This window comes from Sulfitobacter sp. M05 (assembly GCF_029285175.1).
Classification (GTDB): Bacteria; Pseudomonadota; Alphaproteobacteria; order Rhodobacterales; family Rhodobacteraceae; genus Sulfitobacter.
This window is the reverse complement of record NZ_JABEDH010000002.1, coordinates 565,100-1,024,055: the sequence shown is the minus strand read 5'-3', so window position 1 is coordinate 1,024,055 and position 458,956 is coordinate 565,100. Positions and strand designations below refer to the sequence as shown.

Annotated in this window: 448 protein-coding genes, 3 pseudogenes and 2 riboswitches (2 of these 453 cut by a window edge); of the genes and pseudogenes, 207 read left to right on the top strand and 244 right to left on the bottom strand. The window is 57.5% G+C overall.

What is annotated here, in order from left to right:
- The 4 genes from HKX44_RS13140 to HKX44_RS13125 form a co-directional block, all read right to left on the bottom strand.
- Positions 1-210, bottom strand: the start of a protein-coding gene (locus HKX44_RS13140) for a bifunctional allantoicase/(S)-ureidoglycine aminohydrolase (RefSeq protein ID WP_276151779.1). The gene continues 600 nt to the left of window position 1, outside the view; only the first 210 of its 810 coding nucleotides appear in the window; it begins with the start codon at positions 208-210; its stop codon lies off the left edge, out of view.
- Positions 207-1,622: an allantoinase PuuE gene (puuE, locus tag HKX44_RS13135; protein ID WP_276151778.1), complete on the bottom strand. Its 1,416-nt coding sequence runs from the start codon at positions 1,620-1,622 to the stop codon at positions 207-209. The genes HKX44_RS13140 and puuE overlap by 4 nt, the downstream gene beginning before the upstream one ends.
- Positions 1,623-1,760: 138 nt before the next feature.
- Complete coding sequence (locus HKX44_RS13130) at positions 1,761-2,678, bottom strand: hypothetical protein (protein ID WP_276151777.1); 918 nt, start codon at positions 2,676-2,678, stop codon at positions 1,761-1,763.
- Between the two features lies 1 nt (position 2,679).
- Positions 2,680-3,300, bottom strand: coding sequence for a rhodanese-like domain-containing protein (locus tag HKX44_RS13125; protein ID WP_276151776.1), 621 nt, complete (start codon positions 3,298-3,300; stop codon positions 2,680-2,682).
- A 246-nt stretch (positions 3,301-3,546) separates the two neighbouring features.
- On the opposite strand from HKX44_RS13125, the gene uraH reads away from it, so the two are divergent.
- From uraH to HKX44_RS13110, 3 genes are all read left to right on the top strand, one after another.
- Complete coding sequence (gene uraH, locus HKX44_RS13120) at positions 3,547-3,906, top strand: hydroxyisourate hydrolase (RefSeq protein WP_276151775.1); 360 nt, start codon at positions 3,547-3,549, stop codon at positions 3,904-3,906.
- Between the two features lie 97 nt (positions 3,907-4,003).
- Positions 4,004-5,011: a deoxyribose-phosphate aldolase gene (gene deoC, locus HKX44_RS13115; RefSeq protein WP_276151774.1), complete on the top strand. Its 1,008-nt coding sequence runs from the start codon at positions 4,004-4,006 to the stop codon at positions 5,009-5,011.
- A gap of 10 nt (positions 5,012-5,021) precedes the next feature.
- Positions 5,022-7,364: an aldehyde dehydrogenase family protein gene (locus tag HKX44_RS13110; RefSeq protein ID WP_276151773.1), complete on the top strand. Its 2,343-nt coding sequence runs from the start codon at positions 5,022-5,024 to the stop codon at positions 7,362-7,364.
- A gap of 88 nt (positions 7,365-7,452) precedes the next feature.
- Here the strand turns inward: HKX44_RS13110 and HKX44_RS13105 are convergent, their stop codons facing one another.
- The 6 genes from HKX44_RS13105 to HKX44_RS13080 form a co-directional block, all read right to left on the bottom strand.
- Positions 7,453-8,769, bottom strand: coding sequence for a pitrilysin family protein (locus HKX44_RS13105; RefSeq protein WP_276151772.1), 1,317 nt, complete (start codon positions 8,767-8,769; stop codon positions 7,453-7,455).
- Positions 8,766-10,112: a pitrilysin family protein gene (locus tag HKX44_RS13100; RefSeq protein ID WP_276151771.1), complete on the bottom strand. Its 1,347-nt coding sequence runs from the start codon at positions 10,110-10,112 to the stop codon at positions 8,766-8,768. The genes HKX44_RS13105 and HKX44_RS13100 overlap by 4 nt, the downstream gene beginning before the upstream one ends.
- Before the next feature lie 111 nt (positions 10,113-10,223).
- A complete protein-coding gene (locus tag HKX44_RS13095; RefSeq protein ID WP_276151770.1) occupies positions 10,224-10,727 on the bottom strand; it encodes a DUF3035 domain-containing protein in 504 nt (167 codons plus the stop codon).
- 51 nt (positions 10,728-10,778) lie between these two features.
- A complete protein-coding gene (gene lspA, locus HKX44_RS13090) occupies positions 10,779-11,288 on the bottom strand; it encodes a signal peptidase II (protein ID WP_276151769.1) in 510 nt (169 codons plus the stop codon).
- A 17-nt stretch (positions 11,289-11,305) separates the two neighbouring features.
- A complete protein-coding gene (gene purH / locus HKX44_RS13085) occupies positions 11,306-12,892 on the bottom strand; it encodes a bifunctional phosphoribosylaminoimidazolecarboxamide formyltransferase/IMP cyclohydrolase (RefSeq protein ID WP_276151768.1) in 1,587 nt (528 codons plus the stop codon).
- A 15-nt stretch (positions 12,893-12,907) separates the two neighbouring features.
- Positions 12,908-14,656, bottom strand: a complete 1,749-nt coding sequence (locus HKX44_RS13080; RefSeq protein WP_276151767.1) for a heparinase II/III family protein — start codon at positions 14,654-14,656, stop codon at positions 12,908-12,910.
- Between the two features lie 172 nt (positions 14,657-14,828).
- Here HKX44_RS13080 and HKX44_RS13075 point away from each other — a divergent pair, with 172 nt between their 5' ends.
- Positions 14,829-15,572 (top strand): PhnD/SsuA/transferrin family substrate-binding protein, encoded by a 744-nt coding sequence (locus HKX44_RS13075; RefSeq protein WP_276151766.1) that lies wholly within the window; start codon positions 14,829-14,831, stop codon positions 15,570-15,572.
- Here HKX44_RS13075 and HKX44_RS13070 read toward each other — a convergent pair.
- Positions 15,569-16,849 carry a transcription antitermination factor NusB gene (locus tag HKX44_RS13070; protein ID WP_276151765.1) on the bottom strand — a complete coding sequence of 427 codons (1,281 nt, stop codon included), beginning with the start codon at positions 16,847-16,849 and terminating at the stop codon, positions 15,569-15,571. The genes HKX44_RS13075 and HKX44_RS13070 overlap by 4 nt on opposite strands.
- 229 nt (positions 16,850-17,078) lie before the next feature.
- On the opposite strand from HKX44_RS13070, the gene HKX44_RS13065 reads away from it, so the two are divergent.
- Entirely contained in the window at positions 17,079-17,273 is a 195-nt protein-coding gene (locus tag HKX44_RS13065; RefSeq protein WP_276151915.1) for a DUF1674 domain-containing protein, read from the top strand.
- A gap of 2 nt (positions 17,274-17,275) precedes the next feature.
- On the opposite strand, the gene HKX44_RS13060 is transcribed toward HKX44_RS13065, so the two are convergent.
- Complete coding sequence (locus HKX44_RS13060; RefSeq protein WP_276151764.1) at positions 17,276-17,638, bottom strand: dihydrodipicolinate reductase; 363 nt, start codon at positions 17,636-17,638, stop codon at positions 17,276-17,278.
- Between the two features lie 73 nt (positions 17,639-17,711).
- Positions 17,712-18,527, bottom strand: a complete 816-nt coding sequence (gene dapB, locus HKX44_RS13055; protein ID WP_276151763.1) for a 4-hydroxy-tetrahydrodipicolinate reductase — start codon at positions 18,525-18,527, stop codon at positions 17,712-17,714.
- An 87-nt stretch (positions 18,528-18,614) separates the two neighbouring features.
- Here dapB and rbfA point away from each other — a divergent pair, with 87 nt between their 5' ends.
- The 7 genes from rbfA to rpsO all read left to right on the top strand — a co-directional run bounded on the left by rbfA (position 18,615) and on the right by rpsO (position 23,424).
- Complete coding sequence (gene rbfA / locus HKX44_RS13050; protein WP_276151762.1) at positions 18,615-19,043, top strand: 30S ribosome-binding factor RbfA; 429 nt, start codon at positions 18,615-18,617, stop codon at positions 19,041-19,043.
- A complete protein-coding gene (locus HKX44_RS13045) occupies positions 19,040-19,780 on the top strand; it encodes a phosphodiester glycosidase family protein (RefSeq protein WP_276151761.1) in 741 nt (246 codons plus the stop codon). The genes rbfA and HKX44_RS13045 overlap by 4 nt, the downstream gene beginning before the upstream one ends.
- A gap of 67 nt (positions 19,781-19,847) precedes the next feature.
- Positions 19,848-20,753 (top strand): tRNA pseudouridine(55) synthase TruB, encoded by a 906-nt coding sequence (truB, locus tag HKX44_RS13040; RefSeq protein ID WP_276151760.1) that lies wholly within the window; start codon positions 19,848-19,850, stop codon positions 20,751-20,753.
- A gap of 37 nt (positions 20,754-20,790) precedes the next feature.
- Positions 20,791-21,300 (top strand): GNAT family N-acetyltransferase, encoded by a 510-nt coding sequence (locus tag HKX44_RS13035; RefSeq protein WP_276151759.1) that lies wholly within the window; start codon positions 20,791-20,793, stop codon positions 21,298-21,300.
- A gap of 97 nt (positions 21,301-21,397) precedes the next feature.
- Positions 21,398-21,904 (top strand): DUF1643 domain-containing protein, encoded by a 507-nt coding sequence (locus tag HKX44_RS13030; protein ID WP_276151758.1) that lies wholly within the window; start codon positions 21,398-21,400, stop codon positions 21,902-21,904.
- 123 nt (positions 21,905-22,027) lie between these two features.
- Positions 22,028-22,996: a calcium-binding protein gene (locus HKX44_RS13025; protein WP_276151757.1), complete on the top strand. Its 969-nt coding sequence runs from the start codon at positions 22,028-22,030 to the stop codon at positions 22,994-22,996.
- A gap of 158 nt (positions 22,997-23,154) precedes the next feature.
- The gene (gene rpsO / locus HKX44_RS13020; protein WP_276151756.1) at positions 23,155-23,424 is read left to right on the top strand and encodes a 30S ribosomal protein S15; all 270 of its coding nucleotides are present in this window, start codon (positions 23,155-23,157) and stop codon (positions 23,422-23,424) included.
- Positions 23,425-23,510: 86 nt separating this feature from the next.
- Here rpsO and HKX44_RS13015 read toward each other — a convergent pair whose 3' ends face one another.
- Positions 23,511-24,905: an amidase family protein gene (locus HKX44_RS13015; RefSeq protein ID WP_276151755.1), complete on the bottom strand. Its 1,395-nt coding sequence runs from the start codon at positions 24,903-24,905 to the stop codon at positions 23,511-23,513.
- Positions 24,906-25,007: 102 nt separating this feature from the next.
- Between HKX44_RS13015 and HKX44_RS13010 the strand changes: the two genes are divergently transcribed.
- Complete coding sequence (locus tag HKX44_RS13010) at positions 25,008-26,123, top strand: serine/threonine protein kinase (RefSeq protein WP_276151754.1); 1,116 nt, start codon at positions 25,008-25,010, stop codon at positions 26,121-26,123.
- 55 nt (positions 26,124-26,178) lie between these two features.
- On the opposite strand, the gene HKX44_RS13005 is transcribed toward HKX44_RS13010, so the two are convergent.
- On the bottom strand, positions 26,179-26,394 hold the full coding sequence (locus HKX44_RS13005; protein WP_276151753.1) for a hypothetical protein: 216 nt from the start codon (positions 26,392-26,394) through the stop codon (positions 26,179-26,181).
- Positions 26,395-26,592: 198 nt separating this feature from the next.
- A complete protein-coding gene (locus HKX44_RS13000) occupies positions 26,593-27,009 on the bottom strand; it encodes a VOC family protein (protein WP_276151752.1) in 417 nt (138 codons plus the stop codon).
- Positions 27,010-27,386: 377 nt separating this feature from the next.
- Here HKX44_RS13000 and pnp point away from each other — a divergent pair, with 377 nt between their 5' ends.
- Both pnp and HKX44_RS12990 read left to right on the top strand, forming a co-directional pair.
- Positions 27,387-29,522: a polyribonucleotide nucleotidyltransferase gene (pnp, locus tag HKX44_RS12995; RefSeq protein WP_276151751.1), complete on the top strand. Its 2,136-nt coding sequence runs from the start codon at positions 27,387-27,389 to the stop codon at positions 29,520-29,522.
- A gap of 223 nt (positions 29,523-29,745) precedes the next feature.
- A complete protein-coding gene (locus tag HKX44_RS12990; protein ID WP_276151750.1) occupies positions 29,746-30,534 on the top strand; it encodes an FkbM family methyltransferase in 789 nt (262 codons plus the stop codon).
- Between the two features lie 165 nt (positions 30,535-30,699).
- On the opposite strand, the gene HKX44_RS12985 is transcribed toward HKX44_RS12990, so the two are convergent.
- Positions 30,700-31,353 (bottom strand): peroxiredoxin, encoded by a 654-nt coding sequence (locus tag HKX44_RS12985; RefSeq protein WP_276151914.1) that lies wholly within the window; start codon positions 31,351-31,353, stop codon positions 30,700-30,702.
- 154 nt (positions 31,354-31,507) lie between these two features.
- Between HKX44_RS12985 and HKX44_RS12980 the strand changes: the two genes are divergently transcribed.
- The gene (locus HKX44_RS12980) at positions 31,508-32,935 is read left to right on the top strand and encodes an aldehyde dehydrogenase family protein (protein ID WP_276151749.1); all 1,428 of its coding nucleotides are present in this window, start codon (positions 31,508-31,510) and stop codon (positions 32,933-32,935) included.
- Between the two features lie 277 nt (positions 32,936-33,212).
- On the opposite strand, the gene HKX44_RS12975 is transcribed toward HKX44_RS12980, so the two are convergent.
- On the bottom strand, positions 33,213-33,860 hold the full coding sequence (locus HKX44_RS12975) for an RluA family pseudouridine synthase (protein WP_276151748.1): 648 nt from the start codon (positions 33,858-33,860) through the stop codon (positions 33,213-33,215).
- 77 nt (positions 33,861-33,937) lie between these two features.
- Between HKX44_RS12975 and HKX44_RS12970 the strand changes: the two genes are divergently transcribed.
- A complete protein-coding gene (locus HKX44_RS12970; protein WP_276151747.1) occupies positions 33,938-34,348 on the top strand; it encodes a nuclear transport factor 2 family protein in 411 nt (136 codons plus the stop codon).
- Positions 34,349-34,500: 152 nt separating this feature from the next.
- Here the strand turns inward: HKX44_RS12970 and rarD are convergent, their stop codons facing one another.
- From rarD to HKX44_RS12930, 8 genes are all read right to left on the bottom strand, one after another.
- The gene (rarD, locus tag HKX44_RS12965) at positions 34,501-35,427 is read right to left on the bottom strand and encodes an EamA family transporter RarD (protein ID WP_276151746.1); all 927 of its coding nucleotides are present in this window, start codon (positions 35,425-35,427) and stop codon (positions 34,501-34,503) included.
- Positions 35,428-35,495: 68 nt separating this feature from the next.
- Positions 35,496-37,940: an FAD-dependent oxidoreductase gene (locus HKX44_RS12960; RefSeq protein WP_276151745.1), complete on the bottom strand. Its 2,445-nt coding sequence runs from the start codon at positions 37,938-37,940 to the stop codon at positions 35,496-35,498.
- 12 nt (positions 37,941-37,952) lie between these two features.
- Entirely contained in the window at positions 37,953-38,834 is an 882-nt protein-coding gene (locus HKX44_RS12955; RefSeq protein ID WP_276151744.1) for a homocysteine S-methyltransferase family protein, read from the bottom strand.
- The gene (locus HKX44_RS12950) at positions 38,831-41,278 is read right to left on the bottom strand and encodes an FAD-dependent oxidoreductase (RefSeq protein ID WP_276151743.1); all 2,448 of its coding nucleotides are present in this window, start codon (positions 41,276-41,278) and stop codon (positions 38,831-38,833) included. The genes HKX44_RS12955 and HKX44_RS12950 overlap by 4 nt, the downstream gene beginning before the upstream one ends.
- Positions 41,279-41,290: 12 nt before the next feature.
- Complete coding sequence (locus HKX44_RS12945) at positions 41,291-41,674, bottom strand: GFA family protein (protein ID WP_276151742.1); 384 nt, start codon at positions 41,672-41,674, stop codon at positions 41,291-41,293.
- Positions 41,675-41,740: 66 nt separating this feature from the next.
- On the bottom strand, positions 41,741-42,313 hold the full coding sequence (locus HKX44_RS12940; RefSeq protein ID WP_276151741.1) for an XRE family transcriptional regulator: 573 nt from the start codon (positions 42,311-42,313) through the stop codon (positions 41,741-41,743).
- Between the two features lie 97 nt (positions 42,314-42,410).
- Entirely contained in the window at positions 42,411-42,869 is a 459-nt protein-coding gene (locus HKX44_RS12935) for a GAF domain-containing protein (RefSeq protein ID WP_276151740.1), read from the bottom strand.
- A gap of 53 nt (positions 42,870-42,922) precedes the next feature.
- Positions 42,923-44,095 carry an acetyl-CoA C-acyltransferase gene (locus HKX44_RS12930; protein ID WP_276151739.1) on the bottom strand — a complete coding sequence of 391 codons (1,173 nt, stop codon included), beginning with the start codon at positions 44,093-44,095 and terminating at the stop codon, positions 42,923-42,925.
- 88 nt (positions 44,096-44,183) lie between these two features.
- Here HKX44_RS12930 and HKX44_RS12925 point away from each other — a divergent pair, with 88 nt between their 5' ends.
- Together HKX44_RS12925 and HKX44_RS12920 are read left to right on the top strand one after the other, a co-directional pair.
- Positions 44,184-44,522, top strand: coding sequence for an STAS domain-containing protein (locus HKX44_RS12925; RefSeq protein ID WP_276151913.1), 339 nt, complete (start codon positions 44,184-44,186; stop codon positions 44,520-44,522).
- Complete coding sequence (locus HKX44_RS12920) at positions 44,506-44,997, top strand: ATP-binding protein (RefSeq protein ID WP_276153227.1); 492 nt, start codon at positions 44,506-44,508, stop codon at positions 44,995-44,997. The genes HKX44_RS12925 and HKX44_RS12920 overlap by 17 nt, the downstream gene beginning before the upstream one ends.
- A 784-nt stretch (positions 44,998-45,781) precedes the next feature.
- On the opposite strand, the gene hspQ is transcribed toward HKX44_RS12920, so the two are convergent.
- On the bottom strand, positions 45,782-46,108 hold the full coding sequence (hspQ, locus tag HKX44_RS12915; RefSeq protein WP_276151737.1) for a heat shock protein HspQ: 327 nt from the start codon (positions 46,106-46,108) through the stop codon (positions 45,782-45,784).
- A gap of 84 nt (positions 46,109-46,192) precedes the next feature.
- On the opposite strand from hspQ, the gene HKX44_RS12910 reads away from it, so the two are divergent.
- Together HKX44_RS12910 and HKX44_RS12905 are read left to right on the top strand one after the other, a co-directional pair.
- Positions 46,193-47,074 (top strand): AEC family transporter, encoded by an 882-nt coding sequence (locus HKX44_RS12910; protein WP_276151736.1) that lies wholly within the window; start codon positions 46,193-46,195, stop codon positions 47,072-47,074.
- Between the two features lie 73 nt (positions 47,075-47,147).
- The gene (locus HKX44_RS12905) at positions 47,148-47,732 is read left to right on the top strand and encodes a transglycosylase SLT domain-containing protein (RefSeq protein ID WP_276151735.1); all 585 of its coding nucleotides are present in this window, start codon (positions 47,148-47,150) and stop codon (positions 47,730-47,732) included.
- A 98-nt stretch (positions 47,733-47,830) separates the two neighbouring features.
- Here HKX44_RS12905 and HKX44_RS12900 read toward each other — a convergent pair whose 3' ends face one another.
- The 5 genes from HKX44_RS12900 to HKX44_RS12880 all read right to left on the bottom strand — a co-directional run bounded on the left by HKX44_RS12900 (position 47,831) and on the right by HKX44_RS12880 (position 55,038).
- Complete coding sequence (locus HKX44_RS12900) at positions 47,831-48,436, bottom strand: outer membrane lipoprotein carrier protein LolA (RefSeq protein WP_276151734.1); 606 nt, start codon at positions 48,434-48,436, stop codon at positions 47,831-47,833.
- Positions 48,437-48,542: 106 nt separating this feature from the next.
- On the bottom strand, positions 48,543-49,160 hold the full coding sequence (locus tag HKX44_RS12895) for a hypothetical protein (RefSeq protein WP_276151733.1): 618 nt from the start codon (positions 49,158-49,160) through the stop codon (positions 48,543-48,545).
- A 320-nt stretch (positions 49,161-49,480) separates the two neighbouring features.
- Complete coding sequence (locus HKX44_RS12890) at positions 49,481-52,390, bottom strand: DNA translocase FtsK (protein ID WP_276151732.1); 2,910 nt, start codon at positions 52,388-52,390, stop codon at positions 49,481-49,483.
- 16 nt (positions 52,391-52,406) lie between these two features.
- Complete coding sequence (locus HKX44_RS12885) at positions 52,407-53,591, bottom strand: aminotransferase class I/II-fold pyridoxal phosphate-dependent enzyme (RefSeq protein ID WP_276151731.1); 1,185 nt, start codon at positions 53,589-53,591, stop codon at positions 52,407-52,409.
- Positions 53,592-53,709: 118 nt separating this feature from the next.
- Positions 53,710-55,038: an amidase family protein gene (locus HKX44_RS12880; RefSeq protein WP_276151730.1), complete on the bottom strand. Its 1,329-nt coding sequence runs from the start codon at positions 55,036-55,038 to the stop codon at positions 53,710-53,712.
- An 88-nt stretch (positions 55,039-55,126) separates the two neighbouring features.
- Here HKX44_RS12880 and HKX44_RS12875 point away from each other — a divergent pair, with 88 nt between their 5' ends.
- Complete coding sequence (locus HKX44_RS12875; protein ID WP_276151729.1) at positions 55,127-56,353, top strand: FAD-dependent oxidoreductase; 1,227 nt, start codon at positions 55,127-55,129, stop codon at positions 56,351-56,353.
- Positions 56,354-56,363: 10 nt separating this feature from the next.
- Here the strand turns inward: HKX44_RS12875 and HKX44_RS12870 are convergent, their stop codons facing one another.
- The 5 genes from HKX44_RS12870 to HKX44_RS12850 form a co-directional block, all read right to left on the bottom strand.
- Complete coding sequence (locus HKX44_RS12870; RefSeq protein ID WP_276151728.1) at positions 56,364-56,549, bottom strand: Trm112 family protein; 186 nt, start codon at positions 56,547-56,549, stop codon at positions 56,364-56,366.
- A complete protein-coding gene (locus HKX44_RS12865; protein WP_276151727.1) occupies positions 56,546-57,190 on the bottom strand; it encodes an LON peptidase substrate-binding domain-containing protein in 645 nt (214 codons plus the stop codon). The genes HKX44_RS12870 and HKX44_RS12865 overlap by 4 nt, the downstream gene beginning before the upstream one ends.
- Before the next feature lie 27 nt (positions 57,191-57,217).
- On the bottom strand, positions 57,218-58,129 hold the full coding sequence (locus HKX44_RS12860) for a co-chaperone YbbN (RefSeq protein WP_276151726.1): 912 nt from the start codon (positions 58,127-58,129) through the stop codon (positions 57,218-57,220).
- Positions 58,130-58,194: 65 nt separating this feature from the next.
- On the bottom strand, positions 58,195-58,983 hold the full coding sequence (locus tag HKX44_RS12855; protein WP_276151725.1) for an exodeoxyribonuclease III: 789 nt from the start codon (positions 58,981-58,983) through the stop codon (positions 58,195-58,197).
- Positions 58,984-59,249: 266 nt separating this feature from the next.
- Positions 59,250-59,936 carry a response regulator transcription factor gene (locus HKX44_RS12850; protein WP_276151724.1) on the bottom strand — a complete coding sequence of 229 codons (687 nt, stop codon included), beginning with the start codon at positions 59,934-59,936 and terminating at the stop codon, positions 59,250-59,252.
- A 167-nt stretch (positions 59,937-60,103) separates the two neighbouring features.
- Here HKX44_RS12850 and ribA point away from each other — a divergent pair, with 167 nt between their 5' ends.
- Entirely contained in the window at positions 60,104-61,192 is a 1,089-nt protein-coding gene (ribA, locus tag HKX44_RS12845) for a GTP cyclohydrolase II (protein ID WP_276151723.1), read from the top strand.
- A 23-nt stretch (positions 61,193-61,215) separates the two neighbouring features.
- Positions 61,216-61,695, top strand: a complete 480-nt coding sequence (locus tag HKX44_RS12840; RefSeq protein ID WP_276153226.1) for a L,D-transpeptidase family protein — start codon at positions 61,216-61,218, stop codon at positions 61,693-61,695.
- Positions 61,696-61,703: 8 nt separating this feature from the next.
- Here HKX44_RS12840 and HKX44_RS12835 read toward each other — a convergent pair whose 3' ends face one another.
- Together HKX44_RS12835 and HKX44_RS12830 are read right to left on the bottom strand one after the other, a co-directional pair.
- A complete protein-coding gene (locus HKX44_RS12835; RefSeq protein WP_276151721.1) occupies positions 61,704-62,357 on the bottom strand; it encodes a YggS family pyridoxal phosphate-dependent enzyme in 654 nt (217 codons plus the stop codon).
- 205 nt (positions 62,358-62,562) lie between these two features.
- Positions 62,563-63,456: a porin gene (locus HKX44_RS12830; RefSeq protein ID WP_276151720.1), complete on the bottom strand. Its 894-nt coding sequence runs from the start codon at positions 63,454-63,456 to the stop codon at positions 62,563-62,565.
- A 288-nt stretch (positions 63,457-63,744) separates the two neighbouring features.
- Between HKX44_RS12830 and HKX44_RS12825 the strand changes: the two genes are divergently transcribed.
- From HKX44_RS12825 to HKX44_RS12805, 5 genes are all read left to right on the top strand, one after another.
- On the top strand, positions 63,745-64,245 hold the full coding sequence (locus HKX44_RS12825) for a DUF3576 domain-containing protein (RefSeq protein ID WP_276151719.1): 501 nt from the start codon (positions 63,745-63,747) through the stop codon (positions 64,243-64,245).
- An 84-nt stretch (positions 64,246-64,329) separates the two neighbouring features.
- The gene (gene leuS / locus HKX44_RS12820; RefSeq protein WP_276151718.1) at positions 64,330-66,891 is read left to right on the top strand and encodes a leucine--tRNA ligase; all 2,562 of its coding nucleotides are present in this window, start codon (positions 64,330-64,332) and stop codon (positions 66,889-66,891) included.
- Positions 66,878-67,360, top strand: coding sequence for an LPS assembly lipoprotein LptE (gene lptE, locus HKX44_RS12815; RefSeq protein WP_276151717.1), 483 nt, complete (start codon positions 66,878-66,880; stop codon positions 67,358-67,360). Before leuS ends, lptE begins: the two co-directional genes overlap by 14 nt.
- Positions 67,357-68,361 carry a DNA polymerase III subunit delta gene (gene holA, locus HKX44_RS12810; RefSeq protein WP_276151716.1) on the top strand — a complete coding sequence of 335 codons (1,005 nt, stop codon included), beginning with the start codon at positions 67,357-67,359 and terminating at the stop codon, positions 68,359-68,361. Before lptE ends, holA begins: the two co-directional genes overlap by 4 nt.
- 11 nt (positions 68,362-68,372) lie before the next feature.
- Complete coding sequence (locus HKX44_RS12805) at positions 68,373-68,957, top strand: glutathione S-transferase family protein (protein ID WP_276151715.1); 585 nt, start codon at positions 68,373-68,375, stop codon at positions 68,955-68,957.
- A gap of 18 nt (positions 68,958-68,975) precedes the next feature.
- Here the strand turns inward: HKX44_RS12805 and HKX44_RS12800 are convergent, their stop codons facing one another.
- The 4 genes from HKX44_RS12800 to HKX44_RS12785 all read right to left on the bottom strand — a co-directional run bounded on the left by HKX44_RS12800 (position 68,976) and on the right by HKX44_RS12785 (position 73,044).
- Positions 68,976-70,160, bottom strand: coding sequence for a TIGR03862 family flavoprotein (locus HKX44_RS12800; protein ID WP_276151714.1), 1,185 nt, complete (start codon positions 70,158-70,160; stop codon positions 68,976-68,978).
- On the bottom strand, positions 70,157-71,488 hold the full coding sequence (locus HKX44_RS12795) for a mechanosensitive ion channel domain-containing protein (RefSeq protein ID WP_276151713.1): 1,332 nt from the start codon (positions 71,486-71,488) through the stop codon (positions 70,157-70,159). Before HKX44_RS12795 ends, HKX44_RS12800 begins: the two co-directional genes overlap by 4 nt.
- A 198-nt stretch (positions 71,489-71,686) precedes the next feature.
- Positions 71,687-72,298 carry an enoyl-CoA hydratase/isomerase family protein gene (locus HKX44_RS12790; RefSeq protein WP_276151712.1) on the bottom strand — a complete coding sequence of 204 codons (612 nt, stop codon included), beginning with the start codon at positions 72,296-72,298 and terminating at the stop codon, positions 71,687-71,689.
- Positions 72,295-73,044: an SDR family oxidoreductase gene (locus HKX44_RS12785; RefSeq protein WP_276151711.1), complete on the bottom strand. Its 750-nt coding sequence runs from the start codon at positions 73,042-73,044 to the stop codon at positions 72,295-72,297. Before HKX44_RS12785 ends, HKX44_RS12790 begins: the two co-directional genes overlap by 4 nt.
- 157 nt (positions 73,045-73,201) lie before the next feature.
- Between HKX44_RS12785 and HKX44_RS12780 the strand changes: the two genes are divergently transcribed.
- The 6 genes from HKX44_RS12780 (at position 73,202) to lpxK (ending at position 79,521) form a co-directional block, all read left to right on the top strand.
- Positions 73,202-74,734 carry a DUF2125 domain-containing protein gene (locus HKX44_RS12780; RefSeq protein ID WP_276151710.1) on the top strand — a complete coding sequence of 511 codons (1,533 nt, stop codon included), beginning with the start codon at positions 73,202-73,204 and terminating at the stop codon, positions 74,732-74,734.
- A 137-nt stretch (positions 74,735-74,871) separates the two neighbouring features.
- Positions 74,872-76,218 (top strand): TldD/PmbA family protein, encoded by a 1,347-nt coding sequence (locus HKX44_RS12775; protein ID WP_276151709.1) that lies wholly within the window; start codon positions 74,872-74,874, stop codon positions 76,216-76,218.
- Positions 76,205-76,981, top strand: coding sequence for a 3'(2'),5'-bisphosphate nucleotidase CysQ (locus HKX44_RS12770; protein WP_276151708.1), 777 nt, complete (start codon positions 76,205-76,207; stop codon positions 76,979-76,981). Before HKX44_RS12775 ends, HKX44_RS12770 begins: the two co-directional genes overlap by 14 nt.
- Positions 76,982-77,038: 57 nt before the next feature.
- Positions 77,039-77,281: a DUF4170 domain-containing protein gene (locus HKX44_RS12765; protein ID WP_276151707.1), complete on the top strand. Its 243-nt coding sequence runs from the start codon at positions 77,039-77,041 to the stop codon at positions 77,279-77,281.
- Between the two features lie 6 nt (positions 77,282-77,287).
- Positions 77,288-78,529, top strand: a complete 1,242-nt coding sequence (locus HKX44_RS12760; RefSeq protein WP_276151706.1) for a glycosyltransferase N-terminal domain-containing protein — start codon at positions 77,288-77,290, stop codon at positions 78,527-78,529.
- A complete protein-coding gene (gene lpxK, locus HKX44_RS12755; protein WP_276151705.1) occupies positions 78,526-79,521 on the top strand; it encodes a tetraacyldisaccharide 4'-kinase in 996 nt (331 codons plus the stop codon). Before HKX44_RS12760 ends, lpxK begins: the two co-directional genes overlap by 4 nt.
- Positions 79,522-79,553: 32 nt before the next feature.
- Here lpxK and HKX44_RS12750 read toward each other — a convergent pair whose 3' ends face one another.
- The 3 genes from HKX44_RS12750 to HKX44_RS12740 are packed head-to-tail and all read right to left on the bottom strand — an operon-like array spanning position 79,554 to position 81,890.
- On the bottom strand, positions 79,554-80,678 hold the full coding sequence (locus HKX44_RS12750; protein ID WP_276151704.1) for a CaiB/BaiF CoA-transferase family protein: 1,125 nt from the start codon (positions 80,676-80,678) through the stop codon (positions 79,554-79,556).
- A complete protein-coding gene (locus tag HKX44_RS12745; RefSeq protein ID WP_276151703.1) occupies positions 80,678-81,361 on the bottom strand; it encodes a DsbA family protein in 684 nt (227 codons plus the stop codon). The genes HKX44_RS12750 and HKX44_RS12745 overlap by 1 nt, the downstream gene beginning before the upstream one ends.
- Before the next feature lie 22 nt (positions 81,362-81,383).
- A complete protein-coding gene (locus tag HKX44_RS12740; protein ID WP_276151702.1) occupies positions 81,384-81,890 on the bottom strand; it encodes a DciA family protein in 507 nt (168 codons plus the stop codon).
- Between the two features lie 93 nt (positions 81,891-81,983).
- Here HKX44_RS12740 and mutY point away from each other — a divergent pair, with 93 nt between their 5' ends.
- From mutY to HKX44_RS12725, 3 genes are all read left to right on the top strand, one after another.
- Positions 81,984-83,033 (top strand): A/G-specific adenine glycosylase, encoded by a 1,050-nt coding sequence (gene mutY / locus HKX44_RS12735; RefSeq protein WP_276151912.1) that lies wholly within the window; start codon positions 81,984-81,986, stop codon positions 83,031-83,033.
- An 87-nt stretch (positions 83,034-83,120) separates the two neighbouring features.
- Entirely contained in the window at positions 83,121-84,272 is a 1,152-nt protein-coding gene (locus HKX44_RS12730; protein ID WP_276151701.1) for an alkane 1-monooxygenase, read from the top strand.
- 62 nt (positions 84,273-84,334) lie between these two features.
- Positions 84,335-84,757 (top strand): response regulator, encoded by a 423-nt coding sequence (locus HKX44_RS12725; protein WP_276151700.1) that lies wholly within the window; start codon positions 84,335-84,337, stop codon positions 84,755-84,757.
- Between the two features lie 178 nt (positions 84,758-84,935).
- Here the strand turns inward: HKX44_RS12725 and HKX44_RS12720 are convergent, their stop codons facing one another.
- The 4 genes from HKX44_RS12720 to HKX44_RS12705 all read right to left on the bottom strand — a co-directional run bounded on the left by HKX44_RS12720 (position 84,936) and on the right by HKX44_RS12705 (position 88,070).
- A complete protein-coding gene (locus HKX44_RS12720) occupies positions 84,936-85,319 on the bottom strand; it encodes a hypothetical protein (RefSeq protein ID WP_276151699.1) in 384 nt (127 codons plus the stop codon).
- A gap of 288 nt (positions 85,320-85,607) precedes the next feature.
- Complete coding sequence (locus tag HKX44_RS12715; RefSeq protein ID WP_276151698.1) at positions 85,608-86,708, bottom strand: site-specific DNA-methyltransferase; 1,101 nt, start codon at positions 86,706-86,708, stop codon at positions 85,608-85,610.
- Positions 86,709-86,825: 117 nt separating this feature from the next.
- On the bottom strand, positions 86,826-87,431 hold the full coding sequence (locus HKX44_RS12710) for a ribonuclease HII (protein ID WP_276151697.1): 606 nt from the start codon (positions 87,429-87,431) through the stop codon (positions 86,826-86,828).
- A 111-nt stretch (positions 87,432-87,542) separates the two neighbouring features.
- Complete coding sequence (locus tag HKX44_RS12705) at positions 87,543-88,070, bottom strand: hypothetical protein (protein ID WP_276151696.1); 528 nt, start codon at positions 88,068-88,070, stop codon at positions 87,543-87,545.
- A gap of 168 nt (positions 88,071-88,238) precedes the next feature.
- On the opposite strand from HKX44_RS12705, the gene HKX44_RS12700 reads away from it, so the two are divergent.
- From HKX44_RS12700 to HKX44_RS12685, 4 genes are all read left to right on the top strand, one after another.
- The gene (locus HKX44_RS12700) at positions 88,239-88,529 is read left to right on the top strand and encodes a hypothetical protein (protein WP_276151695.1); all 291 of its coding nucleotides are present in this window, start codon (positions 88,239-88,241) and stop codon (positions 88,527-88,529) included.
- Positions 88,501-89,193 (top strand): hypothetical protein, encoded by a 693-nt coding sequence (locus HKX44_RS12695; RefSeq protein WP_276151694.1) that lies wholly within the window; start codon positions 88,501-88,503, stop codon positions 89,191-89,193. The genes HKX44_RS12700 and HKX44_RS12695 overlap by 29 nt, the downstream gene beginning before the upstream one ends.
- 71 nt (positions 89,194-89,264) lie before the next feature.
- A complete protein-coding gene (locus HKX44_RS12690; RefSeq protein ID WP_276151693.1) occupies positions 89,265-90,038 on the top strand; it encodes an HpcH/HpaI aldolase/citrate lyase family protein in 774 nt (257 codons plus the stop codon).
- Position 90,039: 1 nt separating this feature from the next.
- Positions 90,040-91,215 (top strand): MFS transporter, encoded by a 1,176-nt coding sequence (locus HKX44_RS12685; RefSeq protein WP_276151692.1) that lies wholly within the window; start codon positions 90,040-90,042, stop codon positions 91,213-91,215.
- A 264-nt stretch (positions 91,216-91,479) separates the two neighbouring features.
- On the opposite strand, the gene HKX44_RS12680 is transcribed toward HKX44_RS12685, so the two are convergent.
- Positions 91,480-92,649 carry a DUF3095 domain-containing protein gene (locus HKX44_RS12680; protein WP_276151691.1) on the bottom strand — a complete coding sequence of 390 codons (1,170 nt, stop codon included), beginning with the start codon at positions 92,647-92,649 and terminating at the stop codon, positions 91,480-91,482.
- A gap of 110 nt (positions 92,650-92,759) precedes the next feature.
- Between HKX44_RS12680 and HKX44_RS12675 the strand changes: the two genes are divergently transcribed.
- Positions 92,760-93,782, top strand: coding sequence for an aspartate-semialdehyde dehydrogenase (locus tag HKX44_RS12675; protein WP_276151690.1), 1,023 nt, complete (start codon positions 92,760-92,762; stop codon positions 93,780-93,782).
- Between the two features lie 101 nt (positions 93,783-93,883).
- Positions 93,884-95,509, top strand: coding sequence for a mucoidy inhibitor MuiA family protein (locus HKX44_RS12670; protein WP_276151689.1), 1,626 nt, complete (start codon positions 93,884-93,886; stop codon positions 95,507-95,509).
- On the opposite strand, the gene HKX44_RS12665 is transcribed toward HKX44_RS12670, so the two are convergent.
- The 3 genes from HKX44_RS12665 to HKX44_RS12655 are packed head-to-tail and all read right to left on the bottom strand — an operon-like array spanning position 95,510 to position 97,470.
- Entirely contained in the window at positions 95,510-95,821 is a 312-nt protein-coding gene (locus tag HKX44_RS12665; RefSeq protein ID WP_276151688.1) for a transcriptional regulator, read from the bottom strand.
- A 3-nt stretch (positions 95,822-95,824) separates the two neighbouring features.
- The gene (locus HKX44_RS12660) at positions 95,825-96,808 is read right to left on the bottom strand and encodes a sodium-dependent bicarbonate transport family permease (RefSeq protein ID WP_276151687.1); all 984 of its coding nucleotides are present in this window, start codon (positions 96,806-96,808) and stop codon (positions 95,825-95,827) included.
- Between the two features lie 11 nt (positions 96,809-96,819).
- The gene (locus HKX44_RS12655) at positions 96,820-97,470 is read right to left on the bottom strand and encodes a carbonic anhydrase (protein WP_276151911.1); all 651 of its coding nucleotides are present in this window, start codon (positions 97,468-97,470) and stop codon (positions 96,820-96,822) included.
- A 149-nt stretch (positions 97,471-97,619) separates the two neighbouring features.
- Between HKX44_RS12655 and HKX44_RS12650 the strand changes: the two genes are divergently transcribed.
- The 3 genes from HKX44_RS12650 (at position 97,620) to HKX44_RS12640 (ending at position 100,247) form a co-directional block, all read left to right on the top strand.
- Positions 97,620-97,997, top strand: a complete 378-nt coding sequence (locus HKX44_RS12650) for a hypothetical protein (RefSeq protein ID WP_276151686.1) — start codon at positions 97,620-97,622, stop codon at positions 97,995-97,997.
- Positions 97,998-98,082: 85 nt separating this feature from the next.
- The gene (locus HKX44_RS12645; RefSeq protein WP_276151685.1) at positions 98,083-99,465 is read left to right on the top strand and encodes a leucyl aminopeptidase family protein; all 1,383 of its coding nucleotides are present in this window, start codon (positions 98,083-98,085) and stop codon (positions 99,463-99,465) included.
- Positions 99,462-100,247: an NlpC/P60 family protein gene (locus HKX44_RS12640; protein ID WP_276151684.1), complete on the top strand. Its 786-nt coding sequence runs from the start codon at positions 99,462-99,464 to the stop codon at positions 100,245-100,247. Before HKX44_RS12645 ends, HKX44_RS12640 begins: the two co-directional genes overlap by 4 nt.
- Positions 100,248-100,349: 102 nt before the next feature.
- On the opposite strand, the gene HKX44_RS12635 is transcribed toward HKX44_RS12640, so the two are convergent.
- Positions 100,350-100,703 carry a DUF2794 domain-containing protein gene (locus HKX44_RS12635; protein WP_276151683.1) on the bottom strand — a complete coding sequence of 118 codons (354 nt, stop codon included), beginning with the start codon at positions 100,701-100,703 and terminating at the stop codon, positions 100,350-100,352.
- 117 nt (positions 100,704-100,820) lie between these two features.
- Between HKX44_RS12635 and paaI the strand changes: the two genes are divergently transcribed.
- Together paaI and paaK are read left to right on the top strand one after the other, a co-directional pair.
- Positions 100,821-101,261 carry a hydroxyphenylacetyl-CoA thioesterase PaaI gene (gene paaI / locus HKX44_RS12630; RefSeq protein WP_276151682.1) on the top strand — a complete coding sequence of 147 codons (441 nt, stop codon included), beginning with the start codon at positions 100,821-100,823 and terminating at the stop codon, positions 101,259-101,261.
- The gene (gene paaK, locus HKX44_RS12625) at positions 101,258-102,568 is read left to right on the top strand and encodes a phenylacetate--CoA ligase PaaK (RefSeq protein WP_276151681.1); all 1,311 of its coding nucleotides are present in this window, start codon (positions 101,258-101,260) and stop codon (positions 102,566-102,568) included. Before paaI ends, paaK begins: the two co-directional genes overlap by 4 nt.
- Here the strand turns inward: paaK and HKX44_RS12620 are convergent.
- A complete protein-coding gene (locus HKX44_RS12620; protein ID WP_276151680.1) occupies positions 102,565-102,858 on the bottom strand; it encodes an I78 family peptidase inhibitor in 294 nt (97 codons plus the stop codon). The genes paaK and HKX44_RS12620 overlap by 4 nt on opposite strands.
- A 16-nt stretch (positions 102,859-102,874) precedes the next feature.
- Positions 102,875-103,492, bottom strand: a complete 618-nt coding sequence (locus HKX44_RS12615) for a TetR/AcrR family transcriptional regulator (RefSeq protein WP_276151679.1) — start codon at positions 103,490-103,492, stop codon at positions 102,875-102,877.
- Between the two features lie 129 nt (positions 103,493-103,621).
- Between HKX44_RS12615 and mbfA the strand changes: the two genes are divergently transcribed.
- The 6 genes from mbfA to HKX44_RS12585 all read left to right on the top strand — a co-directional run bounded on the left by mbfA (position 103,622) and on the right by HKX44_RS12585 (position 108,498).
- Complete coding sequence (gene mbfA, locus HKX44_RS12610) at positions 103,622-104,596, top strand: iron exporter MbfA (protein WP_276151678.1); 975 nt, start codon at positions 103,622-103,624, stop codon at positions 104,594-104,596.
- Positions 104,597-104,651: 55 nt separating this feature from the next.
- Positions 104,652-105,581: an AEC family transporter gene (locus HKX44_RS12605; protein WP_276151910.1), complete on the top strand. Its 930-nt coding sequence runs from the start codon at positions 104,652-104,654 to the stop codon at positions 105,579-105,581.
- A 26-nt stretch (positions 105,582-105,607) separates the two neighbouring features.
- Positions 105,608-106,441: an S-formylglutathione hydrolase gene (fghA, locus tag HKX44_RS12600; protein WP_276151677.1), complete on the top strand. Its 834-nt coding sequence runs from the start codon at positions 105,608-105,610 to the stop codon at positions 106,439-106,441.
- Positions 106,442-106,444: 3 nt separating this feature from the next.
- Positions 106,445-106,897 carry a YaiI/YqxD family protein gene (locus tag HKX44_RS12595; protein ID WP_276151676.1) on the top strand — a complete coding sequence of 151 codons (453 nt, stop codon included), beginning with the start codon at positions 106,445-106,447 and terminating at the stop codon, positions 106,895-106,897.
- Between the two features lie 66 nt (positions 106,898-106,963).
- On the top strand, positions 106,964-107,584 hold the full coding sequence (locus HKX44_RS12590) for an HAD family phosphatase (RefSeq protein WP_276151675.1): 621 nt from the start codon (positions 106,964-106,966) through the stop codon (positions 107,582-107,584).
- Positions 107,581-108,498: an ornithine cyclodeaminase gene (locus tag HKX44_RS12585; RefSeq protein ID WP_276151674.1), complete on the top strand. Its 918-nt coding sequence runs from the start codon at positions 107,581-107,583 to the stop codon at positions 108,496-108,498. Before HKX44_RS12590 ends, HKX44_RS12585 begins: the two co-directional genes overlap by 4 nt.
- A gap of 1 nt (position 108,499) precedes the next feature.
- Here the strand turns inward: HKX44_RS12585 and HKX44_RS12580 are convergent, their stop codons facing one another.
- Positions 108,500-109,741, bottom strand: a complete 1,242-nt coding sequence (locus HKX44_RS12580) for an MFS transporter (protein ID WP_276151673.1) — start codon at positions 109,739-109,741, stop codon at positions 108,500-108,502.
- Positions 109,742-109,876: 135 nt separating this feature from the next.
- Between HKX44_RS12580 and zapE the strand changes: the two genes are divergently transcribed.
- Complete coding sequence (gene zapE, locus HKX44_RS12575) at positions 109,877-110,935, top strand: cell division protein ZapE (protein ID WP_276151672.1); 1,059 nt, start codon at positions 109,877-109,879, stop codon at positions 110,933-110,935.
- A gap of 104 nt (positions 110,936-111,039) precedes the next feature.
- Here zapE and HKX44_RS12570 read toward each other — a convergent pair whose 3' ends face one another.
- The 5 genes from HKX44_RS12570 to HKX44_RS12550 form a co-directional block, all read right to left on the bottom strand.
- Positions 111,040-111,249: a hypothetical protein gene (locus tag HKX44_RS12570; protein WP_276151671.1), complete on the bottom strand. Its 210-nt coding sequence runs from the start codon at positions 111,247-111,249 to the stop codon at positions 111,040-111,042.
- Positions 111,250-111,354: 105 nt separating this feature from the next.
- On the bottom strand, positions 111,355-112,629 hold the full coding sequence (locus HKX44_RS12565; protein ID WP_276151670.1) for a folylpolyglutamate synthase/dihydrofolate synthase family protein: 1,275 nt from the start codon (positions 112,627-112,629) through the stop codon (positions 111,355-111,357).
- A complete protein-coding gene (gene accD / locus HKX44_RS12560; RefSeq protein WP_276151669.1) occupies positions 112,626-113,573 on the bottom strand; it encodes an acetyl-CoA carboxylase, carboxyltransferase subunit beta in 948 nt (315 codons plus the stop codon). Before accD ends, HKX44_RS12565 begins: the two co-directional genes overlap by 4 nt.
- Before the next feature lie 59 nt (positions 113,574-113,632).
- A complete protein-coding gene (locus HKX44_RS12555) occupies positions 113,633-114,520 on the bottom strand; it encodes a CPBP family intramembrane glutamic endopeptidase (protein WP_276151668.1) in 888 nt (295 codons plus the stop codon).
- Entirely contained in the window at positions 114,520-117,621 is a 3,102-nt protein-coding gene (locus HKX44_RS12550; RefSeq protein ID WP_276151667.1) for an ABC transporter transmembrane domain-containing protein, read from the bottom strand. Before HKX44_RS12550 ends, HKX44_RS12555 begins: the two co-directional genes overlap by 1 nt.
- Before the next feature lie 129 nt (positions 117,622-117,750).
- Here HKX44_RS12550 and ilvD point away from each other — a divergent pair, with 129 nt between their 5' ends.
- The 4 genes from ilvD to HKX44_RS12530 all read left to right on the top strand — a co-directional run bounded on the left by ilvD (position 117,751) and on the right by HKX44_RS12530 (position 121,383).
- Positions 117,751-119,517: a dihydroxy-acid dehydratase gene (gene ilvD, locus HKX44_RS12545; protein WP_276151666.1), complete on the top strand. Its 1,767-nt coding sequence runs from the start codon at positions 117,751-117,753 to the stop codon at positions 119,515-119,517.
- Positions 119,498-120,076: a hypothetical protein gene (locus HKX44_RS12540; protein WP_276151665.1), complete on the top strand. Its 579-nt coding sequence runs from the start codon at positions 119,498-119,500 to the stop codon at positions 120,074-120,076. Before ilvD ends, HKX44_RS12540 begins: the two co-directional genes overlap by 20 nt.
- 143 nt (positions 120,077-120,219) lie before the next feature.
- Positions 120,220-120,993: a DUF6478 family protein gene (locus HKX44_RS12535; RefSeq protein WP_276151664.1), complete on the top strand. Its 774-nt coding sequence runs from the start codon at positions 120,220-120,222 to the stop codon at positions 120,991-120,993.
- 15 nt (positions 120,994-121,008) lie between these two features.
- On the top strand, positions 121,009-121,383 hold the full coding sequence (locus tag HKX44_RS12530; protein ID WP_276151663.1) for a hypothetical protein: 375 nt from the start codon (positions 121,009-121,011) through the stop codon (positions 121,381-121,383).
- A 10-nt stretch (positions 121,384-121,393) separates the two neighbouring features.
- Here HKX44_RS12530 and HKX44_RS12525 read toward each other — a convergent pair whose 3' ends face one another.
- Positions 121,394-122,407 (bottom strand): AraC family transcriptional regulator, encoded by a 1,014-nt coding sequence (locus tag HKX44_RS12525; RefSeq protein ID WP_276151662.1) that lies wholly within the window; start codon positions 122,405-122,407, stop codon positions 121,394-121,396.
- Positions 122,408-122,548: 141 nt separating this feature from the next.
- On the opposite strand from HKX44_RS12525, the gene HKX44_RS12520 reads away from it, so the two are divergent.
- Positions 122,549-123,607: a dienelactone hydrolase family protein gene (locus tag HKX44_RS12520; RefSeq protein WP_276151661.1), complete on the top strand. Its 1,059-nt coding sequence runs from the start codon at positions 122,549-122,551 to the stop codon at positions 123,605-123,607.
- 80 nt (positions 123,608-123,687) lie between these two features.
- Here the strand turns inward: HKX44_RS12520 and HKX44_RS12515 are convergent, their stop codons facing one another.
- Genes HKX44_RS12515 through gpmI form a run of 3 tightly spaced genes read right to left on the bottom strand, consistent with a single transcriptional unit; the run spans position 123,688 to position 127,674 of the window.
- Positions 123,688-125,025: a S41 family peptidase gene (locus HKX44_RS12515; protein WP_276151660.1), complete on the bottom strand. Its 1,338-nt coding sequence runs from the start codon at positions 125,023-125,025 to the stop codon at positions 123,688-123,690.
- 4 nt (positions 125,026-125,029) lie between these two features.
- Positions 125,030-126,157 carry a peptidoglycan DD-metalloendopeptidase family protein gene (locus HKX44_RS12510; RefSeq protein ID WP_276151659.1) on the bottom strand — a complete coding sequence of 376 codons (1,128 nt, stop codon included), beginning with the start codon at positions 126,155-126,157 and terminating at the stop codon, positions 125,030-125,032.
- A complete protein-coding gene (gene gpmI / locus HKX44_RS12505) occupies positions 126,154-127,674 on the bottom strand; it encodes a 2,3-bisphosphoglycerate-independent phosphoglycerate mutase (protein WP_276151658.1) in 1,521 nt (506 codons plus the stop codon). Before gpmI ends, HKX44_RS12510 begins: the two co-directional genes overlap by 4 nt.
- Positions 127,675-127,816: 142 nt before the next feature.
- Between gpmI and HKX44_RS12500 the strand changes: the two genes are divergently transcribed.
- From HKX44_RS12500 to HKX44_RS12485, 4 genes are all read left to right on the top strand, one after another.
- Positions 127,817-128,281, top strand: coding sequence for a DUF1203 domain-containing protein (locus tag HKX44_RS12500; protein ID WP_276151657.1), 465 nt, complete (start codon positions 127,817-127,819; stop codon positions 128,279-128,281).
- A gap of 72 nt (positions 128,282-128,353) precedes the next feature.
- Positions 128,354-128,533: a zinc-finger domain-containing protein gene (locus tag HKX44_RS12495; protein WP_276151656.1), complete on the top strand. Its 180-nt coding sequence runs from the start codon at positions 128,354-128,356 to the stop codon at positions 128,531-128,533.
- A gap of 134 nt (positions 128,534-128,667) precedes the next feature.
- On the top strand, positions 128,668-131,466 hold the full coding sequence (polA, locus tag HKX44_RS12490) for a DNA polymerase I (protein WP_276151655.1): 2,799 nt from the start codon (positions 128,668-128,670) through the stop codon (positions 131,464-131,466).
- Between the two features lie 5 nt (positions 131,467-131,471).
- The gene (locus HKX44_RS12485; RefSeq protein ID WP_276151909.1) at positions 131,472-132,092 is read left to right on the top strand and encodes a glutathione S-transferase; all 621 of its coding nucleotides are present in this window, start codon (positions 131,472-131,474) and stop codon (positions 132,090-132,092) included.
- A gap of 183 nt (positions 132,093-132,275) precedes the next feature.
- On the opposite strand, the gene HKX44_RS12480 is transcribed toward HKX44_RS12485, so the two are convergent.
- Together HKX44_RS12480 and HKX44_RS12475 are read right to left on the bottom strand one after the other, a co-directional pair.
- Positions 132,276-133,043, bottom strand: a complete 768-nt coding sequence (locus tag HKX44_RS12480; protein ID WP_276151654.1) for a TIM barrel protein — start codon at positions 133,041-133,043, stop codon at positions 132,276-132,278.
- Positions 133,044-133,628 (bottom strand): DUF1285 domain-containing protein, encoded by a 585-nt coding sequence (locus HKX44_RS12475; RefSeq protein WP_276151653.1) that lies wholly within the window; start codon positions 133,626-133,628, stop codon positions 133,044-133,046. It lies immediately after the preceding gene.
- Positions 133,629-133,697: 69 nt separating this feature from the next.
- On the opposite strand from HKX44_RS12475, the gene HKX44_RS12470 reads away from it, so the two are divergent.
- From HKX44_RS12470 to HKX44_RS12455, 4 genes are read left to right on the top strand one after another with little or no spacing between them, the layout of a single operon-like run.
- Positions 133,698-134,705: a MoxR family ATPase gene (locus tag HKX44_RS12470; RefSeq protein ID WP_276151652.1), complete on the top strand. Its 1,008-nt coding sequence runs from the start codon at positions 133,698-133,700 to the stop codon at positions 134,703-134,705.
- Positions 134,702-135,586, top strand: coding sequence for a DUF58 domain-containing protein (locus HKX44_RS12465; RefSeq protein ID WP_276151651.1), 885 nt, complete (start codon positions 134,702-134,704; stop codon positions 135,584-135,586). Before HKX44_RS12470 ends, HKX44_RS12465 begins: the two co-directional genes overlap by 4 nt.
- Positions 135,583-138,354: a DUF4159 domain-containing protein gene (locus tag HKX44_RS12460; RefSeq protein ID WP_276151650.1), complete on the top strand. Its 2,772-nt coding sequence runs from the start codon at positions 135,583-135,585 to the stop codon at positions 138,352-138,354. The genes HKX44_RS12465 and HKX44_RS12460 overlap by 4 nt, the downstream gene beginning before the upstream one ends.
- Positions 138,351-140,393 carry a hypothetical protein gene (locus tag HKX44_RS12455; RefSeq protein ID WP_276151649.1) on the top strand — a complete coding sequence of 681 codons (2,043 nt, stop codon included), beginning with the start codon at positions 138,351-138,353 and terminating at the stop codon, positions 140,391-140,393. The genes HKX44_RS12460 and HKX44_RS12455 overlap by 4 nt, the downstream gene beginning before the upstream one ends.
- A gap of 118 nt (positions 140,394-140,511) precedes the next feature.
- Here HKX44_RS12455 and HKX44_RS12450 read toward each other — a convergent pair whose 3' ends face one another.
- Genes HKX44_RS12450 through HKX44_RS12435 form a run of 4 tightly spaced genes read right to left on the bottom strand, consistent with a single transcriptional unit; the run spans position 140,512 to position 149,579 of the window.
- Complete coding sequence (locus tag HKX44_RS12450; RefSeq protein ID WP_276151648.1) at positions 140,512-141,456, bottom strand: hypothetical protein; 945 nt, start codon at positions 141,454-141,456, stop codon at positions 140,512-140,514.
- Complete coding sequence (locus HKX44_RS12445; RefSeq protein WP_276151647.1) at positions 141,441-142,082, bottom strand: DUF1007 family protein; 642 nt, start codon at positions 142,080-142,082, stop codon at positions 141,441-141,443. Before HKX44_RS12445 ends, HKX44_RS12450 begins: the two co-directional genes overlap by 16 nt.
- Positions 142,083-142,128: 46 nt before the next feature.
- On the bottom strand, positions 142,129-144,147 hold the full coding sequence (pbpC, locus tag HKX44_RS12440; protein ID WP_276151646.1) for a penicillin-binding protein 1C: 2,019 nt from the start codon (positions 144,145-144,147) through the stop codon (positions 142,129-142,131).
- Positions 144,144-149,579, bottom strand: a complete 5,436-nt coding sequence (locus HKX44_RS12435; RefSeq protein WP_276151645.1) for an alpha-2-macroglobulin family protein — start codon at positions 149,577-149,579, stop codon at positions 144,144-144,146. Before HKX44_RS12435 ends, pbpC begins: the two co-directional genes overlap by 4 nt.
- A 137-nt stretch (positions 149,580-149,716) precedes the next feature.
- Between HKX44_RS12435 and HKX44_RS12430 the strand changes: the two genes are divergently transcribed.
- Positions 149,717-151,861, top strand: a complete 2,145-nt coding sequence (locus tag HKX44_RS12430) for a response regulator (protein WP_276151644.1) — start codon at positions 149,717-149,719, stop codon at positions 151,859-151,861.
- Here HKX44_RS12430 and yaaA read toward each other — a convergent pair.
- The 3 genes from yaaA to HKX44_RS12415 all read right to left on the bottom strand — a co-directional run bounded on the left by yaaA (position 151,846) and on the right by HKX44_RS12415 (position 155,206).
- Complete coding sequence (yaaA, locus tag HKX44_RS12425; protein ID WP_276151643.1) at positions 151,846-152,625, bottom strand: peroxide stress protein YaaA; 780 nt, start codon at positions 152,623-152,625, stop codon at positions 151,846-151,848. The genes HKX44_RS12430 and yaaA overlap by 16 nt on opposite strands.
- Before the next feature lie 61 nt (positions 152,626-152,686).
- Positions 152,687-154,732: a DNA helicase RecQ gene (recQ, locus tag HKX44_RS12420; protein WP_276151642.1), complete on the bottom strand. Its 2,046-nt coding sequence runs from the start codon at positions 154,730-154,732 to the stop codon at positions 152,687-152,689.
- 186 nt (positions 154,733-154,918) lie between these two features.
- Positions 154,919-155,206, bottom strand: a complete 288-nt coding sequence (locus tag HKX44_RS12415) for a YggT family protein (RefSeq protein ID WP_276151908.1) — start codon at positions 155,204-155,206, stop codon at positions 154,919-154,921.
- A gap of 176 nt (positions 155,207-155,382) precedes the next feature.
- Here HKX44_RS12415 and HKX44_RS12410 point away from each other — a divergent pair, with 176 nt between their 5' ends.
- The 5 genes from HKX44_RS12410 (at position 155,383) to arfB (ending at position 160,033) form a co-directional block, all read left to right on the top strand.
- Entirely contained in the window at positions 155,383-156,750 is a 1,368-nt protein-coding gene (locus HKX44_RS12410) for an MFS transporter (protein WP_276151641.1), read from the top strand.
- A complete protein-coding gene (gene mepA / locus HKX44_RS12405) occupies positions 156,747-157,685 on the top strand; it encodes a penicillin-insensitive murein endopeptidase (RefSeq protein ID WP_276151640.1) in 939 nt (312 codons plus the stop codon). Before HKX44_RS12410 ends, mepA begins: the two co-directional genes overlap by 4 nt.
- A gap of 20 nt (positions 157,686-157,705) precedes the next feature.
- On the top strand, positions 157,706-158,557 hold the full coding sequence (locus HKX44_RS12400) for an esterase-like activity of phytase family protein (RefSeq protein WP_276151639.1): 852 nt from the start codon (positions 157,706-157,708) through the stop codon (positions 158,555-158,557).
- Positions 158,558-158,649: 92 nt separating this feature from the next.
- On the top strand, positions 158,650-159,270 hold the full coding sequence (locus tag HKX44_RS12395; protein WP_276151638.1) for a queuosine precursor transporter: 621 nt from the start codon (positions 158,650-158,652) through the stop codon (positions 159,268-159,270).
- Between the two features lie 340 nt (positions 159,271-159,610).
- On the top strand, positions 159,611-160,033 hold the full coding sequence (gene arfB, locus HKX44_RS12390; protein WP_276151637.1) for an alternative ribosome rescue aminoacyl-tRNA hydrolase ArfB: 423 nt from the start codon (positions 159,611-159,613) through the stop codon (positions 160,031-160,033).
- 21 nt (positions 160,034-160,054) lie between these two features.
- Here arfB and cobF read toward each other — a convergent pair whose 3' ends face one another.
- From cobF to cbiE, 7 genes are read right to left on the bottom strand one after another with little or no spacing between them, the layout of a single operon-like run.
- Positions 160,055-160,795, bottom strand: coding sequence for a precorrin-6A synthase (deacetylating) (cobF, locus tag HKX44_RS12385; RefSeq protein WP_276151907.1), 741 nt, complete (start codon positions 160,793-160,795; stop codon positions 160,055-160,057).
- A gap of 1 nt (position 160,796) precedes the next feature.
- Positions 160,797-161,099 (bottom strand): DUF1636 domain-containing protein, encoded by a 303-nt coding sequence (locus HKX44_RS12380; protein WP_276151636.1) that lies wholly within the window; start codon positions 161,097-161,099, stop codon positions 160,797-160,799.
- Positions 161,096-161,821 (bottom strand): uroporphyrinogen-III C-methyltransferase, encoded by a 726-nt coding sequence (gene cobA / locus HKX44_RS12375; protein ID WP_276151635.1) that lies wholly within the window; start codon positions 161,819-161,821, stop codon positions 161,096-161,098. The genes HKX44_RS12380 and cobA overlap by 4 nt, the downstream gene beginning before the upstream one ends.
- Positions 161,818-163,143 (bottom strand): cobyrinate a,c-diamide synthase, encoded by a 1,326-nt coding sequence (locus HKX44_RS12370; RefSeq protein WP_276151634.1) that lies wholly within the window; start codon positions 163,141-163,143, stop codon positions 161,818-161,820. The genes cobA and HKX44_RS12370 overlap by 4 nt, the downstream gene beginning before the upstream one ends.
- Positions 163,140-163,925 (bottom strand): precorrin-4 C(11)-methyltransferase, encoded by a 786-nt coding sequence (gene cobM / locus HKX44_RS12365; RefSeq protein WP_276151633.1) that lies wholly within the window; start codon positions 163,923-163,925, stop codon positions 163,140-163,142. The genes HKX44_RS12370 and cobM overlap by 4 nt, the downstream gene beginning before the upstream one ends.
- On the bottom strand, positions 163,922-164,308 hold the full coding sequence (locus tag HKX44_RS12360; protein ID WP_276151632.1) for a cobalamin biosynthesis protein: 387 nt from the start codon (positions 164,306-164,308) through the stop codon (positions 163,922-163,924). Before HKX44_RS12360 ends, cobM begins: the two co-directional genes overlap by 4 nt.
- A complete protein-coding gene (gene cbiE, locus HKX44_RS12355; RefSeq protein ID WP_276151906.1) occupies positions 164,305-165,486 on the bottom strand; it encodes a precorrin-6y C5,15-methyltransferase (decarboxylating) subunit CbiE in 1,182 nt (393 codons plus the stop codon). The genes HKX44_RS12360 and cbiE overlap by 4 nt, the downstream gene beginning before the upstream one ends.
- A gap of 1 nt (position 165,487) precedes the next feature.
- Here cbiE and HKX44_RS12350 point away from each other — a divergent pair, with 1 nt between their 5' ends.
- Entirely contained in the window at positions 165,488-166,234 is a 747-nt protein-coding gene (locus HKX44_RS12350; RefSeq protein WP_276151631.1) for a cobalt-precorrin-6A reductase, read from the top strand.
- Here the strand turns inward: HKX44_RS12350 and cobJ are convergent.
- The 11 genes from cobJ to pncB form a co-directional block, all read right to left on the bottom strand.
- Positions 166,210-166,944: a precorrin-3B C(17)-methyltransferase gene (gene cobJ, locus HKX44_RS12345; protein ID WP_276151630.1), complete on the bottom strand. Its 735-nt coding sequence runs from the start codon at positions 166,942-166,944 to the stop codon at positions 166,210-166,212. The genes HKX44_RS12350 and cobJ overlap by 25 nt on opposite strands.
- A complete protein-coding gene (cobI, locus tag HKX44_RS12340; protein WP_276151629.1) occupies positions 166,941-167,672 on the bottom strand; it encodes a precorrin-2 C(20)-methyltransferase in 732 nt (243 codons plus the stop codon). The genes cobJ and cobI overlap by 4 nt, the downstream gene beginning before the upstream one ends.
- A gap of 1 nt (position 167,673) precedes the next feature.
- Complete coding sequence (locus HKX44_RS12335) at positions 167,674-168,303, bottom strand: precorrin-8X methylmutase (protein ID WP_276151628.1); 630 nt, start codon at positions 168,301-168,303, stop codon at positions 167,674-167,676.
- Entirely contained in the window at positions 168,304-169,425 is a 1,122-nt protein-coding gene (locus tag HKX44_RS12330; protein ID WP_276151627.1) for a precorrin-3B synthase, read from the bottom strand.
- Positions 169,422-172,676: a cobaltochelatase subunit CobN gene (gene cobN, locus HKX44_RS12325; protein WP_276151626.1), complete on the bottom strand. Its 3,255-nt coding sequence runs from the start codon at positions 172,674-172,676 to the stop codon at positions 169,422-169,424. Before cobN ends, HKX44_RS12330 begins: the two co-directional genes overlap by 4 nt.
- A 4-nt stretch (positions 172,677-172,680) precedes the next feature.
- Positions 172,681-173,715, bottom strand: coding sequence for a cobalamin biosynthesis protein CobW (gene cobW / locus HKX44_RS12320; protein ID WP_276151625.1), 1,035 nt, complete (start codon positions 173,713-173,715; stop codon positions 172,681-172,683).
- Positions 173,712-174,086: a DUF1636 domain-containing protein gene (locus HKX44_RS12315; RefSeq protein WP_276151624.1), complete on the bottom strand. Its 375-nt coding sequence runs from the start codon at positions 174,084-174,086 to the stop codon at positions 173,712-173,714. Before HKX44_RS12315 ends, cobW begins: the two co-directional genes overlap by 4 nt.
- Positions 174,087-174,096: 10 nt before the next feature.
- Positions 174,097-174,594 (bottom strand): hypothetical protein, encoded by a 498-nt coding sequence (locus HKX44_RS12310; protein ID WP_276151623.1) that lies wholly within the window; start codon positions 174,592-174,594, stop codon positions 174,097-174,099.
- Positions 174,591-175,295: a CbtA family protein gene (locus HKX44_RS12305; RefSeq protein WP_276151622.1), complete on the bottom strand. Its 705-nt coding sequence runs from the start codon at positions 175,293-175,295 to the stop codon at positions 174,591-174,593. Before HKX44_RS12305 ends, HKX44_RS12310 begins: the two co-directional genes overlap by 4 nt.
- 182 nt (positions 175,296-175,477) lie before the next feature.
- Positions 175,478-175,642 carry a CbtB domain-containing protein gene (locus HKX44_RS12300; RefSeq protein ID WP_276151621.1) on the bottom strand — a complete coding sequence of 55 codons (165 nt, stop codon included), beginning with the start codon at positions 175,640-175,642 and terminating at the stop codon, positions 175,478-175,480.
- Between the two features lie 32 nt (positions 175,643-175,674).
- A riboswitch (cobalamin riboswitch) is annotated at positions 175,675-175,902 on the bottom strand.
- A gap of 167 nt (positions 175,903-176,069) precedes the next feature.
- The gene (gene pncB, locus HKX44_RS12295) at positions 176,070-177,362 is read right to left on the bottom strand and encodes a nicotinate phosphoribosyltransferase (protein WP_276151620.1); all 1,293 of its coding nucleotides are present in this window, start codon (positions 177,360-177,362) and stop codon (positions 176,070-176,072) included.
- Positions 177,363-177,488: 126 nt separating this feature from the next.
- Between pncB and HKX44_RS12290 the strand changes: the two genes are divergently transcribed.
- Complete coding sequence (locus HKX44_RS12290) at positions 177,489-178,151, top strand: hypothetical protein (protein ID WP_276153223.1); 663 nt, start codon at positions 177,489-177,491, stop codon at positions 178,149-178,151.
- Positions 178,152-178,227: 76 nt separating this feature from the next.
- Positions 178,228-178,827, top strand: coding sequence for a hypothetical protein (locus HKX44_RS12285; RefSeq protein ID WP_276151618.1), 600 nt, complete (start codon positions 178,228-178,230; stop codon positions 178,825-178,827).
- Positions 178,828-178,830: 3 nt separating this feature from the next.
- Here HKX44_RS12285 and pncA read toward each other — a convergent pair whose 3' ends face one another.
- Entirely contained in the window at positions 178,831-179,424 is a 594-nt protein-coding gene (gene pncA / locus HKX44_RS12280; protein WP_276151617.1) for a bifunctional nicotinamidase/pyrazinamidase, read from the bottom strand.
- 88 nt (positions 179,425-179,512) lie between these two features.
- On the opposite strand from pncA, the gene HKX44_RS12275 reads away from it, so the two are divergent.
- The 6 genes from HKX44_RS12275 to HKX44_RS12250 all read left to right on the top strand — a co-directional run bounded on the left by HKX44_RS12275 (position 179,513) and on the right by HKX44_RS12250 (position 186,541).
- The gene (locus tag HKX44_RS12275; protein ID WP_276151616.1) at positions 179,513-180,403 is read left to right on the top strand and encodes a rhodanese-related sulfurtransferase; all 891 of its coding nucleotides are present in this window, start codon (positions 179,513-179,515) and stop codon (positions 180,401-180,403) included.
- A 288-nt stretch (positions 180,404-180,691) separates the two neighbouring features.
- Positions 180,692-181,513, top strand: a complete 822-nt coding sequence (locus HKX44_RS12270) for a flagellar motor protein MotB (protein WP_276151615.1) — start codon at positions 180,692-180,694, stop codon at positions 181,511-181,513.
- Between the two features lie 123 nt (positions 181,514-181,636).
- Positions 181,637-182,944 (top strand): flagellar hook-basal body complex protein, encoded by a 1,308-nt coding sequence (locus tag HKX44_RS12265; RefSeq protein WP_276151614.1) that lies wholly within the window; start codon positions 181,637-181,639, stop codon positions 182,942-182,944.
- Between the two features lie 33 nt (positions 182,945-182,977).
- Positions 182,978-184,432 carry a flagellar hook-associated protein FlgK gene (gene flgK, locus HKX44_RS12260; protein WP_276151613.1) on the top strand — a complete coding sequence of 485 codons (1,455 nt, stop codon included), beginning with the start codon at positions 182,978-182,980 and terminating at the stop codon, positions 184,430-184,432.
- Positions 184,433-184,436: 4 nt separating this feature from the next.
- Entirely contained in the window at positions 184,437-185,441 is a 1,005-nt protein-coding gene (locus HKX44_RS12255; RefSeq protein ID WP_276151612.1) for a flagellin, read from the top strand.
- A 2-nt stretch (positions 185,442-185,443) separates the two neighbouring features.
- Positions 185,444-186,541, top strand: coding sequence for a flagellar basal body P-ring protein FlgI (locus HKX44_RS12250; RefSeq protein WP_276151611.1), 1,098 nt, complete (start codon positions 185,444-185,446; stop codon positions 186,539-186,541).
- A 116-nt stretch (positions 186,542-186,657) separates the two neighbouring features.
- Here HKX44_RS12250 and HKX44_RS12245 read toward each other — a convergent pair whose 3' ends face one another.
- The 5 genes from HKX44_RS12245 to fliF form a co-directional block, all read right to left on the bottom strand.
- Positions 186,658-187,812 carry a hypothetical protein gene (locus HKX44_RS12245; protein ID WP_276151610.1) on the bottom strand — a complete coding sequence of 385 codons (1,155 nt, stop codon included), beginning with the start codon at positions 187,810-187,812 and terminating at the stop codon, positions 186,658-186,660.
- A 140-nt stretch (positions 187,813-187,952) separates the two neighbouring features.
- Positions 187,953-188,639, bottom strand: coding sequence for a flagellar type III secretion system pore protein FliP (gene fliP, locus HKX44_RS12240; protein WP_276151609.1), 687 nt, complete (start codon positions 188,637-188,639; stop codon positions 187,953-187,955).
- 53 nt (positions 188,640-188,692) lie between these two features.
- Entirely contained in the window at positions 188,693-188,986 is a 294-nt protein-coding gene (locus HKX44_RS12235) for a FliM/FliN family flagellar motor C-terminal domain-containing protein (RefSeq protein ID WP_276151608.1), read from the bottom strand.
- Positions 188,979-189,578 carry an ABC transporter ATP-binding protein gene (locus HKX44_RS12230; RefSeq protein ID WP_276151607.1) on the bottom strand — a complete coding sequence of 200 codons (600 nt, stop codon included), beginning with the start codon at positions 189,576-189,578 and terminating at the stop codon, positions 188,979-188,981. Before HKX44_RS12230 ends, HKX44_RS12235 begins: the two co-directional genes overlap by 8 nt.
- On the bottom strand, positions 189,578-191,215 hold the full coding sequence (fliF, locus tag HKX44_RS12225) for a flagellar basal-body MS-ring/collar protein FliF (RefSeq protein WP_276151606.1): 1,638 nt from the start codon (positions 191,213-191,215) through the stop codon (positions 189,578-189,580). Before fliF ends, HKX44_RS12230 begins: the two co-directional genes overlap by 1 nt.
- A gap of 120 nt (positions 191,216-191,335) precedes the next feature.
- Here fliF and HKX44_RS12220 point away from each other — a divergent pair, with 120 nt between their 5' ends.
- The 9 genes from HKX44_RS12220 to HKX44_RS12180 all read left to right on the top strand — a co-directional run bounded on the left by HKX44_RS12220 (position 191,336) and on the right by HKX44_RS12180 (position 200,705).
- On the top strand, positions 191,336-191,827 hold the full coding sequence (locus HKX44_RS12220; RefSeq protein WP_276151605.1) for a flagellar basal body-associated FliL family protein: 492 nt from the start codon (positions 191,336-191,338) through the stop codon (positions 191,825-191,827).
- A 10-nt stretch (positions 191,828-191,837) separates the two neighbouring features.
- Entirely contained in the window at positions 191,838-192,230 is a 393-nt protein-coding gene (locus HKX44_RS12215; protein WP_276151604.1) for a hypothetical protein, read from the top strand.
- A 48-nt stretch (positions 192,231-192,278) separates the two neighbouring features.
- Positions 192,279-192,899 (top strand): hypothetical protein, encoded by a 621-nt coding sequence (locus HKX44_RS12210; protein WP_276151603.1) that lies wholly within the window; start codon positions 192,279-192,281, stop codon positions 192,897-192,899.
- A 69-nt stretch (positions 192,900-192,968) separates the two neighbouring features.
- Positions 192,969-193,838: a flagellar motor stator protein MotA gene (motA, locus tag HKX44_RS12205; protein WP_276151602.1), complete on the top strand. Its 870-nt coding sequence runs from the start codon at positions 192,969-192,971 to the stop codon at positions 193,836-193,838.
- Positions 193,835-196,132, top strand: coding sequence for a hypothetical protein (locus HKX44_RS12200; protein WP_276151601.1), 2,298 nt, complete (start codon positions 193,835-193,837; stop codon positions 196,130-196,132). Before motA ends, HKX44_RS12200 begins: the two co-directional genes overlap by 4 nt.
- 226 nt (positions 196,133-196,358) lie before the next feature.
- Positions 196,359-198,443: a flagellar biosynthesis protein FlhA gene (gene flhA, locus HKX44_RS12195; RefSeq protein WP_276151600.1), complete on the top strand. Its 2,085-nt coding sequence runs from the start codon at positions 196,359-196,361 to the stop codon at positions 198,441-198,443.
- A complete protein-coding gene (locus HKX44_RS12190; protein WP_276151599.1) occupies positions 198,440-199,213 on the top strand; it encodes a flagellar biosynthetic protein FliR in 774 nt (257 codons plus the stop codon). The genes flhA and HKX44_RS12190 overlap by 4 nt, the downstream gene beginning before the upstream one ends.
- The gene (locus HKX44_RS12185) at positions 199,210-200,295 is read left to right on the top strand and encodes a flagellar type III secretion system protein FlhB (RefSeq protein ID WP_276151598.1); all 1,086 of its coding nucleotides are present in this window, start codon (positions 199,210-199,212) and stop codon (positions 200,293-200,295) included. The genes HKX44_RS12190 and HKX44_RS12185 overlap by 4 nt, the downstream gene beginning before the upstream one ends.
- Complete coding sequence (locus tag HKX44_RS12180; protein ID WP_276151597.1) at positions 200,292-200,705, top strand: hypothetical protein; 414 nt, start codon at positions 200,292-200,294, stop codon at positions 200,703-200,705. The genes HKX44_RS12185 and HKX44_RS12180 overlap by 4 nt, the downstream gene beginning before the upstream one ends.
- A gap of 2 nt (positions 200,706-200,707) precedes the next feature.
- Here the strand turns inward: HKX44_RS12180 and HKX44_RS12175 are convergent, their stop codons facing one another.
- From HKX44_RS12175 to HKX44_RS12135, 9 genes are read right to left on the bottom strand one after another with little or no spacing between them, the layout of a single operon-like run.
- The gene (locus HKX44_RS12175; RefSeq protein WP_276151596.1) at positions 200,708-201,199 is read right to left on the bottom strand and encodes a flagellar basal body-associated protein FliL; all 492 of its coding nucleotides are present in this window, start codon (positions 201,197-201,199) and stop codon (positions 200,708-200,710) included.
- 10 nt (positions 201,200-201,209) lie between these two features.
- The gene (flgH, locus tag HKX44_RS12170; RefSeq protein WP_276151595.1) at positions 201,210-201,971 is read right to left on the bottom strand and encodes a flagellar basal body L-ring protein FlgH; all 762 of its coding nucleotides are present in this window, start codon (positions 201,969-201,971) and stop codon (positions 201,210-201,212) included.
- Positions 201,946-202,362 (bottom strand): flagellar basal body P-ring formation chaperone FlgA, encoded by a 417-nt coding sequence (gene flgA, locus HKX44_RS12165; RefSeq protein ID WP_276151594.1) that lies wholly within the window; start codon positions 202,360-202,362, stop codon positions 201,946-201,948. The genes flgH and flgA overlap by 26 nt, the downstream gene beginning before the upstream one ends.
- On the bottom strand, positions 202,362-203,147 hold the full coding sequence (gene flgG / locus HKX44_RS12160) for a flagellar basal-body rod protein FlgG (RefSeq protein ID WP_276151593.1): 786 nt from the start codon (positions 203,145-203,147) through the stop codon (positions 202,362-202,364). Before flgG ends, flgA begins: the two co-directional genes overlap by 1 nt.
- A gap of 19 nt (positions 203,148-203,166) precedes the next feature.
- A complete protein-coding gene (locus HKX44_RS12155; protein WP_276151592.1) occupies positions 203,167-203,877 on the bottom strand; it encodes a flagellar hook-basal body complex protein in 711 nt (236 codons plus the stop codon).
- 1 nt (position 203,878) lies between these two features.
- Positions 203,879-204,148 carry a flagellar biosynthetic protein FliQ gene (locus HKX44_RS12150; RefSeq protein ID WP_276151591.1) on the bottom strand — a complete coding sequence of 90 codons (270 nt, stop codon included), beginning with the start codon at positions 204,146-204,148 and terminating at the stop codon, positions 203,879-203,881.
- Entirely contained in the window at positions 204,148-204,435 is a 288-nt protein-coding gene (gene fliE / locus HKX44_RS12145; protein WP_276151590.1) for a flagellar hook-basal body complex protein FliE, read from the bottom strand. The genes HKX44_RS12150 and fliE overlap by 1 nt, the downstream gene beginning before the upstream one ends.
- 40 nt (positions 204,436-204,475) lie before the next feature.
- Positions 204,476-204,868 carry a flagellar basal body rod protein FlgC gene (gene flgC, locus HKX44_RS12140; protein ID WP_276151589.1) on the bottom strand — a complete coding sequence of 131 codons (393 nt, stop codon included), beginning with the start codon at positions 204,866-204,868 and terminating at the stop codon, positions 204,476-204,478.
- Positions 204,869-204,881: 13 nt separating this feature from the next.
- Entirely contained in the window at positions 204,882-205,271 is a 390-nt protein-coding gene (locus tag HKX44_RS12135; protein WP_276151588.1) for a FlgB family protein, read from the bottom strand.
- 82 nt (positions 205,272-205,353) lie between these two features.
- Between HKX44_RS12135 and HKX44_RS12130 the strand changes: the two genes are divergently transcribed.
- Positions 205,354-206,727 carry a FliI/YscN family ATPase gene (locus tag HKX44_RS12130; RefSeq protein WP_276151587.1) on the top strand — a complete coding sequence of 458 codons (1,374 nt, stop codon included), beginning with the start codon at positions 205,354-205,356 and terminating at the stop codon, positions 206,725-206,727.
- Positions 206,728-206,729: 2 nt separating this feature from the next.
- On the opposite strand, the gene HKX44_RS12125 is transcribed toward HKX44_RS12130, so the two are convergent.
- From HKX44_RS12125 to HKX44_RS12100, 6 genes are all read right to left on the bottom strand, one after another.
- Positions 206,730-207,521, bottom strand: a complete 792-nt coding sequence (locus tag HKX44_RS12125) for a DUF1217 domain-containing protein (protein WP_276154235.1) — start codon at positions 207,519-207,521, stop codon at positions 206,730-206,732.
- Positions 207,521-207,925 (bottom strand): flagellar biosynthesis repressor FlbT, encoded by a 405-nt coding sequence (gene flbT / locus HKX44_RS12120; protein ID WP_276151585.1) that lies wholly within the window; start codon positions 207,923-207,925, stop codon positions 207,521-207,523. Before flbT ends, HKX44_RS12125 begins: the two co-directional genes overlap by 1 nt.
- The gene (flaF, locus tag HKX44_RS12115) at positions 207,922-208,293 is read right to left on the bottom strand and encodes a flagellar biosynthesis regulator FlaF (RefSeq protein WP_276151584.1); all 372 of its coding nucleotides are present in this window, start codon (positions 208,291-208,293) and stop codon (positions 207,922-207,924) included. Before flaF ends, flbT begins: the two co-directional genes overlap by 4 nt.
- 72 nt (positions 208,294-208,365) lie before the next feature.
- Complete coding sequence (locus HKX44_RS12110; RefSeq protein ID WP_276151583.1) at positions 208,366-209,193, bottom strand: flagellin; 828 nt, start codon at positions 209,191-209,193, stop codon at positions 208,366-208,368.
- Between the two features lie 203 nt (positions 209,194-209,396).
- The gene (locus tag HKX44_RS12105; protein WP_276151582.1) at positions 209,397-209,756 is read right to left on the bottom strand and encodes a flagellar biosynthesis protein FlgN; all 360 of its coding nucleotides are present in this window, start codon (positions 209,754-209,756) and stop codon (positions 209,397-209,399) included.
- The gene (locus HKX44_RS12100; RefSeq protein ID WP_276151581.1) at positions 209,740-210,024 is read right to left on the bottom strand and encodes a rod-binding protein; all 285 of its coding nucleotides are present in this window, start codon (positions 210,022-210,024) and stop codon (positions 209,740-209,742) included. The genes HKX44_RS12105 and HKX44_RS12100 overlap by 17 nt, the downstream gene beginning before the upstream one ends.
- A 203-nt stretch (positions 210,025-210,227) precedes the next feature.
- Between HKX44_RS12100 and HKX44_RS12095 the strand changes: the two genes are divergently transcribed.
- Positions 210,228-211,670, top strand: coding sequence for a flagellar hook-length control protein FliK (locus HKX44_RS12095; RefSeq protein WP_276151905.1), 1,443 nt, complete (start codon positions 210,228-210,230; stop codon positions 211,668-211,670).
- A 10-nt stretch (positions 211,671-211,680) separates the two neighbouring features.
- Positions 211,681-212,349, top strand: a complete 669-nt coding sequence (locus HKX44_RS12090) for a flagellar hook capping FlgD N-terminal domain-containing protein (RefSeq protein WP_276151580.1) — start codon at positions 211,681-211,683, stop codon at positions 212,347-212,349.
- 104 nt (positions 212,350-212,453) lie between these two features.
- On the opposite strand, the gene HKX44_RS12085 is transcribed toward HKX44_RS12090, so the two are convergent.
- The 5 genes from HKX44_RS12085 to HKX44_RS12065 form a co-directional block, all read right to left on the bottom strand.
- On the bottom strand, positions 212,454-213,782 hold the full coding sequence (locus HKX44_RS12085) for an FAD-binding oxidoreductase (RefSeq protein WP_276151579.1): 1,329 nt from the start codon (positions 213,780-213,782) through the stop codon (positions 212,454-212,456).
- On the bottom strand, positions 213,782-214,603 hold the full coding sequence (locus HKX44_RS12080) for an ABC transporter permease subunit (protein WP_276151578.1): 822 nt from the start codon (positions 214,601-214,603) through the stop codon (positions 213,782-213,784). Before HKX44_RS12080 ends, HKX44_RS12085 begins: the two co-directional genes overlap by 1 nt.
- The gene (locus HKX44_RS12075) at positions 214,600-215,475 is read right to left on the bottom strand and encodes an ABC transporter permease subunit (protein WP_276151577.1); all 876 of its coding nucleotides are present in this window, start codon (positions 215,473-215,475) and stop codon (positions 214,600-214,602) included. Before HKX44_RS12075 ends, HKX44_RS12080 begins: the two co-directional genes overlap by 4 nt.
- Positions 215,476-215,567: 92 nt before the next feature.
- Positions 215,568-216,695 (bottom strand): ABC transporter ATP-binding protein, encoded by a 1,128-nt coding sequence (locus HKX44_RS12070; protein ID WP_276151576.1) that lies wholly within the window; start codon positions 216,693-216,695, stop codon positions 215,568-215,570.
- Between the two features lie 69 nt (positions 216,696-216,764).
- Entirely contained in the window at positions 216,765-217,850 is a 1,086-nt protein-coding gene (locus HKX44_RS12065) for a polyamine ABC transporter substrate-binding protein (protein WP_276151575.1), read from the bottom strand.
- A 146-nt stretch (positions 217,851-217,996) separates the two neighbouring features.
- Here HKX44_RS12065 and HKX44_RS12060 point away from each other — a divergent pair, with 146 nt between their 5' ends.
- Entirely contained in the window at positions 217,997-218,707 is a 711-nt protein-coding gene (locus tag HKX44_RS12060) for a GntR family transcriptional regulator (protein WP_276151574.1), read from the top strand.
- 63 nt (positions 218,708-218,770) lie between these two features.
- On the top strand, positions 218,771-220,168 hold the full coding sequence (locus HKX44_RS12055) for an aspartate aminotransferase family protein (RefSeq protein ID WP_276151573.1): 1,398 nt from the start codon (positions 218,771-218,773) through the stop codon (positions 220,166-220,168).
- Here HKX44_RS12055 and HKX44_RS12050 read toward each other — a convergent pair.
- A complete protein-coding gene (locus tag HKX44_RS12050; RefSeq protein WP_276151572.1) occupies positions 220,163-221,419 on the bottom strand; it encodes a lytic murein transglycosylase in 1,257 nt (418 codons plus the stop codon). The genes HKX44_RS12055 and HKX44_RS12050 overlap by 6 nt on opposite strands.
- A 67-nt stretch (positions 221,420-221,486) precedes the next feature.
- Entirely contained in the window at positions 221,487-222,203 is a 717-nt protein-coding gene (locus tag HKX44_RS12045; protein WP_276151571.1) for a YafY family protein, read from the bottom strand.
- Between the two features lie 79 nt (positions 222,204-222,282).
- Here HKX44_RS12045 and HKX44_RS12040 point away from each other — a divergent pair, with 79 nt between their 5' ends.
- Positions 222,283-223,011 (top strand): glutathione S-transferase family protein, encoded by a 729-nt coding sequence (locus HKX44_RS12040; RefSeq protein WP_276151570.1) that lies wholly within the window; start codon positions 222,283-222,285, stop codon positions 223,009-223,011.
- Here the strand turns inward: HKX44_RS12040 and rnr are convergent.
- The 4 genes from rnr to dapE are packed head-to-tail and all read right to left on the bottom strand — an operon-like array spanning position 222,980 to position 227,395.
- Complete coding sequence (gene rnr / locus HKX44_RS12035) at positions 222,980-225,235, bottom strand: ribonuclease R (protein ID WP_276151569.1); 2,256 nt, start codon at positions 225,233-225,235, stop codon at positions 222,980-222,982. The genes HKX44_RS12040 and rnr overlap by 32 nt on opposite strands.
- A 32-nt stretch (positions 225,236-225,267) precedes the next feature.
- Entirely contained in the window at positions 225,268-225,840 is a 573-nt protein-coding gene (locus HKX44_RS12030; RefSeq protein ID WP_276151568.1) for a TIGR04282 family arsenosugar biosynthesis glycosyltransferase, read from the bottom strand.
- Entirely contained in the window at positions 225,837-226,253 is a 417-nt protein-coding gene (locus tag HKX44_RS12025) for a GNAT family N-acetyltransferase (protein ID WP_276151567.1), read from the bottom strand. Before HKX44_RS12025 ends, HKX44_RS12030 begins: the two co-directional genes overlap by 4 nt.
- Positions 226,250-227,395, bottom strand: coding sequence for a succinyl-diaminopimelate desuccinylase (gene dapE, locus HKX44_RS12020; protein WP_276151566.1), 1,146 nt, complete (start codon positions 227,393-227,395; stop codon positions 226,250-226,252). The genes HKX44_RS12025 and dapE overlap by 4 nt, the downstream gene beginning before the upstream one ends.
- Before the next feature lie 304 nt (positions 227,396-227,699).
- Between dapE and HKX44_RS12015 the strand changes: the two genes are divergently transcribed.
- Both HKX44_RS12015 and HKX44_RS12010 read left to right on the top strand, forming a co-directional pair.
- On the top strand, positions 227,700-229,280 hold the full coding sequence (locus HKX44_RS12015; protein WP_276151565.1) for a Hint domain-containing protein: 1,581 nt from the start codon (positions 227,700-227,702) through the stop codon (positions 229,278-229,280).
- A 1-nt stretch (position 229,281) separates the two neighbouring features.
- A complete protein-coding gene (locus HKX44_RS12010; RefSeq protein WP_276151564.1) occupies positions 229,282-230,376 on the top strand; it encodes a Hint domain-containing protein in 1,095 nt (364 codons plus the stop codon).
- Positions 230,377-230,457: 81 nt separating this feature from the next.
- On the opposite strand, the gene HKX44_RS12005 is transcribed toward HKX44_RS12010, so the two are convergent.
- The 3 genes from HKX44_RS12005 to dapD all read right to left on the bottom strand — a co-directional run bounded on the left by HKX44_RS12005 (position 230,458) and on the right by dapD (position 232,028).
- Positions 230,458-230,811 carry a hypothetical protein gene (locus tag HKX44_RS12005; RefSeq protein WP_276151563.1) on the bottom strand — a complete coding sequence of 118 codons (354 nt, stop codon included), beginning with the start codon at positions 230,809-230,811 and terminating at the stop codon, positions 230,458-230,460.
- A 68-nt stretch (positions 230,812-230,879) separates the two neighbouring features.
- The gene (locus HKX44_RS12000; protein WP_276151562.1) at positions 230,880-231,134 is read right to left on the bottom strand and encodes a GlsB/YeaQ/YmgE family stress response membrane protein; all 255 of its coding nucleotides are present in this window, start codon (positions 231,132-231,134) and stop codon (positions 230,880-230,882) included.
- 66 nt (positions 231,135-231,200) lie between these two features.
- Complete coding sequence (gene dapD / locus HKX44_RS11995) at positions 231,201-232,028, bottom strand: 2,3,4,5-tetrahydropyridine-2,6-dicarboxylate N-succinyltransferase (RefSeq protein WP_276151561.1); 828 nt, start codon at positions 232,026-232,028, stop codon at positions 231,201-231,203.
- Positions 232,029-232,180: 152 nt separating this feature from the next.
- Between dapD and HKX44_RS11990 the strand changes: the two genes are divergently transcribed.
- Complete coding sequence (locus HKX44_RS11990) at positions 232,181-233,026, top strand: TIGR00730 family Rossman fold protein (protein ID WP_276151560.1); 846 nt, start codon at positions 232,181-232,183, stop codon at positions 233,024-233,026.
- Positions 233,027-233,048: 22 nt separating this feature from the next.
- Here HKX44_RS11990 and HKX44_RS11985 read toward each other — a convergent pair whose 3' ends face one another.
- The 4 genes from HKX44_RS11985 to HKX44_RS11970 all read right to left on the bottom strand — a co-directional run bounded on the left by HKX44_RS11985 (position 233,049) and on the right by HKX44_RS11970 (position 235,904).
- On the bottom strand, positions 233,049-233,261 hold the full coding sequence (locus HKX44_RS11985) for a hypothetical protein (protein WP_276151559.1): 213 nt from the start codon (positions 233,259-233,261) through the stop codon (positions 233,049-233,051).
- Between the two features lie 148 nt (positions 233,262-233,409).
- On the bottom strand, positions 233,410-233,856 hold the full coding sequence (locus HKX44_RS11980; protein ID WP_276151558.1) for a protein-tyrosine phosphatase family protein: 447 nt from the start codon (positions 233,854-233,856) through the stop codon (positions 233,410-233,412).
- Positions 233,857-233,988: 132 nt separating this feature from the next.
- Positions 233,989-235,188 (bottom strand): 23S rRNA (adenine(2503)-C(2))-methyltransferase RlmN, encoded by a 1,200-nt coding sequence (gene rlmN / locus HKX44_RS11975; RefSeq protein ID WP_276151557.1) that lies wholly within the window; start codon positions 235,186-235,188, stop codon positions 233,989-233,991.
- 191 nt (positions 235,189-235,379) lie between these two features.
- Positions 235,380-235,904, bottom strand: a complete 525-nt coding sequence (locus HKX44_RS11970) for an invasion associated locus B family protein (protein ID WP_276151556.1) — start codon at positions 235,902-235,904, stop codon at positions 235,380-235,382.
- A gap of 183 nt (positions 235,905-236,087) precedes the next feature.
- Between HKX44_RS11970 and HKX44_RS11965 the strand changes: the two genes are divergently transcribed.
- Positions 236,088-237,068, top strand: a complete 981-nt coding sequence (locus tag HKX44_RS11965) for an asparaginase (RefSeq protein ID WP_276151555.1) — start codon at positions 236,088-236,090, stop codon at positions 237,066-237,068.
- Positions 237,069-237,157: 89 nt separating this feature from the next.
- On the opposite strand, the gene serB is transcribed toward HKX44_RS11965, so the two are convergent.
- On the bottom strand, positions 237,158-238,033 hold the full coding sequence (gene serB, locus HKX44_RS11960; protein WP_276151554.1) for a phosphoserine phosphatase SerB: 876 nt from the start codon (positions 238,031-238,033) through the stop codon (positions 237,158-237,160).
- 157 nt (positions 238,034-238,190) lie between these two features.
- Here serB and HKX44_RS11955 point away from each other — a divergent pair, with 157 nt between their 5' ends.
- The 3 genes from HKX44_RS11955 (at position 238,191) to HKX44_RS11945 (ending at position 241,820) form a co-directional block, all read left to right on the top strand.
- On the top strand, positions 238,191-239,330 hold the full coding sequence (locus tag HKX44_RS11955) for a phosphoserine transaminase (RefSeq protein ID WP_276151553.1): 1,140 nt from the start codon (positions 238,191-238,193) through the stop codon (positions 239,328-239,330).
- Positions 239,331-239,418: 88 nt separating this feature from the next.
- Entirely contained in the window at positions 239,419-241,014 is a 1,596-nt protein-coding gene (serA, locus tag HKX44_RS11950; protein ID WP_276151552.1) for a phosphoglycerate dehydrogenase, read from the top strand.
- 71 nt (positions 241,015-241,085) lie between these two features.
- Positions 241,086-241,820 carry a metallophosphoesterase family protein gene (locus HKX44_RS11945; protein WP_276151551.1) on the top strand — a complete coding sequence of 245 codons (735 nt, stop codon included), beginning with the start codon at positions 241,086-241,088 and terminating at the stop codon, positions 241,818-241,820.
- 266 nt (positions 241,821-242,086) lie between these two features.
- Here the strand turns inward: HKX44_RS11945 and gyrB are convergent, their stop codons facing one another.
- From gyrB to mutM, 8 genes are all read right to left on the bottom strand, one after another.
- Positions 242,087-244,501 (bottom strand): DNA topoisomerase (ATP-hydrolyzing) subunit B, encoded by a 2,415-nt coding sequence (gene gyrB / locus HKX44_RS11940; protein WP_276151550.1) that lies wholly within the window; start codon positions 244,499-244,501, stop codon positions 242,087-242,089.
- Positions 244,502-244,597: 96 nt separating this feature from the next.
- On the bottom strand, positions 244,598-245,692 hold the full coding sequence (recF, locus tag HKX44_RS11935) for a DNA replication/repair protein RecF (protein ID WP_276151549.1): 1,095 nt from the start codon (positions 245,690-245,692) through the stop codon (positions 244,598-244,600).
- 59 nt (positions 245,693-245,751) lie between these two features.
- Positions 245,752-246,870 (bottom strand): DNA polymerase III subunit beta, encoded by a 1,119-nt coding sequence (dnaN, locus tag HKX44_RS11930; protein WP_276151548.1) that lies wholly within the window; start codon positions 246,868-246,870, stop codon positions 245,752-245,754.
- A 140-nt stretch (positions 246,871-247,010) separates the two neighbouring features.
- Positions 247,011-248,378, bottom strand: a complete 1,368-nt coding sequence (dnaA, locus tag HKX44_RS11925; RefSeq protein WP_276151904.1) for a chromosomal replication initiator protein DnaA — start codon at positions 248,376-248,378, stop codon at positions 247,011-247,013.
- Positions 248,379-248,894: 516 nt separating this feature from the next.
- Positions 248,895-249,158 carry a 30S ribosomal protein S20 gene (rpsT, locus tag HKX44_RS11920; RefSeq protein ID WP_276151903.1) on the bottom strand — a complete coding sequence of 88 codons (264 nt, stop codon included), beginning with the start codon at positions 249,156-249,158 and terminating at the stop codon, positions 248,895-248,897.
- 198 nt (positions 249,159-249,356) lie between these two features.
- Complete coding sequence (locus HKX44_RS11915) at positions 249,357-249,857, bottom strand: metal-dependent hydrolase (protein WP_276151547.1); 501 nt, start codon at positions 249,855-249,857, stop codon at positions 249,357-249,359.
- 50 nt (positions 249,858-249,907) lie between these two features.
- A complete protein-coding gene (locus tag HKX44_RS11910; RefSeq protein ID WP_276151546.1) occupies positions 249,908-250,684 on the bottom strand; it encodes an enoyl-CoA hydratase in 777 nt (258 codons plus the stop codon).
- A 65-nt stretch (positions 250,685-250,749) separates the two neighbouring features.
- Complete coding sequence (gene mutM / locus HKX44_RS11905; RefSeq protein WP_276151545.1) at positions 250,750-251,601, bottom strand: bifunctional DNA-formamidopyrimidine glycosylase/DNA-(apurinic or apyrimidinic site) lyase; 852 nt, start codon at positions 251,599-251,601, stop codon at positions 250,750-250,752.
- A 92-nt stretch (positions 251,602-251,693) separates the two neighbouring features.
- Here mutM and ubiE point away from each other — a divergent pair, with 92 nt between their 5' ends.
- The gene (ubiE, locus tag HKX44_RS11900; protein WP_276151544.1) at positions 251,694-252,437 is read left to right on the top strand and encodes a bifunctional demethylmenaquinone methyltransferase/2-methoxy-6-polyprenyl-1,4-benzoquinol methylase UbiE; all 744 of its coding nucleotides are present in this window, start codon (positions 251,694-251,696) and stop codon (positions 252,435-252,437) included.
- Complete coding sequence (gene ubiB / locus HKX44_RS11895) at positions 252,434-253,966, top strand: 2-polyprenylphenol 6-hydroxylase (protein ID WP_276151543.1); 1,533 nt, start codon at positions 252,434-252,436, stop codon at positions 253,964-253,966. Before ubiE ends, ubiB begins: the two co-directional genes overlap by 4 nt.
- 661 nt (positions 253,967-254,627) lie before the next feature.
- On the opposite strand, the gene HKX44_RS11890 is transcribed toward ubiB, so the two are convergent.
- From HKX44_RS11890 to HKX44_RS11870, 5 genes are read right to left on the bottom strand one after another with little or no spacing between them, the layout of a single operon-like run.
- Positions 254,628-255,191: an ABC-type transport auxiliary lipoprotein family protein gene (locus tag HKX44_RS11890; RefSeq protein ID WP_276151542.1), complete on the bottom strand. Its 564-nt coding sequence runs from the start codon at positions 255,189-255,191 to the stop codon at positions 254,628-254,630.
- A 2-nt stretch (positions 255,192-255,193) separates the two neighbouring features.
- Complete coding sequence (locus HKX44_RS11885; RefSeq protein ID WP_276151541.1) at positions 255,194-257,668, bottom strand: MlaD family protein; 2,475 nt, start codon at positions 257,666-257,668, stop codon at positions 255,194-255,196.
- A complete protein-coding gene (locus tag HKX44_RS11880) occupies positions 257,661-258,224 on the bottom strand; it encodes a paraquat-inducible protein A (RefSeq protein ID WP_276151540.1) in 564 nt (187 codons plus the stop codon). The genes HKX44_RS11885 and HKX44_RS11880 overlap by 8 nt, the downstream gene beginning before the upstream one ends.
- Positions 258,225-258,277: 53 nt before the next feature.
- The gene (locus HKX44_RS11875) at positions 258,278-258,925 is read right to left on the bottom strand and encodes a paraquat-inducible protein A (RefSeq protein WP_276151539.1); all 648 of its coding nucleotides are present in this window, start codon (positions 258,923-258,925) and stop codon (positions 258,278-258,280) included.
- A 37-nt stretch (positions 258,926-258,962) separates the two neighbouring features.
- Positions 258,963-259,982 carry a CaiB/BaiF CoA-transferase family protein gene (locus HKX44_RS11870; RefSeq protein ID WP_276151538.1) on the bottom strand — a complete coding sequence of 340 codons (1,020 nt, stop codon included), beginning with the start codon at positions 259,980-259,982 and terminating at the stop codon, positions 258,963-258,965.
- A gap of 117 nt (positions 259,983-260,099) precedes the next feature.
- On the opposite strand from HKX44_RS11870, the gene HKX44_RS11865 reads away from it, so the two are divergent.
- Entirely contained in the window at positions 260,100-261,722 is a 1,623-nt protein-coding gene (locus HKX44_RS11865) for an FMN-binding glutamate synthase family protein (RefSeq protein ID WP_276151537.1), read from the top strand.
- Here HKX44_RS11865 and HKX44_RS11860 read toward each other — a convergent pair.
- Positions 261,719-262,594 (bottom strand): YihY/virulence factor BrkB family protein, encoded by an 876-nt coding sequence (locus tag HKX44_RS11860; protein ID WP_276151536.1) that lies wholly within the window; start codon positions 262,592-262,594, stop codon positions 261,719-261,721. The two genes, HKX44_RS11865 and HKX44_RS11860, sit on opposite strands and share 4 nt — an antisense overlap.
- 151 nt (positions 262,595-262,745) lie before the next feature.
- On the opposite strand from HKX44_RS11860, the gene HKX44_RS11855 reads away from it, so the two are divergent.
- Both HKX44_RS11855 and HKX44_RS11850 read left to right on the top strand, forming a co-directional pair.
- Positions 262,746-263,999, top strand: coding sequence for an aminotransferase class V-fold PLP-dependent enzyme (locus HKX44_RS11855; RefSeq protein WP_276151535.1), 1,254 nt, complete (start codon positions 262,746-262,748; stop codon positions 263,997-263,999).
- A gap of 39 nt (positions 264,000-264,038) precedes the next feature.
- Positions 264,039-265,319, top strand: a complete 1,281-nt coding sequence (locus tag HKX44_RS11850; RefSeq protein ID WP_276151534.1) for an acetylornithine deacetylase/succinyl-diaminopimelate desuccinylase family protein — start codon at positions 264,039-264,041, stop codon at positions 265,317-265,319.
- Here HKX44_RS11850 and HKX44_RS11845 read toward each other — a convergent pair.
- Complete coding sequence (locus HKX44_RS11845) at positions 265,302-266,552, bottom strand: Hsp70 family protein (protein WP_276151533.1); 1,251 nt, start codon at positions 266,550-266,552, stop codon at positions 265,302-265,304. The genes HKX44_RS11850 and HKX44_RS11845 overlap by 18 nt on opposite strands.
- 260 nt (positions 266,553-266,812) lie before the next feature.
- Between HKX44_RS11845 and HKX44_RS11840 the strand changes: the two genes are divergently transcribed.
- Both HKX44_RS11840 and HKX44_RS11835 read left to right on the top strand, forming a co-directional pair.
- Entirely contained in the window at positions 266,813-268,291 is a 1,479-nt protein-coding gene (locus HKX44_RS11840; RefSeq protein ID WP_276151532.1) for an ABC transporter substrate-binding protein, read from the top strand.
- Positions 268,292-268,355: 64 nt separating this feature from the next.
- Positions 268,356-268,574: a DUF6500 family protein gene (locus HKX44_RS11835; RefSeq protein ID WP_276151531.1), complete on the top strand. Its 219-nt coding sequence runs from the start codon at positions 268,356-268,358 to the stop codon at positions 268,572-268,574.
- A gap of 51 nt (positions 268,575-268,625) precedes the next feature.
- Here HKX44_RS11835 and HKX44_RS11830 read toward each other — a convergent pair whose 3' ends face one another.
- Positions 268,626-269,768, bottom strand: a complete 1,143-nt coding sequence (locus HKX44_RS11830) for an alpha-D-ribose 1-methylphosphonate 5-triphosphate diphosphatase (RefSeq protein ID WP_276151530.1) — start codon at positions 269,766-269,768, stop codon at positions 268,626-268,628.
- Between the two features lie 49 nt (positions 269,769-269,817).
- Here HKX44_RS11830 and HKX44_RS11825 point away from each other — a divergent pair, with 49 nt between their 5' ends.
- Entirely contained in the window at positions 269,818-270,489 is a 672-nt protein-coding gene (locus HKX44_RS11825) for a DUF1045 domain-containing protein (protein WP_276151529.1), read from the top strand.
- On the opposite strand, the gene phnN is transcribed toward HKX44_RS11825, so the two are convergent.
- From phnN to phnG, 7 genes are all read right to left on the bottom strand, one after another.
- On the bottom strand, positions 270,471-271,016 hold the full coding sequence (gene phnN / locus HKX44_RS11820) for a phosphonate metabolism protein/1,5-bisphosphokinase (PRPP-forming) PhnN (RefSeq protein ID WP_276151528.1): 546 nt from the start codon (positions 271,014-271,016) through the stop codon (positions 270,471-270,473). The genes HKX44_RS11825 and phnN overlap by 19 nt on opposite strands.
- Positions 271,013-271,696, bottom strand: coding sequence for a phosphonate C-P lyase system protein PhnL (gene phnL, locus HKX44_RS11815; protein WP_276151527.1), 684 nt, complete (start codon positions 271,694-271,696; stop codon positions 271,013-271,015). The genes phnN and phnL overlap by 4 nt, the downstream gene beginning before the upstream one ends.
- Before the next feature lie 3 nt (positions 271,697-271,699).
- Positions 271,700-272,470, bottom strand: a complete 771-nt coding sequence (gene phnK, locus HKX44_RS11810; protein ID WP_276151526.1) for a phosphonate C-P lyase system protein PhnK — start codon at positions 272,468-272,470, stop codon at positions 271,700-271,702.
- Positions 272,467-273,360 carry an alpha-D-ribose 1-methylphosphonate 5-phosphate C-P-lyase PhnJ gene (locus HKX44_RS11805; RefSeq protein ID WP_276151525.1) on the bottom strand — a complete coding sequence of 298 codons (894 nt, stop codon included), beginning with the start codon at positions 273,358-273,360 and terminating at the stop codon, positions 272,467-272,469. The genes phnK and HKX44_RS11805 overlap by 4 nt, the downstream gene beginning before the upstream one ends.
- Positions 273,361-273,460: 100 nt before the next feature.
- Entirely contained in the window at positions 273,461-274,549 is a 1,089-nt protein-coding gene (locus HKX44_RS11800) for a carbon-phosphorus lyase complex subunit PhnI (RefSeq protein WP_276151524.1), read from the bottom strand.
- On the bottom strand, positions 274,549-275,112 hold the full coding sequence (phnH, locus tag HKX44_RS11795) for a phosphonate C-P lyase system protein PhnH (RefSeq protein WP_276151523.1): 564 nt from the start codon (positions 275,110-275,112) through the stop codon (positions 274,549-274,551). Before phnH ends, HKX44_RS11800 begins: the two co-directional genes overlap by 1 nt.
- Complete coding sequence (gene phnG, locus HKX44_RS11790; RefSeq protein ID WP_276151522.1) at positions 275,112-275,567, bottom strand: phosphonate C-P lyase system protein PhnG; 456 nt, start codon at positions 275,565-275,567, stop codon at positions 275,112-275,114. Before phnG ends, phnH begins: the two co-directional genes overlap by 1 nt.
- Before the next feature lie 81 nt (positions 275,568-275,648).
- On the opposite strand from phnG, the gene phnF reads away from it, so the two are divergent.
- Positions 275,649-276,368 (top strand): phosphonate metabolism transcriptional regulator PhnF, encoded by a 720-nt coding sequence (gene phnF, locus HKX44_RS11785; protein WP_276151521.1) that lies wholly within the window; start codon positions 275,649-275,651, stop codon positions 276,366-276,368.
- On the opposite strand, the gene HKX44_RS11780 is transcribed toward phnF, so the two are convergent.
- The 5 genes from HKX44_RS11780 to phnC all read right to left on the bottom strand — a co-directional run bounded on the left by HKX44_RS11780 (position 276,365) and on the right by phnC (position 281,056).
- Positions 276,365-276,982: a DapH/DapD/GlmU-related protein gene (locus tag HKX44_RS11780; RefSeq protein WP_276151520.1), complete on the bottom strand. Its 618-nt coding sequence runs from the start codon at positions 276,980-276,982 to the stop codon at positions 276,365-276,367. The two genes, phnF and HKX44_RS11780, sit on opposite strands and share 4 nt — an antisense overlap.
- Positions 276,982-278,295, bottom strand: coding sequence for a phosphonate ABC transporter, permease protein PhnE (gene phnE / locus HKX44_RS11775; protein ID WP_276151519.1), 1,314 nt, complete (start codon positions 278,293-278,295; stop codon positions 276,982-276,984). Before phnE (HKX44_RS11775) ends, HKX44_RS11780 begins: the two co-directional genes overlap by 1 nt.
- Positions 278,292-279,167 (bottom strand): phosphonate ABC transporter, permease protein PhnE, encoded by an 876-nt coding sequence (gene phnE, locus HKX44_RS11770; protein ID WP_276151518.1) that lies wholly within the window; start codon positions 279,165-279,167, stop codon positions 278,292-278,294. Before phnE (HKX44_RS11770) ends, phnE (HKX44_RS11775) begins: the two co-directional genes overlap by 4 nt.
- A 67-nt stretch (positions 279,168-279,234) precedes the next feature.
- Complete coding sequence (gene phnD, locus HKX44_RS11765; protein ID WP_276151517.1) at positions 279,235-280,146, bottom strand: phosphonate ABC transporter substrate-binding protein; 912 nt, start codon at positions 280,144-280,146, stop codon at positions 279,235-279,237.
- A 94-nt stretch (positions 280,147-280,240) separates the two neighbouring features.
- Positions 280,241-281,056, bottom strand: coding sequence for a phosphonate ABC transporter ATP-binding protein (gene phnC / locus HKX44_RS11760; RefSeq protein ID WP_276151516.1), 816 nt, complete (start codon positions 281,054-281,056; stop codon positions 280,241-280,243).
- 215 nt (positions 281,057-281,271) lie between these two features.
- Here phnC and HKX44_RS11755 point away from each other — a divergent pair, with 215 nt between their 5' ends.
- Together HKX44_RS11755 and HKX44_RS11750 are read left to right on the top strand one after the other, a co-directional pair.
- Positions 281,272-281,565, top strand: coding sequence for a hypothetical protein (locus HKX44_RS11755; RefSeq protein WP_276151515.1), 294 nt, complete (start codon positions 281,272-281,274; stop codon positions 281,563-281,565).
- 169 nt (positions 281,566-281,734) lie between these two features.
- Positions 281,735-282,700: an alpha/beta hydrolase gene (locus HKX44_RS11750; RefSeq protein ID WP_276151514.1), complete on the top strand. Its 966-nt coding sequence runs from the start codon at positions 281,735-281,737 to the stop codon at positions 282,698-282,700.
- Between the two features lie 84 nt (positions 282,701-282,784).
- On the opposite strand, the gene HKX44_RS11745 is transcribed toward HKX44_RS11750, so the two are convergent.
- Together HKX44_RS11745 and HKX44_RS11740 are read right to left on the bottom strand one after the other, a co-directional pair.
- A complete protein-coding gene (locus HKX44_RS11745) occupies positions 282,785-283,276 on the bottom strand; it encodes a flavin reductase family protein (RefSeq protein WP_276153719.1) in 492 nt (163 codons plus the stop codon).
- A 5-nt stretch (positions 283,277-283,281) separates the two neighbouring features.
- Positions 283,282-284,373 carry an LLM class flavin-dependent oxidoreductase gene (locus HKX44_RS11740; RefSeq protein ID WP_276151512.1) on the bottom strand — a complete coding sequence of 364 codons (1,092 nt, stop codon included), beginning with the start codon at positions 284,371-284,373 and terminating at the stop codon, positions 283,282-283,284.
- A 122-nt stretch (positions 284,374-284,495) separates the two neighbouring features.
- On the opposite strand from HKX44_RS11740, the gene HKX44_RS11735 reads away from it, so the two are divergent.
- Positions 284,496-285,026, top strand: coding sequence for a winged helix DNA-binding protein (locus tag HKX44_RS11735; protein ID WP_276151511.1), 531 nt, complete (start codon positions 284,496-284,498; stop codon positions 285,024-285,026).
- A 14-nt stretch (positions 285,027-285,040) separates the two neighbouring features.
- Here the strand turns inward: HKX44_RS11735 and HKX44_RS11730 are convergent, their stop codons facing one another.
- Positions 285,041-285,469, bottom strand: a complete 429-nt coding sequence (locus tag HKX44_RS11730) for a MarR family winged helix-turn-helix transcriptional regulator (RefSeq protein WP_276151510.1) — start codon at positions 285,467-285,469, stop codon at positions 285,041-285,043.
- Positions 285,470-285,546: 77 nt separating this feature from the next.
- Here HKX44_RS11730 and HKX44_RS11725 point away from each other — a divergent pair, with 77 nt between their 5' ends.
- Both HKX44_RS11725 and HKX44_RS11720 read left to right on the top strand, forming a co-directional pair.
- The gene (locus tag HKX44_RS11725) at positions 285,547-285,915 is read left to right on the top strand and encodes an antibiotic biosynthesis monooxygenase family protein (protein ID WP_276151509.1); all 369 of its coding nucleotides are present in this window, start codon (positions 285,547-285,549) and stop codon (positions 285,913-285,915) included.
- 11 nt (positions 285,916-285,926) lie between these two features.
- Complete coding sequence (locus HKX44_RS11720; RefSeq protein ID WP_276151508.1) at positions 285,927-286,376, top strand: hypothetical protein; 450 nt, start codon at positions 285,927-285,929, stop codon at positions 286,374-286,376.
- A gap of 19 nt (positions 286,377-286,395) precedes the next feature.
- Here HKX44_RS11720 and HKX44_RS11715 read toward each other — a convergent pair whose 3' ends face one another.
- Positions 286,396-286,983: a TetR/AcrR family transcriptional regulator gene (locus HKX44_RS11715; RefSeq protein ID WP_276151507.1), complete on the bottom strand. Its 588-nt coding sequence runs from the start codon at positions 286,981-286,983 to the stop codon at positions 286,396-286,398.
- 85 nt (positions 286,984-287,068) lie between these two features.
- Here HKX44_RS11715 and HKX44_RS11710 point away from each other — a divergent pair, with 85 nt between their 5' ends.
- From HKX44_RS11710 to HKX44_RS11700, 3 genes are read left to right on the top strand one after another with little or no spacing between them, the layout of a single operon-like run.
- Positions 287,069-287,254: a hypothetical protein gene (locus HKX44_RS11710; protein WP_276151506.1), complete on the top strand. Its 186-nt coding sequence runs from the start codon at positions 287,069-287,071 to the stop codon at positions 287,252-287,254.
- 38 nt (positions 287,255-287,292) lie between these two features.
- A complete protein-coding gene (locus tag HKX44_RS11705) occupies positions 287,293-288,222 on the top strand; it encodes a sterol desaturase family protein (RefSeq protein ID WP_276151505.1) in 930 nt (309 codons plus the stop codon).
- Entirely contained in the window at positions 288,219-289,274 is a 1,056-nt protein-coding gene (locus HKX44_RS11700; protein WP_276151504.1) for a DUF418 domain-containing protein, read from the top strand. Before HKX44_RS11705 ends, HKX44_RS11700 begins: the two co-directional genes overlap by 4 nt.
- A 65-nt stretch (positions 289,275-289,339) precedes the next feature.
- On the opposite strand, the gene HKX44_RS11695 is transcribed toward HKX44_RS11700, so the two are convergent.
- The 4 genes from HKX44_RS11695 to HKX44_RS11680 all read right to left on the bottom strand — a co-directional run bounded on the left by HKX44_RS11695 (position 289,340) and on the right by HKX44_RS11680 (position 294,682).
- Positions 289,340-290,347 carry an iron ABC transporter permease gene (locus tag HKX44_RS11695; protein ID WP_276151503.1) on the bottom strand — a complete coding sequence of 336 codons (1,008 nt, stop codon included), beginning with the start codon at positions 290,345-290,347 and terminating at the stop codon, positions 289,340-289,342.
- 4 nt (positions 290,348-290,351) lie between these two features.
- Positions 290,352-291,299 (bottom strand): ABC transporter substrate-binding protein, encoded by a 948-nt coding sequence (locus HKX44_RS11690; RefSeq protein ID WP_276151502.1) that lies wholly within the window; start codon positions 291,297-291,299, stop codon positions 290,352-290,354.
- The gene (locus tag HKX44_RS11685) at positions 291,296-292,102 is read right to left on the bottom strand and encodes an ABC transporter ATP-binding protein (RefSeq protein ID WP_276151501.1); all 807 of its coding nucleotides are present in this window, start codon (positions 292,100-292,102) and stop codon (positions 291,296-291,298) included. The genes HKX44_RS11690 and HKX44_RS11685 overlap by 4 nt, the downstream gene beginning before the upstream one ends.
- 184 nt (positions 292,103-292,286) lie before the next feature.
- A riboswitch (cobalamin riboswitch) is annotated at positions 292,287-292,495 on the bottom strand.
- Positions 292,496-292,666: 171 nt separating this feature from the next.
- Entirely contained in the window at positions 292,667-294,682 is a 2,016-nt protein-coding gene (locus tag HKX44_RS11680) for a TonB-dependent receptor (protein ID WP_276151500.1), read from the bottom strand.
- A 210-nt stretch (positions 294,683-294,892) separates the two neighbouring features.
- On the opposite strand from HKX44_RS11680, the gene HKX44_RS11675 reads away from it, so the two are divergent.
- The 4 genes from HKX44_RS11675 to HKX44_RS11660 are packed head-to-tail and all read left to right on the top strand — an operon-like array spanning position 294,893 to position 298,684.
- On the top strand, positions 294,893-295,942 hold the full coding sequence (locus tag HKX44_RS11675) for a ChuX/HutX family heme-like substrate-binding protein (RefSeq protein ID WP_276151499.1): 1,050 nt from the start codon (positions 294,893-294,895) through the stop codon (positions 295,940-295,942).
- Positions 295,939-296,829, top strand: coding sequence for an ABC transporter substrate-binding protein (locus HKX44_RS11670; RefSeq protein ID WP_276151498.1), 891 nt, complete (start codon positions 295,939-295,941; stop codon positions 296,827-296,829). The genes HKX44_RS11675 and HKX44_RS11670 overlap by 4 nt, the downstream gene beginning before the upstream one ends.
- Complete coding sequence (locus tag HKX44_RS11665; RefSeq protein WP_276151497.1) at positions 296,829-297,896, top strand: iron ABC transporter permease; 1,068 nt, start codon at positions 296,829-296,831, stop codon at positions 297,894-297,896. Before HKX44_RS11670 ends, HKX44_RS11665 begins: the two co-directional genes overlap by 1 nt.
- Positions 297,893-298,684 carry a heme ABC transporter ATP-binding protein gene (locus HKX44_RS11660; RefSeq protein WP_276151496.1) on the top strand — a complete coding sequence of 264 codons (792 nt, stop codon included), beginning with the start codon at positions 297,893-297,895 and terminating at the stop codon, positions 298,682-298,684. Before HKX44_RS11665 ends, HKX44_RS11660 begins: the two co-directional genes overlap by 4 nt.
- Before the next feature lie 15 nt (positions 298,685-298,699).
- Here the strand turns inward: HKX44_RS11660 and HKX44_RS11655 are convergent, their stop codons facing one another.
- The 9 genes from HKX44_RS11655 to HKX44_RS11615 all read right to left on the bottom strand — a co-directional run bounded on the left by HKX44_RS11655 (position 298,700) and on the right by HKX44_RS11615 (position 305,392).
- Positions 298,700-299,683, bottom strand: a complete 984-nt coding sequence (locus HKX44_RS11655; RefSeq protein ID WP_276151495.1) for a TonB family protein — start codon at positions 299,681-299,683, stop codon at positions 298,700-298,702.
- Complete coding sequence (locus HKX44_RS11650) at positions 299,680-300,069, bottom strand: biopolymer transporter ExbD (RefSeq protein WP_276151494.1); 390 nt, start codon at positions 300,067-300,069, stop codon at positions 299,680-299,682. Before HKX44_RS11650 ends, HKX44_RS11655 begins: the two co-directional genes overlap by 4 nt.
- Before the next feature lie 3 nt (positions 300,070-300,072).
- Complete coding sequence (locus HKX44_RS11645) at positions 300,073-300,450, bottom strand: biopolymer transporter ExbD (protein WP_346348182.1); 378 nt, start codon at positions 300,448-300,450, stop codon at positions 300,073-300,075.
- Positions 300,443-301,096 carry a MotA/TolQ/ExbB proton channel family protein gene (locus tag HKX44_RS11640; protein ID WP_276151493.1) on the bottom strand — a complete coding sequence of 218 codons (654 nt, stop codon included), beginning with the start codon at positions 301,094-301,096 and terminating at the stop codon, positions 300,443-300,445. The genes HKX44_RS11645 and HKX44_RS11640 overlap by 8 nt, the downstream gene beginning before the upstream one ends.
- Positions 301,093-301,521, bottom strand: coding sequence for a hypothetical protein (locus tag HKX44_RS11635; RefSeq protein WP_276151492.1), 429 nt, complete (start codon positions 301,519-301,521; stop codon positions 301,093-301,095). The genes HKX44_RS11640 and HKX44_RS11635 overlap by 4 nt, the downstream gene beginning before the upstream one ends.
- A 359-nt stretch (positions 301,522-301,880) precedes the next feature.
- Positions 301,881-302,633 carry an ATP-binding cassette domain-containing protein gene (locus tag HKX44_RS11630; RefSeq protein ID WP_276151491.1) on the bottom strand — a complete coding sequence of 251 codons (753 nt, stop codon included), beginning with the start codon at positions 302,631-302,633 and terminating at the stop codon, positions 301,881-301,883.
- Positions 302,630-303,577, bottom strand: coding sequence for an iron chelate uptake ABC transporter family permease subunit (locus HKX44_RS11625; protein ID WP_276151490.1), 948 nt, complete (start codon positions 303,575-303,577; stop codon positions 302,630-302,632). The genes HKX44_RS11630 and HKX44_RS11625 overlap by 4 nt, the downstream gene beginning before the upstream one ends.
- Positions 303,564-304,502 carry an iron chelate uptake ABC transporter family permease subunit gene (locus HKX44_RS11620; protein WP_276151489.1) on the bottom strand — a complete coding sequence of 313 codons (939 nt, stop codon included), beginning with the start codon at positions 304,500-304,502 and terminating at the stop codon, positions 303,564-303,566. Before HKX44_RS11620 ends, HKX44_RS11625 begins: the two co-directional genes overlap by 14 nt.
- Positions 304,503-304,507: 5 nt before the next feature.
- The gene (locus HKX44_RS11615; RefSeq protein WP_276151488.1) at positions 304,508-305,392 is read right to left on the bottom strand and encodes a siderophore ABC transporter substrate-binding protein; all 885 of its coding nucleotides are present in this window, start codon (positions 305,390-305,392) and stop codon (positions 304,508-304,510) included.
- Between the two features lie 124 nt (positions 305,393-305,516).
- On the opposite strand from HKX44_RS11615, the gene HKX44_RS11610 reads away from it, so the two are divergent.
- A complete protein-coding gene (locus tag HKX44_RS11610) occupies positions 305,517-305,798 on the top strand; it encodes a DUF2218 domain-containing protein (RefSeq protein ID WP_276151487.1) in 282 nt (93 codons plus the stop codon).
- Between the two features lie 49 nt (positions 305,799-305,847).
- Here the strand turns inward: HKX44_RS11610 and HKX44_RS11605 are convergent, their stop codons facing one another.
- From HKX44_RS11605 to HKX44_RS11595, 3 genes are all read right to left on the bottom strand, one after another.
- On the bottom strand, positions 305,848-307,797 hold the full coding sequence (locus HKX44_RS11605; RefSeq protein WP_276151486.1) for a TonB-dependent receptor: 1,950 nt from the start codon (positions 307,795-307,797) through the stop codon (positions 305,848-305,850).
- A 262-nt stretch (positions 307,798-308,059) separates the two neighbouring features.
- Entirely contained in the window at positions 308,060-308,446 is a 387-nt protein-coding gene (locus HKX44_RS11600) for a carboxymuconolactone decarboxylase family protein (RefSeq protein WP_276151485.1), read from the bottom strand.
- Between the two features lie 32 nt (positions 308,447-308,478).
- A complete protein-coding gene (locus HKX44_RS11595; RefSeq protein WP_276151483.1) occupies positions 308,479-309,450 on the bottom strand; it encodes a LysR family transcriptional regulator in 972 nt (323 codons plus the stop codon).
- A 361-nt stretch (positions 309,451-309,811) separates the two neighbouring features.
- Between HKX44_RS11595 and HKX44_RS11590 the strand changes: the two genes are divergently transcribed.
- Entirely contained in the window at positions 309,812-310,384 is a 573-nt protein-coding gene (locus HKX44_RS11590; protein ID WP_276151482.1) for a GNAT family N-acetyltransferase, read from the top strand.
- Between the two features lie 45 nt (positions 310,385-310,429).
- Here HKX44_RS11590 and HKX44_RS11585 read toward each other — a convergent pair whose 3' ends face one another.
- Together HKX44_RS11585 and HKX44_RS11580 are read right to left on the bottom strand one after the other, a co-directional pair.
- Positions 310,430-311,101, bottom strand: coding sequence for a Crp/Fnr family transcriptional regulator (locus HKX44_RS11585; RefSeq protein ID WP_276151481.1), 672 nt, complete (start codon positions 311,099-311,101; stop codon positions 310,430-310,432).
- Positions 311,098-311,562 carry an Rrf2 family transcriptional regulator gene (locus HKX44_RS11580; RefSeq protein ID WP_276151480.1) on the bottom strand — a complete coding sequence of 155 codons (465 nt, stop codon included), beginning with the start codon at positions 311,560-311,562 and terminating at the stop codon, positions 311,098-311,100. Before HKX44_RS11580 ends, HKX44_RS11585 begins: the two co-directional genes overlap by 4 nt.
- A 281-nt stretch (positions 311,563-311,843) precedes the next feature.
- Between HKX44_RS11580 and HKX44_RS11575 the strand changes: the two genes are divergently transcribed.
- Genes HKX44_RS11575 through HKX44_RS11565 form a run of 3 tightly spaced genes read left to right on the top strand, consistent with a single transcriptional unit; the run spans position 311,844 to position 314,376 of the window.
- Positions 311,844-313,253, top strand: coding sequence for a cytochrome ubiquinol oxidase subunit I (locus HKX44_RS11575; RefSeq protein ID WP_276151479.1), 1,410 nt, complete (start codon positions 311,844-311,846; stop codon positions 313,251-313,253).
- Between the two features lie 11 nt (positions 313,254-313,264).
- The gene (gene cydB / locus HKX44_RS11570; protein WP_276151478.1) at positions 313,265-314,266 is read left to right on the top strand and encodes a cytochrome d ubiquinol oxidase subunit II; all 1,002 of its coding nucleotides are present in this window, start codon (positions 313,265-313,267) and stop codon (positions 314,264-314,266) included.
- Complete coding sequence (locus HKX44_RS11565) at positions 314,266-314,376, top strand: DUF2474 family protein (RefSeq protein WP_276151477.1); 111 nt, start codon at positions 314,266-314,268, stop codon at positions 314,374-314,376. Before cydB ends, HKX44_RS11565 begins: the two co-directional genes overlap by 1 nt.
- A gap of 69 nt (positions 314,377-314,445) precedes the next feature.
- Here the strand turns inward: HKX44_RS11565 and HKX44_RS11560 are convergent, their stop codons facing one another.
- The 12 genes from HKX44_RS11560 to HKX44_RS11505 all read right to left on the bottom strand — a co-directional run bounded on the left by HKX44_RS11560 (position 314,446) and on the right by HKX44_RS11505 (position 329,909).
- Positions 314,446-315,837, bottom strand: a complete 1,392-nt coding sequence (locus tag HKX44_RS11560; RefSeq protein ID WP_276153219.1) for a 3'-5' exonuclease — start codon at positions 315,835-315,837, stop codon at positions 314,446-314,448.
- A gap of 1 nt (position 315,838) precedes the next feature.
- Entirely contained in the window at positions 315,839-316,360 is a 522-nt protein-coding gene (locus tag HKX44_RS11555) for a hypothetical protein (RefSeq protein ID WP_276151475.1), read from the bottom strand.
- A 17-nt stretch (positions 316,361-316,377) separates the two neighbouring features.
- The gene (locus HKX44_RS11550) at positions 316,378-318,147 is read right to left on the bottom strand and encodes a DUF294 nucleotidyltransferase-like domain-containing protein (protein ID WP_276151901.1); all 1,770 of its coding nucleotides are present in this window, start codon (positions 318,145-318,147) and stop codon (positions 316,378-316,380) included.
- 106 nt (positions 318,148-318,253) lie between these two features.
- A complete protein-coding gene (locus HKX44_RS11545; protein WP_276151474.1) occupies positions 318,254-320,056 on the bottom strand; it encodes a sodium:solute symporter family protein in 1,803 nt (600 codons plus the stop codon).
- 4 nt (positions 320,057-320,060) lie between these two features.
- On the bottom strand, positions 320,061-320,318 hold the full coding sequence (locus HKX44_RS11540; RefSeq protein WP_276151473.1) for a DUF4212 domain-containing protein: 258 nt from the start codon (positions 320,316-320,318) through the stop codon (positions 320,061-320,063).
- A complete protein-coding gene (locus HKX44_RS11535) occupies positions 320,318-321,055 on the bottom strand; it encodes an adenylate kinase (protein ID WP_276151472.1) in 738 nt (245 codons plus the stop codon). The genes HKX44_RS11540 and HKX44_RS11535 overlap by 1 nt, the downstream gene beginning before the upstream one ends.
- Before the next feature lie 3 nt (positions 321,056-321,058).
- Positions 321,059-323,020 carry an acetate--CoA ligase gene (gene acs, locus HKX44_RS11530; protein WP_276151471.1) on the bottom strand — a complete coding sequence of 654 codons (1,962 nt, stop codon included), beginning with the start codon at positions 323,018-323,020 and terminating at the stop codon, positions 321,059-321,061.
- An 85-nt stretch (positions 323,021-323,105) separates the two neighbouring features.
- The gene (locus HKX44_RS11525; protein WP_276151470.1) at positions 323,106-323,978 is read right to left on the bottom strand and encodes a hypothetical protein; all 873 of its coding nucleotides are present in this window, start codon (positions 323,976-323,978) and stop codon (positions 323,106-323,108) included.
- 24 nt (positions 323,979-324,002) lie between these two features.
- Positions 324,003-325,832: a class I poly(R)-hydroxyalkanoic acid synthase gene (gene phaC / locus HKX44_RS11520; protein WP_276151469.1), complete on the bottom strand. Its 1,830-nt coding sequence runs from the start codon at positions 325,830-325,832 to the stop codon at positions 324,003-324,005.
- Positions 325,833-325,869: 37 nt separating this feature from the next.
- Positions 325,870-326,592, bottom strand: coding sequence for an acetoacetyl-CoA reductase (gene phbB, locus HKX44_RS11515; protein ID WP_276151468.1), 723 nt, complete (start codon positions 326,590-326,592; stop codon positions 325,870-325,872).
- 208 nt (positions 326,593-326,800) lie between these two features.
- Positions 326,801-327,985 carry an acetyl-CoA C-acyltransferase family protein gene (locus HKX44_RS11510; RefSeq protein WP_276151467.1) on the bottom strand — a complete coding sequence of 395 codons (1,185 nt, stop codon included), beginning with the start codon at positions 327,983-327,985 and terminating at the stop codon, positions 326,801-326,803.
- Positions 327,978-329,909 (bottom strand): propionyl-CoA synthetase, encoded by a 1,932-nt coding sequence (locus HKX44_RS11505; RefSeq protein WP_276151466.1) that lies wholly within the window; start codon positions 329,907-329,909, stop codon positions 327,978-327,980. The genes HKX44_RS11510 and HKX44_RS11505 overlap by 8 nt, the downstream gene beginning before the upstream one ends.
- 266 nt (positions 329,910-330,175) lie before the next feature.
- On the opposite strand from HKX44_RS11505, the gene HKX44_RS11500 reads away from it, so the two are divergent.
- On the top strand, positions 330,176-331,600 hold the full coding sequence (locus HKX44_RS11500) for a helix-turn-helix transcriptional regulator (RefSeq protein ID WP_276151465.1): 1,425 nt from the start codon (positions 330,176-330,178) through the stop codon (positions 331,598-331,600).
- A gap of 50 nt (positions 331,601-331,650) precedes the next feature.
- On the opposite strand, the gene HKX44_RS11495 is transcribed toward HKX44_RS11500, so the two are convergent.
- On the bottom strand, positions 331,651-332,472 hold the full coding sequence (locus HKX44_RS11495; RefSeq protein ID WP_276153718.1) for a LysR family transcriptional regulator: 822 nt from the start codon (positions 332,470-332,472) through the stop codon (positions 331,651-331,653).
- A gap of 90 nt (positions 332,473-332,562) precedes the next feature.
- Here HKX44_RS11495 and HKX44_RS11490 point away from each other — a divergent pair, with 90 nt between their 5' ends.
- Positions 332,563-332,970: a hypothetical protein gene (locus HKX44_RS11490; protein ID WP_276151463.1), complete on the top strand. Its 408-nt coding sequence runs from the start codon at positions 332,563-332,565 to the stop codon at positions 332,968-332,970.
- Positions 332,971-333,031: 61 nt separating this feature from the next.
- On the opposite strand, the gene HKX44_RS11485 is transcribed toward HKX44_RS11490, so the two are convergent.
- Complete coding sequence (locus HKX44_RS11485; RefSeq protein ID WP_276151462.1) at positions 333,032-333,451, bottom strand: HdeA/HdeB family chaperone; 420 nt, start codon at positions 333,449-333,451, stop codon at positions 333,032-333,034.
- Positions 333,452-333,724: 273 nt separating this feature from the next.
- On the opposite strand from HKX44_RS11485, the gene HKX44_RS11480 reads away from it, so the two are divergent.
- The 5 genes from HKX44_RS11480 to HKX44_RS11460 all read left to right on the top strand — a co-directional run bounded on the left by HKX44_RS11480 (position 333,725) and on the right by HKX44_RS11460 (position 338,998).
- Complete coding sequence (locus HKX44_RS11480) at positions 333,725-334,672, top strand: ABC transporter permease (protein WP_276151461.1); 948 nt, start codon at positions 333,725-333,727, stop codon at positions 334,670-334,672.
- Positions 334,669-335,484: an ABC transporter permease gene (locus HKX44_RS11475; protein WP_276151460.1), complete on the top strand. Its 816-nt coding sequence runs from the start codon at positions 334,669-334,671 to the stop codon at positions 335,482-335,484. The genes HKX44_RS11480 and HKX44_RS11475 overlap by 4 nt, the downstream gene beginning before the upstream one ends.
- The gene (locus HKX44_RS11470; protein WP_276151459.1) at positions 335,481-337,082 is read left to right on the top strand and encodes a dipeptide ABC transporter ATP-binding protein; all 1,602 of its coding nucleotides are present in this window, start codon (positions 335,481-335,483) and stop codon (positions 337,080-337,082) included. The genes HKX44_RS11475 and HKX44_RS11470 overlap by 4 nt, the downstream gene beginning before the upstream one ends.
- A gap of 130 nt (positions 337,083-337,212) precedes the next feature.
- Positions 337,213-338,202: a P1 family peptidase gene (locus HKX44_RS11465; RefSeq protein ID WP_276151458.1), complete on the top strand. Its 990-nt coding sequence runs from the start codon at positions 337,213-337,215 to the stop codon at positions 338,200-338,202.
- Positions 338,195-338,998 (top strand): alpha/beta hydrolase, encoded by an 804-nt coding sequence (locus HKX44_RS11460; RefSeq protein WP_276151457.1) that lies wholly within the window; start codon positions 338,195-338,197, stop codon positions 338,996-338,998. The genes HKX44_RS11465 and HKX44_RS11460 overlap by 8 nt, the downstream gene beginning before the upstream one ends.
- Here the strand turns inward: HKX44_RS11460 and maiA are convergent.
- From maiA to HKX44_RS11440, 4 genes are all read right to left on the bottom strand, one after another.
- Positions 338,995-339,642, bottom strand: coding sequence for a maleylacetoacetate isomerase (gene maiA / locus HKX44_RS11455; RefSeq protein ID WP_276151456.1), 648 nt, complete (start codon positions 339,640-339,642; stop codon positions 338,995-338,997). The two genes, HKX44_RS11460 and maiA, sit on opposite strands and share 4 nt — an antisense overlap.
- The gene (locus HKX44_RS11450; RefSeq protein WP_276151455.1) at positions 339,639-340,331 is read right to left on the bottom strand and encodes a fumarylacetoacetate hydrolase family protein; all 693 of its coding nucleotides are present in this window, start codon (positions 340,329-340,331) and stop codon (positions 339,639-339,641) included. Before HKX44_RS11450 ends, maiA begins: the two co-directional genes overlap by 4 nt.
- Positions 340,332-340,405: 74 nt before the next feature.
- Positions 340,406-340,816: a Cu(I)-responsive transcriptional regulator gene (gene cueR / locus HKX44_RS11445; RefSeq protein ID WP_276151454.1), complete on the bottom strand. Its 411-nt coding sequence runs from the start codon at positions 340,814-340,816 to the stop codon at positions 340,406-340,408.
- 1 nt (position 340,817) lies between these two features.
- A complete protein-coding gene (locus HKX44_RS11440) occupies positions 340,818-343,259 on the bottom strand; it encodes a heavy metal translocating P-type ATPase (RefSeq protein WP_276153717.1) in 2,442 nt (813 codons plus the stop codon).
- 333 nt (positions 343,260-343,592) lie between these two features.
- On the opposite strand from HKX44_RS11440, the gene HKX44_RS11435 reads away from it, so the two are divergent.
- Entirely contained in the window at positions 343,593-345,047 is a 1,455-nt protein-coding gene (locus HKX44_RS11435) for a mannose-1-phosphate guanylyltransferase/mannose-6-phosphate isomerase (protein ID WP_276151452.1), read from the top strand.
- Between the two features lie 4 nt (positions 345,048-345,051).
- Here HKX44_RS11435 and rfbA read toward each other — a convergent pair whose 3' ends face one another.
- The 6 genes from rfbA to HKX44_RS11405 all read right to left on the bottom strand — a co-directional run bounded on the left by rfbA (position 345,052) and on the right by HKX44_RS11405 (position 349,618).
- A complete protein-coding gene (gene rfbA, locus HKX44_RS11430; protein WP_276151451.1) occupies positions 345,052-345,924 on the bottom strand; it encodes a glucose-1-phosphate thymidylyltransferase RfbA in 873 nt (290 codons plus the stop codon).
- Complete coding sequence (rfbD, locus tag HKX44_RS11425; RefSeq protein ID WP_276151450.1) at positions 345,921-346,772, bottom strand: dTDP-4-dehydrorhamnose reductase; 852 nt, start codon at positions 346,770-346,772, stop codon at positions 345,921-345,923. The genes rfbA and rfbD overlap by 4 nt, the downstream gene beginning before the upstream one ends.
- Positions 346,769-347,809 (bottom strand): dTDP-glucose 4,6-dehydratase, encoded by a 1,041-nt coding sequence (gene rfbB, locus HKX44_RS11420; protein ID WP_276151449.1) that lies wholly within the window; start codon positions 347,807-347,809, stop codon positions 346,769-346,771. Before rfbB ends, rfbD begins: the two co-directional genes overlap by 4 nt.
- Positions 347,806-348,375 carry a dTDP-4-dehydrorhamnose 3,5-epimerase gene (gene rfbC / locus HKX44_RS11415; protein WP_276151448.1) on the bottom strand — a complete coding sequence of 190 codons (570 nt, stop codon included), beginning with the start codon at positions 348,373-348,375 and terminating at the stop codon, positions 347,806-347,808. Before rfbC ends, rfbB begins: the two co-directional genes overlap by 4 nt.
- 72 nt (positions 348,376-348,447) lie before the next feature.
- Complete coding sequence (locus HKX44_RS11410) at positions 348,448-348,618, bottom strand: hypothetical protein (protein ID WP_276151447.1); 171 nt, start codon at positions 348,616-348,618, stop codon at positions 348,448-348,450.
- A gap of 1 nt (position 348,619) precedes the next feature.
- Complete coding sequence (locus HKX44_RS11405; protein WP_276151446.1) at positions 348,620-349,618, bottom strand: DUF2793 domain-containing protein; 999 nt, start codon at positions 349,616-349,618, stop codon at positions 348,620-348,622.
- A gap of 216 nt (positions 349,619-349,834) precedes the next feature.
- Between HKX44_RS11405 and HKX44_RS11400 the strand changes: the two genes are divergently transcribed.
- Together HKX44_RS11400 and HKX44_RS11395 are read left to right on the top strand one after the other, a co-directional pair.
- A complete protein-coding gene (locus HKX44_RS11400) occupies positions 349,835-352,555 on the top strand; it encodes a hypothetical protein (RefSeq protein WP_276151445.1) in 2,721 nt (906 codons plus the stop codon).
- 57 nt (positions 352,556-352,612) lie between these two features.
- Positions 352,613-353,555, top strand: a pseudogene (locus tag HKX44_RS11395) (integrase core domain-containing protein).
- Between the two features lie 2 nt (positions 353,556-353,557).
- Here the strand turns inward: HKX44_RS11395 and HKX44_RS11390 are convergent.
- Positions 353,558-354,787, bottom strand: coding sequence for a glycosyltransferase (locus HKX44_RS11390; RefSeq protein WP_276151444.1), 1,230 nt, complete (start codon positions 354,785-354,787; stop codon positions 353,558-353,560).
- On the bottom strand, positions 354,784-356,097 hold the full coding sequence (locus tag HKX44_RS11385) for a glycosyltransferase (RefSeq protein WP_276151443.1): 1,314 nt from the start codon (positions 356,095-356,097) through the stop codon (positions 354,784-354,786). Before HKX44_RS11385 ends, HKX44_RS11390 begins: the two co-directional genes overlap by 4 nt.
- Positions 356,098-356,185: 88 nt before the next feature.
- Between HKX44_RS11385 and HKX44_RS11380 the strand changes: the two genes are divergently transcribed.
- Positions 356,186-357,136, top strand: a complete 951-nt coding sequence (locus tag HKX44_RS11380; protein ID WP_276151442.1) for a glycosyltransferase — start codon at positions 356,186-356,188, stop codon at positions 357,134-357,136.
- Positions 357,137-357,158: 22 nt separating this feature from the next.
- Positions 357,159-358,130 (top strand): annotated as a pseudogene (locus HKX44_RS11375) (glycosyltransferase); the annotation flags it as partial.
- A 136-nt stretch (positions 358,131-358,266) separates the two neighbouring features.
- On the opposite strand, the gene HKX44_RS11370 reads toward HKX44_RS11375, so the two are convergent.
- Both HKX44_RS11370 and HKX44_RS11365 read right to left on the bottom strand, forming a co-directional pair.
- Positions 358,267-358,935, bottom strand: coding sequence for an ABC transporter ATP-binding protein (locus tag HKX44_RS11370; protein ID WP_276151441.1), 669 nt, complete (start codon positions 358,933-358,935; stop codon positions 358,267-358,269).
- Between the two features lie 4 nt (positions 358,936-358,939).
- Positions 358,940-360,247: a capsule biosynthesis protein gene (locus HKX44_RS11365; protein WP_276151440.1), complete on the bottom strand. Its 1,308-nt coding sequence runs from the start codon at positions 360,245-360,247 to the stop codon at positions 358,940-358,942.
- Between the two features lie 86 nt (positions 360,248-360,333).
- Here HKX44_RS11365 and HKX44_RS11360 point away from each other — a divergent pair, with 86 nt between their 5' ends.
- From HKX44_RS11360 to HKX44_RS11350, 3 genes are all read left to right on the top strand, one after another.
- On the top strand, positions 360,334-361,143 hold the full coding sequence (locus tag HKX44_RS11360; protein ID WP_276151439.1) for an ABC transporter permease: 810 nt from the start codon (positions 360,334-360,336) through the stop codon (positions 361,141-361,143).
- Positions 361,144-361,259: 116 nt separating this feature from the next.
- Positions 361,260-364,460: a glycosyltransferase gene (locus HKX44_RS11355; protein ID WP_276153716.1), complete on the top strand. Its 3,201-nt coding sequence runs from the start codon at positions 361,260-361,262 to the stop codon at positions 364,458-364,460.
- A gap of 6 nt (positions 364,461-364,466) precedes the next feature.
- Complete coding sequence (locus HKX44_RS11350; RefSeq protein WP_276151900.1) at positions 364,467-365,219, top strand: sulfotransferase family 2 domain-containing protein; 753 nt, start codon at positions 364,467-364,469, stop codon at positions 365,217-365,219.
- Here HKX44_RS11350 and HKX44_RS11345 read toward each other — a convergent pair.
- Together HKX44_RS11345 and HKX44_RS11340 are read right to left on the bottom strand one after the other, a co-directional pair.
- Positions 365,171-366,052: a sulfotransferase gene (locus tag HKX44_RS11345; RefSeq protein ID WP_276151437.1), complete on the bottom strand. Its 882-nt coding sequence runs from the start codon at positions 366,050-366,052 to the stop codon at positions 365,171-365,173. The genes HKX44_RS11350 and HKX44_RS11345 overlap by 49 nt on opposite strands.
- Entirely contained in the window at positions 366,045-367,844 is a 1,800-nt protein-coding gene (locus tag HKX44_RS11340) for a hypothetical protein (protein ID WP_276151436.1), read from the bottom strand. Before HKX44_RS11340 ends, HKX44_RS11345 begins: the two co-directional genes overlap by 8 nt.
- Before the next feature lie 285 nt (positions 367,845-368,129).
- Here HKX44_RS11340 and HKX44_RS11335 point away from each other — a divergent pair, with 285 nt between their 5' ends.
- From HKX44_RS11335 to HKX44_RS11325, 3 genes are read left to right on the top strand one after another with little or no spacing between them, the layout of a single operon-like run.
- The gene (locus HKX44_RS11335) at positions 368,130-369,290 is read left to right on the top strand and encodes an acyl-CoA dehydrogenase family protein (protein WP_276151435.1); all 1,161 of its coding nucleotides are present in this window, start codon (positions 368,130-368,132) and stop codon (positions 369,288-369,290) included.
- Complete coding sequence (locus tag HKX44_RS11330; protein ID WP_276151434.1) at positions 369,291-371,318, top strand: acetate--CoA ligase family protein; 2,028 nt, start codon at positions 369,291-369,293, stop codon at positions 371,316-371,318.
- Between the two features lie 12 nt (positions 371,319-371,330).
- Positions 371,331-372,116, top strand: a complete 786-nt coding sequence (locus HKX44_RS11325; RefSeq protein WP_276151433.1) for a carnitinyl-CoA dehydratase — start codon at positions 371,331-371,333, stop codon at positions 372,114-372,116.
- A 12-nt stretch (positions 372,117-372,128) separates the two neighbouring features.
- On the opposite strand, the gene HKX44_RS11320 is transcribed toward HKX44_RS11325, so the two are convergent.
- The 3 genes from HKX44_RS11320 to HKX44_RS11310 form a co-directional block, all read right to left on the bottom strand.
- Complete coding sequence (locus tag HKX44_RS11320) at positions 372,129-373,622, bottom strand: heme biosynthesis HemY N-terminal domain-containing protein (protein WP_276151432.1); 1,494 nt, start codon at positions 373,620-373,622, stop codon at positions 372,129-372,131.
- Positions 373,623-373,635: 13 nt separating this feature from the next.
- Positions 373,636-374,973, bottom strand: a complete 1,338-nt coding sequence (locus HKX44_RS11315) for a hypothetical protein (protein WP_276153136.1) — start codon at positions 374,971-374,973, stop codon at positions 373,636-373,638.
- Between the two features lie 88 nt (positions 374,974-375,061).
- The gene (locus tag HKX44_RS11310; protein WP_276151430.1) at positions 375,062-375,766 is read right to left on the bottom strand and encodes a uroporphyrinogen-III synthase; all 705 of its coding nucleotides are present in this window, start codon (positions 375,764-375,766) and stop codon (positions 375,062-375,064) included.
- 74 nt (positions 375,767-375,840) lie between these two features.
- Here HKX44_RS11310 and tsaD point away from each other — a divergent pair, with 74 nt between their 5' ends.
- From tsaD to HKX44_RS11285, 5 genes are read left to right on the top strand one after another with little or no spacing between them, the layout of a single operon-like run.
- The gene (gene tsaD / locus HKX44_RS11305; protein WP_276151429.1) at positions 375,841-376,932 is read left to right on the top strand and encodes a tRNA (adenosine(37)-N6)-threonylcarbamoyltransferase complex transferase subunit TsaD; all 1,092 of its coding nucleotides are present in this window, start codon (positions 375,841-375,843) and stop codon (positions 376,930-376,932) included.
- The gene (locus HKX44_RS11300) at positions 376,929-377,882 is read left to right on the top strand and encodes an NAD(P)H-dependent glycerol-3-phosphate dehydrogenase (protein WP_276151428.1); all 954 of its coding nucleotides are present in this window, start codon (positions 376,929-376,931) and stop codon (positions 377,880-377,882) included. The genes tsaD and HKX44_RS11300 overlap by 4 nt, the downstream gene beginning before the upstream one ends.
- A 1-nt stretch (position 377,883) precedes the next feature.
- Positions 377,884-378,156 carry a YciI family protein gene (locus HKX44_RS11295; RefSeq protein ID WP_276151427.1) on the top strand — a complete coding sequence of 91 codons (273 nt, stop codon included), beginning with the start codon at positions 377,884-377,886 and terminating at the stop codon, positions 378,154-378,156.
- Entirely contained in the window at positions 378,156-378,575 is a 420-nt protein-coding gene (locus HKX44_RS11290; RefSeq protein WP_276151899.1) for an EVE domain-containing protein, read from the top strand. Before HKX44_RS11295 ends, HKX44_RS11290 begins: the two co-directional genes overlap by 1 nt.
- Positions 378,576-378,629: 54 nt before the next feature.
- Positions 378,630-379,022, top strand: a complete 393-nt coding sequence (locus HKX44_RS11285) for a DUF1761 domain-containing protein (RefSeq protein ID WP_276151426.1) — start codon at positions 378,630-378,632, stop codon at positions 379,020-379,022.
- A 348-nt stretch (positions 379,023-379,370) separates the two neighbouring features.
- Here the strand turns inward: HKX44_RS11285 and HKX44_RS11280 are convergent, their stop codons facing one another.
- The 3 genes from HKX44_RS11280 to HKX44_RS11270 all read right to left on the bottom strand — a co-directional run bounded on the left by HKX44_RS11280 (position 379,371) and on the right by HKX44_RS11270 (position 381,920).
- A complete protein-coding gene (locus tag HKX44_RS11280; RefSeq protein WP_276151425.1) occupies positions 379,371-379,712 on the bottom strand; it encodes a DUF2853 family protein in 342 nt (113 codons plus the stop codon).
- 428 nt (positions 379,713-380,140) lie between these two features.
- On the bottom strand, positions 380,141-381,529 hold the full coding sequence (gene ahcY, locus HKX44_RS11275) for an adenosylhomocysteinase (protein WP_276151424.1): 1,389 nt from the start codon (positions 381,527-381,529) through the stop codon (positions 380,141-380,143).
- Positions 381,530-381,617: 88 nt separating this feature from the next.
- Entirely contained in the window at positions 381,618-381,920 is a 303-nt protein-coding gene (locus HKX44_RS11270; protein WP_276151423.1) for an S-adenosyl-L-homocysteine hydrolase, read from the bottom strand.
- 77 nt (positions 381,921-381,997) lie between these two features.
- Here HKX44_RS11270 and HKX44_RS11265 point away from each other — a divergent pair, with 77 nt between their 5' ends.
- Together HKX44_RS11265 and HKX44_RS11260 are read left to right on the top strand one after the other, a co-directional pair.
- On the top strand, positions 381,998-382,594 hold the full coding sequence (locus HKX44_RS11265) for an HD family hydrolase (RefSeq protein WP_276151422.1): 597 nt from the start codon (positions 381,998-382,000) through the stop codon (positions 382,592-382,594).
- Entirely contained in the window at positions 382,591-383,076 is a 486-nt protein-coding gene (locus HKX44_RS11260) for a GNAT family N-acetyltransferase (RefSeq protein WP_276151421.1), read from the top strand. The genes HKX44_RS11265 and HKX44_RS11260 overlap by 4 nt, the downstream gene beginning before the upstream one ends.
- A gap of 78 nt (positions 383,077-383,154) precedes the next feature.
- On the opposite strand, the gene HKX44_RS11255 is transcribed toward HKX44_RS11260, so the two are convergent.
- Together HKX44_RS11255 and HKX44_RS11250 are read right to left on the bottom strand one after the other, a co-directional pair.
- Positions 383,155-383,700: an ActR/PrrA/RegA family redox response regulator transcription factor gene (locus tag HKX44_RS11255; RefSeq protein WP_276151420.1), complete on the bottom strand. Its 546-nt coding sequence runs from the start codon at positions 383,698-383,700 to the stop codon at positions 383,155-383,157.
- 94 nt (positions 383,701-383,794) lie between these two features.
- Entirely contained in the window at positions 383,795-384,409 is a 615-nt protein-coding gene (locus HKX44_RS11250; RefSeq protein ID WP_276151419.1) for an SCO family protein, read from the bottom strand.
- Between the two features lie 99 nt (positions 384,410-384,508).
- On the opposite strand from HKX44_RS11250, the gene HKX44_RS11245 reads away from it, so the two are divergent.
- The 11 genes from HKX44_RS11245 to HKX44_RS11195 all read left to right on the top strand — a co-directional run bounded on the left by HKX44_RS11245 (position 384,509) and on the right by HKX44_RS11195 (position 399,637).
- Complete coding sequence (locus tag HKX44_RS11245) at positions 384,509-385,894, top strand: ActS/PrrB/RegB family redox-sensitive histidine kinase (protein WP_276151418.1); 1,386 nt, start codon at positions 384,509-384,511, stop codon at positions 385,892-385,894.
- Positions 385,895-386,006: 112 nt separating this feature from the next.
- The gene (locus HKX44_RS11240; RefSeq protein ID WP_276151417.1) at positions 386,007-387,506 is read left to right on the top strand and encodes a PAS-domain containing protein; all 1,500 of its coding nucleotides are present in this window, start codon (positions 386,007-386,009) and stop codon (positions 387,504-387,506) included.
- A gap of 72 nt (positions 387,507-387,578) precedes the next feature.
- Entirely contained in the window at positions 387,579-388,052 is a 474-nt protein-coding gene (tsaE, locus tag HKX44_RS11235) for a tRNA (adenosine(37)-N6)-threonylcarbamoyltransferase complex ATPase subunit type 1 TsaE (protein ID WP_276151416.1), read from the top strand.
- Positions 388,019-389,047: a phosphotransferase gene (locus HKX44_RS11230; RefSeq protein ID WP_276151415.1), complete on the top strand. Its 1,029-nt coding sequence runs from the start codon at positions 388,019-388,021 to the stop codon at positions 389,045-389,047. The genes tsaE and HKX44_RS11230 overlap by 34 nt, the downstream gene beginning before the upstream one ends.
- Entirely contained in the window at positions 389,035-389,727 is a 693-nt protein-coding gene (locus HKX44_RS11225) for a nucleotidyltransferase family protein (protein ID WP_276151414.1), read from the top strand. Before HKX44_RS11230 ends, HKX44_RS11225 begins: the two co-directional genes overlap by 13 nt.
- Positions 389,720-392,683 (top strand): double-strand break repair protein AddB, encoded by a 2,964-nt coding sequence (gene addB, locus HKX44_RS11220; RefSeq protein WP_276151413.1) that lies wholly within the window; start codon positions 389,720-389,722, stop codon positions 392,681-392,683. The genes HKX44_RS11225 and addB overlap by 8 nt, the downstream gene beginning before the upstream one ends.
- On the top strand, positions 392,680-396,060 hold the full coding sequence (gene addA, locus HKX44_RS11215) for a double-strand break repair helicase AddA (protein WP_276151412.1): 3,381 nt from the start codon (positions 392,680-392,682) through the stop codon (positions 396,058-396,060). The genes addB and addA overlap by 4 nt, the downstream gene beginning before the upstream one ends.
- A 35-nt stretch (positions 396,061-396,095) precedes the next feature.
- Entirely contained in the window at positions 396,096-396,416 is a 321-nt protein-coding gene (gene trxA / locus HKX44_RS11210; RefSeq protein WP_276151411.1) for a thioredoxin, read from the top strand.
- A 103-nt stretch (positions 396,417-396,519) separates the two neighbouring features.
- Positions 396,520-397,077 (top strand): ATP-dependent protease subunit HslV, encoded by a 558-nt coding sequence (hslV, locus tag HKX44_RS11205; RefSeq protein WP_276151410.1) that lies wholly within the window; start codon positions 396,520-396,522, stop codon positions 397,075-397,077.
- Positions 397,074-398,381, top strand: coding sequence for an ATP-dependent protease ATPase subunit HslU (hslU, locus tag HKX44_RS11200; RefSeq protein ID WP_276151409.1), 1,308 nt, complete (start codon positions 397,074-397,076; stop codon positions 398,379-398,381). The genes hslV and hslU overlap by 4 nt, the downstream gene beginning before the upstream one ends.
- A gap of 38 nt (positions 398,382-398,419) precedes the next feature.
- The gene (locus HKX44_RS11195) at positions 398,420-399,637 is read left to right on the top strand and encodes an MFS transporter (RefSeq protein ID WP_276151408.1); all 1,218 of its coding nucleotides are present in this window, start codon (positions 398,420-398,422) and stop codon (positions 399,635-399,637) included.
- Here HKX44_RS11195 and HKX44_RS11190 read toward each other — a convergent pair.
- Genes HKX44_RS11190 through HKX44_RS11180 form a run of 3 tightly spaced genes read right to left on the bottom strand, consistent with a single transcriptional unit; the run spans position 399,634 to position 401,911 of the window.
- Positions 399,634-400,224, bottom strand: a complete 591-nt coding sequence (locus HKX44_RS11190; RefSeq protein WP_276151407.1) for a Smr/MutS family protein — start codon at positions 400,222-400,224, stop codon at positions 399,634-399,636. The two genes, HKX44_RS11195 and HKX44_RS11190, sit on opposite strands and share 4 nt — an antisense overlap.
- Positions 400,224-401,207, bottom strand: a complete 984-nt coding sequence (locus HKX44_RS11185; RefSeq protein ID WP_276151406.1) for an MltA domain-containing protein — start codon at positions 401,205-401,207, stop codon at positions 400,224-400,226. The genes HKX44_RS11190 and HKX44_RS11185 overlap by 1 nt, the downstream gene beginning before the upstream one ends.
- 41 nt (positions 401,208-401,248) lie before the next feature.
- Positions 401,249-401,911: a Tim44/TimA family putative adaptor protein gene (locus tag HKX44_RS11180; protein ID WP_276151405.1), complete on the bottom strand. Its 663-nt coding sequence runs from the start codon at positions 401,909-401,911 to the stop codon at positions 401,249-401,251.
- Between the two features lie 104 nt (positions 401,912-402,015).
- Between HKX44_RS11180 and HKX44_RS11175 the strand changes: the two genes are divergently transcribed.
- Positions 402,016-402,510 carry an FxsA family protein gene (locus HKX44_RS11175; protein ID WP_276151404.1) on the top strand — a complete coding sequence of 165 codons (495 nt, stop codon included), beginning with the start codon at positions 402,016-402,018 and terminating at the stop codon, positions 402,508-402,510.
- 77 nt (positions 402,511-402,587) lie between these two features.
- Positions 402,588-403,073, top strand: a complete 486-nt coding sequence (secB, locus tag HKX44_RS11170; RefSeq protein ID WP_276151403.1) for a protein-export chaperone SecB — start codon at positions 402,588-402,590, stop codon at positions 403,071-403,073.
- Here secB and dnaQ read toward each other — a convergent pair.
- The 4 genes from dnaQ to HKX44_RS11150 are packed head-to-tail and all read right to left on the bottom strand — an operon-like array spanning position 403,070 to position 405,768.
- Positions 403,070-403,756, bottom strand: a complete 687-nt coding sequence (gene dnaQ / locus HKX44_RS11165) for a DNA polymerase III subunit epsilon (protein ID WP_276151402.1) — start codon at positions 403,754-403,756, stop codon at positions 403,070-403,072. The genes secB and dnaQ overlap by 4 nt on opposite strands.
- Positions 403,749-404,339: a dephospho-CoA kinase gene (coaE, locus tag HKX44_RS11160; RefSeq protein ID WP_276151401.1), complete on the bottom strand. Its 591-nt coding sequence runs from the start codon at positions 404,337-404,339 to the stop codon at positions 403,749-403,751. Before coaE ends, dnaQ begins: the two co-directional genes overlap by 8 nt.
- The gene (locus HKX44_RS11155; RefSeq protein ID WP_276151400.1) at positions 404,339-405,172 is read right to left on the bottom strand and encodes a shikimate dehydrogenase; all 834 of its coding nucleotides are present in this window, start codon (positions 405,170-405,172) and stop codon (positions 404,339-404,341) included. The genes coaE and HKX44_RS11155 overlap by 1 nt, the downstream gene beginning before the upstream one ends.
- The gene (locus tag HKX44_RS11150) at positions 405,169-405,768 is read right to left on the bottom strand and encodes a Maf family nucleotide pyrophosphatase (protein ID WP_276151399.1); all 600 of its coding nucleotides are present in this window, start codon (positions 405,766-405,768) and stop codon (positions 405,169-405,171) included. Before HKX44_RS11150 ends, HKX44_RS11155 begins: the two co-directional genes overlap by 4 nt.
- A gap of 400 nt (positions 405,769-406,168) precedes the next feature.
- Between HKX44_RS11150 and HKX44_RS11145 the strand changes: the two genes are divergently transcribed.
- The 7 genes from HKX44_RS11145 (at position 406,169) to HKX44_RS11115 (ending at position 413,512) form a co-directional block, all read left to right on the top strand.
- Positions 406,169-406,618 carry a CopD family protein gene (locus HKX44_RS11145; protein ID WP_276151398.1) on the top strand — a complete coding sequence of 150 codons (450 nt, stop codon included), beginning with the start codon at positions 406,169-406,171 and terminating at the stop codon, positions 406,616-406,618.
- A gap of 126 nt (positions 406,619-406,744) precedes the next feature.
- Complete coding sequence (rho, locus tag HKX44_RS11140; RefSeq protein ID WP_025042926.1) at positions 406,745-408,016, top strand: transcription termination factor Rho; 1,272 nt, start codon at positions 406,745-406,747, stop codon at positions 408,014-408,016.
- Between the two features lie 31 nt (positions 408,017-408,047).
- Positions 408,048-409,334 carry a tRNA uridine-5-carboxymethylaminomethyl(34) synthesis GTPase MnmE gene (gene mnmE / locus HKX44_RS11135; protein WP_276151397.1) on the top strand — a complete coding sequence of 429 codons (1,287 nt, stop codon included), beginning with the start codon at positions 408,048-408,050 and terminating at the stop codon, positions 409,332-409,334.
- Between the two features lie 15 nt (positions 409,335-409,349).
- Positions 409,350-411,212: a tRNA uridine-5-carboxymethylaminomethyl(34) synthesis enzyme MnmG gene (mnmG, locus tag HKX44_RS11130; RefSeq protein ID WP_276151396.1), complete on the top strand. Its 1,863-nt coding sequence runs from the start codon at positions 409,350-409,352 to the stop codon at positions 411,210-411,212.
- Positions 411,212-411,817 (top strand): 16S rRNA (guanine(527)-N(7))-methyltransferase RsmG, encoded by a 606-nt coding sequence (gene rsmG / locus HKX44_RS11125; protein WP_276151395.1) that lies wholly within the window; start codon positions 411,212-411,214, stop codon positions 411,815-411,817. Before mnmG ends, rsmG begins: the two co-directional genes overlap by 1 nt.
- Positions 411,810-412,610 carry a ParA family protein gene (locus HKX44_RS11120; RefSeq protein ID WP_276151394.1) on the top strand — a complete coding sequence of 267 codons (801 nt, stop codon included), beginning with the start codon at positions 411,810-411,812 and terminating at the stop codon, positions 412,608-412,610. The genes rsmG and HKX44_RS11120 overlap by 8 nt, the downstream gene beginning before the upstream one ends.
- Before the next feature lie 11 nt (positions 412,611-412,621).
- The gene (locus HKX44_RS11115) at positions 412,622-413,512 is read left to right on the top strand and encodes a ParB/RepB/Spo0J family partition protein (RefSeq protein WP_276151393.1); all 891 of its coding nucleotides are present in this window, start codon (positions 412,622-412,624) and stop codon (positions 413,510-413,512) included.
- On the opposite strand, the gene hemW is transcribed toward HKX44_RS11115, so the two are convergent.
- Genes hemW through rph form a run of 3 tightly spaced genes read right to left on the bottom strand, consistent with a single transcriptional unit; the run spans position 413,509 to position 415,980 of the window.
- Complete coding sequence (gene hemW / locus HKX44_RS11110; protein ID WP_276151392.1) at positions 413,509-414,666, bottom strand: radical SAM family heme chaperone HemW; 1,158 nt, start codon at positions 414,664-414,666, stop codon at positions 413,509-413,511. The two genes, HKX44_RS11115 and hemW, sit on opposite strands and share 4 nt — an antisense overlap.
- Positions 414,659-415,270 carry an RdgB/HAM1 family non-canonical purine NTP pyrophosphatase gene (gene rdgB / locus HKX44_RS11105; protein WP_276151391.1) on the bottom strand — a complete coding sequence of 204 codons (612 nt, stop codon included), beginning with the start codon at positions 415,268-415,270 and terminating at the stop codon, positions 414,659-414,661. The genes hemW and rdgB overlap by 8 nt, the downstream gene beginning before the upstream one ends.
- Positions 415,267-415,980 carry a ribonuclease PH gene (gene rph, locus HKX44_RS11100; protein ID WP_276151390.1) on the bottom strand — a complete coding sequence of 238 codons (714 nt, stop codon included), beginning with the start codon at positions 415,978-415,980 and terminating at the stop codon, positions 415,267-415,269. Before rph ends, rdgB begins: the two co-directional genes overlap by 4 nt.
- A gap of 142 nt (positions 415,981-416,122) precedes the next feature.
- Here rph and hrcA point away from each other — a divergent pair, with 142 nt between their 5' ends.
- From hrcA to HKX44_RS11060, 8 genes are all read left to right on the top strand, one after another.
- Positions 416,123-417,157: a heat-inducible transcriptional repressor HrcA gene (hrcA, locus tag HKX44_RS11095; RefSeq protein ID WP_276151898.1), complete on the top strand. Its 1,035-nt coding sequence runs from the start codon at positions 416,123-416,125 to the stop codon at positions 417,155-417,157.
- 9 nt (positions 417,158-417,166) lie between these two features.
- Positions 417,167-417,730 carry a nucleotide exchange factor GrpE gene (locus tag HKX44_RS11090; RefSeq protein WP_276151389.1) on the top strand — a complete coding sequence of 188 codons (564 nt, stop codon included), beginning with the start codon at positions 417,167-417,169 and terminating at the stop codon, positions 417,728-417,730.
- Positions 417,731-418,243: 513 nt separating this feature from the next.
- The gene (locus HKX44_RS11085; RefSeq protein WP_276151388.1) at positions 418,244-418,432 is read left to right on the top strand and encodes a hypothetical protein; all 189 of its coding nucleotides are present in this window, start codon (positions 418,244-418,246) and stop codon (positions 418,430-418,432) included.
- Between the two features lie 53 nt (positions 418,433-418,485).
- Positions 418,486-418,608: a hemin uptake protein HemP gene (locus tag HKX44_RS11080; RefSeq protein ID WP_276151897.1), complete on the top strand. Its 123-nt coding sequence runs from the start codon at positions 418,486-418,488 to the stop codon at positions 418,606-418,608.
- Entirely contained in the window at positions 418,605-419,087 is a 483-nt protein-coding gene (locus HKX44_RS11075; protein WP_276151387.1) for a hypothetical protein, read from the top strand. Before HKX44_RS11080 ends, HKX44_RS11075 begins: the two co-directional genes overlap by 4 nt.
- Positions 419,088-419,113: 26 nt before the next feature.
- Entirely contained in the window at positions 419,114-420,373 is a 1,260-nt protein-coding gene (locus HKX44_RS11070; protein ID WP_276151386.1) for an imelysin family protein, read from the top strand.
- Between the two features lie 59 nt (positions 420,374-420,432).
- Complete coding sequence (locus HKX44_RS11065; RefSeq protein WP_276151385.1) at positions 420,433-421,437, top strand: hypothetical protein; 1,005 nt, start codon at positions 420,433-420,435, stop codon at positions 421,435-421,437.
- A gap of 92 nt (positions 421,438-421,529) precedes the next feature.
- On the top strand, positions 421,530-421,775 hold the full coding sequence (locus HKX44_RS11060) for a DUF1289 domain-containing protein (RefSeq protein ID WP_276151384.1): 246 nt from the start codon (positions 421,530-421,532) through the stop codon (positions 421,773-421,775).
- A gap of 31 nt (positions 421,776-421,806) precedes the next feature.
- On the opposite strand, the gene HKX44_RS11055 is transcribed toward HKX44_RS11060, so the two are convergent.
- Both HKX44_RS11055 and HKX44_RS11050 read right to left on the bottom strand, forming a co-directional pair.
- Positions 421,807-422,280 (bottom strand): DNA starvation/stationary phase protection protein, encoded by a 474-nt coding sequence (locus tag HKX44_RS11055; RefSeq protein ID WP_276151383.1) that lies wholly within the window; start codon positions 422,278-422,280, stop codon positions 421,807-421,809.
- A gap of 108 nt (positions 422,281-422,388) precedes the next feature.
- Positions 422,389-422,829, bottom strand: coding sequence for a hypothetical protein (locus HKX44_RS11050; RefSeq protein WP_276153217.1), 441 nt, complete (start codon positions 422,827-422,829; stop codon positions 422,389-422,391).
- Between the two features lie 96 nt (positions 422,830-422,925).
- Here HKX44_RS11050 and HKX44_RS11045 point away from each other — a divergent pair, with 96 nt between their 5' ends.
- The 3 genes from HKX44_RS11045 to HKX44_RS11035 are packed head-to-tail and all read left to right on the top strand — an operon-like array spanning position 422,926 to position 426,502.
- On the top strand, positions 422,926-424,446 hold the full coding sequence (locus tag HKX44_RS11045; RefSeq protein WP_276151381.1) for a di-heme oxidoredictase family protein: 1,521 nt from the start codon (positions 422,926-422,928) through the stop codon (positions 424,444-424,446).
- Positions 424,443-425,420 carry an imelysin family protein gene (locus HKX44_RS11040; RefSeq protein ID WP_276151380.1) on the top strand — a complete coding sequence of 326 codons (978 nt, stop codon included), beginning with the start codon at positions 424,443-424,445 and terminating at the stop codon, positions 425,418-425,420. The genes HKX44_RS11045 and HKX44_RS11040 overlap by 4 nt, the downstream gene beginning before the upstream one ends.
- Before the next feature lie 23 nt (positions 425,421-425,443).
- Positions 425,444-426,502: a DUF1513 domain-containing protein gene (locus HKX44_RS11035; protein WP_276151379.1), complete on the top strand. Its 1,059-nt coding sequence runs from the start codon at positions 425,444-425,446 to the stop codon at positions 426,500-426,502.
- A gap of 79 nt (positions 426,503-426,581) precedes the next feature.
- On the opposite strand, the gene HKX44_RS11030 is transcribed toward HKX44_RS11035, so the two are convergent.
- Complete coding sequence (locus tag HKX44_RS11030; protein WP_276151378.1) at positions 426,582-429,017, bottom strand: FAD-dependent oxidoreductase; 2,436 nt, start codon at positions 429,015-429,017, stop codon at positions 426,582-426,584.
- Between the two features lie 161 nt (positions 429,018-429,178).
- Positions 429,179-431,791 carry a DNA mismatch repair protein MutS gene (mutS, locus tag HKX44_RS11025; protein ID WP_276151896.1) on the bottom strand — a complete coding sequence of 871 codons (2,613 nt, stop codon included), beginning with the start codon at positions 431,789-431,791 and terminating at the stop codon, positions 429,179-429,181.
- Positions 431,792-431,955: 164 nt separating this feature from the next.
- Here mutS and HKX44_RS11020 point away from each other — a divergent pair, with 164 nt between their 5' ends.
- From HKX44_RS11020 to HKX44_RS11010, 3 genes are all read left to right on the top strand, one after another.
- Positions 431,956-433,686: a glycosyltransferase family 61 protein gene (locus HKX44_RS11020; protein WP_276151377.1), complete on the top strand. Its 1,731-nt coding sequence runs from the start codon at positions 431,956-431,958 to the stop codon at positions 433,684-433,686.
- An 82-nt stretch (positions 433,687-433,768) separates the two neighbouring features.
- Positions 433,769-436,024, top strand: a complete 2,256-nt coding sequence (locus HKX44_RS11015) for an NADP-dependent malic enzyme (RefSeq protein WP_276151376.1) — start codon at positions 433,769-433,771, stop codon at positions 436,022-436,024.
- Complete coding sequence (locus HKX44_RS11010) at positions 436,024-436,896, top strand: ribokinase (protein ID WP_276151375.1); 873 nt, start codon at positions 436,024-436,026, stop codon at positions 436,894-436,896. The genes HKX44_RS11015 and HKX44_RS11010 overlap by 1 nt, the downstream gene beginning before the upstream one ends.
- Here HKX44_RS11010 and msrA read toward each other — a convergent pair.
- The gene (msrA, locus tag HKX44_RS11005) at positions 436,893-437,558 is read right to left on the bottom strand and encodes a peptide-methionine (S)-S-oxide reductase MsrA (protein WP_276151374.1); all 666 of its coding nucleotides are present in this window, start codon (positions 437,556-437,558) and stop codon (positions 436,893-436,895) included. The two genes, HKX44_RS11010 and msrA, sit on opposite strands and share 4 nt — an antisense overlap.
- Before the next feature lie 142 nt (positions 437,559-437,700).
- On the opposite strand from msrA, the gene HKX44_RS11000 reads away from it, so the two are divergent.
- Positions 437,701-438,399 (top strand): HAD family hydrolase, encoded by a 699-nt coding sequence (locus HKX44_RS11000; protein ID WP_276151373.1) that lies wholly within the window; start codon positions 437,701-437,703, stop codon positions 438,397-438,399.
- Between the two features lie 212 nt (positions 438,400-438,611).
- Here HKX44_RS11000 and HKX44_RS10995 read toward each other — a convergent pair whose 3' ends face one another.
- Positions 438,612-439,829, bottom strand: coding sequence for an argininosuccinate synthase (locus HKX44_RS10995; protein WP_276151372.1), 1,218 nt, complete (start codon positions 439,827-439,829; stop codon positions 438,612-438,614).
- Between the two features lie 145 nt (positions 439,830-439,974).
- Here HKX44_RS10995 and ilvA point away from each other — a divergent pair, with 145 nt between their 5' ends.
- Both ilvA and HKX44_RS10985 read left to right on the top strand, forming a co-directional pair.
- On the top strand, positions 439,975-441,186 hold the full coding sequence (gene ilvA, locus HKX44_RS10990) for a threonine ammonia-lyase IlvA (protein ID WP_276151895.1): 1,212 nt from the start codon (positions 439,975-439,977) through the stop codon (positions 441,184-441,186).
- 10 nt (positions 441,187-441,196) lie between these two features.
- On the top strand, positions 441,197-442,009 hold the full coding sequence (locus HKX44_RS10985) for an SDR family oxidoreductase (RefSeq protein WP_276151371.1): 813 nt from the start codon (positions 441,197-441,199) through the stop codon (positions 442,007-442,009).
- Positions 442,010-442,142: 133 nt separating this feature from the next.
- Here the strand turns inward: HKX44_RS10985 and HKX44_RS10980 are convergent, their stop codons facing one another.
- Positions 442,143-442,475 (bottom strand): Hpt domain-containing protein, encoded by a 333-nt coding sequence (locus tag HKX44_RS10980; RefSeq protein WP_276151370.1) that lies wholly within the window; start codon positions 442,473-442,475, stop codon positions 442,143-442,145.
- Positions 442,476-442,623: 148 nt separating this feature from the next.
- On the opposite strand from HKX44_RS10980, the gene HKX44_RS10975 reads away from it, so the two are divergent.
- A complete protein-coding gene (locus HKX44_RS10975) occupies positions 442,624-443,904 on the top strand; it encodes a SpoIIE family protein phosphatase (protein WP_276151369.1) in 1,281 nt (426 codons plus the stop codon).
- On the opposite strand, the gene HKX44_RS10970 is transcribed toward HKX44_RS10975, so the two are convergent.
- Entirely contained in the window at positions 443,894-444,334 is a 441-nt protein-coding gene (locus tag HKX44_RS10970; RefSeq protein WP_276151368.1) for an NUDIX hydrolase, read from the bottom strand. The genes HKX44_RS10975 and HKX44_RS10970 overlap by 11 nt on opposite strands.
- 79 nt (positions 444,335-444,413) lie before the next feature.
- Here HKX44_RS10970 and HKX44_RS10965 point away from each other — a divergent pair, with 79 nt between their 5' ends.
- The 7 genes from HKX44_RS10965 (at position 444,414) to HKX44_RS10935 (ending at position 452,870) form a co-directional block, all read left to right on the top strand.
- The gene (locus tag HKX44_RS10965) at positions 444,414-445,412 is read left to right on the top strand and encodes an Hsp33 family molecular chaperone HslO (RefSeq protein ID WP_276151367.1); all 999 of its coding nucleotides are present in this window, start codon (positions 444,414-444,416) and stop codon (positions 445,410-445,412) included.
- On the top strand, positions 445,408-446,001 hold the full coding sequence (locus HKX44_RS10960) for a CoA pyrophosphatase (RefSeq protein ID WP_276151894.1): 594 nt from the start codon (positions 445,408-445,410) through the stop codon (positions 445,999-446,001). Before HKX44_RS10965 ends, HKX44_RS10960 begins: the two co-directional genes overlap by 5 nt.
- Positions 445,977-447,155, top strand: a complete 1,179-nt coding sequence (locus HKX44_RS10955) for a CCA tRNA nucleotidyltransferase (protein WP_276151366.1) — start codon at positions 445,977-445,979, stop codon at positions 447,153-447,155. The genes HKX44_RS10960 and HKX44_RS10955 overlap by 25 nt, the downstream gene beginning before the upstream one ends.
- A gap of 167 nt (positions 447,156-447,322) precedes the next feature.
- Positions 447,323-449,167 carry an ABC transporter ATP-binding protein gene (locus tag HKX44_RS10950; RefSeq protein WP_276151365.1) on the top strand — a complete coding sequence of 615 codons (1,845 nt, stop codon included), beginning with the start codon at positions 447,323-447,325 and terminating at the stop codon, positions 449,165-449,167.
- A gap of 4 nt (positions 449,168-449,171) precedes the next feature.
- Positions 449,172-451,004 (top strand): ABC transporter ATP-binding protein, encoded by a 1,833-nt coding sequence (locus HKX44_RS10945; protein WP_276151893.1) that lies wholly within the window; start codon positions 449,172-449,174, stop codon positions 451,002-451,004.
- A 37-nt stretch (positions 451,005-451,041) separates the two neighbouring features.
- Positions 451,042-452,295, top strand: a complete 1,254-nt coding sequence (locus tag HKX44_RS10940) for an RsmD family RNA methyltransferase (protein ID WP_276151364.1) — start codon at positions 451,042-451,044, stop codon at positions 452,293-452,295.
- A gap of 74 nt (positions 452,296-452,369) precedes the next feature.
- Positions 452,370-452,870, top strand: a complete 501-nt coding sequence (locus HKX44_RS10935) for a L,D-transpeptidase family protein (protein WP_276151363.1) — start codon at positions 452,370-452,372, stop codon at positions 452,868-452,870.
- 15 nt (positions 452,871-452,885) lie between these two features.
- On the opposite strand, the gene HKX44_RS10930 is transcribed toward HKX44_RS10935, so the two are convergent.
- Positions 452,886-453,395, bottom strand: a complete 510-nt coding sequence (locus tag HKX44_RS10930) for a CAP domain-containing protein (protein ID WP_276151362.1) — start codon at positions 453,393-453,395, stop codon at positions 452,886-452,888.
- Between the two features lie 163 nt (positions 453,396-453,558).
- On the opposite strand from HKX44_RS10930, the gene HKX44_RS10925 reads away from it, so the two are divergent.
- Positions 453,559-454,170: a L,D-transpeptidase gene (locus HKX44_RS10925; protein WP_276151361.1), complete on the top strand. Its 612-nt coding sequence runs from the start codon at positions 453,559-453,561 to the stop codon at positions 454,168-454,170.
- Positions 454,171-454,311: 141 nt separating this feature from the next.
- Positions 454,312-454,494, top strand: a complete 183-nt coding sequence (locus HKX44_RS10920) for a hypothetical protein (protein WP_025042959.1) — start codon at positions 454,312-454,314, stop codon at positions 454,492-454,494.
- 253 nt (positions 454,495-454,747) lie between these two features.
- Here the strand turns inward: HKX44_RS10920 and HKX44_RS10915 are convergent, their stop codons facing one another.
- Positions 454,748-455,596, bottom strand: a complete 849-nt coding sequence (locus tag HKX44_RS10915) for a fumarylacetoacetate hydrolase family protein (RefSeq protein WP_276151360.1) — start codon at positions 455,594-455,596, stop codon at positions 454,748-454,750.
- A gap of 212 nt (positions 455,597-455,808) precedes the next feature.
- Between HKX44_RS10915 and HKX44_RS10910 the strand changes: the two genes are divergently transcribed.
- Positions 455,809-456,693: an NAD(P)-dependent oxidoreductase gene (locus HKX44_RS10910; protein ID WP_276151359.1), complete on the top strand. Its 885-nt coding sequence runs from the start codon at positions 455,809-455,811 to the stop codon at positions 456,691-456,693.
- 18 nt (positions 456,694-456,711) lie between these two features.
- Here the strand turns inward: HKX44_RS10910 and hemH are convergent, their stop codons facing one another.
- Together hemH and HKX44_RS10900 are read right to left on the bottom strand one after the other, a co-directional pair.
- On the bottom strand, positions 456,712-457,758 hold the full coding sequence (gene hemH, locus HKX44_RS10905) for a ferrochelatase (RefSeq protein WP_276151358.1): 1,047 nt from the start codon (positions 457,756-457,758) through the stop codon (positions 456,712-456,714).
- A 53-nt stretch (positions 457,759-457,811) separates the two neighbouring features.
- Complete coding sequence (locus HKX44_RS10900; protein ID WP_276151357.1) at positions 457,812-458,630, bottom strand: methyltransferase domain-containing protein; 819 nt, start codon at positions 458,628-458,630, stop codon at positions 457,812-457,814.
- An 11-nt stretch (positions 458,631-458,641) separates the two neighbouring features.
- On the opposite strand from HKX44_RS10900, the pseudogene HKX44_RS20010 reads away from it, so the two are divergent.
- Together HKX44_RS20010 and HKX44_RS10895 are read left to right on the top strand one after the other, a co-directional pair.
- Positions 458,642-458,839: pseudogene (locus tag HKX44_RS20010) on the top strand (double zinc ribbon domain-containing protein); the annotation flags it as partial.
- A 48-nt stretch (positions 458,840-458,887) separates the two neighbouring features.
- Positions 458,888-458,956, top strand: partial view of a ComF family protein gene (locus HKX44_RS10895; protein ID WP_346348184.1) — the 5' end (the start) only. 420 nt of this gene lie beyond the right edge of the window; the window shows 69 of its 489 coding nt (coding positions 1-69); its start codon is at positions 458,888-458,890; the stop codon falls past the right edge of the window.

Here is a 458,956-nt window from a genome sequence, read left to right as displayed (position 1 = left end):
CACCGCGTATTGTGAAAACGTCTCGGCAAAACCGCTGAGCGGGCGCGCCAGTACCCACATCCGCATCCCTTTCCAGCCGGGAAGGAAGCTGGTTACGATATCGCGCTGGGTATTGGCAGGGATCACCGCATAGGCAGGCGTGAACACGGCGCTGCCTTCGGGATTGACCGATTGATCCGGCAGACCGCCGGGGGGGAAAGCGTAGCTCAAAACATATCCTCCAGCCGCAGACGCGCAATGCGTTCGACCTGTTTGCATGCGGTGGTGAATTCCACCGGCGTTTCATTGGCAATGCGCTGCTCAAAGGCGCGCAGGATGCCCGCCTTATCGTGATCCTTAACCGCGATGATAAAGGGGAAGCCGTGTTTGGCGACATAGGCCGCGTTCATCTCCGAAAACTGCGCGCGTTCTGCATCGGTCAGCGCATCAAGGCCGGCGCTGGCCTGTTCGGCGGTGCTTTCTGCCGTCAGCCGTTTCGCCGCCGCCAGCTTGCCCGCCAGATCAGGGTGGGCATTCAGTACGCCCAAGCGTTCGCGGCGTGATGCGGACCGGAACATCCGGCACAGCGCATTATGCAGACCGGCCGCGCAGTCATGTGCAGGGCCCAGTTCCAGATCAAAGGCCCGCTCGGCAATCCATGGCGAATGCTCAAAGATGCCCCCGAATTGTTCGACAAACGCCGGCTTTGCCATTCGGCTGGGGCGCAGGCCGCGTTCTGCGGGCGGATGCACAGCCCGCCAGTGGTCGGCAATCTCGATCCGGCGGGGTGTCCAGACGCCCTCGAACCCCTGAATATATTCCACAAACCGCTTGAGCGCCTGTATCCGCCCGGGCCGCCCAACCAACCGGCAATGCAGCCCCACCGACATCATCTTGGCCGCGCCATCCACGCCCTCGGCATAAAGCGCGTCAAACGTATCGCGCAGATAGGCAAAAAACTGGTCGCCCGAATTGAACCCCTGCGGCGTGGCAAAACGCATATCGTTGCAATCCAGCGTATAGGGGACGATCAACTGGTCGCGCCCATCCGCATCCAGCCAATAAGGCAGATCATCATCATAAGTGTCTGAGATATAATCGAACGCTTGAGTTTCCGCGGCCAAGGCCACCGTGTTTACAGAGGTGCGCCCGCAGTACCAGCCGCGCGGGGCCTCGCCGACAACCTCGGTGTGCAAGCGGATCGCCTCCGCCATATCGGCGGTTTCGGCCCGGGCGTCGTGATCCTTGTAGTCAATCCACTTTAACCCGTGGCTGGCGATCTCCCAACCGGCGTCTTTCATCGCTTCGACCTGTTCAGGAGCGCGGGCCAGCGCCGAGGCGACCCCGTAAACCGTTACCGGAATATCGGCCCCTGTGAACAAGCGGTGCAACCGCCAGAACCCCGCCCGTGCGCCGTAGTCATAGATTGATTCCATGTTCCAATGGCGTTGCCCCGGCCATGGTGCAGCCCCGACAATCTCTGACAGGAAGGCTTCGGATGCGCCATCTCCGTGCAAGATACAATTCTCGCCCCCCTCTTCATAATTCACCACAAATTGCACCGCGATACGGGCGTTGTCTGGCCATGCGGCATCGGCGGGCGCGGCACCGTGGCCGCGGAAATCTCTGGGGTAGCGGTTCATCTGGGTTGTCCTGCAATTGATGCGATCACGTTGCACAAAAACCTTTCCCTGCGCAATCCACCCTCCCCAAACGGCAAGCGGGCCGCCCCTAAAAGGACGGCCCGCTGCCAGACTGGCTGCTCCAACTTGTTTTTTTGTTTATTCTGGAATTATGAGTTGTTGGCCTGTCCGTATACCGTCCGCTGACCTTAGCAGGGTCTCATTGGCCACGGTGATAAGATGATGCTGATTCGGGTGGCCGTAAAACTGCAATGCCAGATAGGCAAGGCTGTCATCGGCACGCACGGCATAGCGCCGCACGCCCTCTGCGATTTCTGTTCGGGCATCTGAAGCGGCAAAGACCCGGCGGTTCATGTCCCGTGCCGCCTTGACCGCTTCGGCGGAACCGTCCGCAGTCAACGACGACTGGATCAGGTCGAACAGCACCATATCAACATCGCTGCCACCTGTTGCGGTCTTCAGATAGCCCGGAACTTCAACCGCACCGTCTGCGATAGCCGCGCGCAGTTTTGCGCCCAACGCTTGCCGCGCCTCTTCGGCATCGGCATCCGACAGAACCAACCGGCGCGGGCCATCTGCGCCCTGTTTGGCAATGGCGTAATCTCCGGCCAGAACCGCGCTGCGCAACATCTGCTCTGTTTCCGGCGCAAGCATGGCACGGGCCGATGTTCTGGCCTCGGCCATCCCGTCTTGCAACAAGAACGCCGCCGCCTGCGCGGTCGCTGGTGCGGCTGGCGCGATTGTCGATATCAGATCAAGGCCCTGTTGCCGTGTGACATCTGATTGCACCTCTTGCACCTGCGCCACCATCGCCGGCGGTGACGGGCGCACAAACTTTAACGTGCCCATCACCCCAAGAACAAATGACAGCACGGCGATGCTGCCGATCGCGAGGACCATACCGGAAACCGACATCCCCAACCGGGGCGGCGGTGCCATTGAACGGACCTGCGGCATCACCGGCGTCTGCACTTGGGTTTTGCGCTGCACAGACTGCGGCACGACATAGCTGTCAAACGTGACGTGCGGGGTTACGGGATCATCCGGTTTCTGCATCTCAGGACTGCCCCGTTTCCATGTTGAAACCCAAGGACGACCAGACCTGCATACCGCCACGGTAGTACCGGATCAGCTCAGCCGGATATCCAACCTGAAGCAAATGCGCGACCAGCAGCCCCGCGTCGTTGCTGACCGGCCCGTTGTCATAGATCAACAACAGCCGGGCATCGGAAAAGTTGAATACATCCTCATAGCTGCGCCCGCCCAATGCCAAGAGGATTTCCTTGCGATACGCATTTTCCGGCAAAAGCGTGGTGTGCGGCAGACTGACGGTGCCCGGAATATAACCTTTGGCCCGTTCCGCGGGAACACGCGCATCCACCATAAGGCCGCGCCCCGTGGCAACCTGAGTGACCAGAAAATCCAGCACCTCGGCCTCACCCAGCGTTTCAACACCCTGCGCGACCTGCATCGGCGCAATACAGGCATCACCACAGTCTGCGTCCGGTGTCACAAATGTCTGCGCATGTTGTCCGGCCTCGGCCACATCCCGCGAGATTGTAACCTGCGCACCATTGAAAGCAAATGACGCACCATCCTGTGTCAGGCGGTCTTGGGCCTGAGCCGCGCAAGCAGCAAAGATCAAGGCGGTGGCGCCCCGCACTGTCCGCAATGGCATATCATTCCCCCAAAAGAATACCGGATTTGGTGTGTTATCTATGGGACAAACACGTATTCTTGTTGTCTGAGCCATATATGCAAAGGTTAAACGGCGCAGTCAAAGCAAAAACGAATCACCTGCGGAAATTTCGCGAATCGGGGCCGCACTCCGGGGCTGCACCCCCGTTATTCCCGTCAAGCGTGCATTGACCTTGCCGCAAGGAGGGTTAGACCATGGGGGTGTTCATACAAAAGGAAGCGCACCATGGCTGGCGGATACCTGACAACTCATGTTCTGGATACGGCGCGCGGGTTGCCCGCTGACGGTCTGGAAATCACACTGTACCGGATCGACGATACTGCGCGGGTCGAACTGAAGCGGATGGTGACCAACGCGGACGGGCGCACCGACAGCCCGATTTTGCCAAGAGATGAGTTTATACCCGGCACATACGAGCTGGTTTTTGCGGCAGGCGCATACCTTGACCGCATCGCAACTCCGCCCGAAACGCCACGGTTTCTTGACCTCATCCCGATCCGGTTTGGCATTTCCGATGGCGCGGCGCATTACCACGTGCCGCTTTTGCTTTCGCCATTCGGCTATTCCACCTATCGCGGTTCCTGAGCCGGATATGATGACCGCGTGATCCCCTGCGCCCGCTGCCTTGCCAACACCTGTGGCCCCGTGGCACCTTGGCGCTCTGACTGGACCGGAGACCCCTATGGCTGCCGCTTTGACACCAACGCCTGATGCAACAACCGCACACCCCCAACTGCCGCAAGTCACTGAACTGCGCAATCCGGGAATGCCGCTAGATCTGAACTGGGTGCTGGGCGCGCAGGCCAATACATCGGCGATTGAACGGCGGGCCGGCACCATCGGCGCACGCCGGTCGGTCAAAAAGGCGCATCAGGCCGCGTGGCTTTTGCGCGCTGTAACCTGCATCGACCTGACCACCCTGTCCGGTGACGATACCGACCGGCGTGTGGCCCGACTCTGTGCCAAGGCACGCCAGCCTGTGGCGCCTGCTCTGCTCGATACACTGGGCATGGCCCCCATCACCACAGGGGCCGTTTGTGTCTATCACGAAATGATCCCCGCCGCCGTTGAGGCGCTTCAGGGCACCAACATTCCTGTGGCCGCGGTCTCCACCGGTTTTCCGGCGGGTCTGTCGCCATTTGAACTGCGCCTGCGCGAGATCGAAATGAGCGTGGCAGCCGGTGCAACCGAAATCGACATCGTTATTTCGCGCCGCCACGTTCTGTCCGGCAACTGGCAGGCGCTTTATGATGAAATGCAAGCCATGCGCGCGGCCTGCGGCGAGGCCCATGTCAAAGCGATCCTTGCCACCGGCGAGCTGGGTTCGCTGCGCAACGTCGCGCGCGCCTCGCTGGTCTGCATGATGGCCGGGGCCGATTTCATCAAGACCTCGACCGGCAAGGAAAGCGTCAATGCAACCCTGCCTGTATCGCTGGTGATGATCCGCGCGATCCGCGACTATTACGATCACACTGGCATCCGCGTCGGGTACAAACCAGCGGGCGGCATTTCCAAGGCCAAGGACGCGGTGACCTATCTTGCCCTGATCAAGGAAGAGCTGGGCGACCGCTGGCTGCGCCCCGATCTGTTCCGCTTTGGCGCGTCATCGCTGTTGAACGACATCGAACGCCAGTTGGAACATTACGTGACGGGCAATTATTCGGCGGGCTACCGTCATGCGACAAGTTGAGGGTAAAACGATGAGCGTCTCGGAAATTTTCGAAACCATGGACTATGGCGTAGCCCCGGAATCCGCCGCCGAAGCGCTGGCGTGGCTGGTCGATCAAGGCAGCCGCTTTGGCCATTTTATCGACGGTTCCTTTACCGCCCCCAGTGACGGGTTCGACAGCAAGAACCCCGCCACCGGCGAGGTGCTGGCGACCCTCAGTCAAGCCACCCAATCCGATGTTGATGCCGCTGTCAAAGCGGCCCGCAAGGCGCAAAATGGCTGGGCCAATTTGGGCGGACATGGCCGGGCAAAGTACCTTTATGCTTTGGCACGTTTGTTGCAGAAACACGCGCGGCTTTTTGCGGTGCTTGAGGTGCTGGACAATGGCAAACCGATCCGCGAAGCCCGCGATATCGACGTGCCTCTGGCGCAACGCCATTTCTATTATCACGCGGGCATGGCGCAGCTGATGGAAAGCGAGCTGCCCAATGCCGAAGCCTTGGGCGTTTGCGGACAGATCATTCCATGGAACTTCCCGCTGCTGATGCTGGCATGGAAAATCGCGCCGGCGCTGGCGATGGGGAATACCGTGGTGCTGAAACCTGCGGAATATACATCCCTGACCGCGCTGTTGTTTGCTGACATTTGTCAGCAGGCCGGCCTGCCCAAGGGGGTTGTGAACATCGTGACCGGTGACGGTGCCGTTGGTGAAATGATCGTTGCCGCCGAGGTCGATAAAATTGCCTTTACCGGGTCCACTGCGGTGGGCCGCCACATCCGCGAAGCAACAGCGGGCAGCGGCAAAGCGTTAAGTTTGGAGCTGGGCGGTAAATCCCCCTACATCGTATTCGACGACGCCGATCTTGATTCCGCAGTTGAAGGATTGGTTGATGCGATCTGGTTCAATCAGGGGCAGGTTTGCTGCGCCGGGTCGCGGCTCTTGGTGCATGAACCTGTGGCTGATCTGTTTTACGCCAAGCTGCGCGCGCGTATGGACAAGCTGCGCATCGGCTCGCCCTTGGATAAATCCATCGACGTCGGCGCGCTGGTCGATCCTGTTCAGTTGCAACGCGTTACCGCGATGGTTGACGCAAACACCAGCGGGCAAACCCATGTGGCAGCTTGCGCGGTCCCTGATCAGGGATGTTTCTATCCGCCCACTTTGGTCACCGGATTGAACCCCGCCGATACCCTGATGCAGGAAGAAATCTTTGCGCCCGTCTTGGTCTCGACCACATTCCGCACCCCGGCAGAGGCGGTGCAACTGGCGAATAACACCCGCTACGGCTTGGCAGCGACTGTTTGGTCCGAAAACATCAATCTCGCGCTCGACATTGCACCAAAACTGGCCGCGGGCATTGTTTGGGTGAATGGCACCAATCTGATGGATGCGGCGGCCGGTTTCGGCGGCGTGCGCGAAAGTGGTTTTGGCCGCGAGGGCGGTTGGGAAGGTCTGGCGGGATACACACAGCCCAAGACAAAATCCAAACCGCTGAAAGAGATTGCGGCGTTTTCTGGCGATGGGGGTCCGGCAGATGGCGTGGACCGGACAGCAAAGCTATATATTGGCGGCAAACAGGCGCGCCCGGATGGCGGGTATTCCACGCCGATCTATGGCAAGTCGGGCGGCCTGCTGGGGCATGCCAGCAACGCAAACCGCAAAGATGTGCGCAACGCGGTTGAGGCGGCGCAGGCCGCCAAAGGCTGGTCCAAGACAACCGGCCATCTGAGGGCACAAATTCTGTATTATATTGCTGAGAATCTGGATGCGCGGGCCGACGAATTTGCCGCGCGACTGGATGCAATGCAAGGCAGCAAGGGCGGTGCAAAAGAAGTCGCGGCAAGCGTGAAACGGCTGTTCACCTATGCGGCATGGGCCGACAAATACGACGGGCAGGTCCACGGTGTGCCGATCCGCGGTGTCGCATTAGCAATGAAGGAGCCGGTGGGCGTTATCGGGGCGCTGTGCCCTGCCGAGGCACCACTGCTGGGCTTGGTTTCCTGCATGGCACCAGCCATTGCCATGGGCAACCGGGTGGTGCTTTCTGCCAGCGCGCCCTTCCCCTTGGCGGCAACTGATTTTGTACAGGTCCTGGAAACCTCCGATGTGCCGGCAGGTGTGGTGAATATCCTGACCGGCCCGCAGGCCGATCTGGCCGAGCCGTTGGCACGGCACCTGGATGTGGACGCGGTCTGGAGTTTTGGCTCGGCTGACCTTAGCGGCGTGATCGAAAAGGCATCCGCCGGCAACCTCAAGCGCACCTGGGTGAACAACGGTTTGGCGCGAGACTGGGCCGGCGCGGACGGTGAAGGCCGCGCCTTCCTACAAGCCGCAACCGAGGTCAAAAACGTCTGGGTGCCTTACGGCGAATGACGCCGGCATCATACAAAAAGGGCTGTCCCTATGGGGACAGCCCGTGAATACCAAACCGCATCAGCTGGTTAACTGACCGGTTTACCCTTTATTTACTGTCGCTTGTCTCCAAACCTTCTGGCTGCCCCACCACAACAAAGTGCAGGTTTTCGGGGTCAAGCAACTCTGCCGCAACCCGTTTTACATCGGCCAGTGTCACCACCTCGACCTTGTCATTGCGGGTCGGGATGTAATCAATTGGCAGGCCCAGCATCTGCATACCAACAAGGATGTTGGCAATCGGTCCGTTGCCATCAAACCGCAGCGGGTAGGCACCTGTGACATAGGTTTTGGCGGCGTCCAGTTCTTCCTGTGTGACACCGGTTTCTGCCGCTTTGTGCCATTCGTCACGGATCACCTGAATGGCTTCGGCGATGCGGTCATTCGAAGAACTGACCGACCCCATATAGACATCCGCCAAATCACGCGAAGCGAGATAGGAATAGACACCATAGGTCAGCCCGCGTTTCTCGCGCACCTCGTTCATCAGGCGGCTTTCAAATGATCCGCCACCCAGCACTTGGTTGAGGATCAGCGCGGCAAAGAAATCATCATCGTTTTGCGAGATACCGGCATGGCCGAAAACAGCAACCGACTGTGGTGTCGGGAAATCCACCACGGTCACGCCGGCAGGGATGTTGACGTCGGCGCGCACCGGCTTTGGCGCGCCGGACTGCGGCAATCCACCCAGCAGATCATCCAGCAGGGTTCCGAGAACCTCGGGGGTAATATCGCCCACGGCCCCGACATAAATCCGGTCCAGCGAGAATACAGCCTGATGCGCGGCAACGATATCATCACGGGTAAGCGCGGTAACGCTCTCGGTCGTCCCGTTCAACGGATGGGCATAGGGATGATCACCATAAGCGATTTGCGCAAAGGTTTCGCTGGCGATGGTATCGGGGTCTTTCTTGTCGGATTCGATGATCGACAACACCTGTCCACGCACCCGGTCAATTGCATCCTGATCAAACCGTGGTGTGTGAAGGGCAGCGCGCAGCAAGGCGACCGTGGCGTCGCGGTTTTCTGTTAGGAACCGTGCCGAGATTGCGACCGAATCGCGTGAGACGTTGAACCCAAGGCTGGATGCCAGTTCTTCCTGCGCACGGCTGAAGGCCCGCGCGTCCAAGTCGCCCGCCCCCTCTTCCAACAAGCCGGTCATCAGGTTAACTGCACCGCGCTTTTCCGGGTCATCCAGAGATGCGCCACCGCGAAACCGGATTTCCAGCGCGACAAACGGGATTGATGGTTCTTCGACCAGCCAGGCGGTGATGCCACCGGGGCTGGTGACGGATTTAATGTCAACTTCGGCGCGGGCGGGCAAGGCCGCAATCAGCGTCAGGGCAAGGGCGTAAATCAGTCTCATTGCGCGGCCTCCTCTTTCATAAGCCAGCCGGTGACAGACGCCCGCCGGTCGAACAGTTTTTCAGCCGCCTGCATGATGTCCTCAGCGGTGACCGCCTCCAGCACATCAGGCCAATTCTGCACATCCTCGACAGTCAGCCCGATGGCCAGCGCCGAACCGTAACGGTTGGCAACCCCTTCGGCATTGTCGCGGGCATAAATTTGTTCCGCGCGAATTTGCAGTTTGATCCGGTCAAGCTGTGCTGCATCCACGCCGGTCTCCATAAAGCTGGACAGCGCGGCGTCCATCGCATCTTCGGCCTCTTGCAAGGTCACGCCAGCGGCGGGCACCACAACCAGATCGAAGGCCGTGTCGTCCAGTGTTGATCCGCGATAAAAGGCACCGGTGTAGGTGGCGATCTGTTCGTCAAATTGCAGCTTTTCGGCCAGAACCGAAGTTGTGCCCCCGCCCAGAATTTCCGCCAGAATGGTCAGCGCTGCGGCCGCTTCCTGTGCGCCCGGATCCCGTTCCGGCGCAAGGTAGGCGCGGCTGACATAGGGTTGTGCCACGCGGCCATCACGAAAGATCAGACGGCGTTCGGCAGTTTGCGGCGGTTCCTGCGTGCGCAGACGTTCGGGCAGGTCGGGGTTGGCGGGGATCACGCCATAATACTTCTCGGCCAACATGCGCACCTTTTCAGGGTCCACATCCCCCGACACCACAAGGATCGCGTTGTTTGGTGAATAATAGAGTTCGTAAAACGCCAGCGCGTCGTCCAGATCAAGGGTTTCCATCTCGTGCCGCCAGCCAATCACCGGCGTGCCATAGCGATGGTTCAGATATTGCGCGGCGTTCATTTGTTCACTGAACAGGGCACTGGGGTTGCTGTCAGTGCGCTGGTTACGTTCTTCTAAAATCACATCGCGTTCGGTGCGGATATTTTCCGGCGTCAGTCGGATGTTCTTCATCCGGTCGCTTTCCATCTGCATCATCAGTTCCAGACGGTCGGCGGCAACCCGTTGGAAATAAGCCGTGTAATCATAGCTGGTAAAAGCATTGTCGCGCCCGCCATTGGCCGCAACCGTAGCCGAAAACTCGCCTGATTCCATCTTGTCCGTCGCTTTGAACAACAGGTGTTCAAGGAAATGCGCCACACCGGACGATCCCTTGGGTTCATCCGCAGATCCGGCGCGATACCAGACCATTTGCTGAACAGCGGGGGCGCGGTGATCTTCGACCACGACGACATCCATGCCGTTATCCAGTGTGAAAAATGTCACCGCCTCATTTTCAGCGGCTTGCGCCATGATCGGAGAAACAGCGAATGCAAGGAGGGCTGCAAGCGTCGGCAAGCGGAACATCATCAGTCCTTTGATAGATTCATCTGCTCAACACCTACGCCAAGAACGCGCAGATTCAAGCTGGATGACAAATTTGTAATGCACGAAAGGACCGAACCGCCCCTCTGCTGCCGGTTATTGGTCAGCGGCGTAAGATGGGGTGCGCGCACCGGCACGACGCCAGCGGCTGGCCTCGCCTTGGGCATCCAGTGTCTGACGACGATAGGCCTGATTATAGCGGTCCACTTTCACAAGCCGGAACTGGGTGAAACGCGCCTTGCGTTTACGGAACTGCGCATCACTTTGCGCCAGATCGTCACGGATGTTCGCGGCCACGCCAAGGCGCGAGGCATGTTGTACCAATGCACCATCGCTGGCCGGGATACCGGCATCCGCCGCTTCGGGACGGCCCCCAAAGGCGGTGATGCCTTCGTTCAGCGCAGAGCGGTCAGTCAAGTTGGCCTGCCCCGGTGTGGGGGTCGGCAATTCACGATAACTGGCGGGTGATTCCAGCGGCTTGGCCGGTTGCAACATGAATTCGTTCGGCCCCTCGGACACGTTCTGCAAATCGCGCAGGCCCTTGTTGGCGCAGGCCCCGAGGGCCAGCGGGATCAAAACAAGTAAAGCGATACGGCGCATCAGTCGTCTCCTATCGGGTGCCCTGTTCATACCGTGGTCGGGCAGGCAATGTCACTTGGCTTTTTTACCGGTCTTCGCACCGGCCTTGCCTGACGTTTTACGACCGTCTTCACCAAACAGGATCAGGCCAATCGCACCGGCAAAGATAAAGACATCCGCGATGTTGTAAACAAAGGGGTTGTTCCAATTCGGCAGAGAGTTGTTGAGGAAATCCAGAACATAGCCGTAAACCAGACGATCCACCACATTTGCCAGCGCCCCGCCGATCAGCAAACCAGCGCAAAAGCGTTCCTTAGTGCCGAATTTGCCCCGCCCGATCCAGACCACCACAGCCAGACAGATCGTCAGGGCCAGACCGATCAGAATGTAACGGCTGGCATCAGAGCCATCGCCAAACAGGCCGAAATTGATCCCACGGTTTTCGCCGTAGCGAAAGTTGAGATAGGGCGGCAGCACGTCGATTTCGCGCACCCTCCACAGTTCCCACAAATGGACCACCAGATACTTGCTGGCCTGATCTATCAGGAATGCCGCGAAGGCTGACCAAAAGAGGATGCGCATATGCTGTCTGCCCCGCCTTAGTGTCGGAAATGGCGCATGTTGGTAAAGACCATGGCAAGGCCCGCCTCATCCGCCGCTGCAATCACTTCATCGTCCCGCATGGAGCCGCCCGGCTGGATCAGCGCGGTTGCCCCGGCTTCGGCGGCGGTGATCAAACCGTCGGCAAAGGGAAAGAAGGCATCGGAGGCCACAACCGATCCTTGGGTTAGTGGCGCGGGCAGGCCCATGGCCTCGGCCATGTCTTGCGCTTTGCGCGCGGCGATACGGGTTGAGTCAACGCGGCTCATCTGGCCGGCACCGACGCCAACGGTTGCGCCGTCTTTGACATAGATAATGGCGTTGGATTTCACATGTTTGGCAACCGTCCATGCAAACAGGAGATCGCTCAGTTCCTGTTCCGATGGCGTGCGTTTGGTCACCACCTTCAGATCATCCCGGGTGATCCGGCCCACGTCCTTGTCCTGCACCAGCCAGCCGCCAGAGACCTGCCGCGCTGTCAGTTGCGCGGTGTCGGGGGTGGCCAGACCATTGGTGGTCAAAAGGCGCAGGTTCTTTTTCTTGGCAAAGATCGCCAGCGCATCGGCGTCTGCATCCGGCGCGATGACCACTTCGGTAAAGATGCCGCTGATCGCTTCGGCGGTGGCCCCGTCCAGGGTTTGGTTCAGGGCGATGATGCCCCCGAAAGCGCTCGTGCGGTCACAATCAAAGGCGCGGGTATAGGCTTCGATCATTGTTTCGCCAGTGCCCACGCCACAGGGGTTGGCATGTTTGATGATGGCGCAGGCCGGACCCTGTGCGGGATCAAATTCACTGACCAGCTCAAAGGCCGCATCGGTATCGTTGATGTTGTTATAGGACAGTTCCTTGCCCTGATGCTGTTTGGCAGTCGCCACGCCGGGGCGGTTCGAACCATCAGTATAGAATGCCGCCTGCTGGTGCGGGTTTTCGCCATAGCGCAGGGTCTGGGCAAGCGTGCCGCCGAATGTGCGACGGCGCGGTGTTTCGCCAACTTGCGCCGCCATCCATGTGCTGACGGCGGTGTCATAGGCCGCCGTGCGGGCATAGGCGGTCTGGGCCAGACGCTGGCGCAAGGCATAAGTCGTCGCGCCCTTGTTCGCGTCCAGCTCAGCGAGCACGGCGGCGTAATCTTCGGTATCGACAATAACATTCACAAAGCCATGGTTCTTGGCCGCAGAGCGGATCATCGCGGGGCCGCCGATGTCGATGTTCTCGATCACCTCGGCATATTCCGCGCCCTTGGCCACGGTTTCCTCAAACGGGTACAGGTTCACCACCACCAGATCGATGCCGCCGATGTTATGCGCATCCATTGCAGCAACATGTTCGTCATTATCGCGCAGCGCCAGCAAACCACCATGTACAACCGGATGCAGGGTTTTCACACGACCATCCATCATCTCGGGGAACCCCGTGACCTCGGCCACATCTTTCACGTCCAACCCCGCCTCGCGCAGCGCCTTTGCAGTGCCGCCTGTGGACAGCAACTCGACCCCGTGCCCCGCCAAAGCCTTGCCCAGCTCGACCAATCCGGTCTTGTCGGAAACAGAAAGCAGGGCGCGTTTAACGGGGTATAGATCAGTCATCGGTTGGTCCTTTGGTCAGTCTTCGTTCAGATACGGCTCGTCCATCGACAAGTCTCGCACGCCAATCGCAGTTTCCTGCGCTTTGGACAAGGACCAGCGGACACGCGTGGCATAGGTAAAGGCACTGCCAGACAGCACGATTTGCAAGGCCGCGCGCGGTTTCAGACGGGTGGTTTCCAGATAAGCGCCCGGTTCAAGAGACAGATTATGCGTGCCGTCGTGGCGAAAAACCCATATTTCTCCGCTCTTTAGCGCCATCGACACCGCTGCGCCACCAAGGTCGAGCGTGGCATCCACATCCGGATGCAGGTGAAAGCGGATGTCGAACCGCAGCCCTTTCAGCTTGCCCGAGTCTAATGCCGCGTCAAATCGGCGCTTCTCGATATCTTCCAGCGCCAGCAGCATATCCTCACCCGCAAGGCCGCGCCCGTCAAAGGTGAGCTCTAGTGTGCGGGCATGGGTCAGCCCGTGCGACGCGACATAACCGTCATGCCCGCCCTGAAATTTAATCCCATCCGATTGCGGCGACATTTCAACCGGCACATGGGTCGGACCACCAATCAAAGCCTCAAAGCCGGTAGCCGTGTCGGGATTCGCCAGACGGGCGCTGGAATAACCGCCAAGGCAGAGGGTGGAATGCGACGGGGTCGCGCGCCCTGCACGCCGCCAATCCAGCCCGAAGGAGGCACCAGACCCGCAGCTGACAACCAGCGGACGCCGCCCCGAGGTCAGCTCGAACCCCAGTGTCGAGGCATGGGCGTTGTTGCTGGCCGCCCCTTTTGGCGGGGTTGCCGCATCAATCACGATGCTGGTGCGCCCGCCGGACAGCCGGGCATAGCCCATGGCCAGCCCATCGGGCTGTGCGGTTTTGACCCGACTTGCGGCCAGTGCATGATCAAGCCAGCCTTCGGTGCCGCGCCCCCCGCCGTGAAACCGCGCCAACCCACCGTCAGTATGGCGCAGGGACCGCAGCGTCGGGGCAATCCGTTCGATCGCAGCAAGGTGATCTGCGGGACAGGCCCGCCCTGCATCCTCCAGCGCTGCGGCGGCCCATGTCAAAAGGGTGAATACGGCCAGCAGTTCTTCGGGGTTGCGGGTCGGCAAACCGCCCTGATCGTCAATTTGGGCGACACATTCGCGCGCCAGCGCCTTGATTGCCGGATCGGCCAGCGCCTCTTGCCCCTCAAGCGAAAGTCCGGCGTAAATCAGACCGGTCAGCGCCTCGAAACGCGGCAAGCCGGGGGCCGCACCGCGCCAACGGCGGGAAAGGAATTGGGTCTGCTGCACCAGTGAACGGTAAAATGCGCGGCTTTGATCCGGTTCCTGACCGCGCAGCACAAACAGCGCATGGTTGATCCAACGGATCAGACGCCGCCCTGTTAAATCAGGTGTCCAGCCAGGGCCGCGGCCCTTGCCAAACCGGTCAATCCAACCCCAAAGCCAGCTTTGGGCGGCGTCCCGTGCGCGCGCATCCCCCACAGCGGCCAGATCATCAAGCCAGGCAAAACCTTGCAAATCAGCCGCATAATTTGCGTCCGGCGCGGCAATGTCCCAGAGCGAATGACCCGGCGCATTGATCAACGTACCGGCAAATAGGTAGTTGCCCGCAACCAGTTGACGGCCCCGGGCAAAAGACCCGATCGTGCGCGGCTCGGGTGAGGAAACAAAGCCTTTGACACTGGCCGTTGTGCGCGTTGCCAAAGCGGCATGCACTGCATTCAAAAGCCGCGCCTGACGCGCTTTCAGTGAGGTTAGGTTGAACATATTCTGACTGCCCTTGACGCTCTGATGGCGTTTGGCGGCAGCATAGACCGGCAGTTACAAGGTGTCACCGTTTTTCGGCCAGCGCCCGCCAATCGGCGGGTTCGGGCAGTTTGCGTCTGTCACCAGGACGGGCCCTGCGCTAGGAAAGTACTATGCAAAAATGGAGTGCGCGATGACTGCCAGCCTGATGATGTATGCCCGCCCAGAACTGGAGGCGGCAAACAACGCCTATTGGGCGGCGCTGCGCGAAGCATTGAGTGCAAGAGGGATCGACACACCGGCAAAGCTGGACAATGCGAGGGACACCTACGATCTGTGGCTCTCACCTGATCTGGTGTTCAGCCAGACCTGCGGAATGCCCTACCGGACACGGCTGGCGGATCATGTGACATTGATCGGCACGCCGGATTTTGCGCTGGAGGGGTGCCCCGCCGGATTTTACAACAGCGTCGTTGTGGTGCGTGCAAATGATTCCCGTGAAACGCCAGAGGCCTTTGCGGATGCGCGGTTTGTGTTCAATCAGGCCTGTTCGCAATCGGGGTTTGCCGCCGCTTACTTCTGGGCGCGCGAACACGGGTTCTGGTTCAACAACCGTCGCGCCAGCGGCGGACATGTGCAATCGGCACGCATGGTGGCCGATGGGGCCGGCGACATCGCAGTTCTGGATGCCCAGACATGGCGGCTGATTCAGAGGTTTGACCGTTTTGCCAAGGCGTTGCGGGTCATCGACACGACAGCGCCCACGCCGGGCCTGCCCTATATCGCGGCCAAGGACGCGGACCAGCAGGTGATGTTTAACGCGGTGAGCGAGGCCATCGCCCAGCTGGATAGCGCCCACCGCACGGCCCTTGACCTGAAGGGGCTGATCGCCATTCCCCAAACCGCTTATCTGGCGGTTGAAAACCCGCCGGTTTAGGCCGCGCCGGCTTTGCGCAGACAGACGATATAGAACCCGTCCATGCCGCCCAGTTCGGACCAGTAATCAGGACGCAGGCGCAACCCGCCTTCGGTGGTGATCCACTCGGGTTGGACACCGGGCACCATCAGCGCCTCCGTGTCCGCATGCATGTCCTCGTGGCGTTCCAGCGCCTCGTCAACCTGCACCTCGCCTTCGTCGGGCAACAGGCTACAGGTGCAAAACACCATCCGTCCGCCCGGTTTCAGCAGGGACCATGCGTGGTCGATGAAATCACCTTGCAGCCCGATCAAATCACCAAAGTCAGAGCCGTCCTTGGCATAGGGCAAATCCGCGTGACGGCGAATAGTGCCGGTGGCGGAACAGGGGGCGTCCAGCAAAATGGCGTCAAACGTCCCTTTGATCGCCCGCACATCTTTGGTCAGGGTTTTGGCCTTGAGACCGACACGAGCAAGGTTTTCGCTGACCCGCTGCATACGGGGGGACGAATCGTCCACCGCGGTGACATCCGCACCGGCCGCAGCGATTTGCATGGTTTTGCCGCCCGGTGCGGCGCAGAGATCAAGGATCGCCTCGCCCGCCTGCGGTTTCAGGATTTGCACGGGAATGGCAGCGGCGGCGTCCTGCACCCACCAGTCACCCGTGGCAAACCCGGCCATGGTCGACACCTGACCGGGGTTGGTGATGCGCACCGATCCGGTGGGCAGCAGCGTGCCACCGGTCGCCTCGGCCACCGCTGCGGCGTCTGTTTTGGCGGTCAGATCCAGCGGCGCACCGGCGAAATGGGCGATTTCCATTGCCGCCATTGCATCAGGCCCCCATGCCTCTGACAGGGGCCCACGCAGCCATTTAGGCAAGCGGGGCGCGCGCAGAGCATCCCATGCAGCAGGGCCTTCGGCGGCGATTTTTCGCAAGACAGCGTTGGTCAACCCTTTGAGATGGCTCAGCTTATTATGCTGGCCAACCAGATTGACCATGGCATTCACGACACCATGCGCCGCGCCGCCCTGACAAAGCTCCACGGTGCCGACGCGCAACACATTCTGGATCGTCAGGACCGGCGGTTTTTTCAAATGTTTCTGCAACAGGCGGTCGGCCCGTTCCAAACCGCGCAGGGTTTCCGTGGCCAATCTCTGGGCGCGGGCGCGATCATCGGGCGAGAGCTTGTCAAGCACCCCGCTGGCCAGCAATTCCGACATCAGCCGCGGCTCTTCGCCCAGAATTTGGTCCAGCAGATACACAGCACTGCGACGGGCTTGGACTCCGGTGTTTGACATCTGCTTGGTTCCTATCGGGCTGTTCTGAGCGATCCGGATAAAATCTGCTGTCCGGCCTATCTGGCCGATCGAGCTTGTCCGCAATGAATTGCGACGTATATCAAAGGCAGGCTTGCCTCAAGAGGATGATATGACAGACCCTTTGACACCGAACACCAAAGCCAGTGACCCGGCTGCGCGCCCGATCCCGGACACGCCAACACCCCCGACGCCCACACCGGGGCCGGATTTGCCCCCCGGCCCGAACCCGACGCCCGCGCCAAAGCCCATTCCACCCGCGGCCCAGCGCGCATTGGCCGAGGCCGAAGAGCGGCGCAAGAAGGCGGCCGAACTGGCGCTGCCGCCGGAGTTGGGCGGGCGTGACGGACCAGAGCCCGTGCGCTATGGCGATTGGGAGAAAAAAGGGCTGGCGGTCGATTTCTAAGCTCAGCGCAGGTTGAACTCGGCGGAATCGCCACTGCCCCGATCGGAGGTAAAGCGCATCCGACTGCCGTCAGATTTGATTTCCTGACAATTGTAGCCCAGATCATCCCCGCCCCAGTTCAGGCTGCGGCAGAGGTAGCCATCTTTCCATACCCATTTACCGCTGATTTTCCATGTCGCGCCTTTGCCGGTGATCTGGCCGTTTGGCAGCACCTGAAGCCGAACCAAAGGCCGCGTAAGGGTTTTGCCATCGACAAGCGCGACAAAAGCATCCCGTGATGTGACCTTTTGCAGGTCGGCCAATGCAGGGGACGCAAGGCCGGCCAAAGTGGCGCAAACTGAAACTGTCAGGGCAAAAGCCTTCATTGGGGTTCTCCATCGAGACGTTGTCCTAAAACAAACGTCCGCAACCGCGAAAAAGTTTCAAAAGCCTGTGGATTTAGTCGGACAGCCCCAAAACATCCAACATATCATATTGCCCCGCCGCCCGGCCATGGCCCCAAAGTGCGGCCTTGAGCGCGCCACGGGCAAAGACGCTGCGATCAGAAGCAACATGGCGCAGAATGATGCGTTCACCAGCAGCAGCAAACATCACGTCATGTTCGCCGATGATGTCGCCACCGCGAATGGCGGTAAAGCCGATGTCGCCGGGTTTGCGCGCACCGGTAATGCCGTCGCGCCCACGATCCGACACATCGGACAATGCCACGCCACGCCCCTCGGCGGCGGCTTCGCCCAACATCAGGGCCGTGCCGGAGGGGGCGTCGACCTTTTGGTTGTGGTGCGCTTCGATGATTTCAATGTCGTAATCCGTATCCAGCGCGGCAGCGACCCGCTTTGTCAGCTGGGTCAACAGGTTAACGCCAAGGCTCATATTGCCGGCGCGGATGATCGTGGCCCTGTCGGCATAGGGAGCAAGGGCAGCGATTTCATCTTCGGTCATGCCCGTGGTGCCGATGACATGCACGATCCCGGCCTGTGCTGCCAATGCTGCAAAAGCGATCGTCGCCTGCGGCGCGGTGAAGTCAATTACGGCATCTGCCGACGCCAAGGCCGCCGCAGCGTCATCGGTCACAACCACGCCCAGCGCCGCACCGCCCATCATTTCGCCCACATCCTGCCCGACCCAAGCATGGCCAGACCGTTCAATCGCGCCGCTTAGGTCCATTTTGTCAGAAGCGTTAACCAGCCCGATCAGGGTCTGCCCCATGCGGCCAGAGGCACCGGTGATTGCCACGGAAAGGGTCTGGGTCATACTGTGCGCTCCTGCATGTAAATTAAGCCTCGTTTAGCGTGACCGCAGCCGCTTGGCAAAGACAATGGGAAGCCTTAGGTAGGGCTTATGGGTAAGAACAACACATATGAGGGCCGCGGCCCGACACAACGCCAACTGCGGGTCGGTGAAACGATCCGTCGGGCACTGTCCGAGGTTCTGGCGCGGGGCGATGTCCACGATCCGGAACTGAACCGTCTGTCGATCACAGTGGGCGAGGTGCGTTCTTCCTCCGACCTCAAGGTCGCGACGGCCTATGTGTTGCCCTTGGGCGGCGAAGGCCAGGATGAAGTTTTGAAACTGCTCGCGCGCAACAAACACGAGATTCGCAAACAGGTTTCAAAGAAACTGACGCTGAAGTTTTCACCCGACCTGCGGTTCCAGCTGGATCAGACGTTCGATCAGATGGACGAAACCCGCCGGATGCTGTCGGACGCCAAGGTGCGGCGCGATGCGGATGCCCCTGACGACGTGCCCGACGCGGCCTCCGAGGGATGAAACCCCTTGCGGCAGTGCTGTGGCTGATGCTGCTGGCCCTGCCCGCAGACGCCGCGCAGTGCCGCAACGAGACCCATCGCGACAACACCTATGTCATCTGCGAAGTTGATCTGACCACCGAGCGGCTTGAGCTGTTTTTGGCCGACGACAACGGGGATGTGTATGGCCATTTCGGCACGCTGGACGCCACACTAAAACAACAGGGGCTGTCGCTGGGCTTTGCCACAAATGCGGGCATGTATCATGAAGACCGCCACCCGGTCGGCCATTATGTTGAAAACGGGGTCGAGGTGCAGCGGGTGATCCCGAATGCGGGACCGGGGAATTTCGGGTTGCTGCCCAATGGGGTGTTGTGCCTGCGCGACGGGCGCGCCGATGTGATTGAAACCCTGCGGTTTCTTGAACAGGCACCCGACTGTCGTTCGGCAACGCAATCGGGGCCGATGCTGGTGATCGACGGGGCATTACATCCGCGATTTCTGCCCGACAGCACCTCGCGCTATATCCGCAACGGGGTCGGCACCACGCAAGACGGCAAACGCGCGGTGTTTGCGATTTCGGACACGGTGGTGACTTTTCATGAATTCGGCACCTTGTTTCGGGATCATCTGAAACTACCCAACGCCTTGTATTTCGACGGCAATATTTCTCGGATGCGGGCCCCTGATCTGGGCCGCAGCGGTACGGGGTTTACCACCCTCGGCCCGATCATCGGTGTTGTGGAAACTGCACAGTAGAATTCCCTCTGGGAAGTTGCGCATCCACACAGTATAGCGCGGGCCTGATTTGAACAAAGAGGGCATCATGGGACGCACACGCAAGGGACGCGATATTTCGGGCTGGCTGGTGGTGGATAAACCGGCGGGGCCAACGTCGACGGCGGTGGTCAACAAGGTGCGCTGGGCGCTTGAGGCGAAAAAGGCGGGCCATGCCGGCACGCTTGATCCCGATGCCACCGGCGTGCTGGCGATTGCGCTGGGCGAGGCGACCAAAACGGTACCCTATATCACTGATGCGCTGAAAGCATATGAATTCACGGTGCGCCTTGGGGTATCGACCAACACCGACGATGCCGAAGGCGAGGTTCTGAAGACCTCCGATCTGCGCCCTGACGACGAAGCCATCAAAGAGGCGCTGGCCGCTTTCATCGGTGATATCGAACAGGTCCCGCCACAGTTTTCCGCCGTCAAGATAGACGGGGAACGCGCCTATAAGCGCGCCCGCGACGGCGAGGAAATGGAGCTGGCTGCGCGTCCGTTGTTTGTGGAAAGCCTGTTGCTGACAGACCGTCCCGACGCGGATCATGTGACGCTTGAAATGGTCTGCGGCAAAGGCGGGTATGTACGCTCTATCGCGCGGGATCTGGGGGCGACTTTGGGCTGTTATGGTCATGTGCGCGAATTGCGCCGGATCTGGTCGGGGCCGTTTGACGCGGGCGACGGGCTGACCATTGAACAGATCGAAGCGATGGCGCGCACCCCCGAACTGGACACCCATCTGTTGCCTTTGGAACAGGGGTTGGCAGACCTGCCCGAGGTAAAAGCCACAGCCGAGGGCGCGGTGAAGCTGCGCAACGGCAACCCCGGCATGGTGATTGCCCATGATGTTGAATACGGGGATGAATGCTGGGCCTCGTTTGATGGGGTGGCCGTGGCTGTCGGGCGGTTTAAAGCGGGTGAATTGCACCCCAGTCGCGTGTTTAACACGTAACTTAGACCTGAAGGATTCACAGGGAGAGCCCCGCAAAATGACACTTAGATCGCCGCAGCTTTCGGATGCCTCAAGCATTGCGGCGATTTCGATCGAGGTCTGGCTTGGCACTTACCTGAAGCGCGGGGTCACTGCGTTTTTCGCTGACTATGCGTTGCAGGAATTCACAACTCGAAAGACAGAGGCGCTGATTTCTGACCCTGACCAGTTTATTCTGGTGTCCCAAAACGACGAGGGAATTGACGGCTTTATTCGCGTCACCTCTAATGCCCAGCCCCCCGTTGAGGGATGTTCAACGACAGAAATCGCGACGCTTTATGTGCAGCCGCGCCACCACGGCAAAGGCATTGGCAAGCGCCTGTTGCACACTGCGCTTCGGCATTGTCGTGATCAGGGCAAGGATGCTGTTTGGCTGACAACCAATGCCGAAAACGCACCGGCAATCGCCTTTTACCGCGCGCAAGGTTTTGAACACGTTGGAGAGACCTATTTTCGTGTTCAAGATCAAGGCTATCTGAACAACGTCTATTCTTACCGGTTTACCTGAACCTCGGGTCTCTCGCGCTGAGGGCACGTGATGAATGTCCACAGGCCCTAGTCGGTTTCCATTTGCGCCGCAGCCGTCGCCCTGTCAGAACCACCTCATGATCACCCGCAGCCATACCAAAGGCGACGCGCCCTCGACCGCAGTCTATTCGGATTGCGAAAGGTATCGCTATAGCTTGACGCGGGTGTGGGATAGGACGCAGCCCAAGGTGCTGTTCGTGATGCTCAACCCCTCGACCGCCACCGAGGTGCAAAACGATCCGACGGTCGAACGCTGTGAACGGCGGGCGCGGCATCTGGGCTTTGGCGGATTTCGCGTCACCAATATCTTTGCATGGCGCGCCACCGATCCACGCGACATGCGCGCCGCAGAGGATCCGGTGGGGCCGCAAAATGACGCCACCCTGCGCGACGGCACCGCATGGGCAGATCAGATCATCGCCGCATGGGGTGTGCATGGCGCGCATCGCGGGCGTGGCCCAGAGGTGGCGGAACTGCTGCACGGGTTGGACCGCCCGCTATTTCATCTGGGATTGTCCAAGGAGAGGCACCCCAAGCACCCCTTGTACCTGCCCTATGCGCAGCAGCCGATCGAATGGCATTAACACCCTGTAAAAGAACATAAATCCTTAACCAGTTAACGCGATACCCTTTGACGTAAGCCTGATGATGTGGATTGTATCAAGCTGCGGCATTGGGCCGTTTTTCGCATTGGGCGGGGTGTTGGCATGTTATGGTTGGCTGGTTTGATGGGTCTGATGGCAGTCAGTGCCGCCGCCTTTGTCGATATTAGCGACGATGTTGAAAGCGAAGAAGAGGTGGTTCCCCACCCCGAGGACACCGGTGAACAGGTGAACCTGATCCTTGGATCGGAACAGGCCGAAAACATACAGGGCAGCGACGCCGATGACCGGATCAGTGCCGGTGACGGTCAAGACCTTGTGTCCGGCGGGGACGGCGATGACGAATTGCACGGGGACGGCGGCGATGACACCCTGGTTGGTGACGCCGGCAACGACAGCCTGATCGGCGCGGCGGGGGATGATGACCTTTATGGCGGATCACTGGACGACACATTGGTCGGGCAGGATGACGATGACGTCCTGGCGGGGGGCGATGGTAATGATGCGTTGAACGGTTCGGACGGCGATGACCATTTGTCCGGCGGCGCGGGGGATGACGCGGTATCGGGGGGATTGGGCGATGATGTGCTGCGCGGGGATGGCGGTGAGGACACCCTGTTCGGTGGGGCGGGCAATGACACGCTAAGCGGCACTGCCGGCAACCTCGACAGTACAGCAGATGACGCCGGCGAGCTGGACACCGATGGGATGGATTTCCTGAACGGTGGCGGCGGCGATGATGTGATCATCGCAGGTCACGGTGATGTGCTTCACGGTGGTGACGGCAGTGACCTGTTTGCGCTGGGTGAGTGGGCCAGCGATGGCGCACAGGCCCAGATCATCGATTTCGAACCACGAGACGATACACTTTTGTTCATCTGGGACGACAGCGATGTAGAGACCGATGTGCCAGAGGTGACGGTTCAGCCTGATCCTGACAATGACGGACAGCTGCAAGTGCGAATGGGGGATCAGGTGGTTGCGCAGGTCAGCGGCCAAGCCGCCTTGTCCGTAGCTGAAATTTCACTGATCCCGCTCAGCTCGGCTGTGGCGATGAACCTGACCGGGGCGTGACGCTGGCCCCGCTTGCAAAATTACTTTGCCATCGGCCCCAATCTTTCCTATACGCCACCGGCGCCTGTTGATTCCTTCAACGGGCAACACCTCCATGGGCCTGTGCTGGACGACATCCCGGCCTGCGCCATAACCCTAAACTCTGAAAGGAGACCCCGATGTCGATTACAGCTGAAGAAAAAGCACGCATCATGAAGGAATTCGCCACCACAGAGGGCGACACCGGTTCCCCCGAGGTACAGGTTGCGGTTCTGAGCTCGCGCATTGCGACACTGACTGAACACTTCAAGACCCACAAAAAAGACAACCACGGCCGCCGTGGTTTGCTTAAAATGGTTGCGACACGCCGTAAGCTTCTGGATTACACCAAGAGCAAAGACGAAGCGCGCTATCAGGATCTGATCAAGCGTCTGGGCCTGCGCCGCTAAGCGCCAGCCCGACCGTTAGGTTACAGAAAACCGCGTCTGCTTCAGGCGCGGTTTTTTTGTCTGCTAGGGCAACTCTCGTCGATGCATCAGGCTGGTGTCACAACCGCAATTTTCGGGCTGCGCTGTTCAATCGCCTCTGCCGCATCCAGCAGGATATCCTCACGGTAGCGCCCGCCGATCAACTGCGCGCCCATCGGGGTGTGGCCGGCCTCACCCTCGGCAAAGCCGGTGAAGACCGACATGCCCGGCAACCCCATTAACGGCAGGCCAACCTGTGTCAGCTGCGCCTCAAGACAGCGCGGGAAATCGGCAAGGTCGAGCAGGTCAGGAAACGGCGGTTCGGCGGAAACCGGGCAGATCAACACCGGGTATTGCGCCAGAAACATCTCCCAGTCGCGCAGGAAACCCAAACGGGCCTGAAGCGCATCCAACACCTGATTCATATCTGGCAAGGCGGTGATCTTGTGCATTTCTGCCAGCACATGCAGCGCGTCCGGATCGGCCTCTTGTGCAAACATGGTTTTGGCTCCGCGCTCCATTTCCGCCAGCCATAATTGTGCCTGCAAACGCGCGGGCGCGCGGAACGGCGGGCTGTCCACCTCGGTCACCTCCCACCCGGCATCCGTCAGACGCGCCGCCGCCTCGCGCAGTGACTGTTCCACCAGAGGGTGCGTGTTCAATCCTTCGGGGGCGACACAAAGCGCGGCGCGGCGGGGATATTCGGCACCTGTCATAGGGGCCGGCATATGCCAGGGGTCTTGCACATCCGGCTGGGCCATGACCGTCAGGGCCTGACGTAAATCCGCGACAGATCTTGCATGAGGGCCGGACACCGCCATCAGCTGCGCGCCAATGTGGCGGTCCGGTGCGCTGGCGTTGCGGGCGGCAACACGGCCAAGGGTCGGGCGGATGCCCTGCAAGCCACAGGCATAGGCCGGATAACGGATCGATCCGCCGATATCTGTGCCGTGGCCCATCGCACCAATACCCGCCGCCGTGGCAGCAGCGGCCCCACCGGAAGAACCACCGGGCGTGATGGCCGCATTATGCGGGTTCTTGGTATGCCCGTGCAGGGAATTCCGGGTGAACCAGCGCAGTGAAAATGCCGGCGTGTTGGTCCGCCCTACAATTACCGCCCCTGCCCGGCGCAGGCTGGCAACCACAGGGTTGTCACTGCTGGCGATCAGGTCTTTCTGAAGCCGCAAACCGTTGGTGGTGGCAAAGCCGGTTTGATCGACGTTTTCCTTGGTTGTCACCGGCACACCTGCCATCGGGCCAAGGGGATCGCCCGCCGCGCGGGCACGGTCCACCGCATCCGCCGCTTGCAGCGCTTCGTCATCATTGCGCGCCACAACGGCGTTCAACGCCGGGTTCACCGCATCCATGCGCGTGATGACCGATTGCGTCACCTCGCGCGCAGTCGCTGCGCCGGTTGCAACAAGTTTGGCGATTTCGGTCGCACTGCGTTCAAACAGTTCCATAAGCCCCCCAATTTTTCGCCAGACTGGCATGAACACCCGGACTTGCACAGGTGCATCTTTGCTTTTACGCCTTTTGCAAACCAGACGCTTGGGAGGGCGCAAATGCAAAAGACCGTGGTGAACAGCTGGAACGAATGGGACCCGTTGAAACATGTGATTGTGGGGCGCGCCGATGATTGCCACATCCCGCCGGAAGAACCCGCGCTGGACGCCAAAGTCCCCGAAGACAGCGATATGCGCGGCCAATGGGGGCGACGCCCGCAAGAGACGATTGACCGGGCGAATGAGTTGCTGGATGGGTTCGCCTCGATGCTTGAGAAACGCGGCGTGCGGGTGGATCGGCCCACGTCGATTGATCACTCCGTACCCGCGACAACGCCCGACTTTCATACCGAAAGCCAGTTTGGCTGTATGCCACCGCGCGACGTGCTGCTGACGGTCGGATCAGAGATGCTTGAGGCAACAATGTCTTATCGCTGTCGCTGGTTTGAGTATCTGAACTATCGCCCCTTGATGCAGCGGTATTTTGACGAAGACCCAAATTTCCGCCATGAGAGCGCGCCCAAGCCACGGCTGACCGATGCGGATTATCATCCTGATTATCTGAGCGAAAAGATTGGCGATGCCAAGCGGTTGGAATGGGCCGCACAAAAATTCTTTGTCACGACAGAGGAAGAGCCACTGTTTGATGCTGCTGACGTGTTGCGTTTTGGGCGTGATTTGGTGGTGCAGCACGGGTTCACAACGAACCTTAAAGGCATCGAATGGCTGCGCCGGCACTTTCCTGATCACCGCGTGCATACGGTGAATTTCCCCGGTGATCCCTATCCGATTCACATTGATGCGACGTTTACCCCACTGCGGCCCGGTTTGATCCTGAACAATCCGCAGCGCCGCTTGCCCGAAGAGCAGCGCGGCATGTTTGAGGCCAACGGTTGGGAGATTGTGGACGCCGCCCAGCCCGCGCATAACACGCCGCCACCGCTGTGTTATTCTTCAACATGGCTGAGCATGAACGTGCTGGTGCTGGACCCGAAAACCGTCTGCGTTGAGAAATCAGAGGTCTATCAGGCAGAGCAGATGGACAAGCTGGGGATGAACGTGATCGAGGTCGAATTGCGCGATGCCTATGCCTTTGGCGGCGGGCTGCATTGTTGCACGGCGGATGTGTACCGCGAGGGCGATTGCGAAGACTACTTCCCAAGCCTATCGGCGTAAGCGTTAGGAGGCCGTCTTCGGCGCGAGCGAATTGCGTGCGCAGAAGACGGCCCATTTAGACAGGCATGTTGTCGAACATGTCGTCAAAGGCTTCCTGCTCCAGCACTTTTTGGATGCTCTGTAAGCGGCGCGGGATCGGTTGGTGCCGCGCGCCCAGCCGGCAGGTGATCTGTTGAACATGAGGGGCAAGTTTCAGCCGCTCTCGTGTGGAAGCCGCGTCAAGCGCACGCTCCAACTGCTCCATCTGGTGCTCCAAATCATGATTTTTCATCTTGGCATCCTCCCAGTTGCGATTCCCTTAATGGTAGCACTTTTTCACCTGAAAAGAGTTAATGCTTGGTTAAAATGACCGTATCGGCCAAATGTTGCTTTTGGTTAGGATCACCCTGCACAAAATCAAGGCGGAACGGTCATTCATTGGGGAATCTGGCCACGCATAAGTACCAATTCGAGCGATTTCCTGTGTGGCCTACCCGTCCCGCCCTGCTTCATTCGGGTTACTGGAAAACAAGGCGATTTTGTTGCCCTGAGGGTCGCGAAGGTAACCGACATAGAAACGCGGGCCATATGAGGGGCGAAAACCCGGCTGGCCCTCGTCCTGCCCGCCAGCGACAAGGGCGGCGGCATGTAGATCACGCACCTGCTGTTGATCACGGGCCTCAAAGGCGACCATGGCCCCATTCCCTGCCGTGGCCGGCATGCCGTTAAATGTTGGTTTTACATAGAAATCCGGATGAACCGGCGATTGTCCCAGCGCGACCGGCAAAGCAAAGCTCAGCCCCTCTGGCCCTTCTTTCAGGTCATAGCCAAGGGCGGGCAGAAACGCGGAATAGAACCCTTTTGCCCGAACGATATCATCTGCACCAACAGTGACGTAAGCAATCATTTTGTAAGCTCCTTTCGTGAAATTGGGCACCGGGCCGATTCACAATCTGCGGCAACAGTCTGCAGTGCGCGTGGGGAACTTGGAACCACAAACTCATCCCCCAGCCTGCGTTTTGCCGCCCCTTTCGCATCAATGGCCCCGCCATACGCCCACGCCGCAACTGGCCCCAAATCCCGCAGTCCGATATGCGCGTGCAGCGCCATTTTGCCAAAGAACCACCCCCGCACCACAACTCTTTCCCTCGACCGCAATCTGATGTACACGCGCGACATCTGAAAGCCGGCGCCCGGACTCCAGCGCCGACCAAATAAGATACCGGAGTCAGAGGCAATTCGGCCTCTATGCAAATGGCCAACTGGCCAACACAGGAAACGTAGATGTTTAACGTAACGAAAAAATCCATCGAGTGGGGCGAAGAGACGCTGACACTCGAAACCGGCAAGGTCGCCCGTCAGGCGGACGGTTCTGTCATTGCCACGCTGGGCGAAACCAGCGTCATGGCGAACGTGACCTTCGCGCGCCAGCAAAAGCCGGGTCAGGACTTCTTTCCCCTGACCGTTCATTACAACGAAAAATACTATGCCGCGGGTAAAATCCCCGGTGGCTTCTTCAAGCGCGAGGCGCGTCCGACCGAGAAAGAGACGCTGACCAGCCGCTTGATCGACCGTCCAATCCGCCCGCTGTTCGTGCCCGGATTCAAAAACGAAGTTCTGGTGATGTGTACTGTTCTGTCGCATGATCTGGTCAATGATCCGGACATGGTTGCGATGATCGCCGCCTCTGCCGCGCTGACCATTTCCGGCGCGCCGTTCATGGGCCCGATTGCGGCATGCCGCGTGGGTTTTGAGGGTGGCGAATACATCCTGAACCCTGAAATCGACGACATGCAGAACCTGCGCATGAACCCCGATCAGCGTTTGGATCTGGTTGTTGCCGGCACCAAAGACGCCGTGATGATGGTTGAATCCGAAGCCTATGAGCTGAGCGAAGAAGAAATGCTCGGCGCGGTCAAGTTTGCGCATGACAGCATTCAGCCAGTCATCGACCTGATCATTGATCTGGCCGAAGATGCGGCGAAAGAGCCGTTTGATTTCCAGCCGGTTGATTACTCTGAATTGTCTGCGGCTGTGGCCAAAGCGGGCGAAAACGAGATGCGCGCGGCCTTTGCGATTGCAGACAAGCAAGAGCGCACAACAGCTGTTGCCGAAGCACGTGAGTTGATCAAGTCCAAGCTGTCTGAGGACGAGCTGGCCGATGCCAACCTTGGTTCCGCGATGAAGGGCCTTGAGGCGTCAATCCTGCGTGGCGACGTGGTCAAGACGGGCAAGCGGATCGACGGACGTAAAACGGACGAAATCCGTGACATCGTTTCCGAGACTGGCGTTCTGCCACGGACCCACGGTTCGGCGCTGTTCACCCGCGGTGAAACGCAAGGTTTGGTTGTGACCACACTCGGCACCGGCGACGACGAACAGTTCATCGACGCGCTGCACGGCAACTTCAAATCCAACTTCTTGCTGCACTATAACTTCCCTCCCTATTCGGTTGGTGAAGTAGGTCGCGTGGGCCCTCCCGGCCGTCGTGAAATCGGTCATGGTAAGCTGGCATGGCGTGCGCTTCAGGCGGTTCTGCCTGCGCCAACTGATTTCCCATACACCGTACGCGTTGTATCCGAGATCACTGAATCCAACGGCTCGTCCTCCATGGCGTCCGTCTGTGGTGGTTCCCTGTCCATGATGGACGCGGGTGTTCCGTTGAAAGCGGCCGTGGCCGGTGTTGCGATGGGTCTGATCATGGAAGACGACGGATCATATGCGATCCTGTCAGACATCCTTGGTGACGAAGACCACCTTGGCGACATGGACTTCAAAGTGGCCGGTACCGAAGCAGGTATCACGTCACTGCAGATGGACATCAAGATCGCGGGCATCACCCCAGAGATCATGGAAAAGGCATTGGCGCAGGCCAAAGAAGGCCGCATCCATATCCTTGGCGAAATGAACAAGGCCATCACTGGCGCGGCTGAATTCTCAGAGCATGCACCGCGAATTGAAACCATGCAGATCCCAACGGATAAAATCCGCGAAGTGATCGGTTCCGGCGGTAAAGTCATCCGCGAGATCGTCGAAGTGTCCGGCGCGAAGGTCGACATCAACGACGAAGGCATCATCAAGATTGCGTCGCCCAACGGCGAAGCGATCAAGAAAGCCTACGACATGATCCACTCGATTGTAGCTGAGCCGGAAGAAGGCATGGTTTACACGGGGACGGTTGTGAAAATCGTCGACTTCGGTGCTTTCGTGAACTTCTTTGGCAAGCGCGACGGTCTGGTACACGTCTCCCAGATCGAAAACCGCCGCCTGAACCACCCTTCCGACGTTCTGAAGGAAGGTCAGGAAGTTAAGGTTAAGCTGCTGGGCTTTGACGACCGCGGCAAGGTGCGCCTGTCGATGAAAGTTGTCGATCAGGAAACTGGCGAAGAAGTGAAACCGGAAGAAAAAGCCGAAGGGTAACCCTACGGTTTTGCAAACATACGAAAGCCCCGGTGGAAACGCCGGGGCTTTTGCGTTGCGGATGCTGGTTTGCGAGACAGCACAAATTTTTGGCAGAATGCCGATGCCGCAAATGTGTTCACTTTGTTTTTACGCCACAAAACAAAGTGAAACCCGCCCTTCACCAAGTCACATCGCTGCCTTGCCACTTGCCAAGGGCATTTACGCTGCTTAACCAGTCGCCATGCGTCAAATTTATCGCGCCCTGTTCAAACAGCTGATGCAGTCAGCAGCGCGGTCACATCGGTCGGCCGGTCGCCCGCCATTGGCAGGCTATGCCTTTGACCACATCACCCTGAAATTGCACATCGACGGGCGGTTTGCCTATCGGGAACTGGACGCGTTGGAACACCAGCTGTTCCCGAAGCTTGATCGCGACAGCATCTGTCTGGATATCGGGGCGAATATCGGCAACCACGCGGTTAATTTCGCCGACCATTTTAGCCATGTTCACGCCTTCGAGCCGAACCGCAAGGCGTTGGACCTGTTGCAGATCAATGCCCGCCTGCGCCCCAACATCACGGTGCATCCCGTGGGCCTGTCTGATCACAGCCACACGCTGACCGCAATCCAGCCAGAGGGCAACCTTGGTGGCACGGGGGCAAGCGCCACAGGGCACCCGGCGGATCAACGGGTCGACCTGCCCCTTGTGGCACTCGACGGGATTGACCTTGGCCTGAACGGACGGGCCGTGTCCTTTGTCAAAATTGACGTTGAAGGGCTTGAGGCCGAGGTGATTAGAGGGGCCTCAAAAACGCTGGCGACGCACAGGCCGGTTATCGGGATGGAAGTTGACCGCCGTTCCGTCACCGGTGGTACAAGCCCCGCCTTGGCAGCGGCAGGCGCGCTTGGGTATCGTCACATGTATGCGATGCGTCGTGCCCGCAGGACGCGGTTTCGTGCGATCAGCAATGCGGTTGGGCGGAACCATTCAATGTTGTTGTTGTCGATGGATCCGCTTGATCTGAGCTAAGCTCACGCCCCAAGACAGAAGAGGCCGCGCCCAGGCCATTGACCGGGACGCGACGTTTTCAACAATTAAAGCGCCCCGCCTTAAACATGAATCACTTTCGCTGCCTCTCCCTTTGGTCGAACGCGAAAAGCGATACATGATGGCTCAGGTTAAAGGCCGGATGGTTTAGTTGGGCGCTTTGGTTTTGCGCAGATAGGGCAAGACGGTCTCGAACTCACCGAATTTCGCCTTGGCGTCTGCATCCGAAACGCTTGGTGGAATGATCACATCCTCGCCGACATTCCAATTCGCAGGCGTCGCCACACCGTTGTTGGTGGACATCTGCAAACCGTCCAGCGCCCGCAGAACCTCAGCAAAATTGCGCCCGACAGTCATGGGATAGGTCATCGACAGCTTCAGCTGTTTGTCAGGGCCGATGATGAACACGGAACGCACGGTTGCGCTGTCCGCAGGTGTGCGGCCATCCGGCATATAGGCCTCAGCGGGCAACATGTCGAAAGCTTTGGAGACCTCAAGACCGGTATCGGCGATGATCGGGAAACCGGCCGTGGCCCCTGCGACGTGCTCGATGTCGCCTTTCCATTTTTTGTGATCCTCGACTCCGTCAACACTTACGCCGATCACCTTGGTGCCGCGCTTTTCCCATTCATCCGCCAGTTGCGCAACGGCACCGAATTCGGTTGTGCAAACCGGTGTGAAATCTTTGGGGTGCGAGAACAGAATGGCCCAGCTGTCGCCTACAAAGTCGTGCAGCGAAATCGTGCCCTTATCCGTTTCTACCGTCAAATCCGGAATTGTGTCGTTGATGCGCAAGCCCATGGTTTCCTCCTGTGGGAATGTGAATATCCTGTCCCTATGTAGTGATTTATCCTTCGCAAACCAGCCCCTTGCGGCGGCTGCGGCGGGGTGACACAGTGGCGCGGAAACCGGCACAGCCCGCAAGGGGTGCCCCATCTTCAAGAGGAGTTCCACCATGTTGGAAAAACGTGATTTCTATATCAATGGCGCATGGGTTTCCCCCGCCAAGGCAAATGATTTTGCCGTGACCGACCCGTCCACCGAAGAACAATGTGCGGTGATTTCTCTGGGTGACAAAGCCGATACCGACGCGGCCGTTGCTGCGGCCCGCACCGCATTTGACAGCTGGTCGCAGACTTCGCGCGAAGAGCGCATGGCGCTGTTGGAAAAACTGGCCGGCATCTATGATGCACGTCAGGAAGAGATGGCACAGGCCATGTCGTTGGAAATGGGTGCCCCGATTGATCTGAGCCGTGCCCAGCAGGTTGGCGCAGGCAGCTGGCATATCGGCGGCTTCCTCAAGGCATTCAAGGATTTCTCTTTCGAGAAAGATTTTACCGCCACCGAGAAAACACTGCTTGAGCCGATTGGTGTCTGTGCCCTGATCACGCCATGGAACTGGCCGATGAACCAGATCATCCTCAAGGCGATCCCGGCCATTGCAACGGGCTGTACCGTGATCCTGAAACCTTCCGAAGTTTCGCCACTCTCCGGCCACCTGTTTGCGGAGTTCATGCACGAAGCAGGCTTTCCCGCTGGCGTGTTCAACATGCTGCACGGTGACGGGCCCGGTGTTGGTTCGCAACTGTCTTCCCACCCAGATGTGGACATGGTCAGCTTTACCGGCTCGACCCGCGCCGGCATCGCGATCTCCAAAGCTGCGGCTGATACGCTCAAGCGCGTGTCGCTTGAGCTGGGCGGAAAAGGCGCGAACATCATCTTTGAGGATGCCGATGCCAAAGCGGCCAAGGCCGGCGCAATCCGCTGTTTCCGCAACTCCGGCCAGTCGTGCAACGCTCCGACCCGGATGCTGGTGCATAAATCCCGCTATAATGAAGCGGTTGAAATGGCGGCGGATGTGGCCAAGAACACCCATGTCGGCCCCGCCTCAGAAGAAGGCAAACATATCGGTCCGGTTGTGTCCGAGGTCCAATTCAACAAAATTCAGGGCCTGATCGAAACAGGCATGGCCGAAGCACGGCTCGTCGCCGGTGGCTTGGGCCGTCCGGACGGTTTGAACCGCGGCTATTTCGTCAAACCGACAGTTTTTGCCGATGTGACCAACGACATGACCGTCGCCCAAGAAGAGATCTTTGGTCCGGTCTTGTCGATCATCCCGTTCGAAACCGAAGAAGAAGCCATCGCAATTGCCAATGACACGCCATACGGGCTGACCAACTATATCCAGACCCAAGACGACGAGCTGCGCCGCCGCGTTGCCCGCCGCTTGCGCTCCGGTATGGTCGAAACAAACGGTGTCGGTTTTGCGCAGGGTTCACCCTTTGGTGGCTATAAGCAGTCCGGTAATGGCCGCGAAGGCGGTGTCTTTGGTCTGGAAGAGTTCCTTGAAGTCAAAGCCGTGTCCGGTTGGGCAGCAGAGTAACATTTACTATGTGTTAATGTAAGAAGGGCTGCTTTCGGGCGGCCCTTTTGCATGCCCAGCGATGGCAAATGTAGAACGGGCGGAATTGAGTTTATAGGCAAGATGAAGGGGAGCGGTCGCGCTTCATCATTTCTTTACCATTATTGGCAAAGGTTGATCCACGCGGATAGCTGGAGAGCGATCCCGCGTGCAAGGTGAAGCCCTGTCCTCGTGCGTATAAGCTCGGGGCAGGGTGACTCCCCCCCTTCATCTTGCTTTTAAACTCAAATCCGAGCGCTCAAAAAGGTGCCTTGGCCCGGATTTTCACGGAACGCCCGCCTTGGGGATGGTTAAACCGCAACTCTTCGGAATGCAGCATCAGCCGGGGGAAATCCAACGCGGGTCCCGTTGCATAAAACGGGTCCCCCAGAATTGGGTGTCCAAGGGCCAACATATGCACCCGTAGTTGATGGCTGCGCCCCGTTTTAGGATGCAGGCGAATGCGCGCGGTCACGCCGTCATCTTTGATCCGTTTCCATTCAGTTTGTGCTGGTTTGCCGGTTTCATGACAGACCATTTGTAACGGGCGGTTGGGCCAGTCCACGATCAACGGCAAATCAATCTCGCCGGATTTTTCCTGCGGCACGCCCCAGACCCGCGCCACATAGGTTTTGCGCGTCATGCGTTTTTCAAATTGAAGGCCGAGATGGCGCTGCGCATAGGGCGTCATGGCAAAGATCATCACCCCGGACGTATCGCGGTCCAACCGATGCACCAGCAGTGCCTGCGGGAAGGCGGCCTGAACCCGGCTGATCAGGCAGTCAGCCAGATGTGCGCCCTTGCCCGGCACGCTGAGCAGGCCGGCGGGTTTGTCGACCAGCAGGACCTCTGCATCTTCATGGAGAATGACCAGCGGGTCCTGAGGTGGTGAATACGTTGCGTCCATAGCGCCTCTGCTTCCAGATGTAGGGTGGGATTACAACCCATCGCATGCAAGTCTTGATGCAAATTTAGGAGACTGACATGCACCCGACCATCCAGAAATTCCACGATCTTGTCCTTGCAAACCAGCATGACGGTGTTCCCGAGTTGATGGCCGCCGACATCCGGTTCAGCCCGCCGACCTATTGGGCAACATGGACAGGCCGCGAGGCAGTCGCCGCCGTTTTGGGCCATGTGAACGAGGTATTCACCGATTTCGAATACCGGCGCGTCATGGGTACCGGCAATGACTGGGCATTGGAATTCCAATGCAAGGTTGAAGGGCTTGATTGCGTGGGCGTTGATCTGATCACACTGAACGACGCTGGCGAGATGCAAGAGTTTGAAGTTGTGATGCGGCCTTATAAGACCATCGGTGCGCTTCGTGCGGCGATGAACGAGCGTGTCAAAACCGATGCCCGTTTCATTAAATTCCGTGAGGCGCTGTCCTAAAGCTCATCGTGTTTAACATGAAACATTACGCATTGCCTTTCGCATTCGACGAAAGCGAGAGGCCACGCACAAGCGATACAGGTTTTGCTTGAAACGCTATTAGGCAGCGTAACAAAGCCTGATCTACAGAGCATCCCTAAGGCGCTGAAAGCTCAGCTGTTTGCGGCCTTGGGTTTGCGCATCTGGCGCAACATGGAGGTTGAATAGATCACCAGAGCCAGCCAAATCATCGGGAATGCGATCATGCGGGCGGTGCCAAAGGGCTCATCAAAGACAAAGACCGCAACCAGAAAAATCATCGTCGGGGCGATGTATTGCAACACCCCGATGGTCGACAAGCGCAGCAGTTTTGCACCATTGGCATAGATCATCAGCGGCACAGCGGTGACGAGGCCACAGCCGATCAACAGCAGGGTGTCACGGTCAAAATCGAGCGAAAAGTGCGATTGGCCGGTGGCCGTCAGATAGCCAAAATAGCCAAACGCGGGGAACAGCAGGATCAGCACCTCAAGCAGAAACCCCTGGTTCGGCCCGATCGGCAGGCTTTTCTTGGCGAGGGCATAAAACCCCCATGAGATTGTCAGCGCCAGTGCAACCCATGGCACCTGCCCCGCTTCGATGGCAATCACAAGGACCGCAAGCGCGGCGAGGACGATTGCAGCCATCTGTGCGCGGCTGGGCCGTTCGCCCAGGAAAACCGCCGCCAAAAACACGCTGAACAGCGGGTTAATGTAATACCCCAACGAGGCGGCCAGCGCGTTGCCCGATGCAATGGCATAAACGTAGATACCCCAGTTGACCGATATCAGGGCTGCGGTGACACAGGCCATGATCAGCATCCGCGGCGTGCGCAGCGCCTCGCGCAAAGCGTCGGTGCGGCGTAGAACAATCAACACTCCCGCCGCCACCGGCAGGGACCACAGAATGCGATGCACCACGACCTCGGCCGGGGAAACATGCGACAGCAATTTCATGTAGAGCGGCAGAAACCCCCACAACACATAAGCGGTCACAGCAAAGGCCAACCCTTGGGGCGTATCTTCGTTGGCCTTGGGCGGCAGGCTGTCTGGATTGCGCATGGGGGACTCCGTTTTTTCCCAAGGGGTAGGTCAAAGCGGCGTCCCCCGAAAGGGCTAGATTGTACCCGTTACACTTTCACCCGTTCGGATTTGGGATCATACATCGGCTTCAGGGACGCCTCGGCGGCGAAACGTGTTCCCATGACGTCGATTTCATAGCTTGAGGCCAGCACATCCGCCGCAGTTTCCCCTTTGCACGGGACATAGCCAAGGCCCATGGCCCCACCCAGCGCGTGACCATAGCCGCCCGATGACAGATACCCGACGATCTCGCCGTTTCTGACAATCGGTTCGTTGTGATAGAGCAATGGCGCGGGGTCGGAGAGTTTGAATTGAACCATACGGGCATTCAGGCCGGTCTCTTGTTTCTCAAGAACAGCCTCGCGGCCAATGAAGTTCGGCTTGTCCTTTTTCACCGCAAAGCCAAGCCCCGCTTCCATCACGTGATCCTCGGCGGTGATGTCATGGCCGAAATGGCGAAAGCCTTTTTCGATCCGACAGGTATCCATCATGTGCATCCCGCAGAGTTTAAGATCCATATCCTGCCCGGCCTCTGACAACATTTCGAAAACATGGCCGCACATGTCTGACGATATGTAAATTTCCCAACCCAGTTCCCCCACATAGGTGACACGGTGGGCACGGGCGATCCCCATGCCGATCTCGATCTCGTGTGCCGTGCCGAAAGGGTTTGTGGCGTTGGAAAAGTCATTGGGCGAAACACGGTTCAACAAGTCGCGCGAACGCGGTCCCATAATCGCCAGCACGCCCTCGCCGGCAGTCACATCGGTGATAACCACGTTGAAATTGCCCTTGTGGCGCATCATCCATGTCTGATCCGCCAGCCGCGTGGCCGCAGGGGTCACCACCAGATATGCAGTCTCGGACAGGCGGGTCACGGTCACATCCGCCTCGATCCCGCCGCGCGTGTTCAGAAACTGGGTGTAGACGATTTTGCCCACCGGCACGGAATAGTCGCCACCGCCGACATAGTTCAGAAAAGCCTCGGCGTCGGGCCCTTCGACGCGAATTTTGCCAAAAGAGGTCATATCATACATGCCGACGTTTTCCCGCACGGCCATATGTTCGGCGCGGACATTGTCAAAGAAGTTCTGGCGCTGCCAGCTGTAGCGGTATTCCTTTTCCTGCCCGTCCCGCGCGAACCAGTTGGCGCGCTCCCAGCCGGCAATCTCGCCCATCACCGCCCCCCGTTCGCTTAGGTGGTGATGGAACGGCGTGCGCCGGATACCGCGGGCCGTGGCCTTTTGGCGGTAGGGGAAGTGGTCGGCATAAAGCAGGCCCAGCGTTTCCTTTGAGCGTTCCGCGAGGTAGGTTTTGTTACCCTGAAACGGCTGCATACGGCCAATGTCCACATCGCCCAGATCAAAGGGTTTCTCGCCGTCCTGCATCCATTGGGCCAGTGCCATGCCTGCCCCCCCTGCGGATTGAATACCGATAGAGTTGAACCCCGCAGCAACCCAAACGTTATCCATCTCGGGCGCGAGGCCAAGGTGGTAGGCATCATCGGGGGTAAAACTTTCCGGGCCATTAAAGAAGGTGTGAATACCCGCCTCGGCCAGCATCGGCATACGGGCACAGGCATTTTCAAGGATCGGTTCGAAATGGTCAAAATCTTCTGGCAATTGGTCGAATTCGAAATCTGCCGGAATGCCGTCCAACGCCCAGGGTTTTGACACAGGTTCAAACGCCCCGAGCAACATCTTGCCGGCGTCTTCCTTGTAATAAGCGCATTCATCCGGCACCCGCAGAACCGGCAATTGTTGCAGGCCCGCAATGGCCTCGGTCACGATATAAAAATGCTCACAGGCTTGCAGCGGAACGTTGGTGTTCAACATCCGGCCAACCTCGTGACCCCACATGCCGCCACAGTTTACCACCATGTCACAAGTGATATGCCCGCTTTCCTCACCGCTTTGCCAGTCCACGCCAGTGATGCGGCGGCCCTCACGGGTGACACCGGTGGCCTTTGTGCGTTCAATCACCTTTGCCCCACCCTGCCGCGCGCCCTTTGCCAGCGCCAGCGCGATATTGGCCGGATCACCCTGCCCGTCTTTGTCGAGGTAGACCGCGCCGGTCACCCCTTCGATGTTCAGGTGTTCGTATTTCGCCAGCACCTCCTGCGGGCTGATCTCTTCGACATCAACGCCAAAAGCACGGGCCATGGCCGCCTGCCGATAGATTTCTTCGCGCCGCTCTTCGGTCAGAGCGACAGTGATTGAACCACAGCGTTTAAACCCTGTTGCGACACCTGTTTCGGCTTCCAGGCTGCCATAGAGTTCTTGGGAATACTTGGCCAATTTGGTCATGTTCGCCGTCGCACGCAGCTGGGCAATCAGACCTGCGGCATGCCATGTCGTGCCCGAGGTCAGTTGTTTGCGCTCAAGCAACACAACATCTTTCCAGCCCAGCTTGGTCAGGTGATAGGCGACAGAACACCCGATGACGCCGCCACCGATGATGACGACGCGGGCGTGAGACGGAACGTTGGACATCTTTGGTTTCCTCTAGATTATGGTGTGTCCCGCAGCCGTCAGACGGCGGGCAATTTCAGCGATATGCGCCGGAGAAACTTCACAGCATCCCCCGATGATGGTGGCCCCCTGATCAACCCAGCCCATCGCGTGATCGGCATAAGCTTCTGGGGTGAAATCACTGCGCCGGGTCAGCGCATCGACCGTTGGTTTGGCCTGTAAAAACCCTTCGGTGATCTGTTCGAATCCGTTTGCATAGGCCCCGAAGGGCAGGCCGGCCTGTGCCAGAATGTCCAGCGCCGCAGGGATCGCTTCGGGGGCCGAACAATTGACCAGCACCGCTGCGGCCCCGGATTTGACAGCACGCAGAACCGCAGACAGGGGCTCGCCCGAGCGCAGTTTGCTGCCGTCACGATCATCGACACTGACCGCCAGCCACACCGGTTTGCCCCCCTCCACCGCACCGCGCAGCACGCTTTCGGCATGGGTGACAGAGACCACGGTTTCACAGATCAGCATGTCACAGGACGGGCCGATGATGCGAGCAATCTCGCCATAGAGTGCGGCCCCGGTTTCGATGTCCGGATGCAGGTCAGGACGGTAAGACGCCGCAATTGGCCCAATGGCACCGGCAATACGCGCCGCGCCACTGTTGCGCACCTCGGCAATTGCCAGTGTCAGCAGTTCGGCAAAGCGCGCCTCGATCCCTGCATCAACCAGCCGATCACGGTGGATTGCATAGGTATTGGTGGTCGCAACCGTTGCCCCGGCGCGGGCGAAATCACGATGGACTTCACCGACCAGACCGGGGTGTTCGATCATCACCTGTGTGGACCAAAGCGGCGTCGGGCGGTCCCCTGCACGGTGAACCAATTCCTGCCCCATGCCGCCATCAAGTAGGGTGATTTTGCTCATGCGCGGATGCGCTCGTTTTCAGGGTCCCACAGGGGTTGATCCGGCTGCACTGTCGCTTTGCACATCTTGCCAAAGATGTTGATCTCAAGCTCGGTTCCCGGCGCTGCCAGATCGGCGCGGATCGTCCCAAGAGCGACCGATTTGCCAATCCGGTAGCCCCAGTCGCCGCTGGTGGTTTCCCCCACAACTTCGCCCTGATGCCAGACGGTCGACATATAGGGCGCGTCCTGCGCCCCGGCATCGACGGTCAATGTGACAAAGCGCTTTTTGATGCCCGCCTGTTTCTCGGCCTGCAAGGCCGCCTTGCCCGGGAAATCCTGCGGTTTGTCGAATTTGATGAACCGGTCCAGCCCCGCCTCAAGCAGGGAGTAATCCGTGGACAAATCCCCTTTCCACGCGCGATAGCCTTTTTCGATGCGCATGGAGTTCAGCGCGAACATGCCAAAGGGTTTCGCCCCTACCCCGACAACCGCGTCATAAAGGGCCGGCATATCGGCGTTGGCCGCGTGAATTTCCCACCCAAGTTCTCCAGCAAAGGACACCCGCGCCAAGGCGCATTCTTTCCCTGCCACTTTGGCCGGTTGGATCGACAGCCAGGAGGCGGCAAGATCGGCGTCGGTATCCAACGCCTCAAACAAAGCGCGTGATTTCGGGCCGGTAACGATCAACGTGTCAAATTCGGTTGTATGATCCGTCAAGCTAAGCCCCTGCGGCAGGTTCTTTTGCAGCAGTTCAAAGTCATGCCACTGTGCCAAGGCGGCGGTGATCAGGGTGAACTGGTCCTCGCCATGGCGCATAACCGACATCTCGGTCAGGAGACGGCCACGGCTGTCCGAGAAATAGGCAAGGTTCATGCGGCCCACCTTGGGCAGTGCCCCCGCAACCCTGCCGCGCAGCCATTCGGCGGCCCCTTCTCCGGTCAGGTTGAAACGCGAGAAACCCGGCAGGTCCAGCACGCCAACGCCGTCGCGCACCGCTTCGACTTCTTCCTGCACGCGGATCGCCCAAGGACCTGCACGGTCCCATGTCTGTGTTGATTCCTCGGAGGTGTCATCGCCCTCCAGTGCGAACCAATTGGCGCGTTCCCAGCCGTTAAAGGCTCCCATTTGCCCGCCCGCAGCAAGAATGCGGTCATGTACCGGCGACAGTTTCCTGTCACGCCCCGCAGGCCATGCGTGATGCGGGAAGTGCATGGCATATTCGTGCCCGTAGGTCTCAAGCGCCTTGGCCAGACAATGATCATGGTCGGTGTAATCCGTGTAGCGGCGCGGATCGACGGCCCACATGTCCAGCTCGGTTTCGCCATGCATGATCCATTCCGACAGCACCTTGCCGGCACCGCCGCCCTGCGCGATCCCAAAGGTAAAGCTGTGCCCTTCGAAGGCATTCTTGACGCCGGGCATCGGGCCAACCATCGGCAGGCCGTCGGGCGCATAGGGGATCGGGCCGTTGATGTTTCGCCCCACACCTGCGGTACCAAGGATCGGCATCCGCGCCATGGCGTCCTCAATGTAATATTCCAACCGCTCCAGATCATCGGGATAAAGCTGGAAACTGAAATCCTCGGGCATCGGATCGTCGGGCGTGACCCACGCCGCCTTACAATTGCGCTCGTAAGGGCCAAGGTTCAGCCCGTTCTTGTCCTGACGCAGATAGTAAGACGTATCGACATCCCGCACCAGCGGGACCTTGTGGCCTTTTTCCTTGGTCCATGCTTCCAGCTCTGCGATTGGCTCGGTCAGGAAATACTGGTGTGACATCACAACCATCGGCACGGTACGCCCACCAAAGGGTTTGAACATCTCACCCACCCGCTGGGCATAATAGCCGGCACAGTTGGCAACGTATTCGCAGCGGATGTCACCCTTGTCTGTCTTTACGATCCATTCATCGCCGTCACGCTCAATGCCGGTAACCGGGCAGAACCGTTCGATCCTTCCGCCTGCGTCACGCGCGCCTTTGGCCAACGCCTGTGTCAGCTGGGCCGGGTCGATGTCACCATCCAACGGATCCCAAAGGCCGCCGGCAAGGTCATGGGTTTCAAGGAACGGATGCATTTCCTTGAGTTCAGCAGGCGAGAGAATACCCATATCAAGCCCCTGATAGCGCCCCATGGATGCGACGCGCTCGAACTCCTGCATACGTTCCTTGGAATGGCCCAGACGCAGCGATCCGGTGACGTGGTAATTCATCGGATAGTCAACATCGTCAGCCAATGTGCGGTACATCGCCAGCGAATCCCGCTGCATGTTCATCACAGCCCAGGATCCGGCGAAATTCGGGCAATTGCCCGCAGCGTGCCATGTGGAACCGGCAGTCAGTTCGTTTTTCTCCAGCAGAACGCAGTCTGTCCAGCCCGCCTTGGCCAGATGATACAGGGTCGAGGTGCCGACGACACCGCCGCCAATGATGACGACGCGGGCAGTTGTTGGGAAATCAGCCATGGGAATGCTCCGTTATTGATCGTGTTGCGGCAGGTCGTCCGCGATGTCGTAATAGTCACCCTTGTCAGCGACAAAGATGTGTTTCTCGGTGGCAATGCCGGTGGCACCATCCAGCGTGCCGGACATCACAGAGGTGGCCCCGCCATCATCTGCGTGACGCCAGAACAGGGATGATCCGCAGCGGGTGCAGAACCCGCGCTGTGCCTTGGGCGAGGACTGATACCAGCCCAAAGTGTCCTCTGCAGTGATCCGAAGCTGGTCAGGCCCGACTTGGGTGGCGGAAACATAGTGGCCGCTGGTCTTGCGGCACTGCACACAGTGGCACGCGACCGAATTGCGCAGGCGGCCGGTCAGTTCGAATGTGACGCCGCCGCAGAGGCAGCTTCCTTTCACCATGTTAGGCACTCCGTTGTTGGGGCCGGTAGAAGCCGGCGGTGTGGAGACATATTTTTCAATGCGCGTTCAATAGACTGGCGGGGCAATCACCCAGATCGCGACGGCCGGCTCGGCAAAGGGATTTGCCCAACGGAAGGCCTCGCCACGAATGCGAAAGCTGTCGCCGGGATTGATCAGATGGGTCACGCCGGCGATTTCGACCTCAAGCTGGCCGGACAGCACATATCCGACTTCTTGGGTGGGGCGTGTCACCGGTTCTTTGATGCGGCTGTGCGGGGCAAAGGTGGAATGCACCATTTCAAAATCATCGGTCAGATCAGGGGACAGAAGTTCCTCGACCAATCCTGCGACCTGCGACCCAATCGTCCGGCGCGCCCCACGTCGCACCACATAGCCCGCCTCATGCGCAGGGGCGGCGGCATGGCGGAACAACATGGAGACCGACACCTCAAGCTTGGCGGCGATGTCGCGCAGATCGGTAATCGAAGGCTCCGAGATGTCGCGTTCGACCTGGCTGAGCCAGCCCACCGAACGGCCCAGCATATCCGCCAGATCGGCCAGCGTCAGGCCGCGGGATTTGCGCAGGGCGCGCAGGTCAGCGCCAAGCGTATCCGGTGTGTCAGGCAAACTGTGCTGCATCGCAACCCCGTGAAAAATCATCCGTGAATTTCACGTAACAACAGGTTCGTGAAAAAATCCAGAATTATTTCACAAGGTGCGCGTTTTTTGGTGGCGGCTATTTCACCTGAGAAAATACCGCGCGCAGCATGTCCGCCAATGCATCGGCGTCATCTGAGCCGAAGGCGTCCGGCTGATTGCTGTCGATGTCAAACACAGCAAGCAGCCGGCCCGCCCCGTCGAATACCGGCAGCACCAGTTCCGACCGGGTGGACGAGGCACAGGCGATGTGACCGGGAAAAGCATCCACATCTGCAACCAGCTGGACCTCGCCTGTGCGCGCCGCAGCGCCGCAAACCCCGCGTGAGAACGGGATCACCAGACAGCCATGGCCGCCCTGATACGGTCCGATCTTGAGCAGTTCAGGCGCAACCACACGGTAAAACCCGGTCCAATCGAAACGGTTGTCGGCGTGATGCACTTCGCACGCCACCGTTGCCATAAGCGCCACAGCATCGGTTTCACCCTCGGTCAGGGAGCGGATCGAGTTGGCAAGACTTGGGTAATCCACTTTCATCGGAGGGTTCCCTGTGGCTGAGTGCGGACAGTATTTAAGGCCAAAAAGAGAAGCTAGACGCGTTCAATCGCGATGGCCGTCCCTTCGCCGCCGCCGATGCAGATCGCTGCGACGCCGCGTTTCAAACCGCGTTTTTCCAATGCATTCAGCAAGGTAACCATGATGCGGGTACCGGATGCGCCGATCGGGTGGCCCAGCGCGCAAGCCCCGCCGTTGACGTTGACGATGGCGTGATCCAGCCCCATTTCATGCATGAAGGCCATGGGGACAACCGCAAAGGCCTCGTTCACTTCCCATAGATCGACGTCGTCTTTACGCCAGCCGATTTGGTCCAACAGCTTTTGCGCAGCAGGCACAGGGGCCGTGGTGAACAGGCCCGGGGCCTGTGCGTGGCTGGCGTGGCCAAGGATGCGGGCGCGGATGTTGAGGCCTTGCGCGTTTGCGGCTTCTTCAGAGGCGAGGACCAGAGCGGCGGCACCATCGGAAATCGACGATGAATTCGCCGCCGTCACAGTGCCGCCTTCGCGGAAGGCCGGTTTCAACTGTGGAATTTTGTCAGGCCGGGCATTGGCCGGTTGTTCATCGGTGTTCACCGTTATGCTGCCCTTGCGGGTTTTCAATTCAACGCTGGCAATCTCGTCGGCAAAGGCACCGCTTTCTTGTGCCTCAAGGGCGCGAGAAAGGGAGGCCAATGCATAGTCATCCTGTTTTTCGCGGGTGAACTGAAATGTTTCGGCGCAATCTTCGGCGAAGGTGCCCATCAGGCGGCCCTTGTCATAGGCATCTTCCAATCCGTCGAGAAACATGTGATCCACCACGGCCGCGTGGCCCAAACGCGCCCCGCCGCGCATTTTTGGCAGGACGTAGGGGGCGTTGCTCATGCTTTCCATGCCGCCGGCCACCATCACATCAGTGTGACCCAACGCAATCTGGTCGAACCCGATCATCGCCGCTTTCATGCCAGAACCACACATTTTGTTCAGCGTTGTTGCGGGCACATCTTCGCCCAGACCCGCGGCGAACCCAGCCTGGCGAGCCGGTGCCTGCCCCTGTCCGGCGGGCAGAACACAGCCCATCAGCACCTCTTGCACTGTCGTGGTCTTGGCATTGTCCAATGCCGCCTTGATCGCATGGCCGCCAAGCGCAGAAGCGCTGAGCCCTTCGAATGCGCCCTGAAAGCCCCCCATCGGTGTGCGGGCGGCCCCGGCAATAACGACGTTCTTCATTTCGCTCTCCTTTGGTGCATTTGCTCATCAGTTGGTAAGATTTTGAGCTTAGGTCTGTTGCTATGGAGCAGGTATGCGGGATTTTTCCATGGAACTACAGATCAAATCAGAAGCAGGAGTTTGCATCGTCAGCGTGTGTGAAACCCGGATTGATGCCGCCAGCGCACTGGATTTCAAAGAAGCCGTCCGGCAAGGCACGCAGGATGCGCCCGCCGAGGTGGTGATGGACCTGACACAGGTCAGCTTTATTGATTCAAGTGGGCTGGGCGCGATTGTCGCAACGATGAAACATCTTGCCCCCGACCGGCGGTTGATTCTGGCGGGGCTGACCCCGCCGGTGGAAAAAGTGTTCCGCCTGACGCGAATGGATTCGGTTTTCCGGATACATCTGACCCTTGAAGAAGCCCTGCGTGCGCAGTGTGAGTGATGCCTCGCATATGTCACCGGACGTTACGACAGCCGGTTTTTTGCCCCCTTTCGAAGTGCGAGTCATCTGTGGCCCGCTTGCGGTGCGCAGGGCCTTGGATATGGTTTTTGACCGGCTGACACCGCTGGCGCTTGACGTTGAAGAGAAAAGCACCGTCGAGTTGGTGCTGGCAGAGGCCTTGAATAACATTGTGGAACACGCCTATCCGCCCCCCGACACAACCGGCCCGATTCAGGTATCCATTCGGCATTGCAAGGACGGGTTACATGTGCGGCTGCGCGACCGGGGACGTGCGATGCCAGATGACAAACGGCAAAGCGGCAAGCCTGATCCCTGTGAAATTGACCTCGCCGACCTGCCCGAAGGTGGCTTTGGCTGGTTCCTGATTCAGGATCTGTCCAGAGATGTGGAATATGCCCGCATCGATGGGCAGAACCACCTAAGCCTGCGGATCGCCGTGGCATTCCGGCAGTAATTTCGCCCTTATCATCTGCGCAGCCCCGTAATGCAGTGTTGCATTGCGCCGCCGCCAGTGAGGCGGCCAAGCTTGAGCCTGATACCTCTGGTATTACTAATTTCCGAAGAACGCGGAGCATCGCCGAATATGGGAGTTCCACCTCTAAGGCGTCACGCCTTTAACCTGAGCAATCATATGTCGCTTTTCGCGTTCGCCCAAAGGGAAAGGCAGCAAACAAGCGCTTCATGTTTAAGGCGGGACGTTCTAAAGACAGGCGCGATAGCGAAAATTTTCGCCAAATTGCCGGTGCCGCAATACTGCCGTGAACTGTCCCGAAATTGCCCTGATCAGATCATAAAGAGGCCACGCTCAACTGAGATATCTGTGTCTGTAGCTGCATATGGCTTCCCTTGGTACCGCGTTTAATAGCCCCCACCCAGTACGCGGTGCCAAGGATCTTCCTTTCCCAGAAAAATTGATTCCAAGAATTCCCGCGAAAGGCCACCCGCGCCTTTGGGACTGGCACAATAATGCGCCGTGAAACGCGTCACACCCAGACACGCAAGAAGTGAACTTTCCGACGTGTCGTGTGATCATCTTGAACTCAGGCGCTGGTCGAAAGCATGTTTGGCACCCGACCTTAGGGTCAGGAACCTGGGGCATTCGGATGGGAAATGTCTCTGGTGAAACGTCGAATGCTTTAAAGCGTCCCGCCCTTAACCAGAGCCATCATATATCCCTTCTCGCGTTCGACCGAAGGGAGAGGCAGCGAACTAGCGACTCATGTTTAAGGCGGGACGCTCTAGTTCAGCTGGAAATGCAGCGGATAGGCACCATCGGTGAAAGGGCCGAACAGATCCGGGATGTCGGGATGTTCAACCGGTTCGCCAGAGTAATCCGCAACCAGGTTTTGCTCTGATACATAAGCCACATAATAGCTTTGATCGTTTTCGGCCAAAAGATGGTAAAATGGCTGATCCTTGACCGGACGGCTTTCCTCGGGGATCGCCTCGTACCATTCATCTGTATTGGAAAACTCGGGATCAACGTCAAAAATCACCCCGCGAAAAGGGTGTTTCTTGTGCCTGACGATCTGGCCCAGATGATATTTTGCGCGTGTGCGTAGCATAACTTGCAGCCCCTACCTTTCGTTAGTAACGGGTTCAAGGGGCTTTTGTCCAATCACCTGCTACAATTTAAAGGAAACAAACTGTTGACCCTCATTTTCACCGTGCTGGAAATTGTCGCACCTGTGTTCCTTTTGGCTGGTATCGGGTTCGGCTGGGTCAAACTGGGATTTGAATACCGGCTGGAGTTTGTGACCCGATTGGCGATGACGCTGGCAGTCCCCTGTTTGATCTTCACAGCACTGGTCAACACCACACTTGATCCGGCGGCGCTGACCACGCTGACCTTGGCCAGTCTGGTGTCCTATGCGGCGGTTTCAGCCACGGTTCTGCTGCTGACGCGGGCTTTTCGCCTGAACCAAAGCACCTTTGCCGCACCGCTGATTTTTGGCAACACCGGAAACCTTGGCCTGCCCTTGGCCCTGTTCGCCTTTGGCGAGGTTGGGTTGGAATATGCCGTGGTTGTTTTCGCGGTTATGGCCATTCTTTCATTCACCTTCGGCATCTGGCTGGTCGCCGGCGCGGGGTCTTTTGGCAAAGTTTTGAAAGAACCGCTGGTCTGGGCAACCGTCGCGGGTGCGGTGTTCCTGTGGCAAGGCTGGCATCTGCCGCGGTTCGTCGACAATACGATGGGGTTGATTGGTCAGATGGCGATTCCGCTGATGTTGATTACCCTTGGCGTTGCGGTGGCCCGTCTGTCGCCCAGCGGCATTGGCCGCGCGGTTGTTCTGTCAGCGATCAAATTAGTGATCTGTGTCGGCTGCGCATGGCTAGCCGCCGATTTCTTTGCGCTGGAAAATGCCGCTTTCGGTATCCTTGTTTTGCAGATTGCCACACCCGTTGCGGTGACATCCTATATGCTGGCAGCGAAATACGGGGCGGATGCCGATGCGGTTGCCGGGCTTGTTGTTGTGTCGACCCTAATGTCGATCGGCGCCTTGCCGCTGCTTTTGGCCGTATTGTTGTGAAAATTGTGATGTCACGCGGCTGAAAAATCGGCTAAACTGGTGCAAAACATAAAAGACGAAAAGCGAGAGGCAAATGAGCAGAACCCTTCGCGCCCTGATACTTGTGTTGCTGGTTGGATCCTGCGGCGGTGGACAGTCGTCTGCGCCGCATAATCTGGACAATGCCTGCAGCCTTCTCAGAGAGCGCCCACAGTACCTGAGAGCGTTCCGTAAAGTGGAACGCAAATGGGGCGTCCCGATGCATGTGATGATGGCGACGATCCATCAGGAAAGCAAATTCGTGGCTGACGCGCGCACGCCGTTTCGCTATGTTGCGGGGGTGATCCCGATGGGGCGTCAGTCCAGCGCTTACGGCTATTCACAGGCCTTAGATGCAACATGGGATGAATACCGCGAAGACCAGAACCGCTGGTCGGCCAAGCGGAACCGGATCAAGGACGCCACGGATTTCATGGGCTGGTATATGAACCAGACACGGGATCGTAACGGTGTGTCGCTGTCTGATGCCCGCAACCAGTATCTGGCCTATCACGAGGGGCATACCGGGTTCCGCAAACAGACCTATAACCGCAAGTCTTGGTTGGTCGGGGTCGCGGGCAAAGTTGATGCCCGCTCGCAGATGTATCGCGCGCAATTGGCCGGCTGCCGCCTGCGCTAGAGCGTCCCGAGTAAAACTTGCACCCCTTGTTCGCGGCCTCTCCCTCTGGTCGAACGCGGCAAGGGATGCGTGACATCTCTCGTTAAACGCGAAAAGCTTTAGCGGTTGGCCGTGCTGCCCGGACTGCCGACGTTGAACAGGCGGTTGGGCAGGGTGCCGCCCTTTTGCAGGTCCCCCAGAATTACGGTGGTCTGCGACCCGTTGCCGTCGTTGATCACCCATTGGCGCAGCTCAACCGGGTTGGCGGTGAATTTCAACTGGATGTTGCCGTATTGCGGGTTCTCGGGGTCTTGTGCCTTGACCACTGTTGCGGTGCCATCAAAGCTGTGGCCGGTCACCATATTTGCCTTACCCAGATCAACCTTACGGGCCAGAATGATCGACAAGGGCGTGCGCGCCAAAGGGTAGGTTTCAGCGGGCTGGTTCGACTTCTTGTCAAAGATCACAACCGTGTTGCTGCCAGCGATAACCAATGCGGTTTCGGGCGGGTTATACTCGAACCGTACCTTACCGGGCCTTTTGATATAAATGGTGCCGGTGCTGATCGACCCGTCGTCATTGATCTGGGTGAACTCCCCTTTGGCGGTCTGCAACTTGTTAAGATAAGCCGAGATATCATTAAGCGGCAGCTTTTGCGCCGCAGCCACAAGCGGCAGTGCAAGGGCCATCCCAATAGAAAGAACGGCGGTTGAGAGAATACGCATAGTGTTCACCTGTTTGTCTGTGTTGCATCAGACATAGGGCGTCAGGCGCTGTTATGCGATATCACAAGGCGGCTTATTGCTTATGACGGTCGGTTTTTCAAAGCGTTCAGGCCGGAAGCTTCAGTTTCATCACTTGCTTGCGCAAAAGCTGAGCCTCTTTCACCTCCTTCTTCATTTCTTTCCAGACCTTTTTCAGCATCCCCTGCGCTTTGGCGGTGCCATCCTTTGCGCCGGTCACTTCGGTGATCCAGGAGAAGATCATCCGCAGGACGCTTTGAAACGTGCCGATCACAGAAAAGACCGTACCAAGAATATCCAGCTCTTGGATCAGGTTGGTGATAAAGACGAATATCTGGATCAGCATCCGCACATACCGCGCAAACAACTTTTTCAAGGCCACGATAACCGCTTTGGGGTCTGCCGCTTTCTTGATAACCGCGATGATCCTTTTGCCCAGTAGCAGCGTCGCTTTCAACAGGATGGGTATGGCCGTAATCATGGCCTCAACCGTTTGCCCGGCACGCACCACCTTGTCGACAACGGATTTCCCGACAGTTGCTGCCAGTTCCTTGGCCACAGTCACAACCTGCCGGATGAAGGATACCATTGATCGCAAATGCGAAGAGACTTTTTTGAAAACCACTTTCCAAAGTTTGTGCAAGCGTTCCTGAAATTTCTCCGTCGCCTCCATGTACTTTCTGGTCGGATCATCGGCTTCAGCCATGTGAATTTCCTTTCAAGGCAGCCAGCCGGATCTTGAATATGCTGCACGATACCGGGGCGAAATGCCGCCCATATCGCAGTAAATGCAGAAAAATTCGGCCGTCTGGCAAATGGGATTATGCTTAAATATTGTGCTAATCAGCCCGGGAAATAGGGGCCAGCAAGGCGATGCTACACGATCTGGCGCGGATCGGTCCAGAAATTTGCAAATTTTCGCGCCGGTGAACAACAACGGCGCAATCGCCGACCCAACGAAAAACACCGCCGGGCATATAAACCCGGCGGTGATTGGTGTGCTAACAGGTCGTAAAGAGGTAAGCCTTAGCCCTGTTCCGGCACGAGTATTTCGCGTTTGCCCACGTGGTTGGCCGGAGACACAAGACCTTGGTCTTCCATCTGTTCAACCAGCCGCGCAGCTTTGTTGTATCCAATCGCCAGTTTGCGCTGGATATAGGAGGTCGAGCATTTGCGATCTTTGATCACAATCGCAACCGCAGTGTCATAAAGCGCATCTTCGCTGTCGGTGTTGCCACCCAGCCCCAGCACCGCATCAATGCTGGCCTCGTTATCATCGCTGGGTCCGTCAACAACCCCACCGACATAGTCCGGTTCACCAAACTGTTTGAGGTGGTTAACGATTTCCTCAACCTCTTCATCACTGACAAACGGGCCGTGACAGCGGGTGATTTTCGCGCCCCCCGCCATATACAACATGTCACCCATGCCCAACAGTTGCTCGGCACCCATTTCACCCAGAATGGTACGGCTGTCGATTTTCGATGTGACCTGAAACGATATCCGTGTGGGGAAGTTCGCCTTGATGGTACCGGTGATCACGTCCACCGATGGACGCTGTGTTGCCATGATCAGGTGAATACCCGAGGCCCGCGCCATCTGTGCCAGACGCTGAATGCAGGCTTCGATCTCTTTGCCCGCAACCATCATCAGATCGGCCATTTCGTCAACAATCACGACGATATAGGGCAGCGCCTCTGGTGTGTTCTCTTCCGTCTCGAAAATCGGTTCGCCGGTATCCTCGTCAAATCCGGTCTGCACCGTGCGGCTGAACATCTCGCCCTTGTCCAAGGCATCACGCACCCGACCATTATAGCCTTCGATGTTGCGCACGCCCATCTTGGACATCTTACGATAGCGCTCTTCCATCTCGCCAACGGTCCATTTCAGGGCCACAACCGCCTTTTTCGGGTCGGTCACAACAGGCGAGAGCAGATGCGGAATCCCGTCATAAACCGACAGTTCCAACATTTTGGGGTCGATCATGATCAGGCGGCATTCCTGTGGCGTCAGCTTGTATAGCAGCGACAGGATCATCGTGTTAATGGCCACGGATTTACCAGACCCGGTCGTACCGGCAATCAGCAGGTGCGGCATCTTGGCAAGGTTGGCAACCACAGGGTCGCCGCCAATATCCTTGCCCAGTGCCAACGGCAAACGCATGTTGCTGTCGCCAAAATCACGCGCCGCAAGAATCTCGCGCAGAACAACTTTTTCGCGGTTCTCGTTGGGCAATTCGATGCCAATCACACTGCGGCCCGGTACGGTAGACACACGGGCCGACAGCGCAGCCATCGAACGCGCGATGTCATCCGCCAGACCGATGACGCGGCTGGCCTTAAGGCCCGGGGCCGGCTCAAGTTCATACATCGTGACCACAGGACCGGGGCGCACGGCGACGATTTCGCCCTTCACGCCATAGTCATCCAGCACGCTTTCCAACATCCGGGCGTTTTCTTCCAATGCCTCATCGGACAGGTGAAGGCGCTGCACCTCTTCGGGGTTTTCCAACAGGTTCAGCGGTGGCAGCTCGAAACCCGGATGGGTATCGTCAAAGCTCAGCGCGGGCTGCGCCTCTGCGATGGCCTGTTTGGACGGCGGTGTTGGTTTGCGGACCGGTTGCTGAACAACCTTGCGCGGCTCTGCCACCGGAATCGGGGGCACTGCAGGGGCCGGTGCCTCCTGAAGCGGCAAGGGTTCTACCACAGGCTCGACAACCTCGACCTCTTGCTGCGCTGCGGGCATAGGGGCCACGGGAATCGGCGCGGAGGGGGCAACCGTGCTGATCGACAGGCGCGGCTCGGCTTGGGCGGCTGGCGCGGTCAAGGGCGGTTCTGGTGGCAATTGTGTGCGCGGGGTTGTGTCCAGCAACAATGCGTCCGGTCCGCGACCGCGCCCTTTGGTCAGCGGGGCAGTAACCGGCGTATGCACAGCCGTTGCGGTCCGCACGCGGTTCTTGATCACACTCGCGATTTTGGACTTGATACGGTCCTCGCCCGGGGCCTCGTCAACAACCGCCTCGCTATAGGTTTCAACCAGTTCCGGTTCCGGCATCGGCTCAGGGCGTTTGATCAGCCCGGGCATACGTGCCAGCAAACCGGTCTTGGCCTCTGGTGTTTCATCCGCATAAACCGCCTCGGCGGCTACTTCGGGGGCCGGAGGTGCAGAGAACGCCGGCTGGTTGGCCTGCCATTCGGCAAGCTCCTCGGCTTCGATCCGGCGCTGTTCGCGGCGCTCTGACTGGCGCGCCTGCATGTTTTGTGCCGCATGGATGGCACCGCTGGCCCCGCGCCCGATCAGGTTCATGAACATCGCATAAGCCATGATCACCCCCACCAGCATGAAACGCGCCAGACGTTGCAATTCAACCTTGGTAAAGCCCAGAACAAATGCCCCAAGTGCAAGGATGCCGATCCCCATCAGCAGCGACATCAGCTTGACCGTAAAGGTCGAGCCGATCGGCAGGATCGTCAGGATCGCCCCCATCACAGTATCGCCAAACAGCCCGCCCAAACCGAAACTATGGGTTTGCAACCATTCCGGCCCCGGGGCCAGCGTAGCGGCATAGATGGCACCCAAGGCCACCGCAATCGGAGCAAAGATCAACCGACCGACCGCGCGGTCCTGCCCCCAATGCAGAGCGAACCGTGCGCCCCAGAAAATTAGAACAATCGCCACGCCCCATGCGCCCCAGCCCACAATCATGAACAACGGTGCCGCAATCGACGCCCCGATCCGGCCCATCCAGTTTTGCACCGGTGCATCGGTGGAGACCATCCAGTTCGGATCGTCGGGCGTATAGCTAAGGATCATCATGGCGGACATGACGCCAAACAGGATCAGCACCAGCCCCAGCAATTCCTTGCCACGTTTCTCGATGGCTTCGGCCATGTTGCTGTCCAGCAATGGGTCGCGTCCGCGTGTCTGATAGGCCATGCTTCGTTCCTCGTTCTTAGTCGGCATAGAGACAATCGCGGATCAATTTCAGCCCGCGTTCTGTCTCGTCCTTGGGCGCGACAAGCGCCACCCGAATATACTTGTTACCGGGGTTCTCCCCGTTGGTGTCCTGGGCCAGATAGCCCCCCGGCAGCACCTTGACGCCGGTTTCACGCCACAGTTTCACCGCGGCGGCCTCGTCATTCTCCACCGGCAACCATAGGAAAAATCCCGCCTCGGGGCTGGCATATCCGGCGACGTTGCCAAAGATGCGGTCGGCAATGTCGAATTTCTCCTGATAAAGTGCGCGGCTTTCGATCACATGGGCCTCGTCATTCCACACGGCGGCGGCGGCCTGCTGCAAGGGCAGCGGCAAAGGCGCACCGGCATAATTCCGCAACTGTTTGATCTCGCGCATTGTGTCCGGACCAGAGGCGGCAAAGCCCGAGCGCAGCCCCGGCAGATTTGATCGTTTGCTCAGCGAATGGAACATGACGATGCGGTTGCGGTCGGTGCCCAATTCGTCCGCCACCTGCATTGCACCGACGGGCGGTGTATCGCGGTAAATCTCGGAATAACATTCGTCGGCAAAAATCTTGAAATCGTATTTTTCCGCCAGCGCTATCAACTGCGTCCAATAGGCCCGGTCCGCCACCGCGCCCTGCGGGTTGGCCGGTGAACAGATATAGGCCGCCGTGGTGCGTTTCAGCGTTTCTTCGGGGACCGCGCTGAAATCCGGCAAGTGGCCGGTTTCAAGGGTCGCGTTCACCATGACCGGATCAGAGGCACCGGAAATCGCGCCAATCATATAGACTTGGTAAAACGGGTTCGGCATCAGGATCGCCGGCTTCTGCCCGTTTTTGGTTTCAGGGCAAATTGCAACAACCGCGTTGTACAGCCCTTCGCGCGTGCCGTTCAGCGCCATCACTTCGGTTTCGCCGTCCATGTCGATACCATAACGCCGCTTGATCCAGCCGGCGATGGCCGCTTTGAGTTCGGGAGAGCCGTCATTGGGCGGATAGCGGTTAAATCCGGCGGCATTTTCTGTGATCACATCGGTGACCCAAGCCGGAAACGCATGTTTCGGCTCGCCTATGGTCATCTGGATCAGGGGTCCGCCACCTTCATGCACGTCCAAAAGGGCGCGCAGGCGCGGCCACACGTGAGCCGGAAGGTTCGAAAACCGCTCGGGATAAAACATCTACAACTGCCTCGGTTCGGGATCATTGGCGCCCCGTTACGGTCAAAGTACCGAAGCCCCCCCGCCCCGTCCAGAAAAACCGGACCGCCAACAGGGGGTTGTGGCATTTAGGCCAATGTCAGCGCAGCGCCTCTTCGATCGCCGCGCCCAGTCTGAGCAGTAATTCTTCCATATTTGGTGGGCAGGATACCATCAAACCACAAGAAGCCGTGTCTGTGGGCAGGGTGAGGCTGCTTAGCCCCATCAGGTTGCCAATTCGCGTGTTGCGCAGGGCCAACAGGTTTTCGGAAAGATAATAGTCGTGATCGGCCTCAAGCCTTGCCAAATTCGGCGGCAGCGATGGGGCGCTTGGGGTCAGGACCGCGTCAAACCCGGCCACCGCCGCGTCATATCCGGCCCGCAGGGCATCCAGCTTTGCACAGGCCGCGATATAGTCGGCACCTGAATGCCCGCCACCCAGACGAAACCGTTCCAGAATTTCGTGATACATGGCACCGGGGTTCGCTTCGATCACCTCACGCCACAACCCATAAGCCTCTGTTGTGTATAGACAACCTGAAAGCTCCATCGCTTCGGCAACCTCGGGCACTGTAACGGTGGTGATGCGCGCACCTGCCACGCGCAATTGATCCAATGCCGCCTCGAACGCGGCGCGCGGGGCATCGCGCAAATCGTCCATCGCAACGGTCTCAAGCACCGCGAAATGCCGCCCTTCCAACCCGGCGTGACGTAAATCTGCCGCTGCCCCTCCTTCAAGCGCAGCAAGCAGCAGACCGGCATCCTCAACCGATCGGCACAGCGGCCCGATCGTATCAAACTTCATCGCCAAAGGCACAACCCCCTCAAGTGTCAGGCGGCCCGATGTGGTTTTCAACCCGACCAGATCGTTCCACGCCGCTGGAATGCGCACGGAGCCACCGGTGTCAGACCCAATCGCCGCCGCCGCCAGATTGAACGCGACCGACGCCGCGGCACCCGATGATGATCCGCCCGAAACCGCCTCGGCATCATTCACACAAGGCGGTGTGGCGGTGCTGGGATTATGCCCCAGACCGGAAAAGGCCAGTTCGCTCATGTGGGTCTTGCCCAGACAGACCAGACCGGCAGCGGTGGCATTGACCAGCACAACCGCATCCCTATCCGGCACCCGCCCCGCCAACAGCTTCGACCCCGCTTCTGTTACGGTTCCTGCGCTATCAAAGAGGTCTTTCCATGACACAGGGACACCATCCAGGAGGGACAGGCGGTGGCCGGAGGACGCGCGTTCTGCCGCGGCTGCGGCCTCTGCCAATGCCCGTTCGGCGGTGACCCGTGCATAGATACGATCGCGTAAGGGATGAGCGTCAATTGCGTCCAGATAGGTCTGAGTCAGGGCCACCGGATCAATTTCGCCCGCGCCAATTCCGCGACCCAAATCCGCCGCCGTCATTGTCAGCCAATCCTGCATGGCACATCCCCTTTTTGTTGTGTTTGACGCGAAGGTAGCGACGCTTGCGCACATGGACAATCCCCGGCGACACACCATATTGAGCGGTATGGATTTTGATACAGATATCGCGATTATCGGCGGCGGGCTGAATGGCACAACGCTTGCCTTGGCACTGGCACAGACGGGGCAACGGGTTGCGTTGATTGACGCGCAAAAGGCTGCTGTGCGTGACGACCCGGAATTCGACGGGCGCTCTTACGCCCTGGCGCTGACCTCGACCCGATTGCTGGACGCGGTGGGCATCTGGAAAGACGTAGCGCAAAACGCCCAAGCAATGTTGGAGATCAAAGTCACCGACGGGCGGGCCGGTGATGGCCCTTCGCCCATGTTCATGCATTTCGATCATGCTGAGATCGAAGAAGGCCCGATGGGGTTCATGCTCGAAGACAGGTATCTGCGGCAAGCCTTGCAAGCCGCAGTCGCCAAGACCGAGGCAATCACGCTTCTGGACGGCAAAACGGTTGTGGCTCAGGCCGCAGATGTCAGCGGCATCACCCTGACGCTGGGTTCGGGCAAAACTGTTCGGGCGCGGTTGGCTGTCGGCGCAGACGGACGCAACACCGGCACCGGTGAGCGCGCGGGGATCAAACGGATCGGCTGGAGCTATGGCCAGACGGCTTTGGTTTGCGCCATCGAACATGACCTGCCGCACAAGGGTATTGCCCATCAGTTCTTTATGCCCCCCGGACCGCTGGCAATCCTGCCCCTGACCGGCAACCGTTCGTCAATTGTCTGGAGTGAAACGGATCAGAATGCCAAAGCCATTCAGGCCCTGACGGATGAAGAGTATCTTGATGTCCTACGGCCCCGTTTCGGCAGTTTTCTGGGCGAGGTAAAGCTGGCTGGCAAACGCTATTGTTATCCGTTGGGCCTGTCGCTGGCACATGAAATGATCGCACCACGGATTGCCTTGGTAGGCGATGCGGCACACGGCGTGCATCCAATTGCCGGACAGGGTCTGAACGCGGGCTTGCGTGACATCGCTGCACTGGCAGAGGTCATCGCGGATGCCGCCCGACGCGGCGAGGACATCGGATCAGACGCCGCGCTGGCCCGTTATCAGGAATGGCGCAGGTTCGACAACACCACATTGGCACTTGCGACAGACAGCTTTAACCGACTGTTCTCAAACGACAATCCATTGGTACGCATGGCGCGTGACATCGGGATGGCAGCGGTGAATGCCCTGCCCGGCCTGCGACGTGGATTTATCCGCGAAGCGGCGGGGTTGACCGGTGATCTGCCGCGCCTGATGCAGGGAAAGCCGCTTTAGGGTCCTGACCCTAGTCCAGCACCCGCGCTTCGTCGATCAGCATCACGGGGATACCGTTGCGGATCGGATAGGCCAGACCGGCGGTTTTCGAAACCAGTTCCTGACGCTCGGCATCATAACTTAACGTGGTCTGACTGCGCGGGCAAATCAGCGCCTCCAGCATCCGGCGGTCAAAATTGACACTTGTGTCACTCATTGCATGAATCCTTCGTCCATTCCGCCCCTAAGCGAAAATTCGATCAGTGTTATCAAAGTCTCGCGCCGGGTCTCCAGCGAGGGAGCCTCAAGCAGCGCCTGCTTCCCTTCCAGATCAAGGTCAAGCATCATTGAAAGCGAGTTGATCAGCAGCTCGTCGTCGGCTTCCTTCATCGTGTCCCAATCCGCAGACAGGCCCTGCGCGTCAAAGTACCGGTTCAACAGGGCAAGAAAGCTCTCGCGGTCGAAACCGCTGTCCTGTTCGTCATTGCCAAGGTCCCGTTCAAACCCGTCCCAGCTGACATCGCATTTGCGATAGGGGCTGAACCCTTCCACCTCTTTGACAACCCGAAAGCGCGACATGCCACCAAGGGTGATCATGTACCGCCCGTCTTCGGTTTCGGAAAACTGGGTGATACGACCGGCGCATCCGATGCATTGCAACCCATTGCCCTTACGGCCCGGGGCCTCGTTCGGCTGAATCATCCCGATCAGCCGTTCGTCGGTTTTCAGCGCATCCTCGATCATCTGAAGGTAACGCGGTTCGAAAATATGCAAAGGCAATCGGGCACGCGGCAAAAGCAGCGCGCCCCCCAATGGGAAAATCGCAATCGTATTCGGCAGGTCTGCGTTCTTGTTCATACCAAGGGACCTAGCGCGGCTGCCGCATCAGGCAAATATCAACGAGCTAAGCTTGCGTCTGCCGTTCAGCACAACCGCATCATCCGGCTTGAGCGCATCGAAAATCGTGAACAGCTGGGTTTTTGCCGCCCCGTCGTTCCATTCGCGATCCCGCTTGAACAGGTCCAGCAGGTGATCCACCGCGCCCTGTGCGTCCCCATTGGCAAATAGCGCCTGCGCCAGATCGAACCGCGCTTGCAGATCATCAGGGGCCGCTTCAACCGCCGCGGTCAGCTCTGCCACCGGCCCGGCATCCGCCGCCTGGCGCGCCAGTTGCAGCTGCGCATGAGCCGCTTCCAGTTCGGGGGCTTTGGATATCTCGATCGGGGCACCGTTCAACAGGGCCTCGGCCTGATCCAGATCACCCAGCGCAATCAAGGCACGCACCTGTCCACCAAAAGCCTTGGCGTTGTTGGGGTCTTCCCCCAGCACGGCGGCAAAGGTCTGGAATGCATCCTCGGCAGCGCCTTCGGCCAGCATTTCCTCGGCGGCCTCAATCGCGGCATCCAGCCCGTCGTCGGCCACTTCACCGCCAGACGCTTTGATCACACGGTCGATGAAATCTTTGATCTCGGACGGCGGCACCGCCCCTTGGAAGCCGTCAATCGGCTGGCCTTTGAAAAACGCATAGACAGTCGGCAAGGACTGAATCTGCAGCTGCCCCATGATCATCTGGGCCTCGTCCGCATTCACCTTGACCATTTTAACCGCGCCTTTAGCGGCTTTCACAGCCTCTTCCAGCTGCGGGCCAAGGGTTCTGCACGGGCCACACCAAGGGGCCCAGAAATCAACGATGATCGGGGTATGTTGCGATGCATCGACAACGTCGCTCATAAAGCTGGCTTCGTCGCCGTCTTTGATCAGATCGTCGTCGGTCACACCGGTTAGGTTCAATTCCATGTCTTCATCCTCGCTTGGTCGCGTTTGCGGTATATGGGCGCTTTGGCCGCAGAATCAAAGGCCAATCAAAGATCGAACGTGGCAAAGACCGGCGCGTGGTCGCTGGGTTGTTCCCAGCCACGTACCGCGCGCCCGATATGGCTGGAATGCGCCGCATTCGAGATGTCCGGCGTGGCCCAGATATGATCAAGCCTGCGTCCCTTGTCGGCCTCGTCCCAATCGCGGGCACGATAAGACCACCAAGAATACAATTTACCCTCGGGGATGTCCTGCCGTGTGACATCGACCCATTTGCCAGCGTCCTGCGTCGCGCCAAAGGCCTCGACCTCGACAGGGGTGTGGCTGACCACCTTTAGCAGTTTCTTGTGGTCCCAAACGTCATCCTCGCGCGGGGCGATATTCAGATCACCCACAAGGATGGATTTCTCCGGCTTATCCGCATGGAACCAATCGCGCATCTCGGCGAGGTAGTCCATTTTCTGGCCAAACTTTTCATTGATTGCGCGGTCAGGTTTGTCACCGCCAGCGGGCACATAAAAATTATGGATCGTTGTGCCGTTCTCCAGCTGTGCCGCCACATGGCGGGCGTGGCCCAATTGCGCAAAATCCTTGTCGCCCATATCTTGCAGCGGCAGCTTTGACAGGATCGCAACCCCGTTGTACCCCTTTTGGCCGCGCGCAACCATGTGGGTGTAGCCCGCCGCGTGAAACCCCTCCAGGGGGATTTTGTCGACCGGGCTTTTGCACTCCTGTAAGCACAGAACATCCGGCCCGTGTTCGGCCAACAGGCGCAAAACCAAAGGCTCGCGCAGGCGGACAGAATTGATGTTCCAAGTGGCAAGCGTAAAGGGCATTGGGTTCTCCGAAATTGATTTAAGGAACCTTACCTTGTGGCCGCCGCCGCCGCCATGCGGAAAGCTGCGCGTTCGCCAGCCATTTGGAGGTGAGCGCCAAAGACAGTATTTTAAGAAAAAAAATGGCCGGACACGGTGGTCCGGCCAAGGCCTACAGGCAGGTATGTGTCTTTACCCGGACACAAATGTCGGGGGTTCAGGGCGCGGAAACTCATGAAAAAGGCGCTCTGACAGACAAACCCGATCCTAGCGAATTGGTTCCAGTCTCAGACCATTAATCTGTAGCCACCCGATTCGGTGACCAGCAGCTGCGCATTTGACGGATCCGGTTCGATTTTCTGACGCAACCGGTAGATATGGGTTTCCAGCGTATGTGTGGTGACACCCGCGTTGTACCCCCAGACCTCATGCAGCAGCACATCCCGCGGCACCACACCATCCGTCGAGCGATACAAGAACTTGAGGATGTTGGTTTCCTTTTCGGTCAGGCGAACCTTTTTATCATCCTCGGTGATCAGCATCTTCATGGAGGGTTTGAACGTATAGGGCCCCAATTGGAAAATCGCATCTTCGGATTGTTCATGTTGACGCAGTTGCGCCCGGATACGGGCCAGCAGCACCGGAAATTTGAACGGCTTGGCAACATAATCATTCGCACCAGCATCAAGGCCCAGAATGGTATCAGCATCCCCGTCATGGCCGGTCAGCATCATGATCGGGCTTTTCACACCCTGTTTGCGCATCAGCCGGCACAGTTCACGCCCGTCTGTATCGGGCAGGCCCACGTCTAGAATCACCAAATCGTACAGGGCTTCCTTGGCGCGGGTCATGGCATCGCCGCCATTTGCGGCCTCGAATACGTCAAAGTCCTCAGTCATGACCAATTGCTCGCTCAGCGCTTCGCGCAGGTCGTCGTCGTCATCCACCAGCAGAATTTTCTTGAGCTGTGCCATTGTCGGGCTCCTTTTGCGTTACCCTAGAGATGTAGTCAGACAGGCCGCAGGACAAGGTTTCGCGTTGCGGTTTCACGCACGCGTGTGCGAAACCTGTTGAAATGTTTCATTTCCGGCCTCACTGACTAAGATATCCGGAAATCGAGTAACAGAGTTGTAACACCTCCATGAGCCTTGCACCCGACATCACCGAACAACTTGCACGGGCGCGTGCCGATCTTCGTATGGGCGTTCCGGTGGTTATGACAGGCACCGCACCCGCCCTTGTGATGGCCGCCGAAACCCTGTCTGCACAGCGTTTGGCAGATATCCTTGCCCTGCCGGGCGCGCCGGTTCTGGCGATCACCGCACGACGGGCAGAGACGTTAAAGGCGCGTGTCTATGACGACGATCTGGCGCGAATCGCCCTGCCAAATGACGCGAGCCACGCCTGGATACAGAGCATCGCAGATCCCGCAGGCGACTTGCAGACCCCGATGAAAGGGCCTTTTGCATGTTTGCGCACCGGAGATGCGGCGTTACATCGCACGGCCCTGATACTGGCAAAAACCGCGCGTCTCTTGCCGGCTGTTGTTGTGCTGGAGATGGCAAACGCTGTCGAATTTGGCCGCGAAAACGCGCTGACCGAGATTAATCTGGCCAGAGCCACAGCCGAACTTTCGACCCGCAGCGTTTTGCACCCCGTGGTGCAGGCCCGCCTGCCGATGGATGTCTCGGAAGCGGGCAAGCTGCATGTTTTCCGGCCTGAAAACGGCGGCGAGGAACATTACGCCATCGAGGTCGGGCGCCCCGACCGCAACAAACCGGTTCTGGCGCGGCTGCATTCCGCCTGTTTCACCGGTGACGTGATGGGCAGTTTGAAATGTGACTGCGGCCCGCAATTGCGCAGCGCCATGTTGCAGATGGGCACAGAAGGTCAAGGGGTGCTGTTGTATCTCAGCCAAGAAGGGCGCGGCATCGGGCTGGCCAACAAGATGCGGGCATATTCCCTTCAGGATCAGGGGTTTGATACCGTTGAAGCCAATCACAGATTGGGCTTTGAGGATGACGAGCGTGATTTCAGGATCGGATCGGATATCCTGAAATCAATGGGTTTTTCTGCTGTGCGCTTGCTCACCAACAACCCGCGCAAAGTCGCAATGATGGAGGCCAGCGGGGTTAAAGTCACCGAACGTGTGCCGCTGCATGTGGGGGAAAACGCCCATAACACCGGATATCTGGCGACCAAGGCCGCGAAATCGGGGCATCTTTTTTAATGCGATGGGTTCGGGCCGGCGACATGGTTGTAACCCCGATGGGGCTGCGATTTGGTGGGCGGCACTACCCCTGTAGCATCGGTAAAGGCGGCATAAGCAACAGCAAGCAAGAGGGCGACGGCGCGACACCGCGCGGTGCCCACCGGATTGTTGGTATGCTCTACCGGCCAGACCGGATGCCATGTCCAAACGACTGGGCCCGCCCGATCGGCCCCGGTGATCTGTGGTCCGACGATTCGGGCGCAACGGATTATAACCGCCAGGTGCGTGCGCCCTACCCTTACAGTCACGAGGTACTGCGCCGCGCCGATCCGCTCTATGATCTTGTTCTGCTCACCGATTGGAATTGGCCAGATGCCATTGCGGGGCGGGGGTCAGCGATTTTCATGCACCAATGGCGTCGCCCCGGCTACCCGACCGAAGGCTGTGTCGCGCTCAGTCGCTCTGATTTACATGCCATTGCACGTAGACTCACCCGCGAGACCCGCCTGATCGTACCCTAGGGCGGGGCTCAGCCCACCACGCGTTCACCAAAAATTGCCGAACCGACACGCACATGTGTCGCCCCCAAGGCAATCGCGCGGGTAAAATCACTGCTCATCCCCATCGACAGACCTGACAAACCATTGCGGGCGGCGATTTTTGCAAGCAGGGCAAAATGTAGGCTGGGTTCCTCATTTACCGGCGGGATACACATCAGGCCTTTGACTGGCAGGTCCATCGCAAGACACTCAGCGATGAAAGCATCTGCATCACTTGGCATGATTCCTGCTTTTTGCTCTTCTTCACCCGTGTTCACCTGCACGAAAAGCTCGGGGCACCGCCCCTCTTCCTGCGCAAGCCGGGCAAGGGTCTTGGCCAGTTTCGGACGGTCAACAGAGTGGATGGCATCAAACAATCCTACAGCCTGCCGCGCCTTATTGGTTTGCAACGGTCCGATGAGGTGCAAATCAACCGGGCCAAAGGTGTCGCGGAATGCCGGCCATTTTCCGGCGGCTTCCTGCACCTTGTTTTCACCAAAACAGCGGTGACCCTCAGTCAATACCGCACTGACTCGCGCATCCGGCTGCACCTTGCTGACAGCAATAAGATTAACGGATCCGGCAGCGCGTCCGGCGTCCGCTTCGGCTTTGGCAATGGCTGTTTGAATATCGTGCAGGCTCATGCGTTCTGTCCCCTGATGTTAGGGCATTTCGGCGAAAACCTGTTTCACAGAGCATCACTCAATGTGTTGAAATCTTTGATTTCAGGCAGCGCTAGGTGTTTCAAGTCTGTCGCGAAGTGCGGTCACTGCGGAATAACACCGGCATGGCGCAAAAGAAAAGGGGCAGGCCAAAGGCCCACCCCAAATCGTTTGGTTGTTGTTCAACTTAGAAGTTGAAGCGAACACCCAGATCGGCGCGTGTGTCGCCGTTCAAACGCTTCGCAACACCACCGCGCAGGGATGTACCGCCGCCCAGGTCGTGGTTGAAGTCGATGCCGTAGCCTGTGTCGGAACCGGAGTCCGCGTCGGCAACGTAAACTTCTACGTCTGTTGCTGCGCCTACGTCAAATTTACCGGCCAGAACGATGTGATCGCCTGCTGTGCCGTTGTCTGCGTATGCCAGAGTAACTTTGGCTGGGCCGATGGAACCGCCAACAGATGCTGCGAACTCAGTGTCAGCAGCGTTGTCGGAGTCCTGTGCACCCAGAGCAACTGTCCAACCGGAGAAGGTGTACGCAACGTGTGCTGCGATACGGTCGGATGTGTCAGAAGCAGAAACGTGTACGGACAGGTCGCCTGCGGAGTACAGTACTTCAACACCGTTGGCGTTTGCTGAACCGTTGCCACCGGAAGAGTACGCGTCTGCGCCGCCTGTGCCGTAAGCTGTGTAGTCATAGCCCAGACCGGTCAGACCCAGGTCGATTGGGTACATGCCAGGCATGAATTCCAGAGCGCCGAAGATGTTACCAACACCGACTTCCAGACCACCGGAACGTGCGAAGAAGCGAACGCCGTTGATGCCCTGTGCGTTGCCTGCGGCTGCGTTGTCGTCACCAGCGTTACGCTGGATACGTGCACGTGCACCGAAAGTTACACCAGCGTCAGACTCGGCTGTTGCGTCGATCTGCAGACGGAAACGGTGCGTGATGTCTGTGGAGTCACCAGCGGCTGTGTCGTTGTAAATGATACCAAAGCGACCGTAGCCGCCGAAAGTAACGTCTGCTGCTGCAACGCCGGCGGTCGCAACCAGAGCTGTTGTAGCGAAGAGAACTTTTTTCATGAGTTTACCCTCGGTTTATAATTCATATGCCCAAGCCGGGGAATCCGGAAAGGGTATGCAGGGTGTTTGCCCTTGATGCCCCTTGGTTGGCAAGAAGCCTGAAACGCTTCCCGCCATTGCCGCGCTCAATGGTGCAGCTTTGCCACAGTTTTGACATCCGCCCCGCACAGCACCTCCCTGAAATCGCCCCGAACAAGGGGTTTTGCGGGAAATCCCCTCTATACATATGCCTTGCTCAGCCGGCAGAGCTTGGGTAGACCATTGCAAAACAGGCAAAGGATCGCAGGCATGGCCCGTCTAACCGTATGCAGAATCGCCCTTATTACTGCGCTGGCAGCAGCGCTTGGCGGCTGTGGTGCCCTGCGCAGCCTCGGCGGCGGCGACGGGCAACCGTCTGCCAGCGTGAATAATCCGAATATTCCCAGCAATATCGAAACCAACGCTGACAACACCATTTGGTCTATCTTCAATACAAAGACCGGCGATAACACAATTGCCGTCAATAAATACCTGTGGACGGCCTCGCTTGAGGTTCTGTCCTTCCTGCCGGTGCAATCGGTAGACCCTTTCACGGGCGTGATCGTTACCGGATATGGCACCCCGCCCGGCGGCGGCAGGGCTTACCGCGCAACGGTGCTGGTTGATGATCCCGCGCTTGATGCACGCTCCCTGAATGTCGCGCTGCAAACCCGTGGCGGGCGCGCTGTCAGCAAGGCCACCGCTCGTGCTGTCGAAGATGCCATTCTGAGCCGCGCCCGCGAATTGCGCATCGCTGATAACAAATTCTGAGCCCACTCTACGCTTTCACACACTTCCACGCCGGGCCCTGTCGATAAAACAGCCCGGCGTTTTCCATTGTTAAAGGTCCATACGATGTCCCGTTACACCCCTGCCGAGATCGAAACCCGTTGGCAGCAAGCCTGGGAAAAAGACGAAATCTTCAAGGCGGTCCGCTCTGCCGACAAGCCTAAGTATTATGTGCTTGAGATGTTTCCCTATCCTTCGGGCCGCATCCATATGGGCCACGTGCGCAACTATACGATGGGCGACGTCATTGCGCGCTACAAGCTGGCGACTGGCCATAACGTGCTGCATCCGATGGGCTGGGACGCCTTTGGAATGCCTGCAGAAAACGCCGCGATGGCGATTGGCGGCCACCCCAAGGATTGGACCTACGGCAATATTGCCGAGATGAAGAAACAGATGAAGCCGCTGGGTCTGTCCATCGACTGGACCCGCGAATTTGCTACCTGTGATCCCGAATATTACGGCCAGCAACAGGCGCTGTTCATTGATTTCCTTGCCGAAGGCCTTGTGTATCGCAAGAACGCCATCGTGAATTGGGATCCGGTTGATATGACCGTGCTGGCCAATGAGCAGGTCGAGGCCGGGCGCGGCTGGCGCTCTGGTGCGTTGGTAGAGCGACGCGAACTGACACAATGGTTCTTTAAAATCTCCGAACATTCTGAAGAGCTGCTCGACGCACTTGATTCGCTCGATAACTGGCCAGCCAAGGTCAAGCTGATGCAAGCCAATTGGATCGGCAAGTCACGCGGTCTTCAGTTTGCGTTCTCCACTGTGGATGCCCCCGAAGGTCACGACCGCATTGATGTTTACACAACCCGCCCCGACACCCTGCTGGGCGCGTCTTTTGTTGGCATCTCACCGGATCATCCGTTGGCCAAACTGCTTGAGAAAGACAATCCAGAACTTGCAGCCTTCTGCGCTGAATGCCGCAAAGGCGGCACCACGGAAGAAGCCATCGAAACCGCAGAAAAACTGGGCTTCGACACTGGCATCACCGTACGCCATCCCTTTGACACAGCACATGAATTGCCGGTCTATATCGCCAACTTCATCCTGATGGATTACGGCACCGGCGCGATTTTCGGCTGTCCGGCGCATGATCCGCGCGACTTTGAATTCGCGACAAAGTACGACCTGCCGATCATCTCGACTTATCTGCCCAGCGAAGAGAGCGACGAGATTCTGGCCGAAGCCTTTGTGCCCGCCAAAACCGACAAGGTGTTCTACAATCGAGGATTCGCCGGTGAGCAATGGCAAACCGGAAACGAAGCAATTGATGCGGCAATCGCCTTCTGTGAGGAAAACGGCGTCGGCCAAGGCGTCACTAAATTCCGCCTGCGCGATTGGGGTCTGTCACGCCAACGCTATTGGGGTTGTCCGATTCCCGTTGTGCATTGTGATGCCTGTGGCGTGGTGCCGGAAAAGAAAGAGAATCTGCCCATCGAGCTGCCTTATGACGTGAATTTTGACACGCCCGGCAACCCGCTTGACCGGCATCCCACATGGCGCGACTGTGCCTGCCCGGCTTGCGGCAAGCCAGCCAAGCGCGAAACCGACACGATGGACACATTTGTCGATTCGTCATGGTATTTCGCTCGTTTCACCGCGCCCGACGCCAAAACACCGACAAATATGGAAGACGCCAAATATTGGATGAACGTCGACCAATACATTGGCGGCATTGAACACGCGATTCTCCACCTGCTTTATTCACGCTTCTTCGCCCGCGCGATGCAGATCACCGGACATTTGCCAGAATCGGCCATCGAACCCTTTGATGCATTGTTCACCCAAGGCATGGTAACCCACGCGATCTATCAGACACCGAAAGAGGATGGGCGGCCTATATACCACTACCCCGAAGCGGTCGATTTGCGAGATGGTAAGGCGTACCTCAAGGAGACCGACAGCGAAGTCGAGATTATTCCCTCTGCCAAGATGTCCAAATCCAAGAACAATGTGGTCGACCCGCTGAGCATCATTTCAAACTATGGGGCGGACACCGCCCGCTGGTTTGTCCTGTCCGATTCGCCCCCCGAACGGGATGTGGAGTGGACAGCCTCAGGTGCTGAGGCCGCGTTTAAACACCTGAACCGCGTCTGGAACATCTGCGACCGGATCGGCGCAATGGACAAAGATGCCACCGGCACAGGTGACAAAGAGCTGCTGCGCGCCATGCATAAAACCATCCATGATGTGACCATGGGTGTGGAATCCTTCGGCTTCAACGCTGCCATCGCCAAGCTTTATGCTTTCACCGCAACCTTGCAAAAGTCCAAGGCCGGCCACAGCGCACAGCGCGCGGCAGTGATGACATTGGCACAATTGATGTCGCCAATGACCCCGCATCTGGCAGAAGACATCTGGGCCCATCAGGGCGGTGAGGGTCTGATTGTCACAGCCCCATGGCCACAGGCCGACGAATCCATGCTGGTGGATGATACAGTCACCTTGCCGATCCAGATCAACGGCAAACGACGCGCCGAAATCAACGTACCGGCGGATATGTCAAAAGAAGAGGTTGAAAAAATCGCCCTCGCCCATGAAGCTGTGGTTCGAACCCTTGATGGTGCGACGCCCAAAAAGGTGATCGTCGTGCCCGGACGGATTGTGAATGTTGTCGCTTAATCGCCGCTTTTTCCTTCTTGCCCCGCTGGCCCTTGCGGCCTGCGGGTTTGAACCGGTTTATGCGCCGGGTGGCGCGGGGGCGGTTTTGCAAAACCGCGTGGCCGTCGATCCGCCCGGCAGTCAGGACAGCTATCTTCTGGTGCGCGAACTGGAAAACCGTCTGGGACGCAGCAATGATCCGGCATTTGCCTTGTCACTGGTGATCAGCACCTCCGAAGCGCAGCTGGCAATTGACCGCGAAGGTGACACCGGACGGTTCAACCGTCTGGCCAGTGTCCGCTACAGCCTGCGCAATCTGGCAAACGGACAGATCGTGACCTCGGGCATGGTCGAGAACTTTGTTGGCTATTCCGCCACCGGCACCACGGTTGAAACGCTCGCCGGCGAACAAAACTCTCAGGAACGCCTGATGACGATCATCGCCGATCAAATCGTCAGCCGTCTATATGCCACTGAAATCAACGCATGAAGCTTAGCCCGCGTGACGCCACGCCCTATTTCAAAAAACCGGACAAGGATAAAACCGGCCTGCTGATCTTTGGCGGGGACGCCATGCGTGTGGCACTGAAACGACAGGAATTCCTCAAGGCGCTGTTGGGCCCGAATGCCGAGGAGGAAATGCGCCTGACACGGATTCCCGCAGGCGAGCTGCGTCGCGAACCCGCGATGTTGCTGGATGCGATCAAGGCCATCGGTTTTTTCCCCGGTCCGCGCGCCGCGCTGGTGGAGGATGCCAACGACAATATTGCCAAGATATTGTTGGATACCTTGAAGGACTGGCAAATCGGTGACGCGCAGATTGTCGTAACCGGCGGCGATCTCAAGAAAACCTCGAAGGTGCGTAAGGCGTTTGAGGCACATCCGAACGCCTATGCGCTGGCGATCTATGACAATCCGCCTGACCGCGCTGAAATCGAACGGATGCTGGCCGAGGCCAAGCTGACGCCGGATGGCGATGCCATGGCGGCCCTTTCGGATCTGGCGCGGGTGATTGATCCAGGCGATTTCCGCCAGACGCTGGAAAAGCTGTCGCTGTACAAATTGAATGACGCTTCGACGCTGAGTACCGATGACGTTGCCGCCTGCGCGCCCACCTCGACCGAGGCGGATGTGGATGACATCCTGCATGTGGTGGCCGAGGCCCGCGCCCGTGACATCGGCCCGGTGATGAGCAAACTGCAAGCTCAGGGGGTGACTGCTGTGACTCTGACCATTATGGCCACCCGCCATTTTCGCACGCTCTACCGTATTGCGGCCAATCCCGGCGCGCCGGTCTATGGGGTGCGCGACCGTGAACGCGTGACCCGCCAGTCCAAAAACTGGGGTGCGGCCAAGTTGGAAACCGCCCTATCGGTGCTGACCGATACCGATCTGACCCTGCGTTCAGCGGGCCAGAACGCGCCCGCGATTGCGCTGGTTGAACGTGCATTTATCCGCCTTGCGATGCTGGGCGGCCAAAGAAACCGCTAGAAGGAAACCCCATGTATACTGTTATCGGCGCTACAAAATCCCGCGCATTGCGCGTCATGTGGATGCTTGAGGAACTGGGCGAGGAATATGCACATATCGGTGCTGGCCCCCGCACCCCCGAGGCGTTGAAGTACAATCCGTCGGGCAAAATTCCCGCCTTGCTCGACGGTGATGCGGTCTTGACCGACAGTGTCGCCATCATGACCTATCTGGGCGATAAACATGGCAAGTTGACCGCCCCCGCTGGCACAATCGCCCGCGCTCAGCAGGACGCAATGACATTCTGGCTGATCGACGAATTCGATGCGATTCTTTGGGCCGCCGCGAAACACAGTTTCGTCTTTCCAGAAGAGCAGCGTATGCCCGAGATCAAGGACAGCCTGAAAGGCGAATTCGCCCGCGCCGCCGATCTGCTTAGCGAACGCCTTGAAGGGCCGTTTCTGATGGGAGATCAGATGACCCATGCCGACATTCTGGCGGTACAATGCATCAACTGGTCGATTGGCGCGGGGTTTCCACGGGTGAGTGACAAATTGGGGCAATGGGCCGCAACCATGCGCCAGCGCGACGCCTTCAAAGCCGCCCAAGCCAGATAAATCAGCGCAAGGCGGGGATTACCCCGCCGACAACGCCCACTCCGCCGCATGTTGTCCGGCCCAACGGCCCGTCGCAAGACAGGCCGTGATCAGGTAACCGCCTGTTGGTGCTTCCCAATCCAGCATTTCACCGGCGGCAAACACGCCGGGCAGACCGCGCAGCATCAACCCCTCGTCCATCGCTGCGAACCGGATACCGCCAGCGGTTGAAATTGCTTCATCCATCGGGCGCAGCCCTGCATTCTTGATCGGTAGCGCCTTTAACAGCCGCGCCGTTGCCCGCAGTTTATCAGGCAAGGGGCGCGACATTTCCTGTACCAGCGCAATTTGCGCAGGTGTCAGCCGCAATGTTTTACGCAGGTGATTTGACAGGCTGGCCTTGCCCCGCGGCGCTTGCAGTTTGCTGGTGATCTGCGGCACCGTCATATCGGGCAACAGATCAAGGAACAGCGCGTGCCCTTCGCGCACCCCACGGGAAACCGAATAGATGCCGCCGCCTTCCAACCCTTGCGCAGACAAGGTGGCCTCGCCCCGTGAATGGTAAGGTCCGGCTTGCCATGCCACGCCTTTCAGCGGTGTGCCCAAATGTTTCGTCATATGTTCCGACCATGCGACTTGGACCCCAGCATTTGAGCCGGCAAAGGGGGCCAATGCCACCTCTTTTGCGGCCAGTGTCTCTGCCCAACTGCCCGTCGCGCCCAAACGTGACCAGCTGGCACCGCCCAGCGCCAGAACCGTCACATCCGCGGCCAGTTCCTGCACCCCCTCCGGTGTCTGGAAGCTCAAGGCGTCACCGTTCCAGCCCTGCCATAACCAGCGTGTATTTACGCGCACGCCCAGATCACCCAGACGGCCCATCCATGCCCGCAACAAAGGCGATGCTTTCATTGCTTTGGGGAACACCCGGCCCGTCGTGCCGGTAAAAACCGCCTGCCCCAAGCCCCGCGCCCAATCTTGCACCGCCTCCGAGCCAAAGCTTTCGATCATCGGGGACAGCGGACTGCGGGCTTCGGCAAAAACTTCCATGAAGGGCACAGGGGCCTCGTCCTTGGTCAGGTTCAGACCGGATTTCCCCGCCATCAGAAACTTGCGCCCGACCGAGGGCTTCCCCTCGCAGATCGTCACCCGCAGCCCAGCTTGGGCCATCACTTCGGCAGCCATCAACCCCGCAGGGCCCGCGCCAATCACCACCGCATGTTTCATGCGTCCCCTTTCGGAAATCCACCCTTTATCTCGACAACACGTTGCGGATAGGGAATTTCGATACCGGCGTCTTTCAAGGCGTTCCAGATCAGGAACAGCACGTCGGATGTGTATTTGTTCGGCCCGTCGTCCAACCCGTTGACCCAGAATTCTACCGCGAAATCAATGCCGTTGTCGCCAAAGCCGCGTAATTCGCAATCGGGGGGGTAAGGCAGATCCAACACTTCCGGATGGGTGGCAACCGCCGCTTCAATCAGAGGCGGCACAAGGTTAATATCTGTGTCGTAGCTGACCGAAAACGGTGCCTCGTAGCGGTTGGCAGAGCCACTGTCGGAATAATTGACCACCCGTGTGGTGATGAAATCCTCGTTTGGGACAACGATCCAACGCCCGTCAAAGGTTTCAAGGATTGCAGCACGGGCCATCATCTTGACGATCTTACCCTGCTCGCCGCCATCCAGTTCAACGTAATCCCCGACAGTTGCCTGCCCTTCAACCAGCAGGATCACCCCTGAAATAAAGTTCGATGCAATCTTTTGCAGGCCAAACCCAAGACCAACACCAATGGCCCCGCCCAGCACGGCAAGGGCGCTTAGGTTGATGCCCATGATGTTCATCAGCAACAGGAATGCGATGGCAAAGATCGAAAACTCCGCAGTCTTGATCAGCAATTGCCGGATCGACGGGCGCATTTTTTCGTTTTTGGTAATCAGCGCCGTGGTTTGCGAATTCGACCATTGCCCCAGCCAGAACAACAGCGACCCCGCAATCAGGCCACGCACCAATGTCATCAACGAAAAGCTGATGTTGCCAACCCCGACGACGGTGTCGGTCAGGGTCGCATTGGCGACGTCCAGCAGACCCAGCGCATAAACCGCCATGATCGGCAGCAGGATGTAGCGGCCCAACAGTTTGAGGAACGGATCACTGATGATATCGCGCACCAACGCACGCGCCGCCATAAACAGAAACAGACGTTTGCCAAAGGCAATGACCGCACCGGAATCAAACAAGGACCTTACAATGCCCTCACCAATGCCCGTCAACGCATAGGCAAGCACTGGGGAAATCAGCGCAAGAAACGGCAAGACAAAGCGGCGCGCCGGGGTAAAAACATTGTCGGTTTCGCCCGGATCAATCAACCGATGTAACGCGGGCTTCATCCGCCGCGCGATCATCCCGGCAAAGAACCACGCCAATACCAGCAGCGCAAACTGCGACCATGCGGCGGGACTTAACAGCCAGCTTAGTGCCAGTTCCCACCCCTGCACCGCATAGCCATAGGCCTGTTGCACAATTTCCGGCTGAGAAGAGAGGTCAAATTGCATGGTATCGCCTTGTTTTACGCACCTGTTGCGCCATGCTCTTGCCTGCCTTGGCCGCAAGGTTCAAGGTTTTTGCGCCGCAGCCCCCGTTTTGCCGGACAATTCTCGGGGCCTGTGGCCGGTCGGAGCCTTGACAGTGCGCAGGGGTATATTAACGGTTGCGCAAAACCACACGAGGCACCAATGCGCGTTTTCCTGACCCTAGGGCGCGCACATCCGTTTGATTTCGGCGGCGATCTCCGGTTTGGCAGCGACGGTCAGGGCGCATATTTCCTGCGCCTGTGTCAACAACTCCTCCGCTTCGACAATCCGGTCAATCAGGCCAAAGTTCACGGCCTCGGTTGCGGTGATCTTTTGACCGCCCATCAGGATCAGCTTGGTCCGTGCGGGGCCGATCAACGCAGCCATCCGCGCTGGATCAGAGGGTTGCGGTAGAAAGCCGAGCTTCATCACCGGATAGAAAAACTTGGCCGTTGGCACCGCGAGGCGCAAATCACAGGCCAGCGCCATGCCCATCGCGCCCCCCGCCAGCGTGCCATTCAGCGCAGCGATGGTCAGCCCCGGCAAGGCAGCAATCGCCCCCGACAGACGCTCCCAGACATCCGAGGTTGCCAGACCCGCGCGGGCTTCGTCCAGATCGGCACCGGCACTAAAGACCTTGCCGCGTCCGGTCAGGACCACGGCGCGGGCTTCCCCCGCCCCTTCCATGATCTCGGCCAGTTCGGTCAGCATGGCATGGGTCAGTGAATTTGCCTTGTCAGTCCGGTTCAATGTGACCGTCCAAATGTCCGCATCCTTGTGCAGCGCGATCATGTCAGGCCCACCGCACGGCGAATGCCCTCGTCACGCAGCGAGATTTCCTCGCCCGCGAAACCGTCCGCCTCGGGGCTACACATCCACAACAGACATTTGGCAGGCCAATCTGCCGGCACATGGTCTTCCCACGCAAGTTTACTCACCGGATTGATGCCCGATGCCTTGATCTCGCGCTGCATCTGGGTGGCGACCGTACCGGGTGACAGGCCAATGGCGCGGATGCCCTGTGCGGCCTCTTCCAGATGTACGCATTTGGTCAGCATGTGAACCGCCGCTTTCGAGGCGCAGTAGTGGCTCCATGCCTCGACCGGCCCATGCGCCGCGCCAGATGAAATGGTCAGGATCGAACCGCCACCATTGCCCTTCATCACCGGCAAGGCAGCCCGCATCCCGTTGAACACCCCCTTGAGGTTGATGTCGATCACCTGCCCCCATGCCTCTGCATCAGCCTCTGCCAGATGGGCAACCGGTTCGATGACACCTGCGTTATTGATCAGGACGTCCAGCCCGCCAAAGGCCTGCACGGTTTTCTCAACCGCAGACGCCATATCGCCGTAGTTTGCCACATCACAGGGGATCGCGATGGCCGCCTCGCCGATCTCGGCAACCAACCCGTCAAGTGCGTCTTGCGACCTTGCCAGTAAGGCAACATTCGCCCCGGCACCGGCGAATACCCGCGCGGCTTCTGCGCCGATCCCCCGACTTGCACCTGTGATCATGACGGTCTTGTTTTGCATGTCCATACCGCAGCTTTCCCCCTGTACTATATCGCATTTTTTGCATTCTACCTTAGGCATGTGGTAATGTTTCGCCGATCATTGGTCCACCCCCGACCAGACTGCTTGACCTTGTCTGGCCTTTAACAGACTTTGCGCAAAAATCGCCAAAAAGGAATTTTACATGTCCCGTTTCACGCCGCTTGCAGTTGGCCTTGCCCTGCCATTTTCCCTTGCCACACAGGCCGCGTGGGCGGACCTGACACCACAGGATGTCTGGGGGGACTGGCGCAACTATCTTGAGGGCATGGGGTATGAGATCACAGCGACCGAGACCGTCAGCGGTGACGACCTGACTGTCAGCGACCTGCGTTTCAGCTTTTCCATGCCTGAAACCGATGGCGTAATGTCGTTGTCATTGGAAACGCTGGGCTTTGTCCAGAACCGCGATGGCAGTGTCGCGATCGTCATGCCTGATGATATGCCCATGACCATGACGGGCACGGACGAGGCCGGCAGCGGGGAACCGTTTACGCTGACCTTGAATTTCTCCCAGACCGGCCATGCAATCACGGCCAGCGGCGACCCCGACGCGATGACCTATCTGTACACCGCAGAGCAGTTTGCGATGGACATGACCCAGATGCAGGTGGGTGACAAAGAGATGTCCGGCACCGATGCGCGGATCAACGTCACCGGCACCAACCTGAACAGCACGACAACCATGACCGTTGGAGAGATGCGCAGCTATGACCAAAGCGGCAGCATCAGCGCGGTCGCTTTCGACGTCTTTGTTAACGACCCGGAAGGTGAAAATGCTCAAGGTGCCATCAAAGGCGCGATGAACGGTCTCACCTTTACAGGTCAGGGTGAAATGCCCCGTGAAATGGCCAAGGACGCTGATATGGCCACGCTGCTTTCCAGCGGTTTTGATATGGCCGGCACCTTGGGTTATGCCTCTGGGAGTTCAGAGTTTGACATCAAAGACCCCGAGAACGGCAACTATGTGATGACCACCACCTCACAGGGTGGCGATTTCGGGTTCAAGATGGGGCCGGACGGGTTGCTCTATGATGTGGCCCAGCGTGATTTAAACGTAAACGTCACAGCAGAAATGATGCCTCTGCCCTTCGAGATCAAAATGGCGGAAAGCGGTTTCAAACTTGCCATGCCCGTCAGCAAATCCGACGAGGAACAGGATTTCTCCTTTGGTCTGAAGATGGCCGATTTCACCATGTCCGATTTCATCTGGAGCATGTTCGACCCGTCAGCCCAATTGCCGCGTGATCCGGCAACCGTTGTGCTGGACCTGACCGGCAAGGCCAAGCTGTTGGTCGACTGGATGAACCCCGAGGCAACAGCCGCCCTGACAGGGGCTCCCGGTGAAGTGAAACAAGTCAGCCTTGGCACATTGCTGGTTGATGCGGCTGGTGCCAAACTGGAAGGTGCGGGTGACGTTACCTTTGACGGGGCCGCTGGTGGGCTGGTGCCCGGTGCCGGCAACCCGGTAGGGGATGTGAACCTTGCGCTGTCCGGTGGCAACGCGTTGCTGGACAAGCTGGTTGCAATCGGATTGCTGCCACAGGATCAGGCGATGGGTGCGCGGATGATGATGGGCCTGTTCGCAGTGCCCGGCGACGCACCCGACACGCTGAAATCCAAAATCGAGTTCACCCCGGACGGGCAGGTTTTGGCAAACGGCCAGCGCCTGCGTTAACCGGCACGGATGCTGCAAAACTTTGCATTCGATACAGGGGCGCGGCAAATGCTGCGCCCTTTGCCCATGCGTCCCTTGTCCTTTGAGGGGGCGCAGGTTACCTCCTTAGGCTCAGACCCAAACCGGAGTTCCCCCCCATGTCACAACCCTTGGATGCGCTGACCAAATCGCTTTTGCAGGCGGCCACCAAAGCAGGTGCCGACAGTGCCGAGGCCAAGGCGGTGCAGGCGACATCGGTTTCTGTTGATGTGCGCGGTGGCACCTTGGAACAGGCCGAACGCGCAGAAGGTGTCGACATCGGCCTGCGGGTTTTTGTCGGCCAGCGTGCGGCGACGGTCTCGGCCTCCGACACCTCTGGCCGGACCATCGAAGAGATGGCGGTGCGGGCTGTCGCCATGGCGCGCGAAGCCCCCGAAGACCCCTATGCTGGTCTCGCCACCCCCGAGCAGCTGGCACAGTCATGGGACGTTGACGCGCTAGAGCTTTATGACCCAACGCCGGAACCTTCCCCAGAAGTGCTGCAAGACGACGCCGCCCGCGCCGAGGCTGCCGCGCTTGCCGTCAAGGGGGTGACACAGGTGCAATCCGCCAGCGCTGGCTATGGTGCGCAGGAGGTTTTCACTGCCATGACCAACGGGTTTGAAGGCGGGTATTCCCGCACGGATCGCGGTTTGTCTTGTGTGGCGATTGCCGGCACCGGCGCGGGGATGGAACGCGATTATGATGGTGACGGGCGGATATTCCAAAGCGACCTGCGCAGCGCCAAGGACATCGGTCAATCCGCAGGCAACCGCGCGGTGGAACGGCTGGAGGCTCGCAAACCGCCGACCGGTGCCTATCCCGTGCTGTTTGACGAACGGATTTCTTCAAGCCTGATCGGCCATCTGCTCTCTGCCGTAAACGGCAGCGCCGTAGCGCGGGGGGCTTCTTTTCTGCGGGATGCCATGGGCGAGGCGGTTCTGCCCGATACCCTGTCTTTGATCGAAGACCCGCACCGCCCGCGCACCAGCGGTTCGCGCCCTTTTGATGCCGAAGGTCTGCCAACGCGCAAAAGGTTGATCGTCGAAAACGGCGTGCTGCAAGCTTGGACGCTGGATCTGGCCAATGCCCGCAAGCTGGGGTTGGACCCAACGGGTAACGCGGCACGCGGCACCTCTTCCGCGCCCGCGCCAACGAACTGGAATGTGGCGCTGACGCAGGGTACGAAAACCCGCGCCGAGCTGCTGCGCGAGATGGGCACCGGCCTGCTGGTCACCTCGATGATCGGATCGACCATCAACCCCAACACCGGCGATTATTCGCGCGGGGCAGCCGGTTTCTGGGTCGAGAACGGGGAAGTCACCCATACGATCAACGAATGCACCATCGCCGGAAATCTGCGCGAGATGTTGCGCAGAATGATCCCGGCCAATGACGCCCGCACCCATCTCAGCCGTGTTGTGCCATCACTGCTTGTCGAGGGGATGACACTTGCCGGCGCGTGACCTGCCCCTATTGATCGACGCTGCCCGTATCGCCGGACGGGTCGCCACCAGCTATGCCGGGCCAACGGCGCGGCGCTGGGACAAGGCGGATGGCGCAGGGCCCGTGACAGAGGCCGATCTGGCGGTCAATGCGCAGCTGTGTTCGACATTGCGGCTGGCGCGGCCCGACTATGGCTGGCTGTCCGAAGAAACCGAGGACAATGCCGACCGCCTGTCCCGGGACCGGGTGTTCATCATTGATCCGATTGACGGCACCCGCAGTTTTCTTGAAGGCTCTGACACTTGGGCGCATTCAATCGCAATCGCCGAGCAAGGGGAAATCACGGCGGCAGTCGTTTACCTTCCCTTGCGAAACAAGCTTTATGCAGCGGCGAAAGGCATGGGGGCAACCTGCAACGGGGTGCCGATCGCCGCGTCGGGCCAGACGCAACTGGCCCAGTCTTCTGTGCTGGTGGCCAAACCGGCGATGCAGGGAGATGTCTGGAAAGCCGGGGCCTGCCCCGCCTTCAAACGCAGCTTCCGCCCATCTCTGGCCTATCGCCTTGCGCTGGTCGCTGAAGGCCGGTTCGAAGCGATGCTGACCCTGCGCAAAAGCTGGGAATGGGACATTGCCGCCGGCGCGCTGATTGTGGCCGAAGCAGGTGGCATTGCCCATGACCGGACCGGCATCGCGTTGCGGTTCAACAATCCCGATCCACGCCTGAACGGTGTGGTTGCCGGAGCGGCGTCAATTTCAACGGCCCTGATCGACGCCCTTGCGTGACACTTCCCATCTGGGTACGCAGCACATAGGCTTGCCCGCATCAACAAGGATCCTGACATGACCCAACGCCTGCACCTCGTCTTTGGTGGCGAACTGGTAACCCCCAGCGAGAACACCTTCAAGAACGTCGATGACATTCACGTTGTTGGTATTTTCCCAGATTATGCCAGCGCCTTTGACGCCTGGAAAAACGAAGCACAGCGCACCGTCGACAATGCACATATGCGCTATTTCATTGCCCATCTGCACCGGTTGCGGGACGAAGAAACCGCGGCCTCGTCCACCGAAGAGCTGGGCTAACCCCCCATGGCGCGGTCGTCTCTGGGGCTGACGGCCTACCGTGCTTTGACACGGCACACCACATTGGCACCCGAGACAACCCCGCCGCGCCAGCGCCCCGAAGGCGAGCTGGTCTGGATACACGCCGGAGAACCGTCCAACCTGCTGGCGGTGCAGGATTTCGCCATGCGACTGGTCGCAGCGCGCGAGGGGCTGAGTGTGCTGATCACCTTGCCCGACCAGGACGGCAGCTACCGTCCGGTGCCGCTTAAACCCGGGTGCCCGCTGATCCAATGTGCGGTGCCCAGCGAACACCCCGCGGCGGTCAGCGCCTTCCTTGATCATTGGCAACCGGATAGCTGTATCTGGGTCTGGGGCAATCTGCGGGCCAATCTTGTTCTTGAAACCGCGGATCGCGGCTGTCCCATGTTCCTGATAGATGCCGATGCGCGCGGGTTTGACGGCCGGCGCGACCGTTGGTTGCCGGCTTTGGCGCGCCGGCTGCTGTCAACATTCGATGCAGTCTTTGCCCGGTCAACCCGCGATTTCAAACGGCTTAGCCGACTGGACCTGCCATCAAAATCCCTCGGCGGGACCGGCGCACTTCTGGCCGGTGGACGGGTTCTGCCCTGTGTCGAAAGCGATTTGACTGATCTTTGTGCCGCAGTGGGCGGGCGCCCCACATGGTTTGCCGCCGGGGTCTCGAACAAAGAAATCAGGATCATCCTTGGGGCACATAAGCAGGCCCTGCGTCTTTCGCACCGTTTGTTATTGATCATCCAGCCCGAGGTATCTGCGTTGGTGGGCGATGTTCTGGAACAGGCCGCAAGCCGCAATATTACAATCGCGCAATGGGATGACGGCCAATTTCCCGATGACACCACGCAATTGCTGGTGTCCGCGGATGCCGCCGAACGCGGGCTGTTTTTCCGGCTGGCACCGGTGTCTTTTCTGGGCGGCACCCTATCGCGGGGCCATGGCGATGGCTGTGACCCCTTGGAAGCTGCGGCTTTGGGGTCTGCCATCCTTTATGGTCCGCGGCTGCGTCACTTTATGCCGTCCTATTCGCGCCTTGCCGCTGCCGGTGCGGCGCGGATCGTCAATGATGTGGACGCTTTGGGCACCGCCGTGTCACGGCTGATCGCCCCCGATCAGGCCGCCGCGATGGCGCACGCTGGCTGGGACGTGATCAGTCAGGGGGCCGAGTTGACCGACAGAATTATCGATCTTGTACAAGACGCGCTGGACAAGGAGTTGAGCCGCTCATGATCCGCCCCCCTGTCTTTTGGCACCTGCCTAGCCCTGACTGGCGTGCAACCGCCTTGCGCCCCTTGGGTGCCCTCTATGCCGCCGCGACGGCACGGCGATTGGCGCAGGGAGACAGACATCGCATGGCGGTTCCGGTGGTTTGTGTCGGCAATATCAATGCTGGCGGCACCGGCAAGACCCCCACTGTGATGGCGGTGGTCGAACATCTGCGCGGGTTGTTTCACGAACCGCACATCGTTTCGCGCGGCTATGGCGGCACGTTGGAAGGGCCGGTACGGGTTGATCCGGCGCGCCACAAGGCTGCGGATGTCGGGGACGAACCATTGCTACTGTCTGCATTTGCCGAGGTCTGGGTGGCCAAGGATCGCGCGGCAGGGGCGCAGGCGGCGCAGGCGGCAGGGGCCAGCGTAATTGTGCTGGATGACGGGTTTCAGAACCCTGCATTGGCCTATGATCTGTCCGTGGTAGTCGTGGATGCAGCGCGTGGGTTTGGCAACGGCCTGTGTCTGCCCGCGGGGCCACTGCGTGAACCGGCAAACACAGGTCTGGCGCGCGCCGATATCCTGCTTTCCATCGGGGACAACACCGCGCAGGAAAACTTTGCCAACAGCACATCCCTTCCTGCCGATCTGGCGCGGGTAGCGGCCCGGCTTGAGCCGCTGAAAACAGGAATGGACTGGAGTGACAGCCGCGTTCTGGCCTTTGCCGGGATCGGCCACCCGGAAAAGTTCTTTGCCACTCTGCGTGGTTTGGGCGCTGAAATTATCCATGCCGAAGGCCTGGACGACCACCAACCCCTGACCAATGCCCTGATGGCCCGATTGGAAGCGGATGCAGCCGCCCGTGGTGCCCAACTTGTCACCACTGAAAAAGATGCCGTGCGCCTGCCTGCCAGTTTCCGCAGCAAAGTCATCACCCTACCGGTGCGGCTTACATTGGCAGAAGGCAACGCATTGTTCCAAGCACTGGATGCCTTGCCAAAGTCGGCCTGACGCGGACACTTCCAACGAAAGCAATCCTCGCTTCAGTTGTCCTCGCCCAGTTTCGGGGCCGGACGGTGCAGCGCAAGCTCCGCATCCGAGAACCGGAAGGGCGAACGCAAACCCGGCACACCGTCCAGTTCGATCTGCATACCCCGGGCAACCACTTGGGGATCAGCCATCACGTCATCCAGATTGTTGATCGGACCAGCAGGCACGTTATGCGCCTCACAGGCGGCCAGCAAATCGTCGCGGGTGCGCTGTGACGTGGCCCCCTCGATCCGGCGGTTCATCTCGGGGCGGTTCGCCACACGGCCGGCGTTCTTGGCATACTCGGGTGCAATCGCCATATCGTCCAGCCCAAGCAAACGACACAGGCGCTGGAACTGCCCGTCATTGCCGGTGGCGATGATGATATGCCCGTCCGAGGTATTAAACACCTCGTAGGGGGTCAGATTGGGGTGGGCATTGCCCATCCGCGTCGGCGCAACGCCGGTCGTCATGTAATTCATCGCCTGATTGCCGGTGATCGCAACCGCACAATCCAGCAGGGCCATGTCAATGTGTTGGCCGCGTCCCGTCTTGCCGCGCTGATGAACCGCGGCAAGAATGGCAGTGGTCGCATAAACACCAGTGAAAACATCGGTGATCGCCATACCGGACTTTTGCGGCTGGCGGTCGGGTTCGCCGGTGATCGACATCAGACCCGACATGCCCTGAATGATAAAATCATATCCCGCGCGGTGGGCATAAGGCCCGGTGTGGCCAAAACCAGTGATAGAGCAATAGATCAAACGCGGGAACTCGGCGTGCAGGCTATCATAATCCAGCCCGTATTTCGCAAGACCGCCGGTCTTGAAGTTCTCGATCACGATATCCGCATCGCGCAGCAGGTCTTTCAGCCGCGCTTGACCTTCCTCTGTGCGAAAATCAATGGTCACGCTGGCCTTGCCGCGATTCGTGGAATGGAAATAGGACGCCGAAACATCGTCATCCCGTTCCACAAACGGCGGGCCCCATTGGCGCGTATCATCGCCGGCCGGGCTTTCTACCTTGATGACATCACAGCCCAGATCCGACAGGGTCTGACCGGCCCATGGCCCCGCCAGAACCCGGGCCATTTCAACAACCTTGAGACCGGCCAGCGGGCCGCGGTTTTCCTCGTTCATCAGCTGCCCAGTTCGGCTTCGATCAGTTTTTTCATCTCGGCGTAGGGCATGTTCGAATGTTTGGCACCATTGATCAGGAAACTGGGCGTTGAGGTGATGTTGTCGCGGTCCTTGTTTTCTTCGAACCATGCCACCAGCGTCTGAGCCTTATCGCCATCCTGCAAACAGGCGTCGATGGTTTCGTTGTCCATACCGGCCAGACGCGCAATCTTGCGCAGCTCTTCGACAATAGCGGCAGGTTCGCCGGCACGCGCCCAAGTGGACAGCCCCTTGAAAATCAGATCGACGATACCGAAAAATTTATCTTGTCCGCCGCAGCGCGCAATCATCGATGCCCACAGGCCCGGACGATCAAAATAGACTTCGCGGTAGATAAATTTGATTTTGCCGGTGTCGATGAAATCAGCCTTCAGTTGTTTGAAGGCCCCGCTGTGAAAATCTGCGCAATGCGGGCAGGTAAAGGAAGCGTATTCGATCACAGTCACTGCCGCATCGGGGTTCCCAAGCACCATTTCCTGAATGCTGGAGGTGTCGAAGTCACCCGTTGTGGTCTGCGCATTTGCAGCACCGGCCATATTTGTGATCTCTGTCGACCCGCTTTTGCCGCCCAGATTGCTGGTCAATGCCCAGCCGCCAAGGCCAAGCACGGCAAAGCCACCAAGTATCATGTTTCTGCGTTGCATCATGTCGTTCCTTTGCTGCTGTTCAGCGGTTGTTCTTGTTCAATATGTTCTCACCCAGACGCGCAAGGGCCGCACGCAGGCCATCATCGCAAACAGGTTGCGCAGCCGCCGCCGCCATTTGTCGCAGCGCCGGGTCAGGGGTGGGCTTGGCCTCTGGCTTCTTGTGCCCGAATGAAACCTTGCCGTCGGCAAAACCTGTCGATGCCGTCTGCGTGATCCGCACACGGGCAATCGCATTATAGCCATAGACCGCATTCACTTTCGCCCGCAGCTGTTCTTTCTGCATTTCCAGCATAGGCGCATTTGCCCCGTTGGTCAGCAAGGTCAGCGTCGCGCCCATACCCCCGCGATTGTATCCGATTTCAACAGGTTGGGCGATTGCCGCGATATCCTGACCGGCGATTTCGCTCCATTGGGTCAACAAGCGCGATTGGGCAAAACCGCGCGTTTCTGACGCGCGACGTATCTGCCCCGACAACAAGCTGTCGGTGCGTTTGAACCCTTTTGTGCTGGTGCGCCGTGGCGGCATGGCTGTGTTTCCTTTCAGCGCTTTCTATATGATAGTTTATCGGCGCTCCAGCACCAACCAATGCCGGCCAGAGGGACATAAAAATTGCGTGATATGCCAGATACCATCGCCCTGCCGCGCATTTTGCTGGATTGGTACGATATTCATGCCCGTGAAATGCCTTGGCGTGTGGGGCCGGCGCAACGCAAGGCCGGTGTGCAACCCGATCCTTACCGCATCTGGATGAGCGAAATCATGTTGCAACAAACCACCGTTGCAACGGTGCGCGACTATTTCCAGCGTTTCGTGACGCGATGGCCGACAGTTGGCGATCTGGCTGCGGCACAAGATGCCGATGTGATGGCCGAATGGGCCGGATTGGGATATTACGCCCGCGCCCGCAACCTGTTGAAATGCGCGCGCGCTGTCGTGGATGAACATGCCGGCGAGTTTCCAGCCGATCATGCCGCGCTGCTGAAGCTGCCCGGCATCGGGCCTTATACTGCCGCCGCCGTCTCCTCGATTGCATTTGATCTGCGCCACACGGTGCTGGACGGCAATGTCGAACGGGTGATGGCGCGGCTTTATGATGTCCACACACCGCTGCCGGCGGTGAAACCGGTGTTAATGGAACGTGCCGAAGCCCTGACACCCGCCAAGCGCCCCGGGGATTATGCCCAGGCAGTGATGGATCTGGGCGCAACCATCTGTTCCCCCAAATCGCCAGCCTGCGGCATATGCCCATGGCGCGATCCCTGCGCCGCCCGCGCCATGGGCACCCAAAACGAGCTGCCCAAAAAAACGCCGAAAAAGCCCAAACCGGTGCGTCATGGTACGGTTTATCTGGCGCAGCGCACCGATGGGGCGTGGTTGCTGGAAACCCGCCCCGAAAAAGGGTTGCTGGGCGGGATGCTGGGCTGGCCCGGTTCAGATTGGGTCGACACCAGCGCGCCCTTGCCCAAAGGTACGCCCCCGGTCGCCGCCGACTGGCAGGCCCTCGCTGGCGAGGTCCGCCACACGTTCACCCATTTCCACCTGATCTTAACGGTTCAGCTGGCAAAGGTACCCAATGACACCCCCGGCGACTTTGTCCCGCGCACCCGGTTCCGCCCATCGGATTTGCCCACGGTCATGCGCAAGGCTTACGATTTGGCGCAGGGGTAATAACTCCTGCCGCTCACCTCCGTCGCCGGTTTGCCCGCCTGACAATCTGCGGTAACATGGGTCAATTCCTACCCCAGAGGCCCCGCCATGTCCCGACACACCACGCCAATTCCCCGCAGTGACCTGCGCCGCCTGTCGCGCGCCCTGCCATTTTGGATGTCACTGGGCCTTATTCCGCTGGCTTGGGTCTGTGCCCTGACTGGCGGCTGGAGCATTGCCCTGCTGCCGCTGGTCACATGGTTCCTGTTCTCATTGCTGGACGCTGTGCTGGGGCTCAATCTGGACAATGCCGACCTAGAGGCCAACGACGACGACCTGTATTGGTATCGCCTGGTCACGCTGATCTGGGTGCCGGCGCAGCTGCTGACGGTATTCGGGCTGATCTGGTATGTGCCGCAGGCGGAACATCTGGGCCTGTTCGAACGCATTGCGCTGTTCTTTGGCGTCGGCGTGATCACCGGGACCATCGGGATCAACTATAGTCACGAGTTAATGCACCAGAAAAACCGGCTTGAGCGGTTTCTGGCAGACGTCTTGCTGGCGATGGTACTTTACTCGCATTTCCGTTCCGAACACCTTCTGGTGCATCACCGCTATGTTGCCACGCCACGCGATCCGGTGACGGCCCGATACAACGAAGGGTTTCACCGGTTCTATCCGCGGGTCTTGCGCCAGTGCCTGCATTCCGCCTTCAAGGCCGAGGCCAATATGCTGGCCCGCAAAAATCTGCCTTGGCACAACCGCAGCAATCCGTTCTGGAAATACTGGGGCTTGCAAATCGCCTTTATCAGCCTTGCCTTGATCCTTGGCGGCTGGTCCGGGCTGATGCTGTTTTTTGTGCAGGCCGGTATCGCGATCTGGCAACTAGAGCTGGTCAATTACATCGAACATTACGGGCTGACCCGCAAACATCTGGGGGATGGCAAATATGAACACGTCAAACCGCATCATTCATGGAATGCCGCACATAAGGCATCGAATTGGCTGTTGATCAACCTGCAACGCCATTCCGATCATCACTATAAACCCGACCGCCGGTTTCCCGTGTTGCAGAACTATGGAGCGGACGAGGCACCACAACTGCCTTTCGGGTATCCGGTGATGACCATGGCCGCAATGATCCCGCCCCTGTGGCGACGCGTTATGAACCCGCGGGTGCGCGCATGGCGGCGCAGCTATTACCCCGAGATTTCAGACTGGGGAGATTATAATAAACAGCAAACGCCGATGCCGCGCTGAAACTCACCTAATCTTAATGCTTTCATGGCACCCCTTTGGCTGCATTATGAGAGGGGTCACACATGCAGCCGGATCGCATCCAAACCGCAAAACCTCGGCCCCACCAGACCTGTCTGATTGTGGAGGACAGCGATTTTGATCGGGAAAAACTGACCCGGATTATGCAAAAATCCAATCATCCATTTCATATCGAGGCGGCGACCACCCTGAAACTGGCCCGTCGCGTCATGGAAAAAGCGCCCGTGTCACTGATCCTGCTGGATAACAACCTGCCCGATGGGCTGGGTGCTGATTTCGCCCTCGAATTGGCCCGTGATGCAAATTACGCCGACATCCCCGTGATCATCATAAGTGACTGGCCCTCTCCCTTTATGTGGGAAAAGGCATCCTCGGCTGGTGTCGCCTTTGTGCTGAGCAAGACAGAATTTGACCGCCGATACGTTCACGCGGTTTTTCAAAAGGACCCGTCAAATCTGGTGAACTAAAGTGTCCGGCCTTTAACCTGAGGCATTTCGTATCTCCGATGCCCAAGAACGCGCAGCGTGGCAAGGTATTGGGGATTCATGTTTAAGGTTGGGTGCCATAGGGTCTGTGGATTTTCATCGCCTGCCTTCAGCGCGATGAATGTCCACTGGTCCTAGAGCGCTTTGAGTAAAACTTGAATCACTTGCTCGCGGCCTCTCCCCTTGGTCGACCGCGAAAAAACAGCCCCGCAATCCCCCATTCAGCCAGAATAGCGATCCAGATACCGGCACCGACCGTGCCCTGCCAAAATTCGTAAGTTCCAAGAAGTGCCATAGCGACCATTGCGGTGATGACAGTCACCGACACCAGCTGCTTCACCTCGTCCAGCATGGTATCCCGCGCCATAAAACAAAGCGTTGCAAACCCCAGAAACAACATAGCCGCGCGTTTGGCAAGGACATCGCCCACCTGCGCCTGTTCAAGGGCAAACATCCAGTAGATCAATTCGGGCAGCACCATGAGGATCAGGCAAAGCGCGCCAAAGACTGCGGTGGCCACACAGCTTAACATTTTGAAATCCATCGGTTCGTACTCCTCTGACTTTCCAACCATCCCGCCGCTGTTGCATCGGGTCGATGTGGCGTTTGCACGCAGTGCGACTTGCAGGGAAGCATCAAATAAAAAGGCCCCGCCACAAGGGCGGGGCTAAGGTGAGTGCCTTTCTAGGCAACCTTCATCTAGAAGGCCGCAGGCACCGGCGGTGTTCTGGGTGTTTCCGGTTTTTCTGTCAAAAGGCAGCCTCAACCACCCTGTGCGACCATAGGGTCAGCCAGGATATTCTTGAGGAACAAGTGCCGGAAACAACAATTCTCAGTTGGCCATTTCGGCCCTTATCTGCTGGCGCAGAAGGTCAATCGGCACGCGCTTGCCGTCCTTCTTAAAGCACCAGTAGGTCCATCCGTTACAGCTGGGCGCTTTCTCATATGCCGCCCCGACCTGATGGATTGATCCTTTGACATCCGACCCGATCAGCGTGCCATCGGCACGGACCTTGGCCTTGTGACGTCCGTTCAGTGAGTAAAGCTCCTCGCCCGGGCGCAACATGCCCCGTTCGACCAACTGGCCAAAAGGCACACGTGGCTCTGCACGTTTGGACGTTGTGGTTTGCAGGGCCTCACGGTCAAACTTGCGCACTTTGCTCAGTCGTTTTGTTGCAACCTTGCGATAAGCTTCTTCGCGCTCGATGCCGATGAAATCGCGGCCCAACATCTTTGCAACCGCACCTGTGGTACCTGTCCCGAAAAACGGGTCAAGGATCACGTCACCCGGGTTGGTCGACCCAACCAGAACACGGTGCAGCAGGCTTTCCGGCTTTTGTGTCGGATGGGCTTTGTCGCCGTCTTCGTTCTTCAGCCGCTCATGGCCGGTACAGATCGGCAAGACCCAGTCACTGCGCATCTGGATACCTTCGTTGAGGGCTTTCAGCGCCTCATAGTTAAAGGTGTATTTGGAGTTTTCGTCTTTACCGGCCCAGATCATCGTCTCATGGGCGTTGGTAAAACGCTTGCCGCGGAAGTTCGGCATCGGGTTCGACTTGCGCCAGACCACATCGTTCAGGATCCAGAAACCGGCATCCTGCAAGGCGGCACCAACACGGAAAATGTTGTGATAGCTGCCGATAACCCAGATCGCGCCATTGGGCTTGAGCAGACGACGGGCCGCTTTCAACCACGCACGGGTGAAATCATCATAGGCCTTAAAGCTGGCGAATTGATCCCATTCATCATCTACCGCATCAACCTTGGAGTTATCCGGACGAACCAGATCACCACGCAGTTGCAGGTTATAAGGAGGGTCAGCAAAGATCAGGTCAATGCTTGCCTCGGGAAGGGCATTCATCGCCTCGATACAGTCGCCATCAAGGATCGTGTTTAATGGAAGCACCGCGGTGCTTTTCTCAATCGTCTTCATCAATTTTCTGCCTCTGGTCCCCGGCACATTTTGTGCTCGTTTGTTGGGATCAGGATGAGTCAAAGACGATTCGCGGTCAAATTGTTTTTTGAATCAATTGGTTAAGAAAAATTGTTGCTACAACATATTGTGTACGGGCTTGAACGAACGTCTATGGTGTGGGGTTACCCCAAGTTCTTGCAGGGCTTCTATGTGTCTTTTTGATCCATATCCCATGTTGGTTTCCCAGCCATAACCCGGGTGCTGTTGCGCCAAGGACAACATGACACAATCTCGACAAATTTTGGCCATAATTGAGGCAGCCGAAATGCTCTGCGAACGGGCATCACCCTTGATGATGGTTTGCGCTGGTAAGACCAAATCGCGGGGCAACATGTTGCCATCCACCAACACATAGTCAGCAGGGGTTTTAAGCCCCTCAATCGCGCGCATCATCGCAAGGTGGCTGGCGCGCAGGATGTTGATATCGTCGATTTCCTCGACAGAGGCATGGGCGATGCTGACTTCGGCCACCTCCATAATTTCGTCATAAAGCCGTTCACGGGCCTTTTTGGTCAGCTTTTTTGAATCGTTCAGTCCCTCGGGAATACGCGCGGGATCCAAAATCACCGCTGCGGCCGTCACTGGCCCCGCCAAAGGGCCGCGGCCCACTTCATCCACACCCGCGATGCGCGTGTACCCCTGCGCCATGGCGGCGCGTTCAAATTCAAAATCCGGTTTCATGCCCCTTCAAGACCGCAAACACGCCCAAGGCTCAACATGAAAAAGGGAGGATGCCCGAACATCCTCCCCAGTCATCCGAGCAAAGGGACCCGCCCGGATCAAGGCGCGATGTTATCCCCGCGCCAAACGGAATCCGTGGTCACGTAAACAACGTGCTTCATATCCGCGACGGTCGCCGCGGCCGGTGTTAAAAGTATAGTTGCACTGCCGTGGCAGGCGGTGGGTGTAGTCATAATTGCGCTTGAGACACCGGCTGGCGAACATGCGCACACGACCGTGGCGGGTTTCCACCCTGCGCAGACATTGCTGCGGCAAAAGCTTGCGACTGACACGGTCAGGCAAGGGACGCGGCACCGGCTGATCATAGCGCGGCGGTTGGTATGCGGGTTCTCTGTGAATCGGCTGCTGGTGGATCGGCTTGCCATAGACCGGCGCGCGGTGGTCCGGATTTGACTGGTGGTTGCCGGCCTGCTTTTTCTTGTCCTTCCGGTCGTGAATAATCTTGCCCACAACCGCCAACCCCAAAAGCGCGGCAATCGTATTGGCGGTCCGGCGATCCCCGGCCGCGGCGGGCAAAGCACCAAACGCAGTCAGGGCGATCGACGCGGCGGCCACGGTGGCAATAAATTTGCGGTACATTATGTGATCCTCTCTGCTGCGCGGTGCAGGACAGCCCGCGCTTTGACAAATCAACATTGGCCACCGGCCCGCCAGACAGGCAATAACAGCACCCCGTTATCGGATAACCGGCAGGCAAATCGCGGCGCGTTATTGAATATCATGGCTCAAAGGCTCAAGAATGACAGTATGAAACACCTTGCCCTCCCCCTCGCCTTTGGCCTGTTGATCGGTGGTGCCCTGCCCGCACATGCGGGGGGATGTTACGCCGATTACAAAGCCAAACAGGATGACCCACTGCGCCTGCACTACGGTGTTGCACAGATCAACGGAGCCTGTGATGCCGGATCAGCCGCTGCTGAACTGGCCCCGCGTCTCGCCGTCCAAGGCTGGTCGCTTCTTAATGTCATCTCTACTTTCGGAGAAGACGGACTTGATCAAAGGAAAGACAGTGCCGGCCAAAACTACCTCCGCTTCTGATCTGCGCCGCTTTGTCGGCTTTGGCATTGCTGCGATTGTTGTCTTGTTGGTCGTCGGGGCCATCGTGTTGTTCTGGACATTGCCGGATGCAAATCTGTTCAATGCACAGGTCGAACGCATTTTTGTTGAAAACGACGACCTGACCAGCGGCGCGACGATCAAGCTTTTGGAAATACTTGCACAATCAGGCACGGCATTCTCGGATACTCTGGCCAGTTATCGCATGGTGATCTTTGTATTGCTGGTGTTCGCCGCTGCGATGTTGATGGCCGCACTTGTGTTCCTGATCATGCTGGTGGGGTTCAACCGCCGTATGGCCCAGATCGAACGGGCCGGCATTCAGGTGAATTCCCTTTTGATCAGCCGGGAAGAAAACACGGTTTATCTGAACAACCTTGGTTTCAAACTGACCGATGCGGCAATGGAAACCATGTCCGTTCTGGCCGAGGCGCGGATGGATGATGATGTGATGTCGGGGTCGGAAATCGAAGGGGTGATATCGGGACGGCTGGCCGCAGATTGTGACGAGGCGGCAGGCGCGACACGGATCAAACGGTTGCGCGACACATTGGGCAACCAGATTGTAAGTGAACTTTTGGTCAAGAACATTGCGCGGCGCGGCTATATGCTGGCCATCGACAAACAGGTGATCAAGGTCATCTGATCCGCAGGCTCTGGTCAAATTCCCCCGCACAGGTCTAGGGTGAGAAGAACTTCAGACCAAGGACACTGCCCATGCCTGCGCCAATAAACCCATTCAAGAAATCTCTCTCCGAGGGCAAGATCCAATTCGGCTGCTGGCTTGGGCTTGCCGATACGTTCAGCGCGGAACTGATGGGCGCTGCGGGTTTCGACTGGCTGGTGATTGACGGCGAACACGCGCCGAACGATTTGCGCAGCATCCTCGCCCAGTTGCAGGTATTGGAAGCCTCAAACAGCCATCCGGTGGTCCGGGTGCCGGTTGGCGAAACCTATATGTTGAAACAGGTGCTGGATGCCGGCGCGCAAACTGTGCTGGTGCCAATGGTGGAAAGTGCCGATCAGGCCCGCCAGCTGGTGCGCGACGTAACCTATCCGCCGCATGGGGATCGCGGGGTCGGTTATGCCCTGACCCGCGCGGCGCGTTTTTCGCAAATCAAGGACTACGGCACAACGGCGGACGCAGAGATTTGCCTGTTGGTGCAGGTGGAAAACCGCAAGGGGCTGGCCGCGCTTGACGAAATCCTTGCCACTGAGGGGATCGACGGCGTGTTCATCGGCCCCGCTGATCTGGCCGCCGACATGGGTCATATGGGGGATTCCCTGCATAGGGACGTGCAGACCACAATCATGGACGCGCTGGCGCGCATTCGTGCCGCCGGCAAGGCCCCCGGCATCCTGTCCACCCATGATCCGATGACCGAGGCCGCGCTTGCCGCCGGTGCCCAGTTCGTCGCTGTGGGGGCGGATGTCTTGTTGCTTAACGCGGCGGCCAAAGCGCTGAGCGCCAAATGGAAAGACCGTCACTGACATGAGTATTGGGATTTTTCTGCTGGGGCTGGCCTATGTGCTAAGTCAGTTTTTTCGCGCCTTTCTGGCCGTCTTGTCCGAAATCCTTGAGCGCGACATCGGCGCGATGCCGGATGATCTGGCCTTTGCGTCGGGCCTGTGGTTCCTGACATTCGCCGCCTGCCAAATACCCATCGGTGCCGCGCTTGACAGCATCGGCCCACGCCGCACCGCAGGCTGGCTGTTGCTGCTTGGTGGTGCCGGGGGCGCGGCCCTTTTTGCTGTCGCAACAGCACCGGTGCATATCACCATCGCCATGGCCCTGATCGGGGTTGGCTGTGCGCCGGTTCTGATGGCGTCCTACTACATCTTTGCCCGCGAATTTCCCCCCGCAACCTTCGCCATCCTTGCCTCTGTGATGGTCGGGGCCGGCAGTATGGGCAATCTGGTCGCCGCCTACCCAATGGCGCTTGCCGCCGAGTTACTGGGGTGGCGCAGCGCCCTTTGGGGGCTCGCCGGGCTGTCGGCACTGGTCGCCCTTGGCACATTGCTCTGGGTCAAAGACCCGCCGCGCGTCACCGACGGCGTCAAAGGGTCGATGTCGGAACTGTTGCGCATTCGCGCGCTTTGGCCGATCTGCCTGTTAATCGGGGTCAGTTATGCCTTTCCCGGGGCGGTGCGCGGTTTGTGGATTGGCCCTTATCTGGCCGATGTGTTTGGCACCGACACAGCCACCATCGGGCAGGCCAGCCTGTTGATGGGAGGGGCAATGGTGCTGGGCGCGCTGGCTTTCGGGTTTGCAGACAAGCTTAGCCCGTCGCGCAAATGGATGATCGCCGGCGGCACCGCCCTTGCGATACTTGCCGGCGGCATGTTGACGGTTCTTCCCGCCAGCAGCTTCATCCTCAGCGTTTTTCTGATGTGTGCCATCGGCTTTTTCGGATCCACCTATCCGGTGCTAATGGCCCATGGCCGAAGCTTTCTGCCAAGTCACCTGATCGGGCGGGGGGTGACACTGTTGAACCTGTTCAGCATTGGCGGCGTTGGCATCGCACAGTTTCTGTCCGGCCGCGTTTATCGCGCCGCCCTGCCGGGTGAAACCGCGGCAAGCCCCTATGTGGCGGTGTTTGCGCTTTTCCTGATCGCCCTTAGCGCCGGTTTTGTGGTGTATCTGTTCAGTCGGGACAACACAGACTAGGGCCTGTGGACAATCATCCTGCCGCACTGGCGCGAGACCCATCTTGCCGCTGGCGAGCCGAATTGACCGCCCCGATGTGGTTCATCGGAAGGGCAATGCGGTGAAGCCGGAGGCAAAATGGGCCGCGTCGCGCAGCGATTTCGCCAAAATTGCTCAGTTCCAGGCAAGAAAGCGTAGGACTAACGGGTTAATTCCAGCTTTCTTAACGCAGAACTGGGCAATTTTGGACTGAAACCAGTGCGGCAGGATGATTGTCCACAGGCCCTAGCGCCCCTTCATCCGCGCGGCGGCCAAAGTATAGCCGCCCGCGCCGCCGTCGATGAAATGCACATGATCGTCAGCCATGATCGACGGCACGATGCAGGTCATCATCGCGGTGTCCTGTGTGGAAGTGCCATATTCGATATAGCCTTGCGCCTTGGCCGCACTTAACACTTCCTCAATCTGCGCCTGAGTGGCCGGATCACAATCCAGTGTCATTTTCAGCCCGTCATCGCGCTTGCGAAAATCTGCGTTCTCACCGACGATCCGCGCATAGCGACGTGCATCAAAGCCCCCCAGCTTGATCCCCGTCCGGATCAACAACCAAGCCACCAAGGATTCAAACATGACCCTGCGCCGCGCGCGGCCTAGCGGCCCGCTGCCACGGATCGCATGGGCCTCAAGTGCTGCCCCTTTCGGGGGCCAGTCCGTTCCCGGACCAGAGACCGCCGCCGGATGGCCGCCACGCTCCAACCCCTGTGCAAGGCTGACAACCCGATCATAAATTTCGGCAATGATATCCTCGCCAACCCCTGCCATCGGGGACACAAGGATCGACAGAATCGTCCCATTGCGCGCCGGCATCGGTGACCAGCGGCAAGACAATCCTGTCAGGTCAGGCGCGCTGCCCTCTGCTGCCGGGGAAATCACATAGCTTCCGGCTTTCATTCGGGCCTCGGCCCAGCTAACCCCGCCACCGTCAAACATCGCATAATCCACTCCCTCGGAAACCTGAAGTCGGGCCACCCGCACATCGTGCCCCGCTGCACGCACATCCGCCACCGGCACCAAAGCGACCCGCATCCCAATACCGAACTCTGTCTGCGCCCAGGATGCGACCCGCGCCAAGGCATCCCGTGCGGCGGCTTCGTCCTCTGGGGGCACGGCGAATCCGGCCCCATCACCGCCAAAAACAAACGGAAACGCCCGCCCTTTCAGGGCGTTCATCATCGCAGAAATCACCGCTGCGCCGACCATATTCACGGTCTTGTACTTGCCAGCTTGCACCAATCCGGTTGAATCGACGATGTCCGAAACGCCAATGGTCCAATCCTGCGGCACAGGTGTGAAACGGTCCGATTGTGTCAGCTGGTCAAAAGCCCTGACACGCGGCAACTGGTCGTAAAACGGATCGCTTTGGGTCATTCGGCCTGCCTTTTTGATCGGTGCCATCCTAACACGCACCTTACGTTACAAACCAGTCCGGCAACGCAGGGGTCTTTCCACGGAACGGCAAGCGGTGTATGTGCGCCGCACCACCCCTTATATAACGGAGAAATAAGATGGGTTATCGCGTCGCCGTCGTGGGCGCCACTGGCAATGTGGGCCGCGAAATGCTGAACATCCTGGCTGAACGCCAGTTCCCTGTGGACGAGATCGTGGCCTTGGCCAGCCGTCGTTCATTGGGCACGGAAGTAAGCTTTGGCGAAAAGACGTTGACGTGCAAAGACCTGGATACGTTTGATTTTACGGGTTGGGACATGGCGCTGTTCGCGGTCGGGTCCGACGCGACCAAGAAATATGCGCCCGGTGCCGCCAAGGCCGGTTGTGTGGTGATCGACAACTCGTCGCTCTACCGCTACGACGCCGATGTGCCCTTGATTGTGCCCGAGGTGAACCCGCAGGCCGTGCATGACTATGCCAAAAAGAACATCATCGCGAATCCGAACTGCTCCACGGCGCAGATGGTTGTGGCCTTGAAGCCCTTGCATGACCGCGCGACGATCAAACGTGTGGTGGTCAGCACCTATCAATCCGTGTCCGGTTCCGGCAAGGAAGGTGCGGATGAACTCTGGGATCAGACCAAATCGATCTATAACCCGACATCGGACGTGCCGCCGAACAAGTTCACCAAGCAGATCGCGTTCAACGTGATTCCGCACATTGATGTGTTCATGGAAGACGGCTCAACCAAAGAAGAATGGAAGATGGTCGCCGAAACGAAAAAGATCGTCGACAAGGACATCAAGGTCACCGCGACCTGTGTGCGTGTTCCGGTCTTCGTGGGTCACTCCGAAGCGATCAACATCGAGTTCGAGGATCATCTGGACGAGGACGAGGCCCGCGACATCCTGCGCGAAGCCCCCGGCATCATGGTCATCGATAAGCGCGAAGACGGCGGCTATGTCACGCCCGTTGAATGTGTCGGTGATTTTGCGACCTTCATCAGCCGCATTCGGCAGGACAGCACCATCGACAACGGTCTGAACCTGTGGTGCGTATCTGACAACCTGCGCAAAGGCGCAGCATTGAACGCGGTTCAAATCGCCGAATTGCTGGGCCGTGAGGTTCTGAAAAAGGGCTGATATCCGCTCAAAATACGTATTGGGGAAAGGGGGCCGTTTGGTCCCCTTTTCTTTTTCTTATCAAGGTGCAGACTGGCCCTGAAAACTATGGGAATTGATTTATGCGTATCCTCTTTGCCTGCCTGACCCTGCTGCCAACCGCCGCAATGGCGGACGTCTTTACCGTTCAATCCGGCCCAAAGTCGGTAACGGTGTTCCCCTATTTGGCAACGGTTCAGCGTGAGGCTACGCTTGCCCTACCTCAAGGCGCGCATCAGATTGTCTTGCCTGATCTGCCTCACACAATGGATCGCGAATATTTGCGAGTCTCGGTGGCAGGAGCGACCCTTGGCACAACGCAATTGCGCAAAGATGCCGTCCCGCCGCAACCAAACACAGACAGCGCCAAGATCGTTGCAGCCAAGGATCGGATAAAAGCCGCCGAAGCCGCATTGCGTGACTTGGACGACCAGATCGAAGCGGCCTCCCTCGCCGGCAAGGCCGCACAGGCGCGGATCGGATTTCTTGGGGATTTAGGCCGCAACGAAGGATTGCCCGCTGATGTCAGCACTTTGCAGGCGCTTGGCCAGATGATCAGCGACGAAAGCCTGCAAGCAGAGCAGGACGCAATGAGCGCGCGGCAGGCCGTGCGGGGGCTAGAACTGGGGCGGGCGGATCTGGAAACCGCACTTAGCGATGCCCGGGCTGCATTGGCTGCGTTGACTCCGCCCCCGAAAAAACACGCGCAACTGACCCTTAATGTCATGGCCCCCGCGGCAGGTGAGGTGACAATTGCACTGGATTACCTGGTTCAGGCGGCTTGGGTCCCGACGTATGATATTCATCTGGATGGCAAAGACGCACCGCAACTGTCCGTCAAACGGGGGGCCGTCGTCTCTCAACACAGTGGCGAAAACTGGCAAGGGGTGGCCTTGACCCTGTCCACGCTTGTGCCATCAGGCCAAACGCAACCCTCGCAAGTTTATGCAAGACAGCTGACGCTGGCAGACAAAGAGCCGCCGCGCGCCAAGCTTTCCCGCCAATTGGCCGATAGCGTCGAAAGCTATGGTGCCGGCGCGGTAATCGAAGCGCCGGTTGTGATGGAAGAGGCGGCTGCGGCCACCTTCGACGGGCCGGGGGTTACCTACATCGTCCCGTCGCCAGTAGATATTGCAAGCGGCGTGGACGACACGCGCGTTGCGTTTGATACGCTTACCTTCCCGGCCCGCCGCTTTGCCCGTGCGGTGCCGCGCTTGGACCAGACTGCATTTTTGATGGCAGAATTCACCAACACAACCATGGAACCCCTGTTGCCGACCCAAGAAGCGGCGCTGTTTCTGGACAATACGTTGATCGGGCAAATGAACCTTGAACTGATCCCGGCAGGGGATAAGGCCGAGCTGCCCTTTGGCCCAATAGAAGACCTGCGCCTGAGCTACAAAGTGCTGGACCAGACCGAAGGTGATCGTGGGATCATCAGCAGATCCAATGCAAAGACAGACCACACGCGGATGGATATCCAGAACATCGGCAACGAAGATTGGCAAGTCGAGGTGCGGGCGGCTGTGCCCTATACCGCGCAGGAGGACTTGCAAATCGACTGGTCTGCCAACCCGACGCCTGATCAAATCAACATTGATGACCGGCGCGGTATTCTGCAGTGGGATATGAACATCGCCGCAGGGGTCACTACTTCGATCTCGATTAAGGAAGACCTGCGCTGGCCAGAGGATAAGGTTCTGCGCTGATCAGAACCGTTCGGCGCGCAGCACATCACAATCGCTCACGCTGACGATGCCGATATGGCGCTCTACCACGGCAAAGGCAGCATCCAGCAAATCATCCACCCGTTCGGGGCGGATGATGCACACGACCTGCACCATGCCTGATGCGCGGCTGACCTGACCGGATCTGCTCCATGGGCCGGATCGCCCCGAGCCCCCCAACACCGGCAGCACCGTATATCCGGTCACACCCGCCTTGGTCAGCGCATCCGTCAGCCGTGACTGCATGACCGCTTCAATGGTGATCTCTACCCGCTTGGCACGATGGGTTTGCATGGCTCAGCCTCCGGAAACGGCTTGGGACACCGCCACATAAAGCGGGATACCAAGGGTTAGGTTAAACGGAAATGTCACGCCCAGTGACAAGGTCAGGTACAGGGACGGGTTGGCCTCTGGCAGGGCAACGCGCATGGCAGCGGGCACCGCGATATAAGACGCCGAGGCGGACAGCACCATCATCAAGGCAATGCCGCCACTCGACAGGCCCAACGCAACCGCAAAACCCAGACCAATCACCGATCCGATCAGCGGCATCAGCACGCCAAAGGCCAGAACCGCAGGGCGCAATATCTTGCCCCCCTCGCGCAGGCCACGCCCCGCAACCAGCCCCATGTCCAGCAGAAACAGGCACAAAACACCTTTGAACGGCGACACGATAAAGCTGGAGATTTCCGCCAGCCCGTCTTCGCCTGTGGCCCAACCGATAAAGAACGACCCCACCAACAATACGATTGATCCGTTCAACATGATCTCGCGCAGCAGGGCATTGTCCATGCCCTTTGATCCGTCGCCGCCACCTTTGGCGACCAACCAAAGCGCCGACAGGATGGCGGGGGCCTCCATCGCAGCGGCAACCGCAACCATGAAGCCCTCATAGGCCACGCCACGGCTGTCCAGAACCGAGGTCGCCGCCACAAAAGTCACTATCGAAATCGACCCGTAATGCGCCGCAACCGCTGCTGCATCCAAACGGTTCATCTGGGTCATCAACCGCAACAGAGCAAAGGCAATCAGCGGCAACAGGGCTGACAGAACCACCCCGGCCAGCAGCGCCAGACCCAAAGTTGCGTCAATGCCATGGGCCGCCACACTGACGCCGCCCTTGAAACCGATCGCAAACAGCAAATAGATCGACAACCCCTTGGCCACCGCTTCGGGGATACTCAGATCAGACCGCGCCAGTGACGCCGCGACCCCCAGCACAAAGCACAGGATAATCGGCGAAATCAGGTTCTGTCCCGCCAGAGAAAGCAATTGGTCCATGAATAAAGGCCCTAAACAGCGTGGAACTTTCCTGTTTCGGGATTGTAATGTTCCAACCCGCCCTCACCGATATCGGTCCACAGCCCATGCAGGCTTAGGGTGCCCTCTTCCACCTTTGACGCAATCCAAGGAAAGGTCATCAGGTTTTCCAAAGAGGTAACCACCGCCTCTTTCTCAAATGCACGGGTTTGCTCTTCGGCGTCTTTCATATCCGCAACCACCTCAAAGCGGGGGCGCAGAATGTCCATCCAACGGCCAACAAAACTGTCTTTGGCTTCCAGCTCGGGCGCATGGCCCTTACACATGTCGATACAGCCCTTGATGCCGCCACAGTTGGAATGGCCCAGAATCATCAGATTGCTGACCTTCAACACCCGCACCGCATATTCCACCGCTGCGGAAGTACCGTGGTGATCACCATCCGGTTCGTAAGGCGGCACAAGATTCGCAATATTGCGGTGGATAAAGAACTCGCCCTGATCCGCGCCAAAAATCGACGTCACATGCACACGGCTGTCACAACATGAAATCACCATTGCGCGCGGGTGCTGCCCATCACTGGCAAGCCGTCGATACCAAGTCTTGTTGTCAGAGTATCCGGTCGCTTTCCAACCGTGATAGCGTTGCACCAGATAGTTAGGTAACGGTTTAACCCGATCCAGCATTCACATCATCCTTGTGTTCGTTCGCAACTGGTTATCCCAAACTTTCGAAGAATTCGAGAGAAAAGACAGCGCGGCCTCAACCATTTCATCATCACTTGAGTGCAAAACCACCCAAGCCGTGGGGGCTGGAATAAGGGTGAGTAAACATGCAGGTTCTGCAAATTAAACCAACGGAAAACGTCAGCGTTGATCAGGATCGGCTGGGCGCGCTCTACTCCCAGCTGGGTGCCGTCAGTGCCGAAGACGTCGTGTGTCGCGCACTTGAGGAACTGGCCTTGCGGATGTCGCATTGCGAAAAACTGTACCGGGCGGGGCAATGGGACGAGCTGCGCAAGAACACGCGTTCGCTGATTGCCATCGCTGACCAAATCGGAATGCGGGCCCTCAGCCATGTTGCAAGTGATGTCACCGATAGTATCGACCAAGGCAACGGTGTTGCCGTCGCGGCCACCCTGTCCCGTCTGATGCGGGTCGGGGACAGATCGCTTTCGGCGGTCTGGGACATTCAGGATATCACCATCTAGCGATTTGGCCATCGTGCCCTGCCCCATTGCAGGGGCCGCAAAAAGGCGTAGGTTGACCGGGTCTGATTTCATACACAGGTCCAATATGTCCCTATCCTTTGCTGCCCCCGTCGAGGCGTCCATTCCTTTGCATATCCTCGCCGAGGACCAAGTGAAAAACTGGCTGGCAACACAACCGGATGCAACAGGCAATACGCTTGCCGCTCAAGGGTTTACCGGAGGGTTAGGTCAGGCCGCCAGCATCGCGGGGCCTGATGGGCTGCCGGCTTTGGCAGTGGCTGGATATGGCACCGCAGCCGCACGCCGGCGCGGCAGGTTTCACATTGCCGCCGCCGCCGCGAAACTGCCAAAAGGCACCTACCATATCATCAGTGATCTGAACCACGACACCCTATCTGCCGAGGCCTTGGGCTGGCTGCTGGCGGGCTACCGGTTTGATCGCTACCGCACACAGCCGCCGTTGCTGGCGCAGCTGGTTGCACCGCAGGGCATCGACACCTCTCACATCGAGGCACAGGCCAATGGCGAAGCCCTGACCCGCACCCTGATCAACACACCTGCCAACGACATGGGGCCACCCGATCTGGAACAGGCCGCCCGTGATCTGGCAGCGCAACATGGGGCCGACATCGCCGTCATCACCGGTGACGACCTGCTGACACAAAATTTTCCGCTGATCCACACGGTGGGGCGCGCCGCCGATCGTGCGCCACGGCTGATCGACATGCGCTGGGGCACTGCCGGCCCCAAACTGACGCTGGTGGGCAAGGGCGTCTGTTTCGACACCGGCGGTCTGAACCTGAAACCCGGGGCCTCTATGGGTTTGATGAAAAAGGACATGGGCGGTGCCGCCGCCGTTCTGGGGCTGGCCCATATGGTCATGGCAACAGGCCTCGCGGTGCAGCTGCGTGTCCTGATCCCTGCGGTGGAAAACTCTGTTGCGGGCAATGCCTTCCGTCCCGGCGACATCCTGACCTCGCGCAAGGGCCTTACGGTGGAAATCAACAACACCGATGCCGAAGGGCGACTGGTGCTGGCCGATGCGCTGGCCCTCGCGGAAGAAGACTCCCCCGATCAGATCATCTCGATGGCCACGCTCACCGGTGCCGCCCGTGTGGCCGTCGGCCCCGACCTTGCCCCCTATTTCAGTGACGATGCGGCCTTTGTCTCCTGCCTTGAAGCCGCTGCATCGCAGACATGTGATCCCATCTGGCGTATGCCGTTCCACGAACCTTACGAAACCATGATCGAACCGGGCATTGCCGATCTGGACAATGCACCAAAAGGTGGCTTTGCCGGTTGCATCACCGCGGCCCTGTTCCTGCGCCGTTTCGTCAGCACCAGCCCCTATGCGCATTTTGACATCTACGGCTGGCAACCCGCCGATGCCCCCGCCCGCCCCAAAGGCGGCACCGGACAGGCCACGCGGGCGCTGTTTGCGGCCCTGCCCGCATTCCTGAAACCATGAGCGACCCGCGCCTGACTGCCGATCCCTCTGTTGTTTCCATGGATCAGCCGACACAAATCACGCGGCCCGTGGTGGATCTCTGCCGCACGCCTTCCGGCCCCCGCGACCGCCAGCTGCTGTTTGGCGATGGCCTGCGCCTTCTCAACACCACCACCGGCTGGTCCTATGTCCAATCTGCAAAGGACGGCTATTGCGGGTATATCACAGCGGACAGCCATGGGCGCGCCACGGCCCCAACCCATCGGGTCAACACCCCCTCAACCCATGCCTACACCCGCGCCGATTTCAAATCCCCTGATCGGATGCGTCTCAGCCACGCGGCCCATGTCACTGTTACCGGCCATGACGGCAAATTCGCAGAAACCACTGCCGGCTTTATTCCCACGCAACACCTGACACCGATAGATCAATACCAGAACGATCCGGCCACAATCGCCACCCTCTACCTTGGCACACCCTATCTTTGGGGCGGAAACAGCCGCGATGGCATCGACTGCTCCGGTCTTGTTCAGGCCGCGTTGCTGGCCTGCGCCATCCCCTGTCCTGGCGACAGCGATATGCAGATGGCACTGGGACAGGATGCCACTGCACCCTACCGGCGCAACGACTTGCTGTTCTGGAAAGGTCATGTGGCCATGGTGACAGACAAAACAAACCTGATCCACGCCAACGCCAGCGCGATGGCCGTCACCTGTGAACCCATCACAGCCGCAATTTCCCGCATCGCAGCACAGGGCGACGGCCCCATCACGGCACATCGCAGGCTCACTGGCACTTTCTAGAATACCCTCTTTTCCCTCTTTTTGGCCTTAAATACTGTCCGCACCCTCGGCCGGGCGGCGTCCTTGGCGTTTTCGCGCCCGCCCCAATAGAGGCCAGACACTTCAATCCAAATCCACCGCACGGATCAGCTTGCGCTCCAACACCCGCAACACAGCACGCAGCTCACCGCCGCGTTTCAAGACCTGACCACCGGCCCCGATCACCGCATAGAGCCCTTGCTTATTGCGCAGCTTGGGTCGCTTCTCGATCCGGTATAGTGGCACCTCGGCAGTGCGGCGAAACACAGAGAACACAGCCACATCGCGCTGATGTGAAATACCGTAGTCGCGCCATTCACCCGCCGCCACCATACGCCCATAAAGCGACAGGATCACCGACAGCTCAGTGCGGTGAAAAGCCACCTGTTCAAGCGGGCGTTCAAACGGCGTGGCATTCGGCGGCAGATGCATGGTCATAGGACCACATTTGCGCCCTTTGCCAAACAGATCAAGAGTGGCAACCAATCAAATTTGTTGAAAGCGTTACAGGAAAATGCAAGGGTCCGCATTTATGAAACATGAAAGCTGTTCCAAATGACTCCCGAAGGCCGCGCAGCCAAATGTGCCGAACTGATGTTTGCCGCTGATTCCGCCTCGCGCGGATTGGGCATGACAATCCAATCCGTCGGTCCGGGCCATGCGGTCTTGGCGATGAAAATACGCCCTGACATGTTGAATGGGCACGGAATTTGCCACGGCGGATTTATCTTTGCACTGGCCGACAGCGCCTTTGCCTTCGCCTGCAACAGCTACAACCGGCTGGTGGTCGCCCAGCAAAACCAGATCACCTATGTCGCCCCCGGCGCGGTTGATGAAACCCTTACCGCCACCGCAAGCGAGACCTCACGCAGCGGACGCTCCGGCGTCTACGATGTCACGGTCTGCGGCGGAGATGGCCGAACCGTCGCCCTGTTTCGCGGCCTGTCCCGCACAATCTCCGGCCAGCATTTCGACGAAGAAGGAACCCCCGAATGAAAGACCTGACACCCGCCCGCGACACGCTGGATGCCATCGAAACAGCCAGCCGTGATGAGATTGCCGCCCTGCAACTCAAGCGGATGAAATGGTCTTTGCGCCACGCCTATGACAACGTGCCCTTTTACAAGAAGAGCTTTGACGATGCCGGGGTGCATCCTGACGACCTGCATGATCTGTCCGATCTGGCGAAATTCCCCTTCACCGTAAAAACCGATCTGCGAGACAACTATCCGTTCAAGATGTTTGCCGTGCCGCGCGAACAGATCGCACGCATCCACGCCTCTTCCGGCACCACCGGCCAGCCGACGGTTGTCGGCTATACTCAGGCTGATCTTGAAAACTGGGGCTCCGTTGTGGCGCGTTCCCTGCGGGCTGCCGGCCTGAAACCCGGCGACATGCTGCACAACGCTTATGGCTATGGGTTGTTTACCGGCGGGATGGGTATCCATCTGGGTGCCGATGCGCTTGGACTGTCGACCTATCCCATCTCTGGCGGCATGACCCCGCGCCAGGTCCGGTTGATCGACGATTTCAAACCCAAGGGCATCACGGTTACGCCCTCCTACTCCCTGTCTATTCTGGACGAGTTCGCAGCTCAGGGGCTGGACCCGCGCGACTGTTCGCTTGAGGTCGGGGTTTTCGGGGCGGAACCCTGGACCAATGCCATGCGGCAGGAAATTGAACAGGCATTCGACATGCATGCGGTTGACATCTATGGGCTGTCAGAGGTGATGGGACCGGGTGTTTCGATGGAATGTGTCGAAACCAAAGACGGGCTGCATATTTGGGAAGACCACTTTTACCCCGAAATCATCAACCCCGAAACCGGGCAACCCGTGGCCGAGGGCGAGCAGGGCGAACTGGTGTTCACATCTCTGACCAAAGAGGCCTTTCCGATCATCCGCTACCGCACCCGCGACCTGACGCGCCTGCTGCCCGGTACGGCCCGCGCGATGCGGCGTATGGAAAAGGTCACCGGGCGCAGCGACGACATGATCATCCTGCGCGGCGTCAATGTCTTTCCCACCCAGATCGAAGAGGCCCTGATGGCGACCACCGGCCTTGCCCCGCATTTCCAGATTGAATTGTCGCGCCCTGACCGTATGGATCAAATGCGTGTGTTGTGCGAATGCGTCGACGCCAGCGTGACCGATGAAATGCGGCAAACCGCGGCCAAAGCCATGTCCGCGCATATCAAACAATCCGTTGGCATCAGTGTCAAAATCGAAGTGGCGGATGTGGGCGGCGTCGCACGATCAGAGGGCAAAGCCGTGCGGATCATCGACAACCGCCCGAAAGGTTAACCGCAATCAATCGCAATGATTGTATCGGTGTCATCCAGTTTGATGTTTAACCGTGCGGGATTGAAATCCTTTGTCACAGGATCACCCAGACGATAGGTGCGTTTGGGGTCCGGCAAGGACAGGTCAACCACGGCGTCCTGTCCCACAAGGCCTTGATACGCCGCTGCATTACAGGTGTCGGGACCGCTGGTCGGTTGCGTCGGGTTGACGGGTTTCGACATCGGGGCCGCGCTGCACCCTGCGACCAATACAAGTGCCAGCATCGGGCCGGCATAGGTGGTTTTCATCATCTGTTCTTTCCTTCTATCAGGTCCCGTATCGGGCCATAAACATATCGACGGCACCATCAACCACACGGTTGATCTCCTCCTCGGTCACCGTTTTGCTGACACCAAAAATCAGGCGGGGCCAGATATCAACCTTGCACAATTCGCCAAACTGGTCAGCCGCAAGTTCATAGTCGTCGATCTTCAATCCGCCGCGGGCTTCGGCCTCTCTAAAATAATCTGCCATTTCCCGACGCATCTCGGCAGGCCCCGAGTTGTAAAAGGCTTGCCCAATTTCGGGAAATCGCTCGGTTTCTGCAACGCAAATGCGAAATATCTGCACCCCGAAGGTGGAGGTAATAAAGCGCAGGAAATGCTGTGCGTTTTTCGCCAGAACGTCGCGCGGGTCCGCGTCCATGTCGATGTTGTCCAGCGCCTCTTGCCCCAATCGGACGCATTCGGCGTTCGCCACTTCCATGAACAACAGCCGCTTGTCAGGGAAGTAACGATAAAGCGTTGCCTTTGATACCGCCGCAACCCGTGCGATCTCGTCCACACTGGCCCCTTCAAAGCCGTCGGCCATGAACACGGCCCGCGCCCCTTCAAGGACCTGATTAAACTTGCGGCCCTTGCGGACCTTAGGAGCGGTAGGAGGCATATCATCTCCGGATAAAGGAACGCCTAGAGTATAAACCGTTTCGTTCAGTTCCAAGCCTTAATGCCGTACGTGCCCTTGTGATAGGGAAATAAAGTTTTTAGAATGATTCTAATTTATAAGGATTCCCAGATGCGTTTTGCCTTTAGCAGAAAACGGTTCAAAGACCTGAACGAACAGGAAATGCTCGCCCTCGCCATTTCGTCCGAAGAAGATGACGCCCGAATCTATCGCGGTTATGCCGAAACCCTGCGGGACGAATTTCCCAGCACTGCGGCGGTCTTTGACGGTATGGCAGCAGAAGAAGACGCACACCGCCAACGGCTGATCGACCTGCACCAACACCGCTTTGGCTCGGTCATCCCGTTGCTCCGGCGCGAACATGTGTCGGGGTATTATGCCCGCCGTCCGGTCTGGTTGATTGAAAACCTTGGGCTGGAACGCATCCGCACCGAAGCCGCCGCGATGGAACGCGACGCAGAGCGGTTCTATCTGGCTGCCGCCGCGCGCACCAAAGACGCGCCAACCCGCAAGCTTTTGGGCGATCTGGCCGCCGCCGAGGCCGGGCACCAGAACACCGCCACAGAACTCTCCGCCCGCCATCTGGACCCGGCAAGCCTTGATGCCGAGAACGATCAGGAACGGCGGCAGTTCCTACTGACCTGGGTTCAACCGGGGCTGGCCGGCTTGATGGACGGCTCTGTCTCTACCCTTGCGCCGATCTTTGCCACCGCCTTTGCCACACAGGACACATGGACAACCTTCCTTGTCGGCCTGGCCGCCTCCGTGGGGGCCGGCATCTCGATGGGCTTTACCGAAGCGGCCTCTGACGATGGGTCCCTGTCGGGGCGTGGTTCGCCTTGGAAACGTGGCTTTGCCTCCGGCATCATGACCACCCTGGGCGGTTTGGGCCATGCGCTGCCCTATCTGATTCCGGACTTCTGGACCGCAACAACCGTGGCCTTCATCGTTGTGTTCGTCGAACTCTGGGCCATCGCGTGGATTCAGAACAAATACATGGATACCCCGTTTTTTCGCGCCGCCTTGCAGGTTGTTCTGGGGGGTGCCCTTGTTTTTGCCACGGGGGTGCTGATCGGCTCAGGATAAGCCAGCAGGCCGGTTTTCACTAGTGATCCGCTCGCCTCCGCGTTATCCCATGGCCATGCTCGCGATCTTTCTGAAAACACTGCCATTCTTTGCCCTGATCGGGTTGGGGTTCTGGGCTGGCCGCACCCGGTTCTTCAGCGCCGAGGCAACGGCCTACCTGACGAAATTCGTTTTCTACTTTGCCCTCTCCGCCATGCTGTTCCGGTTTTCCGCAAACCTGTCCCTGACCGAGCTTTGGGATACCCGTCTGTTTGCCGCCTATCTCTGGGGCACCGCGTTCGTTTATGGCATTGCCACCCTTGTCGGCTTTCTGCGCGGGCTGGACATCCCCACCACCGCAATCGAGGCGCAATGCGCCGTCATCGGCAACACCGGCTTTCTGGGCGTGCCGATGCTGACGTTGCTGCTGGGACCAGAGGCGATCGGCCCGGTCCTTCTCGCCTTGGCTATTGATCTGATTGTGTTTTCCAGCTTGATCGTGATCCTGATCACCGGCGCACGGGGCGGACAAATCAGCTTGCCTATGCTACGCAACATCGGCGTGGGTCTGTTCAAGAACCCGATGATTGTGGCCATATCTGCCGGCTTCCTGTGGTCCGGCCTGCATCTCCCCATCCCCGATCCGATGAATGATTTCCTGGCACTTCTTGGCGGCGCAGCCACCCCCGGCGCGCTGTTTGCCATCGGTGCGTCGCTGGCCTTGACCGCCCCCGATAATATGGCCGTTGCCGGTTGGCTGACCTTTTGCAAACTGGTCCTGCACCCGCTGTTTGTCGCTTTTGCGGCCCTGTTTCTGTTTGGCGTTGACCCATTCAAGGCCGGCGTGATCATTGCCGTGGCGGCCCTTCCCGTTGCCGGCAATGTCTATATGCTGGCGCAGCACTACGGTGTCGCGCCGGTTCGGGTTTCAACCGCGATTCTTGTCTCGACCGCCCTCAGTATTCTCACCGTCAGCCTTGTTATCGGCTGGATCACCACCGCCTGACCCCCTACTTCACAAAGGACCACCCGATGAAAACCATTTCCGAAAATGCCAGCTTTGGCGGCACTCAGGGAGTCTACTCCCACAGTTCTGCCGTCTGTAATTGCGAAATGACATTCGGTCTGTTCCTGCCCGCCGAAGCCCGTGACGGCCCTGTGCCGGTATTGTGGTATCTGTCCGGCCTGACCTGCACCCATGAAAACTCCATGACCAAAGCCGGGGCACAGGCCTGGGCGGCAGAGCATGGCATCGCGGTGGTCTTCCCCGATACCTCGCCGCGCGGCGACGATGTGCCCGATGACGAGGCTTATGATCTGGGCAAAGGCGCGGGGTTCTATGTGAACGCAACACAGGATCCCTGGAAACCGAATTTCCAGATGTGGGATTATATTGCCGAAGAACTGCCCGCCCTGCTGGGCGAGAACTTTGCGCTGGATATGGAACGCCAAGGCATCACCGGCCATTCGATGGGCGGGCATGGTGCCCTAACCCTTGCCATGAATCTGCCCGGACGGTTTCTGTCGGTTTCCGCCTTTGCCCCCATCGCCCACCCGACAGGCAGCGACTGGGGCCGCAAACAACTTTCCGCTTACCTTGGCGATGATCAATCCGCATGGGCCAAACATGACTCCAGCTTGCTGATGGCTGATGTCGGGTTTGACGGGCCGGTCCTGATTGATCAGGGTGCCGCTGACCAATTCCTTGACCTGTTGAAACCCGAGGCATTGGCCGCCGCCCTCGCCGCCAAACGCCAGCCCGGCACCTTCCGTATGCAACCGGGATATGACCACAGCTATTTCTTTGTTTCCACCTTCATGGAAGATCATATCGCCTTCCACGCCGAAGCACTCTACGAGGGCTGATCCATGACCGCGCTCTACATCGACGCCGATGCCTGTCCGGTCAAAGCCGAAGCAGAGCGTGTCGCAACCCGCCACAAGATTCGCATGTTTGTGGTGTCAAACGGCGGGCTGCGCCCCTCGCAAAATCCCTTTGTGGAAACCGTGATCGTGCCGGATGGCCCTGACGTCGCTGACATGTGGATCGCTGAGCGCTGTGGCACTGGCGATGTGGTGGTGACCGGCGACATCCCACTGGCGGCAAAATGCGTCGAAGCAGGGGCCAAAGTTTTGAAACACAACGGCGAGGCGCTGACAGCGGCAAATATCGGCAATGTGCTGGCAACCCGCGACCTGATGACGGATCTGCGCGCCGCCGACCCGTTTCGCCAAGGCGGCGGCAAAAGTTTCACCAAGGCGGACCGGTCACGGTTTCTCGATGCCCTAGAACGTGAATTGCGCGCAGCAGCCCGATTGTAATTGTTTTCTCTCAAAGAAAACGGTCGGAAGCTTTTAAAGTTTACGCACCCGAACGGAGATGACCAGATGAAACCCCAAGCCGTGGTATTCGACATTGGCAATGTCCTGATCGAGTGGCATCCAGAACGGTTTTTCGACAGCGTGATTGGCCCGGACCGTCGCCGCGCTATGTTTGCCGCCGTCGACCTCCATGCCATGAACGACCGTGTCGATATCGGCGAAACCTTTCGCGAGGTGATTGTTGCAACCGCACAGGCCACCCCCGACTGGCAAGATGAAATCATGCTGTGGCATGACCGCTGGCTTGATATGGCTTCGCCTGCGATTGACCATTCCGTGCGTCTGATGGCGGCACTTCAGGCGCGTGGCGTGCCGGTATTTTCCCTGACCAACTTTGGCATTCAAACCTATGATCTGGCAGCGACACGCTATCCCTTCCTGCGCCAGTTCGACCGCGATTTCATTTCCGGACATCTGGGCATGATCAAACCAGACGCTGGCATTTATGCCGCGCTTGAAACAACCAGCGGCCTTTCGGGAGCAGCCCTGCTGTTCACCGATGACCGCCCCGAAAATATCGCCGCTGCGGCCAAGCGCGGCTGGCAAACCCATCACTTTACAGACCCGCAGGGCTGGGCCGACAGATTGGTCGCGGCGGGCCTGCTCAGCAAGGACGATGCACAATGAACATTCCGATAATCCCCTTTGACGCAGGCGAGGCTTTGCTGGACTGGATCGGCCTGACCGATGCCCTTGCGACGGGCCACACCCTGCCAAAAGCCGAAATCGGCGATACGTTTCTGTACCGTGGCAAGGACACCCTGCTCAGCCGCGCCGCATGGATCGACGGGCTTGGCATGGCGGTCAAAACCGCCACGGTCTTTCCCGACAATCCCGCCAAAGGGGCCCCAATGGTGAACGGCGGGTTGAACCTTTATGCCGACAACGACGGCACGCTTGAGGCCATCGTCGACTTCCATCTTGTGACCAAATGGAAAACCGCCGGCGACAGCCTGTTGGCCGCCCGCCGCCTTGCCCGTCCCGACAGCCGCACCATTCTGATCGTGGGTGCCGGCAATCAGGGCCGCGCCCTACATGCCGCCTATTCCGCGGCCTTTCCGCAGGCGGAGTTTACCCTGTGGAACCGCAGCCGTGCCAATGCTGACAAAATGGCTGGCGAACTGCCCAACATCACCGTGATTGATGATCTGGAAACCTCCGTCACACAGGCCGACATCATCACCAGCGCCACAATGTCCACCGACCCCCTGATAAAAGGCGCATGGCTGCGCCCCGGCCAGCATGTTGACCTGATCGGTGCCTATCGCCCCGACATGCGCGAAGTGGATGACGCCGCGCTGTTGCGCGCCCGCGTCTTTGTCGACAGTTTCGACACCACCATCGGCCATATCGGCGAAATCAACATCCCGCTGGAATCCGGTGCAATTACACGGGATCACCTGATTGCCGATTACTATACGCCGGACGCGTTCCACCGCCAAAACGCCGATGAAATCACCCTGTTCAAGAACGGCGGCGGGGCGCATCTGGATTTGATGACATCGCGCTACATTCTGGAGCGCTGGAACGCGCAGGGATGACTCAGGCCGTGCGCAGCCCCTCAAGGCGGCGTTCACGCACCGGTAAATGCACCACCGCGCTGAACGCCCCGATGCCGACACCAATCCACCAGACCGCCGTGTAACTGCCAAAAGCGTCATACATCCGCCCGCCCAGCCAGACGCCCAGAAAGCTGCCCATCTGGTGGCTGAAAAAGATGATGCCATAAAGCGTGCCCATATAACGCAGCCCGTAAATATGCGCGATCAACCCAGAGGTCAGCGGCACCGTCGCCAGCCAAAGCGACCCCATCGCGACAGAGAACAGGATTACCGTCACCGGTGTCATCGGCAACAGAATGAACAGCCCCGCAACAACCGTGCGTGCCGCATATATCCCTGCCAGCAGGTACTTTTTTGAATACCGCTTGCCGGCCCACCCCGCCGCCAGCGTGCCCGCGATATTCGCCAGCCCGATCAGGGATATCGCAACCGCGCCAAGGGCCGATGTGGTGGTGATGCCAATGTTATGCAGCACCCCACCAGCAAGGATAGGGCCACACATCTCGGTCACAAATGCCGGAAAATGTGCGGTGATAAACGCCAGCTGATAACCACAGGAAAAGAACCCCAGGAAGATCAACGTATAAGACGGATCCTTGAAGGCTTTGGTCAGGATCTGGCCAAGGCTTTCTTCCAGTTCGGCCTTGCTGGCCATTGCCGGTGCCCGCATCAGCGGCAAGGTCAGGATCAGTGACAAGACCACCGCCGCGAAAACAAGAAAGGTGCTTTGCCATGACAAGAATGTCAGCAGCCATTCGGCAACCGGTGCCCCGAACACCTGCCCTGCGCTGCCCGCTGCCGTCACAATCGCCAAGGTCATGGATCGGTTTTCATCGCTCGCTGCGCGGCCCACCACCGCCAGAATGACACCAAACCCTGTGCCCGCAATGCCAAAACCCACCAGCCACGCATAGGCCTGATGTTCGATCGGCGTGGTTGAATTGGCCGACAGCACCAGCCCCACAGCATAGACAACCGCCCCGATGACAATCGCCCGCTTGTCCCCGATCTTTTCCGCCATCGCCCCGAAAATCGGCTGGCCAATCCCCCAAGCCAAATTCTGTATCGCAATCGCCAGCGAAAACTCGGCCCGCAGCCAGTTGAACTCTTGGGCAATCGGAATTTGGAACACACCAAAAGAGGCACGTACCGCAAAGCTGACCATGATGATGATGCAGCTGACAATCAGAACGGGGGTAAACATTGGGGTGCGCTGCGGCATGATCATTTCCTTGGGCTGGTCGCGCCACGTTAGACAAATGCCGACTGCGGTCAAATCAACCCTTGTGATGTGGGGATCACCCGTCGTGATCAGAACCGCTTTCCAAGCTGTTCGGATTTGCGCTATGGGAAACAGATGACCAGCTTGCGCGAAACTTATGACAGCATGATTGCCACCGGCACGCTTCACGCCGATCCGGCACAAGAGGCGGTCCTGCCCGAGTTCGACCGCATCCGCGACGCCCTGCTTGCCCCCGCCAAAAAGGGGCTGTTTCGCAAGGCCCCCGAGCCGCCAATGGGCCTGTACCTCTGGGGCGGTGTCGGGCGTGGGAAATCCATGTTGATGGATATGTTTGTGGATCATCTGGACGGTATCCCAGCCCGGCGGGTGCATTTCCACGCCTTCATGCAGGAAATTCACAGCGCCATGCATGAGGTACGCAAAACCGGTGTAGATGATGCAATTGCCCCCGTTGCCGCAGATGTGGCGGCCTCGGTACGCCTGCTGGCCTTTGACGAAATGCAAATCACCGACATCACCGATGCGATGATTGTGGGTCGCCTGTTTCAGGCCCTGTTTGCCGCCGGTGTTGTGGTCGTGACCACCTCAAACCGCTTGCCGGATGACCTCTATAAGCACGGGCTGAACCGTGATCTTTTCGTGCCTTTCATCGAGCTTATCAAAGACAAGATGGTCGTGCATGAGCTGGCCAGCCCAAAGGACTATCGACAGGACCGATTGGCCGGCACACAGGTTTATTTTTCCCCCGTGGATGCGACCGCGCGCGCCGCAATGGATGCTGTTTGGGATGATCTGGCCGGCGGCACAGGTGCGCCGCTGGTTTTGCGGGTCAAAGGGCGTGACGTGAAAATCACCCAGTATCACAATGGCATGGGCCGTGCGCGGTTCCATGATCTGTGCGGCACCGCACTTGGTCCTGCGGACTATCTGGCGCTGGCCGACGCAGTGCGGGTTCTGCTGCTGGATGACATCCCCACCTTGGGGCGCAGCAATTTTAACGAGGCCAAACGGTTCGTAACGCTGATTGATGCGCTCTATGAGGCCAAAGTGCGGCTGATCTGTTCTGCCGCCGCGCAGCCGGAAATGCTGTACCTTGAAGGCGAAGGCACCTTTGAATTTGAACGCACGGCATCACGCCTGCGCGAGATGCAGGCCGAAGGCTGGGGCGGCTAAAGTGTCCGGCCGTTAACCTGAAGCATTTCGTATCCCCGATGTCCCGAAAACGCGCAGCGTGGCAGGGTATTGGGGATTCATGTTTAAGGTCGGGCGCAATAGGTTCAGTTGCCGGTCAGGGACAGACTGTCGCGTGTGACAAAATCCTGCGGATGATAGGGCGCATCGCCCATATACAACGTCCAGATGCCGCCAACGATAATCGCCAGACCGAACATCACGAAAACGATTTGCGAAAAACCGCGTCGATCTGCCGGTTTCGGCCTGTCGGTCACATCCCATTGTTCCCGGGTACGTCTATCCTGTTGATTCATCTTGCTCACCCCCATGAACGATCAGCTGTCACACCGCAGCGGTGCGCCTGATTTGCAAGAATCCTAGTCACTCTTCAGGGGTTTGTGAAAACAAACTGCGTAAAATTATCCGTTCTGACGCAAAACTGCACCAGCCAGATACAGTGAGCCGCAGATCAGCACCCGTGCCTCCGGCTCTGATGACACAATGTCACGCAATGCCGCCTCGACATTTTCCGCTTCAGATGCCGTCATGCCCACGTCGCCGGCGGCTGTGGCGGTTTCCTGCGCTGAAAGGGTTGCCGCTTCACCGGGGATCGACACCGCACGCAGGCTTTGCACATGGGGCGCAAGCGGGCGCATATAGCCGGTCACGTCCTTGGTGTTCAGCATACCGCAAATCAGATGGGTCGGGCGCGCCGCACCCTGTGCCAAAACCGCCGCCAGCGCGTGCCCCGCGGCGGCGTTATGCCCGCCGTCCAGCCACAGCTCTGCCTTGTCCGCGATCTCGACCAGAGCGCCGGTTTTCAGCCGCTGCATCCGCGCCGGCCAATAGGCTTGGGTCACCGCAGCCTCGCAAGCGGCCTCGTCTACGCCAAAATGGCGCAATGCGGCTAGTGCGGCACCGGCATTCTGCACCTGATGCGCGCCCAGCAGATTGGGCAGCGGCAGGTCCAGCAACCCCTGTTCATCCTGATATACCATACGCCCGGCCTCGATGCCCACATGCCACTGTTGGCCATAGGCCAGCAACGGCGCACCATTGCGCGCGGCGACGGCTTCGATCACCTCAAGCCCGGCATCTTCTTGCGGGCCCACCACACAGGGCACCCCACGTTTGATGATGCCCGCCTTTTCGCCGGCAATCTCGGCCAGTGTTTCGCCAAGATATTGCTGATGGTCCAGCGACACCGGCGTGATCACACTCAGCGCAACCTTATCCGTGACATTGGTCGCATCCAACCGCCCGCCCAGCCCGACTTCAAGCAGGGTGAAATCAGCTGGGGTGCGGGCAAAAGCCAATAGCGCCGCAGCCGTGGTGATCTCGAAATAGGTGATCATCTTGTCGTCATTCGCAACATAGCATTCATCAAGGAATGCCGTCAGCGCATCCTCGCTGATCAAATCTCCGGCCAGTCTGATCCGCTCATGGAACCGCGCCAAATGCGGCGAAGTATAGGCGTGAACGGTTTTCCCCGCCGCCTCAAGCCCCGCGCGGATCATCGCCTGGGTCGATCCCTTGCCGTTGGTCCCGGCCAGATGAATAACCGGCGGCAGACTCTCTTGCGGGTTGCCCAAGGCCTCAAGCAGGCGAAACATCCGATCCAAGGTCAAATCCATCACCTTGGGGTGCAAAGCCATCATCCGCTCAAGGATGACATCCGATGATTTTGTGGTCATTTCGCTGTTGTGCTTTCCGCAGGTTCGACATCCGACAACGCATGATCCAGCTCGCCGCCTTCCTGCGGGGCCGGCAAATCGCCTCGCACTGCCGGCGGCAGACCCAGCAACATACGGGTGATGTTGATCAATTCGTCACGCAATTCGGTGCGCGGTGTTACACGGTCCAGCATCCCGTGATCCAGCAGGTATTCGGCCCGCTGAAACCCTTCGGGCAGTTTTTCACGAATGGTCTGTTCGATCACCCGCGGACCGGCAAAACAAATCAATGCGTTGGGTTCGGCAATATGCACATCCCCCAACATCGCATAACTTGCCGTGACACCGCCGGTCGTCGGGTGCGTCAGCACGACGATATAGGGCAGGTTCGCCTCTTTCAGCATCTGCACCGCAACCGTGGTGCGCGGCATCTGCATCAATGACAGGATGCCTTCCTGCATACGGGCCCCGCCAGCGGCAGAGAACAGGATCAACGGACGGTTCAGTTTTACCGCCTCTTGCGCCGCAGCAATAATGGCATTGCCCACATACATCCCCATGGATCCCGCCATAAACGAGAAATCCTGACAGGCGGCCACAATCGGGGTACGGCCCATATCTCCGGTTGCAACCAGCATCGCCTCGGTTTCACCAGTGGATTTCTGTGCCGCCTTCAGGCGGTCGGGATATTTCTTCTGATCACGAAACTGCAACGGATCGGGCGTCGGGGCCGGCACATCAACCTCAACAAAAACGCCGCCGTCAAACAGCGAGGTGAACCGCTCGCGCGCGGCAATCGGCATGTGATGGCCGCAGTTGGTACAAACGTTCAGGTTCTCGGACACCTCGCGGTGAAACAGCATGGTGCCGCATTCATCACATTTGGTCCACAGGTTGTCCGGCGTTTCCCGGCGCGAAAAAATCGAATTGATCCGTGGACGGACGTAGTTGTTGATCCAGTTCATGCGACTGTCCCTGATACCTTGGTTTGCACTCAGATAAGCGTGCCGCGACGAAATTGCAATCAGCGCCTGATGGCCACCCGCGCCGCCAGCCACAGGACGAACATCATGGCAAAATCTACCGGCAGCCATTGCCGCAGCGCCGCGGTATCCTCCATCCCGAAGGGCGTCAGAAACAAGGCCAGCCCCGCCAATTCATCCGGCAGCGAGACAATCATCATCGCCGACACATTATTCAAAAGATGCACTGCAATGGCCGGCCCCAACGATCCCGCCCGCGCAGTCAGGTCGGCCATCAGCATACCGAACACACCAGCCCAGACCGCGATCATCAACGCATTTTCGCCTGCCAGATCCGGCAGGTAATGCCCCAGCGCGAACAGGACCGACGGCAGCACCATCCAGATTAACGGAGACCGGAACCGCACCGCCAGCTGTTGCTGGACATAACCGCGAAAAACAATCTCTTCGGCGCTGACCTGTATCAGCACAAAAACCAGGGACGGCAGCAAAATAACCAACCACCGGGCAAAGGGCAGGTTTTGCACAAAGGCACCGCCCATGTCCCAAGGCGGTAACACGATGACCACCGCGAGGACCGCCAGAACCGCCAGTGACACCAATCGAAAATCACGCCTTAACAGCGGCAGGGGCCCCAACAGGGTCTGGAAAGACCGGTTTTGCAACAGGCGCGCACTGACCCCGACACCCGCCGCCATAAAGACAAAACTGAACAACAGCACATACATCCCCGCAGGGGTCGCACCGGTTCGGACATCGCTCAGAAATTGCGGGCTATTACCAGCAAGGCCCAGCACCGTCTGAAAGAAAATCTGGTTCAGCGATACATAGACAAAGAAGGCCAGAGCCAAACCCAGCACAAACCGCCACAGCGCAGGATGGCGGCGGGCGGGCGCAATAAATCCGTCATGCAGGTGGTACGCAGACATCACGCACCCTCAGGCGGCAGTGCCGGCGGCGGCGGGCGCACATCCCGTGGAATATCCATATTCGACGCAATCAAAATCTCGGCAGCCCCGCTTAGATATCCCGCCACGGTGCGCAGCAAGCTCAACAGAACAACCCTGTCGCTTTCCACAACCGCGCGAAACTGCTCTGCACCGATCCGCAAAAACCTGACCTCACCAACCGCAACCAGATCCAGCTGGCGCGGCTCGTCCAGAATGATCGACAGATCCCCAATCAAGCGCCCCGGCGTTACGTCCGATACATGGCGCATGTTGCCGCTTTCATCGATATTGCCCAATTCTGCCAGTCCCGAAAGACACAGATACGCTGCATCCGCCCGCTCGCCAGCCGAGAATATCCGTTGACCGGGTTCGGCAGTGTACCACTGCGCGGCAAAGGCCAGCAGGCGCTGGTTGCGCCGGTCCAGCGAGGCAAACAGATCGTTGCGCGAAATGATCCGCAGCTTGCGGCGCAGATCGTCCGAGGCAGATTCTTCCAGCTCCGGCTGTTCGGTTGTTTCAACGCCATCCACCTGCCCGTTATTAATTTCGACATGCATGTCGAAATCTTCCGGCGCGGCAAATGTATCGTTGATGTAAATCTGCGTGGTCTGGGGCAACAATGTGCTAAGCCGGTCCCGAATGTTTGCCTGTGCTTCGGCATCGTTGCCCACCAGCAATTGGTTCAGCACCAGCACATCCGGGCGTTTGATCACAGCCCGGCCAAAAGCGGCACGCTGCTGGAACGCCGCCGGCAAATTTGCGCCGCCAATCGTGGTCGGCACGTCAAACAAGGTCTGTGACACCCGCCGCTTCAAATCATGTTTTGCCAAAACATCAGACACCACATCGCGCACCAGATCGGCCTGTAATCCGGCCACCGCAGAGAACCGGCCATAGATCAGGTTTTCCAAAATTGTCATCCGTGGCAGATAGTTATCCGGCGTGACCGGCACGAACATATCCTCGACCTGCGCCCGCAACTGAGGGCCTTTATGCTTGCGAATGCGCAAAATCTCGCGTTTGAAGTTTTCAGGAAAGGCCGGGCCGATCTGCTCTGCGGTGAAGGCAAAGGGCACGGTCAGCAACAGCGAGAATTCCTCAGCTGAAAGCGCTTGATCCCCCTTGTCGCGGCGGCGTTGCGCGATATCCACCAGCTGTTCATACAGTGTTTCTTCGATGCCCAAAGCAACAAACAACGGATGGTCCGTGCCGTCCCGGCCAAAGGTGCGGTGCAACATCTCGACCAGCGTCTGTGAAATCGCGATGGCTTGTTCGGCCAACCCCTGATCAATGATCATGGCAAGAAAGGTCTGTTCCGTCGCAAGCCACGCCTGCGTGATATCATACCGCGGGGCCGCAAATATCAGGTTGCCCCCCAAGGGAACTGCGGGATTGAACTTCTCGGGATCAAAGCGGTGGATCACCTTGTCCAGCCCTTCCTTAACAAGACGGCGGTGAACCTCGTCGCGCAGACCGATAATGCGGCGGGTCAGCTCGGGGTGGTTTTCCGCTTCGATCCGCGCGTCCAGCATCCGTTCGAATATCGTATCCGCCGTGCCCAACGCCTCGGTAATTTCTGACCAGAAGGCCAAAACATCTTCCTGCGTGTCCAGATCGGCAATTTCAGGGTCCAGCCAATTGGCACGGGTACTGTCAGGACTATTGCCAGAGCGCTGCGCCTCAATGGTGGCGCGATCCTTGTGCTTGGGATCCCACAGCACCGTCTTGGGGCTGGTGCGCAATGGCATCAACAGGTTGCTGCCGACATCGCCCTGAAACAGATAGGGCTGCGCCTGCGCATAGCCGACACGCGCCGCGACAACCGCCTGATGCAGCCCGGCCAGATCATAGCCCGCGATGGAAACCTGCCCCCGAGTCGGGTTGACCTCGCGTGTCAGGATTTCAGACAGCATGGTCCGTTCGGTCTGGTTCGAGACCTGCAAGGCAACCTTGCTGCCCGCCGGAATTTTCAACGATATGTCGCGCAGCACCAAATCGCCGCTTTCATTGCGCATCGAAACCTTTGTCAGTTCGATATCACCGCGCAGGTGCGGTATTTCCTCCGGTGCCCCCTCGAATAGGGTCGCATCAATCATATTGGCCGGTGCAAACCGTTCGTTCACCACTTCCCAGCGCAGCGCCATATCCTGTGTCTGGTTATAATAGGCCAACAGCTCCTTCCAGGGATTGCTCAGGTCCTTATAGGCGGCAAGGGCCGCAACCAGAGCCCCGACAGTGATCTCGCCCTTGATTGCCAGATACCCGCCCACCAAATAAAAGAAGAACGGCGTCAACTGAGTGATGAAGTTGTTGAGAAACTTCATAAAGAACTTTTTCTGATAAATCTTGAAACGGATACCAAACAACCGCCCCAACCGGTCAGTGAAGGCCGCCAACCGATACCGCCAACCGCCATTGGTGCGCAAATCAGTGATGCCCGCAGCGGTCTCGCCGATCTCCGAAGCGAACAGGCGCACCTCTTTGATACGCTCCTTGTTCAGCAGGTTGATCTGGCGCTGCAACATCGGAATTAACCACGCCTGCAAAGGAATCAACGCAATACCAGCAAGCCCGAACCAGACCGATTGCAGGAACAGGAACATAACAATGATCAACATCTGGCCGGCCTGAAACACCGGTTGTGCCACCGCATCCCCCATCAGACCGCCCATCGGTTCGGCCTCTGATGTCACCATCGACACCAACTCACCCTGACTGGTGTTCTGAAAATAACTACGCGGAAACCGCATCATCCGACTAATCAACCGGTAGCGGAACCGCCGCAACAACCGTTCCGCCAGAACACCTTTCATGGTGTTCAGCCGCATCTTGAGAACCCCATGCGCCAGCACCGCCGACAGATACCCGAAACATAAAACCATCAGGAACTGGACCTGACTGATTTGCGTCCCAAACACCTCGACCATGCCAAACTCTGCCCCGATGGCATCGTTGATGATCCGCTTGGGCAGTTCCAAAGTGGCGTAGAGGAACGGAAAGGTAAAAAGCGTAAACGCCAGCAGTGTCATCTGTTCGCGGCGCGAATACTTCCAGATAAAGGAGAAAATACTGCGTTCCATAGGCTGTCTTTCACTGGGGTTCTGACGTAACTAGGCCTGCCGCCGCGTCATTACAACTCAATGACTTGGCCTTGCAGCACCGCCGCCACCCGACTATTCCGGTAAAAACGACTTTCAGGGAGCCACGCCATGTCGACCAACCAACGTTTTGACAAATCCAAGTTACCTAGCCGCCACGTCACCGAAGGGCCCGCACGCGCGCCGCACCGGTCGTATTATTATGCGATGGGCATGAGCGATGTGGAGATTCACCAGCCCCTGGTTGGCGTCGCAACATGCTGGAACGAAGCCGCGCCATGTAACATTGCTCTGAACCGTCAGGCCCAAGCCGTGAAAATCGGTGTAAAACGCGAAGAGGGCACGCCCCGCGAATTCACCACCATCACCGTCACCGACGGCATCGCGATGGGCCACGAGGGCATGCGTTCGTCATTGGCATCGCGTGAGGCGATTGCCGACACTGTTGAGCTGACCATGCGCGGCCACTGCTATGACGCGTTGGTTGGCCTTGCCGGCTGTGACAAATCCCTGCCCGGCATGATGATGGCAATGATCCGCCTGAACGTGCCCTCTGTGTTCATGTACGGCGGTTCGATCCTGCCGGGCAAAGCGCCCGAAGGTGCGGATGTGCCCGCCGCCTTTGCAGACCGCGACCTGACCGTACAAGATATGTTCGAAGCGGTTGGCAACTGGCAGGGCGGCACCATGACCGAGGCCGAACTGGAAATCCTCGAACGCGTTGCCTGCCCTTCTGCCGGTGCGTGTGGCGGCCAGTTCACCGCCAACACCATGGCCTGCGTCTCTGAGGCGATCGGCCTTGCGCTGCCAAACTCCTCCGGTGCCCCCGCACCTTACAAATCGCGTGACGAATATGCCGTGGCCTCAGGTGCCGCAGTGATGAACCTGATCGAAAAGAACATTCGTGCCCGCGACATCTGTACCCGCGAAGCCTTTGAAAACGCCGCCCGCATCGTGGCTTGCACCGGGGGTTCCACCAACGCCGGGCTGCACCTGCCCGCCATGGCACATGAGGCCGGCATCGAATTCTTCCTCGAAGACGTGTGCGAAATCTTCCGGGACACGCCGCACTTTGTCGACATGAAGCCGGGCGGTGCCTATGTCGCCAAGGACCTTTATGAAGCAGGCGGCGTGCCAGTGGTTATGAAGGAACTGCGCAAGGCCGGCCTGATCCACCTCGATTGTCTGACCGCAACAGGTTACTCCATGGGCGAAGAACTGGATCGGATCGAACGCGAAGCGGACGGCAAAGTGATTCACGCCATCGACAACCCAATCAGCAAAACCGGCGGCGTTGTTGGCCTCAAGGGCAACCTTGCCCCCGAAGGTGCCATCGTGAAAATCGCCGGCATGGCCGAGGAAGACATCATCTTCACTGGCCCCGCGCTGGTATTTGAATGCGAACAGGACGCTTTCGAGGCGGTTCAGAACCGCACCTACTCCGAAGGCGACGTCTTTGTGATCCGCAACGAAGGTCCGCGTGGCGGCCCCGGAATGCGCGAAATGTTGGCCACCACGGCGGCGCTGTCCGGTCAGGGCATGGGCAAAAAAGTTGCCTTGATCACCGATGGTCGTTTCTCCGGTGCGACCCGCGGTTTCTGTGTTGGTCACGTCGGTCCAGAGGCCGCGATGGGCGGTCCCATCGGCCTGTTGAAAAACGGCGACATGATCACGCTGAATGCCATCGAAGGAACGATTTCGGTCGATCTCTCAGAGGAAGAGCTGGCCACCCGCAAGGCGGCATGGACCGGCCCGCGCGATACCAACTATGCCTCAGGCGCATTGTGGAAATACGCACAGCTGGTCGGCCCGACCTATCTGGGCGCTGTTACCCATCCCGGCGGCAAGGCGGAAACCCATGATTACATGGAGCTGTAAAAACGCGCTTACGGCCCTCACCCTGACCAGCCTCGCAGCCTGCGAGAACGGTCAGGGTGTCGCGTTTCTGCAAAAACCGGACGGCAAAGCCACGACCAAAGTTGTGGCGATGCCGCAGGCAAAAATGGCTTTTGGCGCTGTGACACTGGCAGCACCAGAAGGCTTTTGTATCGACAGGACCTCCCTCAAACAAAACTTTGCACTGATGACACGCTGCGAAAGTCTGGGCGCGCCGGAAGCAGCGGCCAATGCGCCGGCGGGCATCCTGACCGCCAGCTTTTCCTCGGCAAGTGCGACGGTGCCAACACCAAGCGAAACCGCGGCCGCCCTGCGGCTGGCAACGGTGACAGACCCTGTTATTAAAGACCGCAGCGTGACCTTTCGCGCCAGCGGCCCGGCCCCTGCCGAAGGCCTCAGCGAAACCCACTGGCGCGGCACCGCGCGGGTAGGATCCCAGATGATTTCTCTGGCGCTGTTCGGACCTAAAGGCGGACGTGCCATCGGCGCAGAAGGCCGCAAAATTCTCGACCGAATGATCAGCGGGCTTGGGTCGGAATAATCATTTCCGGCCCCGCCCCCCTGTTTCCCCCTCAGCGACACCCGTGATTTTTGCAAGGGATTGTCGCCAATCTATTTGAATGCAGAAGGCCGCCTCGATAAAGTCCTTGCAAATCAGCCCAATCCGTCAGGACCCACGCACCTATGTCCAAAATCTCTCTCAGTTTTCTGGACGGCAAAGTGTTCTCTCGCAATTTCCAACGCTGGGCCAAGGCGGCGCGGCGCGCCTCCGAAACCGAATTGCCGCTGCTGCGGCGCCAACGGACGCGGGCACGCGCCCTGCGCACCCACCTGGACAAGCTGATCCATACCGCTGACGAACGCCTTGCACTGCCAATGATCGGCTCAACCAGCTTCCCCAAACCTCATAATGCAGATTGGGCATGGCGCCCCGAATTGTGGCGTGGCCCGCTGCCCACACCGGGACTGTCGGCGGTACAGACAAAATCCATGCTGGGCGATGAAGTTACGCTATTTCACGACTGCGAGTTTTCGGAACTGACCCTGCGCCAGTTGCGTAATCTGCGCGAGGCGGATCTGGCCCCCTATGGCCTGCGACTGGATGTGTTCCAGTTCGACGGGTCTTTCCTGTCGCTTGTCGTGGACCTGCCCGAAGCGGGCACCAACGGTCTGAAACGCACCCATCTGTTGCGCATGGATGCGATTGTCGAGATGGAAAAACCGCTGGAAATATTCGCCCGCCTCAACATCAAACACGGGCCCAACACCGAACAAATCGTGCGCGAACTACCGCTCAGCGGGGAACACCACAGGGTCGAATTCGATCTGGCCTATTCCAACCTGAACGAAAAACGGGTCGAACGGGCGTGGATCGATCTGATCTTTGAAGGCCCGCAAATGAATCAGGTAGTCCTGCGGGATCTTACCTTCTCGCGCCGTCCGCGCGCGCATCTCTAGGAAGGGCCGTACCCTATGTCACAGCTGCAACTGACCAAAACCAAAATGAAACAAGGCGTCTGGCAGGGCATCATCACCGGTGGCGTGGACGAGGACAAACCGCACATCGAGGTGACCCACGAGAACACCAAGGTGCCCGATCTGGTCTTGACCCATAACCAAAGCGCCGATCACTGGACCCTTTCCGTTCCAATCCCGCCGGAAGCGATTGCCGACGGGGTGCAGACCCTGATCATCCGCGACGTGGAAGCGAACGAAAAGATCGGCCACATTACCCTGATCGCCGGCGAGGCATTGGCCGACGACATTCGCGCCGAGATGAACCTGCTGCGCGCCGAGCTGGACATGCTCAAAAGCGCCTTCCGCCGTCACTGCGTCGAGACCACCTAGGGTCCTGACCCTAAAGCCCGGCGCGCGCCTGTTTACGCCAGCCCGATGGGGTTTGCCCAGTCACCCGTGCAAATTCGCGGTTAAAGTTGGATTTGGTCGCAAATCCTGCATCCAGTGACACCTCAAGCACGGATTTATCCGTCTCAAGCAAAAGTTTGCGGGCCTCGTCCACGCGGAAATCATTCACGAACTGCGACAGGTTCATACCCCGCAAACGGTTCACCGCATTCGATACCCGCCGATCCGGCAACCCCAGCCGCCGCGCCAGCTTGCGCAGGCTCAACTCTTCATTGCGGTGCAATCCCTCCTGTTCGAACAAGGCAGTCAGGCGGGCGATGATCTCGCTGTCTTCATCTGTCGCCGCAGGCTTTGGGCGGGCCTCTTCCATATCAGCCGGTTCCCCCGCCGCCGTTTGCCCAAGAGCGGCGGCCAAACCGATCACAAGCACAAAGGCGGTCTGCACAAAGGTGACAATCAGGGCCGCGTGACGCCCGTCGTTCTGCACAAACTCGTAGATCAGATAAACATCCGTAAAACTCGACGCGACCAGCGCCAGCCCGGTCAGACGCATTGCCCGCAACGCCCCCACCGCATCGGAAATCCGTGACAGGGCCAGCGCATCACTGCCCCCCCTTGATAGGCCCAGCAACAAGACCCCGAAACAAAGATAGGTCAGCAGGATCGGCATATCGACCAGCACCGGTTGCACCAACCACACCAGCCAATTCACCGCGATCACCGCCAACGGCCAAAGATTGCGCTGCGACAGCGTGTCCGCCAGCGACAGATAGGCAAGATAGGCACAAACCGGCAGGCAGGGTGCAAGCAGGGCAATCAGCGGCGCAATGGCGTCAATTTCATATCCCCAACGCAGGCAAAGCAGCAGCGACTGTACCATGTAAAGCGCCACCACCAGCGCAAACAGCCGATGCGCAAGCAACGACATGTCGCGCGTCACCCAAAGCCGCACAAGCACAAAACACAGCGCGAAAGTAGCAAATAGCGGCAAAGGAACAAAGAGCATGGCAGGCCGTCACATCCGGTTGATTTCGCCCCCTGCATATCCTTGATCGTGATGCAGGACGACCTGAAACGCGATTCAGGACGCCCGCTGCCCGCCCGTTGCCTAGGCCTGCTGCATCACTTTCATCAAAAGGACCACAGCATGTTCACCCTCAAGCGATTTGCCAGCACCGCCGCCCTCCTCGCCGCCATGGGCGCGGCGGCATGGGGCGGATATGAAATCACCCGCCCGCCCTATGCCGGCACAACCGGAATCACCTATGGCGCGGCCTTTGCCCCCGTGCGCCAGACCGAGGTGGATTTTCACATCTGGTACCCTGCTCAGCCGGGCGGGCGCGCCGTCACCGTGGGGGGCAACGGCGTGTTTTATGGCACACCGGCAGGCCGCGATGCCCCGCACGCCGCGGGGAAACACCCGATGGTCGTGATTTCACATGGTGCCGGAGGAAATGCCGGCCAGTTTGGATGGATCGCCTCTGCCTTGGCAGAGGCAGGCTTTGTGGTTGTCCTGCCCAACCACCCCGGCACGACCACCGGCAATGCCTCTGCCGAGGCGGCGGTGCGGGTCTGGGAACGGCCCGAGGATGTATCGGCGGTCCTCGACGAAATCACCGATCACCCCGACGCCTTCCCCTATATCGACACCAGCCGTATCGCCAGTTTGGGCTTTTCTGCCGGGGGGTACACGGCAATGGCCCTGTCCGGCGCGCGGGTGAACCCCGATCTGCTACAGCGCTTTTGCGATGAAACAGACCACGGCATGTCGGATTGCGCCTTCCTCGCGCATTTCGGCATTGATCTGCACAGCATGGATTTATCCCCTGCCGCGCAGGATTTAACCGACCCGCGCATCAAAACCGCCGTGATCGTGGATCCGGGGATTGTCGAAACCATGACCGCCGAAAGCCTGAAACAGATCGAGACCCCCATGCTGGTGATCAATCTCGGGGCCGAGGAAACCGTGCCGCTTGGCGTCTATGCCAAAGAGGCTGCCGCGCTGATCCCGCAAGCGCGTTATCTGGCCGTGCCCGATGCCGTCCACTTCAGCTTTCTGGCCCAATGCAAGCCCAAGGGCGCGGCCATTTTGGCGAATGAAGGCGAACTTGACCCCCTGTGTGATGACGCCGGTGGCCGATCGCGGGCCGATATCCATCAACAGCTGACGCAGATCATCATCGCCAATCTGCAAGCCATGCTTTGACACCACAGAAGGCAAAAGGCGGCGGAGACCTCTCTCCGCCGCCTTGCGCAACATCTCTGATCTGATTGAAAAAGGTCAGATCACTCCTTTGGTCCCAGCGCTGACAAGCCCTTGAGAATATCAATGGCATAGGCCAGTTGATAATCTTCCTGGCGCAGCTCCGCAGCTTTCTCTGCCTTGGTGCGGTCTTCAAGGATCTGTTTGACCTGATCCTCTGTCAGGCTGTCATTATTCAGGCTGCCGCGCAAATCCGCCTCCGAACGGCGCGGACGCAACAGGTTCTCGTCGTCGTCCTCTGTTTCCGGCTTCAGACGCGGCTGCTCGACAACGATATCCGGTGATACGCCCAGCGCCTGAATCGAGCGGCCCGATGGTGTGTAATACCGCGCCGTTGTCAGACGCATCGCGCCGTTTCCACGCAGCGGCATCACGGTTTGTACCGATCCTTTGCCAAAACTCTTGGTCCCGATGACGATGGCGCGGCGATGGTCCTGCAAGGCCCCCGCGACAATCTCGGAGGCGGAGGCAGACCCGCCATTGATCAACACCACAATCGGCTTGCCTTGGCTCAGATCACCGGGCGTTGCGTTCACACGGTCGCCATCGGCCAACTCGCGACCACGGGTACTGACGATCTCGCCCTCTTCAAGGAAGGCATCCGAAATGGCGATTGCCTGATTGAGCAATCCACCGGGGTTGTTGCGCAGATCCAGCACGATACCGTTGATTTTGTCGATACCACCGGCCGCTTCGATCTGGGCCTCAAGCCCCTCTTTCATTTTTGGATAGGTCTGTTCGTTGAACGTGGTCAAACGCAGCACCGCCGTTTCGCCCACGGTGCGCGCTGTCGCCGCGGTCAACTGGATCGTGGCACGGGTCAGGGTCACGTCAAAGGGCTCTGCCTCGCCCTCGCGCACCACGGTAATCACGATTTCCGACCCCACCGGCCCGCGCATCAATTCCACCGCATCATCCAGCACCAAACCCAACAGGGTCTCGCCATCTACATGGGTGATAAAATCTCCCGCTTCGATGCCCGCTTCATCCGCTGGCGTGCCGTCAATCGGCGACACCACTTTGACAAAGCCCTCTTCCTGCGTGACCTCAATGCCCAGACCGCCGAACTCGCCGCGGGTCTGTTCACGCATCTTGGCCGCGTCCTTGGGCGACAGATAGCTTGAATGCGGATCAAGCGATGTCAGCATACCGTTAATCGCCGCCTCGATCAGCTCGCTGCTGTCGGTCTCTTCGACATATTGGGCGCGAATACGTTCGAAAATATCACCAAACAGGTCCAGCTGCTCATAGACGTTTTCGGTTTTAGCGCTTTCCTGCGCCAGCAGCGGCGCCGCGATCTGGGTCGTGGCAATCACCCCCAGCACCGTGCCCCCGAGGGCCGCCATTACAAACTTCTTCATCTCGTTATCCATCCTCGTCCGTTCGAAACCATAGTTCCGGATCCTGTGGCGTGTTTTCTTCTCTGACTTCTATATAGAGCGTTTCTGAACGCTCTGTGCCAGCCCCTTCACGAAGCGGTGACAATTCTTCGCCCGTTTGTGCAATTGCGCCGCCCATCAAACCGATCGGCGTCCCCCCTGCAATCACCTGCCCTGTCTCTCCGTAAACCACATCAAGACCGGCAATGACAAACAGCGTATTGGCCTGCGGTTCCAGAATCACAACATTGCCAAAATCCAGCAACCCGCCAACATAACGGATCGTCGCCGCCGTCGGGCTGGTGACAATCGCACCCGGACGTGTGGCCAGGATCAAACCGGGGCGTTTCACCCCGGCGGCGTCCGCCTCGCCCGCGCGACGCAACACCAGCCCCTGCGCCGGCAGCGGCAATGCGCCGATCTGGCCGTCCAATGTGACAGGGGCCGGCTCAACCTCATCCGTAACGATCTCGGACAGCCCGCTGGCAAAACCATCAAGCGTTTCCGTCGAGGCAATCAGGATGCCGGTCCGCACCGGATCCTCGGTAAACCGCTTTGGCAAATCTGTACGCTCCGCCATCGCCTGATTTAGCGCGGTGCGGGCGGCCTGCACCTCGGTCAAGCCAAGCTGAAGCCGTTTCGCCGCATCCGTCTGCAAAGCGCGCAGGGTCTGCACATTCTCCAGATCACGGCGCAGCGCATCGGCGCGCCGGTTCAGGGCCGGCGTCAGCTCGGCCAGCAACATCCCCGCCCGCGCGGTGCCGGTCGGACCTTCGGGATGCAATAAAATGACAGGTGACGGCGCCCCGCCCATGCTTTGCAGAACCCCCAACAAATCGGCGACCTCGCCATCGCGCGAAGCCAGCTTGGTGGTCAGTTGCGCCTCGTTAATCGCCGCCTGCCGCAGCCCCGCCCGCATCGCACCCAGTCCGGTTTCAAATGCCTGAATCGTGCGGGTCAGCGCCCGCACCCTGTCCCGCGCCCCATCAGCCTGATCTAGCATGATCGATGCTGCCTCTAACGCAGACACCGCTGCCCGCGCCTGTTCCTCGGTGGATTGCGCCGTGGCAACAGCCGGCCACCAAAGCGCCAGAATAAGGACAAACCGCTTCATTTGATCAGCGACACACCGGTCATTTCAGGCGGCTGCTCCAGGCCCATCAACTGCAACAACGTTGGCGCAAGATCGGCCAACCGCCCGTCACGTAAACCCGCGCCCACGGGGCCACCCACCACCGCAACCGGCACGGGGTTCAGCGTATGCGCCGTATGCGCCCCGCCGGTCTCGGGGTCGATCATCATCTCGCAATTGCCGTGATCCGCAGTAACAATCATCGCACCACCCGCCTTTTCAAGCGCGTCCATCACACGCCCCAATCCCGCATCCACCGCAGCGCAGGCCGCCATCGCCGCCTCCAGATCACCGGTATGCCCAACCATGTCAGGGTTGGCGTAATTCACGACGATCAGATCATACCCTTCTTCAATCGCCGCGACAAAATGGTCCGTCACCTCCGCACAAGACATCTCGGGTTGCAGGTCATAGGTCGCCACATCGGGCGATTTCGGCATCTGCCGTGCTTCTCCCGCAAAAGGCGTCTCTTCCCCACCGTTCAGGAAAAACGTCACATGCGGGTATTTTTCGGTTTCGGCCAAACGGAACTGGCGCAAACCCTGCTTCGCGACCCAATCGCCCAGCGTATTTTCCAGCTCGGGCTTGTGATACATGGTGGTCATAAAAACTGCATGTTCCACCGAATAGGGTGCCATACCCATCAAGGCCGCCCAGTCAGGGCGCTCCCCAACGGCGAAACCGTCAAAGGCGGGATCGCCCAGCGCCGACATGATTTCGCGCGCCCGATCCGCACGAAAATTCAAACAGAACAGCCCGTCTCCGTCACGCGCTCCGGCATATTCCCCTAACACAGTGGCCTGAATAAACTCGTCATCCTCGCCCCGCGCATAGGCTGCATCAACCGCGGCCTCTGCCGTTGCCGACCGCACCCCCCCCCCCCCCCCCAAAATCGCCTGTACGGCTTTCTCGACCCGGTCCCAACGGGTATCCCGGTCCATCGCAAAATAGCGCCCCGTGACAGTGACAATGCTAACCCCCGCAGGCAGCCCTGCCTGCAAAGTATCAAAGAATTCCTGCGCCGAACGTGGTGCCACATCGCGCCCATCGGTCAAAGCATGGATCACAACCGGCACGCCCGCGGCGTCCAGCGCCTGCGCCGCCGCGATCATGTGGTTCACATGGCCATGCACCCCGCCATCCGACACCAGACCCATCAGATGGGCCGTGCCGCCGCTGGCCTTCATCTTGCCAATAAACTCAAGCAAGGCCGCCTCACACGCAAAGCTTCCCTCTTCAATCGCAAGGTCGATTTGCCCCAAATCCATCGCCACCACCCGTCCGGCACCGATATTGGTGTGCCCGACTTCGGAATTGCCCATCTGGCCGCGCGGCAAACCCACATCCGGACCAAAGGTTGTCAGGCTGGCACTTGGACAATCGCGCAGGATCCGGTCCATTGTCGGCGTGTCGGCCAGCAAAGGGGCATTCCCCTCGGCATGGGCACTGGTTCCCCATCCATCAAGGATGCACAGAACCACAGGTTTCGGGATGTTCATCGTATCGCACCTCTGCCGGTTTCTTAGCGCCTTTTAGCCCCTTAGATGCGCGGGGTGAACCGTTTATCCAAAGCTTGCGCAAGAACCGGATTGGCGGGGCCCAGCCCATACCCCAGACAGGACCCCACAGAGGAGTCTGAACATGCAATTTACCGCCCTGCCCACCGCCACAATCCGCGCATTGCAAAAAGGTGCTTGCGACGCCTATGGAATGGCTTGTGAAACCACCATCTCGGACGGGACAGGCAACCCCTGCCGCCATTGCCTGCGCGAAATTCCCGCCGGCGCGGCGATGCTGATTTTAGCTTACCGGCCTTTCGACACCCTTCATGCCTACGCTGAAACCGGTCCGATCTTTCTCTGTGCCGACATCTGCGCTCAGGGAGGTGGTGACGCATCCCTGCCCGAAATCCTGACCAGCTCCCCCGATTACCTGCTCAAAGGATACTGCGCGCAGGACCGCGTTGCTTACGGCACCGGTAAAATCGTTGCCCCGGATGACATCCCCGCCTATGTCGAGACGGTTTTTGCCAATCCAAAGGTCGCTTACATCCATGTGCGCTCGGCGCGGAACAATTGTTATCAGTTGCGTATTGACCGGGGCTAACCAACCCTTGCCGCGCCACGCCTGTTTCGGCATAACGAAGGACAAGATACAGCCCAAGCCAAGGACACCCCCATGAGCCAATCCGCGCCAGAAACCAAGGTCGTGACCACCTATCGCATTTCCTGCGACGGCAGCGAAGGGGCACTTGGCCATCCACGCGTCTGGCTGCAAATCCCCAAGGACACGGGATTCGTTGAATGCGGGTATTGCGACTGCAAATTTGTACATGCCGATTTTGAAGGCAAAGTTTAGGCACTGTCCTTTCTGCTGGTGCCCGCCGCACCGGCAGATGAGTTTATTGGCAAGATGAAGACAGAGGTTGCGCAGAAACCCTGCTGGCAGCGCGAAAGGCTTCGTGGCAAAAGGGGCCATGCCCTGAGGGAGATATGCGCATGACATTCGGCAAAGGCCACCACCTGCATCTGATCGACGGATCTGCGTTTATCTTTCGGGCCTATCACGCCTTACCACCGCTGACGCGGAAATCCGATGGATTGCCAATCGGGGCGGTGGCCGGCTTCTGCAACATGTTGCACCGCTATGTCGAGGGCAACACAGGGCCGGACGCGCCGACCCATGTTGCGGTGATTTTCGACAAGGGCAGCCATACGTTTCGCAACGATATGTATGATCTTTACAAGGCCAACCGCGAGGCCATGCCCGAAGATCTGCGCCCGCAGATCCCACTGACTCGCACCGCGACCGAAGCCTTCAACATCGCCTGTGAGGAAAAAGAGGGCTATGAGGCCGATGACATCATCGCCACCCTTGCGGTTCAGGCCCGTGCTGCCGGCGGGCGCTGTACCATCATTTCATCCGACAAGGATCTGATGCAATTGGTTGGCGACGGCGTCGAGATGCTGGATGCGATGAAGAATAACCGCATTGACCGCGAGGGGGTCTTTGCGAAATTCGGGGTCTATCCCGAGCATGTGGTCGATGTGCAGGCTTTGGCTGGCGATTCGGTAGACAACGTGCCGGGTGCCCCCGGTATCGGCATCAAGACCGCCGCTTTGTTGATCAACGAATACGGCGATCTGGATGCGCTTCTGGAACGCGCCGGAGAGATCAAGCAACCCAAACGCCGCCAGACCCTGATTGATAACGAAGAGCAAATCCGCCTGTCGCGGCGTCTGGTGCAGTTGGACGAAAACACACCACTGGATTTCACGATCGACGATCTTGAGGTGCGCGACCCCGATCCAGACACCTTGCTGGCATTCCTTGCCGAGATGGAGTTTCGCACCCTGACCAAGCGCATTGCCGACCAGATGGGCAAGGACGCGCCGGCGATTAACGATACAGCCCCAGCCCCGCAAGCGCCTGTGCTGGACGATGTGCCCTTTGACGCCAGCACCTACGAGCAGGTCGGCGACGCCACCGCGCTGCAAAAATGGATCGATGCGATTTATGAAGTCGGCCATGTTGCCGTCGACACTGAAACCACCGGATTGAATGAAATGACCGCCGAATTGGTCGGCATTTCGCTGGCCACAGCGCCGGGCAAGGCCTGCTATATTCCGTTGATCCACAAGGCCGGGGCCAGTGACGATCTGTTCGGCTCCGATGATCTGGCCGAAGGGCAAATGAAGGTCGAAGAAGCCCTGCGTATGCTGACACCGATGCTTGAGGATCCGACGATCCTGAAGATCGGGCAGAACATGAAATATGACGCCAAGATCTTTGCCCAGATCGGCATCACCGTCGCCCCTTTCGACGATACGATGCTGCTGTCCTATGCGCAGCATGCTGGGCTGCACAATCACGGCATGGATACCCTCTGCGAGCGTTATCTGAACCACACGCCAATCCCGATCAAGCCGCTGTTAGGAACGGGCAAATCGGCCATCACCTTTGACAAGGTGCCGCTGGACAAAGCGGTGGCATATGCGGCCGAGGATGCCGATATCACCCTGCGTTTGTGGCAGGTTCTGAAACCTCAGCTGCACAGCGCACAGGTCACCAAAGTGTACGAAACACTGGAACGCCCGCTGGTGCCTGTGCTGGCCGATATGGAGCGCTCTGGCATCAAGGTGGACCGGGATACGCTCAGCCGGATGTCCAATGCCTTTGCCCAGAAGATGGCGGCACTTGAAGATGAGATTTACGAGATTGCAGGGCGGAAATTCAACGTCGGCTCTCCCAAGCAACTGGGCGAAATCCTGTTTGACGAGATGGGGATCGAGGGCGGCAAAAAGGGTAAAACCGGAGCCTATGCCACCGGCGTTGATATCCTCGAAGACCTCGCGACGGAACACGAGCTGCCTGCGCGCGTGTTGGACTGGCGCCAGCTGAGCAAGTTGAAATCGACCTATACCGATGCGCTGCAAACCCATATTAATGCGGACACCGGGCGTGTGCATACCTCCTATTCCATTGCGGGGGCGTCCACAGGGCGTCTTGCCTCGACCGATCCGAACCTGCAAAACATCCCGATCCGGTCCGAGGAAGGCCGCCGCATCCGCGAAGCTTTCATCGCTGAACCCGGCAAGGCATTGGTAGCACTGGATTATTCCCAAATCGAATTACGCATCCTTGCCCATATTGCCGATATTCCCGCACTCAAAGAAGCCTTTGCGCGGGGTGATGACATTCACGCCATGACGGCCTCCGAAATGTTCGATTTGCCAATGCAGGATATGACACCCGACATCCGCCGCCGCGCCAAAGCGATCAACTTTGGCGTGATCTACGGCATTTCCGGTTTTGGTCTGGCCCGCAACCTGCGCATTCCCCGTTCCGAGGCGCAGGGGTTCATCGATCGCTATTTCGAACGCTTTCCGGGCATCCGCACCTATATGGACAACACCAAGGCTTTCGCCAAAGAACACGGGTTTGTGCAAACCCTGTTTGGACGTAAAATTCATACACCCAACATCACCGCCAAGGGGCCACATGCCGGTTTCGCAGCGCGCGCCGCGATTAACGCACCAATTCAGGGCACTGCCGCCGACGTCATCCGCCGCGCGATGATCCGGATGCCCGCGGCGATCAAAGACTTGCCCGCCACAATGTTGCTACAGGTCCACGATGAACTCCTCTTCGAGGTCGAACAAGGACACGAGGCAGCCTTGATCGAAGCCGCCCGCGACATCATGGAGAACGCCAATGACCCCATCGTCAAACTTGACGTCAAACTGACAGTGGACGCAGGGCAAGGGGCCAATTGGGCCGAGGCGCATTGAACAAAATTCAGCCCGTCCTCTACTCCTTTCGCCGTTGCCCCTACGCCATGCGGGCACGGCTGGCGGTCCTGTCGTCTGGCGTTCGGGTCGAGCTGCGTGAAATCCTGCTGCGCGACAAACCGCAAGCTTTCCTCGATACCTCACCCAGCGGCACAGTTCCGGTGCTGGCCGCCAATGATCTGGTGATCGACGAAAGCCTCGACATTATGTTCTGGGCCTTACAGCAATCCGACCCCGCAGGATGGTTGGACATGCCGCAAGACGGGCACGCACTGATTGCCACGATAGACGGGCCTTTTAAATCTGCCCTTGATCGCACCAAATATGCCACCCGTTATCCGGATGAAGATCCGACAAAACACCGCGCTGTCGCCGCGGATTTCCTGACCGAACTGGATCAGCAGATTAACGGCCACATCTTTGGCAAACCGACACTTGCCGATTTCGCAATCCTGCCTTTCGTGCGCCAGTTCGCCTTTATCGACAAACCATGGTTTGACGCACAGCCATGGCCAAATATCCACGTCTGGCTTACTGCCTTTCTTACCTCTGATGCCTTTACTCAAATCATGCCAAAATTCCCCCTTTGGAAGCCCGGCGACGCGCCGTTGTGTTTTCCACATTAATCCAACGACCGTTTACATGCCGTTAACGCAACACCGGCGCGCGCAGGCTTAATCCCCACTCATTCCGTAAATGGTGCAGCGCAAGGTGTACCGGGGGTGCATCGGGGGTGTACGCTTGGCACATCCGATTCGCCCTTGAAAACAAAGGCTTTAACTAAAGCTCAGCAGTTGGGTCGTGGCATGTTAATCCGTTTCGCGGTTCATCCAGCCCAAGCTGTCCTCGGTCGGCCCGTTGGGAGAATATTCACCACTTACCCAGCCTGTATATCCCGATATTTCGATCCGGTCGAACAAGCTGACGAAATCGACATTCCCCGTGCCCGGCGCGCCGCGATCCGGGCTGTCTCCCACCTGAACATGCCGGATCAACGACAGGTATTCATCAAATACCGCCACCGCATCGCCATGGATCATCTGCGCATGATAGCTGTCAAATTGCAGCCCTACATTGGGCGCATCCACGGCGTGCAACACCTCGGCTGCCAGACCGTAATCGTTGAGGAAATACCCCGGTTGCGCCACAGAATTCAGCGGCTCCAGCGTCAGGGTCACACCCCCAGGGGCCGCATCTGCCGCCCATTTCAGGTTATCGATCAGTGTCTGCTTTGCCACGGCACCTTCGGCCGCCCCGGTCATCACATGCAAACAGGACACGCCCAGCGCCTCGGTATAGCGAAATGCCCGCCGCATATCATTTTGAAATCGCTGAGTAACTTCCGGTTGCGCCGCAAAGCCACGCGCGCCGCCTGTGTAATTTGGCGGCGGCGCGTTGATCAGAATCATCCGCTGTCCATTGGCAATCAATGCGCGTTTGGTCTCCTTGGCTGCCACCTCATAAGGGAACAGCACCTCGACCGCATCGAACCCCGCAGCAGCAGCGGCAGCAAACCGGTCAAGATAGGGCAATTCCGGCCAAAGGTGGCTAAGGTTGGCGGCGAATTTCAACGGCATTCACCCGCCGTCCGGCAATTCATCTGACGGGATAAAGCCGAAAAACTGCCCTTCGGACCAAACCCCAAACCACCCGTCATGATGGGTACCCAGCTCGACAAGGCGATAAAAACTCTTGCGATCAATCAGGGCTTCTAGGTTGCGCCGGATCAGCACATAGGGAGCCGGTTCGCCGGTCTCGGGGTCGCGCACCACCCGGATCGGATGATCAGGACCAGCGACAGCGGTGTCGCCTACATTACTGATAAAGCTCAGCTTTTGCTCACCTCCCTCACCGGCCACCTCAAAATCCACCGCGACAAAGGGCGCATCCTCCACCGTGATCCCGACTTTTTCAACCGGCGTGACAAGGAAGTACTTGTCGCCCTCGCGCCACAGAATCGTTGAAAAAAGCCGCACCAGCTCCGGGCGTCCGATCGGCGTGCCCTGATAAAACCACGTCCCGTCGCGTTTGATCTGCATGTCCAGATCACCACAAAACGGGGGGTTCCATTTCTCTAGCGGCGGTAAACCGCGTGTTTTTGCAGCCCGCGCGGCCTCTGCCAGCGTATCTGCAGTTGGGGTAACGGTTTTTTGTCCGCTCATTGCTTTTGCCATTTCCTGTGAAAGAGATAGGTTAGACTAAACCGATATAATCCCAAGGAAGCAAATGTCATGACCCAAGCCGACGACATGATTGATCAGATCGAAACACTGGGTGCGAAACTGGGCGTGGCCAAACAGTCCATTACCAACCAATTTATCGGGCAGGAACGTGTGGTCGACCTGACGTTGACGGCGCTGTTGTGTGGCGGGCATGGGCTGCTGATCGGCCTGCCCGGTCTGGGTAAAACCCTTTTGGTTGAAACCCTTAGCACTGTGATGGGGCTGGACGGCAATCGGGTACAATTCACGCCGGATCTGATGCCCGCCGATATTCTCGGCTCCGAGGTGCTGGACACCACCGCAGACGGCAGTCGGACTTTTCGATTTATTGAGGGGCCAGTGTTTTGCCAGCTGTTAATGGCCGATGAAATCAATCGCGCCAGCCCGCGCACGCAATCGGCCCTGTTGCAGGCGATGCAGGAAAAGACCGTTACCGTCGCAGGCCAGAACCGTCCTCTTGGCGTGCCATTCCACGTTCTCGCCACCCAGAACCCGATTGAACAAGAAGGCACCTATCCCTTGCCCGAGGCGCAGCTGGACCGCTTTCTTGTGCAGATTGACGTGGCCTATCCTGACCGTGCCACCGAACGCGATATTCTGCTGGCCACCACAGGGGATACCGATGCGCAATCGACGCAGGTTTTCACCGCGCAAGAGCTGCTGGATGCTCAGCGTCTGCTGCGCAGGATGCCGGTCGGAGAGTCGGTGGTCGAACTGATCCTTGATCTGGTACGCGCGTTCCGCCCTGAAGAAGAGGATGCCAGCGCCCGGGTAAAAGACACCGTGGCCTGGGGCCCCGGCCCGCGTGCGGCACAGGCCTTGATGCTGGCGGTACGCGCGCGCGCGCTGTTGCAAGGCCGGCTTGCCCCCTCTGCCGAGGATGTGCTGGATATGGCCCGGCCAGTCCTGTCACACCGCATGGCACTGAACTTTGCCGCACGGGCACGTGGCGACAGCCTGCAAGGGTTGATTGACGAAACCGCGGCCAGCCTGACCGGAACGAAAGCAGCCGCGTGAACACCCCCGTCACCCTTCGCGCCGCGGCAGAGGATCAAGCCGCCCGCCTGCCTGCCTTGCTGGCCCGTGCCGAACATCTGGCCGGTGCGGTCCTGTTGGGCGCGCACGGGCGCCGGCGCGCCGGCGTGGGCGATGATTTTTGGCAATACCGCCCGTCACAGCAGGGTGACAGCCGGCGCATGATCGACCACCGCCGTTCCGCGATGGGGGATCAGGAATTTGTCCGCGAACGTGAGTGGCAAATCGCGCAATCCGTTATGCTTTGGGTGGATCAGGGGGCCTCTATGCGGTTCTCGTCTGATAAGGATGTACCGGAAAAGGCGGATCGCGCACGGGTGCTGGCGCTGGCCTTGGCCATCTTGTTGTTGCGCGGTGGCGAAAGGGTTGGCCTAACCGGCACCACCCTGCCGCCGCGTAGTGGCAATCCGCAGGTCTTGCGGCTGGCGGAAACCTTCTGTCGCGATGACCAAACAGACTACAGCGCACCAGAACACCGTGGCATGATCCCCCATGCCCGTGCGGTTTTCATATCCGATTTCATGGGAGATCTTGAGGGCGTGCAAACCGCGCTGACCAAAGCTGCCGACCGCGGGGTACGCGGGGTTGTGTATCACGTGCTTGATCCCTCAGAAGAGGCTTTTCCCTTCACTGGACGCACAGTTTTCGAAAGTGTCGGTGGCACGCTGCGCCATGAAACGCTCAAGGCGAATGACCTCAAGGGGCGATATCTGGAACGGCTGGCCCAACGCAAAGCCGAGCTGCAACGCCTTTGCGCTCTGACCGGCTGGCAATACGGGTTGCACCACACCACTACCTCGGTGCAATCGGGCCTGTTGTGGCTTTACGCCGCTCTTGATGCCCGCGCAGGAGCCGCCGCATGACCGTTCTGGGCAGCATCGGATTTACCGCGCCTTGGTTGCTGACGGCGCTTCTCGCCTTGCCCATCCTGTGGCTGATCCTGCGGGCGGTGCCGCCTGCGCCGATCCGCCGCCGGTTTCCCGGCGTGGCCCTGTTGTTGGGGCTGGCGGATGATGAAACCGTCTCTGACCGCACACCGTGGTGGCTGTTGTTGCTGCGCATGACATTGGTCGCCGCAATTATTCTGGGGCTGGCCGGACCAGTGTTAAATCCGCAGACCGATCCGCCAGCCAGCGATGCCCCGCTGCTGATTGTGTTGGATGGATCTTGGGCGGGTGCCACCCGTTGGCCTCAACAAACCGCCGCGATTGAGGCCCGTTTGACCCAAGCCAGCCGCGCCGAGCGTCCAGTTGGTTTTCTGGTCCTGACGCGCCCCGATGCGCCGGCGTTTCAGTCGGCCGATGTCTGGCGAACCCGTTTGGCTGGCGTGGCACCTGCCGCATGGCAACCATCCCCGGCAGACATCTCCAAATCGGTAGAGATCATGCAAGGCCTTGGCGCGTTTGACACGATCTGGTTCAGTGACGCATTGGAATTTGCGGGCCGCGCCACGGTGTTGGACGCAATGCAAAAGCAGGGCAGCGTAGAGGTTTATCAGACTGCCGCCAATGTGCTGGCCATTGCCCCCGCCACCTATGAGAACAATCTTGTCCAGCTTGCGGTTGCACGGGCTGCCGCGGGGCCGGAACGCGAAGTGGTGATACAGGCCGAAGGGCGTGATCCCGCAGGCAACCCGCGTATCCTTGCCACCGCCAAGGCGGTGTTCGAGACCGGCACAACCAATGCAACAGCGGAATTGTCCCTGCCCTCCGAACTGCGCGCCCGGATCACCGGTTTTACCATCGTCGGCCAACGCTCGGCGGGGGCGGTTGCCCTTGTTGATGACACCCTGCGGCGGCGCGAAGTTGCCTTGATCGGCACCGACGGCGGGCGCGAGGGCCTGCAACTGTTGTCACCCCTGCACTACATCGAACAGGCGCTGGCCCCCACCGCCGATCTGATTGATGGTACGATTGTGGACGTCCTGCCAGCCAATCCGGATGTGATTGTGCTGGCGGATGTCGCGACCCTCGCTGCGGCAGAGTCCGCACCGCTGCTGGAGTGGATTGATCAGGGCGGTATGTTGGTGCGGTTTGCCGGCCCCCGGATTGCCGCCAGCGATATCAGCCGGTTTGACGAGGATCCACTGATGCCGGTGCGGCTGCGGGCCGGCGGGCGCAGCGTCGGCGGCGCGATGAGCTGGGGTGAACCGAAATCTCTTGATACCTTCAAGGACACCTCGCCATTCTTTGGCCTGTCCATTCCCGATGACGTCGTTGTCACGGCGCAGGTTGTCGCACAGCCTGATCCTTTGCTGGCGGGCCGGGTGATTGCCGCGCTCAGCGATGGCACACCACTGGTAACACGTAAATATTTAGGTCAGGGGCAGATCGTCTTGTTCCACGTCACTGCCTCGGCTGACTGGTCAACCCTGCCGCTGTCCGGCCTGTTTGTTGAAATGCTGGAACGGCTGGCTGTCTCTGCGGCATCCGCATCGCCAGAGGCCGGCACGCTTGACGGCACCACATGGACACCGCTGCGCGTTATGGACGGGTTTGGCTCTTTAAGCGACGCGGGCAACCTGCCCGGTGTCGACGGATCGGACTTGTTGTCTGCCGCCGCCGGCCCAGCCCTGCGCCCCGGCATCTATCGCAGTGGCGAGCGGCGTCTGGCACGCAATGTCATCGGGACGGATACGACCCTGTCAGCGGCCAGCTGGCCATCAGACGTACCGGTGCGTGGTCTGGCCGTGGCCCCCGAACAACCGGTTGCCGGCTGGCTGCTCAGCCTGTCGGTCCTGTTGCTGTTGACCGATATCGTTGCCTCGCTGGCCCTGTCCGGCCGGTTGCTGAAACGTAGCAACGCAGCCGCTCTTGCGTTTCTGGCGCTGCCTTTTCTTGGCATTGCAAGCCCCGGCCACACACAAAGCGAAGCTGACAATTTCGCGCTTGCTGCCACCACCGAAGTGTCGCTTGCCCATGTCATCACAGGCAATGCCCAAGTGGACGAAATCGCCGCCGCTGGCCTGCAGGGATTGTCAGACACCTTGTTCTTTCGCACCTCTATCGAGCCGGCACCGGCGACTGCGGTTAATCTCGAAACCGATGAACTGGCGTTTTTTCCGATGCTCTATTGGCCCATCACGCCGGATCAGCCGCGCCCCTCTGCCGAGGCCTATGTGAAGCTGAACGCCTATCTGCGTTCTGGCGGATTGATCCTGTTTGATACCCGTGATGCCAATATCGCCGGGCTGGGCAGCACCACCCCGAATGGCCGCAAACTGCAAGACCTTGCGGCATCGCTGGATATTCCGCCACTGGAACCGGTTCCGGATGACCATGTGTTGACACGCACGTTCTATCTGCTGCGCGACTTTCCAGGGCGTCACAACAGCCGCGATGTCTGGGCCGAAGCCTCGCGGCCCAATGCGCAACAGATCGAAGGTATGCCGTTTCGCAATCTGAACGACGGGGTCACCCCGGTTGTTATCGGCGGCAACGACTGGGCCGCAGCTTGGGCCGTGCGCCCCGACGGCGCGCCACTGGTTCCGATCGGACGCGGCTATGGCGGAGAGCGCCAGCGCGAGCTTGCCAACCGCTTTGGCGTCAACCTGATCATGCATGTGCTGACAGGAAACTATAAATCGGATCAGGTGCATGTGCCTGCCCTTTTGGAACGGCTGGGCCAATGACCGCGACACTTGTATTTGATCCGCTGATCCCGATGTCTCTGCTGCTCGTGGTGATCATCATCGCCCTGATGGGGCTGATACTTGCGATTTTGCGCGGGCTAAAGGGATGGGCCCTGCGCGGACTGGCGGCAGCGGTGGTTCTGGGGGCGCTGGCCAACCCCTCCTATCAGCAAGAAGACCGCGCACCGCTGAGCGATATCGTGCTGTTGGTCGAAGATCAAAGCGCCAGCCAGCAACTGGGCGGGCGGGCCGAACAGACCGCCGAGGCCGCGCAAGCGCTGGCCACACAGATCGGCACAAGGCCCAATACCGAAATCCGCCGGATCACCGTGCCGGACGGTGCCGGCGATGGCGGCACCCAGATGATGCGCGCAATCACCGATGCGCTGGCCGAAGAACCGCAGGCGCGGATTGCCGGCATTCTCGCAATCAGCGACGGGCGGGTGCATGACGCCGATCTGCCGGTGGACCTGCCCGCGCCGATGAACCTGCTGATGACCGGCGAAAGCACGGATTGGGACCGCCGCCTGACGATACGCAACGCGCCGGGCTTTGCCATCATCGGCGAAGCGGTCACCCTGACCCTGCGCATTGACGATCTGGGCAATGCACCGGCGGGTGAAACCCTCGCTTCACTGGATATTTCCATTGACGGCGAACCGGCGCAGACCTTTCGCGTGCCGATTGGCCAAGACCTTGAGCTGCCGGTGACCCTGCCCCATGGCGGGCGAAATGTGATCCGCTTTTCCTTGCCCAAGGCCGAGGGCGAGCTGACCGACCGCAACAATGTTTCGCTGATCCAGATGAACGGGGTGCGTGACCGCCTGCGTGTGCTGTTGGTCAGTGGCGAACCGCATCCGGGCGGACGCACATGGCGCAACCTTCTCAAGTCGGACAGCTCGGTTGATCTGGTACATTTCACCATTCTGCGTCCGCCGGAGAAACAGGACGGCGTGCCGGTCACGGAACTTTCGCTGATCGCCTTTCCGACCCGTGAGCTGTTCATGGAAAAGATTGAGGATTTCGATCTGATCATCTTTGACCGCTACCAGCGGCGCGGCATCCTGCCAGCGCTCTATCTGGACAATGTCGCGAGTTATGTACGTCAGGGCGGTGCTGTTCTGGTTGCTGCCGGGCCGGATTTTGCCAGCGCCGACAGCATTTTCCGCTCGCCGCTTGGCTCGGTCATTCCGGCCACACCAACCGCGCGCGTGCTTGAACAGCCTTACCGGCCGACGGTCACCGAACTGGGGGCCAGACATCCGGTTACAACCAACCTGCCCGGCAGCGGCGATTGGGGTCGGTGGCTGCGCGAGATCGACGTCGCCAACCCGCAGGGCGATGTGCTGATGTCAGGGATCGGCGAACGCCCCTTACTGGTGCTGAATCGCGTCGGTGAGGGCCGTGTCGCGCTGCTTGCGTCGGATCATGCGTGGCTATGGAGCCGAGGCTACGAAGGGGGCGGGCCGCAGCTGGAGCTGCTGCGGCGCTTGGCCCACTGGATGATGAAAGAACCCGAGCTTGAGGAGGAAGCGCTGGTCGCCACCGCCGAGGGACAGAGTATGCGGATCACCCGTCGCACTTTGCGCAAAACCGTGCCGCCGGCGACCGTAACACTGCCGGATGGCAGCACGGTTGAGGTGCCGCTGACCGAGGCGGCGGCGGGCATGTTTGAGGGCACGTTTGAAGGGCCTGAAATGGGTCTTTACCGGCTGGACAACGGGGATCAAACCACAGTGATCGGCCTTGGCCCCGCAGCCCCGCGTGAGTTCGTTGAAACCATTGCCAGCGGCGACCCGCTGGAGGCTCTGTTGTCGTCAAGGCGTGGCGGTGTGGCGGTACTTGAGGACGGATTGCCCAAGTTGCGCAACGTGCGGGCGGGACGGCCAGCGGCAGGGCGTGGTTGGCTGGGGATCACACCGCGCGGCGCTTACGAAACCCGCGACATCCGGCAAACGGCAATCCTGCCGGGGTGGCTGGTTTTGGTGCTATCGGCGGCGTTGATCACCGCCGCATGGCTGCGCGAAGGGCGGCAGTAGCGCTAAAGTGTCCGGCCATTAACCTGAAACATTTCGTATCCCCAATGTCCCGAGAACGCGCAGCGTGGCAGGGTATTGGGGATTCATGTTTAAGGTCGGGCGCTATAGGCTCAACCGATCAAACTGCGTTCAGCAACAGACCACCGGCCAAGAAAACCACCGCGCAACCGGCCAATACCTCAAGCGTGGCAACCATTACGGCCATCTTGGGCGACCCGCTGAGGCTGGCCAACATGCCACCGCGCAGCCCGCCGGCAACAAGACCGACAAAGATCGTAACCAAGGCCGTGCCAAACGCCATGGCAAAGGCTCCGGCAATGCCAAGCCCGCCAATGCCCATCTGCCATGTGATGATCAGCACAAACAATGCGCCGGTGCAGGGGCGCAGCGCGATGCCCGCAATCAGAACCACGGCTTCGCGCAGGCTACCAACGTTTTCCACCTGATCCAGTGAGGGACCATGGGCATGTCCGCAGCTTGCGCAATGGTGATTATGCCCCTGATGGTCGTGTGTATGGTGATGGTCATCCGCGTGCGCATGGGCGTGATCATGGACGTGGGCAACCGCGCGGCGCGCCAACAGTTTACGCAGGCCGCGCCACACCAGCCAAATACCAATCAGCGCAATCGCCCCATAGCTGACCGGGGCCATAATCGCCTCGGTCAGATCGACCATAGTTTGCCGCCCCAGGTTCAACAGCAGAACACCGGCATAGACCAGCACAACGGCGGTCACGGCCTGCCCAAGAGACGCCGCCAGCGCGATCAGCGACAGGCGCACCATCGGCACCTTGCGGGCAAGACCATAACCGCCAATCAGAACCTTGCCGTGGCCCGGCCCCGCCGCATGGGCAAGCCCGTAAGCAAAACACCCAGTCAAAACGCCGAAAATGGCTGCCGTTTCACCAGACCGGACAAGGCGCAAGGCGCGGGCAATCGCGTTTTGAAACTCGCGCTGTTGGCTGGCAGCCCAAAAACCCAGACGCTCAAAGCCGCCAGTGAACCAGAACCAGCCTAGGGCCAGAACAACCGCGCAGGCGGTGATGGTCAGGACATATCGCATGTAACACGTACCGTGGTTGCCATCAGAATGCCGATATCGGGGGTATTTTCGTCAGACATCTCGTCCATCGCAGCCAGTTGCTCACTCAGTTCGAGAATACGCGCTTCCACGTCAGGGACATCGAATGCCTTGGTGCAGGACGGGTTGCCTTCGATCCGCACCGGTAAAGTAATGTCATAAGCACTATAGTAGGTCGGATCATAGGGTTTGATCTCGATCGGAGCGCCAGCCGTTTGTTCCTGCACCACCTGCCGTACATGGGTCGTAGTGATCCGTGCATTTTCATAAACTGCCGTTGCCTGCATCGGAGCCGAAAGCGTCAGCGACTGTCCGTTCTGGGTAATGACAAGATCCCCATTAAACCCTTCCGACCATTGCATATCAAACCCTTGCAAATCAGCCTGTTCCGCCTCGGTCAACACTCCGTCAAAGTCGGGATCAAGCCCGCGATCCTCGGTGATCAGAAGGGAATAGAATTCATCATAAGCCCAAGTAATGCGCACCTCACTCAACCGGCCAGCTTTGTCAAATTGCAGGTCCAAACCGGTATCTACAAAGATGTGCGGATGCGCCGTCAGGGGGGCAGCGGACAACAGGGAAAGGGCAAAGGCGAATGCATGTTTCATAATGTCTCTGAGATAGGACATTACGCCCAGTGCAACAAGATCACGATCACTGCATCCTGATCTGGACGCTGGCCGATTGTCCGGTGGCATCAATAACCGAGATTCGCGAAAAACCCGTATTTAGCGGGGGCAAATCAATCTGGCGGCGGTTCAGGTCGGTCAGGACGGGCACGCCATTTACCAGAACCGTCAGCGGAAACACGCCAGCGGCGAGTTTGAGTGGCACATTCCCGCCAGTTGCGCGCAGCACCGCCCCCTCTGGCGGAAACCGAACCTCGGGGGCACGCGCCGGTTTGCGGAACATGGCATCGCGGGGCCGGAACCGTTGCAGCGGGGCCGGCAGGGCCGCTGTGCCAAGGATCAAGGTTTCGGGCGGTGGCGCAGACAAGGGCGCGGGGGCTGCCGACAGCCGGCCAAATGCCTCAAACAAAACTGGCGCGGCCAGCGCCCCGCCAAAAGCCCCCGGCACCGGCGTGCCATCAGGCCGGCCCAGCCAGACACCAATCACATGGGCCCCGTCAAACCCGACCGCCCAAGCATCGCGGTGGCCATAAGACGTGCCGGTTTTATAAGCAATGTTCCGGGCATCTGCGGCCCCTTTAGGCGGCGCAATACTGGCAAGGATATGCGACACCTGCCAGGCTGCCGAACGTGAAAAAATCCTGCGCGGCACGGCTTCCTGACCACGCTCCCAGACCAATGGATTTACCACGCCGCCCTGCGCCAACCCGCCGTAAAGCTGCACCAGATCGTTCAGCGTAATACCCACGCCGCCCAATGCCAGCGCCAGACCGGCCTTGCCGGCAAGCTGCGGTTTGGCCCCGCCCTTGCGCATCATGCTCATCAGCCGCGCCGGCCCGAGTTCCTGCATCAACAATACCGGCGGGATGTTCAACGACAGTTGCAACGCTTCGCGTACGGTTACGTCACCGCGGAACTGTCCGTCGAAATTCTGCGGCGCGTAGCGGCCAAAGGCGACCGGGGCATCACGGATCAATGTGTCGGGATGGGCCAGCCCCTGATCAAAGGCCATGGCATAGATGAACGGCTTTAACGTCGATCCGGGAGAGCGTAGAGCGCGCGTCATATCGACAAACCCCAGGGTAGCGCCCGTTCCAGCATAGGTCGGTGATCCGACAGACGCCAGCACCTCACCACTGCGGTGATCCGCGACAACAATCGCGGCGGTGACCCCCGCGTCCTGCCCCCGCACCGCGCGACGGGCGAGGGTCTCCATTTGCGTTTGCAGACGCGCATCAACTGTCAGATCGTGGCGCAGCGCCACAGAGTTCTGCGCAAACAAGTGGTCTGTCAGGTGCGGAGCAAGGCGTACCAAGGATCGCATTTTGTGCGGAACGGCAGCCATGCGGACTTGTTCAGGGGCGGCAACACGCGCCAAGACCCGCGCACGGGCGGTTTTCGCGGCCTGCGGATGGCGATCAGGTCTGCGTGCCTCGGGGGCTTGTGGCAGGGCAACCAGTAAGGCGGCCTCGGCGCTGGTCAGGCGCTGCGGTTCCTTGCCAAACCACGCCAGACTGCCCGCCCGCAGCCCCTCCATTGCCCCGCCAAAAGGCGCGTGCGCAAGGTACAGCGTCAGGATGTCATCCTTGTTCAGCTGCCGCTCAAGCGCCAGCGCCAGCCGGATCTGGCGCAGCTTGCCAGCCCAACGCCCGGTACCGGAGTTTTCCACCAACCGCGCCACCTGCATTGTCAGGGTCGATCCGCCAGAGACAACCCGCCCCGACATCATCGCCTGCCCCGTTGCCCGCAGTAACGCCAGCAGGTCAACGCCGCGATGGTCATAGAACCGTTGGTCTTCATAGGCGATCAGCACCGACAGATAGGCAGGGTCCACCTGATCCAGCCTCAGAGCCAGCCGCACGCGGCCATCCTCAACCGGAAACACCCGCAGCAAAGCACCGTTCCTGTCGCGCATTTCAACCGAGGTTTCGACCAGCACGGGCGGCACCACGGTGGCATCAATCCAGCGATCAAAACCGTCACGCAGGGCCGCTGTCGCCCATAGCGTCAGCACCAATGCAAATGGAACAAACCGGCGGATCATGGCGTGACGGTCATCGATCCGGTTGCTGTATTGGCGCGGTATTCAGCGCGGTACATGTCTTCGACTGTGGCGGCAGGATGATGATAGATGCCCGGCGTCACGGCCCGCACAACATAGGCCAGTTCAAACGGTTTTGCCTGCCGGTGGTTCACGGCCGCGACAAAGCGGTCACTGCGGAATTCGGCGTTTTCGACATCCTTGGTTTCCAACCAATCGAGCGCTGCAATATCGCCACTGCGCAACAGATTGGGGTTGTCGATTTCAAAGCCCGCCGGCAGCGGATCATCAATGATCAACCGTGCGCCGACCTCTTCAAACGGGGTAACCTTCAACACCACAACCAGCCGCGTACCAGAGGCCACTGGCCCGTCCGCCGACACCCCTTCCATGGTGAATATCCGGCGGGTAATCTGGTATCCATAACCACCCGCCTCGGGGGCCACTTCGGGCACACCATAAGCGGTCATCGTGACATCAATGGCATTGTCGCTGATGTTCTCGATCACCGATGTGCCACCGGTGCGCGCACTCAGGCGTTGCACCACGGGGCCACGGGCATCCACGCCATCTACTCTTAGTTTCGCCGCCGCCTCCGGTGCGCTCAAAGCGTGGGCGGCAAGGACAACCTGCGCCGCTTCCTGTGTGGATAGGCGGGCATTACCGGCCTGCAAACCGGCGGTTAACGTAACGGGATCAACCGCCGCGCTTCCGGCTTCGGCGCTAAGCTTTAGCACAGCGGCGGTGTCGCGCAGGGGGGTGCCGAAATCATCCCGCCAGCGCTTGCTCGGGGTTTGCCGGTTCAACATTACACCAGCCTTGCGGAACATCGCATCGGCACGCAACGGATCACCATATGCAGCCAGCGCCGCCCCAAGTTGGGCCAGGGCCAGCGGGGTGGCGAAATCCTCTGCTTTGGTGTCGGCATAATACCGCAGATCGCCCATATGCGCGGCACCGGCCCGCGCCAGAACCAGAAGTGCATAGGCGATGTCTTCGCCTCCCTGATCAAAATCAGGGGCATAGCTGATCCGGTTGCGCAGATTATCCATCGCCAAGGAATAGGCCGTGTCGGGCACCGCGTACCCCTCCGCGCGCGCGCGAAACAGGAAGTCGGTGACATAAGCATCGAGCCAGAACTCACCGGAATGCGCACGCCATACCCCAAAGGCCCCGTTGCTGGACTGGCGGGTCAGGATACGTGCGATGGCCTGTGTAATCCTGTCGTTGATCTGTGCCGGTTTACCCAGTCCTGCCGCCTGTGCCACCGAACTGAGGTACAATAAGGGCATCGCGCCGGAGGTAAGCTGTTCGGTACAGCCATAGGGATAACGGTCAAGCTGTTGCAGCAATCCCGGCACATCGAACCGCGCCAACGGACCGGCGGTTAGTGTGGCCATACCCGTGCCGTCCCGCAGGCCGGCAAAGACATTGCTGTCAAAGGTAAAGCTCTGGCCGGCGGCAAGCGCGAATTGACGGGTCAGCGCCACCTCGGGATCATTATCGCGCACCGGCATGTTCAATACCTTGCGCAGCTCCCTGCCCTCCGGTGTGGTCAGTACAACGGTGATCAAATTATCGCCAATCTCGCGCGCGCTTACCGGCACCTCCAGCCGCGCAGTGGCGTTTTCCTCCAACCGTATCGTGGCAGGCACCGCGCCCAGTGCCACACCGGAATCCGCATGGATTTGCAATGCGGCGTCGCCTGCTGTACCTGACGCATGGACCAGCTCCAGCAACAGGCGGCTGGTGTCGCCGGGCGCAAGGAAACGCGGCAGGGAGGCCGTCACCACAACGGGATCTTTGGCGATGACATCAAAGGTTGCATCCCCCACGCCATCATCGGACCAAGCAACCGCCATCAGCCGGATCGTGCCGTTAAATGCCGGCTTGATGATCTCGACAGTGGCGCGCCCATCAGGGCCAACCACAACAGGTCCCGAAAAGAACGCCATCAGCTTTTCCGTCGGCGGCGGCGATTGCACCTGCACGCTGGCCGCCGCATCGCCACCAGAGCGGACCGTGCCCAAGGCACCGTTCATCCCGTCGATCAGGCGGCCATAGATATCGCGCAACTCAACCCCCAGCCGGCGCTGTCCGAAATAGTGGTCCGTGGGATCAGGAGCGGTGAACCCCGTCAGGTTCACAATGCCCAGATCAACAGCCGCAAGCGTGACAAAGGCGGTCTGCCCCTCGGCAACGCCATCAACCAAAACACTGGCTGTCATGGTGCCCGCCTGTCCGTCAACCTGCGCCGGTGCTTCAAAGCTGACGTTCAGTTTCTTGTCGGCGGGGGCAACTGCGGCATGAACCAGCCCCAACTGGCGCGACGGGTTCACCCCTGCCGCAACATCCATGCCACGCAAAACGGAGGCGGTGACATAGGCACCCGTCCCCCAATCTGCCCCGACGGTCAAACGCACCGTATTCTCACCCGCGACAACCGGCACCACCCGGCGTTCGATCACGCGGTTTGACAACACGCTGATCATTGCCACCCCGTCCCCTTCGGCCACAAGACGCAGGCTGGCTGTATCGCCGGTGTCATAGGTTTCGGCATCCAGAGACAGGGTCAAACGGTCGGGCGTATCTGATGCGCCGTTGCTGCCATACCACCCCGAGGCGAATTCAACAGAGGCCGCAGCATAGGGGCCGCCGGTGCGTTCAACCAACAGTTCATAGCCCCCCCACTCCGTCGGGACCGTCACCCGTGCCGGGGCATCGCCCAGTGGCACTTCCCCCGTCGCAACACGAATACGCCGCGTTACCGGCTCCCACTCCCAATTCCCGTAAAGCTGATACCACTGATACCGGGTTTCGACCTTGTTCACGGTCCAGCGCACCGGCACTTGCGCCGCGCTGCCGTCGGGATTTACCGCAATCAGATCAAAGGCGGCTTGCCCCCCTTCAGGCAGTACATCCTCAAATGCCGGTTTGATCCCGATCATCACACCCGCCGGCGTGACCGGTATGTTCACGCGGCGCTCAACTGGGCGGCCAGACCCTTCGGCAACGCGCAGGGTAACCGCAGCGCTCAATGGGATTTGCGGGGTCTCGTCGAGCTTTGGCAGTTGCAGCGACAAAGTGGCATCCCCGGCGGCATCTGTCATGGTTCTGTCAATAGCACGGGTACGGGTGCGAAACGCGCTGTCATAGCGCCCGAACATATACCCCTCCCAGCCAGCAACCCGGCGTGTCGGAGTTAGGCGCACGTCGCCCTCTACCTCAAGGTGCGCGCCCGCTGCACCAAACAAATAGCGCACATCAACGCCCAGTGGCAGGGTCTGAGCAACCCGCAAAGGCGCGTCCGGCAGGGTAACGTCAAAATCGATACGTTCAGGCAGAAAATCCTCAACCAGTACGGTTTGGCTGGCCAACGGCGGCCCATCCAGATCGCTCAGGATGTCCACACGCCATGCCCCGCGTGGTACTTGCGCCTCCAAAGGCAGGGCAAAGACATGGCCGCCCGCCTTGCTGTTGGTACTGGACTGGCGGCTGTATTCCACACCATCGGGACGTTTCAGCAATGCCGTGACGGGCAACCCCTGAAGGGCGCGGGCCTGTCCGTCACGGGTCAGCGCCGTCACATAGATTGTTTCACCAACCCGGTAAGCCCCGCGATCGGTTGTCAGAAAGGTGTCGATCGGTGGCGCGGGCGGGTGGCCTTCGACCCCTCTGTCGGACAGGTCAAATGCCGGATCTGTCAGCGGCAGAAAGGCCACATCGGTGGCGCCCTCCTCCGCCATCAGAAGGGCAGGCCGCGCGGCACCCGTGCCGCGGCTCAGCCCAGCCGGAAATTGCGCGAACCCGTCAGCGTCGGTCACGGCTTCGCCAAGCACCGCATTGGCACGGCTGATAAGACTGACCCTGATGCCTGCACCTGCTGACGCATCGGACAGCCGCCGCAACGCGACCTGCATACCATCAGTGCCCTGCCATGTCGTAACCCCCAGATCGGACAGCACAAACCATTGCATCGCCGCTGGATTCTCATACCTGTCCTGCCCCGGCACAGCCGCGCTTAGCGTGTAGATGCCCGCCGGCTGACCCACGAGCGCCTCTGCAAGAGGCAGGCGGGTGGTCATGTCGACATTCAGTTCGTTTTGCACCTCTGCCGTCCCGGTCCAGACCTCTTGTGCGAGATCGGTGGAGAACCGATCATCCTCATCCGCACCAAGAGGACGCCCGAAATAACTTTCGCGGATCGCACGCACCAGATTGCGGTCGCTGACACGACGCAGGGACAGATCAAGCGTTGTGGCATTCACTGTTTCAACCGGCAAGGCCGCATCAGCACTGCGCGGCAGCACATAGGCACGCCCCGCGAAACGCACCGCAGCGGCCCGGTCGCGCACATAAAGTTGCAATGTTGTATCTCTGTGCAGCACCTCGCCACTGGCAGCAGGCAGGCCAACACGCAGGGTCACGGTATAACGCGCGCCATGCTCCACGCCATCAATGCACAGTTGGTTATCCTCGGCCTGCACGACCAAGCCGCGCCCTTCGACCCGCACAAATGGTTCGTAATCCACCCCCGCCGGCACAAGCCGTTCGGAAAACTCGGCACAGATGCGCGGCGCAGCGGCATTGTTGTCAACACGGTGATCGGTCACGCGAAACCCGTATTTTCCGATCGCCTCAGTCAGCGCCACTTTCAAATCGTCGCGCGGGGTGATGTCCAGCGCAAGACGCAGTGCCGGTATCATGTCGCGGCCGCGGTTGCCCGCCTCAAGCGCCTGCGCCATCACCCGCAAGGATTCGACACGCAGCGCCGGTTGCTCTGCCCGCAGAAACCCATTGATCGCCGCTTGCAATGCCGCCTGACGCAGCTTGCGTCGCTCGGCGTTTGTCCCTGAGCCTGCATGGGCAAGCGCTTTGCGCGCATAGGCCGTCCACATCTCAGCACGGTCCGAAAGTGCTGCCGCCTTGCTGGCCCAACGGTACGCCACCGCCCCCTCGCCCGCCTGTTCAGCGCCGCGCAGCGCAGCCGTCAATTCGTCCAGTGTTTCACCGCTAAAGCTGTAGCTGGCCGCATTCGACGCAACCCGCGCACGGGCGGCATTAAAGTCATCCTCTGTCAGGAACACCAATTCTTTCTGACGTTCTGCGCCCCTTGCCAGTACCTGCGGATCGGTAGCGACCTTTTGTGCCGACACCGCGCCAGCATAGGGTTGGCGTTTGCGGATTGCGGATTTGGGGAAACAGGCATTGTTGCGGGTATTAAACGTATAGGCGACACAGGCCTCCTGTGCAGAGCAGGCGCGGGCACAAGCCGCTTGGGTGGTGTCAAAGAGGTTGGTCAGGTCCTCGCCGTAGAAATCCATGTCACGGGATTGCAGATACCGGTGGTCGGGGATGGCCCCTTGCGCGGCGACATGCCCCGCCAGCAGAGCTGAAAACACCCACGCCAATCCAGCAGCCCAAACACTCCGCATGACAAATCTCCTTGGTTGTAATGCCCTCAGCCTGACACGCTGATGGGGGCACGGGCAAGGCTTGGCTGGTCGGTTTAAGGCGATGTTCACCGGTTTACGCCAATCTACGCCCAACGAAGGGTCCAATCGGAGCGCGGATGAGCCTTGCGAACAAACTGACCGAGGAACGGCGCAACCGGCTTGCTGCCGAGCGTATGCTCGAGCTGAAAAAGGCCGAACTCTTTGCCGCAAATCGGAAACTGGGCAAACACGCGCAGCAGTTAAGCGAAGAGATTGTCGAAACACGTGCGCAGGTGGCCACGATCCGGGGCGAAAACCAGCGTGTCAAATCGGACCTGAATGTCGCCAACGAAAAGATTGCCATTGCAGAGCGGCGGCTGTGGCATTCGATTGAAACCATCAACGACGGCTTTGCGTTCTTTAATCCCGACAACGAAATGATCATGGCAAACCGGGCCTATCTGGCGATCTTCGACGGGCTTGAAAGCATCTGTCCGGGGGTGAATTACGTGACCATCCTTCAGGTTCTGACGGATGAGGGCATCGTGAACACCGGCACCCTGTCGACCGCAGACTGGCGGCGGATGATGGCCGACAGGATCCAGCAACGCGACCCGGAACCGATTGTGATCCAGCTGTGGAACGGGCATTTCATCAAACTGGTTGATCAGCGCGGGCCAGAGGGGGACATGGTTTCGCTGGGCCTCGATATTACCGCAACCGTGCAATACGAGGAACAGTTGAAAGAGGCGCGCTCGGTCGCGGAAAGTGCCAGCCGCGCGAAATCCGCCTTCCTTGCGAATATGAGCCATGAAATCCGGACGCCGATGAATGGTGTGATCGGCATGGCCGACCTGCTGACCGACAGCGATCTGGATGAAGAACAAAAGCTGTATGTCGAGACTATCAAAAACTCTGGCGAGGCCCTGCTGGTCATTATCAACGACGTACTGGATTACTCCAAGATCGAGGCGCAGAAGCTGGAGCTTCATCCACAACCGTTTGATCTGGAACGGGCCATTGTCGAGGTTCTGATGCTGTTGCAAACCTCTGCTCAGGACAAGGGGCTGCCGCTGTTGCTGGATTATGATCTGTTCCTGCCAACCGTGATGGTGGGCGATCCGGGGCGGGTGCGGCAGGTGATGACAAACCTGATTGGCAATGCCATCAAGTTTACCACCCAAGGACATGTATTGATCCGCGTGACCGGTGTTCCCGATCTGGCGCGGGACGCGCTTTCGCTGCGTATCGTGGTTGAGGATACGGGTATCGGCATTCCCGAAGATATGGTCGCCCACATCTTTGGCGAATTCAATCAGGTCGAAAATGAACGTAACCGGCAATTCGATGGTACCGGCCTTGGCCTTGCGATTTCACAACGATTGGTCGCGATGATGGGGGGCGAAATCTGGGTAACCTCAGAAGAAAACACCGGTTCCTGTTTCGGCTTCAATGTGGAAATGGGCCTGACCGAAGAAGGCACACTCCCTGAATGGTCCCCTCCCGAAGGCCTGCACCAGGCCATGATTGTCGATGATATCGACGTTAACCGCGCCATTTTGAACCGCCAGTTGACGCAGCTGGGAATCAAGGTCGTGGCCTGTGGCACGGTCGCGCAGGCCTGCGCGCGGTTTGACGACCAGATGGATTTGCTGTTCGTCCATCAGGACAGTGCGCCGGCGCTTCTGGCGCATTTAGAGCAACTGGGTAAAACCCTGCCGGTCATTGTCCTGCACACGCACCCCGGCAAGGCACTTGAAGGATTTGATGCAAGGGTGAACGACATTCTGCTGCATCCACCTACGCGCCAGAACCTATTTCAAGCACTCGACGCGCTGACCTTTGAAGGCCCCGCCACGACCACCCCCGCACCAAAGCGAAAGATGCGTATCCTTGCCGCCGAAGACAACAAGACCAACCAGTTGGTGTTTCGCAAAATGGTCAAGGCGCTGAACCTTGATCTAACCTTTGCCGGCAATGGCGAAGAGGCTCTGCATCTGTTTCAGGAAATCGCACCGGACCTCGTGTTCATGGACATTTCCATGCCCAAGATGGACGGCAAGGAAGCGACCAGCGCCATCCGCGCGCGCGAAACCGGCACGCGCACGCCGATCATTGCCCTAACCGCCCATGCGATGGACGGGGATGATGCGGGCATATTGGCCGCCGGACTTGATAAATACCTAACCAAACCCCTGCGCAAACCACTGATCATGCAGGAAATCGAGGCGGCCCATGGGGGCAGGTTTGCCCCCCTACAGCTGGATCAGGATGACGGGTAGTCGCGCAGGAACACCGGTTTCTGGGGTGTTGAGAGGTCCGCCTGATAGGCATAGCCGCCAATGTCGAAGTCCTTGATCGCCTCGGCATCCGTCAGCCGCTTCTGGATGACAAACCGCGCCATGGCACCGCGCGCCTTTTTGGCGAAAAAGCTGACAATCTTGGGGCCTTTTCCGTCGCCTTTGTCTTCCATAAACTGGGGCGTGATGATCCGCAGCTTCAACGCCTTAGGGGCAACCGCGCCAAAATATTCCTGACTGGCACAGTTGATCAACACATCGCTGCCAACCGCCGCCCCTTGCGCGTTCAGCGCTCTGGACAGGGTGTCACCCCAATAGTCATAAAGGTTGGCTCCGCGCCGCGTCTTTAACTTGCTACCCATTTCAAGCCGATAGGGTTGGATCGCATCCAATGGGCGCAACACGCCATAAAGCCCCGACAATATGCGCAGATGCTCCTGCGCCCAAGCCAGTTCCTCCGAATCCAGACTGCCGGCTTCCAAGCCCTGATAGGTATCGCCGGCAAAAGCCAGAGCGGCGGGGCGGGTCACATCCGGTGCCGGCGCGGCTTCAAATGCCTGAAACCGGTCGCGGTTCAGCCGTGCAAGGTCATCACTCAGATGCATCAGGTCTTTCAACTTGCCCAGTGTCAGGTTGCGGGCCGTGGTTGCCAACCGCACAGCGTCCTCCTGAAAATCAGGTTGTGTCACATCCACATCCCGCACGTCCCAGTCCAGCCTTTTGGCGGGTGAAATCACAACCAGCATTTTGGTCCCCTTTTTGCGTTGCTCCAGAGATAGCGTGGTGACGCCTGATCACAAGGGGGGATCAGCCCGCCTCGCGCAGCACATCCAGAAAGGCGGTGCCGAACCGGGTTGCGCGCCGTTCGCCGAGCAGACGTTCAATGGCGCTTTCGTCCGGATTACGCAGCTGTGCCACTTTGGCCAGCAAGGAGGCCGAACAGCTTAGCGGTTTGTCAGCGCCCCCTGCACCGCGTGTCAGATCGGCCTGCACCTGCAACAGCTGGTCATAGACATTGCCGGCCTCGCGCCCCGCCAGTTTGCGCCGTGTCGGATGCATACCCGCCGCTTCACCGTTGATCACCTCCAGAAAGGCCAGACCGTAGGTATCCAGCTTTTTCGCCCCAATGCCGCCAATCCCCGCCATCCCGTCCAGATCACGTGGCCGCTTTTCAGCCATTTCGATCAGGGTGCGGTCGGTGAAGATGATATAGGCCGGCACCCGCGCAGCTTCGGCCAGCCCCCGCCGCTTTGCCTTCAGTGCGGACAACAACGGTGCGTCTTCCTCGCTGACCATCTGTTTCACAGCCGGGCGGCGGCTGGCCCCTGCGGTCTTGATGGAATCGCGGCGCAGCTTGATTTTCGCCTCGTCGCGCAGGATCGGCAGGGCCGCATCTGTCATGCGTAATGCACCGTGGCGTTCGGGGTCGGGGCGGATCAGGTCATGGCCCATCATCTGGCGGAACACCGCCTGCCATTGCCGACGGTCGTATTCGCCACCCACACCAAAGGTCGGCAGAGTGGCGTGGCCGCGCGCCTTGACCTTGTCGGTTTCAACACCCAGCAGGATATCAATCAGATGGCCCGCGCCAAACCACTCTTCGGTGCGCAGGATCGCCGACAGCGCCTTGCGTACCGCGGTTGTGCCGTCAAATACATCCGCTGGTGTATCGCAGAGATCGCAACGGCCGCAGGTAATTTTGGTTTCGTCAAAGTAGCCAAGCAAGGTTTTGCGCCGGCATTCCAACGCCTCAGCCAGCCCCAGAAGTGCGTTCAGGCGGGCGTGATCTGCCGCGCGCCGTTCAGGCGGTGCCAACCCTTCGTCAATCTGGCTGCGGCGCAGGCGGATGTCGTCAGGTCCAAACAACGTCAGCGTCTCGGCAGGGGCGCCGTCGCGTCCTGCCCGACCAATTTCCTGATAATAGGCCTCGATGCTTTTTGGCAGATCAGCATGGGCAACCCAACGGATATCCGGCTTGTCCACGCCCATCCCAAAGGCCACCGTAGCACAGACGATCAGCCCGTCCTCTTGCTGAAACTGGCGTTCCGCAATCCGGCGGTCTTCGGCCTCCATCCCGCCGTGATAATGGATTGCCTTTTGGCCGGCTTCGCGCAGCGCGCGGGCAATGCCTTCGGTCTTGGCGCGGGTGCCGCAATAGACAATGCCGGACTGCCCTTTGCGGGCCGCAGCAAAGTTCAATATCTGATCACGCGGTTTGTTTTTCGCCTGAAACGCCAGGTGGATATTAGGCCGGTCAAATCCGCCCAGAAAGGCCGTCGGATCCAGCCCATCAAACAGCTTTTGAACAATCTCGGCGCGGGTTTCCGCATCTGCGGTGGCGGTAAATGCTGCCAACGGCACGTTCAGGTGCCGGCGCAACTCACCGATACGCAGGTAATCGGGGCGAAAATCATGGCCCCATTGGCTGACGCAATGGGCCTCGTCCACCGCTATCAGATTGACGCCCACACGCTTCAACATGCCGGTGACCGAACCGGCGGCAAGGCGTTCAGGGGCCATATACAACAGTTTGAGCGTGCCCGCCTCAAGCCCCTGCCAAACGGCATCGGTCTCTTCCTCGGTATTGCCAGAGGTCAAGGCCCCCGCCCCGACACCGGCCTCTTGCAAGGATCGAACTTGGTCGCGCATCAGGGCAATCAGCGGCGAAATCACCACCGTTACCCCCTCACGCATCAGGGCAGGCAGTTGGAAACACAGGGATTTACCGCCACCAGTCGGCATGATGGCCAGCACGTTTTCACCAGCCGTTACCGCCTCGACAATCTCTTGCTGGCCGGGACGGAAACCGTCAAATCCGAATACATCACGTAAAAGCGTGGCAGCGCCTGTCATGCGGGAACCCTGTATGATCTTCTGCTCTTTTTTGCAGATTCCCATACTCGCTATGGATGGACAAGCCCAAAGGGCCGGCACCCCTATCACACTTGTCGAAAACCTTGGATCATACAGCCCTGATTGAAATCATAGATTTCAACACCTTGAGTGCTGCCAATAATCTCAGGTTATCATGGCACTGTCCTAGTAGAAGGCCGCCGCGTTGTTTACCAGAATGATCCGCGCCACAGCGACACCGATCAGCAAGGCCAACGGGGCCAGATCAAGCCCGCCCATTTGTGGCAACACAGACCGCAGCCGGCTGTAGATCGGTTCAAGCAGACGGTTCAAGCCATCCCAGATTTGGGCAACTAAGGGCTGGCGCAGGTTCAACACCTGAAAGTTAATCAACCAGGACATGATGACATGCGCAATCACGATGAAATAGATGATGTTAAGCAACAGCATCAGAATTTGGAAAATCGAGGTCATGTCGCGCCCTTCTTGTGAATAATGACGTTCAGTTAAGCCTGCCATCGAAAATCCGCAAGTGCGCGGCAGGGATCAAGGTGAACTGATGGCTTTGCGTGCAGGAAAAACCACGCGCTCTCTTGCGCGCACCCCATGCGCCTGCTCTACCTGAAGGTGGGTCAATCAGGGGCGGGACAATGGCAACAATCACAGCGCGAAAACGCATCTGGGGCTGGTATTTCTTTGACTGGGCCAGCCAACCCTATCACACGGTTCTGAACACCTTCATCTTTGGCCCGTTCTTTGCAGCCATCGCAGCCAGCTATTTTCTGGGGCTTGGCCTTGAGGAAACTGCGGCTGATGCCCGCGCACAGGCAACATGGGCCTGGAGTACCGCAATCTATGGCATCATCATCGCCCTTGCCGCGCCGATCTTTGGTGCGATGGCGGATAGTTCCGGGCGCAAGATGCCGTGGATCATCGGATTTAGCATCATGTACATCGTCGGTGCATCGCTGTTGTGGTTTACGGACCCAGACGCGGGCAACCTGTACTGGATGCTTGCCGCCTTTGGTCTTGGCTTCATCGGCGGGGAATACGCGCTTATTTTCATTAACTCACAGCTGCCCGGTTTGGGAGAACGGGACGAGATCGGCAAAATCTCCGGCTCTGGTTTCGCCTTCGGGTATCTGGGCGGCGTGGTTTGTTTGATTCTGGTCCTTGGATTTGTAGTTGAACAGGGCAACGGCAAAACCCTCCTTGGTTTCGACCCCGTCTTTGGTCTGAACCCGGCAGCGCGCGAGGGCACCCGGCTGACCGGCCCGCTGACCGCTTTGTGGTTTGCTGTGTTTATGGTCCCCTATTTCCTCTGGGTCAGAGAGGTGCGTACCAGCCATCTCAAGGCCAGCTTTTCAGCGGCGATAAAAAGCGTGGTTGCTTCGGTAAAGGGTCTTGCACATCGCAAGAGCCTTGGAATCTATCTGGTGTCATCCATGCTTTACCGGGATGGGCTGAACGGGCTTTATACATTTGGCGGGGTCTATGCCAATCTGGTGCTGGATTGGGAGGTTGCGCAAATCGGGGCTTTTGGCGTTGTCGCCGCAATCGGTGCCTCGTTCTTCAGCTTTATTGGCGGCTTTGCCGACCGGCGGTTTGGACCAAAGCCGGTGATCATCGCCGCAATCTGGGTCTTGATTTTTGTCTGCCTCACCATCGTCAACCTGACACCAAACAGCATTTACGGGATCGCACTTGAGGCGGGATCGCACACGCCAGACCTGATATTTATGGTCTGCGGCGTGTTGATTGGCGGGTTTGGCGGTATTCTGCAATCCTCCAGCCGGTCCCTTATGGTGCGCCATTGCACGACAGAAAACGCGACCGAATATTTCGGCCTCTACGGTCTGTCCGGGCGCGCCACGGCGTTTCTTGCGCCGATCCTGATCGGTATCGTTACCACACTTACCGGAAGCGCCCGAATTGGCATTTCTCCGGTCATAATCCTATTCATCTTGGGGCTTATCCTGTTAGCATGGGTGAAACGAGACGGAGATTTTGCCAAATGACCCCTGCCCGCGTTTTGATCTGTGCCGCTCTGGCGGTTGTTCTTGCCTCTTGTGGCGGGGGTGGCCGTGACATCAGCGGGGCCAAACAGGTTTTGCCGACCATCGGGTCCTCTGGTGGTGCCCTCAGCAGGGTGCAGGCGAAAAAGCTGTTCGGGGCGAAATCCTTTGCGTCGTCGCAAAGCCCTGCGGCTTTTGGCAGCTATGCCAAAGGGTGCCTTGCCGGAGGGGTACAATTGCCCGAAACCGGCCCAACATGGCAGGCCATGCGGCTGTCGCGCAATCGCAACTGGGCCCACCCCGAAACCGTTGATATGGTCAAGAAACTGTCGGCGTTCGCCGCAACCCAACCCGGTTGGGAAGGGCTTTATGTCGGGGATATGAGCCAGCCGCGTGGCGGCCCGATGTTGACCGGGCACCGCAGCCATCAGATCGGGCTGGATGCCGATATCTGGATGCTGCCGCCCAAATCGCTGGGCCTTAGTCGTAAACAGCGCGAGAACATTTCGTCCATTTCCATGCGCCGCTCCAGAGGGGCCTATGTAAACAGCTCGTGGACACGCGCACATCACAACATCCTCAAGGCCGCCGCCAAAGACCCACGTACCGCGCGTATTTTCGTCTTTCCCGGTGCCAAGGTACAGATGTGCAAGGATGAAAGGGGCGACCGCAGCTATCTGCGGAAAATCCGGCCATGGTACGGCCACCACTATCATTTCCATGTCCGCCTGAACTGTCCCAAGGGTGTGAGGGGATGTGTGAACCAAAACCCACCCCCCGCCGGTGATGGTTGTGCAGATGCACGTCAGTGGCAGGCCAACATCCTGAACCCGCCGAAACCAAAACCGAAAGACCCTAACGCCAAACCCAAGCCGCCCCGCCGCGAACTGGTGCTGGCGGACCTGCCGGCACAGTGCAAGGCGGTTCTGGGCAACTGAGACGCCTCGTTTGTGCTTTGATGGTGGTGCTATGGGGCACCACCTTGCCCGCCCGCGCGGAGCCTTCCCTGCGTCTGGTATCCACAGTCACATGGGAATGGGATGCCGCATGGTTTGGCGGGTTCTCTGGTCTGGAGTTGTCGCAAGATGGCAGTTTTATGACCATCCTGTCAGACCGCGGCACATTGGCGGAGGTGGCGCTGATCCGCGACACCGATGTCTTGCAAGCCCTGTCGCCCCTGTCCCACAGTGAAATGTTCGATGCACAGGGCAGCCCCCTGAAATCCCGTTTCCGTGATATTGAAGGGTTGGCCATTGCCCTCGATGGCAGCGTCTATATCTCTTTTGAACTGGAACACCGGGTCGCGCGTCTAAACACTGAAACCGGTGTCACCATTGACCTGCCACGCCATCCCGACTTTGCGAGACAGGCCAAGAACACCGGCTTGGAAGCCCTCGCAATCCACCCCGATGGCAGGCTGTTCACCATTTCCGAGGCAGCGGCGGATGCTACTGGGACAACACCACTCTATGTCTTTGACAAAGACCGCTGGCAGATCACCCACCGCGTGCCTTTGCCCGGTCCTTTCCGACCTGTAGGTGCCGATTTCGATGACCAAGGCCGACTGTACCTTTTGGAGCGCGCAGTGACCCCTTTAGGGTTTCGCAACCGGATCAGACGTCTGGATCTGAACACAGCCCCCATCAGGGCCGAGGTTCTTCTGACCACGTTTCCGGCCCGTTTTGACAACCTTGAGGCGCTCAGCGTTTGGCAGGACAAATCCGGTGCCACGCGGCTGACCCTGATCTCGGATGACAACTTTTTCCCGCTACAGACTACACAGATCGTTGAGTTCGCCGTTTCGGAATGACTTGCCTTGCCGCTGACAAAGGCCTAAAGCGCCCCAGTCTGCGATACCCGCAGGCCAAGTCGCCGCACCCTTGCAAAAAACGGTTTTATATTATGACACGTAGTACTCTCCCCGGCATCATTGCCATGGCCGCCATTGTCGTGGCCTCGAATATCCTTGTTCAATTTCTGTACGGTCAATGGCTGACCTATGGCGCATTCACCTACCCGCTGGCCTTTCTGGTCACCGATGTGATGAACCGCGTCTATGGCACCGCCGCCGCACGGCGCGTGGTCCTTGTTGGCTTTGGCGTCGGGCTGGTCTGTTCGCTTATCGGGACGCAGATCATGGGCGAATTTGGCCCCCTGGTCACGGTACGGATCGCCATCGCGTCTGGTCTCGCTTTCCTTATCGCCCAGTTGCTGGATGTGTCGATCTTCGCGGCCCTGCGCAGTGGCGCATGGTGGCGGGCACCCTTGCTTAGCACGCTGATCGGGGGCACGCTGGATACCGCTCTGTTCTTCTCTGTCGCCTTCTCCGGTGCGTTCAGCTTTATCCATCCTGCAACGGATGTCAGCTGGGCCTCGGAAATGTTGCCGATCCTTGGCAGTGGACCTGTTGCACCGCTTTGGGTGTCGCTGGCAGTGGCGGATTGGGCCGTGAAACTAGGAATCGCCTTGCTGGCTCTGATCCCCTTCCGCGTCTTGACATCACGCATGTTGCGCGCCGGTTAATCCCACGGGTAACGACAAATAGATCAAAAAAGTTCTTTGTGTTTTGAAAAACCTGTGCAACGATTCAGGTGAGTTCAACAAATGTAAAGGAGGTGATCTAGTGTCAAGAAAGGTACTGGAGCGAGGTGTCGGAACAGCTTGGGAGGTATCCCGTTAGGGCAGCCCCTGACGGTTGAACAGCCTGAGTGGATTTCGGTCTAACCGATCCCCTCCTTAAGCCATTCATTTGGGCCGCTCCGGTATACGGGGCGGCCCATTTCGTTTTCCGGGCCTCGCCTAATTTTGATGCCCGATGCCACGGCGTTTTGACCTTCGCCGCACAGAATGCAACAAAGGCCGCATGTTACGCATCAACGACACCATCAGCATTCAGGACTGGGAACTTTCCGAACAATTTGTCCGCGCTTCCGGCCCCGGCGGGCAGAACGTGAACAAAGTGTCTTCGGCGGTTGAGCTGCGGTTCGAGGCCGCGACCTCACCCTCCTTGCCCGCCCCCGTGAAAACAAGGCTGCGTCGCTTGGCCGGACGGCGCTGGACCAACGAGGGTGCATTGGTGATCCAATGTGACGAGACCCGCAGTCAGGCCCGCAACCGCGATATCGCACGGGACCGGTTGGTGGCCTTGATCACGCAAGCGCTGACCCCGCCGAAACGGCGGATCGCCACGCGCCCGACGCTAGGGTCAAAGAAACGCCGGTTAAAGGCCAAGAAGGTACGCGGCGACGTCAAAGCAATGCGCGGCAAGGTTGACCCCGACGGGTGAGCCCCTGCGCCGCGCCGTCCCTCAGACCTTGCGCAAGATATAGATGTCCATGATCCAGCCATGGTTCGCACGTGCCTCTGCCCGCATTTGAATGATCCGGTCGCCAACCTCGGCCAAAGCCCCTTCACAGATGATCTGTTCTTTCATGCCAACATATCCGCCCCACCAGATATGCACCCCCTCCGGCGGCAGGGTCTGGAATGCGCAGGTGCCGTCCAGCATGATCGCCAGCGTGTCCACACCTGCCGGCCAGCCCTCATCGCGCAACCGCCGGCCCGTTGTGACCACAAAGGGGGCGCCGATATCATTGATCGGGATCGCATGGGCTGCGGTCAGCGCCTGCAAGGATGTGATGCCCGGAATCACCGTTATCTGCGGGGCAGGATCAAGTCGCGCAGCAATCCGCAAGGTGCTGTCATAAAGCGATGGATCGCCCCAGACCAACAGCGCCACATTGCCCGTTGCGCCAGCCCCCATAGCCTCGGTCCAAGCCCGTGCAATTGCATCATGCCAATCGTCCACCCGTTGGCGGTAATCCGGCGTTGCCTCGTCACGCACCGGCAGATCGAATTCCACAATGCGGGTGCTGGTGTTGGTCAGAACCGCGTCGCAAATCGCGCGGCGCAGCTCTGCCAAATCGGCCTTGCCCTTCCCTTTGCGCGGGATCAAGATCATGTCTTGCGCGTTGATCGCCCGCACCGCCTGAAGCGTCAGGTGATCGGGGTTGCCCGTGCCAATACCGATAAGTGTCAATTGCATCAGATTACCCCGGAATGCGCGCAATGGCTTTGGTGCGCAAGCTGCCCAAGACGCGCGCGTCGGCAAAGGTGCCGTCCTCGGACGCGGTGTAAAGGGTGATGAAGTTCTGCAACTCGGCCAGATCGTCGCGGGTCAGATCACCAAACAGATAGGCGACCTTGCCGCTTTCGCGAAAGGCCACCGTCTGAGCGCGGGTACAGCCGGACATGCACTCGACACTTTCCACCTCGACCCCTTGCAACCCATCGCGCAGGAAATCGACAAACCGCGCCTCGGGTGCGCAGGAACTGCAAACCGAAACTTTCACTCTTCCGGCTCCGCCAAGGGACCGTAAAAGATCAGCGCAGGCGTTGTGCTGCTGGTCGTCTCCAAATGCGCGGCAAGGCTTGTGATTGTATAGCGGGTCAGTTTTTCGGCAGGCGTCGACACCGCCTCGGCCAACATCGCGGGTGTGTCACCGGGCAAGCCGTGTTCAACCAGCCGCGCCGCCAGTCCTGCAAAGGTCCGTTTGCCCATGTAAACAACAGTGGTGGCCGCCGGATCGGCAAGGGCAGCCATGTTCACATCGCTGGGCAAATCGCCGGTAACATCCGCACCGGTGATGAATTGCACCCGTCGCGCAGTCAGACGGCGTGTTAACGGTAAACCCGCCGCCGCTGCCGCCGCCGAGGCCGAGGTCACACCGGGGATGATTTCAAAGGGGATGCCCGCCGCTTTCAACGCCGTCGTCTCTTCCTCAAGCCGTCCGAACATGCCGCTGTCACCGGATTTCAGCCGCACAACCCGCAATCCTGCTTTGGCGTGTTCCACCAGAACCTGTGACACGTGGTGTTGCTTGGGCGATGCCCGCCCGGCCCGCTTGCCCACGCCGATCAGATCCGCATCAGGGCCTGCATGTTCAAGGATAGGCCCCGCGCTGAGGTCGTCAAACAATACGGCTTCTGCCTTTTGCAGCCGGTCCACCGCCTTGACGGTCAACAGCTCGGGATCACCCGGGCCGGAAGACACGAAAGAGACAAAGCCGCTCATCCCTCTTCTCCGATCATATGAAAGAAGGTGCCGGTGGCCCGACCGCCGCCCTCAAATGTCCGTGTCGATCCGGTTTCGCCCACCTCTATGTCATTGCTGTCGCAAATTTTTGCCAGCGGTGCGTCAGGCTCTTTCAGGATGGTTGCATAGTGAAACTCATGGCCCCGCAACCGCGCCTGCCCGTCAAAACCAGGGATCGGCGCATTCAGGGTCGCCTTACGATAACCAAGATGGAATTTGCGTTTCTCGAATGAAGTTTCCAGCGCCAGAAGGCCCGTCATTTCGTGACGCCCCCCTTCCTTGTCTACCAATCCGGCCCCCATCGCCATGTACCCGCCGCATTCGCCATGCACCTGTTTTTGTTGCGCAAACTGTTGAATACCTGTGCGAAAATTTGTGGCGGCGGCAAGGGTACCGGCGTGAAGTTCTGGGTAACCCCCCGGCAACCAACAGACATCAGCAGTAGGATCAGGGGCCTCATTGGCCAATGGCGAAAACGGTAGAACCTCGGCACCGGCAACCCGCCAGCCCGCCAGAAGATGTGGATAAACAAAAGCAAAGGCAGCGTCCTGTGCCAGTGCAATACGCTGGCCGGGTGGAATGACCGTTGCAGGTGCCGGGGCATCTTGCAACGTCCCCGCAGCGGCGGCGCGCAGGGCGTCAAGGTCAACATGTTCGCTGACAAAGGCACCAGCGCCGGCAAGGATATCGGGCAGGTTCTCCTGCTCTCCGGCTTGCACCAATCCGAGGTGCCGTTCGGGCAACTCGATCTCTTTGCGCCGCGGCAGAACGCCCAGAACACGCACACCCGCAGCCTCCATTCCGACCCGCACCAAAGCTTCGTGACGGGGCGAGGCCACACGGTTCAGCACCACACCGGCCAGCGTCACATCGGGGCGCATCATCTTGAAACCCAGCGCCGTCGCAGCCACCGATTGCGCCGCGCCGGACACATCCAGCACCAGCACCACCGGCCAGCCCATCAACGCGGCGACATCCGCGCTGGCCCCGTTGCCACAGGCCCCCGGTATTGCCACCCCATCAAAAAGCCCCATCGACCCTTCGGCAAGGATCAGGTCCGCCCCAGCGGCGTTGCCAACCAGACCGTCGATTGTTGGCCGCGCCATTGACCAACTGTCGAGGTTGAAAGACGCCCGTCCAGACGCAGCCGTGTGAAAGGCCGGATCAATGTAATCGGGGCCGCTTTTGAATGGTTGCACCTCGACGCCCTGCGCCCGAAACGCCGCCAACAGGCCCAGCATCAATGTGGTTTTGCCAGTGCCCGAGGCGGGCGCGGAAATCATCAGACCGGGGGGGATCATTCGGCGCTCTCCGGGAATCGCGGGGCAGTGCCCACAGGACGGAAACGGCGGTCGTAATCCCCCGCATAAAGCCTGCTTTCGCCAAAGTCCTCGGCACCGATGGCATGGCCGACAAGGATCAGTGCGGTGCGCTCCATCTCGGCACCGATGGCGGTTTTCAATGTCTCCAACGTCGCCTTGACCACCCGTTGATCCGGCCAGCTGGCCCGCCAGACAACCGCAACCGGACAATCCGCACCGTAATGCGGCGTCAGATCGGCCACCACTTTATCAAGCACATGCACCGACAAATGGATTGCAAGAGTCGCACCGGTTTTTGCAAAATTCTCCAGCGCCTCGCTTTCGGGCATCGCTGTGGCGCGACCAGAGGTGCGGGTCAGCACAACCGATTGCACCACACCGGGCAAGGTCAACTCGGCGTTCAACGCAGCGGCGGCTGCGGCAAAGGACGGCACACCCGGCGTGACGTCATAAGGAATATCAAGGGCGCGCAGCCGACGCAGCTGTTCACCCATGGCCGACCAAACCGACAGATCACCGGAATGCAACCGTGCGATGTCGTGGCCCGCCGCGTGGGCCGCGCTGATTTCGTCCATAATTTCATCCAGTGACATCCGCGCGGTATTGACGATTTTCGCGTCTTTCGGACAATGCGCCAGCAATGCCTCAGGCACCAGCGATCCGGCATAAAGACAGACCGGACAGGCCGCGATCAGGTCACGCCCGCGCAGGGTGATCAGGTCGGGCGCACCGGGCCCCGCACCGATAAAATGAACAGTCATGTTTGGTTTTCCTCAACGTTTTGCGCGATGGCGGCAGTGGCATTAGCATCACCCGAGACGACGCGCGGTGCAACCAGCCGCGCATTCGGGCCGGCGGCGACAAGGGCGGCAGCCTCGGCCAGCGATCCGGTCCCGAACTTATCCTGAATGCGTTGCGATTGGGTGGGGGTGATCATCTGTTGCAGGTCTGCCTGAGTGACCCCAAGGCCGGGGATGCCCATCAGCCCTGCAAATTCCTGAAATACCTTTTCGCGCGATTTCGCCGCTTCGGTCACCAGGGTGTCAATTTTCGCGGGGCCGGCGGATTCTAGCGCCAGACGCATGGCATCCTGCAAACTTGCCAGATCAGCGGTGGCGCGAAAACCGATGCCCAAAACCCTCATAGCGTGACACTCCACTGCACAACAGGACGGGCAGATTGCCAGCCACGCATACGGCCCAGCGGTTGCGCCTGTGCCAGTTCGATCCGCAACAGCGTTCCGCCCTTTTCGGCCTGTAGATTGGCCAGCAAGGTTTCGGTTTCCAAGGTAACACCATTGGCGACAATGCGCGTGCCTTTGGGTAAAATTGTAAACAGCCTCTCGAACAATTCTGCGGTGCCGCCGCCTCCGACAAACACCGCATCGGGGGTCGGGTGGTTCTGGATCGTGTCCAGCGACGCGCCTGTCACCACGCGCATCAAGTGATCAAGGCCAAAGTCCCGAATGTTGCTGGCGATGTTATCCGCCCGCTCGGGTTTGATTTCAAAGGCCGTGGCCTGCCCACCAGCAAGGCACCATTCCACCGAAATAGAACCTGATCCCGCCCCAATATCCCACAGGGTTTCTGTCGGGCGTGGGCCCAGCGCAGAAAGGGTCAACGCACGCACCGGGCGTTTTGTGATCTGGCCGTCATGGGCGAAACTGTCATCGGGCAGGCCCGAGGCACGCGAAAGCCCAACATCGAACGGCAATGCAACGGCGACGGCAACGGGGGCGGCGATGGCGGTGATGTTAAACTCTGCCGCTGTGGTTTCACGGACCCGCTGGTGCGGCCCTCCCATCCGTTCGCAGACGTGCAGGGCTGCCGCGCCTGCCCCTTGTTCGGTTAGCCATTTTGCCAACGCTGCAGGGGCATCTGCGTCACGCAACAGGCAAATCATACGTCCCTGCGGCGACAGAACCCTGCGCAGCCGTTCAAAGGGGGCGGCGTGTAGCCCATGGCAGGTGAGCGTTTCCATCCGCCAGCCAAGGTATCCGGCAACCAGTTGAAAGGTCGATGGGGCGGGCAAGACCTGCCACTCTCCACGAGAAAGATGCTCCGACAGGCTGCCGCCTGCGCCAAACCAGAACGGATCGCCCGAGGCCAGCACAACACAGCACTTGCCTTTCGCGGCCAATACCGGTGCCACGCTGAAGGGAACCGGCCAAGGTTGGCCTTTTGCGCCGGCTTCAACCAGCTCAAGATGGCGCGGCCCGCCAAAGATCACCTCAGCCTGTGCAATCGCGTCACGGCTTGCGGGCGGCAAGGTGCCTGCGGTATCGTCCGACATTCCGATGATTGTCAGCCAAGGATTATCCATCATGCGCATCCTGTTGCTGGGGGGCACAACCGAAGCCAGCCAGATGGCCACCTGTTTTGCCGCAAACGACATGGACGTGGTGTTTTCCTACGCCGGACGCACCACAGCACCAATAGCGCAACCCCTGCCGACGCGGATCGGCGGTTTTGGCGGTGTGGACGGGTTGGCCACCTATCTGAAATCTCAGAAAATCACCCATGTTGTCGACGCAACGCACCCATTTGCCGCCGGCATGAGCCGTAACGCCCATGCGGCCTGCACCAATGCGGCGGTGCCGCTTATCCGTCTGGAACGCCCTGCTTGGCAGGTCGGTATCGGGGACAACTGGACATTGCTGCCAGACATTGAGGCGATTCCCCGCGCCCTGCCTGATGCGCCCTCGCGGATATTTCTGGCGATTGGCAAACAACAGATCGGCCTCTTCGCCACCCAGCCGCAACATCACTATCTGCTGCGTCTTGTGGATCAGCCTGCGGCTGCTCTGCCCCTGACCGATACAAAGGTGGTTGTGGCCCGTGGCCCGTTTGACGTGGCGGGGGACGCAGCGTTGATGCGCGACCATCAGATCACCCATGTGGTTGCCAAGAACAGCGGCGGACAGGGCGCGCAGGCCAAGCTGGAGGCGGCGCGGATGCTGGGCCTGCCTGTTCTGATGGCGCAACGCCCCGTGCTTCCGGGCGACAGCATCGCCAGCACAGCGGACGAGGTCATGGGCTGGTTGGGTCACGAGGCCGACCGGGGTGTATAGACGTAACGACCAATAAACTTGGTTGCCGAATTCCCCACAATCACAACCGTTTGCATATCGGCCATCTCTGGCGTGGCGTCGGCCAGCGTCACGGTGACCAGTTTTTGATCCGGTTTGCTGACAGCGCGGGCAAAGGTGATCAGCCTGTCAGGGCCACATTCCTCGCGCAGCACATCCAATGTTTTTTCAAACCCATGCGGACGGGATTTGGATCGGGGATTGTAAAACGCCATCGCAAAATCACCGCGGGCGGCCATGCGCAACCGGTGTTCGATCACCTCCCACGGCTTGAGGTTATCACTCAGGTTGATGGCACAGAAATCATGGCCAAGCGGCGCACCAGTGGCAGCGGCAGCGGCCAGCATGGCGGTGATACCGGGCAGGACGCGAATATCGGTTTCGGTAAATTCCGGATGTGCCTCGATGGCCTCGAACACGGCAGAGGCCATTGCGAACACGCCCGGATCACCGGAGGAGACAACCACAACACGCGCACCGCCCGCAGCCAGTTGCAGGGCGTGCAGGGCGCGGTCCAGTTCGACACGGTTGTCGGTGGGATGCAGGTTCAGTCCGGCCCGTGGCGCGACACGGGCGACATAGGGAATATAGCCGATGATGTCTGTCGCTTGAGCCAGCGTTTCGGTGACCTCTGGCGTGACCAAAGCGTCATCCCCCGGCCCCAGTCCGGCAATGGCGACCCAACCTGTCATTCTGTCGCCTCGGGCCGACGGCCCTGACCATGCACCAACACAATCGCGAAGTAGGGACAGTCATCCTCAGCCACATCAGCCAGTTTTGCGGTGCGTTGATCCGGCATTGTGCCCTTCTCAACCAGCCATGCATCGTCCAGCCGCCCAGCGGCGGCGAGGGCACGTTTAACGGTTGGCAGGTTCCGTCCGGTTTTCATCACCACCAAGGCATCGGCGCGTTTCATATGGTCGATCAGGTCCGCTTCAGGCAGGGTTCCCATCAGAACCGTCATCACGTCGTCCCCCCAGGTGAACGGTGTGTCCAGCGCATTCCAACAGCCAACCATGCCGGGAATCGCAGGCAACACCTCGACCTCGGCGCGGCCTTGCAGACGGGTATGCAGGTGCATGAAAGAACCGTAGAAAAACGGATCACCCTCACATAGCACAACAACCTCTTCAGTCTTGGCCAATGTCTCAAGCTTGTCCGCCCACTCAGCATAGAAATCAACCATCAGCTGGCGGTATTCCTCGCTGTCAAAACGCAGTTCTGTGGTGACGGGGTATTCCATCGGGTATTCGATCACATCATCGCGCAACATACCGTTGACGATTCTGCGGGCCTGTCCCGAACGGCCTTTCTTGCGGAAATAGGCCAGATGTTTGGCCCCGCGAATGGCGCGGTCGGATTTTACACTCATCAGTTCGGGGTCGCCGGGGCCGAGGCCCGTACAGATAACCTTGCCCATTTTATTCCACCCTGCTGGCAAGGGCGTTCACCGCTGCCACTGTAATGGCCGAACCACCCAAACGGCCCTGCACAATCATCGACGGGACGGGAAGGTCCTGCATCAACGCCTCTTTTGATTCTGCCGCCCCGATAAAGCCGACAGGACAACCGATGATCGCTGCGGGCCGCGGGCAATCGGGGTCTTCCAACATATTGATCAGATGGAACAGAGCCGTCGGCGCATTGCCGATAGCCACAACAGCACCGGCAAGCTTGGGACGCCACAATTCAAGCGCGGCGGCACTGCGGGTGTTGGACATTTCTGCCGCCATATCCGGTACACGCGGGTCGCGCAAAGTGCAGATCACCTCGTTTTCACGCGGCAGGCGTTTGCGGGTGATGCCCTCGCTGACCATATAAGCATCACACAGGATCGGCGCGCCGTCTTCAAGGGCGGCACGGGCCTTGATCGCCATCTCGGGTGAAAACTGCACATGTTTCTCCAACCCGACCATGCCGGCGGCGTGGATCATGCGCACGGCGACGATTTCTTCTTCGGGCGTAAAGCCGGCAAGGTCCGCCTCGGAACGGATGGTGGCGAAAGACTGGCGGTAAATCTCGGCACCGTCGGTAATATAGCTATGGGGCATTCAGAGCGCCTTGATTATGTCAGTGGAAGTAAGAGCGGTTTGGCGGGGTGTATCCCCTGCCCGTCCGTTGCGGACAAGGTCAAAGCCACAGTTTGTCGCAGTCAGGGTTACCGCAGCGGGTTTGGGATGCGCACAGCCTTTGGCGCAACCGGATATATGGAGCGTTTGGCCCGGTTTCAGATGTGGTGCCAACGCCCGCGCAAGGGGGCGGGTCGGTGCCAAGCCCTGCGTGCAGGCGGGCGCGCCGGTACAGGCGGTAATGCGCAACAACGGATCTGCGGGATCAGTGATCAGCCCGTCAAGCGGCGGCGGGGTATGGACGCCCTCGATCAGGATCATGCGCCAAGGTGTCAGGCGGATGTCCCCAAGCGTGGAAAAAGCCCCGGCCGTGATATGCCCAAACGCGATACCGGCAAGCATACCCTGTGATGTTGGGCCGGGTGTGGGCCCATAGGTTTGTGTTTGACGCACTGTGGTGAAACCGGCTGGCGGCGGCGTGCCATCGCCCAGCAGCTTTGCCATGCGGTTATGTGTGCCACGGGTGTCCATGAACCACTGCGCCAGCGCGAGAGCTTCTTGAATGCTGTCTTGGGCTTTGACGGGTTTGCCTGTGCGCATTCCATCCGCGACAAGGATTAGGCCACCGGTTGCATCACGTTCCAATCGGATGTCGGCGGGGGCGGAGTGCAGCACGGGTTCGGGGCCCGTGTCGATGGCGAACCCGAATTTATGCGGCAGCGCAGGTGCCTCGGGCTGGCTCAGTGCCTGCGTTAAAGCGGTAGCCTCGGCAGGGGTTTCGCCAAAGGGCGTCACGATGATGTTTCGCCGGCTTTCAACGGTTTCGGATGGGTCGATCAACGACAGGTCGCGCAGAGCGGCGATCAAGGCGGCATGGGTGTCTGGCGTCACGCCGCGCAGTTGGACATTGGCGCGGCTGGAAAGATCAATAACACCGTTGCCAAGGCGCTTTGAAAGGGCGGCAATGCCTTGGGTTTGGGTGCTGTTAAGTCGCCCGTTGTAAGGCCTTACGCGCACCACAAGACCATCACCAGACATCATCGGACGCAGGGCACCGGGGCAATAGCCTTTGATTTCGGGCGCGTGGGTTTTGAAAGACGTCATTCCGCCGCGTCCATCTTGGCGCTGATGGAGTTGCGACGTGTCACCCAAAGCCCTGCGTCGCGTAATGCGGCAAAGCGGTCTTGCATGGCCTTCAGCGCCGCCGGGTTTTCACGCTCCATGAAGGCCAGCAGATCGTCACGCCCAAGGGTCGCGTCATAATAGAGGTCAAACAAATGCGCGGGCACATCGCGCGTCAGATGCGCAAAGGCAGCAAGGTTATCAAGGGTCGCGGCAATCTCAGCTGCCCCCCTGAACGCGTGGCGCATCATGCCGCTGGCCCAATCCGGATTGGCAGCGCGGGCGCGCACCACGCGGGCGATTTCCTCGGCCATTGTGCGGGCGCGCGGAGTGCCGATTTTCGTCGTATCAACGTGATACATGGCCGGTTTAGAAGCGCCAAGATGGGCCATGGCGGCGGCAAATCCCCCCTCATGGCTGGCGTAATCAGAGGCCAGCAGAACATCGGATTCAGTCAGGTCCTGAATATGCGCAAAACTGTCAGCGTTTTGCAGCCGGTTCTCAAGCGCCGCACGGTTCTGGGTCGCCTCGCCACGGGCGTCGATGGACCATTCAGAGGCTTTCAGCCATGCCGACCCTGCCGCGTTGCGCCCCTCGTCGGAGTAATCCAACATCGCGGCTTCCATGTTCATCCCATAAAGCCCCGGTTTGGGGCCAAAGACCCGCGGAGTTTTCACCTTATAGGGGTTCATGTCCGCCGCCTCTTCACGCTCGGACAGGGCAAGGGCACCCGCCTCGAAGAGTTGCGAAAGCGCGGGAAAAACATCGCGGAACAGGCCGGAGATGCGCAGCGTGACATCAATGCGCGGGCGGTTGATCAGCGCCAGAGGCAGAACCTCAAACCCGCTGACTCGCTCGCTGCCTGCGTCCCATTTCGGCGATAGACCGGCAAGGTGCAGCGCCATGGCAATTTCTTCGCCGGCGGTGCGCATTGTGGCGCTGCCCCAGAGGTCAACAACAAGGCCGCGAGGATAGTCGCCTTCCTCCTGCAAATGGCGCCGGATCAGTTCTTCGGCCAGTTTGACACCTTGGGCATGGGCCGCACGGGTCGGCACGCTGCGCGGATCAACGGCATATAGGTTGCGCCCTGTTGGCAGAACGTCAGAGCGACCACGATAGGGTGAACCAGAGGGGCCAGAAGCGACACGTTCACCGTTCAGCGCGGTGAGCAACCCGTCGGTTTCGCCCGCTCCAAGGCCATAGGTATGCAACCCGTCGCCGTATTGCGATTCCTTGATGTCACAGACAAAGCGGTCGATGCGGGTGATCGCTTCGGCCATGCAGGTGTCATCGGTGATGCCAAGGTCATCAGCCACACCGGCAGCGCGGGCTTCGTCACGGATGGTGTCGATCAAGCGGTCGCGGCGGGCGGGGTCCAGACCGTCAGCCGTGGAATATTCATCCAGCAAGCGTTCCAGTTGCAGCAATCCGTCAGGCGTTGCGCTGTCTTTCATCGGGGGCGGCAAATGGCCAAGAGTCACGGCACCGATGCGGCGTTTGGCTTGGGCCGCTTCGCCCGGATCGTTGACGATGAACGGATAGATCACCGGCAGATCACCGGTCAGCGCCTCGGGCCAGCACTCGTCGGACAGGGCCACGGATTTACCCGGTAACCATTCCAGCGTGCCATGGGCACCGATGTGAACAAGGGCGTGGATACCTTGGGATCGCAACCAAAGATAGAAAGCCACATAGCTGTGGCGTGGCACACGCGCGAGATCGTGATAGTCGGTTTCGCGTTGATCAATCGCGCCGCGTTCGGGTTGCAGGGCCACAAGGGCATTGCCGCAGGTTTGTGCCGGGAAGTGAAAGGCCCCGTCCTTGTAGAGCGGGTCCGTGGTGGGATCGGGCCATGCGGTACTCAGGTCGGCCTGAAGCTGTTGCGGGAGCTGGCCAAGTGCGGCCTCATAGGCACTGACGGGCCATGCGATGGTGGTGTGAGGCAGCGATTTGCCAAAACCGGTTTGCGGCTGCACGGCATATCCGGCCCTCGCCAGTGACATCAACATGTCCTCGGTTGAGGCCAATGCATCAAGACCAACCGCATGGGCAATCTGGTCATCACGGCCCGGATAGGTGGACAGGACAAGCGCGATTTTTCGGGCGATGGTGGGGGCTGTGGCAAGCCGGTGCCAGCCCGCGATCCGGTCAACAACGGATTTGATCCGCGCGCCGTTGGCACGGTGGGAAAACCGCGAATATTGAAGGTGCGGGTCTTTTTTCTCGGGTGCTTTAAAGCTGACCACACCGGAAAAAATACGCCCGTCGACCTCTGGCAGAACCACATGCATTGCCAGATCGGTTGGTGACAATCCACGTTCGCTGTCAGCCCATTCTTTCTGGCGGGCAGTGGACAGGGCCACTTGGAAAACAGGGCAGCCGGGGGCGTCCAGTGGCGAGGTACCGTCCCCACCGCGACCGGAAAACGCCGTGGCGTTAATGATCGCGGTTGGCGGGTGTTCCAAGAGGGCGGTTGCGAGAAAGGCGCGGCCCTCGGGATTTTTCAGAGAGGGCACGAAGAGGCCCATGGCGTTAAAACCACTGGCGCGAATTTCGCGGATCAGGGCATCAACCGGGGCCGTATCGGCGGCGGTCAGATAACTGCGGTAAAAGGTGACAGCGATCAGCGGCAGTTCATCAAGTGTGGCGCACGGACACTGTGAAAGGATGCCATGATCTGGATCGTAATACCCCGCCGTCGGAACAGTTTTGGTGCCGGTAACGGGGCCGGCGTAGAAACCGGCGGCAAGCGCCAACTGTGCGAGAGCGGCCTGTGCGGCCACAGCCCCGCCAGCGTCACACAGATGCGAAAGACGGCGCAGGGTCGAAACCGGTAGAGTCGAATGTTGATCAAGTGCCGGATCTTCGCGGCCATCGGCGGGCAAAATGGCAAGTGCAATGTCATTGCGGCGGGCGAAATCCTGCACCTGCATGATGCCGTAGGGCCAATAGTTTTCCCCACCGATCAGGCGGATCAGAATGCCTTTTGCCCCGGTCAGGGTCTGTTCAACATAGTTATCCACGGAGGCCGGATGGCGCAAAGCGGTGAGGTTGCACAGGCGCAGCGTTGGCAGTTTGCCCTCTGTCCCGCCGCCGCGATGCCAGCCTGCCGCGAAAGCGCCAAGGTCACTGTCAGAGAACGAAAGCACCACCAGATCGGCGGGCGTCTGGCCCGGATCATAAGGTGTTTCGCTATCTTCTAACCCGTGGCTTTCGCGGAAGACGACATGCATTTTATCACGCGCCCAGTGTGGCGCGAATGGCGGCTGTGTCGATGTGATCGTGTTCTGCAATCACTACCAGATGCCCCTGACGCGCATCGCTGCCCCATGGCCGATCAAACTGTTGACGCACACGGGCCCCAACGGCCTGCACCAGTAGGCGCATGGGTTTGCCGGTCACCGCAACATAGCCTTTGACCCGCAGAATGTGCTGTTCGTTCGCCAGCCTTTCAATGGCCGCAACAAGGGCGTCCACGTCTTCAACTTCGGGCATCGGCACAACGATGGTTTCAAAATCGTCATGCTCGTGGTCGTGGTGACCGTCGTGGTGCGAGGGGCGTGCATCAAGGTCGTCTTCGGCCTTGGCGTTCAGGCCAAGGACCACATTTGGGTCGATCACCCCTTCGCTCATCGACAGGATCGGGATGCTGCGCGGACTTTCGGCTTGGATCACTTTGCGCGCGGCACCTAAACCGGTTTCGCCAGCAAGATCGGCCTTGGACATCAGGATGATGTCGGCGCAGGAAATCTGATCTTCGAAAACCTCGGAAAGGGGTGTCTCATGGTCGATGCTGTCGTCGGCCTTGCGCTGTTCATCCACGGCATGTTCGTCCGCCGCAAAACGCCCAGCGGCCACAGCCTCCGCATCCGCCAGTGCAATCACGCCATCAACGGTGATTTTGGAACGAATCGCGGGCCAGTCAAACGCCTTGAGCAGGGGTTTGGGCAGGGCCAGACCGGAGGTTTCAATCAGGATATGATCAGGTTTAGTCGGCAAGGCCATCAGCGCCTCGATGGTCGGGATAAAATCATCCGCCACGGTGCAACAGATACAGCCGTTTGCCAGCTCCACAATGTTCTCAGCAGGACAATCAGGGATCGCACAGGATTTAAGGATATCGCCGTCAACACCCACAGTGCCGAATTCATTGACCAGCACGGCCAGACGACGACCACCAGCGTTTTGCATCAAGTGACGGATCAGCGTGGTTTTACCAGAGCCGAGAAAGCCGGTGATCACGGTAACGGGAATTTTGGAAAGGTCGTTCATTTCAGAGCCTCCGAAGGCATATTCAAGGGGGGAACGCGGGCAAGGCTTTGCTTGCGAAACACGACAGGGCGTTCGCGCCACGGGACGACCCCATCCTTGGACGCGGCATAAGCAGCCGCGCCAGCAAGGATATCGGGGACATTTTCATCGCTCATACGGCCATAAACATAGGTCCACTTGCCCGGCTCGGACAAGGCGACAGCGGCCCCTTGCGAGCAGGCAGAAAGGCAGGACACACCAACGATCGTGACGCCGTCAGGCGCGCCGGCCTCCTTCAAGGCCGCGTGCAGCACAGCGCCGGGGCGCAGCGCGTCTTCTTCCACGGCTTCACCGGCACGGCAAGTGGTGCAGACATAAAGGGTTGTGGTCATGCGGTCGGCCTCATTCTACGGTGATCATCTGCATGGCGGAAACGGGGGTGCCGTTTACCGCCAGCGGGCGATGATCATTGGTGTTCAGCGTCACTTTAACCTCGACCTCGCCTTTAGGCAGCCCATCAAGGTGTAACCAAGGGCTGTAGAGGCGGCCCAATTTGTCACCGTTGATATAGACATGGGCATGGCCTTCACCGGTCACATTGGCAAGGCTGGCGCGCTCAGGCGAAAAGGCGAAGTTCTCGGTCATCACATGCAGGTTATATCCGGCCATCGGGTCTGGCATGATCATCACCGACAGGCTGGGCGCATCGGTCGCGGGCACATCAACCGGGGTATTATGCATCGCGCTATGATCCATGCCAGCGTGATCCATGCCCGCCCCATGTCCGGCGACACCATGGTCGTGACCATCAAAGGTCACCCCGTTGCCCGCGGCGATGACAAATCCGATGCCACCGCCAAAAACCAAACCTATTGCGAAAAGAGAAAGAGAGCGGCTCATGCGTTCCCCGCGACCTCAGCGGTGGCATTGACACCCTCGCGCTGCCAGAAATAACCCGCGAAACTGCCCAGTAATGCCCATGCAGCCAAACCAACCCCAAGGGCCCGGGCCGCGAACAATGCACCGATTTCTGTAGGAACCGGGCCAGTAAAGACATCCGGTTCAGGCGCGCCGATCACATGCGGGGCCATCAAGAGGGCGGCAGCGATGACCCAGACACCCCAGTTGCGACCAAAGGCGATCAGCCAAAGCGCGACACCCGCAGTTGCAACCGTAGCAAACCACCAGACCTGACGGGCGGACACATCCGCCGCCGCGACACCGGGCACTTCTGGAGCCAGCGTAACCCCGGGAGCGAGATGAAACGCAACAAATCCGGCAACACCCCAGATCAACCCGCTGCGCCCGTCAATCCGCGCGCCCCGGTCTTCTGCGATACCCATCGCGGCAAGCAGGATCAGCGCGTAACCGGTATAGGTCAGCATGGTGAAAATCAGGCTCAGCCCGTCGCGCATGGCGTCAAAGCCAGGCAGGTCGGGATGGGCCGTTACGGCAGCACCGCCAAAATGAACCAGTTCCCCAGATTCGTACAGCTCTGCGTGCAGCAGAACAGGCTGGACAAAGATCAATTGCAAAAGGCCCGCGATAAGACCAGCACACGCGCCTGCAAAGAGCGCAGATATAAGAAAACGAGAATACATGGATAAGTTCCTATGATTGGAAAAACAGATAAACCGAGCTTGGCCAAAAAGGTCATACAGCGTTACCTGCGCAAATGGCCGGCGGGGCATACAAGGGACGCATCGACGCAGAAATGCCAACAGGGCGGGCCGCGATGCGGCACACCCAGTTCAGTGGCTTCGACCCGGTCAGAACAGTCTGCTTAGTGGCAGGGAAAACCCGTGGCGTGACGCACATCATGGGCAGCATCGTGCAGCGCAGCGGCTTGAACGTGGCCTGTCAGCGAAATCACTGCGACACCCAACGCCAAAGCGAAAAAGGCGGGCATCATGCGCAGGTTGCTGCGTGTCATTGTCTTTGTTGTCATGTCTTCTCTCCTTACCGTCACACCCGACGGATATTGTTTCATCCTCGCTTGGCAGGTCTCCTGGCTCGCGGGTCGTGGCCGTTTCCCGCCTTCCCTGCCGTGGATAAAATCCGGTCGGCAAGTGGCATCTCGGGTCGGGCTCACCGCTTACAGTCGCGGGGGCGGCTTCAGCTTGGGGCAACGTGCCTTGACTGAATTCCCTGTTAGGTCCCGCATGAACAACGCCCATGCATCGGGACACCAAGCGTCTCAGACTTCGCATTTCGGCCCTAGCAACGCAAGGCAGATTTACGACGGAATAGAGTCCTGAAGCGCGCATTTAAGGGTGGGATTTGGCATCTGGGTGGTGTGACCTTGCGTGACGAATGGCACAACGGCGAATCCCTTGGGCAGGATACCGGCAGAGACTGGCCGTCCCGGTCTGCCTCTAGACAACCACATCATGGGCCACCTGATCGCCAACATCGAAGACCCGTTTGTAGCGGGCGATTTCATCTGTCGGGCCCATCGCCTTTTTCGGGTTGTCTGACAGTTTGACCGTTGGGTTGCCATTTGCCGATACTGCTTTGCAGACCAGTGAAAACGGTGCGAGGGCGTCATTGGGAACCAGCTTGCGAAAGTCATTCGTCAAAAGGGTGCCCCAGCCGAAAGACACATTCACCTTGCCGGCGAATTCACCATGCAGCGCCTTTACCTTTTCCACATCCAAGCCATCGCTAAAGATCACCCTCTTTTGCGCAGGGTCCTCGCCACGCGATTTCCACCAGTCGATGGCGATATTTGCTGCCGTTGCAGGATCACCGCTGTCGACACGGATACCTGTCCAACCGGCCAGCCAGTCAGGAGCGTTTTCGAGGAAGCCTTTGGTGCCATAGGTATCGGGCAGAATGATGCGCAGGTTGCCTTCGTGTTCGTCGTGCCAGTCCTGCAAAACATCATAGGGTGCCTTGGCCAGCGCGGCGTCATCGGGCGCAAGGGCGGCATAGACCATCGGCAATTCATGTGCGTTGGTGCCAATCGCCTCTACTTCGCGACTCATCGCGATCTTGCAATTCGAGGTGCCGGTGAAGGCCTTGCCCAAACCTTCGCTCATGGCCTGTACGCACCAGTCTTGCCAAAGAAAGGAATGCCGCCGCCGCGTGCCAAAGTCGGCAATCGACAGATCGGGAATGTCGCGCAATGTTTCGATCTTTTCCCAAACGCGGGTCATGGCGCGGGCATAAAGCACTTGCAGTTCGAATTTGCCCATGGTGTCCAGCACCGCGCGGCCACGCAATTCCATCAGGATTGCCAGCGCGGGAATTTCCCACAACATGACCTCGTGCCATTTGCCCTCGAAGGTCAGTTCGTATTGATCCCCTTTGCGTTCAAGGTGGTACGGCGGCAGGCGCAGCCCCTCGAACCATTCCATAAAATCGGGGCGGAACATCTGGCGCTTTCCGTAGAATGTATTGCCGCGCAGCCATGTGGATTCGCCTCGGCTGAGACTAAGAGAGCGCACATGGTCCAGTTGTTCGCGCAATTCGCCTTCGTCAATCAATTTGGCAAGCGGCACGTGTTTGGATCGGTTGATCAGGCTAAAGGTTACCTGCGTGTCCGGCTTGTTCCGAAAAATAGACTGGCACATCAAAAGCTTATAGAAATCCGTATCGATCAGGGATCGTACAATCGGGTCGATCTTCCATTTGTGGTTCCAGACGCGGGAGGCGATATCGACCATGAGAGGTTCCTTTAGTGTTCAGGCCTTTGTGGCAAAACTGGCAAGGGAGGGGCAAGGGCGATTTCATTTGCGTCATAAGCTTGCCAGAATCGGTCACTAGGGTTGGCCGTAATAATGGAGATAATTGTGACGCCGATTGAAATACTAACGCCGATTATTCTTTTGCTGGCTTTTGTTGGCTATGTCTTTTGCCTGTCGCGGATCATGTGGATCACCCTGGGGTTGACCGCTGCATTGGCGGCCTATTTCTCACGTGGGTATCCATTTGACGGTGCCAACCTGTTTTACTGGGGCGCGACAGGCGGCGTTGTACTCACCGCTTGGCTGGCCGCGATGGTTTTGCGGCGAACAGACTCGGCGTCAGGTACCCCGCCACAGAAAAAGAAGTCTGAGCGTAAAAGCGAGCTGCCCGGGGTGGTGATTGACGGCACCAATGTGATGTTCTGGGATGGCGAAGCGGACCTGCGCACATTGCGGGCAGTCGTGGATAAGCTGCGGGCGAAAAACCTGTCTCCCTTTGTCTTTCTTGATGCCTCTTCGCGCCATCACTTGGGGGACAAGTCGCTGAACCAGAACGGATTTGCCAAGGCGCTGGGGGTCAAGCGAAATCAGATCATGGTGTGCCCCGCACAAACCGAAGCCGATGCCTTTTTGTTAAAATTCGCCAAGGAAAACAGTATGCCTGTTGTGTCAAATGACCGTTTCGGGGATCGCGCGGCGCAGGCCAAGGGATTAAAGCTGATCAAAGGGGTGATCGCAGGCGGCAAGCCGGTATTGCAAGGGTTGTAACCGGTACACCAGATTTACTGCGCCCTCTTTTCGTCAAATTGTACTGGTATCCTGCCCAAGGAAGGAAGGGACAGCCATGACAATGTGCTATGATATCGACATTTCCTATTTGTACCCACCGGCGGTTTTCGACGATCCGGTAAAGGGCGCGCTTTTGCGAAGAAACGGTTTACACCCTCATTCCCGCGCCAATTACATCGCGCGTTTTCGCGATGCCCGAACTGTCCGCGCCCTTGCTGGGGCAGCAGATGACATAAAGGCGTATTTTCAGGACTGCGGTTTCGTATTCGAGGTCTCAGGCGGTGCCCTGCCGCAAGGGAGTGTTGATTACGCATTCCGCAATCATCTGCGCGACGTCGGCAAACGGATGCAGGAAAATCTGGCGCATTATGATCTGGACGCGCGGGATATGAACGGGTTGGACATCGCGGCCTGCAAAAGCGCGATTGATGAGGCACAGCCCATCGAAACCTTTGGGGCCAAGCTCCTGCGGATCTTCGGTAAACTACGGCGCAACCGGTTCTGGCCTTACTTTGTCCATCCCGCGCTGGCCTTACCAGCATTAACCCTAGGCGTGGTTCTGGCACTGCAAACTTTGGCAGCACCGCAAGGCACGACTGTATCCTCCAGCTTAATCGACGCGAATGTCACGCTTTTGATGCCGTCCTCGCGTTAATGTTCACGCGAGGGTCACACCCGCCGCTGTCATCCCGTCAACCGCCGCCGCCAGCGAGCCGCCCATATCAATCGCACGGCATAAATCCTGCTGCACCGTCACATCAAAGCCAAGCTTTGCCGCATCCACCGCAGAGTAATTCACACAGAAATCCAACGCGAGGCCAACCATCGTCACCGCAGTAATGCCACGGGTACGCAGGTACCCTTCTAGGCCGGTCGGGGTTTTATGATCGTTCTCAAAGAACGCGGAATAGCTGTCGATGGCTGGGTTATATCCTTTGCGAATGATCAGATCGGCGCGGTCTTGATGCAGTTCGGTGTGAAACTTTGCCCCCATGCTGCCGATGATACAGTGATCCGGCCAAAGCACCTGTGGACCATAAGGCATCTCTATCAAATCCATCGGGGCCTTGTCGGCATGGGATGAAGCAAAGGATGAATGGCCTGCCGGATGCCAGTCTTGCGTCAGGATCACCGCGTCAAACGCGTTCATCAGCGCATTGATGCCTTGCACGATGTCATCGCCACCCGCGACGGCCAAGGCACCACCCGGGCAAAAATCATTCTGGACGTCAATCACAACAAGGGCTTGCATGGTGTTTTCTTATGAGCAGATGTGTCGCACCGGTTTTAACCCAGCGCCCCCTTGCAAAACAGCCCCTTTGGGGCCTATTTCAGCGCCCATGTACACAATTGCCGCCTTATATCACTTTACCCGCTTTCCCGATCCCGCCGCGCTGAAACCTGCGTTGCTGGATCTTTGTCTTGCACAAAACGTCAAAGGCACGCTGCTGCTGGCCGGCGAAGGGGTGAACGGCACGATTTCCGGGCCACGTGCAGGCATTGACGCGGTGATCGCGCATCTGCGCGCCCTGCCCGGTTGTGCCGAACTGGAATGGAAAGAAGCGACCAGCGAAACACCGCCCTTCCCCCGCATGAAGGTGCGTTTGAAACGCGAGATCGTGACCATGGGGCAACCTGATGTCGACCCAGCAAGCAAGGTGGGCAACTATGTCGATCCAGCCGACTGGAACGAGTTGATCAAAAGCCCGGATGTTGTGGTGATCGACACCCGCAACGATTACGAGGTGGAGATTGGCACGTTTGAGGGCGCAGTTGATCCGAAAACCAAGACCTTTGGCGAGTTCCCCGAATGGTGGGCGCAAAACAAGGACCGGTTTCACAACAAACGTGTTGCGATGTTCTGCACCGGCGGAATTCGCTGTGAAAAATCAACGAACTACCTGTTGGGTCAAGGGGTTGAGGATGTGTACCACCTGAAGGGTGGCATTCTGAAATACCTTGAAGAGGTGCCGCAAGAGGAAAGCACGTGGGACGGCGACTGTTTCGTTTTCGACGCACGGGTCAGTGTCGGGCACGGGTTGGCCGAAGGGGCACATGTGCTGTGCCACGGATGTCGTCAGCCGATCCTGCCGGAAGATATGAAACGCCCCGAGTTCGAGCAGGGTGTGAGCTGCCACAAGTGTTTCGAACAGACCACGGATTGGGACAAGGACCGCTTTCGCGAACGGCAAAAGCAGATCAGATTGGCAGAGGCGCGGGCGCAGAAGTAACCTGCGGACCGCGCGGCTTACTGCGCAACAACAGCCATATCAACAGTACCAGCGGGATGCCCCCTGCAAAGGTCGCCACCCGGCTGGCATCAGATCCGGCTTGGACGACAGGCATGTTCACCCCCAATCTAAACCAGAAATACCGGCTCGGTTCCTTTCATACGGTATCAGGCGTCATTCGGCAGTGCCGTGCAGGGGCCAAGAGTAAATACAAGCAATTGGAACTGTTAAGCTCCCCTTAGCCCCCTCTCTGCTAATCCTGTTTCTGGGTGAAAAAGGGTGATGAAAATGGGTGCGCAAGCAAATGCAGCACCAGTCATTATCAAACGTAAAAAAGTTGTTAAGGGCGGCGGGCACCACGGTGGTGCCTGGAAAGTCGCTTATGCGGATTTCGTAACCGCGATGATGGCTTTTTTCATGTTGATGTGGCTGCTGAATGCGACAACGGAACAACAACGCAAGGGAATTGCCGATTACTTTTCTCCGACGATTCCAATCAACCGGGTCTCGGGTGGTGGCAATGGTGCCTTTGGCGGCGACAGCATCTTTTCGGAGGAAACCCTGCCTCAAACGGGAACCGGCGGCATGTCGGCGCGCAGCGCGGAAGGGTCCGGGGCGGACGGTGACCCCGGTGTTGAAAAAGAGTTAAGAGCCGCCGAAGCGATGTTGATGGGACGGGGGGGCGAAACCATGGTGATGGAAAATGCCATGCGCCATATCGTGACCCGGATCACCGACGAAGGGTTGGTAATCGAACTATTCGAACTGGACGGCATCCCGTTGTTCGATCCGGCAACTGATGAACCGACACAGTTACTGCGCGATCTGGCAACCTTGATTTCAGCAACAGCCAAGGCGGTGACCAACAGTATAGCAATCGGCGGGCATGTTGCGTCTGATCCGGTTGTTCTGGCGCAAAGCCCGGTCTGGGAGAAATCCGCCACCCGTGCCGCCGCCATGCGCAAGCTGTTGGAGCAATCCGGCATCGCGCCCAAGCGGATCGAGCGGGTTACCGGACATGCGAACCGTAAGCCGGTGCTGCAAGACACTATGGCCAAACGCAACAACCGGATCGAAGTGATCCTGCTGCGCACGTCTGTCAGAAAATAATCCCCAATCAGGGACCGCCGGTATTCAAATAGGGATCATTTTATCTGTTAGGCCGGAATTAAGTCAGCGCGGTCTAAGAAGTGCGGCAAGACCAATGATACAGCAAAAAGGCGTGTCTGACTTATGACCATTTCTTCTTCGCTTAATGCCGGGGTGGCGGGCCTGTTGGCAAACGCCACGCGCTTGGCAACCATCTCTGACAATATCGCAAATTCCTCGACCAACGGATACAAACGGGTCAGCACGGATTTTCAGTCCCTTGTGATCGGCTCGCGGGGGGGCGGTTATTCCGCGGGGGGCGTAAGGGCCATCGCGGAACGGCTGGTCGATCAGCGCGGTTCAATTGTGCCGACCGACAACGCGACGGATCTGGCGGTACGGGGCGGCGGATTTTTGCCCGTTACCAAAGCCACCAAAGTACAGGTCGCCAATGGTGACACGCCCATGTTCCTGACAACCACGGGCTCTTTTCGCACCGACTCCGAAGGGTATTTGCGCACCGCGTCCGGGTTGGTCTTGATGGGGTGGCCGGCACAACCAGATGGATCAATTCCCAGCTTTCCACGTGATACGGCGGCCGGACTGGAACCCGTGCAGATCAACGTAAACCAATTCTCGGGCGGGCCAACCACGCGCATGACGCTGGGTCTAAACCTGCCGGCGACCTCGACCGATGCCGGCAGCAACGGTGACACCGACGAATTATCCGTTGAATATTATGGCAACCTTGGGACCTCGGAAAACATCAATGTGGTTTTCACGCCCACAGTGCCGGCGACCGGCACATCCAACACCTGGACCGTTACGATGCGCGATGCCAGTGATCCGGGCACGATTATCGGGGAATATACCCTGGAATTCTCGGACAGCCGCACAGCAGGCGGCACGTTGCTTTCGGTCACGCCGACTGGCGGCGGCGGTGGTGCCTATGACCCCGCCACCGGTACAGTAATCATCAATGTGCCCGGCGGGCCGATCGAAATTGATATCGGGCAGATCGGGGAAAGCGATGGAATCACACAGCTGTCCGACAGTTTTGCACCGCTGAACATTTCCAAAGACGGTTCTCCGGTTGGCAATATGACATCGGTCGAAGTTGACCCCAACGGTTATGTTTACGCCTATTTCGATACCGGCGTAACACGCGTTATTTATCAGGTGCCACTGGTGGATCTGCCTAATCCGAACGGCATGGTCGCTCTGGATCAACAGATTTACCAACCTTCTGTTGAAAGCGGATCGTTCTTTTTGTGGAACGCAAGCGATGGACCTACGGGGGATGTTTTGTCCTTCGCTCTGGAAGAATCCACAACTGATGTCGCTGGCGAATTGACCGCAATGATCCAGACCCAACGCGCCTACAGCTCGAACGCCAAAGTCATCCAGACGGTCGATGAGATGCTTCAGGAAACCACCAACATCAAACGTTGATCCGCAACAGCTTGACCAGAAGGGAGCCCTGTTTTGACAATCTCGGGAGCTTTAAGCAACGCCCTCTCGGGCCTGCGCGCCGCCGGGCGCGGGGCAGAGGTGGTATCTACCAATATTTCAAACGCCTTAACCCCCGGGTACGGACGCCGGATTTTAAACCTGTCCCCCGGAACCAGCGCTGGATCGGGCGGTGTCCGTATCGATGGGGTTATCCGCATTGTCGACGCCAGCCTAGCGTCGGACAAGCGATTGGCTGGGGCCGAAAAGTTGCATGCGCAAGGGGCGGCGGATTTCTTTCAACGCATCGAAAAACTATTGGGTACCCCCGACCTTCCCTCTTCGATATCCGGCCGGTTGGCCGGATTGGAACGGTCGTTGATCACAGCGGCAAGCCGACCAGATGCACCGGAGCGGCTGGACATGGCCTTATCAGAAGCACAAGGGCTTGCAACGAGCCTGCGCAGTGCCTCGGCAGGCATTCAGGACGCACGCAGCATCGCAGATCACAGTATCGCCGACCAAGTTGACCGTTTGAATGTTTCGTTGCAGCAAGTTGCGTCGTTGAACATCCAGATCACTGCCGCACATGCCCGGGGCCGCGATCCTTTGGGGCTTGAAGATCAAAGACAACAGTTGGTCGATAGTATCGGCGACATGGTCCCGGTGCGCGAGGTCCCACGCGACAACGGCCAGATTGCCCTTTATACGACAGGTGGGGCTGTGTTGCTGGATGGCACGGCCGCCACTTTGGGTTTTGAGCGTTCAAATTTGGTCACGGCCTATATGTCTGTTGACCAGGGCACTTTGTCAGGGCTGACACTGAACGGCACCTCCCTGCGCACCGGATCGGAAAACGGGCAACTGAGAGGCGGTTCTATTGGTGCCCAGTTCATGATCCGCGACGAACTGGGCGTTCAGGCGCAAGAGCAGCTGGACGCAATTGCACGCGATCTTGTGACACGTTTTCAGGACCCGTTGGTCGACCCCAGTTTGACAGCCACCGATCCCGGACTGTTTACGGACGACGGCGGGTCGTTTGATCCGTTGAACGAACGCGGGCTTTCTTCCCGGCTTGAATTAAATGCGGCAGCAGACCCTGAACAGGGCGGCGCAAGCTGGCGGTTACGTGACGGATTAAATGCAGCGGTGCCCGGCACCGTGGGTAATGCCGGCCTATTACAGAACCTCAGCGGCGCGTTAAGCGCCCCCCGCATTGCAAGCAGCGGCAGCTTTGCCGGAAGTACTTTCACCTTATCCGGTCTGGTCACTGCGGTCACCTCAAGTGTCGGCACATCCCGCACCATCACCGAACAGGAACTAAGCTTTGCTGCGGCACGGTTTAGCGAATTGACCGAACGCCAACTCGCTCAAGGCGTTGATTCAGATGAAGAATTTCAACGCCTCATCTTGATCGAACAGTCCTATGCCGCCAATGCACGGATGATCGAAACCGTCGAAGAGATGATGCAAACAATATTGAGGCTTTAAGCTTATGTCAGTGACAAATCTGGGTGATCTTTCGCAATCCTATTCGATGCGACTGCGCAATGTATCGCTGCGACAGGATATCGAACGACTGACCTCCGAACTTGCTTCGGGACAGGTGGCCGATGTGCGAGAGGTTCTGGCCGGAAATTACAGCTACCTTTCGGACATCGAGCAACGTACAAGCCATCTGGCGGGCTATGCCGTCGCAACGACTGAGGCTTCGCTTTATGCGGGTGCCGTGCAAAACACCCTCGCAGCGGTGGAGCAATTCAGCGCAGATTTGTCGGCAAATTTGCTGATCTCGGGAAACAGTGCGATCGGCGTGACCAGCGCGAATACAGTCGCCACAGCGCAAAGTGCTGTGGAGGGAATCATCAGCGCGTTCAACACGCAATCTGCTGGTCGGCACCTGTTTTCCGGTGCTGCAACAGACCAGCCGCCATTGGCAGACACCGACATGCTTTTGACAGCCATGCGCGCGGCGTTGGCTGGTGCCGCAACCCCTGATGATCTACTGGCAGATGCTGAAATCTGGTTCGCGGATCCCGCCGGTTTCGAGGCGACCATGTATCAAGGATCGGCAGATGCCATCGGGCCATTCGGCCTGTCCCAATCAGACAGTGTTTCTCTGGATTTACGCGCCACCGACCCGAAACTGCGCGAAGTTATCAAACTCGCTGCGGTCGCGGCCTTGGCAAACGACCCCACCTTCGGCTTCAGCCTCGAAGAGCAAGCCGAGTTGTTTGACAAAAGCGGCCAAGCCTTGATGGCTGGCCGGGACGGTATCATCGCTGTACGCGCTAACGTCGGTTTCATTGAGGAACGCGTGGATCAGATAACCACGAGAAATGCCGCAGAGCAAACCGCGCTGGATTTCGCGAAGCTGGACTTATTAAAAATCGATCCCTATGAGGCGGCAACACGGCTTGAAGAGGCGCAGTTCCAACTTCAGAGCCTCTATTCCGTCACAGTGCGCATGTCACAGCTCTCGCTGGTGAATTTCCTGTGAGGGTGCTGGGGGCCGCAATCATCGCAGTTGCGTTGACTTTGCAGGTCGCTTGGGCCAGCCCGGTTCGGATCAAGGATCTGGTAAACTTTGACGGCGTGCGGGGCAATGACCTTGTGGGCTATGGTCTGGTGGTCGGCCTGGATGGCAGCGGTGACGGATTACGCAATGCCCCCTTCACCGAAGATATCATGACCAACATTCTGGAACGGCTTGGCGTCAATGTGACCGGCGAACAATTCCGGCCCAAGAATGTGGCGGCGGTTCTGGTGACTGCAACCTTACCGCCATTTGCCCGCGCTGGCGGTCAGATTGATGTCACTGTTTCTGCTATTGGGGATGCCAAAAGCCTGATGGGGGGGACCCTTGTCATGACCCCGATGAATGCTGCGGACGGCGAAATCTATGCTGTTGCGCAAGGCACGATCATCGCAGGGGGCGCTGTGGCGGAAGGGGACGGCGGGCAGGTCACCCAGGGGGTGCCGACAGCGGGGTCCATTCCATCGGGGGCGCGGGTCGAACGCGAGATTGCATTCAACCTCGGCACGCTTGAAAATCTGCGCCTGGCTTTGCGAGAGGCGGATTTCACCACCGCCGGCCGTATCGAGCAGGCGATAAACCGGGCCTTCGGCAAGCGGGTCGCCTTGATGCTCGACAGCGGTACGGTTCAATTGGACGTACCCGGTATGGGAATGCGATCTGTGGCGCATGCTCTTGGCCGGATCGAGAATATCGAGGTCGAACCGGAGCGCAAGGCACGCGTTGTAGTTGATCAAAGATCCGGCACAATCGTAATGGGTGAGGATGTGCGGATTTCACGTGTGGCCGTCAGTCAGGGCAATTTAACGCTGCGCATTCAGGAACAGCCGCTGGTGGTGCAGCCCAACCCTTTCTCTGAGGGAGAAACCGTTGTTGTGCCCCGCACCAATGCAGCCATTGAAGAGGAACCCGGAATCTCTCTGGCGGAGATACAGCCGGGAACATCTTTGGCTGAGGTCATTGCCGGTTTGAACGCCTTGGGTGTGGCACCCCGTGACATGATCGATATCCTCAAAAGCATCAAAGCAGCAGGGGCGTTACATGCGGAATTTGTGGTCCACTAAAGTCAATTCGATCAAAACACTTTTGAAATGTGGGGCTCAGCAGTAGCGACGTGAATTGGAATGGTGGGAATATACCCTCCCTTGTTTGAGTACAGAGAGCGAACTGCCAAACGAATCTACAAAAGTTTGATCTGACGCAGTAATAACGCGGTAAGCCCGGGCCAAACACCTGCGTCACGGATCAACGTAAAGGCGCAGATACCCGATTTGATCACCTGTACTGCGGCAAAACACTTGGCCAGCAACAGGGCATCAGGGCCAATGACCAGCAGAGCAGTCCAAGTGACGATGCAAAGCCCCCCGAAATTCACGACCATCAATGTGTCCTGTTTACGCGTCGCCAGCAAAAGCGTTTCCGTGGCACCGAACAATGCAGGCGTGCAGGCCCCCAACAGAACCCAAACAAGAACGGATTGAAAGCCGGTCACATCCAGATCAAAGGCTGACGCCAAATAGGGGCCAGCTGTCAGTGACGCAAGCCCAGCACCACCGCCAACAAGGAGAAAACCGAGATTAAGCCGGGCCGCCACTGTGATGAACTGAACCCTGTCGTGCCAAAGAGTCGCATGGGTCAATGCAGGCATCGCACGCGCCCCCAGATAGGCCAGTGCCACCGAGACCGCCGCCCCCAAACATCGCGCAGAAATATACATAAGCGCATCTGTGCCGCTCAACAGCATCGGTACCAACAGGAGATCCGCGTAGGTCGACAAGACCTGCAAGGCGGAATCGTCACTTGGCTTCGTCACCGGTTCCTCCCTTTTACGAGCCAGAAACACCGCGACCAGTAATAAGATCAGGTGGAGCAAGAGCAGGCTGGCCAAAGACAAGATCGCACTGCGGCCTCCGGCCCAGTTCAGAGCAAGAAGGATTCCGGCCGACACGATAAAACGACTGGCATACAAAGCTCCAGCAAAGGGATGGGCCACGGAAAAAAATTTCCACAGAGCCAGCGTGAGAGTCAACGCCAGTAAACAGAGCATTGCTGCAGGCTGCCCTTGAAAGAACGGAAGTTGCTCAAGGCGAAATAGCAAAACAAGAGTGACGCAAATCAATGCCCACCCGGCCAGCGCCACGGCCAAGGCGTTCTGACTCCCAGACGAGGGGGATTCCAGCGGTGACACACCGAGACCGGAGATGACACGGCTGAAACATTCAGCGAAGACGATTGTCCCCAAAACAAGCGCGGTGTCTGCGGCTAGGAAAGTCTGGGCCATTGCAACCGCCAGCAAACTCCAGCCAACGGCAAGTAGGCCAAGGTGCACAGCCACGGTCTTCACCTGAACAACTTTCGGAATTGTTGTGCTAAATGCGCGCCCACCATCTCCAACTCCCCTGATTGCCGGTCACATTAGGGGAGGTGGGATTGGGGGCAGGTTAACTGACTGACAGGATGTCGCCACAATTTAGTTCAAAAATAACTTCGTACCAGACTGCCGGCAATCAGGCTCCACCCGTCAGCAACCACAAAAAAGGCCAGCTTGAACGGCAAAGAGACAATAGCAGGGGGCACCATCATCATCCCCATCGACATCAGAATCGCAGCCACAACCAGATCAATGATCAAGAACGGTAAAAAAATCAGGAAACCAACCTGAAAAGCACGGGAAACTTCGGAGAGTAAGAAGCTGGGAACAAGTACCGAAAGCGGAGCCTCGGGAACCGGTTTGACATCGCGTGTATCCGGCCGCAGTTCCGCCATGGCAAAGAAAGTTTCCGGATCAAGGCGCGCGACCATAAAGCTGCGAAACGGCTCCAGTGTGCGGATAAATGCTGTTTCTGCATCGATCTGCTCGCGTGTTAGCGGGGAGATGCCGTTCTCCCAGGCCGCAGTGAACACTGGCTCCATCACAAAGTAGGTCAAGAACAATGCGAGGCTGACAATCAACATATTGGGTGGGGATTGCTGCAACCCGATGGCCTGCCGCAAGATGGAAAGGACCGTCACCAGAAACGGAAAGCAGGTAATCATGATCGCCAGCCCCGGTGCGATGCTAAGGACCGTGATCAATGCAAATAATTGGATCGTGCGTGCCGAAATCGATCCGTCGTCCCCCAGAGAAATCGAGAACTCCTGAGCCACTGCAGTATTTGCCATGCTCCCGATAACCATGAGCGAAATCAGGAACACGCGGATGTGGTTCTGACGTGTCACAACTCGGGCTGCAATTGCAGAATTTCGGTCAGGCGCACCACCAGTTGACCGTTGGGCTCATCCTCTTTCTCCTCCAGAAGACCGCGAGCGATCAGCCGCTCTCCGACATAAAGTTCCACCGGATCATCTACCCGCGTATCTAAGGTCAGCAGGGCGTTTTCGCCCATTGCAACCAACTCGCGGATAAGAGGCCGTGCCTTGCCCACACATACGCTGACCTCAATCGGAACGGCGGTAAACGGATTGCCGATATCGGCTGCGGGAGGGGTAACCGGTGCCGGTTCATCCATGCTTGTTCTCCTGTTCTAGGGTATGAAAGAAGGCCTCAAACCCGTTTGAAATGCCCTCAAGGACAGCGTCCAGATTAATTTCCCGTTCGGATTGTCCAGCGCGCAGATAGACCTGTCCGTCACTCAGAGCGGGTTCCGCCACGACAACAAAGGGGATCGCGGCCTGATCGTTCAAAAGCCCCTCTACGATGGCGCATTTGGCAGGGGCGACCGCGATTTCGACCAAGGCATCACTCTGATCCTGAAGCAATTGGTGCAACTGTTCAGTGATCTGGGCACCCAGACTGCGTGCGGCCACTTCCGGCAGAAGTTTTGTCACGATCTCGGACATCATCGGCTTCATGCCGGCACTCACTTTGCTGAATGCTTCTTGATAGGTGAAAGACAGGTCCTGCATGTTCTGCAAGAACTCCTCAGTCAGCTTGTTGTCCGCGCTCCCTTGGGCCTTAACGGCGTCATCCCAACCGGCCTGATACCCCGCTTCGAACGCGGCCAGTTTTGCCTCTTCAAGTGCGTCTTCTGCGAATTCGGCCTGCTGTTTCGGAGACGCAGCCCTGCCACTGAAACTTTCATAGAGATGTGAGACCGACATCAAACATTCTCCTCTTTGTCTTCAAGCCACCCCCGCAAAATTTCAACCGTCTCTTCCTGCCGCTCTCCAATCATGTTGCGCAGACGGGCAACCGGTTCATCGCCGCTGTTGCCCCCCATCATCGGCAAATCGGGAAGCCCCCCCATATCATCGGAAAATCCCTCGCCCATGTTCAGCGGCGGCATGGAAAAGGCAGGATCGGAAAGTTCACCATCGAAGGCATCCCCTGCGGGAGGTGCCCCGGTAGCACTCCCCTCTGGAGGTGGCGCGGGCAGGCCCGCAGGTGTTTCTGTGATTGGCCGTGACAGCACAGGACGGACAACAAACAGACCAAGAATTAGGGTGACGACAGCAAGGATCGCCATCTGGATGGCGGACATCAGATCAAGGTCGAAACGGCCCAGAAGTGATGTTTCAGCAATGGTGCCGGTGGGCGGCACCGCCAACAGCGCCATCGATTTTAACGTGATGATATCGCCGCGTTTTTCGTCAAACCCGACCGCAGAGGACACCAGTTCGCGCAACGCCTGCATCTCTTCGTCGCTGCGCGTTTCAGGCACCTGCGCACCGGTCGCATCCGTGATCATCGGCGCGTTCACCAGTACCGCCACAGTTACCCGCTTGATAGCTCCGGGCGCGCGTAGAATTTCGCGTTCCGTTTCAGAGACTTCATAGTTGACCCGTTCGCGCGTTTCACTGTTTTGCGAGGACGAACTGTCGCCGCCGCCCGCACCTTCCTGATCCGGTAGATTACTGGCCACTGTGACGTCGCCACCGCCGGCGTCCTGAGATGTATTGGTGCGCTCTTCAGTATCCGTACTGATCGCGACACGGTTTTCAGGATCAAAGGTATGCTCGCGAATCGATTCGGTTTCTGTGACGGTATCGACGCTGACTTCGACAACAGCATTGCCAAACCCCACCCGCGCCTCAAGCAATCGTTGCACGCGTTCACGCAATACCTGCGAAATATCATCGCCCCCAATGATGGGTGCGGCATCATCGGCCTGCCCTATCAGCGCCCCGTTTGCGTCAATCACCGCGACATCATCCGGCGAAAGACCGGCCACGGCAGAGGCAACGAGGTACCGCACCGCTTTGGCTTGCCGGCCCGTCACCCCACCGCCATTGGCCGTGATCGACACCGATGCCTTGGGCGTTACGCCGCGCTGAAAAGGGTTGGACCCGGTTGAAGCGATATGAACGCGGGCCATCGCAATCTGGGGGTTTGCAACGATTGTCCGGGCCAGCTCCCCTTCTTTTGCACGCCAATAGGCGGCATCGAACATCTGCGACGTCGTGCCAAAGCCGGTAAGATTGTCGAGAAGTTCATAACCACTGTTGCTGTTCGCTGGCAGGCCTTCGCTAGCAAGGGTGAGGCGCAATTGATCCCGCGCCTGAGAGTCCACAAAAATACTTCCGCCCCGCACCTCAAAGGCGATGCCGCGCTGTTCCAACGCACGTACAACATCCCCCGCCGCGCCGTTTTCCAACCCTGCATAAAGCAGAGTCATACTGGGACTGGTGGCCATTCTGGACATGGTGATGACCGTAAAGAACATCGCAGCGGTCGCTAGAATGACAATGATCTGCCGGCGCACTTCGAGCTGCATCCAAACTTTTAGTAATTGCTGCACAATCGCCTCCGTCACTCCCGACCTTCTGCCGGGGTATAGGCCACAGATGAACGATCAGGCTTAACATTCGGTTAGTGCAATTACGTCTATAACGACACCAACAGAGGAAATGGATGTCAGATGTCAGACGCACCCCCGGAAGAAGAAGAGGCGACCCCGAAAAAGTCCAAACTCCCCGTGATAATTGGGCTGGTACTGGCCTTGGCCGGTGGCGGTGGCGGGTTTTACGCCACCTTCAGCGGCATGATTCTGGGTACTGACAGCCATAATCAGGAAGAGGACGCAACAATGCCCACCGAAGTGGTGGGGCCAGACGTGGAATATGTCGCTGTCGATCAGCTGGTGATCTCCATGCGGGCCCCGTCAAATGCCAAACACCTTGTATTCCGTGCCCATCTGGAGGTCACGCCAGCGGCAAAAGAAGCGGTGGAGAAACTGCTGCCCCGCGTGGTTGACGTTCTCAACAGTTATCTTCGCGCATTGGAGCCCGCCGACCTTGAAGATCCGGCATCGCTGACACGCTTGAGGGCGCAAATGTTACGACGGGTTCAGGTTGTGACGGGAATCGGCAAGGTGAATGACCTGCTGATCATGGAATTTGTACTGAATTGAAAGGCTCGATATGGAACTGATCGCTGACATTATCCTTGGTGCGGGTGCCATCGGAGCCGGATTTTACTGTTTTATTCTGGGCCGCAGGTTGAACCGGTTCAACGACCTTGAGAATGGCGTGGGTGGTGCGGTCGCTGTTTTGTCTGCGCAGGTTGATGACCTGGGCAAAACGCTGACCGCGGCTCAGGCGGCAGCGACGCAATCAGCACAGACGCTGACCAGTCTGGTGGAACGCGCCGAGGATACTGCCCGGGTATTGGAGATGCAGATGGCATCCTTGCACGACCTGCCGCAGACACAGGCATCCGGCACACAGGACGAACCGACCGAAGATGTCGCGATCACCCCCCCTGCAGACCCGCAAGACCCTGCGCAACCCATGTTTGTTAGGCGGCGCGCATAGTCTGACGTGCCCGCCCAATCCGCCAGGATTCATCCCGAGGAGACGATCATGAAAAAGAAACCCCGCAAGTTCCGCCGGACAGGGCGCGGTGCAGTTTTATTGCTGACTGCAATGCTTGTTTCGTCAGCAATTTTAAGGCTGGGCGCGGGAGCCGGCAAAGCCTTTGCAGAAGCAGCAAAGCACTCCCCGGCGGAGGTAGAAATGCCTGCCAAAGAGACCACCGATGCGACAAAGGAAAGCACAAAAATATCCACTGATCGTGCAGAGATCAGTGCCCTTCTGAAAGCCCTCCGCGCCCGGGAAATGCGCGTGAAAGAGCTGGAAAGCCAGATCGAGCTACGCAGCAAGGCGCTGATGGTTGCAGATCAGGAGATCACAAAACGTATGACTAGTCTGGAGCAGGCAGAAAACAATCTGCGCGAGACTCTTTCTTTGGCGGATGGTGCATCAGAAGACGATCTGGCGCGGTTGACCTCGGTATACGAGAGCATGAAACCCAAGGATGCCGCGAAATTGTTCGAGGCAATGGAGCCTAATTTCGCAGCCGGATTTCTGGGCCGAATGCGCCCTGATGCCGCTGCGGCAATAATGACGGGACTGACACCGGAGCGGGCCTATTCCATCAGCGCCATTCTGGCCGGCCGTAATGCGACAGCGCCAAAAACCTGAGCCTTACAGAGACTTTATTAACGCCCGTCTGCAAGGGTACCCCGTGACTTAACCTGCAATGGAGTTTTCATGATTGGCATCATCGGCATCATCACGATCTTCATCATGGTCTTCGGTGGATATGTGGCCGCAGGCGGCAAGATGGGCATCATTATCAAGGCGTTGCCTTTTGAAATGATGATGATCGGCGGGGCTGCTGTTGGCGCTTTCCTGCTCAGCAATGACGGCGCGGCGGTTAAACACACAATCAAGGATGTTGGTAAGGTGTTCAAAGGGCCGAAATGGAAACCGGACGATTACCGCGACCTTCTTTGCCTACTTTTCGAACTGATCCGATTGGCCCGCCAAAACCCGGTAGCCATCGAAGAACATATTGAAACACCGGAAGAATCGTCAATTTTTTCAAATTATCCGAAGATCATGACCGACAAAGAAGCTATCGCTCTGATCTGCGACACCATGCGGTCTGCCTCCATGAATTATGACGATCCGCATCAGGTTGAAGAGGTGCTGGAAAAACGGATGGAAGCAAATGCCCAGCACGCGCTTCATTCAAGCCACGCGCTCCAGATGGTGGCAGATGCCCTGCCGGCTCTTGGTATTGTCGCCGCTGTTTTGGGGGTGATCAAAACGATGGCCTCGATTGACCAACCGCCAGAGATCCTTGGCAAGATGATCGGCGGCGCGCTTGTGGGCACGTTTCTGGGGGTGTTCCTTGCCTATGCGATCATCGGTCCCTTTGCAGAAAAGGTAAAAGGTGTAACCGAGGACGAGGCAAATTTCTACAAATTGATCCGCGAGGTTTTAGTGGCGAACTTGCACAACCACGCGACAAACATTTGCATCGAGGTTGGGCGACAGAATACCCCGTCGCACAGACGGCCCAGCTTCGCCGATCTTGAGGAAGCATTAAAAGCCCTCAAGCAAGAGGCCGCATGATGATCCGCAACCTGTCTATTGCACTGGTGTTTCTTTGGCTGCCGTTCGCATCGAATGCGCAGCAGACCAAAGTCCGTTCCGGCGAGCATAGCGGGTACAGCAGATTGGTTGCCCCGCTAACAGACAACCGAGACTGGAAGGTCACCCATATCGGCCAGGATGTAATCTTCGCCGTCGCCGGTTACGATCAAGGCTATGACCTCAGCACGGTATTCACCTATATTCCGCGCGACCGGGTGCAAAGCATCACCTCCCGTCCGGACGGGTTCACCATCCGGTTAGGATGCGCCTGCCGGGTCGCGCCATTCGTTGACAAAGAACGCTTTGTTGTCATCGACATTGCATCGCCGGGCGTTACGCTGGCGAGCACGTTCATTCCTATGAAACCGAAGGACTTGCCAAAACCGAAGCAGGAGTCACAGCAAGAGATCGGCATCAAACCCGTAGAACCCAACATTGCTGTTCCGATGGCATCGATGCCGCGCAACGATCCAATCCAGCCGGTCGCATTACCTGCACTCGCCCGCGCCCCGCTTTCCGAGTTGGAACAAGACTCGCTGACCGAAATTTCACGCCGCTTAACCCGTGAATTAGGCACAGCGACCACCCGTGGACTGCTCACTCCCGTGCCGGGACCATCCCTGCCGATAAGCAGACGGGCACAAGTTGATTTGAGTGCTATCGCAGAGCCAGAAGCGCCACCACCAGTTCCAAAACCCGAAAACCTCAGCGGCGTTCTGAATAACATGCGGGTCTCTTCCAGCATGGACATCCCCGGCTTTGCAAAGGCGACGGACGATCCACAATCCCTTTCGGGGTTAAATTGCCCATTGAATGCAACTTTGGACATCGCAAACTGGGGGGATGATCGCCCCTTCCACCAGCAAACAGGTGATTTGCGGCGCAGCCTCTATCAAGAATTCGACAAACTTGATCAAGAGGCTGCCCTGAATTTGGCAAAGCTCTACCTTCACTTTGGGTTCGGTGCTGAAGCTCGGCAAATTTTGCGTCTGGACACTGATTTGGTGAGTTCTCAGGGCATCTTGGCAGATATTGCCTCGATATTGGAAACCGGCACCGCACGGCAGGGCAGCAGGTTACCATTGATGTTGGATTGTAATACGGATGTGGCGCTATGGGCCATGCTTGCAAACGCCGATCTAGGCACCTCTCGCGCCATTGATCCCCGTTCTGCCTTGTTGGCATTGAATAAACTTCCGGTCCATCTGCGCGATGTCCTTGCACCGGCTCTCAGCCAGAGGCTGCTTGCCCATGGTGATGCCGATGCTGCTGCCTCAGCCTTGCGGAGTGTGCAAAGGCTGCCGTCAGAACTGTCCAGTTCCGCCAAACTGGCGCAGGCACACATCGCGCTGGACTCCGGTAACATGAACAAAGCCAGCGAAGACCTTTCTGATGTGATTGACGATAACGCTGAACACTCACCCGAGGCCCTTATTTCTCTGGTGGATGCCCGGATCGTCGCCCAGCAACCAATTTCCGCTGAGACCGCCAGCCTGGTTGAAGCCTATGCGAAAGAACTGAACCAGACAGAGTTAGGGCCTGCTCTCAGGCGTACGCATGTGTTGGCGCTTGTAAGGTCTGGGCAATTTGACGCCGCATTCGCCGCCTCAAAAGAGTTGGGCGGAGACTCCGAAGAAGATGATGCAGTCAAACTTCGGATGCGCCTGATCCAGGAGTTGGTAGCCGCCGCCGAGGACGTGGTTTTCCTTGAATATATATTCCGGCAGTCACCGCAGGACATCACAAGATTGCCCGCACGCCAAAAGCTGGCGCTCGCAACTCGCCTGCTAGATCTGGGATTTGCCAAACAGGCGCAGACCATTCTTCCCGACCACTTGGACTATGCAAAAAGCGAATCATATCAGATCATTGCCGCGCGGATTGCGCTTGATATGTCACAGCCGATGCGCGCCCAAGCTGCTCTTTTAGGAGTGACAGGGCAGGACGCTGATTTACTGCGCGCAAAGGCAACGCAGATGACAGGTGCCCATGCAGAAGCACATGATCTTTTCCTTTTGGCAAATGACGATGATGCAGCAGCGCGGGCGGCTTGGCTGGCAGAAGACGAGAGCAATCAACGCCTAGCCGAAAATGCAGTGTTCGGTCCGGCACTGGCCCTGTCAAACGCGGACATCCCCGCGACGCGCCAGACCGATGGTATGTTGGCACGCAGTGAAGCAGCGCTAAGCGAGAGCCGCGCAGCGCGGGAAACGCTCTTGAACCTGTTGCAGGCCCCAGAGCTTCTTGTTGGATCAGAGGGCATAACCCCCTGATAAAAAGCGGAACGGGCTAACAGCCTGTCATTGGTTACTTTTCATAAAGGAAGTCTGCGTAGAGTCCCGATACAATCAAAAGTGAATGGGAGAGATGCAGAATGCAACAATTCCGACTGTCCGCCACAGCCCTGCGTGGTGTTCTCAATGCCCTTTTTCTGCATATGCCGCTGGTGACTTCTAAGCTTCTTGTCAGATGTGCGCCTTTGACAGGGAAGGTCGAGCATTGAAGCCTCTCACTTCAACCGATCTGTTCAACCCCACGATCTTGCTGGCTGTCGCTTTGATGGCGGTGATCGCGATGATGATCCTTCCCATGCCAGCTTGGGTTCTGGATGCGGGCCTGGCCTTGTCATTTGCGCTGGCGATCCTGATTTTCACTGTGACACTTTTTATTGAACGTCCATTGGATTTTTCCGCCTTCCCGACGATTTTACTTGCATCGTTGATGTTGCGTTTGTCGCTGAATGTTTCATCGACCAAACTGATCATCGGCGAGGGGCATACCGGCACCAATGCAGCAGGTGATGTTATCGAAAGCTTCGCACAGTTTGTGATGGGCGGTTCTGTTTTTCTAGGATTAGTGGTGTTTTGCGTTCTGCTGATCGTGAACTTTATGGTTATCAATAAAGGTGCCACACGCATGGCCGAGGTCGGCGCGCGTTTTGCTTTGGACGGGATGCCGGGCAAACAGATGGCGATTGATAGCGATATGGCGGCCGGTGCCCTTACCCATGAGCAGGCCAGAGAAAGGCGGGAACGCGAACAGCTTGAGACAACCTTTTTTGGCTCCCTTGATGGGGCCTCGAAATTCGTCAAAGGGGATGCTGTTGCTGGCCTACTGATCACAATCCTAAATCTGGTAGCTGGGTTGATCATGGGGATCGTAGTTCACGGGATGCCTCTTGGTGCAGCTTTTGAAACCTATGCAATCCTCACAGTTGGCGATGGTTTGGTCTCGCAAATCCCCGCCGTGATCATCTCGATTGCTTCGGCTTTACTCCTTGCGCGGGGCGGGGCGCAGGGCGCAACAGACCTTGCGGTGTTCAGCCAATTGGGCAAACACCCCGGTGCTTTGGCCACCGTTGCCGTATTGATGCTGGCTTTCGGCATGTTTCCGGGGCTGCCCTTTGGGCCTTTCATGGTCGGCGGTGGATGCCTGTCTGTTGCGGCATATGTCCGATATCGCAACGCCAAACAGGCTGACGAAGATACACCAGACGTGGATTCATCAGGTTCCCTTCCGATTGAAAAATCGATGGGCGATGTATTGGAGCTGGATGATATTCATGTGGAATTTGCACCTGACCTGGTGAACATGGTTCTCGATCCCGCTACAGGGCTGGACTCGCGCATTTCAAAAATGCGTAATCATGTTGCAGCGGCTTACGGGCTGATCCTTCCCGAAATACGCCTAACCGATAACTCTGCCTTAGCTCCAGGCGTCTATGTAATTCGGATTCAAGGGGTCGAACAGGCCCGCGCCGAGTTGCACCCCGATCAAGTGCTTGCGCTTGCGCCAGATGACAGCAACGCTTTGCCAAGTGGTACGGACACAACTGAACCTGTGTATGGTGCGCCAGCGCGGTGGATCAATAATAGGGATCAAGAAGCCGCCGTTCTTACCGGGGTCACATTGGTTACTCCAACCGAAATTCTTGCGACACATTTACTGGAGATGGTAAAAAACAACTTCAGCCGGCTGCTTAGCCTCAAATCCCTGCGCCGCACATTGAACGAAATGACCAATGTTACCAATCCGACCCGCGCCGAGGCGAACCGCAAATTGCTGGATGAATTGATTCCTGACAAGGTGCCGATCGACATCCTGCATGCGGTTTTGCGGCTATTGCTTGATGAACAGGTTTCAATTCGAAATTTGCCCCTAATCCTAGAAGCTACCGCAGAAGCACGGGGGCAAAACGCGCAACCGGAGGCGATTTGCGAACATGTGCGCCAGCGATTGGGGTTTCAATTGGTGGCAGAGATACGCCGGGCGGATGGCACCTTGCCGCTGATCCAACTTGCGCCGGAATGGGAAGACACTTTTGCCACCTATCAGGTAGAGGGGGATCGCGGGTTTGACATCGCCCTACCGCCAGACCTGTTCAACAAGCTGGCGGAGCGCGCTTCGGAAAAGCTGAATGACGCAGGTCACAATGGAATTTACCCGGCTCTGGTGACGAATACACGACGGCGCAGGTTTTTACGAACGGTCATGCAGGCAAAAGGGATCACAACCCCGGTTCTTTCCTTTGAGGAAATCGGCCTTGATGCCCGGCCATCCCTTGTTGGTGTAATCGCGGCATGACACCGGCACTGGCAGACTTGCTGGAGATTACGAACCGTTTCCTCTGGCATGGTATCGCAGTCTTCCTGCGGGTCGCGCCACTGGTTGCGATGCTGCCAGCGTTCGGAGAACGCACTGTCCCCGCCCGCGTCAAACTGGTGATCGTGCTGGGTTTTGTTCTGATTATCGCACCGGCTGTGCCACGCATACCGATGGTTGCCGGTTTCGATACCTTAATCACACTGGCTGCTACCGAGACACTGGCAGGGCTGACACTGGGCATTGGCGTCCGCCTGTTCATTCTGGCGTTGCAAACGACCGGCTCGATCGCTGCGCAATCAACCTCGCTTTCTCAGATCCTTGGCGGTGCCGCGGCTGATCCTTTGCCGGCGATGGGGTATGTCCTCATCATTGGCGGTATCGCTCTTGCGGTCATGGCCGGCCTTCATATCAAGGCTGCAGCATTGGTGATCCAATCTTATGACCTCTTGCCTATGGGCGCGTTTCCCAGTGCAAAGGTGGTATCCGAATGGGGTATCTCGCGGATCGCACAGGCTTTTGCCCTGTCGTTCACACTTGCCGCCCCCTTTGTCATCCTATCAGTCGTCTACAATCTGGCGCTTGGCGTCATCAACAAGGCGATGCCACAACTAATGGTCGCTTTTGTCGGTGCGCCCTTGATCACCGCAGGCGGGCTTCTTGTCCTGCTCCTCGCATCACCCTTTATGCTGGAACATTGGCTGAATGCGATGGATGCCTATCTGGCCAATCCCTACCGGATGCCAAGATGAGCGGGCAGGACGATGACACGTCAAAGACCTATGATGCGACCCCGCAAAAACTGCTGGATGCCCGCAAGAAGGGCGACGTCGCCAAGTCTACGGATTTGTTGACGGCGGCATCTTATACTGGGTTCCTGGTCGCTCTCCTCATGACCGGCGCAGACGGTATCCGCCAGGTCGGGACCTCGTTGATGGTCTTGATTGATCAGGCCGACACGCTTTCGCCGCTATTCTTTGCAGGCGCAACACAGTCCCCTATGGCCGGCATGATGATGCCCATTTTCACAGGTCTTGCCCCCCTGTTCGCCCTGCCTGCGACTGCTGTCATCATAGCCGTTTTTGCACAACGCGCCTGGGTCTTTGCGCCCACCAAACTTGCGCCAAAACTCTCGCGTATTTCGATTCTATCGAATGCTAAGAATAAATTCGGGCGCGACGGTCTGTTTGAGTGGCTCAAGAGCTTTACCAAACTGACGCTTTATTCAATCGTGCTCGCGCTGTTTATCCAGGATCGCCTGGCAGACATGGTCGGTGTTTTGCACAGCTCGCCGCGTCTGGTTCTCAAGTTACTTGCTGAACTTTGTATCACCTTCCTTTTTATCACGGTCCTGATTTCAGGTGCAATTGGCGCAATTGATGCGCTCTACCAGCATTTTGCGCATTTGCGCAAAAACATGATGTCCCACAAGGAGATCGCGGACGAAACCAAGAATGCCGAAGGCGACCCGCATATGAAGCAGGAACGCCGCCAGCGCGCCATGTCTGTGTCGCAAAGCCAGATGATGGCGGATGTGCCAAAGGCCGATGTGGTGATCGTTAACCCGACCCATTACGCCGTGGCCCTGACCTGGAGCCGGCAACCGAACGCTGCCCCGGTTTGTGTTGCCAAAGGCATCGATGAAATCGCCAAGGCCATCCGTGAAGCTGCGCAAGAGGCTGGTGTTCCGATCCACAGTGACCCACCAACCGCCCGGTCCCTACATGCGACAACAACCATAGGTGACGAGATTTCGCCGGACTTTTACCGCGCAGTCGCCGCAGCAATCAGATTTGCCGAAACCATGCGGCAACGCGCAAAGGGAAAAGTATGAACGATCTCGAACAGGTGCTGGTCGCATGCACCGCGCAGTATGACCATCAACGACAGATCTTCGCCCAAGTGGTCGCCGAAGAAAATCAATTGCGTCAGGAATTACGCAGACTCCAAAAACTTGATGGGGCGGTCCATCAGGAAGACAGTTTCGTTTCGGGCATGCGTGTGATCGGTGCAGACCTGCTTTGGCAAGGCTGGCTAAGCAGGTCTCAATCGACATTGAACATGCAGTTGGCACGCGTGCTGGCCATCAAATCCTATGAGCAGGAAAGGGTAAGAAAGGCATTTGGCAAAGTTGTTGCCTTGGAAAATCTGATTAAAGAGGAAAAGAAGAGCCGACAAAGGAAAGTTGCCAAAGACACACTTGGGATTGCAATTGATCACGCCCTGCGCCAGCCGCCGGTTTGAGATCAATAGTCCTGACGAGCAATCTCCAAAATCAGGACATCTTTGATTATCTCCACACCCATCTCTTTCTGACCAACCTCCCGAAGGGCACCTCGTAACATATCCAGATTGTTCGCCTCGGTAAAAGCGCCGTCAAAACCACCGATATTCGCGTGATCAAAAAGGACTTGAAGGAAACTGTCCCTCAATTTTGGTTCCCGCCGGAAAACGGCCTCCTTGCTGCCCAATGGCACTTCCAGACTAAGCGCCAGAACAATAAGCGCGACAACGACACGGTCCTTAACGATGGGGACAACGAATTGATTGTTCAATTTAACGTAGTCCATTTCCGGTGCCGGGTTTTCTGGACCGTGGGGGACTGTCGCGGCAGGTTGTTCCGCTTCTGTGGTTTCATTTTCAACCACTTCAGGCGCGGGGCGCAATGCCATGCCTGCCCCTACCCCGACGCCGGAACCGATTAGTAAAAACACAAGTGGCAGGATTTTTTTCAGCATGACATTTCCCTTAAAAAGGCAGAACGGCGTCTAGAATTTGCTGGCCATAACGCGGCTGTTGCACATCTGTTATTTGCCCCCGCCCCCCGTATGACACGCGTGCGGAAGCGATTTTGTCATAAGTAATTTCATTCTGCCGCGAAATGTCCGCTGGCCGTACAAAACCTGTCACCAAGAGTTCCCGCAGCTCGAAATTGACCCGCAACTCCTGAGAACCCGCGATGGACAGAACGCCATTTGGCAAGACGTCAACAACAGTCGCTGCAACCCGTAAGGTCAATTTTTCCTTGCGTTTGACCGACCCGTCTCCGCCAGAAGCGGACGACGTATTTATCCCGATCAAGCGATCAGGATTGGCACCCGGGAACCGGTTTCCCAACCGCTGCGGGAAACCCAAGAATTCGGGTACACCAAAATCTTCTGAACCGGACCGGGAGCGGTCCGTTGCATTGGAAATCTCGGCCTTTTCGTCCACGTCAACAACCACGGTCAGAATATCCCCCCGCTGAAGGGCCCGCCGGTCCCCCAGAAGCGACTGGCGCGTACCGGACCAAAGAGAGGCACGATCAACGCTGCGCCTTTCTTCGATCCGGGGGGGAAGGCCGGGATTGACCATCGCAGAGTGTTCGACCGTTTCAACAGCCGGATTAAATGACGGAGGTCTGCCGATGTCATTTGTACTTGAACAGGCCGAGACCAACAAAATTGGGGCGAAAATGACAGGTAAATATTTCACTGGTCGGCTCCTATTGGCTGACTTTGACACTGCCATCCGGCTGCACTTGGCCAAAAACTGTGGCGCGTGATGAAAGATTCATGATGCGGACCAGATCCCCAATTGCACCGCGCTCAAGCGCGCGCCCTTCGGTCACGATTTGCAAACCTGTTGCGGAAAACGAAATCCTGACAAGTTGATTGCGATGTACAATCGCGGGAGGACCGATGTCGTCAATTCCGATCGGTTTCCCCGGATATAACACCACGCGAGTCTCCTGTCCGACCACATCAATCAGGCGCGCATAGCCGCTGTTTTTCATATCGGCGCGCAGGATTACATCCGTTTCCTGGATGATTGCCGCGGCGCGGATGGTACGGGTGGGAACAACCCCATCTGCCCAAACCGGCGTGGCCATAAACACCGCAATCAGAATATTATGAAACATCACCGCACCTGTGTCGTTGCGCCCATCATTTGATCCGCGGCAGAGATGACCTTGGCGTTCATCTCATATCCGCGTTGGGCTTCGATCAATTCGGTTATCTCGCGAACGGCATCCACCGAGCTGTCCTCAAGATATCCTTGTCTTAGGGTACCAAGCCCATCAATGCCCGGTGTCGATATCAAAGGAGGGCCAGATGCTTCGGTTTCGGAGAACAGGTTACTGCCCAATGCTTCAAGCCCCTTAGCATTGGAAAAGCCTGTCAGATTAAACTGTCCTAACAATTGACCAGCGGCATTTTCGTCAAAATAGGCATATACTTCACCATCCGGATTGATTGAAATATTGCGGGCATCGTTTGGAATCACAATTTCTGGCGCAACCGGAAACCCGTCTGACGTGACGATCAAACCCTCGCCTGTACGTTTAAGGCCCCCGTCCCGGGTATAGGCCGTTTGGCCGGAGGGCAATGTAACCTCAAGAAACCCCTTACCGTTGATCGCGACGTCCAGATCGGCACCGGTCGGCGACAGCCCGCCCTGAGCCAGCTGCACCGAAACAGCAGCTGGTCGCACACCAAGCCCCAGCTGCACACCAGTCGGCAGGACGGTTCCATCAGAGGCATTGATCGCCCCTGCCCGCGACATCTGTTGGTAATGCAGATCGGCAAATTCCGCCCGCCGCGCGTTGTAACCGGTGGTTGACATGTTCGAGAGATTATTCGAAATCGTCTCGACTCGCATTTGTTGAGCCATCATCCCAGTGGCAGCTATCTTGAGGGCACGCATCTGTGTCTCCTTTTTCGGATTATGTCATCAGGGACTTCATCGCGGTTCGCACCCGCTCGTCCTCAGTTTTCAAAAAACTCTGACCCAGCTCATAGGCGCGTTGCACTTCGATCATCCGGGCAATCTGAGTGATGGAATTAACATTCGAATTCTCGACAAAGCCTTGCAAAATCTTGGCGTTATCAGATGGTTCAATCCCTGCGTCCGCACGAAACATCACACCATCCTCACGCACCATCTCTTTGCGGTCCACGGGCAAGACCAATCCGATCTGGCCCAGTGGATTACCATCCGCACTGAGCGTTCCATCCGGTGAAATAGCGATATCCGCACCCGGAGGCACAAAGATCGGTGCCCCCCCGGCATCAAGCACACGATACCCATCATAGGTTACCAAATCACCTTCGGCTGAAGGCGAAAACGCACCCGCCCGGGTCAACCGTTCACCGGCAGGTGTTTGCACAAGGAAAAAACCATCCCCTTCGATCGCCAGATCAAAAGTGCCGTTTGTTTGGGTTAATGGACCCTGCACAAAAGAAGTATTGCGCACATTACCTTGGCCCATGGACAGGGACGCGCCCCGTTCCATTGGCCGCACAAATTCGGAAAAGATTAACCCCTCCGAACGGAAACCCGTTGTCGCCGCATTGGCGATATTATTCGCCACAATTTGCATTTCTCGCGCCAGGCCTGACTGACGGCTTAACGTGGTATAACCAGCGTGATCCATCCTAACCTCCGATAATCAGAGGAATAATTCGGTCATGAAAAAACGACACGAGCGTTTGCGTCATGAACCCCATCGAGAGCCAGAAAATGGCACCAATGGCAGCCAGCTTTGGCACAAAGGTCAGCGTCATTTCCTGAATTGAAGTCAGCGCTTGTATCAAACCAATGGAGACCCCTGCCAGCAAAGCGACTGTCAGGATAGGAAGGGAGATAACCAATCCCACCCATAACCCCTGCCTGAGCGTGTCAAAGAACAGCACTTCGTCCAGCATCAGACCGGCATCCGCAGGATTTCCTGATAGGCTTCAACAACCTTGTTGCGCACGGTCACCGCGGTTTCGACAACCAGTTCCGTTTGCGCCAGTGCAGTCACAAGGGAATGCGGATCAGCATCACCGATCATCGCCGATTTTGCCGTTTCTTCGCCTTCGGCCAACGCCGTGGCAAAGTCGATTGCAGCATTACGCGCGGCGTTCAACGCCCCCCTATTTTCTTCCGGAGTTGTTGCCGGCCGTGCTGCCGCATATTTCTGCGCAACTGAAAGTCCTCTGATCTCCATTCTGGATCTCCTTAACTGTTATTTAACCGTTCATCGGGGTTTACCGCCTCAACAGGTCCATAAGACCCGAAGACATTTTCCGAGTTTGTTCAAAAACCTTGAGGTTTGCCTCGTAGCTGCGCTGGGCCTCTCGGGCATCGGCCAGCTCGATCAACAGATCGACGTTCGATCCGTCATAATGCCCTGTTGCATCAGCCAGGGGATGCGTCGGGTCATGGATTTTCTCTAATTCAGATTTATCCAATCGCACCCGTCCCGGCTTCACTTGACTGATATCAGAGCGTCCCGCCATCTCGCTTTCGAACGAGATTGTCTTGCGCCGGTACCCTGGCGTATCCGCGTTCGATATATTTTCGGATAGGTGCCGAAGACGGGCCGCCTGCGCGCGCAGACCGCTTGATGAAATACTCAGTGCATTTGAAAAATCGCTCATGACAACAGATCCTTCACGTTGTGCGCAGGCTGCTTCGCAGCACGCCAATTGACGTCTTGTAGATAGCCATCGCCCGATCATGCTGGCGTTTGGCATCAACTGATTTCAGGATTTCTGTTTCAAGTGAGACCTGGTTGCCGTTCGGGCTGGACTGAGCCCGCACGTCTTGCGCCGCTGGTAATCCAGCACCGTCCATGCGCCCGTGCAAATGTCCCACCCGCGTTGCAGTTTGCAAACTAGCATCCTCTGACGGGGCATAAGACACTTGGAACGCAGGTAATCTGCGCACGGCGTATCCGGGGGTATCCGCATTGGCCACATTCTGCGCAACCACCGCCTGTTGTTTCCCGGCATGGCGCGCCATCGCAGCGGACATGCGAAAGATATCTAGGTTCTCAAACATCGGGGCTTCTCCCTCGACCGATTTCAACCAAGGCTTAACTCTGATTCCTTTAGAAAGAGTGAGCGTCTTCGGAAGGAATGAAATGCAAACTGCGACACAGCTCGGCGGCCTGCGCGCCCAGATCAACGCTCTCAGCCCGGTGCGCCCCGTGGGCCGTGTGGCACGCGTAAAGGCAGGCGTAATCGAAGTTCTCGGGCTGGCGGCCACTGCCCGGATTGGCGACTGGATCACGATCCAGCGCGAGGGACAGCCCCCTTTGGCAAGTGAGGTTGTCCAACTTAAAGGAGACGTGATTATCGCCCTTCCGGAAGGGGTACCTGACGGCGTGGCCTTGCAAGATCGCGCGGTGCTTTCCCATGAAAATGCAGTCGCGCCCGCCGATGCCTGGATGGGGCGCGTCATTGATCCATCGGGCCAGCCACTGGATGGAATCCCCTTGCTGCGCGGCTCGACACCCAGACCTTTGCGTTGCCCCCCGCCCGCTCCAGCAAAACGGCGGGCTTTGGGCGCGCGTCTGAACACAGGGATGGCCGTAACCAACACTTTACTACCACTGGTCAGGGGCCAACGGATTGGCCTTTTTGCCGGTTCCGGTGTCGGCAAGAGCAGCCTACTGGGCCAGCTTGCCCGCAATGTGGAAGCGGAGGTGGTCGTGATTGCCCTGATTGGTGAGCGTGGCAGAGAACTGCGTCACTTCATTGACGAAGTCATTGGCGAAGAGGGGTTGAAACGCACTGTCATTGTCGCCGCGACATCAGATCAATCCGCGCTGAAACGCCGTCGCTGCGCCTGGACGGCGATGGCCGTGGCCGAACATTTTCGAGATCAGGGAAAACAGGTGCTGCTCCTCGCCGATTCAATCACCCGCTTTGCCGAAGCCCACCGTGAGGTCGCCGTGGCGGCAGGCGAGGCACCAGTTCTGCGCGGCTACCCCCCGTCAACAGCGCATATGATCATGTCGCTCTGTGAACGCGCGGGTTCTGGGGCCGGCGAACAGGGGGATATTACCGCATTGTTCTCGGTCCTCGTTGCTGGCTCAGACATGGACGAACCCATCGCGGATATCTTGCGCGGGGTATTGGACGGCCACATTGTCCTAGACCGTACCATCGCGGAACGGGGCCGGTATCCGGCCATTGACGTTCTACGATCCGTGTCACGTAGCCTGCCGAATGCAGCGTCAGTTTCCGAAAATGCTCTGCTGCATCAGACCCGTCGCTTGCTGGGATTGTATGACCGCAATGCGGTGATAATTCGCGCCGGGCTCTATGTTCAGGGGTCCGATCCGGAACTGGATCAGGCAATTGCGCTTTGGACCGATCTGGATGATTTTCTGGGTCAGGACGCACCGCAGGATTGTACGCATAGTTTCCAACAACTGAACCTGATATTGCGACGGGCCAAAGCCTCTCAAAACCGCCCACAGACGACCACGTTGGACACCGGTGCCTCCTAGGGCTAGCCGCCTTGTAAAAGGGTCAGTGCGATTGAACCTGCGGAAACTCCGCCGTTTGCAGTGCCAAGCTGATCCCGAACAATAAACTTGGTGATGACGTCTTGCACCGCTTCAGGATCCTCGAACTGCGCAAGGTCGTCACTGCCAAAAACCGAAGCAGCGCGATCTTTGAATATCCGCAGTTGTTGGTCGATATCAATTGACCCGACTGATTTTGGAAGGTTCAGCGCTTTTTCGAACAGCTGACGCAAGGGCGGGTCGCCCATAATGGTGAACCATTTCGCATTGGTCGAGCCGTCATCGGCCGCAAGCAGTGCCAGTTCCCGCTCAGCGTAAAGCGCGATACGCATCGCACCGTTCTGATCGCCTGCCGCCACTTCAAAACTGCTGGACTGGAACTTGGCAATAATGGTGTCGGCAAAGCCGGCATTGCCCACTTTTACATCCGTGGCAGGGCCAAAACCGAAGGCCTCGGATAATTTGCGATACCGCGTGTCGGACAGGCGCATCGACAAAGCATCGTCGCTGGCCGTGCCTTCCTCAAGAATTTTCCGAATGAAATAGCGATTGTTAACATCGTCCTGAAGGCCAAAAGCCCCCAAGGCCACCGACAACAAGCGACGGTCGGCGACCAGATCTTCTGCGGATGTCACTTCTGATATCTTGTCTGCGAAATACTCCGTATCGCGCTGCATAACAGTGGATCGGTTAAAGGCTTCTGCCTGGACATCGTAGGTACGTTGCAGAAAACGCCATCCCGAAAGGCCGTCAGCTGGAACAATTGGCTGAAACATCAGTTTGGCCGCACCGCCAAAAGACGGTCCTCTCTGGAAATCAGGGTACGTAACGCCTTCAGGGCACGATAGTGTTGCCCCGCGATGATTGCCGTGCCGGCCTCGGCCAAGATGCGCTGACTGTCCGCGTCCTGAAACACTTGGCTCAGGTCCTCGACCTGGCGCAGCAGATCATGATGCGCCTTGATGGGCTCCTTGTCCCCGGACAGAACCAGTTGCACTGCAAAACATGCCCGCCGGACCGGCGTATTTGCCTCTTCCGGATGCACCGCGTCGCGCAAACGTAAAATATGCGCGTCAGGCGTCATTATGGACAGGCGGCTTCGACGGTCACCATTTTCAATGACCGCACCATTGATCAAAACGCGTTCCTTAGGGCTCAGCTTAAGAACAAGTCCACTCATCCCGTCACCTCCATGGGTTTCAGACCACGCAAAACCGCAGTATTTACTTCAAGCAATGGAACGGCAGACTCTTCTCTGCTGATGACCTTGCTGGTGTGGTGATCAGTGAACTCGGCCAGATAAAACAATCGGGCACGCAACTCTTTAGGCAGCTGGTTCTCAGGCGAGGCCACATCGATTGCTAAGACACGCCAAAGATTTCGGTTCTCGTGCAAGGCTTCGACCAGTGGACCGAACTTACCGTTCTCTATCGCCGTCTTTAAACGATAGGTGATACGGGCGATTACATCGTATTCTATCCCGCGTGTCGAACGGGTCGGCGCGGATGTCGGGGCATATGCATGCCGGGCTTTTAAGGATGCGTTCACGTTAAACCTTACCTAATTCTGAATGGTATGCAGAAGACGGGGGCAGGCCAATCCCGCCCCCGACCCATTGGTTTAACGGAAGAGCGACAGGATTGTCTGTGGTGCCTGATTGGCAATCGACAGGGCCTGAACACCCAACTGCTGCTGTGTCTGCAAGGCTTGCAAACGGGCAGAAGCAGCCTCCATATCTGCGTCCACCAAGGCGCCGATGCCGGATTTCAACGAGTCGGACAGTTTGGACACAAAGGCCCCCTGATCTTCAACGCGACTCGCTGCCGAACCGATGGTGGATGCGCCAGCCAAGGCAGTTGTCAACATCGTCTGGATTTCACCAAACGCAGTCGCCGCAGTTGCGGAATCCGTGATCGCAGTCATGCCTGCGGTATCAATGTTCGCCTCAAAATCAAGGTTTGCTACTGCGATTGTATCGGTTGTCGCTGCCGCGTTGCCGACCCGGTTCACAGAGGAGACTACGGTCAAACCGTTGCCTGCAGTCGAAAGCAGGTTCACACCGTTGAACTGTGACGCCTCAATCGTATCCGCGATCTGCGCAACCTTTTGCAGCATCTCGGCCTGAATCTTCGTGAAATCTGCAGTTTCACTGCCGCCAGAAACAGCAAGGGCTTCCATTTCCTTGAGCGTTTCGACGATAGATTCTGCACCGGCGGATGCAACACCCAGCGTCGCTTCACCGACCGCGAGCGATTTGGATACCGCGTCGAAACCGGCAACATCGGCCTCCATCACTTTGGAAATCGCCCAGATTGCTGAATTGTCCTTGGCAGAACTGATGTTCTTGCCGGTGGCAATTTCGTTTTGTGTATCTGACAGATTCGCGTTGATGGATTTCAATGTTTGCAAGGCAACCATTGCGCTGTTGTTTGTAATGATGCTCGACATAAGCATGTTCCTTCAGTCATAGACGCTTTGCGTCCGTTGTGTCCCACCCCCCTGGGGCTGGACGAAATGTCATTCTGAACCATGCATGTTTTTGTACAAAAAGATGCGCCACCCGACCTCGGATGCACGCTTAGATTTGGCGTAATTGTGTTAACGAACCCTGAAACCGTGCCTGTCATGTCGCGGGGTTTTTAATCAATTGCTCACGCCCGATGTTCAACCGAACTGTCGGCTTCCAATTGAATGTCATGGCGCTTGCCGTCCGCCCCATAGGTTTCCAACGCGCCTCTTACCTCGCGCAGGCGGGCCATGCGTGCCGCCACTGCGCGGATTCCCTCCAACGCCCCATCCAGCAAAAGCTGATTACGTTTCACTTTACTGTCCAGCATTTGCATCATGGTCAAATCTGTTTGGGGTACGGTATTCATCGCCTCCATCAAGGTCTCTTTGGACACAAGCAGCGCATTCAGTTTTTCCAAATCCCCTTGCAACAGAGCCTCGCGTTCAGCATCCAGCACGTCACTTAGTTCTTCGGTTGTCGCTGCATTAATGTTCGCCGTCATTTTCTCGCTCCTTGAGTGCTTCATAAATTGATTCGCTCAGCCCAATGCCCCCAGCCTGAACCATGGCCATGGCCTGTTCAGCGACAAGAAAAGACGCAAACTGATCCTCACCCGCGCCGCCGCCAAACCCCTCTGGCGTGGTGCCAAGCCCCGCTGATTTAAGCATTTCAGCAAGGAACCCGGCCTCCAGCTGCATCGCAGCCTGGCGCAGGGCATTATCCTCAGAGATCGACGGCATCGGGGCCGCAACAGGGCCGATCGTTTGCATGGCAGGGTCCTTAAATTGCTGTCTACTTTGCCGATCATGCGCTGATTTCAGTAAACAACTGGTAAGGATGTTCGCCCATAACCGCCCCAGTCGGAGAAGAAATCCCGGAGGACAACGTGCATCCCATCTTGACCCAAGGCCTATTGCCAACAAAAGGCGGAGGCACGCCGCCGGCGTCTGGCACGGACGAAAACGTGTCAAAGATGCTAATCGACCGCTCAGCAACATCAGAAGAGACCGGGTTGAGCTTTATCGCGGTCCTCACAGGCCCATCAGTAACGCCCGACGCCGAAATCGTTGATGCGGCCCTGCTTCCCCTGCCAGAGGTCAAGGACACATCTGACGGCGACACTCTGGAAGAGGCGGCGGCAATTGTCGAAAACGGCGGGGTGTTGCCCCCTGACAGGCTTAAGGCGCAGGATGCGAACAGCTTTCCTTTTTCAAGCGCACTGCCTGCGCGGACGCCGGAACAGCCTGTTGAGGTTGGACCGCCGCAGAATGGTGATGCCAGGCCAACCGACGCTAACCAACTGGGAAAACCAGCCGTTGATCTGAAAATTGAACCTTCTTCCCTGCGGCTGGTAAACGTCAAAAAGCCAGAGACGCTGTTGCAAACTGACACCATGCGCCGCCAAGCCATGGGTCAACAACAACGTATACTTGAACCGGCGGCGGGTGCCCATATCCCCCCCTCACCACCCGCAGAAAGCAACCCTTCGCAGGGTGAAAAACCGCCTGTACTGCCGAATGCAGCTGTCGCAGCAAAAGGGCCAGTATTCCCCCAGCCAGCCATGCCCAAGGCACCGTCTTTCAACGAATTTTCTGCCAGCCCGGCACGTCACGCCTTCCCCCACCGCCGCTCCCTGCCAAACGCCGCCCTAACTGGGCCGAACATCGGTCTTGCGGGACCGGCGGCCGCGGTTTCCGGTGCAACACTGCCCCTTGCCTCAGGCACCCGGGTCATTGCCACCCCAGCCAAATCCACAGCTGAGAAGGCCACACCAGATCGGGCACTAAGCACTTCTTCGGTTTTCCCATCTTCAACCAAGGGCCAGCAGATCAAACCACCCCCCGCCATAAACCTGCCCACCGTGGTGCCCGCGGCCCCGCCCCAGCCGACCTTTGATCGCGACGTCAGCAAATCATTGACAAGCCTGACAGAAACGGATGCGGTTTTCGCAATGCGCGGGGAGACTGCAACAGCATCAACTGCACACGCCACACAAGTGCCCCAGACAAGCACACCGCTGCCGCAACACATCGCCCGCCAGATTGTTGAGGCCTTACAATCGATGCCAAACCGACCGGTTGAAATTTCCCTTAACCCCGAAGAGCTGGGCCGTGTGCGCCTTGCCCTGTCGTCATCGGAAACCGGTATCGTGGTCAATGTGCTTGCCGAGCGGCAGGAAACCGTCGACCTCTTGCGGCGTCATATCTCCCATCTGGAAGCTGCATTTCTGGACATTGGATATGCTGACATCGCCTTTTCATTTTCAGGCGGCGCGCAAACCAGGGAAGACACTGAAAGTGACCACGGTGCGTCGAATGCTCCGGATGACGACACCTCCTTTAACGATCGGGCCACCCCTGCGGCGCAGATAAATTTGAACACCGGATTGCAGGCCGGCCTTGATATCCGGCTTTGAAGGGCCCCCCATGGACATTAATACAACACCCACCACAACCACAGCCGGCACAGCGCCCGGCACGGCACCACAGACAAAGCCCGTTTTGTCATCAGACTTTGAGACCTTTCTGAAGATGTTGACGGCACAGGCCCGGTATCAAGATCCGCTGGAGCCTATCGATTCATCCCAATACGCCGCTCAACTGGCGCAGTTTTCGATGGTTGAACAGCAGGTTCTGTCGAACGACCTGCTTACCTCGCTTGCCTCGCAAATCGGGTCGGGCAATATGGCGGAACTGGCCAATTGGATCGGCATGGAAGCCCGCACGACAGCCCCTGTGTATTTTGACGGCAGCCCGATTGTGATCAAACCGAACCCGGCTGCGGCAGCCGACGAGGTGTATTTGGTGGTGCGTGACAGCGCCGGTCAGGATATCCAGCGGCTGCAACTGCCTGTTTCGGCGGATCCAGTGGAATGGACCGGTGTCTCAAACACCGGCTCTGCCTTTCCTGCGGAATCCTATAGTTTTGGCATCGAAAGCCGCGCCAATGGCGAAATAATCCTTTATGAACCGACTGAGGCATTTGGCCGGATCGTGGAAACTCGCCGCCAGGACGGGGGTACTATTCTGGTCCTTGAAGGTGGCAGTGCCATTCAGGCAAGCAGCGTGGATGGCCTGCGCGAACCGCCGGCCTGAGCCTATAGCGCCCGACCTTAAACATGAATCCCCAATACCCTGCCACGCGGGACGTTCTCGGGACTTCGGGGATACGAAATGCTTCAGGTTAAAGGTCGAACGCTTTAGCGGTCCTTCAATGCAAACCCGGCGTAAGCGACCGGCATCACAGCCCGGCGCCATCGTCCAAGCTCGAATTTCGCCAAAGGTCGCTGGACCGCTTTCGGGTGAATCTGGGCCGAGATTTTACCCTGCGCCAAATCCGCAACAAGCGCGCCACTATAGCTACCCATCGCAACCCCATTGCCGTGATAACACAAGCTGGCAAACAGACCCGGACTGTCGGGAACCTGGCCAACAAACGGCATCCGGTTGCGGGCGATACACACCATTCCCGACCAATTGTTTGGTGTTTCAATCCCGCGCCATGCCGGGAACATCCTATCAAAATCGGATCGCGCCCGCTTGATCGCCCGTGCTTCGGACCCGGGCGTTGCCATCAAACCACCGCGCACACCGAACAACATGCGATTGTCTGGCATCAGCCTGAAATAATGCAGCAAATTCCGGGAGTCATAGGACGCCTGATTGCTGGTCCAGCCCTGCGAGGCCAATTCAGCAGCGGTCATCGGGCGGGTTACCACAATGCTGGACTGGGTTGGCATATAGCGCCCCGCAAACCAATCCGGCAAATCATCTGCGGAATATCCGTTCGTGGCCACAATTACCTTTTCCGCCCGCACCTTGCCCTGCGGTGTCGTAAGATCGAAACCGTCGTGCAAACGCGAGATCGCGGTTACCGGTGTGTTATGAAAAATCTGCGCTCCGGCAGCTTCGGCGGCATCCGCCAGACCGGTGATATATTTCCGCGGGTTCAGACCAAATCCGATCGGAACCGTAATGGCCCCTTCAAAGCCTGCATTCATCCCTTCTGAGGGCAGATCGTCCTTGGCCGTTAAACGCGCCTCGATGCCGTAGTTTTCAGCGTAATATGCGACATCGGATTTCATCGTTTCAAAATCGCGCGGACGATGTGCAAGTTGCGTTTCGCCATTGGAGTGCCGGTCAACATCGATATCAAACCGGGATATTAACCCTTCGACGAACCGGATAGCGGCCTGTTCCGCATGACGCCATTCATCGCGGCCCTGCCGGCCAAACGCCTTGTCCAGTTGGCGATTGTTCAACATGCCGCCGCCCAGGCAGCAAAATCCACCGTTGCGTCCCGAGGCCCCCCAACCGACATAGCGGCTTTCCAGAACCGCAACACGAACCCCGGCCTGTGCCAATTGCAACGCTGCGGAAATGCCAGTGAACCCGCCGCCAACAATCGCCACATCGCACCGATGGTTTTCCTGCAAGCTGCCCCGCTGCGCAACATCACAGGTTTCGTCCCACCAACAGCTGGCGCGGGGCGCGTCGGAATAGGCGAATTCGGGATAGATGCGCCGCATCAGTTCGCCGCCCGCTCCGCCGCTTGCGCGTCGTTTTGCGCACGAATTGCATTGCGTTTCGTGACCAGAGAGGCTGTCACAACCCCGACAGTTACAATCAAGATCATAATCGTCGACAAGGCGTTAATCTCTGGCGAAACACCCAGACGCACGGCGGAAAAAATCTTGATCGGAAGGGTCGTTGCCGATGGACCAGATGTAAAGGATGCAATCACCAGATCATCAAGGCTGAGCGTGAAGGCCAGCAACCAGCCGGAAATCACAGCCGGCGCAATGATCGGCAATGTGACAAGGCGGAACGCTTCCCAATTGGTTGAGCCCAGATCCAGCGCGGCCTCTTCCAGCGACCGGTCAAACGTAACCAGCCGCGAAGAAACAACCACAGAGACATAACACATTGAGAATGTTGTATGGGCCAGCACGATGGTCAACACCCCACGGTCCAGTCCGATGCCAATGAACAAAAGTAACAACGAAAGCCCCGTGATCACTTCGGGCATCACCAAGGGAGCATAGATCATGCCAGAGAACAAGGTGCGCCCCATAAACCGCCCGCCGCGAACGAGAACATAGGCCGCCATGGTGCCCAGGATGGTTGCAAAGGTCGAGGAGATGACGGCGACCTTTACTGTAACCCATGCAGCATCCAGAAACGCTTCGTTCTGGAACAGGGTACCGTACCATTTGGTCGAAAACCCGGCCCAGACGGTAACCAGCTTGGAGGCGTTAAAGCTGTAGATCACCAGGACCAGCATCGGCAGATAAAGAAAGGCAAACCCCAACGTCAGCGCAGTGACATTGAACCACGACATCCGTTTCATTGTTCGGCCTCCTGTTGTTTTTGCTGGTTCCGCTGAAACAGCACAATCGGCAGGATCAGGATCAACAACAGGATAACGGCCACAGCCGAGGCCACCGGCCAGTCACGGTTGTTAAAGAATTCCTCCCACAACACCTTACCAATCATCAAGGTACCTGATCCGCCCAACAGCGACGGGATCACAAATTCACCTAGCGCAGGAATAAAGACAAGGAACGAGCCCGCGACGATACCGTTTTTCGACAGCGGAATGGTGACCAGCCAAAAGGCTTGGGTACGGGTACATCCCAGATCCTGAGCCGCCTCATCCAGAGAGGCGTCAAGCCTATCAAGGGCCGCATAGATCGGCAGAATCATAAAGGGCAGATAGGTATAAACGATGCCGATATAGACCGCCGTTGTCGTGTTCAGGATCACCAATGGCTCACTTGTTATACCCAACCACATCAGCATCTGGTTCAGCAAACCTTCGTTACTGAGGATACCCATCCACGCATAGACGCGGATCAGAAAGGAGGTCCAGAACGGCAGGATCACCAACATCATCAATGTCGCTCGCCATTCATCCGGTGCCTTGGCCATACCGTAAGCAATCGGATAGCCGACAAGAAGCGTCAGCACCGTCGAGAAAAAGGCAATGCGCAGCGAACTAAGGTAAGCTTTCCAATACAGATCGTCCTCTGTCAGGAAGACAAAATTCTCGAAATCCAATTCGCGGATAAGAGCGCTGATACCATCCTTAAGCTGCGGCGTGTAAGGCGGGATCGACAAGGCCGCATCCGAGAGCGAGATTTTCAACACAATCAGGAATGGCGCAAAAAACAGCACCAGTAGCCAGAGATAAGGGATCAAGATCAGGGTGGTACGGCGCATTTTTCAGATTCCGCCTTTTGTCTGTGCGGAACCGGCGTGTACCCCGGCCGCCGCAGTTTTTCGGATCAAAAAGGATGGGGAGGGCGCTGGCATCATTGGTCCAACATTACGCCCGCCGTGGCGCTCCACGAAATCCAAACCGGGTCTTCCCATGTGATATTACGCCGGGCGATGCGGCGGGTGTTGGCTGTTTGAGCCTTGATCACCTGTCCGTCGGGCAATTCAACATGATAGGTCGACAGGTTTCCCAGATAAGCAATATCAAGCACCTTGCCCTGCATGGCATTCACGGTATCGTCGGGCCGTTCCGTCGAAATGCGGATTTTTTCGGGCCGGATCGCCAGATGGGCTTTCTGGCCCTCACTAAACGGTTTTTGCGATGTTGCGGTGAGCGGCGCCTGACCCTCTTTCCAATTCAGCGCATATTCCTCAGGGCCGGACGCACTGGCCAGACCTTCAATGATATTCACGTCCCCGATGAAATCGGCAACATAGACGGAATTGGGGTATTCATAGATCGCCGCTGGCGTTGCCACCTGTATCACCCGCCCCTCGTCCATCACCGCCACGCGGCTGGCAACGGTCATTGCCTCTTCCTGATCATGGGTCACAATCACAAAGGTAGTGCCGGTGGTTTCCTGAATGTCCATCAGTTCAAACTGGGTTTCCTGCCGCAGTTTTTTGTCCAAAGCGCCCAACGGTTCATCTAGTAAAAGCAGCTTGGGGGCTTTCGCAAGCGACCGCGCCAGCGCCACCCGCTGCCGCTGACCACCGGAAATCTGATGCGGTTTGCGGTGGGCGAATTTTTCCAGCCGCACCAGTTTGAGCATCTCTTCAACCCGTGCTTCAATCTCGGCTTTGCTCTTCTTGTCACGGCGCAGGCCAAACGCAATGTTTTCCCAGATACTGATATGCGGAAACAACGCGTAAGACTGGAACATCATGTTCACTGCGCGTTCATTTGGCGGCACAGGGCCGATGTCCGCTCCGGCCAGTTCGATCCGTCCTTCGGTCACGGATTCAAACCCAGCCAACATGCGCATCATCGTGGTTTTGCCACACCCGGACGGGCCAAGCAGGGCAAAGAACTCTTTCTCGAAAATATCCAGTGTCAGATCGTAAATCGCGGTGAATTCGCCAAATCTCTTCGTGACATTCTGGAACCGGATTAGCGGTTTTTCGTCAGGATCTTCCCAAGGGGCAAAAACGGTCTGGCTCACGATTCACAAATCCCTGTATTGGCAAAAAATAAGGGCGCGGCTGATGCCAGCCACGCCCTGCGTCAATGGTTAGGTACCGGACTTGATCTTGGTCCACATGCGGGTCACGCCGCGCTGCACCTTGGGGCTGTAAGGCGAGGTTGTGTACAGATTTTCAAGCGTCGCGGCATCGGGATAGATCGCAACATCGCCAATCACATCCTCAACCAGAAACTCCTGCGAGGCCTTGTTACCGTTTGCATAGTAAACATAGTTGGATGCAGCAGCCATGTTCTGCGCGTCCATGATAAAGTTCAGGAATTTATGCGCGGCGTCCGGGTTTGGTGCGTCCACTGGGATCGCCATATTGTCAAACCACATCAACGCACCCTCTTTTGGCGCGTAATATTCGATTTCCACACCATTGTCGGCCTCTGCGGCGCGGTCACGTGCCTGAAGAACATCACCGGACCAACCCACAGCAACACAGATGTCACCATTGGCCAGGGCATTGATGTATTCTGAGCTGTGGAATTTCTGCACATAGGGGCTGACCGCGCTCAAAACCGCTTCAGTCTTGGCAATCACATCCGGATCCTGACTATCGGGATCTTCGCCAATATAGGCCAGGGCGGCAGGGATCAGCTCGGCAGGGGAATCAAGAAAATGTACGCCGCAGTCTTGCAGCTTTTCCATATTTGCAGGATCCAGCACCAAGGCCAGCGAATCCACCGGCGCGTCGTCCCCCAGCACCTCTTTAACCTTATTGATGTTCACACCAAGACCCGTGGTGCCCCACATATAGTTGATCGCATAGGCCCCTTCGGGATCATATTTCTTCAACCGGTCATTGATGGTGTCCCACATGTTATCCATGTTCGACAATTTGGAGGTGTCCAGTTTTTGAAAAGCACCCGCGGAAATCTGGCGCTGTAGGAAAGTACCCGAGGGCACAACAACGTCATAACCAGATCCACCGGCCAGCATTTTCGTTTCGAGAACTTCGTTACTGTCGAACACGTCATAGACCAACTCGATGCCGGTTTCGGCCTCAAATTTTTCCAGCAGCGCTTCGTCAATATAGTCGGACCAGTTATAAACGCGGACCTCTTCGGCGACAGATGCACCCGCCGTCAGTGCGACAACAGCGGCAATGCCCAAAACACGGTTTGTCATGTTATACTCCCTTGAATTGGCCGGGTTGGAACCGACCTTGCCTTAATTTGATCAAGTTTTGCGTCTTGCGGCAAGTTACTTTATGCTTTCATGCAGAATAATCTGGCGTAGGCTGGCTCCTGATCTGCAAAAACAGGCGAATGTGCATGAATGTGGAAGTGATCGCACCGACGAATCCCTTTATCGGGACCGACACAGGAAAGATGCCTGCGCATCAGGCCGTCTATGAAAAACTGCGCGTCATGATTCTTTTTGGCGATTTGGCACCAGGTCAACCTGTCACGATCCAGGGCCTGACGGACCAACTTAGCGTTGGGATGACACCGGTACGCGAAGCCCTACGGCGTCTGATTGCCGAAGGGGCGCTGACCCATCAGGGTAACCGCCGCGTCAGTGTTCCAGTGTTGACCCCGGATTGCGCAGACGAGCTGGGCTTTATGCGCAAAACACTTGAACCTGAACTTGCAAGACGCGCGACTTTGCGGCTTACACCTGCGTCGCTGGATGCAATCGCCGCCTGTGATGAGGACCTGAACCGCGCAATCGCCCAGGGCGATATAGGCGGCTATCTCACCCAGAATTACAGGTTTCACGCCCTGATCCACGAGGCGGCAAACGCACCGATCATGGCGGCGACGGTTGACCGGCTTTGGTTGCGGTTCGGCCCGTCGCTGCGCGTGGTCTGTGGCCGGTTCGGCACCAGAAACCTGCCGGATAAACATCAGGACCTGCTGGAAGCTTTGCGGATTCGCGATGCCGAAGCAGCCGCCCGCGCCATGGCTGAGGACGTCATCCAAGGGGTTGATCAAATCTGTTCAGCCCTGAAAGACACCGAACTCTCTGCCCGATCTGATTGACTTTAAGAAATTTGATCATATTCTGACTTGCAATTGTTTTCCCCTTTGCAGAGGTCGAACCCTATGTCTTCAGTCACCAACCATTTGCCCACCGCCGAATTGCAAGCGCTTGATGCCGCGCATCACATGCACCCCTTTACCACCGGCGATGAACTGACCGCAAAAGGCGCACGTGTAATTACCCGAGCCAAAGGCGTTTATCTGACGGACAGCGAGGGGAATGAAATTCTCGATGCGATGGCCGGACTGTGGTGTGTGAACCTTGGCTATGGCCGCCCTGAGATGGGTCAGGTGGCCATGCGCCAGATGAACGAACTGCCTTATTACAACACGTTTTTCCAAACCACCCATGTGCCGGCCATCGCATTGGCCGCCGAATTGGCAAAGCTCGCGCCGGGCAATCTGAACCATGTCTTCTTCGCCGGATCAGGCTCTGAGGCGAACGATACAAACCTGCGCATGGTACGCACCTATTGGGCTGAAAAAGGCCAGCCCGAAAAATCCCATATCATCAGCCGCAAGAACGCCTATCACGGATCATCGGTGGGTTCCGGGTCACTGGGTGGAATGACATATATCCATGAACAGGGCGGGATGCCGATCCCCGGCATTCACCATATCAGGCAGCCGGACTGGTGGTCCGAAGGCGGTGAGCAGACACCCGAGGAATTCGGCCTTGCCCGCGCACAAGAGCTTGAAGAAAAGATTCTTGAGCTGGGCGCAGAAAATGTCGCCGCCTTTATTGGCGAACCGGTTCAGGGTGCCGGTGGCGTGGTCATCCCGCCTGCGACTTACTGGCCAGAAATCCAGCGTATCTGCAAGAAATACGACATCTTGTTGATTGCCGACGAGGTGATTTGCGGCTTTGGCCGGACCGGCAACTGGTTTGGCTCTGAAACGATGGACATCACCCCCGACATCATGACCATCGCCAAGGGGCTGTCCTCTGGCTATGCGCCCATTGGCGGGTCAATTGTATCGGATGAAATCGCCGAAGTGATCAACGCTTGCGAATTCAACCACGGCTACACCTATTCCGGCCATCCTGTTTGTGCCGCAGTTGCCATGGAAAACCTGCGCATCATGCAGGAAGAGGACATGCTGTCCCACATTCGTAATGTTGCCATGCCGGCGCTTCATGCGGCGCTGGATGACCTTGGCGAACACCCGTTGGTTGGCGGCGTGAACGTATCCGGCTTGATGGCTTCGCTGCCACTGACGCCACACAAGGAAAGCCGCGCCAAGTTTGCCGGTGATGCAGGTGCCGTCGGATATATGTGCCGCGAGCATTGCTTTGCCAACAATCTGGTGATGCGCCATGTCGGCGACCGGATGATCATTTCCCCCCCCCTGGTGATCAACGCCGAAGAAATTGATGTGTTTGCAAAACGTGCAAAACTGGCGCTGGACGCAACCTATAAAGACCTCAAGGACAAGGACATGCTCAAGGCCGCCTCATAAGGCCCGCAAGCGATCCAGCAACGAAAGCGACGGAAAGCCATCGGGCACCAGCCCTTTGGCTTTCTGAAAATCACGCACGGCATTTATGGTCAGCGGGCCCATTTTTGCATCAATCTTAACCGTATCAAAACCCGCAGCCGTCAACCGTTTCTGCAATTCGGTCCGCTCGGGTTTGCTCAACGCGCGCATGTGCCGTGGCCAGCTGTGTTCGATGGCCTTGCCGTCTTGTATCCGGTCGCTCAGGTGACCAACCCCAATCACATATGCGTCGGCAGTATTGTATTTCTCAAGCACCGCGAAGTTCGAAAAAACCATAAACGCGGCCCCTTTTGCCCCACCGGGTAACAATATCGAGGCAGGGCCATCGGCGTCATTCCCCGTTGCTGCAACCGGAGATATGCCCATCAGCGCCCACTCACCGGGCAGTTTAGTGATGTTACGATCCGCAAGTGTATAGTCAAACCCAGCCGGCAAGCGCACCTCAACGCCCCATGGTTGCCCTTTGGTCCAGCCAAAGTGCTTGAGATAGGCACCGGTCGACGCCAGCGCGTCCTGCGGATCATCGCCCCAGATGTTGCGCTTGCCATCGCCGTCAAAGTCCACCGCATAGGCGGCAAAAGATGACGGCATAAACTGGGTATGGCCCATCGCCCCCGCCCAGCTGCCCCGCATCTGTGCTGCATTGGTATCGCCGTCTTGCAAGATTTGCAGAGCGTGGATCAACTCGCCCTCGAAAAACTCAGACCGCCGCGCGTCATACGCCAGCGTTGCCAAACCGTTGATCACAGGGGCCTTACCGCGAAACGTGCCATAGGCGCTCTCAAGGCCCCAAATCGCCACGATCACCTCCTTTTCAACGCCATATTTCGCTTCGATCCGCTCTAGCGTACCGGCCCATTTGGCAAGCGCCTTGCGCCCGTTTTCGATCCGCAGGTCGGATACAGCGGTGTCCAGATATTCCCAGATCGTTTTGGTAAATTCGGCCTGATTGCGGTCCCTTTTGATAATTTTCGGATCATAGGTGACCCCAGTCAACGCATTCTCAAAAGTCTCAGGTTCAATGCCCTGAGCCAAAGCACGGCTGCGAAAATCGACCAGCCATTCGGCCAGCCCCGCATCCGTTTGGGGGCGGGCTACTGAATCTGTGCGGGTCTGTCGTTCGCTTGGCCGAACCGATGTTTCCGGCCCTATCGCCAGAACCGGCACTGACCAAAGGAACGTAATGCTGAACAAAATCGCAAAGCGACGCATGAATTTTCTCACCTTCGATATCTGACAATCGCAGCCTAGTATGCAGACCCAAGCGGGAAAACCCCGATCAGCCCTGCGCGCGACGTTCCGCTCGCGCAATCGCTTCGGCCCGCAAAATGTCGGTATACTGGCGCAGCATCGGCACCCGCCGCGGTCGGAAACTTGCGCCCGTCCGCCCAAGGTCATCCATCCGATCCAGTCGGAAGACCCTAAAATCACAACGCAAATGGCACCATGCCATCAACATGTTGGTATCCTGCAAATAGATCAGCCCCAGGGGATCAACCTCGCGTGTGGTCGCCGCGCCCACACGATCCGTATATGCAAAACGCACAGTTTCCTCTTCCCAAGTTGCCGCGCGCAGATCGGCCACATCAATGCGCGGCGGAGTCGGTCGGACAAATCGGCGCGCATCCAGAACAGCATGTTGCAGGCGGTGCGCCTGTCGTGGGGGCACCCGTGCGGTAATCTTGGCCAGAGCCGTTTTGGCCGCTTTCGCCAGCGCCGGATCACCGATCACGGTCACATCGCGCAGCCCCAGCACCAACGCTTCAAGCTCGTCATCCTCAAACCCCAACGGCGGCAGGGTAGCGTCTTCGATCAAGGTATAGCCAAAGCCCGCCTCGCCATCGATCACCGCGCCCAACCCGCGAAGGGCATCTATGTCGCGATAAACCGTGCGCAAAGAGGTGCCCATTTCATCCGCCAACTGCGTGGCCCGTACCGGCGCGGGCAGCCGGCGTAGGGTTGTCATCAACTGAAACAGGCGGTGAGTGCGCGTCATACAGCAACCTTATCCCATGCTGACAAAAATTGACAGCATCGGGTGCTAGGACAGGCCAACATCAGAAAAGGAAAACCCCATGATCACTCTCATCACGTTTGGCCCGTCATTTGGACAACCTGCTGCCAGTCCGTTTTGTATCAAAGCAATTTGGCTGTTGAACATGTCGGGCCTACCCTGGGTCCGCGAAGATACGGTCGACCCCCGCAGCATGCCCAAACAAAAGCTGCCAGCAATCCGCGTGGATGGTCAGATCATCCCCGACAGCGAGAACATTCGCAGCTATCTGGAATCACAGGGTGCCGATTTTGATGTCGGGCTTTCAGATATGGAAAAGGCCACATCACGTGCCTTTATCCGCATGGCCGAGGAACACATGTATTTTCACGTGGTCATGGACCGCTGGGCAGATGACGAAGTCTGGCCCATCATCCGCGACACGTATTTTGCCGCCATTCCAAAGCTGTTGCGCGGCATGATCACCAGCAAGCTGCGCAAAACACTGATGCAAGGCATGCATGCTCAAGGCTTGGGCCGGTTCACACCGCAGGAACGACTGGAACGGCTTGAGGCTGATTTGCACGCCATCACCACACGGCTCTGGCATGGTCCGTTTCTGTTTGGCGACAAGCCGACAGCGGCAGATGCCTCTGTGGCGGCGATGTTGGCCAATATGCGCGCGACGCCGGGCAAGACACTGCTCAAGACACGCGTCGCCGAGGACGAGATACTGTGCCGCTACATCGACCGCGCCAGCGATGCGATGAACAGCCCTGTCAGCGACGCGTGCGGGAAACTTTGCGCTTGATCTTGTCTTTCTTACGTTTGGCTTTGTTGGATTTCCGGCGGGGGTTACGCCCTGCCGGTGACCGGCTGCCCTGCTTGATCTTCTGATCTTCAAGCTCCAGCAGTTCCAGTAAAATACCGCCTGTTACCGGTGTCGCTTCGGCCAGCCGCACCTTTACCCGCTGCCCCAGTGAAATCACCATTCCGGTATCAGATCCGCGCAGGGTCTGGCTTTCGGCGTCATGATGGAAATACTCGCGTCCCAGCGCCCGCATCGGCAACAATCCGTCCGCACCGGTTTCGTCCAGCTTCACAAAGACACCGAAACGGGCGATCCCACTGATGCGCCCGGTAAACTCATTGCCCACGCGTTCCGACAGATAAGAGGCAAGATAACGGTCGGTCGTGTCACGTTCGGCCACCATGGAACGGCGCTCGGTATCAGAAATATGCGCCCCGGTTTGCTCAAGGCTTTCGATGTCTTCGGGGCGCAACCCGTCCTTGCCCCAGCCATGGGCGGTGATCAGCGCCCGATGCACAACCAGATCGGCATAGCGCCGGATGGGCGAGGTGAAATGTGCATAGGATTTCAGTGCCAGCCCAAAATGCCCGATATGCGCGGGGCCATAATAGGCCTGCGTCATAGAGCGCAATGTTGATAGGTTGATCAACTCTGCCTCATCGGTGCCCGCCGCATCATTCAGCAGTTTATTCAGGTGCCGTGTTTGCAACACCTGCCCCTTGGCCAGCGTAAACCCCGAGGCCTGTGCCGTCTCGCGCAGGCTTTCGAGTTTGTCTGGCGAAGGTTCTTCATGGATACGGTAGAGCAGCGACACCTTTTTGGCCAAAAGTGTCTCAGCGGCGGCAACATTGGCCAGCACCATGAACTCCTCGATCAGCCTGTGCGCGTCCAACCTGTCTTTGAAGTTGATCGACTTGACGGTGCCGTCCTCGGCCAGTTCCACCCGCCGCTCAGGCAAGTCCAGATCAAGCGGCTGGCGCTCGGCGCGGGCCAGTTTCAGCGCCTCGTAAGCGGCATAAAGCGGCTTTAGCACAGGCTCTAACAAGGCCTCAGTGCGCGCGTTGGGCCGCCCGTCAATGGCATCCTGAACTTCTTCGTAATGCAAGGACGCTGGCGAGCGCATCAGCCCGCGATGGAAACTGTGCGACAGTTTGTTGCCCTTGGCATCCAACACCATGCGCACGGCAATACAGGCGCGCGGCACCCCTTCGTGCAGCGAACACAGATCACCCGACAAACGGTCCGGCAGCATCGGCACCACACGGTCGGGGAAATAGGTAGAGTTGCCCCGTTTGCGCGCTTCACGGTCCAGCGCAGAATCGGGCGTGACATAGGCCGCCACATCCGCAATTGCGACCCAGACCACATGCCCGCCCGCGTTCTTGGGGTCGTCATCCGCATGGGCATAACACGCATCGTCATGGTCGCGCGCGTCTGACGGATCAATCGTGATCAGCGGCATGTCCTGCAAATCTTCGCGCCCATCCAACCCCGCAGGCGTGGCAGCATCGGCCTGTGCCACCACATCATCGGGAAATGCATCCGGAATGCCATGCTGATGGATTGCAATCAATGACACAGCCTTGGGGGCGGTGGGGTCACCCAACCGGTCGGTGATCCGCGCCCGTGGCAGGCCCATACGCCCCTTTGGCCCGGCCTGTTCCGCCTCAACCAGCTCACCGTCTTTCGCGCCGTTCACATCAGTCGCCGCGACTGCCCATTCCCGATCCGCGCCTTTGTCGACCGGAACAATGCGCCCGCCCTCGGTATGTTTGCGGAAAATGCCCAAAACCTTCTTGGGATTTGTCCCGATGCGCCGGATCAGCCGCCCTTCATAGGCGTGGCTCTCGTCTTTGACCAAGGTCAGCCGCGCAAGAATACGGTCCCCCTCGCCCAGCGCCGGATCACCCGCTTTCGGGATCAACAACACATTCGGCTCGCGATCTTCGCCGTGCCATTCCATCGGTTTGGCAAACAGATCACCCTGACTGTCCGGCCCCGTCACCATCAACACGGATACCGGCGGCAGGCGGTCCGGATCCTGATAGCTGCGCTTGCGCTTTTCCAGATGCCCCTCGGCCTGCAACTCTTTCAAAAGCTGTTTCAGGTCGATCCGCGCGGACCCTTTGATCCCGAACGCCTTGGCGATATCGCGTTTGGCTGTCTTGGTCGGGTTCTGTTCGATCCACTCAAGGATCTCGGCTTTGGATGGTATTTTGTTCATAGGCCCGCAGGTACCACGCGGCTATGCTCACGTCATGGCAAATCGTGCATGGTATCCACATCGCGCAGGGTTGCGATATGGGCAATGCGATGATCCGGCAGGGTTGCGACGCTGTCGGCAAGCGCGTTTTCGCTGGACCACCGCACATTCCTGAAGAATTGCGGCGGCTGGCGGCGGGGATGCTTCAGCCCGATCAACCAAAAGCCGCCATCCGGTGCCGGCCCGAACACCGCGTCATGATCCCCCAACGCGGCAAAGCCCCGTGCGATTTCCTTGCGGGTAATTGCAGGGATATCCGCCCCGATCAAACAGGCCGGCCCCTGTGGCACCTGCCCCAGCATCCGCGCCATGCGCGCACCCAGATCACCGTGGCCCTGTGGCAACCGTGGCAAATCCAGTGGCCAGACACGGCTTTGCACCCCTTCACGGTCGGGGCTGACGGCAAGCACAATATCCCAGCGCGGATCTCGCAACCGTCGCAACAAACTGCGCGTTTGGAGCCGGAACCACCACGCCGATGCCGTCATTCCGATGTCACGGCCAAGACGGGTTTTCACCCTGCCCGGGCGCGGCTCCTTAACCATGACGATCAACGTGCCTTTCACAGGTCGCGAACCATGTCACGGTGGGGGATACCAGCATCGTCAAAGATGGGTCCCGTCGCCACAAACCCCAGCTTTTCATAAAAACCAAGGGCGTGGGTCTGCGCACCCAGCTTTGCCTGGGCGGCCTTGCCCCTAGATACCTCCAGTGCCTTTTGGATCAACGCAGCGCCCAGTCCGGTGCCCCGATGCGATTTCACCACACAAACCCGCCCGATCTTGGCCAGCCCGCCCTGAATGTTCACCCGCGCCGTACCAACCGGCGCGTCACCGTCAAGGGCCAGCAAATGCAAGCAAACGTCATCCAGATCATCAATTTCTTCAGCCTCGGAGACACCTTGTTCTTCGATAAACACGGCCCGGCGCAAAGCATGGCACGCGACGATGTCATCTGTCAGGGATATGATGACGCTCATGCGAAATAATCCTGCAAGATGCGGGTATAAATCGCCTTGAGTTGATGAATATGCGCGACCTTCACATGCTCGTCGACCTGATGCATTGACTGCCCCACAAGACCGAATTCAACCACCGGACAATGCGCCTTGACGAACCGCGCATCCGAGGTGCCGCCAGTGGTGGACAGTTCCGGTGTCACCCCGGTTTCGGCCGCCACCGCATTTGAAACCAGTGCAGAGAGAGCGCCGGGCGGGGTGATAAAGCTTTCGCCGGACACTTTAATGTCCATCCCAACCTCGACCCCGAATTCCGCGCGGATTTTCGCCACTTCGGCCTCAAGCCATTGGGTCAGGGACTCTCCGGAATGGGTATCGTTGAACCGGATGTTTACGGTGCCGGAACAGGACGCAGGGATCACATTTGTCGCGGGGTTTCCGGTGTCCACAGTCACCACAGCCAAGGTCGAGGGATCAAAATGCTCGGTACCTGTATCCAGTTCATGTGAGGCCAGACGGTCCATCAGCCGCACCATTGCCGGCAGCGGATTATTGGCGCGGTGGGGATAGGCAGAATGACCCTGCGTTCCCGTCACTTTGATCCAAGCGGTCATCGACCCGCGACGCCCGATCTTGATCATCTGGCCCATGACGTCGGGGCAGGTCGGTTCGCCCACCAAACAGACGTCCATGCGTTCACCGTGGTTCTCCATATGCTCAAGCAAGGCGGTGGTGCCATCGACCGCATCGCCTTCTTCGTCCCCGGTAATTGCAATCACAATCGAACCATCGGGAGGGGTGTCGCGGACAAAATCCACGGCCGCAGCGGCAAATGCCGCAACGCCGGATTTCATGTCGGTGGTGCCACGACCATACATGATGCCATCCTTGATCTCGGCTCCGAAGGGCGGCATCGACCAATCCGCCTCGTTTCCGATCGGTACAACATCAGTATGACCGTTAAATCCGAAAGAGCGCGTATTTCCCTTGCTTCCCCAGCGGGCAAACAGGTTGCGGATACCACCGCGGTCGGCCCATGCGCATTCAAAACCGGCCCCGCTCAGCAGATTTTCCAGTATTTCCAACGCACCCTCGTTTGCAGGGGTCACTGAGGCGCAGCGCACCAGTTGGGCAGTCAGGGCAACGGGATCAACGGGGGACATGGGTGTTTCCTTTTCTGACAAATCCGGCCCCTTCTGGGAAAAACCGGGTAACCCCCTTCTTTTGTGGCGAAAAAGGCGCGGTGCCAAGGGGGTGCTGGTAGGAAATGCTTAACAGCCGCGCCGCCAGCTGTTAACAATATGGCAATAATATGACCCGAGGCAGGGCATCAGCAGCAGCGCAGTTCCCCGAGCACCTGAAAACAGGGCCGGCCCCATTGCACCACCATTTCAGGAACGAGGGCATGTCTTGCCTGCGATCCTGCGCTGACCATTGCCATCCGGGCCCAAGGTGTGAGGCAGGACAATGGTAGCGGCATCAGAGCTTCCGATTAATACAGTGCGTGAAGGCACCACAGCGACGCAGATGGCGCAAACCATCTTTGGCGACGGGGTAACGGTGACCGGTGCAACCTATTACGGCGACCGGGACAGCGCCGGCACCTATTCCGGCGGAGATTCCGTGGCACCGGGCGTCACGCCGGGGGACACCGGGGTGATCCTGTCGACAGGTGAGGCAGAGGATTTTACGAACTCTTCTGGTCAGGCGAACCAGAATGCCAATACGTCGACCAATACTTCCGGTACAAACAACCACGGGCAATACAACTCTGCTGCGGGCGCGCGCACGTATGATGCCGCAACGCTGGATGTTGATTTCGTTCCGGATACTGACACGCTCACAATGCAATTCGTATTTTCCTCAGAAGAATACCCCGAATTCGAAAATTCGATTTATCAAGATTTTGTGGGGGTTTGGATCAACGGCACCTTGGTTCCGATGGATGTGGGTAATGGTGATATCGACCCCGGCAACGTCAATACCACCAACAACATCAACATGTACGTCAACAATCAGAATGACGATTTCAACACCGAGATGGACGGGTTCACCATCAGCCTGACCCTGACGATGAACGTCAATCCCGGCGTCACAAACTCCATGCGGATCGCTGTCGCGGATGTGTCGGATGCACGGTATGATTCCAACCTGTTGATTGCCGGCAATTCAATCCAGACCGATCTGGTGGCAATGTCCGACAACATTGATCTGTTTCCCGATGGCGACAAGGTGATCGATGTTCTGGCAAATGACATCAACAACGGTCCCGGAACGCTGACGATCACCCATATTAACGGCGTGGCGGCAGCTGCGGGGGATATCATCACCCTGCCGACGGGCCAGACCGTCGAGCTTAACCCCGACGGCACCTTTACCGTTACCGGTGATGGCGACGTCGAGAACTTTAACTTTACCTATACTGTAGACAACGGCATCAACACCGATGTGGGTTTCGTCAATGCCACCGGCGTGCCCTGTTTCGTCGCCGGGACAATGATTGCGACGCCGGACGGTGAACGACCAGCTGAAACCCTAATACCCGGTGATCTGGTCCTGACCCAGGACGATGGCCCCCAGCCCCTGCGCTGGATCGGGACGCGGGCCGTGCAAGCCACAGGTGACTTTGCCCCGATCCATATCCGCGCAAACACCTTTGGCATCCACCGGGACTTGCTGGTGTCGCCGCTGCACCGTGTGTTGATCCGCGACAATCTGGCAGAGCTGCTCTTTGGTGAAGCCGAAGTGCTGGTCGCCGCACGCGATCTGGTCAATGACCGCTCCGTTCGGCGGCGTGCAGGGGGCCAAGTAACCTATGTTCACCTGCTGTTTGACCGCCATCAGGTTGTCTTTTCCGAGGGTCTGGAAACCGAAAGTTTTCTGCCCGGCCCGATGACGACCAAAAATCTGGAACGCGAGGTGGTCAACGAGATTTGCACAATTTTTCCCGAAATTGATCCCGAAACCGGCCAAGGGTATTCCCCCGCTGCGCGGCGCACCTTGAAACGCTACGAGGCGGGGCTGCTGCGCGCAGCAAAGGTGGCTTGATATGACGTGGTTGGCATTATGCGATCATCAGGACCGACGCCTGTCCCTGCGGGGACTGGGCACGGACAAGAAAGACACACCGCAACTCGCGGACAACCCGAACACCTTGTTAACCCGCGGCAGCATCATGTTCGAAACACGCTTGTCGGCAGACGGGCGTCCACAGGTTTTGTTTGGCTATAAGACAACCTTTCCATCCCTGCGCAGCCTGACATTCCAAGCGATCCCGGGCGGCGGCATCGCCATGGTTCAGGTTCAGAACAACGAAATTTCACACGCCGCCATCCAGCACACCGAGGCTGGACGCACAGATGTGGTACGCATCACCTATTCTTGGGACACTGCAGTTAACTGGGGCCGGATGACACTGGAAATGCCTGAGGAAACCGACATCACAAGCGTGCCGGTCGAAAACCCTCGCGCCTTGTCGCTTGATGACATCCGCGACTTGATGCTGGGCCGCAACGACCAGACATTCGCCTCTGATATGATCTTTGCCGCACTGTCGGACCAGATCGAGCCTATCGGCCCGACCCCCACCTTACTGCCTGCCACACCCTTGGCCACGCCTTGGGGGTACAAGCCGGCCAGCGATATTCAGCGCGGCGATACCGTACTCACCCGCGACGATGGCGTTGTCCCAGTACTGCAACGTCTGCGCCGCACGGTGCCGGCACGGGGCAGTTTCCGCCCGATCCGGCTGCGCGCGCCGTACTTTGGTTTGCAACAGGATATCATCGTGGCCCCGGATCAACGCTTGATCATCGACGGGCCGGAAGTGGAATATCTGTTCAGCCAGGAGGCGGTGCTGGTTCCGGCCCGCCATCTGGTGAACGGTTTTGCCGCATTGACCGAACCCTGTGGGCCGATCATCACCTATGGCCAGCTCCTCTTGCCCAGCCACGAAACCCTGCTGGCGGCGGGCACCTGTGTCGAAAGCATCTATATCGGGCGCATTCGCCGGCGCGCGCACCACCTGCAAGGCAGTCTACTGCACAGCTTTGACCGTTCGCATCTGCCTGAACACCCGCGTCCTGCACATCATGTCTTGCGCTGGTACGACGCGATCCATCTGGCGCGCCGGCGCGCGGCTTAAAGCGTCCCGCCTATAACCTAAGCCATCATATATCGCTTTTCGCGTTCGCCCAAAGGGAGCGGCCGCGAAAGCGATTCATGTTTAAGGCTGGGCGCTCTCATCGAAAAACGGCGTCATCTGTGCGATGATCACCGAGTTCTCATCCAGTGCCCGCTGCATCAGCGCGCGTTCTTCTGCGTCAATCTCGTGGCCCTCGGTCTCGCGTTCCGCAAGCGTCCCGTAACCGGTGACGTCCAGCGGGTTGGTATCTGCCTGTTTAAGAATGGCAACGGTCTCGCGCACGGCCTCGGCCTCATCGACACCAGAGGCAAAGCACATAAGCGCGGCACCAGTGGCCTTGTCCGGCAAGCCGTCCCCGTCTTTGCGGCCAATTTGGACCACCAGCGTGAAAACCTGTTGGCGTGACTTTTTACTGGTTTTCTGAGGATCGGACATAACAAGGGCCACCTTTTTCACTTGAAAAGCAGCCCTAGCGTGATCTGTCGTGATTGAAAAGCCTCGGATCAGGACCGTCCGCGAAAGGCGTGGATCCCGGCAATCAGCACACATGCACCGACGACACCTGCAAACAGCTGGCCGATCCAGCCGCCGAGCGAAGAACCAAAGATCAGCCCGAGGATCGCATTGAACAGCATTGCGCCGACAATCCCCATAAAGACGTTCAACAATAACCCGTGGTCGCGGTTCATGATCTTTTCAGCGATCCAACCCGCAAGGCCCCCTACGATCAGCGCCGCGAACCATCCAAGACCTGTCATTCCATTCTCCTAATTCAATTTAGAAGGAAAACTCTGACAGGCCCTGTTTGGTTCCCTCGCGGCCTATCAGTCGCGCAGCAGTTCGTTGATGGAGGTCTTTGAACGTGTCTTTTCGTCCACGCGTTTTACGATCACCGCGCAGTAGAGGTTTACGCCGTTTTTCGACGGCATCGAACCTGCGACCACAACCGAACCGGATGGTACTTCACCATACATGACTTCACCGGTTTCGCGGTCCAGAATTTTGGTCGACTGGCCGATAAAGACGCCCATGCCCAAAACGGACCCTTCGCGTACGATACAGCCTTCGACCACCTCAGAACGCGCACCGATAAAACAATTGTCCTCGATAATTGTCGGACCGGCCTGCATCGGTTCCAACACACCGCCAATGCCAACACCGCCGGACAAATGCACGTTCTTGCCGATCTGTGCGCAGGATCCGACTGTTGCCCAGGTATCAACCATCGTGCCGCTGTCGACATGGGCACCAATGTTCACAAAGGATGGCATCAGCACCACGCCCGGTGCGATATAGGCGGATTTACGTACCACACAGTTTGGAACAGCACGGAAACCTGCCTCTTTCCACTGCACATCGCCCCAGCCTTTGAACTTGGAATCGACCTTATCCCACCAGCCGGCACCCTGCGGCCCACCTTCCTGATGTTCCATGTCCTTGATCCGGAAGCCCAGAAGCACCGCCTTCTTGGCCCATTGGTTCACATGCCAGCTGCCGTCATCCTGTTTTTCCGCAACCCGCAATGATCCGCTGTCCAATGCATTCAACGTATCCTCGATCGCCTCGCGGGTTTCGCCGGTTGTGGCCGAGGTGATCTGGTCACGGGCGTCCCATGCGGCTTCGATGGCGGTCTCAAGTTGGGCGTTGGACATGGCGGTAACTCCTGATGAATAACTTTCCACCGCTTTATCGTTCGCCATGCATCAGCGCAATCGTTCAACGTTATTTGATCCACTGCCCGCTTCGTCTTGCAAGTCGGCCCCAAGCAAGCCACCCTGACGCAGAGCCATTTTCGGAGACTTTCATGAGAGACGACCAACGCAGCCATCCCTTGCGTGATGCACATTCGGATCGCACGGCCGCCCAAGCAGCACCAAGCACACCACAAACACGCGCACCGGCCTATCAACTGGCGTTTACCGACAATGATTTTATGTGCCGCGATGAATTGCGCCCCGTGCGGCTTCAGCTTGAACTGTTAAAGCCGGAGTTGATGCTGGACGCCGAAGGCATCACATCGACCATCGTTCTTTTTGGTGGCGCACGTATCCCGGAACCCGCCAAAAAAGACAGCGCACGCACCGAAACGCTGGCAGAGCTGTCGAAATTCTATGACGAGACCCGCGAATTCGCCCGGTTGATGACGTTAAAATCCATGGCGGGCGGTGGCACCGAAGACGTCATCGTTACAGGCGGCGGACCGGGCGTGATGGAGGCGGGCAACCGTGGCGCAATTGACGCCGGTGGACGGTCCATCGGTTTGAACATCGTGCTACCGTTCGAGCAGGCACCAAACGAATATGTCACGCCAGAGCTGTGTTTCAACTTTCACTACTTTGCCATCCGCAAGATGCATTTCCTGATGCGGGCAAAGGCGATCTGCGTGTTCCCAGGTGGTTTTGGTACCATGGATGAATTGTTCGAGGCCCTGACATTGATCCAAACAGGCCGTATGCAACGGGTGCCTTTCCTGCTGTTCGGCAAGGAATTCTGGCAGAAAATTATCAACTGGGATGCCCTGGCTGATGCTGGCACCATTTCAGCCGAAGATCTGGATCTCTTCAGATTTGTCGAAACCGCGCAGGAAGCGATGGCGTTGATCGAGAACTGGGAGCCGGCAACCACGCGGGACAGTATTCCCGGCAGGTAGGCAGACCCAGCAAGGGTCTGCTTCAGGCGCTGGCTTCTGCGGGCAAGACACCAACTTCAACGTGATGCGGCAGGGTTTCAACGATCTGACCATGATCGGTGTCTTTAATGGCATAGCCATATCCGGCGAGGCGGTGCTTCCATTCGCGTGCTGACAAGGAACAGTCGCGCTCGCGCAGAACAAGGTCGATAACCTGCGCAGTGATGAAAGGGTCTTTGTTGTACATAATGGACATTGGTTTATTCCTGATTGCCTATTGTAATGGAAACAATCTGCAGACCAACCAAGGCAAGATTTGCCCCGGATTGCGGCGGAACATGGGTCATTTCAGGGAGGCGCCCGTCAGCTTCCCTTACGTTGAATCCGGCGAAACCTCTTTTAAATCAGTTCCTTGAGCCAACATCACGATTTGCCCTCTGCGCGAAAGAAATGATAAAATCGCCTTGTTCGACTGTATCGGGGATTGAAACACCTCTGGCAGCGCTGACAATCCGAATGGCATCCGCGCCACTTTGGCCCTGCCCGACCAGGGTGCATGCAACGGCCATCCCTGTCCGCCCGATTCCGGCGCGGCAATGCACGACAATGGACCGCCCCGCTGCAAGGCTGGCGCACAGCTCTGCAATCAAATCGTCGAAATCGGCCCCATCAGGAAGACCAAAATCAGGAATAGGGTGTGACAGGAAGGACATGCCAAGCGCCGCACAGATGCCCGCTTCCTCTGCCATGCCCAGCGCCGCCGCCTCGGCAGGGGGCAACATCGACAGCACCGTGTCGACACCGTTCTTGCGCAGCGCGGCCAGACGGTCGGCAGTCGGACAGGGCATCATCCACAAGGCCCCACCCCCAGACAAAGGCACGGAAAAGCACCAGTCTGCCACTTAAAGCTTTTCGAATCTAATTTCAGGCATCACACATCCCTTTTCGCGTTCGACCAAGGGGGGAGGCAGCGAACAAGGGAGTCAAACTTTACTCGAAACGCTATCAGAAAGGCCCGCCTCCGCCGCGATCTGCTTGCGGGACTTGCGAGACCGCTCGGTAGCGGATTTCAACTGCCCACAGGCCGCCATGATGTCCTCGCCCCGCGGTTTGCGCACCGGCGAGGCATAGCCGGCGTTATAGATAATCTCGGAAAACGCACGAATTCGGTTGTTCGAAGATCGTTTGTAGGGCGCGCCGGGCCATTCATTAAACGGGATCAGGTTGATCTTAGCTGGGATACCCTTGATCAATTCGACCAGACGATGGGCATCCTCGTCACTGTCGTTCACCCCGTGTAGCATGACATATTCAAAAGTGATCCGCTCCGAGTTCGAGACTTTGGGATAGGCACGCAAGGCCTCCAGCAAGACCTCAAGGTTCCACTTTTTGTTGATCGGCACCAGCTTGTCACGCACCTCGTCGGTGGTCGCGTGAAACGAAATTGCCAACTGACAGCCGATTTCCTCAGCGGTGCGGGCAATCTCCGGCACGACACCCGAGGTCGACAGGGTAATCCGGCGTCGCGAAAGCTGGATCCCTTCGGGGTCCATCGCGATCTTCATCGCATCACGCACGTTTTCAAAGTTATACAAAGGTTCGCCCATGCCCATCAGCACGATGTTGGACAACAAGCGCCCTTCGACATGTTTCGCCCCAATTTCAGGCCATTCCCCCAGATCGTCACGCGCGACCAGAACCTGCCCGATGATTTCCCCGGCGGTCAGATTGCGCACCAGCTTTTGTGTGCCGGTATGGCAGAATGAACAGGTCAGAGTACAGCCAACCTGCGACGACACACATAGGGTGCCGCGGCCCTCCTCGGGAATGTAAACAATCTCAACCTCATGACCGCCCGCAATCCGCACCAGATATTTGCGCGTGCCATCCTCGGACACCTGACGGGTTACCACCTCGGGAATCTCGATAACAAAATTCTCGGCCAATTCTGCCCGGAACGCCTTGGACAGGTTGGTCATTTCGGCAAAATCACGCACGCCCCAGCCGTAAATCCATTGCCAGATTTGTCCGACCCGCATCTTGGCCTGCTTTTCCGGTGTACCGTGGGCAATCAACGCATCGCGCATCGCCTCACGCGTCAAACCGATCAGGTTCTGCGGCCCCTCCGGCAGCTTGCGCGGCATAGTATGAACATCTTGGGTAATCGGTGCTGTGGCAGACATGGGGGCGACTCAATTTATAAGGATGTGCCTGCTATATAGGAGTGCGCGGCATTTGCAAAAGACCAAGCCGACCCTGTGGCGCGCAGGCCTCGGCTTCATCTTGCCAATAAACTCAATCCCGCCGCCACATCAAACGCACCATCCGATATCAGCCGCCCGACAGATGGGCACAAGGCCCACCCCGCGCGCCATCACCCGCCGCAGCGTTTGGCCGCGTCTTCAACAGCTGCGGTAAAGCCCAACAGTGAAAATGTATCTTTGGTTTTGGTCCCGCGCCCGGATTGGCCAGACAATACCGCATTTGCTCCGCGCTTCATCGACGTGATGATCTTGCTGTCGTCATCCGTGGTCGCAGGCCACGCCCACTCGCCTTCGGTAAAAAGCTCAAATGTGTTGCCCGAGATTTCCATTTTGACCGTTGATCCAGATGCAAAAGGATATCCGCCAGTAAAGGCCACCTGCCCTTTGGCACCTGCGGAGGGACGATAGAACACCATCAAAAGAGTTTGTCCGCGATTCACCGCCACAACACGACCATCACGGGAGTTAACCGTTTCTTTCGGGGTCGAGACGCCCCAACACTCTGTCGGATTGTCTTCGACAAAGACGCTCCAGTCGGTTTTCGCAGCCACACGGTTTGTGCTTTGCTGTTGTGCGGATGCAGCCGTCGCCAACACAGCCGCCAATCCAACCGCGCACCCGATTCTCTTAATCATTCCCATTTGTCCAGCCTCCAAGCTGTCCTAAACCTCAATACCGACCAAGCCCTATTGGCGGTGCTTTGCGCATCGCTCTTTCTTCAAGTGCCTGTTATCTTTTCGACAAAGAGCATATTAATGCGAAACAGGCGACAGACGAAACCCTGATTGGCAGGATTTCGCTTAATTTGAAGGTGAAATATGACACAGGCGGCCCCCTTTACCGAAGTTTGGCGCGGACCTTTCCTTGAAAGCGTTCACTCTGGCCATGCCGTGATCTGTGATGCAAGCGGTGAAATTGTGCAGGCCTGGGGTGATCCAACTCGGGTGGTCCTGCCGCGGTCCTCCTCCAAAATGATACAGGCCCTACCGCTGATCACTTCAGGCGCGGCTGACGAATATGGGCTGACAACAGAGCAACTGGCCCTGTCTTGCGCCTCGCATCAAGGGGCTGCGATCCACACCGATCGCGTTGGGACATGGTTGAAAACACTGGGCCTGTCTGACGATGATTTCCGCTGCGGCCCGCAAGACCCATCTGACAAGGACGCGCGTGAAGAACTGATCCGCGCAGGCAAAACGCCCTGCCAGATACACAACAATTGCTCGGGAAAACATGCAGGTTTTCTGACACTGACCCAACATCTCAAGGCCGGCCCTGACTATGTCGCGCCGGATCACCCGCTGCAACGGGCCTGCCTTGAAGCGTTTGAAAACGTCACGCAGGAAACCTCGCCGGGGTACGGGATCGACGGCTGCTCCGCCCCGAATTTCGCCTGCACCTTGCACGGTATGGCCCGCGCCATGGCGCATTTCGCCGCCGCCCCCGAAGGATCAGCCGAAGCACGTTTGCATCAGGCGATGCGTCTGCACCCGGAACTGGTCGCCGGCGAGACCCGCGCCTGCACAGAGTTAATGCGCGCGATGGACGGTAAAGTTGCGTTGAAAACCGGCGCAGAGGGGTTCTTTATCGCGATCCTGCCAGAGCAAAAACTGGGCATTGCCTTAAAAGCGGCCTGCGGCACAACGCGCGCAGCCGAATGTGCAATTGCGGCACTCTTGGTCAGGCTGGGCGTTCTTGACGCCAATCACCCTGCAACGCTGAAACGCCTGAACGCACCCATCAAGAACTGGCGCGGCATCGAAACGGGCATTCTGAAACCGGCAGCAGGTCTTATCTGACGACGACCAACGGCGGCACCTTAGGGCCCTGACCCTAATTCCTCACAAGGCGGGGCGCATGATCCGCCCCTCCCTGGAAAGGCAACCGATCACGCGGCAAAGTCGACCCGTGCGTAACCCTGAACATAAAGCAGCGCGGTCAGGTCGCCAAAATTCACCCGCACATTGCACTGTGCCGCGACCGATGGCTTCGCATGCAGCGCAACACCCAATCCAGCACGCGTCAGCATCCCCAGATCATTTGCCCCGTCACCAACCGCAATGACGTCTTCTTCTGCTATCCCCAAACGCGCAGTGATCTCTTCCAAGGCGTCGACTTTGGCTTGTTTGCCAAGGATCGGCAGCCCCACCTCCCCCGTTAGAAGCCCCTCTTGGATCAACAATGTGTTGGCGCGGTTTTCGTCAAACCCCAGCTCTGCGGCAACTTTGGCCGTAAAGGCCGTGAACCCACCCGAAACCAGTGCGGCGTGGCCAACATTTGCCTTCATCGTGGCCAACAGGGCCTTGCCGCCGGGCATCAAGGTGATCCGCTCAGCCAACACCTTATCAATTACCGCGGCATCCAACCCTTTCAACAGCCCGACCCGTTCACGCAGAGCCCCGTCAAAGTCCAGCTCGCCATTCATCGCACGCGCCGTGATGTCCTTGACCCTTGCGCCGACACCAGCCTCGTCGGCCAGTTCGTCGATGCATTCCTGCTGGATCATCGTACTGTCCATATCGGCCAGCAGCATTTTTTTGCGCCGTGTGTCGGTTGGCACAACCACCAGGTCCACCTGCATTGCCTGACAGCTTTCCCAGACCTCCCAGAGATTAGCTGGCATTTGAGGGATCACAAATTCCGCTGCCTCGTCAGGGGCCAGCCAAAAGGCGCTCGCCCCGCCCCATGCATTGCGCAGGCTTTCAACCAGCGACGGCTCAAGCCCGCCTGTTTCCGGGGAGGTCAGCAAAACAACTGTAAACATGTCAAAGTTTCCGATCCGCGTCAGGAATGTCGTTAAAAAGCGATCAAGCGGCGGTCTAGCCCCGTTTTTGCGATTGTGCCAGCCCGCGACGCCCCTTAAACGCGTCAGTGGGACACCCTTCCCCAACGAAGGGCGCATATCTGAGAGGATAGCATCAATGGCTATTGAACTACCGGTCACGCGACCGACCAATCCGCGTTTTTCTTCTGGCCCTTGCGCCAAACCCCCCGTTTTTGATCTGACCGCTTTGTCTGACGCGCCTTTGGGCCGCAGCCACCGCGCAGCTGTTGGCAAATCCAAACTGCTGGAAGCGATCGAAACCACCCGTGAAATTCTGGGCGTGCCTGCCGATTACCGTATCGGTATTGTGCCGGCTTCTGACACCGGTGCCTTTGAAATGGCAATGTGGAGCATGTTGGGTGAACGCCCTGTGCAGATGGTTGCATGGGAATCATTTGGTGCCGGCTGGGTGACGGATGTGGTTAAACAGCTCAAGATCGAGGCGACCACCCACACAGCGGAGTATGGCGAGATCGTCGAAATGTCCGCGTTGAACTACGACAATGATGTATGTTTCACATGGAACGGTACAACATCCGGCGTGCGCATGGCGAATGGCGATGCAATTCCGGCAGACCGCGACGGGTTGACGCTTTGTGATGCAACATCCGCTGCTTTTGCTATGGATTTGCCATGGGACAAACTGGATGTGACGACGTTCTCCTGGCAGAAAGTGCTGGGCGGTGAGGCGGCGCATGGCATGTTGATCCTGTCCCCCCGTGCGGTTGAACGGTTGGAAAACTATACTCCCGCATGGCCCCTGCCCAAGATTTTCCGCATGACCAAAGGCGGCAAGCTGAACGAAGGCATCTTTAAGGGTGAGACGATCAACACCCCGTCGATGCTTTGTGTTGAGGATTATCTGAACGCATTGAAATGGGCGAAATCTGTTGGCGGTTTGCAAGGGCTGATCGCACGGGCCGACGCCAATGCGCAGGCCGTTGCCGATTTTGTTGCAGCCAATGACTGGGTCGATTTCCTTGCCGTTGATCCCGCGACGCGCTCAAACACTTCGGTTTGTCTCAAGTTCACCGATCCACGGATCACCGATGGTGCCGCATTTGCAAAAGCGGTGGCAAAACGTCTGGCGGATGAAAATGTCGCGCTTGATATCGGTGCCTACCGCGACGCCCCTCCGGGCCTGCGGATCTGGTGTGGCGGGACGGTTGAAACCGCCGATGTTGCGGCGATGCTGCCTTGGCTTGCCTGGGCCTTCGAGTCCGAAATCAACGCATAAACGACGGCGGGGTCCCTCCCGCCCGTCACCGATACCGTAGGGCGGGGTTTTCCCCGTCCACCCCCCAGTTTTATGAAGGACCAACAACATGGCCCCCAAAGTACTTATCTCTGACAAACTCAGCGAAGCAGCGGTTCAGATTTTCCGTGACCGTGGCATCGACGTCGATTTCCAGCCTGACCTGGGCAAGGACAAAGACAAGCTTGCCGAAGTTATCGGCAACTATGACGGTCTCGCGATCCGCTCTGCAACCAAGGTAACGGAAAAGATCCTCGCCAATGCGCCGAACCTCAAGGTTATCGGTCGGGCGGGGATCGGCACCGACAATATCGACAAAGACGCGGCGTCGAAAAAGGGGGTGATCGTCATGAACACGCCCTTCGGCAACATGATCACTACAGCTGAACACGCCATTGCGATGATGTTTGCAGTTGCACGCCAGATTCCCGAAGCTTCTGAATCAACCCACGCTGGCAAATGGGAAAAATCCAAGTTCATGGGTGTGGAGCTGACCGGCAAGACATTGGGCGTCATCGGGGCGGGCAACATTGGGGGCATCGTGTGCGACCGCGCCCCTGGCCTCAAGATGAAGGTTGTGGCCTATGATCCCTTCCTGGGCGAAGAAAAGGCCCAGAAAATGGGCGTTGAAAAGGTCGAACTGGAAGAGCTGCTGACGCGTGCTGATTTCATCACCCTGCACGTGCCCTTCACCGAACAGACGGCAAATATCCTCAGCCGTGAAAACCTTGCGAAAACCAAGAAAGGCGTGCGGATCATCAACTGTGCCCGTGGCGGTCTGGTGGACGAAGAGGCGCTGGCGGATATGTTGAAGTCCGGCCATGTTGCCGGTGCGGCGTTTGACGTTTTCAAAGAAGAGCCTGCAACCGAGAACCCTCTGTTCAACCTGCCCAACGTTGTCTGCACGCCCCACCTTGGTGCTGCAACAACTGAAGCGCAGGAAAACGTTGCCCTGCAAGTTGCCGAGCAAATGGCGGATTATCTGCTAACCGGTGCTGTCAGCAACGCATTGAACATGCCTTCCGTCACCGCAGAAGAGGCCATGGTCATGACCCCATGGATTAATCTGGCCGGACACCTTGGCGCTTTCATCGGGCAAATGACCGACGAGCCGATCAAGGCCATCAATATCCTGTATGACGGTACTGTCGCCGAGATGAACCTAGAGGCGCTGAACTGTGGCGTCGTGGCAGGCATCATGAAGCGCGCAAATCCAGACGTGAACATGGTCAGCGCCCCCGTGGTCGCCCGCGAAAAGGGCATCCAGATCAGCACCACAAACCAAGACAAATCAGGCGTTTTCGACGGCTATGTCAAAGTAACAGTTGTGACAGACAAACGTGAACGCTCTGTTGCTGGCACCGTGTTCTCGGATGGTAAGCCGCGCTTCATCCAGATCAAAGGCATCCAGATCGACGCCGAAATCGGTGCGCATATGCTTTACACCACAAACGAGGACGTGCCCGGCATCATCGGGACATTGGGCCAGACAATGGGCGAGAACGGTGTGAACATCGCGAACTTTACCCTTGGCCGCTCCGCCGCGAATGGCGAGGCGATTGCGCTCCTGTATGTCGATGAGGTTGTTCCGGCGCCGGTGATTGACAAGCTGGTTGCGACGGGTCTGTTCACGCAGGTCAAACCGCTGCAATTCGACGTGGCCTGACTCAGCAGGCGGTGTTAGACACACAACGCTCGCCCCGATCCGGGGCGGGCGTTTTTTATGGGGCACCCGATATGACGACACCAATTTATACTATGGGCGATATTCACGGGCAGTTGACCGATTTGCAGCGGGTGCTTGGTCTGATCGAAGCTGACGGCGGACCCGATGCTGAAATCGTTTTTCTCGGGGATTACACAGATCGCGGCCCAGACAGCAAAGCTGTGTTGGACCTGTTGGTTGAAGGGAAGGCGCAAGGGCGCAACTGGACCTTCCTGCAAGGAAACCATGACCGGATGTTTCACTGGTTCATGCGGGATTATCCCCAGCACGAAGCCTATCTGTCGATAGATTTGACATGGCTGCACCCACGTTTGGGCGGGGATACCACGCTGGCCTCTTATGGGATCGAATTCACGCAAAGGTCACGCATGTTGGAAGTGCATAAGATGGCCCGGGACATTATCCCAGAGGCCCATGTGAAATTCATGCAAGACGCGGTTCTGTCCCATGAAACCGACGCTTTGTTCTTTGCCCATGCGGGCATCCGTCCCGGTGTGCCGTTGGCCGATCAGGACGAGGAAGACCTGTTGTGGATCCGCAAGGAATTTCACGTCGATCAGCGGATGCACCCGAAGCTGGTCGTGCATGGGCACACACCCGTCGACAAGGCCCAGCACTACGGCAACCGCGTGAACCTCGACAGCGGTGCAGGCAGAGGCAACCCGATGACCGCCGCAGTGTTTGAGGGGACGACCTGTTTCACCCTGACGCCACAGGGCCGACAAGAGTTGCTGCCGCAGACCTAAAGTGTCCCGCCTTAAACATGAATCGCTTGTTCGCTGCCTCTCCCTTTGGTCGAACGCGAAAAGCGATGTTTAGTGGATCAGGTTAAAGGCGGGACGCTGTAAACTCTGCTGAATGGCTTTTGCGTTTCTTCATTCTGGATCGCTTCTTTCGTCATGCGATCCACCTTATCGACCGGCCTGAATTTCCGCGACCACCTCTTGCAATGGCCCGGTGTTCCTCAAGTATTTCCGCCGGAATGCAAAGTTATGCCCGAACCTACACGTGATCAGAAGTCGAGATTTTCGACGTTCAGCGCGTTTTGCTGGATGAATTCGCGGCGCGGCTCAACCACGTCCCCCATCAATTTCGTGAACAGGTCATCCGCTTCGGCCATGTCCTCGACCTTGACTTGCAGCAACGTGCGGGCGTCAGGATCAAGGGTTGTTTCCCACAACTGATCCGGGTTCATTTCGCCCAGACCTTTGTAGCGTTGCAGGGACAGGCCTTTTTCACCCTCGGCCAGAATGGCATCCAACAGGTCCATCGGGCCGTTAATCACCTGCGCCCGATCCTTGCGCAGCAAGGTCGCCGGCAGTTCATATACGTCCTGCAAATGTTCGGTGAAAGTACCGGATTTGCGCGCCTCGCCAGAGCGTAGCATCTTGCCGTCAAGCGTGCGCACCTCTTCGACGCCGCGCAGAATGCGGGCCAGTTTGATACCGTGATCCTGTGTGATGCGGCCCTGCCAGCCCTGTTCGTACTCCAATGCGATCAGGTTCAGACGTTTGGCAACCTTATCCGCAACGCCTTGCAAATCCACCTCTACTGCGCCGGGTACAAAGGCACCGGCGATGGCGGCCTGTTCCAGAATGTGGCGCGGGTAATGCGTTGGAAAGGCTTCCAGAACACGGCGCAGCTGGCGGGCATTGTCGACCACACGGGCCAGATCTGCACCGGTAATTTCCTCACCATTGCCCTGACGCAGCATTGCGCCTTCGGTGCCTTGGGTGATCAAGTAATCGTCCATCTCTGCCTGATCTTTCAGGTAAACCTCTGATTTGCCGCGCGACACTTTGTAGAGCGGCGGCTGGGCGATATAGAGGTACCCCTGTTCGATCAGCTGCGGCATCTGCCGGAAGAAGAAGGTGAGCAGCAGCGTTCGAATATGCGCCCCGTCGACGTCGGCGTCGGTCATGATAACGATTTTATGATAGCGCAGTTTCTCGATGTTGAATTCGTCGCGCCCGATCCCGGTACCCAGCGCCATAACGAGGTTACCGATTTCCTGCGAACCAAGCATGCGGTCAAACCGCGCGCGTTCGACATTAAGGATTTTACCTTTCAGTGGCAGGATTGCCTGAGTTTGACGGTCACGGCCTGTCTGTGCGGAACCACCAGCGGAATCCCCCTCCACCAGAAAGACTTCGGTCTTGGAGGGGTCTTTTTCCGAACAATCCTTGAGCTTGCCGGCAAGGAAATTCACATCCATCGCTGTTTTGCGGCGGGTCAGGTCACGCGCCTTGCGGGCCGCTTCCCGGGCATGGGCGGCCTCGATGATCTTGCTGACAACAACGCGGGCTTCGTTCGGGTTCTCCTCGAACCACTCGGCCAGCTTTTCATTGACCAACCCTTCTACCGCGGGACGGACCTCGGAGGAAACCAGCTTGTCCTTGGTCTGCGAGCTGAACTTGGGGTCGGGCACTTTGACGCTGAGAACGCAGGTCAGCCCCTCGCGGGCGTCATCACCGGTAAAGGTTACCTTTTCCTTTTTGGCGATGCCGGAGGATTGTGCATAGTTGTTAATTGTCCGCGTCAACGCCCCGCGAAAGCCCGCCATATGGGTGCCGCCATCGCGCTGGGGGATGTTGTTTGTAAACGGCAGGACGTTTTCGTGATAGCTGTCGTTCCACCACATTGCCACTTCGACACCGATGTCGTCGCGTTCGCCAGTGACAAAGATCGGTTCCGGCATGACCGAGGTCTTGTTGCGATCAAGGTATTTTACGAATTCCTTTACGCCACCCTCGTAGAACAGCTCTGTGCGCAGGGGCTCTTCGGGGCGTTCGTCGGTAAGAATGATCCGCACACCAGAGTTCAGAAACGCCAGTTCGCGCAGTCGCTTTTCCAGCGTTTCGAAAGAGTATTCGAGGTTCGAAAACGTCTCGGTCGATGCCATAAAGCGGACTTCGGTACCCTTGCGGTCTGTGGGGCCGACAACCTTGAGATGCTCGGTGGTGAACCCGCCCTCAAAGCGTGCGACGTGTTCTTTGCCGTCGCGCCAGATGCGCAGCTCCAGCCAGTCGGAAAGCGCGTTTACAACTGAGACGCCCACGCCGTGCAGACCGCCGGAAACCTTATAGGAGTTGCTGTCGAATTTGCCGCCTGCATGAAGCTGGGTCATGATAACTTCGGCAGCGGAAACGCCTTCTTCCTCGTGGATGCCAACCGGAATCCCGCGCCCGTTATCACTAACCGAAACGGAGTGATCTTCGTGGATTGTGACATTCACCGCATCCGCATGACCGGCCAGCGCCTCGTCGATGCCGTTGTCCACAACTTCATACACCATGTGGTGCAGGCCTGACCCGTCGTCAGTGTCCCCGATGTACATGCCGGGACGCTTACGAACGGCCTCTAAGCCTTTGAGAACCTTGATGGAATCTGCACCATATTCTTCTGGGGCTTGCGTTTGCTCGGACATGCGGAAAAACCTTTATCTTTTGCCGGATTTATAGTGGTTTCCCAAGGTATTGTCACGCCGATGACACAAGATTTTGTAGGTGACGGAACGCAGCGTTCAAAGTGGTTTCACAACCGACGAGCCAAGGTCTTCGGTGACCTCAAGAACCTGCGCACGATTGCCTAAAGCGGCGAACATTTCAGGGCCTGTACCAGTCATCCAGGCCTGTGCCCCTAACGCGCAGATCTCGTCATAAAGGGCCGCTTGCCGGGTTGCATCAAGGTGCGCGGCAACCTCATCGAGCAGCAAGAGCGGTGGCGCGCCAAAGTCGGCGGCTAGGGCGCGGGCATTGGCCAGAATGAGGGAGACCAACAGCGCCTTTTGCTCGCCTGTAGAGCAGTCCTTGGCCGGCACATCCTTGGCGGCATAGACGCCATAAAGGTCGGCGCGATGTGGTCCGATCAAGGTCCGTCCCGCGGTCAGATCTCGCGACCGGTTTGCCGCCAGCGCATCCCGGAAATCCTGCGCTGTGGCCGGCATCTCGCATTGCAGGGTCAGGGTGGCGGTTGGAAAGGCGGTTTCCGCCTGTGCCTGCGCCGCATCTATCGCCTCCAGCGCTTTTAGGCGGCCGGCATGGATCGCCGTTCCCGCCTCAGCCATGCGCAGCTCAAGCGCGCCATACCATGAGGGTTCGCGGATCATGTCTTTCAGCAGCCGGTTGCGTTCGCGCATGGCTTTTTCGTAGGTCAGGGCATGTTCGGCATGATCAGGCAGAAAGCTGAGAGTCATGCGGTCCAGAAACCGCCGCCGACCTTCGGCCCCTTCGATCCAGAGGCGATCCATCGCTGGAATGAGCCATAGCACCCGCCCGATCCGGCCCAGTGCGGTCTGGGGGGTGGCCTTGCCATCAATCCGGGTTTGCCGTGCGGCCCCCGCTTCGGACCAGATTTCAAGTTCGTGGACCTGTTGCAGGGATTGCAAATGCCCGGTGATCTTCCATCCCAGCGCCTCGGGCCGGCGGGTCATGTCAAGGGCACTGGAACGGCGCAAGCCACGGCCAGGAGACAGCAGGGAAACCGCTTCGAGGATGTTGGTTTTGCCGGCACCGTTCGGTCCGTGGATCACTACAGGACGCGCATCAACGTTGATCACTGCACGCTTATGCGAGCGGAAATGCGACAGCGTCAGCTGGGAGAGGTGCAGTTTACCCATCGGCGGCCCCGTTTTCTTTCAAAGAAAACGTCCGGAAACTTTGAAAGTTTCCGTGCCCCTCACACACGCATCGGCATGACGACGTAAACGGCTGTCATGTCGTTGCCTTCGCGCATCAAGGTCGGGTCACCGGAAGAGTTAAATAGGAACACCGCATTCTCGCGGTCCACCTGGCTGGCGATTTCCAGCAGGTATTTCGCGTTAAACCCGATCTCAAGCCGTTCATCGCCATAGGCCACGGCCAGCTCTTCTTCGGCGGCACCACTGTCTGGCGCATTGACTGACAAAACCAGACGATCCTCGTCCAGTTGCAGCTTTACCGCCCGCGAGCGTTCCGAGCTGACGGTTGCAACGCGGTCTACGGCCTTCGCAAAATCAGAAGCGTCGACTTCCATCTTCCGTGTGTTGCCCTGCGGGATAACCCGTGTGTAATCGGGGAAAGTACCGTCAATAACCTTGGACGTCAGGGTGATTTCGGGCGTGGCAAAACGCACCTTGGTTTCCGAAACGGAGACCGCAATTTGCATCTCGTCATCGTCCAGCAGCTTGCGCAGCTCGCCCACGGTTTTACGGGGCACAATAACACCGGGCATATCGGACGCACCGTCAGGCAGATCGGCATCAATCCGCGCCAGTCGGTGACCATCCGTCGCCACGCAGCGCAGCACCTTGCCGCCCTCTGCATCAGCGATATGCATGTAAACACCGTTCAGATAGTACCGCGTTTCCTCGGTCGAAATGGCGAACTTGGATTTGTCGAACAACCGCCGCAGCGCCGGAGCGGGCACGCTGAAGTTTGACGCATATTCAGAGGTTGCCATCACCGGAAAATCTTCGCGCGGCAAAGTCGCCAGCGAGAAGTTGGAGCGCCCGGCCTCGACCGTCATGCGGCCCGCGGCACTGTCTGCGGTCAGGTTGATCAGCGCGCCATCAGGCAATTTGCGCACAATTTCGTGCAGCAGCGTGGCAGAGACCGTCGTGGCACCCGCGCGTTCAACTTGCGCACCAACCTTGTCGACCACTTCGATGTCCAGATCGGTGGCGCGGAACGAGACATCGCTGCCTTCCGCTTCGATCAACACGTTGGCGAGGATCGGAATGGTATTGCGCCGTTCCACAACAGACTGGGCCTGACTGACGGCCTTAAGCAATGCCGCGCGTTCGATGCTGAATTTCATGTGCCGTCTCCCAATGACTGCCGGGAAAGGCAGACTACCCGGTTCCCCGTCTTTCGCAAGACTTTTGGGCTTTTGTGAATGCAAATGCAAGAGGGGCCAAAGGCCCCTCCGTTAAAACAGACAGGTCGTTGCAAACCTGTTTAGGACTTGAGCGCGCGGCCAAGCAATTCAAGGTCTTCCGCGATCTGGCTGTCAGACTGCTTTAGCTCTTCAATCCGGCGCACACCATGCATGACTGTTGTATGGTCACGGCCACCAAAACGCCGGCCAATTTCTGGCAAGGACCGGCTGGTCAGTTGTTTGGACAGGTACATTGCCACCTGACGTGGGCGGGCATAGCTGCGCAGGCGCTTGGGACCGATCATGTCGCTAAGGCGGATATTGTAATGTTCGCTGACCTTGCGCTGAATTTCCTCGACTGTGATCTTACGTTCACTTGAGCGCAGTACATCGGCCAGACAATCCTGTGTCAGTTCCAGATTGATCTCGCGGCCAACCAGCGAGGCAAAAGCGAACAGACGCGTCAGCGCCCCTTCCAGAACACGAACGTTTGATGTGATCCGGTGGGCCAGGAACTCCAGCACCCCATTTTCAACTTCCAGTCCGGGATAGGTTTTCTGCTGCACTTCAAGCTTGCTTTGCAAAATGCCAAGGCGCAGTTCGTAGTCCGTTGGATGCAGATCAACCACCAGCCCGCATTGCAGGCGCGATTGTACCCGCTCTTCAAGGTCCTTGATATCGGTCGGGGCGCGATCAGCCGAAATGATAATCTGTTTGTTCTGATCTACCAGTGCGTTGAAGGTGTGAAAGAACTCTTCCTGTGTGCTGTCCTTGCCGGCAATGAACTGTACGTCATCCACCATCAGAACATCGACAGAGCGGAACAGCTCTTTGAAATCCATCATCTTGCGATCCCGCAAAGCCTGTACAAAGCGGTACATGAATTGTTCTGCTGACAGGTATAGCACAGACATCTCGGGCTGGCGTTCCTGCAATTCGCGGGCAATTGCGTGCATCAGGTGGGTCTTACCAAGGCCAACCCCGCCATAAAGGAACAACGGGTTAAAGGTGACGGGCCCGCCTTCGGCAACGCGGCGCGCGGCGGCATGGGCCAGTTCATTTGGCTTGCCAACAACGAAATTGTCAAAGCTGAACCGTGGATCAAGCGGCGCGGTTGATGTCACGCTGGCCGGGACCGCGGGTGGTTTGGTGGCGGCAGTGGTGTGTTTGGCCTGCGCTGGCGTGGGTTCTGCTGGTGTCGCCGGTTTGGCAGACAGGGCAAAGTTCAGGCGCGAGACGTCCATGCCTTCGGCGTTGATCTCGTGCAGAATCAGGTCGGAGAAATTCTGGCTGACATAGTTGCCGAAAAAGTTGGTCGGCACTTTCAAGGTGATGATCCCGTCGGTGATCTCGTCAGGAATCATCGGGTCAATCCACGTCGTGAAGCTGTTTTGTCCGATGGTGTTCATCAGGCGCTGCCTGATATTGTTCCACTGTTCCTGCGTCATCTTGTACATTCTGTCCTGCATTCCAACACCGGAAAACTCCGGCACCCTACCAACTAACCAACTATCGGCACGCACCAATCGGCTCGGCCCCGTTCAAGAAACCGACTTGCGCCCGATAGACACATACAGGATGGCCCATCGACGATATGCACCCTGCTGGGTCATATGCATCAGACGGGATTCCCGACTATATTCTTTTGTGACAGGTCGGATACGCGCGAGCGCATCCGAGTTTCGGCTATTAAGACCATCCGGCCTCTGGCGTACCTGGGTTCACCCGATACGCGTTAACTTGCGCCGATGATCCAAAGCCTGTCCCCCTGCGACGTGAATCGCCTTATTGTGGTAACAATTGTTCAGGGGGCGCTTCAACACATCTTCAAACTTGACTCGTGAATTGCCGAAAAGAATCTATTCACAATTTTTGTAACCGTTTACGCAACAAAAAAGGCGTCGAAAGCCGACGCCTTTTTTATCAATCAATTAGCCGATTCTCGTCCGATGAGGACGAGAGCGTCAAGCAATCGCTTTAACGCGTGCCGCCAAACGGGACATTTTCCGCGAAGCGGTGTTCTTATGATACACACCCTTTGTCACGCCGCGCATCAGTTCCGGCTGCGCCGCTTTCAGTGCTGCAACTGCGTCTTCCTTAACGCCGGATTCGATGGCTTCTTCAACTTTGCGCAGGTACGTGCGGATGCGCGAACGACGTGCTTTGTTGATTTGGAAACGCTTTTCGTTCTGACGTGCGCGTTTTTTGGCTTGTGCTGTATTGGCCATGCGGATCACCCTTTAGGTATATTCAAAATTTCGACGCGTGACGCCAAACCCTGACCGGTTATCCCGGTTCCCCATCGGGGAAGGTGATTCTAGCCTGAGCGGGCTGCACGCGCATGTATCGGTCGGCTATAGCGAGGTTGGGGGGTAGTTGTAAAGGTGTGCTGTGGGACGCGCGTGCCAGACACAGTTATTACGTCATCAAGTGGAGCTAGGACGCAACGATTTTCTTCGCCACCACACAAACCCTGCAGCCAGACAGATCAGAATTTCAGCTGCAAAGGTCCAATGGAAAACAAAGTTAAGCACCCACCATCCGAAACCTGCCGGTACTTCAACCAGATTGAGATGCCAGTCAGAGAAGGGTCTCAGCCAATAGATTTCGGCGGCGAAACTATCTAAAAACATGTGAAGTAAGAGGCAGGTCAGCCCGACCAGAATGTACGGCCCCAATGCACGTCGGTTCGAAAGACGCGCTACAATCCATGCGATCAAGGCAATCGACAACCAGAACAGAGGCCAATGAAAAATGTATTCGTGATGAGCTGTCTGGCGGTCGTCGACGAGGTAAAACCACAGAAGGTCGAAATCAGGCAAAGCAGAACAGGTAAGCCCAACGGCGACCAGACTTTGCCTGTTTTGCTTTTCTCCTGCAAGGAAGTGTGTGGCCAAGTAACCAGCAGGAAGATGGGCAATGAACATTGCGGTATTACAGAATCAAGATGTAACAGTCATCATGTGACAAAGCATTTTCACTTATCCCGGAACTGCGCTTCACGCTTTTCGATAAACGCGCTCATGCCTTCTTTTTGGTCCTCGGTTGCAAACAGCGAGTGGAACACGCGGCGCTCGAACAACAGACCTTCGCGCAAGGGCACCTCATAGGCACGGTTCACCGCTTCTTTGACAACCATCACAGACATCATGGATTTTTCGGCGATCTTGCCCGCAGCGCCCAGCGCCTCTTCCATCAGTTTCTTCACCGGCACCACGCGTGAAACAAGGCCGGAACGCTCTGCCTCTGCGGCATCCATGAAGCGCCCTGTCAGGTTCATGTCCATCGCTTTGGACTTGCCCACCAAACGCGTCAGGCGCTGAGTACCACCGATGCCGGCGACAACGCCAAGGTTGATCTCGGGCTGGCCGAATTTTGCGGTCTCGGAACAGATGATAAAGTCGCACATCATCGCCAGTTCACAACCACCGCCCAACGCATAGCCGGAAACCGCAGCGATGATCGGTTTGCGCACCCGCATGATCTGTTCGGATTCGGGGGTGAACAAATCACCTGCAAACACATCTACGAAAGATTTGTCTTTCATCATCGCAATGTCGGCACCGGCAGCAAAGGCCTTTTCCGAACCGGTGATCACGATGCAGCGGACTTTGTCGTTGTCCTGGCAGCCTTTCAAGGCATCAGCCAGTTCACCCATCAACACGTCATTGAGCGCATTCAGGGCGTCAGGACGGTTAAGCGTGACCAAAGCCACATGATTGTCTACATCTAACGTGATCGTTTCATAAGCCATCAAGAATGCTCTTTTATTGTTACGCACTGGCGTTTGTGCATACCACGGGCAGGTCGCGTTTCAAGCTATCTTTGGCATTGACTACAGTAGAAAGACGAGCGGCCCGATTGCACAATACGTTTGATTGTCTGTGGGCATTCAGGCGATCGGCAGGGGGCACCTTCACGGCCATAGACGTCAAAACTGTGCTGAAAATAGCCCAACTCTCCATCCGCTTGCCGAAAGTCCTTTAGTGATGATCCACCCGCCTCGATTGCCTCGCCCAATACGTCGCGGATGATCGGTACCAACGCCCCGACGCGGGGCCGCGACAGTTTGCCGGCCTTGCGCGCCGGATGGATGCCGGCCCGGTAAAGTGCCTCGCAGACATAGATATTTCCCAGGCCCGCGATGATCCCTTGATCCAGCAGCGCGGATTTCACCGGCGTGTTGCGCCCTTTGAACGCAGCAATCAAATGCGCCTCATGAAAGTCGTTGCCCAAAGGCTCCGGCCCGAGTGATGCCAGCAATTTATGCTGTGGGGCTGTTGCCGTATCCAGCAGATCCATGGCCCCGAACCGCCGCGGATCGTTAAAGGTAATCCGCGCGCCGTTTGCCATGTGAAACACGACATGATCGTGTTTTTCAGCCATCGGGTGGTCCTGCACAAATTGTCCCAGCGGATCACCAGACACCAGCATCCGCCCCGACATCCCCAGATGAATCAGCAGTGATTCTCCAGAACTCAGATCAGCCAGAATGTACTTTGAACGGCGGCGCAATTGCAGCACGGTCTGCCCAGCAAGCCGTTGCGCCATGTCGACGGGAAACGGCCAGCGCAGATTAGGCCGGTTCACATCGGCCTGTGCGATCACGACACCTTGCATTGCGGGGGCCAACCCACGCATCACGGTCTCTACTTCGGGAAGCTCTGGCATGTAGTCTCCTGTTGTCCGCCCTGCGGCAAATGGCTGTTTGTATCTGACCTTTACGCGCTATATCTCCGGTTTGACACTATCGGGGCATGAGCATGACTGACAACACAACGCATTTCGGTTCCCAGACCATTCGCGAGGACGACAAGGCCGGAATGGTCCGCAGCCTGTTTTCCGATGTCGCCAATAAATACGACATTATGAATGACGTGATGAGCGTGGGCATTCACCGCATCTGGAAAGAGGCGATGATGGACTGGCTGGCCCCGCGTGCCAGGCAAAAGCTGTTGGACGTGGCCGGTGGTACGGGGGATGTATCGTTCAAGTTTCTGAAGCGGGCAGGGTCTGGTCACGCAACAGTTTGTGATCTCACCGAAGGTATGCTGGTCGAAGGGCGCAAACGCGCCGAAGCGGATGCAATGGCCGATAGTCTGGATTGGGTTGTCGGGGACGCAATGGCGCTGCCCTTTGAGGACAACACCTTTGACGTCTATACAATCAGTTTCGGCATCCGCAATGTGACCCGCCCGCAGGAAGCATTGAACGAAGCCTACCGTGTTCTGCGCCCCGGTGGCCGCCTGATGGTACTGGAGTTCAGCCAACTGCCCAATCCGATGATGCAAAAGGCCTACGACGCCTACAGTTTCAATGTCATTCCCCGCATGGGAGAGCTGATTGCGAATGATCGTGACAGTTATCAGTACCTTGTTGAATCCATTCGTAACTTCCCTGATCAGGAAACGTTTCTCGGCATGGTGCGCGAGGCCGGATTCGGCCAGGCAAAGTATCGCAACCTCACCATGGGCATCGCTGCCCTGCATTCCGGTTGGAAGCTTTGAGGGGCCCGCATAACATCTGGCGGCTGATCCGCACCGGTGCCACGCTAGAGCGTGCCGGCGCGATGAACGTTGTGCTGGACGCATTTGAGGCGACACCTGCCTTGCGCTTTGTTGCCCGTGCGCTGGGTTTGCCGTTCAAGTTTCTGGGGTATCGCGGTGATCCAAGTATGCCACCCGCCACCCGTGCCCTGACTGCCCTTGGGCCGGCCTACATCAAATTCGGGCAGGTACTGTCGACCCGCCCTGATGTGGTTGGTGATGATCTGGCGGTGCAATTGCGCGTGCTGCAAGACAAGTTGCCCCCGTTTTCAATCGAGCATGCCAAGGCCGAGATCGAGCACGAGCTGGGCCAGCCGCTGGAGCAAATTTTCTCTGATTTCAGCCCACCGGTTGCGGCCGCGTCCATCGCGCAGGTCCACCGCGCAACCTTGGTCGACACGGGCGAAGACGTCGCCGTTAAAGTCCTGCGCCCCGGCATCGAAAAGGCGTTTCGCAAAGACATCGACGCCTTTTATCTTGCTGCCCGGCTGGTCGAACTGTTTTCCCCCGGGTCGCGCCGCCTGCGCCCGATGGAGGTGATTGAACATTTCGACGGGGTTGTACGGGGGGAACTGGATCTACGGCTGGAAAGCGCCGCTGCCTCTGAATTTGCAGCGAATACGGTTAAGGACGAAGGATTTCAGCTGCCCGCGATCAAGTGGAATCATTCGTCACGCCGTGTGATGACGCTGGAATGGGCTGACGGCGTGTCGATGGGCGATAACGCTGCCATTGATGCGGCGGGCCATGATCGAGTCGCACTCAGCAACCGGGTGCTGCAACTGTTCCTCAGCCATGCGTTGCGCGACGGGTATTTCCATGCGGATATGCACCAAGGCAACCTCAAGGTTGCGCCCAACGGCAACATTATCGCCTATGATTTTGGAATCATGGGGCACATTGATGAGTACACCCGACGTGTCTATGCCGAGATTCTGTTTGGCTTTATCCGGCGCGATTACAAACGTGTGGCGCGTGTGCATTTCGAGGCGGGGTACGTCCCCGCGGATAAGGACGTTGACGAATTTGCCCGCGCTCTGCGCGCTGTGGGTGAACCAATATTCGGGATGAACGCCACACATATTTCCATGGCGCGGCTGCTTGCCTATCTGTTTGAAGTCACGGAACGTTTCGGCATGGAAACGCGCACCGAGCTTATCCTGCTGCAACGTACCATGGTGGTTGTCGAAGGTGTCGCCCGCTCGCTGAACCCGAATATGAACATCTGGGAAGTCGCCAGCCCGATTGTCACCGATTACATCAGCAAATCCATCGGTCCACGTGCGGTTGTCACCGATCTGGCGCATACAGCTATGGTGCTGGCCCGTTTTGGTCCGCGCCTGCCCGGACTGGTCGAGGACGCGCTTGTGCGTCAGACCAACCCGCCACAAGTGGACCGCCGCCCGCGTAAGCGCTGGTTCGTGGTTGCCGGTTTTGTCGGTGCGATGACCGGTGTCGGTGCCTTGTTGCTGTTTGACGCATTTTTCTGACAGACAGGCGAGCCAATAACCGGTTCGCCTGCTTTGTCCTTATGATTAAACAAGCCCTTGAGCGGAGAGTTGAGCGCATCCGGGGGCAATATGACAGCCAGCGCATTATCGGACGCTAGGTCAGGTATGCAACGCCCGATCACCGTGTGTTGCATGGTCATTGCCGCGCAGCAGGGGTGGGGCAATGTCGACGGGACCGTGAAGGGCGAGGCAACATCAGCGATTTGCCCAGTGCTTAAGGCCGGATCGATGTCTATTTTGCGATATGGACAAGTATTGGACCCACTGTACTGGTTTAAAGTGCCCGGCCTTTAACCTGAGGCATTTCGTATCCCCGATGCCCGAGAACGCACAGCGTGGCAGGGTATGGGGGATTCATGTTTAGGGTCGGGCGCTATAGTGGGTGGAATACCGTCGCTGTACCGACAGAAGCAAAGGCTGAGAGCATCGAACTTGGCGCTACTTTGTTACTATGAGCAGATTTGACATCTCCACTTGGTATGCGCGCAAGAATATGCGCTCTGGTGGTGCAAAGAGACACGCGCTTCTACAATCGCTCAAAAACACCGGACCTCGCATCCTCGCGCCGCCCCGTGCTTCATCTTGCCAATAAACTCAATACCCTAGAATCCGATGGGTAAATCCGTTGGCGTTCAATCACCTACTTTAATCCATTCCGCGCAATATAGCGGGCCAAATCAAGGATAAGCTGCCCGCGCGCGCGCGCAATCGCATTCGGCCCACCCTTGGGGTCAAACGCGACGTTCAAAGCAAACAAACCAGACCGCTCGCGCCGCCCGTCTGCGACTGCCACAAAATACTGGCCGGAGGTTTCAAACAGTCCGGTGCTGTTTGCCACAAGTTCTGAAAACCTGACCTCCAGCCGCGCATCGGGAAACTCCTCAAATGGCCAAGGCTCTGACGCGATGCGGCGTTTTGTCAGCCGCGCAAGGTTCTGGCTTAGCTCCAGTGCAATGGCACGGTCCGGCGCATCAGCCCAAAGCACATCTGACGAGCTGGTCAGCGTCCCATCCGGACTGCGAATGGAAATTTCGTCTGAGGCGGCATAGCTGGGCAAGGAGACGTCTTTCACCTCGACGGATGAGAACCCGATACGCAGGGTCTCCGTGATTGCCGGCGGGCTGACATCAAACCGTTCTGGTGATCCACAAGCGGCAAGCAACGTCAGCGAGAAAACACAAATCAAACGGGCGGCAAAAGTCATATCTATCTTCCAAGCAAAAGCGAATTGGGATTGCGTTCAATGGTACGCGCCAGAGACGCAAGGGCATCTGCGGCCTTTTGAATGTCGCGCATGGTGGTCTGCGCCTCGCGGCTCAACTGGTCACCTTTGTTGTAACCGTCGATGGTACGCCCCGCCTGATTAAACAGCGCTGTCAGACGTTCCACAATTCTGGGCAGATCCTTGGAGGACACCGCGATACTGTCTGCGGCGTTGCGCGCTGAGGCCAGCGTCTGGTTCACATTTTCGATCGCCCCGCCTTCGCGCAACTCCTGAAGCGTATAGTTCACTTCATCCAACGCCCGTTTCAACGACCCCGGCAGCGCCTTGGCATCTTCGGCACCAACCACGGCCTCGGCCGCTTTGGCCAACCCGGTCAGTTCGTCAATCAAAGCATTCACTTCAAGCGATTCAGCCTTGGCCGCGACGGCCTCGATCTGTTTGATCAGCGCGGGCACACCAGCCACAGATTCCTCCACAGTTTGCGCCGCCCCAAGGGCTGAATCCAGCACCTGCGAAATCTTGCTGGTGATCTGCTCCTGTTCCAGCTGCGCCACCAGCCCCTCGACCCGCACAAGGGTCGCATTCAGGGTGACGGGAATGTTCTGCACATCCTCAGAGGCGACCAGCCCCTGTACCTCACCCAGCAAGCTGCGCCCTTCGTTAAGGGTCAGGTTCAACGCCTCAAGCGACTGCGAAACGGCACCGGGCAGAGCCTGCACATCCTCGCTGGCCACCATTTTTTCCGCAGTGTGGATCAATGACGTCACCTCGTTGACCAACTCGTTCAACTCCAGCGTTTCAACCTTTGCGGCAACCGCTTCGATCTCTGACAACAAGGCCGGCACACCAGCAACCGAGCTTTCAACGGCGCTGGCAGCGCTGGCAGCAGAGGTCAGGACCTCTGCCAGTTTTGCCGCGACACGCTCTTTTTCCAATTCAGCCACAAGCGCTTCAACACGGGTCAAGGTTGCATTCAAACTGACAGGAATGTTGCGCACCTCTTCAGAGCCCACCAGTTCCTGCACTTCGCCAAGCAAAGCACGTAAATCACCCGGAGTAGCGCGGATGTCCTCACTAGAGACCAGACGTTCAGCGGAATCCATAAATGTGATGGCAGAATTCAACAATTCCTCGATCGGCAGGTTATTGATCCGGGTGAATACCCCCTCGACAGTGGCCGACGCGTCGGATGTTTCGTTCTGTGTTGTCGGCAATATCGGCAAATCCCCGACCTCACCCACCAGTCGCGCCGGCGGGCTGTCTTCCACCATCACCAGCTCAACTTTCAATCCGCCGGTCAACAGACTAGCTGAGGCCAACCGCGCCCGCAGGCCAGAGGCAACACGGTTTTGCAAAAACGCCAGCGCAGCTTCGCCAGTGACCTCATCGGGCAAACCCAAACGCGCCGGCTGGATCGAAAGCACCACATTCAGACGGACCCGACTGTCGCCGAATTGATTGTAATCAACGATCCCCGAAAGCGATTCAACCTCGCCGATCTTCAGGCCACTTAATTCAACAGGCGCGCCAACGGTCAAACCCGAGATATTTTCCTCAAAAATGACACTGACACCCAGCGGCTCAACTTCGGACGCATTAAAGACAGAGTTCCGCGCGGTCTCGCGATCAGGAAACACTTCAAACACTGTCCCATCGTATACCCGTCCGCCGCCCGAAACGAATGTATCGAACGTGATCCCCCCACCGATAAGCGTTGCCAGCGAGGAGAAATCAATTTCCGCACCCGAGGTGCCGATGCTTACGCTAAAGCCGGAGGCATCCCAGAAACGAGTAGACTGATTAATCAAGGAACGGTGTTCCTCAAAAATCAGCGCCTCAACAATCGCGAAATTACCCCGCTGCGAAATCCGTGCCCGCCCGATGCGCCCCACCTCGATCCCCTTGTAAAGGATCGGCGCATTATCCGTCAGCTGACTGTTGGCGACGGTACGAAATGCAATTTCCAAACCGCCTTTTCCAGGCCGGATTAAAGGGGCCTCTGATGCGCCGGTAAAGCTTTCGGGGAGCGGCCCTTGCACGTCATCCCATGACCCCTCGATATAAACGCCACTTAACACCGTACTCAGGCCGGTAATGCCGCGCGCCGATACTTCCGGCTGTACGATCCAGAACACCGCGCCGTTGTCGATAAACGGGGCGACGTCCTTGTTCACGCGGATATGCGCCTGAACCCGGGTCAAACCGCTGGTGAAACTGACTTTCTCGACAACCCCGACAGTAACATCCCGGTATCGCAATTCGGTTTCACCAGATTTGATCCCGGCCCCGGTTTCGAACTCGATGGTGATCACCGGCCCACGGTCGTTGTAGGACTGCCAGGCGACAAACAAGGCAACGCATAATGCGGCAATCGGGATGATCCATACAAAAGATGCCCCGCTCAGAAACGCCTTACGCGCGGGTGAAACCGATACTTCTGGCAAATCGTCATTCATCGTGTTTCGGATCCTCGTTTTCAGCCTGAACATCCCAGATCATGCGGGAGTCAAAAGCCTGAGCAGACAGCATCGTAAATATGACCGACAACGCAAAGAAAATCGACGCCGGGCCAGGATTAATTGACGCAAGTGTCTTGAGTTGCACCAGCGCCGACAGGATCGCAACCACAAAGATATCGATCATTGACCAGCGTCCAATGTATTCGACCACCTCGTAAAGCATCTGGCGGCGGTGATTGGAAACCCGGGTCGGGGATTTCACGCTTACCGCGAGATAGGCAATGGCCCAGAATTTGGACAAAGGGATCACAACAGAGGCAATCAGAATGATCGCAGCAATGCCGAAACTGCCATGGTGCGCCATTTCAACAGCGCCGGAAATGATCGTGCTTTCATCCACTTGAAACAGTGTCTGCGTGCGCAGCATCGGATAGGTATTCGCCGGAATATAACAGAGCGCACCAACGATCCATAAGGCCCAGACCCGCTGTAGGCTGAGCGGGTCACGGGACTGCAATTTATGTCCGCACCGTCCGCAGACCGGTGTGCCCATCGGCCACGCCTTGGTGCAACGGCGGCAGGCAACTATGCCAAGACTGCGCGCGCTTACGAATTTTTCGGATGTTCCAGACGATACCATACTGACCATTTGCACATAAAATTGTCTTGCGCGATCACAAGTACAACGAGAATTCCAAACATCCAGAACGCCGGGCCAAAACCCACCGTCGCCAGATCGGCCACCTTGACCAGCGCCACAGCACAGCCGATTGCGAAAATTTCGGCCATCGACCACGGGCGCAGCGCCTCTGATACGCGGAACGCCCGGATTGCATGGCGTGCCGCAGGTCGGTCCAAAACCACAGGGATCAACACATATAACGTCAACAGCACCCGTGCCAGCGGCACAAAAACAATCAGTGCAGCGGTGGCCAGCGACAAAACAATCATCGGCCCGCCGGAAAACGCAAGGGCCGCATCAAGGATCGACACTGCGTTCTTGTTACCCGCCGCATCAATTGTCAGAAACGGAAACACCGCCGCCCCGACAATCAGAAACAACACCGCAAAAGCCACAGCAATGATATGCAGCCCTGCATTCCGACGCGGCGCGATCAGCACCTTGTGACAGCGCTGGCATACTGCACGTTCACCGTTTTCGGGTTTTTTCATCCGAAAGGCCGCATCGCACTGCGGACAGACAATCAAGTCATCCAGCAAGTCCGTGGGATCAGAGGCGGCAAAATCCTTCATCGCACCACGATACAGGAGTTATCTTCCGTGTAACACCTCAATTCGCCGGCCCGCCAAGGGGCCGAAAGCGCGGCGCGGGGCCGGCTTGCAATACCCCGTCACGCCGCTCCAGATTGCCGCGCTGCGCCATATGCGGATGCTCTACCGCCTCTGTGAAACTTAACACCGGTGTCACACAGGCATCGGTTCCGGCAAAAATCCCAGCCCATTCATCGCGGCTGCGTGTAGCAAAAATTGCGGCGAACTGCGCGGCGCGCGCGGGCCAGTTCGATCTGTCGTTCTGATCATCTGCATAGGCCGGCGGCAGCCCCAGTTTTTCCAGAAGGATGACATAGAATTGCGATTCCAATGCGCCGACGGCGACAAACTTGCCATCTGCACAGGTATAGCACCGGTAAAATGGCGCGGCCCCGTCCAGCCAGTTTGATCCGCGTTCCTGAGTCCAGCTGCCCTGTGCCAGCATGGTATGGATCAGCCCCATCATCGCAGGCACACCATCCACCATCGCCGCATCCACAACCTGCCCCCTGCCGGTAACCCCGCGTTCGATCACCGCCGACAGGATGCCAAAGATCAGGAACATCGTACCGCCACCGTAATCCGCCACAAGATTTAGCGGCGGCACCGGCGGCGCATCCCCCGCGCCCATGGCATTCAATGCACCGGTCAGCCCCAGGTAATTGATGTCATGCCCTGCCACATGCGCCCATGGCCCGGTCTGGCCCCAACCGGTCATACGCGCATAAATCATCGTGTCCGGGCAGGTGTCCGGCCCCAGATCCAGCCTTTCCATCACGCCTGGCCTGAAGCCCTCGATCAGCACGTCACTTTCGGCAATCAATAGCCGCGCGGCTGCGATCCCTTCCGGTGCCTTGAGGTCCAGAACCACCGAGCGTTTGCCACGCCGGTTGATGTCGGTCGGATCCTGCGCAACCGGTTTGCGATCAACCGTGGTGACCTGTGCCCCCAGATCGGCCAGCAACTGCCCGGCCAGCGGTGCAGGACCAAGGCCGGAAAATTCGACCACTTTTAAAGACGCCAATGGACCTTTGTTCATATCAATTCCTTTTGGACATTATTCCGGGTCAACCTAACCGAACACCAAGAGCTTGCGAAAGCTGCCAATCCGGTCAAACTGTCCGAAACAGTGATGCGACAACACGTTAGGAATGATATGCCCGATTTGGGATCCGTGACCAGATTTACCACTTTCGCCCTCGTGGGCGTGTTAACCTTGGTCAGTTTTGTCCTGATCTTTCTGTGGAGCCTGTGGTTTGCCCTGCCGTTCGCCCTGTTTGCGGCTCTGACTGGCATGGGGATTTATGACGTCACCCAAACCCGGCATTCAATCCTGCGTAACTATCCAGTTCTGGGCCATATGCGGTTCTTTTTCGAAGGAATCCGGCCGGAAATCCGCCAGTATTTGATTGAATCCGATCAAGACGAAGAGCCCTTTAGCCGCGACAGCCGGTCCCTAGTCTACCAACGCGCCAAGGGCGAGGAAGACGCACGCCCTTTTGGCACACGTATGCGGGTCTATGACGCCGGCTATTCCTGGGTCACCCATTCGGTTGCGCCGGTCCATATCACCGATTCCGATTTCCGTACGACAATCGGCGGATCACAATGCCGCCAGCCCTATTCCGCATCCCTTTACAACATTTCCGCTATGAGTTTTGGCTCGCTATCCGCCAATGCCATTCAGGCGCTGAACACCGGTGCCAAATTGGGCGGGTTTGCCCATGACACCGGCGAAGGTTCGGTCAGCCGCTATCACAAAGCGGGGGGTGGCGATCTGATCTATCAACTGGCCTCTGGATATTTCGGCAGCCGTGCGTCGGACGGAACGTTCGACCCTGAAAAGTTTCGTGAAACTGCATCGCTTGAGCAGATCAAAATGATCGAGCTGAAGCTTAGTCAGGGGGCCAAGCCCGGCCATGGCGGTATGTTGCCTGCATCCAAAATCAGCCCCGAGATTGCCGAAGCGCGCGGTGTGCCGATGGGCAAGGATTGCGTGTCGCCCGCCGCACATTCCGCGTTTTCGACCCCCATCGAGATGATGGAGTTTATTGGCCAGCTGCGCGAATTGTCAGGTGGCAAGCCGGTGGGGTTCAAACTGTGTATCGGGCACCGGCGTGAGTTCATGTGTATGGTGAAGGCCATGTTAGAGACCGGGATCACCCCGGATTTCATCGTGGTCGATGGCACCGAAGGGGGCACAGGCGCGGCACCTGTCGAGTTTTCCAACCACATCGGGATGCCGATGATTGAAGGGCTGACCTTTGTTCACAACACCCTGCGCGGTGCGGGGCTGCGCAAAGAGATCAAGATCGGCGCGGCAGGCAAGGTTGTGTCGGCCTTTGACATCGCCCGCGCCTTGGCGCTAGGGGCGGATTGGTGCAATTCTGCACGCGGGTATATGTTCGCCATTGGCTGTATTCAGGCGCAGGCCTGTCACACCAACCACTGTCCGGTCGGCGTGGCCACGCAGGACAAGACACGCATGCGGGCGCTGGATGTCGGCCACAAAAGCCAGCGGGTCGCCCGTTTCCATCGCAATACCATGGAAGCACTGGGCGAGATGACCGGTGCTGCCGGTCTGCACCATCCCAGTGATTTTCTGCCCCATCACATGATGTTACGTCAGGGCGACAAAAGCATGGTCGAAGCCAAAGATGTCTACGGCTACCTGCCAGAGGGTTACCTGTTGGACGGTGATGCCGCGGACATCAATGGCAACAAAAACCGATGGTCGCGGGCGCGGGCAGATACATTTGCCTCTGTTGACGGGCTTTAGGCCGTTTCATCTGGTGACGGGTTGGCGGGGTGGTTCCTGACCCATAGCTCTATCTGCGCGTTCAGCGATGCCCCATAAAGGACCAGAAAACTGGTGATCCACAGCCAGATCAGCATCGCAACGACCGCGCCAATGGACCCGTAAACCTGATTGTAATTTCCGAAATTGGTCACGTAATAGGAAAACGCCAGCGACAGGATTACCCAAAGCGCGACAGCAACAATTGCGCCAGCTGACAACCAGCGAAACCGCGCCACTTTGTGGTTGGGGCCGAACCTGTACAGAACGCCAACACCGGCAAAAAGAACAATCACCGCAACAATCCAGCGCAATCCGTCAATCAACAAGGTTCCAAGCAGACCAAGCGGGAAAAAGGCCAACAGAACCGGGATCACAACCAAACTGATCAAAGCGACGATCCCAACACCAACCAAAGCAACCGTCAGAATGAGCGCCCGCAAATAATGTCGGGCCGTGTTCCGGTTAGGCTGGGCATAGACCGAATTCAAACCGATAATCATCGCGCCAACCCCTGCGCGCGCCGACCAAAGCGCCAGCAGCAGGGAAACCAGACCGGCCCACCCCAAGGTGTCACTGCTTGCCGATACAAGGCTGACCACTTGCTGATGGATAATGTCGAACACATCAGCAGGCATCAATCCGCGCAGATCTTCCAGTTGCACGATGACTTCAACCGGATCCGCGATCAGCCCCATTACCGCAATCACGGCTGCCAGCGCGGGGAACAAAGACAACATCGAAAAAAACGCCACGCCCGCAGAAACCAGTGCCAGATTGCTGTCACCAATCTGGGCAAAACTGGATTTCAGAACATCCCAATAGCCCCGAAAGCCAAGTCTGGAGATTTTCATATTCACCCTTAATGCCGCTGCAACTTACAGATGGAATGCGGGGCCCCCGCTGGCAAGGAAAACCTGCCGTTAGATTGTCAGTTAACCACTTTCTCCCCTTGCGGCGGTGACGGGTTGCGTGATGATTGCGGCAAACTTCTGAGGAATATCCATGACCATCGCCACCCCTGCCCTGACCCGCGCCATCAAAGACCGCTTTGCCCATGTGGACAGCTGCCCCTTTAGCGGTCCGCGTATCTTTTTCGAAAATGCGGGCGGCGCGCTGACGTTGAATTCCGTGGTCGAAACGTCGGCCAAATTTGCGGCCATTCCCGACAATCAGGGGCGCGACAACCCGGCCTCGCATGGGCTGGTTGCCGTGATCAAACGCGCCAAGGCGGATATGGCCCTGTTCTTTAATGCGCCTGACGGCCAGTTCTTTGTTGGCGAATCCGGCACCGAGTTGACCTTTCGTTTGATCCGCACTGCTATCATGGGCACACCGGCGGGCGGCAAGGTGATCGGTTCATCGGTGGAACATCCTGCCTCGCGTAGCGCGGCATTGCACTGGGCAGGCGTGGCAGGCAAGGAGTACATCAATGTCGCGCATGACAATGCCACCGGTCGGGTCACCGCGCAGGCCTATGCGGCGGCGATGACACCCGAGGTTCAGGTCGCCACGATTTTGCACACATCACCAGTGACCGGCATCGCCAATGATGTGCCCGCAATCGTATCCGCCATCCGCAAGGTTGCGCCAGAGGCCTTCATCATCGTGGATGGGATTCAACATGCCAGCCACGGGCGCATCGACATCGCCAGCTATGACATCGACGGCTATGTCGTGTCCCCCTACAAGGTATTCTCGCGCCATGGTTACGGTGTGGCATGGGCCTCCGACCGGCTGACCGCACTGCCGATCGAGACCCTGAAAAACGGCCCCGCCGGCAATTGGGAAATGGGCACCCGCGACACCGGCGCTTATGCGACCTTCACGGATGTGGTGAGCTATTTTGACTGGCTGGGTGGCGAAACATCCGACGCCACAGACCCGCGCGCACGGATCGAAGCAGCCGGCGTTGCGATCCACGCGCACGAAAAATCCCTGACCGATGCCATGCTGAAAGGTGCCGACAACCTGCCTGGGCTTGCCGATTTGCCCGGTGTCACAATTGTCGGCGGACTGGATAACCCCGACCGTGAGGGATTGGTCAGTTTTGCATTGGATCACGTTCCGGCGGCGGCAATTGTCGAACGCCTGAATGCACAGGGCATCCGCACCCATGTCCGGCGGGCGGACCACTATTCGGGAAACATCCTTGATCCGCTGGGGCTGGAGGCGGCTGTCCGCGTATCGCTGTGCCATTACAATACCCATGAAGAAGTACGCAGCCTGCTTGCCGCGATGAAAGATATCGCAGGGTGACCCCTTGCCAATGCCGGCGAACCGAACAACGATGCAGGCATGAACACATCTCTCTCTGATGCCATTGCCGGCAAACGCGACGATCTGATCGCCCTGACACAAGACCTGATCCGCATCCCGACGCTGAACCCGCCGGGGCGCGATTATCGGCTGATCTGCGAATATCTGGACAAACGTCTGTCTGCGCATGGGTTCGAAACCCAGATGATCCGCGCCCACGGCACACCGGGCGACAGCGAGAAATACCCGCGTTGGAACATCATCGCGCGGCGCGAAGGCAGATATGCCGGCGAATGTGTGCATTTCAACAGTCACACGGATGTGGTCGAGGTGGGGGCCGGTTGGACGTTTGATCCGTTTGGTGCCGAAATATCAGATGGCAAGATTTACGGACGCGGCACCTGCGACATGAAAGGCGGGCTTGCCGCGTCGATCATCGCCGCTGAGACCTTCATCGAACAGCACCCCGATTTCGCCGGTGCCATCGAAATTTCCGGCACTGCGGATGAAGAAACCGGTGGCTATGGCGGTGTGGCCTATCTGGCGGAACAGGGCCATTTCAGCCCCGACAAGGTGCAACACGTGATCATTCCTGAGCCCCTGAACAAAGACCGGATTTGTCTGGGCCATCGCGGCGGTTGGTGGGCCGAGATCGAAACCAAAGGCGAGATTGCCCATGGCGCGATGCCTTTCCTCGGCGATTGCGCGGTGCGCCATATGGGCGCGGTGTTGCAGGAATTTGAGGACAAGCTGTTTCCTGCTATGGCCGCCCGATACACCGAAATGCCCGTGGTCCCCGAAGGGGCACGTAATTCGACGATGAACATCAACTCCATTCATGGCGGTGAGAACGAGCCTGCCGAGGATTTTGACGGGTTGCAGGCGCATTGTGTTCCAGATTCATGCCGCATCGTGATTGACCGGCGCTTTCTGGTCGAGGAACCGCTGGATCAGGTGCGTGACGAGGTCACCGGCCTGCTTGACGGCTTGCGCGAGAGCCGCCCGAATTTTGAATATGAACTGACAGAGCGTAACTCTGTATTGCCATCAATGACCGACAAGGAATCGCCCGTTGTGCGCACTGTGGCCAAGGCGATTGAGGACGTGATGGGCCGCCCGCCTGAATATGTCGCCTCTCCAGGTAGTTACGATCAGAAACACATCGACCGGATTGGCAAGCTCAAGAATTGCATCGCTTACGGGCCTGGTATTCTGGATCTGGCCCATAAGCCGGACGAGTACATCGGCATCGACGATATGATCGACAGTGCCAAGGTGATGGGAGCCGCGTTAGAAACGCTGTTACTGCCCGTCACCTGAGGCCAAGGCCAACCCGTCGACAATCCCGGTCAATGCCGCGCCTCTGTGTACTTCGGCGCGCGGCAACCGTGTGGTCAGCGCATCCTGCACCACCTGCATCAGGCTTGATCCCCCCACAAAGATCAGCTTGTTCACCTCTTGCGCATCCACATCTGCAGCGGCCAGTGTCGCCTCGGCCGCGGCCCCGATCTGTTCCGACAGGCCTGCCAGTATCGTGGTCATCATATCGGTAGGCAACGGCAACACCGCCTTGCGCTTGAGCATCCCCACCTTGATCACCGGATTTTCGGCCCCGGGCGTATTCGCCATGATCTTGCCTGCCTCGACTGCAAAGGCCAGATCATGACCCAGCTCTTCTTCCAGAACCTTGACCAGACGCGCCAGCCGGCCCTCATGGACCGCGTATTTATGTAAATCTTTGGCCGCGCGCAGGGTATCAGGACCATACAGAAACGGAATCTTTGCCCAAGTCGCCAGATCGTTAAAGATGGCGTTGGGCGCAATATGGGTGTCGTTGCCAAAGGCATGACGGATCGAACTGCCCATGCCCAACTGCGGCATCACCCGTTTGATACTAAGGCGGCGGTCAAAATCTGTTCCGCCAATGCGCACACCATAACTGGCAAGTATGTCGATATCGGTGCTGCCGCTCTGCCGGAACAGGGTAAAGTCCGACGTACCGCCGCCGATGTCTACAACCAGCCCCAGATCACCTGCGTTCAACACATCGCGACTGGCCCGCGCCGCCGCTTCGGGTTCGTTCAGAAACCTGACATCTTCGAAACCTGCCCGTGCATAGCATTCCTTCAGGTCTTCCAAAGCTTGGATGTTGCGGGCATCATCCTCGGAATGAAACCGTACAGGGCGGCCCGATACGGCGCGCGTGAAGGTCTGGCCGGTAGCCGCCTCTGCGCGTGTTTTTACCTCTGTCAGGAACCGCGCAACGATGTCGATAAAATCCAACCGTTCGCCCAGCAACAGCCGGCTTTCGCGGATCAACCTTGTCCCCAGAAGGCTTTTGAGGCCGCGCATATATCGGCCGTCGTCCCCGCCAAGCAAGGCATCAGACGCGGCAGCCCCGACCAGCATCTGTTTCTCTTCAAAATCGAAGAATACAGCGGTTGGCATCGTTGCTTCGCCGCCTTCCAGCGCGATCAACTGCGGTTTTCCATCTCTGCAAATACCCGCCGCCGAATTTGATGTTCCGAAATCAATACCCAATGTTGCCGACATCAATCGCCCCTTTTCGCAAGGCCGCGTCTTTAATCGCAACCGAGGATAAAGGCAAACCCTGCCGACGGTTTCATAAGTGTAATGTCCTGCCTTGCGCTGAAAAACATTCCCTTGGGCAGTAAAATTGCGGGCATTTTGCAAAGACACACCCTTAATTCGCAATGTCACACGCTATCAGACGGGATTAATGGGAGCTGAGCCTAGCCAGCGCCGATTGCATTGGCTAGCCTCCCGGCAATAACCAACTAGGGAGACGACCCATGTTCCACCTGCCCCGCCTTCTGCTTGGCGTCAGCACCGCAGCCCTGATGGCCGGTGCCGCCATTGCCAAAGACGACATCACCATCGCGATCCAGCTTGAACCGCCACATATGGACCCGACATCGGCTGCGGCTGGTGCAATTGATTCGGTGCTTTACTCGAACGTATTCGAAGGGCTGACCCGCTTTATGGGCGATGGTTCGGTCGTACCGGGGCTGGCGAAGTCTTGGGATATCTCAGACGACGGGCTGACCTATACGTTTAAACTGCGCTCCGGCGTGACGTTTCATGACGGCACCTCTTTGGACGCTGAAGATGTGAAGTTCTCCCTCGACCGGATTGGCGCAGAAGGCAGTGCCAATGCGCAAAAGACCCTTTATGCCGCGATATCAGAGGTGAACGTTGTTGATCCAATGACCGTCGAGGTCAAATTGTCCGAACCCAACGGCAACATGATTTTTAACCTTGCATGGGGCGACGCCGTTATTGTCGCGCCTGAAAGCATCGACAATATCAAACAGACCCCTATCGGCACCGGGGCTTTCAAATTCGAAAGCTGGACGCAGGGCGACAAGGTTGAATTGACCCGCAACGATGCCTATTGGGGTGATGCCCCTGCGCTGGCTTCGGCGACGTTCAAATTCATCTCTGACCCGACTGCCGCTTTTGCATCAGTGATGGCCGAAGATGTCGATGTGTTTTCGGGCTTTCCCGCCCCTGAAAACCTGCCACAGTTCGAAGCCGATCCACGCTTTCAGGTTCTTGTCGGATCAACCGAAGGCGAGACGATCCTATCGACCAACAACAAGATGCCGCCCTTTGACAACGTAAAGGTACGCGAGGCGCTGGCCCATGCGATTGACCGTCAGGCCATCATTGACGGGGCCATGTTCGGTTTAGGAACGCCCATCGGTACGCATTTTGCACCACATAATCCGGCCTATGTCGATCTGACCGCGCAGTCCAACTATGACCCCGCCAAGGCCAAGGCCCTGCTGGCCGAAGCCGGCTTTGCAGATGGGTTTGAAACCACATTGCACCTGCCACCCCCGTCTTATGCGCGGCGCGGCGGTGAGATTATCGCTGCACAACTGGCAGAGGTGGGCATCACTGCTAAGATCACCAATGTTGAATGGGCGCAGTGGCTTGAAACGGTATTCAAAGGCAAGGATTTCGGCCTGACCATCGTCAGCCACACCGAGCCGATGGACATCGGGATCTATGCCAACCCCGAGTATTATTTCCAGTACGATAACAAGGGGTTTCAGGATCTGATCGCCAAATTCAATACCACAGCTGATCCCGATATGCGCACCAAGATGATGGCAGAAGCGCAGCAAATCATCGCGGATGATTACGTGAACGGCTACCTGTTCCAACTGGCGCTGCCGACCGTGGCACAGGCCGGCGTGCAAGGCCTTTGGGAGAATGCACCGACACAGGCGAACGACCTGACAGGCGTAAGCTGGTCTGAGTAACACAGCCACTTTGACGTCCATGGGCCCCTGCATTGCGGGGGCCTGTTTTATAGGAACTGCATCAATGCGAACCTCTCTCAGAGACAAGGCCGTTGCCGTATGTAACGCAAAGATCGCCAAGAAAGGCGACACCGTCGGCCTTTCATTCTATGCATTTTTCGCAAACCGGAATGATGACCCGGAATTGCTTATGGAAGCTGCCGAGTGGTGGATCAAAACCCACCAGCTCGATCATTTTGAGAAAGCAGTGAAAATCCGCGATATGATCATTTCAGGCGTCTGACGGGCGGTTTACCCGAATGCCCCCTGATAGAGACGTCGGTTGCAACGTCCATTAACCAACCTTGTTGCCTTGGCTCCAGACCCCGCGCAAAAGAGATGTTTCGCCTTTTCGGCGCACCCGTAAAACGTCGCCGCGCAATCCTTGCTTAAGCGCTCCACGGTCAGACAACCGCGCGGCCTTGGCCGGGTTGGCGGTCACTGTCGCAATAGCGCGGGGCAGATCATCCCAAACCTGGGCAAGATGAAAGGCTGACAAAAGCAGCGCAGAAGGCACATAATCAGACGATACGATGTCCAGCAGGTCCAGCCTTGCCAATTCCTCAGCGGCAACATTGCCCGAGTGCGAACCGCCCCTGATCAGGTTTGGCGCCCCCATCATCACCGCAACGCCGTGGGCGTGGCAGGCCTCGGCCGCCTCAACGGTCGTAGGAAATTCGGCAAAGCCAACGCCATTCCGGGCAGAGGTCACAACATGTGCCGACGTGGTGTCATCGTGACTTGCCAACACTGCGCCCAGACGTTTTGCCTCACGCACGGCACCTGTTTCGTGCTTGGCACCGTAACGTCTTTGCAGCTCCAGCAGACTTTCTACATGTTCAGCAAACTCCGCTTCGTTCATGCCGCGCTTCTTAGCAACATAGGTTTTCAAAGCACTAAGATCGCGGAACTGGCGCTGTCCCGGCGTGTGGTCCATGAGACTGACAATGCCAACGCGCTCTTCCGGTCTGAAGGCGGCCAGCTCTTCTAACAGGGTTTCGGAACAAATTTCCGCCCGCAGGTGCAGGAAGTGACTGATCTTGAACAAACCCTCGGCACGGGCCGCCAGAAGCTCATCCGCCAGTTTACGGGCATAATCGAGGTAACGGCCTTTGCCGCTGTGAATCGACCCGACGCGCATCGCATCAAACACGGTTGTGATGCCGGTCGATGCCAGTTCTGCATCATGGGCAAGCAGGGCCGGCAGATGGGGCCAATCCACCTCAGGGCGCGGCTCGATATGGCGTTCAACATTATCTGTGTGCAGTTCCACCAAACCCGGCAGGACAAGGTCACCGGCGCAATCCACCGCACCCTTGGGTACGTGGTCACCCTCTGCAATCTCTGTAATCAGGCCATTCTCGATTGTTACCGCGCCGGTCACGACACGATCCAATAGCACCAATTGGGCGTTTGCAAGGCATAGGTCGTTTGACATCTGGTTGTCACAGGGCTTTGTCAAAGAGGACGCAGGAAAAGGGGAGTTCATGTCATATTCTCGATTTGCGATTTACTATGTACCGCCCGAGGGATCCTTGGCCGATTTTGGTGCGGCCTGGCTGGGCTGGGATATTGCGCGAGGTGTTGAGGCATCTCAGCCCGATCTGCCCGATTTGCATGACATCACGATGACACCGCGCAAATACGGGTTTCACGGGACGTTGAAACCGCCCTTTCGGCTTGCTGACGGGCTGGGGCTTGGTGATTTGGACAAGGCGACATCGTTGCTGGCGGCCTCGATTGCGCCAGCCATCTGTGATGGCCTGGTGTTGGAAACACTGGGCCGGTTTCTGGCGCTGGTGCCGCAAGGAGATACCGGCGCAATCCGCCATCTGGCAGAGGCGTGCGTGCGTGACCTCGACAGGTTCCGCGCCCCGGCCAGCGACGCAGAGCTTGCGCGGAGGCGCAAGGCTGGCCTTTCCGCACAACAAGAAGCCCTGCTGATGGAATGGGGTTATCCCTATGTCATGGACGAGCTGCAATTTCACCTGACCTTGTCGGGCCGGCTGCCCAAAGATGGGCTGAAGGATTGGGCCGGCCATGTCCGCTACATGTTGCCGGATTTGCCCGCGCCTTTCGTGATCGACCAGATTGCGCTGTGTGGGGCGCGGGCGGACGGGCGGTTCCAGCTGATACATCGCTATGCCCTAACCGGTTGAAGCAAAGTTACCGCCTGCGTGATGGTCCGGTCCAGCGGACCATCGTTGGACAAGTGGATCACGTCGAGGCCCGCCGGCAGAGGTTTTGCCGCCTGCGCAAGCCGCTTTGCAATCTCGGTAGGGGTTTCGCGTCCCCGCTGAGCGAGGCGCTGTGCCAGCGTTTCAGGTTTTGCTGTGATATTCAGAACCCTGAAACCGGGGAAAAGCGCTGCCGCCTCAGCCAATGCCTGACGCGAGAAGTTCACAAGGCAATCCGTGCCTGCGGCCAGCTGGCCCTTCACCGAGGCGGGGATGCCGTAGGACAATCCATGCGCGTGCCAAAACACAGCAAAGTCACCGTTCGCGGCCATACTTGCGAACTCCGCATCAGAAACGGCATCGAAATCCTCCCCACCCAGCCCGGGGGCACGGGTGATGACACGGCGCACCAGATGGGTATGCGGCATCGCATTGCGAATGCCCGCCATCACACTGTCCTTGCCAACCCCTGAGGGGCCGACCACCGCGATCAAACGCCCCGCGTTCATGCGACCATTCCTGGGGTATAGCGGCCAACATCAATTTCACGATCACAGACACGGGCACGGGCCGCTTCATCATGGAAAATACCGATAATCGCAGCACCGCGCGCCTTGGCCTCTTCAATAAGCGACAGCACGACTTCGCGGTTTGCGGCATCCAGACTGGCCGTTGGTTCATCAAGCAGCACAGCAGGATAGGTATGGGCAAACCCACGTGCGATGTTCACGCGCTGTTGTTCGCCGCCGGAAAATGTTGTGGGCGAAAGCGACCACAACCGCTCGGGTATGTTCAGCTGTGCCAACAAGGCAGCAGCACGCTCCTGCGCATCCGCAGCGGAGACCCCCACCGCGCGCAGCGGTTCGGCAACCACATCCAGCGTCGGCACACGGGGCACGACACGCAGGAACTGGCTGACATACCCCAGTACCTCGCGGCGCAGGGCAATCACGTCGCGCGGTTCAGCCTGCACAATGTCCATGTCACCGATACGGATGGCACCCGATTGCGTCAGGTAATTGCCATAGATCATCCGCATCAGCGTTGATTTGCCGGCACCAGAGGCACCGGTGAGAGCCACACATTCTCCCTTGGAAACGGTGAAAGATACATCGCTGATGACTTCAATCACCGCGCTGCCCTGATTGTGCAGGGTGAAGGTTTTGGAAACGTCTTTCAATTCAATCATGGTTCATACCTGCAAAACGGAACTGACAAGGAGTTGGCTATAGGCGTGTTGTGGATCATCGAGGACCTGATCGGTCAAACCCGCCTCGACCACATGGCCCGATTTCATTACCATCAAGCGGTCGGCCAGCAGCCGCACAACGGCAAGGTCGTGGGTCACGATGATGGCCGACAATCCCATATCACGCACCAGCCCGCGCAAGAGATCCAGAAGACGCGCCTGCACCGAGACATCAAGGCCGCCGGTAGGTTCATCCATGAACACCAAACGCGGTCCGGTGACGAGGTTGCGGGCGATCTGGAGGCGTTGTTGCATCCCCCCCGAAAAGGTCACAGGCCGGTCATCAACACGGGCGGCATCGATCTCTACCCGTTCCAGCCAATCGGTGGCTTTGTCGCGGATGTTTCCATAGTGGCGTTCACCTACAGCCATCAGGCGTTCGCCCACATTACCGCCCGCGGACACCCCCATGCGCAGCCCATCGCGGGCGTGCTGGTGGACAAAGGCCCAGTCGGTGCGGGACAACATGCGGCGTTCCGGTTCGGACATCGTAACCGTGTCTTTTGGACCATTGGCACGCGTATCAAAAACAACCTTGCCTGCGTCCGGTTCCAAATGCCCCGCCATGCAATTCAGCAGTGTGGATTTTCCCGATCCGCTTTCGCCGACGATCCCCATGACCTCGCCGGGATAAAGATCAAAGGACACATCCGCGCAACCGATATGCGCCCCGTAGCGCTTGGTGATGCCTTGCACTGAAAGAAGGGGAGTCATGCTTCTGTCTCCAATAAAGGTTGAACGCTAAATGCGCGCTGGTGGTTCATTTCACCGACAAAGCCTGCGGCCTGCCGGCCCTCGCAATAGTCAGTGTCAGAGCAGACAAACATGCGCCCGCCAGCGTCATCGGTGATCACTTCGTCAAGATAGCTGTCCAGCGCCCCGCACATCCCGCAGGGATGATCCGCCTTGGTCGCCTCAAACGGGTGATCCTCGAAATCGAGGCTGACCACCTGTGTGTAAGGCGGCAGCGCGTGAATGCGTTGTTCGCGCCCTGCGCCAAACAACTGAATCGCGGCCATCTCTCCCAATTTGGGGTTGTCGAATTTCGGGATCGGTGATGGGTCCATGACATAGCGGCCTTCTACCTTGACCGGATAGGCATAAGAGGTCGCGATATGCCCGTGGCGGCTGATGTCTTCGTAAAGTTTCACGTGCATCAGCCCATATTCCTCGAGGGCATGCATTTTGCGCGTTTCGCTTTCGCGCGGTTCAAGGAACCTGAGTGGTTCAGGGATCGGCACCTGATAGACCAGAACCTGCCCTTCGGTCAGCGCCTCTTCGGGGATGCGGTGACGGGTCTGGATCACCGTTGCATCGGTGGTTTTGGTCGTGGTCTCGACCCCGGCGGTACGTTCAAAAAACGTGCGGATCGACACGGCATTTGTTGTATCGTCCGCGCCTTGGTCAATCACCTTGAACCGATCCTCGGGTGTGAGAACGGCGGCGGAAACCTGCACGCCACCTGTGCCCCAACCATAGGGCATCGGCATTTCACGGCTGGCAAACGGCACCTGATAACCGGGTATCGCAAGCCCCTTGAGGATGGCACGTCGGATCATGCGTTTGGTCTGCTCGTCCAGATAGGCAAAATTGTATTCGCTCATGAGGATGCTCCTCGGACTGTGGTGAAGGGGGATGGCGAACGCTTCTGCGCAGAGCTGACCCTGCTCAACCGAAAGCACTTTAGGGCGAATATTGCCGGGCTCATTCCGCCGCCTCCTGAACCTGATCCGCACCCGCCTCACGGCGCAGTTTGCGCACCAGTTCCAATTCGGACTGGAAATCGACGTAATGCGGCAGTTTGATATGTTCGAGGAAACCCGTCGCCTGAATATTGTCAGCGTGGTACAGAACAAATTCTGCATCCTGCGCTGGCGCACCGACGTTTTCTTCGCCCAGTTCTTCCCAACGCAATGCCCGGTCCACCAACGCCATTGAGATGGCCTTGCGTTCAGTCTGGCCAAAGACCAACCCATAGCCGCGGGTAAACTGCGGTGGTTCGGATTTCGACCCCATGAACTGATTGACCGTTTCGCATTCAGTCAGGGTTACCTCACCGATTTCAACCGCAAAGCCCAGTTCAGGGATATCCATCTCGACCGGCACGGTGCCAATGCGCAACTCGCCGACAAAAGCGTGGTTACGGGCATATCCGCGCTGCGTGGAGTAAGCGAGGCCCAGCGTAAACCCCTCGTCTGAGCGGGTCAGCGCCTGCAAACGCAGGGCCCGCTCCGCCGGCATCTCCAGCGGTTCGCGGGTCAGGTCGGGCGGCGGTGTGTCCTGTCGCGGGGCCTCTTCGATCAGGCCCTCTCGGTTCAGAAAATCGGTGACATGAGGCACTTCGCCCAGCTCTGCCTCGCGGGTTGGCGCAGCAGGCACATCTCCCTCTGCGGCCAGTTTGAAATCCAGCAAACGGTGCGTGTAATCAAAGGTCGGGCCCAGCACCTGCCCGCCGGGCAGATCCTTGAACGTCGCGGAAATGCGTCGGTCACATGACATTGCCCCGGTATCAACGGGCAGGGATGCCCCAAAGCGGGGCAAGGTGGTGCGGTAGGCGCGGATCAGAAAGATTGCCTCGATCAGATCACCGCGCGACTGTTTAATGGCCAGCGCGGCAAGGTCCGGATCATAAAGCGAGCCTTCTGCCATCACCCGATTGACGGCCAGCGTTAGCTGTTCGCGGATCTGGACGACGCTAAGGTCGGGTACATTCGTATCCCCCCGGCGCTCTTCGGCCAGCCACGCATGAGCATTCTCGATCGCGCGCTCGCCGCCTTTTACTGCAACATACATTATTGCACCTCTGTTGATCTGGGCAAAGCCGCAAGCCGGTCGCCGCTGGTCAAAATGAAATCCAAGCCCAGCGGAAACAGGGTGTGGTTGTCGTGAAACGCCTGCACATCAGGCAGCGACAAGGACGCGCTGGTCTTGATACCTGGCCCTTTGAGGGTAACACCCGACGCCGTCAGCGCGGGGTGCTCCACGATCAACGTGGCAGAGCGATCCGGGTATTCGGCGGTGCCAATAGCGTAGGGCGAAAGCGGCACCAATGCCGACCATGTCCCGACCGCAAACATACACTGCGATGGCCCGGTCACCGGTGCGCCTGTGTGAAAGGCCAGCCACGCGCGCACTGCTGCGCAATCCATTTCTCCCGCCAGATAGACGGGGGTTTCCGTGTCGCACAGCGTCAGCAGAACAGCGCCCGCAGCATTGGACAGGGGCGCGGGCGGGGCCGCACCGCTGATGTCGTGAATCGTACCGGGGCGCGCCATGGCTTCCATCACACTGCGAAAGGCATGGGCTGACTGGGTCGCCGGATCGGCAAACCCGCCGGATAGGGTTTCAGCCTGCATCAATCCTCTCCTCGGACCATTGTGAAAAAATCAACTTTTGTGGCAGCAGCCTTCGCTGCGCGGGCGGTCTTTGCGGCGGCCTGCTCCTCTTCAAGCGGGCTCAGCACGGAACTGCGCAACAGGTCCGCCGCCTCCGTCTGCATCATCGCATCAACCAGCGCTGCAGCTTCGGCATCGACCTTGCGCCGCCCCTGAACATAGGCATGTCCGACCTCGCCGGTGGCCAAGGTCAGCGCGCAGCGGGTCACTGTCATCTCACCCAGATTAAACGGTGCGCCGGTGCCGCCAGCACGACCGCGTATCATGGTGCTGCCAACCTCGGGCGCGCGTAACCAGGTGAACACAGGACGCTCGCCAACCGTATCCAGCAGGGCGGGAACCCGGCCTTCCGGCGCTTTTGCCAACACGCTCATCCACGCTTTTCGGGGATTATTTTCGTCCAAACTGTCTTTCATCTCGACAACTTTTCCAATTACTATACAACTATACTTATTCTAGCAGAACCTCGTCGCAATAACAGAAGAGATTTGTGAAACTTGTGTGACAGTCCCCCCAAAACCCCGATCTGGAAAGCAATCGCGGATGCCCTGCGCAGCGACCTTTCCGAGGGGCGCTATCGCCCCGGTGACAAACTGCCGACAGAGGCCGCATTGGCCGATCGCTTTGGTGTCAACCGGCATACGGTGCGCCACGGTATTTCCGCCTTGGTGGATGAGGGGCTGATCCGTACCAGACGCGGCGCTGGTGCATTTGTCGCGGCAACACCGACGGAATATCCCATAGGGAAACGTGTGCGGTTCCACGAAAACCTGATCGCTGCCGGACGTCGGCCTGAAAAACGCATGTTGGCGCTTGAGGAACGCGTTGCCACCCAGGGCGAGGCCCTTGCGCTGGCCATCAACAACGGCGATCCGGTTTGCGCCTATCATGGTCTGTCCTTCGCTGACGGTCTGCCCATTGCGCTGTTCGAAAGCCTGTTTCCGCTGGGGCGGCTTGAGGGGATCACCGCGGCATTCACCGACACATCCAGTGTCACCGAGGCGCTAGAGGCTGTGGGCACCGCCGATTACACCCGTGCATCCACGCGGCTAACGCCGGTGCGTGCCTCTGCCACACAGGCATTGCATCTCCAGATTGCCGAAGGGGATCCGTTGTTGAGGACCACAGGCGTCAATGTGGACCAAGCCGGCGTACCAGTGGAATATGGCCGCACTTGGTTTGCAGGGGATCGGGTCACGCTGACACTTGAAGCCTAGGCCTCGTGTTTTTCCAAAAACGCCTCTGCCTCAAGGTTGCGAAAATCCTCCAGTGCTGTGCGCAGCACGTCATGCGGCCAGTCCCACCAAGCCAGCGCAATCAGGCGATCTGCAATGTTGCGCGGTTGGCGCAATCGCAAAACCCGTGCCGGCGTACCGGCCACAATGGTGTAAGGGTCGACGTCCTTGGTCACAACAGCACCAGCGGCGACAACCGCCCCGTGGCCCAGCGTGACCTCGGGTTTGATCATCGCGCCTGCCCCGATCCACGTGTCGTTTCCAATATGGGCGATACGGGATTTACGCAGAGCAAAGAACGCATCGTCGCGTGTCGTGTCCGACCAATAGTCATCAGACCGGTAAAGAAAATGGTGGCAGGCGGCGGTGTGCAACGGATGGTCCGTGGCCCCGATACGGCTGAAGGCTGCGATATTGGAAAACTTGCCGATCTGCGCGTTGGCGACATCCGCATAGCGGTCACAATAACTGTAGTCTCCAAAGACCGAATGCGCCACGCGGCTGCCTTTGCCAATTTCGACATAAGCCCCAAAGGTGCTGTTGGAAATTTCACAGCCCGCATGGATGAAAGGCGTGTCCGCTGACAACCGGGCCATCAGTTTTTGCGCCCGATTAGCTTGCCGCGCAGCCAGCCCGAGAACCAATCCATGAACATCACCATGACGATAATCAGGATGATATAATAGGCGACCTCTTCCCAATCCTTTTGGGTCTGGATTGCCTGTGTCAGCATCAGGCCAATACCGCCACCGGTAATTGCGCCGATGATGGTGGCAGAGCGGGTGTTGGATTCAAGAAAATAGAGGATCTGCGCCAACAGCACGGGCACCACCTGCGGGATCACACCAAAGCGATAGCGTTGCAGCGGTTTGGCACCGGTCGATGCTACGCCCTCAATCTGCTTCTGATCGACATTTTCCAGCGCCTCGGAAAAAATCTTGCCGAAGGTGCCGGTGTCCGTGATCAGGATGGCCAGCGCCCCCGTAAGCGGGCCAGGCCCAAAAGCACGGGCAAGGACCACCGTCCAGATCAACGCATCCACCCCACGCACAAAATCGAACAAGCGGCGGGCCGTGGCCCGGACCACCATGAAGGGCGAAAAACGCTTGGCAGCGAAGAACGCCAACGGCAAGGCGATGATGGCCGCGCCCATCGTGCCAAGGAAAGCCATCAAGATCGTTTCGCCAATCGCCCATGCAACATCCTTGTGGCGCCACATGGCATTGTTCCACCAATCCGAAAGCGCGCCGTTTATGTTTGACCGCGCCGGGTCAAGCCGTTCGCCAAACATGATGCTGGCGACGCTATGCCCGTGATACGGGCTGTCGAGGGTGAACCAGAACAATTCCCATCCGGGGAAATAGTTGAACACTTCGGTACGGGCACCGGTCATTGTGATCCGCCCCTCGGGCGTGACAATGCCGATGCGCCGGTCGGAAACCGATATCCAGTCCGGCCGATCCTCAGGCAGGTTATGTGTCAGCTTGCGGCCCTTGGCCTGTACCTTGATCAAAGCCATGCCCGGTATGTCGATTTCCGTGCGGTTCTGGGGCAGATAGCGCACAATGTGATCACCGCCAATGTCGATGGATATGACGTCCTTACCGGTGACCCATTCAGGACGCTGGCCGTCTGGATATCGGCCTTTGCGCTCGCCCTCAACGGCATAGGTCGTTTCTCCCGACCGGTTGTCACGCGTTACATGAACCTTGTGAGACCAGCTGTCAGAGGCCAGCGTAACCGCGTTTTCCAGATTGGCCCGTTGCGCAAGTCCGGCAAAATCAAAGGCAAAGAAGATATAGAGGAAATACACTGCAATCACGGCAGGAATTCCAAACCCGATCAGACGTTTGCGCTGAAACAATCGGTCTGCGTGCTGTTTGGTGGTATTCAGATCAATTGCGGTCATTGTGCCTGCCCTTCGGTCAATCGGTTACGGTAACGGCTGGATACCTGATCGAAAAACACGATGGTGCCGAACAATAGAATGAAAATCGCGGCGGCATCGTCGAACCGGCCCTGCCCCCAGCCCATCGCATTGCGCAACTCGTAGCCAATGCCCCCGGTGCCCACGAATCCAAGAATGGCAGAGGCGCGGATATTGATTTCGAAACGCAGCAAGGCATAGCTGACGAAATTCGGCGCGACCTGTGGCAACACGCCCAAAAGCATGCGTTGCGACCATGTGGCCCCTGTTGAGGCAAGCCCTTCGACGGGTTTTAGGTCTGTATTTTCGGCCACTTCGGAAAACATCTTGCCCAGCGCGCCGGCCGTATGGATGGCGATGGCGATCATCGCAGGAACCGGCCCGCCGCCGAGAACAAAGATCAGCACCAGCGCGATCACGATTTCGGGCACCGCCCGCATGATGTCGGAGATACGGCGGAACAGCGGGATAAGCCGTGGCCATCTGGCCAGACCACGGGTGCCAAGCATCGAGAGGACCAACCCGCCGATGGCACCGATCAAAGTCGACACGGCGGCAATGTTCACGGTTTCAACCAAAGCCGGGAAGTATTTTGCAATCAGCACCGGCAAGTCAGCGCGTTTTTCCCAGGCCTCGGACAACACGTCAGCAGGGTAATCACCGATCTGATGCAGCCCGTTCCAGAAACCGCCTGCGTTGCGGTCGTCGGCAATGTTGAACCCCGACACCATCAGCACCACAAAAAGCAATAGCATCAGCCCGCCATAGAGCCGCCGACGCTGTACTTGCGCGCCATAACTTGACTGTATGCTGTCAACGCTTTGTGCCGCGCCACTTAGTGATATGTCTGCCATCCCGACCCCCGGACAAAAAAATACCGGCCGCCCCCGAAAGGGCCGCCGGAAACGTCATGAAAATGACTTAGCCGCCGATTTTGGCTTTGCGCGCTTCGACGATGGAAATGTAGGTGTCATGGGTCACTGGCTGGAAACCCAGCGTTTCACCAGCTGCGACACCGTAGGCACAGTCGGCATCACGCTCATGCAGCTCGTCGACCAGTTTGGTCATTTTTTCACGCACGTCAGCGGGCAGAGCTTTGCGCAGAACAACAGGGCCTTCTGGGATCACGTTGGATTTCCAGATTTGAACCATGTCGTTCATGTCAACAAGGCCCGCATCAACCGCTTTGCGCAGCGCGCCGGAGTTGTAGCCATCTTCCCAGTTGCCCTGTGCGTCAGCCCATGTCACGCCGGCGTCGATGTCGCCATTGTTGACTGCGACAATGGTCTGCTCATGACCACCGGTGAATTTGACTTCGCCAAAGTACACGCCGCTTTCCATAGTGATGCCGTCTTTGTACTGCGGGATCTCGATCGAGGGGATCAGGTAGCCAGAAGTCGAGTTCGGATCACCAAAGCCGAAAGCCTTGCCTTGCATATCATCCAGAGATGTTACGCCGCTGTCCTTGCGGGCAAAACCGATGGAGTGATAGCCGATGGAGCCATCCACGTTGACCTTGATCAGAACCGGTTCAACCGCGTCGGCATCTTGCAGGAAAGTTGCAGCATAAGAGGATGCACCCAACCATGCCATGTCGATGTTGCCACCCAGCAGGCCCTGGATCACACCGTTGTAGTCCGCTGGCGCGAACAGTTTGGTTTCAACACCCAGCGCTTCGGTCGTGTAATCGGCGAGGCACTGGTAAGAGTTCATCCGGTCCTGGGCGTTTTCGCCACCCAGAATGCCGATGCGGAATTCGGTGATTTCTTCGGCGAAAGCAGCAGAGCTGAGGGCCGTGGTGGCGGCAAGCGCCAGTGCGAGGGTCTTTTTCATTGTCTTCTCCTAGGTTTACTGCCCTATCGCCTTGCGGCTGCCAAAGGGCGGGTTCGGTAAAGTGTCCTGCGCCAGTTGCGCGGGATGAACTGGCTCAGGCGTAGACCTCCGCGTCGCGGACTTCCGGCCTGTCCAGTGTTTCGATTTCGGTTGATGTCGCCGCTTCGGAAAAATTCGCGCCGGCCCCATAAATGTCGCGGGCCACGCCGGTTGTCAGCTGTTCGGGTGTGCCGTCAAAAACAATCCGTCCATCCCGCATCCCGATCACCCGGTCGCAGTAGCGCCTTGCCGTATCCAGCGTGTGCAGATTGGCGATAACCATACGTCCGTCTTCTTCGTGAATGGTGCGCAGCGATTGCATGACAACCTGGGCATTCATCGGGTCGAGCGAGGCAATCGGTTCATCTGCCAGAATGATCTTGGGGTCCTGCATCAACGCGCGGGCAATGGCGACGCGTTGCTGCTGCCCCCCTGACAGAGCTTCGGCGCGTTTGGGTGCCTGTTCGGCAATGCCCAAGCGATCAAGAATTTCGATGGCTTTGTGAATGTCCGCCTGCGGATAAAGATTGAACAGGGTTGCAAGCGTGGATTGCCGGTTCAGCGTGCCGTGCAAAACATTGGAAACAACATCCAGGCGTGGGACAAGGTTGAACTGTTGGAAAATCATGGCGCATCGTGATTGCCAGTTGCGCTTTGCGGCACCGCGCAGCGCGGTGATGTCTTCGCCCTGATAGGTGATCGTGCCTGTCGTTGCATCGCTAAGACGGTTGAGCATACGGAGCAATGTGGATTTGCCGGCACCGGAACGCCCGATGATCCCGATCATAGTCGGTGTATCGACCGAGATGTTGGCCGCATCCACGGCTATCTTGTCTCCGAACCGTTTGGTCAACTTGTCGATGTGCAGCATATCGCCCCCTTGTTTGGGAGGCGAGTAGCCCGTGAACGCGACAGACAAATGACGTTTTAGATTCAGTTTCTTAAAACTTGTGCAACGGAACGATGACAATCCGTATTGGTCCCTTTTCCGGTTGGCGGCCCACTTAATCCAACGGGGTAGGCAAATTTTTCCACAGGCCGTCATTTAACTGTTACACTTAAGGCCCACGCAGCTGGGTTTCAGATATGATCTATCGTCTTGTTTTAACTCTTTATCTTTGTATCGCCCTGCCCGGGCTTGCGCAGGCGCAACTGGCCAATGTCAGCTGTGACGACAGCGCGCGTATGACAGAGACCCTAGAGCAGGTTCTGGGGGCCAAGCGTCAGGGCATGGGACTGCGCGACCCGGAAACCATGCTTGAGGTCTGGGTTACGGCGCGAAATGGCGATTGGGTGATCGTCCAGAGCTATGCGAATGGCACGTCCTGTATCGTTGCAATGGGTGCCCATTGGGAAGCTGTGCGCACAAATCCTACATAGGCGATCTGCCCTATACGATGAGGCGCGGATCTGAAACTGAGGATATGGCGATTGATCTCATCCGGATGGCATTCTATCCCAATGAGTAATTGAATTTTCGGGGCAAGTTCAGGTGAAACCTCGGTTGATCATTTCATATGCCCTAACGCTCATCGCTGCGGCTGGAGTCATGTTCTGGCGTCTTGCGGACCATGACTTGGACCGGTGGCAAAGCGCAGATTTCGATTTCAACAACGGGGAGGCTTCGGTTTCGGGGGCACTTTGGCTGCCAGACGGGCCGCCGCTGGCCGCTGTGGTCATCGTGCATGGTGATGGTGCCCAAGACCGGCTGTCAGGCGGAGGCTATGCGCCGTTCATCAATACCTTTCTCGACCGCGGAATCGCCGTCGCAAGCTGGGACAAGCCCGGCGTCGGTCGGTCTGGCGGGAACTGGCTGCATCAATCCATGGCAAATCGGGTGGACGAAACCCGCGCCGCCCTGCGTTTACTTAAACAGCGCTTTGACGCGATCCCCCTTGGGGCGCTCGGATTTTCACAGGCCGGATGGGTCTTGCCACAATTGTCGCAGGAAGACGCCGATTTTCTTGTGCTGATCGGTGCTGCCGTCTCTTGGCAGGATCAAGGCGATTATTACACTTCTGTCCGGCTGGCCGCACTTGGCATGGACCGCGCGGCAATAGATGAGACCATCACAGCGCAACGGCAGACTGATGACCGGATTTTTGGTCCCAATGCCCAAGCGGAACATGCGCCGGCGGGCATGTCGACGGACCGCTGGCACTTCATCCGCAGGAACCGGCAGGCCGATGCACGCCCGTATCTGGCCGATCTTGACCTGCCACTGTTTGCCATTTGGGGTGCAGATGACCTGAACGTCGATGCCGGGCGCGACTCGGCAATCTATACTCGGGCATTGGAAGCCCGAAATACAGGCAGCGAAATCACCCTTTGGCCCAAGGCGACACATGGGTTGTTGAAATCCAGCCCTTACAACTGGCAGCTGGTTGAAGATTGGTCATGGATCGCAAAGGCACGCTTCGTTTTGGAAGGACGTTTCGCCTTTGCACCAGGTGCTTTGAAAGAAATCACCAACTGGATCACCGAGCAAAAACAACAGGGCCGCACCGCGCAATGACCGGCGGCGCAAACGCGCCAACCCGATCATCATCACACCGCGGTGGAGGCTGGGCGTGATATCTCAAGTTGAACTCAAAAAGCTCTAGGACGCCTTGGCCAGTGGCATGAACGATCCATTCCAATAGACCAATGCGCCGGTGTTCTCGCACGCCTGAATGGACCGCACCCGCCCGATCACAATCGAATGGGTTGCCCGGTCGATCATTTCCTCGACTTCACAATCGAACGCCGCAGGGGCCCCTTTCAGAAGCAGGGCACCGGTTTGGGCAACCTCCCATTCGGCACCTTCATATCGTTTGGCCCCTTTCACGCCCCCGAACCCGGAAAAGTTTTCGGCGACTTTCTGATGTTCAGCACCCAGCGACGACCAGCCAAACCTGCGGTACTTTTCCAGCAACGGCCAGCTGGATGAGGCGCGGTTAACGCAGGCAAGCAGCAACGGCGGCTCCGCGCTGAGCGAAATCGCAGAGGTTACCACAAGGCCCGAAACATCATCGCCGTCCCCCACCGTAATCACCGAACAGTTGCCCACCAACGCCCGAAGCGCGTTGGTGAAGTCTTTTTGAAAGGACACGCCCATTACCGAATGCCAGCTTCTGCAAGCAAGGGCAGAACATTATCGCGGAAATAGGGGAACTCCTCGACGTAGTCGACAAACGACAGTGTCGTCCCAGAAAAGCCGGTTTCGTGCAGCTTGATGATACCGTCTGCGACCTGACGCGGCGTGCCCACAAGCGGAAAGCCACCGTGCCCCATCGCGAACAGATCCTTGATCTGGGCCAGCAGATCATGCGGGAAAGATTGCGCATGCGCGAATTGCAGATTGACGAGGTTATCAACCGCATCCCAGTCTGCCAGATCCCCCATCAGACGGTCCCGCAGGGCTGTGGCCTCTTCCTCGGTTTCGCGACAAATGACATGGCTGAAGGTCAGAACCCCAACATCACGGCCTTTGGTCTTGGCCAGCTCTTTCAGCTCTTTGATCTCTTCGACAGAGCGCGTCAGATCAATCGCGGGCGTGAACAGGTAGTCCGCATTGTCGGTTGCGAAGGCACGCCCAATTTCGGACCCCGCCGCGTTCAGGATTGGCGGGCGACCGTCCACCGGCTTGGGGTCACCGGCAACATGTTTGAGGTTGAAATAGGTGCCGTCCCAGTCAAAGTACTCCTCTGACGTCCACAGTTTCTGGATAATATCAAACCATTCCTGCGCATAACCATAACGCGTCTCGTGATCGTCAGCCAAGGTCAGCCCCAGCGCCTCGTATTCCGGTTTGTTCCACCCGGCGACGATGTTCAACCCGGCGCGACCGTTGCCAACCTGATCCATTGTGGCGACCTGTTTGGCCGCCACAACCGGATTATTGGCTGCGGTGTGCATTGTCGCAAAAACACTAATATTCTTGGTCGACGCCAGCAACGCCGTGGCCCAGGTGACCGTTTCAAGCACACCACCATGGAAATCCGTTTCACCGCCGTACCCCACCCAGCGGGCGATGGGCAGCATGAAATCAATGCCCGCCTCATCCAGCATCTTGCCCAGTTTCAGATTGTTTTCCCAGCTGTTTACCCAGCGGTCCGGCGACTTGGTAACAGTCATTCCCGAAGAGCAGTTTGACGAAAACGTCCCCAGTTTGAAGCCCGTTTTGTCCTTCATCATATTCTTAGCCATCTCATTTCCTCCCGTTTAGATAGACTTTTAATTTAATTTTTAAGCTTAAACTGTACGCCAAAATCTCTTTCCGTCAAACAAATTCGAAAGTAAGCTCTGCCTGAACTGCGAAAGAGCCCATCATGCCCACAGACCAAGACACCCAGGATCTCAACTATCGCTGGCACCTTTCAGGCAGCGAAACCGAGGTGGCCTGTACCGAATTGGAGTTTTCCCTGATGCGGTGTTTTGAGGCTTTCGGGCGTTGGCAAACCGAGTGTCTGGCCTCTGTCGGGGACCTGGCCGCCAGCGGTCCCGAGAACGCGTTGCTGCACATCGTGCGCATGAATGACCGGGCAAAAAGCATCAAGGAACTTGCGCGGCTAACAAACCGCGATGACATCCCCAACATCCAGTATTCGATGCGCAAACTGGTTAGCGAAGGGTTAATCGAAAAGCAGGGGTCAGGCAGAACAGGCGTCACCTATCAAGCGACCGACAAAGGCAAGCAAATTACTGACGATTACAGCGCCGTTCGGGCGCGGCTTTTGATTGAACAGATCAAGAGCTTGCCAGAGTTTGACAATCGTTTGAAAGAAGCGGGGCAGACCCTCAATATACTGGCTGGAATCTATGAGGAGATATCACGGATAGCGGCCACTCATCGCCGCTAATCCACGGTTTTCAATCAGGTTTTTATTCCTAAGATCACCCGGCGCATCAGGTCATTGAAGGTGCGCTGTTCAGCGCCACTCAGAACATTTAGAGCAGCGGCATTCTGGTCACGGGCAGCCTGATATGCCGCGTCTTTTAAGGATTTTGCGTAATCAGTCAGCCAAATCTGTTGCGCCCGGGCGTCTGCCGGATGCTTGGTTCGCTTCACCAGCCCGTCCCGTTCCATCCGGTTTAGGGTATTTGCCAACGTCGCCTGCTCGACATCGATCTTGGCCAATAACTCCCGTTGTGAAATTCCGTCTGACTGCCACAGCTCAAGCAAGATCGGAAACTGCCCAATCGTTAGCCCGAGGGGCGCGATTCGCTCCTGCAGGCCTTTGGCGAACAATCTGCCCACGTGGTTAATGAGATAGCCGGCTGAGTCTTCTTTCTTAAATTCCATGGCTCCAAATAACAGTTGCATAGCTTGCTATGCAATAATAGATAGCATGCTATCTAAACACTTTAGAAAGGACGACCATGTCAGGATTTCAAGAACTCGACTCGGCTGTAACCCTTGCCGATCAGATGCAGTCAGAAGAAGGGCCGATTGTATTGGTCAATCTCTTTACCGTCGCACCGGCAGACGAAGAAGCGCTGCTTAAGGCTTGGGCGCATGACGCCGATTTCATGAAGGCCCAGCCGGGTTATATCTCGACCCAATTGCACAAGGGACTTGCCGGCAGCTCCACATATGTGAACTACGCGGTTTGGCAGGATGTTGAGAGCTTTCGCAACGCGTTTTCCCATCCGGAATTCCAGCGGCGCATTGCCGAATATCCAGCCAGCGCAGTTGCCCGCCCGCATCTGTTCAAGAAGCTCGCGGTCGAAAACCACTGTACAGCATGAGGGAGACCAAAATGATCAAGAAGATACATCCATTCGCAGGGGGGATCGGTTTTCTGATGATCCTTACGTTCTGGTCCTCGACAGTGGCCAGTGAAATGTTCGGGACACATGAAACGGTCGCGTTTGTAAAAGGAATGATCCTTAAGGGAATGTTTGTTCTCGTCCCGTCAATGGCCATCGTCGGGGCCACAGGCATGTCCATGGGGCAGCGGCGAAAAGACCTGCCTGCCCGCGCCAAGAAAAAGCGGATGCCTTTCATCGCCGCCAACGGCTTGTTAGTGCTTTTGCCCTTGGCCGTCTATCTTGAGGCCAAGGCAAGTGCGGGGGAGTTTGACACAACCTTTTTTATCTTACAGGGTGTCGAGTTGATTGCCGGTGCTGTCAATCTAACGCTCATGGGAATGAGCATTCGTGACGGCCGCGCCATGGGCAACAAAAGACGACAGGCAACCATAGGCTAGGCTCTGAACAAATAGCGCATTAGGGCGTGACCCCCCCCAAAAGAAACCCGCGGATGTTCTTCAGTGTTGCGGCACCTTGGGCCGAGTTGGAAAGGCTTCGCAAGCCCTGCGCCTCCAATGCGTCGAGGATCAACCAGGCAACTGTCGTTTCGTCGCTAAGCGGCTTGAATACCCCGGCTTTTGCACCGCGGCCCAGACAGCCGGCCAAAGCATCTATCATCCGCCGGCGGTCTTTGCCAAATACCTCGGCGATGGTTTCATTGCGCAACGCTTCCGTCAGGATTTCGGCCCCCAACAATGCGTTCTCCGGTCGGGAAGCATAGGCGGCATAGTCGTCGATAAACCCCTCCAATGCGGCCCGAGGATCGGCAGTCTCTGCCAGGTTTTCAATAAACCCGTTCAGCTCTTTGCCATCAATCTCGGCGATGAAGGCCAATACCGCCTCCTTGCCCTTGAAGTGGTTATAGAGATTGCCAAGACTGATTCCCGCCTGTTTGGCGATGTCACGTACCCCGGTCTGGTGATAGCCGCGCTCCAGAAAACAGGTGACCGCAGCCCGACTGATTTCGAACTTGCGCGGGTGGATCGGCTTTTCATTCTTGGTCACTGGTTGACACTCGCAATATCGAAACTCATATTATGAACGATCGTTCGTTCATATCATCGAGCAGTTTGTATTAAAAGGACTTATCATGACGATTCAAAAACACTGGTACCTTGGCTTCCTCGGATTGATTGGGGTTTTCGCATTGCCCAAGCTCTTTGATGTGTTCCAAGCGGATGGCACATGGTGGGACCTCACAAGCGTGCTTTGGTTTCTTTGGTTTCTCTACTTTATCCCCGATACCAACGCAAAAGCATCGGGCGATAAAGCCTAATCCCGACACCAAGCCAACTGCCATTCAGGAGCGCTCACATGTCTATCGACCAACTCGTTTCACTGTTCGACGTCCATCAGGTCATGCTTGTCGTGGCCACCCTGTTTATCGTGAATATCTCGATCACCGTCTTCGAGGTTATTTTGGACCTGTTGACCAGTAAGGAACGGCGGTGGAAGGATACGCTGGCCAATTGCGCGATCTTCATCGCCCACAAGGGGATCGAAAGAACCGCAATTGCCTCTCTGGGGTTTGTCGCATTGCTTCCCTTCTATTATCTGACACCATTGTCCATCCCAATGACAGCATGGACATGGGTACTGGCCCTGCTGGCCGCCGATTTCACCTATTACTGGATGCACCGGCTGGAGCATGAACATCGGATTCTATGGGCAAGCCACAGCGTGCATCACAGCTCTGAGGATTATAACCTTACCGTCGGTTTCCGCCTTAGCATTGTCGAAGGCTTCTTTGAGTGGGCGTTCCTCATTCCGATGATCCTGATCGGGTTCAACCCCTTTCAGGCATTGGTCGCGCTGATCCTAGTTGCGCAGTACCAGCACTGGGTCCACACAGAACGGGTCCAGAAACTGGGCTGGCTGGACGAGGTATTCAACACGCCATCGGTCCACCGGGTTCATCATGGGTCAAACAACCAGTATCTGGACAAGAACTATGGCGGCATCCTGATGATATGGGACAAGCTGTTTGGCACCTTTGAGCGCGAAGAGGAAAAAGTTGTCTACGGTCTGACCCGCAACATCCACACCAACAACCCCGTCAGGATCACATTCACCGAATTCGCCAGCATCTGGCACGACGTCAAAAAATGCCGAACGATGAAGGACCGCCTGCGGATCATATTCGGCGGGCTGTCATGGCGACCGGATTACTTTCAGTCCGATGCGAATGCTGACACACAACAACCGCAAAACGGTTCAACACAAGAAAGGCCAGCGCTCAAATGAACGCTTCACAATCCTCTGGTGCAAGGCTCGAAGGGCTTGATCTGGCGCGCTACGTCGCTTTTGTCGGTATGGTAATTGTCAACTTCAAGATTGCGATGGGCGCGGAAGACCAGACCGGTCTGCTCAACAACCTGACAACCGCCCTTGAAGGTCGGGCCGCGGCCACTTTTGTGGTTCTTGCTGGCATCGGCTTGGGGCTGGCAGGGCGCAAGGGGCTGGATCAGACGATCTCTGTCACGGTCAAACGTGCCATTTTTCTGCTGCTACTTGGCCTGCTGAACATGACGATCTTTGATGCGGACATTCTGCATTACTATGCGTTTTATTTCCTGTTCGGGGTCTTATTGCTGCCTTTGGCCAATGGCGCGCTTTTCACGGTTCTGATCGGGTTGAACATTGTATTCACCCTGATGATTCTCGGTTTGGATTATGACGCCGGATGGAATTGGGACGACTATACCTATTCCGGTTTCTGGACTCCTGTTGGATTCGTCCGAAACCTGTTCTTCAATGGCTGGCATCCGGTCATCCCGTGGTTGGGCTTTCTTGTGTTCGGCATCATTCTCAGCCGGATTTCTCTTGCCCAGCGCGCCACACAGGCGACGCTTGTTCTGGGTGGTATTGTGACCTTTGCCGGTGCTGGTCTGATAAGCGGGGCACTTGGGGCGCAACTGGGACAGATTGACCCCGAACTTGCCGAACTGGTAACCACGGAACCCGTGCCGCCCATGCCGCTTTACATGCTCGCCGGTCTGGGCGCGGCCAGCATTGTGGTCGGTATCTGCCTGATGGTTTCCGACCACCTAAAGACCTTGGGCCTTTTGCAACTGATAGTGCCCGCAGGACGGCAGACCCTGACACTTTACATCGCCCATATCCTGATCGGCATGGGCACCCTTGAGGCTCTTGGTATGCTAGAGGGCCAGAGCGTTGCAAATGCCGTTGTCGCCTCCGTTTTGTTCTGTCTGGTGGCGACTCTCTATGCCTTGGTCTGGGCGCGCTGGTTCAAACGTGGTCCAATAGAAGCGGCGATGCGCAAGCTTGCCGGCTAAAGTGAATCAGTGGTGCGGTGGGCAGGGCACCGAACTGACCACCCTGCACCGCCAGACCAAAACGTCTATTTCCGCCCGCCCGTCTTGAGCAAAAGCACGCAGACAAACAGGGCACCCAGCGAGGTCGTCACGATCCCGACCGGCAACTCCTGCGGTGCCAGCAACAACCGTGCGATTATGTCCGACAGGGTCAGCAGAAATGCGCCAACCAGCGCAGCAGTCGGGATCAAAGCGCGATGCAGCGGGCCGGCAAGACCACGGGCAAGATGGGGCACCATCAGCCCTATAAATCCGATGACACCGGCAACCGACACAAAGGCCGAGGTTGCCAGCGCCGCCACAAAAAACAACTTGAACCGCAGCGCCTTGACCGAAATTCCAAGGCTCTGTGCGGTTTGATCCCCACTTAGCAATGCATCCAACGGGCGGGCTTTGAACATGCTGTACCCGAAGATCAGCCCAAGCCCACAGAACACCAGCGGAAAGGCTTCCCAGCGGGCAAGTCCCAGACCGCCCAGCATCCAGAAGATGACCGAATGCGCCGCGCGACTGTCGCCGGCAAAAATAAGATAGTTGGTCAGAGCAGAGAACAGAAACGACACGGCAAGCCCTGCGAGAATCAACTTTTCTGGCGTGTTGCTGCGCATGGTCTGAACCAGACCCAGCACAATTGTCGACGCCAGCAATCCGCCACAAAACGCAGCAAGAGGCAGTGTCCAGAATCCCAGCACGTCACCGGTGAGCGAAATGACTGCGACAGCCCCCGCCGCTGCGCCAGAGGACAGGCCAAACAGGAACGGATCCGCCAGATCATTGCGGGTTGTGGTCTGCAAAACAACGCCAACCACGCCAAGGCCGGCCCCGATCAATGGCGCAAACAGAGCCCGCGGCAATCGCAAATCAAAGATGATCCGGTCGGTGGTCGTCATCTCGCCTGTACTCAGGCCAAGACCGCGCAGGATTGCGCGAACAGCATCAGGGATGCTGATTTCGGTCGTGCCGAATAACACCGACACCATAATCAGGGCGACCAACGAAGCCGCCCCGATAACCAATGAAAAACCGGATCGCATCACCCTAGTTCATGTCGGGGTGCATCGCCCGCGCCATCTTGGCAATTGCTTCAATATTGGCAGGCCCAGGTGTCAGCTCTTCATAGCGCAGGCCGATCCAGTTGCCGTTCTTCACAGCGTCGGTCCCTGACATCACAGGATGTTCCTGAAGGAACTTAAAGGTGTCTTCGGCCCCGTTGCCGGTCTGATAATCAAGAAGAACCAGAAATTCGGGGTTGCTGGCCGCCACAACTTCCCATGACGTCCGCCCCCAGCTGGTATCCAGATCATGGGTCACGTTTTCGCCACCCGCCGCCGCGATCATCGCGTCGGGAATCGCAAACTTGCCAGCGGTAAAGGGCGCGTCCGCCGGACCATCCAGCAAGAATACCCGCGGCTTGGCCAAATCCGCAGTTCCGGCTTCGATCCCAGCCAGCTGTGCGCGCCATTCGGCAACCAGCGTCTCGGCCCGCTCTTCGACGTGCATGACTTTGCCAAGGCGCAAAACGTCGTTGAACAGCAAATCCATCGTGGCTTCGGGGCGCTCTTTGTCCAGATGCACACAGCTTTCCGTGAGGACCATCGTCTTGATGCCGAAGGGGCGCAGCGTGTCCGGCGTTACTTCGCCACCCGGGCGCATACCGTAATACCATCCGGCAAAGAACAGGTCCGGCTTGGCTGCGACAAGGTTCTCAAGTGTCGGATACTTTGGTGCAAGTTCCGGGATATCGCCGCGCTGCGTATCGAAATCGGGGCTGGTCTTATACCATCCGGTAATACCGGTCAGCCCGACAATATTTTCCTGAAGCCCAAGGGCAAAGGCCATGTCAGTCATGTTCATGTCATGCACAATCAACCGCTCGGGTTTGCTCTCGAAAACGAGGGGGTCGCCACAATTATCAACGCGGACTTCATGCGCCGTTGCCGCGCCGGCAAAAAGCAGCGCAACTGCAGTTGTCAAAAATCTGTTCACGGGTGTTCCTTTCTGGGGGGAGTGAATGAGGGAGGGGTTTTGCGGATATCCAACGCGGGGACCAAGCGCCCCTCATGCGGGAGTTGAAGATAGCGCACCCCAAATGTGTGCAGCACGCTTTCCGGGGTCAGCACGGATTCGACAGGGCCAAACCCAACAAGACGGGCGTCCTGCATCAGGGCCAGATGGGTGGTAAACTCCGGGATCAGTACAAGATCATGAAGAATGGTCACAATCGTGATCCCGAGATTGGCGATCAGCGACAACATCCGGCCTTTGGCATCCGGATCCAGGTGATTGGTCGGCTCGTCCAGAAACAGCAATTGCGGCCGCTGTGCCAGCGCACGCGCGATATAGGCACGCTGACGTTCGCCGCCTGACAGCTGCGCCATCGGCTTGCCGGCCAGCCCTGCCAACCCTGTCAGGTCCAGTACATCATCAAGTGCCCGGGCATGTTCGCGCGCCGCGTGAAGGTGCCAGATCGGGATTTGCCCAAGCGCCACGTAGTCACGCAATGTCAACCGGCCGTCCGGCTGCTCCTGCTGGCTGACGACGGCAATTTCACGGGCTTTTTCTTGCGCGCTCAACTGATTGACAGCCTTGCCTCTGAGCAGAACACTGCCGGAGTTCGGGCGCACCAGCCCTGCAAGAACCGTCAACAACGAGGTCTTGCCCGCCCCGTTCGGCCCGGCAATTGCCAGCGTCGCACCTTGCTCAAGGTCAAAGCTGACGTTGCAAAGTAACGGTTGGCCGTTCGGTGCCACCAGCCCCACGTCGCGCACATTTAGAAAGGGCTGTGTCACCACGGGGCACCCCCAGAACGACACGGCCCCACCACCTCAGTAATCGGCGGGCCAGCATACGCAGGTTCAGTGAAAATCGCCATCGCCCACTCCGCTTGGGATCAAGCGCGAGCAAGAACGGTCCGTTTTGTCAACACGCGGGAAACGCGCCATCAGAGCCTCCGTTCAGGACGCCCCGTCCCGGTTTGGTTCACAATAGGATGGCAGGTCTCCTGACTTGCGCGTCTCTGCTAGCCAACCTTCCCAGCCTTTTCTGACTAGTGGTATTTTTGGCGTCGCTCTGCGCTTACAGTTGCGGGGGCAGTCACGGCCTAAACAGGCAAACCCTGTCGCACCGTATTCCCATTTTAATCCCTTGAGTGAAACAAGGTAACCATCGCCGGCACGATTAAACGGTCACCGCCGGGTGTCAAGATATCAAAGATATTTTCACGTTGATTGCCCGACTGAACCAGCAGTTCAAAGGAAAATTCTGGCAATCGCAAAGAGCCCGTTTACATTGCGAAAGCACAACGGGGCCAGCATTAACCGCTAACCCCGTGACTGGCTGGCTTAGGGCCGAGATCAGAATGTCGTCGACAAAGATACCTTGAAATTGCGCCCCGCCGCAGGCCGGGTTGACAGACGTGGCGTATACTGACGATCCGTCACGTTCTCGACACCAAAACGCACCATGGACCCTTCCAAAACGCCGCTTTGCGGAATCCATGTGGCACGCAGATTATGCACGGTATAGCCGTCGTCGGTGACCGTGCCGGCCGTTTTATAGTCGGCTGCAAACTCGGTTTCCCAACTTACATCCCATTCCTGCCCCCATTTCTTACCAAGTGTCAGGCGCAAAGTATCCTGCGGGTTCTGACGCCAACCGGCCTCGACACCGCTTTCAGTCCGCGATGTGCCGTCAGAAACATGCGCGTTCAGATCGACATAATATCCGGTATCCATGGCATAGGCGGCTTCAAGCTCCCAACCATCCCGTTCGACCGCCACCAGCGAAGCACCGGGTGTAAAGCTTCCATAGGTCGTCAAGTCGCGCAGGTCCTGCTTGTAATACCCCAGACGGAAGGCCAGCGTGTCGCCACTTTGAAAGACGCTTTCACGATCGAAAGTTGTACCGATTTCGTAAATTGTCCCTTTTTCGGACTGGTTGATCAGAACCGGGTTCAGAATATCGTCCACAATCGGCAGGTTCTCGGTATAGGCCGCAGAGCCGTAAACCGCCCATCCGTTGCCAAAGGCATACCGCGCCGAAAGCCCGCCCATCAGCGCATCCGCATCAAAGCTATCGGTTCCGTTTACCGCAGCCTCTTTGATGGTCTGGGTTTCATATCGCAGGGCGGGTGTCAGCGTGAAATTCTCGCCAAACTGCATCTCGTCCACTGCGAAAACCGCAATCACGTCTTTTGTGCCACCCGGTGCGGACCCCGCTTTCGCATCCTTGCGTTCACGTTTGACGAACTCAAGCCCCGCACGCAGTTCATGCTCAATGCCACCCGTCGCAAACAAGGCGGTGTTCTTAAGGCGCAGCGTGGTCGTCTCGTACCGGTTATCAGCATCCAAAAGGCCCAAGGATCGCCGCCCTAGCGTGCGATCAACCGCCTCACTGTTGACCACTTCGTCGGAGTAGGTCAGCTCGACCGACAAATCGACCAAGTCATTGTCTTCCGGGGTGTAGCTATAACGCAAGGATGCAACCCGGTTTTCGATGAACCGATCCACATTACCAAATGAGGACTTTCCGAAGGTGTCATAAGGCACATCGCTGCTTTCCTGTTCGGTCTCGGACAGGCTGACGGTCAGGCTGTGATCACGGGCCTCCCCGAAATGGAATTTGCCCTTCAACAACCATGACGGATCATTGATTGCGCCAGCAGCCGGATTGATCTTGTTCCCGTCACCATCCTCACGCACATCCAGCATCCGGCGGGTGTAATTCAACAGGAACTCAGCATCCTCACCCATCTGATAGGCAAGAATGGTCGAGGTCACAAAACCCTCGCCATTGCTGTTATACTCAAACGTCTGACGTCCCGCGAAACCCGGATTGCCCGCTGTCAGGTCTGACGCATCAACGGTTTCCAAAAGTACAGTCCCGCCAAACACACCGGAACCATATTCGAATGATCCAATTGTGCCGCGCAGAACCTCGACCTCGCGGTAAAGGAACGGATCAGTATAAAGCTGGGTGCCGATACGGTAAAGTTCTTCACTGCCTTTGGTCGCCCCGTCAATCTGGATCAGCACCTTCTGATCGGTTCCGAATGTAGAGTTCGCCCCAAAGCCACGGATGTTGATCCCCGATCCCTGCGCCGTCGCCCCATTTACAAGGGCCACGCCGGGAACAGAATCAAACAGTTCGGCAACAGTGCCTGCCTGCCGGTCCAGAATTTCGGTCTGGTCGATTGTGGTCTTGGAAACCGCCGACTTGGTTTCAACATCCCGCTTGCTTTGCCCCAAGACAAGCGTGCCCAAATCCTGAGCAGCAGCGGTATCCTGCGCCGCGACTGGCAGGGCAAGTGGAAGAAGAAGAATAGCAGCAGTCGAGGCGCGCAGACAGGCGCGTAAGGATGGATAATGCAAGGCTTGTCCCTTTGTGCATGGGCCACTTGCTTGCAGGTCGCTGGCGTTCGGCAGAGTTAGAGCGAGCGGTCACCCGCTTCATCACTTGCACTGATTAATTAATCCGACTAAAAGTGTCAACAATACTGATCCTAACCAGACTGTAGCCAATGCTGCCTTGCGGTAGCCAAGCCATCAGGCCCTTTAACACACGAGGACCCTATGGCGCATATGACTCAACCAACTCCCGAAGAAATTCGTCAGGCCGTCGCAGAAAAATCAAAAATGCGGGAACGCGATATTGCCGAACAACTGGGCATCTCCGAAGCCCAGTTGCTGGCCGCGCATCAGGGGCAGGGTGTCACACCCGTCATCGCACACCCGGACAAGGTGATGCATGCCGCCCAGACCTTTGGCGAGGTGATGGCACTGACGCGTAACCCTTCCGTGGTGCATGAAAAAACCGGCACCTATGAAAACTACCACCCCGGTGCCCATGCCGCGATGGTTCTTACCGAAGACATTGACCTGCGGATTTTCCCGTCCCATTGGCAACATGGGTTCATGGTCGAGAAAGAGCTTGAGGAAGGCGGCACACGCCGTTCCCTTCAGGTGTTCGATGCGGCCGGAGATGCGGTCCACAAGATTTTCTTGCGCGACAGCTCAGACATCAAAGCTTGGCAAACCGCCAAGGGCATCATGAGTCTGGATGATGTGTCGCCCGCCCTTCAGGTCGCCCCGCGCAAACCCACAGAGGTTGCCAAATCAGATCTCTCAAAGGTCGAGACCCTGCGCAAGGAATGGGGGCGGATGACAGACACCCACCAGTTCATGCGCCTGACGTCAAAGCTCAAAATGAACCGTCTGGGGGCTTACCGCATTGCGGGCGCACCCTTTGTCAGACCCCTTGTCCCGACCGTAGTCGATACAATGTTGAAGAAGTTGCAGGAAACCGGCACCGAAGTGATGCTCTTTGTTGGCAACCGGGGCTGCATTCAAATTCATACCGGACCCTTGCAAAACCTCCGCCCGATGGGGCCATGGCAGAATGTGATGGATCCCCGTTTCAACATGCATCTGCGGCTGGATCACATTGCCGAGGTCTGGGCAGTAGACAAACCCACCCAACGCGGCGCAGCCATGTCAGTAGAAGCCTTTGATGCAGAAGGCGGGTTGATTTTTCAGGTGTTCGGCGTTCCGAAAGAAGGCCGCGACAGCCGTCCGGCATGGCGTGCCTTGGTCAGTGATCTGGAAACCCTCGAAATGGAGGCCGCGTCATGAAACGCCTGTCCTTCCGGCCAAACCCACTTGGCCTTGTACACGGGGCCGGCATCGCCTTCTTTGTCGCGGCATTCGGCTGGCAGGTTCATGCAGAACAGCAGGACAAGGTTGGCAATATCGTATCCATCGGCGGGTCCATCACCGAAATCGTCTATGCGCTGGATCAACAACACCGACTGATTGCGCGCGACACCACATCGGTCTATCCACCCGAAGCTCTGTCCATGCCTGATGTCGGCTATGTGCGGGCCCTGTCACCCGAAGGTGTCTTGTCGGTTGGCCCCGAACTTGTGATCGCCGAGGAAGGGGCCGGCCCGGCCACGGCGGTGGATGTGCTGCGAAAATCCTCGATCCCTTATGTGGATATCCCCGAAACCGATAGCCGCGCTGGCGTGCTGGAGAAAATCCACCTGGTCGGTGCGGCATTGGGCGTGCCGGAACGGGCAGAGACGCTGGCTCAGAAAGTCGACGCCGATTTCGAAAATGCCATTGCTGCGGTTAAGGCGCGTCCGGTGGATCAGCGGCGGGTTCTGTTTGTCCTCAGTCTTCAGGGCGGTCGCATTCTGGCAGCGGGCACCAACACCGGCGCGGATGCAATTATCGGATTGGCAGGCGGCACCAACGTCATCCAAAATTTTGCCGGATACAAACCGGTCACCGAAGAGGCCATCGCCGCAGCCCAGCCTGATGTCATCCTGATGATGGAACGGCGCACTAGCCACGCCGGCACCAACGACGATCTGTGGAAACTGCCCGCGCTGGCGCAAACACCTGCCGCGCGGAACGAAGCTGTGGTGCGCATCGACGGTCTTTTGTTGCTGGGCTTTGGCCCTCGGACGCCACAGGCGATTTCCGCATTGCACAGCGCCCTGAGCGGGGGCAGCTGATGGTCGCACTGGCGCAAACACCCGTCACACCCCGCGACCGACGTTTTTTGGCCCGTGCGGCGCATGTCGTGCTTGGTCTCTTGCTGATTCTGGTGGCCCTGACCAGCCTTGCCACCGGCCCCTCTGGTGCCTCCCTTTGGGATGCATTGTTCGAATTGGCCCAAGGGCATCCGCTTGATCGGATTGATGCCGTAGTGCTGTGGGACATCCGCGCCCCGCGCACCCTGATGGGTATTTTCGTTGGGGCGGCTCTCGCCGTTTCCGGTGCCATCATGCAGGGGCTGTTTCGCAACCCGCTGGCCGATCCGGGGATTCTGGGTGTGAGTTCGGGTGCCAGCCTTGGCGCGATTGCCGCAATTGTTCTGGGTGGCGCGTTGCCGTTAGGGCTTACCGCCTTCCTCGGCCCTGCCCTGCTGCCGATCTTTGCCTTTGTCGGTGCCTGGGCAAGTATGCTGATACTTTTCCGCGTGGCCACACGGTCAGGGCGCACCTCTGTTGCGACAATGTTGCTTGCCGGCATTGCGCTCGCTGCACTTGCCGGCGCGCTCTCCGGTTTGATGGTGTTTCACGCTGATGACATGCAACTGCGCGAACTCACCTTCTGGCAGCTTGGCTCGCTTTCGGGCGCAAGCTGGGACAAGACCCTGATCGCAGGGGTGGTGATTACCGGCGCGACCGCCGTTGGTCTGACCTTGGCGAACGGCCTGAATGCGCTGGCCTTGGGCGAGGCATCAGCCCATCACATGGGCATTCCGGTGCAAAAGCTGAAAATGGCCGTCATCCTGACCGTGTCAGCCGCAACCGGAGCGGCTGTCGCGGTTTCTGGCGGCATTGGGTTCATCGGGATCGTCGTGCCGCATCTTTTGCGACTGGCAACCGGGCCGGACCACCACGGGCTGCTGCTGAATTCTGCCTTACTGGGCGCGTCCCTTTTGCTCGCCGCTGATATTGTGGCGCGGTTGGTTGTGGCCCCGGCAGAGCTTCCCATAGGGATTGTAACCGCCGTGATCGGCGCACCGGTGTTCTTGTGGATCCTCCTGCGCAGCCGGAGCGTCGTAGACCTATGAACGATTTAGTGGTGCAAAACCTTGGCGTCCGCATCGGGCGCAAGACAATCCTGCGCGACATCGAGTTTACCGCGAAATGCGGCCAGCTGACCGCGATTGTCGGGCCGAACGGATCTGGCAAGTCCACCCTGCTGAAAGCGCTGACGGGCGAAGCCGCGTCCAGCGGTACTGCATTTCTGGGTGAGACAAATGTGCATACCGCCGCCCCGCAAACCCTCGCTGATATGCGCGCGGTCTTACCGCAATCAACCCCTATGTCCTTTCCGTTTCAGGTGCTTGAGGTGGTGCGGCTGGGATTGCGCTTACGCGGGGCGGGGTCGGACCTTGCCGCCCGAAATGCCCTCGCCCGGGTTGGCTTGGGCGGCTACGAGGAACGTCTCTATCAAGAGCTTTCAGGTGGGGAACAACAGCGTGCGCAACTGGCCCGCGTCCTATGTCAGGTCTGGTCACCACATCCGGTCCCGCATCCGCGATGGCTGTTTCTGGATGAACCCGTGTCCAGCCTCGACATCGCACATCAGTTACAGGTCATGCAAATCGCCCGCGACTTTGCCGACCAGGGCGGTGGTGTGCTAACAGTGATGCATGATCTCAACCTAAGCGCATTATTCGCTGATCAGGTGCTGGTGATGCATGACGGCCGCCTCGCCGCCGCCGGTGCCGTGTCAGAGACCCTGCGCGACGATGTGCTAAGCCGGGTGTATGGCTGTCGCATCGAAAGCTGCCGCACACCATCGCCGGAAAACTGGTTCATCCTGCCACATCTTTCGCAAGCCGCGCCAACCTAGGGTCTGCCCCTAAACTCAGCGCCCCTTGATCCGGATCGAAAAATTGCGGCGCGCGCCACCCGGTGGCTTGGGAAAGGGCGCGGCCTTTTTCACCACCCGCATGGCCGCCTGATCCAGTGCGGCAGAGCCGGAGCTGCGCGCCACTGAAACACCTGACAATCCCCCGCTGGCAGACACTCGAAACGCAATCACAGCAGTACCGCGCGCACGTACGTTAGGTTTGCGGACGCGGCTGATTTTGCGCATGACCTTTCCCGGATAATTGTCACGCGCCGCGTTGCCAGCCTGCGCCGCCACCCGTTTCCCCTGTCCCGACTTGCGTGCTTTGGCCTGATTGCTGGTGCCATTTCTTGCACCTTGAGTGTTGTTCTGCTTGGCATTGCCACGTCGGGTTTTCTGTTTCGGTCTCTGCTTGCGCGCCACTTTGATTTGTTTCGGCTTTGGCCGGGCCGCTGCGACTTGCGCGGCCTTCACTGGATCGCGCCGCTGCGGCCTGATCGATTGCGGGGGCGCCGTCGCCTCGGGCGTCTCAGCAACAATGGTCTGGGTGGGGGCAACCGTTTCGGCGCTGGGTGTTGCAACCTGTGGCGGCGTTACATCCGGCACAACCGCCGGCAAAATCGCATCAGCCGCAGGAGCAAGAGGCAAAGGCACCGGTTTGACTGTTGGTGCCTGGGCCGGACGTGCGGCAGGCACAACCGTCGAAATCGGAGGTTGAAGCGCGGCTTCCACCTGTGGCTTTGGCAACACCTCTGCCGCCAAAGGTTTGGCTGTTTCTACAGGCGGGGCCGGCGTAAGGGGCGCATCATCAACAGCGTCCGGTGTCATGACACCCTGCGCCATATCCTCAAAGGCCGATCCTGCACGCGCCTCAACCGGAAGGCCGCCGCCTGCGATCTCTATCTTCTGGTCAGGGAATGCATAGTGCGCCGTTGCAACCACAAGGGCCGAGGAAAGCGCGAATGAAACGACTTTGGCAAGGGGGGAGGTACGGATCATTTCAGCGCCCTTTCTGTCACAAGCATGACTTTCTGTGCCCCTGCGGCACGAAGCTCGCGGGTCAGCGCAACGAGGGTTTTTGCAGGCAATGCGCGGTCAGGAACCAGACGAACCACCTCGCGTTCCTGCGCGTCCAAAATCGCTAAAAACCCGGCTGCGTCCGGCTGATCGTCACCGCGATAGGACAGACGCCCATCGGCATGTACCACCAAAGCATCTGGCGGGGCCCGTCCATCCAGATCGGCCGTTTCAACCAACTTGAGCGCGGGGTCCAATGGCTGCGCCAAAGTGCCTGCCACCATGAAAAAAACCAGCATCAGAAAGACGATGTTGATCAAGGCAATCGTCGGTTCCCGCTGTGGTTTACCCTTAGACAGCTTGCGCATCCTTCAGCCTCCTAAGACCGTCACGCGCAGGGCGGGCAGACGACGCAATGCAACCAACAGATCGGTCAACCGCTGTGAATCAACTTCGGTGCCAAGGCTGACCAGCAGGGTGGTCCCTTGCTCCGCTTTCGCCAGCGGAGACAGCCCCAAGGCATCAAGGGCAACCGGATCGCCATTCAACCGCACATCATCTGCCCCAAGCTGCATAAACAGCGGCGGCGCATCCGGACTGGCAACAGCGCCCGCCCCCGCCGCTGACAACTCCACTTCGGCGAACTTTGAAAAGGTCGAGGTCAGCATGAAAAACAGCAGCAGCAGGAAGATCACGTCGATCAAGGACGTCATCGACAATTTGCGCCGCCGTGTCCGTAGCCTAGCCATGGTCCGGCCCCGCATCAGCCGTTACCGCGGGGTTATTGTCAGAAGGGTGCAGGATGGTCAGGATCGCCTTGTCTGCAATCACCCGCTCTGCCTCCATCCGGCCTTCCAGCCAGCTTAGGATCAAGGCCGTGGGCATTGCTACAACCAAACCGACAGCAGTGGTCAGCAGGGCCACCCAGATGCCACCGGCAAGGATCGACGGATCGACCTGAGAACCCGCGTCTTGCAGGGACTGGAACGCTTCGATCATTCCCAGAACTGTGCCAAACAGCCCCAGCAGCGGGGCCAATTGGGCCACGGAATCAAACAAGCGGAACCCGCGCTCAAGTTTGGCAAAGCGGGTTTCTGCTTCGGCCAGCAGCCTGTCATATTGTGCATCACCACAAAGAAACGCCATGTCCACAACCGGTGCGAGATAGCTGGTCGAACGCGCAAGCGCCGCCCGCGCGCCAATACGCTTGCCACTATCCCATGCGCTGACCGCTTCCTTCAACGCAAGGTGCCGACCAACGCCTGCCACCCAGAATTGCCATATCTTGTAAAGCGCAACAGCAAGTGTCAGCACCGCCACACCCATCAGGATCACCACAACCGGACCACCGACCTCTGCAATCTGGCGCAGGGGTTCAAACCAATTCTGGATCATCCGATCACCTCGATCTGAGTGCGTGTAGAAAGATCAAGACCGCGTGCGCAGTCTCCCTTGTCCAGGTCAGCACCGTCACAAGTATTGGCCCCATTGAACAACACACGCCCCAATTGGTCACAGGTCAGTTCCGGCACAGAGAACTGCCGCACACGGGGCCGTGCAACCGGCAGGGTGCCAAAGTCAAAAAGGGTGAGGCGGTTCACCTGGCCCTTGGTGTCGAAAAGGACCGTTTCATAAACAACCCGATCCACCTGCGCCTTTAACCCGTTTGTGATCATAAAGGTAAGCGTGCAGGCGGTATCGGTTGTCTGTGCCGCGTTCAACTCAACGGCAATCCGTCCACCAAGGTCGGTTTCCTGCGCAAGAGCCGCGCCAGACACCGTCAACCCCAACGCACAGGCGCATTTCACAAGGCAATTCATAGCCGGGTCCTTTTCAAAAAATTGATGCAGGCGGCCTGACGATCAGCGCTGTAGCTCAGGCTGTTTGGCTGGGTTCCTATTTTCTGATCTTTTCGCGTAAATCGCCTGCATATTCAAGGTAACAGGTCACCATTTCAGAGATGTTGGGCGATTTTCCATGACCTTTATTGGCGAGTAAATCTTGAATAATGACGGAAAATCAATATTTTAAATTGATGGCCAAGGCCCCGTAATTTTCTGACTTTTTTTGTAAACTTAATGCCAGTTAAATGACCAGCCGGCGATAGCAATAAATACTGACGCCCCTCCCTGCTACCAGACATTGGCCGGCGCGCGATGCCTTTTGTCGCCCGCGTTGTTTAGACCATAACGAGCGGTCGCCCGTCCTGCAAAACCACATGCGCGTCGGTATCGAAAATCTCTGCCAATGCCTGCGTTGATATCACAGACTGGGGCGGCCCTTCTGCCATGATCCGGCCTTTGCGCATGGCGACAATCCGATCCGCATAGGCCCCTGCATAGTTGATGTCATGCAAGACAATAAGGATCGTTTTGCCTTCGGCACGGGCCATGGTCTGCAACAGCTTCATCAGGTGGCGCGCAGCGGCAATATCGAGATTGTTCAAGGGTTCATCCAACAACAGATAATCGGTATCCTGTGCATAGGACATGGCGATCAGCGCGCGCTGTCTCTGTCCGCCGGAAAGCGTGTCGATCATCCGGTCTTGCAGTGCGCCAAGGTCAAACCGCATCATCGCTTCCTCAACCTTTTCCAGACAGGCCGGTGTCGGGCGGCCCTTACTGTGAGGATAACGGCCAAACCGGACCAGCTGTGCAACCGTCAATCTGGGGGCGATATCACTGGCCTGCGGCAGAATCGCAAGACTACGGGCAAGCGTATCGCTTGGCGTTTGACCGATAGCTTGCCCATCAACATGGATCGTGCCGGTTTGCAGCGGCATAAGCCGGGCGATAAGGGACAGCAGCGTTGATTTGCCGGCACCGTTCGGCCCGATCAACGCGGTAACGCCACCTTTAGGAATATTAACTGAGACGTCCGACAATATCTCCTGCCTTACGATTTGATATGTGACGCCCTCAACCTTGATCATGTGCGGGTTCCCTTCAAGACAAGGATCAAAAATACGCATCCCCCGATCAGATCGATCACCACAGACAGGGGGGTATTCAGACCCAGCACCCGCTCAAGCACGGCCTGTCCACCGACAAGCGTGATGACCGAAATCAAACCCGCTACGGGCAGCAAGACCGCATGATACGGGGTTGGCCGGATCGCATGGGCAAGGCTGACAACCAGCAACCCCAGAAACACCACCGGCCCGACAAAGGCTGTCGAAACCGAGACAAGCACCGCAGTCAGCGCAAGTGCCTGCATCTGTCCTTGTTTGGGCCGTTCCCCCAGCGAGGTTGCCGTGGCCGGCCCCAGCGAGATCACATCAAGGCGGCGGCGCATTCTCCAGGACAGCATCAACGCAACAAGGGTTATTGGCGCGGCAAGGATCAGGATGTCAGTTTCAATGGTGTTGAACCGGGCAAAGGCATTCACCTGAATGACGGCAAATTCATTGGGGTCGATCATCCGCTGTAGAAATGCGGTGATTGATCGAAACAGAACGCCGAAAATGATCCCCGTCAGGATCATCCGCAGCAGATCGGCACGGGCCTGCCCCAAGAGCGTGCCAAACAACGCCAGCGCAGCAAGAACAAGCACACCAGAAGTGATGGCAAAGACCGCGACAGGCGACAGGGCGGTAAATCCGATGCCCCCCAACCCATACACCGCCAGCGTCAACAACAGCAGGTAAAGCGCATCGAATCCCATGACCGCAGGTGTCAGAATACGATTAAAGCTGATCGTCTGGAACAAGACTGTCGAGGTGGAAACCGCCAGCGCGACGAGAATAAGCGCAACCAGCTTTTCGCCCCGGAACGGCAAGACGAAACCCCAAGGTGCCCGCACGCCCAGCGTCATAAAACCAAACATCGCAAGACAGGCGAGGCCACTGAGCAGCAGGAGCAGGTTACGATCGCTCATGCGCTGGCCGTTTATAGAGTAATACCAGAAAGACCGCCGTGCCGATCACACCAAAAACCGTGCCCACAGGGATCTCGAACGGATAGCGCGATACCCGCCCAAGGATGTCGCAGAGCAACACAGCCCCAGCGCCCCAAAGCGCGGTCAACGGAAGCGTTTGGCGCAGGTTGTCGCCATAAAGCCGCGACACAATATTGGGCACCACCAGACCGACAAAAGGGATCGCCCCAACCGTCACAACCGTCAATGCCGAAATCACCGCGATGGCGCATAACCCCAAGGCCATTACTTGCCGGTATTTCAGGCCAAGGTTGACCGAAATCGTGCGCCCCATGCCGACAATGGCAAATTGATCCGCGATAAAATAGGCGGCGACCGCGACCGCTGCCGCAATCCAAAGCAGTTCATAGCGCCCTTGCAAAACGCCGGAAAACTCTCCGTTCATCCAGATGTCAATGAACTGCAGCAGATCGGCCTGATAAGCGACAAACGTCACAACCGCCGCCAAAAGCCCGCCATAGATCAATCCAACGAGCGGCACCAGCAGAGGCTGGGTCGTTGGCAAGCGCTGCACCATAGCAAGAAAGCCAAGGCTGGTGACAAGCGCCGTTGCCGCCGCGATACCCATTTGAACCTGAACCGGCGCACCGGGAAAAAACAGGATCGCGCCCAGAATGCCAAGCGCCGCCCCCTGCCCCGTCCCCGCGGTCATCGGCTCCACGAACCGGTTGCGCACAAGCATCTGCATGATTGCCCCGGCAATTGCCAGCGCGGCCCCTGCGATCAGGGCGGCGGCGGTGCGCGGTATTCGGCTGACCATCAGCAGGCTCAGCGCATTATCATCACCGCGCAGATCAATGATGCCCGTGATCAGTGACATCACCACAAGCGCAGCCAGCACCCCAACAGACAAAGCCGCGCGCATCAGCGTCACCCCTGTGCAAAGAGAGCAAGGATCTGGTCGAGAAACAGGTTGAGCGACTGGATGCCACCGTTGGCGACATATGTCGCCGCACTGTCAAGATAGACGACGCGCCCGTTCTTCCACGCAGCGGTCTCATGTACCAGCGCGTTGTCCAGCGTCGCCTTGGCCGCCGCCCCGTCCTGTCCAATCGCGGCAAGCCGGTCAATCACAATAAGGATATCGGGGTTTGCATCGCGGATGAATTCAAAACTGACCGCCTCGCCATGGCTAGCCTGTTCGATGTCCGGCGCAGCTTCGCTCAGCCCCAATGCCCGATGCATCCAACCAAACCGCCCGCTTGTCCCATAGGCGGAGATTTTCGGCCCGTTTGTCATCAGGATCAATGCGCCACCCTGTCCTGCTACGCTTTCTCGGGCGCGTGTCAATTTGGTGTCAAAGTCTGCGGCAAGCTTGGCGGCTTCCGCTTCTTTCCCGAACACCTTGCCATAGGCCGCAAGCCGCGCCAGTCCTTCACCAACAGCGTCTTGCCAGATGGTCATGTCAATGGTTGGTGCCATGCGCGCAAGGTCCGGCACGGCCTCGTGTGTCCGCCCACCCGCGATGATCAGATCGGGGGTAATTTCGGCCAGAACCTCATAGTCCGGTTCAAACAGGGTCCCAACCACTCGGGCATCACCAGCACTTAGATACGGAACATAAAGCGAGCTGACCACGCCATCGACAGAAATGCCCAAAGCGTCCAGCGTATCCAACGCAGCAATGTCATAAACCACCACAGTTTCGGTGTTCTTCTCGACCGTTTGCGGGCCACGAATGGTTTCGATCTCGACCGTATCTGCAAACGCGGGAGCGGCGAGAACGACAAGTGAAATAAGGAAATTGCGCAACATGTTTCGTCCTTTTTGAGAAAGGCCGCTTGGCTGGGTCGAAACGTGGCGTGCGGGTTTCGAGTTGATTAATCGGCCAAAACGCGCGAGTCCAGACATAGTTAACAAATTTTGTCAGGAATACGATATGCCTCTTACAGGAACCTTTCAGACACCCAATGCCGCAAAGTACCTTGGTCAGCTGTGCAAACACTTCGGGCATAAAATCGAAGTGGAATATACCGAGACGGAAGGCACGGCGCATTTCATCTTTGGCCCGGCCCACTTTCGGGCGGATGACACCACGTTGACCGTCCAGTTCGACCTGCTGCACGACGCAGCTACGGATAGTGCAAAAGGCGTGATCGACAGTCACCTTGAACGTTTTGCCTTCCGCGAAGACTTCAAAAATATGAACTGGTCGGCCTAAAATCTCCGTCCGCCGGCCCGAGGGAGGCACCGGCGGACGGGTCTACTCCTTAGAACCGCAGGGTTCCTCGGATAGAGATTGAACGGCCAGGCTCATACAGCGGGGTCACGCCGTCATTTGCGAATTCCTGTCCATAGGTACCGCGCTCTGCGTAGGTTTGATCAAAGACATTGTTGATCTCACCGCGCAGTGTGAAATTCTTGTATTGCTTCGGATTCCATTCGGCAAAGGCGTTCACCACCTCATAGCTTTCAATGACATTGGTCGGAGCGCCGGCATAAGACCCCTGTAACGAGAAGGCGAATTGCGCATCCACACCCACAGTCAGGTCATGCTGCTCAAACTCATGCGCGACAGCCATGGTCAGCATCTCGCCGAAAGGTTGGGTCAGATAACGTCCGGTGAAGCCGTCCGCCGGGAAACCGTTCACTGTACTGTCGATATCCGAGTAACCGATGCTGAAGAAACCACGTTCCCATGCATAGGACGCGCCCAGTTCAAACCCTTTGGACGACGCGTCCGCCGTTACCCCCGGTCCCGCACGATAGCTGGCCGTACGGGCGTTTTCGAGATCGGTGCGGAACAGTTTCGCCTTCAGGTTCCACGCGCCAAGGTCTGCGTTCGCCGACAAGAAATAGTTTTTGGCCGTTACCGCCTCAAGATGGTCGGGATAGACCCAGGCCGTGTTAAAGATGAAATTCTCAGCCAAGGGGATACCGCCCCAAACGCTTGAAGCACCGGCGCTGAGGGTCAGGATATCATTGACCGCAAACTCCCCGGTAATATTGGCCGACAGACCGCTGTCGGAAAATGTGCTGCCCTCGATACCGGTCAACTTGTTCCAGTCATAGCGCAGCCCCGTAGACAGCTTTGTCCGGTCACCCAGATCAAAGCGCCCTTGGGCAAAGATGCCGACATTGCGGGATTTCTCTGTGCTGGCTTGGTTGAAAGCAGGGTTGGAAAAGCTACGATAGATGTTCTCGGCTTCGTCCCGATAGAAATCCATACCTGCCGTTACACTGCCATTCTGCAAGGTGAAGGTGTTTTGAAAGGACCCTGAAATGCTGTCAGTTGTGCCATCGGACTGCTGTGAATCCTCCAACAGACCAAGGTCCGTCACGCTGTAGCTCAGCGAGAACTTGGGGTCCCACATTTCGGTTGTCTGGGTTGTTGTGTAGTTAAAGGCAAGGTTACGCCGGTTCAGGACATAGCGACGCGTTGCCGGCACCGGACGCCCACCAGCCAACAGGCCGATATCAGCGCGATAAGGGCGCAATTCGTCATCCTCGACATCCTCATAAGACAGCTCGAAACGGCCACCGTTTTGCGCATTCAACGCAACCTTGAACAACCCGCTGTGCAGGCCGGCCGCAGAACCGAGAATGTCATTTCCATCGCCATTAGTTCGGATGTCGCCATTGGCAACCTTCACATATCCCAGCGCCTCGACAGGGCCGCTCCGCCCGAACAGCGTCAGGCTGGTTGAAAACCCATCCCCGTTAGAGGTGTATTCACTGCTGAGAATCCCGCCGAAACCCAACCCGGGCGCAAGCAGGTCGTCGACGTCTTTTGTTTCATATCCAATGGAACCCGCCAGCGCGCCGGGGCCTGCATCCGCTGGGGCAACGCCGGGGTCAATCCGCACCTGTTTCAGAATCTCGGGATCAATGTAGGTTGTCGCATTGTGGTGGAAAATCTTGTTGTTCTGGCGGGCGCCGTCGATCGTCGTGGCAAGGTTGGTTTCCTCGATCCCGTTCACGAATACTTTCTGCGAAAGCGGCACGGAACTGCTGACCGATACAGTCGGTTCGTTTTTGAACACGTCTTGCAGATCACCGGGGTCGTTACGCTCAAGATCATCGGCATCCACGCCAACATCATTTGCACTGGATGTCTCAAGGACAATTGTCCCCAACAGGAACTGGTCCGCCGTTTGCGCCCAGACGGCTTGCGCGCTGACGAGTGCTAAAACGGAAGTGAAAGAAAGAAGGCTGCGCATATTTGTCCCCAGAGGCTGTAGAAAATGTCTGGGTGGCTGGGAGCTAGCTGCCTGAGGGGCCGAGAACACAGAATTGGGGTCGGGTCAACCCTGCGGGCAACCCACTCATCGCGCCGGATGCCTTTGTGCGACACCTACACAGGCTTTTCAGCCTGTGATGTTGGAACGAGTTTAACGCTCAGACCTTCTGATTTCGTGCAGTTTTAGGAGATCTGCTTGGATCATCTAAAGATCAAAGCAGTTTGCCCCCCAGCGCAGGTGCTTAATCCGCTTTCTGTTCGGCAGCAAAAACTTCCAGCGCGGCGTTCAACCCGTTAATCGCCGCCGGAAAGCCGCCATAAAGCGCCATTTGCCAGATGGTTTCCGCGATTTCCTTTTGCGACAATCCCGCTTTGCGCCCGCCTGCAATATTCACCATCAGCTGGGGGCGCGTCTGACCACCCAAAGCCGTTAGGGCCGCAATAGTGGCCAGATACCTGTCGCGCAGTGGCAGACCGGGGCGGGCATATTGACGACCATAGGCAAAATCGACCACGCCTTCGGCCATACCCGGCAGCAAATGCCCATACCGTGCGTTCAACGCCTCCTCCATGCCGGGGTTGAGTTCTTCAGAGAGGGCCTTGCCAATTTCTGTCGTCGTTTTGGTCATCTTTTAAATCCTTCTATGTCGTAGCCTTCGGTCTAACTGTAAATGCCTGCCATCCCCAGCACCGGAACCTCCCGAAACTCACGTACAAGAAAATCCACAAAGGCGCGGGTTTTCGGGGCAAGGTTGCGACGGTCGGCAAACATCACAGCAATATCGGTGCTGGGCGGCGCATACCTCGGCAGGACATGGACCAGTTCGCCGCTAAGGAACTTTGCTGCGGTCATATAGCTAGGCAAACGCGCAATTCCGATCCCGTTCAACGCGGCCTGAAAAACCACATCGGTACTGTTCCCGGTAAATGTTCCCTGCGCTTCAAACCCTTGCTGATGGCCGTTTTGCGGTTTGCTCCACCAATTTCGTTCATTATTTTCACTGATCCGCAGGCAGTTATGGCTGGCAAGGCTGGCAAAATCCTGCGGTGTCCCGCAGCGCCCCAAATAGGCCGGAGAGGCGCATAGAACACGCCGGCTTTGCATAAAGCGACGCATCACAACGTCAGAGCTCTTACGCTGTTCTGCAAAACAAATCGCCCCGTCATACCCTTCGCTTTGCACGTCAACCTCGCGGTCTGTCAGGTCCAGCGAAACCTGTACTTCGGGGTTTTCATCAAGGAACCCGGGCAATTTCGGGATCAACTGGGATTTACCAAAGGCAACGCTTGAGGCAATCTTCAGGATGCCACGTGGCACGCTGTCAAAAGTCGAAATGACGGCCTTGGCCTCGTTGAACATCTCAGACATCGCTTTGCATTTCTCATATAGTTCCTGTCCCTCCTGTGTCGGAGAAACCCCGGTTCTTGAGCGGTGCAACAACCGATGATGAACCTGATCCTCTAGCAGCCCGATCTGTTTGCTAACCGCCGAGGGCGTTTGCCCCATTGCACGCGCAGCCGCCGAAATACTGCCCCGTTCGACAACAGTCGCAAAGATCAGCATTTGCGCGGATATGTCCACAAGGTCACCGTCCTGTTCCAGAATGGCATATGTGCTATGCCATTTAAACAATTGTGAGCGCCATCGAATGCACCTACCTCTGCAATGCAGCATAAATACTGCAATGCAGCAATAGATGAGATGCCAATATGGAAAAATCAACGGAAAGCCGCGGATCTGACGCGAATCCGGTCATAAACGGCGCAATTTATCACCATAGGCGCCCGCAAATGCAGATTTAAGACCGGAATATGCTGCTGGGTCAGATTGAGGTCTCAGCGGCAAACAGAACATGCTGGACGTCCCTCCTCCCGGATCATTCCAGCATGCGCGGCGGCGAAACACGAATAAATTGCGCCGAAGCAACGGGCCAGTATTTTCCTCCTCCCATAAATACTGGCCCACCTTCCCCAACGGCAAGGACGTTGAAGCCATGACCAACACCAAACATGATTCAAGACTTTTGATGCGCAGGCTCCACGCCAGCGACCAAAAGGAGATCTGTGAACACTTTATCCGGCTTGATGCCGGCACCCGCCGGTCCCGTTTTTGCGGTTCGATCAACGATGCGGAGATAGCGAAGTACGCCGCCAAGATCTTTGACAACGACAGTATCATTTGCGGTGCGTTTTTCGATGGCATCCTGCGCGGCATTGTCGAATTGCGCGGCAGTTTCCACAGCTGGCCTCGTGTCACAGAAGCGGCATTTTCGGTTGAAAAAGACTGGCAGAATATCGGTATCGGCGACGCGCTTTTTGATCAGATTTTTGCGCGGGCACAGAACCGGGGTATCCGTACCATCCAGATGCTGTGTCTGCGTGAAAACAGCCGTATGCGTCATTTGGCAGCCAAACATAACGCGACACTGCAGTTTGACGAGGACGGCGTACAGGCTGTGCTGCATCCGCATTGGCCCACACCAGTGTCCGTCGCAACAGAATTTCGCGGCGAAGCCATCGGCTTTTTGCATTTGATGTTCGGTTGGCGGAAGCTCGGAGCCCGCTGATCTCCTGTTGGTCAGGCAGGTGAAACACCTGCCTCGGGCCATCCGTCAGGCGTTGTGATGCGCCAGCGTTTCCAGTTGCTGACGGTCCAGCAAGCTCACACTGCCGCGCGCCTGTTCAATCCAACCGCGCCGCTGGAATTCCTGAAGCTGGCGAGAGATCACCTCGCGTGCGGTTCCCAATTCGACCGACAGTTTTTGATGGGTGGTTGCGATGACATCCTGCCCTTTGGAGAGACCCAGCAATTTGTCGGCCAATCGTACATCCATGCGTTGGAATGCAACCTCGTCGATCATCAGGAACAAATCCGTGATGCGTTTGGAAAACGCGGCAAAGACAAAATCGCGAAAGGACTTCGACTGCGCAACCAGATCGTCAAAGACATCGCGCGGCACGGCTGCGGCCTGTACCGCAGTTTCCGAAATACCCTCTGCTGAATAGTTATCATAAGCCAACAGGCAGGCCGTTGTCAGAACACAGCTTTGTCCCGCCTGAATGCGGTACAGCACAATTTCGTGTCCGGTTTCGGAAACCTGTTGCACTCTGACCGTCCCATCCAGAAGAAACAGCATGTTTTCTGGCGAATTACCGGGTCCAAAAACCATCGTCCCTTTCGGAACCTCAACAATGGCACTGCGGGACAACAACAATTGCTTAATCGACGGTTCCAGACGCGAAAGCCCCGGAAAACGCTCAACCCATTCGTCGGCATCGGTCATCGTACATTGGTCTCCGCGCGAGGCATTTCCAGTGGCGCAATCCGCTCCATCAACTGGCCACGATTTGACGCAATATTGGCAATGGTCAGATCGTCAAGAACCGCCATGAAGGCGGCTGTGGCTTCCTGCATTTTTTTTGACAAGACACAGATACCCACCAACGGACAGGTGTTCTTGTCCGGATTGAAACACTCGACCACATCCAGCGGCCCCTCTGTAATCCGCACCACATCACCGACAACGATGTCCTCGGCAGGGCGAGCCAGACGAAAACCACCGCCGCGCCCGCGTACCGTCTCAAGGTAACCGGACCGGCCCAGCTCATGCACGATTTTCATGATGTGGGGGCGGGACAAGTTATGAACCTTGGCCACATCATCAACCCGCACGAGGTCAGGCGATTTGAGCGCTGCAAGCTGCAAAGAGCGCAGGGCGTAATTGGTATAGCTGGTCAGCTTCATGGTGCATCCTGTTGTCGCACCCAAAGATACATTCAAAGTATTGCTTTTGTAAATGGCGCAACCTAGGTTTTGCCTGAAAACTACTATTTCAAATATAGGATATCTCAGATGACCCTCTGGATCGATGGCGTAGCCCCCAACTTTTTCGCAGATGAAACAATGTCGCACATTCGGAGTTGCAACACCTTCCGCCCCGGTCTGCGCAGATAAATCTATAGCCCCCATTTTCAGCAAACCCGGGGAACCAACCCGGGCACTGATCTTTCCCAAGAGGCCCAAATATGTTTGACGGTATGACAGCAGAGACACTCGCCCGGATACAATTTGCATTCACGGTGTCGTTCCACATCATCTTTCCAGCGTTCTCGATCGGGGTGGCCAGTTACCTGGCCGTTCTGAACGGATTGTGGTTGGGGACAAGGGATCAAACCTACCTGACCCTATTCAACTACTGGAAGAAAATCTTTGCGGTTGCCTTTGGGATGGGCGTCGTGTCGGGCATTGTGATGTCCTATCAATTCGGCACCAACTGGTCCGTGTTCTCGGACAAAACCGGGCCTGTGCTGGGGCCGTTAATGGCCTATGAAGTGCTGTCCGCCTTCTTCCTTGAGGCTGGTTTTCTCGGCATCATGCTGTTCGGGCGCGAACGGGTTGGTGACAAGCTGCACATGTTCGCCACCGCTATGGTCGCCTTTGGCACGCTGATGTCTGCCACATGGATTCTGTCGGTAAACTCGTGGATGCAAACCCCCGCCGGCTACAGCATGAACGAGCTGGGCCAGTTTGTACCGGAAGACTGGTGGCAAATCGTCTTTAATCCGTCCTTCCCGTACAGGTTGGTTCACATGGTCCTCGCCGCGTATCTGACCACGGCCCTTGTGGTGGGTGGGGTTGGTGGCCTGCACCTTTTGCGCGATGCCAAAGACGCGCCAGCACGGCGTATGTTCTCCATGGCAATGTGGATGTTGATCATCGTGGCGCCGCTGCAAATCCTTGCCGGCGACTTTCATGGTATCAACACATTGGAACACCAACCGGCCAAAGTCATGGCCATGGAAGGGCATTACGACAGCCATCCAGACGGTGCCCCGCTGATCCTGTTTGGCATCCCGAATGCAGAGGAAAAGCGGGTCGACTACGCCATCCAGATCCCCAAGCTTTCCAGTTTGATCCTCAAGCACCACTGGGACGCACCCATTGACGGGCTGGACACGATCCCCGACGCGGACGAACCACCTGTGGCCATCGTTTTCTGGAGTTTCCGGGTGATGGTTGGTCTCGGGTTTGCAATGCTGGGCCTTGGCGCATGGAGCGTGCTGCGGCGGCTTAAGGGGCGACTTTACGAAGACCGTTGGTTGCAACGCGCCGCAATTGCCATGGGGCCAACAGGATTTGTCGCAGTTCTCGCCGGTTGGGTCACCACCGAAGTGGGCCGCCAACCCTTTACCGTCTACGGGGTATTGCGCACTGGCGACAGTTTGGCGCCCGTGGCTGCACCGGCAGTGGCCGCATCCCTTCTGGCTTTCATCATTGTGTACTTCTTTGTCTTTGGCGCAGGCACTTTCTATCTGCTGCGCATGATGAACAAGCCCGCCGGAACCGTGCATCTTGGCCTCAAGGACGGCCCGATCCGCACTGCGGGCACCACACCGATCATGCAAACCGATCCTGATGCAATACCAGGCGAATAAGGAGCCTTTCGATGTTTGAACTTTCCTTTATCTGGGCCGGAATCATCGCATTCGCTGTCCTGACCTATGTGATCCTTGACGGGTTCGACCTTGGCGTTGGTATCCTGTTTCCCCTCGCCGGCAGCGAGCGTGAAAAGGCAACCATGATGAACTCGATTGCGCCGATCTGGGATGGCAACGAAACTTGGCTGGTGCTGGGTGGGGGCGGATTGTTTGCGGTTTTCCCACTGGCCTATGCGGTCATCATGCCGGCGTTATACATGCCGATTATCCTGATGCTGCTGGCGCTCATTTTTCGCGGTGTCGCCTTTGAATACCGCTGGCGCACTGAACGGTGGAAACCAGTCTGGGATGCGGCATTTTTTGGCGGATCGCTCATCGCCGCATTCATGCAGGGCATCGCACTCGGCGCTTTGGTGCAAGGCATCAAGGTTGTCGATCGGGCCTATGCCGGGGGATGGTGGGACTGGCTCAGCCTGTTCTCGATCCTGACCGGATTGGCCGTTGTTGTCGGCTATGCCTTGTTGGGGGCGACATGGGTCATCCTGAAAACCGAAGGTAGCCTGCAACGCCAGATGCAAAACCGCGCATGGTGGCTGGGCGCCGGCACGTTGGGCTTTATCGGGATCGTCAGTATCCTGACACCGTTTCAGGATCCGGACTATTTCAGCCGCTGGTTCAACCTGCCCGGCAGTATCTTTAGCGTGGTGATGCCGGGTGCGATGCTGGGTGCGGCATGGGCGCTGTTCTCCGGCCTGAAAACAGGAAAGGACGGTCAGCCGTTTCTGGCCGCCATCTGCATTTTTGTGCTGTGTTTCATCGGCATCGGGATCAGTTTCTATCCGAATATCGTGCCCCCCGGCCTGACCATCGCCGAAGCGGCGGCACCGGACAAAAGCCTGCGCTTTGCCTTGGTCGGAACGGTGGTGCTGGTGCCGATGATCCTTGCCTATACAGCCTATGCTTATTGGGTCTTTCGCGGCAAGATCGATCCGGCAGAGGGGTATCACTGATGGCCCTTGGAAACCTGAAAAAGCTCGGTTGGTTTGTCGCGCTCTGGATCACCAGCGTTCTGGCGCTGGGGGTGGTGGCCTATGCTATCCGCCTTGTGATCCACGGCTAACCCGCGCACCCGCCCTCGCGCATCACCACGCGCGGGGGTCCTCCCTGGTCTTTATCCCTAAAACGCAGGTTAGCCTTTAAGAATGCGTCGGTGTTTTCTCGAGGCCTCTTGCAAAGCGCCATATGTATGGATGCCGCGCGCCTCGCAAATGGCAATCATACTGACCAGAGCCTCGGCTGTCGCGACGGCATCCCCCATGGCCGTGTGCCGCAGCGCATGTGGAATGACAATTCCCAGACGGTCGCAAATCGCATCCAGCGTGTGAACAGCAGAACCGCCGAAAATAACGGCAGACATCAAAACCGTATCAAGCACCGGATGATCAAATTGCTGGCCGGTCTTCAGTGCCTGCCTGTGCAGAAACGCCATGTCAAAATCCGCGTTATGGGCCACGAAAACCGAACCTTCTGCGAAGGCCTGAAACTCTGTACAGACACTATCAAAGCCCGGCGCTTCAGCGACCATCGCATTGCTGATGCCGTGAACTTCTGTTGAGCGTTTCGGTATCGCAATACCCGGCTTGACCAATGTTTCAAACGCTTCGCCTGCGACGATCTTGCCGTTCACGACCCGCACCGCGCCCAGCTGCACAACCTCGTCCGTGACGGGGTCCAGTCCGGTGGTTTCGCTGTCAAACACGACATAGATCAGATCACGCAGCGGTGTGTTATGTAGGCTGTCAAACCGCGCCGCATTCATCAGGTCAAAATCATAGATCAGCGGACGCGCAGGCGATGCATCCAGCGGCTCAAGCATCAAGGTGTATCCGGCCTGCGGGCCAAATGACCGGATATGCCCTTGATAGGCCCTGCCACAGCGGGAAACCGCATTGATCTGAATGCGGCACTCCTCAGACTCCCGCATTTGTTGCAAGGCATTCAGGATCGCGTCTTCTTCGAGGTATTCAAACAGCGATGTTTTCAAACGCGGGGCCCCGACGCGCTCCATTAGCGCTGCGGCCTGGCCATCGTACAGAACGATCTGATGCTCTGGCGTCACCAGAAAAGTTGCCACAGGAATGTCTGACAGGATCGCCACAAGCCGGTCACGCTGGGCCGTTATCTCAGACAGTTCTTTTGCATTCATGTCGGATCGTGCCCGCACGACATCTTCAAGAACTTTTCCCATGGCTGATGCCGCCGGTGCCAGATCTCCAAGATATTTTGCCTTGCTCACGTCAATCGGCGTACTGACATCCACATGGGCACGGACCCGCAGGCTGGCGGCGGTCGCCTCGATCGGCTTGCTGACGTTTTCATCAAACATCAGCCAAATCCCGGCAACAAGCGCCACGATACCAAAGCCCGCGATAAGGCCGCTGGTGATAAATGCGGACAGGGCGGCGGGATCGGCCAGTTGCTGAAAGCCAACCCAAAGGGCAACAAACGTGATCGCCAGACTGCCGGTTGCCATCAGACAGAAGAACAGGAGGATTCTTTTGCGCAGGCTGAGGTGTTTCATATCAAACCTCGAAACAGGCAGCGCGTAACAGCGGCGCATCCGCCTCCATAGGGTGCCAATCCGCGTTCAGCACCTGTCCGTCATCACCAAATTCAACGCCATCAACCAGATCGGCACGGGAATGCATTGCACAATCAAACAAGGCGGGAATTTTCGCGGTCCGCGCCCAGCGACCATAAATCACCAGATCCACAATCCGCTGTTCGGGATGCGCGGGATGGCTCCGAATTGTGGCCTGATCAATCGCGATGAACCGGCTGACAAAAGGTCTGGCAAAGGTCCACGGGCGATAGAACTTCTTTTCCTCCACGGTTTCGGCAACGACAAACCCTTCTGGCATGTTGGATTGTGCCCGCGCGAACCAGCTGTATTCGCTTGATATGGTGGCCAACAGCATCGCGGCCCCCGCAGATACCGGTACCAACCACGACGGCAGCCGCCCCTTAAGGCTTCGGTTAAGTGCCCAAACCAGAAGCGCGGCTGCAACCCCCGCAACGATGGTGCCGATCAGTTCAAAGAACATGAGGTCTTCCTTTATCTTTATCCAAGCACGCCGCGTCCCTGCATCAACGCAGACTGCATCGTTTTGATCACCACAAATGCGTCTCGCAAATGACTGCGTTCAAAGCCCGACAAGGTTGCCGGCGGCAGAAAGTTATCCGCAGCCTTGCCCTGTTTTATCCGCTTGGCCTGATGTTCCAGCCGGGCTTGCGCGACAAGATCATAGGCGTCCAACAGATCATTGCCGCCACTATCGCTGATGATCCCCGCGTTCCGCGCCGCCTCAAGCCGCGCGCGTGTGTTCAACTCGGTCAATTGCCCTTGCAGCGCATACATCCGCCCCAGATCAACCACCGGCACAACGCCGTTCAGTTTCATGTCGATTGTGTTGCGGTGTTCGCCAGCACGGATCGTCGTCAGACCACGCAACAGACCCAAAGGTGTGGCATGGGTCAGCGCGTTCGACGCCATATGCGCGGTAAATATCGAATTGTTTGCAGCGGCCCTGAGAGTGCTGGCGTGGAGGTCAGCAAACAGGGTTTCGTCCCCGCCGATCGGGCGCAGGTCAAACATCACAGAGGCGAGCATTTGCGCCTCTTTACCAGGGCTTTTGATCCAGCCCTGAAAGTAGTCCTTCCAGACAGAAACCGGTTGGCACCAGCGCGGGGTTGTCGCCATCATTTCACCCGGACAATAGACATAGCCGCAGGCATCCAGACCATCGCTGACAAACTGGGCAAAGGGCCCAAAGTATTGCATCGCCTCATCCGAAATCCCGTCTTCGAGGATCAAACAGTTGTCCTGATCCGAAACGCCGGTCTGTTCCTGCCGCCCCTGCGAGCCACAGGCCAGCCACAGATACCGTGCCGGCGGCGGGCCGAACTTTTCTTCGGCCATGCGCAACAGGCGACGGGTAACCACATCGGCAATATCAGTAATCATTCGGGTGACAATGTCGTGCCGGTTGCCCGCCGCGACAAGCTGGACCAGCAGGTTCGGGATGCCGCCCGTGATCCGGGCAAGTTCCGGAACAGTGTCAGCAAATGCCGCCTGCCCGACAAAACCGGCAGCATGGGAGGCCTGAAACCGCGTCAGGTCCGTCTGGGTAATAATACCAACAAGCCGCCCTGCCGACACCACCGGCAGATGCCCCAGCCGGTATTCCATCATCAGATGTAACACATCCGAGCCAATGGCGGAGGGCGATAGCACCCGAGGCGAGGTCGTCATGATGGTGCTGACCGGTGTATCCGTTGCCAGATCGGTGGCAACAGCCTTGTTAACGATGTCGCGCAGCGTGACAATTCCAGCAATCCGGTCATCTTCCAGCACACAAAGACAGGAAATATGCTTGTCGCGCATGACGGCACCCGCCGCCCTGATTGTTGTATCAGGGGTACAGGACGCTGGATCGGTTGCCATTAACCTATCGACACGAATACGTGTCAAATCAGCCACGCCAGTATCCGAACTGGGGCGGCGGCGGTCAAAGAACCTCCGGAAAGCCTCATGTTGGTGAAGCAGGGCGTAAAACAATGTCGCAGGGATGCACAGCAAACGGCAATCTTCCTGCGCGGTTGCGGTTGTCACGGCATATCCCCGCCGCATCAAACCACGTTCGCCAAAAGAGTTTTCGCGGCCCAACAAGGACAGCGGCATGTCGTTTTCATCCGTAACAGAAACCTGCCCGCTGAGGATGATATAAAGGCCATTCACGCGATCCCCGCAGGCGTAAATCGTGCCGCCTTGGGCCACATCGAGGGGGGAGCTTTGGTCAAGAATTTCAGCGCGCGCATCTTCTGACAACACGTCATAGGGATGCAAATGGGACAGTAAGGTTGTTTGATCTGTGGTCACAGTCGTGGTCCCTGTTTGGTGGGGGTCTGGCGCGATAATGGCGCCAGACCCTATGGTTTTAGTGGTCTACCGCTTCGCCGGCACCTGCCGGAACACGCACGCTTTCGACCAGGTCTTTGATCTCTTGTGGTGTATCAGCCGTGTTCAGGGACACCGCATAAGCAACCGCAAAGTTGATCATCGCACCCACCGCACCAATCGCGGTAGACTGGATGCCGAACAGCGACCCGTCAACCGTGTCAGGAAAGGAGTTCGTGCCCGCGATGAACAGCCAGCCCTTGTGCAGGAAGATGTACACCAGTGTGAAGCCCAGACCGGACAACATCCCGGCAACGGCACCCACGTTGTTGATGCGGGTAGAGAAGATGCCCATCATCAGCGCCGGAAAGATCGACGCCGCCGCAAGGCCAAAGGCCAAGGCGACCGTTTGTGCGGCAAACCCCGGAGGATTAAGGCCAAGGATCGTCGCAACCAGAATGGCAACCGCCATGGCAATCCGCGCTGACATCAACTCGGCTTTTTCCGACATGTTTGGCGTCAACTGCCCCTTCAGCAAATCGTGGCTTACCGCAGATGAAATCGCCAGCAACAGACCCGCCGCAGTGGACAGGGCTGCCGCAAGGCCACCCGCCGCCACCAGACCGATCACCCAGCTTGGCAGGTTCGCAATCTCGGGGTTGGCAAGCACCAGAATGTCACGGTTGAATTTGGTAAATTCATTACCCTGCCACCCGTTTGCTTCAGCCTTCTCCGCCATCGCATCAGATTTATCGTTGTAATACTGGATTTTGCCGTCGCCGTTCTTGTCTTCCCAATCGAGAAGGCCGGTTTTCTGCCACGTCTGCATCCAGTTATAACGCTCGTCTGTGTCGATGGTTTCAACCGAAACAGCTTCGCCATTTGTTCCGTTTGGCCACATCAGCTCGGTGATGTTCAAACGCGCCATCGCACCAACAGCCGGAGCTGTGAGGTACAGCAAGGCGATGAAAACAAGCGCCCACCCAGCGGACCAACGGGCATCAGACACTTTTGGCACAGTAAAGAACCGCATGATGACGTGCGGCAAACCCGCCGTACCGATCATCAGTGACAGTGTGAACAGCACCATGTTCAGGTTGTCTTTATGTGCTTCTGTATAGCTGGCAAATCCAAGATCGGTTACGATCTGGTCAAGCTTTTGCAACAGATAAACACTGCCTTCACCACCTGTCGCGGAGTTCACTTCACTGAACAGGCCCAGACCCGGGATCGCATTACCGGTGAGTTGCAGCGAGATGAACACAGCCGGAATGGTATAGGCGAGGATCAGCACGACATATTGTGCAACCTGCGTATAGGTCACGCCTTTCATGCCACCGAAAACCGCATAGGCGAAAACCACACAGGCACCGATCAAAAGACCCGATGTGTTGGAAATCTCAAGAAAGCGACCAAAGGCCACGCCAACACCGGTCATCTGGCCAATCACATATGTGGTCGAGGCCACAATCAGACAGATCACCGCCACCAGACGCGCGGTCGGGGAATAGAAACGGTCGCCAATGAATTCGGACACGGTAAACTTGCCGAACTTACGCAGGTAAGGTGCCAGCAGCAGGGCAAGCAGCACGTAACCGCCGGTCCAGCCCATCAGAAACGACGAGTTGTCATAGCCGGTAAAGGCAATCAGACCCGCCATAGAGATAAACGACGCCGCCGACATCCAGTCCGCCGCAGTGGCCATACCGTTGGTGACAGGGTGAACCCCCCGGCCCGCGGCATAAAATTCAGATGTCGAACCGGCACGGGCCCAAATCGCGATGCCGATGTAGAGCGCAAAAGATGCACCCACAAACAGCAGGTTAATGGTAAACTGTTCCATGTGTTTATTCCTCTACGCCGTGTTCACGGTCCAGCTTGTTCATACGCCAGGCGTAGAAAAAGATGATCGCAAGAAAGACCAGGATCGAACCTTGCTGTGCCACCCAAAAGCCAAGGTCGGTTCCGCCGATTTCGATGCCCGACAGCAGGGGTCGCAGCAGAATGCCAAAACCGAAAGGCACGATGGCCCAGATGATCAGACTGATCTTGATAACGCGCAGATTGGCCTTCCAATATGCGCTGGGGTCCGGTTGTTCACTCATTATGTTTCCTCCATTTGAGCTGTTCTTGTTTGAACTTTGATGGCTTTGACACCGCGCACATCCACGACGATGGGCCGAACCATCTGGCGCAGGGTGTTGGTGATTGCGTCGATGTCGCCCATCGCGTCCAGCGACCGAAGCGCACCTGTTTCTTCGTAAAAGGCAATCAGCGGCGCGGTTTCGTTGTGATAGGCAACCAGACGCCGGCGCACAGTTTCAGGGTTGTCATCCGCACGGCGACGGAACTTCTGACTACCGCATTTGTCACAGGCACCTTCGACCGTCGGGCGCTTGAACGCTTCGTGATAGCCTTCGCCACAGCCGTCACAGGTGTAGCGCCCTGAAATGCGTTCAACCATGGCATCATCTTCGACCTCAAGGCTGATGGCCGCATGTACTTTTGTGCCCTGCGAGGCAAGCAGTTCTGACAGGGCTTCGGCCTGTGGAATGGTACGGGGAAAGCCGTCCAGAATGACGCCCGCCGCACAATCCGGATCACTCAGCCGGTCACGCAGAATGTTGATGACAATCTCGTCGCTGACCAGCCCACCGGATTCCATAACGGATTTTGCCGCCTTGCCCGCATCCGTGCCCGCAGACACCGCCTGACGCAGCAAGTCACCCGTGGAAAGCTGGACCAGACCAAAATGGTCTTCCAAGATCTTGGCCTGTGTTCCCTTGCCGGCACCCGGAGGTCCAAGCAAAATCAAAACCGGTACATTACTATAATCACGCATGTTTCACCCCTTGTTCATTCTGTTTTCGATTAATGTGTCCACAACCGCAGGTTCAGCCAAAGTTGAGGTGTCGCCCAATGCGCCAAAGTCGTCTTCGGCAATCTTGCGCAGGATACGGCGCATGATTTTACCCGACCTCGTTTTCGGCAGGCCTGGTGCCCATTGGATCAGGTCCGGTGCGGCGATGGGGCCAATTTCGGTGCGCACCCATGTACGCAGCTCTTTGCGCAACTCTTCGCTAGGCTCTTCGCCGTTCATCAGGGTGACATAGCAATAGATGCCCTGACCTTTGATCTCGTGGGGATAGCCAACCACAGCGGCTTCGGCCACTTTCGGGTGAGCAACAAGGGCGGATTCAACTTCTGCCGTGCCCATCCGGTGCCCGGAAACGTTGATCACATCGTCAACGCGCCCCGTGATCCAATAGTCGCCATCGGCGTCCCGCCGACAGCCATCACCGGTAAAATAGTAGCCTTTGTAATCCGAGAAATAGGTTTTCTCGAACCGTTCATGATCACCCCAGACGGTGCGCATCTGACCGGGCCAGCTGCCCTTGAGGCACAACACACCTTCACAGGCTGTCTCGTGAATTTCCGCACCGGACGCCGGTTCCAGAACCACCGGTTCGATGCCAAAGAACGGCTTCATCGCCGACCCCGGCTTGAGCGCATGGGCACCCGGCAGCGGCGTCAGCAGGTGCCCCCCGGTTTCAGTCTGCCACCATGTGTCGACGATGGGCAATTTGCCTTTGCCAACCACATCATTGTACCAGTTCCACGCTTCGGGGTTGATCGGCTCGCCAACAGTGCCCAGCACCCTGAGACTGCTCAGATCACATTTTTCGACAAACTCGGGGCCTTTGGCCATCAGCGCGCGGATCGCAGTCGGGGCGGTATAAAACTGCGCCACCTTGTGCTTTTCACAAACCTGCCAAAAACGGCTGGCATCCGGGTATGTCGGCACACCTTCGAACATCACCGTTGTGGCACCATTCGCCAGCGGGCCATAGACGATATAGCTGTGTCCGGTGACCCAACCGACATCCGCAGTACACCAGTAAACGTCGCCCTCGTGATAATCGAACACCAATTCCTGCGTCATCGCCGCATACACAAGATAGCCACCCGAGGAATGCACAACGCCCTTCGGCTGACCCGTAGAGCCTGAGGTATACAGGATGAACAGCGGGTCTTCCGCGCCAACTTCGACAGGATCGCAATCCGGTGAGGCGGCTGCCGCCAATTCACCATAATCCAGATCCCGTCCCTGGACCCAGGTTGTCTGGCCGCCGGTGCGTTTTACAACAAGACATTTCACACTGTCCTTGCAGTGCAGCAGGGCTTCATCTGCGTTGGATTTAAGCGGCGTCTGGCGCCCGCCACGCGGTGCATAATCAGCCGTGATCAACAGCTTGGCATCGGATCCATTGACCCGAGCCGACAGGGCATCCGGCGAGAAACCGGCAAAAACAATCGAATGAATTGCGCCAATGCGCGCACAGGCCAGCATCGCATAGGCGGCCTCGGGGATCATCGGCAAATAGATGACGACACGGTCGCCTTTGGTGACACCCTGGTCCTTCAACACATTCGCCATCCGGCTTACCGCTTCATGCAGCGCCTTATAGGTGATGTGTTGCGCATCCTCGTCCGGATTGTCAGGTTCAAAGATAATCGCAGTCTGATCGCCCCGCGTTGCAAGGTGGCGGTCGATGCAATTGGCAGAGACATTCAGCGTCGCATCCGCATACCAATTGATATGAACATTGCCCAAGGTAAAATCGACATCCTTGACGCTGCTATAGGGTTTGATCCAATCAATCCGTTTGCCCTGCTCGCCCCAGAACGCATCCGGATCGGCGAGCGATGCGGCATACATCTCATCATATTTCTCTTTACTAACATGCGCGTTAGAGACCATCTCGGCACTTGGTGCATAAGTTTTCAACGTTGTGTCCCCTGTCATCAGTTAACTCCTGTGTCGGTAAAAATTGGACGGCCCCGCACAGCGAAATGCACGCAGGTTCAGGGCCTCTATCGGGCCGTGGAATTTAGTGCGTGCCTGCGTCAGCAGCTTTCATTTCAACAACAAGCTGGTAGGCATCGGCGTAGGTATTTCGGATGTTGGGCAGGAACCCCTGACTTTCGGAACGCAACCGAATGTCGGTTTCCGCTTCCAGACCCGGCGCATACCGCACCGTCCCCAATGAGAAGTTCTGGTTAAGTTTCTTGCCGCGCGCAGCATATTCAACCCAAGCCGATGGTTGAATTTGCGTGCCCTCATAATTGATCAGGAAATACCATTTGTGCCCGGTGGACCTGACCTGCGATTCAATGAAATCGTAAACGTCAGTCACATCGCGGGAATGCTCAAAAGTGAAACCAGAGAAATCGACCTTCATGATCTGATCATCCGGTTTGAAATCAATCCGCCAGTTCCAGTCCTTGCGCTCGAATCCCGGCTGCATGGCAGCCTTTTTACGGCGGGGGCTGGGCAAACTGTGCAAATGCGCCAGCGCAGCCTGACGGTCATCAAACAAGTTGGGATGAAACGCGTAAGATGCGGCGTCCTGTTCAATTTGTGCGCGCGTGCTATCGACGCTGCCAAAACGGACGGTTCCCATTGAATGGGCTTTGTTCAACTCCAAACCGCGCCGTGAAAACGCCGGCCACGCCGCCGAAGCGATACAAGTTGCGCCGTAGTTGACCAGAAAGAACCACTGACCCTCGCCGGTTTGCGCGATACGCTCTTCTATGCGGTCATAAAACTGGTTCACTTGGAGAGAGCTGGACAGGCTCACCCCCGCAAAGCTGACTTCCATAACCTCGGCTTTGTCATCAAAACTGATGCGTGCATCTATGTCAGCCTCACAAAGCGCGGACAGGGCAGTGGCGGGATTCTCTACAGTTACGTCTTGTGTCATGTCGGAACTCCTTTGAACTTCGGGTCAGGCGGATTTGACGTATGATCCGGGGGCGGCTTCGATGGCTTTGTATTTGCCTTTCGTTGCCGGTTTGCGCGCCGGAACCTTTTTGGTCTCGCGGGCCTCCAGCCATGCAGCCCAATGGGGCCACCATGATCCTTCATGCGCGGTTGACTGGGCTTGGAAATCATCCGGAGAGGCCGGATAGGTGTCACTGGTGCGGTACCCGTATTTCACCCGTTTTGCCGGGGGATTGATCACGCCGGCGATGTGACCAGAACCACCCAAGACAAACTCAACCTCCCCCCCAAACAGGCCGGTTGCCGGATAGACCGAATGCCAGGGCGCGATGTGATCCAGCTCGGTCGCAAGAATGAAACAGGGTGTGGTAATTTTGGTGATGTCGATCTCGACACCGTTCAGCTCCAGCGCGCCGGGTTTACGCAACCCGTTCTGCAAATAGACCTCTTCGAGATACCAGAGCAGCATGGCAGAAGGCAGACGGGTGGAATCCGAATTCCACGACAGCAAATCAAACGCCGGCGGTTTTTCACCGCGCAGGTAATTCGCCTCGACGAAAGACCAGATAAGATCCCTTTCGCGCAGCATCGAAAACATGTCTTGCAGGTGGTGCGCGTCAAGATAACCTTTTTCGGCCATGTGGTGCCGCATACTTTGCAACCGCTCATCGTCGATGAACACACCAATCTCGCCGACGTCCTCGAAATCAACCATGCTGGCTAGGGTGGTGGCAGAGGCGATGCGATCGTCCCCAATCCCCGCCAGATAGGCCAGCATCGCCGTGACCAGAATGCCACCGATGCAGAACCCCAGAATGTTTGCCTTTTCCTCGCCGGTGATGTCACGGATCACGTCAAGCGCCGCCAGCGGGCCTTCGGTCATGTAATCAGCAAAATCTTTCTCGGCGTGATCCCGCGTCGGGTTGACCCAAGACACCACAAAAACCGAATGCCCTTGATCCAGCATGTACCGGATCAGACTGTTCTCCGGTTTCATATCCAGAATGTAAAACTTGTTGATCCAGGACGGCACAAACAGGATCGGTGTTGCGTGTTGTTGTTTGGTGGTGGGCGCATATTGGATCAACTGCATCAGATCGTTCTGAAACACGACTTGCCCTTTGGTCGTGGCCAGATCGACACCGACTTCGAACGCCGTGTCGTCGTTGGTGGCAATATCAAGTCGCCCGTCGCCGCGCTCCAGATCAGCCAGCAGGTTCTCTAATCCAGCCAATAGGCTCTCTCCCTGCGTTTCCATCAGCGCCTTGCGGGCGGCGGGATTAGTCATCAAATAGTTGCTGGGCGACAGGGCGCTAACCATCTGGCGGGAATAGAAACTGACCCGTTGGTGGTCCTTTGATCCGTCCGGCAAACGCGCAAGCAACCCGGTTGTGGCGCGATCAAATGCCAGAAAAACATCCCGATAGCTGCGAGCAACAGGATCATCAGACCAGCTTTGATCCTTAAACCGTTTGTCGCGGACCGGTGCATCATCAGACGGGTTCAACATCGTTTGCCATGCGGCCATCATTTCGGTGGCAACAGTCTTTTGAATGTCCATCAGCTTGGCAGGGTCGGACATCATATCAATCCAGAAGGTCCCATAGGCTTTGGCCAAAGCACCGGCATCCATAAGCTGGTACTCGGAACCTGACGCCTGCTTGGCCGCGTGGCCCTGCATCTGGGCCGCCGCCAGCATTGCACGATTGGTCAAACGCGCGAGCCGCTCGGTTTGTTCGGCGATGTCTGTTGTAGAGGCTGAATTCACATCATCACGCATGGTTCGACTTCCCGCTGAATTTCCGACCGGATTGGCCAAGGCAATCAGGCGCATCGCAGGCACCTGATCCGTTCGCATGAGACCGCGCGCGTTAGGCGAAGAACTGGGCCCCGTTCGCCGAAATGGTGGAACCGTTGATGAATTGCGCATCGTCGGACGCAAGGAACGCCACACAGCGCGCGATTTCCTCAGGCTCGCCCAAACGGCCCGCCGGGATTTGTGAGATAATGGATTCACGCACTTTTTCCGGCACGGCCATCACCATCTCGGTTGCGATATAGCCGGGGCACACCGCATTGGCCGTGATGCCAGCCCGCGCACCTTCCTGTGCCAGCGATTTCACGATCCCCAAATCACCGGCTTTGGTGGCGGCATAATTCACCTGCGCGAACTGGCCCTTTTGTCCGTTCACCGAACTGATCACAATCACGCGGCCAAATTTTCGTTCGCGCATTCCCGGCCAGATGGGGTGAACGGTGTTGAAAACCCCCGTAAGGTTGGTGTCGATCACTTCCTGCCACTGCTGGGGTGTCATCTTATGAAAAGGGGCATCCCGTGTGATGCCCGCGTTTGCAACCACGATATCGATTGGGCCGATCTCGGCTTCGACCTTGGCGATACCGGCGGCACTTTCTTCATAGTTGCCGACATTCCACTTGTAAGCTTTGATCCCGGTCTCTTTTGTAAAAGCCGCGGCAGCTTCGTCATTGCCGGCATAGGTGACGGCAACGGTATAGCCTTTTTGCCAAAGCTCTTTGGAAATTGCAGCGCCGATGCCGCGTGATCCACCGGTAACAAGTGCAGTCCGTTTCATAGGTTATTTCCTTTGTAAAAATCCGCACCGAAGGGCGCTAAAAAGACATCAAATCCGGGTTGGTTCGCGGGCCGATGATCGGGCCACCCGGTGAAAAAAAAGCGCCGTCTGGTGCGCTTGCGGCAATGGTGTTTGCAATCAAAAACACCAGACGGCGATAGTTGCCCGACTGCCAAACAGGGAAGAAAGGCAGTTAGGACAGGGAGGTTCATTTAAGGCTTTCAATGGCCAGAGCGATGCCCTGCCCGCCGCCGATACACATGGTGATCAGCCCATAGCGGCCACCGATGCGTTCCAGTTCGTAAAGCGCTTTTATCGTAATAATTGCGCCGGTTGCGCCCACCGGATGGCCAAGGGCAATGGCCCCGCCGTTCGGGTTAACCTTGGCAGTGTCGAGCCCAAGGCCGATATTGACCGCGCAGGCTTGGGCGGCAAACGCCTCATTGCTTTCGATGACGTCAAACTGATCTGCCGTCATGCCGATCTTTTGCAACAGCTGGGTAACCGCCGGCACCGGCCCGATGCCCATCACCTCGTGACGTACACCCGCATGGCCATATCCAAGGATCCGCGCGCGGGGTTTCAGACCGGCCTTTTCAGCGGCTTCGGCAGAAGCGAGAACCATCGCGGCCGCCCCGTCGTTCAGACCGGAGGCGTTGCCTGCGGTGACCGACCCATCCTTGCGAAAGGCCGGACGCAGCTTGCCAAGTGTTTCGATTGTGGTGCCTGCCTTTGGATGTTCATCCGTATCAAAGGATACCATGGCACGGCGCTGTTTTACCTCGATCGGCAGGATCTGGCTTTTGAAATGCCCCGCTTCGATGGCGGCAACAGCGCGACGTTGGCTCTCAACAGCAAACCCGTCCTGATCAGCGCGTGTAATGCCATGTTCATCAGCGACATTTTCGGCCGTCACGCCCATGTGCCCCACGCCAAAGGGATCAGTAAGGGCCCCGATCATCATATCGTTCATCGACATATCGCCCATTTTCTGACCCCACCGGACAGATTGGGTGGAATGGGGTGACCGCGACATGCTTTCAGCCCCGCCGGCCAGCGCAAAGTCGACATCGCCCAGCATGATATGCTGCGCCGCCGAGACAATCGCCTGCGCGCCTGAACCACAAAGCCGGTTCACAGTCAGCGCCGCTGCATCCTCGGAAATACCCGCCTCAACAGCGGCGACACGGGCCATATACATGTCGCGTGGTTCGGTATTAATCACATGTCCAAAAACAGCGTGCTGAATCTGGGCCGGATCGACCTCGCTACGGGACATTGCTTCTTTGGCGACAGCTGCGCCCAGCGCGGTAGGGGCCGTTCCCGCAAGGGAGCCACCAAAAGTACCAATTGCGGTGCGAACACCATCCAGAATGACGACGTCGTTAGCCATGTTGAGCTTCCTTTTGCAGATCGGGGTTTTCGGAAAGAGTTTCACCAATGCCGGCAATCCGCGCGGCGATGGCATCCAATGTCGCGGGATCGTCAATTGTCGCGGGCAGGTTCCACGGTTTGCTGTCCGCGATTGACACCATCGTGCCGCGCAACACCTTGCCCGAGCGGGTCTTGGGAAGCGCATCAATAACGATGCAGCGTTTGAACGCCGCCACGGGACCTATTTCCTTGCGGATGAGAGAAACGCATTCCTTTGCGATTTCTTCCTCAGAGCGATCAACACCATTGTTCAGGCAAACCAACCCAAGCGGCTGTTGGCCTTTCAACGCATCGCCAATCCCGATCACCGCGCATTCCGCCACATCTGGGTGGTTGGACAGGATTTCCTCCATGGCACCCGTCGACAACCGGTGTCCCGCGACATTGATCACGTCATCGGTCCGCGCCATGATATAAAGATAACCGTCTTCGTCTTTGATGCCTGCATCACCGGTTTCATAATATCCCGGGAAGGTTTGCAGATAGGCGGATTTAAACCGTTCCTCGGCATTCCACAGGGTTGGAAGGGCACCGGGGGGCAGCGGTAATTTGATCGCGATGGCCCCCAATTCACCCGCAACGACAGGGTTACCGCCCTCGTCCAGAATATCAACTTCATACCCCGGCATGGGCACCGCCGGTGAACCGGGCTTGACCGGCAGTTCCTCGATTCCCAGCGGGTTGGCCGCAATGGCCCAACCGGTTTCCGTCTGCCACCAGTGATCAATCACCGGAATGTTCAAATGTTCCTGCGCCCATTTGATGGTGTCGGGGTCGGCCCGTTCCCCGGCAAGGAACAGCGATTGCAAGCCGCTCAGATCATATTTACCGACCTGTTCCGCTTTGGGGTCTTCGCGCTTGATTGCCCGCAAGGCGGTAGGCGCCGTGAACAAAACCTTAACGTCGTGGTCCTGAATGACCCGCCAAAACGTGCCCGCATCCGGTGTGCCGACGGGCTTGCCTTCAAACACAACTGTCGTACATCCTGCCAGCAGCGGACCATAGCAGATATAGCTGTGACCCACGACCCAGCCCACATCCGACGCCGCCCAGAATACATCCCCGGCTTTGACGTTATAGATATTCTTCATGGTCCAGTTCAGGGCCACCATATGGCCGCCGTTGTGGCGCACGACGCCCTTGGGCTGGCCGGTCGTGCCAGAGGTATACAGCACATAAAGCGGATCAGCACCGCCAACAGGCGTGCAACCGACGGGGCTGGCGACAGCTTCTTCTGTCGCCCAATCCAGATCGAAACCCGGCTTCAGGTCGGCCTGAAGAACCGGCCGTTGCAAAATCAATGTGAAATCCGGCTTGTGGTCTGCGCGCTCAATCGCGCCGTCAAGCAGCGGTTTGTAGGCGATAACCTTTTTGCCCTCAATGCCCGCAGATGCTGCAAGAATGGCCTTGGGTGCTGCATCGTCAATGCGCACAGCAAGCTCATGGGCAGAGAACCCGCCAAAGACCACCGAATGCACCGCACCAATCCGCGCACATGCCAGCATCGCAATCAATGCTTCCGGGATCATCGGCATATAGATGATAACCCGGTCACCCTTTTTGATACCCTGCGCGGTCAGAACGCCGGCAACCCGCGCCACCCGATCCAACAATGTGTCATAGGTGATCTTGGTTTGTGATCCGGTAACCGGACTGTCGTGGATGATTGCGACCTGTGCGCCCTGCCCTGACACCACATGCCGGTCGACCGCGTTATAGCAGGTGTTGCAAACAGCATCAGGGAACCACGTCGTCAGCGGCGGGTTGTTTTCGTCCAACACGACATCAGGGGATTTGATCCAGTCGATCTCCCCGGCTGCCTGCGACCAGAACCCTGTCGGGTCCTTTTGCCAGTTCGCATAGGTTTCGGTGTATCCAGCCATCAAGTCGCCCTCCTGAGTTGAGAACAACAAGCCAAAGAAGGCGTAACACCTTGGCAGGATCGGGCAATACCCGAACGCCAGTTTCTCCCCATCAGAGAAGGACAAAAGTCACTTAACACGCTGCCCCCTCCCCGGTTTCCACGCATCTTCGAATCGTCATTCCGTTAGGTAAGCAACTACTGCAAATAACTGTTTCCCAAAGGGCTGAACGTGTTAACATGCAAACAATCACATAAATGTAAATGTAAATTGCGAAAAAGTGTAAGATGTCCAACAGCTCTAGAAAGATCTTTGCAGGCGCTCGAATCCGGCTCCTGAGACAGAGTCACAACCTGACACAGGCTGTGTTCGCACAACAAATTGCTATCTCTACAAGTTATTTGAATCAAATAGAAAATAATCAGAGGGCGCTGTCCGGATCGGTAATTCTAGCACTGGTAGATGTTTTCAATTTTGACCTGACAGAGCTTGCCCTTGATGGCGCTGGCAAGGTGTCTGTGGACCTGCAAGAAATTTTGAATGACCCGATTTTTGCGGACAATGAGGTGCTGACGCAGGAAATAAAAGTTGCCGCTACGAACGCCCCAAATGTGACCAAAGCCTTTCTCGACCTCTACAGAATGTTCCAGAAATCCCGCGAGCAGCTGGGAAAAGTCGACAATGCGCTTAAGGACAGCGAAGCATCCCTGGCACCGCTGCCCTACGAAGAGGTGCGCGACCACTTCCATTACAAGAACAATTATATCGACGAGCTGGACAAGGTGGCCGAAAACTTTTCCCTGTCGATCAAACACAATGGCAATGACCGGGGTGCCGACCTTGTCGAATATCTGAATCAGCGGCACGGGGTGAATGTTGTTCTGCGCAAGGACAAGCCCAGCTCGGGCACGATCCGCACCTTCGATCCGGCGACCAAGACGCTTTATCTTAACGCGGCTTCGACCAAGGCGACGAACCTGTTTCAACTGGCTTATCAGGTCGGATTGCTCGAACAGGGTACCTTGATCGAGAACCTGCTGGATGAGGCGGCATTCCATACAGACGCGGCCCGCGAAGTGTGCCGCATGACCTTCGCCAACTACTTTGCCGGGGCGGTTGTCCTGCCCTATTCTGATTTCGCAAGCGCCGCGCAAGAGCAACGCCACGACCTTGAGAAACTGGCGTTTCAGTTTGACGCCAGCACCGAGCAGGTGTGCCACCGGCTGAGCATGTTACAGCGTGGCGGAAACAAGGGCGTTCCCTTCTACTTCCTGCGGATTGATCAAGCCGGCAACATTACAAAACGCCATAGCGCCACGACACTGCAATTCACCCGTTTCGGCGGCAGCTGCCCGTTGTGGAATGTGCATCATGCGTTCCAGTCCCCCGGCGAGATTTTGCGCCAGCTCGCCGTCACGCCGGACGGCGTAAAATACCTTTCCCTTGCTTTCGACCAGACCAAACGTGTTGCCGGCTTTAAATCACCCGTACGCAAATACGTGATCGGCCTGGGATGTGAGATCAAGCACGCGGGGCAGGTCGTCTATGCCGATGATCTGGATCTGACCAACGAACAAAACTTCGAACCCATCGGCGCAAGCTGCCGGATTTGTGAAAGGGCGGACTGTTTCCACAGATCGGTGCCGCCGATTGGCAAGGAAATTCGCGTGGACCGTGACTCTCGCGGAAGTGTTCCGTTCAAGATTGACTGAACCATTGCGGCAAGGCGCAGCGCGCGGTCAACGCGCCTTGCCTGACCCCCTCAGAGGGCACAAACCTTGGCCAATCGTTTCGCCAGCTGCGCCGCGAAAACGGATTTACGATGGGAAATGCCGATCCGGCGGTGGCCGGTATCTGTATCCGCCAAAGGACGTAAGACAATGTCATCACGGGAATCGCCATGGGACAGAGGAACAAAGGCGATGCCAAGGCCCGCCGCCACCAAATCCAACAATTGCGCATCATTCATCGCTTCTGCGGCGGCGAAGCGCAGGGCATCCAGATCCATGCGGTCCGCATTCGGACAATATGGCCGGTGGATAACAGGTTGGTCGCGCAGATCGGCCAACCGAACTTCGGGAACCCGGGCAAGCGGGTGAAACCGCCCGAAGGCCACACGAAACGACTCCTCCGCCAAAAGGATAAAATCGTGATCAGCCGGTGTGCAGCTATCTGCGAGAAAAGCGATATCGCTGTTTTCCGGGTCATCGGTAAACCCGAACATCAATTCCGGCGACCCAATACGCAGCGCATTCAGGCCGGTCGCCACCCCTTTTAGCAACATGTCAGGGGCACAATGGATACGGACGGTTTGCTGCGGCTCTCTCCTTAAACGCATGTCGATGCTGGACAGGTGCGCAACACTGTCGACCGTGTCGTGGTACAATCGGGTCGCAAAGGGTGTTGGTGTTAGCCCCGCCTTTGATCGTTGAAACAGGGAGACACCCAAGCGGTCCTCCAGCTTTTGGATTGCAGCCGAGACCGTAGGTTGACTAACATCATTCACCCGCGCGGCCTGACTAAACGTCCGGGCCTCAAAGGCGCTGGTGAAATACCGCAATGTGGTAAGCTCTATCATAGTCATTAGCTATATCATAAATAGATACAATAGCAATTACCTTTGGATAACCGGCCTGCCATATCGGGAATATCTAAACCTCAACGGAGTATCCCAATGACCAGCACAGCAACAAACGCCGGAAATACAGCGATTGAACAGATCATCGCCAAATTCACTGCCGGCGACCCCACACTGTTTGAACATATGGCACCGGACATTGATTTCCGCATTGACCACTACCGCGACGATACCGACGTCAGTTGGCAAGCGGCGGACAACCTGCCGGACCTGATGGCCTTGTTTGGCCGCCTTGCAGAAGAGGTTTTTCCAAAGGGCACAAAAGCGCTGGAAGTAACAACAACCGCGCTTGGCAACGGGTGGCATCTGACCCGTTTTCAGCAACAGTTTTTCTATGGGGTGCGCCAATGTGACGTGACTTCTGCAACCTATATCACCTCCCATGAGGCAGACGGCCTGCTGGATTACTTCCGCGAAACCGTCACGACCGTCGACAACATATAATCAACGGCACAAAAAAGGGTGCCCTCACAGGCACCCTTTCCACCATCAAGTAAGTGAACGGTTAGCGCGTACCGGATTGACCAGCGGCCGCTTCGGTCACCATCGCGTCCCAATTCCGCGAACACGTGCGGTTCAGCACGGCCATTTCTTCGGCATAGCGGGACATATCGTCACCAGCGCCAGCGGTGCTTGTTGCAGTTGCGGTGCCATCGTTTGCAGCCGTTGTTGTGGCCCCCTCGCCTTCGGATGCGGCAGTCCCCACAGAGGATGCGGTGGCTGTCGCCGTGCCGTCTGTCGGGACGGCGTCGTTATTCATATCCGCAATTGCCATCATCGCAACTTTGTCACGGTCCGCACCGCCCAACTGGTTATATTCTTCGCATGTCATGCTGCCCACATCGAGATGCGCGGCGGCGAATGCAGGTACTGACAGGCTGCTAACCAAAGCGGCGGCGGCAAGTGTTTTGAATGTATGTGTCATTGTGATCTCCAATTCGTTGTTGTTGCAAAGACAACCAGCACTTTCCCGATTTCGTTCCACGTGAATCTTTAATCTTGCAGGTCGAACAACACCAAACTCTCCGCAACCCCCTGCATTCAATGCATTATATTTCCACGCTCCAGACCATTCACGACAAACACGGGTCGCAAATGCGGTCCGCCCTGCCGCATCTCCCATGCTTCACGCAACGTATGCGCCGGACCCCGCAATGGGTGCTGGACGGCGAAACCAGTCGGACATACGGTTACGACAATGCTGCGCTATACTTTCAAACGTCTGATCTCTCTGATCATCAGCCTCGCTATTGCGTCGGTGGTGATCTTTATGGTCATCGAAGTCGCCCCCGGCGATCCGGCTTCCTTTATGCTGGGGATGAATGCCCAACCCGAAACCCTTGCTGCATTGCGCAGCGAACTTGGCCTCGATGCCTCAAAGGTCGAGCGTTACATTTCGTGGGTATCCGGTATGGCTGTTGGGGATTTCGGCACCTCCTATACCTACCGCACACCCGTATCGCAGATGATCGGCGAACGGCTTTGGGTCTCCCTGCCGTTGTCGCTTTATGCTTTGACACTCAGCACTCTGGTGGCTTTTCCAGCCGGGATTTATGCCGCCAGCCGCCGCGGGCAAGCCGGTGACATCGGGGTGATGGGCGCAACCCAGCTGGGGGTTGCAGTGCCCAACTTCTGGTTCGCGATGATGTTGGTGTTGATTTTCGCCATCAATCTGCGCTGGTTCTCGGCCGGTGGATTTGTCGGATGGGACAAGGGGGTTTTCGCCGGCCTTCACGGGCTAACACTGCCTGCCATTGCGCTGGCCCTGCCTCAGGCCGCGATACTCGCGCGGGTCATGCGCTCGTCGTTGCTGGATGTGATGGGCGAAGATTTCATCCGCACCGCGCGGGCCAAGGGGCTGACAGCGCGTCAGGCTTTGTGGCGGCACGGTTTGCGCAATGCGCTGATACCTGTGTTGACCATCATCGGGCTGCAATTCTCGTTCCTGCTGGCGGGTTCGATCATCATCGAACAGGTGTTTTACTTGCCCGGTCTGGGGCGGCTGGTGTTTCAATCGATCTCGGCGCGCGACCTGATTGTCGTGGAATCTGTGGTGATGCTTTTGGTGTTCTCTGTGATCGTTGTGAACTTTATCGTCGATCTGGCCTATGCCGCCGTTGATCCCCGCTTGAGGTCCAGATCATGAACCGCAATCTGATTCTGGGCAGTCTTTTGACCGCCGTTTTCCTGATTGCCGCGCTGGTCAGCTTTGCCTGGACGCCGTTTGATCACGCGGCCCTCAACATTCCTGATAAGCTTCAGACCCCTTCCGCCTCCCATCTGCTGGGAACCGATCATTTCGGGCGTGACCTGCTCAGCATGATCATGGTCGGCGCACGCACCTCTATCGCTGTGGCGCTGGTCGCGGTGGGCATCGGCATGGGGTTGGGCGTGCCGCTGGGCCTTTGGGCGGCGGCGCGACAGGGCACACTTGTGGATGAACTGATCATGCGCGGCAATGATCTGGTATTCGCCTTCCCCAGTCTGGTGATTGCCATTCTGATCACCGCAATTTTCGGGGCAGGCGCAATTAACGCCATCATTGCCATTGGCATTTTCAACATTCCGGTTTTTGCCCGTATCACCCGCGGGGCCGCTCTGTCTCTTTGGCAAGGCGAATTTATCATGGCCGCGCGGGTCGCGGGCAAAAATGCGGCCCGTATTTCCGTCGAACATATTCTGCCCAATGTGACCAACCTGCTGATTGTTCAGGGCACGATCCAGTTCAGCCTCGGCATCCTCGCGGAAGCGGGGCTTAGCTATGTCGGGCTTGGGGCGCAGCCGCCGACGCCCTCATGGGGGCGAATGTTGGCCGATGCCCAAACACTGGTCAGCATTGCCCCCCATATGGCGCTTGTCCCGGGGTTTGCGATCATCCTTACTGTTCTGGGATTAAATCTGATGGGTGACGGGCTGCGCGATTACCTTGATCCTCGCTTGCGGGTGGCCCGCACATGAACCTTTTGCAGATCACCAACCTGAGCCTGTCAATCTATGGCCTCGACATCCTGCGCGATGTTACCCTGTCGATTGACGCAGGCGAAATTGTCGCCGTCACCGGCGAAAGCGGGTCTGGCAAATCCATGACCGCGCTTGCGCTGATGGGGCTGCTGCCCAAGGGGACGCGCACCAAGGGCCATATCCTGCTGGGCGATCAGGAGCTAACACAGCTGACCGAGCCCGAACTTTGCGCCATGCGCGGCAGAGACATGGGAATGGTGTTTCAAGAACCGATGACCGCGCTGAACCCGGTGCAAACCATCGGCACACAGGTGGCCGAAACCATCCGCATCCACGACCCCAGCGTCAGCCGGGCAAATGCCCTCGAACAGGCCGCTGCAACCCTGACACGTGTCGGCCTGCCCCAAGACCGTTTTCCCCTATCACGCTATCCGCATGAATTGTCCGGGGGGCAACGCCAGCGGGTTGTGATTGCCATGGCCATTGCCCTGCGGCCCCGTTTGTTGATTGCGGATGAACCTACCACTGCGCTGGATGTCACCACACAGGCGCAAATCCTTGATCTGCTGAAATCGCTGGCCCGCGAGGACGAAATGGGCCTGTTGATGATCACCCATGATCTGGCGGTGGTTGCCGATATGGCCGACCGGATCATCGTCATGCGGCACGGCCAGATTGTTGAACAAGGGGCCACGCAAACCCTGCTGCACGACATGCAACACCCCTATACCAAGATGCTGTTTGCCGCTTCAAACCATCAGGTCGCCCTGCCCGCTGCGCCCCCTTTGCGCCCCTTGCTTGAGGTCAAGAACATCATCCGCGACTACCGTTTGCCGCGCAAAACGCTGTTTGGTGCCCCGGGGTACATGCGCGCCATCGACGATCTGTCCTTTGATCTGCAACGCGGAGAGCGCCTTGGATTGGTGGGCGAAAGCGGGTGTGGAAAATCGACCCTAACGCGGGCACTTTTGGGTCTGGAACAGGTGCAAAGCGGGTCAATCACACTGGATGGCACCCCAGTATTTACCGGCAACACGCCCAACCTTGAGGTACGCCGCAAGATGCAGGTGGTGTTTCAAGACCCTTTCGGCAGCTTTAATCCGCGCCACCGTGTCGATCGCCTGATCACTGAACCCTTCCACCTTTTGCCCGATCCGCCCACCGGCAAGAACCGCAGCCGCGCCATTGACGAGGCCCTGACCGCCGTCGGTCTGACACCGTCTGACGCCACCAAATACATCCACGAGTTCTCTGGCGGCCAGCGTCAACGTATCGCAATAGCCCGGGCTCTGATCATCAAGCCAGAGCTGATCCTGTTCGACGAGGCCGTCAGCGCGCTTGACGTGTCGGTCCGGGCCCAGATCCTTGACCTGCTGGCCGACCTATGCGGCGCTTACAACCTGACCTACCTGTTCATTTCCCACGACCTATCCGTGGTGCGCACAGTCACCGACCATGTGCTGGTGATGCAATCCGGCAAGATCGTCGAACAGGGCCGCACCGAAGACGTATTCGAAAACCCGCAACACAACTATACACAGACCCTTATTGCGGCCGCCCCAGTACTGCCCGAAACAGGAACAGCATCCGCATGACTTGCACCAGATTTCCCGCATATGGCCCCCGCTGCCAACACAAGACAGGCAATCGCAAGACTCTCTTATTAGAGCCCATTTTCAAGCCCACTGCGGGCCACTACCCTATTTCAAAAGCGAGACCCTAACAATGATTGCCGGCCCGAAAAACCTGATCACCGATGTGCCCGGCCTGCGTGTCGGCAACGCGCAGGACGACACCTTGAAATCCGGCACTACTGTGGTGCTGGCCGATAAGCCCTTTACTGCCTCTGTACATGTCATGGGCGGCGCGCCGGGGGCGCGGGAAACCGATCTGTTGGCCCCTGACAAATCCGTGGCGGCAGTTGATGCTTTGGTGCTGTCAGGTGGTTCTGCCTACGGTCTTGATGCTTGCTCCGGTGTGGTGGATGGTCTGCGCGCGGCTGGGCGTGGATTTCAGGTTGGCGGGGCCACCATTCCCTTGGTCCCCGGTGCCATTCTCTTCGACCTGCTGAACGGGGGCGACAAGGATTGGACTGACAACCCCTACCGCGCCTTAGGCCGGCAGGCCTTTAACACAGCAACAGAGACCTTTTCCCTGGGCACCGCGGGCGCGGGTACTGGCGCTATGTCTTCAATGTTGAAAGGCGGCCTTGGTTCTGCCTCGTTGGTGCTTCCCGACGGCAGCACAGTTGGCGCATTGGTGGCGGCCAATCCGGTTGGCGCGGTTACCACACCGGGCGACAAATATTTCTATGCCGCCCCCTTCGAATTAAACGCGGAGTTCGGCGGCTTCGGCCCTGATCCGGCGTCCGGCCTTGGCCTGTCGTTGGAAAGTCGCAAAGTTGTTGCGATGTCACAACGGGCCAATACGACAATCGCGATCATCGCCACTGATGCGAACCTGACAAAGGCCGAATGTCAGCGTGTCGCAGTTGCTGCTCATGACGGGATCGGGCGGGCTACCGTGCCGGCGCATACCCCGATGGATGGCGATTTGGTGTTTGCCTTGACCACCGGTGACAAACCCGCCGGTGATCTGTCCTTGATCGGCCATGCGGCCTCGCTCTGTCTGGCGCGCGCCATCGCCCGCGCCATTTATGAGGCGACGCCCCACCCTGATGACTTGCTGCCTTGCTGGAGAACCCTCAATGCCTGATCTGCCCCTTGACGATGTGACCCTGCATTACGAAATCGACGGCAATGGGCCGCCGCTTTTGTTGTTGGCCGGCATGTTAAGTGACAGCGCCGCATGGGCCGGGCTGTTGCCGCTGTTGACCGACCATTTCACGGTAATCCGGCCCGATAACCGAACCACAGGACGCACCGTGCCATGGGATGCGCCGGCCGATTGCGGCCTGATGGCGCACGATGCGCTGGCGTTGATGAACCACCTTGGGATCGACCGGTTCCATGTCGCCGGTCATTCGCTTGGTGGTCTGCTGTCACTGGAAATCGCCCATATGGAACCGGATCACGTCGCCAGCTGCACGATTCTGGCCTCGGGCCGTATTCGGGTACCCCGCACCGCCGCAGTGTTCAGCGCCTTGATGGCGGTGCGCCGTGCGCCCCAGGGCGAGGAAATGTGGCTGCGCGCGCTTTATCCGTGGCTGTTCGGCCATGGGTTCTTTGAAGATCCAGCACAGGTTGAGACCGCGCTAGCAGCCAGCCTTGCCTATCCCCATGCCCAGACAGCAGATGCGATGGCGCATCAGATCGCCGCCTTTGGCGCATTTCGTCCACAGGCAAAACCGAATGACATCACCTGCCCGGCCCTGGTTCTTTATGCGGGGCAAGACCTGATGGTCCCGCCCGCCGCTGCACAGCCCAGCTTTGCCAGCATCCCCAATTTGACCGAAGCAACGATAGAGGCCGCAGGTCATTCTATCCACTGGGACGCCCCGCAAGAGGTCGCCGGCCATCTGACCGAATTTCTGGCCGCCAACCCGATCTAGGTCGCGTCCGGCTGGTTGGCCGGTGTGGCTTGTTCCAACGCCGGCACCTGCATACAATTGGCATGAATACGCCGGATCGTCGGATAGGGTGACATGTCGACTTCGAACCGTGCGTTGTTCAACACCTGCGCATAAAGGCACAGGTCGGCCAGTCCAACAGTATCGCCGTGACAGAACTCACCGGTTTCCGTTTCCTGCGCCAATCGCGTTTCAAGCGCCGCCATACCTGCGCTGGCCCATGTGCGGAACCACGCGGCCTTGCCCGCTGCATCGACGCCAAACTCCGCTTCCAGATGTTTGAGAATCCGCAGATTGTTCACCGGGTGAATGTCGGCTGCCACGATCTGCGCCAGACTGCGCACCCGTGCCCGCCCCCATGCATCAGCTGGCAGCAGCGGGGGTGCGGGATGCACCTCATCCAGCCACTCAAGGATCGCCATGGATTGCGGCAAAACCCCGTTCGGCGTGACCAAAGTTGGCACCAACCCCGAAGGATTAAGCGCAAGATGCGCCGCGCTGGCCTGTTCACCTTTCAACAGGGACAAGGGCACATAATCATACCCCAGCCCCTTAAGGTTTAGCGCTGCGCGCACGCGCACGGATGTCGAAGACCGGAAATAGTTGTGTAATGCCAGGTCGCTCATGCCCGCTCTCCTATTGTCACTTGCAGCTCGCCGATACCATCCACCCCGCCGGTGATCACATCCCCCGGCACTACTGCCCCGACTCCGGCAGGCGTACCCGTCATGATGATGTCACCGGGTGCGATGTCGACAGCTTGTGACAGGATCGCGATATGTTCGCGAACTGACCAGATCAGATCGGCGATATCGGCATCCTGACGGGTCTCGCCGTTCACGGCCAGCCAGATACGCCCGTTCTCGACGCTGGGCACCTGTGCAATCGGCTTGATCGGGCCAATCGGGGCAGAGCGGTCGAATGCCTTGCCCCAGTCCCATGGGCGGCCCATCTTCTTGGCCTCGGCCTGTAAATCGCGACGGGTCATGTCCAGACCAACCGCCGCCCCCCAAACGTGATCCATCACATCGGCCTCCGCGATATCAGAGCCTCCTTTATGGATTGCGATAACCAGCTCGATCTCGTGATGCAGGTCATTTGTGAGCTTGGGATAGGCAATGGTACAAGGCGTATCCAGCGCAGCATCTGCCGGTTTGGTGAAAAAGAACGGTGCCTCGCGGGTCGGGTCTTTACCCATTTCGCGGGCATGTGCCTCGTAGTTGCGGCCAACACAAAAGATCCGGCGTACCGGAAACCGGTCCGTGCTGCCCTGCACGGCAAGGCTGGCCTGTTGCGGCGCGGCAAATACAAACATACGCAAAATCCTTTTCTCAATTCGACAGCTCGCGTCACCCAACACGCCTGTGGCGGGGCCGTCAATACGGGCGATTAACCAGCCTTGGTACCATCGTCGAACTCCTGCGCCAAATCGGACAGGATCGGGCAATCGGGGCGGTTGTCCCCAGCACAAGACCGCACCATCGTGCTTAGAGTCTGACGCATCGCTGTCAGTTCGGCCAGTTTTTGATCAATCTCAGCAAGATGTTGCTCTGCAATGGCTTTGACATCGGCGCTGGCGCGCTCTTGATCTTCGTAAAGTGCCAACAAGCTGCGGCAGCTTTCCACAGGAAACCCCAAGGAACGCGACCGCGCCAGAAACGCCAGCTTATGCACATCACTGTTCGAAAACACCCGATACCCGTTGCCCTGTCTTGATGGTCGGACAAGGCCGACCTCCTCGTAATAACGGATCGTCTTGGCGGGCAGCCCGGTTGCTTCACTGACGGACTTAATGTTCATATCACACCCCGATCCGGCGCAGACGCAATGCATTACCCAGCACAAAAACCGATGAAAACGCCATCGCTCCGGCCGCAAGGCCCGGTGACAAAAGCACACCCATCGCCGGATAAAGCGCGCCAGCCGCCACCGGGATCAGGGCCACGTTATACCCGAAGGCCCAGAGAAGATTCTGTTTGATATTGCGCAGGGTCAGACGGGACAAATCAAACGCATGGACCACACCCTGCACGTCGCCCCCCATCAATACAACATCTGCGGTTTCAATCGCCACATCGGTGCCAGTGCCAATGGCAATGCCAACATCCGCCTGCGCCAACACAGGGGCGTCATTGATGCCGTCCCCCACAAAGGCGATGTTACCATGCGCCCTGCGCAGCTTTTTCAACGCCTCTGTCTTGCCCTCAGGCAGAACGTCGGCGATCACGGTTTCAATGCCAAGGTCCTGGGCAACGGCACGCGCGGTTTCGCCGCTATCGCCCGAGATGACCGCAACCTGCAAGCCGCGTGATTTCAGCGCTGCGATGGCCGTCTTGCTGGTCGGGCGCAGCGGGTCGGAGATTGCGGCAATGGCCGCCAGCTGGTTCTCAACCGCGACGAAGAACACAGTATGCCCGCGCAATTTATGAGCCTCCGCTTGCCCTTCCATTGCTTGTGTCACCACTCCTTGACCCTGCATCAATCGGGCATTCCCCACAGCGATACGCTGCCCCTCGACAACGCCACAGATGCCCTGCCCTGATACAACTTCGATCTGTGAAACTTCGGGCAGGCCTAGGCCTCTGGCGCTTGCAGCCTGCAACACAGCAACAGCCAGCGGATGTTCGGAGCGGGATTCAAGCGCCGCGACACGGGCCAGCATCCGATCCGATTCACTTTCGTCCATGCTGACAAATTCGGTCAGCATCGGCTTGCCGGCGGTCAAGGTTCCGGTCTTGTCAAAGGCCACCATTTTCACATCACACAACGATTGCAGGGCATCCCCCTGCCGGAACAAAACCCCAAGCTCGGCCGAACGGCCACTGCCCACCATAATGGATGTAGGTGTAGCCAAACCCATTGCGCAGGGGCAGGCGATGATCAAAACAGAAACCCCCGCCACCAGCGCATGGGACAAGGCCGGTTCCGGCCCGAACACCAGCCAGACAGCAACAGTCAAAAGCGCAATCCCCATCACCGCAGGCACAAACCAAAGCGTAACACGGTCGACCAACCCCTGAATAGGCAGTCGCGCGCTCTGGGCCTGTTGAACCATGCGGATGATCTGTGCCAACGCTGTATCATGCCCCACCCGCGAGACTTCGCAAATGAAACTGCCATGGCCGTTTACCGTGCCACCGGTTAGCACATCACCGGCTGTTTTGCTGACCTGCATCGGCTCGCCGGTCATCATGCTTTCATCCACCGTGCCGGCCCCTTCAAGCACGACGGCATCTGTCGGGACACGCGCCCCCGGCTTAAGCAGAAACCGCGCCGCGACCTGCAATTCGGCGACCGGCACCTCTACCCACTCTTGCCCCTGCGCAACCAAGGCGGTGCGGGGTTGCAGATCAATCAGATTGCGGATTGCCGCACCGGTGCGGCCTTTCGCACGGGCCTCGAACCAGCGCCCCAACAGGATCAGCGTGACAATCACCGCAGCCGCCTCAAAGTACACCGCCCGCGTTCCGGCGGGCAGTACAAAGGGGGCAAACAATGCAACGGTCGAGAATACCCATGCCGCCCCCGCGCCCAGCGCCACAAGACTGTTCATATTGGGGGCACCTCGCCACAGAGCGGGCAAGCCGTTAACAAAGAACTGCCGGCCCGGTCCGAACAAAATCAGGCTGGTCAGGACAAACTGAATCCTCCAGCTGTTTTCGATCCCGATGGTACCAGCAATCAGATGATGTAGGGCGGGAAACAAATGCCCCCCCATCTCCAGCACAAAAACCGGAACCGCCAGTACAGCCGCGTACCACATCATGCGGCGATTGTGATCTGCTTCGGCCTCTTTCACGGTGGACCGGTCCAACGGCAGTGCATCATTGATTAACGACGCTGGGTATCCTGCATCACTGGCAATATCGGCCAACTGCTGCGCCGTGATCAAATTCGGCAAGAACTCCAGCGTTGCCGTGTCGTCTGTCAGGTTTATCCGGGCCAGCACAACACCGGCTTGGGTTTCCAGCGCCCGCTGCACACGGCTGGCACAGGATGCGCAGGACATGCCGCTGATGGCCAAATGCGCCTCTTGGGTTTGTGCCGGATACCCGGCCACATCCAGACTCCGCAGAGCGCCCTTAACAGTTTCTGCATCCGGCGCGGAAAACTGCACCGCCTCATCCGCAAGGTTAACCGCAATATCGGTCAACCCGGACACGCCTTCCAAGGCCCGTGCCACACGCGCAGAACATCCGCCGCATGTCATATTGCGAACCGGCAAAACCACTGATTGTCCCAAAACCCAACTTTCTTTTCTAAAGCCTTGGGCGACAGATAGAGGTTCCAGTAACTGTAAGGTCAAGGGATGATCTTTGGAAAAAACACCAAGCCACTGAGGCTCTAACACCCATCTGCCCCCTCACAAACGGTCGCCTGCGACCTGAACCGAACAGGTATTTTCCGCAAAACTACAATTCTGGCGGGAAACTCCCTGTCCAAAAACCAATAAAATTGGTGACTTGGCGAAAAGCCACTCATACTCTTAGTGGGGTTGACTATTGTCCCTTGCAACTTAGGGGCACGCCACTTTAACAGAGGGCTTTAACGGCTGCGGCAACGAAAAGGACGAGAAATGACAACCAGTGATATCACTCCGGTGATCCTGTGTGGCGGATCAGGGACTCGTCTTTGGCCGGTCTCTCGCAAGAGCTTTCCAAAACAGTTCATTGATCTGATCGGCGAAGGCAGCCTGTTTCAGCAATCCAGCAAACGTTTGTCTGCCAGCGGATTTGCCGAACCGATTGTCGTAACAAACTCCGATTTCCGGTTTATCGCAACCCAGCAATTGCATGACGCGGGGATCACCCCGAATGCTGTTCTGATCGAACCCGAGGCCCGCAATACCGCACCTGCACTTCTGGCAGCGGCCCTGGTTGTGGCACAAAAGGATCCGGCACAATTGATGCTGGCCGCCCCGTCAGACCACTACATTACACAGGCCGACGTCTTTTGTGAAAATGTCCGCCGCGGCGTCGCCGCAGCACAGGCGGGCCAGATCGTGACCTTTGGCATCACCCCGAACAAGCCAGAAACCGGTTATGGCTATCTTGAGCTGGGCGAAGGCGAAGCCCATGGCGCACTGCCACTGAAGCGCTTTGTCGAGAAACCCCAGCTGGCCGAAGCACAGCGGATGCTGGATGCGGGCGGATACTTGTGGAACGCGGGCATCTTTATGTATGCGGCCCAGACGATGATCGACGCCTTTGCCACCCATGCGCCTGACATGTTGGCCCATGTGCGCGCTGCCGTTGAAGCCGCCGAACCCGATCTTGGCTTCCTGCGCCTTGACCCTGCCGCTTGGGCAAACTGCGAAGACATTTCTGTCGACTTTGCGATCATGGAAAAAGTAAGCAACCTCAGCGTTATTGCGCATACTGGCGATTGGTCGGATATGGGCGGCTGGAACGCGGTCCACCTACATGCAGAGAAAGACGCCGATGGCGTTGCCCTGCAAGGGCGCGCCCATGCTGTTGAGTGCAAAGAAACCCTATTGCGTTCGGAATCTGGCGCGGTCCAGCTGGTCGGGCTCGGGCTGGAGAACATCGTCGCGGTTGCCATGCCCGATGCAGTGCTGGTGGCCAACCGCAGTTGCACAGCAAATCTCGGGGATGTGGTGAAACAAATGCGCGCAGCCGATGTGCCGCAGGCCGATAATTTCCCCAAGGATCACCGCCCTTGGGGGTTCTTTGAAACGCTCATCCTGTCGGACGGCTTTCAGGTGAAACGCATCGTGGTCAATCCCGGTGCGGCGCTCAGCCTGCAAAGCCACGAACACCGGTCGGAACACTGGATCGTCGTGGTTGGTACTGCCAAGGTTACGGTCGGGCCTGACCGTGACAATCTGGACGTCAAAATGGTGCATCAGAATGAATCCGTGTACATCCCGCTGCACGCCATCCACCGAATGGAAAATCCCGGCGACACCCCGATGGAACTGATCGAAGTGCAAACCGGCAGCTATCTGGGAGAAGACGACATCGTGCGCTACGAAGATGTTTATTCCCGCGGCCAGGGGGCTAAGGGCTAGGGCGCTATTTCAAGAGGTCTTTGAGATAACGACCATAGTCGTTTTTCTCAAACATCTCAGCGCGCTTTAATAATTCTTCATCACTGATCCAGCCTTGGTCATGGGCGATTTCCTCAAGGCATCCGGTTTGCAGCCCCTGCCGCTGGGTCAGCGTGCGCACAAAGTTTCCCGCGTCCAACAGGCTGGCATGGGTGCCGGTATCAAGCCAGGCATAACCGCGCCCCATCCGATTCACCCGCAGTGACCCTTGCGCCAGATACATTTCCAACAGCGATGTAATCTCAAGTTCGCCCCGCGCCGAGGGCTTGACCTCGCGGGCCAGTTTCGGCGCATCCGCATCTAGGAAGTAAAGCCCGGTAACCGCGTAGTTTGACGCTGGTTTTTCGGGCTTTTCAACAATGGTCTGTGCCACACCAGCCTTGTCGAAACCGACCACACCATAACGCTCGGGGTCAGCCACGTGATAGCCAAATACCGTCCCACCGCTTTTCTGTTTATCTGCATCCGCCAGAATTTCCGGCAGACCATGGCCAAAGAAGATGTTATCCCCAAGCACCATCGCCGAAGGCGCGCCATCCAAAAAATCCTCCGCCAGAATATAGGCCTGCGCCAGACCATCCGGCGAGGGCTGCACGATATAGGTCAGCGAAATACCCCATTGGCTGCCATCACCAAGCGAGCGCTGGAATTGCGCCTGATCCTGCGGGGTGGTGATCATTGCAATCTCGCGAATACCGGCCAACATCAGCACCGAAATCGGGTAATAAATCATCGGCTTATCGTAAATCGGCAGCAGTTGCTTACTAATGCCCATGGTGATCGGATACAGCCGCGTGCCAGACCCGCCTGCCAGAATGATGCCCTTGCGATTGGTCATTTTATTGCTCCGAGGTCAGTAAGAATATCCTGTAAACTGGCGTGCCAGTCGGGGCGCGTGATGTCGAATACGGTTTTGGTGGTTGTGCAATCCATCCGCGAATTATGCGGACGCATGGCGGGTGTGGGATAGGCTTCTGACGGGATCTCTGTCACCGCACAGTTGACACCGGCGGAGTCAAAAATCGCGCGGGCAAAATCGGCCCAACTGCACGCAGGGGTGCCGGCAAAATGATAGGTGCCGGTCTTTTCAGGTGTTTCGATCAACTGTTGCGCCATGGTGTGGCAGGCCTGCGCAATATCCCTGGCCGCCGTCGGTCCGCCAATCTGGTCCGCGACAATGCTCAACACGTCCCGCTCCGCCCCAAGGCGCAGCATGGTTTTAACAAAATTATTGCCATGCGCCGACACCACCCAAGACGTACGCAAAATTGCATGAACACCATCCGCAGCACGCACCTTGTTTTCACCGTCCAGTTTTGATCGCCCATAAACCCCCAAAGGTGCCGTCGGATCATCAGGTTGCCATGGGCATGTCCCCCCGCCATCAAACACATAATCCGTCGAAATATGCACAAAGGGGATGCCCAGTACCGCGCAATCGCGCGCCATCACACCGGGTGCGTCCCCGTTGATTAATGTCGCCAATGCCTCCTCATCCTCGGCATTGTCGACCGCGGTATAGGCCGCCGCGTTGATCACGGCACTTGGCGTATAGGCGTGGATCGCATGTGAAACCTGCTCGGGCGCAGTCAGATCCGCCTCATCCCGCCCGATGCAAATCACATCAGGCAGTTTCGCCAATTCCCGCGCCACCTGGCCGGATTTTCCGATAACAAGAATGCTCATCCTTTGACCCCCAGACGTTCGCCCACGCCATCACGCGCCTGCAAAGTGCGCCACCAATCTTCATTGTCCAGATACCATTGCACCGTACGCTCCAGCCCCTGCTCCAGTGTGACCGAAGGCCGCCAGCCCAGTTCGTCGCGGATGCGCGCGGGATCAATCGCATAGCGCAGGTCATGGCCGGCGCGGTCCTGAACATAGGTGATCTGATCCGCATAACCGCCATCTTTGGGCCGCTTTACGTCCAGAATCGCACAAATGCTGCGCACCAGATCAATGTTGCGCGCCTCGTTCTCCCCGCCAATGTTGTAACTACGGCCCAGCGTGCCTTTTTCCAGTACCAACAACAAGGCGTCTGCATGATCCTCGACAAACAGCCAGTCGCGCACATTCAACCCTTCGCCGTAAACCGGGATGTCCTTGCCCGCGAGGGCATTCAGGATCACCACCGGCACCAGCTTTTCAGGGAAATGATAGGGGCCATAGTTATTGGAACAATTCGTCAAAACCACCGGCAAGCCGTAGGTCTCATGCCATGCCCGAACCAAATGATCGCTGGCTGCTTTGGATGCGGAATAGGGCGAGCGCGGATCATAAGGCGTGTCTTCGGTGAACATGCCCGTCGCGCCCAATGAGCCAAACACCTCATCCGTCGAAATGTGGTGAAAGCGAAAAGCCTCTGGCTTGCCAGCCCCCACCCAATAGCTGCGCGCGGCTTCCAGCATGTTATAGGTGCCGGTGATATTGGTTTCGACAAAGTCACCCGGCCCATCGATCGACCGGTCCACGTGGCTTTCTGCGGCAAGATGCATCACCGCATCGGGGGCATGACGCGCAAATACAGCATCCAGCGCCGCACGGTCGCGAATATCCACCTGTTCGAATGTATACAGCGGGCTGTCCGCCACGCTTGCCACATTCTCCAGACATCCGGCATAGGTCAGCGCATCAAGGTTAACGATCTCATGGCCGCGGCTGACGGCCAACCGCACCACGGCGGACCCGATAAACCCCGCACCACCCGTCACAAGGATCTTCATGCCGTGCCCTCAAATGTGAAAGGGCTGTCAAAATCGCACATCAAGGGTGCCTGTTCATCCTTGCCCGACAATACCGCCGGGCCGCTTAACCCCCAGTCAATGCCAAGCTCCGGGTCGTCAAACCGCACCGCGCCATCGCACTCCGGGGCATAAAAATCGCTGCACTTATAGATAATCTCTGTATCCGGCGCACGTGTTGCGAAACCGTGAAGAAACCCGGCGGGGATCAACAATTGCAAACCGTTTTCCGCGGTCAGCTCGCAGCCAACCCATTGCCCAAAGGTTGCAGAGCCCTTGCGGATATCCACAGCCACATCAAACAATGCCCCACGACCACAGCGCACCAGTTTGGCCTGCGCATGGGGGGGCGATTGAAAATGCAATCCGCGCACGGTGTTCGCAGCGGCAGACACCGAATGATTGTCCTGTACAAAATCAATATCGACACCATGATCCGACATTTTCTGCCGGTTCCAGCTTTCGCAGAAAAACCCGCGCGCGTCACCAAAACGCGGCGGGTTTACCAAAACCACACCGGGCAGTTTTGTGGGTGTTATGAAATCCAACTGATCGCTCCGTGCCTGATCAAATACCTTGCAGCATATCAATACATCGGACAGAGCGATTTGACGCCGCTTTTACGGCTTTTTCTTGGTTTTCTTTGCCGGTGTTGCCGCAACTTCGGCGGGCGCGCCCAATACCTGCGCCAGCACCTCTTCATCCGTCATGCCCTGCGGAATCTGCACCTGCCCCAATCCGGGCAACTCTGCGGTGCGATATTTTGCGGATTGGTCGTTGGAAACACTCATATCATTTCCCCATCGTGGATAATGTGAACAGACGGTTTGAACCAAGGCGGTTTTCAACGAACAACTTGGGCGCAGAGCCTGTGACATCAATCGAAACATTAATGCCGCCCGATGGCCCTGTTGTCCCGCTCAAGGGGCCTGTGTGATAGGTCAACGTGCCGGGCGGATTGGCAAACATCTCGCCAAAATTGTTCACGCCGGTCAGGGTGCCGGTGATCGAAAACAGGAAATACCGCCCTTCCATATTCACGCTTAACCACATCAGAATACGCGACGGGTTCGACCACGGGATGTCGATCGACCACGCAGTATCGTTCAGAATAAACACGTCCTGGAAAAACGACTGACCGCCGGGAAACTGAACAGCACCTGTTGACGCCTCTGCACGGATGGCAGTCTTGAAATTACTGCCGTTTGGGCTGACCTTTACCTCGAAATTGTCATCGCCAGCCGTCCCCATCTCGGCACGGCCCCCGAAACCGGTCTGAAACAACAGACTTGCGGTGTCCCCCGCTGTCGCCTTGTTCAGCTTAAGCTGGTGACCGCCGCCTGCATTGTTCAGCAATGTTGCATCGGCAGACACCGCCAGCTTGTTGGTAGCATCCGCTGTGGTATTGACACCCAACAGCGGCACGTTTTGCAGATCACCTGTCGCGCCGCCCCCTGCCGGCTGCCAAACCGTGCCGTCAAACCGCACCTGTTCGCCACTACTGGCAATATCCGCCCGCCAGCCGATATTCGGTGTAAAGAACTGCCAACTGCCATCAACCTGAACGGCAATATTTTGTTCCTGCCCCGCCCAGACACCCGTTGCGGCATCGGCCACGATATAGCGATCTCCGCTGACGGTCTGCCCCGGCGGGGTGGTCAGGGTTGTGCTGATCACGCTCAATTGCGTCACAGCATCCAGAATCCGCAAGGCCTCGTTATGGGTCACATGTTTTTGCGCCTGTGCCGGCTGAATATAAGGCAGCGACAAGGTGGGGGACGTCTGAGACATGGGCGGTCCTCTTGTAAGGTAAATCAATTCTCAACGTTCCGGACCCTCCTACAATTGCCTGAACATGCCCTGACCTTTGCGCCCGCTCGGATCCGGTTGGCGCAACACCAAACCCATAAAATCCGCTGCATTCGCCTCAGAACTGCCATCTTCTGAACCCGCAACTTGCGTGAAAACAACTCAACAAAGGCCATCACCGCGAAAAGGGGAAGGTCAATGGTAAGAGCAGTATTTTCAAATCACGGGGCGCTTTCATCGCTTGAGGAATTTGGGCTGGTCGGGTTGAACGACATTAAAATTGTCGATGGTTCTGGCGGTCCCATGCTATTTGCCGCAACCCGGGGAAACGGATGGCTGTCGGCCTATGATCTGAGCAATAACGCCGGTGATACCACGCTGAATCAGCAGTGGCGTATCGCCCCCCATTTGCTGCAACTTGAAACAACGGATCTGGTGCTACGCGATGCCGGCGGTGGCCAACAGCTCTATATGGCGGGCCTTAACAACAGCAATCTGACTGGTGTTCGGCTGGACAGTAACGGTGCCGGCAATGCCATCGACGGAAGCATTACCTATACGGCACCGGGGCGCCACCTTGGCGGCCTCACCGAGATGGAGCTGATCGGCGACGGCAACACCGGCCTTGGCGCTTTGCGCAATGGCGGGCTGGTCAATATGTCATTCGGATCAGGCAGCACGCTCAATCTGTCCAACATCAATCAGGGCAACGCCATGCAGGGCGAACGTGCCACCGATATCACCAGCACCACACATAACGGGCAAACCTATGCATTTGTCACCTATCAGGGCGCAGACACCGTCAGCATGTTTCGTCAGGGTACCGACGGAAAACTGACACATATTAACGATGTGGACGCCAATAGCGGATTTTGGGTTGATCGACCCGATGCGCTGGCGGTGACCTCTGCGGCGGATGGCAAGCTCTATGTCGTGGTGGCCGGTTCCGGCAGCGACTCACTTTCAACCTTCGCCGTTACCCCCCAAGGAATGGTACCGGTTGACCACCTGATCGACGGCCTTGGCACCCGGTTTGCCGATGCCAGTCACGTTACCAGCGTCACCGTTGACGGTCAGAATTTCATCCTCGCGGCGGGGTCGGACAGCGGTGTCAGCATGTTTACTGTCTTGCCGGGTGGCCGTCTGCAACACATTGACGCCATGCCCGCAGAGGCCGCAACCCCGCTGCGTGGCATCACCTCCATTGACGCCATGGCGATGCCTGACGGTCTGCGCTTCTGGGTGGCCACCGAGGCAGCCCCCTATCTGGCAGAGTTTTCCGTTGCCTTGCCCAATCTCGGCATCAACCTCGGGGCCTCGGCGAACGGCAGCACATTAAACGGTCGCGTCGGGGATGACATCCTTTCGGGCGGTGCAGGCGACGATCACCTGAACGGCAATTTCGGCAATGACATCCTGCTGGACGGGGCCGGCGCGGATACCCTGCGCGGGGACGGCGGGCGTGACACCTTTGTCCTGACCGAGGACGGCTCTCGTGACGTCATTCAGGACTTCGAGATGGGGTTTGACCGGATCGACATGACCGATTTCAGTCAGACCAACGCCTTTGGACAGATGACCATTGTCTCGCACAGCTGGGGTGCCGAATTCAGATTAGGTGCCGATGTTCTTGAAGTCCGCTCGTCTGACGGTTCCCGATTTTACGCTCAGGATTTTGATACCACCAACCTGATAACAGGCGGGCGTATACAGACAGATCCCGCAGTTTACCCCGGCGGCAGTGGCCCGCCGCGCCCGGATCCAAACCCGGGCTCCAGCGCAAATCCGACAGGGATTGACCCAGAAAACCTTGGTTCGCCTTGGCAGAACGCACCGCAATACGCCCTGAACCGCAGCGCAAATGACACCGGTGGTACACATGCCAACGATCAGATTACCACCGGTGCCGGCAACGATCGAATATTTGGCGGCAGGGGCAATGATACGCTGCAATCCGGTGCAGGTCGTGATGCGGTCAACGGTGAGGGTGGCAATGATCTGGTTCACGGCGGGAATGACAGTGATTTTCTGCTGGGCGGTGCCGGCTTTGACACCCTTGATGGTGGCACCGGACACGACACAATTTCGGGCGATACCTATGCCGATTCGATCAGCGGCGGCGCAGGCAATGATGTTCTGCTGGGCGGGGACGGGTTTGACAGAATCAGCGGCGGTTCCGGAAACGATCGGGTGTGGGCCGGTTCATCGCCGGATCGGGTCTGGGGCGGGGACGGCGATGATTGGCTGAGCGCCGGCAGCAACGTTGGCTATGGCGTGGATGCGGTTTTTGGCGAAGCTGGCAACGACACCTTGTTTGGCAATGCCGGTTTCGATCTGTTGAACGGCGGCGACGGCGATGATCTGCTTGATGGCGGACATCAGGCGGACAACCTCTATGGCGAAGACGGCAACGATATCCTGCTGGGGGGGCTTGGATTTGACCGCCTCTTTGGCGGACGCGGCAATGACCAGCTCTACGGTGGTCACAGCGGGGACGGGGTCTTCGGACAGGAAGGCAACGATTCCATGTGGGGGGGCGAAGGCGGCGATCGGTTCTTCGGCGGGCAGGGCAACGACATCATTGACGGCGGAACAGGCAATGACACGGTGTACGGCGGGGCCGGTTTTGACACGATCCTTGGTGGCGACGGCGATGACTCTCTTCACGGCAGCTTTAATGCGGATGAATTTCTGTTTGAAAACAACCATGGCAATGACACGGTTGGCGATTTTGACGCAACAAGCGCGAATGAGATCATAGATTTGTCCCGAGTGGACGGCATGACCCGCCTTTCCGATGTCCTGAACGCCTCCTTTCAGTCTGGTCAGGATGTCGTCATCCAGACCGGCGGGAACAGTTCCATCAGACTCAACCGCGTGAACCTTGATGATCTGGATGAAAACGATTTCGTCTTCTAGGTGTTTAGTCCCGGAGTGTGGTGGTCTACCTGTCTGTAACCATCAAAAGGAAACGCTATGGGACAAATTCTTCATGGGAGCGCCAAGACGACGCGCGCCGTCCGAGCTCTCATACAGCGATCCTCTGGCTGGCAGGGTTATGCGCAGCATGATCCGAAAAGCGTGCGCTTCGAACGCGGCGTTAAGCCGGGAACTTGGGATCAAAATCAAGACGGTCTCTAGGTTGCGCAAACGCGACCATCTTGAAGACGCGGTGATCGGTCCCAAGGACGCGCATTCAACGGTTCTCAGCATTGAACAGGAGGCTGTGATTGTTGCGTTTCGGCGATATACATTGCTGCCTTTGGACGATTGCCTCTATGCGCTGCAGCCCATCATCCCATCTCTGATGCGCTCTTCTTTGCATCGCTGCCTGCAGCGGCATGGGATCATGCAGATTGCCCGAGGTCGAAGGCGACAAGCCCAAGAAGAAGCTCAAGCGGTATCGGATTGTGTACTTCCACATCGATATTGCTGAAGTCCGCACAAGCGAAGGCAAAATCCGCCTCTTGGTGGCAATCGACCGCACATCGAAGTTTGCATATGTCGAACTGTACGAACGGGCGGGTAAGATGGTCGCGGCCCAGTTTCTGCGCAATCTCATCATGGTGGTTCCCGACAAGATCCACACGGTCCTAACGGATAACCATCGCCCGGCAGGCGATTGCGAAGCAATCTGCCGAGAGGGGGCATCCAGTTCACCAATCGCAAACAGGATAAATATGCGATGGAGCGGATGAACAGGACGATCAAGGAAGCAACGATCAAACGCTACCACTACGACACACACACTCAGCTGGAAACGCATGTCACCAACTTCATCGCGGCTTACAATTATGCGCGCCGATTAAAGACCCTCAAAGGCCTCACGCCATTCGAATAAATCTGCAAAATCTGAACAAATGAGCCAGAAAGATTCAACATTAACCCAACCCACCACACTCTGGGACTAAAAAACTAGGCTCAGGCGGCGCAATCCACATCATGCAGAACCTGATCAACCAAAGCAGAAAACGCACGGGCCTGATCCCGAAAATGCACCACCGGACACGGCGCACGGTGACGGCGGCCCGAATGTAAAACCTCGTTAATTTGCGCCCGCAACCGCTCAGGCGGCGCGGCAATCGGGATGAGCTTGTCTTGCCGGATAGCGCCATGCTCAACAGTGCCACCACTCTCCGTCTGGATCACTGTAATGCCCCGCGCCAAGGCCTCGCGAATGGCCAACCCAAAGGTCTCTTTCCATTGCGACATGAACAAAAGCACGTCAATCTCTGCATAGAAATCATCCATATTATGTTGTTCAAAACGAGGGTATATTTCCCATGCTCCGGGCAGCTTTCTAAGCTGTCTTTCACACCACCATGATTTGTCGCGGCTGCCTTCGGCAACAAGTCCGCGAAACTTGCCCGTTTTGATGCCGGCAAAGGCCTGTTCGATCTGCGGCCACCCCTTGATTTGGGCTGGGCCCCCAACATAGCCAAAGGTGACCCGCTGATCCGATGCCCGCCGGGCTGCCTGTTTCTCAAAAAACTCCGGTTCCGGCGGTCGTACGCCGTTTTCCCAAACCACCCCGATGCCCTTGGCAAAACCGGATGCTTCGCTCAACTCCTTCGCGAAGTTTGACGGATAGGTCACCAAAGCCACCTTTTTACTGATCCCCTGCAAGTGATTGAAACGTGTCTTTGCCGCCCAGAAATTATCGACACATCCCTTGCAATTTTCGATCTTAACAGGGTTTTGACCACAGTATTTCTCATCCAGCCGGATCATAAACTGGCGCTCGCACAGCCACCAAAAATCATGAACACTCAGGATAACCGGCACATGTGCCGCCTCCGCAGCGGTGATAACGCCGGTCCCCATGTTCTGAACACAATGTGCGTGGATCAGATCGGGCTCCAGCGCGCTGATCAATTCGGCCAGCCGCGCGGTGACTTCAGGGTTATCATAAATCTGCCCGTATGAGCGATGCTCAGGGATGTTGATCAGGTAATTCACGATACCGTTTTTCTGACTCTTGATCACGTCATAAGGCGCAAGATCATTGCGCGCGCAAAGTGACACCGCCGTCACGCGGTACCCGCCCTGTTTGATCAAGGACGCCGCGACCTGTTCGGCAACCACCGTTGCGCCCCCATAGCTGAACGGCGCAAAAAACACATTTGCCACCAATATATGCCGCAAATTCATGCCTCTACCCATTCGATCAACTCTGGCGCGATGATGTGCGGTTGATCCGAAGCACACCAGCGTTCCTCCAGATTCGCACGCGCGTTCCTGCCCATCTGCGCCGCAGCTTTGGGGCACGCGGCAATTTCACGCAATGCCTGCATCCAGCTTCCGCCCTGTTGCACCACAATTCCTGTTTCGCCCGAATTCACAACCGAGGCCAGATCACCGACACCTGCAACAATTGACGGAACACCAACCGATGCCGCATCCAAAACCCGCACAGCGCTTTTGCATCGGTTAAATGCATCGTCACAAAGCGGCATTACGGTACAATCCGCCCGGGCAACCGCACTGAGATAGCGGTCGTAATCGCGAAACGCGACCGTCTCTATCTGCGGCTTCAAACCTTCCGGCAAATGGGTCAGATCAAAGTGTCCGATCAACATCAAACGCCTGTTTCGGTCTGCCTGAATGAACGCGGACAGGGGGGGCAGTATCTCCGCCAGATCAATCTCATGCCCCTGCGAGCCACTGGCAAATGCCACACGGAACATCCCGTCATCAGCGCCATTGTCAGCCATAGCTGCAGCCCCCGCATGTAATGTCTGCACATCGGCAAAGTTGCGCCTGACAAAAATCGGGCGACCCGAATACAGCCCCGCATGTTGCGCCATTCCGGGAGTTGAAACAGAGAGAATATCAGCCCCGTTCATCATGCTGAGATACTTAGGGGCCTCGGCCACGAAGTGGGATTTTAACGCCGGGTCCAATGCTTCCATGTTGCGATAGGTCTCGTAGGCGGAAACCGAAAAAAGTGGGTCATCCAGATCATAGAGGATCGGCAGCCGTAGCCGCCGCGCCTCATAGCGAAACATGTCCGTCGCGGCCCCCGATTGCAGCCGGTATTCCATCAGATGGGTCGCGTGTTGCATGATCCGTGTGGCGCGCGGAATGTCCTGATAATGTGCATATTCAAATTCCACCCCTCTGCTACGCCAGAACCCGGCCAGTTGCTCAACCCGGTACTTCCGACATTGCGGCAGGTTCAGGTCCGCAATCATCGCAATCTGACGTCGGGCACGGTCAACACTGGGCGCTTGCAGGATGTGAAATGCGTCCTGCTGTGCCAGATTTTGCCAAACTCCATGCAGATACCGTTCCGAACCTCTTGGCCCCGTATCGGTGGCAAGCGGAACTGTGCCAATCCCCGCCCCGCGGGCCCGCCGACGCAGATAATTCACACTCCGTCGCACTGCCGCACCAGTACCCTCCCGCCGCAAGGCAGAGCCAAACCGCTTGATCAAAGTGAGCAATGGCAATCTCGACACAAGAACCCTCCTTCGTGATTTCAGGGAAGACGGTTAATTGACGACACTTAACAATTTGTGAACTTTTTTAGCTTGTCCTAAAGCGGAAATGACAAACACCGCATTCTCATATTCCCCGGCACCTCGGGTCACGATCCTGATGGGTATCCGCAACGGCGCGGATCACCTTGCCGCCCAGCTGCACAGTATCTCGCAGCAATCTCACGCGAACTGGCACCTGATGTGCAGTGATGACGGATCAACAGATGCCAGCGCACAAATACTAGATGAATTTGCCCAAAATCACCCCGGTCAGGTCACCATAAAATGCGGCCCTTGCAGTGGGTTTTCCGATAACTTCATGTCGCTTATCCGCGCCCTTCCCGTTGATGCGGGATATGTCAGTTTCGCAGATCAGGATGACATCTGGATGCCGGATAAACTCGCCCGCGCTCTGGCGCAGCTTGCACAGCAGGGGCCACGTGCCGCTCTTTACTGCGCCCGCCAATCCTATTGGTATCCACGCACCAACCGTCAGCGGTTTTCGCCCCGGATGTTGCGGCCATTTACCCTGCGCAACGCGCTGATTGAAAACGTGGCCACCGGGAATACCATCCTGCTTAACCCGGCGGCGGCCGCCCTTGCACAAATGGCCGCGCATCATACCGACAAGGTGTTTGCACATGACTGGTGGCTTTATCTGTTGATGACGGCAACCGGGGGCACGGTGCTGTTTGACAACAGCCTGCCCCAGATTCTCTACCGGCAGCATGGCCAAAACGTGATTGGCGCGGGGCATGGAATGTTGCCCCAGATGCAGCGCAAAGCGGGTGTTTTACGCGGCTTTTTCGCCCAGCGCATCGAGAAAAACCTGCAAGCTTTGCGCGCAATTGAGGGGTTTTTAACACCTCAGGCCCGCGAAACATGCCGTCGCTTTTCTGCGGCCCGTCACGCGCCGCCACTGGCGCGTCTCTTTGCCCTGCGCGCCATCGCCCCCTACCGGCAGCACCGCACCGCCACGCTTGGATTCTGGGGGGCGGCCAGCCTTGGCAGAATTTAACCGCAAACCCAGAATTCTGTTGGTGGGCGGCGATGGCCGTCCCTCTGGTGTGCCCCGGCATATCCTGCACCTTGCTGGCGCATTGCAGGATGTCGCCGCGCTGACCGTAATCAGTGACAAGGACGAGGGCGGGTTTACAGCACTTGGGTCGATGCCTGTGCGCCACAAGATCATCTCCGGCCTGACCAGACGGCTTTCGATCCGCCACAACTGGCGGGGCATTTCCACGCTTCTGGATATGTTGAAATCAGAGCCGGCCGATCTTGTCTGGATACACGCCCGCCTTCAGGTCTTGGTTTGCCGGTTGTTCCTCGCATTTCGCATCTGGAAACCCGCCTGTCCGGTGGTCTTCACCCATCACGGGCTGCCGTATGGGCCGGGCTACCACCCGGTCATACACCGTATTTGCAAGGCCTTGGAAAGAATGCTTGTGGCGATCTGTCCGCCACAAAATCTGGTGTTTCTCGATCACCGGATGGCTGGTGAAATGGCGCAAACTGCCCGGGCACGGCGGTTGGCACGACACCGGATTCATATCATGCCAAACTGCTCCGATCTGCGCCCCCTCCCTTCCGAAAAAACAAAGGGGATCAAGCGCTTGGTTATGACGGGCAGGACAGGCAGGCAAAAGGACTATGACCTCGCTGTACGTCTGCTCGCGGAGCTACCACCACATTTCTACCTCACCCTTTGCGGGCCGGGCACCGAGGATGCCGGATTTCAATCCGACATCGCCACCCTGATCCCGCAGAATGTTTTTGAACGGATCACCTTCACCGGGCCGTTGCTCGATGTCCGCCAGCCGCTCAGCACAGCTGATGCCTACCTGCTGACCTCCCGCTACGAGGGGACACCCATCGGTGCCCTGGAAGCATTCGAGGCGGGCCTGCCCATTATCTTGCGTGATTTCGACGGGGCATCGGATCTGGTTCGCGCACATCCCTGCGCCGTGCTGATGAACAGCGGCAACCTGCCTCGGGAAGCGGAACGCATTGTCAGGATGCTGGCCGTGTTCGAGCGCCATTCCAAAACCCTGCCTTCAGAAATCAAAATGGTCTGGCAGGCAAAATGGGCACCGGCGATTTTTTCACGCAACGCCCGTGCCTTGGTGCGGTCCGTTTTGCGGTCCGCTAGCGATCCGGTGGTAATGCCAGATTGTATTCGTGATGCGCCAAAGCGGCATCAAGATCGTCGTAAAAATGCAGCTGGCCACGTTCCAATACCGCCGCCATGTTACACAACCGGCGCACCATCGGCGGAGAATGGGTTACAACAATAGCTCCAGCGGTCTCATTTCGTTTATCAAAAACCTGAACGCTTTTATGCCGGAACGCCCCGTCCCCCACCGATGTCACCTCATCCACCAAATAGGTATCAAACGGAATACCCATGGAAACACCAAAAGACAGCCGCGATTTCATGCCCGCAGAATAAGTGCGCAAGGGCATCCGAAAATGGCCGCCAAGTTCTGCAAAGTCTTCTACAAAATTCACCAACCCGTCACTGTCCACACCATAGAGCCGCGCAACAAACCGGGTGTTCTGCACGCCCGTCAAATCGGGATGGAACGACCCCTGAAAACCCACGGGATAAGAGATGCTTCCGGTTGACAAAACCCTGCCGGATGTCGGGCGAATTGTCCCTGCAATCAGCTTCAAAAGGGTGCTTTTGCCAGCCCCGTTGCGCCCCAGTAACGCCACGCTTGCCCCGGTTGGAAAAACCGCCGTCAGGTTTTCAACGATCATCTGCCGCCCGTTGCGTGACGGAAAGAACTTGGTTAGATTTTCCAGATAGATCATCGGCCTAGCTTCTGTCGCGCAGGGAATAATATACTAGGCAAAGGATGGACCACGCGAAAAAACTAAATGCAGCGACCAGCGCAAGAAGCAATGCGCGCTTTGGAAACTGTGCTTTCTGCGCCAAGGTCGGCTTTACATGTGCGGCAAGGTAACGGCTTTGTTTGCGGACCTCCGCCAATGCTGAATCATGCGCCGCCAGTGCCGCGACATAGGCCGCCTCGGCAAATTCGCGATCCACAATCAACCCCTCGTACTCCCCCACCAGATTGGCAAAGGCATCGCCACTTTCGCCCTCCGCCCCCAAGCCAAGGTTCCCACGTTCCGACGTAATCCGCGCCTCGATGACCTCAATCCGGCGCTTCGCTTGGGTAATCCGTGGGTCATTTTCGCGCGTGGTGTCTTGCAACAGATCGTGGTCGATCAACGCCTCTGCCAATTGCTGTTGCAACGTTACCAAAAGGCCCATCTGGTTCTGCGTATCAATGCTGGGATCAACGATTTGCGTCCGGTTGCGAAACTGCGTTAACGCCCGCCGCGCAGTTTTTAGCCGTTCAACCGAACCGGTCAGTTCCTCGCGGGTAAAGCGAATGGAATCCTCCTGTGCGATGCGGGACAGCCCGTTTATCATCGCCGTACATTCCGCAAGAATCGCCTCCGCAACCCGCAGCGCATCCTGCGGTTCAAAGGCCAGAATCTCCAGATCAATCAACCCGGTGCTACTGTCATAGATGATCGAAATCTTGCGATCCCAATGCGCCAGCAAATCCTCAATCGTGCCGCCGGGATCAAAGGCAAATATCGGGTCCTGTTCGGTGCTGACACGGGACCAAATCCCACGCAGATCGACTTTCTGGTCCACCCGTGTCACCAGTTCCTGACTGGAAAGATAGGCGAAAAGGATGTCCGTATCCGAAGAACTGGAGCCGGAAAGCTCTGTGATGCCCCCCAATAACTCAATCGCTGAACTCTGTTCCTCTGTGCGAACGGAAAACCCGACGCGAGAGGCATATTGGTCTGCCGCCTGGGCCCATAGGTAATACGCCGCCAACACAATCGGGCTGACCACAAACAACATGAAGGTGAAGACCAGAAACCGGTGTCTTTTGCGCGGTCTTGCAGGTCTGGCTGGCGGTTTGATGTCAAATTTTGGTATCGCCGACCCGCTTGGCCGCGCTGGTGCCGGTTCCGCCAGATCATCACCCACAGCATCGCGCGCGGGCTTTCCACCGGGTGGGCCTTCAGTCGGCGCTGAATGCTTCAGATGCCTGATCTTGCTGATCAAAGGGTCATCATCATGAGAGCTTTCCGGCATGTACATTAACTTTTTAGTTGTATTTGTGAAAGAATATGCAGGGGAAGGTTAATTATTGGTAACTTTGAGCAGCCCCGAGGTCATTGATGTCCATCCCGTCAGAACCACCCGCCGCGCTAAGGCCTCAAACCGGTCCCCATGCGACTCCCCGTGCGGTTGGCGCTTTGATTTTGCGCGAAATCACAACTACTTACGGTCGATCGCCGGGGGGGTACATCTGGGCAATTCTGGAACCGGCGGCGGGGATCACCCTGTTAACTCTGGTGTTTTCTATCGGCTTTCGAACGCCCCCGCTCGGAACCAGCTTTGCCCTGTTTTACGCGGCCGGCGTCCTGCCGTTGATGATGTATACCGATATCTCAACCAAGCTGGCGCAGACGATCCAGTTCAGCCGCGCTTTGCTAACCTATCCCAGAATTACCTTTCTGGACGCGCTGATCGCCCGGTTTATCCTGAATTTCCTAACCCAGATGATGGTGCATTTCATCGTTTTAGGCTTCATCCTTGTTTTCCTCAAACCGATGACAACAATAGATTATTCCAAGATTTCCCAAGCCTATCTTCTGACGCTGGCACTGGCCATCGGCATTGGCACCCTGAACAGTTTTCTGACCCTGGCCTATCCGGTCTGGCAAACCGCATGGTCAATCCTGAACCGGCCCCTCTTTCTGCTGTCCTGCGTCTTTTTCATTTTCGAAAGCGTTCCGCAGCCCTATTCGGATTATCTGTGGTTCAACCCGATCGTTCATATTGCAGGGTTGATGCGCGACGGCTTTTATCCCTTTTACCAGCCCAGCTATGTCTCGGTGGTATATCCTTTGGCCGTGGCCGCGTTAACGACAATGGCCGGGCTGTTCCTGTTGAACCGCTATCATCGGGACATTCTGGATAAGTAGGGCTGAATAAGTAGGGATTGCTTAACCAAAGTTAACTCAAATTTAATACAAATTATGCGGTAGTTGATTTCGGCAAAATTGCCCTGCTGGTGAAATTACAAGAGGTTCACCCGATCATGTCGCTCGATTTCTCATCGGATCTACGCTGCCTCGTCATGCTGGACGGCAAGGTATTTGGAAATATCGACCAATCCGCGACGACACGCGCAATGGAAATCAGACTGGGCGACGCACTTGCCCCGTTCGAGACCTGCACACAAGGCCCCTCGCCCCTCCTCAAACACACATCAACCTTTCGACTGGACACACGTAACATCGTGCAAAATTCCAGCTCACTGCCAGCGGAAAATATCCCCGGCGAAGTATACGCATGTTGGGTCGACCACCTGACCGACTGGTCCCTCAATGGCAGCCAGACCGTTCAAGTAATGATCAACCGTTTTGAGGCACCCTGCCAGATATTCTTCGACAACAAGATATCCGTGCCCGAGGTCAAGGCGGGCATGGTCTTCAAGGCCAGACTTGCTGCCCACCGCGCCGCCGCAAGTCTGTGTTTGATACTACGCGATCCGGTCTCGTTGCAGGAAGAGCGCCATTTCCTGCCGTTCGACACAGCCCGTGCGGGGGGCACCTCGCCTGACGGCTATGCCGATATGCGTCACCCGATTCCGCAACACTTCCAATGCTGTGATGTGATGTTCGAAATCGAATACCGCAAACATTTGCCGGACGAAAAGGGCACCGAGCCGTTTCTGTTTCTCGCCGATATGCACGTTGCCAGTGCCGACACACAGGATTACGAGAAACTCTTGCTCGAACCGGAATGGATCTATGGCCCCAAGGAAGTGCCCGACGGCCAGTGGATCAGCGCGAATTTGCCCAATATGCTTGCCCCCGGTCAGGGGCTTTCAATCCAGATGGGACAGGATGTTTTTCCGATCACACCCATGTCCGAAACGGATTTTTCCGTGCGCGAAAACTATGGGCACACGCTGGTTTGCCACTCTGCCCAGCCGCTAGAGCTGGTGTTGTCGATCGACGGACAGTCGGTGCAGGCCATCAGCCTCACGCCGGGGGACAATGTAATCCGCCTGCCGGCAAAATACCTGAACGGCCACGTCCGTCACCTCGCGCTCAAAGATAAATCGGGGTCGGTTGTGCTGTTCGAAGACCAGCAATTACTGCCCTGCATTTTAACACCCGAAGACGTGATGCGCCGCGAATCCGCCGCACCTTTTCCCGATGCCCTGTTACCCCCGACGCCCTATCGATATGCCGCCCTTAAATCCCTGATGGCAAAGGCCGGCCCGACCACTGATTTTGCCCAGCTGATGCACGCCCTCGAAACCCTGGAAGGCGGACATGAAAACGTCATCCGCAAACCACTGCTCTTTCCAAAGGTGACTCATCCGGATGTGTCGGTCATTATTCCTGCGCACAACAACATTGATCTCACATACCTTGCGCTCTGTTCTTTGTTGGTGGGGCAGAACACCGCAACATTCGAGGTGATATTGGTCGACGACGCCTCAGAGGATGAAACTGCCCGGATTGAGGAATTCGTCACCGGCATTACCGTGGTGCGCCACCCCGTTGCCCAGCGGTTTATCCGCGCTTGCAACGCCGGGGCGGACCGCGCCCGCGGAAAATACATCGCTCTGTTGAATAACGATGTCGAAGTGACTGCCGGCTGGCTGGACGAATTGCTTGCCGCCTTTGACCGGTTTGAAAATGTCGGCCTTGTCGGATCCAAACTGCTCTATCCCAACGGTGATTTACAGGATGCGGGTGGCGTCATTTGGGGCAACGGCAATCCGTGGAATTACGGCAACCGGCAAAACGCCAATGATCCAAGGTTCAATTATGCCCGCCAGGTTGATTACCTCTCCGGGGCTGCAATGCTCGTCCCCGCCGCGGTGTGGAAAGAAATCAACGGTCTCTCGACCTATCTGGAACCCATGTATTTCGAAGACACCGATTTCGCCTTCAAGGTGCGCGCCGCCGGATACTCCACATGGTACGTGCCCTCCTCGGTTGTTTACCATTTTGAAGGTATGACATCTGGCACCGACGTCAGCACCGGCTTCAAAAAATATCAAGAGGTCAACCGTCCGAAGTTCAAACGCCGCTGGGCAAACAGCTTTGCCAATCACGGGGCCGAAGGGCAGTCACCCGACCTTGAAAAGGACCGTGGCATCGCAGGCCGGGTGTTGTTTATCGACTATGCCCCACCCCGCTTTGACAAGGACGCCGGGTCATACGCCGCCCTTCAGGAAATGCGCCTTGTGCAATCGCTTGGCTACAAAGTTACCTTTGTTTCGACAAATATGGCTCATCTCGGACGCTATACCGAAGACCTGCAAAAATCCGGTGTCGAGGTGATCTATGCGCCCTTCTACATGAACACCGCTGAATATCTTGACCAACATGCCACTGATTTTGATGCATTTTATATCACGCGCTACTATGTTGCACAGGCTGTTCTGGAACAGATCAGGCGGTTGGCACCCAGTGCGCGGATCTTATTCAATAATGCCGATCTGCATTTTCTGCGGGAACTCCGCGCCGCCAGAACCGAAGGTGATGCTGACAAACTGCAACGTGCCTTTCAGACCCGCACCGAAGAGATCGACGTGATCCGTAATGTTGATGTGGTTCTGTCGTACAACGAGATCGAGCATTCGGTGATCCAGGCCTATACCGACGGGCAGTCAACGGTCGTCAAATGCCCTTGGGTGGTAAATGTGCCTAACGCTGTGCCAGCGGCGCGTGCCCGCAAAGGTCTGTCGTTTTTGGGCAGTTTTCGACATCACCCCAATACTGAGGGTATCCATTGGTTTGTGCGCAACGTGATGCCAAGGTTGGTCACCCATGACCCCACAGTGCATTTCAACATCTATGGATCCGGCATGGGCGACGACATCAACGCCCTGCAAAGCGACAATGTCCTGCCGCATGGATTCATCAAAGACGCCGCTGATGCCTATGATACGCACCGGATATTTGTGGCCCCCCTGTTGTCCGGCGCGGGGATCAAGGGAAAGGTGCTTGGCGCACTGGCCCACGGCATTCCCTGTGTAATCAGCCCAATTGCGGCCGAAGGGATCGGCTTGCGGTCAGGATATGATTGCATCATCGCCGAGCGGCCTGACGCATGGGTTGATGCGATCCAACAGCTGGACAACGACGATATTCTCTGGGAAGCCCTGTCCCAAAATGCCCGCAGCTATATGCACAACAGCTATTCATTCGAACGCGGTCGCCAACATATGCGAACCGCATTTGAGGCTGCCGATCTGTTCGCCGCACGGGGCTGATTGCGGGTGCGTCATGTCATCCTGCATAACCACCTGTTCAAGAACGCAGGCACCTCGGTCGACCATATCCTGCGCCAGAATTTTCCTGACCGTTGGGTCACGCGCGAATTTCCCGATCCCCGCCCCGGCCATATGCCCGACATTGCCGGATGGATCAGGGATAACAGCGATGCCATCGCCTTCTCCTCCCATACGATCCAGACCGCCTTACCAGCCCTTCCGGGTGTCCGCATCATCCCGATCGTCTTGCTGCGTGATCCAGTTGACCGCATCGCCTCGGCCTACCGGTTTGAAAAAACGCAAAAATCCAATTCGCGGGGTGCCCGGTTGGCACGGGAAAACGGCTTTGCCGGGTATGTTCATGCCCGACTGAACACCCAAGGGGACAGGCAATGCCGCAACTTCCAGACCAGCCGCCTTGCGATGCTGGCCCCTGATGTCACCGGCGACGAATTGACCCGTGCGCAAGCCGCAGTCAGAGTGATCGCCCGAGACGGTGTTTTGGGGCTGGTCTCCAACTTTGACACTGCCATGCAACGACTGGCCGGTTTGCTAAAACCACATTTCCCGGCCTTCGATTGGCAGCCCGTAATCATAAATGCATCCGGTCAGAATACCGTTCAATCCGTTTCACCGGACATGCGCGACGTCCTCGAACAAGCCAACCATGACGATCTCAGCCTGCTGCGTCATGTGCGGGCTATTCTGCCTCACGCCCCAACAGGCACCGGCACAGCCCAGCGCGCCGGAATATCATAACCCTCGGCAGAAACCTCGTCACAGATACGCATCACGTCCTCCCGCACAACCTCGGGGAAAAAGTCCGGCATCTTGTGTTTCACGCTTTCGGTAAACCGCTGCTCCAATAGGGCCTGCGGATAGTCAAATGCCGGCAAGCCGAGGAACCGCTCGATCTCGCGCAGGGTGCCGCGCTGGTCCTGATGCAGATCTTCGTAAAAAATCACCTTATAAACCTCTGGTGACAATCCACCTTTCAGATTGCGCAATACCTTGCCGTATTCCGCATTAACCCAGATATGGTGCCGTCTGATAAACTCTGAAAACTCTGCCGGCCCCCATGTTTCCAACTTATCCAGATGACCGGTCAGTTGCAGGTGGAATTTTGTATGGCTCCACAGCCGGTTAACCGGATCACGCATGGTATAAAGCACACGAAGCCGGTCGCATTTCTCCTCTATCTGGGGCCATGCATCCATCGGAAGCTGTGCATTGAGATTTGAAAAGTCACAGGCGTACTTCTGGTGATCCCGCATCTGAAACAAGTTGCGATACCAATAATCGTCAACTGGCCGGCTGAGGTATTGCGCGACCCATTGAACATTTCCACGCACCGCATCGATATTTGCCTTTTCCGGATCAAATCGGAACAAATAACGGTTCTTGGCCTCCCGCAACCGGTAGCCCTCGCTTAACTGGTTCGGATTCACATAGCGGTGGTAAAAATAGTGGATCTCTTTTTCCATCGCAAAGTGAAGCGCCGGATGACGCGACAACACGGCATATAACCACGTCGTACCCGCCTTCATCGCGCCGATGCTTAGAAACAGATTAGCAAAAAGGCGATCAGACATCAGGCGCTCCTTGATCCGTTTGGCTAAGGCGCTGGATCACATCCTGATACATCCGGTGATACACCGGTCGCTTGAAGTGGTTCAGGTCGATCATATCCTCTGCAACGGTAATGAAATCGGCGGGGTCAAGCAGCATGACATTTCCCCTCTGGCCTGCCACCTGTCGCAGTACGGCATTCAATCTTTGGTGGTGCGGATGGGGCGACCGCTCTGGGTTGCGCAGCTGAACCGGTCCGGTTTCCGGGGCAAGGACAACCACAACCTGTGCATCCGTCGGTATCTGGTCCAGAATCCGGTCATACCTGCGCGCCATTTCGCTGCTTGTTAATAGTCCGGCATGGGTGAAATCGCGGGCCAGCACCGCAAGCCGCTGGCGTTGCGGGTCAGTCTTGGCAACCGCCTCGCGAAGTTCCGATTTGGCGATCAGATCATGGTTTTGCGCCCCCACCAACCAATAGGGCAACACAAGACCGCTTGCGCCGTGGCGGTACTCGGGAATGTCTGCATCCGCCCAGAAGCTCAGGAAACAAAGAACACGCCCCTGCGGCATATCCCCAAGCTGCGAGGTGAAATCATCCGGCCCGTAGCCAAGGGTCGCCGCCGCAGAAATCTGCGCTTCACTCAATCCCCCCTCAATCGCGGGCATTAGAAAGGATGAATGATCCCGTCGGAACATTTGGCCGTTCAATGGCTGGTTAAACTCCTCAACCAGATGATCGGTATGCAGCGCAAAGTAGTGCATCAGACTGGCCAAATCACACCCGCCACGGGCGACAATGTGATCAAATCGGATCACCGGCGACGGCTCATCGGCATCCATTTCAGCCAAGGTCGCCGGGGTGATCCAGTCAACCGGCATCAGGTCACCGATCACATCCGACAGGGTCTCAGCCTGCAGCGCCATAGGCGGTCGACCCAGATGCGCATAGGTCCAGTGTTCGATGTACATATTCAAGGTCCGGCAGGAAAAACAAAAGTGTTTGATCCTACGCATGTTGTGAAGCCGCTCTGTCAGGTAGAACCCCACAAACCCGTAGTCACCAAAATCATCGCGCACCCGTATCAATGCAGCATCTGTCGTATTCAACGCCAGCACAGCCGATAGCTCCGCACGGGCGGCATCCTGATCCTCCGGCAGGCGGATTTTGGTAAAATTCAGCTGGTTCGTTCGGTTAATCAACTCGATTGCGCGGTCCAGGTGGGCTTCGACATTATAATCGAGAAACACCCGCACGTTCGAATTGCGCAAAAAATCAATCGTATCCCCACCTGCCACCACAGATGCGACCGCTTTGCGTTCTTTCAACTTATATTGCGCCAGACGGCTCAATTGCGGGTCGGGCTTGCCGCGAAGTTGCGGCGCATCGGCAAGCTCTGAGATCAGTTGCGGCAGACCGACATTCAGACCGGGGTTCATATGGGCGGCCTGCGCAAGGTTCATCGGGTTGTCATCCAGAAATAGGACCGACGGCGCACGCAAGCCGATCTGTTCCAGCATCGCGGCAATCCGCGGGCCCTTGGGTGTCCAATCAATGCTGGGAAAGATAAAATAGTCCCACAACCCCCGATCCCGCAGCAGGGCTTCGATGGTGCTGGCCGCGTTCTTGGAACAAATGGCAGACATGATGCCGCGCCGGGCCAGTTCGATCACCAACCGGTGATGATCATCACGGTATCCAATCCCCCCTTCGGTCAGGGTGCCATCCCAAAACGTCTCGTCCAGATCCCAGATGACCAGCCTTATGTCTTCGGCAAAATCAGGGTGAACAAACTTTTGTTGCGCCTGCCCCATGTCAACGCCCCGACTGATGCATCTGCCGACCACCGCAACCCGTGATATCACCGGCAATTGTGTTCCGCTTCTCTGCTATTTTGCGCCAAAACTGGGTCATTCTCGTCCTCGTTTGCAGGGCATTCCACCCGGGGCTGACCCCCTGTACCAAACCCTCCCTTTTGTTCTGCCCTGAAACCAGTAAACAGCAGATTAATATTTCCAGCCTGATGTCGCATTTGGCCGATCCTTGTCGGTCCCAATCTGCCTAGTGTTGGGCAACACATCCAAAAAGGACCGCTTTTCATGCACTTTGGCCTCAGTGAAGAACAAGAGATGATCGTCTCGACCGTGCGCAGCTTCGTCGAAAAAGAAATTTACCCCCATGAGGCCGAAGTCGAACGCACCGGACATGTGCCGCATGAACTGGGTGAAGAGATCAAGAAGAAGTGCATTGATCTGGGGTTTTACGCCTGCAACTTCCCCGAAGAGGTGGGCGGCGCAGGCCTATCGCACGTTGATTTCACACTGGTCGAGCGCGAGTTGGGCCGTGGGTCCATGGCCCTCACGCATTTCTTTGGCCGTCCTCAGAACATTCTGATGGCCTGTAATGAGGAACAGCGCGAACGCTATCTGCTGCCGGCGGTGCGGGGCGAACGCATGGACGCGTTGGCAATGACGGAACCGGACGCCGGATCGGACGTGCGCGGGATGAAATGTCAGGCCCGGCGCGAGGGCGGCGATTGGGTGATCAACGGATCCAAACACTTTATCTCGGGCGCGGAACATGCGGATTTCTTCATCGTGTTTATCGCCACTGGCGTTGATGAAACACCAAAAGGGCCCAAGAAACGTATCACAACCTTCCTCGTCGATCGCGGCACGCCGGGGTTCGAAGTACGCGACGGCTATAACTCGGTCAGCCACAAGGGTTACAAAAACTGTATCCTGACGTTTGACGAATGCCGCCTGCCCGATGCGCAGGTTCTGGGCGAGGTCGATGGCGGTTTTGCAGTGATGAACGAATGGCTCTATGCGACCCGCATCACGGTTGCAGCCTTCAGCGTCGGACGCGCGCGGCGCTGTTTTGATTATGCGCTGAACTATGCCGCCGAACGCAAACAATTCGGCCAGCAAATCGGCAAGTTCCAAGGCGTCTCGTTCCAAATCGCCGATATGATCACAGAAATCGACGCCGCTGATTTGCTGACCCTCGCAGCGGCTTGGCGGTTGGATCAGGGGCTGCCGGCAAACCGCGAAATTGCCAGCGCCAAGCTCTATGCATCCGAGGCTCTGGCCCGCGTTACAGACACTACTTTGCAGATATTCGGCGGCATGGGTTTGATGGATGATTTTCCCATTGAACGGTTCTGGCGTGACGCCCGTGTCGAACGCATCTGGGACGGCACATCCGAGATCCAGCGCCACATCATTTCCCGCGACCTCCTGCGTCCTTTGGGGGCCTGAATGACGCGCGCGCTTGACCGTCTGCTGCGCCCCCGAACCATCGCTGTGGTCGGGGGGGGCGCATGGTGCAAACAGGTTGTACTGCAATGCCAACGAATGGGGTTTGCCGGTGATATTTGGCCGGTGCATCCCTCCGCTGACTCCATCGAAGGGTTGCCGGTCTATCGCGGTATTGATGCCCTGCCAGCCGCGCCCGACGCCTGTTTTATCGGTGTAAACCGCACGGCAACCATCGACGTTGTTGCGGCCCTTGCTGAACGGGGCGCTGGAGGGGCTGTCTGCTTTGCATCGGGTTTCCTTGAAGCACAGGCCGAAGACGCGTCCGGTGCCGATCTTCAGTCCGCGCTCCTGTCAAAAGCTGGCGACATGCCGATCCTCGGCCCCAATTGTTACGGCTTCATCAACTACCTCGACGGGGCCTTGCTCTGGCCCGATCAACACGGTGGCGCGCCGGTCGACAGCGGCGTCGCTATCATCACCCAAAGCTCAAATATCGCGATTAACCTAACCATGCAGGCCCGCGCCCTGCCCTTGGCCTATGTCGTGACCGCAGGCAATCAGGCGCAAACCGGCATTGCCGAAATCGGCATGGCCTTGCTGGATGATCCGCGTGTAACCGCTCTGGGTCTGCACATCGAAGGCATTGGCGATCTGCGCCAGTTCGAAGCCTTGGCAAAACGCGCCGCTGCATTGGGCAAACCCGTGGTCGCAATCAAGGTTGGCCGGTCCGATCAGGCACAGGCCGCCACCGTGTCCCATACCGCATCTCTCGCCGGACAGGATGCTGGCGCCGCTGCCCTGCTCAACCGTCTTGGGGTGGCACGGGTTGATGATTTACCCAGCTTTCTTGAAACGCTCAAACTGCTGCATGTTGCAGGCCCCCTGCCGCAGAACACTGTCGCCACCATCAGCTGCTCCGGCGGTGAGGCAAGCCTTGCGGCGGATACCGGCCTGTCCCTTGGAGTTACCTTTCCACCGCTGAATGACCGGCAGAAAACCGATCTGCGCGCGGCCCTTGGGCCCCGTGTCGCACTGGCCAACCCGCTGGATTATCACACCTATATCTGGCGGGATGTCCCCGCGATGACGCGCGCCTTTGCCGCCATTGCCGATCCTGATGTTGCCATCACCCTGTTGATTGTGGATTTCCCCCGCGCGGATATCTGCGATCCGAGTGATTGGGACTGCGTAATCGCAGCGACCATCGGTGCCGCACAACAAACCGGGCGGCGCTATGGCATGGTTGCCACCCTGCCCGAACTTATGCCCGAGGATGTTGCCCGCACCCTGTTGGCGGCCGGTGTTGTCCCTTTCTCCGGGTTGGGCGAAGCTCTGGCCGCCTGTCAGGCTGGCACATTTGCACCGCAAGACCCACAGCCCATAACCCTGCCAAACCAAGGCGGCACGGCACAGCTTTTCCCCGAAGCCGAGGCGAAATCCGCCCTCGCCGGCCATGGGTTGCGCATCCCCGGATCAATCCGTTGCATGTCGCCGGACGATGTAGCACACAGCGCGGCGCAGGTCGGCTTTCCCCAGGTTCTCAAAGGCGAAGGCATCGCACATAAAACCGAGGCAGGCGCCGTAAAGCTTAACCTCACGACCGCCGATGAAACCCACGCAGCGGCGCAATCGATGGGCGCGTCCAGCTTTCTGATCGAAGAAATGGTAACCGGCGTGACCGTCGAGCTACTGATTGGGGTGATCAATGATCCCGCCCACGGCTTCGTTCTGACCCTTGGCGCGGGGGGCACCCTGACAGAGATACTGCAAGACACGGTGTCGCTGCTGATCCCCGCGACGGACACAGAGGTCGAAACCGCTCTGAACAGCCTGCGCATCGCCCCCTTGTTGCACGGGTATCGTGCCGGGCCCGCCGCCGATATGCCATCAATCCTACGTGCGATCCGCGCGGTTCAGGATTTCACCGTTGCCCATCGCGGCGACTTGCAAGAAATTGAAATCAATCCGCTTCTTTGCACGCCCGACACCGCCATCGCGGCGGACGCGCTGCTTCGACGCACCCTTTGAACAGGAAAACCCATGTCAGACTCTCCTATCAAGACCCATCGCGACGGTGCCATTCTGCAGGTCACCCTTGACCGGCCCAAGGCAAACGCCATTGATCTGAAAACCTCCCGCCTGATGGGCGAGGTTTTTGCCGATTTCCGCGATGATCCAGAGCTGCGCGTGGCGATCATCACCGGCGGCGGTGCCAAGTTTTTCTGCCCTGGCTGGGACCTCAAGGCGGCATCCGAAGGTGATGCCGTAGATGGCGATTACGGCATTGGCGGGTTTGGCGGCCTGCAAGAGCTGCGCGGCATGAACAAACCGGTGATTGCCGCCGTGAACGGCATCGCATGTGGCGGCGGACTGGAATTCGCCCTCTCTGCAGACATGATTTTGGCCGCCGATCACGCCACTTTCGCCCTGCCGGAAATCCGCTCCGGCACAGTGGCCGATGCCGCCTCTGTCAAACTCCCCAAACGCATTCCCTACCATATCGCGATGGAGCTTTTGCTGACCGGTCGTTGGTTCGACGCGGAGGAAGCCAAGGGATGGGGCCTGGTCAATGAGATCCTGCCAGCCGATCAATTAATGGATCGTGCATGGGAACTGGCCCGCCTTTTGGCTTCCGGTCCGCCACTGGTCTATGCCGCGATCAAGGAAATCGTGCGCGATGCCGAAGACGCCAAATTTCAGGACGCCATGAACCGGATCACCAAACGGCAATTGCCGACGGTTGATCTGCTCTATGCTTCCGAGGATCAGATGGAAGGGGCCCGCGCCTTCGCAGAAAAGCGCGATCCCGTCTGGAAAGGCAAGTAACCCGACCCCGCCCTAGGGTTTGGCGGGGATGTCCTGCGCCGACCCGTCCTCGGGCGGGTCGGTAATCAACTCGGCGTCTTCAATCGCCGCACTCACCACCACCGCCCCGTCTGAACCGGTGTTGTCGTCACCCCCGCCCACAATCAGCGGCAGCATCGACACGCCACCGGGCATGGCAACTTCTGCCATCGGTGGGGTCTTCCATGTCAACGTGTCAAAACTCTGACAATTGCCACAGGTCGGTGCCCATTCGCTGTGAATATTCTGGCAGTTATCACAAATCCACTGCGGTCCGCGGGACACGGTCAACGCCCGCGCCAGCCACCCCTTGACCACTGTATCCGACGCACCTTCGCCCCGTTCAACCGCCGCCATCAGGGTAACTGAACGCGCCGTCGGATCGGTTTCCACCAGATTGCCCAGCGCCCGACGCGCGGCAGGGAAATCTTCGTCAGCAATGTGCAGCTCGGCCAGTAACATCTTTGTTTCCGCATGATCCGGCTGCAATTTGGTAAGGGCCTTGAACCGTTTGATACGCGCTGCCGGCTTTTCCTCTGGTTCAATTGCCGCAAAGGTGGCGGCCAAATCCGGATGCGGTTGCACGCTCCACGCTTTGGTCAGAACACGCGTCGCATAGCGCGGCTTGCCCTCGGCGATATACCCCTGCGCGGCCATCACCGCCGCCGGGATCAGGTCAGGCGACAAACGGTTGGCTTCAATAGCCACTTCGCGCGCTTCTATATCCTTGCCATCGTCGATAATGTCTTTCGCCTCGGACAGCGCCAGCACAGCATCGCGTCGTTTGTGAACATCACGGGGCAACTGGCCATTCTTCAATTTGGCGCTCAAGGTCTTGCGCGCCCCGGTCCAGTCTTCCTTGCCGGCCTGCAACTGCAACAACACATCACCGGTTTCAACGTGTTTGGGCTTCAGGGCAAATGCCTTTTCCGCCAGCTTCAGCGCGGTATCCGTATCGCCGTCCGCCAGCTTTTGTTTCATGATACCGCGCACACCGACAAACCGGGTTGTCTCGTCTTCGACCAGCTTGCGATAGGTTTCTTCCGCCTTGCGTTTGTCCCCGGCCATTTCTGCCGCCTGCGCCGTCAACAGGTTGGTCAACGCCGGCTTTTGCAGATACTTGTCCGCCTTGGCCGCTTTCGCCAGCGCCAGTTTACCCTCGCCACTGGCCAGCGCCATCAGCCCCTCAGACAATGCGTCAAACCCCTTGCGCTCGCGGTTACGGTCAAAATACCGCGACAAAGCGGTTTCATCCCCGTTCAGAAATTTCCACGTCGCCACCAGCAAGGTAAACAGCTTGAGCAGCACCCAAACCGCGACCATCAAAACGGCTATGCCAATAACGGATTGCAGCGGACCAAAGTTGTATTCGACCCCCATCAGCGTGACCTGAATGCCACCCCGACTTTCCAACAGGAACACCCCGCCCCATGCCAGCGCCGCCACAACAGCGACAAACAGAATAATCTTGATCAATGACCACAACATAAATTCGATTTCCTCAGTTTGCCGTCAGGCGTTGGGACAGGTCCTGCACAGCAGCCTCTGTCGCGGCACGCGCACGCGCAGATGCCAACCAATCCGCCATGGCATCTTGTACCGGAGCGGGAAGCGTTTCAATTTCCGTCAATGCATCCGCAACACGGCCCTCACGTACTGCCGCTTCGGCACGTGAAAGCACCGCATCCGGGTCATCCCCTTCGCGCGGGGCCACCGAACGCGCACTCAGCTGGCGCTTCAGAAAACCACCGATGCCGGTCTCCGCCTCATCGCCGCCCGCGGCACGCGCCACAGAAAGCGCTGCCCGAGCCGTATCAGGAAATCCGGTCTGCAACCCCAATAACGGCGCAACACCTTCGGAATTCTCTTGCAAGGCCGCAGGAATATCCGCAACGCCGCTGGCACTCAAATCCTGCAAGGCGGTCTCATATCCCGCACCGCTGGCCAAGGCCACAGTGATCGCCGTCAGCGCCCGTTGTGCCTGCGCTTTACGCGCTGCATTTGCCGTCGCTTCTTCAACGCTTTGTGCATTCTTCAAAAGCCGTGAAATCTCGCTTTGCTGCGCCTCTACCGAGGCCTGCAATGCAGCCAGGTCTTCTGCATATTCCGGCGAGGCCGCGTCCCCGCCTGTCGACGCGGGCCGGTTCTCTAACTCTTCCAGACGGGCTTCCAAGGCGGACACACCGTCAGACAGCGCCGTAATGGCGTCCTGCACGCCTTGCAAATCGGGTGCATCGGCGTTTTCCAGTTTCGCAATCCGCTGGGACTGGCTGTTCAACGTCTGGGCAACCTCGTCATCGCCGCCACGGCTGTCAAAAATATCCATTTCCGCAGCGACAAAGCCCAAACCACCCGCAATTACCCCGCCAAAAAGCAATGGCCAGAACACGCTGGTTTTCTGCTCTGCCGGTTTCGACTCTTCGGTGTTCTGCGACGGGGTTGCGGCGGGCTTGTCATCCTTCACAACCTGCGGCTTCTCAACAACTTTCTCTGGCGCGGTTGGTTTGCCCTGCGCCTTTGCGGATGCATCTGTCTGCGCTTCAACCGGTGTCGCCGGCTTCTTTGTCGCGTCCGGTTTTGCGGTCTTGGGAACCGAACTTGTTGTCGCTGCCGTGGCGGACTTCGCAGGTTTTGCAGCGGGTATCGTCGACGCAGTTGCCTTGCGCGTGGTGGCCTTGGTTGTCGCTCCCGTCTTGGTGGTCGGGGTCTTTTCAGGGTCGGTTGTCTTTGATGTCTCGGGCGAAGTCTCTGTATCCGGTTTACTCACTTTACCGCCCACGTCCTTTGCTGCACCCGATGTGCTTTTGCTGCTCGGGGTCGGTTTTTTCGCTTTCGCCACACTGCATACCCTTCTGATTCTGACCTACGCCAGATGAACTCTGACACCTTAGCCGCCAACACTGGCCCGCTTCAAGGTAACCCATCCTTCAAGGGAACCTATCGTTACGCAACAGCATTTCAACCAATCGCGCCATTTCGTCGCCGGTCGGTGCCTTCGCAATGTGCAACCCCTTCAAGGATTTGCCCCCCAGAACCGCGCCAACTGCCGGGCTGATGGCCGCCACGACGACAGCGCTGAATGCCTTGGTCTGGTTAACAAACTGCTCTGCTGTACGGGGCGAAAACAGGGGAACAATGACCGGCCCTTCCCCCGCCAGCATTTCTCGCGCTGCATCCGTCAGGGGGCGCAACCGCTGATCATACAGGGTGATCACATCCACCTGTGTTCCGGCCTCACGCAGCCGTGCGGCGATCTGGCCCCGCCGGTGCGCGCCCGCAAGGTGCAGCAACTTCCCCTCGATCCTCAAATCTCGCATCATCGCCACCAAGGCATCTGCGGTTTGTGCCTCCAGCCTGACATCCCAACCTGCCATTCTGGCCGCTGCTGCGGTCTGGGCCCCAACACAATAGGCATCCCCCCCCGATCCCGGCGGCGCAAGAGCCACAGCCCGGGCAGAGGTAAAAATCACACCCTTGGTTTGGCTCAAATCGGGTTTTTCCCCGGTTGGTTCAATCTCTAACAAAGGAGAAATACACAACTGAACACCCTTAAGGGGCGCTGTAGGCAACCGCGCCAAAAACCGCTCTGCGCTGTCGCGCGGGCGCGTTAAAAGCAGTGCGCGCCTATCCATTTGAGGTCCGAGCATTGTTTGCCATCGCCTCCGGTGATACCTCCGCCATAACCCCCTTGCAACGGAAAGCCGCCATGCAAACCGCACTCACAGTTCTGGGATTGGAAAGCAGCTGCGATGATACCGCAGCGGCTGTTGTGCATCTCCCCGCACAAGGCCCGGCAACCGTCCTGTCATCCGTCGTCGACGGACAGGTCGATCTTCATGCCGCTTTTGGCGGCGTGGTGCCGGAAATCGCTGCCCGCGCACATGCCGAAAAACTGGATCACTGTGTAGAACAGGCTCTAACACAGGCAAATGTGGCCCTATCAGGGATTGATATGATTGCTGTCACCGCCGGTCCGGGATTGATTGGCGGCGTGGTGTCGGGTGTCATGTGCGCCAAGGGGCTGGCGCTTGCGACCGGAAAACCGCTTTACGGGGTGAACCATCTTGCCGGCCATGCCCTGACGCCACGTTTGACCGACGGTGTGCCTTACCCCTATCTGATGTTGTTGGTGTCCGGCGGGCATTGCCAGTTCCTGATGGTCTACGGTCCGGATGAATTCAAACGTCTGGGCGGCACCATCGACGATGCTCCGGGCGAGGCGTTTGACAAAGTCGCCCGGCTGATCGGCTTGCCGCAGCCCGGTGGCCCCTCAATTGAAAACTGCGCCCGATCCGGTAACCCCAAACGCTTTTCCCTGCCCCGCCCTCTGCTGGATCGCCCGGGCTGCGATATGTCCTTTTCCGGCCTGAAAACCGCCGTTCTGCGTGCCCGTGATGCCGTGGTTGCGGACAAGGGCGGGTTGACCGCGCAGGATCAGGCCGACCTTGCCGCCGGTTTTCAGGCCGCGGTTGTCGATGTCCTTGCGGAAAAGACCCGCCGCGCCCTTGCCGATTATCCCGAAGGGGCCGCCCGCACGCTCTGTGTCGCCGGGGGTGTTGCCGCAAACCAATCCATTCGCGCCGCGTTAGAGACTGTTTCGCGCGATTTCACCATGGAATTTGTCGCACCGCCGCTGGCCCTCTGTACCGATAATGCCGCGATGATCGCCTATGCTGGCGCTGAACAATCACAGCATCGCGCGCCAGATACCCTTGGCCTGTCCGCCCGCCCCCGTTGGCCCTTGGACACTTCGCAACCCGGCATGTTGGGCAGCGGCAAGAAAGGAGCGAAAGCATGAGCATCGCGGTTCTGGGCGGTGGCGCCTTTGGCACTGCATTGGCCATTTCGCTGGCCCAAAACGGGCCTGTCACCCTTTGGGCGCGCGATGTCGCGGATATGGCCGAAAAACGCGAGAATACCGCCCGGCTCGCGGGCTGCCCCTTCCCCGCAACGCTGACGGTGTCCGGCACCTTGGCCGATGCGGCACAGGCGGAAACTGTATTGCTCGCTTTGCCGACACAGAAATTGCGCAGCTTCCTTGCTGACAACGCGGATGCGCTGGCTGGCAAGATCCTTGTCGCCTGCTGCAAAGGCATCGAAATTGCCACCGGGTCGGGCCCGGTTTCTATCATCTCCGACGTGGTTCCCTCCGTTGTGCCCGCCATTCTGACCGGCCCCAGTTTCGCGCGCGACATCGCGCAGGGGTTGCCCACGGCCCTTACCCTTGCCTGTATGAACGACGATATCGGGAAACAGCTGCAACAAAAGTTAAGCACACCAAATCTGCGCCTATACCGCACCACAGACACGATTGGAGCCGAGTTGGGCGGCGCATTGAAAAACGTCATCGCCATTGCCTGCGGCACTGCCATAGGGGCCGGTCTGGGTGAAAGTGCGCGCGCCGCTTTGATGACCCGCGGCTTTGCTGAAATGCAGCGTCTGGCCACACATTTGAACGCCGATCCGCAGACGCTGGCGGGCCTGTCGGGTTTCGGTGACCTGACCCTGACCTGCACATCTCGACAATCCCGCAACTATTGCCTTGGCCTGTCGCTGGGCGAAGGCACGCCGTTTGACCCCACCACCACGGTCGAGGGGGCGGCAACAGCCAAAGCTGTCCATCTTGTCGCGCAAAACAATGCGCTTGATCTGCCGATCACCGCAGCCGTTGCGGGTTTGCTTGAGAACAGGCTAGATGTGGCAACCGCAATGCGTGGCCTTCTGGCGCGCCCGTTAAAGGAAGAATAACATGCTTGTCTGTTTGATGGCCCACGACAAACCCGGTGCCTTGCCTGTGCGCAAGGAAAATCGCGAGGCGCATCTGGCCTATATCGAATCCACCGGTTGCGTGACACTGGCCGGCCCGATGAAAGATGCACAGGGCGACATGTGCGGCTCGATGATTGTGCTGGACCTGCCCGACATGGCTGCAGCAGAGAACTGGGCCGCAAATGATCCCTATGCCAAGGCCGGATTGTTCGACAGCGTCACCCTGCGCGAATGGATCAGGGTGGTTGGATGATGGCCTATTGGCTGTTCAAATCAGAGCCGAACACATGGGGTTGGGACAACCAGCAGGCCAAAGGTGACGCTGGCGAGGAATGGGATGGCGTGCGCAATTATCAAGCGCGCAATTTCATGCGCGAGATGAAGGTCGGTGATCTGGGGTTCTTTTATCATTCACTGAAAGAGAAATCCGTTGTCGGCATTGTCGAGGTCATCGCCGAGGCCCATCCAGACAGCAAAACCGACGATCCCCGCTGGGAATGTGTTGATATCAAAGCGGTGCGTCCCTTTGTCAAACCCGTTACACTGGACCAGATCAAAGGCGAGGAACGGCTTGCCGAAATGGTGCTTGTGCGCAACTCGCGCCTGTCGGTTCAGCCGGTGTCGGATGCCGAATGGCAGCTGGTTTGCACCATGGGGCAAACGAAACCATAGTAAATTGAGGTAATCCTGCGCATACTATCGCAAACAACACGCAGGGAGGTTCGCATGGGATTTGTTGCAGTTTTGGTTGCCGCGGTGGCCGGTTTTGCCTTTGGTGCCGTCTGGTACATGACCTTGGCCAAGCCATGGGTCGCGGCGGCTGGCATTGAAGTAGACGACACTGGCCAGCCAGTGGATAAGTCGCCCCTGCCCTTCGTCATGGCGGCAATTGCGATGGTGATCGTCGCCGGCATGATGCGCCATACGTTTGCCCTTTCGCAGATCGACACAGCAGGCAAAGGGTTGATATCCGGTCTGGGCATCGGCCTGTTTTTCATCAGCCCGTGGATTATGATCAACAACGGATATGGTGGCCGGCCTTTCCGCCTCACCCTTATTGACGGCGGCTATGCCACCTTCGGCTGCGCGATTATGGGGCTGGTCCTGACGTTGTTCTAGCGACTGTATTTCCTAAAATGCCATGACGTCGCTTGGTTCAGGTATTTGAAGAAATGCTTTAACCCCAATTCGCCTGCGTCCCTTTTCTAATTTGACCAAAGACGCAAATGGCACATACGTTTTTCAAAACGAAAAAAGGGTTCCGGCATACTCACCAGAACCCTTTCTCACCCCGTGTGCTCCACTACCCACACACGTATCGAAATATGCTCTGGCCATCCTAGCCGTTGGATCATCTCTAACAAAACATCCCGTTTTAGCCAAGCGTTTGATATTTAAATTACTTTTCAAATGCAAAACGCCCGCTGTCCAGACGGCGGGCGCTTATTCAATATTTTACTTTCGGCCTCAACCGTAAACGGATTCTTTTCCCAACTGTTTCGTCAGCATGTAATAAACCACGGCGCGATACTTGTTGCGTTCGGATTTGCCGTAGGTTTCGATTGCCTTATTAATCTCTTCCATCAAATTTGGACCATCAGGCAGGCCCAGCTTCTTGATCAGGAAGTTGTTTTTAACGGTCTCAAGCTCGCTATCCTGACCAGCAGCAACGGTCTGGGCATCCGCATTGTAAATCGCTGGGCCACAACCAATTGTCACCTTTGTCAAAAGGTCCATATCAGGCGTAATGCCGCATTTGTTCTTCAGATCGTCCGCATATTTTGCGATCCACTCATCCCGTTTGCCCATAAATCTTTCCCACCTTTAAATATCTGATCAGCCAGTCTGACCTCGAAACAGACAGTAATCGCTAATTTTGCAGGGACAAAGGGAAAACTTCTGCGTGTCTCCCCCTTAAAAATCCCGCCGCCATGGGGTTGCAAAACAGCCGCTGGCACAGCGCCCAAACCCAACGCGCCCAAAGCACAGCCCTTGATCCGCGTCGCATATAATTATTCCTGCGCATTTTCGATTTTCATTTAAAGTGTCCCGCCTTTAACCTGAGCCATCACATATCGCTTTTCGCGTTCGACCAATGGGAGAGGCAGCGAACAAGTGATTCATGTTTAAGGCGGGACTCCCTAACTCAATATCAACACCGAAACGAAAAACGCCAAAGCAAATGAATGCTCTGGCGTTTCCAATTCTATCTTTGCGGGGAATACCCGCAGGGCAGATCAATACCGGTAATGCTCGGGCTTGAACGGACCTTCCGGCGTGACACCGATATAGGCCGCCTGTTCCGCATTCAGCTTGGACAGTTTCACACCGATCCGGTCCAGATGCAGGCGCGCAACCTTCTCATCCAGATGCTTAGGCAGGATATAGACCTCGTTCTTATATTCATCACCCTTGGTCCACAGTTCGATCTGCGCCAGTACCTGGTTGGTGAAAGATGCAGACATTACAAACGACGGATGCCCCGTGGCATTGCCAAGGTTCAACAAACGCCCCTCGGACAGCAGGATCAACCGGTTGCCATTCGGCATCTCGATCATGTCCACCTGTTCCTTGATGTTGGTCCATTTGTGGTTCTTCAGGCTGGCCACCTGAATTTCATTGTCAAAGTGGCCAATGTTGCCAACAATCGCCATGTCCTTCATCTCGCGCATATGCTCGATGCGGATCACGTCTTTGTTGCCGGTGGTGGTGACAAAGATGTCAGCGGTGGCAACCACGTCTTCCAGTGTAGTCACCTGAAAACCGTCCATCGCCGCTTGCAACGCGCAGATCGGATCAACTTCGGTCACGATCACACGGGCACCCGCACCGACCAGTGACGCCGCACACCCCTTGCCAACGTCACCATACCCCATGACAACAGCAACCTTGCCCGCCATCATTGTATCTGTGGCACGACGGATGCCGTCGACCAGCGATTCCTTACAGCCATACTTATTGTCGAACTTCGACTTGGTGACGGAATCGTTCACGTTAATCGCAGGGAACGGCAACTGGCCATCGCGCACCAGCTCATAAAGACGGTGAACCCCTGTCGTGGTCTCTTCTGACACACCGACAATCTGGTCGCGCATCTTGGTAAACCAGCCGGGGCTTGCCGCCATCCGCTTTTTGATCTGTGCCTTGATCGCTTCCTCTTCTTCCGAAGTGGGCACCGCGATCACATCTTCGCCCGCTTCGGCACGTGCGCCCAACAGGATGTACAGCGTCGCGTCGCCACCATCGTCCAAGATCAAGTTCGGGCCGTCGGGGAACATGAACGACCGGTCAAGGTAATCCCAATGCTCCTCCAGCGACTGGCCTTTAATCGCAAAGACCGGCGTGCCACCTTCGGCAATTGCCGCCGCTGCGTGATCCTGTGTCGAGAAAATGTTGCAAGACGCCCAGCGCACATCCGCGCCCAGCTCAACAAGGGTTTCGATCAGAACCGCAGTCTGGATCGTCATATGCAACGACCCGACAATGCGCGCGCCCTTGAGCGGCTTGCTCTCGCCATATTCCTCGCGCAGGGACATCAGACCCGGCATTTCGGTTTCTGCGATATCCAGTTCCTTGCGCCCATAGGCTGCAAGGCTGATGTCTTTCACGATATAGTCGTCTGCCATTTGGGCACCTCGGTCAAAAATTATCTGACCGCGCCCTAACAGTTTTGGCGCGATCCCTCAACAGAACAGTGCCCGACGCCTTAACCGGTTAATCCCGCAGTTCCGCCAACAGCTGGTCCTGATCTACCCCGGTCATCCAATCCTTGCCCTGTGACAGCACACAGGCATGCCCATCTGAAAAACTCTTGATCAACGTCCATGTGCCGGTCTCCTGCGAAACCCACAGCTGTTCCTTGGTTTCAGAGGGCGGCGAGACCGGCTTTTCTCCGTACCAGTCTGTCAGCGCTGCTTTCATTTCTCCTGCCGCCATGCACACGTTACCCTGCGCCATCGCGCTGGTTGCACATGCGGTGCCAAGTACAAAAGTCAGGGTCGAAATAAACGGTTTCATCGGTCTCTCCTTCATGTGAAAAACACCCCAGGCGGTGAAAAGTTCCAAAATTTCAATTGACGCAAAGGCAGGCCCGCATGGCGCAACAACCCAGAGCATGGCAAAGAATGTTGTCCGGTCGCAGGCTGGATCTGTTGGATCCGACACCGGTGGATATCGAAATTGACGACATCGCCCACGGTCTGGCCTTCGTCGCACGGTGGAACGGTCAAACCCATGGGGACTATGCCTATTCCGTCGCCGAACATTCGCTTCTGGTCGAAACACTCTTTGGCCGCATTAACCCCAAAGCGCCGGCAAAATGGCGCCTTGCCGCCTTGCTGCATGACGCCCCCGAATATGTGATTGGCGATATGATTTCGCCGGTCAAAGCTGCTGTCGGCCCCAGGTACGGCGCATTGGACGACCGCCTGACCGCTGCCATTCACCTGCGTTTTGGTCTGCCGGCCAGTATCCCTGTTTCGGTCAAGAAACAGATCAAGAAAGCCGACAAAATCAGCGCATGGATGGAGGCCACCCAAATTGCCGGCTTTTCCGAAACGGAATCCTCCAAATTTTTTGGCACCCCGAACCCGGCCTTGATCGAAGGGCTCTCGATCATGCTGCGCCCGCCGGTCGAAACACGGCGCGCCTTTACCGCGCGCCACGCCACCCTTCTGGAGGAATGCACATGATCAAAGTACGACCCGCCATCAATTTCGATGCTGCGAATATGGCCACCCTGTTAAACGAGATTATCGCCAAAGGGGGCACCACCGCGCTTACACGGCCCGTCACGGGGGCTGATCTGATTGAATGGATGGCCTACGACCCGGAACGCAGCGCATGGCACGTGGCCACTGATGCACAGGAAAACGTCGTCGGCTTTCAATGGATCAATCCAAAAGAAGATCTGCCGCAGGGCGCGGTTGATATCGCCACCTTTGTGCAGATCGGCCAGACTGGTCTGGGCATCGGATCATCCTTGTTCGAAGCGACCAAACAAGCTGCCAAAGCGCTGGGGTATGTCTGGATCAATGCCAACATCCGCGCTGATAACGAAGGCGGGTTGATCTACTATCAAAGTCGCGGATTTCAGGATTATGGCGTCATCGAAGGGCACAAATTGGCCAATGGCGATGTCGTGGAAAAACGGCTCAAGCGTTACGAGCTTTGATCCCGATTATGCGCCAGCCGGTGTACCGGGGGTGCATCGGGGGTGTACGCATGGCACCCCCCCCTTTTTGACCATCTTCTAGCGGGGTGAGCGCTTGGCCAGAATCCGCTGCAAGGTACGCCGGTGCATGTTCAATCGGCGCGCGGTTTCAGAAACATTGCGGTCGCATAACTCATAAACGCGTTGGATATGTTCCCAGCGCACGCGGTCCGCGCTCATCGGGTTTTCCGGCGGCGGCGGCATGTCGTCACCGGTGGCCAGCAACGCATTGGTGATGTCATTGGCATCCGCCGGTTTGGACAGGTAATCCGTCGCACCGATCTTGACCGCAGCAACCGCTGTCGCAATCGCACCATAGCCCGTCAAGACCACCAGACGGGCATCTGCACGCCGCTCACGCAGCACCTCCACCACATCAAGCCCGTTGCCATCTCCAAGCCGTAAGTCAATCACCGCAAAGGCAGGCGGACGGGCAGTTGCGATGGCGCGACCTGCCGCAACACTATCGGCGGTTTCGACCTCGAAACCACGTTTTTCCATGGCTTTCGCAAGGCGGCGCAGAAACGGCTCGTCATCGTCCACCAACAGCAGCGATTTGTCCGGTCCGATGTCTATCTGATCCATGGTCACTTCCCTGCGCTCAAAACGGTGTCACTCGGGACACCATATGTGTCTTGGCGCAATTCAGTCAATTTAAGAAGCCCGCTCAATGGGATCTCTAGGACGCGTTATCAATGAAACACCCGATTTGTTCGGCCATCACCTCAGGCGTCGTTTCGCGCCGGAAGTATTGAACAAACCCATCCTCGGGAAACACCAGATAGCTGAAGGTCGAGTGATCAACAAGGTATTCACCATCAACGTCCGGATGGGCCTTGTAATAGGTTTTATAGGCCTGACTGGCCGCTTTGACCTGTTCCGCAGAGCCGGTCAGCCCCACCATACGCGGGTGCATCACTTCGGCAAATTCACCCACAACTTCAGGGGTATCGCGGGCCGGATCAATAGTGATGAACACCGGCGTCACCATGTCACCGCGGCTTTCCAGTATTTCAACAGCAGCAGCATTGCGATCAACATCCAGCGGGCAAACGTCAGGACAATATGTATACCCAAAATAGATCAGCGACGGGGCGGTCATGACATCCGCGTCAGTGACCGTTTTACCCTGCGCATTGACCAGTTCAAACGGCCCGCCCAGATCACCGGCAACAGCAGAATCGCGGCATTGCGCAAACTTGTCACCCTTGCCGCCCTGCGATGTCATCCAAACCGTTCCCAACAGGAATGCGGCAGCAATACCAACAGCGGAAATTGTAATGATGCGGTTCATCTGGTCCTCCTGCGCCAATTGGCGCTCTTGATCGTTCTCAGGTGCAGACCTACGCTACAAAATCCCAGACGCAACGGCGAATAAACAAAAGGTGCGCAGATGACGCAGGCAACAATCCGCCCCCTTACAGGCCGCACCCGCGCCAACTGGATCCGGTTACGGACGATGATTGTGCTGCGCTGGGTTGCCATTGCCGGCCAGTTGACCGCAATCAGCGTGGCCCAGTTGATCTATGGTATGCAGTTGGAGCTTGGGCTCTGCTATCTGGCGGTGGGTGCATCGGTAATCGCCAACCTTATCGCCAGTTTCATTTTCCCCGAAAATAAACGCTTGTCCGAATTCGAAAACCTTTGGATGATCAGCTTTGATTTGTTCCAGATCGCGTTTCTGTTGTTCCTGACCGGCGGGCTGAACAACCCTTTTGCCCTCTTGTTGCTAGGCCCGGTCACCATTTCCGCAACAGCCCTCAGCCTGCGCTCTACGCTTGTGCTTTGCTCCACCGCGATTGTTCTGGTCACGCTTCTGTCGGTCTATCATCTGCCGCTGATGACACTGGACGGGGAACTCCTGAAGATCCCGCGACTGTTCATCTTTGGCCAGTGGACCGCATTGGTCATCGCCATCGTCTTTACCAGCGCCTATTCACGCCGGGTCACCACCGAAGTGCATTCAATGGGTGACGCATTGTCGGCGACCCAGATGGCGCTGGCCCGCGAACAGAAACTGACCGATCTGGGCGGCGTCGTGGCCGCCGCCGCGCACGAGCTGGGCACGCCGCTGGCCACGATCAAACTTGCCTCAACGGAGTTATTGAACGACCTCAAGCACAATCCCGAACTGGCCGAAGACGCTGCATTGATCCGTGATCAGGCTGATCGTTGCCGTGACATCCTGCGCGATATGGGGCGGGCCGGCAAAGATGATCTGCACATGCATCATGCGCCTCTTGAAACCATGGTGCTTGAAGCGGCGGAACCCCATATGGACCGTGGCAAAAAGGTGGTTCTGGCCCAGCTTCCAGATGACATTCATCGCAAAAGCCAGCCGACAATCCTGCGCCAACCAGAGATCATCCATGGGCTGCGCAATTTGATCCAGAATGCTGTTGATTTCGCCGACAGCACAGTCTGGATCGAAACCAACTGGTCGAACACAAACATTTCCATACGGATCATGGATGACGGTTCGGGCTTTCCGGCGCATATATTGGGCCGTATCGGTGATCCATTTATGAAAGACAGATCAAGGGCCCGCGCGTCTGCTGCCCGCCCGGAATACGAGGGGATGGGATTGGGGTTGTTCATCGCCAAAACCCTGTTGGAACGTTCGGGTGCGGTGCTGCGGTTCGCCAATGGCCGCGACAGGGTCGCAGAGCCAGCCAGAAAAGGTGCCGTAATCGAGGTGGTTTGGCCGCGCGACAAACTTCAGGTCGGCACCCAGACCGAAGCCGAGCTGGTTGGGCCAAACCAGAAGATCACGGCGTAGACACGCGCATTCGAAACTGGAATTTTAACATTCTGGCAGGGCGAATTAATGAAACCTTAACCTTGAAGTCCGACACTTAGCAGCAGGCGCCCCGCCCGAACGAGGCACGCATATGCTGACTGTTTTCGAACTCCTTCTTATCACTGCCGTCGCCGCGACCACTGTACTTATCACACGGTTTTTCTTGTTCGCACCGCGCGCAGCGACCGCCCCTGTCCCATCGCCACAAGCCGAACCTTTGTCCCTATTATTTGACAATGGTGTGTTGCATCACGCCAGCACCGCCGCGCTAAAACGATTTTCTTTTGTACCGGGCAGGCATGTTTGGGAGGATCTGCGCGATGCCTTGCTCGGCCAGTTTCCCGATCTTCCGGGTTCGGATGCCGCTGGCAAGATCAAGCTGCGTTCAGCACATGCCGGAGACCCGTTGGAAATAGAGATAAGTTGGCGGGATGGGCTGTGTTGGGTTCATCTGTACGCGCCTGTTGTCGCTGATCACGAGGTTACCACCACGCCACCGCAGCCCAGCCCGGCAAGGGACTGTATTAATACCATGCCGCATCCCGCATGGACAACCGACGCAGAGGGGCGCGTGATCTGGACAAACGACGCCTATGTCAAACTGGCGCGCCAAATTGGGAACCACACCGACACAACAAAGGATGACGCCCTCTTTGTGCTGGATGGCGCAAGCGATCCGCAAAGATGTGTGGTGGTCGACGCAACAGGCGAGAACGCGTGGTTCGAAGTTGTGCGTCATCCAACCCCAGACGGCCATATCAACCACGCGACGCCAATCACCGGTTTGGTTCATGCAGAAGAGGCCCAGCGCACATTTGTCCAGACCCTTGCCAAGACATTCGCCCATCTGCCCGTTGGTTTGGCGATCTTCGACAGGGAGGGGCAACTTGGCATATTCAACCCTGCGCTGGTTGATCTGTCCGGGCTACAGGCCAGCTTTCTGGCAACACAGCCGACCATGTTGGGCTTCTTTGATGCCCTGCGTGAAAACCGCCGGATGCCAGAGCCGAAGAATTACCAAAGCTGGCGACAGGATATTGCCGATGTCATCGCCGCCGCATCAGGCGGGCAATATCACGAGACATGGTCACTGGAAGACGGCCGGACCTATGCTGTTCAGGGCCGCCCGCATCCCGACGGCAGCACCGCTTTTCTGATTGAGGACATCAGTGCCGATGTCACACTCTCGCGCAGTTATCGCGCCGAGATCGAACAATTCGAGGCGCTTCTGGACACTGTGGATGAGGCATTGGTGGTGTTTTCCGCCAGCGGCATCCTGACATTTTGCAACGATGCTTACCGTGTTATGTGGGGCCAGACACCAGAGGCGGCATTTGCAGATGTTACCATCCATGACGCGGTCAAACTTTGGAAGTCGAAGGTGGAAGATGGCACCAAGCTATCGGGGTTGATCGGTTTTTCCACCTCCATCGGCCCGCGCCCCGAACAACGTTTCGAATTGAGCCTAAGTCAGGGTGACAAGCTGCGCTGTACACTAAAAACGCTGGCCGCAGATGCCACGGCGATCCGGTTTTGTCGCATTCCGACAGCCGCCCCCGCACCTGTGCCATCCGCGCCGGCACCCGCATAACGCCACCACCAGAAACGGAACCGTACGGCGCTTTCGACTTGCGTAGAGCGGGGCCGATTGTCACCATATGGCATGAACGAAAAACACCTCTCGATCCCGTCATCCTCTGCCGATCAGACATCAGACCTTGCAGCACTGCTGGCACCGGTTTTGTCCGCTGGCGACGTGATTTTGCTGCACGGTGATGTCGGTGCGGGCAAAACACATTTTGCGCGCGCCCTGATCCAATCTGTTCTGGGCCTTGCCGAAGATGTGCCTTCGCCGACCTTCACGCTTGTCCAGACCTATCCAGCCGGCGATTTCGACGTCTGGCATACCGATCTGTACCGGCTGACCTCGGTTCAGGAGATCGAGGAGCTTGGCCTTGTAGAAGCCTTTGAAACTGACGTCTGCCTTGTTGAATGGCCTGACAGGCTGGGGTCGCTGACCCCGGAACACGCGTTGACCCTTACCCTTGAAACAGGCACCTGCGATGACACGCGGGTGATCAATGCCAGATGGGCAGACCCGAAATGGTGCGACAAGTTAAGCCGGTGGAAAACATGACGGAACGCGACACGGAAATTGCCGGTTTTCTTGATCGGGCAGGCTGGGCACGGGCGCAGCGCAAGACGGTTGCGGGTGATGCCTCTGCGCGCAAATACGACAGGCTTTGCCAGCCGGACGGCGGCACGGCAATCTTGATGGATGCCGCCCCCGAAACCGGCGAGGACGTGCGCCCTTTTGTTGCAATAGCACAGCATCTGCGGGCAGTCGGGTTAAGCGCACCGGAAGTTTTTCATCAGGATACCGATGCCGGGTTGCTGTTAATCGAAGACTTTGGTGATGCGCTTTTTGCGGATTTAATCGCCGCCGATGCCGCGCAGGAAAGACTGCTTTATCAGGCCGCGGCTGATGTCCTGATCCACCTGCAATCAACACCAAAACCGAAGGTGCCTGCCTGCGATGCCGATTGGCTCTCTGAGATGATTGCGCCGCTGTTTGAATGGTATGCACAGGATGTCAGCCAAGGTGATCAGGCCGCGTTCGGCGCGTGTTTCCAGACCTTTGCCAAGACTGCGACGCAAGGCGAACAAACGTTGATCCTGCGCGATTTTCATGCACAGAACCTGATCTTGCTGCCGGATCGTACAGGCGTGCAGCGGGTTGGGCTGCTTGATTTTCAGGACGCGCTGGTTGGGCCAGCCGCCTATGATCTTGTGTCTATCCTGCAAGACGCTCGCCGGGACGTCGGCGTCGGGACAGAAGTGGATATTGTCAACTATGTTCTGGCGAAGACCGGGAAGGACCCTGCCACGTTCCGAACTAGCTATGCCATTCTTGGGCTGCAACGCAATTTGCGTATTCTGGGTATCTTTGCCCGCCTCTGCCTGCGCGACGGCAAGGCGCATTACGTCGATATGATCCCGCGCGTCTGGGGCTATGTCAGGCGCAATCTGGCCCATCCGGAACTGGCCGAGCTTTCCGCCCTGTTGATGCCCATGCTGCCCGAACCCACCCCGATCTTTCTGGAGCGCTTGAAACGCCAATGTCCACAGTGAGCTTTCCCGTGATGTTGTTCGCCGCAGGTTTTGGCACGCGCATGAAGGCGCTGACCCAAGACCGGCCCAAGCCGATGATCGAGGTTGCAGGCAAACCGTTGATTGATCACGCGCTGGACATCGCCAAGATTGCCGGCGCGGCGCCCATCGTTGCAAATCTGCATTACAGGGCCGCGATATTGGACGCGCATCTGCGCCCGCAGGGTGTAGAGACAATTGTCGAGATGCCCGAGATTCTTGAGACCGGTGGCGGGTTGCGTAATGCGTTGCCGTTGTTGGGCACCGGCCCTGTAATCACCCAGAATACGGATGCAATCTGGGCAGGTCCGAACCCGGTTCAGATGCTGCAACAGGCGTGGGATCCTAGCAGAATGGATGCACTGTTGATCTGTGTACCGACCGGTTCTGCCATCGGACACGCCGGTGACGGCGATTTCACCCTGTCAGAAACCGGCAGGATCAAACGCGGCCCCGGCACGGTTTATGGCGGCATCCAGATTATGAAAACCGATCTGCTGCACGGCATAAAGGAAGAGAAGTTTTCGCTTAATCTGGTGTGGAACAAGATGCTGGAAAACAACCGCCTGTTTGGCCTGTCCTACCCCGGGAAGTGGTGTGATGTCGGGCACCCCGATGGCATAACCCTTGCCGAAGAAATGCTGGACGCGCAGGATGTTTAAGCCGGACGAACAGCCCCGCGTCTTTGGCGTCAGCCCCGGTGTGGATTTTCCACGCGCTTTGGTTGACGGGCTGCGGCAACGGTTGCGGGATCAACCGCCAGAGGCCATCGCGCGGGTCGACCTGATTGTGAACACCCGCCGCATGGCGCGCCGCCTGCGCGAGATTTTCGATGCTGGTCCTGCCGGTTTCCTGCCGAATATCCGTCTGCTCAGCGACCTTGATACGCTGGTTCCCGGCCTCAGCGTACCGCCCGCAACGCCCGCTTTGCGCCGGCGTCTTGAACTGATCCAATTGGTTTCGCAACTGATTACCGCCGACCCAACCATTGCACCGCGCGCGTCACTTTATGCGCTTTCCGACAGCCTTGCGTCGTTGATTGACGAAATGCAGGGCGAAGGGGTGAGCCCGGAGGCCATCGCGAAGCTGGATGTTACGGATCAATCCGGCCATTGGGAGCGCGCCAAGAAATTCCTGGAAATTGCGAACAATTATCTGGACGGGATGGACACTGCCCCCGATGTGCAGGCCAGACAACGTCAGCTGACACAGATGATCATCGCACACTGGCAGGCACACCCGCCCCAGAACCCGGTTATCGTCGCCGGATCAACAGGATCACGCGGCACAACTTCGCTATTGATGCATAAGGTCGCCCGTCTGCCGCAAGGCGCTTTGGTATTGCCGGGGTTCGATTTTGCGATGCCGCTTTCGCAATGGCCTGTGCTAAGTGGCGACACCCCGCCCGAGGACCACCCGCAATACCGTTTCTTCGATATGATGCAGCAGCTGGACATCACCCCCCCGATCGAAAGCTGGGCAAGCACCCCGCCCCCGTCGGAGGCGCGCAACGCCCTGGTTTCACTATCGTTGCGGCCCGCACCCGTGACCGACACATGGCTTAGCGAGGGGCCGGACCTAGCAGATATCGATCACGCAACGCAGGATATCACACTGGTCGAGGCCTCAACCCCGCGTGAAGAGGCGCTGAGTATTGCGCTTAGGCTGCGCAAAGCGGTTGAAGACGGTCAAAAGGCCGCGTTGATCACACCCGACCGGATGTTGACCCGTCAGGTTACCGCCGCACTTGATCGGTGGAATATCCTGCCCGACGACAGCGCCGGCACGCCGCTGCATCTTTCACCGCCCGGACGGTTTTTGCGCCATGTTGCAGCGCTGTTTATGCGCAAGCTGGACGCTGAGGCTCTGCTGGTTCTACTTAAACACCCGTTGACCCACAGCGGTGAGGGACGCAATCAACACCAGCTTAACACCCAACTTCTGGAGATGCGGATCCGGCGTGAGGGGCTGCCCTATCCTGATGTAGAAGGGTTGTTGCGGGTCGGAACCATGGCCGCAGACAAGATCGAAGACCGGGACAACAACGCGGCGTTTATGGCCTGGCTGTCTTGGGTTGCTGAGACCTTTTGCAACCACACGGTTGAAGCAGAAAAATCTCTGTCAGATTGGGTTACGGGCCACATTACCCTGGCCGAAACCATTGCCGCCGGGCAGCCGGGTGAGGATTCGCGCGAGCTTTGGCGGAGAAAAGCGGGCCGCAAAGCGCGTGAAACCATTGATGCATTATGCGAACACGCCGTGCATGGTGGCCAGATGTCCGCAGCAGATTACGGTGATCTGATCGGAGCCTTGCTGTCGGCAGAAGAGGTGCGCGACCGTGACGCGCCACATCCGGATGTGATGATCTGGGGCACGCTTGAGGCGCGCGTGCAGGGGGCCGATCTGGTGATCATGGGCGGATTGAATGACGGCACATGGCCCGAGGCACCGGCACCCGACCCGTGGCTGAACCGCAAAATGCGTCTGGATGCCGGTATGCTTTTGCCCGAACGGCGCATCGGGCTTTCGGCACATGATTACCAACAGGCCATCGCGGCACCCGAAGTCTGGCTGACCCGTGCAATCCGGTCCGACGAGGCCGAAACCGTGCCCTCGCGTTGGTTGAACCGGCTTGAAAACCTGCTCAACGGGTTGCCCGACGGCAGAGGGAAGGCCGCGCTAAAAGAGATGCGCGCAAGAGGCGGATACTGGACCGGTCAGGTGCAGGCGATCGAAGCATTCCAGCGCGTCGACCCCGCGCCGCGCCCATCGCCGCGCCCGCCAGTTATCGCGCGCCCACATGCCCTGTCGGTGACAGAGATCAAACGGCTGATCCGCGACCCGTATGCAATTTATGCAAAACACACCTTGCGCCTGCGCCCTATTGATCCGCTGGTGCAATCGCCGGACGCCCCTGTACGCGGCATCATCGTTCACAAGATCATGGAAGTGTTCATAAAGTCGGTTTGCCAAGACCCGGACCGTTTGAACCGTGACCATCTGATTAAAATCACCCGTGACGTTCTGGCAGACGAGGTGCCTTGGCCTGCTGCGCGCCTGATGTGGCAAGCACGTGTTGAACGCATTGCAGACTGGTTTGTCAGGAACGAGCAACAACGCCAAAGCGTTGCGACACCGATGCTCTTCGAAGAAGCCGCCAAGGGGGTGCATGAATTCAAAGATTTGGGATTCAGGCTTAAGGGGTTTGCCGACCGGATCGACCGTACCGAGTTTGGCGATGTGTTGATTTATGATTACAAAACCGGCAATCCACCCAGCGCAAAAGAGCAAAAGTTTTTTGATAAACAATTGCTTCTCGAAGCGGCAATGATCGAAGAAGGCGGGTTTGAAAACGTCGGTGTTGCCACTGTTGCCAATGCCGTTTTCATCGGTCTGGGCAGCACACCCAAAGAGGTTTCCGCGCCTTTGGATGATGAACCACCCGCCGCCGTCCTTGCCGGTCTGCACAGGCTGATCGAAACTTACCTGTCTGCGCAGCAAGGGTTCACCGCCCGCCGACTGGTCAAAACCGAAGATGCCGCTGGGGATTATGATCAGCTGGCACGTTTTGGCGAATGGGATGGCACAACAGTTACAACACCGGAAGATCTGACATGACTCTCGATGACGCCACCCGTGACCAGATCGAAGCCGCCCGACCTGATGCCTCGACGTGGTTGGGTGCCAATGCGGGGTCTGGCAAGACGCGCGTATTGACCGATCGTGTGGCCCGCCTGTTGCTGAACGGAGTCGAACCACAACATATCCTGTGTCTGACCTATACCAAAGCCGCCGCATCAGAGATGCAGAACCGCCTGTTCAAACGGCTGGGTGAATGGGCGATGTTGCGCGACACGGACCTGCGCGCGGCGATGTCTGAACTGGGTGTCGCGGGCGCATTGGACGCGGCGCAATTGCGCAAGGCCCGCACTCTCTTTGCTCTGGCGATTGAAACCCCCGGCGGGCTTAAGATTCAAACCATCCACTCGTTTTGTGCGTCTCTGTTGCGGCGGTTTCCGCTTGAAGCCGGCGTTAGCCCACAGTTCTCGGAGATCGAAGATCGCGCCGCAGATTTGTTACGTGCTGATATTGTAGACGCGATGTCGGAAGGGCCGCAGGCCGATCTGATCAGCAATATCGCACGGTTTTACACAGGCGAGGATTTTGGCAAGCTGACCCGGCGCATTGTCGGTATGCGGGACGGTTTTGAAAAGCAGGTGACCCGTAGCGATATCCTTGGTCATTTGGGACAGCCCGGCGAACTTGATGCAGATATGGTTGAGGCCGGCGTTTTTTTGGGCGGCGAGGCGGAATTGATCGCCGGAATCGTGCCGCATCTGTTGGCCAAGGGCGGGAACGATGCAAAAGCCGGTGCGAAACTGCAAGAGATCAACACGGTAAATCTGGCCATTTTACCTGTGTTAGAGAGTGTTTTCCTAACCAGTAGCAGCGCCAAATCGCCGTTCACTGCCAAAATCGGCAGCTTTCCGACCAAAGCAACTCAGGCCGTACTGGGGGCATCAATGCACCAGCTGGAAGCGCTGATGTTGCGGGTCGAAGATACCCGAAACGCGCGGCTGTCGCTATTGGCCGCCGAAAAGGCAGAGGCCCTGCACCAGTTCGCCCATGCTTTCCTTCAGCGATATGAAAATGCCAAACAGTTGCGCGGCTGGTTGGACTTTGATGACCTGATCTTGCGCGCACGGGCCTTGTTACAAGACGAAAGAGTAGCCGCTTGGGTGCTGTACCGGATCGACGGTGGCATCGACCATATTCTGGTGGATGAGGCGCAGGATACATCGCCTCGACAGTGGGACATCATCGAATTGCTTGCGGATGAATTTTACAGCGGGTCGGGCGCGCGCGCCGACACGGAACGGACGCTGTTTGTTGTCGGCGACAAAAAGCAGTCAATCTATTCGTTTCAGGGCGCGGATCCGCTTGAATTTGACCGCAAGAGCAACGCCTTTGAAGCCAAAATTCAAACCGCAGGCCAAATTTTCCAACGGCGCAGTCTGGACTACTCTTTTCGGTCATCCAGCGCCATCTTGCGCTTTGTAGACACTGTTTTTGATCCAAGGCGGCAAATGGGGCTGGACGCAAACAGCCAGCATATCGCCTTTAAGGAAACCCTGCCCGGACGGGTTGATCTATGGCCGGTTATCGCCAAGGCCGAACCGGATGAAGACCGCCCGTGGACCGACCCGCTGGACCGGCGTTCGCAGCAACATCACACGGTCATTCTGGCCGAACAGATCGCCGCAAAGATCAAAGAACTGACAAACCCCGACAATCCGTCATTCATCCCAGATGACGGTAAAACCCGCGGAAGCCTCATCAGGCGCCCCATTCGCGCGGGCGACTTTCTGATCCTTGTGCAACGGCGCTCGGCACTTTTTGCCGAAATCATCCGCGCCTGCAAAGCGGCCGGCCTGCCCATTGCTGGCGCTGACAGATTGAAAGTCGGGGCCGAACTGGCGGTGAAGGATCTGGCCGCGCTGTTGTCTTTTCTGGCAACACCCGACGACAACCTATCGCTTGCCACCGCACTAAAATCGCCGCTCTTCGGATGGGCCGAGCAAGACCTGTTCGACCTTGCACACAAGAGAACCGCCTCAAGCTTGACGCAGGCCCTGCGTAGCCGCAGTGAGGAGTTTTCCGAAACCCTAAGTGTGTTGAACGACTTGCGTGGTCAGGTGGATTTCTTGCGGCCTTACGACCTGATCGAGCGGGTTCTTACGCGCCATGGTGGGCGGGAAAAACTGCTGGCCCGGCTTGGGCCGGAAGCTGAGGACGGGATCAACGCCATGTTGACACAGGCGCTGGCATACGAACGCAACGATATTCCAAGCCTGACTGGATTTATCCAATGGATGCAGACTGACGACCTTGAGATCAAGCGCCAGATCGACAGTGCTTCGAACCAGATCAGGGTGATGACCGTGCATGGGTCAAAAGGGCTGGAGGCGCCGATCGTAATTCTGCCCGACACTGGACGGCGGGACGTGGTGATCAAGGACGAGATTGTCGAAATGAACGCGGTTCCGGTCTGGAAACCCTCGGCTGATGCACTGCCCGAGGCAATGCGCGTGACGATCGAAGAGATGAAAGAAGCGCAATATGCGGAACGGTTGCGGCTGCTTTATGTTGCCATGACGCGGGCCGAAAAATGGCTGATGATTGCGGCGGCGGGTGATTTGTCCAAGGACAAGACCGACTGGTATCAGATCGCCGGGGAGGCCATGGGCCATGTTAACGCGGTTGACCTTAACGGCAGCGGCATCCGACGGTTTGAAGAAGGCGATTGGGACGATTTGGAGGTCGAGATCAGGCCCGAGAGTATAACTGAAACACCGGCATTAGAGCCTATTTTTAGCAAGACTCTGCCCGTATTTTCTCATGAGAAAGAAATTTTCTCCCCGTCTGATCTGGGTGGGAAAAAAGCCCTTGCCGGGACGGATGGCGAGGAAAGCGAACAGGCAATGGCCTATGGAACACTGGTGCATAGCCTGCTTGAAACTCTGCCCGGGTTGGAAGAGCCGGCGTTTTCAAATGCAGCGCGCCATTTGACCCTAAACGCCGCGCCTGAAGATGCGGACAGGGCCGTGGCCGAGGTGCGGCGCATTCTCGACACGCCGGCACTTGCACCGGTTTTCGCCCCCGAAACCCTGACGGAAGTGCCGATAACTGCGCCGCTGGGCGGCGAACGGCTGCACGGTATCATCGACCGGCTGATCATCGAACAAGACCGCATCCTATTGGTGGATTACAAGACAAACCGTACTGTCCCCGACACCGCCGCGGCCTGTCCTGACGGCATCCTGCGGCAAATGGGCGCTTATGCCATGATGCTGGCCCAGCTTTTTCCAAACAAACGCATCGAGACCGCAATTCTTTGGACCGCACCAGCGCGATTGATGCCTTTGCCGCACGATCTTGTGACAAGCGCAGTTGCACAGTCACCCTACCTTGACGGCGCGCATGTGCATTCATAGGTTCGCCCTAACGCAATTCTCAGCAGGAGAGCCCGATGGCCACGCTCGCAGTAACAGACGACACATTTGACGCAGAAGTTAAGCAGTCCGACATCCCCGTGTTGGTGGATTTCTGGGCTGAATGGTGTGGCCCATGCAAACAGATCGGCCCATCCTTGGAAGAGCTGTCCGCCGAGATGGACGGTAAGGTCAAGATCGTCAAAGTGAACGTGGACGAAAACCCCAATTCCCCCGCCCAGATGGGTGTGCGCGGCATTCCGGCGCTGTTCATTTTCAAGAATGGTGAAGTTGTTTCGAACATGGCAGGGGCCAAGCCAAAGGCGGCATTGCAAAGTTGGATCGAAGAATCAATCTAAGCTTTCTGTTAAGGTTCAAGATCACAAGGGCGTCCCATGCAGGGGCGCCCTTGTGCGTTTGTGCGCCGAGCGCCATATAACAAATCAAGAAAAGGAGCCCCGCATGACACGAGACGAATTCCCCGGCTGGCATGGCACCACGATCATTGGTGTAAAGAAAGACGGCGAGGTGGTAATTGCCGGTGACGGGCAGGTCAGCCTTGGACAAACCGTGATCAAGGGAACCGCGCGCAAGGTACGCCGGCTGTCGCCCGGTGGGTTTGATGTGGTGGCAGGTTTCGCCGGCTCGACCGCTGATGCCTTTACGCTGTTGGAACGGTTGGAAGCCAAGCTGGAAGCGACGCCCGGGCAATTAGCGCGGGCAAGTGTCGAGCTGGCAAAAGACTGGCGCACTGACAAATACCTGCAAAAATTGGAAGCGATGTTGATCGTTACCGACGGCACCGAACTGCTTATCATCACTGGTGCCGGGGATGTACTTGAGCCGGAACATAACGTCGCGGCGATTGGGTCGGGCGGGAACTTTGCCCTGGCGGCTGCGCGTGGCTTGATCGACAGCGACCGCGACGCCGAAACGGTCGCGCGGGACGCAATGGCAATTGCCTCAGATATCTGCGTTTACACCAACGGCAATCTGACCGTGGAGAAAATTTCCAAATGACTGATCTGACACCCCGCGAAATCGTTTCAGAACTGGACCGGTTCATCATCGGCCAGAATGACGCCAAACGTGCCGTTGCCGTAGCGCTGCGCAACCGCTGGCGGCGCAAGCAACTGTCTGATGATCTGCGCGACGAGGTATATCCAAAGAATATCCTGATGATCGGGCCCACCGGTGTTGGCAAAACCGAAATCAGCCGGCGCCTGGCCAAGCTCGCGCGCGCGCCGTTCCTCAAGGTTGAGGCAACCAAGTTTACTGAAGTGGGCTATGTCGGACGGGATGTGGAACAAATCATCCGCGATCTGGTCGACAATGCCATTGCGATGACCCGCGAACACATGCGTGAGGACGTCAGGGTCAAGGCGCATAAGGCGGCAGAGGAACGGGTAATTGACGCGATTGCCGGGGCAGAGGCCCGTGAAGGCACCCGCGACATGTTCCGTAAAAAACTAAAGGATGGCTTGCTTGACGATACGATGATCGAGCTGGAAGTGGCCGATACCGCCAGCCCGTTTCCGACCATGGATATCCCGGGCCAGCCCGGTATGGGTGTCGGAATGATGAACCTTGGCGATCTGTTTGGCAAAGCCATGGGCGGACGGACCACGAAAAAGCGCCTGTCGGTTGCGGAAAGTTACGAAATCCTGATCGGGGAAGAAGCGGACAAGCTGCTTGATGATGAAACTGTGACCAAAGCGGCAATCGAAGCGGTCGAGCAGAACGGCATCGTGTTTCTTGACGAAATCGACAAGGTGTGCGCCCGCTCTGATGCCCGTGGCGGGGATGTCAGCCGCGAAGGGGTGCAGCGCGATTTGCTGCCATTGATTGAGGGCACAACTGTCAGCACCAAACACGGGCCGGTGAAAACTGATCATGTGTTGTTCATTGCCTCGGGTGCCTTTCACATCGCAAAACCGTCTGACCTGTTGCCTGAATTGCAGGGGCGTTTGCCCATTCGGGTAGAACTACGCGCCCTGACCGAAGAGGATTTTGTGCGCATTTTGACAGAAACCGACAATGCGCTGACCCTGCAATATACAGCGCTGATGGGCACCGAAGAGGTTACTGTCAGCTTTACCAATGATGGCATTGCCGCGCTGGCAAAAATTGCGGCAGACGTGAACCAATCGGTCGAGAACATTGGTGCGCGGCGTCTTTATACTGTGATGGAGCGCGTGTTCGAAGAGCTTTCCTTCAGTGCGCCGGACAGATCAGGCGACGTTATCGAGGTTAATCAAGCCTTTGTTGACGAGAACCTAGGCGAGCTGAGCAAGTCGGCAGACCTCAGCCGCTATGTGCTTTAGGGCTTTCCATTCCTAACCCATCCTGAGACCTATGCAGGATGGGTTACCTTTCATTCCTTCGCGCGAACTGGCTGTTTTTACTGGCCGGCTTTCTGCTGACCTTTACCTCGTCTTACGGGCAGACCTATTTCATTTCGCTGTTCGCGGGTGAGATCAAAACCGACTTTGGCCTAAGCGATGGTCAATGGGGCGGCATTTATACTGTTGGCACCACCCTGTCAGCGATTGCGATGATCTGGGCTGGGGTGTTGACGGACAGGTTCCGCGTAAGGGCGCTGGCGGTTGGTGTGATGTTGTGCCTGGCCGCCGCCTGTGTCGCGATGGCCCTGAACACATCATGGATACTGTTGATCGGTGTCATCTTTGCGCTGCGCCTGTCAGGGCAGGGGATGATGTCACAGCTTGGGTCTGTCGCCATGGTGCGCTGGTTCGAGGCCAGCCGCGGCAAAGCCCTATCCCTGTCTTCAACGGGGTTTGCAGCGGGGCAGGCCATCTTGCCGGTGGTTTTTGTTGCGCTGTTTGCGGTGATATCGTGGCGAGCGCTTTGGGTGCTGGCGGCTGTGATTGTTCTCCTGACCATTCCGGTGCTTGTAATGCTACTCAGGCGGGAACGCACCCCCCAATCCATGGCGAAAGAGACGCAACTGGCCGGTATGCAAGGGCGCCATTGGAGCCGGACAGAGATGTTACGATCGGGTCTGTTTTTCCTAATGGTGCCTTTGATCATTGGCCCTGCGGCATGGGGAACCGCATTGTTCTTTCAACAGGTACATCTGACGCAAGTGAAAGGCTGGGATCTGGTGGCTTACGTTGCATTGATGCCAGCCTATACCTTATCTGCCATTGTCACGACCTTTGCATCCGGTTGGGCAATTGACCGTTACGGCGTCAGCCGGATCGTGCCGTTCCAGATGCTGCCGTTTGCGCTTGGGTTTCTGGTGCTGGCCTTTGCCGATACGATTTTCATGGCCGGGGTTGGATTGGTCATTTTTGGTATGGGGCAAGGATTGCAGGGAACGGCCACCTCCACATTCTGGGCAGAGTATTTTGGCACCCGCCACATTGGGGCCATCAAATCGGTGGCGGCTGCAATTATGGTTTTTGGGTCGGCGATTGGCCCAGGCGTGAGCGGCATATTAATCGACTTCGGGATTGATTTTCCCAACCAAATGCTGCCGATTTCAGTCTATTATCTCGTTGCAGCTGCGCTCGCGGCCTATGGGATCAGACGGTATCAGCCAACGCTGATGCGCTAACGCTGGCGGCGCAAATAGACATAATAGGCCCCGCCACCGCCATGGCTGATATGGGCCTGACTGACTTGCAGAACCACAGATTTTAGCGGCGCCATACCGAGCCATTGCGGCACCTGATGGCGCAATACGCCGTGACGCACCGGAATAGGGCCGCCCTCGTCGCGCTGCTTGCCTTTGCCGGTGATCACCAGCACCAACCTTTTGCCAGACCTATGCGCCGACAGAATGAAGCCGCTAAGCGCGGGATGGGCGCGGTCCAGTGTCATACCGTGCAGATCGATGCGTCCCTCCGGCCTGAGCTTGCCGCGTTTGAGTTTTCCGAAGGCCTTCTGATCCATCTGAACCGGCACATGCCGCATTTGGTCGGGCAGCGATGGGGCCAGATTATGTGTTGATTTACGTGGTTTGCCAGTGGGTTTACCCAGCACCACGGATTTGGATTTGCGCAGGGCAGGTGGAGACGGTGCAGGCGCGTCAATCTCAGGGACGAATAGCGACTTCAGATCCAGCTTTTCCGTGCGCTCCGTGACCCTGCGCCACAGCGCAAGATCATCATCGTTCAGATGGCCATGTTTGCGATTTCGCATCAGATCGCGCTTTCGGGCAATAGCGCATAGGCGCGCTGGATCGGCATCAGGACAAACATGCGCCCCGGGTCGCGCAACTTGCCTGCTTCCTTGCCTGCACGGTCACCGGTACCAAAGAACACATCGGCACGCTGTGCGCCTTTAATTGCCGATCCGGTGTCCTGTGCCATCATCAAACGACGCAGCGGGTTTTTGCCGTCTTTTTCCACCCAGACCGGCGAGCCAAGCTTCACAAACGACGGATCAACAGCAATGCTGCGCATCGCGGTCACCGACCGGTTCATCGCCCCCAGTGGCCCCTTATCTGCGGGCACCTTACTGACCTTGCGGAAAAACACATATGAGGGATTGTGAAACAACAGATCACGCCCCTGCACAGGGTTACGTCGCACCCAGTTCTTGATCACATCGGCACTGACCTGATGGGCCTTGTAGACGCCGCGCCGCACCAGCTCGACACCGATAGAACGGTATCCATGACCGTTGGACCCGCGATAGCCGACGCGAATGTAGGACCCATCTGGCAACCTGATCCGGCCCGACCCCTGAATCTGGAGAAAGAACAACTCAACCGGATCATCAACCCAGGCGATCTCCAGCCCGCGTCCCGCCAACACCTCTCCTTGGAGAAGTTCACGGCGGGTCAGGGTGCGCAAGTGGTCAGGCGGGATGGAGTAAACCGGATAACGATAGCGCGATGATCGTGAGGTATTTCCATCTAACTCGGGTTCGAAATATCCGGTAAACATCGCGTCTTTGCCGTCACTTATCTTGACCGGACGAAAGAACAGTTCGAAGAACTGGCGCGGTTCTGGGTCGGCCTGCGCATAACGGCACAACGCACGCCAGTCGGGGTCTTTCATGTCACGACAGGTATTCAGAAACACCTTTAGGGCCGCGGCATGATCATCCTCGGCCCAGCCTTCAAGCTGATCAAAACTCAGTACATCATAGCTGACATCAGTGGCATGGGCCGGAGTCATCGCAACAACTCCGGCCCATAATGATGTCGCCAATGCACGGCTTATCCGTCTGTAGAAACCAGCTGCCAATTTGGATCATCCGACCCCATAATTCGGGCGAAAACCCAGACGTCCTTCTGGCGCTTCACCTCTGTCAAACTGCCTTCGACGATATCGCCTGCGGCATCCCGTACGGCGGATGTCAATTCACCGACAAAACGGATTGTCAATTCCGCCTCGTTGGTGACAGGATCAAGCGTCGCATCCATCAACTCGGTCTCGCGCACCCCGTTGAATTCTGCCTCTATGGTCAAGCCTTGGTCTTCGCGGGCTGCAACGCCGTCAACAAAGCTTTCGTAGATCTCTTCGGACAGGAACGGCTGGATTTCAGCCAGATTGCCCCGCTCGTAGCCCATCACAATCATTTCATAGGCCTGACGTGCGCCGCCCAGAAAATCATCAACGCCAAAGGAAGGTTCAAGACGTTTCATCTTGGCAAGCGCCTTGGCGGCATCACTGCCTTCTGGCACATGATCGGTGATATCCAGATCAGGACCACCGTCGATCACTTCAAACGCCGGGCCACCCTTGCGCGTATGCGGGGCCTGATCGGTCACTGGCGGCTTTTCGAAACCTTCCCGCGTGCCCAATACATTCTTGAGCCGCAGGATCAGGAATACTGCGATACCGGCAAGGACCAGAAGCTGTATCATAGGTGAATTCATCGAAACCTCACGGTGTGAAACATGGAAAAGCATGTGCTTTGCTCTTATGTAGGTGCTTGGGTTGGGTGAGTCCACTCTGCCCCCAGTAAAAGGACATTCACCGTATGTGGCTATTGATCGCATTTATCGCCGTTCCCCTGATTGAAATCGGGTTGTTTATTCAGGTCGGAGGGTTGATCGGGCTGTTTCCCACCCTTGCCATTGTTTTGGTCACGGCCGTGTTGGGAACGTGGCTTGTGCGGACGCAGGGTGCGATGGCCCTGGGTCAGTTGCGCACATCCTTTTCGGATTTGCGCGACCCGACAGAACCCTTGGTGCATGGTGCGATGATCCTGTTTGCCGGTGCATTATTGCTGACACCGGGGTTTTTCACCGATGCTGTCGGCTTTGCCTTTCTGGTGCCGTCAATCCGGCAGGCCGCGTATAAGGCGTTGCGCGCACGGGTGAACGTGCAGAGCTTTGGCACACCGGGTCAGGGTGCGCATCATGGTGCCGCCCGTCCAGCGTCGCAAGGCGATGTGATTGACGCAGATTACCATGAAATTGTCGATGAGGCGCCACGACGCAACGATGGCCCGTCTGGCTGGACAAAGCACTAGGCGTCGGACAGGCCATTGAGCGCCATCACGCCTTCTGCTAAGCCCGCCCTAAATTGATTTATCAAAGGAACAGCCTCATGGCCGAAGAAGAAGCAACACCCGCACCAGCGCAGATGCGCGTTTTGGGCCAGTACATCCGCGACATGTCATTTGAAAACATCATGGCGCAGCAGGGCGGCGGTGCCGATGTACAGCCAGACGTACAGGTCGAGGTCAAGCTGGACGCGAAAAAACGTGCTGTCGACAATCAGTACGAAAGCGCAATCAAGCTGAATGTGACGTCGAAAGATACCGCGGGAAACACAACATTATTCCTGCTTGAAATCGACTATGTCGGTATTTTCCAAATCGAGAATATCCCAGATGACCAGCTTCACCCATTCTTGCTGATTGAATGCCCGCGGATGATTTTCCCGTTCCTGCGCCGCATTGTCAGCGATGTGACCCGCGACGGTGGTTTCCCGCCGCTGAACCTGGAAAACATTGATTTCGTTTCCCTTTACCGGAACGAGATTGCACGTCGTCAGGCTTCCGAAACGGCCCCTTCGCCTGCTGACGCCTAAGTCTTAGACCACATTGCATCGCCGCCCAACTTGCTAACAAATTCAGCATGGGCGGCGATTTCTTTTTCGCTCAACCGTGACGGCAGGGGGTTGGGCCGTGGTTTTGGCGACCACTGTGTCACGGCTGCGCCAGCGGTTGTTTGCGGTTGCGATGACAAAGCAAAGTCGGGTTGGCGCCCACCAATCAATTCAAGATAGACCTCAGCCAGAATTTCACTATCCAGCAAGGCACCGTGCAAGGTGCGTGACGTATTGTCGATATTGAACCGGCGGCATAACGCGTCCAAGGATGCCGGCGATCCGGGAAATCTCTTGCGGGCGATTTCAAGCGTATCAAGCGCCTGCTCCCAAGGGATTTGGGGCAGGCCCATCCATCTCAGTTCGGCATTCAAGAATTTGATGTCGAACTTGGCATTGTGAATGATCAGTTTGGACGTGCCGATAAAATCCAGAAACGCCTGACCAATCTGGGCAAATTTAGGTTTGTCGCGCAGAAAATCATCACCCAAGCCATGCACTTCAAAGGCCTCTTGCGGCATGGCGCGTTCGGGATTGATATATTGGTGATAGGTCTCGCCGGTAGCCATGTGCCCGATCAACTCAACCGCGCCGATTTCAACGATACGATCGCCGGATTCCGGATCAAAGCCAGTGGTTTCAGTATCGAGTACGATTTCACGCATGGCGCTGTTTTTCCCTAATGTCCCTGACCACATTTTGCACCTGCTGGCGGGCGTGTTCAACGGTGTCTGTCGTAATCACATAGTCGGCGCGCGCAGCCTTTTCGTCGGCAGGCAGTTGTTTGGAACGGATCACCTCGAATTGTTCGCTGGTCATTGTCCCGCGTTCCATCACTCGATGTTTCTGGGTTTCCGCGTCAATGATCACACAGGCGACTGCATCCACTTTGTCCTGCCCGCCGGTTTCATAGATCAACGGAATATCAAGGACGACAATGTCCACGCGGGCCTGTGCGATAAAGGCTGCACGATCCTGTCCGACCAAAGGATGCACAATTGCTTCGATTTTCTTTAGTGCTGTGGCGTCGTTCAAAATGATCTCTTTCAGCTTATCGCGCGAGACGCTGTTCTTCACGATTGCCTCGGGAAAAACGTCTCTAATCGGCGCTACAGCCTCGCCATTCTCCCCATAAAGGCGATGAACCGCTGCATCGGCATCCCACAACGCGCACCCTTCTTCAACGAACAGTTTTGCGGTTGTCGACTTGCCCATGCCGATTGAACCGGTTAGCCCCAAAAGAAACATCAGCGCAACGCCGCCGCACGGGTTGCGCGGTCCACCTCTGGCCGTTTGCCAAACCAGCGCTCGAAAGCCGGCACTGCCTGATGCAACAACATACCCAGACCGTCCACGGTAACGCATCCGGCCTGTTCGGCGGTCGCCAGCAGGTTGGTCTTTAGAGGGGCATAAACCAGATCGGTCACCACCGTTGTGGAGTTTAATCCATCGAGGGGCACGCGCATTTCACCTTTGCCGATCATACCCAGTGACGTTGTATTCACCACTAAGGCGGCATGCTCCATCATATTGCCAGCCTGCACCCAATCATAAATCCGCAACCGGTTTCCGAAATCCGCCTGAAGCTTTTCTGCGCGGACCCGTGTTCTGTTGGACAACAGAATCTCGGGCACCCCTGCATCCAAAAGCGATGCAATAACCGCCCGTGCGGCGCCGCCCGCCCCCAAGACAACGGCGGGCCCGGATTGAGGTATCCAGTTCGGCGCGCCGATCTTGAGGTTCTCAAGAAATCCATAGCCGTCAGTGTTGTCTGCGTGGATTTTACCATCCTTGCGAAAAATGAGGGTATTTGCAGCCCCGATCAAGATTGCGCGGTCGGTGACCAGATCGGCAATCGACATTATTTTTTCTTTATGCGGAATGGTGACGTTCGCCCCGACAAACCCCATTTTTGGTAGGGTCCGAACCACATGTTCAAGGTCATCCGTGTTCACATCCATAGGGATGTAGTGCCCGGCGATGCCATAGGTTTTTAACCAATGGCGGTGCAGCTGTGGCGATTTTGAATGTGCAATTGGCGATCCGATGACCCCGGCCAAAGGAATATTGGGTAAGCTCATGAGGCGAGGTCTCCGCGTAGTGTCAGATGGTTCAACAACTCAAGAAGTGGCATACCAAGGACGGTAAAGTAATCCCCTTCAATGTTCGAGAACAGGCGCACGCCTTCTTCTTCGAGTTTATAGCAGCCCACGGAATGGCGGATGCTGTCCCAGTTTCGCGATAGGTAATCGGCAAGATAGTCATCCGAAGCATCACGCATCCGCAATCGTACCTGACCAACGTGACGCCAAACCGGTTGCCCGTCTTCACAGATAACCGCCGCAGAAAGCAGGGAATGCCGGTCACCGCGCAGCGCTTTCAACTGGGACAGGGCATCATCGGGGCTGGCCGGTTTGGAAAGCAATGTTCCATTGTGATCCAGAACCTGATCACAGCCCAATACCAATGCGCCTGGGTTCTTTTCGCTGATCTTGCGGGCCTTCATTTCCGCCAACGTGTCCGCAACATCACGAGGTGGCGCATTGTCAGCGATCAACGATTCCTTGATCAACTGTTCATCAATTCTAGGCACCTGAACCTCATGATCCACGCCGGCTTGCGTCAACAATTTGGTTCGGATTGCAGAGCCGGAAGCAAGGATGAGGGACTGCGGCATGTGGATAACCTTGTGGACGATGTTAAGAATTTCTTAAGGAGTTTTAGTGCAAAATTTCTGCGAACGGAACTCGCTCCCTGGTTAGGGGGTTTTATGCGACTGTCTGCGGTTTTCTTACACCTGAGGAAAAGAACAAACTCCCACGGGGAGGAATCGGTTTTTCACGATTTTATCCGCATTTTGCACACATGAATTTGAAAAAATTCATCTCTTAAGCATCAGTTTTAAATATTTTTTCTGGTATTTACAGGGTTTTCTCCACAGGGTTTGGATGAAATCCAGAAGATCCTTGGTGCCTTGGGACAACTCATTAATCCACAGAAAATCCGTTCCCTACTTACATCATCATCTTTCTTATCTTCTTTATTATTATAAGAAGGGACCGAGAACGGAGTGAGATATGACAGACTTCCTTGCGCTTGCTTACCCATGGGTGAAATCCCTGCATATCGTTTCGGTCATCTCTTGGATGGCTGCACTGTTCTATCTGCCTCGATTGTTTGTGCATCACACCGAACAAGGCGGGATCACGGGACCCATGCATGACATCTTTGCCATGATGGAGTTCAAGCTGGCACAAGTCATCATGCGGCCCGCCATGCACGCCACATGGACATTCGGCTTACTATTGGTCTTTACGCCGGGCATCGTTGACTGGTCTGCCATCTGGCCCTGGACCAAGGCTGCCAGCATAATCGGGATGACGGTTTTTCATACATGGCTGGTCATCCGTATGAAGGCATTCCAACGCGGTGAAAACACCGTGACAGGGCGGCAGTACCGAATGATGAACGAGGTACCGACTGTTTTAATGCTAATTATTGTCTTCTCGGTCGTGGTGAAATTCTGATTGATTGACTCGCAGGGGCATGCCGCCTATATCCTGCGCACCAACCCGTTCGGGGACCGGTCCTAGCTGCTTCATTTCCAATATCGACCAGCCAGCGGTTTACGCGTGGCTGAACAGGATTTCTTCATGACAACTGATACGCTGAACCTTGCTGATCTTAAGGCGCAAACTCCTAAGAACCTTTTGGCAATGGCCGAGGAACTGGAGATCGAGAACGCCTCGACCATGCGCAAAGGCGAGATGATGTTTCAGATTCTGCGTGAACGCGCGGATGAAGGTTGGGAAATCTCTGGCGACGGTGTTTTGGAGGTCTTGCAAGACGGTTTTGGATTCCTGCGGTCCCCCGAGGCGAACTATTTGCCGGGCCCTGACGATATCTATGTATCTCCTGACATGATCCGTCAGCATTCGCTGCGCACCGGGGACACCATTGAAGGGCTTATTAAGGCCCCTGACGACACTGAGCGTTACTTTGCCCTGACCGAAGTAACCAAGATCAACTTTGAGGAGCCAGAGAAGGCGCGCCACAAGGTTGCCTTTGAAAACCTGACACCGCTTTATCCTGACGAGCGGCTGACGATGGAAGTTGAAGACCCGACAATCAAAGACCGCTCTTCGCGGATCATTGATCTGGTGTCGCCCATCGGTAAGGGCCAGCGCTGTCTGATCGTCGCGCCACCGCGGACAGGTAAAACAGTTCTGTTGCAAAACATCGCGAATTCAATCGAAAAGAACCATCCGGAATGCTATTTGATCGTTCTGCTGATTGATGAACGCCCCGAAGAAGTTACCGACATGCAGCGCTCTGTGAAGGGCGAGGTGGTTTCGTCGACCTTTGATGAACCAGCGACGCGCCACGTTGCCGTGTCAGAAATGGTGATCGAAAAGGCGAAACGTCTGGTTGAACATAAACGCGACGTTGTGATCCTGTTGGATTCCATCACGCGCCTTGGTCGCGCGTTCAACACGGTTGTGCCGTCATCCGGTAAGGTTCTGACCGGTGGTGTGGATGCAAACGCCCTGCAACGTCCCAAGCGTTTCTTTGGTGCTGCGCGAAACATCGAAGAAGGCGGTTCGTTGACGATTATTGCAACAGCGTTGATCGACACGGGCTCGCGTATGGATGAAGTCATCTTTGAAGAATTCAAGGGCACGGGTAACTCTGAAATCGTTCTGGATCGCAAAATCGCTGACAAACGCGTCTTCCCTGCGATGGATATTCTCAAGTCGGGTACCCGCAAAGAGGATCTCTTGGTCGATAAGGTTGATCTGCAAAAGACATTTGTTCTGCGCCGTATCCTGAACCCGATGGGCACAACAGATGCGATTGAATTCCTGATCGGGAAGCTCAAACAGACAAAGACCAATTCGGATTTCTTTGACTCTATGAACACCTGATTGTTATTTAATAACAAATGGTTATGTAGAAATGGATACGATTTTCGCACAAGCGACGGCTGCCGGTCGGGCTGGTGTTTCGGTCGTGCGGATATCGGGGCCTGAGGCATTTGCCATTGCGGGTGAGATGGTTGGATCCTTGCCACCATCCCGTCAATCTGCGGTGCGGCTGGTAAAGGATGATGACGGTACGGTCATTGATCAGGCGCTGATCCTGAGTTTTGCCGGGCCCAAGAGTTTTACCGGTGAAGATGTCGTCGAATTGCACCTGCATGGTAGCATCGCTGTAGTTCAATCCGTTTTGCGATTGCTTTCAACCTTCTCGGCTGCGCGTCTTGCAGAACCGGGGGAATTTACACGGCGGGCATTGGAAAACGGCAAACTTGACCTGGCACAGGTTGAGGGTCTTTCTGATTTGATCGAGGCAGAGACTGAATCTCAGCGAAAACAAGCACTTCGCGTGTTTTCCGGTCATCTTGGATCTGTGGTTGAACGATGGCGTGCTGATCTTATCCGGGCGGCGGCCTTGCTGGAAGCGACGATTGATTTCGCAGATGAGGATGTACCGGTTGACGTTACACCAGAGGTTTCATCACTTTTGGATCGTGTTACGGGTGAAATTCAGGCCGAGGTTGAAGGATCGAAGGTCGCGGAGCGGATACGTTCAGGTTTTGAGGTTGCAATAGTCGGTCCGCCGAATGCGGGGAAATCCACATTGCTGAACGCACTTGCAGGCCGTGATGCCGCGATTACGTCCGATGTGGCCGGTACCACCCGCGATATCGTCGAGGTGCGGATGCAGTTGGACGGGCTTCCTGTTACGCTTTTGGACACGGCGGGCTTGCGGGAAAGCGATGACGCGGTTGAGGCCATAGGCATCGCGCGTGCAATGCGGCGGGCGGAAGCGGCGGATTTGCGGGTGTTCCTTATGCACCCCGATGATGATCTGCCAGTAGATGCTTTACCAGACGACATCATTGTCCATCCGAAGGCGGACCTATATCCTGAGGTTAAGAACGGGGTTTCTGGCAGTACGGGTGTAGGGCTGACTGAGTTGGTGAACCGTGTTACATCGGTATTGAAGCTGCGCAGTAGTACCGTTGGTGTTGCGACACATGAACGACATCGGGCGGCGATGTTGCATACGTTGAATGGGTTGGCTGCTGTGAAAAATGTTCTGGCGTTTGGAAGTGACCAGTACGACATCGCAGCGGAGGAATTACGATCCTCTGTCCGTGCGTTGGAAGCAGTTGTTGGCCGGATCGGTGTTGAAAACCTGCTGGATGAAATATTTCTGAGTTTCTGTATCGGAAAGTAGAATGGAGTGTTTCACGTGAAACATTATGAAGTCATCGTCATCGGCGGCGGTCATGCAGGCACAGAAGCGGCCCATGCTGCTGCTCGGATGGGTGTTGAAACGGCGTTGATCACAATGTCGCGTGACGGGATTGGCGTCATGTCATGCAATCCAGCGATTGGTGGCTTGGGAAAAGGGCACCTTGTTCGGGAAATTGACGCAATGGACGGTGTGATGGGCCGGATTGCGGATAAGGCGGGTATTCAATTCAGGTTGTTGAACCGACGTAAGGGGCCGGCGGTGCAGGGCCCAAGGGCTCAAGCAGATCGTAAGATCTATCAAACAGAAATGTTGGCTGAGACGGTTAAGCAGGGGAATCTGTCGATCCTTGAAGGGGAAGTAACAGATTTCTTGATTATCGACGGTACCGTTACCGGTGTTGAATTGGACGGCGGTGAAAAGATCGGTGCTGGTGCGGTCATTCTGACCACAGGCACATTCCTTCGCGGTGTCATCCACATCGGCGATGTTTCTCACTCTGGCGGACGAATGGGGGATAAAGCGGCCGTCAAATTGGCCGAACGGTTGGGGGGGTTCAATCTGCCGATGGGGCGGTTGAAAACAGGTACGCCACCGCGTTTGGACGGGCGCACAATCGATTGGAATATTTTGGAAAGTCAGCCAGGCGATGATGACCCTGTGCTGTTTTCGTTTATGTCGGATTCTGTGTCCGCGAAGCAGATATCCTGCGGGATCACCCACACCAATGAAGCCACCCACGAAATTATCCGGAATAATCTTGGTCGATCTGCGATGTATGGTGGCCAAATTGATGGCGTCGGTCCTCGCTATTGCCCATCTATCGAGGACAAGGTGGTTCGTTTTGCCGACAAGTCATCGCATCAGGTATTCCTGGAACCAGAAGGGGTTGATGACGATACGGTATACCCCAACGGGATTTCAACGTCGCTTCCGGAAGATGTTCAGCTGGACTATGTCCGTTCGATGGTTGGTTTGGAGGAGGCCGTAATCCTTCAACCCGGATACGCGATTGAATATGATTATGTTGACCCGCGGGCGTTGAATAGCTGCCTTGCCTTGAATGCTGTATCGGGGTTGTATCTCGCTGGCCAGATCAACGGGACAACAGGATACGAGGAAGCGGCGGCACAGGGGCTTGTTGCCGGGTTGAATGCTGCGCGGGCGGTTCGGTGTGAAGAACCGGTTATCTTCAGTCGGGCAGATAGCTACATTGGTGTGATGATTGACGACCTTACTTCGCGGGGTGTTTCGGAGCCCTACCGGATGTTTACCTCCCGTGCCGAATTCCGGCTTTCTCTTCGGGCGGACAATGCAGACCAGAGGCTCACGCCTCTGGCGATTGAAATTGGCTGTGTTTCTGATGTGCGGAAGCAAGAGTTTTTCGGTAAGGTTGAAAAACTGGAGGCAGCTAAGGCGTTGTTGACCAAACGAACCTTTACGCCATCAGAGGCCTCAAGAAGTGGGTTGGTGGTAAGCCAGGACGGTACACGTCGGGATGCATTTCAGCTCTTGTCGTTTCCTGGGGCGACGTTTGAGGGGATGATCAAGCTTGATGAGAATTTTGCAAACGTAGATGTTGAGATACGACGTCAAATTGAACGCGACGCCCTTTATTCAAATTATCTTGGGCGTCAGCAGGCCGAGATTGATGCCTTAAAGAAAGATGAGGCCTATAAGATCCCGTCGGATTTCGATTTTCTTGGGCTAGGGGGGCTGTCCAATGAGTTGAAAGCCAAGCTTACTGCCGCGCGTCCCGAGACTTTGGCCCAGGCAGCGCGCGTGGACGGGGTAACCCCAGCCGCGTTGACGTTGATCCTTGCTAGGCTAAAGAGACCTTCGGTTGGGAAGTCAGCGTAATGGGCGAATTTTCATTGGATGTTTCACGTGAAACATTGGATAAGCTTGAAGCATTCACCGCCCTTGTTCAAAAATGGACTGTGAAGATCAACCTCATATCCAAAGCCAGTGTAGCATCTGTTTGGGAGCGGCATATTATGGACTCGGCCCAGATATTTGATCTGGCTCCACCTGCAGGCCATTGGGTTGATCTGGGTAGTGGCGGTGGTTTTCCCGGCATCGTTGTTGCAATTCTTTCACAGGGCAAAGGCGGACATCATGATATTACGCTGGTTGAAAGCGATCAACGCAAGTCGGTCTTCCTAAGAACCGCTATTCGGGAACTTGATTTGAATGCTAAAGTAATTTCAGAGAGGATCGAGAGTATTCCTCGCTTGAACGCTGACATCCTATCTGCACGTGCCTTGGCGGATTTAACTGACCTTTTCGGGTATGCGTCGCGCCATCTTTCGCCTGCTGGGGTTGCGCTTTTTCCCAAGGGGGAACAGTGGGAAAAAGAAGTCAAATCTACACGGGAACTGTGGTCTTACGAGGTTGATCCGATTAAGAGTACATCAAATCCAAAGGCCGCAATTCTAAAGATCAAGGATATCGTTCGTGTCTGACCTGTCCCGTCCGAAAGGGCCAAAGATCATCGCAGTTGCCAACCAAAAAGGTGGTGTTGGTAAAACGACAACAACAATTAACCTTGCGGCGGCACTGGTTGAACACGGGAAAAAGGTCTTGGTTGTTGATCTTGATCCGCAAGGCAATGCATCGACCGGCCTGGGCATCGAAGTGGATGATCGGGAATTCACAACCTATGAGCTGTTGCTGGAAGACATTGACCTGAGTGATGTTATTCAACCGACAAGTTATGATGGTCTTTGTATTGTTCCGGCGACCGTAGATTTAAGCTCGGCTGATATTGAGTTGATGTCAGCAGAAAAGCGCAGCTTTCTGCTGCACGACGCATTGCGGCAAACCCAGATGGACGAGTTCGGCTTTGACTATATTCTCATTGATTGTCCGCCATCGCTTAATTTGCTGACGGTGAATGCGATGATTGCCGCGCATTCGATTCTGGTTCCATTGCAAAGCGAGTTTTTCGCGCTTGAAGGTCTTAGCCAGCTGATGATGACCGTTCGCGAAGTACGCCAGAGCGGAAACAGGGATTTGCGGATCGAAGGTGTTGTTCTTACGATGTACGACAGTCGGAATAACCTATCACAGCAGGTTGAAAGTGATGCGCGCAGCAACCTCGGTGAGTTGGTGTTTAAGACAATGATCCCCCGAAATGTGCGTGTTTCAGAAGCACCGAGTTTTGCAATGCCGGTGTTGAACTACGACAGCCAATCAAAGGGCGCGGTAGCATATCGCGCTTTGGCAAAAGAAATGATCCAGAACAATAGGGCCTAGGAGAGAATACCATGGCGGACAGACCAGATAGAAAACGTGGACTTGGACGTGGGCTCTCGGCGTTGATGGCGGATGTTGCTGAAACGGAGGCGGTTCCGGTTCAAGGACCGGGTGCGGCGGAGACGTTGATTCCGATTGAGCAGATTTCGCCCAATCCAAACCAGCCACGTAAGCGCTTTGAGGATGGCGACCTTTCCGATTTGGCGGCGTCAATCAAGGAAAAGGGCGTTATCCAGCCGCTAATCGTGCGAAAGTCCGGTGATCAAACGTATGAAATCGTTGCTGGCGAACGCCGTTGGCGCGCATCGCAGATGGCTCAGCTGCACGCGCTGCCGGTGATTGTACGGGATTTCAGTGATGTTGAGGTGTTAGAGGTTGCGATCATCGAGAATATTCAACGTGCCGACCTGAACGCTATCGAAGAGGCTGCCGGATATCGGCAGCTGATGGAGAAATTTGGCCATACGCAGGAAAAGCTGGCAGAAGCCCTGGGCAAAAGTCGAAGCCATATTGCCAATTTGATGCGCTTGCTGAACCTACCTGAGAGCGTTGTCGATATGGTGCGCAGCGGTGACTTGAGTGCTGGCCATGCCCGCGCTTTGATTCCTGCCAAAGATCCACTTGGTTTGGCAAAGCAGATCATCAAAGGTGGACTTTCGGTGCGTGCTGCCGAGGCGTTGGTAAAGCGGGAAGCGGCCATCAGCGACGATGCGGCAAAACCTAAATCAAGGTCAGTTGAAAAGGATGCGGATACTGTTGCGCTTGAGGGCGATCTGTCGGCGAACCTGCGGATGAAGGTTGTTCTGGATCACAAGGCTGGGCAGGAAAACGGACGTTTGACGGTCCAGTATAAGACCTTGGATGAGCTGGATGTGTTGTGCCGGATGCTAAGCGGGAGTTAATGGGGCATGAGTGCTTCAATTACGGCATTCAATACGATAACACCTTGATTGCTAACGGTTAATCTGTCTCCGTTAACATCAATCACGCCAATATCAGAGAGATGATCAAGCGTGTCCTGGGACAGGGGCACGCCGCTGATCTTTTTGTAACGATCCAGCGAGATACCTTCTTTTATCCGCAGCCCCATCAAGAGAAACTCGGTCGCCTGTTCCATTGCGGACAAGGCTTCCCGGGGTTTTTCGGTTTCACCCGTTGCAACCGCTCCCAGCCACCGCTTTGGATTGCTGTAGCACACTGTTGCGTATTTGGTGCCTTGTAATGTTAGGCGACCGTGGGCACCGGGACCGATGCCGATGTAATCACCATAACGCCAGTAGATGAGATTGTGCCGGGACTGCGCATTGTCGCGTGCATGGTTGGAAACCTCATACGCGTGCATTCCATGTTGGTCACAGACCTCCTGCGTTAGCTGGAACATGTCGGCGCCAAGGTCGTCGCTTGGCAGGCCCGCAAGTTTACCACGGGCATATCGATCGCCAAATGCGGTGCCGTTCTCGATGGTAAGTTGATAGAGGGAAACATGATCTATCGCTAGGTTTAGAGCCTGCTTTAACTCGTTCTTCCAATCGGCGCAGGTCTGGTCCTGACGGCCATAAATCAGATCAAAACTGACCCGATCAAAGGTGTTGCGCGCGATATCGAATGCAACGAGGGCCTCTTGTGTGTTGTGCAAGCGGCCAAGGCGTTTGAGGTCGGTGTCGTTCAACGCCTGTATGCCCATGGAAACGCGGTCGACGCCCGCCTGCCGAAAAGCGGCAAACCGTCCGGCTTCGACTGATCCGGGGTTCGCCTCTAGTGTAATTTCCAGATCGTTTGCAGAGGGCCATAACCTGCGGATTGCTGTGATGACGTCGGCAACCGTTTCGGGGTCCATTAAACTGGGCGTTCCACCGCCAAAGAACACAGCGTTCAAAACGCGACCTTGGGTCTGCGACGCCGCTTGCGCGAGTTCTGTCAGATAGGCATCTCGCCAAGCCTTTTGGTCAATGCCGCGCGAGACATGGCTGTTAAAATCACAATAGGGGCATTTGGCCTCACAAAACGGCCAGTGGATATAGAGACCAAAGCCCCCTTGCTGCCAATCTTCAGTCAAAGCAACCTTTCAACAGCTTCGCGAACACATCTGCGCGGTGGCTGATTTCGTTTTTTTCAGCGTGAGTCATTTCAGCGAAGGTTTGTGTATGGCCATCAGGCTGGAACATCGGATCATAGCCGTGACCCAGATCACCGCGCAGTGGCCAGACAAGTGTGCCGTTCACGCGGCCCTCGAAAACCTCGTCGTGCCCGTCTGGCCATGCAAGCACCATGGTTGCGCAAAACCGGGCCCGCCGGGGATGAGTGGCAGATTTCTCTTCCAGAAGGTTGTGGGTCTTGGTCATAGCCATTAGAAAATCGCGGCCATTCGGCGTTTCGGCCCAATCCGCAGTGTAGACACCCGGTGCATTATCCAATGCCTCGACCTGAATGCCAGAATCATCCGACAGGGCAGGCAGGCCGGTTGCCTTGGCGGCGGCATGGGCCTTGATACGGGCATTTCCGACAAAGGTGTCTTCGGTCTCTTCCGGCTCTGGCAGGTTCATCTCGGCGGCACCCACCACGGTGACACCATGCGGGGCGAACAACTCGCGCAGCTCTTCCAGTTTACCGGCATTATGGGTCGCGAAAAGCAGGCGGTCTTGGGTGAACTTGCGAGTCACGCGGTTACGTCCTTCTGAATCGCAACCAGTTCGCTCACACCTTTTTCAGCGAGGTCCATCAGCTGGTTCATTTGATCTCGTGAATAGGTTGAGCCTTCTGCGCTCATCTGCACCTCAATCAGTTTCTTGGTGCCCGTCATGATAAAGTTGCCGTCGACGCCGGCTTCGGAATCCTCGGGATAGTCCAGATCCAGAACCGGTTGTCCGGCATAGATGCCACAGCTGACCGCCGCGACCGGATCGACCAGAGGGTCAGTGATAACATCGCCAGCCTTCATCAATTTGTTTACCGCCAGACGCAGGGCAATCCAGCCGCCTGTGATTGACGCACAGCGGGTTCCGCCATCCGCTTGCAAAACGTCGCAATCGACAGTGATTTGACGTTCGCCCAAGGCAACGCGATCCACGCCGGCCCGCAGGGACCGCCCGATCAACCGCTGGATTTCGACGGTGCGTCCTCCTTGCTTGCCCGAAGCGGCCTCGCGGCGCATACGGGTGTTTGTAGCGCGCGGCAGCATTCCGTATTCCGCTGTCACCCAGCCAAGGCCAGACCCTTTGATAAATGGAGGAACGCGGTCTTCGATGGTGGCGGTACAAAGGACATGAGTGTCACCCACCTTGATCAGCGCCGATCCTTCGGCATGTTTGGTAAAGCCGACCTCAACAGAGACAGCACGCATTTCATCAAGTTTCCGGCCAGAGGGACGCATATCAATTCCTTTTTCGATGTTGATCTGGGATACCGTTCCATGACGACAGGATGCAAGCCTGATTGACGTTTGCCCTTTGCGCACCTTTATTGGCTGGACCATGATTGAACCAAAACCCGAAACATCAAATCTGCTGGACGAAATGAATGCGCGCTCGCGCGAGGTCTTTCGCCGTGTGGTCGAAGGCTATCTGGCGAATGGTGATCCTGTTGGCTCGCGCACCCTGACACGGGACTTCAGTGAAAAAGTCAGTGCCGCGACCATCCGCAATGTGATGCAGGATCTTGAATATATGGGAGTTCTGGGGTCGCCGCATACCAGCGCGGGGCGGATACCCACGCAAATGGGCTTGCGGATGTTTGTCGATGGTATGATCGAACTGGGCGACCCGACAGAGACGGACCGCGAACGGATTGACGCGACCTTGGGTAACCGCGCGTCTGATGTGGGTGGTTTGCTGGATCGTGTGGGGTCTGCGTTGTCGGGGGTTACGCAGGGCGCATCGCTGGTCCTGACCCCGAAACATGAGGCGCCGATCAAACATATCGAATTTGTTTCATTGTCGACAGATCGAGCGCTGGTTGTTCTGGTGTTTTCTGATGGCCATGTTGAGAACCGGTTGTTTTCCCCGCCGCCAGGGCAAACACCCAGTTCCATGCGGGAAGCGGCGAATTTCCTGAACGCCATTGTTGAGGGTAAAACGATCAGCGAGGTGCAGAATGCTGTCACACAGGAAATTGCACAACGTCGTCAGGAAATTGATGTGCTGGCCCAGCAAATGGTGGAAAGCGGCCTGGCGCTCTGGTCCGGCACGGATGAAAACTCTGAACGGCTGATTGTCCGTGGGCGGTCAAACCTGTTGGAGAATGAAGCCGAGGAAGCGGACCTGGAGCGGATCAAGAACCTGTTCGACGATCTGGAACGTAAACGTGATATCGCGGAATTTCTTGATCTGGCCGAAGAAGGTCAGGGTGTGCGCATTTTTATTGGCTCCGAGAACAAACTTTTCTCACTTTCGGGTTCCTCTCTGGTGGTTTCCCCTTATATGAACGCTGACCGTAAGGTGATTGGTGCGGTAGGGGTGATCGGCCCCACGCGTTTGAACTATGGGCGCATTGTCCCGATTGTGAATTATACAGCGCAACTGGTGGGCAAGTTAGTGTCCGACCGTAGCTAGAGGGTGAAGATGGCAGAGGCAGACGAAAACGAATTCCTCGACAATATCGAAGAGGCGATGGCAGAAGAATATGCTGCCGAAGAGGCTGAGATTGATGATGAAGCGCTCGCGCTTGATGAGCTGCGCGCGGAGCGTGATCAATATAAAGACCGCTTTACGCGCGCTTTGGCTGATGCTGAAAATGCACGCAAGCGGTCCGAAAAAGATCGTCGCGAGGCCGAAAATTATGGTGGTTCGAAACTGGCCCGTGACATGTTACCGGTTTACGACAACATGAAGCGCGCGCTTGAAGCGGCGACCGAAGAACAGCGTGCAGTTTCCGGCCCATTGCTGGAAGGGGTCGACCTGACCATGCGCGAACTGCTGAACGTGTTTAAGAAACACGGGATCGAGATAATCTCCCCCGCAGTTGGTGATCGGTTTGATCCGCAGCAACATCAGGCGATGTTCGAGGCCCCTGTGCCCGGCACCAAGGCGGGCGACATCATTCAGGTCGCCGCTGAAGGGTTTATGCTGCACGACCGTCTGTTGCGGCCTGCTCAGGTTGGGGTTTCTTCACAACCCGCGGGCTAAACACGGCTTGGGTAGAAAACACAAAATGCGAAAAGCGGTCAGTTTCTGACCGCTTTTTTTGTTTCAAGACCTGATTAACTCCTGTGTGTTTTCACAGCCGGTACCCCAAAACTAACTTATCCAAAGCCCGTCGAACCGCCGTGCCTGCGAGACGGAGCGGAGCCAACGTCTTAAAAACGCGGGCCGGATCGCCTTGCCAGTCAATTCGACAAACGGGGCTCAGCATCAAATTACTCAGACCAAAAATCGACTGAATGGAAATATTTCTTACTAAAACTATAAGGTACCTTGAAGTTCGATCCAAAATAGTATCTGACTGTTTTAGTAAGTATTCTGCGCGGTGGGCTTTAACCCCCGTGTATCTCTTTGTGGCCATTTCAGCCAATGGACCCGCGAACCAAATCAACCCGACTGGCGTAGGCCCGTCAAACCACAACGTGCAAGGCGCACAGCAGAGTCTTCCTAGCCACCCGAAAGGGAAAGCCCGGAACCCAAAATCACCGGAGGCAAAAGATGATGAATCTGAACCCTATGAACACCCAAGGCGTAGCCCGCACGATCAGCAAACCGCCGGCGCAGAGTTTCACCGCAGACCAGCCGGTCCTGTCTCGCAACGATGTTTTGCAGGACGCGTTGAGTGGCAATTTCGCACAGGCTGGCGCATTGGAACCGCTATTTGACTGGCTGGAGGCACGGGTATGATGACCGCAATGCAACGCCCCCCCAAGCCCGTCGCCGTCATTTCCGATACAGACATGCTGCCCACGTTTGATGCCCGTGACCTTGTCCAGGATGGCGCGCAGGCACGCATTGTTCTGGATGGCCAAACATATTTTCTGCGCATTACCCGCGCAGGCAAACTGATCCTGACAAAATGATAGAGAACCAGGATATGCGCGGTGCCGTTGCAGTTGGTCAGCTGACAGCAATCAATCCATGGGAAGCGCTTTTGGTGCGCCATTTGCGCCTGTGGTGTGATGGTGCTGACGGCCGTGCCAAAGTTATCGAGGATTGGGAAGGTGCGGGGCCAAAAGCGGCCGCCGAGAACACGCTTGCGGTTTTTGACACGCTGATCATGACACTAACAAACCATGCACGCCGGCCATTGGTGCGCCACTGCCTGACGTGCGACTGTCTTGGCGCGGACGAATGTGTATTTGTGCAAATCGTTTCTGCGGCAAGCGGCGGAGCGCTGGATGACGCGGCTCTAATGAGCGGACTGATTGCCTTGCCTGCGCACGCGGAACACATCGCAATACTTGCCGCGCAGGTTGGTGCGGCCTTCCGGGCGCGCGGACATGCGCAATCCCGTCAATTCCTCTCCTCTCCTCCAGCACATTTGCGTGTGCTGCACTAACTTTACCGACCAAAAGGAAAGCCACTATGAAAACCTCCCTCTCAGCCATCCTAGGAAGCGTTGCGCTGCTCGCGACGCCCGCCTTTGCGGACAAACTGGCAGTTCTGGACAACTATGCCGACATCGCAGAAGCAAAATATAGCGACAGCCTGACCACCGCACAGACCCTGTTGGAAGCAGTAAAGGAATTGACTGCAAACCCCTCCGCTGAAGCCTTGCAAACCGCCAAGACGGCTTGGCTTGCGTCGCGCGTACCCTATCAGCAAACCGAAGTTTATCGCTTTGGTAATGCCATCGTTGATGATTGGGAGGGTAAGGTTAACGCGTGGCCTCTGGACGAGGGGCTGATTGATTATGTTGATGCGGTCTATGGTGGTGCGACGGATGAAAACGCATATGCCGTGTTGAACGTGGTGGCAAACCCGTCCTTTACATTGTCGGGCAGCACCATTGATGCGGGCAAGATCACGCCGGCACTGCTGGAAGGTCAACTGCACGAAGCCGATGGCATCGAATCCAATGTTGCAACCGGGTATCACGCCATTGAGTTTTTGCTTTGGGGTCAGGATTTGAATGGTCATGGTGCCGGCGCTGGTGCGCGTCCCTGGACCGATTTCGCTGCTGGCACAGATTGTACCAACGGCAACTGTGACCGACGCGGCGACTATCTGACGGCGGCAACCGAACTGTTGGTTTCTGATCTCGCGTGGATGGCTGACCAGTGGAAAGAAGGTGGTGCCGCCCGTGCCGCTGTAATGGAAAATGAAGATGCAGGCATCTCAGCCATGCTGACCGGTATGGGATCGCTGTCTTATGGCGAACAGGCGGGCGAGCGGATGCGGCTGGGCGTGATGTTGAACGACCCCGAAGAAGAGCATGATTGCTTTTCCGACAACACGCATAACAGCCATTTCTATGACGCCCTTGGCATTCGCAACGTATATCTGGGCAGCTATACTTCTATTGATGGCACAATTGTCAATGGCGCGTCCTTGTCGTCGCTGGTGGCTGATGCGGACAGCGGTGTTGATACCGAACTGCGTGCCAAGCTGAACAACACCATGCTTGAGATGTCCGAGATGAAGACCGCAGCAGAGGCTGGCTTTGCCTACGATTCGATGCTTGAGCGTGGCAGTGAGGCAGGTGAGGCTCTGATCATGGGTGCTGTTGACGCATTGGTTGATCAGACCCGTTCTATCGAACGCGCGGTCGCAGCGCTGGGCGTTGAGCAGATTGCCTTTGAAGGCTCAGACAGCCTGGATGATCCAGAAGCTGTGTTCAAATAAACAAACCACAAAATGCGCAAGCCGCCGCCAGCGCTTACGAACTTTGAAAGATAACAAAAATGACTAACAAACTAGCGCTGGCACTCGTTGTTTCCGGTGTCGCAACTCAAGCTGTGGCGCAAGATGCCTTTGAATGGGAAGGTGAATTGGAGCTGGGCGTCGAGGCAGTTGTCTCTTCCGATACGGCAGGCAATGAAATCACCGATGGTTACGGTGTTCTGGAGCTGGGCGGCAGCCTGAGCTTTGGCGCAAACGGGTCTGGCTTCTTTACAATTGTTGGCGAAAGCATCGAGGATCCAACGGATGACAGGTTGCTTGAGGACATCGGTTTCTATTTCGAAGAAATCGGTGTTGCCTTTGACCTTGGCACGGCCACAAGCATCGCCATTGGTAAGGTAAACCCAAGCTTTGGGCGGACGTTCGACGATGCCGGGGGCCTGTTCGCCGATACAGTCGCTGGCGACTACGAGCTGACGGAACAGATCGGTGTATTTGTTGAAAGTGAACTGACCACCGACGGCACGCTTAGCTTTGGCGTTTTCTATGCTGACGACACTTTCCTAAGCCGCTCAATCGGGACCGACAGAGGGCGCAATTCTACGGATGCCGGTGGTGCCGGGAACACCGGTCGTCTGGACAATGTCGCCCTGACGTGGACGCAGGAATATAAAAACAACACGTTCCAGGTTGGTGCGCGCCATCTCAGCGCTGGCACAGGGGATGCGCATGACGAAACCGGTCTGGTCGCAAGTGTCAGCCACGATTTCTCTGACCAGTTTTATGTCTTTGCCGAAGCGGCGCATTTCTCAAACTTCGGTGGCGGCGCGGATGACGCGACATATCTGACGTTGAATGCCGGCTACACCATGGACAACTGGGCGTTCTCCGGAACCCTTGCACGCCGTGACCTTGATGGCGGCGGCGAAACCGATGTCATTTCCGTTTCTGCGGAATATGAATTTGATAACGGTAACGTGCTGGGAACCGGTCTGGCCTTCGTTGACGATGGCGGCAACAAAGAGACGCTTTTTGGTGTGAACCTGATTGTACCATTTGGCGGCTGATTGGCGCCGTAAACTGTAAAATTTTCGCTCTGGCCTCCTTGCGCACCTGCATCGCGGCCAGAGTTTTCCCAGTTCAGCAAGGTGGCCACCCCATGGCAAAAACACCCAGCCCGTGCATTGATGTATGCAAGTTCAAGCGCGAAGGACACTGTATCGGGTGTTCGATGACCAAGGCGCAGAAATCCCTGTTCAAATCGCTGAAGAAAGACAGTCATCGCACCGCGTTCGTGCAGATGCTTGTCACCCAGCAGGAGCGGATGGGTAAGTATTCCCATTGGGACCGTAGCTATCGCAAAAAGCTGGCCAAAAAGAAAATCGCGGCTGAGAAAGTTCTCTAGCCGCGATTAGGTTGTCGTCTGCGGGGCGGATTTAACCGGCCAGATGGGCCCGTAGGAACCATGCAAATTTTTCGTGGGTCTGGCCACGTGCAATGCACAGATCCTCGGTCAATGTGTCACCATGGTCAGCGGCCAACGCACCACACCCGGCAAGGGTTGCTGCCAGTGTTTCCTGTGCTTCCTTCATGATGCGGATCATCTCCTGATCAGAGGCGTGACCGTCATGTTCTGCCACTTTTGAACGCTTGAGCATCCCTGCCAGCATCCCCTCAGCGTGTTCGTCCAGCGCACGTACCCGTTCGGCCAGATCATCCTGCGCGATAAAATGATCTTCGTAAATTTTCTGGAAAAGGTCGTGTAGCGGTCCAAAGCCCATGCCTTTGACATTCCAGTGAAAATTCTGCGCAAGCATGGTCGCCACAGCAGTTTCTGCAACGGATTGGTTCAATGCATCAGCGATGGCGGTTTTGGCGTCGGTATCCAACGCAGCAGCGGTTTGAGTCATCTACTCACCTTCAGATTTTTTGAAATTCGGCTGGCTGGCAATATGCTGGCTTGCTGTAGAGCCAACATAAACAATCAAAATGATTTGCCAAGCCTTTTTAGAACAATTCTAATTCCGAGGAAATTGCTCGGAAATTCGGCCAAGCAAAAAGCCGATATAGCGTCGGTCCGCTGCCGGTACCCGCGACCTTAACAAAAAGCTAAGGCTGCCAGTGTCCCCGTGCCAGATAGAGGCCAGACAGCGGATCACCCATGCCTCATCGAAGGAGGTTTCGCCGACCCCTGGGCTGAACCACTTGATTTGTTTGTTTAACGAGATTGAAAGGCATTTCACAAAGGTGTCGACAAAGGTCCGCTTGGCGTCTTCACCCTCAAGGGTTAGCAAGGCACACGCCTCGAAAAGGTCGGTCCGCGCGGCCACTCTGCATTCCATTGCAGCCATACGCAGTGTATTCAGAACGGCTTTTTCCCGCGGGCTCATTTGCTGGACCGGGGTGGTTCCAAGTGAGGCGGGGTCTGGGAAGTTTGGCAGTTTTGATAGTGGCATCATGTCGCGGCGGGTCCGTTACTAATCTTCGGCGAGGGTATCGCTTCCTCTAATTCCTGAGTATAGTTATAGGGTATTATCAAAGGTACAAGAAGTGAAATGCAACGCACCCTGAAATATTGCGCGATTCTCGCGACTTCGTTGGCGTTCCCCGCCGTGTCAGAACCTCTGCAGGACAAGCATCTGCCGGTGATTCCGCGCACCAGCGAAGAAGCCGCGCGCATCGCCCGCATTGTCCAGCCAACGACCAATTTTGAACAAGCTGAGAAATTCGAAGGTAACCCCGCCGGTGCGGCCACCGTTCGTGCAAGAACCGATGCCAATGCCTTTTCGCAGGCCTCCGGCAATATCACTTTTGAACGCGAACTGGACTTCAAGGTAGGTAATGGCCTGTTTCGCAAGCTTTGGGTTTCATCGCCGTCTTCGACGCTGGCGTCTGATGGATTGGGGCCATTGTATAATGCGCGTTCCTGCCAACGCTGCCACCTAAAGGACGGTCGGGGCCATCCCCCCGAGGGGCCAGAGGATAACGCCACATCTATGCTGATCCGTTTGTCGATCCCCGGCGATACTGACCGGATCAACGAAATCGAGGGATATCTTTCCAGTCTGCCGGAACCGACCTATGGCGGACAAATGCAAGATTTTGGCGTTGCGGGCATTGCCGCTGAGGCATCGGTGAATATCACCTATGATGAAACAGAAATTCCCTTGTCGGGGGGCGCAATTGCGCGGCTGCGGGTGCCGCAATACAGTTTGGAAAACCTGGGCTATGGCCCGCTGCATCCAGACCTGATGATCAGTCCGCGTGTGGCACCCCAGATGATCGGCCTTGGCCTTTTGGACGCGATTCCTGCGGCGGATATTCTGGCCGGTGCCGATCCGGACGATGCTGACGGGGACGGGGTTTCAGGACGGGCGCAAATTGTTTGGTCGATGGTGCATGATCAGCCGATGCTGGGCCGCTTTGGCCTAAAGGCCGGCCAGCCAAGTGTGTTGGAGCAGTCCGCGTCTGCGTTTCATGGTGATATCGGAATTTCCACAACCTTGCTCCCCAAAGGGTGCGGTGATTGTACCGCTGCACAGACCGACTGCCGTGCGGCACCAGACGGGAATACCGATGTGCATGACGGTGCGGAAATCTCGGATGTGGGTCTGGATTTGGTGACCTTCTATTCCTCTAACCTTGGGGTGCCAGCGCGCCGTGATGTGGACGATCCAGAAGTATTGCGCGGCAAAGAGGTGTTTTACACCACTGGCTGCACGTCCTGCCACACACCCAAACATGTGACCCACCGCTTGGAAGGCAGCCCCGAGCAGAGTTTTCAATTGATCTGGCCATATACAGATATGCTATTGCATGACATGGGCCCTGGCCTTGCTGACAACAGGCCCGAGGCGCGCGCTGACGGGCAGGAATGGCGCACTCCGCCGTTGTGGGGGATCGGCATGACGGAACAGGTTTCTGGCCACACATATTTCCTGCATGATGGTCGCGCCCGCAGCCTGTTGGAGGCAGTTCTGTGGCATGGTGGCGAAGCAGAGCAGCACAAACAGACGGTGATTGATATGTCACCAGCCGACCGCAAAGCCCTTATTCGGTTTCTGGAGAGTTTATGATCCGATTTCTTGTTCCGCTTACCTATGGTGTATTGTCGGCGCTGCCCGTGGCCGCGGATACCCGGCAGGCCGTGTTCGACCACATTATGCCGCGCTATGCGACATTTGCGCAATCCGCGCAGTCCCTTGCCGAGGTTTCTGCGCAGGATTGCTTGGTTAAGGGCATGTTGCCGCAGTATCATGCCGCCTATGACGCGTGGGTTTCCGTCAGCCATATCCAGTTCGGTCCAGTTGAGCAGCGCAGCAGCGCGCCGGCGCTATCGTATTGGCCTGATCCAAAGGACCGCACCGGCAAGGCCATCGCGCGGTTGATTGCCGAAGGTGCTGCCCCCTTGGCGGATCCTGATGAATTCAAAGAAGTGTCTATTGCCGCACAAGGGTTTCCAGCCCTTGAACGTTTGTTAACCGAAGATCAGCCAGACCCCGACGCCGCATGCGTGTTGCGCCGGGCCATTGCGACGTTCATCGCCAAGACGGCGGATGATTTGAATAAGGACTGGCAATCGGGCTTTGGTGCGGATTTCGCAAAGTCGGAAACGCAGGCCTATCAAACACCGGAAGAAACCCGCCGCGCTTTGTATACGGCCTTGTCCACGTCTCTCGCGTTTTTGCATGATCAACGTCTTGGCCGTCCGTTGGGCAGTTTTGACAAACCACGCCCGACCCGCGCAGAGGCGCGTCGCTCAGAGCGCAGTCAACGTCACATCATACTAAGTCTATCTGCATTGGATGATCTGACCCGCACTGCGTTTGCAGATGTGACCACACCGCAATTGCAATCGGCCTTCAACGAGGCGATAGCCCGCGCTGAGGCATTGAATGATCCCGCCCTCGCAGGGGTTGCTGATCCCGCTAAGCGATTCAAGGTCGAGGTTTTGCAGCGTGCGGTGCGGGATGTGCAGGAAGCCGTGGCCAAACAGATTGCGGGGGCCCTCGGTATCACCGCCGGGTTCAACGCGCTGGACGGGGACTAACTATGCCGTCGCGGCGGAGGTTTTTGCAGACATCACTGGCGACGGCGGCCCTGCCAGCGCGGGCTTGGGCGGATGCCGGTGCCCCGACCCATCTAAGTGCGGCCCGCACTCCAGAAGGGAAACACAGTCTTGTGGGATTGCGCGCAGATGGCAGCCGGACCTTTGCCCTTCCGCTTCCCTCACGCGGACATGCGGCGGCTGTTCACCCGACCAGACCCGAGGCTGTGGCCTTTGCCCGCAGACCCGGCACCTATGCTTTGGTCATCGACTGTGCGCTGGGCCGGACCATGCAGCATTTGACGGCGCCCGAAGGTCATCATTTCTATGGTCACGGTACATTCTCGAAAGACGCAAAAACCCTTTTCACCACCGAAAACCACATCGAAAGCGGGCAGGGCCGGATCGGCGTCTGGGATGCCGCGGGGGGGTATGTCCGGCTGGGCGATTTTTCCTCTGGTGGGATCGGGCCGCATGAAATTTTGCGCCAACCCGGACGTGAGATGCTGGTGGTGGCAAATGGCGGCATCCGAACCCACCCAGATCAGGGGCGCGCCAAACTGAATCTCGCAACAATGCAGCCAAACCTGACGATGATGCGTCCGGATGGTACAGCATTGGATGTTGCCAGCTTGCCAGCGGAACAGCATCAGAATTCAATCCGTCACATCGCGGCCTTTGATGACGGCCGGGTCGCGATTGCATTTCAGTGGCAGGGTGATCCTTATGCGGCCCCCTCAATTGCTGGTGTCTATTCACCGCAAGAGGGGATCACCTTGTTAAGGATGTCAGATGCCGTCCTGCAAGGGCTCGACGGATATGCCGGAAGCGTTGCGGTACTGGACCATCGTCACATGGCGGTGACCTTCCCGCGGGGCGGGGTATTGCAAGTGTTTGATACCGAAACCGGCAGTACGCTGGACCTGCGCCAACCCGATATCTGCGGTGTTGCAATCGCCCAACACGGCGCCATGGCTACCGATGGATTGGGCAATGTGCATGTTTTGACGCCGCAGGGCGCGCGCCGGTTGGCCCAGCATGACCTGGCGTTCGACAATCATCTGATCCGCGTCGCCAATGCCTAGCTTAGCAGGGACATCGTCCTAGCTGAAAAGCCAGTATTTCCCTGTTTAGAGCCGTATTTTCCCTCGATACCCGCCGCATCTAGCCACGCATTCTGCTGCCGTCCGGATCATAGGGTGACGGCGCGATGACCTCGGCCGCGACCAGATCACCACAATGATCTAACTGCATGATGCTGCCAATCACAGCCAGTTCAGGTGCCACAAACGCATAGGCCAGATTCATTCCGACGCGGTGACCCCAATCACCGGAGGTGATCGTGCCGACAACGTTATCGCCCCGTATCAGAGAAGCGCCGCTATGGGCGGGGCCGGTTGTGTTATCGACCTTGAGGGTCACAAGTTTGCGCCGAGGTCCCTTTGCCATGCGTTGCTTCAACGCGGCCTGACCGACGAACGTTCCCTTTTGGGGCTTTACGAAACGGTCAAGACCCGTTTCGAAGGGATCGAATTCGGTGATCAACTCGGATTTCCAATGCAGAAACCCTTTTTCCATCCGCATTGATTCAACTGCGCGTGCCCCAAAGAGACGCAGCCCATGCACCGCGCCCGCATCGCGCAGGGCAAGATAGGCGGCGTAAAGTGAGGCGTTCGGCACATGGATTTCATAAGCCAGTTCTCCAGAGAAGCTGACGCCCATGACAGTGGCGGGGGCAATACCGACGTGGCATTCGCGCACTGACAGCCAGCGGAAGGCTTGGTTCGACCAGTCCCCGCGCGCGCAGGCAGACAAGACATCGCGTGCTTTGGGGCCTGCCAGAACAAGGATTGTCTGGTCGTTTGTCAGGCTACGGATTTGTACATCCTCGCCGTCTTGCAGATGGGCGGTCAGCCAATCCATGTCGTGATATTCACTGGCGGCGGCAGATCCATACCAGACCCGCGCAGGCCCATTTTCAGAGGCGGGGATATTGGCAATTGTCGCCTCGCCCTTGATCATGCCGGGGTGATTCAACAGGTAACCCAGCCCGATGCGACCGTCTTTTTTCGTGACAGTGCCGCAGAACATCCGGTCAAGAAACGCGTGCCGGTCGGTGCCGGTGATTTCGAACCGGTTAAACCCGTTGACCTCACAAAGGCCGACATTCTCCTGCACATTTCGGACCTCATCAGCGACTATCGCAAACGCTTCGTCGAAATTGAATGTGAGGCTGGGATGAAAATCGGGGTTTGGCTTGATGTAATCCACCCGCTCCCAGCCGTTCACAACCGTAAATTCAGCGCCTTGCGCCGCCATGATCGGGGTCAACGGCGTTGTTTTGGCATTGCGGCCCGCTGGTCGGTGTTCATGGGGAAAGTGGAAACGGAATTCGTTCTGGTAATCCTCAATGGCTTTGAGGGCGGTCAGTTCGACATTTGCATGGCCGGCAAAGCGGCGAGGATCGATGACCCAAGTGTCATACTGTGCTTCGCCATGCACGATCTGTTGCGCCAGCAGCCAGCCGTGGCCACCGCCCTCGCCAACACCTGCGCGCAGGCCGATGATGCAAAAGGCGTTGCGTTTGCCGGGGATTGGTCCGACCAGCGGCGCACCGTCGATGGTATAAGTAATCGGCCCGTTCACCACCCGTTTGATGCCGACGTCCATCAGGGCCGGCATACGTTCAAATGCACCTTCCAACACATCCATCACGCGATCCAGATCATCGGGGCAAAGATCATTGGCAAAGTTGGGGCTGATCCCGTCCATCCCCCACGTCTTGCAATGCTGTTCGTAAAACCCGACCAGCAGACCATTCTTTTCCTGCCGGGAATAGTAATCCGAGATCGGACAACGCAGCAGCGGCATCCGGTGGTCTGCCTCGGTGATGGCGGGAATGTCCTCGGTAACAAAATACTGGTGTTCCATCGAGGTGACCGGATGATGCACCCCCATCATCGCGCCCACTTCATTCACGCGGTACCCACAGGCGTTAACGACGATATCCGCGTCGATGTTGCCTTTGTCTGTTTCGACCGTCCATGTGTCATCTTTATGCTGGGTCAGGGCGGTGACATTGGTATGACGATAGACTTCTGCCCCGGCTTTGCGGGCGTGGAACGCCAGCGCCTGACATAGCTGTGCAGGGTCAATATCGCCGTCTTCACCATCCCAAAGACCACCCAAGAGGTTGTCCGTTGAAATCAATGGGTGACGCCGGGCGCATTCCTGTGCGTCGATCACTTCGAAATCGACACCCATGCCGCGCGCCATAGAAGCAAAGTGGCGGTAGCCTTGCATTTGCTCTGGCGTATTGGCCAGCCGGATGCCGCCGTCCCCGTGATGATACCCCACGGGATAATCAGGATCGTCGCGCAGCTTTTTGTAGAGGTTGATCGAGTGGGTTTTGAGGCCCACCATGGTCTGGTTCATGCCAAAGTTGGTGACCTGTGCGGCCGAATGCCAGGTCGTGCCAGAGGTCAATTCATCACGTTCGATCAGAACAACATCCGACCATCCTTCCTGCGTCAGATGATACAGCGTTGAGCATCCCGCGATGCCGCCACCGATGACAACTACTTTTGTGCGTGACTTCACGTCGATCCCTTCCCGATAGCATAGGCCAAGTTGGGCAGGCTTTTGCTGTTCGTGCAAGCCACAAGCATCCGGTCACGTGGGTTCGGTGTCGCTTTTGGGCCATTGTCGAAAACATGACCGTAAGAGGATTGGCAGGATGACTCGTCAGGCAGCCATCGTGATCAGCAATCCCCTTTCAGTTGATAAAGAAGGTCCAGGGCGTCGCGGGGCGTAAGTTCGTCCGGGTTGATGCCTTTCAAACGCTCTTCCACCGCTGAAGTATTGGCGGGTTGGGGGGCAGGTGCCGACACAGCCGAGAACAACGGCAGATCGTCAATCAGGGTTTTCTGTTTTGCGCCGCCTTCACGTTCGCCTTTTTCCAATGCTTCCAAGACAACCCGGGCGCGGGCAATTACGCTGTCAGGCAAACCGGCAAGCTGCGCCACCTGTACCCCGTAAGACCGATCTGCCGCACCCTTGCGTACCTCGTGCAGAAAGATGACTTCGCCCTCCCACTCCTTTACCGCGACGGTCGCATTGTCCACACCGTCAAGTTTGCCTGAAAGGTTGGTCATTTCGTGGTAATGAGTGGCAAATAGCGCGCGGGATTTGTTTACGTCGTGCAGGTGTTCCAGCGTGGCCCAGGCAATCGACAGACCGTCATAGGTTGCAGTACCGCGACCAATTTCATCAAGAATGACCAAGGCACGGTCATCGGCTTGATTGAGAATGGCAGCCGTTTCGACCATCTCGACCATAAAGGTCGACCGCCCCCGTGCCAGATCATCAGATGCGCCAACGCGGCTGAAAAGCTGGCTGACGATACCGATATGGGCGGCAGTGGCAGGGACAAAACTGCCCATTTGTGCCATCAGAGCAATCAGCGCATTCTGACGCAGGAATGTCGATTTACCCGCCATGTTGGGACCGGTCAGTAACCAGATATTGGCCCCGTCCTGCGCTGATAGATCACAGTTGTTGGCGATAAACGGATCGCCGCTTTGTTGGGAAAGCGCCTTTTCAACCACCGGGTGACGTCCGCCCTCGATATGGAAGGCGCGGCTGTCATCGACTTTTGGCCGGGTCCAGTTTTCAACCGCGGCAAGCTCGCCCAGAGCAAAGGCCAAATCAACCTCGGCAATACCGGTAGAGGTCTGAGCGACTTTGGCAGCACTAGACAAAATTTCCTGTTTTAGCCTTTCATAGAGCCGCTTTTCGATCTCAAGTGCATGGTTCCCGGCGTTCAGGATTTTGGTTTCCATCTCGGAAAGCTCAACGGTAGTGAACCGCACCTGATTGGCGGTTGTCTGGCGGTGAATGAACTTTTCCGACAGCGGCGGCGACAGCATTTTTTCGGCATGGGTCGCGGTTGTTTCAATGAAATAACCCAACACATTGTTATGCTTGATTTTGAGGGATGAAATTCCTGTGTCGGCGGCAAATTGCACTTGCATGGCGGCAATCACGCTGCGCCCTTCGTCGCGCAATGTGCGGGATTCATCCAGTTCACTGTCATATCCGGAGGCTATGAAACCGCCGTCACGCGCCAGCAACGGCGGCTCCGCAATCAGCGCATCATCAAGCAGGGCAATGAGGTCCTCATGACCAACAAGCCCCTTGGCTGCGTTTTGCAAAAGGTCGGGCAGATCGTCATCTCCCAGCTGTTGCGCCAGATGTTCGGCTTCGCCCAACCCGTTGCGGATGGCGGCAAGGTCGCGGGGCCCGCCGCGATCAAGAGCCAGCCGTGACAAGGCACGATCCAGATCTGGAGTTTTGCGCAGGGTGTCACGGATAGTTTGGCGTAGACGACTGTTGTTAAACGCAAAGCTGACAGCATCCAGTCGCTGCCCGATGGTTATTGAAACACGCGAAGGGCTGGAGATACGGCGTTCCAGCAACCGCGCCCCTGCGGCTGTGTTTGTCTGATCCATCAACGCCAGCAACGATCCGGAGCGACCACCGTTCAGACCATGCGTTAACTCAAGATTGCGCCGTGTCGCGGCGTCGATCTGCACGGTCCGTTCTTCGCTTTCTTTCTGTGGTGGGCGCAACAGAGGCAATTTGCCCTTCTGGGTGATCTCAAGATAGCTGATCAACGCGCCCATGGCCGAAACTTCCGCACGGGAAAAGCTGCCGAAAGCATCAAGTGTGGCGATGGAAAACAAATCGCAAATCCGTGTTTCCGCGCCGGTACTGTCAAACGAAGAGCGGGCCAGCCCGGTAAGTGCAATGCCAAATTCAGAGACTAAACCACGCAATTCCTCTTCTTTTGCCTCGGAGACCACCAGTTCAGACGGGGACAGCCGTGCCAGTTCAGGCCCAAGGCGCACGATCGGCAAGGGCATCACATGAAAGGCACCTGTGGAAATATCGACCCACGCCAGTGCCTGCGCCTCGCGGACCTCTGCAAAGGCGGCAAGGTAGTTGTGACGACGCGCTTCCAGCAATGAATCCTCGGTCAGCGTGCCAGGGGTGACCAAGCGCACGACCTCGCGGCGGACAACCGATTTGTGACCGCGCTTCTTGGCTTCTGCGGGGCTTTCCATCTGTTCACACACCGCAACCCGAAATCCCTTGCGGATCAGCGTCAGAAAATACCCCTCGGCGGCGTGATGTGGGACGCCGCACATCGGAATATCTTCACCGTCGTATTTGCCCCGTTTGGTCAGGGCAATGTCCAGCGCCTCCGCCGCGGCGACGGCATCGTCAAAAAACATCTCGTAAAAATCACCCATCCGGTAGAACAAGAGCGCACCCTGATGCTCTGCTTTGATCTCAAGATATTGTGCCATCATTGGCGTTGTTTTTGTGTTGCTCACCGGACTACCCCCCAAGGATTGCCTGTCTGTACAAAACCAAGCTGCGCGAGGAAAGAGGTGGTCGTAGCTCTTGACTGCTAGACGGGTGGCGCAATCATGTTAAAACGAGCAAAATCCGATCAAGAAAGCATGCATGAACCATGCGTAATAAAATTGACCTGACGCTCTTTCCTGATGTGTTGTTTTTGAACCCTTGGCAGGATCCGGGGGTTCAGTTTTTGCTTGAACCGGAGTATTTTTGGCGCCCGGTCGAAGGTGGCCAAATCGTGGGGTTTGCGGCAAGCGCCCATGCAGAAATCAACCGGAAAATCCGCCACTTCCTTAAAGGTGCAAAGCGGCATCGCACACTGGCGACGCCGGTTGAATTCAATTCCGTTCCGGTCGTTCTGGAACAGGCTGCATTCCGCCACTCCTTTGTTACCGTCCAGGACCGTCTGGTGCTAAGCGGTGCGGCTGCGAGGCGCGCCCTGACGCGATATCGCAAGGTGAATAAATCCGCTGAAAGAGATGCGGATGCAGAGCTGACCGCCTATATAAAAGACAGTCGTTTGCGCAACGAAGGGTGTGAAATTCCACTCCATTCCGGGCTGTTAGAGCCTGATACCCCCTTTGCTATCGAATGCCGGAATACGTTTAACTATTACCATTTCATCACCGAATCTCTGTCCCAACTGACGGTTCTGGACGGATTGGATTTTCAGGGCGATCTCTATTTCCATTTCCCCAATAGCGAAGACAAGCAACGCCCGTTTGCGGCCGCTTTTGCAGAGGCATTATTTCCTGAATTCAAGGGCCGGATGTTCTTTGAAAGGGCACCAAAAGAATATGAAAAGGTTGTAACCGCGCACGAACTGGATGGTGGATATCTGTTGGCGCCTTCCGTGGATTTTGAGGGGCTTCAGCAACATGCGCCCGACAATGACGTCTGGCACCATGGCGTTACCTCGCTTCAGGCGCGGGGCCCGCTTGCGATGAATGCGGTGAACACGAATGTGCTGGCCTTGCGCAAACGGGCATTGGCCGCCATTGAGGGGCTTGATTTTGATCATTTACCCAAACGGTTTTTTGTGGGCCGGGACACCCGCCTTAGCCGGTCACGGCATGTGGAAGGCGAGGAATTGCTGTTCGAGCATCTTGAGATGTTCGGCTTTGAATATGTCGTGTTCGAAAGCCTGAGCCCGCTGGAACAAATCGCCTTGATGGCGCGGGCCGAGGTGATGGTTTCGTATCATGGGGCCGGCTTTACCAATGTGCTTTTTGCATCGCCTGATACCTATGTGATCGAGATCGGCACACTTCAAACCGCACAGACTCGATGGGGAGATTTCTGGCCGCTTGCACACGCATCCGGGTGCAAATATGTCAACTTCTTTTGCGATTTTAGGTCCGAAAACCCACTGTTAGAGCCTTCTTTTTCTAAGGACGGGATCGTCGCCGCGTCATTGTCCGAGGGGGCCATTGGCCAGATCATGGCGTTTGTCGTGACCATTCTTGGTCACTACCCAGACCTTAAACAGCCACAGGATCTTGCGCGGCTTGCGCGCGAGGTGTTGCAGGTTGGCAGAGCAGAACGGGCAATCGGGTTGTTAGAGCGCCACGACGAAATGGTGCAGCAGAGCGGTGAGCTGTGCCTTGTGCGGGCGGATTGTCACAAGGCGCTGGGAGAGCCAAAATCGGAACTGCTTGCGTTGGATCAAGCGTATAAGGTTGATCCGGAACGGTGGCAGACATTGGTGCGTATGATCTGGTGTGCGAACCATTGTGAACGGCCTCAGGTGATCCGATGGGCGCTGTCCCGTCTCATGACGGATTTCCCCGAAAGGCACGATGCCTTTGTCTCGAAACATGACTGGGTCCGTTTCGTGACGTAGGTTCAAGATTGCAGACATTTGTGTTGATTGAACGTTTTGCCGATCGAAGATAAGACTTGGGAAACAACTGAAAGTTCCGCCCGTGACCAGAAACAGAATTACCGACGAAGAGGCACTTGCCTTTCACCTTGAACCATCCCCCGGCAAGTTCGAAATTTCGGCCACGGTGCCAATGACGACACAGCGAGACCTGTCGCTGGCCTATTCGCCCGGCGTGGCGGTCCCATGCGAGGCCATCGCGCAAAATCAGGAACTGGCCTATGATTACACAAACAAGGGCAACCTTGTTGCGGTGATCTCGAATGGTACGGCGGTTTTGGGTCTGGGCAATCTCGGCGCGCTGGCATCCAAGCCGGTGATGGAAGGCAAATCGGTTCTGTTCAAACGCTTTGCGGATGTGAACTCGATTGATATCGAGCTGGACACGGAAGACACCGAGGCCTTTATTAACGCGGTGAAGTTGATGGGCCCGACCTTTGGCGGGATCAACCTTGAAGATATCAAAGCGCCTGAGTGTTTCATCATTGAGCAGCGCCTGAAGGAAGAAATGGACATTCCGGTGTTCCATGACGACCAGCACGGCACAGCGGTGATCTGTGCCGCTGGCCTAATCAATGCATTGCACCTTTCGGGTAAAAAAATCGAGGACGTGCGCATCGTATTGAACGGTGCCGGCGCTGCAGGCATTGCCTGTCTTGAACTGCTCAAGGCGATGGGGGCCCAGCACAACAATTGCATCATGTGCGACACCAAAGGTGTGATCTATCAGGGCCGCACCGAAGGCATGAACCAGTGGAAATCGGCCCATGCTGCGACTACAGAGCTGCGCAGCCTCGAAGAGGCGATGAAGGGTGCCGATGTGTTCCTTGGCGTTTCCGTGAAAGGTGCCGTGACGCCGGACATGGTGGCCAGCATGGCGGACAATCCGGTGATCTTTGCCATGGCGAACCCTGATCCGGAAATTACCCCCGAAGAGGCCCATGCTGTGCGGATGGATGCCATCGTAGCCACCGGGCGCTCGGATTATCCGAACCAGGTGAACAACGTGCTGGGTTTCCCGTATCTGTTCCGTGGTGCGCTGGATATCAACGCCCGTGCCATTAACGACGAAATGAAGATCGCCTGTGCCCATGCCCTTGCCAATCTCGCGCGCGAAGATGTGCCGGACGAGGTTGCAGTGGCCTATGGCAAAACCCTGACCTTTGGTCGCGACTACATCATTCCCACGCCGTTTGATCCACGTCTGATCTGGCGTATTCCGCCTGCGGTGGCGCGTGCCGGCATGGACACAGGCGCGGCGCGGCGGCCAATCATTGATATGGATGCCTATGAGCTGAACCTGAAATCACGCATGGATCCGACGGCGAACATCCTGCGAGGCATCAACGCACGGGCGCGCACCGCACAGGCGCGGATGATTTTTGCCGAAGGAGATGATCCGCGGGTTCTGCGTGCTGCGGTGACCTATCAACGCTCTGGTCTGGGCAAGGCGCTGGTTGTCGGACGGCCTGACGACGTCAAATTCAAGCTGGAAGAGGCCGGCATGAGTGATGCCGTGCGCGAACTTGAGGTGGTGAACGCGGCAAACACCAACCATCTGGAAACCTACAAGAATTACCTCTACGGCAGGCTTCAGCGCAGTGGCCATGATAGTAAGGACATTCACCGTCTGGCTGCGCGGGATCGTCACGTATTTGGCGCCCTGATGCTGGCTCATGGTCATGGTGATGGTTTGGTTACAGGGGCGACCCGCAAGTCGGCGCATGTGCTTGAGCGGATCAACCATGTTTTTGATGCGAATGCACAACACGGTGCGGCGGGTATCACCGCGCTGATGCATAAAGGCCGGATTGTGTTTATTGCCGATACCTTGGTGCATGAATGGCCTGATGAAAACGATCTGGCGAACATTGCAGAGAGCGGTGCAGCAGTTGCGCGGCACATGGGGCTGGAGCCACGCGTGGCATTCGTCAGCTTTTCGACCTTCGGATATCCGGTTTCGGAACGTGCCGAGAAAATGCACTTGGCGCCCAAGGTGCTTGATAGCAGGGGTGTTGACTTCGAGTACGAGGGCGAAATGACCGTCGATGTGGCGCTTAACGTTACCGCACAAAAGCAATACCCGTTCTCGCGCCTGACCGGCCCCGCGAATATTCTGGTTGTTCCAGCGCGGCATTCGGCCAGCATTTCGGTCAAACTGATGCAGGAAATGGCAGGCGCCACCGTGATCGGCCCGATCCTGACAGGCGTGGACAAGAGTATTCAGCTTTGTTCGACGTCAGCGACGGCAAACGACATTTTGAACATGGCGATCCTCTCGGCGTGTAAGGTGGGCTGATGATCTGGAACCTCGGCTCGATTAACGCGGATAATTTCTATTATCTCAGCCACTTGCCGGGGCCAGGAGAGACATTGGCAGCGCGGGAGTTCCAGCAGGGACTGGGCGGTAAAGGGGCAAACATGTCCGTTGCTGCCGCCCGTGCCGGTGCCCGTGTCGTTCATATTGGTGCGGTCGGCAATGACGGTAAATGGACGGTTGACCGCCTGTTGGAATACGGTGTCGACACTCAGCATATTGCACGGGTTGAGGCGGCCACAGGCCATGCAAACATCAACGTAGATGCGGATGGCGAGAACAACATCGTGTTGTGTGCGGGCGCGAACCACACCATCACCGAGCAGATGATCGGTGCCGCACTGACCGAAGCGACCCCGGGTGATTTTCTGTTGATGCAGAATGAAACCAACGGGCAACAGCTTGCAGCACAAATCGCAAGGACATTGGGTTTACGGGTGGTTTATGCTGCGGCTCCGTTCTCGGCAGACGCGGTAAACGCAGTGATTGAACATGCTGATATGCTGGTTCTCAATGCGGTTGAAGCAGCACAATTGCAGGCGTCAACAGGTTGTGACCTGACGGCCCTGCCAGTGGATGACATCGTTATTACCCTTGGTGCTGAAGGCTGCAAATGGGTCTCTAACAAAGAGAATACGGTACAAACTTTCCCGACCTTTTCGGTTAATGTTGTGGATACAACAGGGGCGGGCGATACCTTTACCGGCTATCTTGTTGCAGGGCTGGATCGGGGGTTGGATATGGCTAATGCGCTTGATCTGGCACTGCGTGCTGGCGCGCTGATGGTTGCGCGTGCGGGAACGGCAGATGTGATCCCGGACCTCAAAGAGGTACAGGATCACGACTTTGGTTAGTGCGCAAAAGGTGCCTCTGCGCCCCAAAGCTGCTTAACCCGTGCATCCCGACCACAGCCCTTGCGATAGCGTTTGTAAGCGACGGATTTCTTTACCCCCACGCCCACCGATGTCAGCGCCAGCCGGTCGCTGCTTTTGTAGTAATCCTGATGATAGTCGTCTGCCGGGTAAAATCGGCTGTTCCCGAGAACGGGTGTTACAACTTTTTTGCCCAAGGCAGCCTGTGCATCTGATCTGGCTTTTTCTGCCGCCGCTTTCTGGGTTGCGTTGGCCGCGAAAACGGCACTGCGATAGCTTTTGCCACGGTCGCAGAACTGGCCACCTGCGTCTGTTGGATCGATTGAGCGAAAGAACATCGCCAGCAGCGTGTCGCGGCTGACAACGGAAGGGTCAAATTGAATCTGAACGGCCTCGTAATGACCGGTTCCGCCCCGGGTCACTTGTTTATAGGTCGGGTTGGCAGTCTTGCCGCCGGTAAACCCGGAAACCGCTTCCTTGACGCCGCGCACGGATTCGAAATCGGATTCAACACACCAGAAACACCCGCCTGCAACGGTCAGGGTTTCGGTTCCGGCTGCTCTTGCTGCACCGGATTGTGCAAACAACCCCACGGTGATGAGTGCCGCCAATGCCAGAGGTTTGATGGTCGAGAATTTGAACATGTCTGTCTCCTTTGCTGTATGCTGCGCTGGTCGTTGTCATTGGGCAAGGTGCAAGGCGCGCACCTCACGCGGTGGTGATGCTACTTTACCGCTTGGCAAAGGCTGGTAACATTCCTAGCGTTGAGGGAAAAAGGATGGGAATATGCGTATTGCTATGTGGTCCGGGCCGCGCAATTTGAGTACCGCGATGATGTACAGCTTTGGGTCCCGAGCGGATTTTGCGGTGAGGGATGAACCGTTTTATGCGCCTTATCTGGCCAGAACCGGCAAGGTTCATCCGATGCACGACGAGATCCTGAACGCCCATGAAACAGACCCTAACAAGGTCGGTTTGGCATGCAGTGGTCAGGGTGAACCACATCTATATATGAAACATATGCCCCATCATATGGTTGAGGGATTCCCGATGGATTGGGCGGCGGGCTGTGCGCATGTCCATTTGATCCGTCATCCGGCACGGGTGATTGCCAGCTACGCGGCCAAACGCGAGGCGCCGACGCTGGATGACATTGGATTTGTGCAACAAGCGCGTCTGTTCGATGCCTTGGGTGGTATTGTGATCGACAGCACCGATATACGCGCCGATCCTGAGGCGATGCTGAGAAAACTATGTTCCGCGATCGATTTGTCGTTCGATCCTGCGATGCTGCATTGGCAAACCGGGCCGCGGGTCGAGGATGGGATATGGGCGGAACACTGGTATCACGCCGTCCATCAAAGTAACGGCTTTGCCGGTGAAGAAGGGCCGGTGCCCACACTTGAACCCGCAATGCAGGAATTACTGGATCAAGCGATGCCCTACTATCAAAAGATGCAGAAACACTGTTTGAGATTAGGATAAAGGCGGGTTTGCGCCCTGGCCATTGTCAATTTTGCTCTGCCAAGGAAGACCATAGAAAAGGCCGGGCCTGTTTCGATCCGGCGCAAAATCCGATCTGCATTAACCGGACGGAAATATGTTTGGGAGCATGATGTCGCCAGATCAAGTTTCGCTGAAACTTTCTGATGTGTAACGAGTGTGAGGCCCGAACCAAACGGTTCGGGCCTGTTTTCTTACTTGAGACGTTTGTCGCGCGCGGCAAGCAACTTGAGCCGCAGGGCATTCAACTGGATGAACCCAGCTGCGTCTTTCTGATCGTAGGCGCCCGCGTCGTCTTCAAATGTTACATGTACTTCGGAATACAGGGAGTGATCCGACCAACGGCCAACGGTGCGCACATGGCCTTTGTACAGCTTCAGACGCACCGAACCGGTGACATGTGCTTGGCTGGCGTCGATTGCCGCTTGCAGCATGGTGCGCTCGGGGCTGTACCAGAAACCATTATAGATCAGCTCTGCGTATTTCGGCATCAGCTCGTCTTTGAGGTGCATCGCGCCACGATCAAGAGTGATTGATTCAATTGCGCGGTGGGCTTCAAGCAACAACGTACCGCCCGGAGTTTCATAAATGCCGCGCGATTTCATTCCGACAAAGCGACCTTCGACCAGATCAAGACGGCCACAACCGTGCTTGCCGCCCAGCTCGTTGAGCTTGGTCAGGATTGTCGCTGGTGACATCGCTTCGCCATTGATCGACACGGCATCGCCGCGCTCAAAACCGATCTCGACATATTCGGGCGTGTCAGGGGCGTCTTCCGGGTTCACCGTCCGCTGATAGACATAGTCGGGGGCGTCGATGGCGGGGTCTTCCAGAACTTTACCCTCGGAGGAGGTGTGCAGCAGGTTCGCGTCGACGCTGAACGGTGCCTCGCCACGTTTGTCCTTGGCTACGGGAATTTGGTTCAGTTCGGCAAATTCCAGCAATTTGGTACGGCTGGTCAAATCCCAGTCGCGCCACGGAGCGATGACCTTGATGTCCGGGTTCAGCGCATAGGCGGCCAGTTCGAACCGCACCTGATCGTTGCCCTTGCCGGTGGCACCATGGGCCACGGCATCTGCGCCGGTTTCGGCGGCAATCTCGACCAGTCGTTTAGAGATCAAGGGCCGTGCGATGGAGGTACCAAGCAGGTACAGCCCTTCATAGACGGCATTGGCGCGGAACATCGGGAAAACGAAATCGCGAACAAACTCTTCGCGCACATCCTCGACATAAATTTCTGACGCACCCATCATCTCGGCTTTGGCGCGGGCTGGCTCCAGCTCTTCGCCCTGACCCAGATCGGCGGTAAAGGTCACAACCTCACAGCCGTATTCTGTTTGCAGCCATTTGAGAATGATCGACGTGTCGAGACCACCGGAATAGGCGAGGACAACTTTTTTAGGGACAAACATGGTCGGCTCCTTTGGTAATTCATCGCGGGGTATCGGGTTTTGCGAATGCGGGCAAGATGCTGCGCTCTCGTTGACCTGTCCGACGCACGCGCCTAACGATAGGCGAACAGTGAAAGGTGGACCCGTGACAGAAAACTTTCAGGCAATGGCGACCTTGGCTGCGGCCAAGATGCGACCCGTGTTCCCCGAGACACCGTTGATGCGCAATGCGCTTTTGTCGGACCGGTTTGGCGCTGATGTCTATCTAAAACGCGAGGATTTAAGCCCGGTTCGGTCTTACAAGCTGCGCGGTGCTTTTAATGCGATGCGTAAGGTGATTCCGGAAAAATCGCTTTTTGTCTGTGCCTCTGCCGGCAATCACGCGCAGGGCGTTGCCTTTATGTGTCGGCATTTTGGGGTCAGGGGTGTGATCTTTATGCCGGTGACCACACCGGAACAAAAAATCCTCAAAACGCGGATGTTCGGGGGGGATCAGGTCGAGATTCGTCTTGTTGGGGATTATTTTGATGCGACCCTTCATGCCGCACAGGATTTTTGCCAGCACGAGGGGGCGCATTTCCTGTCGCCGTTTGATGATGAGGATGTGATCGAAGGGCAGGCATCGGTTGCTGTCGAGATCGAGCAGCAGTTGGGCCGCGTACCAGATCATATTATTCTGCCGGTTGGCGGCGGTGGGTTGTCCGCAGGTATCTTCAGTTATTTTGACCGCGAATGTGGTTATACTTTTGTCGAGCCGGAAGGGGCCAAGAGCCTTGCCGCGGCGCTGGTAGAAGGGCAACCGGTGGATGTGTCGCCGGTCAACACCTTTGTGGATGGTGCTTCTGTTGCCCAGATCGGCGCGCGTACCTTTGCACGGCTCAAGGCGGTTGCACAGGAGGACGTCATTGCTCTGGACGAAGACCGGATTTGCAGCACCATTGTCGAGATGTTGAACGTCGAAGGGATTGTTCTGGAACCAGCCGGAGCCATGGCGCTTGAAGCGCTGGGCGAGGTTGCTGACAAGGTAAAAGGCAAAACCGTGGTTTGCATCGCCTCGGGTGGGAATTTCGATTTTGAACGCCTGCCGGAAGTCAAAGAGCGGGCCCAGCGGTACGCGGGTTTGAAAAAGTACTTTATTCTGCGTTTGCCGCAACGTCCCGGCGCGCTGCGCGATTTTCTTGATACACTCGGACCGAACGACAATATCACAAGGTTTGAATACATGAAGAAATCTGCCCGTAACTTCGGGTCGGTCCTGATCGGCATCGAGACAGACGCACCGCAAAATTTTGGGACGATGTTCCAGCGGATTGAAGCAGCCGGTTTTGCCTACACAGACATCACCAACGACGAAACGCTTGCGCAGTTTGTGATCTAGGGAGAGAGCCATGAAGTTCGAAGGGAGTTCGGTTGTCATCACTGGTGCCGGCAGCGGGATCGGCGCGGCGATTGCTCGGCTTGCGGCAGCAAAGGGCGCGAAAGTTTGTGTTTCGGATATTGACGGGGACAAGGCTGCAGCCGTTGCAGACGGTATCGGTGGTATGGCGGTTGCCTGTGATGTGCGCGACGAGGCGCAGATCAAATCGCTGATAGACGAAGCGGCAAAAGCGCAGGGAGATATTGATATCTATATTTCCAATGCCGGATTGGGTGGTGCGGACCCCAGCCATGCAGCGTCCCAGACAGATGCGCATTGGGAACTGAACTGGCAGGTCCATGTGATGAGCCATGTCTACGCTGCGCGGGCCCTGCTTCCCGGTATGATCGAACGCAAGTCCGGTCACTTGGTCAATGTTGCATCCGCTGCTGGCTTGTTGAATCAGGTTGGTGACGCCGCGTATTCAGCAACCAAACACGCCGCTGTCAGCTTTGCCGAATCTTTGGCAATTACTCATGGCGCTGATGGGATCGGTGTTTCGGTGGTCTGTCCGCAGTATGTAGCGACGCCCCTTTTGGGGCTTTCTGATGCGGATGCTTCACAACAGGCAACCTTGCTGACGGCTGGTGATGTGGCCGCGGTGGTGATTGATGGGGTCGAGGCCGGAAAGTTCCTGATCTTGTCTCACCCTGAAGTTCAGACCTATGCGCTTCACCGGGCCAAGGATCATGACCGCTGGGTTCAGGGTATGCAGATGTTGCGCGCCAAAGCGGTAGATACATTTGGCGGCATCGAGGTCGAAAGTTTCTACAAGCTGATGTAGCTTGGGCTCGGGATCCATTGATCTTGCCCCGTCGGGCGGTCATTTGATTTCAGTGCCTCGGGTCGTTTACCAATGGAACCACTGCAATTTCGTGAAATTTGCGCTGACGGGGCAAGATTAACGAGGCCTGACCCTAGGCCGCCAGTTTCAGACGGTAGTTTTCCAGAAACTCCTGTTTTGACAAGGTATAACTTTCAATGATTGCGTCGATATCGACGCTGTCACTCTCCCCCTTTTCAGCAGCTTTTTCGCCTTCGTGACACAGCTGCGACATCTGAGAAAACCCAAGGCTTAGGGCGCTGCCCTTGAGAAAATGCATATCCTCGGCCAGATTTGACAGATCCGTCAGGGTTTCGATTCTGGAAATCGTGTCGGCCACTTCGTCAAAGAACAGCTCGACCACCTCATCGAAATCTTCTGCACCAACCTCCAGACAAAGTTGCCGTACATGCGACCAGTCAATCACGTTCAATTCCCCTTTTGTGGAGGTTTCACCGATTTTGATTAAGATTCCGCAAGGCCCTGACCGCATTTTGCATCAAATCCGAACTTTTACGCACTTTTAAGTCGGCTCTGCCAAAGAGCAGCGGTGAAGGTTTTGGATCAGGAATAAGATGGAACACCGGCAACCCAGCGGGCAGGCGGCGGGTGACGCCCCGCAACGTGCAGCGGCGAACCGGATTCTGATCGTTGACGACAGTCGGTTGCAGCGGCGCATCTTGTCGAAAATGCTGGGAAACTGGGGATTCGAGGTCAAAGAGGCGGAAAGCGGTGCGGAGGCTTTGCAGATCTGTCGCGATGAAATGCCGGACCTGATTGTCAGTGATTGGATCATGCCGGGGATGTCCGGTATCGAGTTTTGCAGTGCGCTGCGCGAAATGCCACATGACGGATATGCCTATTTCATCCTGCTGACCTCAAAGAGTGAAAAGATTGAAATAGCACAGGGACTGGATTCCGGTGCCGATGATTTCCTGACAAAACCGGTGGATTCTGATGAGTTGCGCGCCCGGATTACCGCTGGCGAACGGATATTACGGATGCAGCGCGAATTGTCGGACAAGAACCGTTTGGTCAGTGAAACCCTTGGCGAATTGCAGCGGGTTTATGATTTGCTGGATCAGGATCTGCTTGAGGCAAAGAAGCTTCAACAGTCCCTCTTGCGAGAACGCCAGCGCCACTTTGACGAGGGACATTTGTCGTTGATGCTGCGCTCGTCGGGGCATGTTGGTGGCGATTTGGTTGGGTTCTTTCCGACCGATGACGGACAGCTCGGCCTGTTTGCCATTGATGTTTCGGGGCACGGGATCAGTTCTGCGTTAATGACGGCGCGGCTTGCCGGCTATCTGTCTGCGGCAGCACCAGACCAGAATATCGCATTGGCCCTACAGCCGAATGGAAAATACCATGCCAACCGACCAGAGGAAGTTATCGAAAAGCTGAATGATCTGGTGCTGAATGAGATGGAAACGGAGCATTATTTTACTCTGTTGCTGGCTTTTGTGGACATGCAGACGGGGTGCATCACAATTGCGCAGGCGGGCCATCCGCACCCCTTGGTGCAACGCGCAGATGGGTCTGTTGAGCAATCCGGTTCGGGCGGGTTCCCTGTTGGCCTGCTTGAAGGGGTCACATTCTCTCAGTTCGAGGTGACGCTGGCACCTGGCGATCGGTTGCTCTTGCTGTCGGATGGCGTGACTGAATGCCCCGATCCCAGCGGGGAGATGCTGGGTGAAGAGGGATTGAATGAGGTAATCTTGCGTCTGGCGGATGTAAGACAGGCCGCGCTTCTGGAAGCGCTGATGTGGGAACTCTCCGATTTCGCGGGCACCGAAGAGTTTCCGGATGATGTTTCCGCAATTCTGTTTGAATACAGTGGGCCGCCTAGCGGCTGATAAACTGCTGCATGAACATACTGTCGCCGTCATTGCCCAAGGTCTCGACCGCGTCTTTGCCCGACAGGATCAGTGTGATGTGATCGGGTTCGGTTGGTTCGGCAATCTGGCGGACGGGGTGGGCCACATAGACATGGCACAGCTTTTCCGCCCAAAGATCGTATTCGGGCATAAAGACAAAACGGCGAAAGGCCCCCAATCTGCGCGGAGCGGCGATGCGCCAGCCGATTTCCTCCAAAACCTCGCGATGCAGTGCCTGCAAGGGCGATTCGCCTGCATCAATGCCGCCACCGGGCAATTGCACGTCGATGTCGCGTGCGACCTGTGCGGTCAGCAAAAAACGGCGCTTTATCGGCAGGATAGCGTAAACGCCGGGGCGCAAATGATAGCGTTGTCCAGCCAAGGGTGGCGTGCCTATCCGTCGGATCATTCTTGTTCCCCTTTATCCAAAGCTTGTCGCGCCTATATAGACGCGGTATGCCAAGCGGCTTAGAATAAGGAAACCCTCCATGACAGCGCCCAACCAGCCCGGAAACCAAATCGCGTGGGATGACAGTGTTTTGCCATTCCAGCTGGACAACAGCGATATCCGTGGCCGCGTCGGTCGGCTTGACGGTGTGCTTGAAGGTATCCTGAGCCAGCATAATTATCCGCCGCAAGTCGAAGCTTTGGTCGCGGAAATGGCCTTGTTGGCAGCCTTGATCGGCCAGACGATGAAGTTGCGCTGGAAATTGCAATTGCAGGTGCAGTCCAAGGGCGCGGTGCGGATGATCGCCACCGATTACTACGGCCCAGACAAAGAGGGCGGTTCCGCGCGGATCAGAGCCTATGCAAGTTATGATGCGGATCGTTTGACCGATGCGGCCCCGTTTGATCAGGTTGGCGAAGGTTATTTCGCCATCATGATTGATCAGGGCGAGGGGATGACGCCGTATCAGGGGATCACACCATTGGAAGGCGGTTCATTGTCTGCCTGTGCAGAGGCGTATTTTGCCCAGTCCGAACAATTGCCAACGCGCTTTTCGCTTAGCTTTGGCAAATCTTCTGGCCCGAACGAACCAGAACACTGGCGTGCAGGCGGTGTTATGTTGCAGCACATGCCCAAAGCGTCGCCGCTGGTGGCCAAGGGCGAAGGCAGCGGCGAGTTGCTTTCCGCAGCTGATCTTGTTGACGGGGAAGAGGCCGAGAACTGGCACCGTGTAAACGTCTTGCTGGATACTGTGGAAGATCTGGAGCTGATCGGCCCATCCGTGGCACCTGCTGATTTGTTGCTGCGCTTGTTTCACGAGGAACAGCCCCGTGTGTTTGACGCTCAGGCTGTGCGGTTCGGGTGTTCCTGTTCGCCAGACCGTGTGCGTCAAAGCCTGTCGATCTATTCGGCCAAGGATATTGCCCATATGACAACCGCAGAAGGTCGCGTAACCGCGGATTGCCAGTTCTGTGGTGCGCATTACGATCTGGATCCGAAAACCGTCGGTTTCGAAGCAGAAACACCCGCAGGTGATTGACCGGATTTCCCAAATTAGGGCCGCATTGGTGCCGTCCGGTGGGCAATCATCCGATTTCGACCTGAATTCGGATGTTGTCCTGCCGGTTGACCGCATCTTGCGGCCTGCTGGGGTGTTGGCGCCGATTATTGAACGGGATGGCGGGCTGCACCTGCTGCTGACCAAGCGTTCATCCGCGCTTAAACACCATCCCGGCCAGATCGCCTTTCCGGGGGGCAAGCAGGACAAAGCAGATACGGATGTGATCGCCGCCGCCCTGCGGGAAGCCCGCGAAGAGATTGGATTGCCAGAAGATATCGTCGAGGTTCTGGGCACTTTGCCGACACATGAAACAGTGACGGGCTTTAGTGTTACCCCCGTTATTGCCCAGGTCAGAGCCGATTTCGACATCAAACCTGAGCCGGGCGAGGTTGAGGAAGTGTTTACCGTTCCGCTGAATCATGTTCTGAATCCGCAGAACTTTATGGTCGAATCCAGACGCTGGCGCGGCGCGCGGCGGCATTATTTCACGGTTCCTTACGGCCCCTATTACATCTGGGGTGCAACCGCGCGTATGCTGCGGGCATGGGCCGACCGAATGACATCGTGATACCAGCCACGACCAGCTGGCTGAACAATCCCGCCGCGCAAAAACTCTGTACGGGAGTTTCGGCTGCAGGGTTCAATATCTATTTTGTCGGCGGTTGTGTACGCAACGCGCTCTTGGGGTTGGCGGACAGCGACATTGACATGTCCACTGACGCCCGCCCCGAGCAAGTGATGGAGATCGCACAGGCGCTGGGGCACAAGGCCATTCCCACAGGTATTGATCACGGCACGGTCACGGTTGTTGTCGATGGCACCCCTTTTGAGGTCACAACCTTTCGCCGCGATGTGGAAACGGACGGTCGTCGCGCGGTTGTCGCGTTCTCGGATAACATCAAGGATGATGCGCGGCGACGCGATTTCACGATGAACGCCCTTTATGCCACGCCTAAGGGTCATGTTGTTGATCCTTTAGGGGGGCTGAACGATCTGTTGGCGCGGCGTATCCGGTTCATCGAAGATCCTGATGCGCGGATCAGGGAAGACTATCTGCGGACTTTGCGGTTCTTCCGGTTTTCGGCGTGGTACGCTGATTCGGAAGAAGGGTTTGATCCGGATGCATTGGCCGCAATTTCGGCAAATATAACCGGGTTAGAGACACTTTCGGCAGAGCGCTTGGGTCAGGAAATGATCAAACTTTTGGGCGCTCCTGATCCTTCCCCCGCCATTGCGGTGATGCGCCAAACAGGTGTCCTGCCGGTGATCTTGCCGGGAAGTGATGATCGGATGCTTGCGATCCTTGTGCATATGGAATCCGCGCTGGGCGTGTTGCCGGATTGGAAGCGCCGGCTTGCCATATTGGGTGGGGAAGACGCGGCAGCGCGCTTGCGGCTCAGCAGGGCGGACACACAGGTGCTATCTTTGATCCGCGCGGTTGGTTTTTCTGGACCGCCGGTAGAGGAAGTCGCCTACCGCCATGGCTGGGAACTTGGACAGACAACGGTATTGATCCGCGCGGCTCTTGCAGAACATCTGCCAGACAGTGCAGTATTAGAGACTGTTTCGAATGCTGCTAAGGCTGTTTTTCCGGTCCAAGCACGTGACCTGATGCCCGGCTATCAAGGCCCTGCCTTGGGCAAAAAGCTTAAGGAACTTGAACAGCGTTGGATCAATTCGGGTTTTACACTTACCGCCGAGGAATTGCTGCGCAGCGGCTAGGCCTCGACAAAAGCTGACATCATGGCTAAGCAGGTGTCAGAACATGGAGGATTGTAAAATGATTTTTGGAATTTGGTACAGCTAAGGCTGACGTAACCAACGTTCCTGTCGGGTTGCGCAAAGGCGCTGACCGATCATTTTACCAATTCCATCCAAGGTACTTGTCCATGTTCCGTTTTTTCGAAAACCTTGTCGATCCTTATACACCCTATACGGAAAAAGACGCCCCACCGCGCGACCTCTGGCCGTTCTTGCGGGACTATTGCGGGCCGTTCAAAGGCGTTTTTGTCGTGACCGGGTTCATGTCCATCGTTGTTGCCGCGATCGAGATCGGGCTGATCTATTATATGGGTCGGATTGTTGATCTGTTGGGCACCGATCCGGCACAGATGTGGGGCACCTACGGCACAGAGCTACTTTTGCTGGCGCTCTTTGTGCTGATCATACGCCCGTTGATGCAGGGACTGGATGTGGCCCTGCTGAACAATGCGATTTTGCCGAATTTCGGCACATTGATCCGGTGGCGTGCGCATAAACATGTGCTGCGCCAGTCGGTGGGCTGGTTTGAGAACGATTTTGCCGGTCGCATTGCCAACCGCATTATGCAGACACCACCCGCTGCGGGTGAGGTGGTGTTCCAGACCTTCGATGCGATTTCCTATGCGCTGGCCTATATGGTGGGTGCTGCGATATTGCTGCTCACCTCCGACTGGCGGTTGATGCTGCCGCTTTTGGTCTGGATGGCGTTATACGGTGGGTTGATCCGCTGGACCGTGCGCAGTGTTGGCCCCGCGTCCAAGGCGGCGTCGGATGCGCGCTCGCATGTCACCGGACGGGTTGTGGATGCCTATACAAATATTCACTCGGTCAAGATGTTTGCCCATCATGATCTTGAGGTGGGGTTTGCCAAAGATGCCATCGAAAACGCTCGTGTGACATTTCAGAAAGAGATGCGGATTTTCACGGTGATGGATGTCACGCTGGTGCTGCTGAACGGCTTGCTGATTGTCGGTGTTGTTGGCTGGGCGCTGGCCCTGTGGACATGGGGCGAGGCAAGCGTGGGCGTGGTGGCCGCCGCTGCTGCACTGACCTTGCGGCTGAATTCGATGACCGGCTGGATCATGTGGGCGTTGTCGTCGTTCTTTCGCGAATTGGGGGTTGTGGCAGAGGGAATGGAGACCATTGCCCAGCCTATCGCGCTTGTCGACAAAGACGGGGCCAAGCCGCTTGATTTGTCGCAGGGCCAGATTGAGCTGCGCGGTCTGACCCATCACTACGGACGGGCGCAAGGCGGTTTGGAAGCGCTGGATCTGGTGGTGAAACCGGGCGAACGTATTGGCCTTGTGGGCCGCTCGGGTGCCGGTAAATCGACCCTCGTAAAGCTGCTTTTGCGGTTCTACGATGCTGAGGGCGGGCAGATATTGATCGACGGTCAGAACATCACCATGCTGACCCAAGACAGCCTGCGCAAGAACATCGGCATGGTGCAACAGGACAGTTCGCTGCTGCATCGTTCGGTGCGTGACAACATTCTCTATGGGCGCCCCGATGCCACCGAGGCAGAGATGGTCGCGGCGGCGAAACAGGCGCAGGCACATGACTTCATTCTAGACCTGTCCGACCCCGAGGGGCACAGCGGCTATAATGCGCGTGTGGGTGAACGCGGCGTGAAGCTGTCCGGCGGACAGCGGCAACGCATCACACTGGCGCGGGTCATTCTCAAGAACGCGCCGATCCTCCTGTTGGATGAGGCCACCAGCGCGCTGGACAGCGAGGTTGAGGCCGCCATTCAGGAAACACTCTACGGGATGATGGACGGCAAGACGGTGATCGCGATTGCACACCGGTTGTCAACGATTGCTGAAATGGACCGGATTGTCGTTCTGGATCAGGGGCGCATTGTCGAAGAAGGCCCGCATGACGCGCTTTTGGCGCAGGGCGGCCTATATGCAGATTTCTGGAGCCGTCAATCAGGCGGGTTCCTGAAGATGGATGATGGAACCGATGATTAAGCGTTTGAAAATATCTGAATGGATTGAACCCTTTGCACGCGCGGGCGGCCCCCCGCCGCAACGGTTGTTTGCATTTATTCGGTGGTGTCTTTCGGGGGCGTGGGCCGTTCTATTCCTTGCTATGCTGCTTTCTGCGTTGGCTGGCGCCCTTGAGGCGGGCACTGCATGGATACTCGGACGCATCATTGATTCCAGCATCAGCCTTGGTCCCGAGGCATTCTTTGATGGGCGCAATCTCGGGCTGATCCTTGGCGCGATCGCGTTTTTCCTAATTGCCCGTCCGGTCTTGTTCGGGCTGTCGTCTGCTGCAAACTCGGTCATGGTCGCGCCAAATGTAAGCGCACTGGTTTTGTCGCGATTGCACCGCTGGACCCTAGGGCAGAATGTCGGTTTCTTTGACGATGACTTTGCCGGCCGCATTGCGCAAAAGCAGATGCAGACATCGCGTGCGGTGACAGATGTGGTGGTCGAGGTGATTAACGTGATCACTTTTGCGCTGGCGTCTTTGGCCGGATCGGTTGCTTTGCTGGTCGCAATCGACTGGCGGATTGCAATTGGGTTTGCGGTTTGGCTGGTTGGATATTTTGCGCTGATCAAATGGTATTTGCCACGGGTGCGTATGCGATCTGCCGCGCGGGCAGGGGCCCGGGCGACGGTGTCAGGACAGGTTGTCGACACGATCACAAATATTAAAACGGTCAAATTATTCGCGCATGATGATCACGAAGACCGTGCCGCGCTGGGCGCGATGCAGGCGTTTCGCCAAAAGGCCTTGGATTTCGGGTATCTGGCGGCGGGTTTCCGTTTTGCCCTGATGAGCCTCGCAGGTGTCTTGCCGGTATTGTTGATTGGTGGCACGATCCTGTTGTGGCAGCGCGGCATGGCGACCGAAGGAGATATCGTGGCCTCTGGTGCTGTTGCGATCCGGATTGCGCAGATGACCGGCTGGGTCAGTTTTACGCTGATGGCGGTCTATGCCAACGTGGGCGAAATTGAGGACGGGATGAAAACCCTGACGCCGCCAAACAGGGTTGATAATTTGCCTGACGCGCCGTCGCTGGATGTTGCGCAAGGCGGTATCGAGCTGCGCAATCTTTGCTTTGCCTACGGGCGCCAGACTGGCGGTATCACGGACGTAAGCCTTGTGATCAAACCGGGCGAAAAGCTGGGTATTGTGGGGGCATCCGGTGCAGGTAAATCCACGCTCGTTGCCCTGTTGATGCGGCTCTATGAGGGGGAAAGTGGCGAAATCTTCATTGATGGCGTCAATATTCGGACGGTAACGCAGGAAAGCCTGCGCCGCTCTATCGGCATGGTGACGCAAGAGACCGCGATGTTTAACCGGTCCGCGCGCGACAATATCCTGTATGGAAACCCTGATGCTACTGAGGATGACGTCATTGCCGCTGCCCAACGGGCCGAGGCGCACGCGTTTATTCAAAGCTTGGAGGACCACAAAGGCCGACAAGGGTATGATGCGCATTTGGGCGAGCGGGGGGTGAAGCTGTCAGGGGGGCAACGGCAGCGGATCGCTCTGGCACGGGCGATCCTCAAGGATGCGCCGATCCTTGTTCTGGACGAAGCGACAAGCGCGCTGGACAGCGAAGTTGAAGCCGCGATTCAAACGGCTCTTACCCGTGTGATGGAGGGCAAGACGGTGCTGGCCATTGCACACCGCCTGTCGACGTTGACCGAAATGGACCGGATCATCGTGATGGATGCAGGACGGATCGTTGAAAGCGGCACACATGCGGCACTATTGGCGCAAGACGGCTTGTATGCGCGATACTGGCGGCGGCAGTCTGGCGGCTTTTTGAACATAAAGGCAGCGGAATAGGCTTGGGATGTGGAGCATTGCAGGCTAGAGCAGGCGGATGACGGAATATAATATTATCAGACTGGGGCAACATGGCGACGGGATCGCCGAGGGGCCAATCTTTGCACCGATCACCTTGCCCGGTGAGGTGGTAACAGGCACGCTTGAGGGTCAGAACCTGAAAGACGTACGCATTGCTACACCTTCATCCGATCGGGTGGCCGCGCCGTGCCGGCATTTCAAGTCCTGCGGCGGATGTTCCCTGCAACATGCCGCTGATGATTTTGTGGCGGACTGGAAGGTGTCGGTTGTGCGTGCCGCGCTGGACGCCCATGGCATCGAAACCGAATTCCGTCCGATCCTGACCTCGCCGGCGCAATCGCGTCGTCGTGCAACATTTGCGGCCAAGCGAACCAAAAAGGGTGCGATGGCCGGATTCTATAGCCGTGGTACGGATACGGTAATTGAAATTCCCGATTGCCAGCTGATGCATCCTGATCTGATGGCCGGATTGGATATCGCCCGTGAACTGGCCGTTGTCGGTACCAGCCGCAAGGCAGCGCTGGCGGTGACGGTAACCCTGACCGCAAATGGACTCGATGTTGCTGTGGCACAGGGCAAACCTTTGGATGGGCCCTTGCGACAAGTACTTGCCGAACTGTGTGACCGTCTCAAACTGGCGCGCCTGAGTTGGGAGGGTGAGGTGATCGGAACGCGATTGCCCCCAGTGCAGCGGTTTGGCAAAGCAGATGTGGTGCCGCCGCCCGGTGCGTTTCTTCAGGCCACCAAACACGGCGAGGCGTCCCTGCTGGCATCTGTCAAAGAGGCGGTAGGCGACGCGGCACATGTTGCTGATTTATTCGCGGGTTGTGGCACCTTCGCGCTGCCTTTGTCACAGAATGCTCGGGTTCTTGCGGTTGAGGGCGACGCGGCCATGACAAACGCTTTGGATCAGGGCTGGCGCAAGACGAAGGGGTTAAAACCCCTCACCGCCGAGGCCCGCGATTTGTACCGCCGTCCGGTGCTGCCCGACGAGATGCGCGCGCTGGATGCGGTTGTGCTTGACCCGCCACGCGCAGGGGCAGAGCGGCAAGTGGCCGAGATTTGCACATCACATGTGCCGCGGGTTGCCTATGTTTCGTGCAATCCGGTCAGCTTTGCCCGGGATGCGCAGATGTTGGTGCAAGCGGGTTATAGCCTTGATTGGGTGCAGGTTGTGGATCAATTCCGCTGGGCGGCGCATGTGGAACTTGCCGCCTGTTTCAGCATTTCGGGTGGACGTCCGCCGGAACTGAACCTCACGGCTTTTTGAGACCGCATTTTATTGCTATATGCTAGGGCCATAAGAAACGGGCCGGTAACATCCGGTACAAAGGGCAATCGGGTATGAAACGCAGAAATCTTATTCTTGGTGGGACAGCGTTGGTTGCGCTGGGTGCCTGCGGTGGGAACAGCAAATTCAAACGCTATTACGGTCCAAAAGTGACCTATGTTGTGGTGAACAAGGGCGCACGGAATATGTACCTTTTGCACCATGACAAGGTGCTGGAGAGCTATCCGATCAAGTTGGGTTTTGCCCCGACGGGCCATAAAGAGATCGAAGGCGACGGGAAAACACCTGAAGGCATCTATTGGATCGACCGGCGCAATCCGAACAGCCGCTTTCACCTTTCAATCGGGATTTCGTATCCGAATGCACGTGACCGCCAACGTGCCGAAGCGATGGGAAAGTCCCCAGGTGGTGAGATATTCATTCACGGGCAACGTGTGCCCTCACGCAAGGACACGGACGATTGGACGTGGGGCTGTATCTCGGTCAGCAACAAGGAAATTGAACAAATCTATGCGATGGTCGGGGACGGCACGCCGATCCAGATCAATCCTTAGGCCGGCGTGACGGGCTTAGTTGCCCATCACCAATGTCCACCAGATCTTGCCGCCTGCTTCCTGAAACCATGCAAAGCCCATGTTGCGGGCCTCTTCGGACATGATCACCCGGCGTGTGTCAGGCTGGTCCATCCAGGCGGCCAGTGTTTCGAGTTCTGACTCATAGGTTTCTGAAATTGTTTCGCCAACCAGCTTGCCAGCATATCCTACTCGGTTGATCCGGTCGATCGGAGAGGAACCATCGGAACCAAAGTGCCAAGGCCGGTTCTGAACAGACATATCGCGTGAATGGGTCGCGGCGGCGGCATTAAGCTGCGGGTTCAGTTGCACCGCAGCGCGGCCGCTGGCCTGACGCAGGGCGTTGACGGAATCAAGCATGCGGAACTGAATTTTCCCGGTATCAGAGCGGCTGATTCGATAGGCCTTTGGCAGGGGTTTGCCATCAGCGCCAAGGCGGGGCGCGGCAGGGGCGCAGGCCGAAAGAGTGACAGCAAGGGCCAAGAGGACAGACAAAATTCGCAACATAAGACCGCTCCAACGATATTCTTGTTGTCCTGCCTTACCCTGCAGGGCGTTGCAGTTCAAACGCACATCGGCGTTACCATGCAGGATGACGCTTGTTTGATTTGATACTGCGTCTTTCGAGCCATATATTAGCAAAAATTCCCTTTCAGCGATGGAGACATGTATGTCCGACAAGCGATTTAACCTGAAAAGCCGCCGCAGCTTTCTCGCCGGCAGTGTCGCTATGCTTGCGACGCCCGCTCTGGCGCAATCCACTGCATCCGTAAACTCTGCTGCGACAACCGAAGCAGAACGCGACATCACCGAAGTCGTGCGGCGCAATATTTCCAGTTTTAGAACGCTGGATTGGCAGCCTTACTTCGATAACACAAAGGGCGGGGCAATCTTGGTCGATATCGACAGCCGCGCCGTTCATTACTGGTCCGAAGACCTGAGCGTTTACAAACTTTACCCGTCCAGCGTGCCGTTGACCGACGATCTGACGCGTCGTGGCCGCACACGGGTGATCCTGAAAGATCCGGAACCATCCTGGCGTCCAACCCCGTCCATGCTCAAGCGGAATCCTGAATGGCCGCCGTTCATCGGGCCGGGCCCTGAAAACCCGCTTGGCACGCGGTCCTTGCACCTCAGTTGGACCTATTACCGCATTCACGGCACCCATGATACGCGCAAGATCGGGCGGAAATCGTCCAATGGCTGCATCGGCTTGTATAACGAGCATATCGAAGAGCTTTACGAGATGGCGAATGTGGGTACGCAAGTGTTGCTTATTTGACGACATCGTGTTGCTTGTAAGGCTTTGCAGCGGAATCCGGGTTTGCAATCTCGTCGTGATGCTGTTTAGAAAGTCTTACGAGGTAAGTCTTGGGCGCGTGCGCACAATTGTGCTGTACGCCTTTTATCGGAGGTTATAACTATGAAAAAACTCGTTCTCGCCGCTGCTCTGACAGCTGCTGCATCGACTGCATATGCCGGTTCTTTGGCAGATCCAATCATCGAAGCACCAGTAATCGTTGAAGAAGCATCCGGTTCTTCTGGCGGTATCGTACTGCCACTGATCCTGTTGGCTCTGGTTGCTGCGGCTGTTGCTTCCGACTAATCGGAAACGACAATCCAAACGAAAAAGGCGGTACTTCGGTGCCGCCTTTTTTGCATCTGCGGTGTGGCAACAGTGCGGTGCTGACATCGTGCAATCGGCTGGCGGTCCTGCGGAGCGTGGGCAAGGGCCGGTTTGGCCCATTGCTCTGGTTCTTGGGGTTTCACGAAAAACCTGAACCCGTTTTTCGCGGCCTCTCCCCTTGGCCAAGCGCGAAAAGGAGGGGCATGATGTCTCAAGTTAAACTCGAATAGCTTTAGCTGTCCTGGCCGACCTTTTGACGCTGGTGCCCCAGCCCCTGAATGGTCAGGTCCATCACATCGCCTTTCTTGAGGAAAACGGGTTCTGGTTTCATGCCAAGGCCGACACCGGGCGGGGTGCCGGTGGTGATCACATCACCCGGATGCAACGTCATCAGCTCTGACAAATGCGCGATGATCTCAGCGACTTTAAAGATCATCGTGGAGGTATTGCCGGTTTGCATCCGTTTGCCGTTCACATCCAGCGTCATATCAAGGTTCTGCGGGTCTGTGATTTCATCACGTGTCACCAGCCATGGGCCGGTCGGACCGAATGTGTCGCAGGATTTGCCCTTGGTCCATTGGCCGGTCAGGTTGGTTTGAAAATGGCGTTCGGACACATCATTCACGATGCAATATCCCGCAACATGGTCCAGCGCGTCCGCCTCTGAGACGTATTTTGCCTCTTTGCCGATCACCACACCCAGCTCGACCTCCCAGTCGGTTTTGGTTGATCCGCGCGGCATCACCACGTCATCATAGGCGCCGACAATGGCCGAGTTTGCCTTGAAGAACAGGATTGGATGGTCGGGAATGGCCGCCCCGGTTTCCGCCGCATGATCGGAATAGTTCAGGCCGATGCACAGAAATTTGCCAATATTGCCGACGCAGGGCGCAATGCGCTGTTCGCCTTCGACGATGGGCAGATCGGCAGGATCAAGGGCGCGAAGTTTTTCCAGTGTCGCGTCACCCAGCGTGTCGCCGGTGATGTCGGCGATATGGTCGCTTAGGTCGCGCAGCAGGCCGGCAGCGTCCAGTATACCGGGTTTTTCGTTGCCTTCTGGGCCATAACGGACAAGTTTCATGGGATCTCCTTCAATGTGTTAACGGGTGTTATCCGAAGCACAGCGACACGCGGTACCCGAGGTCGAACGCTTGCTTGTGGGCTTGCCGTCGGATGGCAGGTGATTTTTCCGGTCCCAGCGACAGTGCGCTCTGTCCCTTTTGTCGCTAACCTAGGACAGCTTTTTCGATTTGACCATAACCCGCTGACCCACCTGCATAAAAGGACACCGCCATGCGCGAACCACGTAGAATTACATTGATCGGAACCGGTTTGATGGGGGTTCCGATGGGGCGTAACCTGATGAATGCGGGTCATACACTGACCGTTTGGAACCGGACGGCGGAACGGGCGGTGCCCTTGGTTGAGCAGGGCGCGCGTGCGGTACCAACCGCGGCGCAGGCGATTGCAGGCGCAGAGGTGGTTATCACGATGCTAAGTGACGGATACGCCACAGAGGCCCTGCTGGCGGATGAAGAGGTCTGCGGCGTGCTTGCCGAGGGGATGTTGTGGATCGACATGTCGAGTGCCAAACCCGAGCAGGCCCGCAGCCAATCGGCGCATCTGTCACAGTGGGGTGTGCGTCATCTGGATGCGCCAGTTTCTGGCGGTACCAAAGGGGCCGAATCGGGGGGCCTTGCCATTATGGCAGGCGGAGAGGCGGCGACGTTTGATGCGGCACGTGAGGTGTTCGCAGCGCTGGGACATCCGGTTCATGTCGGGCCTTCGGGTGCAGGACAGTTGTGCAAACTGGCCAACCAGACGATTGTTGCTGTGACAATTGCCGCTGTCGCCGAGGCGACCTTATTGGCGGAGAAAGGTGGGGCCGATCCAGTGGCATTGCGGGCCGCGCTAAAAGGCGGCTTTGCCGACAGTGTGATCCTGCAACAGCACGGTCAACGTATGTCAGAGGGGGATTTTGCACCCGGTGGCACAGCCAGAATCCAGCGCAAAGACCTAGATAACACCCTGGCCGAGGCCGCCGGGCTGGACCTTGAGTTGCCGGCGACTCAGGCGGTGCGGGATCGTTTCGACTTCCTTGTAGAAGACATGGGGGGCGGTGATCTGGATCACGCAGGCCTGTATCTGGAGTTAAAGCAAAGGAACAATCTGGCCTGACGGGCGTCAGGCCGGATTTTAGTCTAGCCACCCTTTCAGATTCTCTTCAATCGTGGCGGACAGGGCTTTGATATGTAGCGCATCGTCGTTGAGGCAGGGAATATAGGTGAACTGCTCGCCGCCCGCTTCTTCGAAGCTTTCTTTGATCTCCTCGTTAATCTCTTCGAGAGTCTCGATACAGTCTGCGGAAAAGGCAGGCGCACAGACAGCGATCTTTTTGTTTCCGGCTTCGGCCTGACGCGCTACCTCTTCAACGGTATAGGGTTGCAGCCATTCTTCGGGCCCAAATTTGGACTGGAAAGTCGTCATGATATCGGTGTCTTCCCAACCCAGACGCTCCTTTAGCAGGCGCGTCGTCTTCTGACATTGGCAATGATAGGGGTCGCCCTCGGTCAGATAACGGATCGGCACACCGTGATAGGAACAGATCAGAATATCAGGCCGTTCTGCCGTGGCCGCATAGGCGGTTTCAATTGAGGTGGCGAGGGCCTCGATATAGTCAGGGCGGTCGAAATAGGGTTCCACCACACGGGCGATCGGTTGCCACTTTTCCTTGCCAAGCGCGGCAAAAAACGCATCACAGGCCGTCGCCGAGGTGGCCCCGGCATATTGCGGATAAAGCGGGAAAAACAGAATTTTGGTACAGCCCGCAGCGGTCATCGCTTCGACCTTGGATTGGGTCGAGGGGTTGCCGTAACGCATACAGTAATCAACCATCACATCATCGCCATATCGTGCTTTCATGGTTTCGGCGATTTTTGCAGTTTGCGATTTGGTGATCGTCAGCAAGGGGCTTTCGCCCAGCTCGTGGTTCCAGATCGACTTGTATGCGGCACCAGAGGTGAAGGGGCGCTTTGTCAGGATCACCAATTGCAACAGAGGTTGCCAGAGCCAGGGGCTATAATCAATCACCCGCTGATCGGAGAGGAATTCGTTCAGATAGCGGCGCATCGACCAATAGTCGTAATTGTCCGGCGTTCCGAGATTGGCAAGCAATACGCCCACGCGCTGCTTTGGAATAGCGGGGTGGTCGTTCTTGGCATGAGCAGGGCGGGCGGCTTGCATGGCGTGTCCTTAGGTGGCTTGCTGCGGTTGAAATAGGGCCATTCTGGCTGTCGTCAATTGGGTAACTTTGTCTCACCGGTTCCTAGCGCATCAGCAAGCCGTTGTTGGGCAGAGCCGGGGCGCAGTGGTTTGGGCTGGCTTTCGGCAGGGGCCCAACCGGTCAGGAATACCAAATCGAAGGTGGCGGTGATCCTGCCGTTCGCCGAAGCAAAGTTATCTTGGTACAATTGCGCCGCGGTGTTCAGCACAGTGCGACGGGTCGGGCGGCGCAGCCGAGCAGAAAGCGCATTGGTTTCGCCCATCGCCCGCAGGTCGCGCATCAGCGACCAAATATCGCTGTACTCCACGGTCAGTGTCTGGCTGTCCGCCACCGGCAGGGCAAATCCCGCGCGCTGAAGTAATCCACCCATGTCGCGCAGATCGGCCATCGGGGCGACGCGCGGCGACATGCCACCGGTTATGTCGGCCTCTGCCTGTCCCAGACAGGCGCGTAACTCGTGCAGGGTTTGCCCGCCAAACGCGACGCTCAGGAAAAGCCCGTCTGGCAGCAACGCGCGGCGACACTGGATCAGTTGGCCAACCGGATCATTGGCCCAGTGCAATGCCATGGCATGTACCACCAGATCATGGGCACCAACGGCAAGGGACAGTGTATCACTGTCCTCTGTGATGTTGGCTTGCGGAAAATATCTGGCCCAAACCGGGGCATGCCCTGTGACGATTGCGGCTGAATTAAACGACTTGTTAACCATCCGCATACGATCCTGCACCTCGTCAACGGCGGCGTAGTGCAGAAACATGGCATCTGCGGTGGTTCGATGGCGGTGCAGGGCGAGGGCCGCGGCATCGGTGATGAAATTTTGCTGGGTCATTGGAAACCAATATGTCGTTGTTAAGCGGACTTCAAACAGGGTTAGACGCGGTTTACCCTGCGCGGTGCCTGACCTGTGGGTCTGTGGTCGACGGAGATTTCGGCCTTTGCGGGGCCTGCTGGCGGGATACGGCGTTTATCGGGGGCACGATTTGCGATTCCTGTGGCGTGCCCCTTCCAGGTGCGGACGAGGGCGACAGATTACAATGCGACAGCTGTATGGAAAACCCCCCGCCATGGTCAAGAGGACGGGCGGCGATGTTGTACCGGGACAGGGGGCGTAAGCTGGTTCTGGCATTAAAGCATGGTGACCGTCAGGAGATTGCC

Coding starts and splice junctions, on each gene's coding strand:
- HKX44_RS12930 (WP_276151739.1), bottom strand. CDS start 44,095: ATGAAGAACGTCGTTATTGCCGGGGCCGCCCGCACACCGATGGGGGGC.
- HKX44_RS11915 (WP_276151547.1), bottom strand. CDS start 249,857: ATGTTCATTGCCCATCTTCCTGCTGGTTACTTGGCCACACACTTCCTT.
- HKX44_RS13060 (WP_276151764.1), bottom strand. CDS start 17,638: ATGAAGGCTTTTGCCCTGACAGTTTCAGTTTGCGCCACTTTGGCCGGC.
- HKX44_RS11090 (WP_276151389.1), top strand. CDS start 417,167: ATGGCAGAGGCAGACGAAAACGAATTCCTCGACAATATCGAAGAGGCG.
- HKX44_RS12975 (WP_276151748.1), bottom strand. CDS start 33,860: ATGGACGCAACGTATTCACCACCTCAGGACCCGCTGGTCATTCTCCAT.
- HKX44_RS12685 (WP_276151692.1), top strand. CDS start 90,040: ATGAGTATTGGGATTTTTCTGCTGGGGCTGGCCTATGTGCTAAGTCAG.
- trxA (WP_276151411.1), top strand. CDS start 396,096: ATGGCCACGCTCGCAGTAACAGACGACACATTTGACGCAGAAGTTAAG.
- HKX44_RS12795 (WP_276151713.1), bottom strand. CDS start 71,488: ATGCAATTTGACCTCTCTTCTCAGCCGGAAATTGTGCAACAGGCCTAT.
- paaK (WP_276151681.1), top strand. CDS start 101,258: ATGAAAGACCTGACACCCGCCCGCGACACGCTGGATGCCATCGAAACA.
- HKX44_RS11075 (WP_276151387.1), top strand. CDS start 418,605: ATGATAGAGAACCAGGATATGCGCGGTGCCGTTGCAGTTGGTCAGCTG.
- ilvD (WP_276151666.1), top strand. CDS start 117,751: ATGTCGACCAACCAACGTTTTGACAAATCCAAGTTACCTAGCCGCCAC.
- HKX44_RS11340 (WP_276151436.1), bottom strand. CDS start 367,844: ATGGGGCAGGCGCAACAAAAGTTTGTTCACCCTGATTTTGCCGAAGAC.
- HKX44_RS12855 (WP_276151725.1), bottom strand. CDS start 58,983: ATGCCCTTTACGCTTGCCACTTGGAACATCAATTCTGTCCGCCTGCGC.
- HKX44_RS12430 (WP_276151644.1), top strand. CDS start 149,717: ATGAGCCTTGCGAACAAACTGACCGAGGAACGGCGCAACCGGCTTGCT.
- HKX44_RS12880 (WP_276151730.1), bottom strand. CDS start 55,038: ATGCAGGATTGGCTGACAATGACGGCGGCGGATTTGGGTCGCGGAATT.
- HKX44_RS12945 (WP_276151742.1), bottom strand. CDS start 41,674: ATGGTGAAAGGAAGCTGCCTCTGCGGCGGCGTCACATTCGAACTGACC.
- HKX44_RS12680 (WP_276151691.1), bottom strand. CDS start 92,649: ATGGCACCGATCAAAAAGGCAGGCCGAATGACCCAAAGCGATCCGTTT.
- HKX44_RS11580 (WP_276151480.1), bottom strand. CDS start 311,562: ATGAAGCTGACCAGCTATACCAATTACGCCCTGCGCTCTTTGCAGCTT.
- HKX44_RS11725 (WP_276151509.1), top strand. CDS start 285,547: ATGTCAGGATTTCAAGAACTCGACTCGGCTGTAACCCTTGCCGATCAG.
- HKX44_RS12060 (WP_276151574.1), top strand. CDS start 217,997: ATGAATGTGGAAGTGATCGCACCGACGAATCCCTTTATCGGGACCGAC.
- HKX44_RS12085 (WP_276151579.1), bottom strand. CDS start 213,782: ATGCGGCGCATCTATCCCGAATTCGCCTATTCCGACGCGCCCCGCGCC.
- HKX44_RS11660 (WP_276151496.1), top strand. CDS start 297,893: ATGAACGATTTAGTGGTGCAAAACCTTGGCGTCCGCATCGGGCGCAAG.
- HKX44_RS10950 (WP_276151365.1), top strand. CDS start 447,323: ATGTTCCGTTTTTTCGAAAACCTTGTCGATCCTTATACACCCTATACG.
- HKX44_RS11245 (WP_276151418.1), top strand. CDS start 384,509: ATGACGCAGGCAACAATCCGCCCCCTTACAGGCCGCACCCGCGCCAAC.
- HKX44_RS12925 (WP_276151913.1), top strand. CDS start 44,184: ATGGAACTACAGATCAAATCAGAAGCAGGAGTTTGCATCGTCAGCGTG.
- HKX44_RS11480 (WP_276151461.1), top strand. CDS start 333,725: ATGCTGCGCTATACTTTCAAACGTCTGATCTCTCTGATCATCAGCCTC.
- HKX44_RS12470 (WP_276151652.1), top strand. CDS start 133,698: ATGACCCAAGCCGACGACATGATTGATCAGATCGAAACACTGGGTGCG.
- HKX44_RS11335 (WP_276151435.1), top strand. CDS start 368,130: ATGCACTTTGGCCTCAGTGAAGAACAAGAGATGATCGTCTCGACCGTG.
- HKX44_RS12890 (WP_276151732.1), bottom strand. CDS start 52,390: ATGGCCTATCAGACACGCGGACGCGACCCATTGCTGGACAGCAACATG.
- HKX44_RS12535 (WP_276151664.1), top strand. CDS start 120,220: ATGTCCAAAATCTCTCTCAGTTTTCTGGACGGCAAAGTGTTCTCTCGC.
- arfB (WP_276151637.1), top strand. CDS start 159,611: ATGTTACGCATCAACGACACCATCAGCATTCAGGACTGGGAACTTTCC.
- HKX44_RS12400 (WP_276151639.1), top strand. CDS start 157,706: ATGGTGGTGCTATGGGGCACCACCTTGCCCGCCCGCGCGGAGCCTTCC.
- flgA (WP_276151594.1), bottom strand. CDS start 202,362: ATGTTTCATAATATTCTGATTGCGGTGTTTATGGCCACGCCGGTTTGG.
- acs (WP_276151471.1), bottom strand. CDS start 323,020: ATGACAGGGGACACAACGTTGAAAACTTATGCACCAAGTGCCGAGATG.
- HKX44_RS12370 (WP_276151634.1), bottom strand. CDS start 163,143: ATGATCCCCCCCGGTCTGATGATTTCCGCGCCCGCCTCGGGCACTGGC.
- HKX44_RS12710 (WP_276151697.1), bottom strand. CDS start 87,431: ATGAAACCGGATTTTGAATTTGAACGCGCCGCCATGGCGCAGGGGTAC.
- HKX44_RS12055 (WP_276151573.1), top strand. CDS start 218,771: ATGTCTTCAGTCACCAACCATTTGCCCACCGCCGAATTGCAAGCGCTT.
- HKX44_RS11505 (WP_276151466.1), bottom strand. CDS start 329,909: ATGGCTGGATACACCGAAACCTATGCGAACTGGCAAAAGGACCCGACA.
- HKX44_RS11560 (WP_276153219.1), bottom strand. CDS start 315,837: ATGAAACACCTCAGCCTGCGCAAAAGAATCCTCCTGTTCTTCTGTCTG.
- cobM (WP_276151633.1), bottom strand. CDS start 163,925: ATGACTGTTCATTTTATCGGTGCGGGGCCCGGTGCGCCCGACCTGATC.
- HKX44_RS11195 (WP_276151408.1), top strand. CDS start 398,420: ATGGGTTACCTTTCATTCCTTCGCGCGAACTGGCTGTTTTTACTGGCC.
- HKX44_RS11380 (WP_276151442.1), top strand. CDS start 356,186: ATGACAAACACCGCATTCTCATATTCCCCGGCACCTCGGGTCACGATC.
- lpxK (WP_276151705.1), top strand. CDS start 78,526: ATGATCCGCCCCCCTGTCTTTTGGCACCTGCCTAGCCCTGACTGGCGT.
- HKX44_RS11475 (WP_276151460.1), top strand. CDS start 334,669: ATGAACCGCAATCTGATTCTGGGCAGTCTTTTGACCGCCGTTTTCCTG.
- HKX44_RS11500 (WP_276151465.1), top strand. CDS start 330,176: ATGTCCAACAGCTCTAGAAAGATCTTTGCAGGCGCTCGAATCCGGCTC.
- HKX44_RS12640 (WP_276151684.1), top strand. CDS start 99,462: ATGAGCGACCCGCGCCTGACTGCCGATCCCTCTGTTGTTTCCATGGAT.
- HKX44_RS11405 (WP_276151446.1), bottom strand. CDS start 349,618: ATGTCTCAGACGTCCCCCACCTTGTCGCTGCCTTATATTCAGCCGGCA.
- HKX44_RS11055 (WP_276151383.1), bottom strand. CDS start 422,280: ATGACTCAAACCGCTGCTGCGTTGGATACCGACGCCAAAACCGCCATC.
- secB (WP_276151403.1), top strand. CDS start 402,588: ATGGCCGAAGAAGAAGCAACACCCGCACCAGCGCAGATGCGCGTTTTG.
- HKX44_RS12255 (WP_276151612.1), top strand. CDS start 184,437: ATGTCAGTGACAAATCTGGGTGATCTTTCGCAATCCTATTCGATGCGA.
- HKX44_RS12650 (WP_276151686.1), top strand. CDS start 97,620: ATGCAGGTTCTGCAAATTAAACCAACGGAAAACGTCAGCGTTGATCAG.
- HKX44_RS11400 (WP_276151445.1), top strand. CDS start 349,835: ATGGTAAGAGCAGTATTTTCAAATCACGGGGCGCTTTCATCGCTTGAG.
- HKX44_RS11295 (WP_276151427.1), top strand. CDS start 377,884: ATGCTTGTCTGTTTGATGGCCCACGACAAACCCGGTGCCTTGCCTGTG.
- HKX44_RS11465 (WP_276151458.1), top strand. CDS start 337,213: ATGATTGCCGGCCCGAAAAACCTGATCACCGATGTGCCCGGCCTGCGT.
- HKX44_RS11365 (WP_276151440.1), bottom strand. CDS start 360,247: ATGCCGGAAAGCTCTCATGATGATGACCCTTTGATCAGCAAGATCAGG.
- phnE (WP_276151519.1), bottom strand. CDS start 278,295: ATGACCGCAATTGATCTGAATACCACCAAACAGCACGCAGACCGATTG.
- HKX44_RS11450 (WP_276151455.1), bottom strand. CDS start 340,331: ATGTTTGTATTTGCCGCGCCGCAACAGGCCAGCCTTGCCGTGCAGGGC.
- HKX44_RS11280 (WP_276151425.1), bottom strand. CDS start 379,712: ATGGGCAAACGGGATGAGTGGATCGCAAAATATGCGGACGATCTGAAG.
- HKX44_RS11875 (WP_276151539.1), bottom strand. CDS start 258,925: ATGAAGGATTTTGCCGCCTCTGATCCCACGGACTTGCTGGATGACTTG.
- HKX44_RS12785 (WP_276151711.1), bottom strand. CDS start 73,044: ATGGACATGCAAAACAAGACCGTCATGATCACAGGTGCAAGTCGGGGG.
- HKX44_RS11300 (WP_276151428.1), top strand. CDS start 376,929: ATGAGCATCGCGGTTCTGGGCGGTGGCGCCTTTGGCACTGCATTGGCC.
- tsaD (WP_276151429.1), top strand. CDS start 375,841: ATGCAAACCGCACTCACAGTTCTGGGATTGGAAAGCAGCTGCGATGAT.
- HKX44_RS11645 (WP_346348182.1), bottom strand. CDS start 300,450: ATGGCTAGGCTACGGACACGGCGGCGCAAATTGTCGATGACGTCCTTG.
- HKX44_RS11255 (WP_276151420.1), bottom strand. CDS start 383,700: ATGGATCAGATAGACATCGGACCGGACAAATCGCTGCTGTTGGTGGAC.
- HKX44_RS12825 (WP_276151719.1), top strand. CDS start 63,745: ATGGCCCGTCTAACCGTATGCAGAATCGCCCTTATTACTGCGCTGGCA.
- phnH (WP_276151523.1), bottom strand. CDS start 275,112: ATGCAGGCTGAAACCCTATCCGGCGGGTTTGCCGATCCGGCGACCCAG.
- HKX44_RS12065 (WP_276151575.1), bottom strand. CDS start 217,850: ATGACAAACCGTGTTTTGGGCATTGCCGCTGTTGTCGCACTGACGGCG.
- dapE (WP_276151566.1), bottom strand. CDS start 227,395: ATGTCCCCCGTTGATCCCGTTGCCCTGACTGCCCAACTGGTGCGCTGC.
- HKX44_RS11855 (WP_276151535.1), top strand. CDS start 262,746: ATGACCATCGCCACCCCTGCCCTGACCCGCGCCATCAAAGACCGCTTT.
- HKX44_RS12830 (WP_276151720.1), bottom strand. CDS start 63,456: ATGAAAAAAGTTCTCTTCGCTACAACAGCTCTGGTTGCGACCGCCGGC.
- HKX44_RS12980 (WP_276151749.1), top strand. CDS start 31,508: ATGTTGGAAAAACGTGATTTCTATATCAATGGCGCATGGGTTTCCCCC.
- dnaQ (WP_276151402.1), bottom strand. CDS start 403,756: ATGCGTGAAATCGTACTCGATACTGAAACCACTGGCTTTGATCCGGAA.
- HKX44_RS11755 (WP_276151515.1), top strand. CDS start 281,272: ATGATCTATCGTCTTGTTTTAACTCTTTATCTTTGTATCGCCCTGCCC.
- accD (WP_276151669.1), bottom strand. CDS start 113,573: ATGAACTGGATCAACAACTACGTCCGTCCACGGATCAATTCGATTTTT.
- HKX44_RS12215 (WP_276151604.1), top strand. CDS start 191,838: ATGGAACTGATCGCTGACATTATCCTTGGTGCGGGTGCCATCGGAGCC.
- cueR (WP_276151454.1), bottom strand. CDS start 340,816: ATGAACATTAAGTCCGTCAGTGAAGCAACCGGGCTGCCCGCCAAGACG.
- HKX44_RS12520 (WP_276151661.1), top strand. CDS start 122,549: ATGTTCACCCTCAAGCGATTTGCCAGCACCGCCGCCCTCCTCGCCGCC.
- mutM (WP_276151545.1), bottom strand. CDS start 251,601: ATGCCAGAGCTTCCCGAAGTAGAGACCGTGATGCGTGGGTTGGCCCCC.
- dapB (WP_276151763.1), bottom strand. CDS start 18,527: ATGACCCAGACCCTTTCCGTGGCAATCACCGGTGCCTCTGGCCGCATG.
- HKX44_RS11720 (WP_276151508.1), top strand. CDS start 285,927: ATGATCAAGAAGATACATCCATTCGCAGGGGGGATCGGTTTTCTGATG.
- HKX44_RS11460 (WP_276151457.1), top strand. CDS start 338,195: ATGCCTGATCTGCCCCTTGACGATGTGACCCTGCATTACGAAATCGAC.
- HKX44_RS11710 (WP_276151506.1), top strand. CDS start 287,069: ATGACGATTCAAAAACACTGGTACCTTGGCTTCCTCGGATTGATTGGG.
- HKX44_RS12200 (WP_276151601.1), top strand. CDS start 193,835: ATGATGATCCGCAACCTGTCTATTGCACTGGTGTTTCTTTGGCTGCCG.
- HKX44_RS11825 (WP_276151529.1), top strand. CDS start 269,818: ATGTCATATTCTCGATTTGCGATTTACTATGTACCGCCCGAGGGATCC.
- HKX44_RS11650 (WP_276151494.1), bottom strand. CDS start 300,069: ATGCGCAAGCTGTCTAAGGGTAAACCACAGCGGGAACCGACGATTGCC.
- HKX44_RS11675 (WP_276151499.1), top strand. CDS start 294,893: ATGACTCAACCAACTCCCGAAGAAATTCGTCAGGCCGTCGCAGAAAAA.
- HKX44_RS11410 (WP_276151447.1), bottom strand. CDS start 348,618: ATGAGTGTTTCCAACGACCAATCCGCAAAATATCGCACCGCAGAGTTG.
- rsmG (WP_276151395.1), top strand. CDS start 411,212: ATGGGCGAATTTTCATTGGATGTTTCACGTGAAACATTGGATAAGCTT.
- phnD (WP_276151517.1), bottom strand. CDS start 280,146: ATGAAAAAGACCCTCGCACTGGCGCTTGCCGCCACCACGGCCCTCAGC.
- HKX44_RS11635 (WP_276151492.1), bottom strand. CDS start 301,521: ATGAATTGCCTTGTGAAATGCGCCTGTGCGTTGGGGTTGACGGTGTCT.
- HKX44_RS10955 (WP_276151366.1), top strand. CDS start 445,977: ATGGGCCGACCGAATGACATCGTGATACCAGCCACGACCAGCTGGCTG.
- rpsT (WP_276151903.1), bottom strand. CDS start 249,158: ATGGCCAATACAGCACAAGCCAAAAAACGCGCACGTCAGAACGAAAAG.
- rpsO (WP_276151756.1), top strand. CDS start 23,155: ATGTCGATTACAGCTGAAGAAAAAGCACGCATCATGAAGGAATTCGCC.
- HKX44_RS11865 (WP_276151537.1), top strand. CDS start 260,100: ATGCCCGATTTGGGATCCGTGACCAGATTTACCACTTTCGCCCTCGTG.
- HKX44_RS12305 (WP_276151622.1), bottom strand. CDS start 175,295: ATGTATTCTCGTTTTCTTATATCTGCGCTCTTTGCAGGCGCGTGTGCT.
- HKX44_RS12955 (WP_276151744.1), bottom strand. CDS start 38,834: ATGAGCAAAATCACCCTACTTGATGGCGGCATGGGGCAGGAATTGGTT.
- HKX44_RS12090 (WP_276151580.1), top strand. CDS start 211,681: ATGGACATTAATACAACACCCACCACAACCACAGCCGGCACAGCGCCC.
- HKX44_RS12790 (WP_276151712.1), bottom strand. CDS start 72,298: ATGATCGCGCTGCACAAGGATGCGGACATTTGGACGGTCACATTGAAC.
- HKX44_RS11045 (WP_276151381.1), top strand. CDS start 422,926: ATGCAACGCACCCTGAAATATTGCGCGATTCTCGCGACTTCGTTGGCG.
- HKX44_RS11835 (WP_276151531.1), top strand. CDS start 268,356: ATGCGAACCTCTCTCAGAGACAAGGCCGTTGCCGTATGTAACGCAAAG.
- HKX44_RS12525 (WP_276151662.1), bottom strand. CDS start 122,407: ATGCTCTTTGTTCCTTTGCCGCTATTTGCTACTTTCGCGCTGTGTTTT.
- HKX44_RS12190 (WP_276151599.1), top strand. CDS start 198,440: ATGACACCGGCACTGGCAGACTTGCTGGAGATTACGAACCGTTTCCTC.
- HKX44_RS11610 (WP_276151487.1), top strand. CDS start 305,517: ATGCCTCTTACAGGAACCTTTCAGACACCCAATGCCGCAAAGTACCTT.
- HKX44_RS11270 (WP_276151423.1), bottom strand. CDS start 381,920: ATGAAACCGTTTATTTCGACCCTGACTTTTGTACTTGGCACCGCATGT.
- rfbD (WP_276151450.1), bottom strand. CDS start 346,772: ATGAGCATTCTTGTTATCGGAAAATCCGGCCAGGTGGCGCGGGAATTG.
- HKX44_RS11190 (WP_276151407.1), bottom strand. CDS start 400,224: ATGCGAAATCGCAAACATGGCCATCTGAACGATGATGATCTTGCGCTG.
- HKX44_RS11330 (WP_276151434.1), top strand. CDS start 369,291: ATGACGCGCGCGCTTGACCGTCTGCTGCGCCCCCGAACCATCGCTGTG.
- HKX44_RS11655 (WP_276151495.1), bottom strand. CDS start 299,683: ATGATCCGTACCTCCCCCCTTGCCAAAGTCGTTTCATTCGCGCTTTCC.
- HKX44_RS11240 (WP_276151417.1), top strand. CDS start 386,007: ATGCTGACTGTTTTCGAACTCCTTCTTATCACTGCCGTCGCCGCGACC.
- HKX44_RS13130 (WP_276151777.1), bottom strand. CDS start 2,678: ATGCAGAAACCGGATGATCCCGTAACCCCGCACGTCACGTTTGACAGC.
- HKX44_RS11730 (WP_276151510.1), bottom strand. CDS start 285,469: ATGGAATTTAAGAAAGAAGACTCAGCCGGCTATCTCATTAACCACGTG.
- dnaA (WP_276151904.1), bottom strand. CDS start 248,378: ATGACGCAGGAACAGTGGAACAATATCAGGCAGCGCCTGATGAACACC.
- phnE (WP_276151518.1), bottom strand. CDS start 279,167: ATGGCAGACATATCACTAAGTGGCGCGGCACAAAGCGTTGACAGCATA.
- HKX44_RS12230 (WP_276151607.1), bottom strand. CDS start 189,578: ATGTCGGTCTCACATCTCTATGAAAGTTTCAGTGGCAGGGCTGCGTCT.
- mepA (WP_276151640.1), top strand. CDS start 156,747: ATGACCCCTGCCCGCGTTTTGATCTGTGCCGCTCTGGCGGTTGTTCTT.
- HKX44_RS12125 (WP_276154235.1), bottom strand. CDS start 207,521: ATGTTTCAGCCAATTGTTCCAGCTGACGGCCTTTCGGGATGGCGTTTT.
- HKX44_RS11325 (WP_276151433.1), top strand. CDS start 371,331: ATGTCAGACTCTCCTATCAAGACCCATCGCGACGGTGCCATTCTGCAG.
- HKX44_RS12605 (WP_276151910.1), top strand. CDS start 104,652: ATGCTCGCGATCTTTCTGAAAACACTGCCATTCTTTGCCCTGATCGGG.
- HKX44_RS11630 (WP_276151491.1), bottom strand. CDS start 302,633: ATGATCAAGGTTGAGGGCGTCACATATCAAATCGTAAGGCAGGAGATA.
- recF (WP_276151549.1), bottom strand. CDS start 245,692: ATGGGTAAACTGCACCTCTCCCAGCTGACGCTGTCGCATTTCCGCTCG.
- pbpC (WP_276151646.1), bottom strand. CDS start 144,147: ATGATCCGCCGGTTTGTTCCATTTGCATTGGTGCTGACGCTATGGGCG.
- HKX44_RS13080 (WP_276151767.1), bottom strand. CDS start 14,656: ATGTTCAACCTAACCTCACTGAAAGCGCGTCAGGCGCGGCTTTTGAAT.
- HKX44_RS11050 (WP_276153217.1), bottom strand. CDS start 422,829: ATGATGCCACTATCAAAACTGCCAAACTTCCCAGACCCCGCCTCACTT.
- HKX44_RS10925 (WP_276151361.1), top strand. CDS start 453,559: ATGTCCGACAAGCGATTTAACCTGAAAAGCCGCCGCAGCTTTCTCGCC.
- hspQ (WP_276151737.1), bottom strand. CDS start 46,108: ATGCTACGCACACGCGCAAAATATCATCTGGGCCAGATCGTCAGGCAC.
- addB (WP_276151413.1), top strand. CDS start 389,720: ATGTTTAAGCCGGACGAACAGCCCCGCGTCTTTGGCGTCAGCCCCGGT.
- HKX44_RS11620 (WP_276151489.1), bottom strand. CDS start 304,502: ATGCGCGCGGCTTTGTCTGTTGGGGTGCTGGCTGCGCTTGTGGTGATG.
- HKX44_RS11535 (WP_276151472.1), bottom strand. CDS start 321,055: ATGCGTGATTATAGTAATGTACCGGTTTTGATTTTGCTTGGACCTCCG.
- HKX44_RS12235 (WP_276151608.1), bottom strand. CDS start 188,986: ATGGATGAACCGGCACCGGTTACCCCTCCCGCAGCCGATATCGGCAAT.
- HKX44_RS11265 (WP_276151422.1), top strand. CDS start 381,998: ATGGCGCAACAACCCAGAGCATGGCAAAGAATGTTGTCCGGTCGCAGG.
- rarD (WP_276151746.1), bottom strand. CDS start 35,427: ATGCGCAATCCAGACAGCCTGCCGCCCAAGGCCAACGAAGATACGCCC.
- HKX44_RS12865 (WP_276151727.1), bottom strand. CDS start 57,190: ATGAACAAGAACGCAGACCTGCCGAATACGATTGCGATTTTCCCATTG.
- HKX44_RS11665 (WP_276151497.1), top strand. CDS start 296,829: ATGGTCGCACTGGCGCAAACACCCGTCACACCCCGCGACCGACGTTTT.
- HKX44_RS12310 (WP_276151623.1), bottom strand. CDS start 174,594: ATGAGCCGCTCTCTTTCTCTTTTCGCAATAGGTTTGGTTTTTGGCGGT.
- HKX44_RS12040 (WP_276151570.1), top strand. CDS start 222,283: ATGATCACTCTCATCACGTTTGGCCCGTCATTTGGACAACCTGCTGCC.
- HKX44_RS12835 (WP_276151721.1), bottom strand. CDS start 62,357: ATGAGCCTGCACGATATTCAAACAGCCATTGCCAAAGCCGAAGCGGAC.
- HKX44_RS12615 (WP_276151679.1), bottom strand. CDS start 103,492: ATGCCTCCTACCGCTCCTAAGGTCCGCAAGGGCCGCAAGTTTAATCAG.
- phnN (WP_276151528.1), bottom strand. CDS start 271,016: ATGAACGCGGGGCGTTTGATCGCGGTGGTCGGCCCCTCAGGGGTTGGC.
- HKX44_RS11640 (WP_276151493.1), bottom strand. CDS start 301,096: ATGATCCAGAATTGGTTTGAACCCCTGCGCCAGATTGCAGAGGTCGGT.
- HKX44_RS12985 (WP_276151914.1), bottom strand. CDS start 31,353: ATGGGCTTGCGCATCAACGACACAATTCCGGATTTGACGGTAGAAACG.
- HKX44_RS12105 (WP_276151582.1), bottom strand. CDS start 209,756: ATGACGGCGAACATTAATGCAGCGACAACCGAAGAACTAAGTGACGTG.
- fliP (WP_276151609.1), bottom strand. CDS start 188,639: ATGGCAAATACTGCAGTGGCTCAGGAGTTCTCGATTTCTCTGGGGGAC.
- HKX44_RS11740 (WP_276151512.1), bottom strand. CDS start 284,373: ATGGCTAAGAATATGATGAAGGACAAAACGGGCTTCAAACTGGGGACG.
- HKX44_RS13025 (WP_276151757.1), top strand. CDS start 22,028: ATGTTATGGTTGGCTGGTTTGATGGGTCTGATGGCAGTCAGTGCCGCC.
- HKX44_RS11145 (WP_276151398.1), top strand. CDS start 406,169: ATGACAGACTTCCTTGCGCTTGCTTACCCATGGGTGAAATCCCTGCAT.
- HKX44_RS12075 (WP_276151577.1), bottom strand. CDS start 215,475: ATGCGCCGTACCACCCTGATCTTGATCCCTTATCTCTGGCTACTGGTG.
- HKX44_RS11285 (WP_276151426.1), top strand. CDS start 378,630: ATGGGATTTGTTGCAGTTTTGGTTGCCGCGGTGGCCGGTTTTGCCTTT.
- HKX44_RS11250 (WP_276151419.1), bottom strand. CDS start 384,409: ATGAACCGCATCATTACAATTTCCGCTGTTGGTATTGCTGCCGCATTC.
- phnL (WP_276151527.1), bottom strand. CDS start 271,696: ATGATTGAATTGAAAGACGTTTCCAAAACCTTCACCCTGCACAATCAG.
- HKX44_RS10915 (WP_276151360.1), bottom strand. CDS start 455,596: ATGAAACTTGTCCGTTATGGCCCAGAAGGCAACGAAAAACCCGGTATA.
- HKX44_RS12180 (WP_276151597.1), top strand. CDS start 200,292: ATGAACGATCTCGAACAGGTGCTGGTCGCATGCACCGCGCAGTATGAC.
- yaaA (WP_276151643.1), bottom strand. CDS start 152,625: ATGCTGGTTGTGATTTCACCCGCCAAAAGGCTGGACTGGGACGTGCGG.
- phnK (WP_276151526.1), bottom strand. CDS start 272,470: ATGACTCCCCTTCTTTCAGTGCAAGGCATCACCAAGCGCTACGGGGCG.
- HKX44_RS11345 (WP_276151437.1), bottom strand. CDS start 366,052: ATGTCTGATCGCCTTTTTGCTAATCTGTTTCTAAGCATCGGCGCGATG.
- HKX44_RS11180 (WP_276151405.1), bottom strand. CDS start 401,911: ATGAATTCACCTATGATACAGCTTCTGGTCCTTGCCGGTATCGCAGTA.
- ahcY (WP_276151424.1), bottom strand. CDS start 381,529: ATGGCAGACGACTATATCGTGAAAGACATCAGCCTTGCAGCCTATGGG.
- puuE (WP_276151778.1), bottom strand. CDS start 1,622: ATGAACCGCTACCCCAGAGATTTCCGCGGCCACGGTGCCGCGCCCGCC.
- HKX44_RS12660 (WP_276151687.1), bottom strand. CDS start 96,808: ATGGACCAATTGCTTTCTCTGGCGGGACAGAACCTGATTTCGCCGATT.
- rph (WP_276151390.1), bottom strand. CDS start 415,980: ATGCGTCCCTCTGGCCGGAAACTTGATGAAATGCGTGCTGTCTCTGTT.
- HKX44_RS12415 (WP_276151908.1), bottom strand. CDS start 155,206: ATGACCTCGATTTTCCAAATTCTGATGCTGTTGCTTAACATCATCTAT.
- pncB (WP_276151620.1), bottom strand. CDS start 177,362: ATGGTCGATATCGCCTCCCGCGTCTGGAACCACAAATGGAAGATCGAC.
- HKX44_RS13110 (WP_276151773.1), top strand. CDS start 5,022: ATGAGCGTCTCGGAAATTTTCGAAACCATGGACTATGGCGTAGCCCCG.
- flgH (WP_276151595.1), bottom strand. CDS start 201,971: ATGGCAGTGTCAAAGTCAGCCAATAGGAGCCGACCAGTGAAATATTTA.
- HKX44_RS12900 (WP_276151734.1), bottom strand. CDS start 48,436: ATGCGTATTCTCTCAACCGCCGTTCTTTCTATTGGGATGGCCCTTGCA.
- HKX44_RS12095 (WP_276151905.1), top strand. CDS start 210,228: ATGCTAATCGACCGCTCAGCAACATCAGAAGAGACCGGGTTGAGCTTT.
- HKX44_RS11990 (WP_276151560.1), top strand. CDS start 232,181: ATGAGAGACGACCAACGCAGCCATCCCTTGCGTGATGCACATTCGGAT.
- HKX44_RS11185 (WP_276151406.1), bottom strand. CDS start 401,207: ATGACTCCGGCCCATGCCACTGATGTCAGCTATGATGTACTGAGTTTT.
- HKX44_RS12700 (WP_276151695.1), top strand. CDS start 88,239: ATGAAACACCTTGCCCTCCCCCTCGCCTTTGGCCTGTTGATCGGTGGT.
- HKX44_RS11310 (WP_276151430.1), bottom strand. CDS start 375,766: ATGGATAGGCGCGCACTGCTTTTAACGCGCCCGCGCGACAGCGCAGAG.
- HKX44_RS11225 (WP_276151414.1), top strand. CDS start 389,035: ATGTCCACAGTGAGCTTTCCCGTGATGTTGTTCGCCGCAGGTTTTGGC.
- pncA (WP_276151617.1), bottom strand. CDS start 179,424: ATGCAAGCCCTTGTTGTGATTGACGTCCAGAATGATTTTTGCCCGGGT.
- HKX44_RS10970 (WP_276151368.1), bottom strand. CDS start 444,334: ATGATCCGACGGATAGGCACGCCACCCTTGGCTGGACAACGCTATCAT.
- HKX44_RS12135 (WP_276151588.1), bottom strand. CDS start 205,271: ATGTTTGAGAACCTAGATATCTTTCGCATGTCCGCTGCGATGGCGCGC.
- serA (WP_276151552.1), top strand. CDS start 239,419: ATGGCCCCCAAAGTACTTATCTCTGACAAACTCAGCGAAGCAGCGGTT.
- HKX44_RS12150 (WP_276151591.1), bottom strand. CDS start 204,148: ATGCTGGACGAAGTGCTGTTCTTTGACACGCTCAGGCAGGGGTTATGG.
- HKX44_RS12895 (WP_276151733.1), bottom strand. CDS start 49,160: ATGGCTGAAGCCGATGATCCGACCAGAAAGTACATGGAGGCGACGGAG.
- HKX44_RS11800 (WP_276151524.1), bottom strand. CDS start 274,549: ATGTATGTTGCAGTAAAAGGCGGCGAGCGCGCGATCGAGAATGCTCAT.
- rlmN (WP_276151557.1), bottom strand. CDS start 235,188: ATGTCTGCCACAGCACCGATTACCCAAGATGTTCATACTATGCCGCGC.
- HKX44_RS11845 (WP_276151533.1), bottom strand. CDS start 266,552: ATGTCGGCAACATTGGGTATTGATTTCGGAACATCAAATTCGGCGGCG.
- HKX44_RS11890 (WP_276151542.1), bottom strand. CDS start 255,191: ATGACTTTTGCCGCCCGTTTGATTTGTGTTTTCTCGCTGACGTTGCTT.
- HKX44_RS12350 (WP_276151631.1), top strand. CDS start 165,488: ATGCGCATCCTGTTGCTGGGGGGCACAACCGAAGCCAGCCAGATGGCC.
- HKX44_RS12840 (WP_276153226.1), top strand. CDS start 61,216: ATGGTTGTAACCCCGATGGGGCTGCGATTTGGTGGGCGGCACTACCCC.
- motA (WP_276151602.1), top strand. CDS start 192,969: ATGATTGGCATCATCGGCATCATCACGATCTTCATCATGGTCTTCGGT.
- HKX44_RS11020 (WP_276151377.1), top strand. CDS start 431,956: ATGCGTAATAAAATTGACCTGACGCTCTTTCCTGATGTGTTGTTTTTG.
- flgG (WP_276151593.1), bottom strand. CDS start 203,147: ATGCGTGCCCTCAAGATAGCTGCCACTGGGATGATGGCTCAACAAATG.
- fghA (WP_276151677.1), top strand. CDS start 105,608: ATGAAAACCATTTCCGAAAATGCCAGCTTTGGCGGCACTCAGGGAGTC.
- HKX44_RS12210 (WP_276151603.1), top strand. CDS start 192,279: ATGAAAAAGAAACCCCGCAAGTTCCGCCGGACAGGGCGCGGTGCAGTT.
- gyrB (WP_276151550.1), bottom strand. CDS start 244,501: ATGTCCGAGCAAACGCAAGCCCCAGAAGAATATGGTGCAGATTCCATC.
- HKX44_RS12175 (WP_276151596.1), bottom strand. CDS start 201,199: ATGCTGAAAAAAATCCTGCCACTTGTGTTTTTACTAATCGGTTCCGGC.
- HKX44_RS12330 (WP_276151627.1), bottom strand. CDS start 169,425: ATGACGTCTTTCAAAACCCACGCGCCCGAAATCAAAGGCTATTGCCCC.
- HKX44_RS11600 (WP_276151485.1), bottom strand. CDS start 308,446: ATGACCAAAACGACGACAGAAATTGGCAAGGCCCTCTCTGAAGAACTC.
- cydB (WP_276151478.1), top strand. CDS start 313,265: ATGTTTGAACTTTCCTTTATCTGGGCCGGAATCATCGCATTCGCTGTC.
- HKX44_RS11115 (WP_276151393.1), top strand. CDS start 412,622: ATGGCGGACAGACCAGATAGAAAACGTGGACTTGGACGTGGGCTCTCG.
- HKX44_RS11360 (WP_276151439.1), top strand. CDS start 360,334: ATGTCCATCCCGTCAGAACCACCCGCCGCGCTAAGGCCTCAAACCGGT.
- HKX44_RS11230 (WP_276151415.1), top strand. CDS start 388,019: ATGGTGCGACAAGTTAAGCCGGTGGAAAACATGACGGAACGCGACACG.
- HKX44_RS11525 (WP_276151470.1), bottom strand. CDS start 323,978: ATGACACAAGACGTAACTGTAGAGAATCCCGCCACTGCCCTGTCCGCG.
- HKX44_RS12285 (WP_276151618.1), top strand. CDS start 178,228: ATGACAATGTGCTATGATATCGACATTTCCTATTTGTACCCACCGGCG.
- HKX44_RS11555 (WP_276151475.1), bottom strand. CDS start 316,360: ATGTTCTTTGAACTGATCGGCACCATCGTTGCGGGGGTTGCAGCCGCG.
- HKX44_RS13105 (WP_276151772.1), bottom strand. CDS start 8,769: ATGAGACTGATTTACGCCCTTGCCCTGACGCTGATTGCGGCCTTGCCC.
- HKX44_RS11945 (WP_276151551.1), top strand. CDS start 241,086: ATGACGACACCAATTTATACTATGGGCGATATTCACGGGCAGTTGACC.
- HKX44_RS11700 (WP_276151504.1), top strand. CDS start 288,219: ATGAACGCTTCACAATCCTCTGGTGCAAGGCTCGAAGGGCTTGATCTG.
- phbB (WP_276151468.1), bottom strand. CDS start 326,592: ATGAAACGGACTGCACTTGTTACCGGTGGATCACGCGGCATCGGCGCT.
- HKX44_RS12590 (WP_276151675.1), top strand. CDS start 106,964: ATGAAACCCCAAGCCGTGGTATTCGACATTGGCAATGTCCTGATCGAG.
- mutS (WP_276151896.1), bottom strand. CDS start 431,791: ATGATGGCACAATATCTTGAGATCAAAGCAGAGCATCAGGGTGCGCTC.
- HKX44_RS12530 (WP_276151663.1), top strand. CDS start 121,009: ATGTCACAGCTGCAACTGACCAAAACCAAAATGAAACAAGGCGTCTGG.
- HKX44_RS12455 (WP_276151649.1), top strand. CDS start 138,351: ATGACCGCGACACTTGTATTTGATCCGCTGATCCCGATGTCTCTGCTG.
- HKX44_RS12990 (WP_276151750.1), top strand. CDS start 29,746: ATGCGTCAAATTTATCGCGCCCTGTTCAAACAGCTGATGCAGTCAGCA.
- HKX44_RS10910 (WP_276151359.1), top strand. CDS start 455,809: ATGCGCGAACCACGTAGAATTACATTGATCGGAACCGGTTTGATGGGG.
- HKX44_RS11495 (WP_276153718.1), bottom strand. CDS start 332,472: ATGACTATGATAGAGCTTACCACATTGCGGTATTTCACCAGCGCCTTT.
- pnp (WP_276151751.1), top strand. CDS start 27,387: ATGTTTAACGTAACGAAAAAATCCATCGAGTGGGGCGAAGAGACGCTG.
- HKX44_RS11290 (WP_276151899.1), top strand. CDS start 378,156: ATGGCCTATTGGCTGTTCAAATCAGAGCCGAACACATGGGGTTGGGAC.
- cobN (WP_276151626.1), bottom strand. CDS start 172,676: ATGCATGTCGTCTTCCGCGAAAGCCACGGGTTAGAAGATAGCGAAACA.
- HKX44_RS12745 (WP_276151703.1), bottom strand. CDS start 81,361: ATGCAACGCAGAAACATGATACTTGGTGGCTTTGCCGTGCTTGGCCTT.
- HKX44_RS12010 (WP_276151564.1), top strand. CDS start 229,282: ATGACGTGGTTGGCATTATGCGATCATCAGGACCGACGCCTGTCCCTG.
- HKX44_RS12335 (WP_276151628.1), bottom strand. CDS start 168,303: ATGCCCCATAGCTATATTACCGACGGTGCCGAGATTTACCGCCAGTCT.
- HKX44_RS11780 (WP_276151520.1), bottom strand. CDS start 276,982: ATGGCCCGGTTGTCAGCGGACACGCCTTTCATCCATGCGGGCTGTGAA.
- hemH (WP_276151358.1), bottom strand. CDS start 457,758: ATGCAAGCCGCCCGCCCTGCTCATGCCAAGAACGACCACCCCGCTATT.
- HKX44_RS12155 (WP_276151592.1), bottom strand. CDS start 203,877: ATGGATCACGCTGGTTATACCACGTTAAGCCGTCAGTCAGGCCTGGCG.
- HKX44_RS11750 (WP_276151514.1), top strand. CDS start 281,735: ATGTTCTGGCGTCTTGCGGACCATGACTTGGACCGGTGGCAAAGCGCA.
- phnG (WP_276151522.1), bottom strand. CDS start 275,567: ATGAAAGACAGTTTGGACGAAAATAATCCCCGAAAAGCGTGGATGAGC.
- HKX44_RS12730 (WP_276151701.1), top strand. CDS start 83,121: ATGTCCCGACACACCACGCCAATTCCCCGCAGTGACCTGCGCCGCCTG.
- HKX44_RS11320 (WP_276151432.1), bottom strand. CDS start 373,622: ATGTTGTGGTCATTGATCAAGATTATTCTGTTTGTCGCTGTTGTGGCG.
- HKX44_RS12670 (WP_276151689.1), top strand. CDS start 93,884: ATGCGTATCCTCTTTGCCTGCCTGACCCTGCTGCCAACCGCCGCAATG.
- hslU (WP_276151409.1), top strand. CDS start 397,074: ATGACTGATCTGACACCCCGCGAAATCGTTTCAGAACTGGACCGGTTC.
- phaC (WP_276151469.1), bottom strand. CDS start 325,832: ATGCGCCTGATTGCCTTGGCCAATCCGGTCGGAAATTCAGCGGGAAGT.
- HKX44_RS13045 (WP_276151761.1), top strand. CDS start 19,040: ATGAAACCCCTTGCGGCAGTGCTGTGGCTGATGCTGCTGGCCCTGCCC.
- HKX44_RS11545 (WP_276151474.1), bottom strand. CDS start 320,056: ATGGAACAGTTTACCATTAACCTGCTGTTTGTGGGTGCATCTTTTGCG.
- maiA (WP_276151456.1), bottom strand. CDS start 339,642: ATGAGCGACCTGGCATTACACAACTATTTCCGGTCTTCGACATCCGTG.
- HKX44_RS12435 (WP_276151645.1), bottom strand. CDS start 149,579: ATGCGGAGTGTTTGGGCTGCTGGATTGGCGTGGGTGTTTTCAGCTCTG.
- HKX44_RS11985 (WP_276151559.1), bottom strand. CDS start 233,261: ATGTCCATTATGTACAACAAAGACCCTTTCATCACTGCGCAGGTTATC.
- HKX44_RS12720 (WP_276151699.1), bottom strand. CDS start 85,319: ATGGATTTCAAAATGTTAAGCTGTGTGGCCACCGCAGTCTTTGGCGCG.
- HKX44_RS11910 (WP_276151546.1), bottom strand. CDS start 250,684: ATGGCTTATGAAACGATCACGTTAGATGTAGACAATCATGTGGCTTTG.
- mutY (WP_276151912.1), top strand. CDS start 81,984: ATGCCAGATACCATCGCCCTGCCGCGCATTTTGCTGGATTGGTACGAT.
- leuS (WP_276151718.1), top strand. CDS start 64,330: ATGTCCCGTTACACCCCTGCCGAGATCGAAACCCGTTGGCAGCAAGCC.
- HKX44_RS12100 (WP_276151581.1), bottom strand. CDS start 210,024: ATGCAAACGATCGGCCCTGTTGCGGCCCCGATGCCGTCGATCTCTGAG.
- HKX44_RS13095 (WP_276151770.1), bottom strand. CDS start 10,727: ATGCGCCGTATCGCTTTACTTGTTTTGATCCCGCTGGCCCTCGGGGCC.
- HKX44_RS11970 (WP_276151556.1), bottom strand. CDS start 235,904: ATGATTAAGAGAATCGGGTGCGCGGTTGGATTGGCGGCTGTGTTGGCG.
- HKX44_RS13005 (WP_276151753.1), bottom strand. CDS start 26,394: ATGAAAAATCATGATTTGGAGCACCAGATGGAGCAGTTGGAGCGTGCG.
- truB (WP_276151760.1), top strand. CDS start 19,848: ATGGGACGCACACGCAAGGGACGCGATATTTCGGGCTGGCTGGTGGTG.
- tsaE (WP_276151416.1), top strand. CDS start 387,579: ATGAACGAAAAACACCTCTCGATCCCGTCATCCTCTGCCGATCAGACA.
- HKX44_RS11830 (WP_276151530.1), bottom strand. CDS start 269,768: ATGTCAAACGACCTATGCCTTGCAAACGCCCAATTGGTGCTATTGGAT.
- HKX44_RS11575 (WP_276151479.1), top strand. CDS start 311,844: ATGTTTGACGGTATGACAGCAGAGACACTCGCCCGGATACAATTTGCA.
- dapD (WP_276151561.1), bottom strand. CDS start 232,028: ATGTCCAACGCCCAACTTGAGACCGCCATCGAAGCCGCATGGGACGCC.
- HKX44_RS11150 (WP_276151399.1), bottom strand. CDS start 405,768: ATGCCGCAGTCCCTCATCCTTGCTTCCGGCTCTGCAATCCGAACCAAA.
- HKX44_RS12360 (WP_276151632.1), bottom strand. CDS start 164,308: ATGAGGGTTTTGGGCATCGGTTTTCGCGCCACCGCTGATCTGGCAAGT.
- addA (WP_276151412.1), top strand. CDS start 392,680: ATGACTCTCGATGACGCCACCCGTGACCAGATCGAAGCCGCCCGACCT.
- HKX44_RS11585 (WP_276151481.1), bottom strand. CDS start 311,101: ATGACCGATGCCGACGAATGGGTTGAGCGTTTTCCGGGGCTTTCGCGT.
- paaI (WP_276151682.1), top strand. CDS start 100,821: ATGACTCCCGAAGGCCGCGCAGCCAAATGTGCCGAACTGATGTTTGCC.
- HKX44_RS12265 (WP_276151614.1), top strand. CDS start 181,637: ATGACCATTTCTTCTTCGCTTAATGCCGGGGTGGCGGGCCTGTTGGCA.
- HKX44_RS12750 (WP_276151704.1), bottom strand. CDS start 80,678: ATGAACGAGGAAAACCGCGGCCCGCTGGCCGGTCTCAAGGTTGTTGAA.
- HKX44_RS13070 (WP_276151765.1), bottom strand. CDS start 16,849: ATGTCAAACACCGGAGTCCAAGCCCGTCGCAGTGCTGTGTATCTGCTG.
- HKX44_RS11390 (WP_276151444.1), bottom strand. CDS start 354,787: ATGAATTTGCGGCATATATTGGTGGCAAATGTGTTTTTTGCGCCGTTC.
- HKX44_RS11355 (WP_276153716.1), top strand. CDS start 361,260: ATGTCGCTCGATTTCTCATCGGATCTACGCTGCCTCGTCATGCTGGAC.
- cobA (WP_276151635.1), bottom strand. CDS start 161,821: ATGAGCGGCTTTGTCTCTTTCGTGTCTTCCGGCCCGGGTGATCCCGAG.
- HKX44_RS12510 (WP_276151659.1), bottom strand. CDS start 126,157: ATGAAGCGGTTTGTCCTTATTCTGGCGCTTTGGTGGCCGGCTGTTGCC.
- HKX44_RS13035 (WP_276151759.1), top strand. CDS start 20,791: ATGACACTTAGATCGCCGCAGCTTTCGGATGCCTCAAGCATTGCGGCG.
- HKX44_RS12580 (WP_276151673.1), bottom strand. CDS start 109,741: ATGCCGCAGCGCACCCCAATGTTTACCCCCGTTCTGATTGTCAGCTGC.
- uraH (WP_276151775.1), top strand. CDS start 3,547: ATGGCTGGCGGATACCTGACAACTCATGTTCTGGATACGGCGCGCGGG.
- zapE (WP_276151672.1), top strand. CDS start 109,877: ATGACCAGCTTGCGCGAAACTTATGACAGCATGATTGCCACCGGCACG.
- HKX44_RS11615 (WP_276151488.1), bottom strand. CDS start 305,392: ATGTTGCGCAATTTCCTTATTTCACTTGTCGTTCTCGCCGCTCCCGCG.
- dnaN (WP_276151548.1), bottom strand. CDS start 246,870: ATGAAATTCAGCATCGAACGCGCGGCATTGCTTAAGGCCGTCAGTCAG.
- HKX44_RS12675 (WP_276151690.1), top strand. CDS start 92,760: ATGGGTTATCGCGTCGCCGTCGTGGGCGCCACTGGCAATGTGGGCCGC.
- HKX44_RS11010 (WP_276151375.1), top strand. CDS start 436,024: ATGATCTGGAACCTCGGCTCGATTAACGCGGATAATTTCTATTATCTC.
- HKX44_RS12645 (WP_276151685.1), top strand. CDS start 98,083: ATGTCCCTATCCTTTGCTGCCCCCGTCGAGGCGTCCATTCCTTTGCAT.
- HKX44_RS12800 (WP_276151714.1), bottom strand. CDS start 70,160: ATGAAACATGCGGTGGTGATTGGCGCGGGCCCTGCGGGGTTGATGGCT.
- HKX44_RS12130 (WP_276151587.1), top strand. CDS start 205,354: ATGCAAACTGCGACACAGCTCGGCGGCCTGCGCGCCCAGATCAACGCT.
- rbfA (WP_276151762.1), top strand. CDS start 18,615: ATGGGTAAGAACAACACATATGAGGGCCGCGGCCCGACACAACGCCAA.
- HKX44_RS12000 (WP_276151562.1), bottom strand. CDS start 231,134: ATGACAGGTCTTGGATGGTTCGCGGCGCTGATCGTAGGGGGCCTTGCG.
- HKX44_RS10975 (WP_276151369.1), top strand. CDS start 442,624: ATGGAACACCGGCAACCCAGCGGGCAGGCGGCGGGTGACGCCCCGCAA.
- HKX44_RS12875 (WP_276151729.1), top strand. CDS start 55,127: ATGGATTTTGATACAGATATCGCGATTATCGGCGGCGGGCTGAATGGC.
- HKX44_RS11060 (WP_276151384.1), top strand. CDS start 421,530: ATGGCAAAAACACCCAGCCCGTGCATTGATGTATGCAAGTTCAAGCGC.
- HKX44_RS10965 (WP_276151367.1), top strand. CDS start 444,414: ATGACAGCGCCCAACCAGCCCGGAAACCAAATCGCGTGGGATGACAGT.
- cobJ (WP_276151630.1), bottom strand. CDS start 166,944: ATGACAGGTTGGGTCGCCATTGCCGGACTGGGGCCGGGGGATGACGCT.
- HKX44_RS11040 (WP_276151380.1), top strand. CDS start 424,443: ATGATCCGATTTCTTGTTCCGCTTACCTATGGTGTATTGTCGGCGCTG.
- HKX44_RS12960 (WP_276151745.1), bottom strand. CDS start 37,940: ATGTCCAACGTTCCGTCTCACGCCCGCGTCGTCATCATCGGTGGCGGC.
- HKX44_RS11980 (WP_276151558.1), bottom strand. CDS start 233,856: ATGATGCCCTGTCCGACTGCCGACCGTCTGGCCGCGCTGCGCAAGAAC.
- HKX44_RS11485 (WP_276151462.1), bottom strand. CDS start 333,451: ATGACACATACATTCAAAACACTTGCCGCCGCCGCTTTGGTTAGCAGC.
- HKX44_RS13075 (WP_276151766.1), top strand. CDS start 14,829: ATGACTGCCAGCCTGATGATGTATGCCCGCCCAGAACTGGAGGCGGCA.
- gpmI (WP_276151658.1), bottom strand. CDS start 127,674: ATGAACATCCCGAAACCTGTGGTTCTGTGCATCCTTGATGGATGGGGA.
- HKX44_RS11435 (WP_276151452.1), top strand. CDS start 343,593: ATGACAACCAGTGATATCACTCCGGTGATCCTGTGTGGCGGATCAGGG.
- HKX44_RS11605 (WP_276151486.1), bottom strand. CDS start 307,797: ATGCGCAGCCTTCTTTCTTTCACTTCCGTTTTAGCACTCGTCAGCGCG.
- HKX44_RS11080 (WP_276151897.1), top strand. CDS start 418,486: ATGCTGCCCACGTTTGATGCCCGTGACCTTGTCCAGGATGGCGCGCAG.
- HKX44_RS13125 (WP_276151776.1), bottom strand. CDS start 3,300: ATGCCATTGCGGACAGTGCGGGGCGCCACCGCCTTGATCTTTGCTGCT.
- ubiE (WP_276151544.1), top strand. CDS start 251,694: ATGACTGACAACACAACGCATTTCGGTTCCCAGACCATTCGCGAGGAC.
- HKX44_RS11880 (WP_276151540.1), bottom strand. CDS start 258,224: ATGGGCACACCGGTCTGCGGACGGTGCGGACATAAATTGCAGTCCCGT.
- HKX44_RS12275 (WP_276151616.1), top strand. CDS start 179,513: ATGTACACAATTGCCGCCTTATATCACTTTACCCGCTTTCCCGATCCC.
- HKX44_RS11695 (WP_276151503.1), bottom strand. CDS start 290,347: ATGCGATCCGGTTTTTCATTGGTTATCGGGGCGGCTTCGTTGGTCGCC.
- HKX44_RS12110 (WP_276151583.1), bottom strand. CDS start 209,193: ATGTCGAGCATCATTACAAACAACAGCGCAATGGTTGCCTTGCAAACA.
- HKX44_RS12765 (WP_276151707.1), top strand. CDS start 77,039: ATGACCCAACGCCTGCACCTCGTCTTTGGTGGCGAACTGGTAACCCCC.
- HKX44_RS11870 (WP_276151538.1), bottom strand. CDS start 259,982: ATGAACAAAGGTCCATTGGCGTCTTTAAAAGTGGTCGAATTTTCCGGC.
- HKX44_RS12595 (WP_276151676.1), top strand. CDS start 106,445: ATGACCGCGCTCTACATCGACGCCGATGCCTGTCCGGTCAAAGCCGAA.
- HKX44_RS11000 (WP_276151373.1), top strand. CDS start 437,701: ATGCGTATTGCTATGTGGTCCGGGCCGCGCAATTTGAGTACCGCGATG.
- HKX44_RS12480 (WP_276151654.1), bottom strand. CDS start 133,043: ATGCCGTTGAAATTCGCCGCCAACCTTAGCCACCTTTGGCCGGAATTG.
- HKX44_RS12410 (WP_276151641.1), top strand. CDS start 155,383: ATGGCAACAATCACAGCGCGAAAACGCATCTGGGGCTGGTATTTCTTT.
- lspA (WP_276151769.1), bottom strand. CDS start 11,288: ATGCGCATCCTCTTTTGGTCAGCCTTCGCGGCATTCCTGATAGATCAG.
- HKX44_RS12475 (WP_276151653.1), bottom strand. CDS start 133,628: ATGAGCGGACAAAAAACCGTTACCCCAACTGCAGATACGCTGGCAGAG.
- HKX44_RS11955 (WP_276151553.1), top strand. CDS start 238,191: ATGGCTATTGAACTACCGGTCACGCGACCGACCAATCCGCGTTTTTCT.
- HKX44_RS10930 (WP_276151362.1), bottom strand. CDS start 453,395: ATGTTGCGAATTTTGTCTGTCCTCTTGGCCCTTGCTGTCACTCTTTCG.
- HKX44_RS11670 (WP_276151498.1), top strand. CDS start 295,939: ATGAAACGCCTGTCCTTCCGGCCAAACCCACTTGGCCTTGTACACGGG.
- HKX44_RS13000 (WP_276151752.1), bottom strand. CDS start 27,009: ATGATTGCTTACGTCACTGTTGGTGCAGATGATATCGTTCGGGCAAAA.
- HKX44_RS12185 (WP_276151598.1), top strand. CDS start 199,210: ATGAGCGGGCAGGACGATGACACGTCAAAGACCTATGATGCGACCCCG.
- HKX44_RS10940 (WP_276151364.1), top strand. CDS start 451,042: ATGACGGAATATAATATTATCAGACTGGGGCAACATGGCGACGGGATC.
- HKX44_RS12760 (WP_276151706.1), top strand. CDS start 77,288: ATGGCGCGGTCGTCTCTGGGGCTGACGGCCTACCGTGCTTTGACACGG.
- HKX44_RS13015 (WP_276151755.1), bottom strand. CDS start 24,905: ATGGAACTGTTTGAACGCAGTGCGACCGAAATCGCCAAACTTGTTGCA.
- HKX44_RS12495 (WP_276151656.1), top strand. CDS start 128,354: ATGAGCCAATCCGCGCCAGAAACCAAGGTCGTGACCACCTATCGCATT.
- HKX44_RS11155 (WP_276151400.1), bottom strand. CDS start 405,172: ATGAGCTTACCCAATATTCCTTTGGCCGGGGTCATCGGATCGCCAATT.
- HKX44_RS12450 (WP_276151648.1), bottom strand. CDS start 141,456: ATGCGATATGTCCTGACCATCACCGCCTGCGCGGTTGTTCTGGCCCTA.
- fliE (WP_276151590.1), bottom strand. CDS start 204,435: ATGGAGATCAGAGGACTTTCAGTTGCGCAGAAATATGCGGCAGCACGG.
- HKX44_RS12565 (WP_276151670.1), bottom strand. CDS start 112,629: ATGACCACAAAATCATCGGATGTCATCCTTGAGCGGATGATGGCTTTG.
- msrA (WP_276151374.1), bottom strand. CDS start 437,558: ATGTTCAAATTCTCGACCATCAAACCTCTGGCATTGGCGGCACTCATC.
- HKX44_RS12715 (WP_276151698.1), bottom strand. CDS start 86,708: ATGAAGACGATTGAGAAAAGCACCGCGGTGCTTCCATTAAACACGATC.
- HKX44_RS12775 (WP_276151709.1), top strand. CDS start 74,872: ATGTCACAACCCTTGGATGCGCTGACCAAATCGCTTTTGCAGGCGGCC.
- HKX44_RS10920 (WP_025042959.1), top strand. CDS start 454,312: ATGAAAAAACTCGTTCTCGCCGCTGCTCTGACAGCTGCTGCATCGACT.
- HKX44_RS11805 (WP_276151525.1), bottom strand. CDS start 273,360: ATGAGCGAATACAATTTTGCCTATCTGGACGAGCAGACCAAACGCATG.
- flbT (WP_276151585.1), bottom strand. CDS start 207,925: ATGAGTGGACTTGTTCTTAAGCTGAGCCCTAAGGAACGCGTTTTGATC.
- HKX44_RS11625 (WP_276151490.1), bottom strand. CDS start 303,577: ATGAGCGATCGTAACCTGCTCCTGCTGCTCAGTGGCCTCGCCTGTCTT.
- HKX44_RS12045 (WP_276151571.1), bottom strand. CDS start 222,203: ATGACGCGCACTCACCGCCTGTTTCAGTTGATGACAACCCTACGCCGG.
- HKX44_RS12570 (WP_276151671.1), bottom strand. CDS start 111,249: ATGAATCAACAGGATAGACGTACCCGGGAACAATGGGATGTGACCGAC.
- HKX44_RS12860 (WP_276151726.1), bottom strand. CDS start 58,129: ATGGAATTGAACCTAACCGGTGTGACCGACGACGATCTGATCAAAGAC.
- HKX44_RS12550 (WP_276151667.1), bottom strand. CDS start 117,621: ATGGAACGCAGTATTTTCTCCTTTATCTGGAAGTATTCGCGCCGCGAA.
- HKX44_RS11860 (WP_276151536.1), bottom strand. CDS start 262,594: ATGAAAATCTCCAGACTTGGCTTTCGGGGCTATTGGGATGTTCTGAAA.
- HKX44_RS11965 (WP_276151555.1), top strand. CDS start 236,088: ATGACACAGGCGGCCCCCTTTACCGAAGTTTGGCGCGGACCTTTCCTT.
- HKX44_RS12025 (WP_276151567.1), bottom strand. CDS start 226,253: ATGAGCGTCATCATATCCCTGACAGATGACATCGTCGCGTGCCATGCT.
- HKX44_RS12705 (WP_276151696.1), bottom strand. CDS start 88,070: ATGTACCGCAAATTTATTGCCACCGTGGCCGCCGCGTCGATCGCCCTG.
- HKX44_RS12725 (WP_276151700.1), top strand. CDS start 84,335: ATGCAGCCGGATCGCATCCAAACCGCAAAACCTCGGCCCCACCAGACC.
- HKX44_RS12515 (WP_276151660.1), bottom strand. CDS start 125,025: ATGAAGAAGTTTGTAATGGCGGCCCTCGGGGGCACGGTGCTGGGGGTG.
- phnC (WP_276151516.1), bottom strand. CDS start 281,056: ATGCTGCACATCGACAAGTTGACCAAACGGTTCGGAGACAAGATAGCC.
- HKX44_RS12780 (WP_276151710.1), top strand. CDS start 73,202: ATGTCCCGTTTCACGCCGCTTGCAGTTGGCCTTGCCCTGCCATTTTCC.
- HKX44_RS12970 (WP_276151747.1), top strand. CDS start 33,938: ATGCACCCGACCATCCAGAAATTCCACGATCTTGTCCTTGCAAACCAG.
- HKX44_RS12885 (WP_276151731.1), bottom strand. CDS start 53,591: ATGTTTTATCCCGAGCGGTTTTCGAACCTTCCGGCTCACGTGTGGCCG.
- HKX44_RS11065 (WP_276151385.1), top strand. CDS start 420,433: ATGACTAACAAACTAGCGCTGGCACTCGTTGTTTCCGGTGTCGCAACT.
- HKX44_RS12015 (WP_276151565.1), top strand. CDS start 227,700: ATGGTAGCGGCATCAGAGCTTCCGATTAATACAGTGCGTGAAGGCACC.
- holA (WP_276151716.1), top strand. CDS start 67,357: ATGAAGCTTAGCCCGCGTGACGCCACGCCCTATTTCAAAAAACCGGAC.
- HKX44_RS11175 (WP_276151404.1), top strand. CDS start 402,016: ATGTGGCTATTGATCGCATTTATCGCCGTTCCCCTGATTGAAATCGGG.
- HKX44_RS11885 (WP_276151541.1), bottom strand. CDS start 257,668: ATGAATGACGATTTGCCAGAAGTATCGGTTTCACCCGCGCGTAAGGCG.
- coaE (WP_276151401.1), bottom strand. CDS start 404,339: ATGTTTCTTTTGGGGCTAACCGGTTCAATCGGCATGGGCAAGTCGACA.
- purH (WP_276151768.1), bottom strand. CDS start 12,892: ATGACTGATCTATACCCCGTTAAACGCGCCCTGCTTTCTGTTTCCGAC.
- ilvA (WP_276151895.1), top strand. CDS start 439,975: ATGGCGACCTTGGCTGCGGCCAAGATGCGACCCGTGTTCCCCGAGACA.
- cbiE (WP_276151906.1), bottom strand. CDS start 165,486: ATGGATAATCCTTGGCTGACAATCATCGGAATGTCGGACGATACCGCA.
- HKX44_RS12805 (WP_276151715.1), top strand. CDS start 68,373: ATGTATACTGTTATCGGCGCTACAAAATCCCGCGCATTGCGCGTCATG.
- HKX44_RS10935 (WP_276151363.1), top strand. CDS start 452,370: ATGAAACGCAGAAATCTTATTCTTGGTGGGACAGCGTTGGTTGCGCTG.
- HKX44_RS11470 (WP_276151459.1), top strand. CDS start 335,481: ATGAACCTTTTGCAGATCACCAACCTGAGCCTGTCAATCTATGGCCTC.
- HKX44_RS11590 (WP_276151482.1), top strand. CDS start 309,812: ATGACCAACACCAAACATGATTCAAGACTTTTGATGCGCAGGCTCCAC.
- HKX44_RS11490 (WP_276151463.1), top strand. CDS start 332,563: ATGACCAGCACAGCAACAAACGCCGGAAATACAGCGATTGAACAGATC.
- HKX44_RS12445 (WP_276151647.1), bottom strand. CDS start 142,082: ATGAAACATGCATTCGCCTTTGCCCTTTCCCTGTTGTCCGCTGCCCCC.
- HKX44_RS12905 (WP_276151735.1), top strand. CDS start 47,148: ATGAGCAGAACCCTTCGCGCCCTGATACTTGTGTTGCTGGTTGGATCC.
- recQ (WP_276151642.1), bottom strand. CDS start 154,732: ATGACAGGCGCTGCCACGCTTTTACGTGATGTATTCGGATTTGACGGT.
- mbfA (WP_276151678.1), top strand. CDS start 103,622: ATGCGTTTTGCCTTTAGCAGAAAACGGTTCAAAGACCTGAACGAACAG.
- HKX44_RS11085 (WP_276151388.1), top strand. CDS start 418,244: ATGATGAATCTGAACCCTATGAACACCCAAGGCGTAGCCCGCACGATC.
- HKX44_RS13030 (WP_276151758.1), top strand. CDS start 21,398: ATGATCACCCGCAGCCATACCAAAGGCGACGCGCCCTCGACCGCAGTC.
- HKX44_RS12940 (WP_276151741.1), bottom strand. CDS start 42,313: ATGCAGCACAGTTTGCCTGACACACCGGATACGCTTGGCGCTGACCTG.
- HKX44_RS12950 (WP_276151743.1), bottom strand. CDS start 41,278: ATGGCTGATTTCCCAACAACTGCCCGCGTCGTCATCATTGGCGGCGGT.
- mnmE (WP_276151397.1), top strand. CDS start 408,048: ATGGATACGATTTTCGCACAAGCGACGGCTGCCGGTCGGGCTGGTGTT.
- HKX44_RS12500 (WP_276151657.1), top strand. CDS start 127,817: ATGCAATTTACCGCCCTGCCCACCGCCACAATCCGCGCATTGCAAAAA.
- HKX44_RS12870 (WP_276151728.1), bottom strand. CDS start 56,549: ATGAGTGACACAAGTGTCAATTTTGACCGCCGGATGCTGGAGGCGCTG.
- HKX44_RS12395 (WP_276151638.1), top strand. CDS start 158,650: ATGACACGTAGTACTCTCCCCGGCATCATTGCCATGGCCGCCATTGTC.
- HKX44_RS10995 (WP_276151372.1), bottom strand. CDS start 439,829: ATGTTTGTCCCTAAAAAAGTTGTCCTCGCCTATTCCGGTGGTCTCGAC.
- HKX44_RS11540 (WP_276151473.1), bottom strand. CDS start 320,318: ATGAGTGAACAACCGGACCCCAGCGCATATTGGAAGGCCAATCTGCGC.
- flgC (WP_276151589.1), bottom strand. CDS start 204,868: ATGAGCGATTTTTCAAATGCACTGAGTATTTCATCAAGCGGTCTGCGC.
- cobW (WP_276151625.1), bottom strand. CDS start 173,715: ATGAACGACCTTTCCAAAATTCCCGTTACCGTGATCACCGGCTTTCTC.
- HKX44_RS11850 (WP_276151534.1), top strand. CDS start 264,039: ATGAACACATCTCTCTCTGATGCCATTGCCGGCAAACGCGACGATCTG.
- HKX44_RS10985 (WP_276151371.1), top strand. CDS start 441,197: ATGAAGTTCGAAGGGAGTTCGGTTGTCATCACTGGTGCCGGCAGCGGG.
- cobI (WP_276151629.1), bottom strand. CDS start 167,672: ATGGGCAAGGTTATCTGTACGGGCCTCGGCCCCGGCGACCCCGAACTG.
- HKX44_RS11565 (WP_276151477.1), top strand. CDS start 314,266: ATGGCCCTTGGAAACCTGAAAAAGCTCGGTTGGTTTGTCGCGCTCTGG.
- HKX44_RS12220 (WP_276151605.1), top strand. CDS start 191,336: ATGTCAGACGCACCCCCGGAAGAAGAAGAGGCGACCCCGAAAAAGTCC.
- serB (WP_276151554.1), bottom strand. CDS start 238,033: ATGTTTACAGTTGTTTTGCTGACCTCCCCGGAAACAGGCGGGCTTGAG.
- HKX44_RS12635 (WP_276151683.1), bottom strand. CDS start 100,703: ATGACCATGCATCTGCCGCCGAATGCCACGCCGTTTGAACGCCCGCTT.
- HKX44_RS11260 (WP_276151421.1), top strand. CDS start 382,591: ATGATCAAAGTACGACCCGCCATCAATTTCGATGCTGCGAATATGGCC.
- polA (WP_276151655.1), top strand. CDS start 128,668: ATGCGCATGACATTCGGCAAAGGCCACCACCTGCATCTGATCGACGGA.
- HKX44_RS10900 (WP_276151357.1), bottom strand. CDS start 458,630: ATGACCCAGCAAAATTTCATCACCGATGCCGCGGCCCTCGCCCTGCAC.
- HKX44_RS12665 (WP_276151688.1), bottom strand. CDS start 95,821: ATGCAAACCCATCGTGCCAAGCGGGTAGAGATCACCATTGAAGCGGTC.
- HKX44_RS11735 (WP_276151511.1), top strand. CDS start 284,496: ATGCCCACAGACCAAGACACCCAGGATCTCAACTATCGCTGGCACCTT.
- hslV (WP_276151410.1), top strand. CDS start 396,520: ATGACACGAGACGAATTCCCCGGCTGGCATGGCACCACGATCATTGGT.
- HKX44_RS13010 (WP_276151754.1), top strand. CDS start 25,008: ATGCAAAAGACCGTGGTGAACAGCTGGAACGAATGGGACCCGTTGAAA.
- rfbB (WP_276151449.1), bottom strand. CDS start 347,809: ATGAAGATCCTTGTGACGGGTGGTGCGGGGTTTATCGGGTCCGCCGTG.
- HKX44_RS11070 (WP_276151386.1), top strand. CDS start 419,114: ATGAAAACCTCCCTCTCAGCCATCCTAGGAAGCGTTGCGCTGCTCGCG.
- HKX44_RS12555 (WP_276151668.1), bottom strand. CDS start 114,520: ATGTCTGCGTACCACCTGCATGACGGATTTATTGCGCCCGCCCGCCGC.
- deoC (WP_276151774.1), top strand. CDS start 4,004: ATGGCTGCCGCTTTGACACCAACGCCTGATGCAACAACCGCACACCCC.
- HKX44_RS12050 (WP_276151572.1), bottom strand. CDS start 221,419: ATGCGTCGCTTTGCGATTTTGTTCAGCATTACGTTCCTTTGGTCAGTG.
- HKX44_RS12935 (WP_276151740.1), bottom strand. CDS start 42,869: ATGAAAGTGGATTACCCAAGTCTTGCCAACTCGATCCGCTCCCTGACC.
- rnr (WP_276151569.1), bottom strand. CDS start 225,235: ATGAACAAAATACCATCCAAAGCCGAGATCCTTGAGTGGATCGAACAG.
- HKX44_RS13100 (WP_276151771.1), bottom strand. CDS start 10,112: ATGATGTTCCGCTTGCCGACGCTTGCAGCCCTCCTTGCATTCGCTGTT.
- hrcA (WP_276151898.1), top strand. CDS start 416,123: ATGAATGCGCGCTCGCGCGAGGTCTTTCGCCGTGTGGTCGAAGGCTAT.
- HKX44_RS12315 (WP_276151624.1), bottom strand. CDS start 174,086: ATGACCACAACCCTTTATGTCTGCACCACTTGCCGTGCCGGTGAAGCC.
- rho (WP_025042926.1), top strand. CDS start 406,745: ATGACAACTGATACGCTGAACCTTGCTGATCTTAAGGCGCAAACTCCT.
- HKX44_RS12585 (WP_276151674.1), top strand. CDS start 107,581: ATGAACATTCCGATAATCCCCTTTGACGCAGGCGAGGCTTTGCTGGAC.
- HKX44_RS11840 (WP_276151532.1), top strand. CDS start 266,813: ATGTTCCACCTGCCCCGCCTTCTGCTTGGCGTCAGCACCGCAGCCCTG.
- HKX44_RS12850 (WP_276151724.1), bottom strand. CDS start 59,936: ATGGCACAGCTCAAGAAAATTCTGCTGGTGGATGACGACGACGACCTG.
- lptE (WP_276151717.1), top strand. CDS start 66,878: ATGTTGTCGCTTAATCGCCGCTTTTTCCTTCTTGCCCCGCTGGCCCTT.
- HKX44_RS12005 (WP_276151563.1), bottom strand. CDS start 230,811: ATGTCCGATCCTCAGAAAACCAGTAAAAAGTCACGCCAACAGGTTTTC.
- ribA (WP_276151723.1), top strand. CDS start 60,104: ATGAGCCTTGCACCCGACATCACCGAACAACTTGCACGGGCGCGTGCC.
- HKX44_RS11510 (WP_276151467.1), bottom strand. CDS start 327,985: ATGGCTAACGACGTCGTCATTCTGGATGGTGTTCGCACCGCAATTGGT.
- HKX44_RS12620 (WP_276151680.1), bottom strand. CDS start 102,858: ATGATGAAAACCACCTATGCCGGCCCGATGCTGGCACTTGTATTGGTC.
- HKX44_RS12540 (WP_276151665.1), top strand. CDS start 119,498: ATGATTACATGGAGCTGTAAAAACGCGCTTACGGCCCTCACCCTGACC.
- HKX44_RS12300 (WP_276151621.1), bottom strand. CDS start 175,642: ATGACAACAAAGACAATGACACGCAGCAACCTGCGCATGATGCCCGCC.
- rfbA (WP_276151451.1), bottom strand. CDS start 345,924: ATGACCAATCGCAAGGGCATCATTCTGGCAGGCGGGTCTGGCACGCGG.
- HKX44_RS12080 (WP_276151578.1), bottom strand. CDS start 214,603: ATGAAACGGATGTCGTGGTTCAATGTCACTGCGCTGACGTTGGGGTTT.
- HKX44_RS12460 (WP_276151650.1), top strand. CDS start 135,583: ATGACCGTTCTGGGCAGCATCGGATTTACCGCGCCTTGGTTGCTGACG.
- HKX44_RS11705 (WP_276151505.1), top strand. CDS start 287,293: ATGTCTATCGACCAACTCGTTTCACTGTTCGACGTCCATCAGGTCATG.
- HKX44_RS12740 (WP_276151702.1), bottom strand. CDS start 81,890: ATGCCGCCACGGCGCACCAGCACAAAAGGGTTCAAACGCACCGACAGC.
- HKX44_RS12690 (WP_276151693.1), top strand. CDS start 89,265: ATGCCTGCGCCAATAAACCCATTCAAGAAATCTCTCTCCGAGGGCAAG.
- HKX44_RS12270 (WP_276151615.1), top strand. CDS start 180,692: ATGGGTGCGCAAGCAAATGCAGCACCAGTCATTATCAAACGTAAAAAA.
- HKX44_RS11370 (WP_276151441.1), bottom strand. CDS start 358,935: ATGATCTATCTGGAAAATCTAACCAAGTTCTTTCCGTCACGCAACGGG.